This is a genomic window from Marinomonas sp. HM11-D, from assembly GCF_057626615.1.
In genome coordinates this window covers 57,672-441,482 of the sequence record NZ_JBMMKT010000003.1, presented here as the reverse complement: position 1 = coordinate 441,482, position 383,811 = coordinate 57,672, and the positions used below count along the sequence as shown (strand labels likewise).

393 protein-coding genes, 4 tRNA genes, 2 pseudogenes and 1 riboswitch (1 of these 400 cut by a window edge) are annotated in these 383,811 nt (G+C 47.4%); of the genes and pseudogenes, 252 read left to right on the top strand and 147 right to left on the bottom strand.

Annotated elements, in window-relative coordinates; translation table 11 throughout:
• The coding region (locus ACOSVP_RS06810) for an integrase core domain-containing protein (protein ID WP_487346738.1) at window positions 1-306 on the top strand (306 nt) is incomplete at its 5' end.
• Window positions 307-359: 53 nt separating this feature from the next.
• Here ACOSVP_RS06810 and ACOSVP_RS06805 read toward each other — a convergent pair.
• The 29 genes from ACOSVP_RS06805 to ACOSVP_RS06665 form a co-directional block, all read right to left on the bottom strand.
• Window positions 360-869, bottom strand: a complete 510-nt coding sequence (locus ACOSVP_RS06805) for a chemotaxis protein CheW (RefSeq protein WP_487346737.1) — start codon at window positions 867-869, stop codon at window positions 360-362.
• Between the two features lie 107 nt (window positions 870-976).
• Window positions 977-1,852 carry a Tim44 domain-containing protein gene (locus tag ACOSVP_RS06800; protein ID WP_487346736.1) on the bottom strand — a complete coding sequence of 292 codons (876 nt, stop codon included), beginning with the start codon at window positions 1,850-1,852 and terminating at the stop codon, window positions 977-979.
• A gap of 17 nt (window positions 1,853-1,869) precedes the next feature.
• Window positions 1,870-2,880, bottom strand: coding sequence for a tryptophan--tRNA ligase (locus tag ACOSVP_RS06795; RefSeq protein WP_487346735.1), 1,011 nt, complete (start codon window positions 2,878-2,880; stop codon window positions 1,870-1,872).
• A gap of 95 nt (window positions 2,881-2,975) precedes the next feature.
• Window positions 2,976-3,599 (bottom strand): alpha-ketoglutarate-dependent dioxygenase AlkB family protein, encoded by a 624-nt coding sequence (locus tag ACOSVP_RS06790; RefSeq protein ID WP_487346734.1) that lies wholly within the window; start codon window positions 3,597-3,599, stop codon window positions 2,976-2,978.
• Window positions 3,589-4,440: a bifunctional transcriptional activator/DNA repair enzyme AdaA gene (locus ACOSVP_RS06785; RefSeq protein ID WP_487346733.1), complete on the bottom strand. Its 852-nt coding sequence runs from the start codon at window positions 4,438-4,440 to the stop codon at window positions 3,589-3,591. The genes ACOSVP_RS06790 and ACOSVP_RS06785 overlap by 11 nt, the downstream gene beginning before the upstream one ends.
• Window positions 4,441-4,739: 299 nt before the next feature.
• On the bottom strand, window positions 4,740-4,952 hold the full coding sequence (locus tag ACOSVP_RS06780; RefSeq protein ID WP_487346732.1) for a hypothetical protein: 213 nt from the start codon (window positions 4,950-4,952) through the stop codon (window positions 4,740-4,742).
• Entirely contained in the window at window positions 4,949-5,407 is a 459-nt protein-coding gene (locus ACOSVP_RS06775) for a hypothetical protein (protein ID WP_487346731.1), read from the bottom strand. The genes ACOSVP_RS06780 and ACOSVP_RS06775 overlap by 4 nt, the downstream gene beginning before the upstream one ends.
• Window positions 5,394-5,576 (bottom strand): DUF1382 family protein, encoded by a 183-nt coding sequence (locus tag ACOSVP_RS06770; protein ID WP_487346730.1) that lies wholly within the window; start codon window positions 5,574-5,576, stop codon window positions 5,394-5,396. Before ACOSVP_RS06770 ends, ACOSVP_RS06775 begins: the two co-directional genes overlap by 14 nt.
• Window positions 5,566-5,898, bottom strand: a complete 333-nt coding sequence (locus ACOSVP_RS06765; RefSeq protein WP_487346729.1) for a hypothetical protein — start codon at window positions 5,896-5,898, stop codon at window positions 5,566-5,568. Before ACOSVP_RS06765 ends, ACOSVP_RS06770 begins: the two co-directional genes overlap by 11 nt.
• The gene (locus ACOSVP_RS06760; RefSeq protein WP_487346728.1) at window positions 5,895-6,239 is read right to left on the bottom strand and encodes a hypothetical protein; all 345 of its coding nucleotides are present in this window, start codon (window positions 6,237-6,239) and stop codon (window positions 5,895-5,897) included. Before ACOSVP_RS06760 ends, ACOSVP_RS06765 begins: the two co-directional genes overlap by 4 nt.
• Window positions 6,240-6,564: 325 nt before the next feature.
• Window positions 6,565-6,906 carry a DUF7694 domain-containing protein gene (locus tag ACOSVP_RS06755; protein WP_487346727.1) on the bottom strand — a complete coding sequence of 114 codons (342 nt, stop codon included), beginning with the start codon at window positions 6,904-6,906 and terminating at the stop codon, window positions 6,565-6,567.
• The gene (locus tag ACOSVP_RS06750) at window positions 6,893-7,117 is read right to left on the bottom strand and encodes a hypothetical protein (RefSeq protein WP_487346726.1); all 225 of its coding nucleotides are present in this window, start codon (window positions 7,115-7,117) and stop codon (window positions 6,893-6,895) included. The genes ACOSVP_RS06755 and ACOSVP_RS06750 overlap by 14 nt, the downstream gene beginning before the upstream one ends.
• Window positions 7,114-7,380: a hypothetical protein gene (locus ACOSVP_RS06745; protein WP_487346725.1), complete on the bottom strand. Its 267-nt coding sequence runs from the start codon at window positions 7,378-7,380 to the stop codon at window positions 7,114-7,116. Before ACOSVP_RS06745 ends, ACOSVP_RS06750 begins: the two co-directional genes overlap by 4 nt.
• Window positions 7,377-7,655 carry a hypothetical protein gene (locus ACOSVP_RS06740; protein ID WP_487346724.1) on the bottom strand — a complete coding sequence of 93 codons (279 nt, stop codon included), beginning with the start codon at window positions 7,653-7,655 and terminating at the stop codon, window positions 7,377-7,379. The genes ACOSVP_RS06745 and ACOSVP_RS06740 overlap by 4 nt, the downstream gene beginning before the upstream one ends.
• Window positions 7,652-7,900, bottom strand: a complete 249-nt coding sequence (locus ACOSVP_RS06735) for a hypothetical protein (protein WP_487346723.1) — start codon at window positions 7,898-7,900, stop codon at window positions 7,652-7,654. Before ACOSVP_RS06735 ends, ACOSVP_RS06740 begins: the two co-directional genes overlap by 4 nt.
• 250 nt (window positions 7,901-8,150) lie before the next feature.
• A complete protein-coding gene (locus ACOSVP_RS06730) occupies window positions 8,151-8,582 on the bottom strand; it encodes a tellurite resistance TerB family protein (protein WP_487346722.1) in 432 nt (143 codons plus the stop codon).
• Between the two features lie 24 nt (window positions 8,583-8,606).
• Entirely contained in the window at window positions 8,607-8,825 is a 219-nt protein-coding gene (locus ACOSVP_RS06725) for a hypothetical protein (protein ID WP_487346721.1), read from the bottom strand.
• 17 nt (window positions 8,826-8,842) lie between these two features.
• A complete protein-coding gene (locus ACOSVP_RS06720) occupies window positions 8,843-9,751 on the bottom strand; it encodes a recombination-associated protein RdgC (protein ID WP_487346720.1) in 909 nt (302 codons plus the stop codon).
• A complete protein-coding gene (locus ACOSVP_RS06715) occupies window positions 9,751-10,500 on the bottom strand; it encodes a hypothetical protein (RefSeq protein WP_487346719.1) in 750 nt (249 codons plus the stop codon). Before ACOSVP_RS06715 ends, ACOSVP_RS06720 begins: the two co-directional genes overlap by 1 nt.
• A 179-nt stretch (window positions 10,501-10,679) precedes the next feature.
• Window positions 10,680-11,345 (bottom strand): single-stranded DNA-binding protein, encoded by a 666-nt coding sequence (ssb, locus tag ACOSVP_RS06710; protein WP_487346718.1) that lies wholly within the window; start codon window positions 11,343-11,345, stop codon window positions 10,680-10,682.
• Entirely contained in the window at window positions 11,345-11,866 is a 522-nt protein-coding gene (locus ACOSVP_RS06705) for an HNH endonuclease signature motif containing protein (RefSeq protein ID WP_487346717.1), read from the bottom strand. The genes ssb and ACOSVP_RS06705 overlap by 1 nt, the downstream gene beginning before the upstream one ends.
• On the bottom strand, window positions 11,866-12,087 hold the full coding sequence (locus ACOSVP_RS06700; RefSeq protein ID WP_487346716.1) for a hypothetical protein: 222 nt from the start codon (window positions 12,085-12,087) through the stop codon (window positions 11,866-11,868). The genes ACOSVP_RS06705 and ACOSVP_RS06700 overlap by 1 nt, the downstream gene beginning before the upstream one ends.
• On the bottom strand, window positions 12,087-12,284 hold the full coding sequence (gene csrA / locus ACOSVP_RS06695; protein WP_487346715.1) for a carbon storage regulator CsrA: 198 nt from the start codon (window positions 12,282-12,284) through the stop codon (window positions 12,087-12,089). The genes ACOSVP_RS06700 and csrA overlap by 1 nt, the downstream gene beginning before the upstream one ends.
• A 60-nt stretch (window positions 12,285-12,344) precedes the next feature.
• Entirely contained in the window at window positions 12,345-13,940 is a 1,596-nt protein-coding gene (locus tag ACOSVP_RS06690; RefSeq protein ID WP_487346714.1) for a lambda-exonuclease family protein, read from the bottom strand.
• A complete protein-coding gene (locus tag ACOSVP_RS06685; RefSeq protein ID WP_487346713.1) occupies window positions 13,937-14,740 on the bottom strand; it encodes a RecT family recombinase in 804 nt (267 codons plus the stop codon). The genes ACOSVP_RS06690 and ACOSVP_RS06685 overlap by 4 nt, the downstream gene beginning before the upstream one ends.
• A 29-nt stretch (window positions 14,741-14,769) precedes the next feature.
• Complete coding sequence (locus ACOSVP_RS06680) at window positions 14,770-14,979, bottom strand: hypothetical protein (RefSeq protein WP_487346712.1); 210 nt, start codon at window positions 14,977-14,979, stop codon at window positions 14,770-14,772.
• 19 nt (window positions 14,980-14,998) lie between these two features.
• A complete protein-coding gene (locus ACOSVP_RS06675) occupies window positions 14,999-15,241 on the bottom strand; it encodes a helix-turn-helix transcriptional regulator (RefSeq protein WP_487346711.1) in 243 nt (80 codons plus the stop codon).
• 331 nt (window positions 15,242-15,572) lie between these two features.
• The gene (locus ACOSVP_RS06670; protein WP_487346710.1) at window positions 15,573-15,947 is read right to left on the bottom strand and encodes a hypothetical protein; all 375 of its coding nucleotides are present in this window, start codon (window positions 15,945-15,947) and stop codon (window positions 15,573-15,575) included.
• A gap of 35 nt (window positions 15,948-15,982) precedes the next feature.
• Window positions 15,983-16,723, bottom strand: coding sequence for an XRE family transcriptional regulator (locus tag ACOSVP_RS06665; protein WP_487346709.1), 741 nt, complete (start codon window positions 16,721-16,723; stop codon window positions 15,983-15,985).
• 108 nt (window positions 16,724-16,831) lie between these two features.
• Between ACOSVP_RS06665 and ACOSVP_RS06660 the strand changes: the two genes are divergently transcribed.
• The 13 genes from ACOSVP_RS06660 (at window position 16,832) to ACOSVP_RS06600 (ending at window position 22,852) form a co-directional block, all read left to right on the top strand.
• Window positions 16,832-17,059, top strand: coding sequence for a helix-turn-helix domain-containing protein (locus ACOSVP_RS06660; protein WP_487346708.1), 228 nt, complete (start codon window positions 16,832-16,834; stop codon window positions 17,057-17,059).
• A gap of 22 nt (window positions 17,060-17,081) precedes the next feature.
• Complete coding sequence (locus tag ACOSVP_RS06655) at window positions 17,082-17,312, top strand: hypothetical protein (RefSeq protein WP_487346707.1); 231 nt, start codon at window positions 17,082-17,084, stop codon at window positions 17,310-17,312.
• 40 nt (window positions 17,313-17,352) lie between these two features.
• Entirely contained in the window at window positions 17,353-17,580 is a 228-nt protein-coding gene (locus ACOSVP_RS06650) for a hypothetical protein (protein WP_487346706.1), read from the top strand.
• A 261-nt stretch (window positions 17,581-17,841) separates the two neighbouring features.
• Window positions 17,842-18,180: a hypothetical protein gene (locus ACOSVP_RS06645; RefSeq protein ID WP_487346705.1), complete on the top strand. Its 339-nt coding sequence runs from the start codon at window positions 17,842-17,844 to the stop codon at window positions 18,178-18,180.
• Window positions 18,177-19,103, top strand: a complete 927-nt coding sequence (locus tag ACOSVP_RS06640) for a replication protein (protein WP_487346704.1) — start codon at window positions 18,177-18,179, stop codon at window positions 19,101-19,103. The genes ACOSVP_RS06645 and ACOSVP_RS06640 overlap by 4 nt, the downstream gene beginning before the upstream one ends.
• Window positions 19,104-19,111: 8 nt before the next feature.
• Window positions 19,112-19,783: a phosphoadenosine phosphosulfate reductase family protein gene (locus tag ACOSVP_RS06635; protein WP_487346703.1), complete on the top strand. Its 672-nt coding sequence runs from the start codon at window positions 19,112-19,114 to the stop codon at window positions 19,781-19,783.
• Entirely contained in the window at window positions 19,780-20,187 is a 408-nt protein-coding gene (locus tag ACOSVP_RS06630) for a phosphoadenosine phosphosulfate reductase domain-containing protein (protein ID WP_487346702.1), read from the top strand. The genes ACOSVP_RS06635 and ACOSVP_RS06630 overlap by 4 nt, the downstream gene beginning before the upstream one ends.
• A complete protein-coding gene (locus ACOSVP_RS06625; protein ID WP_487346701.1) occupies window positions 20,184-20,549 on the top strand; it encodes a hypothetical protein in 366 nt (121 codons plus the stop codon). The genes ACOSVP_RS06630 and ACOSVP_RS06625 overlap by 4 nt, the downstream gene beginning before the upstream one ends.
• 63 nt (window positions 20,550-20,612) lie before the next feature.
• Window positions 20,613-21,059, top strand: coding sequence for a recombination protein NinB (locus ACOSVP_RS06620; protein WP_487346700.1), 447 nt, complete (start codon window positions 20,613-20,615; stop codon window positions 21,057-21,059).
• On the top strand, window positions 21,056-21,253 hold the full coding sequence (locus ACOSVP_RS06615; RefSeq protein WP_487346699.1) for a hypothetical protein: 198 nt from the start codon (window positions 21,056-21,058) through the stop codon (window positions 21,251-21,253). The genes ACOSVP_RS06620 and ACOSVP_RS06615 overlap by 4 nt, the downstream gene beginning before the upstream one ends.
• Window positions 21,250-21,552 carry a DUF1364 domain-containing protein gene (locus ACOSVP_RS06610; protein WP_487346698.1) on the top strand — a complete coding sequence of 101 codons (303 nt, stop codon included), beginning with the start codon at window positions 21,250-21,252 and terminating at the stop codon, window positions 21,550-21,552. Before ACOSVP_RS06615 ends, ACOSVP_RS06610 begins: the two co-directional genes overlap by 4 nt.
• Window positions 21,549-21,971: a hypothetical protein gene (locus ACOSVP_RS06605; RefSeq protein WP_487346697.1), complete on the top strand. Its 423-nt coding sequence runs from the start codon at window positions 21,549-21,551 to the stop codon at window positions 21,969-21,971. Before ACOSVP_RS06610 ends, ACOSVP_RS06605 begins: the two co-directional genes overlap by 4 nt.
• A gap of 2 nt (window positions 21,972-21,973) precedes the next feature.
• Window positions 21,974-22,852: a hypothetical protein gene (locus ACOSVP_RS06600; RefSeq protein ID WP_487346696.1), complete on the top strand. Its 879-nt coding sequence runs from the start codon at window positions 21,974-21,976 to the stop codon at window positions 22,850-22,852.
• Between the two features lie 15 nt (window positions 22,853-22,867).
• Here ACOSVP_RS06600 and ACOSVP_RS06595 read toward each other — a convergent pair whose 3' ends face one another.
• Window positions 22,868-23,779 (bottom strand): hypothetical protein, encoded by a 912-nt coding sequence (locus tag ACOSVP_RS06595; protein WP_487346695.1) that lies wholly within the window; start codon window positions 23,777-23,779, stop codon window positions 22,868-22,870.
• A gap of 97 nt (window positions 23,780-23,876) precedes the next feature.
• Complete coding sequence (locus ACOSVP_RS06590) at window positions 23,877-24,080, bottom strand: hypothetical protein (protein WP_487346694.1); 204 nt, start codon at window positions 24,078-24,080, stop codon at window positions 23,877-23,879.
• A 97-nt stretch (window positions 24,081-24,177) separates the two neighbouring features.
• Here ACOSVP_RS06590 and ACOSVP_RS06585 point away from each other — a divergent pair, with 97 nt between their 5' ends.
• The 27 genes from ACOSVP_RS06585 to ACOSVP_RS06455 all read left to right on the top strand — a co-directional run bounded on the left by ACOSVP_RS06585 (window position 24,178) and on the right by ACOSVP_RS06455 (window position 54,465).
• Window positions 24,178-24,333, top strand: a complete 156-nt coding sequence (locus ACOSVP_RS06585; protein WP_487346693.1) for a hypothetical protein — start codon at window positions 24,178-24,180, stop codon at window positions 24,331-24,333.
• Window positions 24,330-25,043 (top strand): hypothetical protein, encoded by a 714-nt coding sequence (locus ACOSVP_RS06580; protein ID WP_487346692.1) that lies wholly within the window; start codon window positions 24,330-24,332, stop codon window positions 25,041-25,043. Before ACOSVP_RS06585 ends, ACOSVP_RS06580 begins: the two co-directional genes overlap by 4 nt.
• Before the next feature lie 174 nt (window positions 25,044-25,217).
• The gene (locus tag ACOSVP_RS06575) at window positions 25,218-25,532 is read left to right on the top strand and encodes a hypothetical protein (RefSeq protein ID WP_487346691.1); all 315 of its coding nucleotides are present in this window, start codon (window positions 25,218-25,220) and stop codon (window positions 25,530-25,532) included.
• A complete protein-coding gene (locus ACOSVP_RS06570; RefSeq protein WP_487346690.1) occupies window positions 25,529-25,930 on the top strand; it encodes an N-acetylmuramoyl-L-alanine amidase in 402 nt (133 codons plus the stop codon). The genes ACOSVP_RS06575 and ACOSVP_RS06570 overlap by 4 nt, the downstream gene beginning before the upstream one ends.
• Entirely contained in the window at window positions 25,930-26,418 is a 489-nt protein-coding gene (locus ACOSVP_RS06565) for a hypothetical protein (RefSeq protein WP_487346689.1), read from the top strand. The genes ACOSVP_RS06570 and ACOSVP_RS06565 overlap by 1 nt, the downstream gene beginning before the upstream one ends.
• Window positions 26,419-26,524: 106 nt before the next feature.
• On the top strand, window positions 26,525-26,947 hold the full coding sequence (locus ACOSVP_RS06560) for a crAss001_48 related protein (protein ID WP_487346688.1): 423 nt from the start codon (window positions 26,525-26,527) through the stop codon (window positions 26,945-26,947).
• On the top strand, window positions 26,940-27,506 hold the full coding sequence (locus tag ACOSVP_RS06555) for a hypothetical protein (RefSeq protein ID WP_487346687.1): 567 nt from the start codon (window positions 26,940-26,942) through the stop codon (window positions 27,504-27,506). The genes ACOSVP_RS06560 and ACOSVP_RS06555 overlap by 8 nt, the downstream gene beginning before the upstream one ends.
• Window positions 27,507-29,156, top strand: a complete 1,650-nt coding sequence (locus tag ACOSVP_RS06550) for a terminase large subunit (RefSeq protein ID WP_487346686.1) — start codon at window positions 27,507-27,509, stop codon at window positions 29,154-29,156.
• 3 nt (window positions 29,157-29,159) lie between these two features.
• Window positions 29,160-31,052: a portal protein gene (locus tag ACOSVP_RS06545; RefSeq protein WP_487346685.1), complete on the top strand. Its 1,893-nt coding sequence runs from the start codon at window positions 29,160-29,162 to the stop codon at window positions 31,050-31,052.
• Complete coding sequence (locus ACOSVP_RS06540; RefSeq protein ID WP_487346684.1) at window positions 31,045-31,269, top strand: hypothetical protein; 225 nt, start codon at window positions 31,045-31,047, stop codon at window positions 31,267-31,269. Before ACOSVP_RS06545 ends, ACOSVP_RS06540 begins: the two co-directional genes overlap by 8 nt.
• An 88-nt stretch (window positions 31,270-31,357) precedes the next feature.
• On the top strand, window positions 31,358-32,173 hold the full coding sequence (locus tag ACOSVP_RS06535; RefSeq protein ID WP_487346683.1) for a hypothetical protein: 816 nt from the start codon (window positions 31,358-31,360) through the stop codon (window positions 32,171-32,173).
• Between the two features lie 12 nt (window positions 32,174-32,185).
• Window positions 32,186-33,169, top strand: coding sequence for a N4-gp56 family major capsid protein (locus ACOSVP_RS06530; protein ID WP_487346682.1), 984 nt, complete (start codon window positions 32,186-32,188; stop codon window positions 33,167-33,169).
• Window positions 33,170-33,236: 67 nt separating this feature from the next.
• Complete coding sequence (locus ACOSVP_RS06525) at window positions 33,237-33,680, top strand: hypothetical protein (RefSeq protein ID WP_487346681.1); 444 nt, start codon at window positions 33,237-33,239, stop codon at window positions 33,678-33,680.
• Window positions 33,680-34,042: a hypothetical protein gene (locus ACOSVP_RS06520; protein WP_487346680.1), complete on the top strand. Its 363-nt coding sequence runs from the start codon at window positions 33,680-33,682 to the stop codon at window positions 34,040-34,042. The genes ACOSVP_RS06525 and ACOSVP_RS06520 overlap by 1 nt, the downstream gene beginning before the upstream one ends.
• Before the next feature lie 11 nt (window positions 34,043-34,053).
• Complete coding sequence (locus tag ACOSVP_RS06515) at window positions 34,054-34,722, top strand: phage adaptor protein (protein WP_487346679.1); 669 nt, start codon at window positions 34,054-34,056, stop codon at window positions 34,720-34,722.
• A gap of 6 nt (window positions 34,723-34,728) precedes the next feature.
• On the top strand, window positions 34,729-36,258 hold the full coding sequence (locus tag ACOSVP_RS06510; RefSeq protein ID WP_487346678.1) for a hypothetical protein: 1,530 nt from the start codon (window positions 34,729-34,731) through the stop codon (window positions 36,256-36,258).
• 52 nt (window positions 36,259-36,310) lie between these two features.
• A complete protein-coding gene (avd, locus tag ACOSVP_RS06505; protein WP_487346677.1) occupies window positions 36,311-36,664 on the top strand; it encodes a diversity-generating retroelement protein Avd in 354 nt (117 codons plus the stop codon).
• Window positions 36,625-37,902, top strand: a complete 1,278-nt coding sequence (locus ACOSVP_RS06500) for a reverse transcriptase domain-containing protein (protein WP_487346676.1) — start codon at window positions 36,625-36,627, stop codon at window positions 37,900-37,902. Before avd ends, ACOSVP_RS06500 begins: the two co-directional genes overlap by 40 nt.
• Window positions 37,899-38,384 carry a hypothetical protein gene (locus tag ACOSVP_RS06495; RefSeq protein ID WP_487346675.1) on the top strand — a complete coding sequence of 162 codons (486 nt, stop codon included), beginning with the start codon at window positions 37,899-37,901 and terminating at the stop codon, window positions 38,382-38,384. Before ACOSVP_RS06500 ends, ACOSVP_RS06495 begins: the two co-directional genes overlap by 4 nt.
• Window positions 38,385-38,714: a phospholipase A2 family protein gene (locus ACOSVP_RS06490; RefSeq protein ID WP_487346674.1), complete on the top strand. Its 330-nt coding sequence runs from the start codon at window positions 38,385-38,387 to the stop codon at window positions 38,712-38,714.
• 466 nt (window positions 38,715-39,180) lie between these two features.
• Window positions 39,181-40,380, top strand: coding sequence for a hypothetical protein (locus ACOSVP_RS06485; protein WP_487346673.1), 1,200 nt, complete (start codon window positions 39,181-39,183; stop codon window positions 40,378-40,380).
• Window positions 40,373-44,632 carry a coiled-coil domain-containing protein gene (locus ACOSVP_RS06480; protein WP_487346672.1) on the top strand — a complete coding sequence of 1,420 codons (4,260 nt, stop codon included), beginning with the start codon at window positions 40,373-40,375 and terminating at the stop codon, window positions 44,630-44,632. The genes ACOSVP_RS06485 and ACOSVP_RS06480 overlap by 8 nt, the downstream gene beginning before the upstream one ends.
• Window positions 44,632-45,048, top strand: a complete 417-nt coding sequence (locus ACOSVP_RS06475; RefSeq protein ID WP_487346671.1) for a DUF4376 domain-containing protein — start codon at window positions 44,632-44,634, stop codon at window positions 45,046-45,048. The genes ACOSVP_RS06480 and ACOSVP_RS06475 overlap by 1 nt, the downstream gene beginning before the upstream one ends.
• A gap of 128 nt (window positions 45,049-45,176) precedes the next feature.
• The gene (locus tag ACOSVP_RS06470) at window positions 45,177-45,875 is read left to right on the top strand and encodes a hypothetical protein (RefSeq protein ID WP_487346670.1); all 699 of its coding nucleotides are present in this window, start codon (window positions 45,177-45,179) and stop codon (window positions 45,873-45,875) included.
• Between the two features lie 3 nt (window positions 45,876-45,878).
• Window positions 45,879-46,571 (top strand): hypothetical protein, encoded by a 693-nt coding sequence (locus ACOSVP_RS06465; protein WP_487346669.1) that lies wholly within the window; start codon window positions 45,879-45,881, stop codon window positions 46,569-46,571.
• Window position 46,572: 1 nt separating this feature from the next.
• The gene (locus ACOSVP_RS06460; RefSeq protein ID WP_487346668.1) at window positions 46,573-47,637 is read left to right on the top strand and encodes a hypothetical protein; all 1,065 of its coding nucleotides are present in this window, start codon (window positions 46,573-46,575) and stop codon (window positions 47,635-47,637) included.
• A 57-nt stretch (window positions 47,638-47,694) separates the two neighbouring features.
• Window positions 47,695-54,465: an LPD38 domain-containing protein gene (locus tag ACOSVP_RS06455; RefSeq protein ID WP_487346667.1), complete on the top strand. Its 6,771-nt coding sequence runs from the start codon at window positions 47,695-47,697 to the stop codon at window positions 54,463-54,465.
• A gap of 137 nt (window positions 54,466-54,602) precedes the next feature.
• On the opposite strand, the gene ACOSVP_RS06450 is transcribed toward ACOSVP_RS06455, so the two are convergent.
• The 4 genes from ACOSVP_RS06450 to ACOSVP_RS06435 form a co-directional block, all read right to left on the bottom strand.
• Window positions 54,603-54,911: a helix-turn-helix domain-containing protein gene (locus ACOSVP_RS06450; protein WP_487346666.1), complete on the bottom strand. Its 309-nt coding sequence runs from the start codon at window positions 54,909-54,911 to the stop codon at window positions 54,603-54,605.
• Entirely contained in the window at window positions 54,904-55,278 is a 375-nt protein-coding gene (locus ACOSVP_RS06445; RefSeq protein WP_487346665.1) for a type II toxin-antitoxin system RelE/ParE family toxin, read from the bottom strand. The genes ACOSVP_RS06450 and ACOSVP_RS06445 overlap by 8 nt, the downstream gene beginning before the upstream one ends.
• Window positions 55,279-55,411: 133 nt before the next feature.
• A complete protein-coding gene (locus tag ACOSVP_RS06440; protein WP_487346664.1) occupies window positions 55,412-55,723 on the bottom strand; it encodes a hypothetical protein in 312 nt (103 codons plus the stop codon).
• Between the two features lie 4 nt (window positions 55,724-55,727).
• On the bottom strand, window positions 55,728-56,318 hold the full coding sequence (locus ACOSVP_RS06435) for a hypothetical protein (RefSeq protein WP_487346663.1): 591 nt from the start codon (window positions 56,316-56,318) through the stop codon (window positions 55,728-55,730).
• Window positions 56,319-56,611: 293 nt separating this feature from the next.
• On the opposite strand from ACOSVP_RS06435, the gene ACOSVP_RS06430 reads away from it, so the two are divergent.
• Entirely contained in the window at window positions 56,612-57,436 is an 825-nt protein-coding gene (locus ACOSVP_RS06430; RefSeq protein ID WP_487346662.1) for a KilA-N domain-containing protein, read from the top strand.
• A gap of 69 nt (window positions 57,437-57,505) precedes the next feature.
• On the opposite strand, the gene ACOSVP_RS06425 is transcribed toward ACOSVP_RS06430, so the two are convergent.
• Window positions 57,506-57,694, bottom strand: coding sequence for a hypothetical protein (locus ACOSVP_RS06425; RefSeq protein ID WP_487346661.1), 189 nt, complete (start codon window positions 57,692-57,694; stop codon window positions 57,506-57,508).
• Between the two features lie 257 nt (window positions 57,695-57,951).
• On the opposite strand from ACOSVP_RS06425, the gene ACOSVP_RS06420 reads away from it, so the two are divergent.
• Window positions 57,952-58,266, top strand: coding sequence for a helix-turn-helix domain-containing protein (locus ACOSVP_RS06420; protein WP_487346660.1), 315 nt, complete (start codon window positions 57,952-57,954; stop codon window positions 58,264-58,266).
• Here the strand turns inward: ACOSVP_RS06420 and ACOSVP_RS06415 are convergent.
• Window positions 58,257-59,468 (bottom strand): tyrosine-type recombinase/integrase, encoded by a 1,212-nt coding sequence (locus ACOSVP_RS06415; protein ID WP_487346659.1) that lies wholly within the window; start codon window positions 59,466-59,468, stop codon window positions 58,257-58,259. The two genes, ACOSVP_RS06420 and ACOSVP_RS06415, sit on opposite strands and share 10 nt — an antisense overlap.
• Window positions 59,469-59,662: 194 nt before the next feature.
• Window positions 59,663-59,738, bottom strand: a tRNA-Ala gene (locus tag ACOSVP_RS06410).
• 257 nt (window positions 59,739-59,995) lie between these two features.
• Between ACOSVP_RS06410 and ACOSVP_RS06405 the strand changes: the two genes are divergently transcribed.
• Both ACOSVP_RS06405 and ACOSVP_RS06400 read left to right on the top strand, forming a co-directional pair.
• Window positions 59,996-61,225, top strand: a complete 1,230-nt coding sequence (locus ACOSVP_RS06405; protein WP_487346658.1) for an EAL and HDOD domain-containing protein — start codon at window positions 59,996-59,998, stop codon at window positions 61,223-61,225.
• A 60-nt stretch (window positions 61,226-61,285) separates the two neighbouring features.
• Window positions 61,286-61,371, top strand: a tRNA-Leu gene (locus ACOSVP_RS06400).
• A 194-nt stretch (window positions 61,372-61,565) separates the two neighbouring features.
• Here ACOSVP_RS06400 and ACOSVP_RS06395 read toward each other — a convergent pair.
• Window positions 61,566-62,714 carry a hypothetical protein gene (locus tag ACOSVP_RS06395; RefSeq protein WP_487346657.1) on the bottom strand — a complete coding sequence of 383 codons (1,149 nt, stop codon included), beginning with the start codon at window positions 62,712-62,714 and terminating at the stop codon, window positions 61,566-61,568.
• Between the two features lie 148 nt (window positions 62,715-62,862).
• Window positions 62,863-64,161, bottom strand: a complete 1,299-nt coding sequence (locus tag ACOSVP_RS06390) for an inosine/guanosine kinase (RefSeq protein WP_487346656.1) — start codon at window positions 64,159-64,161, stop codon at window positions 62,863-62,865.
• A 68-nt stretch (window positions 64,162-64,229) separates the two neighbouring features.
• Between ACOSVP_RS06390 and ACOSVP_RS06385 the strand changes: the two genes are divergently transcribed.
• Complete coding sequence (locus ACOSVP_RS06385) at window positions 64,230-64,982, top strand: HesA/MoeB/ThiF family protein (RefSeq protein WP_487346655.1); 753 nt, start codon at window positions 64,230-64,232, stop codon at window positions 64,980-64,982.
• 123 nt (window positions 64,983-65,105) lie between these two features.
• Window positions 65,106-66,062, top strand: a complete 957-nt coding sequence (gene trxB / locus ACOSVP_RS06380) for a thioredoxin-disulfide reductase (protein ID WP_487346654.1) — start codon at window positions 65,106-65,108, stop codon at window positions 66,060-66,062.
• 74 nt (window positions 66,063-66,136) lie between these two features.
• Here trxB and ppa read toward each other — a convergent pair whose 3' ends face one another.
• On the bottom strand, window positions 66,137-66,667 hold the full coding sequence (ppa, locus tag ACOSVP_RS06375) for an inorganic diphosphatase (RefSeq protein WP_487346653.1): 531 nt from the start codon (window positions 66,665-66,667) through the stop codon (window positions 66,137-66,139).
• A gap of 206 nt (window positions 66,668-66,873) precedes the next feature.
• On the opposite strand from ppa, the gene ihfB reads away from it, so the two are divergent.
• The 5 genes from ihfB to ACOSVP_RS06350 all read left to right on the top strand — a co-directional run bounded on the left by ihfB (window position 66,874) and on the right by ACOSVP_RS06350 (window position 69,851).
• Complete coding sequence (ihfB, locus tag ACOSVP_RS06370; protein ID WP_471779520.1) at window positions 66,874-67,179, top strand: integration host factor subunit beta; 306 nt, start codon at window positions 66,874-66,876, stop codon at window positions 67,177-67,179.
• Between the two features lie 66 nt (window positions 67,180-67,245).
• The gene (locus ACOSVP_RS06365; protein WP_487346652.1) at window positions 67,246-67,566 is read left to right on the top strand and encodes a lipopolysaccharide assembly protein LapA domain-containing protein; all 321 of its coding nucleotides are present in this window, start codon (window positions 67,246-67,248) and stop codon (window positions 67,564-67,566) included.
• A gap of 4 nt (window positions 67,567-67,570) precedes the next feature.
• Window positions 67,571-68,743: a lipopolysaccharide assembly protein LapB gene (lapB, locus tag ACOSVP_RS06360; protein WP_487346651.1), complete on the top strand. Its 1,173-nt coding sequence runs from the start codon at window positions 67,571-67,573 to the stop codon at window positions 68,741-68,743.
• A gap of 22 nt (window positions 68,744-68,765) precedes the next feature.
• Complete coding sequence (gene pyrF, locus ACOSVP_RS06355) at window positions 68,766-69,473, top strand: orotidine-5'-phosphate decarboxylase (protein WP_487346650.1); 708 nt, start codon at window positions 68,766-68,768, stop codon at window positions 69,471-69,473.
• Between the two features lie 102 nt (window positions 69,474-69,575).
• Entirely contained in the window at window positions 69,576-69,851 is a 276-nt protein-coding gene (locus ACOSVP_RS06350; RefSeq protein ID WP_487346649.1) for a ComEA family DNA-binding protein, read from the top strand.
• A gap of 48 nt (window positions 69,852-69,899) precedes the next feature.
• Here ACOSVP_RS06350 and ACOSVP_RS06345 read toward each other — a convergent pair whose 3' ends face one another.
• Together ACOSVP_RS06345 and ACOSVP_RS06340 are read right to left on the bottom strand one after the other, a co-directional pair.
• Complete coding sequence (locus ACOSVP_RS06345) at window positions 69,900-71,618, bottom strand: SulP family inorganic anion transporter (RefSeq protein WP_487346648.1); 1,719 nt, start codon at window positions 71,616-71,618, stop codon at window positions 69,900-69,902.
• Between the two features lie 8 nt (window positions 71,619-71,626).
• Window positions 71,627-72,496 carry an MBL fold metallo-hydrolase gene (locus ACOSVP_RS06340; protein ID WP_487346647.1) on the bottom strand — a complete coding sequence of 290 codons (870 nt, stop codon included), beginning with the start codon at window positions 72,494-72,496 and terminating at the stop codon, window positions 71,627-71,629.
• Window positions 72,497-72,701: 205 nt separating this feature from the next.
• Between ACOSVP_RS06340 and uvrB the strand changes: the two genes are divergently transcribed.
• Together uvrB and ACOSVP_RS06330 are read left to right on the top strand one after the other, a co-directional pair.
• Window positions 72,702-74,735: an excinuclease ABC subunit UvrB gene (gene uvrB / locus ACOSVP_RS06335; RefSeq protein WP_487346646.1), complete on the top strand. Its 2,034-nt coding sequence runs from the start codon at window positions 72,702-72,704 to the stop codon at window positions 74,733-74,735.
• A 96-nt stretch (window positions 74,736-74,831) separates the two neighbouring features.
• Window positions 74,832-74,908: transfer RNA gene (locus ACOSVP_RS06330), tRNA-Val, on the top strand.
• Between the two features lie 195 nt (window positions 74,909-75,103).
• Here the strand turns inward: ACOSVP_RS06330 and ACOSVP_RS06325 are convergent.
• The 18 genes from ACOSVP_RS06325 to ACOSVP_RS06240 form a co-directional block, all read right to left on the bottom strand.
• Window positions 75,104-76,339: a tyrosine-type recombinase/integrase gene (locus ACOSVP_RS06325; protein WP_487346645.1), complete on the bottom strand. Its 1,236-nt coding sequence runs from the start codon at window positions 76,337-76,339 to the stop codon at window positions 75,104-75,106.
• Entirely contained in the window at window positions 76,336-76,650 is a 315-nt protein-coding gene (locus ACOSVP_RS06320; protein ID WP_487346644.1) for a hypothetical protein, read from the bottom strand. Before ACOSVP_RS06320 ends, ACOSVP_RS06325 begins: the two co-directional genes overlap by 4 nt.
• Window positions 76,647-77,192, bottom strand: coding sequence for a hypothetical protein (locus ACOSVP_RS06315; RefSeq protein ID WP_487346643.1), 546 nt, complete (start codon window positions 77,190-77,192; stop codon window positions 76,647-76,649). Before ACOSVP_RS06315 ends, ACOSVP_RS06320 begins: the two co-directional genes overlap by 4 nt.
• A gap of 223 nt (window positions 77,193-77,415) precedes the next feature.
• A complete protein-coding gene (locus ACOSVP_RS06310; RefSeq protein WP_487346642.1) occupies window positions 77,416-77,652 on the bottom strand; it encodes a hypothetical protein in 237 nt (78 codons plus the stop codon).
• Complete coding sequence (locus ACOSVP_RS06305) at window positions 77,645-78,178, bottom strand: hypothetical protein (RefSeq protein ID WP_487346641.1); 534 nt, start codon at window positions 78,176-78,178, stop codon at window positions 77,645-77,647. Before ACOSVP_RS06305 ends, ACOSVP_RS06310 begins: the two co-directional genes overlap by 8 nt.
• Window positions 78,179-78,188: 10 nt before the next feature.
• Window positions 78,189-78,809 carry a hypothetical protein gene (locus ACOSVP_RS06300; protein WP_487346640.1) on the bottom strand — a complete coding sequence of 207 codons (621 nt, stop codon included), beginning with the start codon at window positions 78,807-78,809 and terminating at the stop codon, window positions 78,189-78,191.
• Window positions 78,810-78,819: 10 nt separating this feature from the next.
• Window positions 78,820-79,071 (bottom strand): hypothetical protein, encoded by a 252-nt coding sequence (locus ACOSVP_RS06295; RefSeq protein ID WP_487346639.1) that lies wholly within the window; start codon window positions 79,069-79,071, stop codon window positions 78,820-78,822.
• A gap of 10 nt (window positions 79,072-79,081) precedes the next feature.
• On the bottom strand, window positions 79,082-79,459 hold the full coding sequence (locus tag ACOSVP_RS06290) for a hypothetical protein (protein ID WP_487346638.1): 378 nt from the start codon (window positions 79,457-79,459) through the stop codon (window positions 79,082-79,084).
• Complete coding sequence (locus tag ACOSVP_RS06285) at window positions 79,456-80,388, bottom strand: recombination-associated protein RdgC (RefSeq protein WP_487346637.1); 933 nt, start codon at window positions 80,386-80,388, stop codon at window positions 79,456-79,458. Before ACOSVP_RS06285 ends, ACOSVP_RS06290 begins: the two co-directional genes overlap by 4 nt.
• Before the next feature lie 9 nt (window positions 80,389-80,397).
• A complete protein-coding gene (locus tag ACOSVP_RS06280; protein ID WP_487346636.1) occupies window positions 80,398-81,009 on the bottom strand; it encodes a hypothetical protein in 612 nt (203 codons plus the stop codon).
• Window positions 81,010-81,019: 10 nt separating this feature from the next.
• Window positions 81,020-81,562 carry a hypothetical protein gene (locus tag ACOSVP_RS06275; RefSeq protein ID WP_487346635.1) on the bottom strand — a complete coding sequence of 181 codons (543 nt, stop codon included), beginning with the start codon at window positions 81,560-81,562 and terminating at the stop codon, window positions 81,020-81,022.
• A 10-nt stretch (window positions 81,563-81,572) separates the two neighbouring features.
• Window positions 81,573-81,905, bottom strand: a complete 333-nt coding sequence (locus ACOSVP_RS06270) for a hypothetical protein (protein ID WP_487346634.1) — start codon at window positions 81,903-81,905, stop codon at window positions 81,573-81,575.
• Entirely contained in the window at window positions 81,902-82,099 is a 198-nt protein-coding gene (locus ACOSVP_RS06265; protein ID WP_487346633.1) for a hypothetical protein, read from the bottom strand. The genes ACOSVP_RS06270 and ACOSVP_RS06265 overlap by 4 nt, the downstream gene beginning before the upstream one ends.
• Window positions 82,099-82,446: a hypothetical protein gene (locus ACOSVP_RS06260; protein WP_487346632.1), complete on the bottom strand. Its 348-nt coding sequence runs from the start codon at window positions 82,444-82,446 to the stop codon at window positions 82,099-82,101. Before ACOSVP_RS06260 ends, ACOSVP_RS06265 begins: the two co-directional genes overlap by 1 nt.
• Window positions 82,447-82,456: 10 nt before the next feature.
• Entirely contained in the window at window positions 82,457-82,909 is a 453-nt protein-coding gene (locus tag ACOSVP_RS06255) for a helix-turn-helix domain-containing protein (RefSeq protein ID WP_487346631.1), read from the bottom strand.
• Between the two features lie 155 nt (window positions 82,910-83,064).
• Window positions 83,065-83,373 (bottom strand): helix-turn-helix domain-containing protein, encoded by a 309-nt coding sequence (locus ACOSVP_RS06250; RefSeq protein WP_487346630.1) that lies wholly within the window; start codon window positions 83,371-83,373, stop codon window positions 83,065-83,067.
• A gap of 340 nt (window positions 83,374-83,713) precedes the next feature.
• Window positions 83,714-84,316: an outer membrane beta-barrel protein gene (locus tag ACOSVP_RS06245; RefSeq protein WP_487346629.1), complete on the bottom strand. Its 603-nt coding sequence runs from the start codon at window positions 84,314-84,316 to the stop codon at window positions 83,714-83,716.
• Between the two features lie 63 nt (window positions 84,317-84,379).
• Window positions 84,380-85,132, bottom strand: coding sequence for a helix-turn-helix domain-containing protein (locus ACOSVP_RS06240; RefSeq protein WP_487346628.1), 753 nt, complete (start codon window positions 85,130-85,132; stop codon window positions 84,380-84,382).
• A 301-nt stretch (window positions 85,133-85,433) separates the two neighbouring features.
• Between ACOSVP_RS06240 and ACOSVP_RS06235 the strand changes: the two genes are divergently transcribed.
• The 15 genes from ACOSVP_RS06235 (at window position 85,434) to ACOSVP_RS06165 (ending at window position 94,380) form a co-directional block, all read left to right on the top strand.
• Window positions 85,434-85,646 carry a hypothetical protein gene (locus ACOSVP_RS06235; RefSeq protein WP_487346627.1) on the top strand — a complete coding sequence of 71 codons (213 nt, stop codon included), beginning with the start codon at window positions 85,434-85,436 and terminating at the stop codon, window positions 85,644-85,646.
• A gap of 153 nt (window positions 85,647-85,799) precedes the next feature.
• Window positions 85,800-86,051, top strand: coding sequence for a hypothetical protein (locus tag ACOSVP_RS06230; RefSeq protein WP_487346626.1), 252 nt, complete (start codon window positions 85,800-85,802; stop codon window positions 86,049-86,051).
• Between the two features lie 316 nt (window positions 86,052-86,367).
• Window positions 86,368-86,658 (top strand): hypothetical protein, encoded by a 291-nt coding sequence (locus ACOSVP_RS06225; protein ID WP_487346625.1) that lies wholly within the window; start codon window positions 86,368-86,370, stop codon window positions 86,656-86,658.
• Entirely contained in the window at window positions 86,655-87,140 is a 486-nt protein-coding gene (locus ACOSVP_RS06220; protein WP_487346624.1) for a hypothetical protein, read from the top strand. The genes ACOSVP_RS06225 and ACOSVP_RS06220 overlap by 4 nt, the downstream gene beginning before the upstream one ends.
• Window positions 87,141-87,142: 2 nt before the next feature.
• Complete coding sequence (locus ACOSVP_RS06215; RefSeq protein ID WP_487346742.1) at window positions 87,143-87,829, top strand: DUF2786 domain-containing protein; 687 nt, start codon at window positions 87,143-87,145, stop codon at window positions 87,827-87,829.
• Window positions 87,826-88,710 carry a hypothetical protein gene (locus ACOSVP_RS06210; RefSeq protein WP_487346623.1) on the top strand — a complete coding sequence of 295 codons (885 nt, stop codon included), beginning with the start codon at window positions 87,826-87,828 and terminating at the stop codon, window positions 88,708-88,710. The genes ACOSVP_RS06215 and ACOSVP_RS06210 overlap by 4 nt, the downstream gene beginning before the upstream one ends.
• Window positions 88,710-89,396: a replication protein P gene (locus ACOSVP_RS06205; protein ID WP_487346622.1), complete on the top strand. Its 687-nt coding sequence runs from the start codon at window positions 88,710-88,712 to the stop codon at window positions 89,394-89,396. Before ACOSVP_RS06210 ends, ACOSVP_RS06205 begins: the two co-directional genes overlap by 1 nt.
• A 3-nt stretch (window positions 89,397-89,399) precedes the next feature.
• Window positions 89,400-89,648 (top strand): hypothetical protein, encoded by a 249-nt coding sequence (locus tag ACOSVP_RS06200; RefSeq protein ID WP_487346621.1) that lies wholly within the window; start codon window positions 89,400-89,402, stop codon window positions 89,646-89,648.
• Window positions 89,639-90,004 carry a hypothetical protein gene (locus ACOSVP_RS06195; RefSeq protein WP_487346620.1) on the top strand — a complete coding sequence of 122 codons (366 nt, stop codon included), beginning with the start codon at window positions 89,639-89,641 and terminating at the stop codon, window positions 90,002-90,004. Before ACOSVP_RS06200 ends, ACOSVP_RS06195 begins: the two co-directional genes overlap by 10 nt.
• An 8-nt stretch (window positions 90,005-90,012) precedes the next feature.
• Window positions 90,013-90,882, top strand: coding sequence for an oligoribonuclease (gene orn / locus ACOSVP_RS06190; protein WP_487346619.1), 870 nt, complete (start codon window positions 90,013-90,015; stop codon window positions 90,880-90,882).
• Between the two features lie 55 nt (window positions 90,883-90,937).
• A complete protein-coding gene (locus tag ACOSVP_RS06185; protein ID WP_487346618.1) occupies window positions 90,938-91,387 on the top strand; it encodes a hypothetical protein in 450 nt (149 codons plus the stop codon).
• Window positions 91,388-91,398: 11 nt separating this feature from the next.
• Window positions 91,399-91,959 carry a PepSY domain-containing protein gene (locus tag ACOSVP_RS06180; protein ID WP_487346617.1) on the top strand — a complete coding sequence of 187 codons (561 nt, stop codon included), beginning with the start codon at window positions 91,399-91,401 and terminating at the stop codon, window positions 91,957-91,959.
• 63 nt (window positions 91,960-92,022) lie between these two features.
• Window positions 92,023-92,610, top strand: coding sequence for a hypothetical protein (locus ACOSVP_RS06175; protein WP_487346616.1), 588 nt, complete (start codon window positions 92,023-92,025; stop codon window positions 92,608-92,610).
• Window positions 92,611-92,714: 104 nt separating this feature from the next.
• Window positions 92,715-93,230 carry a hypothetical protein gene (locus tag ACOSVP_RS06170; RefSeq protein ID WP_487346615.1) on the top strand — a complete coding sequence of 172 codons (516 nt, stop codon included), beginning with the start codon at window positions 92,715-92,717 and terminating at the stop codon, window positions 93,228-93,230.
• Entirely contained in the window at window positions 93,223-94,380 is a 1,158-nt protein-coding gene (locus tag ACOSVP_RS06165; RefSeq protein ID WP_487346614.1) for a tyrosine-type recombinase/integrase, read from the top strand. The genes ACOSVP_RS06170 and ACOSVP_RS06165 overlap by 8 nt, the downstream gene beginning before the upstream one ends.
• Before the next feature lie 183 nt (window positions 94,381-94,563).
• Here the strand turns inward: ACOSVP_RS06165 and ACOSVP_RS06160 are convergent, their stop codons facing one another.
• Window positions 94,564-95,301 (bottom strand): hypothetical protein, encoded by a 738-nt coding sequence (locus tag ACOSVP_RS06160; protein ID WP_487346613.1) that lies wholly within the window; start codon window positions 95,299-95,301, stop codon window positions 94,564-94,566.
• Window positions 95,302-95,607: 306 nt separating this feature from the next.
• Between ACOSVP_RS06160 and ACOSVP_RS06155 the strand changes: the two genes are divergently transcribed.
• The 19 genes from ACOSVP_RS06155 to ACOSVP_RS06065 all read left to right on the top strand — a co-directional run bounded on the left by ACOSVP_RS06155 (window position 95,608) and on the right by ACOSVP_RS06065 (window position 110,938).
• Complete coding sequence (locus ACOSVP_RS06155; RefSeq protein ID WP_487346612.1) at window positions 95,608-95,898, top strand: phage holin family protein; 291 nt, start codon at window positions 95,608-95,610, stop codon at window positions 95,896-95,898.
• The gene (locus ACOSVP_RS06150) at window positions 95,895-96,413 is read left to right on the top strand and encodes a hypothetical protein (protein ID WP_487346611.1); all 519 of its coding nucleotides are present in this window, start codon (window positions 95,895-95,897) and stop codon (window positions 96,411-96,413) included. Before ACOSVP_RS06155 ends, ACOSVP_RS06150 begins: the two co-directional genes overlap by 4 nt.
• A complete protein-coding gene (locus ACOSVP_RS06145; RefSeq protein WP_487346610.1) occupies window positions 96,410-96,724 on the top strand; it encodes a hypothetical protein in 315 nt (104 codons plus the stop codon). The genes ACOSVP_RS06150 and ACOSVP_RS06145 overlap by 4 nt, the downstream gene beginning before the upstream one ends.
• Complete coding sequence (locus ACOSVP_RS06140; RefSeq protein WP_487346609.1) at window positions 96,717-96,938, top strand: hypothetical protein; 222 nt, start codon at window positions 96,717-96,719, stop codon at window positions 96,936-96,938. Before ACOSVP_RS06145 ends, ACOSVP_RS06140 begins: the two co-directional genes overlap by 8 nt.
• A 74-nt stretch (window positions 96,939-97,012) precedes the next feature.
• On the top strand, window positions 97,013-97,744 hold the full coding sequence (locus ACOSVP_RS06135) for a hypothetical protein (RefSeq protein ID WP_487346608.1): 732 nt from the start codon (window positions 97,013-97,015) through the stop codon (window positions 97,742-97,744).
• Between the two features lie 348 nt (window positions 97,745-98,092).
• Window positions 98,093-98,578 (top strand): DUF1441 family protein, encoded by a 486-nt coding sequence (locus ACOSVP_RS06130; RefSeq protein ID WP_487346607.1) that lies wholly within the window; start codon window positions 98,093-98,095, stop codon window positions 98,576-98,578.
• Window positions 98,562-100,532 carry a phage terminase large subunit family protein gene (locus ACOSVP_RS06125; protein ID WP_487346606.1) on the top strand — a complete coding sequence of 657 codons (1,971 nt, stop codon included), beginning with the start codon at window positions 98,562-98,564 and terminating at the stop codon, window positions 100,530-100,532. Before ACOSVP_RS06130 ends, ACOSVP_RS06125 begins: the two co-directional genes overlap by 17 nt.
• Window positions 100,529-100,756 (top strand): gpW family head-tail joining protein, encoded by a 228-nt coding sequence (gene gpW / locus ACOSVP_RS06120; protein WP_487346605.1) that lies wholly within the window; start codon window positions 100,529-100,531, stop codon window positions 100,754-100,756. Before ACOSVP_RS06125 ends, gpW begins: the two co-directional genes overlap by 4 nt.
• Window positions 100,753-102,315: a phage portal protein gene (locus ACOSVP_RS06115; protein WP_487346604.1), complete on the top strand. Its 1,563-nt coding sequence runs from the start codon at window positions 100,753-100,755 to the stop codon at window positions 102,313-102,315. Before gpW ends, ACOSVP_RS06115 begins: the two co-directional genes overlap by 4 nt.
• Complete coding sequence (locus ACOSVP_RS06110; RefSeq protein WP_487346603.1) at window positions 102,284-103,573, top strand: S49 family peptidase; 1,290 nt, start codon at window positions 102,284-102,286, stop codon at window positions 103,571-103,573. Before ACOSVP_RS06115 ends, ACOSVP_RS06110 begins: the two co-directional genes overlap by 32 nt.
• A gap of 44 nt (window positions 103,574-103,617) precedes the next feature.
• Window positions 103,618-103,995 carry a head decoration protein gene (locus ACOSVP_RS06105; RefSeq protein ID WP_487346602.1) on the top strand — a complete coding sequence of 126 codons (378 nt, stop codon included), beginning with the start codon at window positions 103,618-103,620 and terminating at the stop codon, window positions 103,993-103,995.
• A 73-nt stretch (window positions 103,996-104,068) separates the two neighbouring features.
• Window positions 104,069-105,106: a major capsid protein gene (locus ACOSVP_RS06100; RefSeq protein ID WP_487346601.1), complete on the top strand. Its 1,038-nt coding sequence runs from the start codon at window positions 104,069-104,071 to the stop codon at window positions 105,104-105,106.
• A 76-nt stretch (window positions 105,107-105,182) separates the two neighbouring features.
• Window positions 105,183-105,545, top strand: a complete 363-nt coding sequence (locus tag ACOSVP_RS06095; protein ID WP_487346600.1) for a hypothetical protein — start codon at window positions 105,183-105,185, stop codon at window positions 105,543-105,545.
• Window positions 105,542-105,823: a head-tail joining protein gene (locus ACOSVP_RS06090; protein WP_487346599.1), complete on the top strand. Its 282-nt coding sequence runs from the start codon at window positions 105,542-105,544 to the stop codon at window positions 105,821-105,823. The genes ACOSVP_RS06095 and ACOSVP_RS06090 overlap by 4 nt, the downstream gene beginning before the upstream one ends.
• Window positions 105,823-106,233 carry a hypothetical protein gene (locus ACOSVP_RS06085; RefSeq protein WP_487346598.1) on the top strand — a complete coding sequence of 137 codons (411 nt, stop codon included), beginning with the start codon at window positions 105,823-105,825 and terminating at the stop codon, window positions 106,231-106,233. The genes ACOSVP_RS06090 and ACOSVP_RS06085 overlap by 1 nt, the downstream gene beginning before the upstream one ends.
• The gene (locus ACOSVP_RS06080; protein ID WP_487346597.1) at window positions 106,230-106,358 is read left to right on the top strand and encodes a hypothetical protein; all 129 of its coding nucleotides are present in this window, start codon (window positions 106,230-106,232) and stop codon (window positions 106,356-106,358) included. The genes ACOSVP_RS06085 and ACOSVP_RS06080 overlap by 4 nt, the downstream gene beginning before the upstream one ends.
• Window positions 106,339-107,271, top strand: coding sequence for a phage tail tube protein (locus ACOSVP_RS06075; RefSeq protein WP_487346596.1), 933 nt, complete (start codon window positions 106,339-106,341; stop codon window positions 107,269-107,271). The genes ACOSVP_RS06080 and ACOSVP_RS06075 overlap by 20 nt, the downstream gene beginning before the upstream one ends.
• Window positions 107,272-107,278: 7 nt before the next feature.
• Window positions 107,279-107,731, top strand: a complete 453-nt coding sequence (locus tag ACOSVP_RS06070) for a hypothetical protein (protein ID WP_487346595.1) — start codon at window positions 107,279-107,281, stop codon at window positions 107,729-107,731.
• A 180-nt stretch (window positions 107,732-107,911) separates the two neighbouring features.
• On the top strand, window positions 107,912-110,938 hold the full coding sequence (locus ACOSVP_RS06065) for a hypothetical protein (RefSeq protein ID WP_487346594.1): 3,027 nt from the start codon (window positions 107,912-107,914) through the stop codon (window positions 110,936-110,938).
• On the opposite strand, the gene ACOSVP_RS06060 is transcribed toward ACOSVP_RS06065, so the two are convergent.
• A complete protein-coding gene (locus tag ACOSVP_RS06060) occupies window positions 110,935-111,348 on the bottom strand; it encodes a type II toxin-antitoxin system YafO family toxin (protein WP_487346593.1) in 414 nt (137 codons plus the stop codon). The two genes, ACOSVP_RS06065 and ACOSVP_RS06060, sit on opposite strands and share 4 nt — an antisense overlap.
• Window positions 111,349-111,555 carry a hypothetical protein gene (locus tag ACOSVP_RS06055; RefSeq protein WP_487346592.1) on the bottom strand — a complete coding sequence of 69 codons (207 nt, stop codon included), beginning with the start codon at window positions 111,553-111,555 and terminating at the stop codon, window positions 111,349-111,351.
• Between the two features lie 378 nt (window positions 111,556-111,933).
• Here ACOSVP_RS06055 and ACOSVP_RS06050 point away from each other — a divergent pair, with 378 nt between their 5' ends.
• Window positions 111,934-112,335 carry a hypothetical protein gene (locus ACOSVP_RS06050; protein ID WP_487346591.1) on the top strand — a complete coding sequence of 134 codons (402 nt, stop codon included), beginning with the start codon at window positions 111,934-111,936 and terminating at the stop codon, window positions 112,333-112,335.
• Window positions 112,336-112,337: 2 nt separating this feature from the next.
• Window positions 112,338-113,084 (top strand): phage antirepressor KilAC domain-containing protein, encoded by a 747-nt coding sequence (locus ACOSVP_RS06045; RefSeq protein ID WP_487346590.1) that lies wholly within the window; start codon window positions 112,338-112,340, stop codon window positions 113,082-113,084.
• Between the two features lie 23 nt (window positions 113,085-113,107).
• On the opposite strand, the gene ACOSVP_RS06040 is transcribed toward ACOSVP_RS06045, so the two are convergent.
• Both ACOSVP_RS06040 and ACOSVP_RS06035 read right to left on the bottom strand, forming a co-directional pair.
• A complete protein-coding gene (locus tag ACOSVP_RS06040; protein WP_487346589.1) occupies window positions 113,108-113,653 on the bottom strand; it encodes a hypothetical protein in 546 nt (181 codons plus the stop codon).
• 12 nt (window positions 113,654-113,665) lie between these two features.
• Window positions 113,666-114,268: a hypothetical protein gene (locus ACOSVP_RS06035; RefSeq protein WP_487346588.1), complete on the bottom strand. Its 603-nt coding sequence runs from the start codon at window positions 114,266-114,268 to the stop codon at window positions 113,666-113,668.
• Between the two features lie 105 nt (window positions 114,269-114,373).
• On the opposite strand from ACOSVP_RS06035, the gene ACOSVP_RS06030 reads away from it, so the two are divergent.
• From ACOSVP_RS06030 to ACOSVP_RS05925, 22 genes and pseudogenes are all read left to right on the top strand, one after another.
• Window positions 114,374-114,925 (top strand): hypothetical protein, encoded by a 552-nt coding sequence (locus ACOSVP_RS06030; RefSeq protein WP_487346587.1) that lies wholly within the window; start codon window positions 114,374-114,376, stop codon window positions 114,923-114,925.
• Between the two features lie 2 nt (window positions 114,926-114,927).
• On the top strand, window positions 114,928-115,437 hold the full coding sequence (locus tag ACOSVP_RS06025; RefSeq protein WP_487346586.1) for a hypothetical protein: 510 nt from the start codon (window positions 114,928-114,930) through the stop codon (window positions 115,435-115,437).
• A gap of 2 nt (window positions 115,438-115,439) precedes the next feature.
• Complete coding sequence (locus tag ACOSVP_RS06020) at window positions 115,440-120,425, top strand: phage tail tip fiber protein (protein ID WP_487346585.1); 4,986 nt, start codon at window positions 115,440-115,442, stop codon at window positions 120,423-120,425.
• A gap of 36 nt (window positions 120,426-120,461) precedes the next feature.
• A complete protein-coding gene (locus tag ACOSVP_RS06015) occupies window positions 120,462-122,330 on the top strand; it encodes a phage head spike fiber domain-containing protein (RefSeq protein ID WP_487346584.1) in 1,869 nt (622 codons plus the stop codon).
• A gap of 3 nt (window positions 122,331-122,333) precedes the next feature.
• On the top strand, window positions 122,334-123,011 hold the full coding sequence (locus tag ACOSVP_RS06010) for a hypothetical protein (RefSeq protein ID WP_487346583.1): 678 nt from the start codon (window positions 122,334-122,336) through the stop codon (window positions 123,009-123,011).
• 1 nt (window position 123,012) lies between these two features.
• Complete coding sequence (locus ACOSVP_RS06005; RefSeq protein WP_487346582.1) at window positions 123,013-123,306, top strand: hypothetical protein; 294 nt, start codon at window positions 123,013-123,015, stop codon at window positions 123,304-123,306.
• Between the two features lie 38 nt (window positions 123,307-123,344).
• Window positions 123,345-123,668: a Com family DNA-binding transcriptional regulator gene (locus ACOSVP_RS06000; protein WP_487346581.1), complete on the top strand. Its 324-nt coding sequence runs from the start codon at window positions 123,345-123,347 to the stop codon at window positions 123,666-123,668.
• Window positions 123,619-124,419 (top strand): DNA adenine methylase, encoded by an 801-nt coding sequence (locus ACOSVP_RS05995; protein ID WP_487346580.1) that lies wholly within the window; start codon window positions 123,619-123,621, stop codon window positions 124,417-124,419. Before ACOSVP_RS06000 ends, ACOSVP_RS05995 begins: the two co-directional genes overlap by 50 nt.
• A 123-nt stretch (window positions 124,420-124,542) precedes the next feature.
• Window positions 124,543-124,637, top strand: a tRNA-Ser gene (locus ACOSVP_RS05990).
• 1,225 nt (window positions 124,638-125,862) lie between these two features.
• Window positions 125,863-126,459 (top strand): annotated as a pseudogene (locus tag ACOSVP_RS05985) (methyl-accepting chemotaxis protein); the annotation flags it as partial.
• Window positions 126,460-126,476: 17 nt separating this feature from the next.
• The gene (locus ACOSVP_RS05980; RefSeq protein WP_487346579.1) at window positions 126,477-126,761 is read left to right on the top strand and encodes an STAS domain-containing protein; all 285 of its coding nucleotides are present in this window, start codon (window positions 126,477-126,479) and stop codon (window positions 126,759-126,761) included.
• A gap of 12 nt (window positions 126,762-126,773) precedes the next feature.
• Entirely contained in the window at window positions 126,774-128,432 is a 1,659-nt protein-coding gene (locus tag ACOSVP_RS05975; protein ID WP_487346578.1) for an ATP-binding SpoIIE family protein phosphatase, read from the top strand.
• An 8-nt stretch (window positions 128,433-128,440) separates the two neighbouring features.
• Window positions 128,441-128,806, top strand: a complete 366-nt coding sequence (locus tag ACOSVP_RS05970) for a response regulator (RefSeq protein WP_487346577.1) — start codon at window positions 128,441-128,443, stop codon at window positions 128,804-128,806.
• Window positions 128,807-128,842: 36 nt separating this feature from the next.
• Window positions 128,843-131,032, top strand: coding sequence for a chemotaxis protein CheA (locus ACOSVP_RS05965; protein WP_487346576.1), 2,190 nt, complete (start codon window positions 128,843-128,845; stop codon window positions 131,030-131,032).
• Window positions 131,010-131,492: a chemotaxis protein CheW gene (locus ACOSVP_RS05960; protein WP_487346575.1), complete on the top strand. Its 483-nt coding sequence runs from the start codon at window positions 131,010-131,012 to the stop codon at window positions 131,490-131,492. Before ACOSVP_RS05965 ends, ACOSVP_RS05960 begins: the two co-directional genes overlap by 23 nt.
• Before the next feature lie 91 nt (window positions 131,493-131,583).
• Window positions 131,584-133,524 (top strand): methyl-accepting chemotaxis protein, encoded by a 1,941-nt coding sequence (locus tag ACOSVP_RS05955; protein WP_487346574.1) that lies wholly within the window; start codon window positions 131,584-131,586, stop codon window positions 133,522-133,524.
• A 93-nt stretch (window positions 133,525-133,617) separates the two neighbouring features.
• Window positions 133,618-136,269, top strand: a complete 2,652-nt coding sequence (locus ACOSVP_RS05950; RefSeq protein WP_487346573.1) for a methyl-accepting chemotaxis protein — start codon at window positions 133,618-133,620, stop codon at window positions 136,267-136,269.
• A gap of 32 nt (window positions 136,270-136,301) precedes the next feature.
• A complete protein-coding gene (locus ACOSVP_RS05945; protein ID WP_487346572.1) occupies window positions 136,302-137,099 on the top strand; it encodes a CheR family methyltransferase in 798 nt (265 codons plus the stop codon).
• Between the two features lie 15 nt (window positions 137,100-137,114).
• Entirely contained in the window at window positions 137,115-137,726 is a 612-nt protein-coding gene (gene cheD / locus ACOSVP_RS05940; RefSeq protein WP_487346571.1) for a chemoreceptor glutamine deamidase CheD, read from the top strand.
• A 17-nt stretch (window positions 137,727-137,743) separates the two neighbouring features.
• On the top strand, window positions 137,744-138,784 hold the full coding sequence (locus ACOSVP_RS05935) for a protein-glutamate methylesterase/protein-glutamine glutaminase (protein WP_487346570.1): 1,041 nt from the start codon (window positions 137,744-137,746) through the stop codon (window positions 138,782-138,784).
• Between the two features lie 29 nt (window positions 138,785-138,813).
• Window positions 138,814-139,935 (top strand): cell division protein ZapE, encoded by a 1,122-nt coding sequence (gene zapE, locus ACOSVP_RS05930; RefSeq protein ID WP_487346569.1) that lies wholly within the window; start codon window positions 138,814-138,816, stop codon window positions 139,933-139,935.
• A gap of 218 nt (window positions 139,936-140,153) precedes the next feature.
• Window positions 140,154-141,755 (top strand): sensor domain-containing diguanylate cyclase, encoded by a 1,602-nt coding sequence (locus ACOSVP_RS05925; RefSeq protein WP_487346568.1) that lies wholly within the window; start codon window positions 140,154-140,156, stop codon window positions 141,753-141,755.
• Here the strand turns inward: ACOSVP_RS05925 and ACOSVP_RS05920 are convergent.
• On the bottom strand, window positions 141,752-142,540 hold the full coding sequence (locus ACOSVP_RS05920) for a formate dehydrogenase accessory sulfurtransferase FdhD (RefSeq protein WP_487346567.1): 789 nt from the start codon (window positions 142,538-142,540) through the stop codon (window positions 141,752-141,754). The genes ACOSVP_RS05925 and ACOSVP_RS05920 overlap by 4 nt on opposite strands.
• 335 nt (window positions 142,541-142,875) lie before the next feature.
• Here ACOSVP_RS05920 and ACOSVP_RS05915 point away from each other — a divergent pair, with 335 nt between their 5' ends.
• Window positions 142,876-144,249 carry a peptidoglycan DD-metalloendopeptidase family protein gene (locus tag ACOSVP_RS05915; RefSeq protein ID WP_487346566.1) on the top strand — a complete coding sequence of 458 codons (1,374 nt, stop codon included), beginning with the start codon at window positions 142,876-142,878 and terminating at the stop codon, window positions 144,247-144,249.
• Window positions 144,250-144,320: 71 nt separating this feature from the next.
• Here the strand turns inward: ACOSVP_RS05915 and rsgA are convergent, their stop codons facing one another.
• Window positions 144,321-145,304 (bottom strand): GTPase RsgA, encoded by a 984-nt coding sequence (gene rsgA, locus ACOSVP_RS05910; protein ID WP_487346565.1) that lies wholly within the window; start codon window positions 145,302-145,304, stop codon window positions 144,321-144,323.
• 332 nt (window positions 145,305-145,636) lie between these two features.
• Between rsgA and ACOSVP_RS05905 the strand changes: the two genes are divergently transcribed.
• On the top strand, window positions 145,637-147,331 hold the full coding sequence (locus tag ACOSVP_RS05905) for a diacylglycerol kinase family protein (RefSeq protein ID WP_487346564.1): 1,695 nt from the start codon (window positions 145,637-145,639) through the stop codon (window positions 147,329-147,331).
• Window positions 147,332-147,333: 2 nt separating this feature from the next.
• Here ACOSVP_RS05905 and ACOSVP_RS05900 read toward each other — a convergent pair whose 3' ends face one another.
• Together ACOSVP_RS05900 and hisA are read right to left on the bottom strand one after the other, a co-directional pair.
• A complete protein-coding gene (locus tag ACOSVP_RS05900) occupies window positions 147,334-148,074 on the bottom strand; it encodes a hypothetical protein (RefSeq protein WP_487346563.1) in 741 nt (246 codons plus the stop codon).
• A gap of 127 nt (window positions 148,075-148,201) precedes the next feature.
• A complete protein-coding gene (hisA, locus tag ACOSVP_RS05895; RefSeq protein WP_487346562.1) occupies window positions 148,202-148,966 on the bottom strand; it encodes a phosphoribosylformimino-5-aminoimidazole carboxamide ribotide isomerase in 765 nt (254 codons plus the stop codon).
• Between the two features lie 130 nt (window positions 148,967-149,096).
• Between hisA and arfB the strand changes: the two genes are divergently transcribed.
• From arfB to ACOSVP_RS05865, 6 genes are all read left to right on the top strand, one after another.
• Window positions 149,097-149,510, top strand: a complete 414-nt coding sequence (gene arfB, locus ACOSVP_RS05890) for an alternative ribosome rescue aminoacyl-tRNA hydrolase ArfB (RefSeq protein WP_487346561.1) — start codon at window positions 149,097-149,099, stop codon at window positions 149,508-149,510.
• A gap of 390 nt (window positions 149,511-149,900) precedes the next feature.
• Entirely contained in the window at window positions 149,901-151,478 is a 1,578-nt protein-coding gene (locus ACOSVP_RS05885) for a cytochrome ubiquinol oxidase subunit I (RefSeq protein ID WP_487346560.1), read from the top strand.
• Window position 151,479: 1 nt separating this feature from the next.
• Window positions 151,480-152,616, top strand: coding sequence for a cytochrome d ubiquinol oxidase subunit II (cydB, locus tag ACOSVP_RS05880; RefSeq protein ID WP_487346559.1), 1,137 nt, complete (start codon window positions 151,480-151,482; stop codon window positions 152,614-152,616).
• Window positions 152,617-152,660: 44 nt separating this feature from the next.
• Window positions 152,661-152,777, top strand: a complete 117-nt coding sequence (gene cydX, locus ACOSVP_RS05875) for a cytochrome bd-I oxidase subunit CydX (RefSeq protein ID WP_055463284.1) — start codon at window positions 152,661-152,663, stop codon at window positions 152,775-152,777.
• A 41-nt stretch (window positions 152,778-152,818) separates the two neighbouring features.
• Window positions 152,819-154,543 (top strand): thiol reductant ABC exporter subunit CydD, encoded by a 1,725-nt coding sequence (gene cydD, locus ACOSVP_RS05870; RefSeq protein ID WP_487346558.1) that lies wholly within the window; start codon window positions 152,819-152,821, stop codon window positions 154,541-154,543.
• A complete protein-coding gene (locus ACOSVP_RS05865; RefSeq protein ID WP_487346557.1) occupies window positions 154,509-156,179 on the top strand; it encodes an amino acid ABC transporter ATP-binding/permease protein in 1,671 nt (556 codons plus the stop codon). Before cydD ends, ACOSVP_RS05865 begins: the two co-directional genes overlap by 35 nt.
• A gap of 62 nt (window positions 156,180-156,241) precedes the next feature.
• Here ACOSVP_RS05865 and ACOSVP_RS05860 read toward each other — a convergent pair whose 3' ends face one another.
• The gene (locus tag ACOSVP_RS05860) at window positions 156,242-156,499 is read right to left on the bottom strand and encodes an HP1242/YdcH family protein (RefSeq protein ID WP_487346556.1); all 258 of its coding nucleotides are present in this window, start codon (window positions 156,497-156,499) and stop codon (window positions 156,242-156,244) included.
• 365 nt (window positions 156,500-156,864) lie between these two features.
• Here ACOSVP_RS05860 and ACOSVP_RS05855 point away from each other — a divergent pair, with 365 nt between their 5' ends.
• Window positions 156,865-159,840 carry an NAD(P)-dependent oxidoreductase gene (locus ACOSVP_RS05855; protein WP_487346555.1) on the top strand — a complete coding sequence of 992 codons (2,976 nt, stop codon included), beginning with the start codon at window positions 156,865-156,867 and terminating at the stop codon, window positions 159,838-159,840.
• Window positions 159,841-160,133: 293 nt separating this feature from the next.
• The gene (locus tag ACOSVP_RS05850) at window positions 160,134-161,264 is read left to right on the top strand and encodes a glycerate kinase type-2 family protein (protein ID WP_487346554.1); all 1,131 of its coding nucleotides are present in this window, start codon (window positions 160,134-160,136) and stop codon (window positions 161,262-161,264) included.
• An 84-nt stretch (window positions 161,265-161,348) separates the two neighbouring features.
• Here ACOSVP_RS05850 and ACOSVP_RS05845 read toward each other — a convergent pair whose 3' ends face one another.
• From ACOSVP_RS05845 to rnt, 3 genes are all read right to left on the bottom strand, one after another.
• Window positions 161,349-164,699 carry a DUF748 domain-containing protein gene (locus ACOSVP_RS05845; protein WP_487346553.1) on the bottom strand — a complete coding sequence of 1,117 codons (3,351 nt, stop codon included), beginning with the start codon at window positions 164,697-164,699 and terminating at the stop codon, window positions 161,349-161,351.
• Between the two features lie 166 nt (window positions 164,700-164,865).
• The gene (locus ACOSVP_RS05840) at window positions 164,866-165,249 is read right to left on the bottom strand and encodes a YbaN family protein (RefSeq protein ID WP_487346552.1); all 384 of its coding nucleotides are present in this window, start codon (window positions 165,247-165,249) and stop codon (window positions 164,866-164,868) included.
• Window positions 165,250-165,374: 125 nt separating this feature from the next.
• Window positions 165,375-166,043 (bottom strand): ribonuclease T, encoded by a 669-nt coding sequence (rnt, locus tag ACOSVP_RS05835; RefSeq protein ID WP_487346551.1) that lies wholly within the window; start codon window positions 166,041-166,043, stop codon window positions 165,375-165,377.
• 98 nt (window positions 166,044-166,141) lie between these two features.
• Here rnt and ACOSVP_RS05830 point away from each other — a divergent pair, with 98 nt between their 5' ends.
• The 4 genes from ACOSVP_RS05830 to ACOSVP_RS05815 all read left to right on the top strand — a co-directional run bounded on the left by ACOSVP_RS05830 (window position 166,142) and on the right by ACOSVP_RS05815 (window position 170,458).
• Entirely contained in the window at window positions 166,142-167,050 is a 909-nt protein-coding gene (locus tag ACOSVP_RS05830; RefSeq protein WP_487346550.1) for a flagellar protein MotY, read from the top strand.
• Window positions 167,051-167,204: 154 nt separating this feature from the next.
• Window positions 167,205-168,434, top strand: a complete 1,230-nt coding sequence (locus tag ACOSVP_RS05825) for an argininosuccinate synthase (RefSeq protein WP_487346549.1) — start codon at window positions 167,205-167,207, stop codon at window positions 168,432-168,434.
• A gap of 162 nt (window positions 168,435-168,596) precedes the next feature.
• On the top strand, window positions 168,597-169,490 hold the full coding sequence (locus ACOSVP_RS05820) for a ribokinase (RefSeq protein ID WP_487346548.1): 894 nt from the start codon (window positions 168,597-168,599) through the stop codon (window positions 169,488-169,490).
• 17 nt (window positions 169,491-169,507) lie between these two features.
• Window positions 169,508-170,458 carry a nucleoside hydrolase gene (locus tag ACOSVP_RS05815; RefSeq protein WP_487346547.1) on the top strand — a complete coding sequence of 317 codons (951 nt, stop codon included), beginning with the start codon at window positions 169,508-169,510 and terminating at the stop codon, window positions 170,456-170,458.
• Window positions 170,459-170,504: 46 nt separating this feature from the next.
• On the opposite strand, the gene ACOSVP_RS05810 is transcribed toward ACOSVP_RS05815, so the two are convergent.
• The 9 genes from ACOSVP_RS05810 to metG form a co-directional block, all read right to left on the bottom strand.
• Window positions 170,505-170,783, bottom strand: coding sequence for a hypothetical protein (locus ACOSVP_RS05810; protein WP_487346546.1), 279 nt, complete (start codon window positions 170,781-170,783; stop codon window positions 170,505-170,507).
• Window positions 170,784-170,923: 140 nt separating this feature from the next.
• The gene (gene nth / locus ACOSVP_RS05805; RefSeq protein WP_487346545.1) at window positions 170,924-171,559 is read right to left on the bottom strand and encodes an endonuclease III; all 636 of its coding nucleotides are present in this window, start codon (window positions 171,557-171,559) and stop codon (window positions 170,924-170,926) included.
• 19 nt (window positions 171,560-171,578) lie between these two features.
• On the bottom strand, window positions 171,579-172,337 hold the full coding sequence (locus ACOSVP_RS05800) for an electron transport complex subunit E (RefSeq protein ID WP_487346544.1): 759 nt from the start codon (window positions 172,335-172,337) through the stop codon (window positions 171,579-171,581).
• Between the two features lie 8 nt (window positions 172,338-172,345).
• Window positions 172,346-172,963, bottom strand: a complete 618-nt coding sequence (rsxG, locus tag ACOSVP_RS05795) for an electron transport complex subunit RsxG (RefSeq protein WP_487346543.1) — start codon at window positions 172,961-172,963, stop codon at window positions 172,346-172,348.
• A complete protein-coding gene (gene rsxD, locus ACOSVP_RS05790) occupies window positions 172,963-174,021 on the bottom strand; it encodes an electron transport complex subunit RsxD (protein ID WP_487346542.1) in 1,059 nt (352 codons plus the stop codon). The genes rsxG and rsxD overlap by 1 nt, the downstream gene beginning before the upstream one ends.
• The gene (gene rsxC, locus ACOSVP_RS05785) at window positions 174,022-177,051 is read right to left on the bottom strand and encodes an electron transport complex subunit RsxC (protein WP_487346541.1); all 3,030 of its coding nucleotides are present in this window, start codon (window positions 177,049-177,051) and stop codon (window positions 174,022-174,024) included.
• Window positions 177,051-177,644 carry an electron transport complex subunit RsxB gene (gene rsxB, locus ACOSVP_RS05780; RefSeq protein WP_487346540.1) on the bottom strand — a complete coding sequence of 198 codons (594 nt, stop codon included), beginning with the start codon at window positions 177,642-177,644 and terminating at the stop codon, window positions 177,051-177,053. The genes rsxC and rsxB overlap by 1 nt, the downstream gene beginning before the upstream one ends.
• A gap of 9 nt (window positions 177,645-177,653) precedes the next feature.
• Complete coding sequence (gene rsxA, locus ACOSVP_RS05775) at window positions 177,654-178,235, bottom strand: electron transport complex subunit RsxA (RefSeq protein ID WP_055463267.1); 582 nt, start codon at window positions 178,233-178,235, stop codon at window positions 177,654-177,656.
• 237 nt (window positions 178,236-178,472) lie between these two features.
• On the bottom strand, window positions 178,473-180,524 hold the full coding sequence (gene metG, locus ACOSVP_RS05770) for a methionine--tRNA ligase (protein ID WP_487346539.1): 2,052 nt from the start codon (window positions 180,522-180,524) through the stop codon (window positions 178,473-178,475).
• Window positions 180,525-180,752: 228 nt separating this feature from the next.
• Here metG and apbC point away from each other — a divergent pair, with 228 nt between their 5' ends.
• From apbC to ACOSVP_RS05700, 14 genes are all read left to right on the top strand, one after another.
• On the top strand, window positions 180,753-181,814 hold the full coding sequence (gene apbC, locus ACOSVP_RS05765) for an iron-sulfur cluster carrier protein ApbC (protein ID WP_487346538.1): 1,062 nt from the start codon (window positions 180,753-180,755) through the stop codon (window positions 181,812-181,814).
• Between the two features lie 8 nt (window positions 181,815-181,822).
• Window positions 181,823-182,407, top strand: a complete 585-nt coding sequence (dcd, locus tag ACOSVP_RS05760; RefSeq protein WP_487346537.1) for a dCTP deaminase — start codon at window positions 181,823-181,825, stop codon at window positions 182,405-182,407.
• A gap of 173 nt (window positions 182,408-182,580) precedes the next feature.
• The gene (fdhA, locus tag ACOSVP_RS05755) at window positions 182,581-183,777 is read left to right on the top strand and encodes a formaldehyde dehydrogenase, glutathione-independent (protein WP_487346536.1); all 1,197 of its coding nucleotides are present in this window, start codon (window positions 182,581-182,583) and stop codon (window positions 183,775-183,777) included.
• A gap of 163 nt (window positions 183,778-183,940) precedes the next feature.
• Window positions 183,941-184,273: a thioredoxin family protein gene (locus tag ACOSVP_RS05750; RefSeq protein WP_487346535.1), complete on the top strand. Its 333-nt coding sequence runs from the start codon at window positions 183,941-183,943 to the stop codon at window positions 184,271-184,273.
• 26 nt (window positions 184,274-184,299) lie between these two features.
• Complete coding sequence (locus tag ACOSVP_RS05745) at window positions 184,300-184,752, top strand: hypothetical protein (protein WP_487346534.1); 453 nt, start codon at window positions 184,300-184,302, stop codon at window positions 184,750-184,752.
• A gap of 64 nt (window positions 184,753-184,816) precedes the next feature.
• Complete coding sequence (locus ACOSVP_RS05740) at window positions 184,817-185,803, top strand: CobW family GTP-binding protein (RefSeq protein ID WP_487346533.1); 987 nt, start codon at window positions 184,817-184,819, stop codon at window positions 185,801-185,803.
• Window positions 185,804-185,991: 188 nt separating this feature from the next.
• Window positions 185,992-187,791 carry an acyl-CoA dehydrogenase C-terminal domain-containing protein gene (locus ACOSVP_RS05735; RefSeq protein WP_487346532.1) on the top strand — a complete coding sequence of 600 codons (1,800 nt, stop codon included), beginning with the start codon at window positions 185,992-185,994 and terminating at the stop codon, window positions 187,789-187,791.
• A gap of 55 nt (window positions 187,792-187,846) precedes the next feature.
• A complete protein-coding gene (locus ACOSVP_RS05730) occupies window positions 187,847-188,161 on the top strand; it encodes an SCP2 sterol-binding domain-containing protein (RefSeq protein ID WP_487346531.1) in 315 nt (104 codons plus the stop codon).
• 80 nt (window positions 188,162-188,241) lie between these two features.
• Window positions 188,242-189,924: an AMP-binding protein gene (locus ACOSVP_RS05725; RefSeq protein WP_487346530.1), complete on the top strand. Its 1,683-nt coding sequence runs from the start codon at window positions 188,242-188,244 to the stop codon at window positions 189,922-189,924.
• 106 nt (window positions 189,925-190,030) lie between these two features.
• On the top strand, window positions 190,031-190,783 hold the full coding sequence (locus tag ACOSVP_RS05720; protein ID WP_487346529.1) for an enoyl-CoA hydratase-related protein: 753 nt from the start codon (window positions 190,031-190,033) through the stop codon (window positions 190,781-190,783).
• A 276-nt stretch (window positions 190,784-191,059) separates the two neighbouring features.
• A complete protein-coding gene (fadB, locus tag ACOSVP_RS05715; RefSeq protein ID WP_487346528.1) occupies window positions 191,060-193,210 on the top strand; it encodes a fatty acid oxidation complex subunit alpha FadB in 2,151 nt (716 codons plus the stop codon).
• A 24-nt stretch (window positions 193,211-193,234) separates the two neighbouring features.
• Window positions 193,235-194,410, top strand: coding sequence for an acetyl-CoA C-acyltransferase FadA (gene fadA / locus ACOSVP_RS05710; RefSeq protein ID WP_487346527.1), 1,176 nt, complete (start codon window positions 193,235-193,237; stop codon window positions 194,408-194,410).
• Between the two features lie 79 nt (window positions 194,411-194,489).
• Window positions 194,490-194,945 (top strand): hypothetical protein, encoded by a 456-nt coding sequence (locus ACOSVP_RS05705; protein ID WP_487346526.1) that lies wholly within the window; start codon window positions 194,490-194,492, stop codon window positions 194,943-194,945.
• Window positions 194,938-196,071: a GGDEF domain-containing protein gene (locus ACOSVP_RS05700; RefSeq protein WP_487346525.1), complete on the top strand. Its 1,134-nt coding sequence runs from the start codon at window positions 194,938-194,940 to the stop codon at window positions 196,069-196,071. The genes ACOSVP_RS05705 and ACOSVP_RS05700 overlap by 8 nt, the downstream gene beginning before the upstream one ends.
• Here the strand turns inward: ACOSVP_RS05700 and ACOSVP_RS05695 are convergent.
• Entirely contained in the window at window positions 196,068-196,544 is a 477-nt protein-coding gene (locus ACOSVP_RS05695; RefSeq protein ID WP_487346524.1) for a hypothetical protein, read from the bottom strand. The two genes, ACOSVP_RS05700 and ACOSVP_RS05695, sit on opposite strands and share 4 nt — an antisense overlap.
• A 200-nt stretch (window positions 196,545-196,744) precedes the next feature.
• Between ACOSVP_RS05695 and ACOSVP_RS05690 the strand changes: the two genes are divergently transcribed.
• Complete coding sequence (locus ACOSVP_RS05690; RefSeq protein WP_487346523.1) at window positions 196,745-197,152, top strand: GFA family protein; 408 nt, start codon at window positions 196,745-196,747, stop codon at window positions 197,150-197,152.
• 52 nt (window positions 197,153-197,204) lie between these two features.
• Here ACOSVP_RS05690 and ACOSVP_RS05685 read toward each other — a convergent pair whose 3' ends face one another.
• Window positions 197,205-197,951, bottom strand: a complete 747-nt coding sequence (locus ACOSVP_RS05685) for a siderophore-interacting protein (RefSeq protein ID WP_487346522.1) — start codon at window positions 197,949-197,951, stop codon at window positions 197,205-197,207.
• A gap of 195 nt (window positions 197,952-198,146) precedes the next feature.
• On the opposite strand from ACOSVP_RS05685, the gene ACOSVP_RS05680 reads away from it, so the two are divergent.
• Genes ACOSVP_RS05680 through ACOSVP_RS05670 form a run of 3 tightly spaced genes read left to right on the top strand, consistent with a single transcriptional unit; the run spans window position 198,147 to window position 201,330 of the window.
• Window positions 198,147-199,601, top strand: coding sequence for a TrkH family potassium uptake protein (locus ACOSVP_RS05680; protein ID WP_487346521.1), 1,455 nt, complete (start codon window positions 198,147-198,149; stop codon window positions 199,599-199,601).
• A 23-nt stretch (window positions 199,602-199,624) separates the two neighbouring features.
• The gene (locus tag ACOSVP_RS05675) at window positions 199,625-200,602 is read left to right on the top strand and encodes a sensor histidine kinase (RefSeq protein WP_487346520.1); all 978 of its coding nucleotides are present in this window, start codon (window positions 199,625-199,627) and stop codon (window positions 200,600-200,602) included.
• Window positions 200,599-201,330, top strand: a complete 732-nt coding sequence (locus ACOSVP_RS05670; RefSeq protein ID WP_487346519.1) for a response regulator — start codon at window positions 200,599-200,601, stop codon at window positions 201,328-201,330. Before ACOSVP_RS05675 ends, ACOSVP_RS05670 begins: the two co-directional genes overlap by 4 nt.
• On the opposite strand, the gene ACOSVP_RS05665 is transcribed toward ACOSVP_RS05670, so the two are convergent.
• From ACOSVP_RS05665 to ACOSVP_RS05655, 3 genes are all read right to left on the bottom strand, one after another.
• A complete protein-coding gene (locus ACOSVP_RS05665; protein WP_487346518.1) occupies window positions 201,278-202,741 on the bottom strand; it encodes a diguanylate cyclase domain-containing protein in 1,464 nt (487 codons plus the stop codon). The two genes, ACOSVP_RS05670 and ACOSVP_RS05665, sit on opposite strands and share 53 nt — an antisense overlap.
• A 206-nt stretch (window positions 202,742-202,947) precedes the next feature.
• Entirely contained in the window at window positions 202,948-204,756 is a 1,809-nt protein-coding gene (oadA, locus tag ACOSVP_RS05660) for a sodium-extruding oxaloacetate decarboxylase subunit alpha (RefSeq protein ID WP_487346517.1), read from the bottom strand.
• Between the two features lie 23 nt (window positions 204,757-204,779).
• The gene (locus ACOSVP_RS05655; RefSeq protein WP_487346516.1) at window positions 204,780-206,195 is read right to left on the bottom strand and encodes an acetyl-CoA carboxylase biotin carboxylase subunit; all 1,416 of its coding nucleotides are present in this window, start codon (window positions 206,193-206,195) and stop codon (window positions 204,780-204,782) included.
• A 141-nt stretch (window positions 206,196-206,336) separates the two neighbouring features.
• Between ACOSVP_RS05655 and ACOSVP_RS05650 the strand changes: the two genes are divergently transcribed.
• Complete coding sequence (locus ACOSVP_RS05650) at window positions 206,337-207,287, top strand: LysR substrate-binding domain-containing protein (protein ID WP_487346515.1); 951 nt, start codon at window positions 206,337-206,339, stop codon at window positions 207,285-207,287.
• Here the strand turns inward: ACOSVP_RS05650 and ACOSVP_RS05645 are convergent, their stop codons facing one another.
• The gene (locus tag ACOSVP_RS05645; RefSeq protein ID WP_487346514.1) at window positions 207,288-208,787 is read right to left on the bottom strand and encodes a glycosyl hydrolase family 79 N-terminal domain-containing protein; all 1,500 of its coding nucleotides are present in this window, start codon (window positions 208,785-208,787) and stop codon (window positions 207,288-207,290) included.
• Window positions 208,788-208,987: 200 nt separating this feature from the next.
• Here ACOSVP_RS05645 and ACOSVP_RS05640 point away from each other — a divergent pair, with 200 nt between their 5' ends.
• The 5 genes from ACOSVP_RS05640 (at window position 208,988) to ACOSVP_RS05620 (ending at window position 213,863) form a co-directional block, all read left to right on the top strand.
• Entirely contained in the window at window positions 208,988-210,331 is a 1,344-nt protein-coding gene (locus tag ACOSVP_RS05640) for a DUF3422 family protein (RefSeq protein WP_487346513.1), read from the top strand.
• A 184-nt stretch (window positions 210,332-210,515) separates the two neighbouring features.
• Entirely contained in the window at window positions 210,516-211,697 is a 1,182-nt protein-coding gene (locus ACOSVP_RS05635) for an AAA family ATPase (RefSeq protein ID WP_487346512.1), read from the top strand.
• A 141-nt stretch (window positions 211,698-211,838) separates the two neighbouring features.
• Window positions 211,839-212,144, top strand: coding sequence for a hypothetical protein (locus ACOSVP_RS05630; protein WP_487346511.1), 306 nt, complete (start codon window positions 211,839-211,841; stop codon window positions 212,142-212,144).
• 1 nt (window position 212,145) lies between these two features.
• Window positions 212,146-212,745, top strand: a complete 600-nt coding sequence (locus ACOSVP_RS05625) for a hypothetical protein (RefSeq protein ID WP_487346510.1) — start codon at window positions 212,146-212,148, stop codon at window positions 212,743-212,745.
• A 161-nt stretch (window positions 212,746-212,906) separates the two neighbouring features.
• Entirely contained in the window at window positions 212,907-213,863 is a 957-nt protein-coding gene (locus ACOSVP_RS05620; protein ID WP_487346509.1) for an LpxL/LpxP family Kdo(2)-lipid IV(A) lauroyl/palmitoleoyl acyltransferase, read from the top strand.
• A gap of 367 nt (window positions 213,864-214,230) precedes the next feature.
• On the opposite strand, the gene glpD is transcribed toward ACOSVP_RS05620, so the two are convergent.
• Window positions 214,231-215,754: a glycerol-3-phosphate dehydrogenase gene (gene glpD, locus ACOSVP_RS05615; protein ID WP_487346508.1), complete on the bottom strand. Its 1,524-nt coding sequence runs from the start codon at window positions 215,752-215,754 to the stop codon at window positions 214,231-214,233.
• A 286-nt stretch (window positions 215,755-216,040) separates the two neighbouring features.
• Here glpD and glpK point away from each other — a divergent pair, with 286 nt between their 5' ends.
• The 5 genes from glpK to ACOSVP_RS05590 all read left to right on the top strand — a co-directional run bounded on the left by glpK (window position 216,041) and on the right by ACOSVP_RS05590 (window position 222,818).
• On the top strand, window positions 216,041-217,522 hold the full coding sequence (glpK, locus tag ACOSVP_RS05610) for a glycerol kinase GlpK (protein ID WP_487346507.1): 1,482 nt from the start codon (window positions 216,041-216,043) through the stop codon (window positions 217,520-217,522).
• A 142-nt stretch (window positions 217,523-217,664) separates the two neighbouring features.
• Window positions 217,665-217,964 (top strand): antibiotic biosynthesis monooxygenase family protein, encoded by a 300-nt coding sequence (locus ACOSVP_RS05605; RefSeq protein ID WP_487346506.1) that lies wholly within the window; start codon window positions 217,665-217,667, stop codon window positions 217,962-217,964.
• A 40-nt stretch (window positions 217,965-218,004) separates the two neighbouring features.
• Window positions 218,005-218,502, top strand: coding sequence for a DUF7482 domain-containing protein (locus ACOSVP_RS05600; RefSeq protein WP_487346505.1), 498 nt, complete (start codon window positions 218,005-218,007; stop codon window positions 218,500-218,502).
• A 150-nt stretch (window positions 218,503-218,652) separates the two neighbouring features.
• Window positions 218,653-221,424, top strand: a complete 2,772-nt coding sequence (locus tag ACOSVP_RS05595; protein ID WP_487346504.1) for a DUF2339 domain-containing protein — start codon at window positions 218,653-218,655, stop codon at window positions 221,422-221,424.
• Complete coding sequence (locus ACOSVP_RS05590; protein WP_487346503.1) at window positions 221,421-222,818, top strand: DUF3999 family protein; 1,398 nt, start codon at window positions 221,421-221,423, stop codon at window positions 222,816-222,818. Before ACOSVP_RS05595 ends, ACOSVP_RS05590 begins: the two co-directional genes overlap by 4 nt.
• 64 nt (window positions 222,819-222,882) lie before the next feature.
• Here the strand turns inward: ACOSVP_RS05590 and trpA are convergent, their stop codons facing one another.
• Together trpA and trpB are read right to left on the bottom strand one after the other, a co-directional pair.
• Complete coding sequence (gene trpA, locus ACOSVP_RS05585) at window positions 222,883-223,671, bottom strand: tryptophan synthase subunit alpha (protein WP_487346502.1); 789 nt, start codon at window positions 223,669-223,671, stop codon at window positions 222,883-222,885.
• Between the two features lie 2 nt (window positions 223,672-223,673).
• Window positions 223,674-224,924, bottom strand: a complete 1,251-nt coding sequence (gene trpB / locus ACOSVP_RS05580; protein WP_487346501.1) for a tryptophan synthase subunit beta — start codon at window positions 224,922-224,924, stop codon at window positions 223,674-223,676.
• 978 nt (window positions 224,925-225,902) lie between these two features.
• Here trpB and ACOSVP_RS05575 point away from each other — a divergent pair.
• The 3 genes from ACOSVP_RS05575 to ACOSVP_RS05565 all read left to right on the top strand — a co-directional run bounded on the left by ACOSVP_RS05575 (window position 225,903) and on the right by ACOSVP_RS05565 (window position 228,615).
• Window positions 225,903-227,798, top strand: coding sequence for a hypothetical protein (locus ACOSVP_RS05575; RefSeq protein WP_487346500.1), 1,896 nt, complete (start codon window positions 225,903-225,905; stop codon window positions 227,796-227,798).
• Between the two features lie 313 nt (window positions 227,799-228,111).
• Window positions 228,112-228,369, top strand: a complete 258-nt coding sequence (locus ACOSVP_RS05570) for a DUF4160 domain-containing protein (RefSeq protein ID WP_487346499.1) — start codon at window positions 228,112-228,114, stop codon at window positions 228,367-228,369.
• Window positions 228,370-228,372: 3 nt separating this feature from the next.
• On the top strand, window positions 228,373-228,615 hold the full coding sequence (locus tag ACOSVP_RS05565) for a DUF2442 domain-containing protein (RefSeq protein WP_487346498.1): 243 nt from the start codon (window positions 228,373-228,375) through the stop codon (window positions 228,613-228,615).
• Between the two features lie 37 nt (window positions 228,616-228,652).
• Here the strand turns inward: ACOSVP_RS05565 and ygiD are convergent, their stop codons facing one another.
• From ygiD to ACOSVP_RS05540, 5 genes are all read right to left on the bottom strand, one after another.
• On the bottom strand, window positions 228,653-229,519 hold the full coding sequence (gene ygiD, locus ACOSVP_RS05560) for a 4,5-DOPA-extradiol-dioxygenase (RefSeq protein ID WP_487346497.1): 867 nt from the start codon (window positions 229,517-229,519) through the stop codon (window positions 228,653-228,655).
• A 131-nt stretch (window positions 229,520-229,650) separates the two neighbouring features.
• Complete coding sequence (locus ACOSVP_RS05555; RefSeq protein ID WP_487346496.1) at window positions 229,651-229,941, bottom strand: type II toxin-antitoxin system RelE/ParE family toxin; 291 nt, start codon at window positions 229,939-229,941, stop codon at window positions 229,651-229,653.
• Complete coding sequence (locus ACOSVP_RS05550) at window positions 229,934-230,155, bottom strand: TA system antitoxin ParD family protein (protein WP_055463185.1); 222 nt, start codon at window positions 230,153-230,155, stop codon at window positions 229,934-229,936. Before ACOSVP_RS05550 ends, ACOSVP_RS05555 begins: the two co-directional genes overlap by 8 nt.
• A 259-nt stretch (window positions 230,156-230,414) precedes the next feature.
• On the bottom strand, window positions 230,415-230,732 hold the full coding sequence (locus ACOSVP_RS05545) for a c-type cytochrome (RefSeq protein ID WP_487346495.1): 318 nt from the start codon (window positions 230,730-230,732) through the stop codon (window positions 230,415-230,417).
• A gap of 189 nt (window positions 230,733-230,921) precedes the next feature.
• Window positions 230,922-231,776, bottom strand: coding sequence for a PA4780 family RIO1-like protein kinase (locus tag ACOSVP_RS05540; RefSeq protein WP_487346494.1), 855 nt, complete (start codon window positions 231,774-231,776; stop codon window positions 230,922-230,924).
• A gap of 167 nt (window positions 231,777-231,943) precedes the next feature.
• Here ACOSVP_RS05540 and ACOSVP_RS05535 point away from each other — a divergent pair, with 167 nt between their 5' ends.
• On the top strand, window positions 231,944-232,525 hold the full coding sequence (locus tag ACOSVP_RS05535; RefSeq protein ID WP_487346493.1) for a 3'-5' exonuclease: 582 nt from the start codon (window positions 231,944-231,946) through the stop codon (window positions 232,523-232,525).
• Between the two features lie 46 nt (window positions 232,526-232,571).
• On the opposite strand, the gene ACOSVP_RS05530 is transcribed toward ACOSVP_RS05535, so the two are convergent.
• From ACOSVP_RS05530 to ACOSVP_RS05515, 4 genes are all read right to left on the bottom strand, one after another.
• Window positions 232,572-233,942 (bottom strand): GGDEF domain-containing protein, encoded by a 1,371-nt coding sequence (locus ACOSVP_RS05530; RefSeq protein WP_487346492.1) that lies wholly within the window; start codon window positions 233,940-233,942, stop codon window positions 232,572-232,574.
• 32 nt (window positions 233,943-233,974) lie between these two features.
• Window positions 233,975-234,718 carry a substrate-binding periplasmic protein gene (locus ACOSVP_RS05525; RefSeq protein ID WP_487346491.1) on the bottom strand — a complete coding sequence of 248 codons (744 nt, stop codon included), beginning with the start codon at window positions 234,716-234,718 and terminating at the stop codon, window positions 233,975-233,977.
• Between the two features lie 223 nt (window positions 234,719-234,941).
• Entirely contained in the window at window positions 234,942-235,568 is a 627-nt protein-coding gene (locus tag ACOSVP_RS05520; RefSeq protein WP_487346490.1) for a uracil-DNA glycosylase family protein, read from the bottom strand.
• A 20-nt stretch (window positions 235,569-235,588) separates the two neighbouring features.
• Entirely contained in the window at window positions 235,589-236,023 is a 435-nt protein-coding gene (locus ACOSVP_RS05515) for a pseudoazurin (protein ID WP_487346489.1), read from the bottom strand.
• Window positions 236,024-236,248: 225 nt separating this feature from the next.
• Here ACOSVP_RS05515 and ACOSVP_RS05510 point away from each other — a divergent pair, with 225 nt between their 5' ends.
• Window positions 236,249-237,220, top strand: a complete 972-nt coding sequence (locus ACOSVP_RS05510) for a substrate-binding domain-containing protein (RefSeq protein WP_487346488.1) — start codon at window positions 236,249-236,251, stop codon at window positions 237,218-237,220.
• Between the two features lie 9 nt (window positions 237,221-237,229).
• Window positions 237,230-240,079: a bifunctional diguanylate cyclase/phosphodiesterase gene (locus ACOSVP_RS05505; protein WP_487346487.1), complete on the top strand. Its 2,850-nt coding sequence runs from the start codon at window positions 237,230-237,232 to the stop codon at window positions 240,077-240,079.
• Here the strand turns inward: ACOSVP_RS05505 and ACOSVP_RS05500 are convergent.
• Window positions 240,070-240,759 (bottom strand): substrate binding domain-containing protein, encoded by a 690-nt coding sequence (locus ACOSVP_RS05500; protein ID WP_487346486.1) that lies wholly within the window; start codon window positions 240,757-240,759, stop codon window positions 240,070-240,072. The two genes, ACOSVP_RS05505 and ACOSVP_RS05500, sit on opposite strands and share 10 nt — an antisense overlap.
• A 208-nt stretch (window positions 240,760-240,967) precedes the next feature.
• Here ACOSVP_RS05500 and ACOSVP_RS05495 point away from each other — a divergent pair, with 208 nt between their 5' ends.
• Genes ACOSVP_RS05495 through ACOSVP_RS05480 form a run of 4 tightly spaced genes read left to right on the top strand, consistent with a single transcriptional unit; the run spans window position 240,968 to window position 245,810 of the window.
• Entirely contained in the window at window positions 240,968-242,149 is a 1,182-nt protein-coding gene (locus ACOSVP_RS05495) for a glycosyltransferase (protein ID WP_487346485.1), read from the top strand.
• A complete protein-coding gene (locus ACOSVP_RS05490) occupies window positions 242,136-243,068 on the top strand; it encodes a glycosyltransferase family 2 protein (RefSeq protein ID WP_487346484.1) in 933 nt (310 codons plus the stop codon). Before ACOSVP_RS05495 ends, ACOSVP_RS05490 begins: the two co-directional genes overlap by 14 nt.
• A 4-nt stretch (window positions 243,069-243,072) precedes the next feature.
• A complete protein-coding gene (locus ACOSVP_RS05485; RefSeq protein ID WP_487346483.1) occupies window positions 243,073-244,164 on the top strand; it encodes a GtrA family protein in 1,092 nt (363 codons plus the stop codon).
• A complete protein-coding gene (locus ACOSVP_RS05480; protein WP_487346482.1) occupies window positions 244,161-245,810 on the top strand; it encodes a glycosyltransferase family 39 protein in 1,650 nt (549 codons plus the stop codon). The genes ACOSVP_RS05485 and ACOSVP_RS05480 overlap by 4 nt, the downstream gene beginning before the upstream one ends.
• A gap of 110 nt (window positions 245,811-245,920) precedes the next feature.
• Here ACOSVP_RS05480 and ACOSVP_RS05475 read toward each other — a convergent pair whose 3' ends face one another.
• Together ACOSVP_RS05475 and ACOSVP_RS05470 are read right to left on the bottom strand one after the other, a co-directional pair.
• Entirely contained in the window at window positions 245,921-246,328 is a 408-nt protein-coding gene (locus ACOSVP_RS05475) for a pseudoazurin (RefSeq protein WP_487346481.1), read from the bottom strand.
• A 141-nt stretch (window positions 246,329-246,469) separates the two neighbouring features.
• The gene (locus ACOSVP_RS05470) at window positions 246,470-247,369 is read right to left on the bottom strand and encodes a LysR family transcriptional regulator (protein ID WP_487346480.1); all 900 of its coding nucleotides are present in this window, start codon (window positions 247,367-247,369) and stop codon (window positions 246,470-246,472) included.
• Window positions 247,370-247,544: 175 nt separating this feature from the next.
• Here ACOSVP_RS05470 and ACOSVP_RS05465 point away from each other — a divergent pair, with 175 nt between their 5' ends.
• From ACOSVP_RS05465 to ACOSVP_RS05450, 4 genes are all read left to right on the top strand, one after another.
• Window positions 247,545-249,242, top strand: coding sequence for an L-lactate permease (locus ACOSVP_RS05465; RefSeq protein WP_487346479.1), 1,698 nt, complete (start codon window positions 247,545-247,547; stop codon window positions 249,240-249,242).
• A gap of 58 nt (window positions 249,243-249,300) precedes the next feature.
• A complete protein-coding gene (gene lldD, locus ACOSVP_RS05460; protein ID WP_487346478.1) occupies window positions 249,301-250,437 on the top strand; it encodes an FMN-dependent L-lactate dehydrogenase LldD in 1,137 nt (378 codons plus the stop codon).
• A 199-nt stretch (window positions 250,438-250,636) separates the two neighbouring features.
• A complete protein-coding gene (locus ACOSVP_RS05455) occupies window positions 250,637-250,945 on the top strand; it encodes a type II toxin-antitoxin system RelE/ParE family toxin (protein WP_487346477.1) in 309 nt (102 codons plus the stop codon).
• Between the two features lie 4 nt (window positions 250,946-250,949).
• The gene (locus tag ACOSVP_RS05450; protein WP_487346476.1) at window positions 250,950-251,246 is read left to right on the top strand and encodes an addiction module antidote protein; all 297 of its coding nucleotides are present in this window, start codon (window positions 250,950-250,952) and stop codon (window positions 251,244-251,246) included.
• A 54-nt stretch (window positions 251,247-251,300) separates the two neighbouring features.
• Here the strand turns inward: ACOSVP_RS05450 and codA are convergent, their stop codons facing one another.
• Complete coding sequence (gene codA, locus ACOSVP_RS05445) at window positions 251,301-252,551, bottom strand: cytosine deaminase (RefSeq protein WP_487346475.1); 1,251 nt, start codon at window positions 252,549-252,551, stop codon at window positions 251,301-251,303.
• Between the two features lie 183 nt (window positions 252,552-252,734).
• On the opposite strand from codA, the gene ACOSVP_RS05440 reads away from it, so the two are divergent.
• Window positions 252,735-253,223, top strand: coding sequence for an N-acetyltransferase family protein (locus ACOSVP_RS05440; protein ID WP_487346474.1), 489 nt, complete (start codon window positions 252,735-252,737; stop codon window positions 253,221-253,223).
• A gap of 77 nt (window positions 253,224-253,300) precedes the next feature.
• Here the strand turns inward: ACOSVP_RS05440 and ACOSVP_RS05435 are convergent, their stop codons facing one another.
• A complete protein-coding gene (locus ACOSVP_RS05435) occupies window positions 253,301-253,768 on the bottom strand; it encodes a CreA family protein (protein ID WP_487346473.1) in 468 nt (155 codons plus the stop codon).
• Here ACOSVP_RS05435 and ACOSVP_RS05430 point away from each other — a divergent pair.
• Complete coding sequence (locus tag ACOSVP_RS05430; protein ID WP_487346472.1) at window positions 253,767-254,135, top strand: hypothetical protein; 369 nt, start codon at window positions 253,767-253,769, stop codon at window positions 254,133-254,135. The two genes, ACOSVP_RS05435 and ACOSVP_RS05430, sit on opposite strands and share 2 nt — an antisense overlap.
• Here the strand turns inward: ACOSVP_RS05430 and ACOSVP_RS05425 are convergent.
• The 4 genes from ACOSVP_RS05425 to ACOSVP_RS05410 all read right to left on the bottom strand — a co-directional run bounded on the left by ACOSVP_RS05425 (window position 254,125) and on the right by ACOSVP_RS05410 (window position 258,901).
• On the bottom strand, window positions 254,125-255,072 hold the full coding sequence (locus ACOSVP_RS05425; protein WP_487346471.1) for an LLM class oxidoreductase: 948 nt from the start codon (window positions 255,070-255,072) through the stop codon (window positions 254,125-254,127). The two genes, ACOSVP_RS05430 and ACOSVP_RS05425, sit on opposite strands and share 11 nt — an antisense overlap.
• 312 nt (window positions 255,073-255,384) lie before the next feature.
• A complete protein-coding gene (locus ACOSVP_RS05420) occupies window positions 255,385-256,767 on the bottom strand; it encodes a c-type cytochrome (protein ID WP_487346470.1) in 1,383 nt (460 codons plus the stop codon).
• Window positions 256,764-258,362, bottom strand: a complete 1,599-nt coding sequence (locus ACOSVP_RS05415) for a GMC family oxidoreductase (protein WP_487346469.1) — start codon at window positions 258,360-258,362, stop codon at window positions 256,764-256,766. Before ACOSVP_RS05415 ends, ACOSVP_RS05420 begins: the two co-directional genes overlap by 4 nt.
• Before the next feature lie 8 nt (window positions 258,363-258,370).
• Entirely contained in the window at window positions 258,371-258,901 is a 531-nt protein-coding gene (locus tag ACOSVP_RS05410) for a sugar dehydrogenase complex small subunit (RefSeq protein WP_487346468.1), read from the bottom strand.
• Window positions 258,902-259,501: 600 nt separating this feature from the next.
• On the opposite strand from ACOSVP_RS05410, the gene ACOSVP_RS05405 reads away from it, so the two are divergent.
• From ACOSVP_RS05405 to ACOSVP_RS05395, 3 genes are all read left to right on the top strand, one after another.
• Window positions 259,502-259,750, top strand: coding sequence for a hypothetical protein (locus tag ACOSVP_RS05405; RefSeq protein WP_487346467.1), 249 nt, complete (start codon window positions 259,502-259,504; stop codon window positions 259,748-259,750).
• Between the two features lie 99 nt (window positions 259,751-259,849).
• On the top strand, window positions 259,850-260,185 hold the full coding sequence (locus ACOSVP_RS05400) for a zinc ribbon domain-containing protein YjdM (RefSeq protein WP_487346466.1): 336 nt from the start codon (window positions 259,850-259,852) through the stop codon (window positions 260,183-260,185).
• A gap of 477 nt (window positions 260,186-260,662) precedes the next feature.
• Complete coding sequence (locus ACOSVP_RS05395; protein ID WP_487346465.1) at window positions 260,663-260,935, top strand: hypothetical protein; 273 nt, start codon at window positions 260,663-260,665, stop codon at window positions 260,933-260,935.
• A 99-nt stretch (window positions 260,936-261,034) separates the two neighbouring features.
• Here the strand turns inward: ACOSVP_RS05395 and ACOSVP_RS05390 are convergent, their stop codons facing one another.
• Window positions 261,035-261,499: an Lrp/AsnC family transcriptional regulator gene (locus ACOSVP_RS05390; protein ID WP_487346464.1), complete on the bottom strand. Its 465-nt coding sequence runs from the start codon at window positions 261,497-261,499 to the stop codon at window positions 261,035-261,037.
• A gap of 127 nt (window positions 261,500-261,626) precedes the next feature.
• Here ACOSVP_RS05390 and ACOSVP_RS05385 point away from each other — a divergent pair, with 127 nt between their 5' ends.
• From ACOSVP_RS05385 to ACOSVP_RS05350, 8 genes are all read left to right on the top strand, one after another.
• Entirely contained in the window at window positions 261,627-262,574 is a 948-nt protein-coding gene (locus tag ACOSVP_RS05385; protein ID WP_487346463.1) for a hypothetical protein, read from the top strand.
• Window positions 262,575-262,765: 191 nt separating this feature from the next.
• Entirely contained in the window at window positions 262,766-263,962 is a 1,197-nt protein-coding gene (locus ACOSVP_RS05380; protein WP_487346462.1) for a sensor domain-containing phosphodiesterase, read from the top strand.
• A gap of 135 nt (window positions 263,963-264,097) precedes the next feature.
• Complete coding sequence (locus tag ACOSVP_RS05375) at window positions 264,098-264,448, top strand: hypothetical protein (protein WP_487346461.1); 351 nt, start codon at window positions 264,098-264,100, stop codon at window positions 264,446-264,448.
• 450 nt (window positions 264,449-264,898) lie between these two features.
• Window positions 264,899-265,183: a hypothetical protein gene (locus ACOSVP_RS05370; RefSeq protein WP_487346460.1), complete on the top strand. Its 285-nt coding sequence runs from the start codon at window positions 264,899-264,901 to the stop codon at window positions 265,181-265,183.
• A gap of 238 nt (window positions 265,184-265,421) precedes the next feature.
• Window positions 265,422-266,477, top strand: coding sequence for an HAD family hydrolase (locus tag ACOSVP_RS05365; RefSeq protein ID WP_487346459.1), 1,056 nt, complete (start codon window positions 265,422-265,424; stop codon window positions 266,475-266,477).
• A 243-nt stretch (window positions 266,478-266,720) separates the two neighbouring features.
• Window positions 266,721-268,259: a histidine-type phosphatase gene (locus ACOSVP_RS05360; protein ID WP_487346458.1), complete on the top strand. Its 1,539-nt coding sequence runs from the start codon at window positions 266,721-266,723 to the stop codon at window positions 268,257-268,259.
• A 118-nt stretch (window positions 268,260-268,377) separates the two neighbouring features.
• A complete protein-coding gene (locus ACOSVP_RS05355) occupies window positions 268,378-269,307 on the top strand; it encodes a porin (protein WP_487346457.1) in 930 nt (309 codons plus the stop codon).
• Window positions 269,308-269,837: 530 nt separating this feature from the next.
• The gene (locus ACOSVP_RS05350) at window positions 269,838-270,122 is read left to right on the top strand and encodes a hypothetical protein (RefSeq protein ID WP_487346456.1); all 285 of its coding nucleotides are present in this window, start codon (window positions 269,838-269,840) and stop codon (window positions 270,120-270,122) included.
• 95 nt (window positions 270,123-270,217) lie between these two features.
• On the opposite strand, the gene ACOSVP_RS05345 is transcribed toward ACOSVP_RS05350, so the two are convergent.
• Window positions 270,218-271,117 (bottom strand): homocysteine S-methyltransferase family protein, encoded by a 900-nt coding sequence (locus tag ACOSVP_RS05345; RefSeq protein ID WP_487346455.1) that lies wholly within the window; start codon window positions 271,115-271,117, stop codon window positions 270,218-270,220.
• 295 nt (window positions 271,118-271,412) lie between these two features.
• Between ACOSVP_RS05345 and ACOSVP_RS05340 the strand changes: the two genes are divergently transcribed.
• The 5 genes from ACOSVP_RS05340 to ACOSVP_RS05320 all read left to right on the top strand — a co-directional run bounded on the left by ACOSVP_RS05340 (window position 271,413) and on the right by ACOSVP_RS05320 (window position 276,689).
• Window positions 271,413-272,222 (top strand): transporter substrate-binding domain-containing protein, encoded by an 810-nt coding sequence (locus ACOSVP_RS05340; RefSeq protein ID WP_487346454.1) that lies wholly within the window; start codon window positions 271,413-271,415, stop codon window positions 272,220-272,222.
• A 70-nt stretch (window positions 272,223-272,292) separates the two neighbouring features.
• Entirely contained in the window at window positions 272,293-273,240 is a 948-nt protein-coding gene (locus ACOSVP_RS05335; RefSeq protein WP_487346453.1) for an amino acid ABC transporter permease, read from the top strand.
• Between the two features lie 4 nt (window positions 273,241-273,244).
• A complete protein-coding gene (locus tag ACOSVP_RS05330; protein WP_487346741.1) occupies window positions 273,245-273,982 on the top strand; it encodes an amino acid ABC transporter ATP-binding protein in 738 nt (245 codons plus the stop codon).
• A gap of 40 nt (window positions 273,983-274,022) precedes the next feature.
• The gene (locus tag ACOSVP_RS05325) at window positions 274,023-274,910 is read left to right on the top strand and encodes a LysR substrate-binding domain-containing protein (RefSeq protein ID WP_487346452.1); all 888 of its coding nucleotides are present in this window, start codon (window positions 274,023-274,025) and stop codon (window positions 274,908-274,910) included.
• Window positions 274,911-274,985: 75 nt separating this feature from the next.
• On the top strand, window positions 274,986-276,689 hold the full coding sequence (locus ACOSVP_RS05320) for a SulP family inorganic anion transporter (RefSeq protein ID WP_487346451.1): 1,704 nt from the start codon (window positions 274,986-274,988) through the stop codon (window positions 276,687-276,689).
• 30 nt (window positions 276,690-276,719) lie between these two features.
• Here ACOSVP_RS05320 and ACOSVP_RS05315 read toward each other — a convergent pair whose 3' ends face one another.
• Window positions 276,720-278,075: an MBL fold metallo-hydrolase RNA specificity domain-containing protein gene (locus tag ACOSVP_RS05315; RefSeq protein WP_487346450.1), complete on the bottom strand. Its 1,356-nt coding sequence runs from the start codon at window positions 278,073-278,075 to the stop codon at window positions 276,720-276,722.
• Window positions 278,076-278,290: 215 nt separating this feature from the next.
• On the opposite strand from ACOSVP_RS05315, the gene ACOSVP_RS05310 reads away from it, so the two are divergent.
• The 3 genes from ACOSVP_RS05310 (at window position 278,291) to umuC (ending at window position 281,058) form a co-directional block, all read left to right on the top strand.
• Complete coding sequence (locus tag ACOSVP_RS05310) at window positions 278,291-279,190, top strand: prenyltransferase (RefSeq protein WP_487346449.1); 900 nt, start codon at window positions 278,291-278,293, stop codon at window positions 279,188-279,190.
• Between the two features lie 153 nt (window positions 279,191-279,343).
• Window positions 279,344-279,787 (top strand): translesion error-prone DNA polymerase V autoproteolytic subunit, encoded by a 444-nt coding sequence (umuD, locus tag ACOSVP_RS05305; RefSeq protein ID WP_487346448.1) that lies wholly within the window; start codon window positions 279,344-279,346, stop codon window positions 279,785-279,787.
• Window positions 279,784-281,058: a translesion error-prone DNA polymerase V subunit UmuC gene (gene umuC / locus ACOSVP_RS05300; RefSeq protein ID WP_487346447.1), complete on the top strand. Its 1,275-nt coding sequence runs from the start codon at window positions 279,784-279,786 to the stop codon at window positions 281,056-281,058. The genes umuD and umuC overlap by 4 nt, the downstream gene beginning before the upstream one ends.
• 23 nt (window positions 281,059-281,081) lie before the next feature.
• Here the strand turns inward: umuC and ACOSVP_RS05295 are convergent, their stop codons facing one another.
• A complete protein-coding gene (locus ACOSVP_RS05295; RefSeq protein WP_487346740.1) occupies window positions 281,082-282,002 on the bottom strand; it encodes a LysR family transcriptional regulator in 921 nt (306 codons plus the stop codon).
• 128 nt (window positions 282,003-282,130) lie between these two features.
• On the opposite strand from ACOSVP_RS05295, the gene ACOSVP_RS05290 reads away from it, so the two are divergent.
• The 4 genes from ACOSVP_RS05290 (at window position 282,131) to ACOSVP_RS05275 (ending at window position 284,858) form a co-directional block, all read left to right on the top strand.
• Window positions 282,131-283,048, top strand: coding sequence for an alpha/beta hydrolase (locus ACOSVP_RS05290; RefSeq protein ID WP_487346446.1), 918 nt, complete (start codon window positions 282,131-282,133; stop codon window positions 283,046-283,048).
• Between the two features lie 531 nt (window positions 283,049-283,579).
• Window positions 283,580-283,840: a hypothetical protein gene (locus tag ACOSVP_RS05285; protein ID WP_487346445.1), complete on the top strand. Its 261-nt coding sequence runs from the start codon at window positions 283,580-283,582 to the stop codon at window positions 283,838-283,840.
• A gap of 67 nt (window positions 283,841-283,907) precedes the next feature.
• A complete protein-coding gene (locus ACOSVP_RS05280; protein ID WP_487346444.1) occupies window positions 283,908-284,177 on the top strand; it encodes a hypothetical protein in 270 nt (89 codons plus the stop codon).
• Between the two features lie 417 nt (window positions 284,178-284,594).
• Window positions 284,595-284,858, top strand: a complete 264-nt coding sequence (locus ACOSVP_RS05275) for a hypothetical protein (protein WP_487346443.1) — start codon at window positions 284,595-284,597, stop codon at window positions 284,856-284,858.
• A 94-nt stretch (window positions 284,859-284,952) separates the two neighbouring features.
• On the opposite strand, the gene ACOSVP_RS05270 is transcribed toward ACOSVP_RS05275, so the two are convergent.
• Window positions 284,953-285,852, bottom strand: a complete 900-nt coding sequence (locus tag ACOSVP_RS05270) for a LysR substrate-binding domain-containing protein (protein ID WP_487346442.1) — start codon at window positions 285,850-285,852, stop codon at window positions 284,953-284,955.
• A gap of 132 nt (window positions 285,853-285,984) precedes the next feature.
• Here ACOSVP_RS05270 and ACOSVP_RS05265 point away from each other — a divergent pair, with 132 nt between their 5' ends.
• Window positions 285,985-287,184, top strand: a complete 1,200-nt coding sequence (locus ACOSVP_RS05265) for an MFS transporter (RefSeq protein WP_487346441.1) — start codon at window positions 285,985-285,987, stop codon at window positions 287,182-287,184.
• 166 nt (window positions 287,185-287,350) lie between these two features.
• Window positions 287,351-288,568 carry an MFS transporter gene (locus ACOSVP_RS05260; protein ID WP_487346440.1) on the top strand — a complete coding sequence of 406 codons (1,218 nt, stop codon included), beginning with the start codon at window positions 287,351-287,353 and terminating at the stop codon, window positions 288,566-288,568.
• A gap of 119 nt (window positions 288,569-288,687) precedes the next feature.
• On the opposite strand, the gene ACOSVP_RS05255 is transcribed toward ACOSVP_RS05260, so the two are convergent.
• Both ACOSVP_RS05255 and ACOSVP_RS05250 read right to left on the bottom strand, forming a co-directional pair.
• Complete coding sequence (locus ACOSVP_RS05255) at window positions 288,688-289,110, bottom strand: DUF3010 family protein (protein ID WP_487346439.1); 423 nt, start codon at window positions 289,108-289,110, stop codon at window positions 288,688-288,690.
• A gap of 81 nt (window positions 289,111-289,191) precedes the next feature.
• Window positions 289,192-289,938, bottom strand: coding sequence for a class I SAM-dependent DNA methyltransferase (locus ACOSVP_RS05250; RefSeq protein ID WP_487346438.1), 747 nt, complete (start codon window positions 289,936-289,938; stop codon window positions 289,192-289,194).
• A 450-nt stretch (window positions 289,939-290,388) separates the two neighbouring features.
• Between ACOSVP_RS05250 and ACOSVP_RS05245 the strand changes: the two genes are divergently transcribed.
• The 4 genes from ACOSVP_RS05245 (at window position 290,389) to ACOSVP_RS05230 (ending at window position 295,362) form a co-directional block, all read left to right on the top strand.
• Window positions 290,389-293,019, top strand: a complete 2,631-nt coding sequence (locus ACOSVP_RS05245) for an Ig-like domain-containing protein (protein ID WP_487346437.1) — start codon at window positions 290,389-290,391, stop codon at window positions 293,017-293,019.
• 233 nt (window positions 293,020-293,252) lie between these two features.
• Window positions 293,253-293,555: a heme-degrading protein HmuQ gene (gene hmuQ / locus ACOSVP_RS05240; protein WP_487346436.1), complete on the top strand. Its 303-nt coding sequence runs from the start codon at window positions 293,253-293,255 to the stop codon at window positions 293,553-293,555.
• 47 nt (window positions 293,556-293,602) lie between these two features.
• Entirely contained in the window at window positions 293,603-294,163 is a 561-nt protein-coding gene (locus ACOSVP_RS05235) for an LOG family protein (RefSeq protein WP_487346435.1), read from the top strand.
• Between the two features lie 218 nt (window positions 294,164-294,381).
• The gene (locus tag ACOSVP_RS05230) at window positions 294,382-295,362 is read left to right on the top strand and encodes a GGDEF domain-containing protein (protein WP_487346434.1); all 981 of its coding nucleotides are present in this window, start codon (window positions 294,382-294,384) and stop codon (window positions 295,360-295,362) included.
• A gap of 41 nt (window positions 295,363-295,403) precedes the next feature.
• Here the strand turns inward: ACOSVP_RS05230 and ACOSVP_RS05225 are convergent, their stop codons facing one another.
• On the bottom strand, window positions 295,404-295,613 hold the full coding sequence (locus ACOSVP_RS05225) for a hypothetical protein (protein ID WP_487346433.1): 210 nt from the start codon (window positions 295,611-295,613) through the stop codon (window positions 295,404-295,406).
• A gap of 184 nt (window positions 295,614-295,797) precedes the next feature.
• Here ACOSVP_RS05225 and ACOSVP_RS05220 point away from each other — a divergent pair, with 184 nt between their 5' ends.
• The 5 genes from ACOSVP_RS05220 (at window position 295,798) to ACOSVP_RS05200 (ending at window position 301,999) form a co-directional block, all read left to right on the top strand.
• On the top strand, window positions 295,798-297,669 hold the full coding sequence (locus ACOSVP_RS05220; RefSeq protein ID WP_487346432.1) for a methyl-accepting chemotaxis protein: 1,872 nt from the start codon (window positions 295,798-295,800) through the stop codon (window positions 297,667-297,669).
• A gap of 115 nt (window positions 297,670-297,784) precedes the next feature.
• Entirely contained in the window at window positions 297,785-298,267 is a 483-nt protein-coding gene (locus ACOSVP_RS05215) for an N-acetyltransferase family protein (protein WP_487346431.1), read from the top strand.
• A gap of 455 nt (window positions 298,268-298,722) precedes the next feature.
• Window positions 298,723-299,769, top strand: a complete 1,047-nt coding sequence (locus ACOSVP_RS05210) for an NAD(P)-dependent alcohol dehydrogenase (protein WP_487346430.1) — start codon at window positions 298,723-298,725, stop codon at window positions 299,767-299,769.
• A 147-nt stretch (window positions 299,770-299,916) separates the two neighbouring features.
• On the top strand, window positions 299,917-300,990 hold the full coding sequence (locus ACOSVP_RS05205) for a Gfo/Idh/MocA family protein (RefSeq protein WP_487346429.1): 1,074 nt from the start codon (window positions 299,917-299,919) through the stop codon (window positions 300,988-300,990).
• Between the two features lie 82 nt (window positions 300,991-301,072).
• Window positions 301,073-301,999 carry an AraC family transcriptional regulator gene (locus ACOSVP_RS05200; protein WP_487346428.1) on the top strand — a complete coding sequence of 309 codons (927 nt, stop codon included), beginning with the start codon at window positions 301,073-301,075 and terminating at the stop codon, window positions 301,997-301,999.
• A gap of 20 nt (window positions 302,000-302,019) precedes the next feature.
• Here the strand turns inward: ACOSVP_RS05200 and ACOSVP_RS05195 are convergent, their stop codons facing one another.
• Both ACOSVP_RS05195 and ACOSVP_RS05190 read right to left on the bottom strand, forming a co-directional pair.
• Window positions 302,020-303,423 (bottom strand): sigma-54-dependent transcriptional regulator, encoded by a 1,404-nt coding sequence (locus ACOSVP_RS05195; protein ID WP_487346427.1) that lies wholly within the window; start codon window positions 303,421-303,423, stop codon window positions 302,020-302,022.
• A gap of 28 nt (window positions 303,424-303,451) precedes the next feature.
• Window positions 303,452-305,131, bottom strand: coding sequence for a transporter substrate-binding domain-containing protein (locus ACOSVP_RS05190; protein ID WP_487346426.1), 1,680 nt, complete (start codon window positions 305,129-305,131; stop codon window positions 303,452-303,454).
• A gap of 363 nt (window positions 305,132-305,494) precedes the next feature.
• Between ACOSVP_RS05190 and ACOSVP_RS05185 the strand changes: the two genes are divergently transcribed.
• From ACOSVP_RS05185 to ACOSVP_RS05175, 3 genes are all read left to right on the top strand, one after another.
• Entirely contained in the window at window positions 305,495-306,463 is a 969-nt protein-coding gene (locus ACOSVP_RS05185) for a TAXI family TRAP transporter solute-binding subunit (RefSeq protein ID WP_487346425.1), read from the top strand.
• A 90-nt stretch (window positions 306,464-306,553) separates the two neighbouring features.
• A complete protein-coding gene (locus ACOSVP_RS05180) occupies window positions 306,554-309,136 on the top strand; it encodes a TRAP transporter permease (RefSeq protein WP_487346424.1) in 2,583 nt (860 codons plus the stop codon).
• 150 nt (window positions 309,137-309,286) lie between these two features.
• Window positions 309,287-309,889 (top strand): flavin reductase family protein, encoded by a 603-nt coding sequence (locus ACOSVP_RS05175; RefSeq protein ID WP_487346423.1) that lies wholly within the window; start codon window positions 309,287-309,289, stop codon window positions 309,887-309,889.
• Between the two features lie 67 nt (window positions 309,890-309,956).
• On the opposite strand, the gene ACOSVP_RS05170 is transcribed toward ACOSVP_RS05175, so the two are convergent.
• Window positions 309,957-310,379, bottom strand: coding sequence for a TOBE domain-containing protein (locus tag ACOSVP_RS05170; protein ID WP_487346422.1), 423 nt, complete (start codon window positions 310,377-310,379; stop codon window positions 309,957-309,959).
• Between the two features lie 401 nt (window positions 310,380-310,780).
• Here ACOSVP_RS05170 and ACOSVP_RS05165 point away from each other — a divergent pair, with 401 nt between their 5' ends.
• A complete protein-coding gene (locus ACOSVP_RS05165; protein ID WP_487346421.1) occupies window positions 310,781-311,269 on the top strand; it encodes a GNAT family N-acetyltransferase in 489 nt (162 codons plus the stop codon).
• Between the two features lie 75 nt (window positions 311,270-311,344).
• Window positions 311,345-313,114: a diguanylate cyclase gene (locus ACOSVP_RS05160; protein WP_487346420.1), complete on the top strand. Its 1,770-nt coding sequence runs from the start codon at window positions 311,345-311,347 to the stop codon at window positions 313,112-313,114.
• A gap of 49 nt (window positions 313,115-313,163) precedes the next feature.
• Here ACOSVP_RS05160 and ACOSVP_RS05155 read toward each other — a convergent pair whose 3' ends face one another.
• Both ACOSVP_RS05155 and ACOSVP_RS05150 read right to left on the bottom strand, forming a co-directional pair.
• A complete protein-coding gene (locus ACOSVP_RS05155; protein ID WP_487346419.1) occupies window positions 313,164-314,438 on the bottom strand; it encodes a cation:proton antiporter in 1,275 nt (424 codons plus the stop codon).
• Between the two features lie 327 nt (window positions 314,439-314,765).
• Window positions 314,766-315,110 (bottom strand): cupin domain-containing protein, encoded by a 345-nt coding sequence (locus tag ACOSVP_RS05150; protein WP_055461276.1) that lies wholly within the window; start codon window positions 315,108-315,110, stop codon window positions 314,766-314,768.
• A gap of 203 nt (window positions 315,111-315,313) precedes the next feature.
• Between ACOSVP_RS05150 and ACOSVP_RS05145 the strand changes: the two genes are divergently transcribed.
• The 4 genes from ACOSVP_RS05145 to ACOSVP_RS05130 all read left to right on the top strand — a co-directional run bounded on the left by ACOSVP_RS05145 (window position 315,314) and on the right by ACOSVP_RS05130 (window position 319,606).
• Window positions 315,314-316,141, top strand: coding sequence for a pyridoxamine 5'-phosphate oxidase family protein (locus ACOSVP_RS05145; RefSeq protein ID WP_487346418.1), 828 nt, complete (start codon window positions 315,314-315,316; stop codon window positions 316,139-316,141).
• A 575-nt stretch (window positions 316,142-316,716) separates the two neighbouring features.
• Window positions 316,717-317,724, top strand: coding sequence for a TRAP transporter substrate-binding protein DctP (dctP, locus tag ACOSVP_RS05140; RefSeq protein ID WP_487346417.1), 1,008 nt, complete (start codon window positions 316,717-316,719; stop codon window positions 317,722-317,724).
• Window positions 317,725-317,793: 69 nt separating this feature from the next.
• Complete coding sequence (locus ACOSVP_RS05135; RefSeq protein WP_487346416.1) at window positions 317,794-318,306, top strand: TRAP transporter small permease; 513 nt, start codon at window positions 317,794-317,796, stop codon at window positions 318,304-318,306.
• Between the two features lies 1 nt (window position 318,307).
• A complete protein-coding gene (locus tag ACOSVP_RS05130; RefSeq protein ID WP_487346415.1) occupies window positions 318,308-319,606 on the top strand; it encodes a TRAP transporter large permease in 1,299 nt (432 codons plus the stop codon).
• Between the two features lie 122 nt (window positions 319,607-319,728).
• On the opposite strand, the gene ACOSVP_RS05125 is transcribed toward ACOSVP_RS05130, so the two are convergent.
• Entirely contained in the window at window positions 319,729-320,586 is an 858-nt protein-coding gene (locus ACOSVP_RS05125; RefSeq protein ID WP_487346414.1) for an MBL fold metallo-hydrolase, read from the bottom strand.
• A gap of 106 nt (window positions 320,587-320,692) precedes the next feature.
• Between ACOSVP_RS05125 and ACOSVP_RS05120 the strand changes: the two genes are divergently transcribed.
• The gene (locus tag ACOSVP_RS05120; RefSeq protein ID WP_487346413.1) at window positions 320,693-321,586 is read left to right on the top strand and encodes a LysR family transcriptional regulator; all 894 of its coding nucleotides are present in this window, start codon (window positions 320,693-320,695) and stop codon (window positions 321,584-321,586) included.
• The gene (locus tag ACOSVP_RS05115; RefSeq protein ID WP_487346412.1) at window positions 321,579-321,938 is read left to right on the top strand and encodes a hypothetical protein; all 360 of its coding nucleotides are present in this window, start codon (window positions 321,579-321,581) and stop codon (window positions 321,936-321,938) included. The genes ACOSVP_RS05120 and ACOSVP_RS05115 overlap by 8 nt, the downstream gene beginning before the upstream one ends.
• On the opposite strand, the gene thiD is transcribed toward ACOSVP_RS05115, so the two are convergent.
• A complete protein-coding gene (gene thiD / locus ACOSVP_RS05110) occupies window positions 321,939-322,751 on the bottom strand; it encodes a bifunctional hydroxymethylpyrimidine kinase/phosphomethylpyrimidine kinase (RefSeq protein ID WP_487346411.1) in 813 nt (270 codons plus the stop codon).
• A 74-nt stretch (window positions 322,752-322,825) separates the two neighbouring features.
• Window positions 322,826-322,924: riboswitch (TPP riboswitch) on the bottom strand.
• 291 nt (window positions 322,925-323,215) lie between these two features.
• Here thiD and ACOSVP_RS05105 point away from each other — a divergent pair.
• The 4 genes from ACOSVP_RS05105 to modC all read left to right on the top strand — a co-directional run bounded on the left by ACOSVP_RS05105 (window position 323,216) and on the right by modC (window position 327,638).
• Complete coding sequence (locus ACOSVP_RS05105) at window positions 323,216-324,859, top strand: tannase/feruloyl esterase family alpha/beta hydrolase (RefSeq protein WP_487346410.1); 1,644 nt, start codon at window positions 323,216-323,218, stop codon at window positions 324,857-324,859.
• 230 nt (window positions 324,860-325,089) lie between these two features.
• Window positions 325,090-325,845, top strand: coding sequence for a molybdate ABC transporter substrate-binding protein (gene modA / locus ACOSVP_RS05100; RefSeq protein WP_487346409.1), 756 nt, complete (start codon window positions 325,090-325,092; stop codon window positions 325,843-325,845).
• A gap of 6 nt (window positions 325,846-325,851) precedes the next feature.
• On the top strand, window positions 325,852-326,541 hold the full coding sequence (gene modB / locus ACOSVP_RS05095) for a molybdate ABC transporter permease subunit (protein ID WP_487346408.1): 690 nt from the start codon (window positions 325,852-325,854) through the stop codon (window positions 326,539-326,541).
• Window positions 326,538-327,638: a molybdenum ABC transporter ATP-binding protein gene (gene modC, locus ACOSVP_RS05090; RefSeq protein WP_487346407.1), complete on the top strand. Its 1,101-nt coding sequence runs from the start codon at window positions 326,538-326,540 to the stop codon at window positions 327,636-327,638. The genes modB and modC overlap by 4 nt, the downstream gene beginning before the upstream one ends.
• 20 nt (window positions 327,639-327,658) lie before the next feature.
• Here modC and ACOSVP_RS05085 read toward each other — a convergent pair whose 3' ends face one another.
• Window positions 327,659-328,504, bottom strand: coding sequence for a TOBE domain-containing protein (locus ACOSVP_RS05085; protein ID WP_487346406.1), 846 nt, complete (start codon window positions 328,502-328,504; stop codon window positions 327,659-327,661).
• Entirely contained in the window at window positions 328,479-329,411 is a 933-nt protein-coding gene (locus tag ACOSVP_RS05080; protein ID WP_487346405.1) for a DHH family phosphoesterase, read from the bottom strand. The genes ACOSVP_RS05085 and ACOSVP_RS05080 overlap by 26 nt, the downstream gene beginning before the upstream one ends.
• A gap of 201 nt (window positions 329,412-329,612) precedes the next feature.
• On the opposite strand from ACOSVP_RS05080, the gene ACOSVP_RS05075 reads away from it, so the two are divergent.
• From ACOSVP_RS05075 to ACOSVP_RS05065, 3 genes are all read left to right on the top strand, one after another.
• Entirely contained in the window at window positions 329,613-330,455 is an 843-nt protein-coding gene (locus tag ACOSVP_RS05075) for an ABC transporter substrate-binding protein (RefSeq protein WP_487346404.1), read from the top strand.
• 118 nt (window positions 330,456-330,573) lie between these two features.
• Window positions 330,574-331,128, top strand: a complete 555-nt coding sequence (locus ACOSVP_RS05070; protein ID WP_487346403.1) for a TetR/AcrR family transcriptional regulator — start codon at window positions 330,574-330,576, stop codon at window positions 331,126-331,128.
• 67 nt (window positions 331,129-331,195) lie between these two features.
• A complete protein-coding gene (locus ACOSVP_RS05065) occupies window positions 331,196-331,735 on the top strand; it encodes a lipocalin family protein (protein WP_487346402.1) in 540 nt (179 codons plus the stop codon).
• A gap of 12 nt (window positions 331,736-331,747) precedes the next feature.
• Here the strand turns inward: ACOSVP_RS05065 and ACOSVP_RS05060 are convergent, their stop codons facing one another.
• A complete protein-coding gene (locus tag ACOSVP_RS05060) occupies window positions 331,748-332,182 on the bottom strand; it encodes a GtrA family protein (protein ID WP_487346401.1) in 435 nt (144 codons plus the stop codon).
• Window positions 332,183-332,223: 41 nt separating this feature from the next.
• The gene (locus ACOSVP_RS05055) at window positions 332,224-333,423 is read right to left on the bottom strand and encodes an MFS transporter (protein ID WP_487346400.1); all 1,200 of its coding nucleotides are present in this window, start codon (window positions 333,421-333,423) and stop codon (window positions 332,224-332,226) included.
• Window positions 333,424-333,640: 217 nt separating this feature from the next.
• Here ACOSVP_RS05055 and ACOSVP_RS05050 point away from each other — a divergent pair, with 217 nt between their 5' ends.
• The 6 genes from ACOSVP_RS05050 (at window position 333,641) to ACOSVP_RS05025 (ending at window position 339,560) form a co-directional block, all read left to right on the top strand.
• Window positions 333,641-335,665, top strand: coding sequence for an NADPH-dependent 2,4-dienoyl-CoA reductase (locus ACOSVP_RS05050; protein WP_487346399.1), 2,025 nt, complete (start codon window positions 333,641-333,643; stop codon window positions 335,663-335,665).
• A 45-nt stretch (window positions 335,666-335,710) separates the two neighbouring features.
• The gene (gene msrA / locus ACOSVP_RS05045) at window positions 335,711-336,325 is read left to right on the top strand and encodes a peptide-methionine (S)-S-oxide reductase MsrA (protein ID WP_487346398.1); all 615 of its coding nucleotides are present in this window, start codon (window positions 335,711-335,713) and stop codon (window positions 336,323-336,325) included.
• A 363-nt stretch (window positions 336,326-336,688) separates the two neighbouring features.
• Window positions 336,689-336,946, top strand: coding sequence for a type II toxin-antitoxin system Phd/YefM family antitoxin (locus ACOSVP_RS05040; RefSeq protein ID WP_487346397.1), 258 nt, complete (start codon window positions 336,689-336,691; stop codon window positions 336,944-336,946).
• Window positions 336,934-337,233: a type II toxin-antitoxin system RelE/ParE family toxin gene (locus tag ACOSVP_RS05035; RefSeq protein ID WP_487346396.1), complete on the top strand. Its 300-nt coding sequence runs from the start codon at window positions 336,934-336,936 to the stop codon at window positions 337,231-337,233. The genes ACOSVP_RS05040 and ACOSVP_RS05035 overlap by 13 nt, the downstream gene beginning before the upstream one ends.
• An 86-nt stretch (window positions 337,234-337,319) precedes the next feature.
• Window positions 337,320-338,801, top strand: a complete 1,482-nt coding sequence (locus ACOSVP_RS05030) for a DEAD/DEAH box helicase (RefSeq protein ID WP_487346395.1) — start codon at window positions 337,320-337,322, stop codon at window positions 338,799-338,801.
• Window positions 338,802-338,909: 108 nt separating this feature from the next.
• Complete coding sequence (locus ACOSVP_RS05025; RefSeq protein WP_487346394.1) at window positions 338,910-339,560, top strand: ArsA family ATPase; 651 nt, start codon at window positions 338,910-338,912, stop codon at window positions 339,558-339,560.
• A gap of 63 nt (window positions 339,561-339,623) precedes the next feature.
• On the opposite strand, the gene ACOSVP_RS05020 is transcribed toward ACOSVP_RS05025, so the two are convergent.
• From ACOSVP_RS05020 to ACOSVP_RS05010, 3 genes are all read right to left on the bottom strand, one after another.
• Window positions 339,624-340,379, bottom strand: a complete 756-nt coding sequence (locus ACOSVP_RS05020) for a MipA/OmpV family protein (protein ID WP_487346393.1) — start codon at window positions 340,377-340,379, stop codon at window positions 339,624-339,626.
• A gap of 140 nt (window positions 340,380-340,519) precedes the next feature.
• On the bottom strand, window positions 340,520-340,693 hold the full coding sequence (locus ACOSVP_RS05015; RefSeq protein ID WP_487346392.1) for a DUF1328 domain-containing protein: 174 nt from the start codon (window positions 340,691-340,693) through the stop codon (window positions 340,520-340,522).
• A 212-nt stretch (window positions 340,694-340,905) separates the two neighbouring features.
• Complete coding sequence (locus tag ACOSVP_RS05010) at window positions 340,906-341,253, bottom strand: Fis family transcriptional regulator (RefSeq protein ID WP_487346391.1); 348 nt, start codon at window positions 341,251-341,253, stop codon at window positions 340,906-340,908.
• Between the two features lie 164 nt (window positions 341,254-341,417).
• On the opposite strand from ACOSVP_RS05010, the gene ACOSVP_RS05005 reads away from it, so the two are divergent.
• Entirely contained in the window at window positions 341,418-341,939 is a 522-nt protein-coding gene (locus ACOSVP_RS05005) for a hypothetical protein (RefSeq protein ID WP_487346390.1), read from the top strand.
• 155 nt (window positions 341,940-342,094) lie between these two features.
• Window positions 342,095-343,828 (top strand): annotated as a pseudogene (locus tag ACOSVP_RS05000) (PAS domain S-box protein); the annotation flags it as partial.
• Window positions 343,829-343,856: 28 nt separating this feature from the next.
• On the opposite strand, the gene ACOSVP_RS04995 reads toward ACOSVP_RS05000, so the two are convergent.
• The 7 genes from ACOSVP_RS04995 to dbpA all read right to left on the bottom strand — a co-directional run bounded on the left by ACOSVP_RS04995 (window position 343,857) and on the right by dbpA (window position 352,749).
• Complete coding sequence (locus ACOSVP_RS04995; RefSeq protein ID WP_487346389.1) at window positions 343,857-345,596, bottom strand: bifunctional protein-serine/threonine kinase/phosphatase; 1,740 nt, start codon at window positions 345,594-345,596, stop codon at window positions 343,857-343,859.
• An 84-nt stretch (window positions 345,597-345,680) separates the two neighbouring features.
• Entirely contained in the window at window positions 345,681-346,532 is an 852-nt protein-coding gene (locus ACOSVP_RS04990; RefSeq protein ID WP_487346388.1) for a formate/nitrite transporter family protein, read from the bottom strand.
• 308 nt (window positions 346,533-346,840) lie between these two features.
• Window positions 346,841-348,112 carry a nitrate- and nitrite sensing domain-containing protein gene (locus ACOSVP_RS04985; RefSeq protein ID WP_487346387.1) on the bottom strand — a complete coding sequence of 424 codons (1,272 nt, stop codon included), beginning with the start codon at window positions 348,110-348,112 and terminating at the stop codon, window positions 346,841-346,843.
• A gap of 105 nt (window positions 348,113-348,217) precedes the next feature.
• Entirely contained in the window at window positions 348,218-349,522 is a 1,305-nt protein-coding gene (gene guaD, locus ACOSVP_RS04980) for a guanine deaminase (RefSeq protein ID WP_487346386.1), read from the bottom strand.
• Between the two features lie 117 nt (window positions 349,523-349,639).
• Entirely contained in the window at window positions 349,640-350,920 is a 1,281-nt protein-coding gene (locus ACOSVP_RS04975) for a glycerate kinase type-2 family protein (RefSeq protein WP_487346385.1), read from the bottom strand.
• Between the two features lie 69 nt (window positions 350,921-350,989).
• The gene (locus ACOSVP_RS04970; protein ID WP_487346384.1) at window positions 350,990-351,361 is read right to left on the bottom strand and encodes a VanZ family protein; all 372 of its coding nucleotides are present in this window, start codon (window positions 351,359-351,361) and stop codon (window positions 350,990-350,992) included.
• A gap of 2 nt (window positions 351,362-351,363) precedes the next feature.
• Window positions 351,364-352,749 carry an ATP-dependent RNA helicase DbpA gene (dbpA, locus tag ACOSVP_RS04965; protein ID WP_487346383.1) on the bottom strand — a complete coding sequence of 462 codons (1,386 nt, stop codon included), beginning with the start codon at window positions 352,747-352,749 and terminating at the stop codon, window positions 351,364-351,366.
• A 126-nt stretch (window positions 352,750-352,875) separates the two neighbouring features.
• Between dbpA and ACOSVP_RS04960 the strand changes: the two genes are divergently transcribed.
• The 5 genes from ACOSVP_RS04960 to ACOSVP_RS04940 all read left to right on the top strand — a co-directional run bounded on the left by ACOSVP_RS04960 (window position 352,876) and on the right by ACOSVP_RS04940 (window position 358,322).
• Window positions 352,876-353,457: an acyl carrier protein phosphodiesterase gene (locus tag ACOSVP_RS04960; RefSeq protein WP_487346382.1), complete on the top strand. Its 582-nt coding sequence runs from the start codon at window positions 352,876-352,878 to the stop codon at window positions 353,455-353,457.
• 329 nt (window positions 353,458-353,786) lie between these two features.
• Entirely contained in the window at window positions 353,787-354,773 is a 987-nt protein-coding gene (gene ylqF / locus ACOSVP_RS04955; RefSeq protein WP_487346381.1) for a ribosome biogenesis GTPase YlqF, read from the top strand.
• 11 nt (window positions 354,774-354,784) lie between these two features.
• Window positions 354,785-355,165, top strand: coding sequence for a YacL family protein (locus tag ACOSVP_RS04950; RefSeq protein ID WP_487346380.1), 381 nt, complete (start codon window positions 354,785-354,787; stop codon window positions 355,163-355,165).
• A gap of 66 nt (window positions 355,166-355,231) precedes the next feature.
• Window positions 355,232-355,825, top strand: a complete 594-nt coding sequence (locus ACOSVP_RS04945) for a hypothetical protein (protein ID WP_487346379.1) — start codon at window positions 355,232-355,234, stop codon at window positions 355,823-355,825.
• 127 nt (window positions 355,826-355,952) lie between these two features.
• On the top strand, window positions 355,953-358,322 hold the full coding sequence (locus ACOSVP_RS04940) for a fatty acid cis/trans isomerase (protein WP_487346378.1): 2,370 nt from the start codon (window positions 355,953-355,955) through the stop codon (window positions 358,320-358,322).
• Window positions 358,323-358,385: 63 nt separating this feature from the next.
• On the opposite strand, the gene ACOSVP_RS04935 is transcribed toward ACOSVP_RS04940, so the two are convergent.
• Window positions 358,386-359,099, bottom strand: coding sequence for a 3-deoxy-D-manno-octulosonic acid kinase (locus tag ACOSVP_RS04935; RefSeq protein WP_487346377.1), 714 nt, complete (start codon window positions 359,097-359,099; stop codon window positions 358,386-358,388).
• 103 nt (window positions 359,100-359,202) lie between these two features.
• Here ACOSVP_RS04935 and ACOSVP_RS04930 point away from each other — a divergent pair, with 103 nt between their 5' ends.
• Window positions 359,203-360,207, top strand: a complete 1,005-nt coding sequence (locus ACOSVP_RS04930) for a glycosyltransferase family 9 protein (protein ID WP_487346376.1) — start codon at window positions 359,203-359,205, stop codon at window positions 360,205-360,207.
• Here ACOSVP_RS04930 and ACOSVP_RS04925 read toward each other — a convergent pair.
• Entirely contained in the window at window positions 360,204-361,163 is a 960-nt protein-coding gene (locus tag ACOSVP_RS04925; RefSeq protein WP_487346375.1) for a methylenetetrahydrofolate reductase, read from the bottom strand. The two genes, ACOSVP_RS04930 and ACOSVP_RS04925, sit on opposite strands and share 4 nt — an antisense overlap.
• 156 nt (window positions 361,164-361,319) lie before the next feature.
• Here ACOSVP_RS04925 and ACOSVP_RS04920 point away from each other — a divergent pair, with 156 nt between their 5' ends.
• The 4 genes from ACOSVP_RS04920 to ppnP all read left to right on the top strand — a co-directional run bounded on the left by ACOSVP_RS04920 (window position 361,320) and on the right by ppnP (window position 364,583).
• A complete protein-coding gene (locus tag ACOSVP_RS04920) occupies window positions 361,320-361,868 on the top strand; it encodes a DUF1285 domain-containing protein (protein WP_487346374.1) in 549 nt (182 codons plus the stop codon).
• A gap of 69 nt (window positions 361,869-361,937) precedes the next feature.
• Window positions 361,938-363,272: a DEAD/DEAH box helicase gene (locus ACOSVP_RS04915; protein ID WP_487346373.1), complete on the top strand. Its 1,335-nt coding sequence runs from the start codon at window positions 361,938-361,940 to the stop codon at window positions 363,270-363,272.
• Window positions 363,273-363,348: 76 nt separating this feature from the next.
• Window positions 363,349-364,236 (top strand): transcriptional regulator GcvA, encoded by an 888-nt coding sequence (gene gcvA, locus ACOSVP_RS04910; RefSeq protein ID WP_487346739.1) that lies wholly within the window; start codon window positions 363,349-363,351, stop codon window positions 364,234-364,236.
• A 62-nt stretch (window positions 364,237-364,298) separates the two neighbouring features.
• On the top strand, window positions 364,299-364,583 hold the full coding sequence (gene ppnP / locus ACOSVP_RS04905) for a pyrimidine/purine nucleoside phosphorylase (RefSeq protein WP_055461226.1): 285 nt from the start codon (window positions 364,299-364,301) through the stop codon (window positions 364,581-364,583).
• Between the two features lie 72 nt (window positions 364,584-364,655).
• Here the strand turns inward: ppnP and ACOSVP_RS04900 are convergent, their stop codons facing one another.
• Window positions 364,656-366,299 (bottom strand): lytic transglycosylase, encoded by a 1,644-nt coding sequence (locus ACOSVP_RS04900; RefSeq protein ID WP_487346372.1) that lies wholly within the window; start codon window positions 366,297-366,299, stop codon window positions 364,656-364,658.
• A 58-nt stretch (window positions 366,300-366,357) separates the two neighbouring features.
• Window positions 366,358-367,137 carry a hydroxyacylglutathione hydrolase gene (gene gloB, locus ACOSVP_RS04895; RefSeq protein ID WP_487346371.1) on the bottom strand — a complete coding sequence of 260 codons (780 nt, stop codon included), beginning with the start codon at window positions 367,135-367,137 and terminating at the stop codon, window positions 366,358-366,360.
• Between the two features lie 82 nt (window positions 367,138-367,219).
• Between gloB and ACOSVP_RS04890 the strand changes: the two genes are divergently transcribed.
• From ACOSVP_RS04890 to dnaQ, 3 genes are read left to right on the top strand one after another with little or no spacing between them, the layout of a single operon-like run.
• Window positions 367,220-367,957 carry a methyltransferase domain-containing protein gene (locus ACOSVP_RS04890; RefSeq protein ID WP_487346370.1) on the top strand — a complete coding sequence of 246 codons (738 nt, stop codon included), beginning with the start codon at window positions 367,220-367,222 and terminating at the stop codon, window positions 367,955-367,957.
• A gap of 4 nt (window positions 367,958-367,961) precedes the next feature.
• A complete protein-coding gene (gene rnhA, locus ACOSVP_RS04885) occupies window positions 367,962-368,405 on the top strand; it encodes a ribonuclease HI (protein ID WP_487346369.1) in 444 nt (147 codons plus the stop codon).
• Window positions 368,402-369,136, top strand: coding sequence for a DNA polymerase III subunit epsilon (gene dnaQ / locus ACOSVP_RS04880; protein WP_487346368.1), 735 nt, complete (start codon window positions 368,402-368,404; stop codon window positions 369,134-369,136). Before rnhA ends, dnaQ begins: the two co-directional genes overlap by 4 nt.
• 73 nt (window positions 369,137-369,209) lie before the next feature.
• On the opposite strand, the gene nhaB is transcribed toward dnaQ, so the two are convergent.
• On the bottom strand, window positions 369,210-370,715 hold the full coding sequence (gene nhaB, locus ACOSVP_RS04875; RefSeq protein ID WP_487346367.1) for a sodium/proton antiporter NhaB: 1,506 nt from the start codon (window positions 370,713-370,715) through the stop codon (window positions 369,210-369,212).
• A 182-nt stretch (window positions 370,716-370,897) separates the two neighbouring features.
• Between nhaB and sohB the strand changes: the two genes are divergently transcribed.
• Window positions 370,898-371,923 (top strand): protease SohB, encoded by a 1,026-nt coding sequence (sohB, locus tag ACOSVP_RS04870; protein ID WP_487346366.1) that lies wholly within the window; start codon window positions 370,898-370,900, stop codon window positions 371,921-371,923.
• A 58-nt stretch (window positions 371,924-371,981) separates the two neighbouring features.
• Here the strand turns inward: sohB and ACOSVP_RS04865 are convergent, their stop codons facing one another.
• From ACOSVP_RS04865 to folX, 3 genes are read right to left on the bottom strand one after another with little or no spacing between them, the layout of a single operon-like run.
• Window positions 371,982-372,701, bottom strand: coding sequence for a hypothetical protein (locus ACOSVP_RS04865; RefSeq protein ID WP_487346365.1), 720 nt, complete (start codon window positions 372,699-372,701; stop codon window positions 371,982-371,984).
• Window positions 372,698-376,099 carry a transcription-repair coupling factor gene (gene mfd, locus ACOSVP_RS04860; RefSeq protein WP_487346364.1) on the bottom strand — a complete coding sequence of 1,134 codons (3,402 nt, stop codon included), beginning with the start codon at window positions 376,097-376,099 and terminating at the stop codon, window positions 372,698-372,700. The genes ACOSVP_RS04865 and mfd overlap by 4 nt, the downstream gene beginning before the upstream one ends.
• Window positions 376,100-376,111: 12 nt before the next feature.
• Window positions 376,112-376,474 carry a dihydroneopterin triphosphate 2'-epimerase gene (folX, locus tag ACOSVP_RS04855; RefSeq protein ID WP_487346363.1) on the bottom strand — a complete coding sequence of 121 codons (363 nt, stop codon included), beginning with the start codon at window positions 376,472-376,474 and terminating at the stop codon, window positions 376,112-376,114.
• Window positions 376,475-376,875: 401 nt separating this feature from the next.
• Here folX and ACOSVP_RS04850 point away from each other — a divergent pair, with 401 nt between their 5' ends.
• The 7 genes from ACOSVP_RS04850 to ACOSVP_RS04820 form a co-directional block, all read left to right on the top strand.
• Window positions 376,876-378,213 (top strand): Na(+)-translocating NADH-quinone reductase subunit A, encoded by a 1,338-nt coding sequence (locus tag ACOSVP_RS04850; RefSeq protein ID WP_487346362.1) that lies wholly within the window; start codon window positions 376,876-376,878, stop codon window positions 378,211-378,213.
• 3 nt (window positions 378,214-378,216) lie between these two features.
• Window positions 378,217-379,413 (top strand): NADH:ubiquinone reductase (Na(+)-transporting) subunit B, encoded by a 1,197-nt coding sequence (locus ACOSVP_RS04845; RefSeq protein ID WP_487346361.1) that lies wholly within the window; start codon window positions 378,217-378,219, stop codon window positions 379,411-379,413.
• Entirely contained in the window at window positions 379,406-380,203 is a 798-nt protein-coding gene (locus tag ACOSVP_RS04840) for a Na(+)-translocating NADH-quinone reductase subunit C (protein ID WP_487346360.1), read from the top strand. Before ACOSVP_RS04845 ends, ACOSVP_RS04840 begins: the two co-directional genes overlap by 8 nt.
• Window positions 380,204-380,205: 2 nt before the next feature.
• A complete protein-coding gene (locus ACOSVP_RS04835) occupies window positions 380,206-380,868 on the top strand; it encodes an NADH:ubiquinone reductase (Na(+)-transporting) subunit D (protein WP_487346359.1) in 663 nt (220 codons plus the stop codon).
• A complete protein-coding gene (nqrE, locus tag ACOSVP_RS04830) occupies window positions 380,869-381,477 on the top strand; it encodes an NADH:ubiquinone reductase (Na(+)-transporting) subunit E (RefSeq protein ID WP_487346358.1) in 609 nt (202 codons plus the stop codon).
• A 42-nt stretch (window positions 381,478-381,519) separates the two neighbouring features.
• Window positions 381,520-382,746, top strand: a complete 1,227-nt coding sequence (gene nqrF, locus ACOSVP_RS04825) for an NADH:ubiquinone reductase (Na(+)-transporting) subunit F (RefSeq protein WP_487346357.1) — start codon at window positions 381,520-381,522, stop codon at window positions 382,744-382,746.
• Window positions 382,747-382,819: 73 nt separating this feature from the next.
• Window positions 382,820-383,811 carry the 5' portion of an FAD:protein FMN transferase gene (locus ACOSVP_RS04820; RefSeq protein WP_487346356.1) on the top strand. The gene runs 25 nt beyond the window's last position, so 992 of the gene's 1,017 nt are visible here — the first part of the coding sequence; it begins with the start codon at window positions 382,820-382,822; its stop codon lies beyond the right edge, outside the window.

Below are 383,811 nucleotides of genomic sequence, written 5' to 3'. Positions count from 1 at the left end.
ACGAGAACCGCTCAATTACTTGTGCATCACTCAGATCGAGGGCTTCAATATTGCTCTAAGCAGTACCAACAGCTCCATGAAAAGCATGGCGTTCAGTGTTCCATGACTGATGGCTACGATTGCTATCAGAATGCGCTGGCGGAAAGAGTGAATGGCATCATTAAAAATGAGTACTTGATCATTAAGCCGAAGGATCTATGCGAGGCCAGGCTAATGATATCGGAGTCGGTAGAAAGCTATAATAAGAGTCGGCCACATATGGCCTTAAAATACAAAACGCCCGATGAAGTTCATCGAGCGTTTTAGAGCCTGAATAAGTGTCAACCTATATCAGGACTAGTCAAGAATCTAGCTAAAGATTAGAGCATGCCAATCGCAAGTTGCTCATTGTCTGAATCGATCATTTTGTTCAGATCCAAAAGAATCACTAGCTCTTCATCTTTCTGGTAAACACCTTGGATGAACATTAGGGCTTCGTCATTACCCACACTTGGGCTTTGCTCGATCTCGCCTTGGTACAGGTAGAAGACTTCTTGTACGGCGTCGACTAGCATACCGATTTGCTCACCATCGTGCTCGATAATGATGATACGAGTGTCATCTGTGATGGTGCACTCAGGTAGGCTAAAACGTACACGAGTATCGATTACTGTGACGACGTTACCGCGCAGGTTGACGATGCCAAGCACATAAGACTGAGCGCCAGGAACTGGAGCGATCTCACTGTAACGCAGCACTTCCTTAATCTGCATTACGTTAATGCCGTAAGTTTCATCCAATAGTTTAAAAGTAAGGTACTGCAACAGTTCGCCTTTCTTACTTTCAGCAGGCAGTTTTCCTGCATCTTTGATTGTCGCTAATTCAGACATGTGCTTTAAACCTATATCAATCCGATGATACGCACCAATGCGCCGTTCGTTTATCTAAGCAAGGATAGACGAAATGCGGCGCATTGGCTTGATAAATTAAGTAACAATTAGTTGTCTTGTTGAATACCAACAATGGTCCAATTGCCACGTGCATCTTCTAGGCTTTTCTCTAGGTGCCATACTTCGTTGGTTTCACTCGTCTGATCACCTTCTTTGATCCAACCAGTGAAGCGTAGAGAAATAGACGCTGTCGAACCGGTAAACTCACCGCGAACCAAGTCCACCATTAGAGATACGACTTCTGTGTGAGCTTTATCTGTACCGTATTTTGCACGCTCTTGACGCAACATATCACAAAGGTCTGGACTAAAGTAGTCACTGATCTCATCGAAGTTGTTGTCATCCCACGCTTTTTGCAGAGTCACATAGTGATTCTTAGCTTCGGCGATAAAAGCTTGCTCGTTAAAGCCTGGTGGTAGTTGGATCTCTGGCTGTGCGCCGAAACCTGACATACCGGCCATTGGCGAAGGCTGTACGTTGTCGCGAGTAGAGTCTGGCATCTCACGGTACATACCTTGTGCGCCGGCTGCTTGAGCAGCTTGACGTTTTTTCGCGAAGAAGAACTTGTAGATCAAGAAGCCGATCACAGCGAATAGTAAAATGTCACCAAAGGCTAGGCCATCAAACGCGCCACTGCCCATCAAGGCTGCAAACAAGCCACCCGCCAACAAGCCACCTAACAGACCGCCCGCTAAACCACCAAACATGCCTGGTTTTTTAGTAGCAGTGCCTGCCGCTGCAGCAGTGTTGGTGCTAGAAGTGCCACTGGTTGCGCTTGAACTGGTTGGGGTTTTGCTAGTGGTGTAGCTTTTACCAAAGCTGCCACCGCCGCCCAATTTTTTAGCGTGGGCATCGGCTGCAAAGCCGCCCGCGCCAATGACTAAAACAAATGCCATTAAAAAGGCATAAACTGCTGATTTCACGTCGTTTCTCCAAAAAGTTAGACGAAGTTAACCAAACCTACTGCATTACGAAGGTCAGAGATCAGAGCTCGTGCTCGGGCACGGGCTTTTTCAGCACCGGCCTGTAAAACTGCTTCGATTTCGGCAGGGTTCGCCATAAGCTCAAGGTATTTTTCTCTTGGCTCAGCTAGTTGACCATTGATCAGTTCAAAAAGTTCCTTCTTGGCTTCGCCCCAAGCGATACCATCGGCAAATTTTTGACGCATTTCTGCGGTTTGCTCAGGCGTTGCAAAGGCTTTATAGATATCAAACACGGTAGAACCGTTTGGATCTTTTGGCTCGCCTGGCTCAAGTAAGTTGGTCACAATCTTGTTGATGCCTTTTTTCAGCTTTTTCTCTGTGTCAAAAAGCGGGATGGTATTGTTGTAACTCTTACTCATCTTACGGCCATCCAGACCTTTTAGAATGGCACTGTCGTCTTCGGCTACTACGGCTTCTGGCAGCACGAAGTGGTGACCAAATAGGTGATTAAAACGAGCGGCGATGTCACGCGCCATTTCAATGTGTTGGATTTGGTCACGACCCACAGGCACTTTATTAGCATTGAAGGCTAGGATGTCTGCTGCCATTAGCACTGGGTAGCAGAATAGGCCCATGGTCACGCCGAAATCTGGATCTTGGCCATTGTTAACGTTTTCATCAACGCTGGCTTTGTAAGCGTGGGCGCGGTTCATCAGGCCTTTTGCGGTCACACAAGTCAGTAGCCAGTTCAGCTCAGAAATTTCAGGAATATCAGACTGACGGTAGAAAGTTGCTTTGTCGGTATCTAGGCCACAAGCAAGCCAGGTCGCGGCGATCTCAAGACGAGACTGCTTCACACGCTCTGGATCCTGACATTTGATCAATGCGTGGTAATCAGCCAAAAAGAAGAATGACTCAGTGTCTTCGCGGCGGCTAGCTTCGATAGCTGGGCGGATGGCACCTACATAGTTACCTAGGTGAGGAGTGCCTGACGTCGTAATACCGGTTAAAACAATTTCTTTACCCATTTTCCCTTACTCAATCATATAAAAAGGTGCGTGTACCCTATCACAAAATCTAGGGCAGACGTAGCTTTAAACCCGTCACAAATGGAACAAATGTACTACTGTGCTGATACGGTGCGAATCTGGCGAAAAGTCAGGTTGATTCGAGGGCTGTGAACTTTTTTAGTAGTGGGAAGAGAATGCAGCCAGTGGCTTTGAGTGCGGCCTTGCATGATTAACAGGCTGCCATGTTCTAGTTGAACAGAGCGAGTCTCTTTGCTGTCTTTGTGTTTAAAAGAAAACTTGCGCTCTGCTCCTAGGCTTAACGACGCAATGGTGCCGTTTTGCTCAAGTTCTTTTTCCGCGTCGCTGTGCCAAGCCATGCCTTCCGAACCATCGTGATACAAGTTTAATAGGCATGAGTTAAAGGAGGCTTGAGTGTGTGCCTCGACCAGTTGTTTGAGCTCTAAAAGGAGCGGTGTCCAAAGTTGAGCCGTCTTGGTGGTTTTTGAGTAGGTATAGGTAAATGGCTGGTCTGCGTACCATGCCACCTTGCGTTTGGTAATAATGTGTTTGCCATAAATCACCGCTTCATCATGTTGCCAAGCAATAGTCTGCCATAGCTGCTCAAAGTAGTCGTCAGCTTGTGCTTGTATGAGGATTGCTCCGTGATACAGCACTGAGCCATCGTAGGGCAGTAGTTCTATAGTGTCTGTTTGCTCGGCAAATAAATCATTTATCATGGTTTTGTTCGCTGTCTAGCTGTGCGGCTTCCCAGCCAATCATGGCGGTTTTTCTCAGGCTTCCCCAACGATAATTACCCAGTTCGCCCGTATTTCGGATCACTCGATGACAAGGAATGATATAGGCGATTGGGTTTTTGGCAATGGCGCTGCCCACGGCTCTAGCGGCTTTGGGTTGTCCAATATGTTGGGCAACTTGCGCATAGTTGGTCAGGTGTCCAGACGGAATCGCGAGCAGGCTTTGCCAAACCTTTAGCTGGAAAGGCGTGCCAGCGAGATGCAAGCGAATGGGCTGTGTTTGGCTGTTAGAATGCTCAAATAAGCTTAGGCCTTGCTCATGCAGAGAGTGGGCTTCCTGTTTAAAAGTAGCACTCGCAAAGAAACTCATCAGCTCCTGCTCAGCGGCGTCTTTATCTTCACAAAATGCCATATGACAAATGCCGATCTCTGTGGAGGCAATCAAAAGAGGGCCGAATAGGGTGTCATAAAACTGATAGTAGATGACTAGGCCAGCGCCGCCAGACTTATATTGCCCAGGCGTCATGCCCTCGATGGAAACAAATAAATCGTGCAGCCGACTGCTACCAGATAAGCCCACTTCTAGAGCGACTTGCTGCAACGTCTTGTGTTGATCAAGCAACGTCTTAGCACGTTCGAGATTGATAAACTGGATAAACTTTTTCGGCGATACTCCCGCCCATTGTTGAAACATGCGCTGAAAATGATATGGGCTTAGATGAACGGCATTGGCGATTTCTTCAAGGGACGGCTGTGCCGGCGTTTGCGCCACAATAAATTCAATGGCTTGCTGGATTCGCTGAAAGTCACGGGAGTAAGACATAAAATACACATACGCTAATAAATTCAGACTCATATTAGCGAAAAAGGGGAAAAGATCGACCCGAAACTTGCGCAGTTTTTAAGGGGTAGAAAAAGATGATTGGTGGAGCTAAGCTCCCTCGAAAAGCGGCTTGTAAGTGCTGCTATTGCTGGTGTTCTTTATTTCGGTTTTGATATGTGCCCCCATGGATGCCCCCACATTAGTTTTCTTAAAGTGAAAGGCTATGACAGCGTATGCGCATTTATACCAATAAAAAAATGCCCCCACAACCGATTAAGGTCATGGGGGCATTTTGCTTTTTAACATGGGTAACCATCATGTAGATTCTCTGGGTCGCTCCGATAAGCGAAAAAACTCCCAGCAACATGAAAGACGGCTGACTCACATTCGCCACCTTCTTGTCCGATAGGGCAGCGGTAAATGTCGCCAGCCACGGTGCCATCTTGGTGAGCAGCTACACGTCCGAAATAGTCAGAGTAAACCAATTCAGAATTACAGTAAGGGCAGTTCATTTGATTTCCCCTCCTTCAAGCAGCTTAACCTTTTCCTCAAGCTTAGTTAGCTGAATGCTCATTAGTTTTAGGGCATCTTGGAAATAGAGCGGGTAACTATCTTCATCATAAAGATTGTCATCCACTAGCTTCATTATGCTGTAAACGTAAAAATCTTCTTCTGTATCGTGATTGGTTTCAGAGTAAAACCATGAGCGGTAGCGTTGATCGAATGTTTGCTTTTCTTTTGGTACATGACGCCAAGTTTCATATAAAGAAGTTACGGTGTAACAGCCTCTAATTACTTCAACAAATATGTCACCTACTTGCTCCATAGTGCGCTGAAAATCACCTTCTTTCACAACTTGTGAGACTACACCGACTTCACCAGTCTCAATCTTTTCAAGAACTGATCCAAGCTCAATTTGGATGCCATCTGCGTCTATCATGTTTTTAGCTGAACTATTTGGAGTCATTAGCCTGCTTCTCCATATCGATTAGCGTTTGCATTGACTGCTGTAGCAACTCTTTCTTGTGTTCGGCATCACGTACTGGAACAGCTACAAAGTCGATACCGGCTTTCTTAAGCACCTCTACATTTTCAAGGTTGGCGCGCATGGTTACTGGTGAGCATTTAGTTAGCATCGGTAGCTTCCAATTCAGATGGAGTTTTTACAATCGCCCAGTGAGTGAAGTCAGAAACGGGAATATTTATTTTGGCTATTTTGCTGCGAAAACATTGAAGGGCAGGCATGTAAACGCAATTAACTCGTCGATTCCCTTTCTTATCAATCAGATCAAGGAAAGTTCCACGCGGAGGTACTGAGTCACTTAGACTAACCCAAGGATTAGCGAGCGCCTTAGCAAACTCATACACATACGGGTTAAGGTCCATGCTGCCGTCTGGCTGCTGCTTCAATTTAAAGCCATGCTCTAGGGCAAGCGCCTTGATTTGTTCTTTGTTCATTTTAAATTTAGGCTCCTGATATGCTTGAATTTATTAATGGTGGTGTTCTTGAATCCATCAGTACAGGGATAGTGCTCAAACTCATGGCCTTGAGGGTATCGATCAAAATCAAAAAGCCAGGGCCAGTTCATGTCAAAGTCTTCCCATACCGTGTACGCATCTTGCCCCTCACCCCAGTAATCGACCCCGCCACCAACATACATTAAGCCAGAAACACAAGAGCCCTGATCGTAAGCCAAATCACTTGGTTCTGACGAATCATCTTTCCAAGCGTGCTTATAGGTTTTTGGTAGCAGCTCAACTAATCGCTTACTTAATTTCTTTTCGATTCTCGCCTTCATTAGATACGCTCCAATCGGTAGCCCTTGCTGTTGCAATGCTGGCAAGTGGTGGAAGATGAAGACATGAAGTTTTCGCCTCCAATGAACACAATATCCTTGCCTGTACATTCGCATCGTAAGCAATCCACCCGCTCAAACTTGGCTGGCTTAGTTCGGGTGGTTTCGTAGGCGGCAACGGAGCCTGGGTATCCACGCACTACGAAATTCCACTCACCACTTATTACTTGCTTGCACAGCTCGCCGTGGTTAAACAAAACCCCCGCACGCGGTTTTCTATCCACTGGGATCGGGTCGCCTATATTTACTCGCCACACTGGTTTGTGTTTCATGCCTTCCCCCATGCAAACGCTGGTTTATCAGTAAGAACAAACAAGTGGCGCATATTGGCCACGTTCACCACGCTTGAGCTTTTGGGGTAGACCTCAACAGCCCAATCATTTTCAAATCCAACTCTGCTCTTTATGAGTTGTAGCTGATCCCACGTAATGTTTTCTTCCCAGGCACCAGACTTACGCTTAATTTTATTCACGCTCAAACGAATGTGGCCGGTGGGCTCTAGGTATTGCTGAACCAAGAAGTCAGAAGACTTAAACACTTTCTCAAGTCGATCACTGTGCTTTGGTGGCCAGTGATCTTTCGGTATTTCGACAAAATCAAACTTGCTCATAAAGAGAGATTCCTTCCTTTGGCGCCTGCGGGACCACGATGTGAGCCACACGCTTGATTAGTAGTTCGTGGATGATTGAGCCATTAATAAAGTAGGGCGGGTGGTACTTCACTAGCTCAACGTGGTCGTTGTCGTGGCAAATCCAGACTAAGCACTCATGTTTGTTTACGTGCTTGAACTCTTGTGGAGTTAGCCAGATTTCGCCGCTCATGCCTTGGCCTCTAGCTGCTTTTGCAGTTCCGCCACTTGCTTATGTAAGGCGCGGTTCTTGGCTTCGTGGCTATCGATCACAGCCCAGAGCAAGCCGCTTTTGATCGGTGCACCAGAACCATGACCAACATCTGCGTCATGGATTCGCTCGATTGACTCATGGCTTGGTGAGCTAAACACCTTTGCCAAGTGGTAAAGGATGTCCGTGGCGTGGGCATGGTTGCCGGTCTGCTGCCACTTTGCGATTTCTTCGGCTACGTTCATTCGTCGTCTTCCTCTTCACAAATAGGAACCAAATACACGTCCGACATGTCTTGGAAAGTTTCATCGTTAGCAATGAAGACACAGTTAACCGAATTTGACTGGCAGATCAGGTAGTTAACCGTATCCATCAAATCATCAAGTAGATCGTCATCGATGCTGTCATCGTTAGCTATTTGTTTGACCGTTGCTTTCAATTCAGCCAAAGATGTATGTAAATTGCGGCGAAAACCGTTCATTGAGTAGCTAAGTTGCGCTGATAATGCTTGATCGCTCATGCTGCCACCTTCATGTCAGCCGGTTTAAAGGTGTACTTGCGGCCACTGTTCCAAAGCAGTTGGTTAATAGTGCGCTTGGCGCGGTCGCGGTCTTCTTGGGTTTTGCCATTGTCGGCAGTCTCTTGAAGCAGTTGCACTTCAATATCAATGGCTTGATTGATCAGGCCTTTAGAGTGTGCTTCTTCGCGTGTGTAATTGGATAGGCGTATAGCGGCATCAACCGCTTGTTGTACAAGTGTTGCCATGGTTAGTACCTTTTAAAGTTTATTGGGAGGGTGCGCTGGGCGCTTTGAATTGGTGTCTCTTCATCACGTCCAGAGCGGGGGACCCAAAGATAGCTCCAAGACACCAAATCAAAATGCCCTAGTTTTTTACGAGACTAGGAACTCGGTCGGTGAATGGTTGCGGTGTCTGTATGTCGCACCGACAACCAAGCTGGGCAATGTTCCGACTTCCCACACTGCGCAGTGGGCGCGTATTGCTCTTTGCTAACTACTAGATGTAGTTATCTGGGTTTAGTCCGAACTGCTTGCCGATTTCTTTCAGTACCGCTAGCTCTGCTTCATCGATCTCACCGTCTGCATCAGCGATTTCAATAGCGATAATGAAGGCTTCCACTTTCTGCTGCTCGTCGGCTTGAACATCGCCAAGCTCTTTCATTAGCTTCATCTTGGCAATGCGCTTACCTGACTCGTACATACTGCTGTACTTGTCGATCGTCGTGCCGATTTCGCTACCGAAGTGCTTTAGGTTGTCGTTGCTTTCGATGATGCCTTGCAACTTGCCAAGTTCTTCGTTTGAGCAATCACCGTCGGCATAAGCAACCAGTACAGCACCGGCTACGATGGCTTCCATAAGGTCGCGGTTTTCAACACGGTGTAGAGTTACTTTTGCGGCTGCAGCTTTCTTTTTGAATAGTCCAAGCATGGTTATCTCTCCTTTGAGATAGATTTAATTAACACGGAAGTTTTCAGAAGGAATCCAGTCACCCTTGTAGTTCACAAGGCAACCACCACGGACGGTGTATTTGGATTCGATGGAGCTATCCACCCACTTGGAATAGCAGGTGTAACGATTTGCGGCGTATTTGATACCCCAGCTAGCGAGTAGGATTACTGCGACTAGGGCAGCAAATAGCCACATATAAAGGCGTTTGTCTGATTTGGTCATGTGAATACCTTTAAGACTTAGTTCTCAGTTTGAATTTCAAACCAGTGAACAAAGTAGTTTTGAAAGAAGTCGCGGATCGTGAGCGACATCAGGGAGAAGCTTGCATCTAGGCTAGACTGAGCACCGCCGTCAGAATCATTGAAGGCCTGCTCTTTAAGCGCGTCATCCCACTTGAGCGACTTGATAGTTAAGTCATCACATAGAGCGAAGGACATTTTATCCGTCCAGCGTAGGCCGATATTTCTAACCGACATGCCTTGCTCCAGGTGGCGCGTAACATCTTCGGAAAGTGGCTCAAGCTTCTTGAACTTAATGGTTGACCGGTCTTCTGAACTGTCTTGAAGGTCGCATGTATCACCAGTCTCTAGGCTTGCTGGTACATCGTTTTTCATAAGCCAATCAGTCATCACCATAGCTGGCGATGCTTGCGCCTGCAGCGGAACCATTGGGAAGCTACCAAGCATGGTTTGTAACTGCTTAAACGATTGCTCTGTCATGACTCCGTTGGTCGTATTGAGCACTAGCAATTCGGCTTTCTTGTCAATGTAAAGCCACACATCAGACAGGTTTGAAAAGGCTTTAGGGCGAAGCGAGAAAACCAGCTCTTCTTTGATGTCAGATTTCTCTTTGCGTCCAACCTTGCGACCTTCAACGGCTTCAATCTCTGCTACCTTGGCCTCTAGCTCTTCACGAATAACTGACGACGGAAGGTTTTTCTCTTCCTTGCCAAAGCGGAACAACATGCAGTCATTTGAGGTAATCGACCAACATTCAGACTTACGAATCAGAGGCAAAGCCCCAAACGTGAATTCATCCTGTGAGCCAATCTTGCGCAGCGGGTGATCCTTAAGGGCTTGCTCGATCACTGCAAGGTCGATGTTTGCAGCGTCCTTAAGCTGGAAAATTTGGAGTGTTTTGAAAAACATTAGTATTCACTCCAGCTAGTTTCGTAATCATAAGCATCAGTCCCTTGATCCAGATCGATCTGGCCTTTCATTGCGTAGATGTTGAAGAGAATTTTTTCTAAGCCATATAGCGCTCCAACGCTTAAGTGCTTTCCGCTATCTGTGCCATCAACTCGAAGGCCTAGAATTTCCCATTTATCAGTTTTATCGTCTTTGCTGAGGTGCAATCTAACGTCGCAATCTCGCTCAGATGTTCCTTCATTCTTATCCAGGTAAATCATGATGAAATCGCCCACGGGGCGCTCTTCAAAAATCAGGGTAATCTCACCTTCTGGGGCATAATCGTATTTGCGTGCACTTTCGATGAGCTTCTCGATAAGCCACGACAGCGTGATTTCTTCTGGCAGCTCGGTCATGATTTCTTTTAGCTCAGCATCGACAACTTCTTTTAGGCGCGAGTCGTAGAAATTCTGTGCCGCCAGCTTCAAACGGTTCATTACGAAATCATGGTAAACAGGCAGATCTTCAAGGCGTTCAATCTGCGGCATGATGGACGCCGAAAGCTTTTCTTTTAGTGCTTTGCCAACATCACCGTATGAACGAAACAGGTCATCAGCCGTTTCTTCGATCAGTTTATCAACGCGCTTAGTGATCGCTTGCTCTAATGCTCCAGAGGCTAGGCGCTCATGTAGGACGGCTGTAAACATATCCTGAGCAGTGTCTGTTGCTGGGTTCGTCTTTGGTATGAATTCTTGTGTAGCTTCTGGCATGGTTAAAACTCCTTGGCGGTGTGGGTTTTGCTTCGCCTGCGGGGTGAGGTTGTCTCTAGGAGCGGCCTCCGCATCTAAGCTGCCGTGTAGATATTTCTGGGTATGCAGTTAAGAAGGGCGCGTCTACGGCTGGCTGCGCTCGCTGGCCCTTCATTGGCTGTTATGGATCAGTGAATTATTTAACGTCGTCCACTGCCGACTTTGCTAAAAGGTATGTCATCGTCGAAGTCGTCAAACTGCGGGGATGGCTGCTGCGACATTGGGCGTTGTTGCTGTTGCTGCGCTGGGCCCCGTCGGTTCTGCGTCCCTCCACTTTGGTCGCCGTAACCGCCTTGTGGCTGCTGTGGCGCATTGCCCCAAGAGCCGAAGGATTGAGGCTGACCGTATCCACTTTGCTGCGGGTTTTGTTGTTGTGGTTGGTTGCCGTAACCTTGTTGTGGAGCCTGCTGCCCACCTTGTGGACCATAACCGCCTTGGCCTTGCTGCCCTTGTTGATCGTCTTGACGGCTATCTAGTAGCTGCAATTCGTTGGCGATGATCTCAGTGGTGTAACGCTTAATACCGTCCTTTTCCCACTCGCGTGTACGCAAAGAACCCTCTACGTATACTTTGGAACCTTTCTTGATGAAATCACCTGCGATTTGACCTAGACGGTAGTTGCCACGGTCCATGAACACCACACGGTGCCATTCGACCTTTTCCTGCTTCTGTCCGGTCTGCTTGTCCGTCCAGCTTTCATTTGTAGCCAAGCTGACGTTTGCTACTGCTGCACCAGATGGCATGTAGCGCACTTCTGGATCGTTACCTGCCGTGCCAATTATTATTACGCGATTCACACCTCTCATTAGGTGAACCTCCCTAGGTTATCTCGAATGCGATTTGGTAGATTCTCAAGAGCATGAAGCCTTGAGTGCTCAGATAGAGTGAGAAGAGCAAGATTATCTGGGTCGTTATTGCTTTTGTTGTGATCTATGTGGTGTACACACTCATCAGGAGCGAGTGAGCGTCCGATTATTTCCTCCATAATGACAACATGCTGGCCACGATGTTTGTTCTCACCCATTGTTATGACGATATAGCCACTTTGCTTTTTAGAGGCTCCCTTGCCTTTGCCTTTTTTGGCTTTGGAAATATTCGCTTTCCACTTATCGGTAAACTTGCGGGACTTACCTCTAGTCCCACCGCCAAGCTTCCCTTGCTTGCCAGCTAAACGAACGGCCTCCGATCTCCCTCTTAAAATTCCAGCCCTTTTGAATCTGAATCTAAGTGTTGATTGAGCAATGCCCGTTGCCTTTTGTACGTCTGGGATGCTCATGCCAGATAAATACAAACCGTATTCATCAAGTGGCGATGGGCTTTCTTCCATTACTGCACCTTCTTAGATTTGGGCAAAGTTGGTTTGAGCTTGAGGCGGTTACCAACTTTGCCGTTAATAGAAAAGTCGCTTGCTTGAGGTCGGTAGTCGCGGCCCTCTACGATTTCTTCTTTGTGAATCTTGCCGCCAGCCTTCAAAAAAGCCGCTGTTTGAGCGGCTATTTGATCTTGCAGTTGGCGGTGTTGTGACGGGATGGTTTCGTGACTAAGCATTACGCCGCTTCTCCCGCTAGTTGCTGTTCGCGCTGGATGCGCTCGTAGATTTCTTCTCGGTGAACAGGAATGTCTTTTGGTGCTGTAACACCAATGCGTACTTGGTTGCCTTTGACACCTAGCACCATGACATCAACTTTGTTTTCGCCTTCACCAATGCAAAGGGTCTCGCCGGTTCTTCTTGTAAGTATCAGCAAAATAAAATTCCTTCTTCGATTTGAAATGGGGGAGTGAGCTAGGCGCTCACCCCGAATGCGTTAGGCTGCTTTAGCCTGCAGGGAGATGTATTTAGCAACGATGGCTTCTAGCTGCTGGTGAAGTTCATCGCCAAGATTGTTGCGCAACGCAAAGACCGCTAACTCATGACCGAGAGTGCCAGGAATCACCTTGTCGTTATTGCGCTTCACTTGGTGCTGAACCACATTACTAGGCGGAGTAATCTGCCTATTGCTGGTGAGTTCTGGTGTAGGCGCTTCAATAGATGCCTGTCGATCTACTTCTGCTTGTTGGCGGCGGCGCTCTTCGGCTTCCGCTTCTAGCTGAGCCAAACGTGCCTGCTCTTCTTGGCGCGCCTTATAATCGCTTAGGCGAGCTTTAACAGTCAGAGCAAAGTCGTCTTTCTCTTTCAGTACAAGCTGCACTAGATCGGGAAGCAACACGTCTACCAAGCCACCAAGTTCGTTTTGAGCTAATGCTTTGTTGTCTTTAGCGCGAAGGTAAACCGCTTGGACTTCTGCTTTAGCGCGTGTCAGCTCTGCTTCGATGGCGTTCTTGCACGATTCAACTGTGCGCTTGCCTTTCAGGGCACCTGCAAAGTCAGCGTTAAATGCTGGCAAGGGAATCTCAAGTGATTCGGATTGCTCGGCAATGTAGCTGTTGAGTTTTTCCTTGCCCTCTACAATCAACTCTTTCTTGATCTCGTCCTTACGGTTCTTCACCTGTTTTTCAGAGTTTAGGCGCGCTTGGCGGATCAGCTCTTGGATGCTCTTCAAATCTTTGATGAACATATCAACGTCTTCGATCTCGCCTTGCACAGAGCTGATGGCGCCATCAATGCCCGTTTCCGCTTGCTTGAAAATCTTGATACGGCTATCTGCGTTGGCAAACTCTTGGTCTGTCTCAAGCTTTTTCTTGCTTTGCTCAACCAGCTCCTGAGCTTGCTGCTTGTACAGCTCAATGTTACTGGTGATCGTTAGAGCCTGTTTATCAAGGTTGAAGTTAATCGCTGGCAAGTCTTTGATTAGTTCGGCAACCACTGGCGCTTTCTTTTCTGCTGGCTTGTGATTCGCCAAATCAGCTTCAAATCGACGCCACCCATCGATCACGGCTTGCATACGCTCTGGCTTGCTTTCGTAATCGATGTCAGCCCAGTTGTCGGTAGTACCGTCTGACACAATGAACGTACATTGGCAGGCGCCCGACACATAAAGCTGATGTTCGACTTGTGGCCAGTGTGTTTCTGGTAAGTCGTCATGCTCTTTGATGTAGGCCGCTAGCTTCTCATTCCAAAGTTTGTGCTCCATGATCTGCGTTTCATCGAACGTCTGACCATCAAGTGACGCGGCAATGCGGTCCCATTCTTCGCTGACGCCAGTGACAGGGAAGTATTCGTGACCGCAGTCGTCCTCTAAGATGATTCGAGCTGCGGCCTCTGCTGCGTGACCACGATCAAACAGCGCTTGCTTAGCTGGTGTCACTTCTTCGGTGTAGCCAGTTGCTTTCTCGTCTAGCAACTGAGTGCGAGTCTTGTAAGGTGACAAGCCAAGCATTGCTGCTGCGTCTGATGCTGTGAATTTAGTAGCACGAAAATCATGCCATTCTTGTGTGCCTTGAATTAAGTTGACTAGTTTCATTGTGCTACTCCTTTAGGGATGCTTAGGATGGTTTGCTTCTGGTCATCTGTAAGCGACCATTTAGAAGAAACCATGGTGATGATGTCTTCTGGTGTTTTTTTGCCTTTCTTAACCGCTAACGCCCAGCCGTTAAAACTGTTTTTAAAGCGGTCTTCTGGGTATACAGGTAACTCAGATCGCTCGATCTGTTGTGACTTTGGTGTGATGTCTTTCTCTTCTGAGGACATTGACTCTTTGATGCGTTCAGCTTCATCAGGATCAACAAAACCAGACAAACCAAACGCGTAGCGAGCTGCCTGTATTGTCGCTTTATGGCGAAGCATTCGAGCAGGCCAGCGTTTCCAAGGCTCAGACCTGCCGGACGTGTCTTTACACTCACTCATGTATTCAGTGACTTCGGTAGGGCGCGTGCGGTCCTTGCGGTAAATCTTGCAAGTAACAGAGATCAGAGTGCCGCCATCTTGGTTATCAACAAACTCCATACCGTCAAACTGTGGGTGGCCGTTGATAATTTTTAACCAGCCATCAATAGAAACGATCGGCTGGATTGCACCGCGGTTGTTAAATGCGTAAATCTCTTTAGTGAGAGGGTTTAAGCTGTACTCGTTGCACACGGCCAAGAATGTAACGAGTTCTTCGTTTGTTACCTGCTGGCCTTGCCCCTTTGCTTTCATGAGCGTGTTGACCATAAGGTTTTGAATTTCGCCTTCATCAAGATCAAGGCGTGATGCCATGACAGCGAATGGCGACTGTTTACTTTGCGGCATGGTGGCCACTTGATTGGAAGAGTGAGCTTGCATGGTCGTCTCCTTTCGTCCCTATAACTGTTTTAGAACTCGTCCAGTAAAGGCTGGATCGCCTTACGAACGGCTTGGAGTATTTCTTTGAAAGAGCAATTGCGCTTTCGGTAGGCTTCGATGCCTGCGGTAATGGTTACCATGAAGCACCAGCCCATGATGAAGGTCATGCAAAGGCCTACAAAGGTGCCTGCGATAGCCAAGAACTCGAAGCTAAAGCCGTTTAGAACTGCATCAATCATGGCTGGTGCCTCCTGTTTGCTATGCGGCCGTTGCCGCTACAGTGCGGTTCTGGTTGATTTGGTATTGAATCCAAATTTCGACTTCCGACTCTATCCAAGCGACCCGTAGGTTTGCGTCCCCGCGGGTTTTTGTCATTACGATCGGCTTGGGAAATTCGCCAGCCTTGATGCGGCGACGCATGGTTGAGTCGCTTAGCGATGTGCGGTCTAGCACTTCACTGCGCTTTAGGAGTCGAGTTGGCTTAGTTGGTTGATCCGACATAAGTCCTCCTGTTTTTTTTCCGGCTACGCACTCAGAGAATGCGCACTCGGAAAACATGGTTAAACATGCCCAACACTCCATATCCCCTTGCACAATGAGAGGGGGAATCGGACGCGGCTCGCACCTTTGGTTTATCGCCATACTTGGCAACTTGGTGGTCTTTGCCGGAGCGGTTCGCCGCTTCGATGGAAATTATTGTGTACCCAAGGTATACAAAAGTAAAGTACCTAAAGTACACAAAATTAATCTTTTTTGGGAACCTTAATAGAATCAAAAGGTTACAAGCGAAAAAAAACCGCCTCAGTGGGCGGTTTGTGGGGAAGAGTGTTGCTTACATTTTAAAGCAGTTGAAGGTAATGTAGTCAGGAGACACTTTCTGATACTTATCGTTTTCTAAGGTGTAGAAAGTTGCAGAGCGCAATGAACTTATCAGGCTTCCTAATGTTCCACTTCCTTTTAAGTGAATCCAGCACCTATCGTCCTTTTCACGGTAGCTAGAAACATCTTCATATTGCTCGGCAGGATGGTACATTTTTCCGTTATGGCCAACTGCATCGATTTTTACTTTATGGCAAGACTCGATGAAGAAGCCTGAGCAAACCTCTCCAGTTGTATCGCTAACAACTAGATAGTCAGCGCTTATCGCTGGCGATAACAGCAACGAAGTAACAATCGCTGGCACAATAGCCAAAAGCTTAATGTTCATAGAATTCCTTTCCATATTTATCTACTTATACGGATCTACACCAGAGCCGAAAACCAAAAGACTCGGCCGATGATTTTGATTTCAGCCGCTGTTTCAGCGCTTAGCTCTTCGTCTGGGTAATCTGGATTAGCTGATCTGATGCGAAGCCCACGGAATGGTAGACGATAAAGATACTTAACTCGAAGTAGGCCGCCATGGTTTATGGCGTACATCTTGCCATCGGTAATGTCTCTACTAAGAGTATCGACTGCAACTATGGCGCCGTCTGGTAGGACTGGCTCCATGCTGTCGCCACTAACACGGCAGCATGCCGCTTTATCCGTATTAACACCTGCGCTATTAAGTGTCGAAATATCAAAGCGCATAGAATGTGATGCGATCTCTAGCACGTTTGCGTATCCATTTCCTGCCGACAGCTCTATTTCCGAAAAGAAGGGCACCTCTACTTCACCAGGATGAAGAGGGTCGTTGCTTTCATACACGTCAACATGCCCCAGTGATGCGATAGCTCTATATTCAGAAGGGTTAGAGTCACTCACCATGTTAGGTGACTCACCATACTCAAGCCAGCTAGGTGACACCTCTAGAAAGGCAGCGATCTTTCTAATGTTGTTAGAGGATGGCGCGTTATCTCCATCAAGCCACTTAAGCGCAGCCTTGCGCGTCACTCCTGCAGCCTCACTTAAACGCGATGCGAAGCCACGCTCTTTGTGACCCTTGCTATCCCTTACTTCTATAAGCCGCTGAGCTATCTCTTTGGCGTGATCGGACGACATTTCGACTCCAATTAGTTTTGTATACCTAATGTTCATTTTTAAATAGGCTTGAAGAAAAGTCAGTACGCAATTAATATGGGTACTATAGGTACACAAAAGGCTTTTAAAATGACCAGAAGTATACAAGACCAACTAACCAGCGTGCGGGTTGCTCGCGTTGCTGAGATATGCGGCATCACGCGCAAGGCTGTTTATGGCTGGATTGATCGTGGTCGCCTTCCTCGTACTGAGTACACCGGTGAAACCGATTACGCCAAGCAGCTTGAAGAAGCAACCAACGGCGCGGTTACCGCTAAAGAACTTTTAAACCCAAAGACCGACGCAGAAGCGGCCTAACCAATCAACATAGGACACAGCCATGCCAGCAAAGAAACCAGAAGAACTTCACCACAAAAACGATTACCGCCCTCGTTTTACTGATGACGTTCACGAAACCATTTTACTACTAACTGCTGAACTCACTCGCATGAACGATTACGTGCCAATCAGACCAAGCGTTCTGTTGCGCACACTGGTTGAAATGCAGTTAGAGAATCTCAGCACTGCAAAGATGAATGAAATTTTAGAGTCTATTCGCACTGCTGCGTGATCGGGACTCAAGTATTTTTTATACGAGAGGAATGTCGTACATGGGAAAACCAATCACTGTCTTGCTTGACGATGAGCAAGCGGAAATGTTGGAACGATTCGCGGCTGGTATGAAGGAATCTCCAGATCAAGCAATGGCTGAGCTAGTAGAGGATGCGCTAGATCAAATCGATCACAAGGGAATTGATATGGCAGAGCTATTAAGGCGCTGCCTAGCAAACATGGAAGAGGAAGCAGGAGCCCCGCAGATTGCGGCGGTTCTTCACTGATATAGGGACGCAAAGTGGCAGGGATTGCGAGTAAACGCCAGACGAAAAAAAAGCCCAACTTGGCGGTCCGGCTTTTTTGAGTTGGTAAACATTAATTCACCATTAGAGTGAGCAAATTATGAACGTATTCAAAATGTTTTTCAAGTTAGTTCAGCGCATATCGCGCTTTTTAATGTTCTGGGTGCCGTGTGACGCAGTGTTTCGCGTACATGGATGGGCCTGCAATGAGCTTCTAGTTATAGCGGCAATGGAGAAGGCAGCATGAACGCACGTATTTTAAAGAAGTTATCTAAGCGTGCTGAACCTATCCTTGACCTGATAGTGTTCCATCCACAGGTCGAAGACGCAATTAGCGAGGCGTATTACCTTATTGATGAGTCGTTTTGTTTCGACTTGATAAGTAAGTACGGCATCGAGACATTTGACGAGAACACGCCGTCACGCAAAGACATAAAACTACTTAAAGACGGCTACACCTCTGAGTATGGTCCCTTTACATCCTACGAAATATTAATGGCCGCTGTTGCTGTTATGCGTGGTAAACGCACACCAGAAGCCAACCCCTCTAAAGTGTTTCAAGCTGCGGAGGATTGGATTTGAGCGCTCAAGTAATCAGCTTCCCAACACCAGAGAAGCAAGAACCCGAAATCAAAGAGGTGCGGATCGTGGCAGATTGCGACGAGGGATTTACGCGTCTTGCAAATACTCTGCTTGAGGCTATTTGCCGCGTAGACCTTACTGCGCGTCAGATGCGCGTCTTTTTGGCAGTGGTGCGTAAGACGTATGGATTCCAGAAAAAGACAGACCGAATGGCTGCAGAGCAGCTTGTAGAGATTATGTCTTACGAGGGTAACGCAACACATATCCATGCAGATATTCGCGCACTAAAGGAACGTAAGTTAATCGTCGAAGATGGCAAGCGTATTGGCCCCAACCCTGCGCTAAGCGAGTGGGTTTTTAACAAACCAGCTCAAAAGCAAACAAACCGAAAACGGTCACTAAACAAACCGGAATCGGTCACTGAACAAACCGAAAACGGTTCTTTTTCAGACCGAAATCAGTCACCACAAAAGAAAGAAGAAAAACCTAAAGAAAATATAAATAAATCTATTGTCGGGAAACCCGACGATCAGCCCATTTCTGAACAGGTTATTTCTTATCTGAATTTCAAGGCCGGTAAACGCTTCCAGCACACCAAGACCAACCTTGGATTTATCAACGCTCGAATCAAGGAAGGATTTACCCTCGACGACTTTCGTGGAGTGATCGACCGCAAGGTGGCCGTCTGGCTACACGACCCGAAGATGAACCAGTACCTGCGTCCATCAACGCTATTCAACGCTGAGAAGTTTGACGGCTACGTGAACGCGGCAATGGTTCCAGTTGGAACAAATCAAATTCCAAATGGAATTCCAACGCAGCCAGTAGGGCAGCAATACGCACCGACAGGGCATCAGAAACCACAGAGCAATCGCGAGCTAGTCAGCGATGCACTAACCAACATCCACGATACAGACTGGTAGAGGGCGGAATGGAAGTTATAGCAACAGACAGGGTTGATTACTCCGCTGGGGAAATGGCGTTCTTATCATTTAAAAAGATCTTGGATGATATGGGAGGTGACGCAGAGCTTGAGATAAAGATATTCCTCGCTATCCAGCGGATAGTTGAATGGTACGAATACTGGGACGGTCAGGTTTATATCTCATTTTCGGGCGGTAAAGACTCAACAGTTCTGGCAGAGCTGGTGTGGTCAATTTTCCCAGAGGTGCCAGCAGTATTCTCTAACACAGGTCTGGAGTATCCAGAAATCGTACAGTTCGTGAAGCGCAAGAAGAAGCAAGGCTACCCAATTGTAGTGCTGCGCCCTAAAAAGACGTTCCGAGAAGTGGTACTGGAAGATGGCTTCCCTCTGATCAGCAAGAAGGTTTCCGAAATGGTAAGCCGCTTCTACGATCCAAAGCCAAGCAATGAGGCTACGCGTCATTTGTACCTTACGGGGATTAGGCGTGATGGAGTATTTGTTAAAGGTAGTAAATTACCTGAGCGCTGGAAGAAGCTAATCGATGCGCCTTTTAAGGTAACAGCAAGCTGCTGCGACTCATTGAAGAAAGAGCCGTTCCGCCGCTACCGACGCGAAACGGGGCGTGTTCCGTATAACGGCATGATGTCTTCAGAGGGGGGGGGCGTCGAGGGGCAATGAAAACGTGTAATTCTTTTGATGGAAAAGAGCCGCAATCGCGCCCAATGCTGCCTTGGACCGAAGAAGACGTATGGTCCTATATCCGCAAGTTCAATGTTGAATACTGCGAGGTCTATAACGATCGTTATGTTAACGGTGTTTTTGTCGAAGGTGAAAAGCGCACCGGCTGCATGTTCTGTGCTTACGGCGCCCACCTAGAAAAAGGCGAAAACCGATTTCAGCGTATGGCCATCACCCACCCGAAGCTTTGGAACTACTGCATAAACAAACTGGGCATGAATGAAGCTCTAGATTTTATCGGTGTGAAGTACATGCCCAATAACGATCGTCAGCTTTCATTGCCAATAGACATTACTCATAAAGGTGATCCGACTACCAACATACAAAAGAGGGAGCAAGCATGATGAACATCCAAACCCCAGCGGCACGCGCTAACGATCCGATCAGTTCGCACCTGGCAGCAGACGAAATGAACCAGAGCGGTTCGCGTCATGTGCAGCAAGCATTGGTGGCCGGTTACCTAGAAGATGCTTACAAGCGTGGCGTTATCAAACGTCACCGCGGGATCACAAGCCGAGAGTTAGCAGCGATGTACGGCGAAGATCGCTACATGATTGCTCGCCGCTTGCCTGAACTGGTAACAGCCAACAAAGCAGTACAGGGCGGGAAGGACGATACCCGCCGCTGTGATATTTCCAAACGCCAATGCTGTGAGTGGTGGCCGAGTCAGGTGTTTATGAATAAGACAGATAAAGAGCAAGTATAGGGACTCAGGGGAGGCGCAGTGACCGCGCGAGCGGGTCATTACGATACAAATCACGGTGAGAGCATGAGCAAAGCAGCAAAGCCAGAGTTAGAAATCGACATTAGCGGTTGGAGCGACCTACGCACAAAGATGGTGATGGCTTATAACGCCGTTAAGCGTGGCATTGATGGTGGCCCCGTTGTTGTTCGCCTTGGTCGTCGCAAGCGTAACTTGGCACAGAACGCCAAGCTGTGGGCGATCCTGAACGATGTGGCGCTTCAAGTTGAGTGGTACGGACACATGCTGTCACAAGAAGACTGGAAGCACATCTTTACCGCTTATTTGGAAAAACAGCGAACAACGATAGGTCTAGACGGTGGCTTTGTCGTATTGGCTACACATACGAGCGATATGAGTCCAGAGCGTTTTAGTGAATTGCTTGAGTTAATTCAGGCGTTTGGCGCTCAACACGGAGTGCGCTGGTCCGATCCAGTGCTTAAGTATTACGAGCAATATGGGTTAGTAGCATGAGTGGCGCATTAAATTATCAAATCAAGGTGCAGACAGGTGACCAAGTAAAAGGCGCTTCTGTCTCAGACTCCCAAAGCCAGTCGATAGCTGAGGCCGTTGCCGATCAGCTTAGTAACTGGGGCAATCGATTGATAGAGATACGTATGTCCGGTAAGTGTATTTACCCGTCAGATGAAGAGGGCATGACAGCATGAGCAAGGTGCGCAGCAACAAGATACGCAATAGTGCGCGAGGCCAAGAGTGTGCCGTGCGCATTCAAGGCGTGTGTAACTTCAATCCAGAGACAACGGTATTGGCTCACATTGGCCGTGATCGTGGCATGGCGCTTAAGTCAGACGATAGTTTTGCTGTGTATGCGTGCTCCGATTGTCACGACTGGATCGACGGTCGCGGGATGGTGATGGATGAAGGCACGCGAGCTGTGTATCTGCTAGACGCACTCGAACGCACTCAGTCCCTACTAATTGAACAAGGCTTACTGGAGGTCAAATGAAATACGGACGAGAGATAAACATAACACTTCCAGAGCCTACGATATTGCTCAATAAGTGGCAGCGTATGCACTGGACCGAGCGCAGAAAGTATCACGAAAGCCTGTATTGGATGGTGCGAGTGGCGCTTAAGGAAGAAGGCTACAACCCCGCAGTCCCTTTAAGTGAGCCTATGGCTATGTGCAAGATCGAAATCGACCGATACAGCACAGGTAAAGCGGATTGGGACGGTGTGTTGGGTGGCCTCAAGCCTCTATTTGATACGTTAGTCGTTAAGAGCACAAAGAACCCATTGGGCTTAGGGATCATCGAGGACGATAACCCCGATTGCATTTTGCAATGCCCAGTATTGCGACAACACAAATCAACACGCAAAGCGGCTTCCACAGTCGTGACCATTACCGAAATATTGGAGAACTGAATATGTTGTATCTATCAGCACGCCAAATGTGGCACGACGCATACTACCAACGCAGCGCAAACGAAGCGGCACAAGAGTTACAGCGCAGCAATGCAAATGTGTTGCGAAAGAAACAGCTCATGAACGAGACACAGACTAGCGGCCCTGCGTCCAACAACCCAAAGATTATGCACCAGGTAATGGCTGGAAAAGTTCAGCATGCTATTTCTACACTGCCAATGCACCTACAACAGCTCGGCAATTACTGCTGGGCACCACGTTCCGAAGTCATGCCAACTTACAAGAGACAAAACGATTTTATGCAGTACATCAATACACAAGTAAAAGAGCGCTTTCCAGAACACTACGCACGTAACACCAGTGACGTGTCAATCCTTATCATTCAGATACTGAAATACGAGCGAGCACGCGAAGAAGGCCGACAACAACCGCCTCTTGATTGCGTATTAGCTGGTGCAATGGCTCAGCCTAAGAACAAGATGCGTCAACGCTGGCAGGATGTTATTACGTTTATTCGCAATAGTGTGCGTGACTACATCAATGGCCAGCCTAGTGTTACCGATCAAACGCTATTAGCAGTCATGGAAGTAGTAGGATACACACCAAAGAACATTCGTAAGATTTCTGTATTAGCCGATCTGGCTATCCGTGACTTTGCGCACCGTGACCAGGCTTACCTATTCAGCGCAGGCGACAAAGAGCGCGAGGCAGTTGTACCAGTGGGACCGCTATACACGGACGAGTACCTATCATGGCGCGTAGGTACAGCGCGTAGCAACTGGAAGCGTGACTGGGCGGATACCTACAACAAAATGATTGAGACACTAAGTGATATGGCGGGGAAGGCGCTAAAACCGATAGCAGAAGTTAAAGCCGCGTAGAGCGGCTTTCATGCCCTATTTCCATGGGGAGCCAGGCTTAACCTCCCAAGCAAAGTCGGCAGGAGGTATTTGCTTATTACGCCAAGCTTTAAAAGCTTTACTTTCTGGCATAGGGCCTTCTTGATAAATTTCAGTATCATATTCGTGCCCTGAAAACTCTGCGACCTCTCGCAAAAGATAAATGGCGATTCGTCGGGCTTGATCCCACTTTATAGTTATCAGTTGTTCTTTATTGTATTTCTTTTGAAGTATCCGTCTTGTGTCGAGCACTTGCCCCGAATCGCTTAAGCTTTCAATTCTTAGAACGCCTAATGCGTAAAGCAGGCTTGATATGATTTCACAATAGTAAAAAAACTGAATGTCTTGTACTTCGGCGGTATCAGTACCAGAAATACGGTCCGCGCCTGCCAGCATATTTTCCAGATCACGAAAGTGCTCAATATTGTACGAAAGGGAAAAGTTTCTAGGGTTATTGCTCGGAAATATCATTTTATATCTAGCTCTAAAAGGGCTAAACGCTATATATTTTCGATCAATTTCAGTGTAAGACTTTTCTATCGCTTCCTTAAACATCTCAAAGTGCTTCTCATAGAGCTCAATAGATTTTCTATCTTGTGCTATTTGAATTTGTACTGCGGCTAAATCAATTTGTTTGGCCGATTGCTTAGAGCGGTGGACTGCTGCGACGAGGCCACTCAGCGGTAGAGACAAAGAGGCAATCCAAATTTGAATTTCTATCTTTTCATACAAAAGACCTAAGCAATCCTGAGTGAAGCAAATATCATACGACCAAAGGCGGTCGCTTATGATTCCTGCAACAATAAGCAAAAAGGATAGGCCAAGTGGAATTGCTAGGGCACACCTAAAAACAGTGTCTTCAAAGAGATGCTTACTCTGTATGACTTGCTCTGGTTTATTGTCTGACATGAAAGCTTCCGTCCATAGAAATTGATGACTTTATAGTAACATACGCAAAATAAAGTACGCATAGAGGGTACGCGTACTTTTTGCGTATTAGTGCGCATCACTCTGGGAAGATAACTTTCCTCCAAGAATTTAGGTTTGCCTTAGCTTCTTCGAAGTACAGTTCTAGTGGTGGCGGATCAAATGGCTCGCCTGACTCGAGCGATTCTTTTATCTTGTTGCTATTTCTAGTTTTCCTAAGCTTTAACGCTTCCTCAAGAATGATTTTGGTAGCAATCAGTTCAAGCACTTCTTTATGTTCCATGTTATATCCTTGTTGGTTTAACTAACTGAGGTCATGGACTGTACCACGGCGGCTGGGTAAACTCATTGCTCTACACACAGTTCATGGAGGAACTAAGATGGAACAACTAACCGCATTGCTCATGGAGCTAGAGCAAATTACCTTTCAAGAAATTTCAGAGATACCAGTCGAACAACAGCACGTCATCGTTGAGCAGATCGAAGCACTCAAGGATCGCTTGCGCATATTGGCCAGAAGGGAGAGGGTGCATTGATTGATAAAGCGATAGGCGCACTGAAGAAGATACTTTTACTGGTAGTGCTTGCGCTATCAGTAATGGTCGCTGTTTATCTAATGATGCTTTTCTATGACCGCTTAGTGAATGGGTATTTACTTGAAGAAGGTGAGCTTAGTATTTCAGATTGGATTAACACTCTATTGGTTTGCTTAAGCTTGGGCTTAGCTTATCTTGGATTTCACATCGCAAGAGACGCAAGTAAAGCGGCGGATGTTGCAAATCGCCTTATAAAAAATGAAGGCAATGAAAACAGAAAGCATGGAGCGAAAATGGTTGTTGCGTCATTACAGCTTTCTAGTATAAGAAGTTCAGACTCAAGAAGCATCGTAGTCCAACTAAGAAATGACGGTCTTGGTCCTGCGGTGATTAAATCATTTCGTTGCTGGGTAAAGGATGTTGAAGTAAATAGTGCCTCAGAATTTATGGAGAGTTTTTGGTCAGTATTTTCAAAAGAGATGGTTTTGCGTCTCAAGCCAAGGCTTTTATTTTCAGATGATAATGTTTTCTTTAAGAATGAAAGAATCCATCCTCTTTACGAAGTAAATCTTCAACACTTACCTATCAGTACTAAGGTAACATTGGATAAGTTAGATGAAATCAAGAAAGCTATACGAATAGAGATAGAGTACTGCGATGTTTATGACAACACATACGAACCGATAAAGTTTCCAAAACAAGACCCTTGACACCTTGATAACAAAAAACTAACCTAAATCCCATATTCCAGATTTCCGTCCAGAACCCGCCTTGTGCGGGTTTTGTCGTTTCTGGGGAAAGTTTTTGTGAGCTGGCATGCTCAGTAGCCGTTGGTCGTTCATTCGATCAGCGGCTTTTTTATTTCTACTACCATGGAACATCCTATGTCTGATGATATTGCTGTACTGCGTCAAGAAGTAAGACAGCAGTTCACACAGTTAACCGCTGCCACTAATGAGATTGCATCGTCAGTCTCGAGGATGACCGCGCTAGTTGCTCGTATCGAAGAGCGCAACGTAAGTCATGATGATGGCATGCGTCGTCTTGGCAAGCTGCTTGATGATCACGAAGAGCGTATTCGCTACTTAGAAAAAACAACAACCAAGCAAACATCATTTCAAGCAGGCGGCTGGAAAACTGTAACTGCCGTCTGGGCTGTGGTGTCTTTGGCGATTATGGTCGGGATGAAGTTTCTATGAATATTACACGAATTGTTATCCATTGCTCTGACTCACCAAACGGAAGGCCTAACAATGCTGAGGACATTCACCAATGGCACAAAGAGCGAGGTTGGGATGGTATCGGCTACCACCATGTCATTTGTATTGATGGCGATGTGCAGAACGGTCGTCCTCACTATTGGCAAGGCGCTCATGCTGATCCATTCAATAAAGACTCGATTGGTATCTGCCTAATTGGTCGTGACCAGTTTACCGATGCACAATGGCGCTCACTTGAAGGCCTAGTGTTATCCCTAACGAGTGAATATCCAGATGCCGAAGTGCTAGGCCATCGCAATCTAAACCCGCACAAGACTTGCCCTAATTTCGATGTGGGCGAGTGGTGGGCTGGTGTTAAAGCGAAGGAGATCGACTAATGGGCATCTTCTCAAACCTATTCAACAGCGTGACTGGCGGTGTCGTCGATAAAGTCATCGACACGGCTAAAGAGTATTTCCCGCCAGACATGAGCGAAGAGCAACGTGCTAAGTTTGAATTGGAACTCAAAAAGATTGAGTTCGATATGGAAATGAAAGCGCAGCAAGCAGCTAACGAAGCAGAGAAACAGCTAACAGAGCGTGTGGCTTTGCTTGAAGGAACAGCGAGCGACCTCAAGGCGTTCCCCTTCTTGGGTCGTATCGTTGTGTTTATGCGTGGCCTGCAGCGTCCAGTCTGGGGCTTTGCAACCATGTACCTTGATTTCATGTGGTTCACCGCATGGATGAATCTTTCCGACCGCCAAGAGCAGGCGCTAATAGTGATTAACTTCCTTGTATTAGGCTTCCTGTTTGGCGAGCGTGCCATTAAAAACGTGGCGCCACTGATGCAAGGCATGTTCAGTGGGCGTAAGCACGACCCGGGCTGACTACCGTAACTAAAAACTCCACACAGACGATCAAGGTTTATCAAGTCTGCGCCTCGACGGATCGGGGCGCTTTCTTGAGGGGCTTTAAGCAACGAAGGATTTTGAAATGAGCGAAGCAAAACTATATCAGTGCCACAAGCAGGTTCTGGCAAAGCAAATGAACCGCCAAGAGTACAACGATTACCGAGGCTGGGAATTACCTGCCGACGAGAATGGCGCCGATGAAGGCTTCCTAGTTGAATACTTGGATGGTGGTGAATCGAATCACCCAAACCATGAAGGCTACATTAGTTGGTCTCCAAAAACTGTATTTGAAAAAGGCTATAGCGCAGCTGATATAAGCTTCATCGACCGCATGCGCACAGAGTTCCATGACTTAGCTATTCGTGTCGGCAAATTATCCGAGTTCGTCAACTCAGAAAAAGCGCAAACTTTAGAAGTGGTAGAGCTAGAACTAATGCTTGAGCAACTTGAAAGCATGAACGCTTACGCCGCTGTATTGGCAAAACGATTAAAGCGTCATGGCTAAGAGTAAGTACGATTTAGAAGCGATTGAGGCCGACTACCGAGCCGGTCAACTTAGTCTGCGCGCAATCGCTGACAAGCATGGGTGCTCAGAAGGTTCGATCCGCAAATGGGCGCTTAAGCATGGCTGGCAGCGCGACCTAAGCGACAAAGTAAAGGTCGTTACTAAGGCTAAGATCGCTAAGACGCACGGCACTCGCAATGTGCCACCGCGTGAAGATGGTCAACCGTTCACAGAAGAGCAGATCGTAGAGCAGGCGAGCAATAGCGCTGTTGAGCTGATTTCCAGTCACATCGAATTGGCTGCTGATCTGCGTGGGATTGTTCGCAATTATGCAGGACTACTACGCAATCAAGTGTCCTCCGGTGTGCGTGTTGTGCAGTTAAAAGATGGCACTACTGCTGAAATCGACATAGATCTTGAGTACATCGGCAAATGCCTAAACTCAGCAACACAAAGCACTGAGCGACTAATCAAGATCGAACGCCAAGCATTTAACTTGGATGACGAGAAAGACAGCACATACGAGGATGATTTAGAGGAACTTGGCAAGGGGCTTTAGATGGATAAGGCAGAACGCAGGCGCTTAATTAAGGCGTTGCGCAAAGACTATCCTACTTTCGCGTCTCGCTGCCTTAAGATCAAAATCAAAGCCGGTGAGATTGCGCCGTTTGAGTTTAACGCGGCACAGGCTCACATACACAGCGAGATCGAAGACCAACTAAGGCGCATTGGTAAAGTGCGCAAGGTGTTGCTGAAAGGGCGACAGCAAGGCGGTTCTACGTATGTAGCAGGACGCTACTACAAGAAAGTGACCGAGACTAAAGGTTACTCTGCTTTCATTCTGTCTCACGAATCCAAGACTACTGGCCGTTTGTTTGAAATGGTGCAGCGCTATCACAAGCACTGTAATCCATTCCTAAAGCCAACAGCCGGTAAAGACTCAGCTCAGGGCATGAACTTCCCGCGGCTAGATTCAGGCTTTGAGCTGGCGACAGCGGGTAACAAAGAGACAGGACGTGGTTTTACATCGCAACTATTCCATGGCTCAGAGGTAGCGTTCTGGCCCAATGCTGATGCAATCCTAGCCGGTATCTTGCAAACATTGCCCGACGTGCCTGGCAGTGAAGTGGTACTAGAGTCCACAGCCAATGGCGCTGGCGGTATCTTTTACGAGTACGTGCAAGATGCGCTAGCGGGACGTGGTGAGTATGAGCTGATATTCGTGCCGTGGTACTGGCAACCAGAATACAGATCGACACCGCCGCCGGATTTCAAGCGTACAGAGGAAGAAGAGCACCTAGCTAAGCTCTGCCTTAATCATCCTGACGGCCCCAAGTACAGCCACAAGCTAACAGACGATCAAATTTACTGGCGTCGCAACAAGGTCTACGAGCTTAAGAGCCGCGACAAGTTTAAGCAGGAATACCCTTGTTACATCAAAGAGGCGTTCTTGTTCTCGGGTCGACCAGTATTCGATCCGAACCACACCGAGGCCGCATTCAACGGCTGCAAGATTCCTATTGCTCGTTACCGTGTCACTCCTGAAACCGGAAAGATGACACTTAACAGTGAAGGCGAGTTCACGATCTGGGAACGTCCAGAAGCTGGCAAGCACTACGCAATCGGTGCCGACGTTGCCGAAGGCTTGCAAGATGGCGACTGGTCAAGCGCTGACATAGTGGACGAGCATGGTAATCAGGTAGCCCAGTGGCATGGCCACATAGACCCAGACAAATACGGCGACATTCTTCATTGGATCGGCAAACGCTACAACATGGCCTACATGGGTGTTGAGCGAAACAACCACGGTTTAACTACGCTCACACGCTTACGCAACATGAACTACCCGAACATTCATGCGGAAGAAGACGTACAGCGAAGTGGTGGTGAGAAGAGAACACACCGAATCGGTTGGCTCACCACCAGCCGAACGAAACCGCTGATCATCGACAACTTAGCCGCTTTGCTTCGAGACAACGAGAGCGGCATACGCAACAGAAAAACAGTCGAGGAGTGTCAGAGCTACGTTATCCATGAAAACGGTAGCTATGGCGCTCAGACAGGCGGATACGACGACCGTGTTATGAGTTACGCCATTGCGCAGGAAATGGCAAAGCGAATGCCTAAGATCGCTATCCCGACACAAGTTATTCAAGATCAAGTAGACCACTTACATCATCCCGTAGCAGACACAACAGTTGGTTATTAATACATGAGCAATCCTACAGACTTCGATCAACCCGAGACGCCAGAAAGCCTAAGCGATGCGCTTGGCACTAAGATTCGTGGCATCTTTGCGACCGCAGAGCGTGAGCGCCGTGATTATGAAGACCAATGGCTTTGTGATTTACGCCAATTCAAAGGCATCTACGATGATGAAGTGCTGAAAGCTATCCCTGATGGCCGCAGCAAAGCGTTCATTCGGCTAACGCGCGCTAAGGTCAAAGCGATGGACGCTCGCCTTATGGATATCCAGTTTCCAGCCGGTAGCCAAAAGAACTATCGATTAGAAGCGACACCAGTACCAACGATTGATCCGCGCCTACGTGAAACCGTGATCAATGAATGGATGCGTCAGAACCAAGGCGAGATACCAACGCAGGAACAAATCAAGGATATAGTTGAAGAAGCAGCGGAAGAGCGTGTCGAAGAAATGTCCAAGGAAATGGATGATCAGCTAATCGAGACATCATACCGCGAGGTATGTAAGGATGTGATTCACAGCGGTAACCTGTTTGGCACTGGCGTCCTGAAAGGACCGTTGTTCGAGAAGCGTCTCAAGTCCCGTTGGATTGATGCCGCCGACAGAGTGGCGCTTATTGAGCACGAAGAGCTTAAGCCGTTCTTTGAGTTTGTGCCGATCTGGGACATTTACCCAGACATGAACGCAATGAGCCTAGAGCAGTGTGAGTACGTGATACAGCGTCATACCATGCTTGCATCTGATCTGCGACAACTGGCACGTCGTGACGACTTCGATCGTAAGAAAATCAAAGAGTACATCGCTGCTAACCGCGCCGGTGATAAGTCTCAAGTTAAAAATCATGAGCAGGAACTACGCTGGATCAACGGCAATAAAGATAGCGTATCTCAGACCAGCAACAAGCAATACGAAGTGCTGGAATACTGGGGTTACGTAGATGGCCAAGACCTAGTTGATCTAGGCGTTGAAGGCATTGAAGAAGATCAGATTGACTTAGAGTTTGAAGCAAACGTGTGGGTGTTGGGTAATACTGTGATCAAAGCAGAGCTAAACCCAACGGCACACGATACACGCCCATATCACTTCTATTACTTCGAGAAAGACGAAACCGGCATCTTCGGCGTTGGCTTGCCATCCATCCTACGTGATACACAAACCATGTTTAACGGTGCGATCCGCATGGCGATTGATAATGCGGCCATTTCAACAGGCGCACAGTTTGAGCTTGATCTGAGTCTGCTAGACCTAAATCGCAACCCCGATCCTACTAAGATTTATCCTAACCGCGTTTGGTTCCGCACCAATGGTGCCGCTGATAACCGTCCAGCAATGCGAGCGCATACGATACCGAATAATACACAGCAGCTTCTTAGCCTGGCATCCCTTGCCAAAGAACTAGGTGATGAAGCCAGCACAATGCCATCGTTCATGGGTGGCAGTGATGCAGACGTAGGTGGAGCGGGTGATACGGCAAGCGGTCTATCCATGCTGATGGGTGCGGCAAACATTACAGTTAAAGACGTGGCCATGAACTTTGATAATGGCATTACTCAGCCTGCTATGACTTCGCTGTACAACTGGAATATGCAGTTTAGTGACAAGGAAGAAATCAAAGGGGATATGAACATCAAGGCCCTTGGCGCCGTGTCACTAGTTGCCAAAGAAGTGAAATCACGCCAGCTAACAGAATTCTCTGTCTCTACTGCAAATCCAATGGATTCACCGCTTGTGGATCGTCGTAAGTTGCTTGAAGAGCGACTTAAAGCCCTAGACCTACCAACTGACATTCTTCTTTCAAAAGAAGACACCGACCTGATCAACGCACTACAGCAAGAGAATCAAATGCTGACGCAGCAGTTACAGCAAGTGCAGCAGCAAGTGGGAGGCGTACCTAGTGTCTGATTTAAGCGAAACCATCAAGCAGGTCAAAGAGAGCGAGAACGCTAAGAGACTAATTAAACAGCTTCTTGCAGCACAGCAAGAAGACTGGAAAGAAAAACTGGTTGGCGCATACGGCGACGACATTGCCAAGCTACAAGGCGCAATCATTCACACGCGTATACTTGCCAGCCAGCTAGAAGAATTTGAGACGACTCTACAGGAGCAGTCTTACACCTAATGCCCCTCATAAGAGGACAGCAACCAGCCCACAACGCGTGGGCTTTTTTGTATCTGGATACTACGAATTAGCCCGGAGAGATATAGCGATGCCTAAAGATCAATTGGAACAACAAACTGAGCAGGATGAATTTGACGCCGCATGGAATGACGAAGGCGACATTGAAGAATCAACTGATGACGAAGGCGATACGTCCGAGGACGCCGCAGACGCAGAAGAAGATGATCTCGATGAAGAGCTAGATGAGCAGGAAAGCGACGAAGAAGCGGATGACACGGACGAAGAGGGTACGGCAGATGAAAGCCAGCCCGAACCAGACGACAAAGAAACTCAGCGTCTCAAATCTTGGGAAGGGCGACTTAAGGCCGAAGAAACCCGAATCAAGCGCGAGCGTGAAGAGTGGGAGCGTCGTCAACAAGAAACCTACGCAAACAAAAACGATGCGGATAACGCCGATCAGGATACTGATAACAGCCCTGACGAGTTTGAATCAGAGTTTCCAGAGTTTGCCCAGTATGCAAAGCAGCAAGCTGTGGCGCAGACAAAACCGCTTCAAGACAAGCTAACCGCTTACGAGCAAGAGAAAGCTCAACAGCAGGCAGAAGCACACACCAATCGAATCAAAGCGTCACACCCTGATGCGTTCGATTTGGCACAAAGTCCGGCATTTGATGAGTGGATCGAAAACCAACCATTCAAAGTCGCTCAGCAATACATCCAAGTGAAACAACAAGGCACCGCCGACGAAGTGATCGCCATGCTCGATGACTTCAAATCCCATTCAAATAAGCCAAAACCGAAGCAGACACCACCATCAAGCGTAAAGACTCGACGCACAGCGAAGCCAAAGGGCCGTGTAGCAAAGAGTGACTTTGATGGTGCTTGGGATGAGGCGACCAGTTAAAGGTAAATAACTATGAAATACGGTGATATTTCTCCACGTACCGCGGCGCATGTGTCTAAAGACCTACTAGAGCGCGGTGCACCTTACATGTGTTTGGAGCTGTTTGGTCAGTCTAAACCACTGCCTGCAAACTCTACGCAATCCATGACGTTCCGCCGCTACGAAGCGCTGGACCCGACCCCTAAAGTGCTGGCCGAAGGTGTGACGCCTTCTGGCAACACGCTAACCAAGACAGACATCACAGTTCAAACGCAGCAATACGGTGACTGGATTGAGCTGACTGACGTGATCGAAGACACTCACGAAGATCCAGTGCTAAGCGAGTCCACGGATATCCTGGGTGAGCAAGCCGGTGAAATGCTTGAGCTGATTCGCTACGGCGCTCTAAAAGCTGGTTCAACGGTATTCTATGCTGGCAGCGGCGTGGTCGCTCGTGATGGCGTGAACACTAAGATGACAAGAGATCTACAGCGTAAAGTAACGCGCTTCTTGAAAGCGCAAAAAGCCAAGAAGATCACCAAGAAAGTGTCGGCGTCTCCAAACTTCTCAACGGAACCAGTTGCGCCGTCATACGTTGCCATTTGTCACACGGACGTTGAAGGCGATATTCGTGATATGGAAGGCTTTGTGCCGGTCGAGAAATACGGCTCAGGCATGACACCGTATGAAGGTGAGATTGGTAAGGTGGAAGATGTGCGCTACCTGGCGTCGCCAATCTTCAACCCGTTTGCTGATGCAGGTGCAGCCACATCAGACATGCTGTCTACCACTGGTACAGTGGCTGATGTTTACCCAATCTTGTTCTTGGGTGCCAACGCTTACGCTAACGTGCCATTCAAAGGCAAGCATGCTGTCACACCAATGGTTGTGAACCCTAAACCAGCGAACGGCGACCCACTAGGTCAACGTGGCTCTGTAGGTTGGAAGACACGTACAGCAACCGCCATCCTGAATGACCTATGGATGGCGCGCGTAGAAGTATCCGCTTCTGCGTAATCAGCAACCTGAATACGAAGGCTCACATTAGTGGGCCTTTTTTATGTCTAATGAAAGGTAATCAATCATGTCTAAGTACACGAAAGCCCAGCTAGCCTCACTTACAGTAGACGAGCTAATTCAATTGGCTGCTGATGAATTCGATTTAGAAATCGAGAAATCAACACTGAAAGCCGACATCGTTGCTGAAATCTTAGAGGCAATGGAGGTCGAAGAAGGCAGCGCTAAAGATGCACAAGCAAGCCTTGCCGCAACCCCAGACGACGCTAAAGCAAAAGTAAAAATCACAGTGGCAGCAGGTGGCGAAAACGATCCTGACTACATCACGCCTGCGATTAATGGCCGTGTCTGGCAAATTAAGCGTGGTCAAGAAGTCGAAGTACCTAAGTTTGTAGCGCGTCATATCCAGAGCCTCAAGCAAACCATCTACAAGCCAGTCATTGAAGACGGCAAAGTCATTGGTAAAAAAGCCGAAGAGGTGAGCCGCTACAACGTACAGGTGGCGATCTAATGGCTGCGCTGGCTGAGTTTCGCATTGATGTTGCCCACGACGTGCCGCAATGCCCAAACATTTTCATTGATCGACAGTTGATCCATGTTGCCATTGAGTTCTGCCGTGAGACAACTCTAGCGGAACCGCCAGCACTGAATGCCACGGAATTACCAGATGAACTACTTGGCTTCATAGAAGGTATTGCGCATGGCGCTAAAGCTCGTTTGTTCGCAATGCCAAGCAAACCTTGGAGCCAACCAGCTCTAGTAGATTTCCACCAGCATAAATTCAACAACGCCAAGGCAGACGCGAAAGCGGCCGTGATCATTGGTGATGTGACCACACCATTAACCATTAGCTCTAAGCCATTTGGCTTCTAGGATAATTCACCATGGCTACCACAAAAGTTGTGGACGTGATTAAGCGCGTCCAGCGTATTTGTAATGACAAGACAGGCATTGTCTGGCCTGAGCTTGAACTACTGCAAGACTTCAATGATGCGATCAAAGACATTGTGCTACGCCGTCCAGATGCAAGCACAGTGAATGTGTTTTTGGATTGCACCGCCGATTCCAGCAAACAGACACTGCCGAATGATGCACTGCGTTTGATTGACGTGATGCGTAACAAAGATGGCAATGTAATCACCAAGATGGACCGATTCACATTGGATGCGACACGCCGCGACTGGCACCAGAGCACGCCAACGCTTGAGATTGAGCATTTTGTTTATGATGAGCGCGATCCAAAGACGTTCTATCTCTATCCACGTCCGTCGAACAATGGCGCTAACCCGCACAAGATCGAAGTGGTGTATTCGACTTGCCCCGAAGCGATCAGCATTCCAGAGGCGTCCATCAAAGATGGCACTAACGCAACAACCATTCCGCTCGATGACACCTACACCAATGCCATCATCGACTTCATGTTGTACCGCTCATACAACAAAGACTTGGGCTCAGCGGGTAACGCAAACCGTGCTGCAGCTCATTATCAAACCTATGGCAATGCGCTTGGGGTGAAACTTCAAGCCGACGCTATGATCTCAACAAAGGGGTAATAACCAATGGCATGGCCAACCTATACAGCAGACGTAACGCAGAACAGCAATCAAATTAAGCTGTATGGCGCCGTGCCTGCTTCTGATATTCCTATTGGGGATGAAGTCATTGTTTATGGTGCGACTGTAACCGCTAACCTTGAAGTGGCGAGCGGGTCAGCCATCATGTATGACGGCAATGGCTCTCCATACTCTTTCCTGTATTTGGCGCGACCATACGCAGGGCAAAGTTCTACGGGTGTTGATGTTGTCATCAAGCCTACCGGTTCTCAGGCGCGAGACATTGTTGAAATATTTCGTAATGGCACGAATCAGATCAACCAAAGCATGTCGAACTTTAATCAGTTCGCGGAAGGTAGCGAGCCCATTCAGCATCAGCCATTGGATCAGAACGCCGATCCGATCACCATCAAGACAATGCCAGTAATGCAAGCTGAGTTTGATGCGTTATTAAGTCAGTCTGAAATCAGTAATACCGAACAACGCACAGCCCTGGCAGCGGATTACGAAGCCAAGAAAGGGGAGCTGACCATCATCGCCAAGGACGCATTCCGCGACTCAGTGGAAAAAGCCTCTGGCGGTCGCAATACGGTGATCTATGATGCCCAAGGCAATCCAAACGTGATGGTGGTGATTCCTCGCTTCAATTATGAAGATTTAGGCTTAACCGCTTTGCAGCTTGGCACCGGCACGCCCACAGCGTTTTTGACTAACGGCGTTCCACGCTCGGAAATACTGATTAGCAAATACTTAGCTTCATCAATGGGCTCTGGCTGCGCCTCAGTGGGTGGGGTCGATCCCAAAACATCAGTCAATTTTGATCAGGCTAAAGCGCTTTGTACGGCAAAAGGTGCTGGCTGGCATTTGATGTCAATGCACGAGTGGGAGGCTATTAAGCTATGGTGCATTGCCAACGGAAAAATCCCGCTAGGAAATACAAACTATGGCCGCTCGCATGTAAAACCTCTGCAAACAGCCATAAGAATTGATGATGCTATGCCGGGCGACACAGCTGGAACAGCTCGCACTTTAGCTGGCGGCGGACATATTGAATGGTCACACAATCACTCTGAGTGGGGGATCATGGATTTAGTAGGCAACGTGTGGGATTGGATTGATCAGTTTAAAATCATTGATGGCCGCATCTATTGCACGAGCGATAACGACCCGGATGCAGACGAATCCACATGGACGGCGCGAGACGCTTATCTTGACGGCGCAACGGGCATCCCAACACTAAGCAGCCAAATCACATCGCAGTCTGATGGCTCGCAGTCTGGCTCCGTGAGTCCACTGCGAAATATGGCTATTGATCCGAGTTATGTGTCGAACGAGCTGATGCGACGGCTCGGCATAGAGCAGTTGGGTGATACTACTGACGGCGCTATTTGGCACCGTAACGTAGGCGAGCGCTTACCGATCCGCGGCGGCGCTTGGAGCAGTGGCGGCAATGCCGGCCTGGGCGCGCTGCACTTGTACGACACTCGCGCGAACGCTTACAGCTATGTCGGTTTTCGCTCCGCTTTATTTGTTTAATTGTTTCCTTTGATTCACGCGCGGTAGCGCGTGTGCAGTACAGAGTTTAATCATGCAATCCACGCTAATTATTGATGAGAAAATCCGCGAAATGATCCGTTATGGATACATCGCCATAAGGCAGTTCCCAAAATCTGAAAAGCATTGTCTCGGCGCAGAGCTGCGCAACACCATGTGGAGCCTGCAGCGGCTGGTGATCGCGGCCATCAAGCGCTATCACAAAAAGACAGCGTTAACGGAAATGGATATCGAGCTATCATTGCTCAAGCGTCAGATCAGAGCAGCAAAAGATCTTCGCTTTATTGATCTCAAAAAATACGAAGTGTGGGTGCGCATGATTGTAGAAATAGGCAAGATGCTGGGTGGATGGATAAAAGCCATTCAGTCGAAGGCTGCACCATTATGAATAGAGAACCGATCCGCGGCGGCGCTTGGAACAATGGCGGCAATGCCGGCCTGGGCGCGCTGAACTTGAACAACACTCGCACGAACGCTAACAGCAATATCGGTTTTCGCTCCGCTTCTGATAACGCCAGCAGCATACCGCCCACGGGCGATATGTCAGCGCATATTGAAAAGGATGGGGCAGCCATGGCAGGAGCCAAAACAAACACAGAGCAAGCGGGTGCGCCCGCTTTGTTCGCACAGATCTATCAATTTGAAAACTTACTCAGTGCAGCGTATTCATGCAGAAAAGGCAAATCCACCACGCCATCCTGTATGCGCTACTTTGACCATCTCGAAGAAAACATCATCCAGCTGCAAAATGAACTGATTTGGCAAAGTTACCGCACTGATCGCTATCGGCATTTTTACGTATTTGAGCCAAAGCGCCGCAAAATATCCGCTCCAAGCTTTCGCGATCGCGTGCTGCAGCGAGCAGTGTACAACATCATAGAGCCAATCTTTGATCGACGTTTTATTGACGATAGCTACGCTTGTCGACGTGGTAAAGGTGCCCACGCCGGAGCCGATAGGGCGCAAGCCTTTGTTAAAAAGGTGGAGCGCACACACGGCAAGGCCTACGCGCTAAAGGCCGATATCAGCAAATACTTTTCCAGCATCGACCACGCAGTGCTCAAAGCACTGCTGCGGCAACATATTCATTGTGATGCTACGCTAAGTTTGCTCGATTACATAATTGACTCAGGGCCGCATGACACGCCTGGCATCGGCATTCCGTTAGGCAATTTGCTAAGTCAAGTATTCGCCAATGTCTATCTGCATGAGCTCGATCGCTACGCGAAACACAGCCTAAAAGAGCGGCTGTATATGCGCTATATGGATGATTTCATCATCATCCATCACGACAAAGAGCACTTGCGGCGCTCATTTAAAAGCATTGAGTGGTTCTTGAGCGATGCGCTCAAACTAAAACTCAACAGCAAAACGCAAATATTTCCAGTCGCCAAGCGCAACGGCAGGGCGCTCGATTACCTAGGCTACCGCATTCAAAGCAATAGCCGCCGACTACGCACCAGCAGCGTAAAACGCATCAAAACCAAGATCCGCAAGCACGCCAAAGGCAAAATCACCGATCAAGATATGCAAAAGATCTGCGCAAGCTGGCGAGGCCATGCGCAACACGCCGACACATCCGCATTGCTCATACAGCTAGATAAACTCTCGGAGTCACTAAAATGAACCAATATCAATACATCCACGGCGGCAAATACCACGCCGACACATCACTCAACTATCTGCGAAGCCTCGGCATGGATGACGAAACGATTGAATACGTCCAGAGCGAAAAGGTCGAACACGTATTCAAAGAACGCAACAAAAAGCTTCTAAAAATCAAAGCCCAAGCCGAAGAGCTCTATGTGCAAGACGTTACGGATGACGACGGCAACACATGGAAGGGCGGGGAAGCCTCGGCCAATAAGATCAAGGGTGGGGTAGAGCTAGCCGAATTTGCTGGACTGACTGAGTTCACCGTGACAGACGCAAAACGCACGCCGCATGTCATGACGTTGCTCGAAGCCAAGGCGATTGCAGCTCTGATCGGTGCCGATTATCAAGTGAAGTTCCTTGCACGCCAAGCCGCTGTTCGCACTTTGGAGCAGATCGACTGCTTCGATGAAGATGCGCTTGAGCAGATCGCCGCTGTGATGCTGGAGGTGTAAATGAACGTACTCACTCGATTCATTATCTGGCTAAAAGCACTGCTTGAAACCAATGATGGTCCCAACGGTTGCGGTCCATGGATGCCACGCAAAATAGCGTGGCTTTTTTTTGGCTTCTTCTTTGAGGCCAGTTGCGACAAACACGACGTAGGCTATCGAAAAGGCGGCGACGAAATCAGACGCTTTGAGTGCGATTGGAAGTTTTTGCAAGCCATGTTGCGCGACTGTAAACGCGTACGCTGGCACTGGAAACCACTCGCATACACCGCCGCGATTTTGTTCTTTGTACTCGTGCGCCTGTTTGGCTGGGTTCGCTTCCAGTACAAATAGCTGCTATTTGCTTCCTACCTAAAACTATAAGCCGTTTATGCGGCCTCTCATATTTTCGAAATAGCCTATGACATTAAGAATCGACAATTTCTCTGGGATTGCGCCCATTGTCGCGCCCCACAAACTCGGCTTCACATTAGCTCAAGTAGCTAAAAATGTTCGACTTGAGTCTGGCTCGCTTGAAGCAATGAATGGGAATTTATTTGAGCAGTCGCTATACAGATCAAATGTCGCGACCATAGCGAAATATAAGCCTGGGTCTCAGACATATTGGTTTGAGTTTGACGAGCAAGTTGATGTCGTGCCATCACAGATATTTGGTTCATCAAGAAGTGAGATGTATTGGACAGATGGGGTTAAGCCAAAAAGAACCACGTCCAGCTTGGCCACTGCTACCGCGCCGTATCCATCCGCTTCATATTCACTTGGAGTGCCGGCCCCAGATGTAAATTTGGTGGTAGGAGTCGTGACCGGAGACGAACCAGAATCGGATTACGAAAAAGAGACAAGAGTTTATGTTTGTACCTATGTGACTGCTGAGGGTTATGAGGGCCCACCCTCTATGCCAGCGCAAAGGACATTAGGGGTAGCACAAAACTGCTCGGTGTTTTACTTGCCAACATCAGCACCAAGCAACTACAACATTAACCGTAAACGCCTTTACCGCGGCACTTCTGCCAGCACCGAGCTTCACTTTGTCGCAGAGTTAAGCCTAGCAACGACAAGTTACATAGATAATCTTGATGTCTCTAGCTTAGGTGAAGCGCTTACCACCTATGACTATGACCTCCCGCCGAATGATCTAATTGGCCTTACTGTATTGCCCAATGGTGTGATGGCTGGATTCAACCAGAATCAGCTTTGCTTCTGTGAGCCTTACATGCCATACGCTTGGCCGACAACATACCGCTTAACCACCGAGAATGACATTGTTGCTATTGCTGCAGTGGGCAGTGGTCTATTGGTGGCCACCACTGGTAAGCCTTATATCGTGATTGGATCACAACCAGACAGCATGCAAATGCAGCAGATTGATAGCAATCAGGCGTGTGTTAGTAAGCGCAGCATGGTGGATATTGGTGAATCTGCGATTTATGCTGGACCAGATGGATTGGTGCGTGGCTATGCTGGTGGTGTACAGACGATAGGTGGTTCTCTTTTCTCGCGTGAGCAATGGCAGGCGCTAAACCCATCAAGCATCCATGCCTACTACCACGACGAGAAATACATTTTCTTCTATGACAATGGCAGCACTCAAGGCGGCTACATTCTTGACCCTCGCGGTGAGCGCAACGCCTTAACTGAGTTGGACTTCTACGCTACAACTGGCTTCAACGACCTTGAAACTGACACGCTGTACTTAGTGATTAACGGAAGCCTTTATTCATTTCAGCATGGCACGCCACTCAGTTACACATGGAAATCCGGCCAATTTCGCCTTAGCAATTTAATGCCATACAGCGCCTGCCGTGTTGTGGCGGACAGTTACCCTGGTCAAATCACCTTAACCTTTGATGGCTCACCGATGACGTTTACCTACCAAGACGACAAGCCATTTCGATTTTTGCCAAACGCTCGTGCTCGGTTTATCGAGGTCACGCTTCAAGGAACCAATACAGTGAAAGAAGTACTGATTGGCAACGATATGGAGTCTGTATATGGCTAGCCGTAAGTCACCTCAAATCAAACAGCCACCACGATTAACCGGCGAACTTGCAGCGCTTAATCCAGTTTTACAGGCTATCAAGGAGTCGATTGAAATTAACGAAGGCCAGCGAGGCAACCCGCTCGACCGCGGCCTTAAAGTAAGAGATCTAGTTGAAGCGGGCCTAGCTGACGTTGTCCTAACAAGAACTGGTACAGGCCAGTACGCTACGGTCACAGATCCAAACAGCGACACAATCAATATTTCAACGCCGCCTACGCCGAAAAACCTACAAGCCGTTGCTACAACCGCTAATGTGTATCTTACGTGGGACAATCCAAATTACTCTAACCATGCTTATACAGAGATTTGGCGCAGCACAGAGAACAACTTAGCGACCGCAGTAGACTTGGGGGCAAGGCCTTCATTTGTAACTTATGCTGATCCAGTTGAGTCAGGAATGACCTATTACTACTGGATTCGGTTTGTATCAAAAGCAGATATTAAATCAGAGTACAACCTAGCCGATGGCACGGAAGCTACGACAGAAGTATCGGTCGAGCACATCCTTGAGCAGCTTAATGAACGCATTACGTCTAGCGAGTTGGTGCAGGAATTACGTGAACCTATTGAGCTGATTTCTACGATTTCTGATGCGCTTGCAAATGAGACATCAAATCGAGTACAGGCTGATGCAGATGAAGCGCAGGCGCGAGCAATAGCCTTAGAGCAAGAGGCGCAACTACGAACGCAGGCCATTCAAGCCGAGGCTGATCTCAGAGCGCAAGCGCTTAACAATGAAGCGCAACAGCGTACCGATCAATTAAATCAGCAGCGAGATGAGTTGCTGTCTGAAATTCAAGCTGAAACGTCTGCCAGACAGCTAAGCGTTAGCAATGAAATACAAAACCGAACACAGGCGCTCATAGACGAAGCAGTGGCGCGCACAGATGCCATTGAGGCGGAAAGCAGGGATAGAGCCGCCAACATCCAGAAAGAGGCGGAAGCGCGTTTAAAAGACTTCCAAGCACTTCAAGGTATCTCAAGGCTATCGGTAAGCGATGTTCGTGAGATCAAGTTGTTGGATCGCATTTCTAATGAAGAAATGTCGCGCATTCAGAAATACCAGGAACTTGCTGCGTCATACCAAACTTTATCAAGTGACACCTATGCGGAGATCACGCGCCTAGAAGAAGTTGTGGCCACGGAAACCGAATCAAGAGCCACAGCAATCACCAGCCTCAAGGCCGAGCTTGAAGGGCAACTTGGACAGGTACAGCAGGCGGCTGTAGAAGAAGCTATCAACTTAGTTACAACCGACGACGATGTGATAGCAGAAGTAATAACCAAGATCTCGGCAGCGGATACAACTGGATGGGCGACAATCCAATACGTCGACCAAAGTGTACTGACGCCATTAAACGCACTTACCAGTAGAACTGATACGCTTGAAAATCAGTACCAATCTATTGGTAGTGAGTATTTGTCATTATCATCGTTTACTGATTGGCAGCAGAGTAATGCAACTGAGCAATCAGTAGTTACAGAACGATTAAGCGCTATTGAAAGCGAAATCAATAATCCAGTAACTGGGCTTAGCAGCAAAACCAGCACAACTCAGCTTACTCAAGCCAAGAATGATATTTTTAATTCCCAGGTTAGTCAGTTTGGGCAAATCTCAGCACGGTTCAATCAAGTACAAGAGCAGACTGACTCGAAGGCTAGTAGAACTGAATTGTCCGAAGCTATTGCAAACTCGGATGAGGCAAGCTCAAAGAATCTTAATAGTACCGTTACCGCGCTAAATAAATCTGGTTTTGCTGCACAGGTAGAGCAGATTAAATCCATTGATCAGTTGGTAAAAGCAGATCAGGCCCAACTTATGCGGCTTGACAGAATGGAGGGGGAGTATAGAACCGGTTTAAGTCATGCGTCGGCAAGCATCGAAGAAACTAATCAGATTTTTTCTGATGAAACGCAGGCACTGTCTGAAACCATTGCGATCCATAAGACGGAATATGAAACTGATAAACAAACCACTCTTGCATCTAAAACGGAATTAAATCAAGCGCTAGCGGATGAGCAAGAGGCTAGAGTTTCAGCGGCAAACTCACTCGAGGCCGCACTTCAAGGCGATATTAATACACGCGCAACAAAGGCTGAATTAAGTGAAGCAATTGCTACTCAAGACCAAGCTAGGGCGACAGATCTTTCAACATTAGAGGCTTCACTACAGGGAGATATTGACACTCGCGCAACGCAGTCGGAACTTAGTCAAGCAATAGCCAGCGAGCAGCAGGCAAGAACATCAGAGCTGGGTACGCTTGAGGCAAGCTTACAGGGAGAGATCAATAACAGAGCTACAAAAAGCGAGCTCAATGAAGCCGTCGTTAACGAAGAGCAAGCTCGGTTATTACTGAGTGAAGATATAAGCCTAAACTTTCAGGAGCAGCAAACAGATATTGATAGCCGATCTACAAAAGTAGAGCTGAATCAAGTCGTAGATACTATTGCAGAAAGTGAGAGGGCGACAAACAACAAGCTATCACAGACGGTTGCCTCCATTATGCGCGAAGGCTTGTCTTCTCAAGTACGAGATCTACGATCTATCGAGCAATCTGCGCAATCTGATAAGGCTTTGCTAACTCGAATTGATCGTATTGAGAACGAATACAAAACCGGCTTAAGCACAGCATCCGCAAGCATTGAAGAGACAAATCGAACTCTCACGGATGAGAAGCAGGCATTAAGTGAAACGATCACGGCTCATAAGGCCCAATACGAAACAGAAAAGCAAACAACACTCGCAAGTAAAACAGATCTAAGCGAAGCCATTGCAAATGAGCAAGAAGCACGAGCAACCGAGTTAAACACACTGGAAGCGGATCTAACAGGAGACATCAATACCCGTGCAACTAAAACTGATCTGAATGAGGCTATCGCCACGGAGCAAGGTGCTCGTGCCAACGAGTTGAGCTCACTAGAAGCCAGCTTGCAGGGCGACATAAATACTAGAGCGACCAAGTCAGAGTTGAGTGAGGCAATTGTAAGCGAGCAAGAGGCGAGAGCAAGTGAGCTTGGATCTCTTGAAGCCGCATTACAAGGCGATATAAACACCCGTGCAACTAAAGGTGAATTAAGTGAGGCCATAGCTACCGAGCAGCAGGCAAGAGCATCAGACATGTCATCTTTGGAGTCAGCCCTACAAGGAGACATCAATACAAGGGCCACCATAACTCAGCTAAATGAGGCTATCGCCACGGAGCAGGGCGCACGTTCAAGTCAGATTAACCAGCTATCAACAACCGTTGGTGAAAACACTTCGACTATCCAGTCCCAAAGCGAAAGCATAGACGGCCTTAAAACCAAATGGGGCGTTAAGTTCAGTATTGGCTCTGATGGTCAGCAACGTGTGTCAGGCTTCCAGATGAATGGCACGGCACAGGAAACCTCAGCGCATTTCGATGTAGATCAATTCAGCATTAGTAAGCCAGGCGCCGAGGCGCTTGATTTTGCTGTCGCTGACATGGTCCAGCCAAACGGAAGCGTTAAGCGCATGGTGGTGATGGATGCCGCTAAGATCCGCAACCTGCAAGTAACTGAGGCGATGATTCAAAGTGTTCGTGCTGACAAAATTACCGCCGGAAAAATTAGTGCTGCAGTTAACTTAACGTCGGCCCAGATTTTCAGTGGCCAACTACGTATAGGGTCGGGCGGGCGCTGGCAGCGCACAAACGAAAACGGACATACGTCAGGCTACAAAGCGGTATTGGATGGCAATGGTAGTTTTTACACGGAAGGTATTTTTTATGTGGGGAGCACATCCAAATACATTTATTGGGACGGCTACAATTTATACATTCGCGGAGATGTCACAATTGATGGCTACCTAGCATCGAACGGTGTTGTTAAAGCGGTCACCGGCACGACATCAACATCTGTTCCAGCGAGCGGAGTTTCAAAGCGCGTTTTCATCGGAACGATTAATAGACCCGATGGTGCGAGGACTTGGGCAATACAGGGCGTGGTAAGTGTGAATAACATTACCAACACAGGTACAGTGAAAGACCTTGGTGCGCGGTTAGAGTTTGGTAGCAGCCATATCGTCTATAACGCTAGTGCTGGTGCATGGGGCATGTCGATTACTTTGCCGGGCACGCTATCTGGGCTAAGCGCAAGCTCAGTAGATGTCTATGTCACCCTATCAGGTCAAAACACGTCTGGAACAGTTGCTATTTCTGGTTCAGCCTTAGCCATTACGGAGACGGTCTAATGGATATTTATGTTCGAGAAGAGTCGAGCGGCACATACACGATTGCCGAAACACCAATGGATGGCTTTGTAAAATGCTCTACGACATTTGAAGGTAGCGATCAGGGGTATGGTGTCACGCAGCAAACGATCATTAAGCAGGGTGACAATATCTACCACTGCCACACAGTCTATGCCAGTAAGCCAAGAGACCTTACGCTGAGCGAGGGCTATCCTTACAACGGCAAAATCTTCAACATCAACACGGAGTCAATCGGGTTTATTAATGCTAAGGTAACCAAGCTACTGATTAACCAAGATGTCCAGCAAGTTGAGTGGAAGGCGACTGGTGGCGATCGGGTAATGTTTAGCAGGGCTGAGTTCCTAGCCTTCGCAGAAAGCATCAGTGATTATGTCGAAAGATTGGTCCTGACTTAAGGCGACTGACATTTGATAACAAATAAGCTATGCTTTTTCTACATTGCCATCGCTCTGAATAGAGCCTCCAAACACCAAGAAACCGCCCCGCAAAGGCGGTTTTTTTTCGCCTAAAATATGAGGTGAACATGCAAATTATTCGCTCCTTTGATGTTGCTGAAATTGACAAGATACTAAAAGACCAAAGCGTCTTTAGTCGAATCATTGATGACTACAGCCCAGAACATGAGCTTTTCTCTTCATCTGAGATTGTTAAGAACAGGTCAAATGTAGTGTTAATAGTAACGGAAGGTGATGAGCGAATAGGCTGCTTTGTATGCCTGATGCGATCACCAACTACATACGAAGGTCATATCTGTTTAACAAATAAGTGTAGAGGTAAAAAAGCACTTAAGGCTTTGAGCTTAGCAGCGGGCTGGATATTTATAAATACCGACGCATTTCGCATCTTAGGCCTAACCCCAGAATCAAATAAAGCAGCTCTTTCGATAACAAGATTGGCAGGGTATGAGCGAATAGGAGTAAGAGAGGCCGCGACTTCTATTTCAGGCGCTCAACAAAACGTCGTTATGTCTGAGTTAACTATTTATAGATGGATAAATTCTCAGCACATCGAAAGCCATCCTTCTCGGCTGCTGGACCTCATTGATCTTAAATATCTCTATGTTTCACGCCACCTAATTGAGTCCGGAAACCGTAATAAAGCTTTGTATCTACTTGCAGAGCTTGCAGGTCAATCTTATTCAAAAAGAATCAACGTCAGCGATTACCCGATGATTAAAGTTGATTCCAACATTCTAAGTATCAATCAGTTATTCAAGGAGTAATCTATGGCAGTAGGTGCTGCAATTGGGGGCGTTGCACTGAGTGCAGTGAGCTCCTACAGCTCAAATAAAAATGCTAGTAAATCCATCGACCAACAAGGCGATGCTATTGCCGCTCAAAACGCTATCGCACAACAGCAGATGGATATGGCTCAAGAGCAATATGAATACTACAAATCAACATACCTTCCACTAGAGCAAGAAATTGTCGATAGCGCTGGTTTAAGCGAAACACAGCAACAACAGATGGTTGCAACCGCAGGGCTAACAACAGCTAATGCTTTTGATTCATCAATCGCGCAACGTGAGCGAAATCTACAACGGATGGGCATTAACCCAAATTCAGGTTCATATGCAGATAGCACTCGAAAGAATGCTATCTCTAAAGCTGTAGCCAAAGCCAACAGCCAAAATTCAGCCAGAGCTCAGGCTGAAGAAATGGACTACACGCAAAAAGTAGCGGCTGTTGGCCTCGGAAAAGGAATGTCGTCGTCTGTTGCGGGATTAATGAGTAGCGCCTCTAGCAACTATGCAAATCAAGCAAACGCCTATGCAAATCAAGCAAGCATGTACGGACAGCAAACATCAAGTGGAATGCAGCTAGGAATGGGGATTGCTGGTGCTGCAATGGGGGCATACGGTGACAATGGTGAGTTCAGTAGTAGCGCATTTGGCAAAGGTTTATTAGGAGTAATTTAATATGAGTTTTGGATTAGGTTACATGGCCGACGGCCTTCTTAAAGGCCAAGAAAGAAATCGAAGCTGGGGCTTGCAGCAACAGCAAAACCAACGCGCAGAAGATGCAAACCAAAGAGCTCAAAAAGCGGAAGATCGCGCGGCAGGGCTTCATCAATACGACCTACAAACCGCTCAGTCTAATGCGGCGATTGCAGCTAACAATGCATCACCAGAAAATCTAGGCTATACGAATACTACCAATGCTGCGAATGCTGAATATGCCGGATTGAGGGTGGCAGGAGGCAACCTACAAAACCAGCAAAAACAACAACAAATCGAGCTGAACGCAGAGCAACTAACGCCTCAAGCCAAACAATACAGAGACAAAGTAAGGCAATATGAAAGCGAAGCTAGTGAGTGGGAGCATGCTTTGAGACAGACCGTACATCAGAAGGATCAGGTCAAAGCTCGAATTGAAACAGCAAAGCTTGTAGATGAAAGAGATTATCGAGCTCTTCAGCTGATCCAGAATGGTGACCATTACGGCGCCGCAGCCATGATCAACAAGTTTTCTGATAATCCTTACAAGGATTTCGTTGCAGTTAAGCAAGCAAACGACGGAAGCATTGTTGGCTACGATAAAACTGGGAAAGCTAGTGTTCTATATACAAAAGAGCAAGTTGAGGGTCTTGAACAACGAGTCAAAACAGAGATTGCTAAAAACCGTAAAGCCCCAGAAGTTCGTACAATCAAGGCTCCAATTATAGGAGAGGACGGCAAACCGTTGTTAGATTATAAATCAGGTGAGCCATTAACGCAGGATCAGGCCATTGAGTTCGATGCTACAACAGGGCAATGGAAGCCGCTTGCTATTGCTAAGAACCAAATCACACCACAAGAAGAAATCCAGACAGCGATTGATATGGTGCGCAACAATGAAATTACGCCGCAGCAGTTCAAGTCTTGGTATGGCTTTGACGCACCTGTAGCCGGAAACACCACCGCTAGACAGACCGCAGATGACGAGTTTTCTGACGGCGATATAGCGAGACGCCCATCATCAGGCTTTGGCCTCAACCAGTTCTAATTTGATTCCATATAGACCCGCCTAGAGCGGGTTTTTTATTGCCCGGAGAAAACTAACGTGAGCGATATTTCCCGCGAAGACATCCAAAAACGCGCAGCGATCCGCAATAAGTTACAGCAACGAGCACAGCAAGAAGAGCAAGAGCGTTTAGCGAATGAGCAAGGCTTCTTTGCTGATTCCGTCGATGCAGTGCAGCACGGCCTATTGTCTGGAACAGCCGATCTAGCGGATGGCATCAGTTACTTAACAGGTAGCGAAACGGCTGGTGATGTAGGTTCTTATCTACGTAAAAATGCCAACAATCAAATTGACCAGATGAGTACCGCAGGGCGCGAGTCCTTCCAGAACTTTGGCATTGAAGAAAGCGAAGATAGTCCGACTGGTTATGGTTTCAAAGATGGCAGCTCAATGCGCGGCTTTGGCCTGAATGTGCTAAGTGGTGTAGGTAGTTTTGCGCCGACGATGATACCAGGTGGCATTGCTGCAAAAGGTATCAGCACTGCGGGTAGGGTGGCCGGTGCAACAGGACGTGCAGCCAATGTCACTAACAAAGTCGCAGACGTTGCAGGCTTTGGTGGTGTTGGTGCATTAGCTATTGGTGGCTCAACGGGTAACCAAGCCTATGAAACCATCATGAGCGCGACGCCAAAAGCTCTGAAAGATGCGCCTATCTACCAAGAGCAATACCTAGCACTTCGTGATCAAGGTGTTGACCATAAGACCGCTATGTATCAAGCGCGTGAAAACATCGCTAAGAACATTGGTGAGGAAGCTGCTAAAGATGGTGCTGTACTAGGGGCAATCACCCAAGGCGCATTTGGTCCAGCATTGGGGCGCTTATTCCGTGGTGAAGCGGGCGGATTTGGTAAGTCGATTGCTCATGGTGCCGCGACCGAAGGCACGCAAGAGCTTATTGAATCAGGCGGTCAACGAGCCGTTACAAACGTCAATGTGAATCCAGCCGTACCAACTGAAACGATGGAGGGCGTAGTCGGTGATGCGTTAACAGGAGCCATGACTGGTGCCGCCGTAGGTGGCGCGTTTGGTGGCGCTGGCCGTTTAGCAAATCGTAACCCGAGCCAGCCAACCGAAGAAGACGTAATTCCAGAAGGTCAAAGCGAAGCCTCAGCGCGCGCAGACGAGCTGCAGGCGGAAATCGATCAACTGGACGAACGGCTACAAAACGACTCAGACACGCTAACAGACGAAGAATACGTGGCACTATTACAGCGCCGTGAGGCTTTGCTACGTGAGCAGATGGGCGAAGCCGATCAAGGCAGCGACGATAACCAGCCATTTGATATGGCAGGGCCCCAACAGCAACAGCCTTTGGGATTGCCAAACCAAAACATCATTTATGGCCAGGCACCAGAGCCAACCCAAGACCAACTGAACAGCCGTGAGCGAACACGTCAGGCTTATGAGGGCCAGCACGGTACGGCGCGCAATACTGGCATTGAAGGTGAGTACTTGGGAAATGTTTTACCACAATCATCTAATCGCCGTGAGGGCGAACTGATTGATGGAGAGTTCACGCCAGCAACTAACCCTCAAAATATCCGACAGCGATTATTAGAGCGGAAACGCAGAGAGGAGCAAGCCAAGCTCCAATCACCAGAAGGTGAGCCACAACCGCCACGCTTCGATACCATCTACGGTGAATACCAGCCGTCAGAGCAACAGCAAGCCGCACGCGAAACCACGCGCCGCTCATTTGAAGAGCCGGTAACCGAGGCACGCCAAAGCCGTAAAGCCCGTGATGAAGCGTATCAATTGCAAAAGCAGCAAGAACAGCAACTTGAACAAAGCCGTCAAGAACAACGCCAGCGCAACGCACAACGCCGCAACCAAGAGAACCAAGTAGCGTTAGGCCAATTGGAAGTCGGCAATCAAGTTAAAGCAGCAAAAGGTGCCAAGGCAAAAGCCTACACACCAAGCAATCAAACGCTTGATGTGGAGTATCAAGTGGTTGAGGTTAGCGACCTAACCACTAGCCATGACGATAATTTCCAAGCGCGCGCCGACTACCCGCAAGCATTACAGAACCGTGACCGATCAAGCCCAGCATTGCGTAAGCAAGTGGAAGACAACGCTAAGAACCTGATCCCTGAAAAGTTGGGTGAAGACTCAGGCGTAGTAAGCGGTGCCCCAATTGTACGAAATGGCGTAGTTGAAAGCGGCAATGGTCGCACAATGTCGATCCGTCGCGCTTACAACGACAACGGGGCAGCAAGCTACCGCCAGTATTTGGAAGACAATGCCGAGCGCTTAGGTATCAATAAAGACGATCTAAGTCAGTTTAATCAGCCGGTACTGGTACGCCAGCGCCTAAGCGATATGACAGCGGAAGAGCTCACCAGCTACACCAAAGACGCGAACACCACTGATGCCTTTGCCCTTAACCCAGTAGAACAAGCCAAGTCAGATGCTAACCGTGTTAGTGACGATGATATGTCATTGATTGATATTCCTGATTCTGGTGACTTTGCTGCAGCCTCTAACCGAGCATTTGTACGTAAATTCCTAAGCCGATACCCGAAGTCAGAACAGAACGCCATGCTGAATGGTGATGGTACGATCTCAGAAGGCGGCATTAACCGCATTCAAAACGCTATCTTTGCAAAGGCATACGGCTCAGATCAGTTGATCGAAGACATTACCACCACGTCAGCCGACGATATGAAGACCATCGCCAAAGCATTGACGAACGCCGCCCCAGAAGTGGCCAAGCTCAATGCGCAAGGCGGTGTGGATGGCTTTACCGATACGATCGTAAACGCTGTAAACCTTGTGAAGCGCAGTCGTCGTGATGGCACACCAGTACAGGAGCTTACTAATCAGTTTGATCTGATGTCCGAAAACACGGTTGATCCAGCCACGGCAAGCCTTGCCAACTACCTTGATCAGAACGTGCGATCTATTAAGCGTATGACCGACGCCATCAAAGGCGCAGCAGAACGTGGCCAGCAAGCGCTAACACGTTCACAGTCAGACGATCTATTTGGCCCAGTACCAGAGCCAACCACCAATGATCTACTAAATTTTGACGGTTCACCGGTAGAGCAGACTGGTAAACAAATTAGCGAAACTGGTAAAGATTCTCCAGAAATTAGTGAAGAAAATGCTGAAAATGGTAAACAAATTGACGATAGCGACACGGCTACCGATGCCGATTTAACAGAAACTAACCAGCCGCTACCACAGCTATCATCTGAGCCAGAGATTAAAGTGCAGAAGTCTGGGCGACCATACGGTTCTGATAAGTCGGCACGCTTATCGAGTACATTCAAAAATACTCCCAACGCTGAAGTTGTAGAGTATCGCGGCGGTTTTGGTATTCGAGAAGGCGCCTCAACTGAAACACTGCTCTCAATTGATAATAGCGAAGAATCTGGCATGAGGGCCGATGACGTGCGCGCAGCGGTTGAGCCGCTAATCAATGATTTGCATGAGCGCGGAACCTTTGAAGTGGTCCAGTCTATTAACGACTTGCCGTTTGCTATCCGCCTACAAGCCAAAGCAAAGCTTAAGAAATCAAAGGGCGATAATCCTGTATTACGCGGGATCAACGCTGGCGATAAAAACTATTTGATCGCCGACGGTCTGCGCAACGAGAAAGAAGCGGTCGAGATTTTCTTACACGAAGTGGTAGGCCATAAAGCGGTGCTGGATATGCTTGGCAAAGACGGTGACGCCATCATGGAACGTATTGCTTTAAGCTACGGACGCAAAGGGTTAGAAGACTTAATCAAGACTTATGGCGTAGAGCCGAATACCAAGGAAGGCCGCATTCTACTAGGGAAAGAGAAGGTGGCGCACATGGCGGAGCGTGGCGAAAAGCCAGCTTTGCTTAAGCGATTGGTTGCCAAGGTAAAAGCATGGCTACGCAATTACTTTCCGTCTATCAAATGGTCTGATAACGATGTACTGAGCTTGATCAGTAATGCTCGTGATCGTGTTGAAAACCGCTACATGACGAAGGTGGACTTGGATGCTGAAACCGAAACAAACGCGCAAGAGGACAGCATTCACTTATCTATTCGCGGAGATGCCAACCCTAAAGATGTAAACGACATCATTGGTCGTACACAAGCCAAGCCAGAACACCAAAAAGGCTTAATGGAGCGCGCAGCAGATCGCTTAAAGGCTTTCAAAGAGATCGATAAAACGGCAATGAAGCAGGCCTTCATTGACTCTTACGCTGCCATTGAGTCTCTTGAGAAGAAGGTTAACTTCGGCAAACTAATGGATGGCGCAGAATCGGCTTACAAAGCAGCGTTGCGCACCGCAAACCTAGACTCACAGGTTGAGGCGGTCATGCGCCGTGGCGCTCTCAAGTATGAGAACGGAGCCTTTCAAATCAAAGAAGGCACAAAAGGTTTTCTCGAAATCTTCCAGAAGATCGCAGACAGCGACCAGTTACAACTATGGGAAACGTGGGCCGGTGCCAAGCGTGCTAAGCGAATCATGGAAGAGGACGCGCGCGCAAACATCGAAGGACAAGCCGCACTTAAAGAGCATCGAGCAACCATTAATCAGCTTAAGAAAACCACACCCGCTAATTACCCTGGTGGTTTAACGCAGTGGCGTAAGGATATGCGCGCAGCAGAAAAAGGAATGGCAGAGGCGCGTACTCGAGCGTTCCAGAAACGTGAGCGCCTATATAAGCCTAGCGACATTCAACGAATCATTAAGTATGTAAATGACAGTCCAGAACTGAAAAAAGAATTTGAACAGGCGCAGAGTGATTGGCGCAACTTCAATAAGTCTATGCTGGATATGGCGGAACAAGCAGGCCTGATCGATCCAGAATCGCGCGCGATCTGGGAGCATGACGACTATGTACCATTCCACCGAGTAGCAGAAATCGAAGCAGAGGGAGGTATTAGCCAGTATGCAACCAAGCGCGGATTGAGCGGCCAGAAGTCTGGAATCAAGCAACTGAAAGGTGGTGTTGAAAAGCTAAATATCATTGAATCAATGGTGAGGAACGTCATTCATTTGGTGGACGCTTCTAATAAAAACGTAGCCATGCAACGCGTAGTGGATTTGGCTGACGGTGTAGCAATGGAAAAACTGCCTACATCAAAAATCGATCCAGAAGAACGCGATATGATGTTGCGCGAGTTTGGCTATGAGCCAGAAAGCATGGATCAAGACACCCTTAATGCGTGGGCTAATCAGCTTGAACGCTACAACAGCATTGATAAAGGCGTTGTTTCAGTATCCAGAAACGGCAAGCTGCACAAATATCATGTTACCGATACCGGACTATTTGCCGCCATCACTCAGCTTGGACCAATGCGAGTAGATGGAATGCTTAAGATTCTGGGCATTCCAAAGCGTGTATTAACTGCATCTGTAACCGCGGCCCCGGGCTTTATGTCTGCCAACTTTGTACGAGACACATTATCCACTTGGGTGACCGTTGAACCCAAAACAACGCCGGTATACGACGCTATAAAAGGTGCAGCAAAAGGGCTGCAGAGATCAGAAACCCAATGGGCAATCATGGCGGCGGGTGCTGGTGGCGGTGGTTACTACGACACTTCTCCTGATAGTGTTCGCCAGCACCTATCACCATTAAATAAAGGTGGCGCACTTCATAAGCCTAAACAGTTGTGGGATGCGTGGATGCGTGTCGGTCAAGCGCTTGAGAATGCTAACCGAATTGCAGTGTATGAATCAGTGATCAGAGATGGCGGAACCGTTGCCGAGGCTGCACACCAAGCACAAGATGTCATCAACTTCTCAAAGCGTGGCGCGAACAAATGGGTGCAAGGCGCAATCACGCTGATGCCTTTCTTGAATGCTCGTATTCAAGGTCTTGAGCGCTTATATCGTGGAGCCAAAGAAAACCCTAAAGCGTTCTTTATGAAAGGGGCTATCTTAATGGGGGCGTCATTGGCGCTATTAGCCACCAACTGGGATAACGAAGAATACTGGGAGCTTGATGAATGGGATCGCGACGCCAACTGGCATATATTTGCTGGTGGTGAGCACTTCAAAATTCCGAAACCTTTTGAAGTTGGCGCCTTCTTTGGCACCGTGCCTGAACGCGTGTTTGAGCAGTTGCGTAGCGACGCAAGCGGTAAGCTTTTGGCCGAACGAATGTTAGCAATGGTGACAGGAACATTTGCCTTCGATCCGCTGGGCGCACAATTCATGAAGCCAGCTGTGGACGTTATGCGTAATAAGAACGGATTTACTGATAACCCGATCTTAGGGTTTGGTGATCAGTTCCGTAGCCCAGAAGGTCAGTACAGCCCATGGACATCTGAGACTATGAAACAGATAGCCGAGTCTATGCCTGACTCAGCGCCGGAGTGGATGCGCTCGCCTAAGAGACTTGAGTATCTATTTAAGGGATATTTCGGGACGCTTGGCGGATATGCCCTCAGCCTGACTGATATGGCAACTCAAGAGCTTGTTGGCGCACCAGATCAGCCAGACACAACTCTAGGCCGCTATCCTGTTGTTAAGCGTTTTTACAGTGACGAGCTAACAGGTAATAAGCACGTTGGTCGCTTCTACGATATGGCCGAAGAAGTAAACGCCATTTATTCAGACATGAAGACCAGATTTGATGATGGCCAGAGTGAACAAGCCACAAAGCTTATGAATAAGAACATGGATAAGCTACGTTTGCGCAGTCATATTAATAAGGTTCGTCAGCAAATGAGCGACATCAGCTCCCAAATCCGCATGATTTACATGGACACCAAGATGAGCTCAACTGAAAAGCGAAGAAGAATAGACAAACTTACGAAGCGACGTAACCAAATCGCTAGGGCAGCATCGTTACAATTTTATGGGGTCTTCAATTAAAGCCCATCATTAAAAGCACCAAATGAATGACTAGGCAGATTAGGCATAATCCGCCTAGATATTCGCCAACCTCTCTCATAACCACCTCCCAAAGCAATTAGCCAAGGTTAGTTGCTTTGAGGGGAAAGGTGAAGGGACTAAAGAACCGCCTCCAAACCTTTCTTATCTATGATATTCAAAAGGCGGACTGCTGCACCTCTAGGGTGAGTTTTACCTTGCTCCCACTTTTGAATGCTCTCAGTACTCATCGACAAAACACTAGCAAGAACGCCTTGGCTAATGTGCTCACGGTCACGAATAGCTTTGATTCGTGATGCTGTCATTTTCTCTTGCTTGTCTTGTAGAGCAAGTGCGTCGATCTTGCGCATCGTTAGTTGACTAATTGCTCCCTTATCGTGGAAACGCTTAGCCATAGCCTGCATACGCTCAATTCGTTTATCAGTCATGATCAACCTCTTTAAATAGTCCGTCTTCAATGCATCCAGCTATTTCAGCGGCAGACATTTCCCTGAACTCTCCAGCCAATAGCTTATATGTCTCTAGCAAGTTATCAGGAATCTCTTTTCCCTTTTTGGGAACATCGCTTTTACGCCACCCATCCATAAAAAACATAGCATCGCCGGATTTTACAGCTACGATCCCTCTATTAGAGTCTCGCTTGCTTTGACCAGGAGAAGGAATGCGTTTTTTATAGAGCTCGTTTCGAACCAGTTCACCATCATGTAACCCATTAGCCAACTCTTTAGCCATTTCAGAAACTTTGCTTTCAGTGACCTTGGCTTTCTTCATGAAATCCAAGAACTCATCAGTCAAATATATCTTCATAAGATGGGAGTCCGTTCGATACAACTATGGTAATTATTACCATAGTTTTGGGGTTAGTCAATTGTGAATGGTGTATAGAAATGCAACAAAGGGCACATGGTGCGCCCTTTAATATATTCTTTTAATAGCAGGTTCGTGTGCTGCCAGTGCCGTAGCAGGTTGTACCATTGCTATTGTAGTAGCTCTTGGTGCTGTTGTTGTACTGCCAGTAGTTACCATCACTATCGTAGCCGCTTTGATCGCCATTAGATTTAATCTGGCTATTCCAAGTTGAGCCTGTATTGCTGTTGTAGCCTTGGATATATGTCGTATCACCACTCTTATAGGTATTGTAAGAATTGCCTGTTTTCCAGTCGTACTTATAGTCAGCGTGAGCCGACAAAGAGCATGCTACAAGTACAGAAGCTACCGCTAATAATTTCTTCATAACCAATCCTTTATTCCTTGTTAATCAAATTCAGCTTTTTCAAGAAAAGTTTGAGCAATAGATCGATTGCATTATTAATCTCCTCTCCGCAAGCTTTTTCCAAGCAAAGCAAAACAGCTCCATCACTCCAAGTATTCGCATAATCGAAAACCTCAATTTTAACACCATCATCAGTGAATTTTGCTTTGCGCTCAACAGCAACCATCTCGTTAAGCGCTACGTTGACCGAAATAGCGTAGACGCCATTGATTTCTGCTTGGGATACTGTGAAGTCAAGCGATGGCGTCTCGGAAACGCACCCTGAAAAAACTGAATCAAAATTAGAGGGTTCTACATTGTGTCGGCGGATTAAAAACCTACAAACATCTTCTCTCGCTACAACAACAGACAAGCCAGAATCTTTTAACTTGTTTTCAATTTTGCTTTGAATCTGATCGCGCTCTAGATCAAAGATAAGCTCATCATTTCGCGTGATAAGCAACCTTGTTTGCAGGTTTGATATTTCAAATATTCGAGCATCGGAAGCACCTACAGAAGACCCTGAATAAATGAAGAAAAAGAGAAACAATAGGTATCCGTATGATGTGTAAAGAGTTTTCATAGTGCTTTCCTTCCTTGATAAGAACTTTTAATTATTGACTATTGATTTGGATATAGCTATATTTTTTTCTGAGGCGTCGAAACCTCTTACAAGCGGATAACCCCAACCCCGTCAGCGTTGGTTTTTTTGTGCCTGAAATATGGCAGACCCTACCCGTGTTGCGCCCGTATAGCGTAATCAATGTCGGGAGGGCAGCAGTCATAAAAGACCTTTTGGAAAAGCTGCTCGCGGTCTCTTGTAGCCGTTTCGAACCTCCCGACACCAATCTTTCGAAAAAATACAAGGAGCCGATCATGGCAGATCTATCAATCTTCTCAAAAGAGATACGCATTCTAGATGGTTTGTATTCTCTTAATGACCTTCATGTCTCCGCAGGAAGCAGTGCTAAACATAAGCCTGCAAACTTTTTGCGCCTAGATAGCACGCAAGAATTGATCACTGAAATTGACCGATGCTCAGATGTGAGCAACGCAGTAAAGTCAAAGCGTGGCGGTGCATCTCAAGGCACTTGGGTATGCAAAGAACTGGTCTACGCTTACGCCATGTGGATCAGTCCTAAGTTCCACCTTCATGTAATCCGTGCTTTTGATCAGATGGTAAGCCAACCACAACCAAAGCAGCTATCATCTACTACGGATCGCAAGGCTTTGAATATTTGTGTCCGCTCTCTGGCCAACGCCCGATCCCATAACAACGAGCCAGCAGATTACGCGTCTGTTTGGAAGATGGTTAACGGTTACCTTGGCGTGGCGCATATCGAAGAAGCGACTGTTGACCAAGTTGAGAAAGGTATTGAGTTTGTGCAGCAGGCCATTGAGGGTGAGTATATCGGCCGCAACGAGCAGAAGCTTATCGAGGATGATCGAGTAGGGCAGCTGGAAAAGCGTATAGCCGTGCTTGAGCTAACCCAAAGCCGATTAGAAAAAGAGCTTGGCTTTATTAATCATCACTCAACCAAGTTAAGCCAAGAGCTTAGCGAAAAGGTTTACCCAGCAATTAAAGCGCTAAACCCTAAAGTATTCGCCACCGTTCGTGAGCGCATGTTCATCATTCACAACCACAGCAAGCCGGCCATCGTTGAAGGCTGGAAGAATCAATCGGCATTAGAGATTCATTAGGGCCAAGGTTCAATTGACCCATATAACAGCGCCGGCCCGTTTTGCTGGCGCTGTTTCATTCCACCACACTCAAGCATCCATATTAGTAATCACGCCCTCCAGATCGGCCAGGCGATCCGATAGTGCCCATAGCGCATTAGCTACTACCCATGGCTCAGAATTCTCGATTGAATCTTCGTTTGATAGCAGCAACACAATTGCTTTGGCTTGGTGAATAAAGCGCATTGCATCGTCCAAGATTGACTCTTTTCCATTCATAATAATTATTCCCTAATAATTTCCTTCGTACCGCTCAATCTGTGAGCATGCAAAGAGTGCCAAAAGAATGTGCAATAAATTGGTGCTCTATCTTATGTCTGGCCGAAACGACTTAAGTCTAGCCATATTGATGTGTTTATAGACAGACCGCTACCCATAGACAGCGCTTACAATAAACCCACCAAACGTATCAATACGTAATGCTAGGTTAGATTACACTGATATAAATCAAAAAACATATAAGGCCAGATTATAAAGTGACCTTTGGGTTAAGACTGCGAAAAGCGAGGGAGGAACGAAAGTTAACAAGGAAACAACTGGCTGCTATAGTCTCTAAATCTCACAGCACTATTAAGTCATGGGAGCTAGATGTGCACGAACCAGCAAAGGAATTGCAAGCCAAGATCGAGCAGCGACTTAACATGCCGCTAGGCTCACTTACTCATGACATCGATTCGAGCATGATTGAAGTGCTGGCGGAGTTCAATAAGTGGGTTATGTCACTGCCGCCAGAAGAGAAGAGGAAAGCCGCCGAAGTCATGCGAGCTTTTATAAAAACCGATCACATATAACTGCGCCCGATTTCTTTTTCATATTCAAGGCGAAGCTCGTCTAAATAATCAGACCAACGCTGCATCATTTCACGCCGCGCCTTTAAAAGCTGAGTACGGTTGTATGCTCTGCCAAGCGCATCCTTTACCTTATGCGCAAGCTGTCGCTCTGGTAGCACAGCATCAAATTCTAACTCTTCCTCGAGTAGCGTCCTAGCCATGGCACGGAAGCCATGCGCGCTCATGATTTCTTTTTCATAGCCAAGATTACGCAGTGCGGCGTTTACTGTATTTTCAGAAATGCCTTTTTCATGCGAACGAGCGCCTGGGAATACTTTCTTGCCATGCCCAGTTACAGCGTATAGGTCTTTTAGAATCTTAATAGATTGAGTTGATAGCGGTACTATGTGGTCTTCACCACCCTTGGCGGCTTGGATTTCAAGTTGCTCTTTATCCCACTTAACTTGGTCCCACTCTAAGTTACGCACTTCGATCTGACGTAGAAACCATAGCGCTGTACATTTCAGAGCAGCAGTAACTTGAGGTGTGCCTGAGTAATGGTAGATGTCACTCATTAATTTGCCGACTTTGGTAGCATCGGTAATGGCCGCAAAGTGCTGGGGCTTATGTGGCTTCAATGCGCCTTTCAAGTCTAGGGTAGGGTTACGCTGACATCGACCAGTAGCAATAGCAAAGTAAAATACTTGGCCGATCCACATCTTTGTTCGGTGAGCTGTTTCTATGGCGCCGCGTGCTTCAATCTTACGAAGCAGATGTAGAATTTCAGGCGCCTCAATACGGCTTATGTTTTTGTCGCCAATGTACGGAAGCACATCGCGGCGTAGGGCGCTTTCAACTTTGACCATGTAGCTATCGGAGCGGTCTGACATTTTTATAGTACGCCATTCAAGCGCGACTTCTGAAAATGTGTTGTCGTAGTACCCCTTCAAAGCAAGCTTCTGTTCTTTGCGCTTTTCGCCTGGATCGGTGCCATTAGAAAGTAAACGCTTGGCATCATCGCGTTTTTCTCTGGCTTCTTTGAGTGATACGTCAGGATAAACGCCAAGAGCAAGTCGCTTTTCTTTACCGGCAAAGCGGTACTTGAGTCGCCAATACTTAGCGCCCTTTGGGTTAATTTCTATGTAGAGCCCACCAGAATCGGAAACTTTGTACGTTTTTTCCCTTGGATCGGCCAATTTTATTGATCTGTCAGTGAGTGGCATGGCTAGATTATTCCAGTATTTATTATGTGCTGGGGGCATCTATTTTGGGGCATTTTCCATATGCCCCCACTCATGCCCCCACTTATTGTGGTGGAGTATGACAGGCTATGGAAGGGTATGACAATGTAGGATGTAGAGAAATAAGGGGGTTGCGTTGTGTTTGAAAGCGTATGGAAGGGTATGAAAGGGAAGTTTGGTGGAGCTAAGCGGGATCGAACCGCTGACCTCTTGCATGCCATGCAAGCGCTCTCCCAGCTGAGCTATAGCCCCACAGATGTGGCTGTTAAAAGCCTGGGAATGTAACAAAAATGAACTAATTCAGGGTTACACTGAATTTCGAGCGGTATTTTATTTAGTGCTACTGAGGCTGTCAATTACCTTTTTAGTCTCGTGAACTTTTTTTGCAAGGTTTGTTTATTCTTCTTGGCCGCGCTGATATAAAAGGGTCAGTTAATGTTCAGTAGGGATGCTGAGCACTAAAGCAAAACAATCACTGGCTGGCTGTCGGTGTCATCCTGGGGTAAAAAATGGATTTAGAGAAATATAATAACTATGACGAGCTAATGATGGCCCAGCAGCCGATCTATGATCGTCACAAAAAGCTGTTTGGCTACGAGCTTTTATTTAGGGGGGAGCATGAAGATAAAGCAAGCTTCGACAACCCCGAAGTTGCGACAAGTCAGGTTTTGGTTAATCTATGCATTGGTATCAGTGAACTAGACATCCAAAACAGACGGCCTTTCTTTATCAATATGACCTCAGAGCTGGTCTTATCCGACGCCTTTTTCCCAATTTCCCCTGAAACCGTTTATATCGAAATCCTTGAAGATCAGCCGATTACTCCTGCTTTTATTGCTGCAGTAAAAGGTTGGCATGAGCAAGGTTTTCGTTTTGTACTGGATGATTTTCAATTTACGGCTGAGTACGGGCCGCTATTACCTTATGTTTCCATGGTCAAAGTGGATGTGCTGAGCACGCCGCCGCAAACAGTATTAAAGGAAATCGAAGCACTTAAAAAACGTGGTATTAAGCTGGTTGCAGAGAAGGTAGAGCATCAAGAGATGTTTCAGTTGTGCTTAGATTTAGGCTTTGAATATTACCAAGGCTATTATTTGAGCCGCCCAGAAATCGTCAAGGGCAAAAAAATTGAGGCAGATGTACAAAGTGCGTTACGTCTGCTTAATACGTTACAAAATGATGCGGTCAGTATGGCCGCGGTGGCACAGCTGGTCAGCCAAAGTCCTACCTTGTCGTACCAAATGCTGCGCCTATTAAATAGCCCGGTGGTCGGTCTCTCAAAAAATGTGGAATCCATTAAAGAAGCGGTGGTCTACATTGGCTTAGCACAGTTAAAGCGTTGGTCAATGCTGATCACACTCAGCTCGCAGAAGTTAACCGATCCTGAAATGCTGAAAATGTTGTTGATTCGAGCGCGCTGCTGTGAATTGTTGGCGGCCCAATCGAAGTCGATTTGCTCTGAGCAAGCCTTTACCGTCGGTATGATTTCCGGAATGGATCGTATTCTGCAGATTCCCAAGCAAGAGTTGCTGAGCCAGGTGGCACTGAATAAAGAGCTACAAAAAGCAATCTTGGATTTTGAAGGCCCTTTGGGGCGTATTTTGTTTAGTGCGACCAGTATCGAAGAAGAACGTTGGGATCGAATTGCTCAATTACCGAACAAAGTGCGCAGTCATTTGAATGTGGCGTTCTTTGACGCTCTACAGTGGGCCAATAAAATTACACTTACACTAAAATAATTTTAACTAAACCATTGACACCAAAGTTAAAAACACTAAAATGTGCCTCACAATTTCAAAGCCAGTGTGGTGGAATTGGTAGACACGATGGATTCAAAATCCATTGCCTATAAAGCGTGCCGGTTCGAGTCCGGCCACTGGTACCATCTTCTAGAGATGCAGAAAGCCCCTAGGTAATTTACCTAGGGGCTTTTTTGTTTTTTCTCTTTTCGGACAAGGTGCTTCTTACTCGTGCAGACTTGAGTCTAGCTCTAGAATGCATTTTAAGAGCCGATGTTAGTTTTATTGGGCATCGGCTCGTTTCTTTGTTCAGTCACAGTTATCTACTGATCACTAAAAACTATGCTGGGGTAAGCTCTTCTAGAGTGCGTGTGTCATAGTTGTAGTGTTTGTCTAAAATCAGCTTCCATCGTATTTTCCATGTGTGGTTATTAATGACCCATTCATGCCCCTTCATTTGATAATGGGCATAATCTTCATCTGATAACGAGCTGATGCAATTAGGGGGCGTTGTGAAACCTGCACACTGAGATTCAATAAAGGGGGTCTGATACGTCGTCACTAATGTCCCAACAGAATAAGGGTGTATGATCCGTTCGTGAAACCCATATGAGAAACCAGGTGAGTTATGTGCGACGTACTTTGCCTTACTGATTCGATCTAATAGCGATTTGTAGTCTAATGCGCTTTCATATATATGAAATGGGTGCTCTGAGGCATATTTATCAGAATCTCTGCCTATAATTGTCAGCTGGATTTCCTGGTCAGCAAAATGCTTTATGAATTCGTTTCTCTTTTTTCCTCGTAGATAAAAGTCTACAAAGCAAGAAATTAAGAGGGTGTTCTGGTTGAGAGGCTGAGTCGCTGGTCGATTGCCAAGTGGCAATATGCCCAGGCCTTGCATAAATCTAGTTACAGTTTCAGACTGATTAATCAATGAGCTTATCTGGTGCCAAGCGGGATTAAGCTTTTCGCGCCAATGATGAGTATCAAAGTAAGATGCCGGGAAAATGATTTCTTGGTTTTTCTTATCGACAGCCGTAAAGGACTCAGTTTTTGCTTGAGCTTCAGAAATTGCGTGCGGGAAATATTCAGACTTGAAGCCACAAAGGTCAAAAAAGTTTGCATGCTCTTGATCGATGCAAAGTGTAATTGCTTTGCGCAAAATATCAGTGTTCTTATCCATGAACCTAACAAGTAAATGGATTGGGTGGTCCACAAGAAAGATAAATAGTCGTTTGGAGTTGGCAAACTGGCTAATCGAAAAGTTATCAACTTCTAGATCTGTACCAATGCCGTTGAAGCTGATAATAAAGTCATAGCCTGAAAAACTTTTGATTCTTTGTAATCCTGCCGACTTTTCTTCTGGGGATGCTAAATTAAGGATGTCAGATTTAACCCCTAATTCTTTTAAGTCATCTATCATTCCTTCTAAGAAATAGTCTACTACGCCGTACTGGTTACTACCTGTTATGAATAGTGCCTTCATCCCTTTCCCTTATTTTGCTTCATTGACTTGTATTTAGCCTTTACTAGGCTACTTTATACGTGAGCGAAGAGCTAAAAAAGCATAATTATATACAATTTAGATTTCTTTATGTCTTCTTTGTGTCTTTTATTATATGAGGAAGTTTCTTCTATCTCGCCCAATACGTCTCTTCTAAGCTGTCTTCTTTTTCTGGTAACCCTTTCGATAGTCTTGGCGAATGTTGGCTAAGAATCTCATAGCTCACTCGGTTGGCGTATTTACAGATTTGCGCAAACGATGAATAGGTTAAATGTTTAGCCGTATGCTTGCTGCTGTGGGGGGCTTGTTGTTGGTGAAAGCCATTCGCGGCTATGTCATGCAATAACGCGGATAAGGCGCCATCGCCTGCACCATTGGTATTACGGATGCGTTCTGGCCCACCAAGATAAGGGGCGATGTGTGAGTAAATTTTAATAGGGTCATCACAATCACTTTGACGCTGGGGGCGCGAAAACTCCCATTGGTTAAAGTTGGCAATGTCTTGGGATTTGATTGGATGTGTGGTGGCGCGTTTGCATTGATCGTCGGTGTAACCACATAAATACAGTCCCTCGGCACCAGCTGTCAGCAGCACCATATCACACCAGGCCAGTGCTTTTTCCGCAGCTAACAAAACTTTAGTTTCACCGGTGAGTGCTTCGGCTTCTTGCTCGTTCATGGCAACCACTGTGACAAACTCTTCTATAATTTGCTGAATCTCATCGCGAAACTCTTCCACTAGGTGTTGTGTGCCTAAGGTGAGGATAACAGGGACTTGGTGCTTTTTGGCCAGCTGCAAGCATTTCATTAACGTTGCTTTGATCGGTTTTCCAGCATGACGTAGTGGGTAAGCACAGGTGACAAAGGCGGCCGCATTGGCGATCAGCGCTTCATTAACCGAACTAGGTGCGACGTCATCCATGGCATTGGGGGCAATGGCAAAGGTGCGTTCACCATCTTCCGTTATCAAGGTTATACCACGGCCAATATCTCCGTTGACACCCTGCAGGTGATGCATGTCGACATTGCTGCTGGTGTCGCATAAATAATGGTATTCGGGGGAATTGAGGGCGATTTGCTTGGACATAACCCCAAGTAGCACCGATTTGTCGTCCGCGAGCATTGAATAGTTATGTAAGGTATTGCCAATGGTGCCGCCGGCAAAGTGATCCGATATACGGTTTTCATCGACCAGTTCTTGGTAGATCGCGCTGGCTTGTTCTGGCGTGACTAGGTTTGAAAGGCCTTTTCGGATACCATGTCGCGCCAGAAATGTGTCATCGACCGTCGCAATCACATCCACAATGGTTTCATCTAGACCAACAATATAGGTGTCTCGAGTGGGCTGGACTTCTGATTTGGGAAGTCTGTGCTTGCCCTGTGTGGCTGGGAAGTAGTGCTTTATCTTTCTGCGGCCGGGAAATTTCATTTTCTGATTCCAGTAATACAATGCCTAGATATTAGCAAAATGCTGATCGAACGGGCAGGATGAATGCTATGAATGAACAATCGCTACTGCGCTACAGCCGTCAGTTGCTACTTACCAACTTTGACATTGAAGGTCAGATGAATTTGTCTGGCAAACACGCCGTGATTATTGGTGCCGGCGGCTTGGGTAATATTGCGGCCACTTATTTAGTTGGTGCAGGGGTGGGAACGCTGACCTTAGTCGATGATGATGAGATCGAGCTTAGTAACTTACCGCGCCAAGTGCTTTATACCGAGCAAGACGTCCAAAAGCCTAAAGTTCAAGCAGCCCAAGAGCAGCTGCAAGCGCGCAATTCCGATGTGCAAATAAAGACATATCCGCTTCGTCTAAATGAAGACAATATTGATAGATGCTTATCCGGCTGTGATGTGATTTTGGATTGCTGTGATAATTTTTCAACCCGTCAGATGGTGCATCGGTGGGCTCAGGCCCACAAGATTCCACTGGTCAGTGGGGCGGCGATCCGTTGGGAAGGGCAGCTAGTCACCTTTCGTTATGATGAGCAAGCAACGCCTTGCTACGAATGCTTATACCCAGACCTATCTGATCAGCAACTTAGCTGCAATACCAATGGCATTATTGGGCCTGTGGTGGGGACAATTGGAGTGCAACAAGCCTTGTCTGCAATTAAGTTACTCAGTGGTAAAGGCACGGTGAAGCATGGTGTGCTGCAGCTATTTGATGGTCTTAGTGGTGACTGGCGTAGTATGCGTCTTTCGCAAGACCCTGAATGCCCTTGTTGTGGCGCTCAAAATTCATAGAATACCTCTATTTTCGTAATTAATTTTCTTCGGTGTCTATTTGTTAGCGGTTTCTTTATCCTATGCCCATAACGAAGCCGTGTTACACCTCGGCTAGGATATTTAATGTAAGGAGCATTCCAAATGAGCGATGTTAAGCACGCTAAATTAATGATCTTGGGCTCAGGCCCTGCAGGCTACACTGCAGCGGTATACGCAGCACGTGCCAACCTAAATCCAGTAATGATTACCGGTATGCAAATGGGTGGTCAGCTTACGACGACAACTGAAGTCGACAACTGGCCAGGTGATGTGCAAGGCGTTCAAGGTCCTGAATTGATGGAGCGTATGCGTCAACACGCGGAGCGTTTTGAAACAGAAATCGTATTTGACCACGTCAATAAAGTGGACCTACAAAACCGTCCATTCCGCCTAGAAGGCGACAGCGGTGTGTACACTTGTGATGCTTTGATCATCGCAACCGGTGCCAGCGCTCAGTACCTAGGTATGGAAAGTGAGCAGAAGTTTATGGGCCAAGGCGTATCCGCTTGTGCGACTTGTGACGGTTTCTTCTACCGCAATCAAGATGTAGCGGTAATCGGTGGTGGTAACACGGCTGTAGAAGAAGCGCTTTACCTAGCAAACATTGCTAAGTCAGTTACTGTGATTCACCGTCGCGATAAATTCCGTTCTGAGAAAATTCTTGCTGACAAACTGTTAGACAAAGCTGCGAACGGCAATGTTAAGATCGAATGGCACAGTGAACTTGACGAAGTGCTAGGCGATAGCGCGGGTGTGACGGGTGTTCGTATTAAGAACAACCAAACGGGCGAAACCAAAGAATTGGCGGTTGCTGGTTTGTTCGTAGCCATCGGTCACAAGCCAAACACAGACATCTTTGCTGGCCAACTAGATATGAAAGACGGTTACCTAACGGTTCAGTCTGGTACACAAGGCAATGCGACTCAAACGAGCATTGAAGGTGTGTTTGCTGCGGGTGACGTAAGTGATCATATCTATCGTCAAGCGATCACTTCTGCCGGTACGGGCTGTATGGCGGCGCTAGACGCAGAGCGCTTCCTAGATGGTCTAGAAGGCTAATTTAAGTCAAGCGTTACAAACGAAAAAAGCCGATCCACTGGATCGGCTTTTTTATGTTCGTGGTAATCGAAAGATTACTGAGCGTTGTAAGCTTCTACGCCTGCAACTAGGGCTTTGCGCGCTTCTTCAGCATTCGCCCAGCCTTCAACTTTTACCCACTTACCTTTTTCAAGCTTCTTGTAATTTTCGAAGAAGTGCTCGATTTGGTCACGTAGAAGTTGTGGAATATCGTTCACATCTTGGATGTGGCCGTATTCTTTGCTTAGCTTTTCGTGTGGAACCGCTACAAGCTTAGCGTCCATACCTGCTTCGTCAGACATGTTTAGCACGCCAACTGGACGGCAACGAATCACAGAGCCTGGAACCACTGGGTATGGTGTGATAACCAAAACGTCAACTGGGTCGCCGTCGTCTGCTAATGTGTTGTTAACGTAACCATAGTTTGCTGGGTAGAACATAGGCGCCGTCATGAAGCGGTCTACTACTAGAGCGTCCATGTCTTTGTCTACTTCGTACTTAACTGGGTTTGCCTCAGCAGGGATTTCGATGATTACGTTGATATCGTTTGGCACATCGCGGCCAGCAGGAATGTCTTTGAAGCTCATTGTTTTATATCCACTTGTGTTAAGTAATGGCGGCAATTATAGAAGTTAGCCCCGTCGGATGCTAGTCATCGCAAAGTCTTAGCAGAAATAATCGTTATAGAAAGCCAAAAAAAGCGGGAATTTTATGCCAAATCTTCGTTAAGTTATTGCTTTCTTTCTAAATTTAGCTAGTCTAAGGGTGTGATCAAAATATAGTCGAGAGGACACTGATGACAAAATCTGAGCTGATAGAAATGCTAATTGACCAGCAGCCCCATCTACCAGTAAAAGATGTTGAGTTGGCGGTTAAGGCAATGCTGGAGCATATGTCCGAAGCGTTAGCGAACGGCGAGCGTATTGAAATTCGTGGTTTTGGTAGTTTCTCTCTACATTATCGTGCGCCTCGCGTGGGTCGAAACCCTAAAACTGGAGAGTCAGTTGAATTGGGGTCTAAGTACGTTCCACACTTCAAGCCTGGTAAAGAATTGCGTGAATTGGTCAACTCTGTCGCAGATACGAAAGAGTTGAGCTAATTTTCTATCGAAATTTTCCCTGCGCCTCGGCATAATAAGCTGAGTAACGCAGTATATGGGTGTTTTATGCTTAAATGGCTGAAGCGAGTGGTACTTCTAGTTGCCCTAGCTTTCTTCTTATTCATCGGTCTTTTCTTTGCAATTCGCAATGGCGAAGTGATCAGTCTTGATCTAGTGCTGTGGCAATCGCCAGAGTTGAGTGTGGCGTTGTACATGATTATCGCTTTTGCGGTCGGTATTGTGTTGGCGCTGGCTTCCTCAAGTGCTTTGTTGTTCCGTCTAGAGCGCAATATTCGTAAGAAAACTAAGCAGCTGGTAAGCCTACAAGCTGAAATCGACAATTTACGCAAAGCGTCCCTATCTTCAGAATTGTCGGAGCGGGAGTAGTCCCTTGACCGAGTGGGGCTTATTTGTTGTTCTCTTCGTTGCCTTATTCATCGGTTGGATGCTAGGGCGACGCCGCAGCAAAGAAACCCAAGCGCAAGAATTAAAAAAAGTCCCGAATGACTATTTTCGGGGCTTAAATCATCTTCTAAATGGTCAGCAATCCGAAGCCATTGATACCTTTGTTAACTCTCTAGAAGTTAATGCCGATACCTTCGATATCCACTTAACCCTCGGTAATTTGTTTCGCAAAAAAGGCGAAATTCAAAAAGCCATCAATATTCATCAAAGCTTACTGGCGCGCCCAGATATTTCGCCTCGTGATACTCGTTTAGTGCAGCTAGAGCTTGCCAGTGATTTTATGTCCGCAGGTTTATTGGATCGTGCGGAGCGTTTGTTGCTCAATATTGCGGCCCGTAAAACGGAATTTCAGAAAGAAATATTCACTCTTCTAGTAGATTTGTATGAGTTCGAGCAGAGCTGGGATAAAGCCATTAGCATCGCTCATCAATTGCAAACCGACTTTCCTAGTCGCCGACATGCTCAGCGTTTGGCGCACTTTTACTGTGAAGTAGCCGAAGAGGCGATTCGTAAAGAGCAGTGGACGCAGGCGTTTCAGAAATACAAATCCGCCATCGAAGTGGACATCGACTGTGTCCGAGCCAGCATTGGCCTTGCCGATATTTACATCAGCCAGAAACGTTACCGTGATGCCATTAAAGAGCTGAAAATGGTTGCCGATCAGGATCACGAATTTCTACCGATTGTGATTCCTAAGCTGCGTGACTGCTATCTGCAAGTGTGGGGCGGTGGTGGCTACATTAAGTTTCTCCAAGAGCAGTTGAAAAAGCATCCTTCGGCGACTTTGATTCGTGCTTTGACAGAACATTTTGCACAAGATGACAAAGAGTTCGCAGAACAGTTTATAATAGAGCAATTGCGTGCCCACCCAACTATTAAAGGGTTTCAAGAGCTGATCGATATGCAGCGTGAGGACTCTGAAGGGCACGACCAAGAAAACTTAAGTGTTTTGTACGAACTAATCGAGCAATTAACCTCTTCTAAACCGAAGCATCGCTGCCGTCAGTGTGGTTTTTCCGGGCATCAACTGCACTGGCAATGCCCAAGCTGCAAGAGTTGGGGCACGGTGAAACCTATCCATGGTTTAGAAGGGGAGTAGACTTTATATCAGAGGAATTTTCATGACTTGCCAATCTCCAATCGTTGTAGCCTTAGACTATCCGACAATTGAACAAGCTACTGCGATGGCAAAACGCTTAGACCCAAAATTGTGTCGCGTAAAAGTCGGTAAAGAGCTGTTTACCAAAGCGGGTCCAGCGATCTTGGAAGCACTTCACAAGCTAGACTTTGATGTTTTTCTAGATCTTAAATTCCACGATATCCCAAATACCGTAGCGAATGCCGTCTCTGTTGCCGCGAAAGAAGGTGTTTGGATGGTGAACGTGCACGCTAGTGGCGGTCGTCGCATGATGGAAGCCTCTGCTAACGCACTGGCGCAAATCCACGATCACAATACTCTACTGATCGCAGTAACCGTATTGACCAGTATGGACGAAACGGATTTATCTGAAATCGGTATCGATCTATCGCCACGTGATCACGTGATGCGTCTAGCGAAATTAGCACAGTCGTCTGGTATGGATGGTGTGGTATGTTCTGCACAAGAATCACAAATGTTGTCAGAAACCTTGGGTAAAGACTTTGTCTTGGTGACACCTGGAATTCGTCCAGCGGGTTCTGATCAAGGTGATCAAAAACGTATTATGACGCCTGTGGAAGCCATGCAAGCGGGCAGCCATTACTTGGTGATGGGGCGACCTATTACACAAGCAGCGGATCCGATTGCAGTATTAACTCAGGTCAATAATGAGTTAGGTATGCTTGCTTAAAACTTGTACAGATGATTTCTTGTGCTACTCTAAAAACCGATCCCTCCAGATCGGTTTTTTAATTTTGGCATGAAGCCAACTTTTAGCATAAGGAGTATGCAAATGAAATTTTCCCTTAAGCGCCTGCTGGCGTTATCTCTATGTGTGTTGCCTCTGGCGGCTTTTGCTGCTGAACCATTAGATCTAAACACGGCTACGTCAGATCAGCTGGCTTTGGCGCTCAATGGCGTGGGGCAAAGTAAAGCAGAGGCCATTGTCGCTTATCGTGATCAGAATGGCCCATTTGTGAGCGTAGATGACTTAACGAAAGTGAAGGGCATTGGTCCGGCACTATTGGATAAGAACCGTATGATTCTGCAGATCAAAGCGCCAGAGTAATCTAGATCCTCATTAATGGAAGTTGACAAAAGAAGGGTGGTCTTAGGATCACCCTTCTTTTTGGCAGAGATCTTCAAACGCTTGGTTCTGGGTTAGATAAATATTGCCACTAAGATGTGAAATCAAAGTAGACCCTTTTAAGCGATCCATCACTGGCCCTTTGACCTCCGATAGATGTAAGCGAATGCCGGTGGAGTGCAAACGCTCACAAATCATTTCAAGACTTTCTAAGGCGCTGGCATCAACCATATTCACGGCTGTGCACATCAGAACCACATCTTTCAAGTCTTTATTTTGTGCAACTAATTGAGTGATTTTGTCTTCTAGTACGCGAGCATTGGCAAAAAACAGGCTTTCATCAATGCGCACGGTTAGCACTTCTTTATGGGTCTCTACTTGAAAACGTTCCACATTACGAAAATGCTCGGTGCCCGCGACGCGACCGACTACGGCAATATGTGGGTGACTTGCGTGCCATAGGAACAGCAGCAACGATAAGCTCACGCCAGTAATAATGCCAGCTTCAACCCCGACTAAAAGTACTACTAAGAAGGTGGCAATTAAGGCGCTGGCGTCTTGTTTAGAGTAACGCCACACTTCCAGAAAACCTTTTAAATCAATCAACTGAACCACGGCGACTATGATGGTGGCAGCCAATACGGCTTTGGGTAGGTAGTAAAATGCACCCGTCAAAAAGCTTAGTGTTAGCAAAATTAGGATGGCGGTAAAGACGCCGGTCATGGGTGTTTTTGCGCCCGCATCAAAACTTACCACTGAGCGTGAAAAACCACCTGTTACCGGAAAACCGCCACTGAAGGCCGAGCTTAGGTTTGCGGCACCTAGGCCTACTAGCTCTTGGTTAGGGTCAATGCTTTGGCGACGTTTCGCAGCGAAAGACTGTGCCACAGACACTGATTCCACAAAGCCTACGATGCTGATCAAAATCGCTGCGGGTAGGAGATCCATGGCTAAAGTGAAGTTCATATCGGGCAAAGCCAAAGGCGGAAAACCACTGGGTACATCACCGACAACTTTGACACCCACTTGATCTAGCTGCAGTAGCGCAACCACTAGTGTGGCAATGACGACCACTAATACCGGGCCCGCTTTAGAAGCCAGTTGCGCTTGATGATTCGAGAGTCCAAACGCCATTAGGATGGCCTTGAAGTATTTGCGTAGTAAGTGAAGCGCAATGATCGCGCCGACACCAATCACAAGGGTGGTCATGTTGGTGCTGGACAGGCTGTGCCACATGGTTTCCAGCATTTCGACCAAATTGTGTCCCGATGCCTTAATGCCAAGAATATGTTTTACCTGTCCGAGTGCGATTAGGATCGCGGAGGCGCTGATAAAGCCAGAAATAACAGGGTGGCTTAATAAATTGGCTAAGAAGCCTAGTTTAAATAAGCCCAAGAGCAATAAAAACAGGCCTGAAATCGCCGCCAGTAGAATGACGACGCTTAGATATTCGGCGGTATTGGGGGCAGCAAACTGCAATGCTGCCGTGCCAGTCATCATCGATACTACCGCTACTGGCCCCACGGCCAGCGTTCTGCTTGAGCCAAACAGAGCGTAGGCAACCAGTGGTAAAATACTGGCGTATAAGCCCACGGCAGGCGGTAAGCCTGCCAGCATAGCGTAAGCTAAACTCTGCGGAATCAACATGATGGTGACAATAATGCTGGCCATCATATCGGTTTGCATATCGCTGCGAGAGTAATCCTTTAACCAAACGGTTGCAGGTACGTAGCGGTGTAATCGAGTCATTGGGAGCCTTATACCAAATTAATAGGTGTTTTAAGGTAACGAGTGCCGTTTTCTTCTGCAGGTGGTAGATCGCCAGCACGCATATTGACTTGTACTGATGGCCAAATCAGGCGTGGCATCGCCAGCGTCGCATCCTTAGTGGTACGCATTTTACAAAAGGCCTCTTCAGTAATGCCTTGATGGATATGGATGTTATGGGCTTTTTGCTCAGCAACAGAGGTTTCCCAAATGTATTCTTCACGCCCTGGTGCCTTGTAGTCATGGCACATAAACAAGCGTGTTTCAGCCGGAAGGGCAAAGATCTTTTGAATAGAGCGATAAAGTGTCGCGGCATCGCCGCCAGGGAAGTCACAGCGCGCCGTACCGTAATCCGGCATAAATAGGGTGTCACCCACAAAGGCAGCGTCGCCAATCACGTAAGTCACGCAAGCGGGTGTGTGGCCTGGTGTATGTAGCACTTCTACACATTGTTCACCGAATGCCAATGTATCGCCTTCGTGAACCAGTTGATCGAACTGAGAACCATCGCGTGCGAATTGCGGCTCTGCGTTAAGCAGTTTACCGAAGGTGTTTTGCACCGTAGTAATGTTGTCGCCAATCACGATTTTGCCGCCCAGCGCTTTCTTAAGGTAAGGTGCAGCGGAAAGGTGGTCGGCGTGGACGTGTGTTTCTAGGATCCATTCAACCTTTAGGTTTTCAGCCTCTACGTAGTGAATTACATCGTCTGCAGATTGGGTCGAAGTGTGACCCGAAGCGTGATCGTAGTCCAAAACAGAGTCGATAATGACGCAGGCTTTGGTGGCTTCATCTGAGACAACGTAGGACACGGTAAAGGTGGCTTCGTCGAAAAATGCTTTAACAAGTGGTTGAGATGACATGTTGCTACCTCTTTAAAGGTTATAAGGTTATTCCTTTATGCTATATAAATCATTTTATATTAGCAACAACGAAGATAGAGCGATTTGGACTAGCTGATTCAGGTTTTATATTGTTTCTTTCTAATGTCATGTTCTGGTTAAGACCTAGTGCAGGAAATTTGTTACCCTTTGGTCTTATCGCTGATGAAAAGTATAGGGCGTAAAAGTGTCACAGGAATTTCAAGTTGTTTCGCAGTATCAGCCTGCTGGTGATCAGCCAGCGGCCATAAAAAAGCTTGTTCAAGGTATTGAGGCAGGCCTTGCCCATCAAACGCTGTTGGGGGTAACCGGCTCCGGTAAGACCTTTACCGTGGCCAATGTGGTGGCGGAGGTGAAGCGACCCACTATTATTATGGCGCACAACAAAACCTTGGCTGCTCAGTTATATGGTGAATTCAAAGAGTTCTTCCCAAATAACGCCGTCGAATACTTCGTGTCCTATTACGACTATTACCAGCCGGAAGCCTATGTGGCGGCATCGGATACCTTTATCGAGAAAGATGCCTCGGTGAATGAACACATTGAGCAAATGCGTTTGTCTGCGACGAAAGCGTTGCTCGAGCGTGAAGACGTTATCATTGTGGCGACCGTGTCGGCGATCTATGGCCTAGGTGATCCACAGGCTTATTTGAAAATGATGTTGCATCTTGATCGCGGTGATCGCATTGATCAGCGTTCGGTGTTGCGCCGTTTAGCGGAGTTGCAATACACCCGCAATGACATGGTATTTGAGCGTGGTAATTTTCGTGTACGCGGTGATGTGATTGATATCTTTCCGGCGGACTCTGAAGACGAAGCGATTCGTATCGAGTTGTTTGATGATGAAGTGGACAACTTGGCAGTATTTGATCCACTGACCAATCGCACTATTCGTAAGGTGCCGCGCATTACCATTTACCCGAAAACCCACTATGTCACGCCACGGGAAACCATCTTAGAAGCGATTGAGAAGATCAAGAAAGAGTTGGATGTGCGTCTCGAGCAGTTGAAGTCCCTGAACAAGCTGGTAGAAATGCAGCGACTTGAGCAGCGTACTAGCTACGACTTAGAGATGATGCAGGAGTTGGGTTATTGCTCTGGTATCGAGAACTACTCACGCTACTTATCAGGTCGCCCAGAGGGCTCGCCACCACCAACATTATTTGATTATCTTCCTGATAATGCCCTGTTGGTAATCGACGAATCCCATGTGACCGTGCCGCAAATCGGTGCCATGTACAAGGGGGACCGTTCCCGCAAAGAAAACCTGGTGGAATACGGCTTTCGTTTGCCTTCGGCATTGGACAACCGTCCGATGCGTTTTGAGGAATGGGAGCAGATTAAACCGCAAACTATCTTTGTTTCGGCGACGCCTGGTAAATATGAAGAGCAGCACCAAGACTGGGTAGTAGAACAGATTGTGCGACCTACAGGGCTTGTGGATCCTGAATTGGAAGTGCGTCCGGTGGCGACTCAGGTGGATGACTTGTTATCCGAAATTAATCTGCGTTTGCCAAAAGGGGAGCGTGTGTTGGTGACCACGCTAACCAAGCGTATGGCGGAAGATTTAACCGATTATCTGCACGAGCATGGCATTCGCGTACGTTACTTACACTCGGACATTGATACGGTCGAACGTGTGGAGATTATCCGTGATTTACGTCTTGGCGAATTTGATGTGCTGGTCGGGATCAACTTGCTACGTGAAGGTTTGGATATTCCGGAAGTGAGTTTGGTGGCGATTTTAGATGCCGATAAAGAAGGCTTCCTGCGCTCCGATCGTTCTTTGATCCAGACCATTGGTCGTGCCGCCCGTAACGTTAATGGTAAAGCGATTTTGTACGCTGATAAGATTACCGGCTCAATGCAGCGCGCCATGGATGAAACCATTCGCCGTCGTGCTAAGCAGGAAGCCTTTAACGAAGAGCATGGCATTGTGCCAAAAGGCATCAATAAGTCGGTAGAGGATATTCTGGAAGGGGCTTACAACCCTGGTGCCGGTAGCCGTAATAAGAATAAGCAAACCCGCAAGGTGGCGGAGAAAGTCAAAGATTACCAAATCGAAAACATGGATGATGTGGCTGAAGTGCGTAAAGCGATTGTGCAGTTGCAAAAGGACATGACCCTAGCGGCTGAAGAACTGCAATTTGAGCTGGCGGCGGGCTATCGTGACCAGATCCGCATATTGCAAAAGAAACTCAAGGACGTGGGCGAGGCCTAGTCGGCTGGCAATTCATCAAGTAAAAACAAACACTTAAATTTTTATTTAAAGTGCTTGAACTGCTGCAACTGCTGCGTATAATGATCAGCACTTTCTAGGTCTATAGCTCAGTTGGTTAGAGCGCCACCTTGACATGGTGGAGGTCGGCGGTTCGAGTCCGCCTAGACCTACCAGAATTTTTCCTTACGAATCAGTAAGGTGGAAGAGCCAAGCCACAAGCTTGGCTTTTTTATTTCCAAATAATTTCCAATAAATTTCCAAACGTTTCTTTTGTTTGGGTTCTGCTCTAGCGCTTTTCCCTTCTGTTTTAGCTTTTCAATTCCCTATTATTTTCCTGACAATTTTGTTCAGGCATAAAAAAAGAGGGCTTAGCCCTCTTCGTCCATTAGTTTGATCAGCTCGCTTGGTATGCGGTGGTCTTTCCAGTTTATGTTGCTCATATCTACTTTGCTGATGTCGAGACCAGCGGCGACTTTTAGTGGTTGCGCTTGTTCGTGGCCGTCGATGTAGTGGTCGGTCATTTCTGCAGTTGCGTGGCCAGCGAGTGCCATGATGTATTCTTTTGGGTGGCCAGCTTTGAAATAGAGCATGATCCCCAGTGCGCGTATATCGTGGAACGATGGTCGCTGTTTTGGCTCCAAGTGATTGTAGGCGCCGCTTTTATCCCGATACTTTTTGAATTGTTTGGTCAGGTAGTCTGGCAGCACCGCGAATGGGTGTGGTTTAGCGGCAATATCGCGCTTGTCCATTCGCCCTGGTCGGCAATGAATTAGGTAAGGGCAGTGCGTTGGGCTGGTGATCGCGCTGTGCACGGCATGCCAAAGAGGGTCGCCCATTTTGATCGATAGGTGCACCGGCGTTTTGTAGTTGCGTGTTTTGCGCTGCAGAACCTTAAACGATCGCGTTTGAATGTCGATATCGCGTGCGATCTGGATCTCTACCAAGTCGCTACGGCGTTGAAGGCTGTAAAGGGCAATGTCCATCGCTCGCTTTAGCCAGTCCGGTGCAGTTTGGTAAACCTTCATAAAACCATCCCATGTGTGTCGTTGACGAACGCGCGGGTCTGGCTCTTGCGCCTTTAGTTGATCTGCTGGGTTTACATCGCAGTAACCGGCTGTGATCGCATAGCGGAAAATGTCACGCATCAATGGCTTGTGCTTCTGTTGTGCGTGCGGTGTTTTCGTTTTGAGAAGGTTATGCAGGTCGAATGTACGCATGTCTTGCACGCGAATCTTTGACCAGAGTTTCATATATTCGTCGATTTTGCCAAGCTTTAGATCGACGGTGTTCTTGGCCTGCTTTTTATTTTCAAGAGCAGCAAATAGAGTGTGCTTGAACTCGTCTAGGACTTGGCTCATTGGCGGGTTGCTTGGGTTGTAAGTCTTCAGCTCTTCGGCACGACGGGTGATTCGATTGACCAATGATTCTTGATCCGCCAAAGCGATATTAAGAGCTGCGGCTGCATCACGCGCTACTTTGTCGGTGATATCCTTACCCAACGATTCTAGCGAGCCGTCTGGCATGCGGTAGTAGTAGTACGTGCCATTGGGGCGTTTTACTACTTTTAGATTGCTGGCTAGTTGGTTGGGTCTTGGTGGGTTCATCGTAATTCCGTGCCTTGCTTCAATTCATGTTTCAAAAGGATCGCGTCTGCGATCGGATTCCCTGTCGAGATTTGCTCGACTCGCTTCACTTGCGGTTTGGCTGGTGCATCTTCGCTATAACCATACGCTGGCTGGCCATCTGGCAAAATCCACACAAACCATAGTTTTCCTTCTAATACGCCGGGTAATTCGCGCCTTTGCAGCTGTTTGCGTAGTCTTGGCAACTCTTTTTCTGGAGCGGCGAAGTTTTGTTTGGCGTAATCACGTAGACGCTGTTTTTTGGGCCATTTTGGCTTAATGAATGCGCTCATGCTTTCTCTCCTTCTTTCATTCCGATCGCGCATAGCTCCGCGACTTCTTTGCCCCACTTAGTTTTCAATGATTCAGTTTCGCGACCATAGTTGTCTTTGATGTGGCATTGCATAAACAGGTAGATCTCAGCCAGTGTGATTGGCCCTTCTTCTACAAAGCCGCTTTCAAGGGCGCCGATCATGGTGTTTACGAATTCCTCTACTCCATCAGCAGCGCCTTTTTCGATATGTCCTAGCAAGTCATACACTTTCCCAGCAGCTAAACTGTTGAACGAGGATTTCTGGCGTTCGATCTCTTCTTTAAGACGTTCATTTTCTTCGCTAAGTGCTTGGCTCTTGTTCTTTAGGCAATCGATGGAAGCCCAAAGTAAGCCGCTCTTAATTTCAGCGCCGGAGCCGTGGCCAACGGTGACATCGTTGAGTTTATCGATGCTTTCGTATTTGCCATGCTCGAGCACAGCCACTAAATGATTGGCGATGTTTCGCGCGTGGGTGCTGTTGCCCGTTTGTAGCCAAAGCTCTAGATCACGTTCTAATGTCATACATTGGCTCCCATTAATGTTGTGTAAGCTAGAAGAATCTTGATGCTGAATGAGCACATGATGATCAGACTAAAAGTCAGCATTTCAGAGTCCAGTTTTGTGAATTTGTCCTTTGCTCGAAAAGTGCAGAAGTACAAAATCATGAATGTCACAGCGAAGGCTAAAGCGGCCGCGCCGTAAGTTTGGATAATTGCGAAGTAGGCTATTCCTTGGAACAATATTTTCACGCCCTCTCTCCCTTCAATGCTTCGATCGCGATGGTTTGCATGATTTGTTCTTGCTGGGTGCGCGGCACAAAGCTTTTAATTTTCTCCAAGCCGTCACGTAGTGGGGCGGTGGCTTGTTCGTGTAATTCCTGCGCTCGGTTGCAGAATATTTTTGCTGTGTAGGCTTCATTCCGTTCACTTGCGGCGAATGCCTCCAGTAGTAGCTTTCCGCCTACGTCTGATGCTTCAGACATGATGCCTCCCGGCGATGATCTCTTGCATGCGCTGTTTGGCGATCGCTTGGTCTTTGATGACGCGCATTCCCGCTGTGCCGTGGTTGATTTCCATCATGCGTTGATCCATGCGGGCTTTTCCGTTCTTTCTGAGCATGAATATTTGTTGCTCTGTGGCCTCTTTATGGAGTGTTCCGTGGCTTATGCTTAACTCTGACATGGTGTCTGTGACGCTCATGCCGTTTGCAATGCACTGGCTGATGCGTTGCTCAAGTGTTAATGGGCTACTGGCGGCAGCTGCTTGGTATTTGAATTCCCTTAGCTCATCTAAAGGGTTTTTGGCGAGTAGCTTCAATGTTTCTGGTCTGTTCCCACCACGCATGCTGGCTTCGCCGTTCTTTTCAAATTCACGCAACTGCGTTTCTGTTGCTAGCACTCTTAAGCGAGGCATGCCGATATGCATCCAGCCTGCCGTCTTGTATAGACCGAGCCCCGCCTTGATCGCGATCGGGATCAGCTCTTTGATTTGAAATGCATCCAGTTCCATAGTTTCCCCCTTACGCTGCTTGTTCTGCTTTGGTGGCGTCGTAGCGTTTGATTACTTCAACTATCGCGTAGCAAATCCAAAGGAATTGATGTGTGTACTCGGTGCAGTCGTATTCATAGAAGCTGTCGAACTGGAAGTCGTGCTCGTCAAAGTTGGCGATAAAGTGGTTGGCTTCTTCCTCAAAGGAAATGTCTTCAATTTCTTCTCGAATTGCTTTGCGGATAGCGATGTTTGCCAATAATTCCTCACCCTCTAGTTCTTCGAGTGGTTCTAGATTGCCTTCTAGGTAGTTACGCACGTCACGCTTAAACGCTTCTTCCGACCATTTCTTTCCGTATTCTGAGCCACGTGGCTCTGCCACCAGCTTTTCACCCCAGTAACCTGGATTGATGTTGTCTTTGCCACGGAAAAATTCAAACATGTCGCTTACGCGGGTAAATACAAAGTCCCCCATATCGCCAGTCACAGCTAAATAGCCAGGCCAAGTGGTGATGTTGATCGCGTAGAAAGAAGAGCCTTTTTCGCCAAAGCGAATATGACGGTAGGTGCCTTCTTCTTGCAGAATAGTCAGCTCATGATTGGCTGTATCTTTTTGGAATTCTTTAAACACTTCTTTTAGTAAATCAGTCATGGCGTTCTCCTTACGCGGCGTTTTGTTTGCTTAGGCGAGCTAGGGCGTGGTTTAGGCCGCTTTCTAGCTCGTTGATTTGCTGATCTTGCTCACGCACTCGCTCGTTGCTAGCGCGTAGCTTTTCGGAGCTGGATGCCAGTGACTGTTGCAGGCCATCGATCGCGGCTACCAGTTGCTCTACTGTGATGGTATTGCCGTGGCGATCGCGGCCAGCCAGTGCCTTGCTGTCCCAAGAGTGCTGGTTTAGGTCAAATACGTTCATGCTGCTTCTCCTAGAACTTTTTGCCATTTTCGGCTTTGCGATTGCTTGGTTTGTGATCTGCTCTTGTCTTGTTGAATTCGAGCTTTTCAGCAATTGCGCCGCTAACATCTAGGTCAAAGCCTCCAGCGAAATCCAAGATGCGAATTACTGCATCAGCCAATTCAACTTCGACCATTTTTCGATGAGGCAACTTGTCATCATTTAGGTCCTTTCTCACACCTTCCATTGCCTCGCTGATTTCAGAGTGAATCAGGCAGAGCAGCTCGGCCTTATTTCGATTAAGAGGTTCACCAGTGGTGATGTCGTGCCACCATCCAGCGTCAACGTTTTGTTGGTGAATTTGCTTCTGAAGATCTGTGATGCTTTGTTGAATGCTCTTGCTAATCATGCCGCTTGCTCCTGTTCTGTTTCTTCATCCATTTCAATCTCAAACCATTTCGCCATGTGCTCAGTGAATAGCTCGCGGATGGTGAGTGATGCCAGTGCAAAGTTGGCGTCCATGTCGGATAGGGCGCCGCCTTGGGAGTCGTTGAAGGCTGACTCTTTTAGGGCGTCGTCCCACTTGATGCTTTTTAGCGTCAGGTCATCATTAAGCACGAATGACAGTTTGTCGGTGTAGCGCAGTGCCAGGGACTTCACTTGCATGCCTTGCTCAAGGTGGCGGGTAACGTCTTCGCTTAGTGGTTCAAGGTTTTTAAAGCGCGCTTTGGCTTTGTCTTCGCTGTTGTCCACCACTTCGCATTCAGCGCCTGTTTCTAGGCTGGCTGGCACGTCGTTTTTCATTAGCCAGTCGGTCATGATGCCCGCCGGTGATGCTTGCGCCTGCAGTGGCACCATTGGGAATGAGCCCAGCATGGTTTGCAGGTGTTTGAATGATTGCTCAGTCATGACTGCGTTGGTGGTGTTCAGCACCAGTAGGCCCGCTTTCTTATCGATCATCAGCCATACGTCCGCACGTTTGGCGAAGGCTTTAGGGCGTAGGGTAAACACCAACTCTTCTTTGATGTCGGCTTTTTCCTTGCGGCCCACTTTGCGGCCTTCTACCACTTCGATCTCAGACACCTTGGTTTCCAGCGCTTCACGCACGATCGCGGCTGGCAGGTTCTTTTCTTCTTTGGCGAAGCGGATCAACATGCAATCACCGCTGATCAATGCCCAGCACTCAGAGTTGCGGATCAGCGGCAAGGCGCCGAACGTGAACCAGTCCTGTGAACCGCACTCGCGTAGTGGGTGATCTTTTAGAGCCTGCTCAATGGTCGCAAAGTCGATGGCTTCAACGTCTTTTAGCTGAAATGCTTGGATGGTTTTGAAAAACATGATGGCTCCTTAATAAACATCGTTCCAGTCGGCGTTAAGCACGGATGCGGCGTGGTGTTCGCGTGTGCCTTCCCACTTAACGACCACGGCCTTTACGTTTGGCACGTTGTGGAGTTGGTCTTCTGGTACGCCTTCCATGTACTCTTTTTGCTCTTTATTGATTTGCGCTGCGCGATAAACTGCTTCGGCGCGGGATGAAGCGGCAACGATTGAACCGGGGCCGTGAACCTCAACCGCCCAAAGCTTTTGCTCTTCGTCTGCCACTCCTGTGAACTCAGGCGATTGGTACTCAGCCCAGCCTAGTAACCAGTATTGATCGTCAAAATTAATGAACTCCCAAAAGTGGTCGTAGTCAGGGTGCGATCTATCTTTGACCCAGCCAACGCATGAGATAAAGCCGTCATAATCATTCTCTAGCGCCCAGTCTTCGCACTCAGGAGTAAGATCGCCTTCCTCATCTTCAATAAGAGGGCGGTTTTGGTAGTACGCTGTAAACACATGCTCTTTCTTAGAGTGCTCTGAGTAGATGGCAATCCAGTAAAGCTTCTCAGTACCTAGCTTTACCTCAGGCACTGTATTTGGGTCGTTCCATTTCACGATCGGTGGTTGTGGGGTTGTCATAGCTGTCTCCTTATCGATTCCAGTCCATAGTTACTGGGCATTCGCCAATGGCGAAGGCGGCTGTTTGCATGCCAAGCTTGAACCACTTGATTTGCTCAGGGTCAGTAATGGTCACATCCCCGACTTCAATTCGCTCTGCCTTTGTGCGCGCTGCTTCGATGGTGGTTGCGACATTGTGCTCAAGCCAGTGACTAAGGTATGCAGCAGCAGCGTTGTCATTTCTATCTAGAAGGCGAGCCAAGCGCTGAAGTTTGATTTCGCGGTTAGTTTTGCTGTTTTCATAAGCAAAGATTGCTGTGAATGCATCGTCTGCCCAATCGTCTGTTTGGAAGATCGCAACAGGGAAAGCGCCTTCATAGGTTGACTCTGGTTGCCAGTCGGTAAGAGAGTGCTCGGCATCTTCGATCTCTACGATCTGTGCCTTTAAACCGTGCTCCTTGATCCATTTAATTGGCTGCATGTTGTTTTCAATGGTCAAGTTAGGATGGAAGCGGCCATGTTCATTTTCGATTAGCTCAGCTGCTGTTAGTGTTGCTTGGTTTTCAGTTGTCATATCTGTCTCCTTACATTCCTGCTGCTTTTTTAACGTCTGTGTCCGGTAGGACGTGGAACGAGCTTGGTATCTCTACAAACACCAGCTTTGCGGCTGCTGGGTGGTTGGAGCTGGGCTCGAATCGAACTAGCAATTGGCCTAGTTGCATGGTTTCACCCTGTAAGCGGGTGCGTTTGTGTTTGCCTGCGTTCACTGAGCTGATTTCCACTGTGTAGCTGTTGCCGTGCTGGGTTAGCTCGTGGCTAACGTGGCCAATGCGAAACAGCGGGCTTTGTTCACCGTTTTGCACCATCAGTGCGCGACCTGGGTAAAGCGTTTGGTTGAATTGCTTAACTTCGCTCATGCTACTTTTTCCTTTTTCGGGAATGAGATGTCTACGGTTCGCGGGGCGTCAAATGCCAATCGAGCGGCGCTGGTGAGGCCGTGGAACAGGCTTTTATGTTGGCCGCTGTATTTCACAACGATCACAGTGTCTGAGTCGCTGGGCGGCACAGTGATCGTGGCTTGTTGGTTTTTTTGCAATGTTGAAATGAGCATTAGCGGCCTCCTGAATGTGTGCCATAGCTACCATAGCTGGCTGGTTGTCCGTAGCTTGGCTGTGGCTGCTGTGGCTGCTGATAGTTTTGCTGTGGGGCGGCTTGCTGCTGCGGTTCATCCCAAAACAACTGAATATCAACCGGCCCTGTTACACCCACTGGCACGGCGTCCAGTTGTAGCGTGATATTTGGCATGTTTTGCCCTTGCTCCGGCGCCCATGCAGTGGCACGGCCAAGCGTGGCATAGCGGTTCTTTTCTTTTGGCTGACCTTGGCCGTCTAGCTCTCGGCTTTGATATTTCTCGGCTACGTATACAGCGCGGCCTTTGGCGATTGGTTGGCGTGACATGCTATCTCTCCTATCCGATAAAGATTTCGTCGTCGTTGATTAGATCAAGGCGCCCATGGCGTACTTTCACGGTACGTGAGGCGCGTGCTTTGTAGTGGCGGGCCAAGTCTTGGTCTGCATCACTGAAAAAAGGCGTGTCTACTAAGGCGGTGATCAGCGCAGCGAAGATAAAGCCAAAGGCTGTCATGCGTTGGGCTGTTGTTTTTTCGGTGGCCGTTTCGACACGAAACTGGATATCACCAAGGGCGATGGCGTAAGCGATGGCTTGCGTCAGTGTGCGGGCGCCGTAATGGTGGCGAGCCTCGACTTGGTGAGAAATTACTGTAGGTACAGCTCGAAAGATGCTGTCGGCGATTTGATGTTTGGTTAAACCCTCGGCGGCCATGGCTAAGATGCCAGTTTTGTAAGTGCCGAGCGGTGCTGACTCAGATGGGTAAAACGTGATGTTTAATGCGTCTTGCATGGATTGGCCTCTTGCCTGAAATACTTTGTTCTTTAAAAAGTACTTCAAGAGTAATATTTCGTCAACACAAAAGACAATAAAATCTTGAATTCAATTACTGTGTATATATACAGTAATGGTTTATGATAAGTGATATGCTATGCAAGAATTGATCGTTAACGGTAGGATTTTGCTAGGTTTTCCAGCATAAGGATGGCGGCAGTTTTGCGGTCTTTTGGTAGGTGAATAATGGCTTCGCGAACATTCGCAAGGGTGGCGTCTATATGACCTATATCACATGGAGCCAGTGAGCATTTTAGGATTTGCTCGATTTTTCTGATGATGTGTTTGGTCGGCTGATGGCGATCCAGCTCCCACGCTTTGACCGTGTGGGCGGAATAACCGATCTGATTTGCAAGCTCTGTCCGTGAGATATGATTAGCTGTCCGTGCGGCTCTAAGGCGCTGGCCGAACGAGTTGTACATGAAGTGAAGTGTAGACCTATTTCATTAGATATATATTGATAAGAATATTTGTAAGTTGTGTATATAACCATTTGATTTAGGTAGTGAAAAGTAAGCGGGTAGTGAAAAGACGAAATCCTATCCGGTTCGTGTAGACTTTTGCGGTAAACGTGTAGACTTTTACAGATGCTATTGCACTTCATCTTTGTGCGTCGCATCATTCTGGGGCGAGCGGTTCGCCATGGTAGGTGGAAAGATGGATGTGTTAAAGGAAATTGAGTGCTTGGAAGCACTAATGGAAGCGGCAAAAGCCGACGGTAAAGTCGGCTTGGTGTTGTTTTACCAGATTAGGATTGATGAATTAGAAAGAGAAAACGCCCTTCAATTCAGTGAAGTCTGCGTCATCCATGGCTGAGTAGCTAAGTGCTAGTGATAGCTTTTCATTAAAATGGTAACTGCCGAATGCGCCCAGAAGTGTGTCTGTTTCATCATCACCATCAACGCTTAGTTTTAGGTATTTAGCTGATGCCCCAAACTCTACACTGTCTGTCAGCATTGATCGTAAACCTAGCTCAAAACCACCACCATTCGCGTCCTCGCTAATGCTAAGGTTGCCTGAAGAAGCAACAACTTCATATCGCTCAGCAGATAGCTTGCCGTAAATGTCAGTTGAGCTGGTGACTCCGTAGCGGTAGCCGATGCCAATATTTGAGCGGTTTAGCTCCGAATCTACAGTGATACCGCTAACGGTAATGTCTGTCTCAGTGCTTTCTAAATGTCCACCAATGAAAATATTTTCATTTAGTAGGAAAGTGCCAGCTAAAGCGGCGCCGGTAAAGGTGTCCACTTCATCGACATCAGCAGATACGATGCCAAGTGAGATTTGATTCCACTGAGGTGCATCAACGGCTTGGGCAGAAGTTGCCGCAAGTAGTAGGGCGGGAAGTAGGATGTGCTTTTTCATTTTTTGCTCCATGCTTTACGTTTAATTAACAGACGTTATGTCTGTGTATCAGTAATAATTGCCTTAAAACTTCCAAAGCCCTTCTTTCATTTTCAGCTGCAGTACCAACTGGTCATACACTGCTTGGAATTGTGCTGCGTCGGTCTCTGGGTCGTAACCACCGCGTGTGGCAATACGCGCGTTGTAAAGTTGCACGATGGCGGTTACGTAGATATTGAATAGGTCGCTGTCGATCTCGAAGCCTTCGCCGCGCACGGTAGCCACTAATTGAGCGGCTGTTTTAGCTAGTAATGAGCCGTCGATCTGTGCCGCTTTTGGTGGTGTTAGTGGTTTGCGGTCAAGGAAGTCTTCTGGCAGCTCTAAGCGCTTTTCGACTACACGAGCAATTCTGCCCGTTAGCTTGCCTTTGCCGCTTAGCACATTGCTTAGCCAGCTCTTGCTATAGCCGCAGATTTCAGCAATTTGAGTGTGGTTTAGGCCTTTATCTACTTCTAGGTGAGCCACATGCTTGGCGATGTTCTGACGTCGCCATTGGTAGATCCATGCGTTTTCAAACTCTTCTTGGCTCATTTCGCCCAGCTTTAGGGCGTCACCGATCGGTATTTCAACCAAGCGGCAGATCATGACAGCTTCTTCGAGGGAGAATGACACGCTCCCACGCATACGACGATCAAGCGCAATGTTAGAAAGGCCTACGTATTCTGCTACTTCACTGCGCTCGTAGCGCGAAGCATTAATAATACGTTGCATGGCTAGCGAGCATGCTCCAGCGGTGCTTTCTTTCACCTCTTTTTCTAAAGGTTCGATCGTCGGCATGTAGTGGTGTCAGCCTCGTTTTTGGTGAATGTGTGGGCGTAAACTTTTGATTTAGCTCATACACAGGATGTGTAATACACAAGATTTTGTGTATTGAGTAAATTTCAGCAATTTCATGAACGATGTCTGTTTACTTAAAGTTACTATAGGTGTTAAATTTAGAAAACATTGAGCGGGTTTAGCAATCAGTATTTTGTATGAAATTACTGTTTTGAGTAACTTGCTGTAAACAGCCATGCTCGTATGGCTCTTAGTCGGCACGCTGTGAAGCGCCCGAGCGGAACAAGTTAAGGAGCACGATATGAGTAAACCACAACCAAGCGTTGCCAATGTTCAAGTGAGCTTAGAAGGTCTAAGCGCGAACCTTTGGAGTACGGTTGCCAAGCTCTCTGACGCTGGTTTACGTGATACGGAGGTGTTTCGCCAGTTGGATGCAACCGGCGAAATGGTAGATGGTCTGGTGAAAAACCTATCAGCTATCCCCGTTCCAACCGAACTCTTTAACCAGAAATGATCTTGTTTGTATAGATCTCTATGATCATGCAAAACCTCCTTGTGGGGTAGAAATGAAATCCAATCCTTGTATTGGATCAAAAAACCATCGTTTGATGGCTCTTAGTCGGCACGCTGTGAAGCGCCCGAGCAGAGTAGGAAAGGGGATGTCCTTGTGAAGCTACCACGCCCATCTGGGTTTAGTCTATTAGCCAATAGTCGTCGTGGTAGTGGAACGACTGACCCGCATTTGAGATCGACCCAAGTCTTAAACGAAGCTGCATTGTTCGCCCCGCAAGGGGCTTTTTTAGCAATGCACGAAATCATTGATTGGGGCGATCCAGAACTTTGTAAGCTGGTGAAAGATATCGACCAGCGATTCGGACAACTAAGAAACATCGATCGGCAAGAGGCCAATCAACAGTAAGACACTAATAAATCGATGTATCTGTAAAATTTTTGACAGGTACAGAGCTATGAGTAATAATTTAATTTCTCCTGCAAAATCAGGGGACTGGATTACCACCCAGCATAAATCTACGGGCAGACCAACCGCCCTGAGCGGTTTTTTTATGTCTGCACGCCTGTACCTACCTGTTATGGTCGGACTGGCGGGGCCATCTTCGGATGGGTCAGCACTCCGTAGAGCTGATTGTGGTAACCCTGCGCACAGTCCGGCCACCCTAATTTCGAAATTACCACTTCGATGCGGTGGCCTCAGATATAATCTACGGAGGCTTACCATGGCACAATTGCGCCTATTGGTTGACGCTCGCTTGTCTGAATATGGCAATCGAGTAGGCAACGCTATCAAACAACTGCCTGTTTTTGGCGGTTCACCTCGTATCCTGTTGGACGAACAGGAGATTTCCCAATTATCCAAGATTTCTGTTGAAAACGTTCGCGCGGCTATCGATGAGCTACAGCGCGAAGGCTATATCGCCCGCATGTTCAAGGGCTGTCGCGAAAAGGCACACGTCTATGCGCTGCTTAATCCCGCTTTGACTGGTGACAGCAAGGGGGTGTGGGCATGAGTTTATTTTCTGCTAACCCTGCTGATTTGATGCGTCAGGCAGTGTCTGACACTAAGTTCTGCGAGTGGTACGTTACTCGCGGCGGTGGTCACCATATCGTTGATAATCAACCGCTGTTTGCTCGTGAAGAGTTGATCGAGCGCTTTTGCATGACGGATGCGGAGTTTTTGGCTCTGCCTCACCGTTACTGGCCTCTGGATAAAAGCCGTAAATCCATTACGCGTGAAATGATCGCTGAACTGCGTAAAACCATGACGCTGGCCGAAATCCGCGCCCTAGGTGAGGATATGTCCGCCAGCGATATCCAATGCGCTGTACGTAACCGCAAGATCACTCAGGAGCGCGTTTGGCAGTTTTACGTTGCCTACCGTCACGGCCTGCCACCACAACACCCTGATGCCATCCAGTTGGTAAAAAAACGCTTCCAGACCCCATGGGTGATGGATGAACTAGACGTGCTTGATTGGGGGGTAGCGGCGTGAGCATGGATTCTCGTTACAAAGATAAAATTCGCAAGCTGTTGGCATTGGCTCAATCTGATAACGAGCATGAAGCCGAAGCGGCAAAACGCCAAGCCAAAAAGCTGATGGCGAAATATCGTGTCGATGCGGATGAGCTAGATATCATCACGACATACTCCAAGCCGATCCCGCGCAAAAACGCCAAAGAGTACGAGGTTATTTTGATCTCGGCGATTATGGATATTTCTGGCGTTTTCGCTATGCAAGGGCAAAAGCCGCGATGGGCTGGTTCACGTATTGTTTGGGAGCAGCGTGTCGAGTTTGTTGGCTTAGAGCGCGATGCTGAGTTGGCCGCTTATTCTTTTGACGTGCTTTATCAGCAAGTTGAGCAAGCGCGCAAGGATTTCCAAAATGAATACGGTGCCAATGCGGCTCAAGCGGATTTGTACTGCAAGTCTTGGATGTATTCAGCGGCTAAAAAGCTCGTGAATGTGTTTGGCACCCGTGAACGTCCAGAGTCAGTTAAAAAGCATCATGCTAAAAAGACTGAGGGCGTTGATAAGGCGAGTATGCGTAAGGCCAAAATGACCGCTTCACGCACTGACGTTGGTATCAGTGTGCTTGGCTCTCAGGATGGCAGCAAGGCCAATCTAAACATCGCAACCGCTGACCAGCGTGAGCCTCAACTGCAGTTGGGAGGTGGGTTGTGAACATCGAGAAGCTTTTAGATCGTCCTATCGCCTTTCAGCGTCCCTTTATGGAATTGGGAGCAGGTGCCTCTGGTGCCCTGTTCCTTTCTCAGGCTGTTTACTGGTCAAACCGCACTTCCAACAAAGAGAAATGGTTCTACAAAACCATTGAAGAATGGACGGAAGAAACAGGTTTATCGCGTCATGAACAGGACGGCGCACGCAAAAAACTGAAGGCAAAAGGGGTCCTTGAAATCGTTAAGAAGGGCATTCCTTGTAAAACGTATTATCGCGTTAATTTCGAGAAGTTAGCCGAAGTTCTAGGGCTTATCTCTGCAACAAACAAGAATGCCGAAATTCAGCAAACTGGAATGCCGGAAAGTAGCAAACTAGATTGCCAAGAACCAGCAAACAGTTGTGCCGAAAACCAGCAAACTATTACAGAGATTACTACAGAGATTACTACAGAGAATACAACAGAGACTACTTCAGAAGATCATTTGTCCGATTCGGTCGAGTCGAACGCAACCGCTCCAGTGGTGGTTAATCAAAAATTCGATGCCAAGGCCAAACGCGAGTTGTTAACCCAGTCGTTTGAGTTGTTCTGGAATGCGTACCAACGCAAGGACAATCGCAAGCCAGCTGAGATCAAATGGTCAAAAATCCCATTGCCAAACGATCGAGAGCAAGCGGTCGCGAAACTCCAATTCATTATCGACCAGGCGCAGCGCTGGGGTGATCTCTACGCCGCGGCACCTGCCGACCAGAAACAATACCAGCCAATGCCAACGACTTGGATTAACAACGAGCGCTGGAACGATGAACAACTGCCAACGATCCGCCAAGCCAAGCCAGAGGGCGGCGTAAATTGGAACGAAGTGTTTGATCCGGAGGGCTTCTGATGCAAAACGTAAGCGATTTATTACCGACACAGCAAAGCAATTTCCCTGTTGGCCGTCCTGTGGTCCATGAGCAACCACGCCCAGCGCAGGACGCAAACCAAGACGCTCAAGCGGCGATGGCTAAGACGATCGACAAGCTGTTTGGCACGTTGAAGGCGTTTTACACCAATTACGGCGCCTCGATGAAGTCTCAAGAGATTGAGGATCAGATTAAAACCCAGTGGGTGCGTGAGCTGATCAGAGCCAAGGTGACTGGCGATATGCTGCGCACGGGTACCACTCGCGCGAAACGCTACGCCACCGAGGATAAATACACCAAATGGCCTGTTGTCGCTGAGTTCATCATGTGGTGCTACGGCTTGCCAAGCGTTGATGAGGCCTACCGCGAGGCGGTTGATCACAGTCATGACATTGTGAACTGGAAGCCAAGTCACGCCGCCGTGTACGCCGCTGGCAAACAAGTGTCCTGGCACAAGCTACGCCGATCGGACACCAGCGCAGGCCAAAACGCCTACCGCAAGGCATACATGGAAATCGCCGCCAAGGTTGTGGCGGGCGAGCAGATCGAAGCGAATAAACCGCAATTGATTGAACAAAAGAAACTAACTGAGTCAGAGCGTGCGGAGTTGAAACAACTTGGCCGCGCGAATATCGGTGCTTTGAAAGCCATGCTGGGCAAGGGGTAGGGGATGTTTGAAAACAACATGATTCATGAGGAAGGGATTCGCGATCCCTATATCAACAATATGAAAGGTCGCAAGATGCATTGGGCTGATAGGGTTCGACTGCGTCGCCAAGGTGCCACGATTAACATCCCAACCCATAAAATGGATAGAAAGATTCGGGCGTGCTACCCGCGTGGTAAGGCGTTTTTAAAGATGGTGGATTTGCATACTGCACAGTGGTTAAGCGGTGATGGGAGAGTGAGATGGAATTAAATGAGCGATTAGTTAAGTGGCTTTTGGGTAGTGATACTGGTTTGTCATCTAGGGCGATTGTATCTCATATGACGGGTATCGAAGCAAAAGACCGATTTGGCGATCACCCAAGTGATACGGGTGATTTTGGTCGTTGCCACCGCCTTCTGAAGCTTTTCCCTGAGTTTCGTTCACGCATTTCTGAAATGGCAAGCCGATCGGAGCGATGGGCTGCTTTAGTGGCGTGTTGGGATGAGCTTGATCATTTATATGAGACGGATGAATCCGCTTGCTACAAGAAGATGAAAGCGGCGCTCGCGACGGTTAATGATGGTCGTGTTGTGGAGCTTGGTAACGGTATGAGTATTTCGTTTTAGGGGGTGATATGAGTCTGCAATTAGTGGGTGTTGATTTAGAAACGGGTGGTTTGAACGGTTACGAGACGTTGCCATCTGGTGAGCGTGTTCACGGTGCGGCGTATTACCCAATCCTTGAAATGGCGTTTGTGGTTTGCGACGAAAAGCTTAATAAAGGCTTGTCGTTTTCTGTTGGCATTTGGGATGAATCGTTTTTAGAGCGTATGGATCCATGGGCTATTGAGGCGCATGCAAAGTCGGGCTTGATCGATCAATTGCGTAATCAGTCTGGCGAGCATTTGGGTGTGTTTTCTGATGTCGAAGATGCTGAGTGTTTCATCATGGAAACGCTGATTCATTTTGGTATCAATGGTTACGATCGCAAGGCAAAAGTCGGAGCCGTGATGTTCGGTAATAGCATTGGTTTCGATGTGTCGTACATCGATGCGCAGATGCCATCGCTTAAAGAGTTCTTTCACTATCGCACGATCGATGTATCTAGCATTGATCTGCTGCGCCAAACGGCTTGGTCTGGTCTTGGCTTGCCTAAAGCAGAGAAACAATACGCTCATACTGCCATGAGCGATATCCAAGAGACGCTGGGCGAGCTGGTGGGGTATACGCTTCATTTGGAGCGCCCAAAGGCAAATGTGTTGATGAGTCGCGACAATCCGAGCGGCTGGAAGCTGGAAGACTTACTGCTAAAGATTTCGGCTGAGATCGATGTAAAAACTGGACGCCTGCGCGAGAGTTTCGCCGGTGACCTAGCTGATGAAGCCATTAAAAATAATGTGCGCATTCAGGGGCTTCTTGATGAAGCTCGTGACGTTCAGATTGACACAATGAATAGCTTTGCACGGCTTGGGCCAGATCGCGGGCCGAGCAATCCACGAATTTAATTAACCGGCTGGCTTCGGTCAGCCTTCTTTCACTGTTGGGAAATAGGGGAATGTTATGTCGTTAGAAAAGCAGTTTGATAATTTGGAGCGCCGCCCTGTGCGCACGTTTTTGGTCTGGGTGTTGGTGGGTGTGCTTGTCGTCGGTGTGGGCTCTATCGCTGTAACGGCCATGGGCTTTTTCACTGAGGCGGCAACGGTGGCTAAACAAGAGTTTGGGCCGCAGGCGATGCTTAAGAAATACGAGTGGTTTAAGAGCGCTGCGAGTGAGATCCGCAAGAAACAGGCAGATGTGTCTATGTATCAGGCCAAGATTGAGCGCATGGCGTCGATGGATGGTTTGGATCGCACGGAGCGTGAAAAGTTGATGATCTGGGAGCAGGAGCTTTTGGGCGTCAGAGCGAGCTTGAATGGTTTGGTGGCGGAGTATAACGCCCAGTCCAGCAAGTTCAATTGGTCGGCATTTGATACGAATGATCAGGTGCCTACATTCTTTGAAACTAACTAAGGGTATTTAAGATGAAAACGAAGCTCCTTTTGATGCTAGCTGTGTGTTTTTCATTGGCTGCGTGCAATGCGGAAACCGCTCAGTACAGCCAGCAAACTGACAGCGGCGTAACGCAGGCGAAGGCCGTGGTGCAAACTCAGGCGTCTGGTATGACGCTGGAACAAGAAAACATTGTCCGCAGTTACAAGGTAGATAATAAGCCTGGTGCGGTGAAGCATTTGTATGTGATCTCGCCGTACAGCGGCCAAGTACTGATCTATTCGACGGTTAAAGGCAAGGTGACATCGAGTAAGAAATCGATCAACCCGACTATGGTTTCATCAATGTACGGCCATGTTAGTAGTGAGTTCAATGGCTTCCGTGTGACCGTTCATGGCCGAGATCGCTACACGCCGCAGGTTATGCAAGAGTCCGGCACCTATGGTGATTCTGATCCGTATATTTACTGGTGGGATGTGCAAGGCCGTTATCACAAGCACTTCGTCACCGGTGGGCAGATCCTGCATATCAGCGACCAGCCTATGCCGATTAAAGATGTGGTGATCAATATGGAGCTCAGCTCCAAGTCGTAAGGTTTTACATGGCGGTGGATGCCTGCCGCCTTTCTTCACTGTTGGGATAATAGAGAGACGTTTATGCAAAAGGTAAATATTAGTTATGTTGGGTTAAGTGCGGCGGCTAGTTCGGCGTTGGTTCAGTCTGTGGTGGAGCAGTTGGCCCCAGAAGGCGTGGTGATGATTGATCGTGATGAAAACGGTGCGGATATTACGGTGCTTGATAAAGGTGAATTCTTTGTGTTGCCAGGCGGCGACACGCTAACTTTTGAAGGTGGTGTGCCGACGTTTGAATGTAATTTCACTGGGGATTTGCGAACTGACTTCGATGAGCTTGCCAGAGAGTGGGAAGGCAAAGAGATGGCAGATGCGGCGGATTTGCCGCCGCTTGATTTTCGTTCGTGGGAGAAGCGCAAAGCATCTGAAGTTTTTGATGCTGCAGTAAAAGGGCTGCATATCACAGCGCCGATTTTCTCAAGCGTTAAAGTATCTGGCGATACTTTGGTTGGCTCGCACTCTGAGACTGCCGCTATTAAGCCGCGTATTCGTGCTGGTTCGGTCGAAGAGCCAAAGAAAGACCCTCTGGAGGAAATTCGCGATCAGGTTAATGCTCTGTTAGAGCAGGTCTCTATGCTGAGTCACGTTGTCTATGGGATGTCAGAAAAGTAAGTAATCGATTTGGCTGGCTTCGGCCAGCCTGCATTGCAAAGCGTGTTCGCTGAGCGCGCTTTTCAATGCTAACCCATCATCGTCGTGAGACGAGGAGAATCACAATGCGCTGGATCAACCGTCACAAAGCTGGCTCTTTGGGCGCCCGTTCATGGGCTTTTATCAATCATCACGTTAATTACCTAATCAGTTCGTCGCAGGATGCTGGCTGGCATGGTCAGAGCAACGCGGGCAAGATCTGCGATATGTTGGAGACGGGTCAGGTGCCTGATTTCCAAGGGGGTGGTAACTCGAATGCGAAGATGATCCGAGAAGTGGAGCTTTTGACGCATTCTGATACGGGCCTTGATTATCTGTTCTCAGATCTCACTCGCACTCAAAAACTGTGTCTGTTCGCGGCGGTGCTGGCGGATGGTAACAAAGACGAGCGCGGTATTTCCGCTTCTAATGCGTCGATCGTGATGCACTTGCCAGAGTTCGCGGCCAAGTTGCGTATGAAAACACCCCATACGCCAATGAAAGAAAAGGTGTTTGCTAATCATGTGGCGGCAGGGCGATCAGCTTTCATTAAGCGCTTGGCGGTTGAGTTGGAGTCTCGCGGCGTTGCTGTGAATGACTAAGCGCATCACTGACACGTTGATAAAAGCCGAGTTATCAGCGGGTGAAAGAGTGTGGCTGTTTGACTCTCGCCGTGTGGAGTTTCGTGCTAATACGAAGCGCACCGGCGGGACGTTTTATGATGTTAGTTACCAGGGAAAGAAAAAGGTACGCACTCCGCTGGGTAAGTGGCCTGCGCTGAAGGCGTCGGATTTGTTTAAGCGTTTGAGTGAGATTCGTGCCCAGCTGCTAGCGGGTGAGCGATCGTCGGCTAAAGTCGATCGAATGCTTACTCTTGAGGAAACATTGCTTTGGTTTTCCGATCATATAGAGGCGGATAAGTCATTTTCTGAGGGCTATGTTGAGGTGGCTCAGTCTTTTATAGCCAACCACTTGTTGGATGCATTCGCGGGTGTGAAGTTGTCAGAGCTGACTAAGACGGTGGTGTATAAGCGACTTTATATGCCAAAGCAGTCGTCTATGGCGGTTTCTACTATCAAGACCATGTGGGGTGTTTTGAAGCGTGCGTGTTCGTTGGCGGGTAAGTTGGAGCTGATCGCTCATGATCCTTTGGCGGGTGTCAGCTGGCGAGACTTTACCAAGGCGAAGGAGTCGCGCCGATCTGGACGCATTAAGCCATATCAGTTGACCAAGTTGGCTGAGCATATTAATGAGTCACAGTACTGGCATCGGTTGTTCTTTATTATGCAGTTGTGCCACGCAACGCGCATCGAAGAGACTAGCCTAGTCGAATGGCGTCATATTTCACTTGATGATGCGGTTTGGTATATCCCTGCAGAAAACACGAAAACAGGGATAGAGCATCGTTTGCCGCTGGCCCCTGCAGTGGTGGATTTGTTACGTGAGGCAAAGACCAAAAGCCGCGGCCGCTTTGTGTTCTCTCAATCTGGTAAGAAACCAACTCATACATCCACGATTAGCCGCTGGTACCAGAACCTTTCCAATGCATTTGGGGAGAAGTTCACATCACACGATATGCGAAAACTTGCTCGTGATTATTGGCAAGAGATCGGCGTCGATAGCCGAGTGGCTGAGATGTTGCTTAACCATGCGCAGGGCGATTTGGAAGGAAGATATCAGAGCCGCTACGCTTGGCCGTTGATGAAAGAGGCGGTGGGGGAGTTGGCAAATCAGCTAATTAATTGCCCTTAAATCTACTTAACACCTGTTTTTGGCTGTTAAATGAAGATAACGCCATGTTTTTTCGTGCTCCAATTTCCTTATCGGATCTTGGAGCATTTTTATGGTTGAGTATTACCAGGCAAATTTAGAGCGCTTGATTGCAGAAGCGATCGCAGAGGGTGACAGTGGGCGAGCGCTGTACTATCGGGTTGTTTATGGCTGTGATGGGAGTGACGCATAAAGCTTTGTAAAAACGTCAGGCGCTAATATTGCCGTTGCAATGGCGGCAATAGCTACCAACCCTGTTATATATGGCAATAGCAGAGTTAGGTGCTCTGGGTAGTTCAGCCAGCAATTAACTCTGTTTTTGAATTCTATCCAAAGTAGTTTGATATATTGGTTTGGCTTTAAGCCTCTGCTTTTATGTCTGTAGAGCTTTATTTCTTCATTAGAAACTCCGATCAAAGTTGATTCCTGTGCATCCTCATATTCGCTTCTAGTAAATGTTACATACCGTCTGAATAAAAACTTTCTTTTGTATTCAATATCTGTGTTCGAGTAAGGCGGATATTCGTCGGCTAGCTGAGTCTCAATCATGCCTATTAGGCCAAATGACTGATGAGAGTCGGTGTCGTAGGAATATATTTTTGAGTTATCTCGTAGTTTATCAATTTCTATGAGTTCAAGGTTTTTGAAGTGTGAAAATGCATTTGAGTGATATTTCACTATCAAAATAACTAGGACTGCCAGCAAAAGCACCTTAAATCCCACTGGGTTGTTGAACTCAATCTCAAATAGGAATGTGTTTGCTTTGTGTATTGTTGCTCCCCCTAAGGCTAAAGCGATACAAACAAGAGCGGTGTAGGTGAGTAGTTTGCCTGCATGTTTTAGGTCGGAATCATTTTTAATCTTATCTATGACTTCCTGTATTTCGGTGTCTTTTGTATTCATTTGGTGTTTCCCTTCTTTTAATTTCCGTCACCATGCCGTCACCATATTGCATATAGTGTTGGCTTTAAAGTCTTTTGTGATATGGCATTGCTGCCTGTTGTGCAAGTTTCCTATTAAGATAATTGCATTCACATATCGCGCGCGCGAAGCTTGAATACCTATGAATTAGCGGTTACATTTTGTTCATGCTGTGATTTTTGTGTTCGCGGCAAACAAATCACCAGAACCCAGCCAATGTGCTGGGTTTTGTCATTTCTGGGCCTCGCTTTATGCGGGGCTTTTTCGTTTCTGGACTGGATCGCCTATATGAAATTCTTACCAGATGAACTCATTCAGATTGCTGCGTTCGTCTTGGTTGGCGTTCTGGGAGGCGCTGTGAAGTATCTCCGGCAGATTAAGCAAAAGATTAAAGATTTCTCGATTATTCAATTACTTATCACCGTTATTACTGGCGGTTTCCTTGGCATGCTTACTTATTTCTTAGGAACTGAGATGGGGATGTCTGGGCCAATGATCGGCTTTATGGCTGGTATGGCGGGTTTGATGGGTGATGAGGCTATCAGCTTTTACACGAGTAAGTTCAAGAGGTTGCCATGAGCATCAGCTTTTTGCAGTTGCGTGAGTTCGTTGTTAAGCCCGCATTAGAGCAGCTCGGCCTTTACTCATTGGCTGCTGAGCAGTTGGTGATGGGTACGATCGCTCAAGAGTCGAACGGCTCTTATTTGAAGCAGCTCGGCAAAGGTCCAGCGCTAGGCCTCATCCAGATGGAGCCAGCTACCCATAAAGATCTGTGGCTTAACTTCCTGAAGTACAAAACTGATCTGCGTGACAAGTTGCTGATGATGACCAGCGATAGCGTTGATCTGGTCTATGACCAGCATGGCTGGCCTGACCATGTGGCGTTGATTTGGAATCTGCGTTATGCGATTGCGATGTGTCGCGTTCACTATTACCGCATACCAGAAGCATTGCCGAAAGCCAATGATATCAAGGCGTTGGCTGGGTATTGGAAAGAGTTTTATAACACTGTCCACGGTGCTGGAACAGTGAGCGAGTTCATTCATAATTTCCCGTTTGAGTTGTACGGGCTTGATCGAGGTAAGTGTCTATGAAGATGATAAAAGGTTTGTTGTTCTGGGTGGTGGTGTTGGTGTTTATGCCTTCGATCGCTCTAGCCACTGAAGTGGTGGCAGAGGTTGCCACTGATGATGGCGGCTTTATTGCTGCGATCATTGCCGCTCTGCCTGCACTGGTTGAGCTAATGCCGACTTGGTTTGGTGTTGTGATTGGTGTGCTGTATGCAGTGGCTCATGCCATTGCGCTACTGCCCACGAGCATTACTGCTAACTGGCCTAGCTGGTTGAAATCATTGATTAATTTGTTGGCCGCTAACTATGGCAAGGCTAAGAACGCCGATGGCTAGCTGGCTTAAGTTCCTGCTCATTCTGATCGAGTGGGGCATTCAACTCAAAAGGCAGGATAAGCATGACAAGAAGCAAGAGCGATTGCGTCAAGCGCGTACTGATCCTGCTGGCTATATGCGTGAGCGTGGTTGGTTGCAGCGCAATCAGTCCGGTAACTCAGACAGCGCCGTGCCCAGCGATCGAACCGGTACTGATCAACACGACAGTAAGTGACGTTGCTTTCATTATCCCGATCGATGAGATGGGGCAGATCACCGCGTACATTGAAGCGCTAAGGCAGTGTGTCTATGAATGAAATCGGATTTAATATTTCTAATGATTTCAAAGGCATAGAGCGGATACTTCAAGGCCTTCAATCTGATGTGATTGATAAAGCTAAGGTGCGTGCGCTTAACCGTACTGCTGAGCGAGTGCAAACGCATATTGTTAAGCAGGTGTTGCCAAAGTATATCGATCGACCAACACGATGGACGTTAAACGCAGTGATGGTGCGCAATGCAACGCGCCGTGCGTTGGAGGCCCGCGTGCTTTTGAAAGATCGTCGACACTCATCTAAAGCGGCATCTGCTGCCGCTGACTACCTGAATCCTATGATTGAGGGTGGTGATCGTAACGAGAAGAACTTTGAGCGCAGGTTAAAGCGCATTGGTTTGATCAGGCGCGACCAGTATGCAGTGCCCGGTGGTGATGTCCGCCTTAATAAGTTTGGCAACATCCCCGCCAGCGTATCTGATCATATCTTGCGAGACTTAAAGGCGTACGCCGAGGCGGGTTACGAGCGCAACACAAAGAACCAAGCCATCAAATATTTCTTGTTACCGCGCCGACCGCATAAGCCGATCGGTGTGTACTGGCGTCAGGGCGGAAAGCTAAAGCAAGCGATCGCGTTTGTGGAGGATGCACCTAACTACGAAGCCAACCTGCCATTCTATTCCGAGGCGCAAAAGATGACGGGGAGGGTGGTAAGTGAGGAATTTCGGGAAGCTGCTCAATATTACATCGCCAGAATGGCTAAGTGACTGAAAAATAAAGGGCTTGGGTCCTTCCCAGCCCTAAACCCCATGGGGGTTATTCAGGTCCCGTGGTATTTCTAGCTATAAATTTTCCCTAGGACTTCCTTTCTTTTAAGTATCACTTTTTTGTTTTGCTTATAGCGCTTCAGCTTTGTCAGTTTTGCAGATTGGTGGTTGGTTGTTCTGTTTTGGTGGTGTTGTTGATTCGTTATCTGTGGGGCTTTCTGGTTGCCTTGCTTTCTGCTCTTGGTTTTCCGATTTCAATTCATCTTTTTGTCGTCTAACTAAGAGAGTGCATCTATGTGCAATTAATAATGTTTATCAAATAGTTAGCTTTTCTTTGTGGGTTTTAAAATGGGTAAAAAAGTCCAGAAAAAAGAGCTTGCCGAAATCCTTGGAGTCTCCGAAAAAACACTCACGACATGGCAGAAAAATGGCATGCCGATCGAGGTGGCAGGTGGTCGTGGTCAGCGTAATACCTATGACACCGAAGAGGTGATCAACTGGATGGTGACCCAGCGCGTGGCCAAAATGGGAGGTGGTCAAAGTGGGGAAGTCAGTGCGGTATTCGATGAGAAAATAGAGAACGGACGACTGAAGCACTGGCAAGCGAATGAAAAAGAGATTTCAGTACGCGAGGAAGCCAAACAGCTACTGCGTCGTGATGAGGTCGAATTCAAGCTAGGGCATCTAATTACATCTGCTAAATCTGGCTTAATGAACCTTGCTCCTCGCCTTGCTCAGCGCTTGGCATTGAGCAAAGAGCAAAAAAAAATAGTCGACGATGAGGTGCGATCGGCTCTGATTAGCATGGGGGATGGTGATGTCATTAGCGATTGATGATTCCAATTTCCTGCCAGAGATCGATTTCACCGATATAGACGAGATTTACGCAGGGCTGCAAAGCCTTTGGCTACCACCGCCAGACGTTACAGTCACTGAGTGGGCGGAAGAGCACCGCGAACTTTCACCTGAAAACTGTGCTTTGCCTGGTAAGTATCGTGTTGCGGTTACGCCATTCCTTAAAGAAATCCAAGAGGCCTGCAGCGATCCAGACATCCCGCGAGTGGTATGTCAGAAATCCGCTCAGGTGGCATGGACAGACGGCGTTATTAATAACGTGCTTGGGTACCATATCCACTTGGACCCATGCCCAGCGTTAGTGTTGTTCCCAACCGAGGACATGGCCGAGCGTTACTCGAAAGAGAAATTCTCGCCAATGATTCGCGACAGTGCGCCTCTGGCCGAACGGATCGCGATCAAATCCCGCAGTGCTGGCAACACTATATTATCTAAGCATTATCGTGGCGGTCACTTAGAGCTCGTCGGCTCAAATGCACCATCCAAGCTGGCATCGTCGCCGATCCGCTTGATCATGGTCGAAGAACCAGACCGATGTTCCCGTGACTCTGGTGGTGAAGGTAACTCGCTAAAGCTCGCATACGAACGGGGTAAAACCTTCTATAACCGCAAAATCATCCTAGGTGGCTCGCCTACTTGGAAAGGGATGAGCGAAATAGAACGGGAAATGGCTCTTAGCGATAAGCGCTATTACCACATCCCTTGTCCGTGCTGTGGCGAAATGATCACTCTCAACTGGGGCATGGTGAAATGGGAAAAGGCCGACACTGAATGGCACGAAGTATTCGAAGCCCATCTACCAGAAACGGCCAAGCTTGAATGTCCGAAATGCAAAGAGCTATTTACCAACACGCAAAAGAACGACGCACTGCAGCTTGGGAAATGGAAAGCCTCAGCACCCTTTAGCGGTGTTGCTGGGTTCTACATAAACGAGCTTTACAGCCCGTTTCCAAACGCGCGATTGCAAGACGTAGTCGAGAAATTCCTAGAAGCTGACAAACTGATGAAATCCGGTGACCATACACTGATGGTCACATGGACAAACACCTCGCTTGGCGAAACCTTCGAGATTCAAGGTGAAGGCGTGGACGGCTCTGGCATGGAAAACCGCCGTGAAGTCTACCAAGCAGATGTGCCGCACGATGGCATCATCATTACCTGTTGGTTTGATACCCAAGACGATCGCTTTGAGGGCGAGTTTGTAGCATGGGGGCCAGATGAGGAAACATGGTCGCTTGGCTATGTGCGCATCTACGGCGATCTATCCAAGCCACAAATCTGGGAAGAGTTGCGTAAACAGATGGAGCGCGAATTTGTCAGTGCAACGGGCGTGATACACAAAGCGCGATTATGCGGTATCGACTCCGGTGGTCACTACTCGACAGAGGTTCATAAATTTTGTCGACAAGATCCACTGCGCTACATACCGACATTTGGTGCGACTCTACCCAATAAGCCACTGGCAAACTTCCCGCGAACGCGAAGCAAAAAGCACGGCACATATCACACCGAAGTAAACACAACGATCGCCAAACAGGTAATTTACTCACGCTTAAGGCTCAAAGATTTTGGCCCCGGCTTCTGTCATTTCCCGTTGAAACAGGAATACGACGATCGCTATTTCCATGGCTTAACCATCGAAAAAATGGTGAAGCGCTACAAAGATGGTCAAGAGTACTTCAAGTTTGAAAACCCGCCGGGCGGACGAAACGAACCGCTCGACTGTCGAGTGGGTAACTTCGTCATGATCCGCATACTGCAACAAAACTTCGGCATGAACCTGCGATCGCTTCGCAAACTCATGGAGCAAACCAGTCCAAAAGTTGAAATGATCGAATCGCAACAGCCTGATAAAACCACAGAACAACCAGTACCAGCCGTCAAGCCTCGTAAAAAGCGTAGCTTCGGCAAAGTTGGGAAAATCCAAACATGACAGAACTAGACGAAGCGAAAGCAGAGTTGGCCGCATTGCAAAAAGCCAAATCTCAACGCCTACAAGGCACCGCGGCGCAGACCGTATCAGGGGATGGGGACAGCATCACATTTGCCAATGTCTCCATTAGTCAAATGAACATCGAAATTACACGGCTTCAGCGGCGTATTCGTATGCTGAGTGGTCGTGGTTCTCGAATCTCAATCAATCCGGTACCACGATGAACATGAATATCTTCTCCGCGATAGGCAATTTATTTCGTTCCGAGCCTGCCTACCGCGGGGCGGGTAGCGGATTCTTTAAAAACTGGCGACCAAGGAAACGCAGTGCAGATGCGGACTACTTGCCAGAGAAAGACATTTTAAACACTCGCCAGGCGGACTTAATTCGCAATAACGGCGTAGTGCGCGGCATTCGCCAAACGCAAACTGACAACATCGTCGGTGCGTTCTTGATGCCGATCCCACAACCAAACTACGTCATGCTTGGTAAAGATGCCAAGTGGGCGCGTGAATGGAGCAAGAAAACACGAGCGGCATTCAAACTTTGGTCGAACTCACTGGATTGCTCATTAGCGCGAAACCAAAACTTTCACGCCATGACACAGCTCACTTTTAAACAATGTTTTGATGGTGGGGATTCCTTTGCGGTACCACGTTGGAAAAAACAGCGTGACAACGCCTTTTGCATTCAGATCATCGACTCCGATCGTATTTGTAACCCATACGGCAAAGCCGATGATGAGTTTCTTCGTGCTGGCATTGTTAAGAACTCAGACGGTGAAGCGATCGGCTACAAAGTAGCGAGCCGCCATCCGACTGATCTCAATATGCAAACGTTGACTTGGACCGATGTGCCAGCACGTACCCCGTGGGGTCGGCGCATGATGATCCATACCTACAGCATTGAGCGACCTGAGCAGTCTCGTGGTATTGGTGCCTTGGTATCGGTGCTGTCTGAATTCAAGCTGCTAGATGATTACACTCAAGCCGAGCTTAAAGCCACGGTGAACAATGCCATGATCGCGGCATTTGTTAAGTCGGATTTGCCAGATGAGCTGATGATGCAAATCTTTCAGCCGCAGAACGATTCGCCAGAGGGCGCGACGGTCGCTAGCGAGTACTGGGACACCAAGGAAAGCACGGATTATTCGTTGTCACCTAACAGCGTCATTCCTCTTGCGGCGGGTGATGACATAACACCGTTCTTGCCGGGACGACCAAACCAAGCTTATGCCGCGTTTGTAGAGAACATCTTTCGTCAGATTGGTGTGGCTTTTAACGTCAGCTATGAACTGCTGATGAAAGACTTTAGCAAAACCAACTACTCCAGTGCGCGCGCATCATTGCTTGAGTGCTACCGCTATTTCAAAAGCCAACGCGCTTGGCTGATCTCCACATGGTGTCAGCCGGTTTACGAATTGTGGCTAGAAGAGCAAGTGAACAAAGGCGTGATTGACGCGCCGGATTTCTACGCCAACAAAGCGGCTTACTGTCAGTCCACTTGGATCAGCTCGGGGCGTGGCTGGATCGACCCAGTCAAAGAGGCCAATGCTGCCAAATTGCGAATGCAATACGGCCTATCTAGCCTCACGTTGGAATGCGCTGAACAAGGTCTCGACATCGATGAGCACCTAGATCAACTCGAAGCAGAGCGCGAAATGTTAGCGGCACGCGGTATCAAGCTGGCCGATTTATTCCCAGATCCCGAGCCAGAGGAACCAGATAATGCCCCAAATGAAGAGCAAGACGATGAAGAAGCCGCCACTGCGAATGCTGCTTGATCAAATCTTTAACCGAAACTTAGCCATCGACTCACAGTATTTTTACAGCGTCATGGGCGCACTCTACAACGAGGGGCGCATTGATTTCAGTGTGTTAGGTGTGGATGGCTTAGAGATCGAAGCCGCCGAACTATCCAGCATGGCAAGAGGCTTTAGTCGTGAGGCGCCTAAGCCATACCGAGTTCAAGACGGTGCCGCCATCATTCCGGTGCATGGCTCACTGAGTCACCGCTTTGGCTATCTTCAGCCAACCAGCGGTATGACTGGCTATGACGGCTTACGTTACAACATCGAAATGGCCGAAAGTGATCCCGACGTGAGGGGCATCATCTACGACATTAATTCGCCGGGTGGCTCAGTAGATGGACTGTTTGATCTAACGGATTGGGCTAAAGCCTATGTGACCAAACCAACCCGCGCGATCGTTGATCCGCAAGCCACGAGTGCTGCGCAGTTATTCGCCTCTATTGCGGAAATGGTCACGTTATCTCGTACCGACCGAATGGGTTCCATTGGTGCGATTACGGCCCACATGGATGTGTCCAAGATGCTAGAAGGGCGAGGCCAAAAGATCACCTTGATCACAGCGGGCTCTCGTAAAGCGGAGGGCAACGCTTATGAAGCATTGCCAGAGGCGGTGTTTAACTCGAAACGGGCAGAGCTGGAAGAGCTACGTCAGTTATTCGCACAAACCCTCGTGAATAATCGCGGGGCTGATTACAACGCACTGATGGCCACCGAAGCGGCGGTGATCAATGCAACCCAAGCAGTTGAGCTAAAGCTCGCTGACAAAATCATGTCGCCAGCAGAATCGCTAGCGGAATTCATTGATCAAATTAACCAAACCTCAGGAGTCGCAGTTATGCCTCAATCAACCAATCAAGCCGCCGCACTGGAATCACAAGGGCCACAACTGAATGAAGCCCAGATTCGCACAGAAGCGACGAATGCCGAGCGTGCTCGCATCAAAGACATCATCATGTCAGCGGAAAGTGAAGGCCGAATCAACATGGCACATCACATTGCGTTTAGCACAGATATGAACGCCGATGCCGCAATCGCCATGTTAGGCATGGCACCTAAAGCCTCAGCAACGCTGGAAGAAACCACGCCGAAAGCGCACACAGACTTTGCAACAGTGATGCAGGGCTATGACCCCGATGTTCCGGCAACGACCGAAGGTGTCGATGCCAATGCTCAAACAGCACCTAAGTCGAAAAACCCGCTGATTGCGGATCACCAATCCATGCACGCCTAAGCTCTGGCTGCGCACTTACTCAACTCAATTAAGGGAAAGTTACCATGCCAGAATATGGTTACGCGTCATCCACTGACGTATCAGAAAATTACGTGCCGTTTATCACGGGTGAAAAGCAACAGATCACCGACACGGTGACCATCGCCAGTGGCAACACGATTGCTCAATACACGGTGCTTGGCCGCATTGACGCTTCGGGAAAATACATTCCATGTGTCAAAACAGCGACAGACGGCTCACAGGTGCCGCGCCGTATTGCCATCTATGCGGTGGATGCTTCTGCAGCAGATGCGCTGGGTCCAGTTTACTGTGAAGTAGAGTGCAACCCTGATGAGCTCGTGATTGATGATTCTTGGGGTGCTCCTGAAGAAATGAAAGAGCTATTGGCTGACCAAGGTATCTACCTGCGCCGCCCGATGTAACAGCAAGTCAGTTAGAAATTAACCTTTAAGTTTATAAGGCGCCTACGGGCGCTTTTTTTGTGGAGAAAACACAATGCCTCAACCAGTTAACGATCGTTACGAGCTTGCCCAGTACATCGAACAGCAAGCCGTAATGCCAACTTTCTACCTTAATCGCTTTGCGCCGACAGTGATCGAAAGCGAAGACGAATACGTCTTGGTTGAAATGAAATTCGCCGGTAAAGAAGTGGCACCTCTGGTCATGCCAATGGAGCAAGGCCAAGTCATTTACGAACGCCAAACGTCGACTAAGCAGTTGACGCCGGGCTACACCAAGATGAAAGACATCGTCACGCCAAAGAATGCCATGCGTCGCAGCGTGGGTGAAAAAGTGCGTGATCAAGTCACACCCATGCAGCGCCTTAATGCGGCAACCATTGAACAGTTTAAAACACACGATCAGCGCCTAACGCGCCTTTGTGAAATGATGGCGGCGCACGGTTTTGCTGACGGTAAACTAACGCTGAACTACAAAGATGGCCGCCAAGCCTTAGTGGATTTTGGTCGTGCCGCGGCATTGACAGTTGTTCTGGACAACTCGGCAGGCAACGAGTACTGGAGCGATGCAAACGCCAAAATCGTGGATCAGATCGACATCCAGCTGAAACGTATGTCTGATGCGGAAGGCGGTGTGGCGGCAACGGATATGGTGATGCCATTGGATGTTTGGCAACACTTTAAAAACAACGCCCAAGTGAAAGACTCTCTCGACACGGATTTTGCTGGTCAGTCTGGCGAGCTTGATCGTGGTGCCACCATGCCGGAAGGCATTGTGTTCAAAGGCAAATTAGGTAACAACCTGTCTGTGTGGGTGGATACTCGAACGGTGTCTGTTAAAGGTGTTCAAACGCCACTGCAGAAAGCTAAGAAAGTCACTTTCTTATCTGATGCGGTGGAAGGTGCTCAACACTTCGGTGCCATTCTGGATGTTGAAGCCATGATGGCCATGCGTATGTTCTCTAAGAACTGGGATGAAAAAGACCCATCAGTGCGCATCGCATTGTCGCAGTCGGCCCCGCTGGTTGCACCTGGCAATCCAAACGCCACATCAAGCATGACGGTTTTGGCGTAAGTCTAGCGTCCTAATCAAAATCACTAAAAGCGGTACCGGTTAACACTGGCGCCGCTTTTTTATTGGGGAAAACACCATGGCACCACGCACCAAGAAAGCGGAAGAACAAGAACAGGAGACGACCGATGCGAAGTCACAACCTGATCAAGCGATCGAAGCGCAAGACGAAACGGCACTAGATCAAGCGGCTGAACCGCCGGAAGAATACGACGCTCTGGCCAATGCAGCAGACGAACTAGACGAAGCGGACGAATCTGACGAATCGGACGAAGCGGACGAACCAGACGAAGCGGGCGAACCAGACGAATCAAGTCTAACGCTGGTGGCGATCAATACGATCGGAAACCACAAGCCAGGCTCGCTCTTTGAAGCCAAAGACAAAGCCGCCTTTGATCGTTTTGTGTCACTGGGTGCAGCCAAGCCGGTTCCTAAAAAGTGAATGCGGTAGATCGTTTTAGAGTGATGGCCACTCACATGGGAGAGGAGGCCATTCACGAAGACGCCCCAGATACTCCCATTCAGGTGCGCTTTAAAACCGATTTCTTGGATGGCGTGGATTTCGTCGGCGAGGGCAATGTTTTAACCGTTGCTGACGTCGATATCCCCGCTGATCCAATTGGCTCACAGATCATCATTGCTGGTGAAACCTACTACATCCGCCAAAAAGTAGGCGGTAAAGCAGGCGTCACTAAGTACCAAGTAGAGAAGACTGCCTAATGCACAAGATTGAAACCATCCTAGAGGCAATTGAATCCAAGCTATCAGCAGACCTAGCGCCCACGCTTGTTGAGCGCTCGCCTGTCTACAAGTCGGATAAAACGCGCGTACTGATCCGCCAAGGCACTGAAACCACAGAAAGCGAGGCCGTTTTTACGGATGCCTCATTTGAGCTGATTGTTGGCCAGATCGTGCTTGCCCCATCTAGTGATCTGGAATCAAAAGCTAATGAGCAACGTGCACTCATCCACAAAGCGCTGATGTCATTGCATGGCCAAGTGCCAGGCATGATTGAGATCAGCACTCAGCGAGTCGATGACGCCAACATCAACAGCGAAGCGCCGGCGCTGAGTCGTGATCTTATCTACCTCGTCCGTTACCGCTACAACACTCAGGACCCAAGTCTATGACCAAAAAAGCTAAACAGCCGCCAACTATGACGCATAAGCCTCGTAAAGGCGGCACCGTCACCAAGCCAAAACCAACCACAACCACTCAAAGCGAGGCCGTAGTCGATGAAACTAGTAAAGCGTAGCGTGATCGCCTTCGGTATCGAAGGCGTGCAAGGCGTGGAAGAAACATTGTCTGCAGCGACTCACGCAAAGCTCGTTGAGGACTTGAAGTGGGCGCCTGCCAATGAGCGTATGGCCGAGCGCAACCCGACCCGTGCCACCTTCGGTCAGATGAAAAAGATCTATGCGGGTCACTTGATTGAAGTGACGTTTACCATGGAGATCAAAGGCTCTGGCGTAGCAGGTATGGTGCCAGAAATCGGCGCTTGCTTAATGGCTTGTGGTTTCTCTGAATCCGTTGTGATTGATACATCGGTAGAGTACATGCCTGCCACAACTGATCAGAAGTCAGCGACGATCTACTTTTGGGAAGATGGTGACCTAATCAAACTGGTTGGCTGTATGGGCAAAGTGACCTTTGACTTCAGTACCGGTGCGATTGGTAAAGCCTCATTCACCTTTACGGGTCACCAGAGCGGCAATATCTCCGCTGACCCGATGCCAACGCCAACTTACAGCTCTATGGTACCAGTGCCATTGATCGGTGTTGCCTTCTCACTGGGTGGTGCTGTGGATGTATCCAAATTGACGATCGATACAGGCAACGAAGTCGCCACGCCAGACAGCATGTCCAGTGCCAATGGCTATGGCTCAATTTACATCAGCGATCGTAACGTCACGGGTGCCATTGACCCACTAGCACAGACGGCGGATGCCAAAGACTATCTGATCGACTGGAAAGCAGGCACAGAGTCAGCTCTGACAACGGGCGATATCGGCACCGTGGCAGGCAATATTTACAGCGTAAGTATGCCGAAGGTCTACAACTCAGCCGCCCCGAAAGCCGGTGATCGTAACGGCCAAGTTAGCCGCGATCTAACCATCCATGCATTGCCAACTACGGGTGATGACGAATTCAGTATTTTGTTTAAGTAGGTGACCAATGGTTGCAATCAATCCCGATAGCAAGCTGGTGCCAACGTGGTACCAGTCTCAAATCGATAGCACACTAGAGTGGCAGTTAAAGCCGCTCTCTGGCTTTGAGTTTATGCAAGTGCAGTCAGGTGCACGCCTTAATGAAGAAGGTCATCTTATTTACAGTGGCCAAGCTCAGCGTGACGCGCTTCGCTTTGCGGTGCGTGGCTGGCGTGGTGTGGTCACGCCAAGTGGTGAAGAGCTTGAATACAGCTTTCATTTACTCGAGCACTTACCCATGCAGAGCCTTAATGAAGTGTTCCGTGAAGTTATGGACCGAGCCATGTTGCGCGAGTACGAACAAAAAAACTCATCATCGCAGTCGCGGTCTACAGTAACGCAGAACAATTCAACTGCGACACCTGTATCTGGGGGCGACACTGCGACCGAAGCAAGCCCGCCCCCATCAAGCAATGGGTAATTGATGGCGTTATCGAATCCGATATCTGCCTCAAGCCCATGATCAATGAGCCATCAAACGAACTGATCGGCCTCTACCAGCATTTCAAGAAAAATCGCTACCCGCTCAGTGGCGGTCTACTCGACCAACCGCATGGGTTTATTCGCGCGATGAACGTCATCGAAGAGGCACTGCAAAGCAATGACAGAAACACGCCATGAGTTTGTCCTAACGGCAAGCGACCGCACCCGCGCGGCTTTTAACTCCGTGACTTCATCACTGGGGCAGTTACGCCAAACAGCGTTAACGGCAACGGGAGTGATCTCGACCGCTTTAGGTGGTGTGGGTGTTGTGGCGTTTACTTCAGAAATGGCAGAGATGGGAGAGTCTTCTCTATTAGCAGCAGACCGACTTAATACGACTACCGAAGTCATCACTGCATTGCAATATGCCGCCAGCAAGTTTGGTGTCGATGGCGAGAGCATGAACGCGATCCTGCAGGATATGTCGGTTCGTGTTCAAGAGTTTGCACAGATTGGCACAGGTGAGGCGGCTGACTTTTTTGAAACGCTAAGCCTAGATGCCAAAGACTTTGCCGACCTTGCCCCTGATCAGCTCCTATACCGAGTGGCCCAAGAGCTAGAAGGGGTCAGCGATGCAAGTGCCCGGGTGTACTTGGACCAGTTGGGCGGCGATAACCTTGTTTCCTTGTTGCCGGCTCTGCGTGGCAATGCAGAGGGCCTGCGCGAGTTACAGCAAGAGGCTGTCGATACTAACAAGGTGCTCTCTCAAGTGGATGCGGTTCGACTTGGCAACATCGCCAACGAGATCAACATCATGCAAAACGCTAGCCGCACACTGTCTATGCAGTTGGCGGCAGAGTTTGAGCCCACTGTAAGAGCCATCAGTCAACGCTTTAACACCTTTGCCAGTGATGGCAATGCGGTATCAAACATGCTGGATGGCATGGCCACAGCGGGCACGCTAGTGGGTTCTGTGTACATGGGCCGTGTCGTGAGCTCGCTCGTTGCATCGACTCAGGCCAAATACGCCGACATGATCGCTTCTCGTCAGAATGCCGCGGCAACCCTAGCAGAAGCTGAAGCAGGTCTTGCGAATGCACAGCAAAAGCTCACCACAGAGCGTGCTGCCTATGAAGCGTCGATCGCTGAAAAGCGCCGTGAAGCCGCCGCCAGTGAACAGGCTAGCGCAGCGTCCCTGGCGAGCGCCCGAGCAGCTCAGACAGCAGCACAACAAAAGCTCGCAGCGGCAGAACAAGAAATGCAGTTTTCATTGCTGCAAAGCCAAAACAAACAGCGCTCAGAAGCCAACCTGAAAAAGGCCAAAGACGATCTCACGGCCGCAACCGCGAGAACATCGAAAGCCGAGGAAGCTTACGAAGCCGCTGTGCGCCGAAACGGTGCCGCGATTCAGTCCGCTACGGATAACACCAAAGCACTGGATCGAGCCAAAAAGAACGTAGAGACATCAACCAAAAGCCTAACCCGTGCTCAGACGCTGTATAACACCACCGTGCGAGCTGGCACCATTGCTACTCGTGGATTGGGTGCTGCAATGAGCTTTCTGGGTGGCCCGATCGGTTTGCTTACCATGGGTATCTCAACGATAGCCATGCTAAATATGACCTCTGGCCAAGCAGCCAGTGGTTTTAATGCCCTGACGGCTAGCAACGAAGAGCTAAGCGAATCCTTTAAATCATCAAGCGCAACAGACCTTGAGGAAATGCTTAAGTCTGTACGTGGTGAGTTAGTGGCTACTGGCTCAGCCATAGATGACTTAGAAAATCGCCCTGACATGAGTGATCCGATAGCCATGTCTCGTGGTTTTGATCATATGGCAAAGAAACAGCTTGAGTTTTACTCAGGAAAACAGAGTGGATTGGCAGAAAAAGAAGCCATTCTTCTTGCCGAAATAGAGCGACGTAAAACCGTTGAGGCTACTCAGCAAGCAACGATCCGAAAGAGTATCGTTACTCAGGAGATGCTTTCTAATCTTGAAGTGATTAGGCAGGGCTCTTTATCTTTGGCTGAAGCTCGCGACGCGGCGCATCGCAAGAATCTTGATGTCATTAAGGATGCTCTCAAAGCTGAGAAAATCTCTGAAGATGAAGCAAAACAATTAAGAAAATCCGAGTTTGAAAGATATGAATTAGCAAAGAACGCTGCATTATATTCCGCTCTTCAAAAACGGCAGTCGATGTTTTCAAGTCAGTTCACTAAAGAGGAGCAACTTAGAGTTGAGCACGAACAGCGTATTTTGCAGTTCATGCAAGACACTGGAGTGACTGATCGCTTCGATAAAAGCGTTATGAGTTTTGCTTCTCAGTCTTTCGCTGAAAAGGAGCGGGCCTTTAAAGAGTATAAAGACAATATTCTTGGGCAATATAAAGATCTTGGTCGTTCTGCACTAGAAATTGAAGAAAGGCGACTGGTTGATGAGTTAGTCCAGTTACGCAAATATCAGGCAGAGGGCGTTATCTCTCAGTCAGAATACGCAACAATTTCAACAAAGATAACCGAGGACTCAGAGAAGAAGCAGTCTGAGATAAAAAAGGCCGAATTAGCGGCAAGGATTCAATCGCAACGTGATTTTGCCAATATCTTTGTTGGTATGGCTCAAAGTGAAAACGAGACGCTAGCAGCAATAGGTAAAGCGGCTGCAATTTATAACATCGGTCTGGACACGTATGAAGGTGCAATGGCTGCTTATAATGCTATGGCTGGTATACCTTATGTTGGTCCTGCATTGGGTGTGGCCGCTGCGGGTGCCGTAGTTGCTTTTGGTGCTGAGCAGATTGCAGGGGTAAATAGCCAGTCATACCACACAGGTGGTATCGCCGGGTATGACTCGGATAACTTCTCGCAACAGCTAGCGCAAAACGAAGTGCCAACCGTGCTTTTGCGTGGCGAGGAAGTGTTAACAGAGAGTGATCCAAGGCATCGGAACAATCTGACATTGTCGCGTGGCTCTGAGGAATCTGGGGTTAATGCAAGTGGCGATGTTCACTATCACATATCAGTTAGTGATGTGACGGTGCAGGTTGCAGAAACGAACAGCACGCCACAGCAGATTGCTCAAGAGATCAGCCAAAACATTGGTTCTATGGTATTAGGAGTGATCAGTACTCGACAAGGCCAACGCGCAGTTTACTCTGCTGTCGGGCTGGAAGCTGGTCGAAACGCAGGGAAGATCAAGGGTGTTTCTTAGAAATGATCTCGAAAATAACGAGCTTGTTTGATCCATCTCTTCTGGCAGTCAAGGTCATCAAGCCTAGGATGAGCGGGTGGATCGACTAGATCAAGGATGCATAAATTGCTTGGATCTTTACCAATGCAGTAGATCAAAAAAGTATCGGATGTACGATGCATTCTCCAATCTGTGGAGTTTACGTTATCAGACGTGGCTATATGGAGGTGCCAGATATGCTCTCTTACGACATCATCAGGTCTTTCGCTGGGCTTGTCTTTGCCAAAACAAGGTGGTTTGATTTTGGTAGTTTTGTAGCGCTTGAGCTCTTTCGCAAGGTGAATAAAATACGCCTTAGCTTCTCTTTGCTCTTCGGGAGTGAGGTTTGGGTTCGATAAAAGATCAGGATGGATCTTAACAGAAACATCCATCTATATTGAAACCCAAGAGTCCTTGTCGTATTCACGATCTTCTTTGTAGAACTCGCCAGCTGACTTAGAAGCAGAGCGAACAAGTCGAGCATCGAAGGCAACGGTATCTGCGTGCTCACGATGGGGGCCGCGTACAAAAGTATGTCGCGCTGTGGGTCTATGCTTCGCAGTGATTCGCGTTTTTCTGGATAGCGTAGCAGTAGTCATAAAATCACCATTAGTATTGCGTTAGTGAGTTTTTAGTATTGCATTAACTCGAGTAGGGCGCAAATCTACCAGAAGGTTAAATTGTGTTCAATTGAAACAATGTGCAAGCAGTAAAGATTGATATTTGCAATCTCGCTTTTCCTGATCTACTATCCGCTTTGAGGCGTCAGAACCTCTTGTAAGCGGATGAGCAACCAACCCCGTCAGCGTTGGCTTTTTTATGCCCAAAATTTATGGGCAGCACTCCTGTTATGTCGGGAGGGCAGTAGTCATACAACACCTTCGGGGAAAGCTACTCGCGGTTTCTTACAGCCGTTCTGAACCTCCTGACACCCAATCAGCTATTGGGCAAATTCAGAAAAATGTAAGGGGATCAAGATGATCACTAAAGGTAAGACACCGACCCTTAACAAGCGTTTTCGCTTGTCCGCTTCACACCTTGGAGCAAACGCCCCAGAATCCAACTGGGATGTACCTCACACCGATAATTACCGCCTAGCTTGTGCCAATGGCCGCAAGCTTGCCGCGTGTTACCTACTGCAAATTCAAGCCGATCCCAGCTTAGCAGGGACGGGATTGCTTGGGCATATCGCAGGTGATATCGACTTTCAAGACCAAACGCCCACCAAAGGACACTGGGTAGGCTTCTTTAGCTACCTTGAAGAGCAACTGAGCAAAGCTACATCATTCTGTGATGTTTACCTAGACCTAGCGCAAGCCCAACAGCAATGGGACGAAATCGCCGCGCGTCGTGATCGAATCGAAAAACTGGAGGAGTAACCATGCAAGCATTAGTTATGAAATCAGAAAGCGGTTGCCCGGTCACCACATCGTTAGCGATCGCCGAAGGTGTGGGCAATCCTCACGCCACCGTTATTAAATTGGTTCGCCAGAACGCCAGCGATTTTGAAGAGTTTGGCAATATTGGATTTGAAATCCAGAATTCAAACTCAGGTGCAGGGCGCCCAACTGAGTTCGCAGTTCTAAACGAACAGCAAGCAACGCTATTGCTAACCTATATGCGCAACAATGAAACGGTGAAGCAATTTAAGAAACGCTTGGTCAAAGCCTTCTTTGATATGCGCGACCAGTTGCAGGCACAAACGCCAGACATGACCCAGCTCAGCAAGATGGATATTTTGCGCCTCGCCATGGAGTCAGAGGAACAACGCCTAAAACTGGAGCAAGAGCGTCAAGCCCTAGAAGCCAAAGTGCAAGAGTACGAACCTAAGGTATTATTTGCTGAACAGGTTCAACGGGCACCTGACACCATCAGTGTGGCTGAAGCTGCTAAAATCATAGGAACTGGCCAGCGTCGTCTTTTCGACTTTCTCCGCAGTGTCGGCTGGATTTCACGACGAAACGAGCCATATCAAGAGAAAATCAACCAAGGCTTACTCAACGTGAAGCTTGGTAACTTTCAACACCCAGAGCATGGTTTAAAACAATCCGTCACCACCGTCGTGACAGGAAAAGGGCTAACCAAGCTCAAAGCCCTGTGGGATCAAGAGCACCCGAAATTGCATTAACCAAAAAAGCGCCCTACGGGGCGCTACATATCTGGTAACTTTATTGAGTTGATGGCACTAATAACTATCGATTCTAATTGTTGTAAATGTGTTGTTCGGTTTTGCATGGGAAACCTAGTCCAAACGTAAATAATGTCAGGGTCATATAAATCTGAGTAGATCCGAAAGACGTCGACTTTTCCGCGCTTCGGCTTAAGCTCAGAGTTAGATGTCCTTATAAAGCCTTTGACTTCATTGTTTCTGTTTGAGGTTTCTATGCCTTTATTGTCTAACGCTTTGTGAATTGAGTTCTGATGATCATCCAAATACTCCTCTAATGTATCTGGTGATGATAGCGTTCTGTCATATTTAGGTTTACCAGAAGTATTGGTCTTGATTTTCTCTAAGGTAAAGAGTTTCTTTTTATTTGTATCTATACAGTCAGCAAGAACGTCTGTATATCCGATTTCGATAGGGAAAATTGTTCTAATGGTTTCTGGTTGTGAGCCACCTAAATACAAGATTTCAACATACTCGCCAGTGTTTTGAGCTTTAGCCAAAAAGGTAACAACTTCATCTATATTGTTCATTTGGCTATCCTGCTAATTTTTAACTTTGCTAATTTCTGAAAGCATATTTCGGAAGCCTAGGATGGCTGTTTTCTTTCCGCCAGGTATGCGGTCTTTTGTGCAGTCGGCAAGCTCATAGCCTTCTGATCGTACAATTTTAAGCTGACAGCTATTTGCTGAAAGCATGGCTTTAAAGTCAGAGAGTGGGATAAGAGCAACCGCTTCGCTTGATGTGAAGATGGTGTTGACCACTTGGTTATAGCCTGAGTTATTTAGGCTTGTTCTCCCTGTTTTGTACTCCTTGATCTCGCCATTTACTTTAATAGAAAGGCTATCAAAGCGAGTATAAGCATTGCCTGAACCAGAGTTAGAGGAATCAAGCAAAGTAATGCCGACGATATCGGGTGATTTGCTAGACCATTTTGCCCCTAATTTCGTTACAACTGGGTCAAACATGCTGGCTTCAGGATTATAAAGAGAGTCAGGGCTCAGGGTGACAACGGTAGCATCGTCAAATTCATTGTGATCGATGTCTAAGTTGCCCATGCCTGCAAAACTGTCCATGCCATCCACCATTGAAGCGCAGCCAGTAAGCATTAGCGTTGATGCAGATAGAGCGATTAATGCCTTTTTCATAATTTCATCCTTGATCAATTGTTTATTGGGTCTTGGATGTTAGAACCAAACTAACCAAATCACAACCCGCCATCGAGCGGGTTTTTTTATGCCTGCGAGGTGGTGATGCTTCCATATCTAGATGAATGTGAGGTGTCGATCACCTCAAATGATCCGACTGTCGTTACTCGATCACGTTCCGGCCGCAAAGTGGTTCGTAACCTGGAGCAACAGCGCTGGGAGCTGGATGTGTCATGGCCAAGCATGCTGGACGATCGCGCCTGTGACGTTGAGGCTGCTTTAGATTCGATGAAGGGGCAGAGCGAGCAGGCGGACATCATTCACCCAGTGCGCAGTTATCACCCAGATGCTAATGGCTCATGGTCTGTTATGAGCACGGTTAATGCTGGTCTCAATCAGCTTTCTTTTGTGGGTAATGGCTCATTAACGATCGGCCATTATGTGCGCTTTGCTAGCCATCCCAAGGTGTATCGAGTCGTCTCTGTCTCCGGTTCTGTCCACACCATTTACCCATCGCTACGCCAGCGAGTGCTGGCCGCTGAGCAGATTCAAGTAAATGCCGTCGCCATTTCCTGTACGCGCATGGATGACGACATTTCCTATAAGCGCAGTGGTCCACTCACCAAAGTCTCAGCCAGTTTTGAAGAGCAGCTATAGCCATGATTATCCGCAACCTGATCAAACTGAATTTTAAAAATGGCTCCATGGCTCTGACCGATGGTGGCGTTTCTGTTAATTACAACGGTGTGGATTATGTGCCAACCGGATATCTGGCTGAGGACGGTATTAGTGATGTCGAGGAAACTCTCGAGATCACCACTAATGATATGGATGTCACCCTAAATATTGCCGATCCAAATGATCCGGTGCTTGCGTCATTTTATGCGGATGACTACCTAAACCAGCGTTTGAGCTATTACCGCCAATACATCTGGGACGACGGATCCGAAGAGTTCCACAAGATTTTCGAAGGTCGCATGGTCGAGTACGAGGCCAACGACTCTGAGAATGGTTACGAAATCAAAGTCACGGCCAGTGCCAATATCATCTACTGGCAGCAAAAGCGTGGCCGCACCACAAACACAGATTCACAAGCACAGCAGTATCCTGGCGATATGGGCTTTGAATTCGCCGGTAAAGAAACGGCAGATATCCGTTGGGGTAGGTAGTTATGGGCTTCTCATTAAAAAGTGCATTTAAAAGCATTGTTGGCACCCTAACATTTGGAGTAGTAGGTGGCACCTACGATGGCTTCAAGGTAACTAGTGATTGGGTAAGTGGTCTACTTAAGCCGGAAGAGCCAGAGCAAGGCACAACGGTCAATAAGCCTTCTTCATCAGCGTCTATCCCTGTTATCTACGGCACTATGCGCGTTGGTGGTACGCGAGTTGGATTAAGCAGCACCGGAGAAAATAATAAATACCTAAACTCAGTATTGGTGCAGGGCGAAGGCCCAGTGCAAGGGATTCGTGATGTTACTATCTCAGATAAGCCAGCAAGTGAATATGCTGAGAAGTTACGTTACACATTCCATTCTGGTACCTACGATCAGGAAGCCGACGCGGACTTTGTTGCTGAATTAAATGAGTGGACGAGTCAGCACCGCTTGCGAGGTATTGCATACTGTGCAGTGCGATATGAGTACGACAAAGACAAGTATTCTGGACTGCCAAACTTTGAGTCCGTGTTAGACGGCAAGCTACTTTACGATCCGCGCACGAGTACAGTTGGCTTTAGTGATAACCATGCCTTAGTTGTGCTGGATTACTTCTGCTCAACCGCCTATGGCGTTGGTATGGATCCTGATTTAGTGGACGTGGATTCGTTCATTCAGTCTGCCAATATTGCCGATGAAACTTATGAAAGCCGATCTAATAGCGGCATTCAGGTTAAGCGTTTTGCATGTAATACGGTAGTTGATACTGGTCAGCCACCACTTGAAAATATTAAGCGACTTGTTAGTGAAAGCCGTGCATTTCTGATTCAAACGGGTGGTCAGTGGCGTTACATCATTCAAAACGATGCAGCACCGAACCATACCATCACTTACGATGACATCATCGGCGATATTGCCCGCAACCCAAACGGTGCGCGTGATCGCTACAACAAAGTCACGGTTAAATACATCGATCCAGACTCTGAATGGCGTAAGAATGAGGCGACTTACCCAGTTGACGACGCAGAGTATCAAGCGTTTCTTCAGGAGGATAACTGGGAAGAGTCTCACGCAGACCTAACAGTCGATTCCTGTACAAATCGCTACCAAGCCCTTGATATCGCACGCCAAGCACTGCTTGAAAGTCGTTTAGGTGGTCAGCTAGCGTTTGATGGTCAGCCATGGATGATTAAGGTTCGTTGTGGCGATCTGGTTGTTATGGATGTGCCTGGATTAAATGACGGCATGCTATGGCGTGTTTCTTCGCGCACCTTGTCTGCTGACGGTTCAATTTCGTTTGAATTTGCGGCGTACGACCCGAGCATTTTTCCATGGATTGATTTACCGGATCAGTACGGTGCGACAAAGCCTAACGTCTCTGACTCTCGCTTTTTGCCTGCGCCTGCTGGTCTTTCGTTTGTACCACGTGAGTGGAATGAGCAAAGCGCCGGCACTCTAACTTGGCCTCAGTCTGCCAGCGCATTTGTGCATGACTATGCCGTGGAGGTGTTCCGCTCAAGCGATGGTGAGCAGGTATTTCAGTCAATCGTCGAAGTGTCTAGCTCTTGGACTAGTGGCTATCAGCCGCGTGTAACTTTGCCGTTTCTTCAAGATGACGTGTACGCAGCTAGTGTAAGAGCTCGCAACAGCATCACTCGCAGTGATCCAGCTCAGGTACTGTTTTCTACTGCGCAACCGCTAACAGGGATTATTTCAAACCTACATCAAGTAGGTGAGTTTGGTGAAAACCTTACTCTAAGCTGGAATCCAATCACGTCTGATGAGCTTGGCCGTTATCATGTCGAACTGTTTGATGTGACCAATAATGTCAGCCTGTACATCACCAGCGTTGCGGTCGAAACGATCACGATCAGTAACGAGATCTTTCAATCTATTGGCTACCCTCGATCGTTTGAGGTTAGGGTCTCTGGTGTAAACAAAGCGGGTCAGCCTGGTGCGTATGCATCATTGGCCATCGCCAAACCTAAGCCCGCTGCGCCGACGTACAGTATGACGGCGTCGTCTGATTCCCTGCATTTCACTGTCTCGCGTCCAAGCAACGCGACGGGCATTGGGGTGTGGGTGTCGACCATTGACCCAGTGACATTGATCGATGCGAACAATGTTTATCGCGGTGAGTCCTTGTCCGTGGTGGTCGATGGCCTTCAGCCTGATTCCGTTTACTACGTGGCGGTGGCGTCTTACGACTCGTTTGGTTACGGCGATGCAACCTACGACGAGCTGACCACGCTAGTTGACTCTGTGGCGATGGCCCTTAATCAATTGAAGGATCGTGATCTTTCGATTGAATACGAGATTGAGCAGATCAATATCGATCAACAGGCGCGCTGGTTAACGATCGACTCAAATCAGCAAGCGTCTCGTGCGCAAATGCTGGACGCTGCGCTTAAAGCGGCTCAGTTCAAGCAAGAGATCGAAGCCCGCGACGACGACTTTGCCACCATTATTAATGCCGTGGTGTCGGTTGATCCTGAAACGGGTGCCATCAGTAACCTTGCTTACCAATACACGGACGGCAAGTTTACCGAAGCCAGTCAGCGTATCGACGGTGTCGACGCCACAATCGAACTGCAAGCCCAGCAACTGACGACGGCTGAGCAGCGACTAACCGATGCGGAGTCTCAGCTTACGCTACAAGCAGGCTCTATCAATGCCCGTGTGACCTACACCGAGTTGAATGAAACCGTAGCCGGTGCGATCGCCGCGATCCAGCCCGCCTACGTAACTAACTTCAACACTGGTTTAGACGGCTGGACAGCACAAAACGGTACCGCCGACTACAACACCGGCGCATGGCTTGATCTGACCCTTGGCGATATCGCCTCGGACATGGATTACAGCGGCGCGGATAACCAAGTGATCCAGCTGGTTATCTCCCGTGATGCGGGGGCAGTGTGGGCGGGTAAGCTGCGTTGGTCTACGGCTAGCCATGGTTACACGTCTGAGCATGAGGCATCGATCACCGAGATCAACGACGACGGCCAGCAATACACCATCACCGTTGATCTAGGGAATAATGCCGACTACTCAGGCAATACGATAACCGGTCTTCGTATACTGCTAGGAGCTACTGTGGCGGATGTGTACCGCATCCACTCGGTGCAGGCGGGTAAGCGTACCGCTGCGCAAGCAGCATTAGAGGGGGTGCAGGGGCGCGTTTCCAGTGCCGAGCAAGAGTTAGATGCTATCAACGGTCAGCTTACTAGCTTTGTCACCGCCACTTGGTACGAAGAAAACAGTGTCACCATCAGCGATGTGCAACAGGAGCTGGACAGCTTTAACAGTACCTATGGCATCACTGCAACGCTTCAGCAATTAGCCGAAGATGGCACTGTTGAAAAAGCCAATGCCGCACAGTTATGGATCGACAGTGCTGAGTCGACGATCAGCCAGATTGTGCAATCAAAGGTCGATACCTCCATGACGCAAGTGCGTCAGGATCTGGACGCGCAAAACGGCACGATCGAGCAAAGCATCTCCTCGATCAATCAGCTCAAGCGCTCAGCGTTGCAGAACGCATTGGACGCAGCAAGGGCCGCTCGTGAAGGTCAACAGACCAATGACTCGGTGGCTCTGGTTAACTCTAAATCAGAGGCTAATGCAACGGACTACCAAGCATTGGCAAGCCGCACGGACACGCTTTCCACTGAGTTCAACGAGCAAAAAGCAATCTATCAGCAAGATATTCAAGTGCTGACGGATGCTGATAAAGCCCAAGTCGAAGCGACGACCGCTCTGCAGTCTGAATACGAGGATAATAAGTCATCTGTAGAGCAGCAGCTCACCACGCTCTCGAATCAGGATCAGACCTTTGCTCAGTCATTGCAGGAGCTGGTTTCCTCTTTGGGGGAAACGGTCGCAGAACTGCAGGAGTACAAGCGTACCGCTATTGGTTACTGTGTGGATGCCGATGGTAACCCAACTAGCCACGAAACGGCTGTGCTATGTGAGGCGGCGGGTAATACATGGATGGGCAACCGGCCAATCAGTGAGGCCTTGGAGAAAGCCAGCATCACCGTCACGGATGAGGATGGCAACGTCACACAGGCGCAAGTGCTCAATCTCATGCAAACCGCGATCAACGCCAGTGGGCGTGCCATCGCCACCGCAACACTATTGGCCACAGTCGCAGAGCAGCTGGCGGGTATCTTTCTAAACGTCGGTACCAGCGGTAGTGAAATCATCGCCCAAGCCGATCGCTTTAAGTTTAAAGCGGGGAACGGTACCAAAACGCCCTTTGTCATCGATGGCAATGATGTCTTTATCAATCAGGCCTTTATAAAAAATGGCTCGATCGATCAGGGTAAATTGGGCTCTGTCTCGTTTACCAAGATCACCGACATCTATGGCAACCAGGTAACGGACTTCACTGGGCGCCTAAAAGCGCAGTTCTTGGATGTGGCCAGCCTGCAGATTGGTAATGCCAACATCACCGGCGACCTGCAGTCCGATAACTATGTCTATGGCTCAAGTGGTTGGAGGTTACGTCAAAACGGATCTGTGGAGCTCAACAGTGCCACAGTGCGCGGGACGCTTTATGCGAACTCTATCTATGGCGGCGTAAACATCACGCAGGCTGTCAGTGTATCTGGAACTACTTGGGTGTCACCTGGCTTTCAGTATGCAACCGGCGACTTTGTCGAAATCAAGCGACTTTATGTCACGCTCAGCGGTAAGAGCGATGGTTATAAACCGTTTTTTAGTCTGCATTTTGCGGTGGATTCACGCGATGGGACATCCAGCTCTGCGGGCACAAAAACATCAGGCCTGCTGGCTCGCGTGGAGATCTATAAAAACGGAACTCGCATCCATCAACAACAGTTTGGCTGTCTTGCTAATGGCTTGGCGGGTGGCATCACTGCGGTGGGTACCTACGATGCCCGTTTAACTGGTGAAATCATGATCGTGCTTCGTGGCTATAGCCGCGAATCCTACTGCAACTTTTTTGAGGTTCGCGGCGTAATCGGCGGTTACGCCTAATCACTCTTTCTCTCTTTTAAATCTATTGGAGCATTTATGGCTTGGATTCAATTGCCGTCGGTCACAGTGGCCAACGGCTCAAAACTCGTTACCGTGCCGGGCGGCTATGACCTAGCCAACGTCGAGGCGGGCTGGTCATTCGATGTCGGCTCATACCGCGCCGAAATCCAAAGCGTCAGCGCACAGGACGTAAACGGCGTTACGACAATCACGCTTGCGCGCAACTGGGATGGCTCAAACGTCACCGCCCAGCCAGCGCAGATCGTCCCGATCGCAGGCGGTGAACTGTCTGTAATCAAACAGCTACAAGAAACCAACGACTACGCCGTCCAAACCCATGCCGCTATGCGTGACTACGGCGTAATCGACGCAGACATCACCCTCACACCCGTGGGCGGTGATCCTGTCACCATCAACTCCATGCCAAAGCAAGCGCGACTGGCCAGCGAGCAGCGTGCCGCCAACCAGCAAACATTCGACAGCCAACTTGCACAACAGCAATCGGACGTAAACGACCTGCTAGCCAACAAAACCGCCGACGGCGAAGACACTACACCCGGTGCGCTGCTTCAAGTAGGAGCCACGATTAAGCAGCTGGATACCACGAATAGTAATATTCGGTTTGAGCCGAGTGTGCCGCCGGTAATGTCGCTTGATTTCGTAAATCAGCGTTACCGTATTTATGATGGCTTAGCCAATGGTTTAGTCGATAAGAATTGGTCTGATGCTTTTACATTTACAAGAATTGGTAATGCTACTGGTCGGAATATTTTTGATCAGATTGAAACGGTTGCGACAGATGAGCCGCGAATTGTATTCAAGAATGGTGTAGCAAAAGGTTTTTTGAGTGAGGGTGCTGGTGAGAACTTTAAACTCAATAGTGAAGACTTATCTCAAGCAGGGATATCATACAATGGGATACAAGAACGTAAATACGAACCTTTCGGCGGGTACGGTACTGGTATAGGGGGGAGGACAAAAATTATTCCCTCTACGGCGGATACTGGAACCCATTATTTAGATGCCACAGGCTCTAATAACCCCATTACATACTCTAATGGGGATAAGATAACCTCATCGGCTATAGTCGAGAGGGCGGGATATGATTACGTATACTTAAGGCACTACCTTGCTTCAGGTGGAGTAACAGGGACTGGGATTTTTATAAATTTAGTTGACGGATCTTACGTAGTAGACCGAGAAGACTTGCTAGATGGCTATTCCATAGAAAAAATAGGCAATGGATTTAAGATTTCTATAACATCTACTATTACTGACGACTCTCTAAACTTAATTAGTAGGATTAGACCTGCACCTTCATTATCTATAGCGTCTTATGCAGGGGATGGCGTTTCTGGTATATATGCTACAGCATGGCAGATAAATAAGGGAGCCAAGACCTCCTACATCAAAACAGAAGCCTCACAAGCCACTCGTGATCCTGACTTCCTAACCCGACCAAGCCTGCTAAACGATAACGCTGGCACGATTGTTGTGTGTGGAGAAGTTCCTCTTTATAAAAATTTCAACCGAGCTATAAGCTTCGGGAGCTTAAACACTGATTACATAGCTCTTAGGATTTCGTCATCCTACGCATTTCTTGCTGAAATAAGAGTTAATGGGGCGGTATCATTTTCACCTAATACAATTGTTACACAAGGTGATGTTTTAAAAGCTGCGCTAAGTTATGAAAAAAACGATTCAGGTGTAACATTTAGTTTATATGTTAATGGCACATATATTGGTAGCACTGTTGTTTCCAATGTTCCGTCATCGGTGCAAAGTTGTGGCATTGGATACCATCTGGCGAGCTCATCTAGTCACTGGAACGCCCCAATCTCATTCGCAGACGTCTACCCAGTAGCGCTTTCCGCAGAAGACTGTATAGCAATTACAGGAGTATAAAAAGTGAGACAAATACAAGCCCCAAAACTTATCTATACACCTTCTGATTCAGGTTATGTAACAACATACGCAGTAGACGAGAACGGCAATCCTACTGATGAACTGGTCAATTTTGAAAAAAAGCTGGATGGTGTGTTTTTTATTGATACAGAGTTTTATCCAGAATTCCCCTTATGTGACCCAAAAGCGAACCACACAGTATTTTCAGGAGTGAAAACCTACTGCTACCGCTTTGAAACCGAAGAGCAAGCCCGCGCGGTGTTAGGCTACTGGTATCCAAGTGAAGAAAACGAGCCTATCCAAGCCATCTACCGCAAGGCGGATAAGCTCCGAAAAGAGCGAATCGTTGAAATTAAAGCCCAAGCTGAATTGATCTATGTGCAAGACGTCACAGATGATGACGGCAATACATGGAAGGGCGGGGAAGCCTCCGCAAACAAGATAAAGGGCGGGGTTGAGTTGGCCGAATTTGCTGGACTGACTGAGTTCACAGTGACAGACGCCAAGCGCAAAGAACACGTCATGACAATCAATGAAGCCAAGACCGTTGCTGCACTGATCGGCGCTGACTACCAGAAGAAATTCCTAGCCCGCCAAGCCGCCGTGCGCACACTTGAAAGCCTCGACTGCTTTGCCGCCGATGCCCTACAGCAAATCGCAAACGTCAAACTGGAGGTCTAACATGCCCAATGGTTGCGGACCAAGCTGGATGCCACGTTGGTTAACGTGGCTTTTTTTTGGCTGGTGGAATGAAGCTAGCTGCGATAAGCACGATGTAGGTTACAAAGAAGGCGGCGACGAAGTGCGCCGCTTTGAATGCGACTACAAATTTGTCCGCGCAATGCTTCGGGATGCTTCCCGGCTCGCATGGTACTGGCGGCTAGTTGCATACCCAGTCGCCGTCCTGTTCTTTGTTCTAGTCCGGCTATTCGGCTGGATGCACTTCAACTACACCAAAGAAGGTGTGACGTATTAAAAATAAACCCGCTCAATCAAAATGACTGAGCGGGCTCGATGGTAATGAAAGAGCGACTTAGCCAGAGTACCAGCCCGGCCAAGCCGTCAGAGCACGTAACCAGGCTACGTGAACCAACCCAAGGCTCTCCCACTGCTGCGCAGCGGGCGGGAGTCTACAGTTTTTTAAGTAGGTTCACAATGCAAGAAATACGATGCAAACGATGCAATAAACTATTAGCGCGAGGCATATTTGTCTCAATTGAGATCAAATGCCCGCGCTGTTCTTTCCTAAATGAGAGGGCCACGAGCCCCACTCATGGGGTACCAGACCATGGCAAAACCAATCATTCCATGGATCGGGGGCAAGCGGAAACTCGCTGAGCATATTCTGCCGTTGTTCCCAGCACACACAAACTATGTCGAACCGTTCTGCGGTGCGGCGGCGATCTTCTTCTTAAAAGAGCCATCAAAAGCGGAAATTATCAACGATGTGAATGGCGAACTCGTCAATCTATATCGAGTGGTAAAGCACCATCTTGAAGAGCTGTACAAGCAATTCAAATGGACACTAACAAGCCGCGAACACTGGAAAACACTAAAGGAGACCCCGCCGCATGTACTCACTGATATTCAGCGCGCCGCACGTTTTTTGTATCTTCAAAAACTGGCTTTTGGTGGTAAAGTTGAGGGACAAACGTTCGGCACCTCTGCCACCTCCCGACCGCGTTTTAACATCTTCACGCTTGAGCAAGACCTTGCTGACGCGCACTTTCGTCTGGCATCGGCCACGATCGAAAATCTAGACTGGGCAAAAACGATCGAAAAATACGATCGGCCTGATGCGCTGTTTTACTGTGACCCGCCATACTGGGAGACAGAGGGCTATGGTGTACCGTTTGAATTTGATCAATACGAACGCATGGCAGAGCTCGCCAAAACGATCAAAGGCAAAATGATCATCTCCATCAACGACCACCCAGACATCCGCGAAGTATTCAAAGATCTCAAAGTCAAAGAAGTCGACTACCAATACACAGTGGGTGGCAGCGATAAAGCCTCCGACTGCGTCGAACTCATCTACGGCAACTGGGATTTTGAGGAAAATCGGAAAGGGCAGGACGCACTATTTTAGTGACATGATTAATCTAATCAAAGCCGCTCTATGGTCCCTGTAGAGCGGCTTTTGAGTTTCCAATAGACCTGTAAGTCTTTGATTTTATTGCCATCAAGTGAGGGTGAAATACACCACTATGAGAGGTGTATTTTCTATTTAATTCAGTAGCTTACGCTTGAAGTGTAGCTACTTTGACATGGTGGAGGTCAGCAGTTCGAGTCTGCTTAGACCTACCAGAATTTTAAAGTATGATTTTAAATCAAAAATCATACAACAGAAGCCGAGCCACAAGCTCGGCTTTTCTGTTTCTAGCCCCTTCATATTTCAATTCTAATCTCTGCTTCACTTATTAAAATCAAGACGTATAAGGAGAGTTCTGTTCTTCTTGTGGGTGTGTCTGATGTATTGAGTGCTCGGTTAAGAGGGCCATGGTTGTCTAAGGCTTACGCAATTGCACAAATGAAATAATCATAGGGTTAAGATGTGATTCAGTTGTTGCTGTGCATAACTTGAACAAATCTTTCTTTGTATGATAAGGAAAATTTATAAATTCTTTTGAAGTTGATTTAGGTCAATGGTTTCAATGCCCAAATTTTTCTAATTGGTATCTAAACAAGTCCCACGATATTAAACTACTCTTATGAATCGAACGCTACGTTTTAAGGATGTTTTTGGTTCACGTCGCATTCTGACTTACGTAGTTTTTTGTAGTCGTTATGTTGTGTTTTTCAGAAAATTGAGCCAAATTAATTAGTTAGTAACTGTAATGTTTCGTTAGCCATGGATGCATTGAAACAACTTTTCCTTATAATCGCTCTGAAAGGTATGTTAACGCGAATGCTGTAGGTGCGAGTTGCATGATGCACTAGGCGCTTATGAAAAAGGTCTCTAAGGATTGTCTCTATGCTGAAGTTGTCTCTGATACATATTTTTGCAGTTATTGTTGCTGCTGTACTGGGTCTGTCTGGCTATTTTTGGCCAGCATTACTGGTGTTTGCTTTATCTGGGGCCTTAATGATTTTCCTCGCTCGTCACCATTCCGATGACGACAATGGAGCTAGCTTGGATGCGCATGGTTTCACATCCGATGCTGATAGCTATGTAGACAAAGCTGAAGCACAAAGACTGTTCAACGATGAACTGATTCCTATCCTAAATGTATGCAATGCTGACTTAGATAATGTTCTAACCACTCAGCAAAGTGCTATTGAGTTGTTGAGCTCTTCATTTGAGGACACTCACCGTCTTATCCGACAGCAGGAAGAGTGTATTCGTTCTTTGATTAATGATAGCCAAGACGGTTCTCGTAGTCACAGTGAGGTCATGCAGAGTTTTGCCGATCAAACGGCTAAGACACTGGATCGCTTTATTAATACGACAGTTGAAATGTCGGCAGAGTCAATGGACTTGCTTAGTAAGGTAAATGAAATCCACGAAGAAATGCCGGTCGTGACTAAAGCATTGAAAGATATTGACGATATTGCCGAGCAGACCAATTTATTGGCGCTGAATGCGGCTATTGAAGCGGCTCGCGCTGGTGAGGCTGGCCGAGGCTTTGCCGTGGTAGCAGATGAAGTTCGTACGCTATCGAATCGTTCTGCTGGCTTCAGTGTTGCCATTCAAACGCAATTGCAAAAGATCCAATCACAAGTGGCAGCGTTAACGACTTCCATGGAAAGTTTAGCCGCCCATGATGTGACCTACATTATGGAATCGAAGCGCAAAATGCAGCAGGTGCTAGAGCATATTGTTCAAAAAGCGGAAAGTGATGCTCAAGTTACAACAGAGTTGGATTCGTTGGCGGGCGGTATTGAAAATGCGATTTTTGCCGCCACTCGCGGACTGCAATTTGACGATATTAACCGTCAAAATATCCAGTACACCATCGAAACCTTGAAATTTATTGGCGAGCATTTGGAAAGTATTAAAAATACTTCCTTTGAAGATCTTGAGAATGTCATGAAAGATAAGCTTGAGAAAATCAAAGCTCGCAGCCAAGAACGTCATAACCCTGTCTCACAACAAGATGTGGGCAGCGGTGACATCGATTTATTTTAAAGATTTTAGGAAAGCATATGTCTCAGAAGTCACCTGTCGTCATCAGTATCCCTGAACGCTTCGATTTTAGTACCCATAAATGGTTCACTGAATCCTACGAACAAGCTTTAGCGAAAACTAACTTAATCGTATTGGACTTTTCTCGCGTGACCTACGTGGATTCCTCTGCCTTAGGTATGATGGTTTTGCTACGCCGAAAAATTAGTGCGGTGGGTGGTAAAGGCTTTGTTCGAAATGTTACGGGCACCGCCAAAGATATTCTAGAGATGGCTAACTTCCATACCTTATTCGAATACGAATAGGCCTAACTTATTATGTCATCAGAAAACTGCGTTCTAATTCTGGAAGATGATATTAGTACACGCCTGATCGTTTCTAAATCCCTATCGGCTCAGGGACTTGATACGGTTACTGCAACGACTATTGCGGAAGCCAAAGCGCTTATTCCCGAGCATGATATTGCTTTGTTTCTGCTTGATGTTCATTTGCCGGATGGAGACTCGACGGAATTAGTGAGAGCGCTTCGCGTGAGTCACCCATTAGTGCCAATTTTGGTAATGACAGGTGATTACGAGCAGAATCGTGTGGCTGAGTTTTTTGATTTAGGCGTTCGGGATTTTATTAATAAACCCGTACATCCTATTTTGCTTGCTAGCCGTGTGCGTAGTTTTATTCGTAATTCGATGACGGAGCGTGCGTTATTTGATGCCAATGAAATGTATCAACGCATTGCCCACGAAAAAGAACAAGAAGAAGAGCTGGCTCATTATGTCTATAACCATATCTTAAAAGTACATACGACTAAGGTAGATGGTTTAGAAACAGTCATTCGCTCTTCTGGCAGGTTTTGTGGTGATATGCTGCTCTCGGCAAAAGCTCCCAATGGTAATCTGATTGTTTTGCTAGCGGATGCTACCGGCCATGGTATGGCTGCCGCGCTAACGATTTATCCCATGGTGTCGACTTTTGCGGCTATGGTGTCCAAAGGTATGTCGCTTGGCGCCATTCTAAAAGAGCTGAGTGCAAAGCATAGCCAGTGTATTCCGCAGAACCGTTTTGTCGCCGCAGTGTTACTTGAGCTATCTTTAGTAGATAACAGCATACGCATTTGGAACGGTGGTATGCCGGCTGTGCTGATGTTTGATAATGAGGGTAACCTGAGTAAGGTGACATCTAACCATGTAGCCATTGGTATTCTGCCAGACGACATGGTCAGCACTAAAATGGAAGTCTTTGATCTAGACAAGGTCAGCAAAATTGCGATGTTTAGTGATGGTCTGATTGAAAATAAAGTAATTGATGGCCGTAGTTTATTATTCAGTGAAGCCTACGACATTATTGCCGCTAATTTGGGCAATCCTAAGTGCTTGCTGGATACCATGCATAGCTATGAAAACTTCACCAACGAATTGAATGATCATGATGATATGACGTTGGCGGTTTTAAATCTTAGTTTATTACGGGAAGAACTTAAACAAGTTGAAGAAGAGGCCAAACCACTACCTGGATCTTTCAGTTTTGATTTTGAATTAACGGGTAGCGCATTAAATAATGAAAAGTTTGCCTACACTCTAGTTGAGTTGCTGGGCACGTATGGCTTTCATAAAGATTTTTGCCAAAAAGCATTTACAGTAACCACTGAGTTATTCGTCAATGCAGTGGATCATGGCATATTCCATATCCCGTCTAAATTAAAAGAAGAAGACTTTATCGCTTATCTTACGATGCGAGAAGTAAAGCAAGCCTCTATTACCGCCACCGATAAAGTAGCGGTGAAATTCGCCTGGGATATGGAGTCTCACAAACTTGCTATTACTTTAAGCGATAGTGGCAAAGGTTATGCCATAGACAAATTAAAAGATTTGGGCGATGACGTAGCTTATGGAAGAGGATTGAAATTGATTACTTCTCTTTGTCATACATTTAGCTATGATCAAACAACAAATACTACCCATGTTACTTTAGATTATTAGAGGACTTTATGAGCAAGAAACTGCTTATCGTTGATGATTCACCATCTGTACGTCAAATGGTTGAAATGACTTTAAAAGGGGCTGGGTACACAGTTAAAGCCGCGAAAGACGGTCTAGAAGCATTAAACTTCTGTAAAAACGATCGCTATGATTTCGTCTTAACTGACCAGAATATGCCGAATATGGATGGCATTACTTTGATCAAATCTCTACGCGCTATGCCTAACTACGCTCGTACTCCTTTGATTGTTTTGACAACAGAGGCGAGCGATATGATGAAGCAAAAAGGGAAAGAAGCGGGTGCTACTGGCTGGATGGTAAAACCATTTGACCCTAAAAAATTGCTAGAAGTGGTATCAAAAGTATTGCGCTAACGATCAAAGCCAAAGTAGGTCTTTTCGGAGAGTTTGATGGATAACTTAAGCCAGTTCAACGAAGCCTTTTTTGAAGAGGCACAAGAGCACTTAGAGACAATGGAAACCATGTTGTTGGATTACGACGTGGTTGAACCAGATATTGAAGTGCTGAACAGTGTCTTCCGTGCCGCGCACTCAATTAAGGGTGGTAGTGCCATTTTTGGCTTTAATGCAATGACTGGCTTGACCCATGTTATGGAAAACATGCTCGACCGCGCTCGCAACGAAGAGCTGGAGTTAACCCATGAATTAATCACGGTGTTACTGGAAACGGTCGATGTACTAAAAGATATTCTACATAACTATCGCAATGACGAAGAGATTGATTGGGAAATCATTGAAGCAAGCAAGGCTCGCTTAGAGTCGGAGCTGGCTCAGGCCATGGCGCAGCAAGGCGAAGCTTCTGCAAATACACCAGAAGCCACTGCAGTAGAGGACGATGAAGGCTTCGGCTTTTTTGAAGAAATGGAGCCCTCTGATTCGTCTGAGGACGAAGGCTTCGGCTTCTTTGATGAAGAGATTACTGCTTCGACCAAGTCTGATGATGAACAAGGCTTTGGTTTCTTTGACGACAATATCGCAAGCGACGCGGAGGAAGACCAAGGTTTTGGTTTCTTTGACGATGCGCTGGGTACCGAAGCGAAAGCGAATGAACCCAGTGCGTCAGAAGAAATTGAGGGCTTTGGCTTATTTGATAACTCAGATCTAGCGGCTAGCGATACAGAGTCTAAAGACCAATCTGAAAGCACCTCTGTAGATGCTGCTATCGCTGAAAAGTCGCCTGAGGGTGAAGGCTACGGTTTCTTTGATGAGGCGATGAAGGCCCGTCAAGCGCAAGATAAAATCGATAACGCTCAAGGCTACGGTATTTATCCTAAGGATGAAACGTCAGCAATGGCGGAAGAACCGAGCAAAGGTTCAAAAAGTCGAACTAAACCAGCGCCCAAAGCGGCCGCGGGCGATGCTAAAAATGTTGAAGCCACCAGTATCCGTGTTGAGACCGTTAAAATCGACAAGCTGGTTAACCTTGTTGGTGAACTTGTGATTACTCAATCCATGTTGAATTTGATTGGTAACGAGGTTCAAGAGAGTGTTGCTGAAAAAATGATGGGTGCCTTGGCAGAGCTTGAGCGTAATACCCGTGAGATTCAAGAAGCCGTGATGTCGGTGCGCATGCTGCCAATTTCTTTTGTGTTTAACCGCTTTCCACGCTTGGTTCGTGATTTATCCGTAAAAATGGATAAGCAGATTGAGTTAGTGATTGAAGGTGCTAATACTGAAATCGATAAAAACTTGGTAGAGAAAATCTCTGACCCGTTGACTCACTTGATTCGAAACAGTGTTGACCATGGTATCGAAAGAGCCGATGTGCGTAGAGCTGCAGGCAAAGTTGAGAAAGGTACGGTCCGTCTAGCTGCCATGCAAAAAGGCGGCGAGATTGTGATTTCTATCTTGGATGATGGCGCTGGCTTGAATCGTGAACGTATTTTGGCCAAGGCCGAAGAAAAAGGCATTGAACTACCAAGCCCGTTAACAGATGACGCCGTTTGGCAGCTGATTTTTGCCCCTGGCTTCTCAACCGCTGCTGAGGTAACTGATATCTCAGGTCGCGGAGTGGGCATGGATGTGGTACGTCGTAACATTGAGTCCTTAGGTGGTCGAGTTGAAATTAACTCCTCGCAAGGGATCGGCACCGAGTTTGTGATCAGTTTGCCACTGACTTTAGCGATTCTCGATGGCATGTGTGTTGAAGCAGAAGAGCAAATCTTCGTTGTGCCTTTAGTGAATATTATTGAGAGTATTCAACCGATGGCCGATCAAATACGAGTGATTAAAGGTGGCAAAATCCTTTGGGCACGAGATGAATACTGGCCATTAGTAGATATTGGACGTGTACTTGGCGGCCGAGAGGAAAGTATCGATAACATTGATTTGTCCGAGTACATCATTGTGTTGGTAGAGACCTCTAAGAATCGTTTTGGTCTGGTGGTAGATACACTTGTTGGTCAACAACAAGTAGTGATAAAAAGTTTAGAACGCCATTATCGTCGTGTAGACGGTGTGGCTGGGGCCACCATCATGGGTGATGGTGGGGTTGCGCTTATTCTTGATGTCGATTCATTGACTCAGTTTATTAGTTCAGATTTAGGAGGCCCGTCTTATGCCGTCAGAGCAGCAGGGTAACGTTTCATCTATGCCAACTCGTGAATTTCTGACCTTTGTTTTAGGCGATGAAACCTATGCACTGGACATCATGACTGTGAAAGAAATTCGTGGTTATGAAGCAACAACAAAAATTGCCAATGCCCCAAGTTTTATCAAGGGGGTGATTAACCTTCGCGGTGACATTGTTCCAATCATTGATCTACGTATTAAGTTTGGTATTGGTGAGCCAACTTATAACGAATGGACTATCGTGATTATGTTAAACATCCATGAGCGCATTGTCGGCATTGTGGTTGACGGTGTATCGGATGTGATGAATCTGGAAGACGAAGAAATCCGACCAGCTCCTGAGTTTGGTGTGGCATTTGATAGCCAATATCTTCACGGCTTAGCGGCATTGGAAGATAGCATGGTTATTATTGTAGATATCGAAGCACTGATCTCTAGCGATGAACTGGGCATTTTTGAAGCGGTTTAGTTGCTAATAAATAGGTTTCTTGGTGTTCATTGCTCGTGCTCAAGTCTGAATTTTGCGATGACGGACGAACTTAGATAAGAAGGCAAAAATTATGTTTAAAGGCTTATTTGCGAAACCTTTAGAAGAAGGGCAGGTGATTGTATCCCAAAGCGAGCTGACTAACTTACGTGGGCAGTTGGATGCCTTATCTAAGTCTCAAGCTATCATCGAATTTGATTTGAAGGGCAACATTCTATTTGCCAACGATAATTTCCTAAATGCTCTAGGCTATACGCTTGATGAAGTGGTGGGTAAGCATCACTCCTTGTTTGTCGATGATGCTATGCGCAATAGCAATGAATATCCTGCCTTTTGGGGCAAGCTTGCTGCGGGGGAATTCCAAGCGGGTGAATTTTGCCGTATTACCAAGCAAGGCAAACGTATCTGGATCGAAGCTAGCTACAATCCAATTTTTGATGAACACGGCAAGCCATTCAAAGTGGTCAAGTTCGCCACCGATGTGACGCAGAAGAAAAATCAAAACGCGGATTATGCTAGTCAGCTAGAGGCTATCTCCAAAGCTCAGGCAGTTATTTCGTTTAACTTAGATGGTGTGATTTATGAAGCGAATGATAACTTCCTAAATGCACTTGGCTACAGCGCTACTGAAGTACGCGGCAAGCATCATAGTATGTTTGTTGATCCAGCTTACAGCCAATCCGAAGAATACCGTGATTTCTGGCGCAAACTAAAAGCGGGTGAGCACTTTGTTGGACGTTTTCCACGAGTGCGTAAAGACGGTAAGGTGATCTGGATTCAGGCGAACTACAGTCCTATTCGCGATGCACTGGGTAGTATTTATAAAGTCGTTAAGTATGCAACAGATATTACGGCTCAAGTAGAAGCTGAGCAGCAACTGCAAAGAGCAGTAGAACAAGTTAACGAAGCCATTGAAGCGGCTATTTCAAATGATCTAACCAAGCGTGTCTCACTTGATGGCAAAACGGGTTCATTATTAAGCCTGTGCCAGGGTGTGAATGGTTTGTTGGTAACCATGACTGATGTGATCACGCAGATCAAAGGAGCGGCCGATGCGGTATACCTCGGTGCGCGTGAAATCTCAAATGGCAACACAGATTTATCGCGCCGTACAGAACAACAAGCAGCGAACCTAGAAGAGACGGCTTCGAGTATGGAGCAGCTGACCAGTACCGTGCGTCAGAACTCAAATAACGCTCAGCAAGGTACGGCTTTAGCATCGAATGCGGTGTCGGTAGCCAGTGCTGGTGGTGAGTTAATTGATCAAGTGGTGACAACCATGTCATCGATCAATGCTTCATCACAAAAAATTTCTGACATCATTGGTATGATTGATGGGATTGCCTTCCAGACCAATATCTTGGCGCTAAATGCGGCAGTTGAGGCGGCTCGAGCAGGTGAGCAAGGTCGTGGATTTGCTGTAGTAGCCTCTGAAGTACGTACCTTGGCGCAGCGTTCTGCGAATGCCGCGAAAGATATCAAAGGTCTGATTTCTGAGTCGGGTTCTAAGATTTCAGTGGGTAATGAGCTGGTGAATAAATCTGGCGAAACCATGAAGGAAATCGTCGAAGCGATTAAGAAAGTTAGTAGCATCATGAATGATATTTCTTCTGCTTCCTCTGAGCAGTCGACAGGTCTTGATGAGATTGGTAAAGCCGTATCGCAGATGGATGAAATGACGCAGCAAAACGCTGCCTTGGTAGAAGAAGCGGCTGCCGCATCTGAAAGTTTGTTGAATCAAGCAGACCAGCTGGCAACGAACATGGGCCAATTTGTCATTGAAGAAGGTCACATGGCATCGTCGTTTAAACCTAAAGCAGCGTTAGCGGCGCCTAAACCCGCATTGTCTGCCTCGAAGCCTACGCTGAAAAAGCCTGAGACAACGATGAAGTCACAGCCAAAGCCAGCCGCGCCTAAAGCTGCTGCACCCAGTAAACCAGCTCCAAAACCAATGCCAAGCAAGCCTTTACCAAAACCAAGTGTACAGGATGACGATGGTTGGGAAGAGTTCTAGCTGTCTCATAGATAGGACTCAATGTTTAAGTCGTAAAATTGCCTTTTAGTGTGTGACAAATTGTGAATCGAATGGACCTGTAAAGGACTTTGTATGAATATCAAACTATCAATGAAATTTGTTATTTTGGCAGTGTTAGTGATCATTGCCATTGGTGTGCCGACGAAGTTTTTTTTCGAAACAGAGTCCTCACTTATCAAGGCAACAGAATCGGAATTGGCTGGGATTGATCCCACTGCTAAGTTGATTCTTTCTCTGTCAGCTCTTCAAGACTACCGTGATATGTCTATCGTACAGGTAAGTCAAAGAGCGATCGATAAGGGGAAATTGCAGCAAGCTTGGCAAGCGGCCAATACGGCTCTTAAAGCTATGCAAAGCGCGTTAGCAGAGACCTACCCTGGATCTGACTCCAATAGGCATTTAGCAAATGCTGTGAATAATTTTAATGCTATTCACAGTAAGGTTATCAGCGGTGAAATTACAGCTGCAGACATGTATGCGGCGTTTGAGCAAGTGTCTGATGAACTCTTGTATGAGGTGATTCCTCATATTATGGAGGAATCCGGTTTAAGTTATGATCCAACTGCTACGACTTATCATCTGATCATTGCCAACAATCAGAGCCTACCGTCAGTGCTTGAAAGCATCTCTCTTCTTCGTGCGAAAGGTACTGAAATTCTCGCGAGCAGTGTAATGGCACCAGCACAGCAAATTAGCAGTCTTGAGCTGATCATGGCTGGGGTCAAAGTACCTCTAGACAACTTGGTTCATAACTTAGAGGCGGCTTCTGAGTCGACTGATGATCCTCGTGTAGCGGAGCAACTACAAAAAGCTCAAATGATTGAGCGTGAGATTGAAGTGCTGTTTGGTCTGACTCAACGAAATATCATTGATGCGAATGTGCTGAATTATGATGCACAGGTATTCTTCCAAGATGTTAGTAATCAATTAGGCGCGTTAAATGCGTTTTTTACTGAAAGCGAAAATATCTTAGCGTCCATGCTTGAAGAGCGAATTGAAGAATCTAATTCGTCAGTGGTTAGCAGTATGTGGATCATTGGCGTGGTGTTGGTTGCTTTGGTTCTAATCTGTGTCTTGGTAGTTCGTGGCCTGAACCGTTCTTTGAAAGCCGTTGCTGAAGCGACTCATTCCATTGCCAATGGCAACTTCAAAATTGCATTAGATGTAAAACGCAAAGATGAATTTGGTCCAATTAACCAAGGCATTATGGCTATGGCTAAGCGTCTGGGTGAGGCGCAAGAGGAAGTACAAACCCAGATGGAAGACGCAAGACTGAGACTGATTGAGTCGACACGTATTGAAGAAGCCTTAAATGCGACATCGACCAACGTTATGGTTGCTGACGCTGAGCGTAAGATCGTTTACATGAACCGCTCAGTGGAGACTATGCTACGCAGCGTAGAGAGCGAGTTGCAAAAAGTATTGCCGCATTTCAAAGTGGATACCATTGTTGGTTCGAAAATGGATATCTTCCACAAGAACCCATCACATCAAGCGGATCTATTAGCCTCTTTGGAAAAAGTTCACCAAGCTCAGATTAAAGTCGCTGATCTACATTTCCGTCTGATTGCTAACCCCATCTTTGATAAGAGTGGGCAGCGCATTGGCTCGGTTGTGGAGTGGGCGGATCGCACCAGTGAAATTCAAGCAGAGCAAGAGATTAGCCATCTGGTAGAAGAAGCGGCAGCGGGTAACTTTACGATTCGTGCCAAGGAAGAAAATAAACAGGGCTTTATGCTGTTTATGGCGAAGTCTCTGAATGAATTAATGTCGACGGCAGATCATGGTCTATCGGATGTCGGTCGAGTATTGATGGCCATGTCTGAGGGCGATCTAACCCAACGCATTACCGAAGATTACCAAGGTCAGTTTGATAACCTTAAACGCTTCTGTAATGAAACCTGTGAAAACCTAACGGCTATGGTGCGTGAGATCCAAGACGCGGCAGAAACGATTAATCACGCAGCGTCAGAAATTGCACAAGGTAACTCGGATCTGTCGGCTCGTACTGAAAGCCAAGCCTCTAGCCTTGAAGAAACCGCGTCTAGCATGGACTTGATGACCGGTAGTGTGCGTCAAACTTCTGAGAACGTTCGTAGTGCAAGTAGCCTAGCGAATGATGCGTCGAAAGTAGCGAAACAAGGTGGCGAGCAGGTAAAACAAGTGGTGACAACCATGTCTTCCATTAATGAAGCTTCTCGACAAATCGCCGATATCATCAGCATTATCGATGGTATTGCCTTCCAGACCAACATCCTAGCGTTGAATGCAGCGGTAGAAGCGGCGCGTGCTGGCGAGCAAGGTCGAGGCTTCGCTGTGGTGGCGTCGGAAGTTCGTACTTTGGCGCAGCGCTCAGCCAATGCGGCGAAAGACATTAAAGAATTGATCAATGACTCTGTGTCTAAGGTCGAAGACGGTAACAAGCTGGTAAATCAATCTGGTCTCATTATGGAACAGATCGAGTCGTCTATCAGCCGTGTAAACGAATTGATGTCTCAAGTGGCATCGGCATCTTCTGAACAAGCAACTGGTTTAGATGAGATTAACCAAGCCGTTGTACGAATGGATGAGATGACGCAACAAAACGCAGCCCTAGTAGAAGAGGCTGCCGCAGCAGCAGACAGCATGCGTTCTCAAGCATTCAACTTGCAGCAGAACGTACAGCGTTTCAATGTTGAAGGCGGGCGTACTACACCGACATTGCGTTTGACTAAGGGACATTAATCGCTTTTAAACTTACATAGGTTGTAGTGAGTATGAGCCGTGAGTTTGGCTACACGGATGCGGACTTTAATAAAGTCCGCTCAGAGCTTCGGGCTTTAGCTGGGATCAATCTCTCCGACAGTAAAGTTTCTTTAGTTTACAGTCGGCTTGCTCCTCGCGTGCGTAAATTAGGCTTAAAGGAAGTTAAGCAATACCTAAACTACCTAGAAACGCATCCCGATGAGCAAGAGCATTTTATTAACGCGTTGACGACCAATTTGACGTCGTTTTTTCGTGAACCGCATCATTTTGAAATGTTGCAAGAGTTTATTCAGTCGGGTGAGCGTTGTGAGCGCCTTTGGTGTGCCGCGTCGAGTACTGGTGAGGAACCATACTCGATTGCGATGACCCTGGTTAAAGCCTTTGGTCGATTTGATATTTCCAGTCGTTTGATTGCATCGGATATTGATAGTAACGTACTGAGTAAAGCCAGTATGGGTGTCTATCCAATCGATAAAGTTGAGCCGATTGAAAATAAGAAGAATTTCTTCTTACGAGGCAAAGGCGCTAACTTGGGGCACGCCAAAGTCGTCCCTCAGTTACGTAATTTGATTGAATTCAAAAAAGTAAATTTATTAGATAGCAGCTATCCAGTCCAAGCAGGGCTAGATGTTATCTTTTGTCGTAATGTAATGATCTATTTCGACAAGGAAACGCAGGTTCAGATTCTTGAGAAGTTACTTGAGAAGTTGCGCCCAGGCGGATTGTACATCGCAGGCCACTCAGAGAACTTCAACCATTTGGGGCACTTGATTAAACCTGTCGGTCGTACTGCATACAGGAAGTTATAGAGGAGAAGGCGCAGTATGGCAATGAAAGAAGCCGCACAAGAGCATTTAGCAACTAGACGCTACTATGATCGCCAATTTGAAAGCGATGCGATGAAGGTGCTGCCAGGTGAATATTACGCCACATCTGATGACATGATGATCACCACACTGTTGGGGTCCTGTGTCGCGGTGTGCTTATATGATCCGATCTCTAAAGTGGGTGGTATGAACCATTTCTTATTGCCTGAGGGTGACCCAAATGACCTCTTGTCTGCTTCGGGTCGTTATGGTGTTTATGCCATGGAATTGCTGATTAACCACCTGGTAAAGCTGGGTGGGCGTCGTGATCGTTTCCGTGCCAAAATCTTTGGTGGTGGGGCGGTCATTCGTGGCATGGTGCACAACAATGTGGGTAGAAATAACGCCGAGTTTATTCAGACCTATTTAAAGAATGAAGGCATCCCAGTTGATGCCTCGGACTTATTAGATATTTATCCGCGACGAGTAAACTTCTTTCCAGTTTCTGGCCGAGCCATGATGAAGAAACTGAAAAATCATTATGATCATGAGTTAATTGATAACGAACTACGCTACAAGAAAGCGGTGGTTGAAAGTCAGATTGACTCTGGTGATATTGATCTATTCTGATTAAGGTAATTAGTTGTATGTCACACCCACCCATTCGAGTATTGATTGTCGATGATTCGGAAATTATTCGAAGACTGTTAACCGAAGTTCTCAATTCTGATAAAGACATTTCGGTCGTCGGCGCGGCAAGAGATGCTTTTGAGGCTAAAAAGTTGGTTAACCAGCTGATGCCGGACGTGATTACTCTAGATGTGGAAATGCCAGAAGTCGATGGTATTCGCTTCTTAGAAGTTTTAATGAAAGCGAAGCCCACCCCTGTGATTATGATTTCCACACTAACCCGTTCAAAAGCGGACATAACGCTAAAAGCGTTGGAGCTAGGCGCAGTTGATTACATCGCGAAGCCCGTTATTGATGACATCTCCATGTTTCAGCGTTACTCAAGCACGATTATCAATAAGGTCAAAATGGCGGCACGTAGCCATGTCCGACAAGTAAGCCAGCGTGCTCCGGTTAAGCCACTTTCCTCTGTCGGCGTCAATCGTGTGATTGCCATCGGTGCTTCAACCGGTGGCACGGAAGCGATTAATAACGTATTGCAGCAACTGCCCGCGCAAAATTTTGCGGTGGTTATGACACAACATATGCCAGCAGGCTTTACCACTACTTATGCGGATCGCTTAAGTCGCACGACAGACTTTACGGTTATTGAAGCCAAAGGGGGGGAACTGCTTCGACCAGGTTATGCCTACTTAGCTCCTGGTGGCTATCATATGCGCGTGGTGCGCAAAGGTAATCAGCTCTACACCGATGTGTTTAAGGGCGAAAAAGTCAGTGGTCATTGCCCTTCGGTAGATGTCCTATTTGAATCCATTGCCTCTGAAGTGGGGAAATTTGCCTTAGCGGCGTTACTCACCGGTATGGGGAAAGATGGCGCTCAAGGTATGAAAAAAATCCACGATAATGGTGGCTTTACCGTTGCCCAAGACGAGCAAAGTTGCGTCGTGTTTGGTATGCCGCGAGCGGCCATTGCTTTAGATGCTGTGAATGAAGTGGCGGCCCTTGAAGAAGTCGGGGCAACGCTTATCTCAGGATTGAAGCACCATAAAACGGCGTAGTTTTCTTAATATACCCCTGCGATATTTTTATGAATGTAAATAGCTCTCCAAGTGCGCTCTATCGCCAACGGGTGCAAATTGGAGAGATCGAAAATGATGCTTTCCAAGCTGATGCACTGGCTGCATTGGATACTTTATGGCAACAACTGACTGATCAGGCTGAGATTCCCAATAATGCACCGCTCGGTGTTTATTTATGGGGCAGTGTGGGGCGTGGTAAAACCATGCTGATGGATTTGTTTTTCCAATCGCTTCCCGAAGGAGTTGGCCGCCGCCAGCACTTCCATCATTTTATGAGCGCCTTACATCGCGAATTGAATACCACCTTTGGTATCGCTAATCCTTTGAATCATATCGCAGCGCGTATGGCGCGTGAGGTTAAGGTTATCTGTTTCGATGAGTTCTTTGTCTCAGATATCGCTGATGCCATGTTGCTGGGGAATTTAATCCAAGCCTTGTTTGAAGAGGGTTGCTATTTAGTGGCGACGTCAAACATCCCCATTTCTGGTCTGTTCCAAAATCAGCTACAAAAAGACCGCTTTGCACCGACCATCGAGGTGTTAGAGACTCGACTGTTAAGTTTTCACTTCGCTGGACAGAAAGACCATCGCTTCCGTTTGCCTGCCGACCAGTCAGTATTTTTTACCTGTCAGTCTGAGTTTGAGTCACTGATCAGCACTTTATTCGAAGGTGAGCGGAATTCGCAGGGAAGCATTCGAATAAATCATCGAGAGCTGCCTTATCAGCTGCAGTCAGATTCGATGTTATGGTGTGACTTTAAAGATCTGTGCGTCAGTCCTCGGTCAGCCCAAGACTATATCAGCCTTGCGCAACAGTATGACTGTATTGCCATTTCCAATATCCCCGAATTAAGTGGCACACCTTACGAGCATATTAAAGCGCGTGGCACCGAAGACGGGGCGCTAGGCTCAGGTCAAACGGGTGATCGGGAAGTGTCCCTTGGCATTCATGATGATGCAGTCCGACGTTTTATCAGTCTGGTGGACGAATGCTACGATCAGCGTATAAAAATGGTATTTAAGTCTGAGGTTGCATTAACGGATTTATACACCAATGGGATTTTGCTGTTTGAATTCCAACGTACCTTTAGTCGCATCTCTGAAATGCAAACAGCGGCTTACCTTAATTAATAGAGCTAGGATACTGGCTTTCATCTAGCTGGTTATTACTGACTAGCCGGTTAGTTGATTTACATTTGTACTAATGAAAACCGAAAAGGTTTCTTATATTTTAGAACCATGATTTGTAATATTTTGGGCTTAATTTCGATGGTTTTTAAATAGAGCCCTGTCACCGATTAACGTATTGCTGTGTTGGGCAGTAATACGCGACAAGCTGCGAGTGTTTGATGTTACTACTACGATATGTTATTCGCACCGATTTGCGTCGGTTGATTCTTCTGTTGACCGTTGGCAGCGTGTTGGTGACATTGGGGAATAGTTATTTAGCCATCTACAATGTTCAACGTACGTTATTGGTGGAAAACACATTAACGGCTAATCAACGTTATGCTGCAAAGGTGGCTGAGTCAGCGCAAATGATGCTGAACACAGCGCAGCATTCGGTAGCCTTCAGTGCGAGTTTATTAGCGGGCAGTTCTTCTGCTGAGGTTACAGCCGAAGACGAAGTGTTTCGCCTAGTAAATCAAGCGGAAGTGTTTAACTCAGCGGTCGTTGTAAACAATAACGCAGAAGTGGTGGCAGCTTATCCTGAAGGCTCCGTGAGTAAAGGCTATGTGCTGCCTGAAAATACTCGCCAATCGTTTTATGAGCGCAAACCTCTTATCAGTAATCCATTCCATTCTGTCTCGGGCCATACCATTATCAGTATTTCCCATCCTATTTGGGGGGAGCACGGTAATTATTTAGGTTATATCGCTGGCACAATTTATTTAGATGAAAATGGCTCACTATCACGTTTAATGCGTGAGCATTATTTTATGGACCACACCTATCTATATGTGGTCGATCAATACGGCGAGCTGCTATTTCATATTTACCCAGAGCGTGTTGGTGAGAATGTTGCGCAGATGCCTCTGGTGCAGAAGGCCATGTCAGGCTTTGAGGGCAGCGACCAGGGACGCAATTCGAAAGGCATTGATATGCTGGCTGGTTTTGCGCCCGTTCAGGCTGCGAACTGGGGGGTGGTAGTGCAGAAGCCAAGGGAGCAGGTGCTAGCGACTTTGAACGAGCACCTAACCAGAGTGTTCTGGGAAAGCTTACCTCTTGCCGTGCTGACGTTAATCGTGATTTGGTTCTTAGCGATGCTTATCTCTCGGCCACTACGACAGCTGGCGCGCAACGCTGAGAAGGTCAATGACAAGAATGTGCAGCAAAATATTGTTTCAATCCGTTCTTGGTATTATGAAGCGGCGCAATTAAAAATGGCGGTTTTGAATGCTATCGGTATGTTAAACGATAAAATTCATCAACTGGACACTGACAGTCAGACTGACCCGCTTACCAAGTTATATAACCGACGAGGGATGCAGCGTTTACTGGATCAGTTTGAGTCGAATAAAGAGCCTTTTTCAGTATTGGCGTTGGACATTGATCACTTTAAAACGGTCAATGATCGCTATGGCCACGATGCTGGGGATCAGGTGATTCAGCAGTTAGCGTTAGAGATGAAAGCCTTTATTCGTGACGGCGATGTGGCTTGTCGGGTTGGCGGCGAAGAGTTCTTGATTTTTATGCCAAGTACCCGCTGTGAGCGTGCCTTCAATCTTGCCGAGTCTCTTTGCGAGCACATTGCTAGCACGAGCATGCCAAAAGTAAAACGGATTACGGTTTCAATTGGAGTCAGCTGTATTCATGAAGGCGCGACCATGCAGGCAATTGATATTGCTATTAAGCAAGCTGACACCGCCTTGTATGAAGCTAAAAATGCAGGTCGAAATTGTGTGCGTGTGTCTGGCTGCACTTTTAGCAAAGAAACATCTGTAGGTTAGTTGTAGTAACGAGGCTCTGCTTTTCTCGGAATATGGATCAGATGTAGGCCATACTGCTTGGCTTGAGCCACGGCTAATGTACTTGGCGAGGCAAGATGACCTAGGCTGGCGACCTTGGCGCGAACTGCTTTTAAAATCAGTTCTGTACTGCAACGACTGCTCATTAAAATATGGCTATTGGCTAATGGAATCTGCTCGAGCAGCGCTTTTCCAATCAGCTTATCGAGCGCGTTATGACGGCCAATGTCTTCCGCGAAGCATAGAAATTGCCCTTGACCATCCATCAGCATGGCACCATGGATGGCACCAGAAATACCGCCGACTTCTTGATGTCCTGAAAAATGCTGTTTGGCTGCAAGCCATTGTTCAGGACTTAATGAAGGGCTTGGCGTCAGACTATCAAGCTGAGGGAAGCTTTGCTCAATCGCTTCGATGCCACAAAGACCACAGCCGCTGGTGCCTTTTCGTTGACGCATAATGCTTGATGAACGATGTTGAGCTCGGCCAGTCAGTTTAATGTTAGCGTTGATGTGTGTCGGGATGTCTTCTAGTTCGCTGGTTGCATGATCGATTTCAATATCAAGCACCTCATTTGCTTGTACGATGAGGCCTTCGGAATAAGCAAAGCCAATAATAAAGGCTTCGACATCCACTGGCGTGATCATGATAACGGCGTAGTTTAGATCATTAATGCTGATCGCAATGGGAACTTCTTGTACGAGTTCGATCTCAAATTCTCCGCCTTGGCTGGAATAGGATTGCGTTTGAGTACCTAGTTGGTTCATAGAAGATTAATGCCTAACAGGAACGTGGGGATAGTCTTCAATGTATCCTAAAATGAGCCGCTAGAACATGTCTGATTAAGACAGGCAACTGACTCTGATGAATAAGGTAGCGTTACAATGGTATCTTTGAACGTTTTTTGATCGAGCTATATCAAGAACATGTAATGGATAAGATTTCATGATCCTGCTTGACCTGATGGACTGTCATTTTTAATAAGACTCAGGCAAGATGTGACAGTCTTATAACAAACTCAGGTACAGCGCCTGATTATAATGACCTTACATATCTCTCTTTTTGGCAGCAGAGAGCTGCCCTGGAATGAAGTTTACTCTCTATGGTTCAACCGAAAAGGAAACTAAGTTGGCTACCAAGTGGCCCACGACTTTGGGCTCTGGTCTTAGTATCAGTCTTTGTCCTATTTTTAATTGTTTATGAAGGGGCCGTTGAGGACGACCAGCGTGAAGCCAATTTTGAGGCGTTGCCTAACAGTCGCATTGTTCTAAGCCCAATTACGACTCAGATTGCGGACGTACCGCCGCCGCCATCGCTTGACGTATTAGCGCCTGCACCAAGGGCTGCAAAGCGTGAAGGAGAAAAGAGTTCCCTAGTGGATCAGGTGACCCAATCGGTGCCGAAACCGCGTATGGTGGAACATCAAATTAAGTCGGGTGATACGTTAGAAGGCATTTTTCAGAACTATGGCTTTCCTATCGGCACGTTATACAGCATTTTAGAAGCGGACCAGGAGTACTTGGTATTAGAGCCGCTACAAGTAGGGGATCGCCTGCGTTTTGAAACCAATGAAAAGGATGAATTGGTACGTATCTCGCGCCGTATAGACCCAAGTAAAACCATCGCTTATGTACAGGACAAGGGTGGTTTTGTTTATAAAGAAGAGTTGAAGCCAATAAGCTGGAGTCAGTTTACTAAACATGGCACCGTCGATGGCAGCTTCTATTTATCGGCCAAGCGTGCCGGACTGTCTGATGCCAACGTTATGACGGTCAGCGATTTGCTCAAAGGGCGCTTGGATTTTCGTCGTGATATTCGTGCTGGCGATGCATTTGATGTGGTGCTTAAGCAAGGTGATGTCAACGGTGAGACGGTTGGCAGCGAGCAGGTTGAGGCAGTCCGTATTCAGGTGCGTGGTCAGTATTATCAAGCCTTCTTAAATAGCTCTGATGGCCGTTTTTACGATGAAAATGGTAATAGCTTGACGCCTGCATTGCGCCGTTTGCCGACAGCAGCAAGTTACCGTGTCAGCTCTGGCTTTAACCCGAATCGAATGCACCCTGTGACAGGACGTCCTGCGCCGCACAACGGTACTGACTTGGCAACACCAAATGGCACGCAAGTGCTGGCCACAGGGGATGGTGTGGTCACTCGTACTGCGGATCATCGTTACGCGGGCAAATACATCGATATTGATAACATTGGTAAGTACAGCACGCGTTTCTTGCACTTGAGTAAAATCTTGGTGAAACAGGGGCAACGAGTGAAGCGTGGCCAAGTCATTGCGCTGTCGGGTTCAACCGGCCGAGTCACAGGCCCACACTTACACTATGAGCTGCATATTGGTGGCAAGCCAGTCAACCCAATGACGGCTAAAATCCCAACCATGTCTTCGATTCCGAAAGCGGAACGAGGTGAGTTTGATAAGTCGATTGCGGCTTGGACAGCGATGATGAACGCGAAAGAGATGCTGTAAAGCATCTCTGGAGCGAATCGAACGACATAAAAAAACCTGCGTTAAGCAGGTTTTTTTATGTCTGTTGCGTTTTACTCCGTAATGCTGTGCTTTCTCGCACGGGCATCTGAGTGAGCACTACGATGGAATTTATCGTGTGGTTTAGACTTGGAAGAGTCGTCTTCATCGCGAGAGAAGTTTGCACGTTTGAAAGCGCGCACGCGTTGCTCTTCCACTTCGCCATCATCAAGCGCTTTTCTCACCGCACAGCCAGGTTCGTTGGTGTGTGTGCAGTCATTAAAACGGCATTTTTCTGCAAGCTTGGCGACCACTTCAAGTCCAGAGACTGAGCTCATCGCTTCACTCGCTTGTAGCTCACGTAACTCAGGAGAGTCCAGTAGTACTGAGCCATTTGGTAAGCGGAATAATGAGTCTTGCTCGACACTAAAGTGAGTGTTTGCGTCATCTAAGTCGATTAGGCTACGCACTAAGCGTGATTTGCCTGCACCGGGTGCACCAAGGATGGCGACGGTTTTACCTTTCTTAAAGAAGCTCTTCAACGCTTCCACAGGTTCTTCCGACTTAGTGTTAACGGTTTCTATCATCAGGAGAGGGTTGAGGCGTTGAACGCGGTCACGCTTCTCATCCACTTCCGTTGCATCGCACAGGTCTGCTTTGGTCAACACGACAATCGCGTCAGACTCTGCTTCATGTACTAATTCAAGGTAGCGCTTAATCAGTTCGATATTAAAATTGTCATCAAGTGCACTTACAATCAACACCGTATCAATGTTAGAAGCAATTAATTTTTGCTCTTGGTTGAAAAGGGCACTGCGGTCTAGTTTACGGACGAACTGATTATCAGAATTAACGATTACCCAATCACCGATAGTCATATTCGGCTGCGAGGGTTGTATTGCTAAGCTAATGAGACCTTGCTCAGAAAGTAAGGCGTAATTGGACGGTTCAACTCGGCAAACACGTGCAATTTTATGCGCTTCTAGGTCATCCAATGACAACTGCTGTTGGAAATAGGTTTGCCATCCTAGTTCAAACAAAGAGATAGATGCATCCATTAAGATAACTCCAGGTGCAAGAGCACCAACGAACTTGATAAAGAAAAGCCACTAGAATGCAAAAGTCGCTCTTCCCGTGAACAATTGACTATGGTTAAAGAATGTTCGATAACTTCTAGTCAACACGAATCGAGATTAGCACAGTGTTTAATCAGGCAAAATGTATTTTTGGTGTTTTTTACAGCCTTTCTTCTCCAGCATTCAAATGCATGAAAATCGCAAGATCCTCAACAAAGATTTACGAATGAATGGCTTATGGTTATGGTAATAAAGGTGAGACGGACCTTTGTAAACGTATAACTAGTTAAGTTCGCGGACTAGGAGGAGCCATTATGCTGTTGCATACGAATCTGTATTTTGTACTTGCCTTAGTGTTTGTACTGCTGGGGATCACCACCGCTGACTTATATTTTCGCAGTGCTTGGGGCTGGGCAGCCTTGTCATTTTTCGTGGTGAGTCTGGCTTATATATTTAATAACCCTTCTATTTTCAGAAAGCGTGCCGATGGCAGCATTCCTTTTTCTATTCGTTGGACGCTCTGGCCATTCTTATGGGCCACACAATGTTATAACGCCATTGCTCGCAGCCGCGATAAAGTCCCTGCCATTCAAGAAATTGAGCCGGGCCTGTTTTTGGCGCGTCGATTGTTTCCATCGGATATACATTTCTTAAAAAGCCACGATATCTGTGCCGTCTTGGATGTCACGGCTGAGTTCAACTCTCTCAATTGGACTTTATTAGGTGAGGAGATTGATTATCTCAATGTGCCCATTTTGGATCACGCAACACCTTCGGAAGTGCAGGTAAAGCGTGCCCTAAATTGGATTCATACACATCGTAAAGGGGGGCGCAGTGTGATTGTGCATTGTGCTTTAGGTCGAGGACGCTCGGTGTTTATGATGGCCGCCTATTTATTAAGTCAGCATCCTAACAAAACCGTTGCTGGGGTAATTAAACAAATTAAAAGTGTGCGTAAAAGCGTTCACTTAAACAAACGTCAGTTCAATAAACTGACCGTCATGCATCACAAAAGACTGTTAAGAGTTCATAACACGGCATGGTTAATTGCTAACCCTGTGGCAGGGACTCGCCAATGGGCGCAAAGCAAAGAGCAAATCATGGCGCTGCTAGCGCCTTACTACGACATTACCATTCGCACTACGTCAGAAAAGCATAACGGCAGTTATTGGGCACAAAAGGCACTGCGCAAGCATCCTGATGTGATCATTGCTTGTGGTGGTGATGGTACTGTTGCTGAGGTGGCCCAAGAGCTGGTTAATACGCAGGTCAAATTGGGCATCATTCCGTTGGGGACCGCGAATGCCTTGAGCCATGCTTTGTGTGGTGTGGGAGTGAAGATCAACCCAATCCAGACCGCTTGTATGGCGCTGATTGAAGGGGTGGAAAGTCGCATTGATACGGCACTTTGTAATGATGAAGTGATGTTATTACTGTGTGGCGTTGGCTTTGAGCAAAAAATGATCGAGAAAGCCGATCGTGCGAAGAAAAATACCAGCGGTCAGCTGGCCTATTTACAAGGTTTATCTGAAGCCGTAGGGGATAATCAAAGTACGGTTTATAAGGTGCAGATGAACGATCAAGAAGCGATCGAAATCAATACACCCAGCCTGACGATTGCGAATGCGGCGCCCGTGACCACCTTGCTTGCTCAAGGGCGCGGAGCACCAGATCTCACCGATGGTGAGATGGATTTAACTTGGTTGTCTCCTGATCGTCCACAAATTTTGAACCTGTTGGAACTGGTTGGACATGGTTTAACCAATCGTTATGAAGATCACGAGTACGAAGGGGTGCATCATACTACCGCTTATCGCGTTAAATTAGAGGCCAAAGACGGTGGTTTGGTGTCCTATGTATTAGACGGGGAAAACCGAGAAGCGGAACAGCTTTTGGTGGAAGTGATGCCGAAGTCGTTATCGGTGATGGTGCCAGCGAAGTTGGTGCGGACTGTAGAAACACTTGAGGAAGCAGAGGAAGCCCAGCGAAAGGCTTCCCCAGCTCATTGAATCTAATCTGGAATACGAATTTTTAAGGTGCCGACGATCTGACCCTTTTGATCAGACGTTGGCGCATCAAATTCTAACTCGTATTTGCTGCGATTCGGACCAAAGGTACCAATCAGTTTTTCATTCATAATGATTTGGTAGGTTTCGGTGTAAGTTAGATTTAATGGCTCTGATGTGGCATTGCCCATCAAGAAGTTTTCATTTAAGCGAACCACTCTTGATTCACCACGCACCCAGTTGCCGACTAACGGCTGTGCTTTAAATGACTTCTGGTTATCGACTTCCAACGCAGACAAATGAACTTGCAGCTGATCACCTTTTTTCGGCTGATCACGACGTTCCATAACGCGTTTGTCTAATTCCACAATCTGGCCAGTCAAATCACTGGTAAACTCTTGTAGCTCGTTAACCTTGCTCTTCAGCATCGCCACATCATTAGTCGAAGGAATCGATAAACTTGGTTTGCTGATGGTCTGGCCAAGACGAGTTTCCAATTCTTGAATGTTTTGGCGCGCCAGTGTCTGTAAGGACTTGTATTGTGCCAACAGCTCTTGATTCGATAGCTCGGGTTTTGTTGTCTCGTTCTCTTGCGTTGACTGAGTGGCTGAAGGCTGTTCAGCCTTCGTGTTACCCAGTGCACCAACTTCGTTTACAGTAGAGTCAGAGGAAGTCGGTTTTGTCGGAAAGGAACACGCCGCTAACAACAAGGGAAGTAGAACAAAACCAGTACGAAAGATCCTCATAGTCGAAATGTTTCCTAATGTAAATATGATGTGCGCCAAGTATGCGGTAATGGGGCAGGGATGTCGAGTCAGCGAATGCGCAACAAATCGAGGGCCATGTAAAGAACCCTCGATTTAATGGGGATATTTACTGTTGGCGGTTCCAGTTAATGCAATCTTCTAGGGTGACACCTTTGCCACCGAAGATGTCTAGGGCGCTGCCGATGGTCAAATCTACCTGGCCATTAGACAGCTCATGCACTCGCTTTAGATCCTCTAATGAGCGCGCACCACCAGCGTAAGTAACATCGATTGGACAGCCTTGGCCTAACAGTGCTACTAGCTTTTCATCGATACCGGCTTGTAGGCCTTCCACGTCCGCCGCATGAATTAAGAACTCATCACAGTGGTTAGCAAGCTCGACTAAGTTTTCCATGTTCACTTCTGTAGAAGTGATGGTCTGCCAACGGTCCGTAGCGATAAACCAACTATTGCCGACACGACGGCAGCTTAAGTCCAATACTAAGCGCTCGGTACCTGTTTCTCGTTTAATTTGATCTAGACGGTCCCAAGAGAACTCACCGTTTTCAAATAGGTAAGACGTGACGATAACGTGGGACGCACCGGCTTTTAAGTATTCTGCAGCATTTTTAACGGTCACACCGCCGCCGTACTGTAAGCCATTTGGGTAAGCTCGAAGTGCGCTCAGTGCCTCTAATTTGTTCTCGTGGTCTTTGCCAAGCGCAATAACATGACCACCGGTGATCGCATGTTCGCGATACAGGTTGGCGTAATATGCGGCGTCGTAGTCGCTAATAAAGTTCTCTTTAGCGCCAGTGTCATTCAAACTCCCCCCTACAATCTGTTTCACTTTGCCTTGGTGTAGGTCGATGCATGGACGAAATAGTGTCACTGATGGCTCCAGTCTTAAATCAAAAAGGACAGTGATTGTAACGAACTTGTCAAAAGATGCGAAGTAACATTATGAAAGCAGGTCGCCCTGTTACAATAATGGCTCAATAAAGAAGCAATTGAGCGAAGACATGGCGTTAAAAATCTCGAATACCGTAGAAATACCCGATCATGAAATTGAAATGACCGCAATTCGCGCTCAAGGGGCGGGCGGTCAAAACGTCAACAAGGTCTCCAGCGCGATTCATTTGCGTTTTGATATTTTGCAATCGTCTTTGCCGCAAAGAATTAAAGAGCAATTGCTGTCGTTAAACGATAGTCGTATCTCCAAAGACGGTATTTTAGTCATCAAGGCGCAACAGTTTCGTACCCAAGAAGCTAACCGTGAGGATGCCTTGGCGCGCTTGCTGGCGTTAATTCTTGACGCTAATCGGCCACAGAAGGTGCGTCGTCCGACTAAACCCACTAAGAGCTCCCAGCGCAAACGCTTGGATAGCAAAAAACAGCGAGGCGCGATTAAGAGCCAACGGCAAGCAAAGTGGTAACCATAAGGATTTTTTATCGCCCATGGTTATATGAAAAAATAACATATCCCAAAAAGATATAAGCTTATTACTTTTTGTGTTGACTCGTATAAATAATGAGAATCTAATATGCGCCGAAGCACTGCTTATGGTGTTATGCCACTTCGTGTTGAGTGTTATAAACCTGCTTTCTTGTTGTAAAGATTGAGTAAGTTGAACAAGAGTGAAGTCATTAGTGTCATTTATTGATCTATCGCAATGACCCATAAGCCTTGCTAATAAATAATTCACGTGTATGCCAGTCATACATTTCGTGAATGATTTGGTGTTTGTTGGCGACCAAAAGCAATAAGAGCATTGAAGTGCCTCGGAAGAGCCGCCGTTTTCTTACGTTAGACATGGGTTAAGATCATGATTAATGAAGCAGTTGTAGAGCTCTCGCGGTTCCAGTTTGCGCTAACGGCCATGTACCACTTTTTGTTTGTACCTCTGACCCTCGGCCTTTCTTTCCTACTTGCGATTATGGAGTCCGTGTACGTCATCACAGGCAAGCAGGTGTACAAGGACATGGTGCGCTTTTGGGGTAAGTTGTTTGGTATCAACTTCGCCTTAGGTGTTACAACCGGTTTGACCATGGAGTTCCAGTTCGGGACAAACTGGTCTTACTACTCGCATTACGTAGGTGACATCTTCGGTGCGCCCTTGGCAATCGAAGGTTTGATGGCCTTCTTCCTTGAATCAACCTTGGTTGGTTTGTTCTTCTTTGGTTGGGACCGTTTAAGCAAAGTTAAGCACTTAATGGTGACTTGGCTGGTAGCGCTAGGTTCTAACTTGTCTGCACTGTGGATCTTGATCGCCAACGGTTGGATGCAAAACCCAGTCGGTTCTGAGTTCAACTACCAAACCATGCGTATGGAATTGGTGGACTTTGGTGCGTTGCTATTTAACCCAGTGGCGCAGGTGAAATTTGTTCACACGGTTTCAGCGGGTTACGTAACGGGCGCTATCTTTGTATTGGTGATCTCAAGCTACTACCTACTTAAAAATCGTGACTTGGCCTTTGCGCGTCGTTCGTTTGCCATCGCTTCAGCGTTCGGTCTAGCGGCTACTTTGAGCGTTATCATTCTTGGTGACGAGTCAGGTTATGAGTTAGGTGAAGTACAGCGTGTGAAGTTGGCTGCTGTTGAGGCTGAGTGGGAAACACACGAAGCGCCAGCGCCGTTCACCATCATTGGTTTCCCGAATCAAGAGCTTGAAGAAACAGAATATGCGTTGCGTATACCTGGCTTGATGGGCTTGATTGCCACTCGTTCATTAGATGAAGAAGTGGTGGGTATTAAAGAGCTAAAAGAATACCACCGCCAACGCATTATCAACGGTATCTACGCTAATCAGCTACTAGCTGAGCTACGTTCTGGTAACGAAGACCCACAAGTGATCGAAAACTTCGAAAAAGTAAAAGACGATTTGGGTTATGGCTTATTGGTGACAGCCTTTACCGATGACATCAACAACGTCACACCAGAGCAGCTTGATATGGCAGTGGATTACTCAATCCCTAAAGTCGCGCCGCTGTTCTTTGCTTTTCGTATCATGGTGGCAGCTGGCTTCCTGATGTTGGTGACATTCGCTTTTGCTTTCTACCAAAACGCACGTCGTCGTATTGGTCAAAACCGTCTGTTCCTAAAAGCCATTATGTTCACGCTACCGTTGCCATGGATTGCCTGTGAAACAGGTTGGTTTGTTGCCGAATACGGTCGTCAGCCTTGGGCGATTGGTGAAGTACTGCCTGTACACGTGGCGGTATCGAACCTAACAACGGGCCAAATTTGGTTGTCACTTGGTTTAATGACTGCTTTGTACACTGTGTTCTTGATTGCAGAAATGTACTTGATGATTCGTTTCGCGAAGAAAGGTCCTTCAAGTCTGCACACTGGCCGCTATGCGCTAGAAAAAGAAACAGACCAGCTTAAAGCGCAGGAGGTTTAAGATGGATTACGAAATGCTGAAAGTCATCTGGTGGGTATTGGTTGGCGTATTGCTAATCGGTTTCGCCATCACGGACGGCTTTGATATGGGCGTTGGTTCGCTTTTGAACGTCATTTCAAAAGACGATTCAGAGCGCCGTATTATGATCAACTCGATTGCCCCACACTGGGATGGTAACCAAGTATGGTTTATTACAGCAGGTGGTGCCTTGTTTGCGGCTTGGCCAGTAGTATACGCAACCTCGTTCTCAGGCTTTTACATGGCGATGATCCTAACCTTGGCGGCTTTGTTCTTCCGCCCAATCGGTTTTGATTACCGTTCTAAGCTTGACGGTACCAAATGGCGTAAAAACTGGGACTGGGCTATTGGCTTTGGTTCGGCTGTTCCACCAATCATCTTTGGTGTGGCGTTTGGTAACCTACTACAAGGCGTACCATTCCAGTTTGACGAATACCTACGTGTGACCTACACAGGCTCATTCTTCGCATTGCTTAACCCATTTGCGATTCTATGTGGTCTAGTGAGCTTGCTAATGCTAGTGACACAAGGTGGCGCATGGTTGCTATTGAAAACTGAGGGCAACCTATTTGCCAAAGTGCGTAAAGCAACCATGGTGTCAGGTGTGTTAACGGCGGTGTTGTTTGCTCTAGCGGGTGTTTGGTTAGCCTACGGTATTGATGGTTACGTGATCACCAGTGAGTTCGATGGTAACTCTGCTATGACACCACTAATGAAAACAGCCGAAGTTCAAGCGGGTGCTTGGCTAGCCAACTACAGTGTTTTCCCTGCTCTGATTCTGGCTCCGATTGTTGGTATCGGTGGCATGTTGCTAGCGGGGTTGATGGGCGCAGCGGGCCGTGGTGGTATGGCATTCCTACTATCATCACTGGGTATTGCTGGCATCATCATGACTGCGGGTGGCTCTATGTTCCCATTCCTAATGCCGTCTTCTACTTTCCCAAGTATGAGTCTGACTATGTGGGATGCGACATCAAGTGAAACCACTATGATGATCATGTTTGTGGTGGCCTGTATCTTCGTACCGATTGTATTGTCCTACACTGTATGGAGTTACTTTGTGATGTTTGGTCGTTTGACTAAAGAGCACATCGCTAAAAACTCTCACTCACTTTACTAAGATGCAGTGGGGCAGGGTACCTGCCCCAAATTTAAGGAGTCATTATGTGGTATTTTGCTTGGGTGTTGGGTGTTCTACTTGCGTGTTCATTCGGCATCATTAATGCTGTCTGGCTTGAGTTTTCAGGTTACGACGGTGAATCTCCAGAAGATTCAATGTAAGACAATCAAGGCTAATCACCTTATGATTTAAGGCTATTGCGATGCGCAAACGGGTTAAGACGCCAGAACAGCAGTTTCTTTTCGACTTACAGCAGGTGGAAAAAAGACGCTTTCAAGCAGTGAAATGGTTAGGGGTCTTAATCGCGTTAGCGATCGTGGCACAAGCCTTAGGCTTGGCAACAGTATTTGCTGATCTAGTCCTTGAGGGGCAATTGCCTCTCAAGGCCGCCGCCTTAGCGGGTGGTGCTTTCCTGTTAAAGGCTGTGTTGCAGTTCATGCGTGAACAAATGAGTGCCACCGCCAGTCGAAATATCCGCTTTTCACTTCGCAAACGATTAATCGATCATTTGACCCATCTCGGGCCAAAGCGTTTGGGACTGGATGAGGATGCGGGTTTATCTACCCGTGTTTATGAGCAAGTCGATGCCCTAGATGACTATTACAGTCGTTATGTGGGGCAGGTGTTTCTGGTTACCTTTGTACCGCTGACCATTCTGGTGTCAGTGTTGCCGGTCTCTTGGGTTGCCTTTTTTATCTTTGCCCTGACCGCGCCCTTGGTGATCTTCTTTATGATCTTAGTCGGTCATAAGGCTGCCAATGCCAACCGTAAGCAGTTCAAAGTGCTGTCGCTGCTGTCGAATCAGTTTATGGATCTCAATCAAGGCATGGCTGAGCTGAAACGCTTGGAGCAGACGGAAATCGCGCGCGAGCGCTTGTCGCTAACGGCCAGTGAATATCAGAAAACCACCATGGGCGTGCTGCGTTTGGCATTCTTGTCGACCGCGACTCTTGAGTTGTTTTCTTCCGTAGCCATTGCCATGGTCGCTCTCTATTTGGGGCTTGGCTTATTGGAACAATTACCATGGCAAGTGGGCGTGGCACCGGTGAGTCTATTTGCGGCCTTTTATTTACTGTTACTGGCGCCCGAATTTTATTTGCCCCTGCGCCAGCTCGGTAATGACTACCATGCTAAACAAAAAGCAGAAGCCGCAGCGACGCAGATCGCCGAGGTCTTGGCAGTCACGCAATCGGATCAAGAGGATTTAACCAAGGTCGCAGAATCTGCGGCGGCCAAGACGATGGCGACGCCGCTGATTGAGTTTCAATATGTGCATTGGTCAGAAGCAGGTCGTACACGTCTAGCAAATTTGAACGCACAAATTAAAGCGAAAGATCGCGTCTGGCTAAGAGGTCAATCGGGGGTGGGGAAATCCAGTCTGATGGCTATCCTACTGGGTTTCGAGCAGCATTTTCAGGGTAGGTTTTTGATCGAAGGTGAGCCTTTAAAAGTCAATGACTTGCCGGCATGGCGACGACGCTTAGCCTGGTTGCCACAAACACCCGAGTGGGTGCAAGGCACCATCCGTCAAAACTTAGAATTAGGGTTAGGGCACTGTGCTGATGATGCGTTACGTAATGCCTTGATCAAAGCTCAATGTTGGGACTTTGTCGGCAGCTTGCGTTTTGGTTGGGATACCGCCATCAGTGAAGCGGGCACAGGCCTGTCAGGCGGTCAAATGCAGCGTTTGTCGATCGCCCGTGCATTATTAAGTCAAGCCGACATCTGGCTATTGGATGAGCCTTGTTCAAGCTTAGACAGTGAAACCGCCGAGTTGGTGCTGAACACATTGGATGAAGCCAGCTACGGCAAGACGGTGCTAATTATTAGTCATGATACACACCCTGTGATTTGGGTGAATCAGCAATGGCTTATGACAGAGGAAGGTGTGCATGTCGAAGCGCAAACCCCCATCACTTACGTTTAAATCCTTACTACTTGATAACCCGTTTGGTTTGCTAGTCGCTACCTTGATTGGCATTGTCGCCAGCTTAGCGGCGGTCGCCTTATTGGGTATCTCTGGCTGGTTTTTATCGGCGGCAGGTCTTGCTAGCGCAATGGGCACGGCGTTGGTGTTTAACTTTTTTACCCCAGGCGCTTTGGTGCGCTTAATGGCGATCTTACGTACGGCGGGACGTTACGGTGAACAGGTCTTTTCCCATGATCATCTGTTAGGTTTGCTGCGCAGTTTGCGCTTATGGATTTGGGATCAGCGGGTCAAGACATCTCTAAGTTCGGTGTATCGGCAGACTCGTGGTGATCTGTTGCAGCGCTTAGTGGGCGATGTGGACATGATCATCAAATGGCCGTTGGCGGTGATTATGCCTTGGATCTATGGACTATTGGGCTGTATCGCATTGTTGTTGCTGGCACTATCGATAAAGTTAGAGCTAGGCATTCCGGTACTGATTTATGCTGTGCTCCAGTTGTGGGCCATGCTGTGGTTAGCAAATCGCTTGGCCTTGCCTGCAGTATATCGTATGCAGGCGTTGGCAGTGCATCGTCGCAGTCGTTTTATGTCGGTCTTTTCGGCTCTGATTACCTTAACTATTCGTGGCCACTGGCAACATTATGGCGATCGTTTAGCGACCTTGGATGAACGACAAAAGACGCTACAGCAGCGCTTACAGCGTGTCGTATCGTCGCAAAAGTTGATCAGTCATTTGTTCACTGTGAGTTTGATAATTGCCTTGCTGTGGTTAAGTGTGTCTTGGACGGAGCAGGGGGTAACGTTAGACCCTGAGATCAAAGGGGCTTGGCTGGTAGCCTTGATCTTAGCCGCGCTTGGGGTGAATGAATTAATGCAACCCTTGGCCAATGCGGTGCTTTCACAAGGTCAATCCAAAGTGGGCCTGAAACGCTTAAATCAATTGGCTGTGAAGGATGTCGATCAGACGATGGAGGTAGCGCCAGTGCCGAGCGCTGAAGCCATCGAGTTGCAAAAGTTTGTCGGTATTCATGATCCTTTGTCCGCTTTGCGTTTGCCGAAAGTATCGTTTCAGTTACACAGTGGCGAGCGTCTGCGACTGACGGGGGCTAGCGGTGTTGGCAAAAGTACCTGCCTTGCCGCTTTAGCTGGCGATCTTGCTTACCGTGGCACTGTGTTAATAAACGGCCACAGCGTTGCAATCACGGATCATCCGAAGTGGCGCAGTCAGATTGCCTATTTGCCACAACAGTCGGTAATCTTTCAGCAAAGTTTGGCGGCCAATTTGCGTCTTGGTAATCCACAGGCGAGTGATGCCCAGTTAATGGAAGTGCTCAGTTTGTTGGGGCTTAGGGAGTGGGCGGAGGCCTTACCCAATGGCTTGCATACCTTGTTGGGCGCGCAGGGGCGTGATATTTCCGGAGGCCAAGCGCGTCGTCTATGTCTGGCCAGAATACTGCTACGTGGCGCGCCGATTATGATTTTGGATGAGCCATTTGATGGCTTGGACAGCACGAGTATTCAACGGGTCTGCGATGCGTTAGAGCGCTATACCTTTAAACCAAAATTGCTGATTTACGTGAGTCACATCGATACGCCATTGGATCGACGTTCGCGACAGCTGGAATTGAACTAGTGTCAATGGACACAAAAAAGCCCACGGCAAAGCGTGGGCTTTTTACTATCTCGGACGGCTTATTAAGCTGTCGCAGCGTCCTTGGCTTTGCGCAACATGTCTAAAAGTGTGTCTTTTAAGTGAAGGCGGCGCTTTTTGAACTCTTCTTCTTCCATGGTGCTGGCTAGCACGATCTCTTTTTCGATGTTTTCAATTTCGTGAGTTAGGAAGTTGTATTCCTCGAACAGGCGACGGAAGTGCTCGTCACTCATTTTTAGTTCGTGAATCTGATCTTTGTACTCAGGCAGCTCGTTAACTAGACTATGGTTTTCGATTGGCATTGTCATGTTCCTTGTTCGTTCTTTGTAGCTCTAGAGTACGCCTCTTATCCATAAGATAAATTGATTTTGGTCACTTATCGATTAAATGCATATTTTTGACGTTTTCAGGCTACTTGTAGATTAAATGCATAATTTTGCCGTTTTCAGGTAACTATTACCCATTTAAACAATATTAAACTGAATGACTAGTTCATGTATTGAATTGATGTACGGCATTCTCTAAAGGCGAGCATCTGTTTGATTCAAGAGCGCTGACGCAGGCTGAGCAGTATGACCCAGCGTAAAAGCAGATGAGCGATTGAACTGACAGAAATAATAATACGCCAGTACGTATGCATTTTAACTATCTTGCAGGTAACACGTTTATGACTTCTATTGAGCAAATTAAAGCCGCTCGCGAAAGTGCGCTTTCTCTAACTCAAAACGGCGCTCCACAGGCCACTAGCAACCAATTCTTTGGTGTAGGCCCTATCACAGACATGACATTGAACGAAGTTGATGCTCGTCAACTACGTTTCGAATTCGATGCATGGTTAGAAGAGAACTACCCGAAACTGGACGATAAAGGCAACCGTATTGGTAGCTTTACAACGGCTGAAATCGGTCGTGGTATGCACCGTGGTTACCCAGCAGATAAAGTCCTAAACGACATGATGCGTGAAATCCACCGTTACTTCGGCTTCCCTAAAGCGAACAGCATGGCTGTTGGTCTAGGTGGTGGTCACAGTGGTTTCACAGCGGCAGCGCTTCACCTAATGACGGCAAACGATCCTTCTCAAATCGTTTACGTTGACACGCCTAAGCCTGAATCTGTTGAAGGTAAAGCAGGTGGTTTCTTCCGTCAGTCTTGGGGTACTCAGCTAACTGAGCTGCAACGCTACGCAACAAACGGTGACGAAAGCCGTATCATCTTCGCTGAAGGCGAAGGTGCGATCCCAAGCGCTTCTTTCCTACTAGAGAAAGGCGTTAAACTATTCTTCGGTGTAGGCCACGAGACAACTGGTGCGACTACTTACACTGAACAAGAAATCCGTAACCTACTTGAGTGGGTTGATGCGAACCCAGCAGAGCACCACGCGGTAATCGACGCGACGTCTCTTCTAGGCGCTATGCCATGGGCACAAGAGCTAGTTGATGGCGTGTTGACGAAATGTAACATGTTCATGCCATTCCAAAAGGCAATCGGTGGTATCTCTGGTTACTTCATCGTTTCTCTAACTAAGCCTGCGCTTGCTCGCATCAATGCGAACCAAAAAGATCCTTCTTGGGCGATTCCACGTCAGCTTAAAATTGCTGTGCCACGTGACGCTAAAGAGCCTCTATCAAGCGAAAAAACTACTGATCTTGGTCCAATCTACGACGCTGAAAAAGATCAAATGCTGGGTGGTATCATCAACACATTCAGTACGCTTGCTTTTGCTGAAACGACTTTCGCGGTACTACGTAACGAGCGCATGATCGGTGACGTATACACGCTAAACGCACGTTCTAAGGCAAACCGTGATCTAGTAAACCAGTGGATCGACAACAGCGAACTATTTGAACTTGGCGTATCTAACGCTGATTCTCGTGGTGCTGCGGTAACACTTCTAAAAGTGACTGACAAAGATATCACGGATGCTGCCGTACACAATCGTATCATCGTGAAATCTAAGCAAATGCTAGGTTACGAAGGTATTACACACACTGACGGTGCACACGAAAAAGGTCTAGACGTTGCTCGTTACGTGAACGCGTTCCCAGGCTCTCCAGGTGACTACCGTGCTTGGATCGGTGGTATCCGTCCTGCACAAGACATCACTGCACTACTAGACAACATCCAGTACTGCTACCTACGTGCGAAAAACGCTGTACTAGAAGAAATCCTAGCTGAGAAAGGCGAGTCTTTCGAAAGCGCAGTATCTGCATCTTCTTCTGAAGACGTACGTGTTGACGACGCTAACCGCGCCTACAAAGTACTAATCGCTGACCTAGTTGGCATGGTATTCGACGCTGACGGCAACGCTGATTGTTCTGAAGTTGCTGCTTACATCAAGTCTCAAGGCGGTGAGTTCCACTTCGGTTCTGTTGCTGACGCAGGTGAGCTAGAAACTGGTAAAGTACACTTCTTCTACCAGCCAAGCCTAAGCCGTGAAGACGAGCTACTAGCGGAAACTGGCGAAGGTCAATACGACGCTGTGATCGCTGCTGCGACATTCTTCCCAGCTGCATCTAAGTTCGAACTAGGTGGCGTACGTATCGGTGCGGGTACTGGTAACATGGGTTCTGCTAGCTGGGGCGGCGGTAACGGTGAAGGTGGTGTAGCACCACTGATGAACACGCCAAGCTTCAACTCTCGTGCGACTGCACAAGCGGCGATGAAAGCACTTCTTAAAGTTCTTCCAGATCTTCAAGTAAGCGCAATGCACGATCGCGTTGTTGCGGGTGACTTCGACACAGGTAAGAACCTAGCTGAATTTCCAACAACTAAGCTTGAAGGTAAGAAACTTGCTGTTGTTGGTTACGGCAACATCGGTCGTGAAGTAGCGAAACTTGGTGCTGCATTCGGCATGAAGGTTTCTATCTACGCGCGTCCTGCTCACCAGAAATGGATCGAGTCTGAAGGTTTCACTTACGCTGCTAGCATCGTTGAAGCTGCGAAAGACGCTGATGTTCTTAGCCCACACACTGGTCTAGGTGCATTCAACGCTGAAACTGGCAAGTTCGCTAACTCTGACATCATCAACGCAGAAGTATTCTCTGCAATGAACCAAGGTGCAGTACTAGTAAACTACGACCGTGGTGAAGTAGTGGACATCGAAGCTCTTGATGCTGCACTAGCAAGCGGTCAAATCAGCTACGCTGCAATCGACGCTGACCTATTTAAAGATCCAGCGACTGGTGCATTGTCTGGTCCAATGGTTCCATACCGTAACATCTACGAAAAACACGTAGGTAAGATGGAGCTTCTACCACACGCTGCAGCAGACACTGAGCACGTTTCTCGTGTAGAAGGTGCTAAGCAAGCGGTTGACCAAATTCTATCTGTGATCAAGTACCGTAAAGTAGTGAACTTAAAAGGTGATCTACCAGCTGGTTACACTGATGGCGGCGCGAAGACTGTTAACGGTGTGGGCAAAGTAAACTCTAGCTCTGTTGCGAACCTATCTGCTGAGCAGATCAAGCAACTTGCTGACAGTGCGACTCAATTGGCTGCTTACTGGGGCGCGATCAACGCAACTCAAGACGCAGACAAGCGTGCAGCACTAGTTGCTCAATACACTGAAATGATGGTGTTGAACTCAAATATCTACGGTACGCTACTAGCTCAGAACGGTCTACAAGGTCCATTCGGCAACTAATTAGTAGTATCTAGTTACACATAGATATCTCAAGAAGCCGCATCAACGCCGTGACGTGAGTCCTGTTGATGCGGCTTTTTTATGACCCCCTCCCAGCCTCCCCCTTAGCAAGGGGGAGGAGCCTCATGTTCCCTCCCCTTGTTTCTTTAAGGGGAGGGTTAGGGTGGGGTTAAGTTGCTCGGGCAGCTAACCAAGGTGTTGGCATTTATATTGCCGCCTTTAGTGATAGAAGATAGGCCATTATTAATTATGGAATGGTTTTGGTATCTTCTAGGTAAAGAAGGAGAATAGGTTTGAGTTCACTTGATAAAGAATCAGCCATTAAAATTTTTGAGTCGGCGATTGATGCGGTAGCAGGTTTTAATGCGACACATCGTGCGGTATCGGCATTTGAGGGTTTCCAGCCAGATCAAATTATTGCTGTCGGTAAAGCGGCCAGCGGTATGTGTGCGGGCGCTTTAGCGGCGCTTGGTACAGATTGCCCAGCATTATTGGTGACCAAGTACGACCACACGGAACAAGCCATGTGGGATGCTGCGAATGTTACTGTGATCGAATCGGCGCACCCAGTGCCAGATCAGCATTCTTTGGATGCGGGTAAGCAAATGCTGGCGACGGTAGAAGCGATGCAACCAGGCAGCCAACTGCTATTGTTGGTATCAGGTGGTGCCTCGGCATTGTCAGAAGCCTTGCCGGACGATGTGACGCTACAAGATTGGCAACAGCTTACTGATCAGATGTTGGCGGCGGGTTACAACATCGGTCAGATCAACACGCGTCGTAAAGAAACGTCGTTGATCAAAGATGGCAAGCTACTAGAAAACTTCAAAGGTGCAGAAGTGCGCGTGTTGGCGATTTCTGACGTAGAAGGTGACAGCATCAGCACCATAGGTTCCGGTACTGGTGATACTAAGCGTTGCCCATCTAAATCGAGTATCGATTTGATTGCTACCAACGAAGTGGCGCGTATGGCTGCGGCTGCGAAAGCGAAAGAGCTTGGCTTTACGGTCAATGATAACCAAGAATGTCTCTACGACGACGTGGCGCTTTTGTCTGATCGCATTGGCCAAGAGCTTGCGAAAGCCGCGCCCGGTGTGTACATCTACGGCGGTGAGCCAACCGTGAAACTGCCAGAGAACCCTGGTAGCGGTGGTCGTAACCAAGCGCTAGCATTGGGCTTGGCGCAGCATATTGTGGGTCGTAAAGACGTGCTTGTGCTGGTAGCGGGCACGGATGGTAGTGATGGTCCTACGGACGCAGCGGGCGGTATTGTTGACGGCTCTACGGCAGCAGATATCGAAGGTGCGCGCGATGCCCTTAAACGTGCTGATGCGGGCACTTACCTGCGTGAGCATGGTGGTATTTTTATCACAGGTCCAACCAATACCAACGTTATGGATATTGTGGTCGCCATCGTTCGTTAATCCCGAACTAGCAATCACAACTAAAAAAGCCTCGTCACAGAAAGTGTCGAGGCTTTTTTTTTCGCGATTAAGCGGCTTATTTATTTAGAAAGAAAAGGTGATATGCGGTAAGGCATTCTTATCTTTGTGGATTGATGGGCCGCACAAGAACACCCGTGAAGATGGAATGCCATTATCCACCAAGTAACGTTTCAAGGTTTCCGCACGACGGTTAGCTAGGTCTAGCAAGTAAGCGCGATCTGCTTCACTCAGCATTTGGTGAGTCATCTCATCGTTGATATCACGAACGACAGAAACGCCACAGGCTTTTAGCTCTGAGTCTTTACGATCTTTCATTAGTTTGATCATTTGATCTAGAAAGGCTTCTTGCTCTGGGGCCGTGATTTCATCTTCATCCAAAGCAAACTGCAGTGGTTCAACCCGTAAGCGTAGCGCCTGTTCTCCAGCAAACTGGATTAAGGTAATCACGTTGGCATAAGGAATGAAGGTCTGCATCAAATAAGTACTTGAAGCTTTGATCAAGCCTTGACGGATCGGCAACATAAAGAAGTTTTGCCAATGAAAGTCTGGGTTTTCAATGTCGCCCTTCATCGGTAGATCCAAAACGATATTGTTATCACGGTTTTTTAGCGCATCGATGGCTAGATCAAGTGGCACTGCACCGGCTTTCAATAGGGCGCTGCTATCTTTCTGTCCACCCAGGTCAAACTGACGCAAGACAATATGGGAGTTGCCGTCTAGTACCCCTTGTTTAGCTTTCAGTTTGAGGTCCATATTCAGTTGCCCGGAATGGATATCGTAGCCCAATGCGCTGGCCACATAAGGCGATACCGGTGGTAATTCCACTTCGCGAATGGTGGCTTGTGCTTCCATGGTCAGACGGTTAGCAGACGGCAAAATCTTAACGTCGCTATCAATGGTGGCGTAATCACCATTTTTGGCTTTCAGCTGTAGATGCATCTGCTCGTCAGGATTACGCGTATTAAGGTTTTCGATGGTCAGTTGCTCAATATCTAGCACACGGCTTAGTGCAGGCTTGATGCCATTGTCGGAGAAGATAAATTGCGAATCAGGCGACAACTGAATCTGATGTACGATCGTATAGAAGGGAGCTTGTTTGGTCGCACTATTTTTCTCTGTGGTGTTGGCTTTTGCTTTGCCGTCTTGTGCTTGCTCAGGTGTTGACTGCAAGTAGTCCGGAAGCACTAGGTTAGCAATAGAGCGGTCTTCGGCTAAGGTAATCCCCGCAATCAGCTTATCAAAGTCAACTTTGTCAACGGTCACACCTTTTGGCTCTAGGCGAATGTTGGCAATACTCATTTTCTCAAACGCTGCTAAAGCAGGTTGCGGGCGTTCACTATTGGGTTTAGAGGCAAGGAACTCATTCACCAAAAACGACTCAACTTGCGCACTAGTACCAGCTGCGTTCATAGCAACGTTAGAGCTGTTGATTGATAGATCTTTCCAGCCGACCAACGATGAGCCGTTCGACAAGGTCGATGACAAGGGGCCAAATACGAGCTGGTTATTATTGATGGCAAGTTGATCTAAGCCATCGTCATTCAGGCTCACTTTGATATCACCGCTATCAAGCTTTAGCGATTGTAGTAGGCTTTCTAAAGTGTCTTTTTGCGCAAGGCCAAGGCTCGATAAGGTCAAGCTGTTCTTTTGTGCGGTTAATGCACTTTGCTGGTTTCCTTGCTGCCACGCAATTTGGCTACTGAAGTTTAGCTTGTCGTAACTGACGGTGGTGGCCGGCATATCATTAGGTAATTGGCTGAGCAATACGCTGAAGTTGTCAGAACTAATCTGGCTTTGGCTCGTCACAGACAAAGCTTGATCACCTTGTGACAGGTGGGTGTTATTCAAGCCAAGGGCTAAGTTACCTGAGCTAAGATCTACTTGGTTGTTCTTGAAAGCGGCGTTGGCTAAGTTCAAATTCGCTTTAGCATTGCTAAGGGTCAGCTTGGTTGCACCTTGATTAATCACAGTGTTGTTCAGTGCAACAGACAGTGACTCAAGCTGTGTTGCTAGTCCATTTCCTTCAAATTGCCCGTTATTTAACACAAGGTTAAGTTGTGCCGCGGAGAAGGTGCGCTGCTTCTCTTCCAACTTGGCATTAAGCGGAGCATTAATCTTAAATGACTTCAGGTCAAAGTCTTCCCCTTGCGCCAGTTGACCAACCAAGGTATTGGCGGACAAATCTAAACTCGCGGCAATATCCCCAGTGAAATCGGTCAGGGAAAGTTCAGCGGCGACATCCGCCAAGCTGGTATCCAGTTGTGTTAACTGAATGCTGTTTTTACCATTCTTGATATGGCTTTGCTCAAGCGTGAGTTGGGTGTTGGCTTTGGCTACGCGCAGGGAGTCGCCTGACTTATTTAATTGTAAGTCATTGGCTAGATCAAACTTGCCCAAATCTAAGTGATTATCGCCGGTCTCAATATGAAGTCCTTCAACGCTTAAGCTATTGTTTGAGGTTACATCGAGGGTGCTGGTATCGGTCATATTGACAGAGATATCGGCAAAGTCTGAGCGCAACGACTGCCAGCGGATAGTTTGTGCATCTTGTTCAATATTCACGTCAAGGCTGTCCAATGTGATCAGCGGCGAGGTAAAGGCTAACATTGGGCTATCGTTAAAGCGGTAAGTCGTTTGAGTCAAACCTTCTAGTTGCAAACCGTTGGCGCTTAAGCGACCTAACCCTGCGGGTAAAAAGTGCTCTACATCGGTGCTGGAAAGGCGCACGTTACCAAGCTCTAGATCCGCATTAACTTGCTCTTGGTCGGCACGAATATCGCCTTCCAAAATGGCTTTACCGTTATTGATGGTTGCTTCAAGGTCAAACACACCACGCCAGTTAGAAAGCTCGTGAGATACTTCGGTGATGTTTAAGCTGTTGATGGCAAAGAAGTCTGCACCCTTGTCCGTCGTCAGATTCACGGATGTATCTTTGATCGAAGCGTTACGGATAAAGAAGGTAGGCGGCACGCTGCCAGTGTTCTCTTCCTCTGCTGTGGTTTCTTGTTCAGGGGCTGGCTCAGTAGAGTAGGTCGGGATGCCGGCAACCACCCAACCTTCGGGAACCTGCTCCACTTGCATGTTAAAACCATCGATCAAGATATGGTTGACATGGAAGGCACCTGTGAATAACGGCCAAAAATCCAAACCAACGCTTAATTGTTTCAATGACAGAGTCGGTTGTTCTGCTTGGGTGATGGCAACTTCTGACAAGGTTAAACCAATCGGAAATAGGTCTGGATTGATCTCGGTGGCGCTAAAGTGTGCTTCGTAGGGCGCTAGATAACGGTTCGCCAGCCATTTTGTTAGGGTAGGCAAAAGTGCCCAAAACACAGTCAAAATAATCAAAGTGGCGATGGATGTAATCAGGGTCTTTCTTTGCCACGGTTTTAAATGGGCTAGCACCTTAGCCATAACCTACTCCTTGCTGACTGGTCTGAACGTGCGTCTGTCACTATGACGCCAAATGATAATTTTAATTAGATGTCTAAGTAATAATAAGTCCAGAACTTTGTAAGCATTGTTAAAATTTTGCGCGTGATATGGCGCGATTAACTTAGCTACGAGTTGGACTGAAACGCTATTTAAGTTCCGTTTCTTCGTTGCGTAATGGCATACGCAATAGGTGAATGCTGACCGCAAGACCTATCACGCACAGCCCAATCGTCGCCCAAAAGCGCCATACAATAAACATAGACAAACACATACCTGCCCACATAAATAATAGTGCACGATTACGGGCTTTTCTCGGAATGCCTTGATCGGACTGCCAGTCGGAGACAATCGGACCAAAATATTTATGATTCAGCAGCCAAGCGTGAAAACGCTCTGAGGACTTGGAAAAACACCAAGCTGACAGCAGTACCAGTGGTGTCGTGGGAAGTAATGGTAAAAAGATACCGATAATGCCTGTAATGAGGGATACCCATCCTAGGATTATTAATGCCAGTCGTTTACCCGTCATAACAAGACTCTATGTTTCGAATGATGTCATTACTACCGCGAACAGACGCATCTGTCACGCGTTTGATCATAACGAATCGTCAAACTCAAACACTAATATTTGAGTTTGACGGCTAACTAAGTTGCTTAATTTGCAGCACCGAATAGGGATTCCATGGTATCGCCTTCGGTATCAGTCACGAGACTCCAGCCACCTAAACGTTTCCAGCGATTAACGATTTCACAGAATAACTCGGCTGTTTTTTCGGTGTCGTATTCCGCTGAGTGGGCTTGAGAATTGCTAAAGGCAATCCCCGCTACCTGACAGGCTTTCGCCAGAACCGTTTGGCCAAAAGCTAATCCAGATAGGGATGCCGTATCGAAGCTTGAAAATGGGTGGAATGGGTTACGCTTGATATCAGTACGTTCAATCGCGGCATTTAAGAAACCATGATCGAATGCTGCGTTATGACCAACAAGGATAGCGCGCTTACAGCCAGTGGACTTCAGCTCTTTACGTACCTTACTGAACATCTGAGTTAAGGCTTCTTTCTCTGGTAAGTCGTCACGGCCTGGTGCAAAGGGGTCAATGCCAGTGAAATCCAACGCTTCTTTTTCTAGGTTAGCGCCTTCAAACGGCTGGATATGAAACGACATGGTTTCATGAATATATAACTCGCCATTTTCATCCATGCGCAGAATACTGGCGGCCAGCTCAAGTAATGCATCCGTTTTTGCATTAAAGCCTGCCGTTTCTACGTCGATAACAATGGGTAGGAAACCGCGGAATCGATCTTTGATTTCGTGAGTAGACAAAAGAGAATCCTTAATTCTGCCATTACGATCAGAAATTTAATGAGTAGTTAATGGAAGATGATAACATATAAGCTAAGTCGAGAACGAGAACTCTTACCGTGATAGTCAAACCTTTACTCAACAGTGCACTGATACTCGCCGGTTGTATTTTTGCTATGCACAGCAGCGCTTTAACGCGCTACGAATCGAGCATTGAAGAGTCAAAATGGTCTCTGTCCGGTGACATTTTTGCCTGCACATTAGAGCATCCCATTCCGCATTTCGGCTTAGGCGAATTCATCAAGGAAGCAGGTGAACCGATGAAGTTCGTGTTGCAGCCCGATAATGAAAAAATCGGTCCTGGGCAAGTCTACATTATCTCCCAAGCACCGAGCTGGATACCGGGAATCTCTCCTGAAACCCTAGAAGTCATGCCATACCCAGGTTACGGTTTAAGTGTCGAAGTCGGCGGTAAGGTCGCCGAACAGATGCTGACCTCGCTGGATCGTGGGCGTCATCCCGTGGTGGCAGGCTCGGCTTGGGAAAATGGCCGCGAAAGCGTGGAAGTGGCGTTAAGTAATATCAACTTTAACCCCGCGTATAATGAATTTCGTCGTTGTATGGCGAGTTTGTTGCCGGTGAATTTCGAGCAAATTGCTCGTACCGCCGCCTTATTCACCAATAATGGTACTGAACTGACGGATCGCATTAAGCATCGTTTAGACCTAGTGGCCATGTATGTTGAGGCGGATCCGACCATTGAATATATTTATATTGATGGTCATACCGACATTATCGGTTCTCGTCGCGACAACCGTGAATTATCAAAGTTACGTGCCGAACGGGTCACCGAATACTTATTACAGAAGGGCGTCGCGCCAGAGAAAATCGTTTCTCGATACCATGGTGAGCGTTACCCTGCGGCGGATAACCGCACCAATGATGGCCGCGAGCGAAATCGTCGTGTCACCATTCGTCTTGAACGTTCGGGCAATAATGCACAGTCATTGTCTGAGCCAAGTCCCTAAAAGTCTCGCTTTGTCCACATCTTAGATGTCTATTTTCCGGTACGCCCCTTGCTAAGCAAGGGGCGAAATTTTACACTTACCGCCTATTTTATTTTAACTGCGCGTAGTCCGTCTGTTTGGGCTGCGCTGAGTCTCGTTGAGGAGAAAGAAAAGAATGTCTGACGTGAAGAAGGTAGTGCTAGCCTACTCGGGCGGCCTAGACACTTCAGTAATCGTGAAGTGGCTTCAAGAAGAGTATAAGTGTGAAGTGGTAACTTTTACTGCTGACTTGGGTCAGGGCGAAGAAGTAGAGCCAGCACGCGCGAAAGCTCAAGCGTTGGGCGTTAAAGAAATCTACATCGAAGACCTACGTGAAGAATTCGTACGTGATTTCGTGTTCCCAATGTTCCGCGCGAACACTGTATACGAAGGCGAGTACCTACTAGGTACCTCTATCGCTCGTCCACTAATCGCTAAGCGTTTGATCGAAATCGCTAACGAAACAGGTGCGGATGCGATCTCTCACGGCGCAACAGGTAAAGGTAACGACCAAGTTCGTTTCGAGCTAGGTGCTTACGCGCTTAAACCAGGCGTTAAAGTAATCGCTCCATGGCGCGAATGGGACCTAACGTCTCGTGAAACGCTAATGAACTACTGTAAAGAACACAACATCCCAGTTGATTTCTCTAACGCTAAGAAGAAATCTCCATACTCAATGGATGCTAACCTTCTACACATCTCTTACGAGGGTGACCTGCTAGAAGATCCTTGGGCAACGGCTGAAGAAGACATGTGGCGTTGGTCTGTTTCTCCTGAGCAAGCTCCGGACGAAGCAACTATCCTAGAAATCGGCTTTGAAAAAGGCGACGCGGTTTCTATCAACGGCGAAAAAATGTCTCCAGCAACGATCCTTGAAACATTGAACAAGGTAGGTGGCGCAAACGGTATCGGTCGTGACGACCTAGTAGAAAACCGTTTCGTAGGCATGAAGTCTCGTGGCTGTTACGAAACGCCAGGGGGCACTATCCTTCTGAAAGCACACCGCGCGATGGAATCTATCACCCTAGACCGTGAAGCAGCTCACCTGAAAGATGAGATCATGCCGAAGTATGCGAAAGTGATTTACAACGGTTTCTGGTGGTCTGAAGAGCGTCGTATGCTGCAAGCATTGATCGACGCTTCTCAAGAATTCGTAACCGGTACTGTACGTGTGAAACTGTACAAAGGTAACGTAATCGTTGAAGGTCGTGAGTCTCCATACAGCCTATTCGATAGCAAAATTGCGACCTTCGAAGACGACGCTGGTGCATACGATCAGAAAGATGCGGCTGGCTTTATCAAGCTAAACGCACTACGTATGCGTATCGCGGCACAAAAAGGTCGTACTTTCCTAGACCGCAAATAATTCCGTTAGCTTCGGCTGATGCGAAGAATACGAAACGCCCGCTCTGCAAAGAGCGGGCGTTTTTTTATGCCTATTGACGTTTACGTCAGGCAGACTATGTTAATCACAATAGAAACATGTTCTTATTGACTGTTTGGTTAGAATAATAAAATAAGGTGTCCTATGACCGTTTTTAATATCGGTTCGATTAACATCGATCATTTATACCAAGTGGATCATTTTGTTCGTCCAGGTGAGACCATGAGTTCCACCAGTTATCAGCAAGTGCTAGGCGGCAAAGGCGCCAATCAATCGGTGGCCTTGGCAAAAGCCGGAGCCGATGTTAAGCACGTTGGTGCCCTGTGCCGTGCTGATCAGCACATACTTAAGCAGCTTCAAGGATACGGTGTTAATACGGAGAATATTGCTGAGGTGGAAGAGGCCTCTGGGCATGCGATCATTCAGCTCACACCGAGTGCTGAGAACAGCATTATTTTGCACGCGGGAGCCAACCATCAGCTCACGCAGACGCAGATTCAACGTGTCTTAGCAACCCTTTCAGAGGGAGATTGGGTGCTGTTGCAAAATGAGACCAATCTGGTCGCAGAAGCGATGCAGTGGGCGCAACAAGCGGGCGCTAAGGTAGCCTTTAACCCCGCACCGATGGACGCCGAATTGACTCATCAAGTACTACCTTATATCGATCTATTGATCGTCAATGAAGTAGAGGCAATGGATTTAGCAAACACTGATTCGATTGAGAAAGCGACACAAATCTTGCCCCAGCAATACCCAGAGCTGGCGGTGATGATGACTCTTGGTAAGCATGGGGTGCGTTACTTTTCTATGGAAGAGGACGTGAAAGTTGATGCTTTTAAGGTTGACGCCAAAGACACCACCGCCGCCGGTGATACCTTTATTGGTTATTGCCTAGCGGAATTAGAACGAGGCGCCAGCTATGCTAGTGCCATGCGTACCGCTTGTGCAGCGTCTGCCATTGCGGTGACCCGCCTAGGTGCTGCGCCTTCGATTCCGACGCAGGATGAAGTAACAGAATTTTTATCTCAACAGCCCTAACTCGTTAAGAGAGAACCATGACACGTAAAATTATTATCGACACGGATCCAGGCATTGATGATGCGATGGCGATCTTTTTTGCCTTCCAAGCCAAAGAGCTTGAGGTATTGGGCCTAACGACCACTTACGGCAATGTGCCCGTTGAGCTAGCGACCCAAAACGCACTGACCTTAACTGAGATTGCGGGTGTGGATGTGCCGGTTGCCGGTGGTGTGGCAGTGCCTTCGCAGCAAGCACCGCGTCCATTCCCTGACTTTGTCCACGGTGCAGACGGCTTTGGTAACATCGATTACCCAGCACCAACGAAACAAGCCCTAGAGCAGAGTGCGGCCGAATTTATTATCGAACAAGTACGCAAATACCCAGGTGAAGTCACCATCGTTGCATTAGGTCCTTTGGGTAACCTAGGTAAGGTGCTAGAGCTAGACCCAGAGATCGCTAACTTAGTTGATGAAGTAGTGTTAATGGGCGGTACCGCGATTGAATATGGTAACGTTTCGCCCGTGGCTGAAGCCAATATCATCAATGAGCCACACGCTGCGGATGCGGTGTTTACCGCACCTTGGCAAGTCACCATGGTGGGCTTGGATGTGACTCACCAAGTGCTGTTGGATAACAGTATTCTTGAGCGTATCAAGGCTAAGAACCCAGAGCAGGGGACTTTCCTATACGACTGTGCCCAGTTCTATATTAACTTCTACAGCGACCGCTTCGATGTTAATGGCTGTTACTTCCATGATGCTTCGACCATTGCCTACCTGCTTGATCCGAGTATCTTTGAAGTGGAGCTGGGCGCGATCCGTGTCGTCACTGAGGGCATTGCCGTGGGCCAAACCATCTTTGCCCCTGAGGGTATGGAATACCCAGAGCCTCATTGGGATGGTGTACCCATGACGCAGGTCTGTATGGAAGTGGACGGCGAGCGTATGCTGAAGTTATATGAAGAGGTGATGGTAGGGGCGCTTTAATCGCTGTTCCAATCCCATCAAAAAAGGCGCCTCGGCGCCTTTTTTGTTAGCTATGTGCTTTGACAAACTTATCGATAAAGTCGCGCTCAGCGGTAGAGATGGTGCCAAAACTCATCTTGATATAGTGTTTATCGTGCTCGTTCAGAATGTCTGCTGAGGGAATGCAGATGGCTTTAATCTGCATCTGTCTACCTTCGTGGATTGCATTCAGCTCAAGCTTAACCTTCTTAGAACCTTGCAAACCGATTGGCGACTCCACTTCGACCAAGTCATGGGAAATATGGGTGCAGTGAATATCGGTTACTTGACCATTGGTCAGAAACATTTGACCGGTCCAGAAGCAGCGTACATAAGGAGATGTATGAGACTTAACCACGTTTATTATCCGTTATATCGTAACTATTAAATCGCTGACCATTATAGTGATTTATTGCGCCTGTAACAGTAGTGAAGTGTATCAAGGGCTTAAGTGAAGGTCTTTTCCTTGAACTCACACAGATCCTCAATAATGCAGGCGTCGCACTTAGGCTTACGTGCGGTACAGATATAGCGACCATGCAGGATGAGCCAGTGGTGCGCATCGAGAAGGAATTCTTTTGGCACGAAGCGTAATAGCTTTTCTTCCACTTCCAACACATTCTTGCCAGGGGCAATCTTGGTACGATTAGAAACACGGAATATATGGGTATCCACCGCCATAGCCACTTGGCGAAAGGCGGTATTAAGCACCACGTTAGCGGTCTTACGACCTACGCCCGGCAAAGCTTCTAACTCTTCACGCGTCTGTGGCACTTCACTGTTGTGCTTTTCGATCAGCATTTGGCAGGTCTTGATGGCGTTTTCCGCCTTGGCGTTAAACAGGCCAATGGTTTTGATGTATTGCTTCAGGCCATCGACGCCTAGGGCATACATTTTTTCTGGAGTATTTGCCACCGGAAACAGGTGGCGAGTGGCCTTGTTAACGCTGACGTCGGTCGCTTGTGCGGAGAACAGCACGGCGATCAGGAGTTCAAACGGGGAGCTGTATTCAAGCTCGGTGACAGGGTTAGGATTTTCATTGCGCAGGCGCGTAAAAATCTCGTGTCGCTTAGCTTTGTTCACAGCTCCTCCGGTTGATGATTTAGTCAGTTACACGAACACGACGAGAGACTTTCTCTTGGCCAGCTTGTTCGGCCGCGATGCGTTTTTTCTCTTTCTCATCGTAGGAGTTTTTAATGGCGATCAAAAGACCCAGACCAATAAAGGCGCCAGGTGGCAAGATCGCGAACAATACGTTCGGGTAGTGACTGAAAATAGTCAGTTTCCAACCGGTGGCCATATCGCCAAACAGCAAATGCATGTCGGTGAATAGGGTGCCTTGGCCGATCAACTCACGCATGCCACCTAGTAGCATCAGTACGGCGGTAAAACCTAAGCCCATCATGACACCGTCCATGGCAGACGGCAGCACTGGGTTACGGCTAGCAAAAGCATCCGCACGGCCCAGAATCGCACAGTTGGTTACGATCAACGGGATAAAGATCCCCAGAATCTGGTACAGCTCGTAGGTGTAAGCCTGCATGATCAACTCGATACAGGTAGTGAACGAGGCAATGATCATGACGAAAGCGGGCAGACGCACCGCTTCGGAAACGTAGTTACGAATCAAAGAAACGGCGATGTTTGAACCTAGCAATACCACTGTGGTAGCTAAGCCTAGACCAATGGCGTTGACCACGGTGCTGGTCACCGCGAGCAAAGGGCATAGGCCCAATAGCTGAACTAGGGCTGGGTTATTCTTCCAAAGACCGTTGTATAGAATCTCACGGTAACTTGGGCCAGTAGCAGCGGCTGTTTCTTCCACTGGCGTATCGGGTGCAAGAGTATCTTGAGCGCTCATGACTAATCCTAACGCGACAACAGCGCGTCTTTGTTCTCATTAAAGTAAAGTAGCGTATTTTTCACTGCGCGAACCACGGCGCGAGGGGTGATGGTTGCCCCAGTAAATTGGTCGAAATTGCCACCGTCTTTTTTCACATTCCACTGTTTCATAGTGGTGTTCTCAAACGATTTGTCACTGAAAGACAGAATCCATTGGGATTTCTTTAGATCGACCTTATCGCCCAATCCAGGTGTTTCCTTGTGGCTGATCACACGAGAGCCTGTGACGACACCGTTACGATCCACCGCCACCAAAAGATCTAGGTTGCCGTTATAGCCACCTGGAGCCACGGTTTCAAAAATAATGGCGCTGACTTCACCGTCTTTGCGAGCGATAAAGGCTTGCACGGGTTCCGCAGAACCTAATAGCGGGTCCGCTGCCAGCATCACATGTGCTTCAGCAAGGTTATTGTCATAGCGATCTGCTGGCAAAATTTCATTAAATGCGGACAGCTGAGCCTGTACGATATTGTCTTTAATGATGTGATCCGTTAGCTGGTGCGTCAGCGCGATCAAGCCAGCCGTTAACACCGCGAAAATACCTAGACCAATACTGTTTTGGCGAATAGAACTCAGAATATTCATTACTTCTCGCCTCCAATGGTTAGGCCTTTCTTGGCTTTTTTATGGCCGTAAGCACGTGGTTGCGTGTAGTAATCGATCAATGGTGCAGCAAAGTTCATTAACAAGACACCAAAGGCCACACCGTCAGGGTAACCGCCCCAAGAGCGAATCACGTAGACCAAAATACCGATGCCGGCACCGTACACCAACTTACCGCGGTTACTGGTACAAGAGCTCACGGGATCTGTGGCAATAAAGAATGCCCCCAGCATGGCGGCACCAGAAGTTAAGTGAAACAGTGGTGACGCGGCATTGCTTGGGTCAATGGCGTAGAACACACCAGAAATCACTGCAAGCGATGCCAACATAGCAACCGGTGTGTGCCAAGTAATGATGCGTAAAGCAATCAGCACTAGGCCGCCCACTAGGTAAGCAAGGTTGACGTACATCCAGCTCGATAGGTTAGCGCCTTGAAGACCTGCGATGCTGGCAAAGGCTTCACTCGCCATCAAGCCGTCTTTATGTTTAAACGCATCCAATGGTGTCGCCATGGTGTACGAATCCACCGTTGGCAAGGTGCCAAAGATCGCCGCTAAGCTGTCGCTAAAGCTTGGTGTAGTCCCCGCTTGAATCAAATCTGAAGCGCCAATCCACTGGGTCATTGGCACAGGGAAAGACACTAGACAGATGGCATAGCCGACCATCGCAGGGTTGAATGGGTTGTTGCCCAAACCGCCGTACACTTGCTTAGCGAAAATCACTGAGAAGGCGACCGCCGTCACGGTTAGCCACCAAGGCACGGTTGGCGGTAAAGCCAAAGCCAGCAATACGGCTGTCAGAAGGGCGCTGTAGTCTTTAAGGAAGAAGCCAATCGGACGATTGCGCAGTTTCAAAATAAAGGCTTCGCTCACCAACGCTGTGATACAGGCGATTACAAGGTTGATGAGTGTGCCGTAACCAAATAGCCAAGTTTGTACCAAAAGACCTGGTACAGTGGCCAATATCACCATTTGCATGACCCACGATGTACGTTGGCCCGCGCGATGTGTATGTGGTGAGGTGATACGCAATAATGCCATTTAACGATTCTCTTGCGTGTTAGTTAACTGTTCTAGTTTGGCTTCTTCTTCCTGCTGCTTTTGTTCGGCAGCCGAAAGCTCCTGTTGCAGAGACTCTGCAGAAGGATCCGCATCTAGTTGACGTTTAAGTTTGTTGACCTGTGCTTTTGCCAGTGCCGCTGCGACTTTTTGCTTCTTCAGACGCTCTTTAAATTCCGCGTCGTCTGCTGCTGGTGCCGTTTCTGCGCTAGGCTTAGCGGCCACTTGACCACCGTTTTGTAGCGCTTGCTCCAGTTCGTCGGCACGAGCTTTCGCCGCGTTAACTTGCTGCTCAAGGCTGTCTTTGTCATCCGAGCCTAATTCGATGGCTTTGGCTAACGCTTTTTCGGCTTTTTTCACCGCGGCTTTGGCAATCGCTGTATCAATCTTGAGCTTACGTAGCGTTTCTTCGTCTGCAGCAGGGGCGGCTTGCGCCGGTGCATCTGTTGCTGCTGGCGCTGCAGCGGGTGCTTCAAGAGCGGCTAAACGTGCTTCAGCCTCTTTTAAAGCTGTTTCAAAACCTGCAGCTTTGGCTTTTAACTCTTCGTTATCGGCGTCGTCAGCTAATTGCTTCTGCACTTTTTTCAGCTTGGTACTCGCCAGAGCTACATCAACTTTGGCTTTCTTGTACTCATCTGACATAACAGGCTTCTCTACGGGAGCGGCCTGTGTCGCCGGGGCTGATTCCAATGCAGCAAGACGTGCTTCCGCTTCTTTCAGTGACTTTTCAAAGTCGGCCGCTTTGGCTTTTAACTCGTCGTTATCGGCGTCATCGGCCAATTGCTTCTGCACTTTTTTCAGCTTGGTGCTGGCTAGGGCGACATCCACTTTGGCTTTTTTGTACTCATCCGACATAGCAGGTTTGGCTGCGGGAGCGGCTGGTGCTGAGTCAAGTTTAGCAAAGCGTGCTTCGGCTTCTTTCAGATCCTTTTCAAAGCCTTCCACTTTCGCTTTGATCTCAGCATTATCAGGATCTTCCGCTAATTGTTTCTGTGCTTTTTTCAGCTTAGTGCTAGCGAGGGCGACATCCACTTTGGCTTTTTTCGCTTCATCGCTAAGTGCCGGTTTCGCGGCGGCCGCAGCAGGGGCTGCTTTCACATTGCCACCGAGCTTATCGAAAGCCTCTTGTGCGGCTTTCAGGTCTGCGGCAAAGCCCGCTACCTTGTCTTTTAGCTCTTGGTTGTCAGGGTCTTCCGCTAGCTGCTTCTCCGCTTTCTTAAGCTTGGTGCTGGCAAGGGCCACATCGACTTTGGCTTTTTTCGCTTCGTCGCTAAGGGCAGGTGCCGCGGCTTTCGCTGCAGGAGCGGCCGCTGGCGCACTGGCTACCAGTTTCTCTAGCTCAGCAATGTCTTTTTTCGCTTCGTCTACTTGAGTTTGCAGCGCACTGATTTCTTCGGTGTGCTCTTTCTCTTGGGCTTCAAGTAGCACTTTTTCAAGTTTCTTCAGCTTCGCCTTGGCAATCGCTAGATCCACTTTAGCTTTCTTCGTTGCTTCGTCGACCACAGGTGCAGCAGTGGTGGCAGCGGCTTTTTCTGGCGCAGGTTTAGCGGGTTTCTTCGCCGCAGGTTTGGCAGCGCCTTGACGTGCTACGCGCTTCGCTTCTTTCTCTGCCGCTTCGGCATCGTGACGAGCTTTACGGGCTTCGAAACGCTGCTTCGCGATATCGGATTTCACCGCCGCTTCACGAGTGTCGCGAATTTCCGCCTTGGTATGGCGGTAGTACTGCACCAAGGGAATGCTACTTGGACACACGTAGGAACAAGCACCACATTCGATACAGTCGAATAAGTTGTAGTGCTCGGCTTTTTCCAGTTCCTGGCTTTTTGAGAACCATAGCAATTGCTGTGGTAACAAGCTGGCAGGACACGCCTGTTCACACATACCACAACGGATACATGCCTGTTCTGGGTAGGGCGCGGGTAATTCTTTCTTGGTCGCGGCGAGCACACAGTTAGTGGTTTTCACCACTGGTACATTGCCGGAGTCCAGTGTGAAGCCCATCATAGGGCCGCCCATTACTAGACGGCTAAGCTTCTTCTCTTGTAGGTCTGCGTATGCCAACAAGTGATCAATCGGTGTACCTAGCAAAACTTCCACGTTTTGTGGTGCTTTTAGGGCGTCGCCTGTCAATGTCGTAAAACGAGAAATCAGCGGACGACCCTGTTGAATCGCTTCGTACACCGCGACACAGGTTCCAACGTTTTGACACAGGATGCCAATGTCAGCAGGGTATTGGCCACTGGGTACTTCTTTGTTAGTCAGTAGTTTAATCAGTTGTTTTTCACCACCAGACGGGTATTTGGTGGGCACCACGGCTACTTGGATTGAGCTTTGGCGCTCACGCAGTAGCTGTTGCAATGCATTAATCGCAGTTGGTTTGTTGTCTTCAATGCCGATCACCACATTGTCTGCTTCAACAATGTGTTGCAGGATCTCGATACCTAACACCAATTCCAGTGTTTTCTCACGGATCAACATATCGTCGGCAGTGATGTAAGGCTCACACTCCGCCGCATTGATAATAAAGTGGCTCAGGGTGTGCTTGTGAGCGCCTTGCAGCTTTACTTGTGTTGGGAAACCCGCGCCGCCCATACCGATAATGCCTTTTTCTGACAGGAAGGCTAGCACGTCGGTTTTACCGATTTCTTTCCAATTCGTCAGCGGCTCAAGCGTGGTCCATTCATCAGCGCCATCTGGTGTCAGAATGATACACAGATCGCTCAAACCCGATGGGTGAGCGATAGGGCGTGTTTCGATGGCGCTGATGGTGCCCGAGGTTGGCGCGTGCAAAAAGCTCGATAAAAAGCCATTGTTCATGGCAATCGCTTCACCTTTTTTCACCTTGGCACCGACTTCCACTAAAGGGCGTGATGCTTGGCCGATGTGCTGGCCTAATGGCAAAATCAATTCACGCGGTAAGCCAGGGTTACCCAGTGGCAACTGCAGCGACTGTGCTTTGTTCTCTGGTGGGTGAATACCGCCGTGGAATGAGTAAACAGAAGGAGTTTGCATTATTGTGCGGCCTCCACCTGACGATCTGTAGCGATGATTTGCGCAGATTGTACGCCCACACCTTGCGGTTTTTCCCACGACCAAGTACGTGATGTCACACCAACTTCAACCATATCAATACAATTTACCGGACATGGCTCGACACAAAGGTCACAGCCTGTACATTCATCTGAAATAACCGTGTGCATTTGTTTTGCGGCACCCAAAATAGCGTCAATTGGGCAAGCCTGAATACATTTGGTACAACCGATACATTCGTCTTCGCGAATTACGGCCACCTTTTGTACCGGCTCTTCTGCGCCGCCATCTAGTGGGATGGCTTCTACGTCTAATAAGTCAGCCAGCGCCTGTACGGTTGCTTGACCGCCTGGTGGGCAACGGTTGATGGCTTCACCATTGGAGATGGCTTCCGCATAAGGGCGGCAACCTGGGTGGCCACATTGACCACATTGTGTTTGTGGCAAAATCGCATCGATCTGATCGACGATCGGGTCGCCTTCCACGTGAAAGCGCACATTGGCGTAACCCAAGATGGCACCAAATACCAAGGCCAGTGCCACTAGGATTCCGATTGCAAGTAAAACAGTCATCATAATAGGCTCCTAGATTTGCACCAGACCAGTGAAGCCCATAAACGCCAAGGCCATCAGACCTGCCGTGATCATGCCGATCGCAGAACCTTTAAAGACCACAGGCACATCGGCCACGTTGATACGTTCACGCATCGCGGAGAAAAGTACCAAAACAAACGAGAAACCGACTGCGGCACCAAAGCCGTACAGAATGGATTCGACAAAGCCGTTTTGTTTGGAAGTGTTTTGCAGTGCGACACCTAGCACAGCACAGTTAGTTGTGATCAGAGGTAGGAAAATGCCCAGTACGCGATACAGCAGGGGACTGGTTTTATGGACCACCATTTCGGTGAACTGCACCACAACGGCGATTACCAAAATGAACGAGATGGTTTTTAGATACTCAAGACCAAACGGCTCAAGAATAAACTCGAACGTGAGATAACTACATAAGCTCGAAAGTGTCAGTACGAAGGTGGTCGCCATGGCCATACCAATCGAGGTTTCTAGCTTGCTGGAAACCCCCATGAATGGGCAAAGGCCTAGGAATTGTACCAATACAAAGTTGTTTACCAGTATGGTACTGACGAGTATTAAGAGATATTCGGTCATCTCGCGTCCAATAAATACAGTGGTGTCTACGGATAAAAAAGAACGGCCAATCAAAAAGTTCGGCCAAGCGTAACTATACCAAGCTGCTTATAACTAACAAGACTAAAGCGCCATGCATTTTAGTTTATTTTAGAATATGAATAGCACGCTGCAAGTATAAGGTTTTGTGATTATTTGCTAAAACAACACCGCCTACATTGTGTAGGCGGTGTTGTTTTTGTAATCAAAAAATGAATTTTACATCACTCGTTGGCCTGGTTTTGCGCCATCATGTGGTTCTAATAAGTAAATCTCTTCACCACCAGGGCCTGCTGCCAACACCATGCCTTCAGACATGCCAAACTTCATCTTACGAGGCGCTAAGTTAGCCACCATAATCGTGAGCTTGCCTTCAAGGTCTTCTGGCTTGTAAGCCGATTTGATGCCAGAGAATACCGTACGTGTCTCACCACCTAAATCTAAGGTAAGTTTTAAAAGCTTGTTGGCTTTCTCAACATGCTCAGCTTTGGCGATTTTGGCGATACGTAGGTCCACTTTAGCGAAATCGTCGAAGTTAATTTCGTCGGCGATCGGCTCTTTGCTCAGTTCAGTTTCTGCTGCGACAGGCGCTGCTTGTTCTTTTGCTTGGGCTTCTGCCGCGGCTTCCGCTTTACCTTCTTCGATCATGGCATCGATTTGTGGTGCTTCAATGCGCGACATCAAGGCTTTGAACGGATTAACTGATTGGCCGAATAGCAATTCGCTGCGGTTGTCCCAAGTCAGCTCTTTATTTAGGAAAGCTTCCGCATCAGCGACCATGCCTGGCAAAACGGGTTTCAAGTAGGTTGCTAGGATCGCAAATAGGTTTAGCGCTACAGTACAGATCTCTTGCACTTGTGGCAGTGTCTCTTCGCTCTTTGCTTTTACCCATGGCTCTTCATCAGCGATGTAAGTGTTGGCGATGTCAGCAAGGCGCATGATTTCACGCATCGCTTTACCGTATTCACGGGTTTCGTATAGCTCAGCGATTAGGTCGCCGGCGTTTACGAACTCTTGAATCATGTCTGCTTGCGCTGGTGTTGCTTGTAGCTGACCATCAAACTTCTTGTTAATGAAGCTTGCGGTACGGCTGGCGATGTTGACGACTTTACCCACCACGTCAGAGTTTACGCGCTGAACGAAGTCACCTAGGTTCAGGTCGATATCATCCACGCGAGAGTTTAGCTTGGCCGCGAAGTAGTAACGTAGGTACTGAGGATCAAGGTGATTTAGGTAAGTACGCGCCTTGATAAAGGTGCCACGAGACTTCGACATTTTCTCACCGTCTACTGTTACGTAACCGTGAGCGTTAACAGCCGTTGGTGTACGGTAACCTGCGCAATCTAGCATTGCAGGCCAGAACAGTGCGTGGAAGTTGATGATGTCTTTACCGATGAAGTGGTACAGCTCCGCTTCAGAGTCCTTGTTCCAGTATTCGTCGAATTCTAGACCTTCAGTGCGGTCACACAGGTTTTTGAAGCTCGCCATGTAGCCGATTGGGGCATCTAGCCACACGTAGAAATATTTGCCTGGCGCATCTGGGATTTCAAAACCAAAGTAAGGCGCATCACGGCTGATGTCCCACTCTTGTAGGCCAGAATCTAGCCATTCTGCCAGTTTGTTTGCCACTTGGTCCTGTAGCGTGCCGCTGCGAGTCCATTGCTGTAGGAATTCTTGGAACTCTGGCAATTTAAAGAAGTAGTGGTCAGACGACTTCTCGATTGGTGTCGCGCCGGAGTAAACCGAGCGTGGGTTGATCATTTCCATCGGTGTGTAGGTAGCAGAACACACTTCACAGTTGTCACCGTATTGATCTTCGGCTTTACACTTAGGACAGGTACCTTTAATGAAACGATCCGCTAGGAACATTTCTTTTTCTGGGTCGTAAGCCTGAGTAATAGAACGAACCGAGATCTTGCCGTTGTCGCGTAGGGCTTTGTAGATCGACTCAGATAACTCACGGTTTTCTGGTGAGTGAGTAGAGTAGTAGTTGTCGTAGCCAATGCCGAAGTCGTTAAAGTCGGCCATGTGCTCTTGGCGTACGCCATCAATCAACTGTTCTGCTGTGATGCCGTTTTGCTCGGCTTTAATCATAATTGCTGTGCCGTGCGCATCGTCCGCACACACCGCAGTACAAAGGTTGCCACGTAGCTTTTGGAAACGAACCCAAATGTCCGTTTGAATGTGCTCCAGCATGTGACCTAAGTGAATAGAGCCGTTGGCGTAGGGAAGGGCGCTGGTAACTAGAATTTTACGTTGCGGTTGAGCCATTATGATTAAGCCTGCTGGATTGTAATTTTAACGGATAAACGACGCCCCATGTCGCTGTAAGGTAAACGGGGCAATTTGTCTGTATTAATATAAGCGCGACATTATAAGTGGCCGGACATATCGTGCAAGCTTCGGGCTTGCTTTTCCGCATTTTGCCCCCACAATCCGCATCATCGAAGAGAACACATGACAAATAGCGCCATTGAGTTGCTATTTTTAGGAGAGAACATGTCTGTAAACCCACAGCTACTTTCACAACTGGCGGCGTTGGTCGACCTAAACACCAACCAGCCTTACGGTGATGTATGGCAGGTACAAGAAAGCGCATCTGGCCTTGCCGTGATCGCAACCCTTCCTTACCCAGCGCAAACTGAACGCGATGCTTTAAAAGCACGCGTAGAAGAAGCCCTAGGCCAATCAGTCACACTGGTATTGCAGCAGGATATTAAAGCTGCCTCCACCCAAGGTGCGGCGTCTAGCCTAAAAGGCGTGAAGAACATCATTGCGGTCGCCTCTGGTAAAGGCGGTGTCGGTAAATCTACTACGACTGTTAACCTTGCCCTGGCGATGGCACGTGAAGGCGCAAAAGTAGGCATTTTGGATGCGGACATCTACGGTCCAAGCCAAGGTTTGTTACTAGGTTTTGCTGGCGATACACGTCCAGGTGTTCGTGGTGAGCAATTCTTCGTGCCGCCCATTGCGCACGGTATTCAAGTCATGTCGATGGCGTTCTTAACTACCAAAGAAACGCCCATGGCATGGCGTGGTCCTATGGCGACTGGGGCTCTGATGCAGATCCTGACACAAACCGAATGGCAAGATCTGGATTACCTATTTATCGATATGCCACCAGGTACCGGTGATATCCAGCTAACTCTTTCACAAAAAGTACCAGTTTCTGGTTCAGTGGTTGTGACGACACCACAAGATATTGCTCTGCTAGACGCACGTCGTGGTATTGAGATGTTCAATAAAGTGAACATTCCGGTATTGGGTGTGGTAGAGAACATGTCGACGCACATCTGTTCTAACTGTGGTCACGCGGAAGCTATCTTCGGTGAAGAAGGTGGTAAAGCCTTGGCGACAGAATACGGTGTTGAAGAGCTGGGCAAATTACCGCTAAGTCTAAACATTCGTCAGCAAGCAGATGCCGGCAAACCTACGGTGCTAAGCGAGCCAGATTCAGACGTGACGGCCATTTATCAGTCGATTGCACGTAAGGTTGGTGCTACTCTTGCGTCCCGTTCTGAACAGTTCTCAATGCCGATTATCGGCATGAGTGATGATTGAGGTAAACCATGCGACTGTGTGACCGTGACATTATCCAAGCTCTAGACGATGGTGTCATTGCTATTGAACCACGCCCTGATAACTCTGTGATCAGCGGCGTGTCTTGTGATTTGCGCCTTGGCAACTCGTTTCGAGTGTTCCAAGGCCATCCCGCGCCCTACATAGATTTAAGTGGCCCAAAGGCAGATTTGAACGCTGCCATTGAGTCGGTGATGAGTGAAGAGATTGTGGTCGATGATGACAAGCAATTCTTTATTCACCCAGGGGAGTTGGTGCTTGGGGTGACAATGGAATCGGTCACATTGCCTGACAACCTTGTAGGTTGGCTAGATGGACGTTCTTCGTTAGCTCGACTAGGCTTGATGGTGCACGTAACGGCGCACCGTATCGATCCTGGTTGGAGCGGTGCCATCGTGCTTGAGTTTCTAAATGGTGGCAAACTGCCAATCGCGCTACGTCCAGGTATGACCATTGGCGCGATCAATTTTGAAACCATGTCAGGCTCTGCTGATCGCCCTTACAATAAGCGCGACAATGCCAAATACCGCGGTCAAAATTCGGCGGTGGGCAGTCGCATAAGTGGTGATCAATAGAAAAACAACAGGTCGTTTTTTGTTCTAAATTGCCTAAAATTGCTCAAAAACATAGTGGATGTCGTAAATGTGCAGCTTAAAGGCGTTATTCGACATCTGTTTTTGCGGTTTGAGGTCTACCTTCTCCGGTGCAATTCATAGAATAAAAACCACAACAGTTAAGGAGTACTTCTATGTCTCAACCGTCTAACCGTGGCGTCGTATACAAGGGCCCAGGCAAAGTCGCAGTAGAGTCTATCCCTTTCCCAGAGTTAGCACTTGGTGATCGTAAATGTAACCACGGTGTTATCCTGAAAGTTCTTACAACTAACATTTGTGGTAGTGACCAGCACATGGTTCGTGGTCGTACTACTGCACCTGAAGGTTTGGTTCTTGGTCACGAAATCACTGGTATCATCCTTGAAAAAGGTGACGATGTAGAATTCCTAGAAGTAGGTGACATCGTATCTGTACCTTTCAACATCGCTTGTGGTCGTTGCCGTAACTGTAAAGCTGGCATGACTGGTATCTGTCTAAACGTTAACCCAGCACGTCCAGGCGCTGCATACGGTTACGTAGACATGGGTGGCTGGGTAGGTGGTCAATCTGACTACGTAATGGTGCCATACGCTGACTTCAACCTATTGAAGTTCCCAGATAAAGATCAAGCTAAAGAGAAGATCGCTGACCTTACTCTTCTATCAGACATCTTCCCAACTGGTTTCCACGGCTGTGTAACTGCAGGCGTAGGCCCAGGTTCAACTGTATACATCGCAGGTGCAGGCCCAGTAGGTCTAGCAGCAGCGGTTTCTGCTCAGCTTCTAGGTGCTGCGTGTGTAATCGTTGGTGACATGATCGAAGACCGTCTAGCACAAGCACGTAGCTTCGGTTGTGAAACAATCGACCTACGTCAAGAAGGCGACATGGAAGACAAACTAGAAGCAATTCTAGGTGAGCGTGAAGTTGACGCTTTCGTTGACTGTGTAGGTTTCGAAGCACACGGCTGTGGCTGTAACGCTGGTAAAGAAGCGCCAGCAACAGTTCTTAACTCTGCGATGACAATCACTCGCGCGGGTGGCCAAATCGGTATCCCAGGTCTATACGTAACTGACGATCCAGGTGCGCAAGACGAAGCTGCTAAAGTTGGTGCACTAAGCATGCGTTTCGGTTTGGGTTGGGCGAAATCTCACTCATTCCACACTGGTCAATGTCCAGTTATGAAATACCACCGTGCCCTAATGCAAGCGATCCTATTCGATAAAGTTAAGATTGCTGATGCAGTAAACGTTCAAATGATCTCTCTAGATCAAGCTCCTCAAGGTTACGCTGACTTTGACGGTGGCGCTGCGAAGAAATTCGTAATGGACCCACACGGTGAATTCGTAGCGTAATATTCGCTTCGTATTTGCTTTACAAAATGCCACGCTTTGCGTGGCATTTTTGTTTGTACTTCCAAGCGAAAATGTACTAAAAATCCTAAATCAAGTGATTGAAACTTCTTGTAAAACCCTCATTTTATTAGGCGCTCATTGATAATCATTGAAGGAATGTAAGATGACTGATGTGGTGACTGGTTTTAATGCAACGTACAGTGAAGATGACTTAACCTTAGCGCAAATCACTGCCCTCGATGGTGATGTGGTACTGGAGTTTGGCACCTCTTGGTGTGGTTACTGCAAACGTGCTCAGCCACTAATTGAAGAGGTGATGGACGACTTTACCGATGTGGGTCATGTGAAAATATTTGATGGTCAAGGCAAGCCAGTAGGCCGGCATTTTCAAGTGAAGCTTTGGCCAACCTTAATCCTGTTACATAATGGCGAAGAAGTTGGACGAGTGGTGCGGCCTGATTCCGCGGATGAGTTAAGACGGTTGCTCGATTTTTAACCCCATATGAATAGGGATGGGCTTGGATGAAACAGTACAAACTAACCATCATTGGCATTCTGTGTGCCGTATTTCTGTATGCTGTGTCGGTGATACTTGATTTAGAAATGTTTGAGGCGCTGATCGTTTTATTAGACGAGCTGGAACATTTAGAAATCGATGAAATCATTATTCCTGCATTTGTCCTAGTGGGCTTCGTAATTGCCGATGTTCTTCGCCGCAATAAAGCCAACCGTGTGAGTAAGGAAAAACTCAAAATTTACCGTGCTATGGTTCAATCCACCCACCATGTATTGAATAACTTCCTTAACCAAATGCTGATTGTCAAAATGAAAGCGGAAGACACCCCTGGGTTTGATCCCAAGGTGTTAAAAATTTACGATCAAATTGTCGATGATGCTCAGGAACAGATCCGCTCGTTAAGCAATATCACTCATATTAGCGAAGAAAGTATTCATGACTCCGTGCGTCCTAAATAGATAAGATTAGTCATAATTATCATTTAGCATTCGGTCATATTGAGCACCGTTTTAAGGTTATTTCATGCAATATCAAGGCATCAAGGTGAATGTGATTACGGGCTTTTTAGGCTCTGGTAAGACCACCTTGATTAAGCAACTACTGACCCAAGTGCCAGCAGGTCAGTCATGGGCGGTGCTAGTCAATGAATTTGGTGAAGTGGGCATTGATGGCGAATTAATCCATGATGGCGCGGTGGCGATTAAACAAGTCCCGGGCGGCTGTTTGTGTTGTGTCTCTTCTGCCGCCTTCAGTGTTGGCTTAAACGATCTGATTAAAACCGCTAAACCTGATCGCATCATCATTGAACCGACGGGTATTGGTCACCCCCACCAAATTGTTGAACAGCTAAGTGCTGAACACTATCAAGGCGTACTAGAGGTCTGTGGCACCGTCTGTTTAATGGACGTACGCAATCTATCCGATCCACGTTACCTAGGTCATCCTGCGTTCTTTGATCAAATTGATGATGCGGATGTGTTAATTGGTAGTAAAGCCGATTTATACGACGCCGATCTTGAACAGCGTTTTCTTGAGTTTGCCAAGCAATTTGAGCCGGCCAAAGCGGTGATTGCCTTGAGTGCCAATGGTAAGTTCGACAGCGCTTGGCTGGACTTGCCGCGCGCGAAGCACCAGGCTCATCACGATCACGATCACGATCACGATCACAGTCACAGTCATGTGCATACCAGCCAGCCAAGCGCTGGTGTGGTGTGTTACCAGAAACGTGAGCAGGGCATGGCGAGCATTGGTTGGATCACCGATGCATCATGGCAAATCTCTAGTGAACGATTTGAACAGTTACTGACGACCTTAAAGCAACAACCTAGCTTCTGGCGCTTTAAAGGAATTCTGAACGTGGGTGAGCACTTTGAGCAGGTTAATATGAGCGCTACTGAATTGCATCGAGCGACAGATGAAAGTGCGCTAACATCACGATTTGAATGTATTTTTTCGGATGATGAAGGCTTGGATCATGCTTTAGCGTTGATCAACAAGTTACTGTTCTAGCTCGATAGTCGGTTCTGTAAAACAACAAAACGCGCCACTCATTAAATTGAGTTGGCGCGTTTTTGTTATCTAACTTGCGTTGAAATGTTATTGAGGGAAATGCGCGCTTCGACAAAGCTTAAGACATGTTGTTAAAGACGTTTCTATAACCAGCGTCTCCTTATAAAAATAATGTCGAGGTGAGAGTTATGCCTGATTACAAAGCGCCCTTACGTGATTTGAAATTCATTACCGATGAAGTGTTGGGGATTCATCAGCATTATGCGTCTTTAGCGGGAGCTGAAGATGCCACTCCTGATATGGTGGATGCGATCCTAGAAGAAGGTGCGAAGTTTGCAGAGCGTGTTTTGGCACCTTTGAATCAGGTTGGTGATCAGCAAGGCTGTCACTTTGACAATGGCGTGGTGACCACACCAGATGGCTTTAAAGAAGCCTACCAGCAGTATGTGGAAAGCGGTTGGCCATCCCTGTCTCACGTAACTGAAATGGGCGGACAAGGTTTACCAGAATCCCTTGGTATGATGGTGACCGAGTTTATCGCTACCGCTAACTGGGCTTGGAGTATGTACCCAGGCCTTAGCCATGGTGCGATGAATACGCTTGAGCTGCACGGCACCGCTGAGCAAAAACAAGCCTACCTAACCAAGCTGGTATCAGGTGAGTGGACCGGCACCATGTGTCTCACGGAGCCGCATTGTGGTACGGACTTGGGGATGCTGAAAACCAAAGCCACCCCCAATGACGACGGCAGTTACACCATTACCGGTACGAAAATCTTTATCTCTGCCGGTGAGCACGATATGGCGGAAAACATCGTTCACATCGTCTTGGCTCGTTTACCGGATGCCCCTGCAGGCACTAAAGGCATCTCCTTGTTTATCGTGCCTAAATTCAATGTTACTGATGCTGGCGAGGTGGGTGAACGCAACGCCGTGCAGTGTGGTTCGATCGAGCACAAGATGGGTATCCATGGGAATGCCACCTGCGTTATGAACTTTGATGGCGCCAAAGGCTTCTTGATTGGCCCTGCAAACAAAGGTCTAAACTGCATGTTTACCTTTATGAATACCGCGCGTTTAGGGACGGCGCTACAAGGCTTAGCGCATTCCGAATGGGCTTACCAAAACTCCTTGGCTTATGCCAAAGATCGTCTACAAATGCGTGCTTTGTCAGGGCCAAAAGCGCCTGACAAGGCGGCGGATCCTATTATTGTGCATCCCGATGTGCGTCGCATGTTGCTAACACAAAAAGCCTTTGCCGAAGGGGGCCGTGCGCTGATTCATTACTGTTCTATGTTAGTGGATACAGTAAAGGCAGGCTCTGAAGAAGACAAAGCCCAAGCCGAAACCTTACTGTCTTTGCTGACACCGATTGCCAAAGCTTTCTTAACCGAAACCGGTTTTGAAGCCGCAAACCAAGGCTTACAGGTGTTTGGTGGCCATGGCTACATCGCCGATTGGGGCATGGAGCAAAACGTGCGAGATAGCCGTATTTCCATGTTGTACGAGGGTACCACGGGTATTCAAGCGTTGGATTTATTGGGCCGTAAAGTGCTGATGACTCAAGGTGAAACCTTAAAAGCCTTCACCAAAATTATTCATAAGTTCTGTAAAGCCAATGAAGGCGAGAAAGCCCTTGCCCATCTTATTCAACCGCTCGCGGCCTTGAACAAAGAATGGGGCGAGTTGACCCTAAAAGTCGGTATGAAAGCCATGAAGGATCGCGAAGAAGTGGGCGCGGCATCAGTGGATTACTGTATGTATTCTGGTTACATCACCTTGGCTTATTTCTGGGCGCGTATGGCCCAAGTAGCACAGCAAAAACTGGCTCAAGGCACTGACGAAGCGGCGTTCTACCAAGCTAAATTGCAAACCGCGACCTTCTATTTTGAGCGAATTTTGCCACGTACCAAAGCCCATGCACAAATGATGTTGGCCGGTGCAGGCAGCTTGATGGCGATGGACGAAGAGCAATTTTTCCTACGTTAATCTTTCTGCTTCCAGTTAAAGCACACCACTATAATGATGATGAGAGGGTAATATTATGAGTACTGCACAAGAGATTTTCGACACCATGATTAGTCGCTTTGACAGCTCTGCGGCCGCGAATATGGATGCTATATTTCAGTTTGAACTAGATGATGCGGAACCCTATTTTGTCACCATTGCCGATGGTATGGCGGTAGCAGAGCAGGGCGAGCATGATGATGCTACTGTGACCTTAGGGATGGATACCGAGACCTTGTCTGAAGTGATGGCGGGGGAATTAGACGGTATGCAGGCGTTTATGCAAGGTAAAATCCGCGCCGATGGTGATATCATGCTGGCAACAAAGTTAACGCAAATCTTTCCAGCGTAATGAACTTTGCCAGTTATATGGCATCACACAATTAGATCCTTTTACTTTCTCCATATAACGACAATAACGGAGACTTTTGTATGCTGAACAACGATGTAGCGGTACCCATGGATTATGAGCCGGGCAGTTACATTCCTGACCAACTGAATCCGAATGGTTTCGAGTCAGTCATCGATGTGTTAGACCATGCCTGTAAAAAGTTTGCTGGTTTACCAGCCTTTACCAGTGTCGGACGAACCATTAGCTACGCTGAGCTAAAACAGAAAGCGGATGCCTTTACCGCTTACTTGCAACGGCATACTGACTTAAAACCTGGGGATCGCATCGCGGTTCAATTACCCAATGTTGTGCAATTTCCTGTGGTGGTGTTTGGCGCCATGCAGGCAGGGCTCGTGGTGGTCAATACCAATCCACTTTATACGCCACATGAGCTTGAGCACCAGTTTAACGATGCGGGCGTAAAGGCGGTGGTGGTGTTTGCCAACATGGCCGCTAATGTGGAAAAGGTACTTTCTCGCACCACGATCAAACATGTGATTGTCACGGAAATTGCGGATTTTCATCCACTGCTCAAACGTCTGCTGATCAACTCAGTGGTCAAATACCTGAAGAAAATGGTGCCCGAGTACCATTTGCCGCAAGCCGTATCTTTGAACGATGCTCTAGCGTTAGGGGCACAGCACCCCCCAGCCATTGCTAAGTTAAAGCGCACTGACCTAGCGGTATTGCAATACACCGGCGGTACCACAGGGGTGGCGAAAGGCGCCATGCTGACCCATGCCAATCTGATTTCTAATATGCATCAGTTAAAGAATCGTCTCGACTATCTGCTCAAAGATGGCGAAGAAGTCTTTATGGCGCCGCTGCCCTTGTACCATATCTACGCCTTTTTGATTCATGCCATGACGTTGGTGGAATACGGCGCCCATTCTATTTTGATTCCTAACCCTAGGGATTTGCCGAACTTCGTGAAAGAACTGAAGAAATGGAAATTCACCGGATTTATCGGCTTAAATACCTTGTTTTCAGGGCTGTGTAATCGTGATGATTTTAAAGAAGTGGATTTTTCGGCGCTGAAACTGACTGCGTCAGGCGGTATGCCCTTGACCCATGCGGCGGCCGATCGCTGGCTAGAGGTCACCGGCTGTAATGTGTCCGAAGGTTACGGTCTTACCGAGACTTCTCCGGTGGTGGCGTTTAACCCGATTGGCCAAGAACAAATTGGCACCATTGGTCTCGCGGTGGATTGTACCCAAGTAAAAATCATTGATGAAGACGGTCAAACTGTGCCCCTAGGTGAGCCAGGTATGTTGTGTGTTAAAGGGCCGCAGGTGATGCGTGGCTATTGGCAACGCGAGCAAGCCACGCAAGAGGTTATGACCCCCGATGGCTACTTAATTACGGGCGATATTGCCACTCAGCAAGCAGATGGCTACTTAAGTATTGTCGATCGCGCCAAAGACTTGATCATCGTCTCAGGCTTCAACGTTTACCCAACTGAAGTCGAAGATGTGATCACCCAGCATCCCGATGTGTTGGAAGCCGCGGCGATTGGCGTGGAAGACGAGAAAACCGGCGAAGCGGTGAAGGTATTTTTGGTGCTTAAAGCGGGCGCTACCCTTAACGAAAAAGCCATGCATGACTTCTGCAAAGAGAACTTAGCTGCCTACAAGGTGCCGAAAAAATACGAAGTACGCCAAGAGTTGCCAAAGACTAATGTGGGGAAAATTCTTCGTCGTGCATTGCGTGAACCTAAGCAATAATTGAGACAATGCGCAGTTTCTTAATCTAGCGCATGGGTGGGCCTAGTGTACTGAGTGAGTTTGGGCTAGGCTCATATTTTGCTGATCAATCATTGCGGAGGACAACATGACGGAGAACATCAGCGAAAAGGTAGAACAGGGTGTTCAGATCCTTTCGTTAAACCGTCCGGAAAAGAAAAATGCCATCACCGTCGATATGTATCAGACCCTCAGTGACGCACTGCATCGTGCCGAGCTGGACGATACGATTAAGGTGACCATTATCACGGGTGTCGGGCCGGACTTTTCTGCAGGCAATGATATCAACGATTTCTTGGAAATTGCTCACGCGCCAGAAAAGATGGCTTCCATCATGTCCTTTTTGCAGGCTCTAACCAGCTATAAAAAGCCCATGATTGGCTGTGTCGAAGGCTGGGCGGTCGGTGTAGCGGCTACCATGATGTTGCATTGTGATATGGTGTTTACCGCGCGTAATACGCAATTTGTGTTTCCCTTTGCACAACTAGGATTAGTGCCGGAAGCGGCTTCCAGTTTTCTCTTGCCACGTATTGTTGGTCATCAAAAAGCCTTTGAAATGCTGATGTTTGGCGAACCAGTCAATGCCGAAACCGCCTATCAACTGGGCATGGTGAATCATCTTTGTGAACCTGGTGAGTCGTTAGGCCTAGCACAGAATTACGCGCAGCGATTGTCGAATCTTCCTACTGAAGCGGTGCTCTTATCCAAAGATTTGCTTAAGTGTCGCACCATTGATGACATTCAAATGGCGCTGATGCGCGAAGGGCGAATTTTCAAGGATCGACTGGTCTCGGAGGAGGCGCAAGCGCAGTTTCGCCGCTTTATTGCCAAAGAATTGTAATCTTCGGAATCTGGACTAGACTTTTCATTGGTATGAAATCGTACTCCTTATTCCACCTTGGTCTTCCGACCATGTTTACGCCCTAAAGTTTTTAGGGCGTTTTTGTATCTAGAACAGGCAGTTGAAATGCTTGATGGTACAAAATGTCACTAAACAGAGTGTTTTTTGTTATTGAGGAAACACGCCAGCTCTCTAAGCTTAAAGAACAAAATCTAATACCCGCGCTAATGGCGTACCCACGCTTGAATGCTAGAAAAATAATAGGTGGAGGCGATTATGAAGTTCGAAGGAAATACGCTTCGAGTGACATCAAACGAAGCAGGGATTGCAACCCTGACGCTGGATCTCAAAGACAGTTCGGTCAATAAATTTGGTGCACAGGCACTGAGTGAATTATCCGACGCAGTCAGTCAATTAGCTCAAGATGCTAATGTCAAAGGCTTGCTGATCACAAGTGCTAAAGAGGCGTTTGTGGTGGGCGCAGACATTACCGAGTTTCTGACTTGGTTCCAGCTCGATGACGACGCCTTAGCGCAAAAGCTTCAAGAAGCGCACGACATCTTCACGGCCATTGCTAACCTTCCTTTCCCAACCGTTGCTGCCATCAATGGGTTAGCCCTCGGCGGCGGCTTTGAGATCTGTCTGGCCTGTGATTACCGTGTGATGGCGGACTCTGCCAAAGTCGGCTTGCCAGAAACACAGTTAGGCATTTACCCAGGCTGGGGTGGCACAGTGCGTTTGCCGCGCTTGATCGGGGTGGATAATGCTTGTGAGTGGATTTGTGGCGGACAGCAAAAACGCAGTGACGATGCCATGAAAGATGGGGCTGTTGACGCAGTGGTTTCTGTGGCTGCGGTCGCTCATTCAGCAGAACATTTGCTGGAACAAGTCTTAGCGGGCAAGCTCGACTATCAAGCCCGTCGTGAGGCGTTGCGTGCGCCGATGCAATTCTCGCCGATAGAAAAAATGATGATCTTTGAGGCAGTGCGTGCGGTCGTGGGAGCCAAAGCAGGCAAACACTACCCCGCACCGATGGAAGCCATCAAAACCATTGAAAAGGGCATTTTCCAACCGATTGATAAGGCCATTGCCACTGAAATTAAAGGCTTTGTGAAAATGGCCAAATCGCCTGTAGCGCGCTCTTTGGTGGGGTTATTTCTCAATGATCAGCAGGTTAAAAAAGCCGCCTCACGCTACAGCAAAGGCTCCGCTGACATTACGCATGCGGCCGTATTGGGTGCTGGGATTATGGGCGGTGGTATCGCCTATCAATCGGCCTCCAAAGGCACGCCCATTGTCATGAAAGACATTCGCCAAGAGGCCTTGGATCTTGGCATGAATGAAGCTGGTAAACTGTTTGGCAAGCAAGTAGAGCGCGGCAAACTGAGCACTGACAAAGCCATGCAAGGCCTTGGCAAAATCACCCCAGTATTAAGTTACGGTGAAGTAGCCAATGTCGATATTGTGGTCGAAGCCGTGGTGGAGAATCCTAAGGTCAAACAGTCAGTATTGGCTGAAACCGAAAGCCAATTACGTGAGGATGCGATCTTAGCGTCCAATACTTCGACCATTTCAATTACCCATCTTGCAACAGCGTTAAAACGTCCTGAGAACTTCTGTGGTATGCACTTTTTTAACCCGGTGCATCGCATGCCATTAGTGGAGGTGATTCGAGGTGAAAAAACTTCGGAAGCCACCATTGCTAAGACGGTGGCTTACGCGCAAGCCTTGGGCAAAACACCGATTGTGGTGAACGATTGCCCAGGCTTCCTAGTGAATCGCGTGCTGTTCCCTTACTTCTCAGGCTTCTCGGCGTTGTTAAAAGACGGTGCCGATTATCAAGCCATCGACAAGGTCATGGAGCGCTTTGGTTGGCCAATGGGTCCCGCGTACTTGTTAGATGTGGTGGGGATTGATACAGCCTTTCATGCCGATCAGGTGATGGCGCAGGGCTTTCCTGATCGCATGGGCCACGAAGGCAAGAATGCCATCGATCTATTCTTTGAACAAAAACGCTTTGGTCAGAAGTCCGGTAGTGGTTTCTACCTCTACGAAGAAGATAAAAAAGGCAAACCGAAAAAACTGAAGTCTGAAGAATCGGTACAGCTATTACAAACATTGCATGGTGCGAGCAAAGACATTGCCGAAGAAGAGATCATTGCACGCATGATGATTCCTTTATGTATTGAGACCGCCCGTTGTTTGGAAGAAAACATCGTTGCCTCAGCGGCGGAGGCGGACATGGGCTTGATTTATGGTATCGGTTTCCCTCCTTACTTAGGCGGTGCGTTGCATTATATGGATGAAATGGGGTTGGCAGCTTTCTGTGAATTAGCTGACCAGTATAAACACCTTGGTAAGTTGTATGAGCCGACCGCTGCAATGCGTGACATGGCTGCTCAGCAACGTCGTTACCACCCATATTAATCCCATCGGAACAGGAGTCTCATTATGAAGTTCAATGCAAATGATGCCGTTATTGTTGATGCGATCCGCTCGCCAATGGGGAAATCTAAAAATGGTGCGTTTCGCCATGTGCGTTCGGAAAATCTATCTGCCAACTTAGTTAAAGCGTTATTGGTGCGCAATCCATCGGTCAATCCAGCGGAAATAGAAGACTTGATCTGGGGTTGTGTTAACCAAACCCTAGAGCAAGGTTTTAACATGGCCCGCGCGGTAGCTCTGTTGGCTGGGTTGCCAGTGACAACCGCGGCGCAAACGGTTAACCGTCTGTGTGGTTCGTCCATGTCGGCGATTCACACCGCCGCGCAAGCGATCATGGTCGGACAAGGGGATATCTTTGTCGTCGGTGGTGTGGAGCACATGGGACACGTCCCCATGATGCATGGGGTGGATGTCAATCCTGAACTGTCCAAGCATATGGCCAAAGCGTCCATGATGATGGGGGTGACCGCAGAAATGCTGGGTAAAATGCACGGTATTTCCCGCGAAGCGCAAGATGAGTTCGCGCTGCGCTCTCACCAAAAAGCCCATGAAGCGACCATCAATGGTCGATTTGCCAGAGAGCTGATTCCCATGGAGGGTCATGACAGTGCTGGCAATAAAATCTTACTAGAAGTGGATGAGGTGATTCGTCCTGATACCTCACTCGAAGGGCTAGCGAATTTGCCAACCGTGTTTATGCCAAAAGGTGGCACCGTAACGGCGGGTTCGTCCTCAGCTTTGTCTGATGGCGCGTCAGCATTGTTGATGATGTCGGCCGCCAAGGCCAATGAACTGGGCTTAACACCGATCGTACGTGTAAAAAGCATGGCGGTGGCAGGCTGCGATCCAGCCATTATGGGCTATGGTCCTGTGCCGGCCACCAAGAAGGCGCTTAAACGTGCAGGACTTGCCATAGAGGACATTGGCTTGGTGGAAGTGAACGAAGCTTTTGCAGCCCAGTCCCTTCCTGTGTTAAAAGATCTAAAGTTACTTGACCAAATGGACGACAAGGTTAACTTAAACGGTGGCGCTATTGCATTAGGCCATCCGCTTGGGTGCTCTGGAGCACGTATTTCCACGACCTTAGTGAACCAAATGCTGGCGCGTGACGTACAATTTGGTTTAGCCACCATGTGCATTGGCATGGGGCAAGGTATCGCAACCATCTTCGAAAGAGTCTAATGAGGTGGTTGTAATATGATCGACCAAAGTCAGAGGGGAATGGCCACCCTCTGACTTGTTTAAAAGGATTTATGCATCGATGAAAGCCATTTTAGTATTCTGCTGTATTGGGTTAATGGCTTTAAGCAGCAAGGTGTCAGCGTTAACACTGTTAAGCAAAGATCAGCGAGTAACACTTACTTCGGCACAGCTTATCGAGCAGGCCAATTACTCCCACGAAATGTATGCGCCGTTTAGGCGTCAGACTATTTTCTTCGAAGGCTTCCAGTTAACCGATTTTCTACAGCAACAACTGGGTGTTGCGGCCAAGTCAGCACGATTTACCGCCTACGATGGCTATGAACTGACACTCACCGATATCGACCAGCGCAAGTTGATGTTAGTGGTAAAAGAAAACGGTGAAGCGCTTACTATTCGCAATCATGGGCCTGTACGCTTGATCGAAACGGATCTCGGTGGTCGAGATCCGAAAAATATTTCCCTGTTTGATGATTGGGTATGGATGATTAAGCAAATTGAGGTGGTGGATGAATAAGCCCTCCCGTACCCTCAGTATTGTGGGTCTGATGCTGCTATCCATCGTGGTCGTGATGACCCTAGTGTTATTGAACAATGTCCGTTTCGATGGTTCCCTGCGAGCCATGTTTAATCGCGATCACGGTATTTACGATCAAGCCATGGTGGAGCGCTCCCAAGGCTACTTATTAGAAGTATTGCCACTTATTGAGCAAATTCAGGGGCAGGGCGCTAATGTTAATGTCCTAAGGGAAGACGCTTTAGCTCTGTTGGATCTGTCCTACGCCTATTTAAATGTCGGTCGCTATATTGAGCGTTATGACTGTGTGTCCACCAGTCTAAAGCAGCTGATGCTGATCCGAAACACCATTGAGCAGAATCGAGTTACGCCATTTATGTACCAAGAATGGGCGCAAATTATAAGCTGTTACAGTACCGTCAATCGCAGTCAAAATGATCTTAAAGCCAACTTGATTGAGCGCACATTAATTGCTTCGAGAAGCAACCAATTCTGGATGAATATCGGTGTGGTGGCGGTTTATGCTCTAGGGATCATGTTGTGGTTGCTACTAGAGCTACAACATCGTCGTGGTCATCGTAGCGAAGAAGAAAAAATGGCTTGGCAAAACCGTGCCATGACTGATCATTTAACCTCCACTTACAATCGTATGGCACTGCATGAGAGCCTTGAACGCCTTGTCAGCGAATGGCCGGATCAGGACAGTCCGGTCAGCTTAGTGTTCTACGATCTCGATCACTTCAAACAGTTTAACGATACCTTTGGCCATGTGGCGGGAGATGATGCGCTACGCGATGTGACCGCTGCAATCAATGATTTATTACCGAGCTGCGCTGAGCATTTTCGTTTTGGTGGGGAAGAGTTTTTTATTATCAATCGTGGGCAAAATCATGGCAAAGTAGTCGAACTGGCTGATCAAATGCTGCAAGCGGTTCGCGATCTGAATATTCGTAACCCACAAAGCACAGCGGGCATTTTAACCACCAGTGTCGGTGTTTATATGCTAGAGCAGCGTCAGTACAGCGTTGATGAATTGATCAAGAAAGTAGACGAGTTGCTGTATGTTGCTAAAAAACACGGCCGAAACCGTGTCGTGGACGAATTTGTCGGAGAAGAAGACGCTTAGCTGATGTGGTATTTCAGCTTAAGGGCGGTTTGATTCGCTTGATGCTGTTGTTTAAGTTCGGCCAACACACACTTAGCGCTTTGCTTCGCTTGTTGGGTCTGCTGCTCTACATTGGCTGCCAGCTTTAAGTTCTTCTCGTATTCATCTAATACTTGATCAACTTTGTCTTGATAGTGCTCTTCCAGTTGATTCTTAGCCACATAGTACTCATCAAACGACTGAGTAATATTAGCCTTGTAAGCGACGTGTTTGATTTGTGCCGCACTGGTGCTTAGGCTGCCATGATTCTGATAGGCAGCTTTTAATACAATGCTTTTGCTTGAACGGTCATCATCCGAAGACTGAGAATCGTAGATTAGCGTATTCGAGTTACTTGTCGTATTGGCTTCAGCATTGGCTGAAGGTTGTACCAAAGACAACACCAATAAAGAAGACAGGGAGCCTAGGTGCTTTTTGTGTATCGTTATTTTCATTGAGCTACCTTTTCCTGTTGGAGACAGTTTTTCTAGCATAATAGAGCCATGTTGAATTAGGCAATGCCAAATCTAAGCTTTACAAAGCCTTAAGAATTCTCTGCAAACGTACTGAGACAGAGTACATTTACTTCCTTATATAAAGCTTAGCCCCTGTGTTAATTTGAATCCCTTGTTAACCTATCAAAGAGGTAAGTACCGTGACCTACCCAATTTCAGGCAGTTGCCAATGTGGCGGCGTAACCTATCAATTATTGGCCGCTCCTAAAATGGTGGTCGCTTGCCACTGCAAAGAATGTCAGAAGCTTTCAACTAGCGCCTTTAGCATTACCGCCATGGTGGATGCGGCCGATTTAGTAATCGAAGGGGAGTTAAAGGATTGGTCTCGAGTCGCAGAAAGTGGTAACACGGCCGCTGCTAAGTTTTGCCCAACCTGCGGAAATCGCATTTATCACTATGATCCAGCCAACCCTACGGCGATAAAACTGAAGCCTTCCAATCTGAGTGATACCAGCATTATTCAGCCAAGCGCACATGCTTGGGTGAGTGAAAAACAAGATTGGTTTCAGATTCCTGAAGGGGTCAAGGTATTCGCTAAACAGCCTTAAAGACAGGTGCAGCGCTTCTCAAGGAAGCGCTGCACCTCTACATAAACAGTGTTTAGGCGGCTTCGTGTTCGTCTAGATCTTGGCGTTTCTCAACTTTGTGCTGATCTTCGTTTAAGCCAAGTTTCCAGTAACTAGACACATAAACATTGCCTTTATCTACTTCTTCGCGTTCTTTGAAGTAAGCGCGTAGGGCACGCATGGAACTGAATTCACAGGCAGCCCAGATCGCGACCTTGCCGTCTAGCCAAGGCAAGGCTTTTACTTGTTCAAGCAGTGATTGGCTGTCTTCTCCAGGATGAGCATTGATGATCCAACGTAGTTCAACCCCTTCAGGCTTTGCTAACGTTTGCATGTCTGCTTCGCTTTGTACTTCTAAAATGGCGTAACCACGGGCATCACTTGGCAGTTGAGCTAAGTTTACGCTGATGGCGGGCAGAGAGGTCATATCACCGACAAATACCATCCAATCTGCGTCTTCAGAGATCAGTTTTTTAGGCCCCGGTCCACCTACCAAGATCTCATCACCTGGCTGAGCATGCAGGGCCCAGTGACAAGCCACGCCAGAATCACCATGAATGGCAAAATCAATATCCAATTCATCAGCGCGTTGCTGGCGGATGGTGTAAGTACGCATTAAACGGCTACCATCAAGGGTTGGGAACACTAATTTTACGTAGCCACTTTCTTGATCTTCAGGGAAATCCGCCATGCCTTCACCACCCAAGGTTACTCGTAGCATATTGGTGGTCACAAATTCTTTGCGCAGTACTGTAAGTTGACGTGGTGTAGGCTTTGCCATATTCCCCCCCTTAAATCTTGTTATTGAGAATGGATATCAATTTATATTAGAGAGTGCTCAAAAGCAATGAAACACACTGTTTCATTTTAGTGGCCTAATATCTTTACAGTTTCTTAACAGCCTAGGGCAAAGCTTCACAGCTAATTAATTCAAGAGTTCTTAAACTTCTCTCTAAGATAGAGTGAATGAGGCCTTATGATTCGGGTGACTTTAATGGCGCGCTTGCTAGCTCTGCCCGCCTTATGGATGGGCACAGTGCAGCTGGTATTTGCGGAGTTGTCGTTTTATATCTTCGCAGATGGCGTTGGCCACACTTTTTTTTACAGCGCCGTTGCCATCATGGGGTTATCGATTGCGGTGCTGTTAAGTGCGCGTCGCTATCGTTTTGCCTCGGTCAGTAGCAAAGAAGCCATATTATACGCAGTATTAACCTGGGTGACGGTGGGCTTCTTAGGGGCCATCCCTATTTTTCATATTGCACAAGTCAGCTGGACCGATGCTGTGTTTGAATCCATCAGTGCGCTGACGACGACAGGGGCGACCATCTTAAGTGGTTTAGACGCCATGCCGAAAAGCTTTTTGATGTATCGCCAGTTTTTGCAATGGATGGGTGGACTCGGGGTCGTGATTTTTGTGGTGGCAGTCTTGCCGATGTTAAACATTGGCGGCATGCGTTTACTTAAAGCCGAAACAGTGGGGCCTGTTAAAGATGAAAAGCTGACCCCGAGGGTGAAGAAAACCGCCCGTTATCTATGGTATGTCTATTTGCTGATTACGCTAATGTGCGCTGTCTGTTACTGGCTCGCTGGGATGTCGGTTTATGATGCCATTGCCCACAGTTTTACCACGGTATCGACCGGTGGCTTTTCTACTCATGATGCCAGCATGGGGTATTTTCACAGCGATACCATTTTATGGATTAGCTGTGTATTTATGGCGCTCGGAGCCATTAGTTTTTCCTTGCATTATCGAGTGCTGGCAGCAAGACAAATAGCACTTTACTGGCAAGATGAGGAGTGTCGTTGGTTCTTGCTTATCGGATTGGGATTCTCGGCTATGCTGGCGCAGCAGCTGTGGCAATTTCATGAGACGCAGGGCACCTTTACTACCATTACCCAAGCGACCTTTCATGTGCTGTCCTTTATGACCAGTACTGGTTATGGGGCCGCTGGTTTTACCGATTGGCAAGGGGCGGCGCCGATCTTACTGGTGGTCGTTGGCTATGTCGGAGGTTGTGCTGGGTCCACCGCGGGTGGCAATAAGGTGGTGCGCAATGTGATTTCGTTTAAATCCATTTTGCTCGAGGTAAAGCAGTTGGTGCATCCAAGTGGTGTGTTTACCATTCGCTATCAACATCGTCCCATTAACGAGCAAATCCGTAACGGGGTGATGTCATTTATGTGTTTAGCGGCCATCACAACCATAGTGCTAACCTTACTGTTAATGATGACGGGGGTAGACTTCGTGAGTGCCTTAAGCGCAGTCGCTGCCTGTTTGAATGTGTTGGGTCCAGGCTTTGGCGAGTTGGGCAGCAATTTTGCCCCGTTAACAGATGGGGCGACTTGGCTAATGTCCTTTGCCATGATACTGGGAAGGTTAGAGTATTTTACCGTGATCGCCATCTTTACCTCGTTCGTTTGGCGTAAATGACTGAGTCAAAAAGGAGTCAGCTGGTGCAATCCCCAAATAAATGGTCACGAATCCTGTTGGCCTTACTGATCCCTGCGGGCGTTATTTTAATGGCTTTACCGCTACGCTCTTTTATTTCCGTGAGCGATGTGATGCTGCTGGGGTTGGCCTGCGTGGCCTTTAGTGGTTTTCGCTACGGTAAGGCGGAGGCCATACTGTCGAGCGTGGTCAGTGTGGTGTTTGTCGATGTCTGGTTTGTTCAGCCTTATTACACCTTGGCGGTACATAACTTTGATTATTTCGTAAGCTTTGGGGTGATGTTGGCGGTCGGGGTATTTATCGCGCAACTGGCGCAACGTAATCAACTGGTCGAGCAAGAAAAGCAGGCCACGCTACGGCTAAAAGAGCGCGAGGTCATTAGGGCGAATTTGCTGCGCTCCATTGGCCATGACCTACGTACACCGCTGGGCACTATCATGGGGGCATCAAGTTTGATTATGGACGATCAGATTCCCTTATCTAAGGATCAATATCGCGAGCAAGCGACCAATATTTATCAGCAAAGTTTAATCCTCAAAAACCAGATCGATAAGATGCTGGAATTGAGCCGTATTCGTGATCTGCAAACCACCAATGATTGGCTGAATCTGCCCAGTGAAGATCTCGTCAGTGCCGCGTTTGCGCGCACTAAAGCCCGTCAAAACGAAGCCTTTCAGATAACGCGAGCAGTGGAATTTATTAAAGGGGACAGCGCCTTGCTCGAAGTGGCGCTGGCGAACCTCATTGATAATGCGATGCGACATGGAGTGCCACCGTTTCACATCACTCTGGAGCGGGTGTCGTCGCAGTTTTGTATTCGAGTGAGTAATCATGTTGACCGTGTCAATGTCGCCAGGGCCGATTCGGGCACGGGGTTAGGGCTGCTGATCTGTGATGCCATTGCTAAGCTTCATAATGGTGCGTTTCGTTATCAGCAAAACGCCCATGATTTTGAGGCCGAGATTTGTTGGAAGGAACAATGATGCAACGAGTGCTAATTATTGAAGATGATTTGGCCATGCAAAGTTTTTTAAAAACCTTGTGTGAGTCCGCTGGGTTCGAAGTGTTCCACAGTGATCATATTGGCGAGGCTGAGCAACTGGTTCAAGCGCACCATATGGATCTTTGTCTACTCGACTTGGGCCTGCCTGATGGTAGCGGACATGACTTTATTCGTGACGTAAAGCCGCAAGTGGAGTTTCCGATTATTGTGATCTCTGCCAGAGACACGGATTTCGACAAAATCACGGCATTAGATTTAGGGGCTGATGATTATGTGGCCAAACCTTTTAGTGCCGGCGAATTAATGGCGCGCATTCGGGTTGCCCTAAGACGTGGTGGGGCGGTGACGCCAGCAGAAACCACACGTTATCGTGTGCAACATTTGGATATTGATTTGGAAGCACGCCAAGTGATCAGTGACCACTTGGCGGATGCCATCCATTTAACACCGATTGAATTTAAGCTATTAGAGCTGTTGGTGAAAAATCCTAATAAAGTGCTCACCTACAGCCTGATTGGTCGAGAGGTGTGGGGTAATCAATTTACTGGCAGTACCGAGAAAATTCGTGTGCACATTGCTCAGTTAAGACAGAAGGTCGAAGCCAACCCCGCCACACCGACATTAATCAGTAATGCACCAGGGGTTGGCTATCGCCTTAACCATTCCACTGAACCAGATGAACGCTATAACCATCATGATTTTTCTTAGCCTTGTACATGGCTTTATCGGCTTTTGAAATAATCTTGGTGGTGTTGGCTTGCTTGCCAGTAAAGGTGGTGATGCCAATGCTCGCGTCAATGTGGAGCGTTTCGCCGCCCACATAGTAGGGGGCTTTTAAGGCCTCAACGATCTGCTCCGCTTTGGCGATGGCGCGTTCTTCATTACTAATGTTTTGTAGCAGTAAAATAAATTCATCACCGCCATAGCGGGCAATGTGGAAATGATGGTTTGCAAATTGTTTTAAGCGAAAGCCTACTTCCACGAGAATCATGTCGCCTTTGTTATGGCCAAAGGTATCATTGATCTGCTTGAAGTTATTTAAGTCCAGAAACATCAAAGCATAGAGTTGATCACTGCTGGCCAGTTGGTTTTGCAGGTTGAACTGCTCTTCAAAGGCCATGCGATTATCCAACCCTGTAAGGGGGTCTTTGTAGGCAAGGCTGGAAAGCTGCTCTCGCTCTGCAAAGTCTTCACTGACATCTTCAATGCGCCAAACGATTAAATGTTGATTGTCTTGGTAGACGCTGGTTTTTTCTACTTTCACGATAGCGCGATGAGAGGCTAAGTAAGACAGCTGCCAAATGCCTTTCTTGTCTGGGTAAGGGATAATCAGCTCATCCACCTTATGTTCGCGCGCCACATCGAATTCGATACCCAACAGCTTGGTGAATTTTGGATTGGCTTGGATTAAGCGGCCCTGATCATCTGCGAATACCATCGCTGAGGGCATTTCATTTAGAAGAGAGTCGATCAGCGATTGCTCTTTTTCCATCGCTCTTAAGCGCAAGCGATACAACCAAAATGCAGCAACAAAGTTAAGCATGCCCAAAATCAGTGCGATGGTTTGTAGTAGACGTATTTGACCGGTTTCGTAGCGTGCTTGGGTTTCGATGGCTAAGGCCAGCTCATTCATATAATCGAGTAGCAATGCACTTTGCGAATCGAACTGTCGATTGATACGAAGGAAAAGTTCGACGGTGGGTATTTGGGTGTAATGCTGCAGATCTTGGCGTAGTGGCACCCAAGTGCCCCAGGCTTTTTCAACAGTATTGAAATAATTACGCTGGTTAAAAGCTTCAATGGTGACTAGGTGGCCATTGGTATCGAGCGTTTCTCCGCCGATGCGAAATGCGCTCAAGGTGCGATCAAATAAATCAACGGTTTGGCTTAAGGAACTTAGGGCGTCGTGGGTCACAGCACCTGGTGGGGCATAGAGAAACTCTTTCACCATTTTCTGCGACAGCATGCGTTGGCGGCCAGCCAAGTTCAACTCGACGGTTTGAGCTTGTACCCGTTGCGTCAGCCAGATGTTAAGGCCGAGAGCCGCACCATCAAAAATAAAAAACAATATGATGGCATAGGTTAAAAAGGGATTGGGTTTATTGGTGCGCCAGCTCATCCTAATTCTCCGATCGACGTTCCTTTTCTGAATAGTCGATTAAACAGCGGCTTGATAAAGACTGATAGTAGCTATCAGGAAATCTTCAAAATAAATTCAGTTTTATATTAGAAGGGATGCAATAATTTAGCCAAGCAAAGTCCCTAAAATTTTTAAGGATAAAAAAAGGGGACCAAAGGTCCCCTGAACGAACAACACACTTTAAGTTAGTGTGGAACTATCTCGATTAGGGTTTCGCCCGGTGTTACACGGTCACCCTTAGCCACATGAACGCCAGCCACTTTACCGGCGATCGGGGCTTGAATTTCTGTTTCCATCTTCATCGCTTCAGTGATCAGTACCGCTTGGCCTGCTGTCACTTCATCACCCACATTGACCAATACATCAACGATGTTGCCTGGCATCGCCGTAGTGATGTCACCAGGGCCAGAGGCTTTGCCGCGTTTGCTACCGGATGCTGCGCCGCCGTCGTACTCGTTCAAAGATTCGAACAAGACTTCTTCTGGCATGCCATCTAGGGTTAGGTAGATGTGGCGCTTACCTGAGTTATCGCCACCGACGCCAGTGATTTCTACTTGGTAAGTTTCACCGTGTACGTCGATCTTGAATTCAGTCGACACAGGACCAGCGGCTTTTGCAGCACCCGCAGCGGCGATCGGTTCTAGTACTTCCGGTACCAAGGTGCCGGCTTCACGCTGTTCTAGGAACTGTTTACCAATGTCTTGGAACATAGCGTAGGTTAGAACGTCTTCTTCGCTCTTTGCTAAAGCGCCGATGTCTTTACGTAAACGATCCATTTCAGCGCCCAGTGCATCTGCAGGGCGACCTTCGATCGGCTGCTCATGGCCAATGGCTTTGGTGCGTACGTTTTCGTTTACCGCTGCTGGTGGCTGGCCGTAACCGCCTTGTAGGTAACGTTTCACTTCGTTAGTGATGGTTTTGTAACGCTCGCCCGCTAATACGTTAAGTACTGCTTGAGTGCCCACGATCTGTGACGTTGGTGTCACCAGAGGAGGGAAGCCAAGGTCTTCACGCACACGTGGAATCTCAGCAAACACTTCACGAATACGATCCAGCGCATGTTGCTCTTTTAGCTGGTTAGCCAAGTTCGACATCATGCCGCCCGGTACTTGGTTGATCTGTACCGAGACGTCTTCTTTGGTGAATTCGCTTTCAAATTGGTGGTATTTCTTACGCACTTCTTTGAAGTAGTCGGCGATCTCCGTTAGCAATTCAAGATCCAAGCCTGTGTCCCATTGCGTGCCTTTAAGTGCGGCAACTTGTGATTCAGTCGCTGGGTGGCTTGTACCGGATGCAAACGATGAAATCGCGGTATCAATGTGCTCAGCGCCAGCTTCAATGGCTTTTAGCTGACAAAGTGGTGCTAGACCTGCCGTTGAGTGGCTGTGTACGAACAGTGGCAGATCCACGCTCGCCTTGATCGCTTTCACTAGATCGTAAGTCGCGTATGGCGTCAGTAGACCGGCCATATCTTTGATGGCGATCGAGTCAGCACCCATTTCTTTTAGTGCTTGGGCTTGTTCCACAAACAGGTCCAGTGTGTGCACTGGGCTCGTGGTGTAACAGATCGTACCTTGGGCGTGTTTACCGGCTTTCTTAACCGCTTTGATCGCCGTTTCAAGGTTGCGAAGATCGTTCAATGCATCGAACACGCGGAATACGTCGATACCGTTTTCCGCCGCTTTGGCAACGAAGGCTTCAACCACATCGTCTGCGTAGTGGCGGTAACCAAGTAGGTTTTGGCCGCGCAGTAGCATCTGTAGACGAGTGTTAGGCAATGCTTTACGTAGTTGACGTAGACGTTCCCATGGATCTTCTTTTAGGAAGCGTACGCAGGCATCGAAAGTCGCGCCACCCCAAACTTCCAAAGACCAAAAACCCACAGCATCAAGTTTGTCGCAGATAGGAAGCATATCTTCAGTACGCATACGCGTAGCAATCAAAGACTGGTGTGCGTCGCGTAAGATAACGTCTGTAACCTGTACTTTGCTCATTCGGTGTTCTCCTCGTTCTCTTCCTAAACTGCCGCGTGCGCAGCAATGGCTGCAGCGATCGCCAAGGCAATTTCACTTGGTGCGCGTTTGTCAGAGTAATTCAATAGCTCAGGGTGATTCGGTACGAAGCTGGTGTTAAAGAAGCCGCTTCTAAACTCATCATTCTTCAAAATTTCTTGGTAGTAGTTGGCCGTTGTCTTAACGCCCTGTACACGCATGTCAGCCAGTGCACGAGCACCACGATCCAACGCATCTTCCCAATTCAGTGCCCAGACCACCAACTTCAGACACATGGAATCGAAGTAGGGCGGGATGGTGTAACCTGTGTAAATCGCGGTATCCGTGCGCACACCTGGGCCACCTGGTGCGTAGTAACGGGTAATACGACCAAAGCTTGGCAAAAAGTTGTTTTTCGGGTCTTCCGCATTAATACGGAACTGCAAGGCATAACCACGGAACGAAATGTCTTCTTGGCGGTAGCTCAATGGCAAACCTGCCGCGACACGAATCTGTTCACGCACAATGTCGACACCGGTAATCTGCTCAGTGATGGTGTGCTCAACCTGTACGCGGGTGTTCATCTCCATAAAGTAGATGTCATTGCCCGTGACAAGGAACTCAACCGTCCCCGCGTTTTCGTAGCCCACCGCTTTTGCGGCTTTTACTGCCAGTTCACCCACGTAAGAGCGTTGCTCTGGGGTTAACTGTGGGCTGGGTGCGATCTCGATCAACTTCTGGTTACGACGCTGGATTGAACAATCACGCTCGTATAGGTGAATCGCTTCGCCTTGGCTGTCAGCCAAGATCTGTACCTCGATGTGTTTTGGGTCGACGATACATTTTTCTAAGAATACTTCCGCTGAACCGAACGCTTTAGTCGCTTCAGAGATCACTCGTGGGTATTGATCGCGCAGCTCTTTTTCGCTGTCACAGCGACGAATACCACGACCACCACCACCTGATGTGGCCTTTAGCATCACTGGGTAGCCGATGCTGTTCGCCAAAACGACGGCTTCGTCGATGTTGGCAAGGTTGTCTTCAGAGCCAGGTGTCACGGGTACGCCTGCGGCAATCATGCTCTTACGGGCTTGCGTTTTATCACCCATTTTGGCGATAACGTCGGCTTTTGGACCGATAAAGGTAATACCGCGTTCTTGGCAGATGCGAGCAAATTCAGAGTTTTCCGATAGGAAACCATAACCTGGGTGAATTGCGTCACAGCCGGTTTCCACGGCAAGGTTGACGATACGACGCGCATCGAGATAGCCCGCTAGCGGGTCTTCACCCATGCTGTAAGCTTCGTCGGCACGCTTAACGTGTAGGGCATGGCGATCCGGCTCTGTGAAAATTGCCACCGAGCGAATGCCCATTTCGGCACATGCACGAACGATACGAACGGCAATCTCTCCACGGTTAGCAATCAATATTTTCTTCAGCATTATTCTCTCCATCTGCTCAAATCAAGCATGTGGCTCACAGTATTCTAAAGTTACAAAAATAAAAAATTGATATTTTTTTGGTAAACCATAAGCAATACCTTATACTTGGTAAAAATTTATTGTATTTCATAGGGTTAAGTTATGGTTTATACGCTTGGTCAGCTTTTAAATAGGCTTACATTTCGTCAATTGCAGGTGTTCCAAGTGGTTTTTCATAAGCTGAGCTACTCCAAAGCGGCAGAAGAACTCGGTTTAACCCAGCCCGCGGTCAGTGCGCAGATGAAGCAATTAGAAGCGGCACTTGGACAACCCATGTTTGATTATGTAGGGAAACAGCTATATGTCACGCCCGCGGGAGCACAACTTGAGCGAGTGGTGCGTGAGATCTTCAGTGATCTAGAAACCCTGCAGATGGATTTGTATCAGTTAGAGGGGCAATTGCGCGGTGAACTGCGTCTGTGTGTGGTCAGTTCTGCCGAAATCATCCTGCCGTATTTATTGAAAGAATTCTTGCAGAAATACCCGCAAGTAGAAGTGCGTTTAACCGTGCTGAACCGTACCAATGCCACCGAACGTTTGCTGCAAAACCAAGACGACATAGTCATCACAGGCATAGTGCCGGACACACGCTTACTCAGTCGCCAGCCATTTTTTGATAACTTGCTGGTGCCTGTCGTCAGAGCCGATCATCCTATTTTGATGGTCGATGACATTACGCCACAGAGGTTTTTGGACGCAGGTTTCTTACAGCGAGAGCAGGGCTCTGGCTCCCGTGGGGCGATCGAAGGCTTCTGCAAAGATCATCGCTTGCAGCTTAAGCCAGTACTAGAATTTGGTTCCAATGAGTCCATTAAGCACGGAATCTTGGCGGGTTTTGGGGTGTCCTTACTGCCTCTGGCAAACGTCATTACGGAACTAAAAATGGGCACTCTAGTGATGCCAACCATCAAGGGATTCCCGATCAAACGTAGCTGGTGTGCGGTCTACCCCAGCAGCAAGCAGCCCACACCAGTGATGCAGGCGTTTTTAGAATATCTGCGTGATGAAGGGGATGCTTGCCTTTCGGGGCAATTCAGCTTCGCGGCATCTTAGCTAGAATACGTCTTCGCCAAATAGGGCGTCTTCCTCGGCTTCTAGATCGGCAAAGGTCCAAAAGTTAATGCTATAAGGGGCAACCAAGTCGAGCTTGGGTAACTTGGGGAAATCCTTAAGACGTACCTTGCCTTTGCGAAACTTAGGAATCACACCGTTGATCAGCACCTTTTTGCTGGTCAATGAATCAGCGGTTAGCTCGTAGCGTTTTTTCGGCGAGCCAAAGGCTTGGAACTTCAAGCGATGGGGCTTGTTGGTCATATTTATGATTAACAGGGTCATACGGTTTTGTTTATGTCCGCCGTGGCAATAGACAATCAAATCAGGGTTCTGGCAGCTTACCTGATAGACCTGTTGCCCCATCAAACGCTTCCATAGCCAGCTGACCCAAAAGTCAGGGTTAGGCTTTAAACTTTCCCGCTGAATCAAACCATAGTCACCGCCGATCAAGGATTGGCGCACCATCACTTTTTGCCCCAACTTCGCGCCGCGTCCTAATTGATCGGCCCACCAAAAACTGGAGGCAAAGCGATCCGATAGCTTGGGTTGTCCGCCACATTGAGCTGAGCCGGATTCACCGGTCCAGAGTTCGGCTTGCGGTTGGTGGCGCTTGCGGTAACGCTCCAATTGCTGAGAAAAGTGCTCAAAATCCTCTAATGAGCGCTTATCGAGCAGCTTCTCAATACGTGCTGTACGGGTGCGAATCGGCGAGCGTTGGCTTTGGAACGGATAATAGTGCCAATCGACAATATCCAGCTGACCTTCCAATTGCTCCAAAAAGCCTGGGGTAATATTGGAAATGTACTTAATGGTTTCACCCAAGTAAGGCCAAAAGGCACTGCCAGGGCCTGCGATACGGCTGTTTGGGCTTAGCAAACGCACTTGATTGATAAAGCGTTGATAATCAAGCACTAGCTGCTTGGTGCGCGGTTGAGCCGTGAGACCATGAAACGCCCAGTAGGCATTCAGTTCATTGCCCAATTCACACACATCAATATTGACGCCACGATCTAAGGTGTATTGCAGCAGGGCGGCGCTGTCGGCGCCATTCCATTTGCCGTGTTGCTTGCGATCAAAGGCTCCGTACTTAAACGTAAACATAAACTTCAGTTCATGTTGTTTAATGAAATTGAGCAGACGATTCCAGATGGCTTCGCTAAGTTCAGGCTCATGTTCGTGGGGCAATTCATGGGAACAGAAATAATGGATGGTGTCCGCTTCGGAGCCGCCGACGCGCAGAAAGGCTGGTTTTAAATGCTCCACATATTGGCTGAGCTTTGGGTGATTAAGTTCCAATGGCGGCACGCGGTTAGTGCCAAGACCGCGACTTGAATCATTACTGCCTTCCCACCACTGACCACCAATAATCAAAGAAATATCAATCGAAAAGGACAAGTAGCAGGGATCCACTTGGTGAATTGGCTGCTCTTGTTCAAGTTTGATCACATTGATCGACTGAGCGCGCGGGGTGATTAAGCGGCGAAACGGGTTCAAGGCCATAACAATCTCCATTCTGATTACTCAGTGTGCCAAGCAAATATGACACTCAGGTGAAGTTATAAGAGGATCTAATCAGAACGATTCAACGCCCCATAAGCAATTTTCGGCTTGTTAGCGACCTCAAGAGTTGCAATGAAATTCAATCCAGCCAATGATTTAGAAAATTTAATAACAACTTATAAGTAAGAAGAGAGCTGCCTGTGAATTCTGCTGCCAACCCTTATGGATTGACCATGCACGAACAGCGAGATGCTTTGTACGCTGAGCTGCATTCGCGTCCCTTTCATGTGATCAAAAGTCCCGCCCGTATCAGTTATCTGGCGGTGATGCTGGACGTCACTCGAAAACAGGCAGATTTTGAGCACTTCTGCGAGCTCTATGGTTATTTTGGTCAAACTCCACCAAGCCATGATTCGGTCTGTTTGGAAGCGGATTTTGGAGATTGGCGCATTCGTCGCGAGACGCACTTGGAGTTCGTGTCATACACCATCCTTAACCAAGGCGTGCCCTTCCTAGACGATCCTTTTGCCAATACCGGCGTCAGTCGCTTGCCAAAAGAATGGCTACAAAGTCTTGGCGGCACAGTGGTGTCGGCGTTTCATGTGGCGATTGAAGATGCGCGCAATCAGCCAGAGCCTGAGCTAGCACAAGTGAGATCCTACTTTGAAGGCATGCGCTTAGTGGGCAGTCTGCCACAAAATGGCGATGCGCAGGTGTGGACGACGTTTAAGATTCACAGCGATGGCTTTGGCCGAATCGCCGTCTACAACCGCGGCATGAGCAATAGCCAGCTGGGGCGTATGGTGCAGCGCTTAATCGAGGTGGAATCCTACCGCTTATTAGCACAACTAGGTCTACCTTTGGCGCGTCATTACAACCAGCATCTGGCGCAAATGGATCAGCAATTGGTAGAGCTGACTCAGCAGCTATCCGACTCCAAAGATGAGTTGGATGAGCAGGCGGTACTGGCAAAAATCATTGATATGGCGGCTTGGGTGGAATCGGCCCGTGCGGCGACCACCTTCCGTTTTAATGCCACTGCGGCCTACCACGATCTGATTCTACGACGCCTAACGGACCTGAAAGAAGACGAAGTCTCTGGGCACTTAACCATCAGCGAATTTATTACACGCCGCTTAACCCCTGCGGTACGCACTTGTAAAACCGCTGGCGAAAACCTAGAAAACTTATCGCGCCGCATCGACCGTGTGTCCGATATGATGCGCACCCGCGTGGACATGTCGATCCAATCGCAAAACCAGCATTTGCTGGCCTCTATGGATCGCCGCTCAAAAATTCAGCTCGCCATGCAACATACGGTGGAAGGCCTATCGGTGGCCGCGATTTCCTATTACAGCATTGGTTTGATCAAATACTTAATCGAAGCTGCCTACGAAAAAGGCGCACCGATTGATAAAAGCCTAGCGGTTGGCTTGGCTGTACCACTAGTGATCGGCGGTGTTTGGTGGGCTACACGACGCATTCATAAACGCTTCTTAAAGTTAGCTAAAGAGCAAATGGATATTGGCGAAGGGGAGCATTAACTCCTTACCTCAGATGACTCTATCCCATGCAATTCAATTGGCTTGCGCATGTCTCGGTTCGTTCCTCACCACCGACGCGTCAGCGCCAATTAAACGCATGGAATATCGTTCAATAAGTTTTATGGACTCACTAAAATAGTTTAATTGACGCTTTATCTAGCCAAATGAGAAAGGATGCGGGTTAATGATTAAAACCATTGCTATAGAAAACTACCGCTCGATTATCAGTTTAACCATCCCGCTGGGGCAGTTAAATCTGGTGACGGGGGAGAACGGCAGTGGTAAGTCCAATCTCTACAAAGCCCTGCGTTTGCTGGCCAAAGTCGGTGAGGGCGGTATTGTGCGCTCTCTGGCGGAAGACGGTGGTTTGGAGTCAGTGTTTTGGGCGGGGCCGGAGAAAATTTCCAAGCGTATGCGCTCTGGGGAAGTGCCTGTGCAAGGTGGACCACGCCAAGGTAAGCGTCAGTTAAAGCTGGGTTTTGCTGGGGAAGACTACGGCTATTCTGTAGCCTTAGGCTTGCCCAAGTTTGGCGTGTCTATGCCCACCAGAACCCCGACCTTGTTTAAGCTTGATCCTGGCATTATGCGTGAAACCATTTGGCATGGGGAATATTACCGCCCCGCAGCGGCCTTGGTAGATCGTCAAGATAATGCGATTAAGCGTCGCGCAGGGCGAAGCTGGGAGGTGGTGTCTTACCATGCGTCCAGCTTTGACTCCATGTTTGACCTCGCGGCCGATGCGCAACAAGCCCCCGAAGTCTTCTTTATGCGAGATCGGATTCGTAAATGGCGCTTTTACGATCACTTTCGTACCGACCAAGGGGCACCAGCCCGTCAGCATCATTTAGGTACTTTTACTCCCGTGTTGCATCATGACGGCCGTGATGTGGCGGCGGCGTTGCAAACCATTATTGAAATTGGCGATGCGGAGGCCTTGCATGAGGCGATTGATTTTGCTTTTCCGGGAGCGCGCATTGAAGTGCTACGAACCGATGAAGGGCGCTTTATGCTGCAGTTTTATCAGCATGGTTTGTTGCGCCCGCTGACCGCCGCGGAGCTGTCTGATGGCACCTTACGCTATATTCTTTGGGTGGCGGCTTTGTTAACCCCAAGACCACCAGAATTAATGGTACTGAACGAGCCTGAAACCAGCTTGCACCCTGATTTGCTACCAGCCTTAGCACGTCTAATAATCTTTGCTGCCGAACATAGCCAAGTGTGGGTGGTATCTCATGCGCCGCGCTTAATCGCTGCGTTGGAGCAATCCGAATGGTGTCATTCGATTCGTTTAGAAAAGGACTTTGGCGAAACCCAAATTCCAACCTTTGGCATGCTCGATTTACCCCCTTGGCACTGGCCTGCTTAACCTAAGAAATCGTTTCCTGCCCTTCGTCAAAGGGTGAACAGTTCTCCAGTGTTAGCATAAGTTCAATTCGGTTTTGTACGAAAATAATCGTACAGCCGTTGAATGTACGAAAGGATGCGTACATAATTCAAAGGGACTGCTATGGGTTTCAAGCAAATTAAGCAACAAGTCATTCAATGCATTGAAAATGGCTGTTACGACCACGAAGTGAGAGCCAAAATTGATGTCAAAAACTTATTTCAATGTGGTCAGCTCAGTGATGACTATGTCATTGATTTGATCAAATCCAGCCGTGGCAATGACTACCAGGTCAGTCCTCATCATCGAGCTCCAACCATTGATGTGCATATCTTGACGCCCCGTAAAGACGGTAAAGATTGGTACATCAAATTCTATTTTGTAGAGCCTGATGTGATGTTTATTAGTGTTCATGAGAGTGGTGCTTAATATGAAAATCGTAAAAGAAGGCGACAAGCGACAAGTGGTTTGCTCAAGCTGTGGGCTGTCCAATGCGACCTATCTTTTGAGAGATATCGACTTTAGTGACGGCTCAGGAACGGTAAAAAATGTCTTGGCAGGTGTGTGCGATGTTTGCGGCGAAATTGTCAGTATTCCCAAGCAATCAACCGCAACGGTGCAGGCTGAATATAACAAGATAAAGACACCTGTAGATTTAAGAGTGCCGGCTCATTATCTGGATATCTTACGATTAGCGTCGTTGAAGATTGATCCAACTTTGACTGACAGCTTCAACAAACCGCTGATGCTGTATTACCTGCATGCCTTAAGTAGCGGCCGTTATTCGGCGCAGAACTTGGCAGCCTTATTGAACTCTGATTTAGCTAAGGCCAAGGCCTCAAAACGTTTGTCATTGAAGTTGAATGATAAGTCGCTGTTAGAAATTGAATCGCTTATGGTCAGTCAAGGCTTGAAGAGTAATTCCGAAGTGTTCAAGTCGTTAATTTTAAAAATTAATGAGGACATAGTGCAGCCTAAAACGCCCAAACACCTTAGCGAGTTACAGAACTTCGCGGCAGCATTTGCCTAATTAATTGCCCTTACCCCCCTTGCGCAGCGACTTCTAGAGCTTGCCCGTAGAGCAAGTAAGGGGTTAAGGGCGGCCCCTCTATCCGCTTATATCCTCCACATTGTGCTAAACACCAAGTAAGTCGCTAACGGCGCTCAATTTTTGCGTCATTTTGCGTTAGAATGGCGGCGAATTTTCAATGGGTGTATTTGAACGTGGTAGAACAAGCGCAATTCTCTAAAGCATTGCTTCATCCCAAACACTGGGGACTTTGGTTAGGTCTAGGTTTTGGCCGTTTACTGTCGATGCTGCCAATGACATGGCAAATGAGTCTGGGTAAAGCCATTGGCCGTCTGATTATGCGATCCGCCAAGGGGCGAGTGAAAACTGCAAAACGCAACTTAGAACTGTGCTTCCCGAACACCACAGAAGCTGAGCGCCAAGCATTGTTGGTGCGTAACTTCGAAGAAACAGGCAAAGCCATTTTTGATACCACCAGCGCTTGGTGGTGGTCCGATAAGCGTGTTCAGCGTCATATGAAAATCAGTGGACAAGAGCATGTCCAAGCAACATTGGATAGTGGCCAAGGCGTGATTCTATTTGCGGTACACTGTTTGCCGTTGGAAATGGGCGCCCGTATCTTTGGTCAATTTAACCCAGGTGTCGGGGTTTACCGTCCGCACGATAATCCGGTCATGGAATACTTACAGGTCAAAGGCCGCCTGCGTTCTAACAAAGCCTTGATCCCGAAAAAAGACATGCGCCAAATGGTGCGAAGCCTACGTGCGCCGGATGTAATCTGGTACACCGCTGACCAAGATTTTGGTCGTTCCAGTGCCGTGTTTATCCCATTCTTCGCTGTGCCAGAAGCGGCTACCATCACTGGTGGTACAACGCTGGCGCGTTTGGGTAAAGCCAAAGTATTGCCGTTCTTTGTTGAGCGTAATGCCGATGACAACGGCTACACCATTGATATCGGTGCACCATTAGAGAACTTCCCTGGTGAAAGTGAATTAGCGGATGCGATTCGTGGCAACCAGATCATCGAACAGCAGATCAACCGCAACAAAGCCCAATATATGTGGCTACACCGTCGCTTTAAAACCCGCCCGAACGAAGGCGATCCGTCAGTTTACTAAGCTTATTTCGGTGTCGGACCTGCCATATTGTGTTTCCGCTCTACGAGCAAGCTCTAGAAGTCGCGGGAAACACAATATGGCAGGTCTTAAAACTTCTTTTATACAGAGACAGTTCTGGGGAACCAACATGTCGAACCTAAGAACTGAGTTCAATCAAAACAAGTTTGGCTTTCATGAAAAGCTTTTTATAGTTTATTTGAAAGAAGCTTCTAAGAGACTTCAAGGGTACATTTTTAAGCGACTTCTAGAGCTTGCTCGTAGAGCGAAAAATGTACCTTGAAGGCGATAACTGAAAAAGCCGATCGTGTATTTCAATACGTACCTTGAAGGCAGTAACTGAAAGCAATCAGCCCACCTAAATAGCCAGCTAGGCTATCAGCTCCTCAGCATAGTCCTGCTCATGGGACATTTCATAGGCGAGATACTCGCTCAGTTGCTGCACCTGCTCCGCAGTAAATTCTAAGCCAAGTTTCGTACGACGCCATAAGACATCCTCAGCGGTGCGTGCCCATTCGTGCTCGATCAAGTAATCCACTTCTTTTTGATACAAGTCCGCACCAAAGCAAGGACCTAACTCCATGAGGGAAGAGGCGCTGCCCAGCAACACGTAAGAAAGTGTGCCGTAGCTGGCGGTGAAGCGGCGTGCGAGACTTTCTGTTAGGAAAGGAAACTCTGCGATTAACTGCTTGGCAAACGCCTCATGATCATTGCTCATATCACCACCGGGGAGAGGGTGAGCATGGGTCCAAGGTTTGCCCATCTGTGGAAAGTAGTCTTTTAGATCGTGCATGGCGGATAGGGCCAGCTGACGATAAGTGGTGATCTTACCGCCAAAGATACTGAGCAGTGGTGCTTTGGCGTGTTCATCTTCCACATGTAAAGTGTAGTCGCGGGTAACGGCGGACGCATTGGCTGATTCATCATTTAAAAGTGGGCGCACACCGGAATAGGTCCAAACAATGTCTTCGCGGCTCAGTTGCTTTTTAAAATGCTGATTCGCCACATCTAAGATGTAATCCGCTTCCGCATCGCTGATGGCGACGTCTTTCGGATCCCCTTGGTACTCTTCGTCGGTGGTGCCAATGAGGGTGTATTGATCACGGTAAGGAATGGCAAACACGATGCGCTTATCGGCGTTTTGCATAATAAAAGCGTTGCTTTGCTCAAACAGTTTCGGCACCACCACATGGCTGCCTTTGATCATGCGAATGCCATAAGGCGCTTTGCGTTCCAGCTTGGTTTCAATAAAGCTCGATACCCAGGGGCCTGCGGCATTGATCAAGGCATTTGCGGTAAAGCGTTGGCGCTCTTGAGTAATAGTATTGACCACATCAATCACCCAGACACCGTCTTCACGACGGGCTGATTCACAGCGGGTGCGCGGCATAATCAATGCGCCACGCTCTTGCGCGCTCATGGCGTTGGCAATGACTAAGCGGGCATCGTCCACCCAGCAGTCGGAATATTCAAAGCCTTGGCTGATATCACTTTTGAGGGGGCTGTTTTCGTCATAGGCCACATTAAAGGAGCGCTCCAGCAACTCACGCTTACCAATGTGGTCATATAGGAACAGACCCAATCGAATCAGCCAAGCTGGGCGAAGGTGAGGGCGATGAGGCAATTGGAAACGCATCGGTGTCACCAAGTGCGGGGCGATTTTTAGCAATACTTCACGCTCGCCTAAGGCTTCATGGACTAAACGGAATTCATAGTGCTCAAGATAGCGCAGACCGCCATGGATTAACTTGCTGCTGGCCGATGACGTGGCGCTGGCCAAGTCATTCATTTCACACAAAGCGACGGATAACCCGCGTCCTGTGGCATCCGCTGCAATGCCAGTTCCATTAATGCCGCCGCCGACAATAAACAAGTCAAAATGAGAGTGTTCCATGGTCTACCTCTATCTCATCAGGAGTACAGACTGCCACTCCATGAGCTGATTGGATAATTGATTTTGGTCAATATTTAATCGATGCTAACCCTCTGTTTAAGGTATAGCAAGCTAAGTAGAGGCGACACTAGCAAGCTTTTATTGCAGAAAATGTGTTTATTTTCATGAAATGCAGGAGGAAACCGAGGAAATCATATTAAAGCGTTAATGCCGCGCTTATATTGAAAAACTAGATTTATACTAGAAGAAAAACCTGTCAGGACGACTTAAAAGAGAGTTCGATGTTATGAACCAATTTCTACTTGCGATCGACCAAGGCACCACCAGCAGCCGTGCCATTATTTTCAATCAAAAAGGCCAGATCATCGGCCAAGGCCAGCAAGAATTCCCGCAACACTTTCCCCATGACGGTTGGGTGGAGCATGATCCCAAAGACCTTTGGCAAACCACCTTGCAAGTCTGCAAAGACGCCTTGTTTGATGCGGATCTAAAGGCGGAAGACATCGTCAGCGCCGGTATTACTAATCAACGTGAAACCACTATTTTGTGGGATATCGACACCGGCCAACCAGTTTATAACGCCATTGTTTGGCAGGACCGTCGTACCAGCGATTATTGCCAAAGCTTGGTCGAGCAAGGTTACAGTGACAGTGTGCAACAAAAGACCGGATTGCTGATCGACCCTTATTTCTCCGCCACTAAGATTCGCTGGATCTTGGAAAACGTGGCAGGGGTTAAAGAACGTGCCGCCGCGGGCAAGATCGCCTTTGGCACGGTGGATTGCTACTTATTATGGTGTTTAAGCGATGGCCAAGCGCATCGCACCGATGCCACTAACGCCGCGCGTACCATGATTTTTAATATTCATACTCAAGAGTGGGATCAGGAGCTGATTGAGCTATTAGGTATTGGCGCGGTCAAGCTGCCTGAGGTGATGGATTCTAGCGCTGACTTTGGTGTGATCAGCGCCAAATGGCTGGGGGCTGAAATCCCAGTGCAGGGCATCGCAGGGGATCAACAAGCCGCTCTGTTTGGCCAAGCTTGTTTTGCTCCTGGAATGGTGAAAAGCACCTATGGCACTGGCTGTTTCTTGATTCTGAATACTGGCGATCAGGTGCTGAAATCGGAGCATAAGTTGCTTTCGACGGTTGCTTATCGCTTAGATGGTAAAGTCTCCTATGCCTTAGAAGGCAGTATCTTTGTTGCGGGGGCGGCGATCCAATGGTTGCGGGATGGCTTAAAGCTATTTTCCCATGCTTCGGAAACGGAAAGCTTGGCGCAACAAGCGTTAAACGCTGACACCGTGTACCTAGTGCCGGCTTTTACTGGGCTAGGCGCGCCTTACTGGGATCCAGATGCCCGTGGTGCCATGATCGGCTTAACTCGTGATACCAGTGTCTCGGACATCGTCAGTGCGGGATTGCGCTCGGTCTGTTATCAGACCAAAGATCTGGTAGATGCCATGGCCAAAGACGGCGCCCACTTTAACTCGCTGCGAGTGGATGGTGGCATGGTGGTGAACGATCTGGTGGTGCAGTTTCTAAGTGATTTATTAGGGATCACAGTCGAACGACCTAAAGTCACCGAAACCACGGCCTTGGGTGTAGCCTATTTAGCGGGTTTGAAAGCTGGTGTGTACGATTCTTTAGCGCAAATCAGTGAACTTTGGCAGGCCGAGTATGCCTTTCATCCAGAGATGGATCACGATAATCGAGAGAAGCTCTATCAAGGCTGGCGTAACGCCGTGCATCGTGTGCGCAGCAATTAAAACTGGGACTCCTATGATGTATGCCGAGGAATAAAAGCATTTACACGTGCGTTTACGCAAAAACCGTGCTTACAATAAAGCGGCAATATGGTCTTTAATTAAGAACAATAATTCTCTGATCTAATTGGATAAGGAAGACAACATGATTCGCGTGATTTATGAGTGGCATGTAAGCCGAGAAAACCTTGAAGCATTTTGTGAAGCGTGGCAACAAACCACTGTGTTGGTGCGTGAAATGTATCAAGGTGCCCACGGTAGTACATTGTTACAAGATGAGACTCGAGTCGATCATCTGCTCACCATAGCGCGCTGGAATTCAAATGAAGATTGGCGCAACTTTTGGACCTCAGATAATCCACCAGAAGTGACCCAAATGAGTAAGCTGGGGAACTTGGTTTCCGTCAAAGCGTATGAAGAGCTTGGAAATTATATTTCTAAGTAACGCGATAACTTGAATATTTTGAAGGGAAGCAGAAAGCAATATGAAACAGCTTGCAATGGCGGTCTTAATCGCAGGAAGCCTTTACCTTAGTGGTTGTGCCAGCACAGCGCCTACGACTATTTCACTGCCGTTGCAGCAAGCTTGGTTTAACGATCAAATCGTTTTTTACGTGACCACGGATGTGTCCGACCAAGCGATGGCACAAGCCATGGGAGCGAATTATGCCCCGCGCCTACGAGATGCGATGCCCAATTATCCCAAGCCACCACGACAAAAAACCGTGATCGAACGGGTCTATGGTTTCCCAAATGGTGAGCAACGTAATATTTTTCCCTCAGTGCCCACCCCAACCGGTTTTCAAAGCACAGATACTGCGTATTCGCCGATTTGGTTGATGTATGTAGTGAAGTGGGTTCATCCTAATGAGGCCATTGAACTGACTTCTGAAGACGCCCTGTTAGACGCCGAAGCTAAGGGACTCGTCACTATCGAGCGTACCGATATCGTGGTGAACTGCCCGATTGTATCGGCTGGCTAGCTTCCAAATATCAATTTTATCGACAACACTTAGGTGATGATGCGTTCAATTGAAACAGCCCATCACTCGGGCAATGTAGCCTTCTAAGTTTATTTACTGCTGAACAATACATGCCAGGCAGCACACATTCACAAGGGAAGGAATGATCCAATGGGGAAAATCATAGTCACGACCATTATTGGCCTCTTTACCGGAGCGGTCTATTTATCGGACCCATTTGGTTGGCTGTTTGGCGCTATGATCGGCCTTTCACTGGGGCAAGTTTGGCAGTTATCGCTACGGGTTAAAGGCTTAGAAAGGGAAGTCTCGCGTTTACAAACCAGCGCCCATAGAGAGCGCACGGCCGCCGCTGAACCGAGTGAGGAACCGACGGTGTCGGTAGCTGAAGCGCCAGTCTTTGAAACACAAAATTCGGATCAAGTTGAGTCACCGTCAGAGCCCGCCGCCGCTAAAACCGACGCGTCACAAGAAGCAGATCGTTGGCTCGATAAAAGCTTTAGCCGCGACAGTCGTGCCGATCGAGTGGCGCGTAAGTTTCAATTCCTTAGTCAGCTTACCGAACAGGTGCGCCGCTTCTTTACCCAAGGCAATCCCGTGGTGCGCGTGGGTATGTTGGTGTTGTTCTTTGGCCTAAGCTTTTTAGCCAAATACGCTTCCAGCGCGGGGTTATTCCCCATCGAAATGCGCTTAACAGTGATTGCCTTGATCGCCACCGCGTTACTGGTGATCGGCTGGTTTACCCGAGATCGGCACCATGGCTATGGTTTGATCTTACAAGGTGGGGGTATTGCCGCCTTGTATTTAACGATTTTCGCCGCGGGTAAATTTTACGATTTAATGCCAACTACTATGACCTTTGCTCTGATGACCGTGATCGTTATCTTTGGTGTGGCCTTAGCGGTATTACAAAGCGCCCAAGGGCTGGCGCTGATGGCGACCATTGGTGGTTTTCTCGCGCCGATCCTGACCTCCGATGGTTCAGGTAATCATGTGGCGCTGTTTAGTTTCTACTTGCTGTTAAACCTAGGCATCTTGGCAATTGCTTGGTTTAAAGCTTGGCGCTTGCTCAACTGGGTTGGCTTCTTATTTACCTTTGTTATTACCTCCTTGTGGAGTGTGCAAAGCTACCAAGCGCAATTCTACAATTCGACGCAGCCATTTCTGATTGCCTTCTTTTTGCTGTACCTCTTGGTGTCTGTGCTGTTTTCCATCAAGCAACCGCCAAAACTAACGGGGTTAGTAGACGGCAGCTTGGTGTTTGGCTTGCCGGTGGTCGCTTTTGGCCTGCAAACCTTATTACTCAAAGACTCCGAGTACGGCTTGCCGATTAGTGCTGTGATCCTCGCCGCGCTTTATCTTGCTCTGGCGGCACTGCTATTGAAGAAATATCAGCAGACCCATCGATTGCTCAGTGAGTCATTTATCGCGTTAGGGATTATCTTTTTGACCCTAGCCGTACCTTTAGCGCTGGATGCGAGCTGGACTTCAGCCACCTGGTGTATCGAAGCGGCGGGCCTTGTCTGGATTGGCGCTCGACAGCAACGTTGGTTAGCCCGTGCGGCGGGGTATTTACTCTATATTGCCGGTGCCGTGTCATTGCAGATAGACGGGCAAATGTATCTGATCGGGGCGGTGAAAATCTCGGATCAAGTATTGGGTTTAGTGATCCTATCACTTGCGGCGTTTTGCATTGGTCTGATTTTGCAACGTCATCGTGGCGTACTGACGCGCTATGAATGGAATCTTGAAAGCCTCTCTATCCTCGTGGGACTAGGGTGGTGGTATGCGGCGGGCAGTATCAAAATCGTCGATGAGCTGGCTCAAGAGCACCTCTTCTCAGGGATTATCTTGTTTGTCTCCTTATCGAGCTTAGTGTTCCTAGTACTGAGCCGTCGCTTGCAGTGGCCACATTTGTTAAATGCCGCCTACAGCTTGCTACCATTGGTGGCGATCTGGAGTGGTTTAAGTCTGCTTTTCTTTATGTTTGACGGTACTCAGTTTCATCCTTACCAAGGGCTCGGTGGACTGGCGTTCGTGTTCTTCGCTGGCGTGCAGTACACCTTTCTTTGGCTTAAAGGTAAGCAACATGCCGCTATGCCAGCGCTCAGGGCGTCGGAGCTGCTGGTGAAAAGCTGGCACGTACTTACGGTTTGGGGATTATTGGCAAGCTTAATTTGGGAAGTCAGCTGGTATCAATACATGATGCATTGGAATCAAGTCACTTCTTTGCTGATTTGGTTTGCGACCTTTACGGTTCCATTGCTGATCCTGATGAGATTACTAGCGCGTCCAGTTTGGCCGATTACTCAATACCGCGAAGTTTATAAAGATGTGGTGCCGATCCCCATGGTATTGCTGCTAATGCTCTGGTTCTACTCTGCTAGCTTCAACTCTGGGGCGACCCAGTGGTTCCACGTGCCTATCCTAAATCCAATGGATTTAGCGCAGCTGGCCATGGTGATCCTTATGGCCTACGCCTGCCGTCAGAGCATCATGGCCACCAAGCGTGTTCGACAAGGGCTGACCATGGCAGTGCCGCTGGTGCTGGGCTTTGTTTGGTTGAACCTCGTTTTATTAAGGGCGCTGCATCACTTTATTGAGGTGCCATACAACAGCTACGCACTGTGGTATTCCAGCACGGTACAAATGTCTTTATCGATTCTTTGGAGTCTGTGTGCCTTGGTGATTATGAATGTTTCCCGTCGCCAGCAAAGTCGCAATATCTGGCTGTTGGGCGTCAGTGTGCTAGGGGTGGTGCTGTTAAAACTCTTTACCATCGACCTGCAAGATACTGGCAACCTCACACGTATTATTTCGTTTATGGTGGTAGGCGGATTGATGCTACTGATTGGCTACTTATCGCCGATTCCAAGCCGCGCACCAGCGGACGCTGAATCTGAAAAAGAGGAGTCCGCATCATGAGAAATCCCCTCAACATCAGTGCTCGTTGGCCGGCGATGGTGCTTAGTTTACTGGGTAGCCAAGTGCTTTGGGCTCAGGATGATGTCACGCCGCTGTATGACATTGCGCCTGCAACTGAGTCTTCTAATGTCTATCTAGAAGCCTCGTTACCGGCTGAGATCTATCGCTATACGGACAGTGCTCAGCTTAGCGATATCCTAGTACTGGATCGCGACGGCGCGGTGCTGCCATCGCGCATTCGCACAGCCGATCCAGACGAAGCACCAGAGCCTGACATCATTGGGCTAAATTTCTTTCCGGTTCGGGTCGGCACGCCTTTAACCGGTGCCATGCTCCAAGGCAAAACCCAGCTGCAGATTGATAAGGGTTCGATTGCCATTTCCGTGGATCAAACGGATGCCAAACCTGCCCCAGAAGAATACTTCTATCTGATCGATTTACGTGAGCAAGACCAAGCGCTAAACAGCCTTGAGCTCAGCTGGCCGACAGATCCATCGAGTCAGTACTTGGCGGTGCATGTCAGCGGTAGTCAGGATCTAAGCAACTGGCAGCGTGTGGCTCGTGATACCTTGGTTCAGCTTGAAAAGGGTGATTACCGCTTGTTGCGCAACAGCATTGAGCTTAAGGGTAAGGCGCAACACTATGACTTCCTACGCATAGAGTTTCCGAACAATCCTGAAGTGCCTCTCACGGCTGTGGAAGCCAGCCTGCCCCTGCCAGTGGCAACAGTGCCGGAACTGAGTTGGAGCCTTGCAGGGACTTTGTCAGAGCAACAGGACTCGGTCTCGAACAATCTTGGTCCTGTCAGTGCGTGGCAGTATGTGCGCGAGGACAAAGCCCCCATTCAGCAGCTAAGCCTAGATTTGGGTGAGACGGCTTATGGCGATAGCGTGCGGCTGTATTCGCGTCAAACGGCCCAAGACCCGTGGCGTTGGCGCTACCGTGGTGTTTGGTTTAACGCCAAAGTCGGCGATGACTGGCAACAGAGCAAAGCGGTTAACCTGTCGCGCAATACGGATCCAGAGTGGCGCGTGGAGCTTGCCAATGGTCTACAAGATCAGCTGACGCCAACCATCGTGTTTCATCATCCACAGCAAATCCTACAATTTATCGCCAATAACAATGGCCCTTACCGTATCGGCAAAACCGCGGAAGTGCCCCAGCAAAATGCCTCCAAAAGTGTCTTTGCTCAGTTATTAGGGGAGAACGATATTGAGTGGGCAAGGGTGGATCTCAAGCCGCTGGAAAATGTCAGCTTGCCTAAGGAAAAGCCGCCCAAGCAAAACTGGACCGACATTGTGTTTTGGCTCAGCTTAGCCGTGGCGGTGATGGTCTTGTTGTACTTTGCGATCAAGCTATTGCGTCAGTTGCCGCAGCAAAACTCTGAGAACTAAACGAAAAAACGGAGCCCTGTGCTAAACAGGGCTCCGTTTTTTATGGATAACTCGCAGCTTTGAATTAAGCGTTAAACAAGCTATTAAACAGCTTCAAACCTTCTTCTTTGCCGCCTTTGTTGTAGGCATCTAGTAGGGCGGAACCGATAATCGCCACGTCGGCTTTGCCTTTTAGTGCGTCTACATGGGCTTTTTCACGGATACCAAAACCCACACCAATCGGTGCATTCGAGTGTTCATTGATTTCCGCTAGGTACTCATCTAACGACTGCTGCGGGCCGCCGTTATGGTTGGAGTTACCTGTTACGCCAGAGCGTGCCACGCAGTACAAGAAACCGCGTGCTTCGCTCGCCAAGAACGCCAAACGATCTTTTGGTGTGACCGGCGTTACCAACCATACTGGATCAACACCGTTTGCCGCGCAGTATTCACGCAGATCGCCCGCTTGCTCGTATGGCAGATCTGGTAGGATCAAACCAAGAATGTTTTCCTCGGCACAACGTTTTACCAGCTTTTCCAAACCGTAGCGGTACATTGGGTTTAAGTAGCTCATTAGAGCGATACGTGCTTGAGGGAAATCACGACCCAATTGACCGATGTCTTTCAAGCATTGCTCAACCGTTAACGTCTGTTCATGCAGTGCGCCGTGACACGCCGCCACAATCGTCGGGCCATCCGCCACTGGATCGGAGAACGGGAACTGTACTTCGATAAAATCCGCGCCTGCTTCTAACAGCGTCGCCATCCAATCCAAACTTTCTTTTACAGAAGGGTAGCCATAAACCACGTGTGTCATAGACAGGATTGGCTTTTGCTGACGTTTCTCAGCGATGTATTGTGCTAACTGACTCATGCTTACGCTTCCCCTTCGTTGTCTGTATTGTAGTCTGCCATGTAATCTTCCAAGAACTCAGGGAAGGTTGCATCGTTCATGGCTTTCGCCACGTTAAAGATGTCTTTATCGCCACGGCCTGACAAGTTGATCACGATACGTGATTCTTTTGGCAAGTTGGCCGCATCTTTAAACGCACCCGCTAGAGCGTGTGACGATTCCAATGCTGGGATAATGCCTTCTTTTTTCAGTAGCAAAGAACACGCTTCCACCACTTCGTCGTCCATCGCGTAGGTCATCTGAATGCGACCTTCTTGCGCCAAGTGAGCAATGATGGGGGACACGCCCACGTAATCTAGACCCGCCGCGATAGAATGTGTTTCTTGTAGCTGACCGTTTTCATCTTGTAAGAACATGGTTGCAAAGCCTTGCGCGATGCCTTTTTGACCCAAACCGTTGGATAGACGGATCGAGTGCTGGCCTAGCTCCAAGCCTTTACCGCCGGCTTCAACGCCGACCATTTCTACTTGTTTTTCCTCTAGGAATGGCAAGAACAAACCACAGGCATTGGAACCGCCACCCACACACGCGTACAAGCGATCAGGGTATTGGCCAAACTGCGCCATACTTTGCTCTTTCACTTCTTCACCGATCACCGACTGGAAGAACGCCACCATCTCTGGGAACGGCGCACAACCACAAGTCGTACCGATCAGGTAGTGGCTGTCTTCATGGCTTGAAGACCAGTCACGTAATGCTTCGTCCAAGGCGTCACGCAGCGTCTGCGCACCTTCGGCAACAGGGACAACTGTCGCGCCCAACTGCTTCATCCAGAACACGTTCGGGTACTGACGCTTCACGTCTTTGGCACCCATGTAAATGGTACATTCAAGGCCCAAACGCGCTGCGATCAACGCCGTTGCCACACCGTGCTGACCGGCACCGGTTTCCGCGATCACACGCTTTTTACCCATACGCTTCACCAACAGCGCTTGGCCGATTACGTTGTTCATCTTATGCGCGCCAGACTGGTTTAAGTCTTCACGTTTTAGATAAATCTGCGCACCGCCAAAGTGATCCGTTAGGTTCTTGCAAAACGTCAACGGCGTAGGGCGGCCAGAATAGTTCTGCCAAGTGTCCTTCAACTCCGCAATAAACGCTGGATCGTTCTTCGCCTCTTCAAAAGCGTGAAGAATTTGCTGCTGGCTAGAGTAGAGAATCTCAGGGATGTAACTTCCACCAAACTCACCGTAGTAACCATTATTGCTTTGCATGAAAGACTCCTATCGGATGAAACAATGCCCCTTGGCATCAAAATTAATAACTAAACGATGAGGTAAAATTAATAGAGAAAAAGCCCACCGTCAACCATTTTTATTTACCATATCGTTTAGTTAATAAGTTGACTGGATTTCAGCCCCTGTAGGAGCGGTCTCCGACCCGCGACCAAACCAATAACCTCCACGACAAACCGAAGCTCCAAAGCCGTACGAGCGGACTCCGTTCCGCGATCAAACCAGCAACCTCCGCGATAAATCGAAGAATCAAAGCCGTAGGACCTCGGTCCCCGAGGGGGCAATCTGCTATCTAGGAAATTTTTCTAGGATGCTGATAACCAGCTTTGGCTTAACCAACCGCTTTGCTGCGCCATTCCATGCAATTCAATTTGCTTGCGCCTGTCTCGTCTCATTCTTCGACACCGACACTTTTATTTGTAGATAGCGCGCAAATCAAACGCGTGGAATACCGCTTACTGGCTCTTGTAGGAGCGGTCTCCGAACCGCGATCAAACCAGCAATCCCTGCGATAAATCGAAAAATCAAAGCTGTAGGACCTCGGTTCCCGAGGGATGAATCTTGCAATCTAATAGGTATCGCTAGGCTGCTGAAAATCAGCTTCGGCTTCACCAACCGCTTTGCTGCGCCATTCCATGCAATTCAATTTGCTTGCGCCTGTCTCGTCTCATTCTTCGACACCGACGCGTCAGCGCAAATCAAACGCATGGAACACCGCCAATAGGCTCGCGTAGGAACGGTCTGATACCCGCGACAGTGTGGTTAAAATAAGTAATTGTTTTAAATAGAAAAGCTGTTTATTGGGAACGTCATAGAATTCGGGTATTGTCTGTCTATTAAGCGTCAAGGATGACAATTTCTCGTTTCATTCTTGGATTGCGCGCTGATGTCAGATAAAAAAGCATATGAAAAATTAAATTGTTATGTGCTGAAAAACTCAATTAGAAAAAGAGGGAAATGATGGACAGATTTCTGATTAATATGGCAATTGTACGCGTCAACTGGGACAAAAAAGGTACAGATATTCTGGATAATTATGTTCCTCTTGTTCATGAAACGTTAGCAAGCATAGAAAATGAAGTTTTCTCTGTTGATGAGTTTAAAGAGAAGTTTGTTGAGTTTGCAGAGTTTAAAATACCAACAGGTGCGGTTCTTAGCTTGCTAAAGCGAGCTAGTAGTAAATATCAATTGCTTGAAAAGCAATCTGGAGGTATCTATAAAATTAATCGAGATGCTATTAAAACTAGTAATTTTTCGAGTATAAGGGATGCAGAGCAAAGAAGATACAATCTTTTAGTTAAAAAATTTGTTGATTTTAGTCGAGAGTTCCACAGTGTCGATATTGACTCAGAAGGTGCTTCGAAATATTTCTTTGAAGTTTTATACGATATTTCACCTCAACTATTTGTAAACCTTAATGATGCTGATGTTTTAAAAGAAGAGCATTCTGACAAAAATAAGTATCTCGTATCTAGATTTATTGATCACTCCAATAAATACGATCAAGAGTCGTTTGAGTCTATTCTTTCGTTCGTTCGTGGATCAATGCTAACGGAAACATTCTACTATTCTCAAAACCCGAGTGATGTTACTAATAAGCCGTTAAAAAGAGTTGTAGTTTATTTTGATACCCAGTTTTTAGTCAGAGTGCTTGGGTTTTCACAAAAGGAGCTTTGTCTACCCTGTGAAGAGTTAATGGAAATGCTGGCTGAAATGGGAGTTAAAACTCGGTGTTTTGACCATACTATCGAGGAGCTAAAAGGTATCTTCTTTGCTGCTCTTAATCAGCTAGATCAGTATGGACGGTTAAAGCCTAATAAACCAAGTGATGTGTTTGATTATATAAATCAAAAGGCTATTACACCTTCTGATTTATTGATCACTATGAATAGTCTGGAAGAAAAGCTCAATCAGAAAGGGATCTATGTTGAAGAAAGACCAGAAATACTAGAAGCGTACTCTATAGATGAACAAGCACTTTCTGATAAATTATCTAGTGTATTTGAAAATCAATCAGATAAAGCTCGCTCACATGATATTGCTTGTTTGCAAGCCATATATCAAATGAGACTGGGTAAAAAACAAGACTATCTTGATAGATGTAAAGCTATTTTCATAACAACTAATTCTCAATTGGCAAGGTTGTCAACTTTATTCTTCAATGAGCAGTATGGTCATTCTAATGCCTCAATTTGTATGGCTGATCATGTATTCACCTCCTTGGTATGGATGAAATCAGTTAAGAAAATTGAAAATTTACCTAAAGATAGACTGGTTGCAAATTGCTATTCAGCACTATTGCCATCTGAATCATTATGGGCTGAATACCTTAAGGAAGTGAATAGACTTAAGGATAAAGGGGAAATTAGTGAGCATGATTACCATGTATTAATACACAGCATGACAGCTAGAGAACAGTTGATGGATCAAGTCTTTTCATCTGAAGATAATATGTTTGGCTCAGTGAGCACAATTCTTGATAATGCTAAGAAAATTTATACTGATGAATTAGGTGAAAGGCTACAAAAAGCAGAGGAAAAACTAGAAAATCAGGCAGGGAAATTTGATGAGTTCATTGGTAAAGTTTCTGGGGTTATTGAAAAATTCACCCTGTACGCAATTATGCTTTTTTGGTTTTCTGTATTGATTTATGCATTAGTGTTTACATCACCCGAATCAATTTCGGATTTGAAAAATATAACGGTTAAATCAATATTTTTTAGCTTTCTAATTCTGATCACAATATTAAACTTGGTTTTTGGATTTAGATTGATTGACCTTGGTAAATCTTTTTCAAGTACTGTTAGTCTTAAAGCGGCATCTAAAATTAGATCGTTCATAGAAAGTAAATGAACAATTTTGGTTAGGTGAAAATTACGAGTAATCGGGGTCAGATGAAAATTAAGATCATCTGCCTCAAAGCCAATCACCAAACAATCAGACTCAGATGAAAACCACCCACTGGAGCAAACCATGCTGCATGTATTTGACGCAAAACACGTAAACAATCGGGGTCAGATGAAAATTGATCTTCATCTGATCCTCGATATACCCCAAGCAAAATCAATCAAGCCCACGTTGCTTGCTCTCGTATGACTGCTGTCAATTCTCCTAACCCAATCACTAGGCATTATAGTTATTCAATTATTGGGTTAAGGAGAACCCTATGCCAATCATTAGCCGATTTTATGGAATAATCATCGCAATGTACTTTAATGATCATAATCCGCCTCATTTCCATGCTAAATATGCAGGTATGGAAGCTCTATTTGGTTTTGATGGCAGTTTGTTAGAAGGCCAACTACCCAAGCGTGCTGAATCGTTTGTACAAGAGTGGATCTCTTTACATCACCACGAACTTGAGGAAAACTGGGAGCGTGCGAGATCGGGGCAGCCTTTGATAAACATAGCCCCCTTGGAGTAAGTTATGTTGCATGTAATAGACGCTAAATATGTATCTGACTACCGTATCTGGGTGTCTTTCGACGACGGCTCTGACGGTGTTGTGAATCTATCAAACCTTTTAAAGGGGCCTATATTTGCACCCCTTCAAGAACTCGATCAGTTTAAGGCGTTTACTGTCGACCCTGAGCTGGAAACGGTAGTTTGGTCAAACGGTGCGGATTTAGCACCGGAGTTTTTAAAAGCCCATCTAGAGCCTAATCATTAGGCCCTAATTCATCGAGTACAGAAGAGGTAGGGCAGTTTTAACCAAAAAGCACTGAGCGCATTGAAATAGAACCTGCCTGAAATCCCTCATGAGGAAACTGAATGGTATCTGACTCGGTGCTGGCTCCCAGTGCATACAGCAAAGGGACATAATGTTCGATGGTGGGGTGCGACTTGCCCCATAATGAATGTTTCGTTTTATCTCGTGCCAGCAGCTCCGGTATGTTGCGATCAAGCAGGCCCTCTTTTATCAGCGCATCAAAGTCTTCTGCCCAACTTGGCGTTACTGGGTTGTCGGAGCGGTCGGTTTGTCGCAGGTTATGGACAATGTTACCGCTGGCCAAAATCAACACACCTTCGCGGCGTAATTGCTGCAGTGCTGAGGCTAATTCCAAATGCTCATGCATATACATGCTCGCACCCATGGCGAGCTGGAGCACTGGAATCTCTGCGTTGGGGTAAAGGTGATGCAACACCGTCCAAGCACCATGATCTAACCCACGTGTAGGATTTACGCCCGCTTGGTATTGGCTAAGCGTGTCGGCGATCTGCGTGGCCAGCTCAGGGTGGCCGTCACATGGATAACGGATGTCATACAATGCTTGAGGAAAACCACCAAAGTCGTAAATCGTTTCAGGCTTACTCACGGCACTGAGTGTTGGGGCCTTGTCTACCCAATGGGCTGAGACCACTAATATGGCGCGTGGTGTCGGAAGGGTTTGCCCTAATTGCGTGAGATGCCGTGTAAAAGGATTGTCTTGTACCGCATTCATTGGCGAGCCATGGCCGATAAAAAGCACTGGCATGAGTGACGGTTGAGGAGCAGCGGAAAGTAGTGTTGGCTTTGCTACGGCGTGCAGTGCGACAACAGACATTACGGCTTTAATAAGGTCTCGGCGTTTCATGGCAGTCCTTTGTTGTTTTATCGTGTTCTGTCGATCCGGAGTTGGAAACGGTAGTTTGGTCGAACGGTGCGGATTTAGCACCAGAGTTTTTAAAAAAGCATTTAGAGCCTAACCATTAGGTAAAAGCTAAATTAAAGAATGATTTTCACATCACGATAGAAGTTCTCATGAGAGCCTAAAGCGATAAGTTCTAGAGTAACGGTCCCATCTTCGTAGCTGTAACCAAGCAAGGTAAGCTGATTTACCATTTTAAATTTATGCACACGAAGAAAGGATAAATCGCCTTTCTTTTGTTGTCCTAAAAGCGGGTCTTCGATTAACTCTTTAATCGCGTTATCAAGATCCGCTTTTTGGTTATTGTGTAGTTTTTTAACGGCTTTTTTGAAGGTAGGTGTTTGAAGAACTTGGGTGATTTTAGCCAAAGCTATATTCCTCAAGTTTACCTGCTTCTTTCTCCGCTTGAGCAATGATTGCTTGCTTTACAAACTCATAAGGCAAATCTGGGTTATCTTCCATCATTTCACCGATCTTAGCCCAGTGCTCAATTTGTTTCGGTGTCGTGCGGTTTAGGGCTTTAGCCATAATCGCAGCTTTATCAACCAAATCTTGGTCAAGTCGAATGCTTGCAGTAGACATAGTAGAGTCTCCTTAGTGTTTTAAAGAAGTGTAGCGGATTGCTACAATAGTGGCAATGTGAGACAAGAAATGGATGGGTGCTCTTCAGAACTACCCACAGCAATGCTCGGACCATATGTGTTGATAGGTGATTAAGGTTTTGCTAGGCGAGGAGCTGTTTCGTTTTTACTGATCTTAGGCCGCTGTTGATAGCCTGCGTTTTGGTAGTAGTTGGATAAGATTAATTCTGTACCAACTGCCGCGTGGGGGCATTTTAACCTTATTGGTATCTGAGGGTGTTTTTAATATAGGCAGCAATTGAATAGCTCTGAGGCACAGTCAACTGAGTAAAGGTTGGCATTTTCTTATTGTCTTTATGCTTACGTCGTATTGCATCTGCAATTTCATTGAGACTTAATTCTGTATCCTTTATACGGGGTACACCGATTAGAAACTGGCCTGTGCCCCTAGAACGATGACAGCTGGCGCAATAACTTTCATAAAGCTCTTTGCCACCCTGCATTGTGGTTTTTTTATCGTTGTAATCTGAGCACCCAGCCAGTGAAACAAGTACAAGTGTCATGAGCCATAATTTCATGGCGCCTACTCCATATAAAGGATCTACCCATTATCGTAGGGACTATGTTGGGAATATGTAGTAGAAAATGATGTTTTATGTTGCCGTTGGTAAATTCTAGTTCAATAGGGGGTAGATGAAAGTTTGGCCTATCTACCCCTAAGTATTAGGGCCCTGATGGTCATCAAGGCCTTTGTTGGGGCGAAACGATCACTCCTCCTCAACACTCCCGATCCGCGCCAGTCTCTCTTGCTCTTCTTTAAGCGCTTCTTGGATCTCTAACATGACAGCATCCACATCGGCGGCTTCAGTCGGTTCATCAAAGTGACCGGTTAACTCGGTATCAGGGGTCAGCTTGCCTGACTCATAGATGTCCCAAATTTCTTTGGCGTACTGAGTCGTTAATAGTTCAGGTGCGAATTGGCCGTAGTAATCGCGCATATTGTTGATATCACGCTCGAGCATCCATTCGGCATGGTTGTTGGCGACGGCATCGACCGCTTGAGGGAGGTCGATGATCACAGGACCATCTTGGTCGACTAGCACGTTAAATTCGGATAAGTCACCATGCACGAGGCCTGCGCAGAGCATGCGCACCACATCGCGGATGATTTGCGTGTGCTGGGTGAGGGCTTCTTCTTGGGTGAGTTTGACGTCGTTTAAACGAGGTGCCACATCGCCGTCTGCGTCGGTGATCAGTTCCATCAGCAGCACCCCATCAATACAGCCATAAGGCTTAGGCACACGAACATCGGCTTGGGCCAGTTTGTAGAGCGCATCGACTTCGGCGTTATGCCATAGGGCCTCTTGCTCTTCACGGCCGTATTTCGAGCCTTTTTCCATGGCACGTGCTTGACGACTGTTACGTACTTTGCGGCCTTCACGGTATTGCACCGCTTGTTTGAAGCTGCGTTTTCCCGCGTCCTTATAAACCTTGGCGCAACGAATCTCTGACCCACAACGGACCATAAACACTGTCGCTTCTTTACCGCTCATCAGTTGGCTGAGTACTTCATCGATTAAGCCGTCTTCAATAAGGGGTTGTAGCCTTTTCGGGGTCTTCATGACGTTCCTTTTGTTGTTGAGGGATAGGCATTTATGTGTTTAACGCCAGAGTATCTGACGCCTTGGTGGGATATACAAGGGTAAGGTGGACAAACCTTTCTCGACAAGCCAAGGTAAATGACGTAAACAAGGGGCCTAATCAAGAGAGATAAGCAAAGAGCAACGCGATGCAACGCCCAACCAAAGAACAGATTAATGAAATGCCAACCTATCAAGGGTTAGCCATGGCCGATATTTTGGTGATTGAAAACGAAGATGACGCGGCAGAGGCACTGGCTGTATTACGCCAGCAAGTGAGCGTTGGTTATGACACGGAAAGCAAACCGATTTTCAAAAAGGGCGAGGTGAGCCCTGGGCCGACCTTGATCCAACTGGCGACACCGACGCAGGGCTTTTTATTCCCAACACGTTTTCCGGTGGCGCTTGAGGCGGCAGCAGAAATCTTGGCCAATCCACAGATTCAAAAAGTGGGCTTTGGTCTAAAAGACGATAACCGTGAATTGCGCGGCAAGCTTGGCATCAGCATTGTCAATACAGAAGACCTAGCCAAGACTTTGAAGCGCTTAGCGGGCGAAAAGAATGATATTGGTGCCAGAGCCGGGGTTGCTATGGTGTTGCACGCGCGATTGGGTAAAGGGGCACAGAAATCTAATTGGGGCGCGTATCCCTTGAGTGAAAGCCAAATCCTGTATGCGGCCAACGATGCCCATTCGGCGATTTGTATTCAACACAAGATCAAAGAGCTTTAGCCGTTAGGTGCTTGTATTTAGAGGCTGATGAAATTTAAGGCTAGTTTCATCTGACCTCATTGGCTTCTGTTAGTGTCGAGTAGGCCGTGACTTGATTACGGCCATGATGCTTTGAAAAATACAGAGCTTTGTCGGCTTGAGCCAGTAACAAGTCTAGGGTTGCGCTGCCCTGCGGTTTTTCAATCACCCCCATGCTGGCGGTAAACTGAATGGGTGATGGTTCATGTGCAAGCTCGATTTGACTGACGGTTTGTCTGAGACGTTCGGCTATGCGGACTGCTTCCTCTTCTCCAGTATTCGGCAAAATCACGGCAAATTCTTCGCCACCTAAACGGCCGATGATATCGGTTGAGCTAAGGCTGTTTTTTAGCGCGTCTGCAAAGGCGATCAGAGCCTGGTCTCCCATAGCGTGACCATAGGTGTCGTTAAGACGTTTGAAGTAATCAATATCGATCATGATCAAGCTAAGCGAACAATGTTGTGTGTCCGCTTGGTTGAGTAATGCCTGCCCAGCATCAAAAAATGCGCGACGATTACAGAGTTTGGTGAGTGGGTCGGTATAGGCTAATCGCTCGGCGTTTTCCTTTGCTAGCTCAAGGTCTCGCGTTCGAACTTTAACCTTCTCATCTAGCTCTTGGTTTAGCGTAATCAATTCGAGTTGGTTTTTATTCACTCGCTGAATCATCTGGTTATAGCTGTCCTTTAGGATGAGTAACTCGTTTTCATCCGTCCAGTTAATCGCTAAATCTACCGGTTTGGGTGATTGTGTGTCTTGTTGATGGATCTTGAGTGTGAATTCTTTAAGTGGTTTACCAAGGTATTTATTAATAAAGAAATAAATAATAAACCAGAGCATACAGGTTTTGATGATCGAGTTAACTAAGATAAGAATGAAGCCATATTTTAGTCGCGCAAAAACCAGCTGGTCATTTGAATAAAGTGTGACTCTACCCAATGGAATCGTCTGATCAAACGCCGGTCCTTGGTAATAAATCGGGAACTCGTGATCGAAAAGGGCTTGTGAACCCAGGCCTGTGAGTGTTTGTTCGGTGGGCTGACCTTTGGTGTCGTAGTATTCAACCTGATGCTGTTCATTGAACACAGCGCCGATGTGAAAATCCATTTTATGGTCAATCGAGCTGACTTTGATGCCGACTACGATAGGCAGGTTGTACATGCCCTGTAGAATCGATTGCAGGAGCTCTTGATTGTAAGTCCAAACAGAATCGGAAATTCCCTTACCGAAGGTGGACGGCAAGGTTTGAATCTCATCATAGAATTCTTTTTTGGTATTTTCGTACTCTTTATAAAGCTGTACCACGGTGACCAAAACGGCCACCAAAAAGTACACGCCAAAGATCACCAGCAGTAGGTGCAGGGCAATCGATCGTCGGTAATGCTTTAGCAATGATTGCATTTAACAAGCCTTGGCTGTTTTATGAGGGCAGTTTATTGGGCTTGCCAATCTTGAATGCCATAACGATCGAGCAGTTTCTGCAGGCGTCCGTCTTCGCGCATTTTCAGCGTTTCTTCGGACACGATTTTCGCGTATTCAGCAGATTTAGGGTTTTCCGGTGAAAAACTGGTGTAGACGTCGATCACCACATCCGTCGTTCCAGTGACTTTTAGTTGATCGGCTTGCCCCATTTGCTGAGCTTTGTATTCTAAGACGCTTTTATCTTCGATGACGGCGGTGAGGCGGCCATTGATCAGCATTTCCAGCAAGCGTTCTAACGGCTTTTCACCGGTAATGGCGAGCACGTTTTCAGGGTTTTGATTTAGATAATCCATCACCGTCGGATCCACATAGTCATAGCCTTTAATGACGCCAATTAACGCTGCCTGCTCAAGTGATGCTTTGCCGGTATAACTCCAATTTGAGTCTTTTTGGCTAAAGAAGGTGCTGTTGCTTTTACCTAGGGCAAAGTCTGGATACACAAAATCGGGGGCTTCTTCACGGAAGCAGGCCATGGTGCCGTCAAGTTTGCCTTCTCTAACCAATTGCAGTCCACGGGAATAGGACACCTCAACAAACTCGACTTTATGTCCTTTTGCTTCCAAGGTTTCCACCAGCAAATCCCCTAAGTAACCCACCTTGCCTTGGTTTTGGCTGGCGATGCAGTCGTAAGGACACCATTCGTCAGTGGCGATTCTTAGCGTATCTGACGAAGCGGAAGTCGAAAAAAGAGTCATAACACTTGCTAACAAGACGCCAGAATAGAGCGCTCTTTTTGTTTGTTTAGTTTGCGACGGCATGATTATTTCCCTATGCGATTATCTTCTAAATGTATATTAGCTTTATTGCAATAGTAGAGTTGTCGCAGAGGGTAGCCTTCGCTGTTCTGAAAATATACAGCTTTTTAGTAAGGGTATGCAGGCAAGGTGTAACGATTTGTGTGTATGTCCACAAGTTCGCTTATTGATGAGCTGCGTTAAGTAGGCGCGATACTTTATCTTTCAAAATTGGCAAGACTTCGGCTTCAAACCATGGATTTTGCTTCAGCCAGCGGTTATTTCTTGGGCTTGGGTGAGGGAGTGCGATTTTGCCTTGTTCTAACCAATAGGCCCATCTTTGGACTTGTTCCGTTACCGTGCCGGAGTGGTTCATATAATACGCTTGGGCATGACTTCCCAGCACAATGGTCAACTTGATCTGGGTTAACTGATCGAGCAAACGTTCATGCCAGGTAGCAGCGCATTCCGGCCTTGGTGGTAGATCGCCAGATATTTGCCCCTCTTTAGCGCCGCTTTTGAAAAAGGTATTACCAGGGAAGCAAAATCCCATCGGCACGATAGCGACTTGCTGAGCATCGTAAAACTCACTTTTGTTAAGTCCTAACCAATCACGCAGGCGATCGCCGCTTGGGTCATCAAATGGCCGGCCAGCGTAATGAGCTTTTCGTCCCGGAGCTTGTCCTGCAATGAGTAGACGTGCATCAGGGTGTATCTGAAGAATGGGTTTAGGAGGTAAGGGCAGTGCTGCGGCGCATTGCTGGCAATTCTGAATGTCGTGTTGTAACTGTGAAAAAGATGCCTTGCCCATGACCTTACCCCGCTGAAGCGTTATTGATTTGCTGCATACTCTTTAATCGCATGGAAGCGTAGCTTGGCTTGTTTAGGCAGGGTTTCGGGAATGGTGAATTCTTGAATGTCTCCCTCACCCGCTTGGATGATCATCACCATGCCCATTGTTAGGTGAGGGGCGCATTCTACGCCATAGAATCCTGTTTCATTGATGGTCATGGTTATCGGTTGGTTGATCTGGCCGCGGTAGCGGTTTGCACCCCGAGGGATCATGTAGTTTATAGTGACCGCGTTGTGGCCATAATCAGTCGGTTCAAAGGTCACGGTATCGCCCACTTCGACTTTTAAAAAGCTTGGCTCAAAGGCCATGGTGCCCCATTTGTTTTGGTTCAGCATTTTTACTGTATGCTCTGCTGCTAAGGCGGCTGATGTCATGCAGGTCAGTGTGAGTGTCAGAAGGAGTCGTTGTAACATGGTGGCCCTCAAGTTTTGTAAAACTGCTACCTTAGCATATTGTGTTTTGAGCATTACCTCCCTTTAAAATTTCTTTGCCTTAGGTAACGATACACTACGAAATGACACATGTTTTCATGCCTTGCGTCATGTATTTTCGGCGTTAGCAATGATTTGGTTATAAAAAAAGCTTATTCTTATGGGCTTATATGAAATTATGCTAATAAAAAGGATAGGGATAGATTTATGTGGACTCGATTTAGTCGGCACATATTAGCCAGCGTTTTTCTATTGCTCGTATCGTTGAGTGCTAACGCAGCAGATAAGAAAATCGCCTATCTGGTCTCAGACTTGCGTATTCCATTTTGGGAGATTATGTGGCGTGGCGCCCAGTTTCATTCCCAAGAGCTGGGTTACGAAATCCAAGTTTACTCGGCACAAAACAGTGCCAAATTAGAACTACAGAATACTGTCGCTGCAATCCGCTCTGGTGTCGATGGTATCGTCTTATCTCCCACCAATTCCTCTGCTGCAGTGACCATTCTAGGATTGGCTGAACAAGCAAATATCCCTGTAGTGATCTCTGATATCGGTACCCAAGGGGGGGAGTTCGTTTCTTATATTGAGTCCAACAATTTTAACGGTGCATATCAATTAGGTCAGGTTTTGGCACAGGCCATGACAAGCGAGCCTCGTTACCAAGGCAGTGTGGGTATTATTGCGATACCTCAAAAACGTAAGAATGGACAATTACGTACCGAAGGCTTTTTAAAAGCCCTCAACCAAGCTGACATCAAGACTTCTGATATCCGCCAACAGGTGGATTTTTCCTATGATGAGACCTACCGCTTTGCAAAGGACTTGATCGCCAAAGATGACACGATGAAAGCGTTATGGCTGCAAGGCTCGGATCGATATCAAGCTGCTTTGGACGCGATTCGAGATAGCGGTAAGGCCGGCAAGGTTCTGTTGATTTGCTTTGATGCTGAACCAGAATTTATCGACATGATTCGTCAAGGGGAGCTAGTTGCTTCAGGCATGCAACAACCTTTCCTAATGGGCAGCCAAGCGGCAGAGACGCTAAATCAATATTGGCAAGGTGAAACGGTGAAGAAAATACAGCAGTTAGAGGTACTGGCTGTGTCTGCGCAGAATTTAGATCAGCTTTTACCCATCATTCAGCGTAATGTGTTGGGCATTACTTCTAGCAGTGAGTAGTTATTTTTCATGAGCGCTAAGTCGTCACCAAAGAAAAAGTCGCTGTTCGTGATCGTAAGTAGTGCCATCATGCTGCTGGTGTCGCTGCTTTTCATGGCCAATTCTTACTATTTCTATCAAATTCAGAAAGAACAGTTAGAGATGGAAATCATTGGGCAGTCGAAAGAGAGTGCGAGCCGTCTAAGCCGCATTTTGACGCCTTTTATCGACTCCTATCAAATTAATGAATACCAGAAGCTGGTGCAAAGCGAGATTCTGACCTCTAACCATTATGCGCTATCAGCCATCTTGTTGGATGACTTTAATATGGCCAATATTGTTGGCCAAGAGCATTATATAACTGGGCGGATTCGAGAGTCTTTGGTGCAAAGCCGAGAGTATTCGGTGTTCAATGCAGACGACCAAGCGGTGTTGGCTGAAGCATATCATAGTAACGTCACTGACATCTTTTCGGACAGCGGAGAGCTGATTGGACGCTTGTTTATCTACGTTAACGATAAAGCCCTGCAGAGCAACATTGAAAAGCTGTTTTTTAATACCTTGGTCATTACACTGGCTTTGCTACTGTTGCTTTTAGTGACCTTGTATTTCCTCTTACAAAATCTACTGATTAATCCGTTGAGCCATTTTGCAAGGGTCATTGCCGACTCGAGTGAAGAGGGTATTCCTCGCTCGCCTATGCCGGATTCGGCTTACCGTGAGATTGACGACTTATCCGATACGGTAAGTGATATGGTCAACACCATTACCATTGCACAGGAAAAGCTTAAGCAGGAGCGTCTGGAGTTAGAAAACGTTATCAATGGCACCAGAACTGGAACTTGGTACTGGCATATTCCTTCTGGGCATACTCACTTTAATGAACGCTGGGCCAGGATGGTCGGCTATACGCGAGAAGAGCTGCACCCGATCTCTATTGATACTTGGATGTCGTTAGTACACCCCGATGATGCGAAACATTCTGAGAATGCACTAAATGCCTACTTCAATGGGGAAACCGAGTTTTACGAATGCGAGGCGCGTATGCGCCATAAAGATGGCCATTGGATATGGGTATTGGATCGTGGTCAGGTTTTTCAATGGAATGAGAAGGGCGAGCCCATCGACATGTTTGGCACCCATCAGGACATTACCGCCCGCAAACAAAATGAGGTGGAACTGGCGCTTGCGGCGAGTGTTTACAAGCAGGTACACGAAGGCATTTTGATTTCCAATGTGGAAGGCAAGATTGTCGATGTGAACGATGCCTTTACTCGGATAACTGGTTACAGTCGAGAGGAAGTCATCGGTGAGCGGCCGAACCTGCTGAAGTCTGGTCGTCATGATAAAAGCTTCTACGATAAGTTGTGGCAGACCTTACGAACAGAGGGCGTATGGACCGGTGAAATTTGGAATAAGCGCAAAAACGGTGATATTTACCCTGAGCTCATTACCATCAGTGCGGTGAAGGATAACTATGGAGAGCTGACTCACTATGTGGCGTTATTTTCGGATATTACTTCTTTAAAAGAGCATGAGTATCAGCTTGAGCGTATTGCACATTATGACAGCCTAACAGGCTTGCCTAATCGCTTTTTATTCCGCGACCGTTTGCGTGTTGCCATGTCGCGCGCGAAAAGTCGTCGCGAGAAACTAGCCTTACTGTTTTTAGACTTAGATGGTTTTAAGGAAGTAAATGATTCCTATGGGCATGAGGTTGGTGATCAGCTTCTTATCTACTTAGCAAATAAAATCAGTAGCTTACTACGCAGTGAGGATACCTTTGCACGCATTGGTGGGGATGAGTTTATTCTTATTCTGCCGGATGTTTTACAAGGCAATATGCTAGAGAAGACACTGCACAATTTGCTCGATTGCATTGCATTACCCAGCAAGCTGAACGGCTATGATGTCCAGGTGACCTCCAGTATCGGTGTCGCTATTTACCCAGATGATGAAGACATCGACGCCGATCAGCTGATTCGTCAAGCAGACCAAGCCATGTACACTGCCAAGCTAGCAGGTAAAAATGTGTATCGCTTCTTTGATCCTGAGCAAGACCGGTCGATTCGAGGCTTCCATGAAAACGTTACCCGCTTATCCGAAGCGCTTGCTGCGCATGAGTTTGAACTCTACTACCAACCGAAAGTAAATCTACGCACCTCTGAAGTGATCGGTTTTGAGGCTTTGTTGCGCTGGAATCATCCAGAAAAAGGGGTATTGCCTCCAGGGATCTTTTTGCCGGATATCGAAGGTGAGCCGCTTATGGTTGAGATAGGCGAGTGGACCATTCGACAGGCCTTGGCGCAGTTAGCGGCTTGGCAAACGACTGAGCTGCAGTTACCGATCAGCGTCAACATCTCGGCCATTCACCTGCAGCAAAATAATTTTGTCGACGCGCTAGAAAGCGTGTTGATGGAATACCCTAATGTGGATCCTAAGTACCTTGAATTTGAAGTGTTAGAAACCAGCGCTTTGGAAAATATGGAGCAGGTGCAGCTGATCATCCACCACTGCGATGATCTGGGTATAGAGTTCTCGATTGATGACTTTGGTACGGGTTATTCGAGTCTGTCTTACTTAAAGCATATCCCAGCGAAAACCCTGAAAATTGACCAGAGTTTTGTCAAACATATGAGCGACGAAAACGACGATCGATTGATCCTAGAGGGGATTGTCGGTTTGGCCAAAGCCTTCCGCAAAAAAGTCATCGCCGAAGGCTTAGAGGAAATGAAATACGCCGATTTATTGCTAGAACTTGGCTGTGAATACGCCCAAGGTTACGGCATTGCCTACCCAATGCGAGCCGAGGAAGTGCCGCAATGGTTGGAAAGATGGCAGGTGGCTCAGCAACCACTGATTGGCAACGTTCAAAAATAATGCTCAATCGAAAGATAACGCTGGCGGATATGTTCGATTAAGAGCTTGAGTTTTTTCGGCAGTTGGCGGGTGAAGGGATACACGGCGTAGATGCCGAGCACCTTGCCAACTTGCTCCGGTAGGATGTCAATGATCTCACCACTTCTTAGTTCATGGTACACCAAGCAACGGGGCACATAGGCAATGCCTCGGCCACCGAGTGCGGCTTTTCGTAGGGCTGAGGCGTTATCACTGGAAAACGAGCCGGAGACCTTGATGGTGTAATTTTGATCTTTGCCTTTGAACTGCCATTCATTGGCACCATTGGTCTGATAGGAATACAGCAGGCAATTATGGTGTAGCAAGTCTTCGGGCGTTTCAGGACGGCCATAACGTTTGATGTAGGACGGGGAGGCGCACACGATCCAGTGTGAATCCAAAATATAACGCGCAATCAAACTCGAATCTTCGAGGTAGCCTGTTCGAATCACCAAGTCGTAACCATCTTTTACTAGGTCAACAAACTGGTTGTCCAACGACATGTCGACACTTAGCCCTGGGTGCATTTGGCAAAACTCTGCGACCGCATCAGCAAGCAGTAGCTCACCAGAGATGGTCGGCACGGACATTTTGATATGACCTTGAATCGACTCACCAAAGCCTGCGACGGCGTTCGTAGCTTCTTGGGCTGCAAGAGCCACTTACTTAACCTTTTAAAATTTTGATTTGTTCTGAAGGGACTTTGCTTGTAAATCTCTTTTAATTCATTCATTTCGTCTAACAAAAACGTGTCTAGCCGATTAGTAGCGATTCAACTGGGCTATAGCTATAGTAACTGTAAGGTATATAGTTAGCTGAAAAGAGAGTATCTAACTATTGAGTTAATAGCCGCGTAATTTAGGATGTTGTATGAGTTCGTTTCTGTTGGCAATAGCAAGGTTTCGGGAGAATAGGAAGGAGGCTATTAGCAAAAACTTCACGCTTTTAGCGGAGGGGTTAGTTGCAAGTGGAGATATTGTAACGACGGTTACCCCAGTCCAGTTCTCTACTGAATCTGAACTTCAACAAGTATATTTTAGAGAACATAGCAATTATCACTCTTTATTTGAAGCTCTCATTAACTTGATTAAAATTTGTCGAATAATTAACAAAAAACATGATTTAAATCTATATGATGGGATTAATGTTCATATTGCAACTCCTATCGAGCTGTTAGTGGTTTTTTTGTTTTTGAAATCATCTGCGAGGAAAGTTACGCGTGTTTCTATCTGGCAGGCATATTTGAGCTCGAAAGAGTTAAAAGGGAATTTTAAATTTTACCTAAGGAATTTTAAAAAGTATTTTCATTTGATTTTTTTTAATTCATTTCTTAGTTCATTTATGTATAAGTATTTGACTGGTAGTTTTCATTCAATAATAGTTCATAACGAATATCAAAAAAAACAAATTGATTATTGGTCACCACGCAATGTGTTTTTTGTAAATAATGGTGTTTTTAGTTCGATTAACTTAAAGCCAGAAAGGCTTTATGGTAAAGATCTGAGGTTGATTTATATTGGTCATAGTAAAGCATCCAAAGGGGTTGATGTTTTGCTAGATATAACTAGTACACTATATAAAAGGAACGAGGTTTCATTTAAATTGACTCTTTGTCTAAGTGGATTCGGTGATGATGAATATGTTAGAAGGAAAGTTATTGAAAATGATTTGGAAGGAATTGTAGAGTTTAAGAATGAAATAAATGTTTATGATGAAATGGTTAAGGTTGATATGATTGTTCTACCTTTGAAAACCTTTGTTGGCACAAGCTTACAACCAAATCTTATTGTCGAAGCCATGGCTGCGGGCTTACCTGTTGCTATTCCTTATTTTGAGGCCTTGGAATCTTTGGTTTCTTTCCCTTTTAATGCGATTGAAATCTATCTTGATGATGTTGAGAGAAGTGCGATCAATATAGAGAAAGCATGGTCTGATAAGGCGATTTATAATATGTCCAACAATCAATATAAACGATTTCTTGAAAGTCATACATTAGAGCATTTCTTAGAAGGTTATAGACAAGTACTAGGGGGAAATAATGAAAAAAATTAGTTATATCAGCCCATGCTTTAATGAAGAAAGTGTGATTTATGAATATTGGTCTCGTGTATCAAATATTTCTGAAATATACCCTGAATATCAATTCGAGTTTGTTGTTGTGAATGATGGGAGTCAAGATAAAAGTGCAGAAATACTTGATGATATTGCGAGAAAAGATGAACGACTTAAGGTTGTACACCTAGCAGCAAATGTTGGTCATCAAATGGCTTTGTTTGCAGGTATTGAAGCTGCTAGTGGAGATATAAACATAACGATCGATATTGATCTACAAGATCCCCCTGAATTGCTAACTGAATTTCTTAATAAAATTAATCAAGGTTATCAAATCGTACATGGGCAGAGAATAGCTCGAAAAGAAGAAACCTTATTTAAAAAAATAACGGCGAAAGCTTATTATAAAATTTTATCTCTAACATCATCTGCAAAACTGATAGAGGATTGTGCAGATTTTCGAGCATTCACAAAAGATGTCAGGGAAGTCATTGTTCGTTATAGAGAAAAACATAAATATCTTCGTGGTATTTTTGCAATTATAGGCTTTGAACAAGCTGTAGTTAAATACGAGCGACAAGGTAGGTTTTCTGGTGAGACTAAGTATACTATGGCGAAAATGGTCAACTTAGCTACGGATGGTATGATCAATTTCTCCCGTTTCCCTATCCGTTTAATGTTTATTATCTCGACTTTAATGTGGTTGTTAGGGCTTGGGTATCTTCTAAAAGCATTGGTGAGTAAGTTTATATTTGGTACAGTGGTAGATGGCTGGACTTCAATTATATTCTTTCAGGTGTTTTTTTCTGGGATACTTTTGTTCTTTATGGCGCTTTTAGGATCTTATGTTGGGCGAATATATGAGCAAGGTCAAGCTAGACCTGATTACATTATTCGTTCGACTCGAAACCTAGAATGATAATATGAAATTTCTTAAATTTGGAATGGTTGGTGTTGCAAATACTTTAATTAGCTATACTGTTTTTTTATTGCTTGTTTTGATTGAGGTTGACTTTTTGATCGCTTCGGTTATTTCATACTGTATGGGTGTGATAATTAGCTATAGTTTAAATAGTAAGTATACCTTCAGTTTAAAAACTAGCCGGATAGTCTTCTTTAGGTTTTTTATATTAAACATAATAGGCTTATTTTTTGGCCTGTTTGTGCTTGAGATACTCTCTGGAAAGTTGTTGATAAATCCATTATTAGCTCAGGTTTTAGTAGTGGTTCTTCGCTTTCCAATTATGTACTTTGTAAGTGGTTTTCTAGTTTTTAATGATCTTGTGGGGAGTTATATGGCGAATAATAAACAGGAAAAAGTTAATTTTTACAATGACTCTGACGTTGTTGAAAAGTACGACCAACTGAGATTTTCTAATTCGGGAGGAAAATATGTACATGAATGCGAAAAGCAAGTCTTTATGTCATTTCTGGAACGTAACTCAGCATGCTATGAAAGAGTTCTAGATATTCCTACAGGTACAGGCCGAATGCTTCCAATGCTCAGAGACCTAAAGTGTCAGTCAATTTATGCGGCCGATGCCTCTGAAAAAATGCTAACGGTTTGTGATGAGAATCATTCAAGTTATATCGCTTGTTTATCAAAGCAGGATATCTACAGAACAAATTATGAAGCTTGCTTCTTTGATGTGATTTTATCATGTCGTTTTTTGTTTCATAGCGATAATCAAGACGCAGTCTTAAAGGAGTTTAATCGTATTCTTAAACCTGGTGGATATCTAGTTATGGATACACTAAGGTGGTCTCCGAGGAAGTGGACCTCAATGTTCTCTAAAAAGCTTGGGGGATGTATTTATACAAACTCCTATGAAAGTATTCATGATCTATCAGTAGCTAATGGCTTTAAGGTAATTGATTCAAAAGAAATTCTCTCTATGCCTAGTTTTTTTTATAATTTCATACCGGGATTTTTAATTCCAATAGTTAAGCGGGTTGAGGGGGGGTGGCCTAATTTTCTCAAAACTAAAGTTATCTTTTTTTTGGAGAAGTTGTGAAAAGTAGACTTTATTTTAGTTGGAGGTTTTTTACACTTTCAGGACTGTTTTCTATATATTTTTTAAATGTATTTCGTGCGCCAGTCATTAATGATGATTATATGTCGCTTTATTCGAGTTGGTTGTTGAGTAAAGATTTTGTTCCATTGGAGGACTATCATGTAGATAGTTATAGTCTTTTGTTTGACTTAATGAGTCCTCTCTATTCTATATTTGGGGAAAGCTTTGAAATAATATTCGTATATCGTTTTATTGTTTTATTAGTGTTGGCTTTAATTTTTAATAGGGTATATAAATTACTAAGAATTATTTTCTCATCAGATGTTTCATTTTTTAGTGTGATCCTACTCGCTACCTCTTCAGCAATGTATGTAAGAGGACTTGATTTAAGACCCGATCCTTTTATATCGCTCTTATGGATGCAAATATTTGTTGTTTTATTTTGTGGTGATAGGGACGTCTCTAAGAGAATGTTAATTGTTGGTCTCTTGATTGGTCTGGCGATGCTGTTTAAGTTTAAGGCTGCTCTGATTGGTGTAGTACCTGGCCTTTACTTAATGGTTTCAGTGTTTAGAGGGGGGAGTTTTTTAAGGTCATTCCTGTTAGGTTGTGTAATTATTATTGGTATATTGTTTTCACATATTATTTTTATAATTGTTTTTGGTTATGATTTATTTTTGTTGTATCTAACTACTAGTCTTTGGTTTATAGAGTCATCATTGTTTGGAGTGGTTACTTCTCAAGTATTTTATGGGGATGTTTTTTTATATTATGGTTTTTTGAGTTTCTTTTATACTTCTTTCCTGCTCCTTGGTTTTTTGTTTTTTTTATTTAAGGTGGGTAAGGTAAGTTATAAGGTTTTGTTATTGTTTTGTTCGATTTTGATGACTTCTTTTCTTTCTGTTTATCTTAATCCTCAATATTATTCATACAATCTAATTCTTATTCTTCCATTGTTGACAATTTTTTTAGGTTTTTCTGTTGAGTGGGTTATAAGTGTTAAAGGAAGAATAGAGGGGTTTAATGGCCATTTTTGGATTGTATCAATTTGTTTTTTATCATCTTTTCTTTTGTTAAGGTATCCATTCAATGATACTTTGGAGCATCAGAGGGTATTGCATGAGTTTGTAAATGATAATGTTGGAATTGATGAGGCGGTATTTGCATTTGAAGGGATTGGTCTTTACCGGCCTTCAACTTACCATTGGCGTAGTTCAGGAATTATGATGTTTAACTACGAAAATGGGAGCTATAGCATATGGGATGAGGTTTCTCATCTGGCGCCTGTACTTATTATTGAAAGCTATCGGATACCAGGTTGGCTTTCTAAAAATGAATCTAAAAAAATATACGATAACTACGTTAGAATTGCGCCGTTAATATTAACACTAGGCGTCTCTTCTAAGGAAAGTCGTTCCTTTGATCTACTGAAAAAAGGTATCTATAGAGTTAACAACGACTTAGGTTCTAATTGTAAGTTAGATGGTCTGAATCTCTCATCTGGACAATTATTATCATTAGATATTGGCTCACACATCCTTGAGGTCGATTCAGGGGAATGTAAAATTAGCTGGGCTTTCCCTATATCGGAGTTGGCTAAGCTTAGGATAAGTGATGGGACAAAGCCTTATCTATTAGCCCCCTAGTTATGTTGTAATTAGAAGGGAAATTTTTGTAGCCTATTTCTGCGAGAATTTGAGCTGTTTAGTTCTGAGTTAGAAGCAACGAGCCTTCTTGAGATTGTTAGAAGTAAGATTTATTTGCTCGCTGCATACTCTTTAATCGCATGGAAGCGTAGTTTTGCTTGTTTAGGTAGGGTTTCTTGAATGGTGAATTCTTTAATGTCTCCCTCACCCGCTTGGATAATCATCACCATGCCCATCGTTAGGTGAGAGACACATTCGATACCATAAAATCCTGCTTCATTAATGGTCATGCTGATAGGACTGTTGATCTGACCGCGGTAGCGGTTTGCACCCCGAGGGATCATGTACTTTATAGTGACCGCGTTGTGGCTATAGTCGGTTGGCTCAAAGGTCACGGTATCGCCCACTGCCACCTCTAGAAAGCTCGGCTCAAAGGCCATGGTGCCCCATTCATTTTGATTTAGCATTTTCACTGTGTGCTCTGCTGCAAAGGACAGGGTGGTGATGAATGCCAGCACGGTGGTTAGTATAAGTCGTTGTAACTTGGGGATTTTTACGTTAAATCAGACCTCTAGGTTAATTTATTGGTTGGTAAGCATAGTATGAATTTTACCAACTCTGCCTTTGACTTTAGCCATATTTTTGTCGGTTTATAGCGGCTAAAAATAATGCCCAATCGAAAGATAACGCTGGCGGATATGTTCGATTAAGAGCTTGAGTTTTTTCGGCAGTTGGCGGGTGAAGGGATACACGGCGTAGATGCCGAGCACCTTGCCAACTTGCTCCGGTAGGATGTCAATGATCTCACCGCTTCTTAGTTCATGGTACACCAAGCAACGGGGCACATAGGCAATACCTCGACCACCGAGCGCGGCTTTTCGTAAGGCTGAAGCGTTATCACTTGCAAATGAGCCGGAGACCTTGATGGTGTAATTTTGATCTTTGCCTTTGAATTGCCATTCATTGGCACCATTGGTCTGATAGGAATACAGCAGGCAATTATGGTGTAACAAGTCTTCTGGGGTTTCAGGACGGCCATAACGTTTGATGTAGGACGGAGAGGCGCACACGATCCAGTGTGAATCCAAAATATAACGCGCAATCAAACTCGAATCTTCTAGGTAGCCTGTACGAATCACCAAGTCGTAACCATCTTTTACTAGGTCAACAAACTGATTGTCCAACGACATGTCGACACTTAACCCTGGGTGCATTTGGCAAAACTCTGCCACCGCGTCAGCAAGCAGTAGCTCGCCAGAGATGGTCGGCACGGACATTTTGATATGACCTTGAATCGACTCACCAAAGCCCGCCACCGCGTCGGTCGCTTCCTGTGTCGCCAGAGCAACTTGTTTGGCTTTATGAAACAGGGCTTGGCCTGCTTCGGTCAGAGTCAGCTTACGGGTGGTGCGATATAACAGCTGAACATTTAACGCTTTTTCCAGGCGCGCAATGCGCTTGCTCACCACCGAATTAGTGAGTGCATTTTGCTCAGCTGCTTTGCTAAAACTGCCCAGTTCCACCACTTGTGAGAATAAGATGAGATCGTCTGATTGCATTCTATTATGTAACTTTTGGAATTAATGTTTTTAATTATCATCATATATCCAGCAAAGATAAACCTTTAGATTCCTCCGCTACAAAAATAACCAAACACACCAGAGTGCCGTGTCACGCAGTTTTGCTGCTCAAAAGTAGCCATTTTGCGCGCACTATCTCTTTTTAGGAGTCTTTATGAGTGAGACCGTATTAGCCATTATTGCGTTTATCCCTATCGTCGTGGCGGGCGTGCTGTTAGTGGGATTTAACTGGCCAGCGAAAAAGGCGATGCCCATCGTACTCTTGTTGACTGTGATTATCGCTTTTACCACGTGGGGAATGTCCGCTAACCGCATTCTCGCTTCTGTCCTACAAGGCTTAGGCATTACCGTAACGGTCTTGTGGATCGTGTTTGGTGCCATCTTCCTTCTTAATACCCTCAAGCATACCGGTGCGATCACCGCGATCCGCAACGGCTTTACCAATATTTCTCCAGACCGTCGTGTACAAACCATCATCATTGCTTGGTGTTTTGGCTCCTTTATTGAAGGGGCGTCAGGCTTTGGTACGCCAGCAGCGATCGCTGCACCCTTATTGGTGGCGATTGGTTTCCCTGCCTTGGCGGCGGTGATGGTCGGCATGATGATTCAATCTACGCCAGTGTCCTTTGGTGCTGTGGGCACGCCGATCCTCGTGGGGGTCAACAACGGCCTAGATGTACACAACATCAGTAATGATCTAATGGCCAATGGCGCAACGTGGGAATTCTACCTACAACAAATCACGACCAATGTTGCCGTGGTTCATGCGCTGGTGGGTACGCTTATTCCAACGCTAATGGCGGTGATGCTAACGCGCTTCTTTGGTGCCAATCGTAGCTGGCGCGAAGGTTTAAATATTCTGCCATTCGCCTTGTTTGCAGGCTTAGCCTTCACTGTGCCTTACGCTTTGACAGGTATTTTCCTAGGCCCTGAGTTCCCTTCATTGGTAGGTGGTTTGGTGAGTCTGGCTTTGGTGGTTACAGCGGCTAAAGTAGGTTTCCTAGTGCCTAAAACGGTATGGGATTTTGAACCTGAAAAAGCTTGGCCAAATAGCTGGTTAGGTTCTCTTAAAATGAACCTTAAAGAGGAAACAAATAAAGCGCCAATGAGCCTAGTCACGGCTTGGTTCCCATACGTTTTGTTGGCGGCGGTCTTAGTGTTGAGCCGTGTCAGCGCTGAATTTAAAGCATTGCTCCTAAGCGTTACCGTTGGCTTTAAAGACATTCTGGGTGAAGTGGGTGTCAGCGCATCGTTTGCACCACTTTACTTACCGGGCGGTATTCTAGTGTTCACGGCGTTGGTGGCAACGCTGGTGCAAGGCAAAAATATGAATGCCTTTAAAAATGCCCTAGGCGAATCAACGAAAACCCTAGTGGGTGCAGGCTTTGTCTTGATTTTCACCATTCCAATGGTACGAATCTTTATTAACTCTGGCGTCAACGCAGCGGATCTAGCCAGTATGCCAGTGACCACGGCGAATGTGGTAGCTGGACTTTTCGGCGATGCATTCCCAGCGATCAGTGCCACCATCGGTGCATTGGGGGCCTTTATTGCCGGTTCAAACACAGTGTCTAACATGATGTTCAGCCAATTCCAGTTTGAAGTGGCGCAGGCGTTAAGCGTTTCGAGTGCGGCCGTTATCGCATTGCAAGCAGTGGGCGCGGCAGCGGGCAATATGATTGCCATTCACAACGTAGTTGCTGCTTCAGCTACTGTGGGTCTGCTTGGCCGCGAAGGGGCAACGCTGCGTAAAACCATTTTACCAACCCTGTACTACCTAGTGATGACAGGTGTAGTAGGCATGGTGATGATCTATGGCCTGCATCTGACTGACGCTTTGACCACTCATTAATTCTTGTTAAAAGGGCGGCCCTAGGGCTTGCCCTCGCTATATCCTTGGAGCGCTTTTTATGATTATTTCAGCTTCTACTGACTACCGTGCTGCGGCCAAAGCCAAGTTGCCGCCATTCCTATTCCATTACATTGATGGTGGCTCTTACGGTGAGCATACGATGCGTCGCAACATGGATGATCTAGCGGACATCGCACTACGTCAGCGCATTTTGAAAAATATGTCAGACCTTAATCTTGAGTCTGAACTCTTTGGCGAAAAGCTGTCTTTACCGATTGCCTTGGCCCCCGTGGGCTTAACCGGCATGTACGCGCGTCGTGGCGAAGTTCAAGCGGCCAAAGCCGCTGAGAAAAAAGGCATTCCGTTTACCTTATCGACGGTATCTGTGTGTCCGATCGAAGAGGTGAGTGCTGCTGTCAGCAAACCTATTTGGTTCCAGCTGTATGTGCTAAAAGACCGTGGTTTTATGAAAAACGTGCTAGAGCGTGCTAAAGCCCAAGGCATTAAAAACCTAGTTTTCACCGTGGATATGCCGGTTCCAGGGGCGCGTTACCGTGATATGCACTCGGGTATGAGTGGCCCGAATGCGGCTATGCGTCGTGTTATGCAAGCTATGACTCACCCAGCGTGGGCGTGGGACGTGGGCATCAACGGTAAGCCACACGATCTTGGTAATATTTCTACATACCGTGGCGAGCCGACGAAGCTTGAAGACTACATCGGTTGGTTAGGCAAAAACTTTGATCCATCGATTTCGTGGCAAGACCTAGAGTGGATTCGTGACTTCTGGGACGGTCCGATGATTATCAAAGGTATCCTAGATACCGAAGATGCCAAAGACGCAGTACGTTTTGGCGCTGATGGCATCATCGTTTCCAATCATGGTGGTCGTCAGTTAGATGGCGTATTATCGTCTGCTCGGGCGCTGCCAGAGATCGCCGATGCGGTAAAAGGTGACATCAAAATCCTCGTGGATTCCGGTATTCGCACCGGCCTAGATGTGGTGCGTATGTTGGCGCTTGGCGCGGACTGTACTTTACTTGGTCGTGCCTTTGTCTATGCCTTGGCGACCGCGGGTCAAGCAGGCGTTGAAAACGTACTCGACCTGATCGAAAAAGAAATGCGCGTTGCCATGACCCTGACTGGTGCCAATAGCATTAAAGACCTAAGTCGAGATTCTTTGGTGATGGCGTAAGGCTAAGCTTTCCACCCTGACCCCTTAATGAAAAGGCTCGCCTCCTAGGAGGCGAGCCTTTTTCTTGTTGAGCAGGTCTCACACAGTTAACCGCTTGACATTAAGCTGTTTCAGTCTTGCTATGTTTAAAAATTAATCTATAATTTTGTGTGTATCCTTAAGGATACATTTGTGTGGCATACAACGAATGGACTCGTTTATGACTTATAGCATTAGAAAAACAGATCATTTTGATAAATGGCTGAAAAGCTTAAAAGATATACGCGGCAAAATGCAGATATTGAATCGCTTGGCCAAGGTTGAACATGAAGGCCATTTTGGTGATGTCGCATTGTTAGCAGGGGATCTGCAGGAGCTAAGGTTCTTCAAATCACCGGGTTATCGAGTGTACTTTGTTGAACGAAATAGTGAGCTAATCATTCTGCTTGCAGGTGGAGACAAATCCACCCAGAAACGTGACATTAAGAAAGCTCGACAACTGCTTAGCGCTCTAGATTCCGAGGATTGATACAATGAAAGCAGAAACAACTTCTTTTGATATCGCCGATTACTTAGAAACAGACGAAGATATCCAAGCATTTCTACTTGAAGCAATCCATGATGGCGGTAGTGATCATCTATTGCACTGCCTCGCGATTGCAGCGCGAGCTAAAGGTATGACAGATGTTGCCAAGCAAGCTGGTGTGACCAGAGCTAGTTTATACAAATCACTAAATAACAACGCCAATCCAAAGCTTGAAACCATCACCAAGCTGCTTGGTGTTTTTAACTGTCGACTAACGATTGAGCCAGTAACCCCAACTCATTAAGATTCATTAAGGTCAGGTAAAAAATCATCCATAACTGTGCCCTGAACCAAACCCTCACTCCAAGTTCGGCCCGACTTTTAATACAGCGGGCTGTCTTTCAACAATAATCTTGCCCTTACGTACGGAGTAGAGCACATCTGCTTGCTCGCGTATCACTTCCACCTCATCACTGCCGTTAAGCACAATAAAGTTGGCAGGCTTGCCAAGTTCAATGCCGTAGTGGTCTTGAATATGCAGCACTTTGGCGCCGTTGTCGGTGATAAAGTCGAGGGCTTGGCTAAAGTCGTCGTAGCCCATCATATGGCAGGCGTGCAGGGCGAAGTCCACTTGGCGCAGGAGTTTGCCATTGCCCAAGCTGTACCAAGGGTCTTGAATGGAGTCTTGGGCGAGAGCGACGTTGATCCCGGCATCGCGCAGCTCTTTCACGCGAGTAATGCCGCGGCGTTTCGGGAAGGTATCAAAGCGTCCTTGTAGATGAGTATTTTCCGTGGGGCAGGAGACAAAGTTGATGCCGGACATTTTTAGCAGGCGAAACAGCTTAGAGCAGTAGGCGTTATTATAGGAATGCATCGCAACCGTATGGCTGGCGGTGACGCGATTGCCCAAGCCACTCTCTAAAGCAGCGGTGGCGAGCACTTCTAAGAAACGGGATTGTTCGTCGTCGATTTCATCGCAGTGCACGTCCACCAGCTTATTGTGCTTTTGAGCCAGTTCGATCACCCAACGCATGGATTCAACGCCATATTCGCGGGTGAATTCAAAGTGGGGAATACCACCGATGACATCAGCACCGATGTCTAGTGCTTGTTCCATCAAGCCTTTGCCATTGGGATAAGACAAGATGCCTTCTTGGGGAAAGGCGACAATTTGTAAATCCAAGAAGGGCGCTAAGGTTTCTTTTAGGGGCACAATGGCTTTTAACGCGGTCAGTTCTGGGTCAGTGACGTCCACATGGGTACGGATATGTTGCACGCCATGACCGATCAATAGCTCAGCCGCTTTCATTACACGACGCTGCACGTCTTCGTGGCTGAGCGTCTGTTTACGCTCGGCCCAGCATTCAATCCCTTCAAATAAGGTGCCGCTTTTGTTCCAACGGGGCTCGCCCGCGGTGAGTACCGCATCCAAGTGTATATGCGGCTCAACAAAGGGCGCGCAGACCAATTTGTAGTTCGCATCGATGTCGCAGGCTTCATGGATGGAATCGGCTTGCTGCTGAATATTGGTGAACACTCCTTGTTCGCATTCGAGGGTAAACAAGGCATCTGAGTGACGTAAACGAGCGTTGATAATCTTCATAAGCATCCCTGTTGTTCAGTGGCACTGAATTTGTCCCTGCATTTTTAGTGCCGTGATGAGCATTGATGGCGTTTTTTCCTGTCTAGCTCGCAATGGGCTAAAAAATCAAACATAGCAGGACAATGATGCCCGAGTGTTTGTTAAAGTCTTGTAATGGACAAAACAAGACCATCAAAGAAGGAGAGTGGAGTGAGCCATTTATTGATCAGGAATGCGGTAAAAGAAGATTCGGGGCTGATTTTAAATTTTGTCAAAGCGTTAGCAAGGTATGAGAAGGCTGAGCACGAAGTTCAAGCTACGCAGGCAGATATTGAAACCTCCATATTTGGGCCCGACTCGACCGTGAGTGGCTTGATCTGTGAATTGGACGGGGAGCCGATTGGCTTTGCTGTGTTTTTTTATAATTACTCAACTTGGCAGGGGAGAAATGGCCTGTATCTTGAGGATTTGTATGTCTCTCCAGAAGCCCGTGGCGTAGGGGCTGGCAAAGCATTACTCAAGCACTTGGCAAAGATTGCGGTTGCGAAAAACTGTGGCCGTTTTGAGTGGTCAGTACTGGACTGGAATGAACCTGCCATTCAATTTTATGACTCTATTGGCGCGAAGCCAAAATCTGAGTGGCTTGGATATCAGCTGGTCGGTGAAGCCTTGACGCACTTTGCTCAACATGAAGGTTAAGCAAAGGGGGGGCACGAACTCTAGGGGCAGATGAACATAAAATTAATTCATCTGACCCTCCAAAAATAAAGCCAGGTTTATGGTTGTTGAGCTGGCTCGATATACGACTGAGTGCCCCATAGGGGCACCGTCGATAAGCTATGCTTGAAGCTACCTTCCGTTTCTTTGGTGGTGTAGGACAGGTACATCAAGGTTTGGGTGTCGGCGTCGTAAATACGGCGCACCTTCATGGTTTTAAAGAAAATGCTTTTGGATTTGGTAAACACCACCTCACCAGCATCACTTTTATCAATGGTAGCAATCATGGCCGCAGTAATGTCACCTGTCTGACGGCAAGCAATGGAGCTATCACTTGGATCCGATAGGCTAAGATTCGCTTCCACTGAGGCAATATGGCAGGTAACCCCAGGGATCTTGTCATCTACTAGATTGGATATTTTAATGTCTTTTAGGGTGAACATGCCCAGCGAGACATCGCCCACCTCGTCGTTTGAGCAGCCAGCAAGGGCCAACGAACAGCAGGCCGCGAGTAGTAACTTTTTCATGGAGTCTTCCTTATCAGGTATCTATGCTGGTACCAGTCGTTTATTTGAACCAGACCTTGCCGCCGATAAATTTATAAGCGGGAGTGCCTCGTACCAAAGTATCGCGAGCGAACTCCTTTGCGCAACTGGGACAATGGCAAGGTGTGCTGGTGAAATCCTCAACAATACGCTCTTTAAAGCATTTCACCAAAGCCCCTTTACCGCCTTTACGATATTTAAAAAGCTGCGTACCACAGCCGTTGCAAAAAATATCGACGGTTTTGGTGGGGCCTTTTTTGTTGGGTTTCGCCATGGCAACGCTCGCTTGTGCTGGACTTCAATTGAGCCGCACATCCTGACGAGTCGATCTACGCCTGTCAACGATTGATCTCTGGTAGGACGAATTCGCCCATTTCATCGATCACTGACTCCGCACTGCGACGTGAAGGCTTCAAATTCACGGCAATATGACGCACGCCAATTTCTTTATGATGCTGCAAGCGCTCGATCAGTGCTTTACGACCAATACGTACCACGTTGTAAAAGCGCTGGTAGGGTGCATCAGGATTTGGATCTAAATCAAAGAAGGTAGCGTAGCCATAATGCGTCGGTGTGCGCTCTCCAGCAGCGGATTTCAACGCTGCTACGATTTCTTTAATCGCTCCCTCATCATCCACAGACCAAATCCATGCATCCATATTTTGCGCTAGCCAATCGATGGGCTGACGTGAGCGGCCTACTGCCATCATTGGAATACGGCCGTTTACGGGCTTGGGATGCATATCTAGATTGCCGCGTAATTCCCCAAAGTATTGGCTGGCAAACTTCGGAAACGACTCTTGATGCAGAGTACGCATCAAATCCACGGATTCACGATAGCGATCTGCGCGCTCATTATAGTCGACACCAAACGCTGGGTATTCCACTGGGCGGTCGCCTGTCGACAAGCCCAACACAAAACGGCCATCGGTTAAATGATCCACCGACGCCGCTTGCTTTGCCACATGAATAGGATCACGCAGCGGCAACACAATCCCCGCTGTGCCTAAGGTAATTGACTCAGTTACCGACGCCATAAAACCTGCGTAGACAAATGGATCCAGCATCTGCGCCGCATCACCAAAGTTAGGATCGTAAAACGGCACATCCCGTAACCAAATACTGGCAAAACCCGCTTGCTCGGTAAGCTTAGCCATACGCTGATGGTCTTTTAGAGTAGGAAAAGGACTATTAGGATAACCCTCAAGCGGTGTTAGCAAACCAATGGTTAACTGATCCTCGGCAAACACACGAGAAAAGCTCGCGGGCATTTCAGAAGTAGACATACAAGCTCCTATCTCAAACTGCAGCACCCATGCGTTTATAGGACATATGGGGTTGTCTTTGAGACGTGAATAGATCGGATTTTAAGATGTGCCTAGTGTATTGGAAGGCAAAGCGAAGATAATCAGCTTAAAGCTCTATTGATTGGAGAGCAAAATTCTACAGTGAGTGATAGATCATAGAATAAAGGGGGCAGATTCCAGCGCTAACGATGCTTAGTTTAGCCTCGACAGTTCTGGAATCTGACCCCTTTTAAGTGCTAGTAAAAAGCCCCTGCACCATACAGTGCAGGGGCTTTTTTCAGTTAGAGCTGTTTAGCCTTTACGCTTTCTGCGTAGCAGCCAAGCAATCAAACCTAGTACAACGACTGCACCGATGCCCATGCCCCAGCGTGCCAGTAGCAGAAGTGGGGAGGCAGGGCCGCCGCTGCGTAGCACGCTGACTTCCTGTGCGGCGATATCGGCGACGTCTTTGCGGCCAAATTCACTGAGGATGTAGTTGGAGACGCGTGCCACTTGCTCGTCATTTAGCTCGTGGGCAAACGCTGGCATGTTTGTACGGTGGCTTTCTTCGATGTGGTTGCGGTATTGCACCCCTTCAAGAATCGCCATTACTACGTTATCAGTGTTTTGACGACCCAGTACCGTGTTGTTTACCAGCGATGGTAAGCCATTTCGACCGGAACCGTCCGCTTGGTGACAGCTGGCACAAGCACCGTTGTAGAGCATGGCACCGCTCATTTCTGTGGTGCTTGCTGGAACGTCTTCAAGCAATACGGCATCCGCATTCACTGTGGCTTGGCCATAGCTTTCTGCCGGTTGTGTGTCCTTGGCATCGCTTACCGCAGGCACGGTTTTCAACCACACCGCGATGGCGCTTAGGTCGTCATCTGACAAATGCTGTAGCGAGTGGGAAATGGCTTCTGCCATTGGCCCCGCTGCTTGGGACTTGTTTGGTGCGTAGCCTGCTTTTAGGTAGCTGACGATGTCCGCTTGACTCCAAGTACCGATACCACTGTTGTTATCGCTGGTGATATTTGGCGCGTACCAAGTGCCAAGGCTAGCACCGCCTAGAAAGGCGCTGTTGTCTTCGGCCATCATAAAGTTACGTGGTGTGTGACAAGTAGCACAGTGGGTTAGACCTTGAGCAAGGTAAGCACCACGGTTCCATTCATCGCTCTGTTTTGGATCGGGTTGGAATGTTTCAGTGTCTAGGAATAGACCATTCCACACCGCCATAGACTCGCGAATATTGAATGGGAACGGCAGTTCGGTGGCAGCTGGTTTGCCGTCTACTGGCTCCACTCCGTGCATAAAGTAAGCGTACAAGGCCAGCATGTCTTCATCCGTCACCTTAGCGTAGGCCGTGTACGGCATAGCTGGATAAAGATTGCGACCATCAGCACGGATACCTTGGCGTACTGCCTTGTCGAAGTCTTCAAAGCTGTAGTCGCCGATACCGTCTTTCGATGGGGTAATGTTGGACGAAATGATATGACCCAGTGGCGTCTCAAGGGATAAGCCACCGGCAAATGGTTGACCCTGTTCGGTGGAGTGACACGCCACACAGTCGCCTGCCGTTGCCAGGTATGCACCGCGTTTGATAAGCGCTGGATCAGCACTTGTGTTAGCCAGTGCTAGAGGGCTTAGCGCACAACCTAAAACCAGCGCCGATGAAAGCATCAATGTCTGTTTCATACTAAGTCCTCGATAATGAATTCAGCGGTGCGAAGACCGACCGCCACCGCCGTTAGGGTAGAGTTCACTGTCGCTACGGTTGGCAATACACCGGTACCCGCTAGGAATAGGTTGTCGTGGAAATGGCTACGACCTTCACCGTTACACACGGTGGTGGCGCGATCGTCACCCATACCCAATGTACCTGTGATGTGGTTCGCTAGGCTGAATTTGTTTTCATCCATAAAGTGCAGTTCTTGCGCCCCCAAGCGTTTGGCAATGGTGGTGAAGATTTCACGAGCACGGGCGTTACCACGACGGGTGTAGTCAGATACCGAGTAGTAGAACTTAGGATTTGGTAGACCCAATGCATCAGGACGGTTGCCCAACATCACGCGGTTGTTTGGATCTGGTAGTTGTTCAACAATGTTTTTCATGCTCATAGCATGAGCCGATTTATGGCGAATTTGCTGTTCTAGCTCGACACCGTAAACCCCTTGTTTGATCAGCTTGTCGGTGATGCCACGTACCGGGTTGGTGTTGGAAAAGTCGATACGAAACGCCGCCGCTTCGTTACGCCATTCACCATCACGCTCACTTTGAATCGAGCATTCACTCATGGGGCCACGACCTGGCCACAGCGGTTCGTCTACTTCAAAGCTAACGCTGGTACGAGGGTGGTCACATAGGTGACGACCAACCATATCGTTGCTGTTACCGATACCGTTCGGGAATTTATCGCTGGTCGACATCAACATCAGTTTGGGTGTTTCGATGGCGTTGGCGGCCAATACGAAGGTTTTACCCGTGATACGGAAGCTTTCTTTGTTCGGCGTGTAGTAGTGCACCGCGACGATTTTATCGCTGTCGGTGGCATGTTCGATCTTGTAGACGATGGCTTCGGTGATGATATTTACACCGGCTTGTTTCGCCGCCTGTGCAGAAATGCCGCCGTGGTATTGGGCGTCCACCGGACACACAGGCATACAGTTATTGTTACCCACACAAGCTGGACGGCCATCGTAGTTTTGGCTGTTACGAGCAGAGGTATTGGTGATGACGTTGTAGCCGATGCCTTCTAGACGGTCGTGTAAACGTTGGTGCGCCCAAGACGCCGTCACAGGTGGCATTGGGAAGGGTTTGCTACGCGGCGAGCCATTGTCTTCTGGGCCAGAAACGCCCATTTTCACTTCCGCTTCGTAGTAGTAAGGCTCGAGCACGTCGTAGCTAAACGGCCAATCGCGGCCAACGCCGTAAAGAGTTTTGATCTGGAAGTCGTTCGGCACATAGCGCCAAGCCATACCTGCCCAGTGCCAAGTGGTACCGCCCACGCCACGAATGTAGGACGCCGAGTAAGGTACTGGACCTTCGTTTTGGAAGTAGTCGTTGAATTTACGTGGTTCTGGCGCCCAATCGTTGTAAGGGTACGGCGCCATGTAATCGCCTTTGTCGACGTTGTGACGGAACTTTGCCACCACGTGGTTACGGTCGATGTTGGGACCCGATTCTAGGATCAGAACCGATAAGCCTTTTTGGGCGATTTTTTCGGCCATTAATGCGCCGACAATGCCTGCGCCAACGATGACAACGTCAGCGGATGTTTGTGTAGTCGTCATGTGGTCTCCTAAACGTCTTGTGCTGGCTTAGTTTGCCAAATACCGTAGGCACCCAATGCATAGCTTGGTGGTGCCAATACGTCCGATACCGCTGAGTACATCAGCGAGTTACTGAACGCGACGGTTTTTGCTTGCTTGCCTTCACCGACAATGCCTTGGAACCAAGCTTTGGCGATTTTGCGTGGCAGATCGGCTAGGGCTTCCTGCTCCGCATCAAGGCGCTGTTGCAGCTCAGCCGTGCTGATGCTGTGGTCTGCTACGAAGCTGTTTAGGGTTTTAAGACGTTCCGCGAAGCTATCATCAAACTGTGCAAGGGACAGATAGATGGTCTCCGCTAAGGGCTTATTCAAATCGCTTTTAGCGGTAATAAGTTGTGACAGTGCCATAAAGGCATTGAACGCTTTGGCATCGATCGCGGCCGCTTGGGCTGGCGTGGCAACGGCTTGTGCTAGCGGCACGAGCGTTAACCCACCAAGCGCAGCACCAGCAGTTAGGAAACCGCGTCGGCTTAGATTGGCTTTACTAATATCGGTAGACATAAATGGGGTCCTAGATGACTTAAAGCTTGATATGGCACATCAGAGCTTGGTCATTCTTCTCTCTCAATTTAAAGGTGTAATCTCAATCTACGACGCACTTCAAATCGATCATCACTCCCCACCTGAGTATAGACATAAGATTTCTAGCTATACCAATGCATCACATTAGCAGAGCTAAATGACATGGATTAAGTGCTGATCACTAGGTGAAAACTAATAAGGAGGCTGCGCGATTGTCGTTATTGTGAGGCGGCTGAAGTATTGAGTTTACTGTTATTGTTGTTCTGCATTGTTTCTGGTCTGCCTGCAGAGGGCGCACAGAGTAGCGCTATTAAGCGTGTTTACAAGCTAGGAGCGCCTGACTTCCTATACTTTTGCACATTCATAGGACGTCGCGTTCTGAGCTTTTTGGATTTAGTTCTATGGCGCTAACGGATATTTAATAACCATTATTTTATGGTTAAATGCGAAGCTTATAGCCGCCTTTAGATTGCTCAGTCTATTGGCGGTTTTTTTATGCTCGGTTTCTAGCGCGTAAGGTTCAGCCTGTGCAATGCAGCTGGTATGCTATGCGTTTTATGATGTAACTGAGTATTGGCAATGATCAACGATGAAAAGGTAATTGATACCCTAGAGGAATTAGAAGCTTTTCTGCTGGCGGTAGAAAGTGGCGGTTTTGGTTTTAACAACGTAGCAGGTGTGGCGCTTGCGACCAGTAATTCCGATGGTCGTCCATTTGTGGCAGTGTTGGATGATAACCATCAACTCTTGTTGGGCCGTTGGGTCACGCAAGAGGTATTTGAAAACGGCAAAGAGTTAGTGCGTCGCGGACCAAAGAAACTTCATTGATTCGACCTCCAGGTGAATCCTAAGCTGCTTGACGCGCTTCGAGCAGCTTGCCTTTAGTGTTACCATAAGCGCTACTGAAATCGATAAAAGTAGTGTGTTATGTCCCTGCCTCCTTGCCCGAAATGCCAATCTGAATACGTTTACCCAGATCAAGCCCTATTGATTTGTCCTGAGTGTGCCTACGAGTGGAATCCTGATCAGCCAGAGGATGATGATACTCCTAAGGTGCAGGATGCCAATGGCAGCTTGTTGGCGGAAGGGGATAAAGTCACTGTTGTCAAAGATCTCAAGGTGAAAGGCTGCTCTATGGTGATTAAGATCGGCACCAAAGCCGTGATCAAACGTATTGTTGATGGCAAAGATCACCAGCTCGATTGCAAAGTCGATGGCGCGGGTGAAATGATGGTCACGGCAAAGTTTGTTAAAAAAGCCTAGCCATGCGGTTGTCATGAAGGGACCTACGGGTCCCTTTTTTATGATACACAGTAGATTGATCAAAGAATTCGATATATGTGTGTCTATTTCTTCGATTTCAATTATGTAAGTTAAAAGCGGATTATTATTTCAGTGTAGTGCATTAAGGATGGATTAAGGTTCATTTTCTGCTCAATTAATACACGAAGCCTTCATGCCAGTGTCATTTTTATATTTTAGGTGTGTGCTTTTTAAACAATTCTTGCGATTTCTAATGAAATAAGATTGGATGATTTGAGGTTTACATAATTGGTGCTTTTATCGCCAATTAAGGCGTTTTTAAAGGCTTGAGGGAAGCATTTTGGAACGCGTTTTTCAGCTCTTTTTTTCTGTTTTTGAAGCGTTAATATTATTTCCAACGAAGCGCGAAACACTAATTAAAAGGTTTCGCCAGATAGACAAAACACAAAATGTTTAACAGATTAAAAGGTGAATAATATGAACTTCAAAACTCCAGCACTTATCGCAGCCCTAACTCTAGCCGCTTCTGCTTCTTTCGCTTCTGGCGATGAAAACAACCTGCTAGACAACTACCTAGATGCACAAGCACAAGCAAAAGCCTTGTCTGCTCAGCTAGAAACAATGGGTGTGGATGCTAACTCATCAGTAGAGTTCAACTCACCAGCGACTTTGTCTCAGAAACTAGATGCTTACGAAGACAAAATTGCTGAGCTACAAGATCAATTCGACACAGTTCGCAGCGCTAACTAATTAGCCAGTCGATTGCTGAGAATGACGTTGACATCCTTGATCAAGTTGTCGCGTAACCAACAGCAGCCCCGATAGATATTCTATCGGGGCTGCTGTGCTTTAAGGGATATCGATCGCGGTTTCAAACTTATCCCGCTTCATAGAAATCAGGGTACGGAACTTGCGTACATTAGGATCGGAATACAGCAACCGATCGCATAAAGACTCATAGGCCACCATATCTGTGGTCATGACGACCAAGACAAAGTCTACTTCCCCCGTCACTTGATAGCACTGCTTCACTTCAGGAGTCTCTTGTACTCGTTGCACAAAGGCTTGAAACAGATGTTTGTGATCCCGCTCCATAAAAACCTCGACCACCATATGCAGCATTGGCCCTAACTTAGTTGGGTCGAGCAGGGTGACTTGTCGAGCAATCAAGCCTGAGTCGGTCAAACGCTTGACCCGTTTCAAACAAGCTGGCGCAGATAGACCGACAATCTCGGCTAATTGCAGGTTGGTAAGGCGGCTATCCTGTTGTAGTTGACGCAGAATGTTGCGATCAATGTTATCAAGCTCTGACATGGTTAATAAAATTTTGTTTTATGGTTTAAAAACAAATTTATCAGTAACTTTTTTCGTATTAAAGAGAAATAATTTCTTTTGGCTTGCTTACAATGTCGCTCATATATTTGAGCTTGAGAAGTGTGTTATGAAGCGACTGTTAGCAGAGTGTCGAGGTTTAATTCTAGAGTCAGGGCGTGTCTATTGGACCCTATTAAAAGTGATGGTGCCGGCGCTATTAATCGTCAAAGTGTTGGATATGCTGGGTGGCGTCACGCTATTGGGCCATGTGTTATCGCCCATTATGCAGCTGGTAGGTTTACCAGATGAAGTAGGCATTGTTTGGGCAACCCTAATGCTAACCAACATCTACGCCGGTATGTTGGTGTTTTTTAACCTGGGGATTTCTGAAAGCTTAAGCGTGGCGCAGGTCACGGTATTAGGTGTGCTGATGCTACTGTCGCACGCGCTACCTGTTGAGGGAGCAATTGCTAAGCGTATGGGCGTGAGTTGGCGTGTCACCATTGCCCTGCGCTTTGGCGGCTCCTTGGTATTGGGTTTCCTGCTGTATCAGTTTTATAGCCAGTTTGACCTATTACAACAGCCGAGCCAGTTAATGTGGCAACCGCCGGCCAATAACACAGATACCAGTTTCTGGGGTTGGTGCGTGGCACAGATGGAAACTCTGCTATGGATTTATGTGATTATTCTGTCGCTGATGACCTTGCTGAAAATCCTACGCGTACTGGGTGTGGAGCGCTTGATGCATATGCTGTTGTACCCGATTCTGCGTATGCTAGGGATTGGTAAAGCGGCGGCGAATGTGGCGGTGATCGGCACGGTACTCGGTTTAACGTTCGGCGCTGGTCTTTTGATTAAAGAAGCAGAATCTGGTCATCTCACCAAGCGTGATATCTTCCTAACCATTGGCTTTTTAAGCCTTTGTCACAGCGTCATAGAAGACACCATGCTGGTAATGCTACTAGGGGCGGATTTGTCTGGGGTATTGTGGGCACGACTGGCCTTTGCCCTGTTGACCATCGCTATTCTCGCGCGTCTATCCTTTGTCAGCAAACGCTTGGCGGATGCCAACTAATATTCTTCGATGGGGGCTTTGGCTCCCATTTTGTTACATTTCTTGCATATCTCCTTAATAACGTTACAAAACGCCACCTAAGCAATCGGTATACTTGTATCAAATTTCGCTAATGTTTTTGATGTTATCTATGCTTTAAATGTTGAGTCCTGCTCAAGAAGACTTTTATGCATAGTGAAATGGGATGAGAGATGCGCAGTTTTTCCGATATAGAGCTAGAAAGTGAATGCTTGTCTATTAAGACAGTGCTGACTCAGATACTTCATTCTGCTCGTGAATCCTTGGCAATGGAGTTTGCTTTTATCTCGGAATTTAAAGATGGTCGTCGTATTTTTCGCTTGATTGATCAAGCAGAGGGTACGCCAGAGATTCTGAAAATCGATCGTGGTGATGACGATGAACAGAGCTATTGTAAGCGAGTAGTGGATGGACGTTTACCGCAGTTAATGCAAAATACCGTGGATTTTGAGGAGGCTTTAAAGCTGCAAGTGACTCATGATTTACCGGTTGGTGCGCATATTAGCGTACCAATTTGGGCTGCAGACGGCTCCGTCTTCGGTACTTTCTGCTGTTTTAGTCGACAAGCTGATTACAGCTTGACCAGCAAAGATCTGACCTCACTACGAGCTTTCAGTGATCTTGCCTCAGAGCTTTTGCGCAATAGCTTACAACAAGATAGAGCCATGATGGAGTTGAAGCATAGAGTACTTGATCTGCTTGACACTTCAGCTTTCCAGGTAGTTTGTCAGCCGATCTATGATTTTGCGTTGGAAAAAATCACTGGTTATGAGTCTTTGACGCGTTTTGATCCAGAGTTCTCTGAGTTTAATACAGAGGAGTGGTTCGTCAACGCTGCCAAGGTGGGACTGAGTTATGAGCTAGAATGTGCCACTGGCCAAAAAGCAATGGAATTATTGTCTTTGCTGGATGACGGGCAATATTTGGGTATTAATGTCTCGCCTGAAACCATTTTGAATTGTTCCAATCTGCAAGACATGTTTGGCAAACATGCTCAACGTATCGTGCTTGAGATTACCGAGCATGAATTGATTGAAGATTATTCGGAAGTGTCCCGTGTGTTAGAGCCTTTGCGTCAACTTGGCTTGCGCATTGCGGTGGACGATGCCGGAGCTGGCTATGCAAGTTTTCGCCATATCCTGCAACTAAAGCCCGACATTATTAAATTGGATCGCAGTTTAATCTGCGGTGTGGATTCTGACCCTTCTCAATACGCATTGGCCACAGCCATTGTGGCGTTTGCAAATACTACTCATGCCCAGCTTGTTGCCGAAGGCATTGAGACGGTAAGTGAGCTTAATACTATCCGTCAGCTAGGTATTCAATTAGGGCAGGGGTATTTATTAGGTCGCCCGACAGCAATGATTTAGTCGATGCTACATAGCTAATCTTATCGTTTATATAGGCCCCAATCAGAAATGCTTGGGGCTTTTTATTTAAAAGTCACCATGATTGTGTTCTAGTGTCCGCAATTTAAGCCCACTGAATACCTACAGGATTCTAATATGAATATTCTTGAACTGTCTGATGACAAGATTCGTGACCTTGCCGAAGAGATTTGGAGCGATATGGTCAAAGGTGCCAACAGTAAAGATTGGACCCTGTACTCAAAATATATGCTGGACGAGTCGGCGGATGAGCAAGCCCGTGCGGCGGTGGAGCATCAGTGGCAATACAGCAAGATGTTTACCTCTTTGACTGAGGAGCGTGAATTTCTTGGTGTGCTAAAACAAGGGGATCATGTTGTAGTGCTATGGAAGCAATGGAGCTGCAAAGTCCCAGGGGATTTTCTAGTGATGCTGTATCTAAAAACCATTGCCGATGAGGTTAAAGTCATTGGCTCTTGGATCCGTTAATAGCGCGGCACAGTCGATATTTTGGAGATTGATCGAATAATTCGATTAATCTCCATCTATTAACTCGATTTCAATTAAGTAAGTGTTTTGAGCATTATTATTTCACTCAATTGTTTTAAGGATGGATTGTGCATTCATTCTTGAATTTTTTATTCATGATTTCACTGATAACCCTATTCTAGCTGTATTTTATAGCGTGTTTTATGAACACTTTTTGCAACTTGTTACGGTTTGATGTCATTTGTTTTCTGCTTTGCGTGATTGCTGCATTTATCGCCAATTAAGGCGCTTTAATCGCATTGAGGGAAGCATTTTGGAACGCGTTTTTGAGCTCTTTTAATCTGTTTTGGAAGCGTTAATATTATTTCCAACGAAGCGCGAAACGTTAAATAAAAGGTTTCGCCAGATAGACAAAACACAAAATGTTTAACAGATTAAAAGGTGACTATTATGAACTTCAAAACTCCAGCATTGATCGCGGCCCTAACTCTAGCCGCTTCCGCTTCTTTCGCCGCAAGCGACGAAAACAACCTGCTAGATAACTACCTAGATGCGCAAGCACATGCGAAAGCCTTGTCTGCACAACTAGAAACAATGGGCGTGGATTCAAACCCAACAGTAGAGTTCAACTCACCAGCAACTTTGTCACAAAAACTAGACGCTTACCAAGATAAAATTAGCGCTCTACAAGCTCAGTTTGATGCCCACAACACATCAGTAACTGAAGCAAACTAAGCCTCCTTCGGGCGTTAGTTTCCTAGACTAAGCTTTACCGAAAGCCCCATCCAGATGACTGGATGGGGCTTTTTTTGTTTTCTAATCTATTGAATTGAAAAGAGTTATTTTGAATAGCTAAATTTTTTAAAAATTTAACTTGAACGTACGTTTAATAAAAGTTAGTAATAAATAAGCGTTATGACAATTCTGTTACAAGAGCGTGCTTAAAAAACTTATTACAAAAGGAACGTGCACAATGAAAAGCTTGAAAACATGGGTAGGAATGTCTGGTCTGTTGCTCACGAGCCTAGCGGCACAGGCTACCGAGTTAGAGCATTGGCCTGAAGGCGTTGCTAAGCAGTTAAATCAAATGATTGCGCAGAATGCGAATTCTGGTGCCTATGCGGTGTTCGATATGGACAACACCAGCTACCAATTTGATATCGAAGAGTCGCTGTTGCCATATTTGGAAATGAAAGGCGTTTTAACTCGTGACACCATGGACCCTTCATTGAAGCTCATTCCTTTTAAAGATACGGACACCTACAAAGAAAGTTTAAATAGCTATTACTACCGACTGTGTGAAATCGATAACCTGGTCTGCTACCCATGGGTGGCGCAGATATTCTCTGGCTTTACCTTATCTGAATTAAAAGGCTATGTAGACGAAGTCATGGCCTATAACAAACCTGTGCCGATTACCTATTATGATGGCGATAAGGTTGTAGAAAGCACGGTTAATCCGCCGGTTGTTTTTAAGGGCATGAATGAGCTGTATAACCGTTTGCAAGAAAATGGCATTGAAGTCTATGTCATGACAGCGGCCAGTGAAGAGATCGTGCGTATGATCGCCAGTGATCCTAAGTATGGTTACAACGTCAAACCGGAAAACGTGATCGGTGTAAACATGCTGTTGAAGGATCGTGAAAGTGGCGAGCTCACCACATCTCGCCTGCAGATTCGTGATGGTAAATACGATCAAGGTGCCAATATGAAACTTGAGCTGACACCGTATTTAATGAACCCAATGACCTGGTACGAAGGCAAGCTTGGCTCGATTACCGGCTGGATTGATCAGTGGCGCAAGCCGGTGTTGGTGGCAGGGGATTCGCCATTATCAGACGGCTACATGCTGTTTAATGGCACCGATATCGATAAGGGCGGTATGCGTCTTTGGGTTGATCGTAAAGCCAAGTACATGAAGCAAGTCGATGAGTGGATGTCGCAAGCCGCAGAGCAACAAGCGGCGCTGGGACAGGCACCAACGGCCAATAAGAACTGGCTTATTGTGAAGCCAAGTGACCTGCATTAACGGCTTAGTAAGTTTTTAGTTTTCACCTGCTTTAGCCCCATCAAGCCCGCTTGATGGGGCTTTTTTTGGCATTCATCAGGGAGGCAGTACTTACCCAGCATAAAATGACAGAAATATTAAGTTTTGCACGTATGTGCAAAATGGTGTTTTTTTGAAATCAGATTGTCATATAACCCCTTTAATGTTCCGCCTGTCTTTTGTAAACGAACCATTCTTATTTCACTTTGATATTTGGGAACATTCATGACTCGTTATTGTGTTATCGCTTCGGCGACCGTCGCTCTATTAAGTGGGGTTAGTGGTGTTGCTCACTCTGCCGCTAGCACTGATGGCTACCAATACAGCAGTAAAGCAACCTACCAGCCTCAGCAAAACCTTAGCAGCTATGAAACACCGCCTTCTGACTATAAAGTTATTTATAGTCAATTAGTTGAGCGCCATGGCGCGCGAGCACTTTCAAGCCCTAAGTACGATGTATTGACTAAGCAAGTGTGGGAGCTGGCAAAAAAACGTGGTCAATTAACGGAGTTAGGTAAGAAGTTGGGGCCGATTACGGATCAAGTAACAGCCGCCAATACAGAACTGGGTTATGGTCTATTAACCAAAATTGGTGCAGAAGAGCCCGCTGGCATTGCCTCACGTATGGCACATCGATTGGCTACTCTGATGCCAAACGATGCTAATAATCCGGTCTGCATCCAAGTGCAAACTTCGGGTGAAGAGCGTGCTAATCAGACCGCCCATTACTTTATGCAGTCGCTTGCGAATGATGTGGCTTATGTAAACAGCGATGCGGCGTCATGTTACCAAGCTCAAACTCAACCAGATGACATTGATAAGCGTTTGGTGAACAGATACGAGCTGTATTCTCATAAAACGAATCCAGCTAAGAGCCCAGAATATCAGCAGTTTGCCGATAATTACGCCGCTTACAAAGCATTTCAAGATTCAGAAAAGCTAGAAGCAGCGTTTGATGGGATTACCGAATTGCCACAAAGTAAGTTATTGGCGCGCCAAATGTTGGAGCGTATTTACACTAAAGAGTTTGTCGACTTTCTAGAGCATGGTATTTCAGACGATAAAAACTGTGATGTTGCTGCGGACAATTGTTTCAAAACCAATACCAAAAAGCCGGATGAAACAGAAGATGATTGGAAGTATGTGCAAAACGAAGTAGATGCGGCCTCTATGCTGTACAACATGTTTATCATCGGTCCAGGCATGTTGCGTGAGGCCCAAGCACAAGGGGGCGAATGGGACCTTAAGCAATTTATTACGCCAGAAGAATCGGCGTGGTTTTCTTTCCAATCTGATGCGGAAGACTTCTACGAAAAAGGCCCTAGCTTCTCCGATAGCCACGGCGTGACTTACAACATTGCTAAGCCGCTACTGGTGGATATGTTTAATGAGATGGATGCTGCGGCTACCCATCAGCAACAAGTGGATCATGTGGCCAAATTGCGTTTTGCTCACGCGGAACAAATCATGCCGTTAGCAGCCTTGCTGCATGTTGAAGGCAGCTCGCAAGCGGCTGATCCTCAACTGCTATACAGCCAAGACAATAATGAGTGGCGCGGTGGTTGGGTAACGCCTTACTCAGCCAATATTCAATGGGACCTGTATCAGAGTGACGCACCAAATAGCGAACTACTCGTTAAGATGCTTTATAACGAGAAAGAAATCGCCTTCAAAGACGGCTGTAAAGTGTTCCCAGGAACCCAGCATTTTTACAGTTTAAACGAGCTTAAAAGCTGCTACAGCGATGAACTGAGTGTTCATTAATAGATGCGCTCGACCGTTTAAAACTTACCTTACTCATCATCAAAAATCTAAGCGACACTGAAAGCAGTGCGGGCTTCTATTGTCCCAATTAATAGAAGCCCTTAGACAAGGACCTATTGTGAAAAAGAATATTCTAGCTGTTGCGATTATGACTGCTATCTCTGCTACCTCTGCCAGCGCAGCAACGTTATATGAGGATAACGGCTTTAAGTATGAAATGGATGGCGACATTCAAGTTCAATTGCAAAAAGATAATGGCGAAGAAAAGAATCTTTATGTGAATTTCGATGCTTTAGAGTTTGATAATAAAGTGTCTTACCAACTAAATGATAATCTCACGGCATTTGGTCGCATTAAATTTGATTTTGATGATGCCGCAAATGGTGATGAAGACCAGAAAAGCGCCGAACTAAAAGATGGTATTGTCGGTTTTAAATACAACAAGGTGTCATTTTCTGTAGGTAAGCAGGATTATGCCACAGATGAATTCGGTATCGCAGAAGACTATGAAATGGATTCCGATGATGTCGCGTTTGATGAAACCGATGGTGACGATGTACTGTTACTGAATATCGATCTGGACTCAGTCAATATTATGTTGTCGACTGAGCTGCAAGCCAAAGGCGAGGACAGCGAAGGGCCTCAATCATTTGATGCGTTTGCTTCGATTGAATTGGCCGATTGGGAGCTAGCGGCGGCGTACCAGAATCGAGAAGTGGAAGTAGGCGGTGACAAAGTGGATTCATATGGTGTCAGCGCGATCTATGATGCGGGCTTTGCGAAATTCGCCGCGGACTACTCAGAAGCCGAAGACACATTGAAAGTCTACAACCTAGTGTCCATGTTTAACGTGAACGACGCGACTAATATGGTTTTGGGCTATGTAAACAATAAGCCTGAAGCGGAATCTTCTATTCATGAGTGGTATGCCAACGTGACCTATGAATTCCCTGAATTTGATCAAGTAAAAGTCTTTGCAGAGCTCTCTAACACTGACGCAGAGGGTGCAGAGATGGCCTACATGGCGGGTGCTGAAATAGAGTTCTAATGCAGTGCTTCTGTTGTGACTAGGCCAGCGTAAAAATGCCCCTTTTTCAGGGGCATTTTTTATTCAACAAGCACAGACCTAGTCTCTCGCCACTGACATCTGGTCAATTGATCGGGTTATTCAATCATTCTCTATCTATTTCTTCGATTTCAATTATGTAAGTTCAACTCGCTTTATTATTTCATCACAGTACTTTAAGGATGGATTAAGATCTGTTTTATACTTGATTTGTGCGCAATAACGGAGGGTAACCGCTATAAACCCAGTTTGGGTGGTGGATTTATAAACAATGTTTGCGATATTGAATGAAATGCGAGCAAAAGCTTTTGGGTTTACATGGTTGCTGCATTTATCGCCAATTAAGGCGTTTTTAAAGGCTTGAGGGAAGCATTTTGGAACGCACTTTTAAGCTCTTTTTTTCTGTTTTGGACGCGTTAATATTATTTCCAACGAAGCGCGAAACACTGACCAAAAACGTTTCGCCAGATAGACAAAACACAAAATGTTTAACAGATTAAAAGGTGACTATTATGAACTTCAAAACTCCAGCAATCATCGCAACTTTGGCTCTAACTGCTTCTGTATCTTTCGCAGCAAGCGATGAAAACAACCTGCTAGATAACTACCTAGATGCGCAAGCTCACGCGAAAGCCTTGTCTGCACAACTAGAAACAATGGGCGTGGATTCAAACCCAGCAGTAGAGTTCAACTCACCAGCGACTTTGTCTCAGAAGCTAGACGCTTACCAAGATAAAATCGATTCTCTACAAGCGCAGTTCGATGCGCACAACACATCAGTGACACAAGCGAACTAATTGCTTGTCTAGATATTAAGCGCAAGCCGAAAAAACAAAAGCCCCGACAGGAAACTGCCGGGGCTTTGTTGTTTATGTCGTTTTACAAACGTTGGTTACAAGCGTTTTGCCAGTGCGGCAATGTGATCAGGGCCAATGCCACAACAACCACCGATCAGTGTCGCGCCTAGCTCACACCATTTTTCTGCCCACACTAGGTAAGACTCTGGCGTTAGGTCCGCACGCAGTTCATCTAGGCCATCGTTGGCCGTGGCGTCTTTTGGCTGTGGTGGGAAAGCGTTAGCGTAAGCTCCGATCGCTAGGTCTTTATTCTGTTCTGCTAGTACCTGCTTGGTAACCACAATCGCATCGGCAATGATTTCTGGCTGGCAGCAATTGAATAAAATACCATCCACACCCGCTGCGGCCATGGCTTTGACTGCTTCTACTACCGTTTCACCTGAGCGTAAACAAGGCTCTGTGGTTGGTTCTGCATCTTCTAGCGTGAATGACACCCAGTATGGTTTCTTTTCACTGTCGAGTTCGTCGACTAGCTTTTTCATCAGCAAGGTTTCTGCCAACAAGCTTTGGGTTTCGTTTAACCAAAGGTCCACGCGAGGGGCTAGAGCCGTGATCAGTGGGCGAGCAATTTCTTCGGCACGATCTGCTTGATAAAGGTCGGCACGGTAAGAGCCAAACAGTGGCGCCAGTGATCCTGCAACTTTGACGTCTTTTCCGCTTTCCTCAACCGCTTGACGAGCCATGTTGGCGGAGTCGATTGCCAGTTCTGTCGCGCGCTGCTGGAAAACCTCTTCACCAATATGAAACGGCACTAGGGCATAGCTATTGGTGGTGATCACGCGTGATCCAGCTTCTATAAATGATTTATGTACATCCTTTACGATTTCAGGGGCTTCCATCATGGCTAGGGCTGACCATTCAGGTTGTTTAAAGGGCGCGCCACGGCGCTCTAGTTCACGGCCCATGCCGCCATCAAGTATGGTGACTGTCGTCATAATGCTGTTTTCCGCTAGGTTGAAAATCGGCACATTCTAGCGAGGCTGATCTCGAAATAAAATCGAATTCATTATTTTTGATAGGTCTAAAGTGATTTTTTATGGCTATAATGACCATTAATTAGCAAAAAATAGCCTTACCTATTAAAAAAACGAGGTCTTAGACCTCGATCCTGTCGATACTACTCCTTCTTGCTTTTGGGTATATTGTGTCACCCTTAAGCTCACTGCTTCACACCTGGTGTTTTGGTTTCTGATCGTGAGCTCATAACAAAACAAATGAATGAGGAATGACATGAAACTAGGTTTCAAAAAAGCTTTAGCGGGCTTGGCGCTGGCAAGTTCTGTGTTAGGCGGCACCTTGGCCAATGCGGCGGATTCTGCCATCGATAACATCCTATCGACGGGCGAGTTGAAAGTGTGCTTTGAAGCAGGCTACATTCCTTTTGAAATGAAAACCAAAGATGGTCGTTTTATTGGTTTTGATATCGATATCTCTAAGCACATGGCCCATGCCATGGGCGTGAAGTTTGTGCCAGTGAACACAGCTTGGGACGGCATTATTCCAGCACTACAAACCGGCAAGTGTGACATCATCAACGGTGGCATGGGCATCACGCCAGAACGTAATCTAAAAGTTCTATTCGCTGATACTTACCTAGAAATGGGCCAGACAGTATTGGTGACGCCGGAAGTTGCAGCACAGATTAAAGACTACCGTGACCTAAACGATCCGAAATACCATCTGGTGTCTCAGATCGGTACGACGGGCGCGATTGCGGCAAAGAAATTCTTCCCTAATGCGCAGCTAAACCTATTTGAAACATCAGCGGACTCTGTTCTACAAGTTAAGAACGGTAAAGCGGACGCGTTTGTTTACGATCTGCCGTACAATGCCATGTACGCTGCTCAGAACAAGGGTGGAGTAGTGCATTTGGATGAGGCCTTCACTTACGAGCCGCTAGGCTGGGCGATTCGCCAAGACGATGTGAACTTCTTAAACTTCTTGAATAACTACCTAGTACAAATCAAGAAAGACGGCACTTACGATCGCATTTACGACAAATGGTTTAACTCAGATGCTTGGGTCGACAGTATCCAGTAAGCGCTGAGCCAATCAGTAAGTCTTACCAAGAGCCTACCTTGTTAGGCTCTTTTTCTATTTAAGAGACATCATGCAAACACAATCTCGTCGCTGGCTTGGACACGGCTTATATCTCGTTATCATGGCGGCTTTGATCGCTGGGATATATTTCTCAGGGCAGAAGATCAACTACACCTGGCATTGGGAACGTCTGTGGCCTTATGTGATCAACACTGAGCCACAGGACATCATTGCGCAAACCGATGGCACGGCGGTGGTCAGTGCTTCCGGTCAGTTGAGCATCACCTCAGACTACGGCGGCGCGCCACAGATAGTGCCGGACTACGATAAGCTGGTGGCCCGCGATGGCGATTTGATTTTCCAAGGGGACACCATTGCTCGCATTGAAGGCTGGCGCTTTGGCCCGATTGCCGAAGGCTTGTGGGTGACGATTGAGATTTCCTTTTTATCACTGATCTTCTCCATTTTGTTGGGTCTAATCTTTGGCTTGATGCGGGTGGCCCACGGTCAGGTCTGGCGTAATCTGGCGGTGACCTATGTGGAAGTCATTCGCGGCACGCCCTTGCTGGTGCAGATTTTTATTGTCTACTTTTTTATTGGTACGGTATTCGATTTAGATCGTTTTACTGCGGGCGTCGCAGCGCTATCGATTTTTACCGGTGCTTATGTGGCAGAAATTGTGCGTGGCGGTATTCAATCGGTTCCACCTGGACAGATGGAAGCGGCCCGTTCTTTGGGTATGAACTACGCCCAAGCCATGACCTATGTGGTGATGCCTCAGGCGGTCAAGCGTACTCTGCCATCCTTAGCGGGTCAGTTTATTAACCTGATCAAAGACTCGTCCTTGGTGTCGGTGATTTCCATTACGGATTTAACCAAAGCGGGTCGTGAAGTGGTCAGTGGTAGCTTCGCCCCTTTTGAAGTCTGGTTTACCGTGGCAGCGTTATATCTAGTGGTTACCGGTGGTTTGTCTTGGGCGATTCAACGTTTGGAAAAGAGGTTAGCGGCCAGTGACTGATGCAATGAAAAACAGCGTGCTGATCGAAGCCCGCAAGGTCAATAAAGTCTTTGAAAATGGCTGTCATGCGCTAAAAGACGTTTCCCTCGATATTCACCGTGGCGAAGTGGTGGTGATTATCGGCCCAAGTGGTTCGGGTAAATCGACTTTTTTGCGCACCTTAAATCAGTTAGAAACCATTTCTGCAGGCCATATCAAAATCGATGGCATCGACTTAGCCGATAAACACACTGACATTAATAAGCTACGCGAAGAAGTGGGCATGGTGTTCCAGTCGTTTAATCTGTTTCCCCATAAAACAGCCCTAGGCAATGTGATGTTGGCGCCTTTAAAAGTGCTGAAGCGCGATAAAGCCGAAGTGGAGCAGGAAGCCAAAGACTTGCTCTACCGTGTGGGCTTGCATGAACGTATGGAACACTTTCCATCACGTTTATCCGGTGGTCAACAACAGCGTGTGGCGATTGCCCGTTCCCTAGCGATGAAGCCTAAAGCACTACTATTTGATGAACCCACCAGTGCTTTGGACCCAGAGATGGTCGGCGAAGTCTTGGATGTCATGAAGAGCCTCGCCAAAGAGGGCATGACCATGGTAGTGGTCACGCACGAAATGGGCTTTGCCCGTGAAGTGGCGGATCGCGTGGTGTTTATGGAAGACGGTGAGCTCGTCCTCGAAGAATCCCCTGAGCGTTTCTTTAATTCTGAACACCCACGCTTGCAACGTTTTCTAGGTCAGGTACTCTAAGCGCCTTTCTATTAGAAACGGTCGGCGCTTGGGTGCTTAGATGAATGAGAAAACACTTCCCCCATTAAACTGGTTACGCACCTTTGAAGTCTCTGCGCGCAGCTTGAACTTTACCAAAGCCGCGCAGGAGTTGCATTTAACCCAAGGTGCGGTGAGCCAGCAAATCCGATTGCTTGAACGTCACCTTGGTGTAGCCTTATTTAAGCGTTTGCCCCGCGGTCTAACGCTGACCGATGAAGGCATGTCTTATCTGCCGGTGGTGCAAGATTCTATTTCCCGCTTGGCTGCTGCCACCAATGAGCTGTTCAATTCAGATAAACGTACGCCGGTAAAAATTCGCGGCAGTTTGTCGTTCTTCGTGCACTGGTTGGCACCGCGCTTAGCCGAGTTTAATCAGCTACACTCAAATATCGATATCCGCTATATCAGCTCCCTGTGGGTGAAAGACACCGATGCTGACGATGACTTTGAGATTCGCTGGGGCAACGGCCAATGGCCGGGTTATGTGTCACAGCGCTTAAGTTGGGACTCTTTATTTCCAGTGTGTGCGCCTGAGTTGGCCGAGCGCAATCAAATTCAAGCACCCAGTGATCTGGCCAAAACTACCTTGCTGCATGTATTAGGTTATGAAGAGGGCTGGGGCTACTGGCTGTCGATGGTCAATGAAGAGCAGGTCGATCCTTCCCGTGGTATGCAGCTGGATACACTGCTGGCCTCATTACGTTTAGCGGAGCTAGGTGTGGGCGTAGCGTTAGCACGTTCTTCCATGGTCGAAGACATGCTCGCTGATGGCCGTTTAATTGAACTATTTGATAAACGTATTTCCGCCAGTGAATCCTTTTATCTGGTGCGCAAGTCCGGCACCGATTTATCTCCTGAAGCCATGTTATTCTTTAACTGGTTGGAGCGCCAAAGCCGCTTAAACTGATGCTCACAGAGAACGATGGATTGATTCTCGATGGGTATTTGACACACTACACGCATTATTAAAGAGAGCCTTATCATGACAATAGGACGTCAGCGTTTTCGAATATTCCAAAGTCTGCTGCCGCTTAATCGAGCGCAGTTGCCACAAGAGGTGTTAGCGGGTTTAACCCTCGCTGCATTAGCCATTCCAGAAGTCATGGGCTATACCCAAATCGCTGGTGTGCCAGTAGTGGTCGGCCTCTATACCATGCTGTTGCCGATGTTCTTATTCGCCATGTTCGGTTCTTCACGACAACTGGTAGTGGGGGCGGACTCTGCCACGGCGGCCATGTTAGCGACCTCACTAGCGGGCATTGCTATGTCAGGCTCGGATGAGTATTTGGCCATGGCGTCGGTGCTGGCGTTACTGGTCGGTGGCATGTTGCTGTTAGCGCGCGTTTTAAATCTAGGTGTGTTGGCGAATTTCCTTTCCCGTACCGTGTTAATTGGCTTCTTAAGCGGCGTTGGTATTCAAGTGGCGGTGGGACAGGTACCAGGGATGCTTGGCTTGCACAGTGAAGGCTTAAGCTCTATCACTCACTTGCTGTTGCATTGGCCAACACTTGAAAATCTTAATGTGCATACCTTGGTAGTGTCACTGTTGACCTTGATTGCTGTAGTAGGCATTCGCTTGGTGTCTAAGCGTATTCCTGGGGCATTGATTGCCGTAGTCGGTGCAATCGTGGCGAGCTGGTTGTTCAGTCTGAATACTTTTGATATTGCTTTGGTAGGCACTGTGCCAAGTGGTTTGCCGACCATTCAATGGCCGCTCTTCCAATTGTCTTGGGATCAGTTTACCTATTTATTACCGACCGCCTTTGCCATGGTGATGGTGATTTTGGCACAAAGCTCGGCTACGTCGCGGGCCTACGCTGCCCGCCATCAAGAAACCGTAAATGACAATCAAGATTTAATCGGATTGGGGCTAGCGAACATTGGCTCAGCGCTCTCTGGTGCATTTGTGGTCAATGGCAGTCCAACCAAAACACAAATGGTCGATGGTGCCGGCGGACGTAGCCAGTTGGCGCACTTGATCACGGTATTCATCGTGTTATTGGTGTTGGTGTTGTTTACTGAACCTTTGGCGTATCTTCCCCATGCAACCCTTGCGACCATAGTGTTTTTAATCGGTTTTGAGCTGATTGATGTGAAGGGACTACGCAAGGTACTGTATGAGCGCCCTTGGGAGTTTTGGGTAGCTCTGGCGACTATGGTCAGTGTGGTGGTGCTAGGGGTGGAGCTTGGGATTTTAGTGGCGATTGTGCTCTCGTTATTGGTGCATACCCGCCATGGTTACCGTCCGGTGAACAGTGTGGTGGTGCCAAACGGTCATGGCCGCTGGCGTGCGGTACCGCTGAACAACAACGCGCAGCTAATGCCTGGTTTGCAGGTGTACCGTTTTACCCATGGGATGTATTACGCCAATGCTGAATTGATGAATCGTGAAATCCTTTACTTAGTGAACAGTGCGCGACCTTCGCTAGAGTGGTTTTGCATTGATGCGGCGGCGGTGGATGATGTGGATTACTCGGCCGCGAGAACCTTGGTGACCTTGTGTTATGAGCTACGTACCCTTGGCGTTCGGTTAGTGTTTGCCGAAGTATCGGATCGAGTACGCTATGGCATGGATCGTTCAGGGATCACCGAAGCGGTAGGGGAAGACGCCTATTTCGCGTCGGTATCGGATGTGGTGGAAGCCTTCTCTGAGCGTCCTCATAACCCACCAGCCTCTGCAAATTGAGGCTGGTGGTTGAGCTAGAAGGTAACTCTGTTAGACATGTAAGATGCGCATATAGCCAGCGATATCGACTCTAAAGTTGGTCGTTTGCTCCAAATGGTCGCGCATGCCTTCTAGGGCTTCGGGCTCCCCATGAATCAAATAGATCTGCGTGCCCGCGCGGAGTTTTGATTCCTTCAGCCAATGTTCAATGTCCACGTAGTCCGCATGACCCGATAGAGCATCCATACTTTCTATGGTGGCTCGAATCGGGATCCATTCCCCGTGCAATTTCACACTAGTGGCACCGCCCACCATTTTCGCGCCCCGAGTACCACCGGATTGATAGCCGGCGAACAATACCGATGTTTTAGGGTTACCGAGCAGCTCTTTGAAATGGTGCAAAATGCGTCCCCCAGTGGCCATACCACTGCCCGCAATAATAATATGTGGGTAAGTCAGTTCGGCCAAGGCTTTGGATTCGTCAACTTCTCGAGTGTAGTGGATAGACTGACACATGTGCTTGGCTTGTACGGTAGAGAGTTTATGCAGAGCGGCGTGCTCGCAATACAGCTCAGAGACATCGATCGCCATCGGACTATCCAGATAAATAGGAATCGGCGGAATCCGACCTTCCTCCATCATACTCAGTAGCATATGTTGCAGTACCTGGGCACGGCCCACCGCAAACGATGGGATCAATAATGTGCCGCCCCGTTTGGCAGTTTGATTGACCATATTGGCCAATTGCTCATAAGGATCGTCCTGCGAATGACGACGGTCGCCATAAGTGGACTCTAGCATCAGTAGATCCAATTCTGGCAAGGGCTTAGGTGGGTAATTAAGGATGTCATCTGGGCGACCCACGTCACCAGAAAAACCAATGCGTTTGCCTTCCGCCTCGATAATGACACTGCCAGCGCCCAGAATATGCCCCGCAGGCTGCAGGTGAAAACGAATATCGCCGACCTGAACTTGCTCTTCAAATTCGATGCCTTGGAATAACGCCATCGAGGCTTCCGCGGTCGCTCTATCGTACAGTGGCTCAGGATTTTCGTGTTTACTGAGTTTATGCTTGCCGTAGAAGCGGGCGTCTTCTTCCTGTAGATGACCACTGTCGGCGAGCAGAATCTTGCACAAGTCTTTGGTGGCATGATGGGTAAAGATTGGGCCGCGATAGCCTTTTTTATACAGCACCGGCACATAACCCGAATGATCAAGATGGGCATGGGTCAGCACCACCGCGTCAAGATCATCAATGTCCAGTGGCAAGGTTTGGCGGTTGCGCTCCCTTAACCACTTATAGCCTTGGAATAACCCGCAATCCACGAGAATACGTGTGCTGTTGGTTTCCACTAAAAATTTAGAGCCTGTAACGGTTTCTGTACCACCCAGAAAGATAATCTTCATAACGGCCTCGGGCATAGTTGATAGAACGCTGATTTTTAAGCTTAATCCAATTTCAGTATTACACCCACTTATAGTGCTCTGTCTGAGTTATCCGTAAAAACACTGATCTAGCTCTATGTTCTGTGTGACGACGATGGGACGGATTTGTGCCGCCTGATATCTTGATTTGGTTTTGCTAATGTAATCTTGCAACAAACCCGTTAAGAGGTCCTTGAATGAGTGCAAAGTTTCCCACGTTAATGCAATCGGCGCGTGTTCCCTTCCTGATATTGGCGCCGGTCAGTGTGTTTTTAGGCATCAGTACTGCCTATCTCAGTACCCCCGAGATTGAATGGCTGCACATAGCGTTAGCAATAGTGGCGGCTTTATTGGCCCACATCAGCGTCAATGCGTTTAATGAATACATGGATTTTCGCTCCGGTTTGGATCTCAAAACTGAGCGTACGCCTTTTAGTGGTGGCAGTGGCGGTCTGGTGGATAATCCCAGCGCGCTTAACAGTGTTTTAGCCATGGCCTGGGTGACCTTGTTAGGTACCATCGCCATCGGTATTTACTTTGTCTACCTAAGAGGAGAAGCCTTGCTGTGGCTGGGAGCTATTGGCGTTTTGCTGGTGGTGGGCTATACCCCTTGGATTAACCGCTCGCCATTATTGTGCTGGCTAGCGCCGGGATTAGGCTTTGGTCCTGTGATGGTGTTAGGGACACATATTGCGTTAACGGGAGATCTGAATGGCTTAGCCTTGTTGGTGTCCTTGGTGCCTTTTATGTTGGCAAACAACTTGCTGCTATTGAATCAATTTCCTGACATTGATGCAGATCGTGCCAGTGGCCGTCGCCATGTACCGATTATTTACGGTAAATCGGCCAGCCTCGCCTTGTACAGTTTTGGGGTGTTGGTCGCAAGCATTGCGATTATTGCGGGGTGTGTCTTGAGTCTACTGCCTTGGCTGTCTCTGCTGGCGTTACTACCTCTGTTATTAGCGGTGACCGTGGTGCTGGGCCTAAAGCCTTTATTACGTAAAGGCTCGGCAACATGGCTACCCTACCTAGGGCGTAACGTGGTGATGACTTTGGTAACGCCGGTTATTTTAGGGGCGACCTTGTTGTTTGGTTAAGAACCTCTGGGTAATAACATCACTCGTGAATACTCTCGAAGCCCGTGATGTTAGCTAGCATCACGGGCTTTTTTATTTTTATCAGCGAGATGGTTGGTTTTCTGCTGAAAACAAATATACTGTATATATTTACAGTATATTTGAGAGGTCACAATGCGAGTGACGTATATGGGGTCAGCGGAGTCTGCTGCCTTTCTTGCTTCCCAACCGATGCAGATTCCTTTGTATGTGGAGTCCGTCTCGGCAGGTTTTCCTTCGCCAGCACAAGATTATGTTGAGCGATCTTTGGATTTGAATTCGCTGTGTATTCAGCATCCGAGTGCGACCTTCTTTGTGCGCGCTCAGGGGGATTCGATGATTGGCGTAGGGATTTATTCGGGCGATATCTTGGTGGTGGACCGCTCTTTAAGCGCTAAGCACGGTGATATTGTGATTGCCTCCTTGCATGGGGAACTCACCGTCAAAGAGTTGCAGCTCAAGCCAAATGTGCAACTGCGTCCACATAATAAAGCCTATCCAGTGATGCCTATTTCCGAGGAATCCGACTTTGAAGTGTTCGGGGTGGTGACGGGGGTAGTGCGCAGGTTACAGCGATGAGTCAGAAGGTGTTTGCCTTGGTGGATTGCAATAACTTCTATGCGAGCTGCGAGAAGTTGTTTCGCCCAGATTTGAAGCATAAGCCGGTGGTGGTGCTGTCCAATAATGATGGCTGTATCGTGGCGCGCTCGAAGGAAGTGAAAGCGTTGGGCCTTAAAATGGCCGTGCCCGTCCACCAAGCTCGAGAGCTGATCGAGCAACATCAGATTGTTTGCTTTTCCTCGAATTATGCCTTGTATGCGGATATGTCTCAGCGGGTCATGAGCCTGTTAGAAGCGGAAGCCCCGAAGATGGAAATTTACTCCATTGATGAAGCTTTTCTTGAGTTAAGTGGTGTTGAGGCGGTCGAGGATTTATTGGCATTTGGTCAACGCATTAAAGCCAAGGTCGATCAATGTACTGGCATTACCGTAGGCGTTGGTATCGCACCGACCAAGACGTTAGCCAAGCTCGCCAATCATGCGGCCAAAACCTATCCCGCTACCGGCTCTGTGGTGAATCTGATGGATCCAGCGCGCCAGCGACGCTTGATGGCTCTGGTGGATGTAGGTGAAGTCTGGGGTGTTGGGCGACGTTTGAGCAAACGTTTGCGTGAGCAGGGCATTGATACAGCCTTGGCGTTGGCAGACGCCGACCCCAAGCTTTTGCGCCGCGAGTACTCGGTGGTGCTGGAACGTACCATACGTGAATTAAATGGCATCTCCTGTTTGTCACTGGAATCGGTGCCAGCCACCAAACAGCAAATCGTTTGCAGTCGCTCTTTTGGCAAGCGCATCACCGAGAAAGCACAGCTTCAGCAAGCCATCGCGAAATACGTGACGCGAGCGGCGGAAAAGCTGCGTGCTGAGGGCTGTTTGGCCCGCGTGCTGCAAGTGTTTATCCGCACAGGTGTATTTAATGCCAAAGACCCGCAATATTGTCATGCGTTAACCGTTGAGCTGCCTTATCCAACGAACGATACCAGAGAATTTTTGCAGGCAGCGTTTAAGCTATTCGATAAGCTGTTTCGCCCAGGCTTTCGTTATGCCAAAGCGGGCGTGATGTTGACGGACTTTTATAGCCATGGAGCCTATCAAACGGACCTGTTTTACTCTGATACACAGAGCACGCAGGCAAACGCCTTAATGACGGTGATGGATCGCATCAACCAAAGTGGCCACGGGCAAGTGTTTTTTGCCGCTCAAGGTTTTTCTCCCGAATGGTCGATGAAGCGTCAATTCCTCTCGCCAGCCTACACCACCCAATGGTCTGATTTACCAAATGTACACTAGCTGTAGCAGTTAAACTCTGTGTGCTAAGGCTTGGTGAGTTGTGTTCTGCGTGCGGTTAAGAAGTCAATCAGCGCGCGGATTTTTGCCGGCATGTTTTCACGAGATGGCACATATAGGTAGAACCCAGGCACGGGCTGACACCACTCTTCTAACACGCGCACCAAGGTGCCTTCTGCTAGGTGTTGCTCAATACACAAATCCAAATGTTTCATCAGACCGACACCATTGAGAGCGGCGCGAATCATATTTTCATCATCGTTAAAGATGGCATTGCCAGCGGGCTCATAATCAAGAGCGCGGCTGAGGTCGCTATTATGACTAAAACGCCAGCGATCAATGGCGCCACTGCTGGAAAAACGATAGGCGAGACAGTTATGCGACGTGAGTTCCTCGGGAGTGCAGGGATAACCATGCTCTGCAAAATAGTCCGGTGAGGCGACTATGGTGGGGGTAATGGTTGGTGAGATCGGAATTGCAACCACTCCTTCGTCTAGGCTTTCCCCCAAGCGAATACCGACGTCCATGCCTTCGGCGATGATGCTGGAAAAGCCATCATTGATGACGATTTCAACACGTACTGAAGGGTGTTGGGCCAGAAACTGATCCAGCACAGGCACGAGTAAAAGGTTCGCAGCTACGCGCGACGTGTTAATCCGGATCATGCCACTAGGATGGTCATGGGCTTCCCGCAAGTCGGTGACGACTCTTTCAATCGAATCAAAGGCGGGCAACAAAACATCTAGGAGCTTTTGGCCTTCTTCGGTCAAGGACATGCTGCGAGTGGTGCGGTTGAGTAAGCGGACGTCTAATTGTTGTTCCAGTGACTTAACGTGCTGTGACAGAGCCGCACGAGTGATGCCTAAATGGTCCGCTGCCTTGGTAAAGCTGCCATGTCTAACGACCTGAACAAACCAGACTAAAGAGGGATAGAGAGAGGGTTCGATGGGTATATTGTTAAGCTCAGCTAAATTATGTTGATAGTTTTAGCATGTTTTTCTATTCAAGTGATACATCTACACTTCATTTCATCGGTTAAGCAAATCGAATCCAACACATTTCAGGAGCACGTACGATGAAACACGTAACTTTTAACAATTTAAACGGTGCCGGCATTACTATGGCGGCGAACCTTCACCTTCCAGAAGGTTTTGATGAGGCGAACACCTATCCTGCGATTGTGGTGACGCATCCAGGTGGCGGTGTCAAAGAACAAGCGGCTGGGCTCTACGCTAAACATATGGCGGCCAATGGCTTCATCGCCATTGCCTTTGATGCGTCTTATCAAGGCGCCAGCACTGGGGAGCCGCGTCAACTGGAAAACCCTTATGTACGCACAGAAGACATCAGTGCGGTGATTGATTATCTAACAACGCTTAACTTTGTCGACCTAGATCGTGTTGGGGCACTTGGTATCTGTGCTGGGGGCGGCTATACCGCCAACGCCATGATCAACGATCGACGCATTAAAAGTGCGGCCACGGTAAGTGCGGTAAACATTGGTCAAATGTTTCGTAATGGTTGGGAGAACACGGTCGCGGATGCCGATGCGGTGGGCTATTTAGACTTTGGGGCACAGGCGCGTACGAGTGATGCAGGCAAAGCGGAGTTGATGCAAATTCCTCTAGCACCCATGTGCAAAGAAGACGCTCCCAATGAAGAGCTGGCAGAAGCTTGGGAATACTATCATACGCCACGTTGCGCGCATCCCAATGCGCCTGGCTATGCCTTGACTCGCAACTTAAATCAGCTGGTGACATACGATGCCTACCATAAAGCGGAAGCCTTTTTGACGCAGCCTTTACTTATGATTGCGGGCACCCAAGCGGGTAGTCGCTGGATGAGTGAAGATCTAATGCAGCGTGCGGCATCCAGCGATAAGCAATTGATTCTGATCGAAGGGGCCAATCACATGTCGTTGTATGACATCCCGCAATACGTTGATCAAGCGGTGGCACAGCTTGCGCCATTCTTCCAGCGTACTTTGAGCTAATTCTCTCTGGGGTGTTCAGTGCGCCCCAGCATTTCATTTTGAAGAGGAGTTTCCCCATGACGACTATCGCGATGAGCGAAATCGTGCCGTTTTTAAAAGGCCACTTATAAACCTATCGATATATTCGATTAAGGACAATCGAGTTATCCGATTTCAAATAAGTAAGTGACAAGCCCTAAATCATTGGCGCTTAAGCATTTAAGTACAGAATGTGCTTATTGAGGCTAATTTTATTTGCATAGTTACATATCTAGCGGTCATTTTTAGGGCTTTTTGTCTTTATATCGTGACCATTTTTTGCCAGTTCGCATTGAATGGGCGCAAATTTTGACCAGTATCCATGATTGGTGCTTGAAGCCCGAATTTAGACGCTTTCAAGGGGTTAAGGGAAGCATTTGGGAACGCATTTTTGCGCTCTTTTTTTATTTTTTCTGAGCGCTAATATTCATTACATCGAAACGCGAAACACATTTCGCGACCTGCTTTAAAACTTTATTTAAATTTTTAGAGACCCTTGAAAGGAGGCTCACCATGAAAAAACTAATCGCTATCACATCTGCTGTATTGGCTACTGCTGCACTATCAACTTCAGCACTAGCAGACAACATCAATGATGATCTACACCGAGCTGAAGCGCGTTACCAAGCATTAGCGGCGCAAGCGGAAGCAAAAGGCTACCAAGTGGACGAGCTATACAGCCAGCCAATGACAACATCGCAAAAACTGGACGTGGTTGCTGAAAAACGCGCTGAGCTACAAGACGTGTTGAATGGTCTAAATTCAGCTAACTAAGCGTCATGTAAACCTTCCGCTACATCGGAATGATTTGAACAGATTAACGAATTGAAAGGTGAATAGTATGAACTTTAAAACTCCAGCATTGATTGCCGCTCTAACACTGGCTGCTTCAGCGTCGTTTGCATCGGGTGCAGATAATATTCAAGACGACTATTTTGATGCACAAGCACAAGCCAAAGCTTTGTCAGCTCAACTTGCAGCGATGGGCGTTGAGTCAAACCCAACGGTAGAGTTCAATTCACCTGCAACCCTGTCTCAGAAGCTTGATGCTTACCAAGATAAAGTGGCAGAGCTACAAGGCCAATTCGATACAGTGCGCGCGGCAAACTAAGCACAGCACGTTAGCTAACAACAAAGCCCCAGTGAGGTTTCCTCTCTGGGGCTTTGTTGTTTGTGGAATAAAAAGCTGTCACAAATATTTCATGAATTCTTTTAGGTGACAGATTTTCATTATCTAATGCTGATATAAGAGTTTGTTATTCATATTCGACTAATGTATGCGTGAAAATGTATTGGAACCTTGTTGTCTTGGTTCGTATAAGTAATTAAAAGGAAAGATATTCGTTTTAAGGTTTTATTGTTAATGCTTTTGCCATTAGAAATAACTTTAAAGAATAGTGGATCAATTGTTCAGGTGCTGTCGTAATACTAACAGGCGTCTACTATTGATATGAGGCGCGAGGTTAAACGTACTTGAGTTCTTGAAAGATTTACTATGTTAACCAGAGACTTTGAAAGGAGGCTCACCATGAAAAAACTAGCCGCAATCGCATCTGCTGTCGTAATGGCTTCAGCTATGTCAACAGCAGCTATCGCTGATAATATCTCCGACGATTTTCGTGCAGCGGAAGCGAGCTACAATTCTCTATCTGCGCAACTTGAAACTATGGGCTATGAAGCTGGCGAGCTTGATCTAGGCTATGCCATGACACCATCACAAAAACTTCAAGCAGTCCAAGAACAGAACAAAGAGTTACAAGGTGTGTTTGATGACCTTCACTCTGCAAACTAGCTGAGTGGCGGAGGAGAACGTCGATTTAATGTATGATCAAAGTAGCCCTCAGGATGAGTAAGAACCCCGATGCGATGTCGGGGTTTTTTTTACCTTAAGATGGCTCAATCACGGCTTCCGTAGGATTGGATACGCCGTTACCCATCGGGTTAAACACAGGACTCTCAAGGATGATCTGCTCTAGACGGCGTGTGGCTTCATTCACCTTAGGCGACATCATCAAGGTCATATCGGTCTCAGGCAAGGGTGGTAGCTCATGACCAATAATGGCGAGATCATCCTCGACCGTATGTTGAGCGATAATGGCCACGCCAATACCGGCCCGCACTGCGGCTAGCACTCCCATACGGCTTTGGCTAGTAAAGGCGATGCGATAGGGAATACCCACCGAATCCAGCGCTTCACAGGCATAACGACGATGGATACAGCCTTCATCAAATACAACCAGCGGTAAAACCGGTTGGGTGTGTACAAAATGGTCTTTGCCACGAACCCACACTAACTGATCGCGGCGCAAGCGTAGACCGCCTTCGGTACCAGCTTTCATCTCCAACAGCGCAATGTCCAAACGACCGCGTTCAATCATGTCGATCAAATGTTCTGGACGATAATCGCAGATGGCTTCCAATTCCGCTTCAGGGTAGCTCAAGATGAACTCTTGCAGGATAGGTGCTAAAGCACGGCTAGCGTATTGATCATGGGTGCCTAGCCGTACCACACCGCCGATATCCATATTTTGAAACGAGCCGACGATTTGATCGTGCAGGTTTAGCAATTGCTGTGCATGACTCTTTAACAGGGTGCCGACAGCGGTTAAACGTACCCCATGCTGGCCTCGTTCCATAAGCGGATTGGCCACCAATTCTTCCAAGCGGTTCAACTGCATACTCACCGTAGACGGGGCCTTGTGGAGCTGTTTCGCGGCTTCTGTCAGGTTTAAGGTGTCGGCCACGACCATAAAGGTGCGCAGCAAATTGATCGGTAAATCACGCATAATTCAGATTTCAAAACTATTGAACGAAGAGTTGAATATTTATCGATTTACTGAAGAAAGGCAAGCTCTTAGGATACGCAGATTCCCCCACAAGGGTCCAATCTACCGCTCTGAAAGTATAAGGAGTGACCTATGCGTATGCCAATTACCTTTGGCTTTAGTCAAATTGTTAGCAATGGCTTTGGCCTGTATTTATTCGCTGCACTGGTGCCCTTGATGCAAAGCAGTATCGATATTAGCCCTTGGTTTCTTGCGATTATCGGTGCCAGTACTCAAGTTGCGTATTTGTCAGGTGCCATGCTAGTTGGCACCTATGGGCAACGCTTTGATTCAGGCAAGGTGCTAATGACGTCGATGGTCATCACCAGTGCTATGTTGTTCAGCATCGCTTGGTACAGTAATCAAATCGTGATCTTAGGGGCGTTAGTGGTACTGGCGATGAATGCGGCCATTTGTTGGGGCTGTATTGTGGAATTGGTAACGCGCTATGGTTTAGTGGGGCGAACGGCCACCAATTTAGCTTTTATTGCCAGTGGCAGTGCATGGGGCTACGGCGTCAATGGTGTATTAATTTTACTGTTTATCCCGCTATTTGGCTGGCGCAGTGCTTGGGCATTGGGTGGTGTGTTAGGCATTCTGGCGCTGGCGACAATTTTTGTTTTGCTAAAACGCTTGCAGACGAGCGAAGAAACACAGCGTGTACCAGGTGATGTTTTAGCGATGGGGGTTAAGCAGCTATTGCGTACGGTTGTCAAAGAGCGACCAGCGTTTTTGTCTTGCTTGATTTTCTTTTCTGTAGGCTTTGCCACCATTCCTTTTACAACTTGGCTAAACTTGTACTTAGCAGAGCTTTCTTTGCCAAGCGCATTGGGCGGTTACACATGGAGCATGATCGGTTTGTCAGGCATGGTGTCGGGTCTATTGGCCGGTAAGCTGTCTGACTACAAGGGACACGGCATTGCCTTATTGGTAATGTTCTTGGGGTTTGCCTTGTGTATCAGTGCGTTTACCTACGATCCAAGTCGTTTTGTGTTGGTGGCGGGCTTTGGTTACGGCTTAATGTATTTCGCGATTTGGGGCGTGATCTCCGGTTGGTTAAACAAGCAGTACAGCTCAAAAGTCACCATGCAGATTAATGGCATTGGCATGGTGGTGTTCGGAACGGGCGGTGCGCTAGGGAATTTGCTGGCGGGTGCGATTCAAGAATTCACTGGCAGTCTCGCAATGATGTATAGCTTGATTGCCGTGATCAGTGTGTTGTTGGCGATTTTGGCTGCCTACATTTACATGACTGAACGTGCACCAGATGAGCCACTGGTGGGAGCTTTTTAACCAGAGTGAGAAGCTGATTGCTCAGGATTCAATAAATCTGAACGTAGATATCAATACTTTTCGTTTTATCGAATTGTGAAGTGGGGATATGATGCTCTCATCAACTACATGGGTAGTTCAGCTTCAACTCTAATAAAAATAAGCGTTGCGAATAGGAGTGTGCTCTATGCGATTGGCAATCACCTTTGGTTTTAACCAAGTTATCAGTCACGGCTTTGGCCTATTCTTGTTCGCTGCATTGGTGCCGCTAATGCAACAGTCTATTGATATCACCAGTTGGCATCTAGCCACTATTGGTGCGCTGACGCAGTTAGCCTATCTCGCTGGGGCAATGCTACTGGGCGTGATTGGTCATCGTTTAGATTCTGGTAAATTGTTATTGGGTTCTGGTCTGCTCACCAGTGCCTTACTATTTACCATGGCTTGGTTAAATGACCCTCTTATCATCACTTTGGTATTAACAGTGATGGCCTTCAGTGCGGCGTTTTGTTGGGGGGGGATTGTGGAAATGACCACCTGCTATGGTCGTGCGGATCGTACCTCAACTAACTTATCGATTGCGGCCAGCGGTACCGCTTGGGGGTACAGCTTTAACGGTCTTGTTATTCTTCTTATCGTGCCAATGTTTGGCTGGCGTAGTGGTTGGATCGCGGCGGCGGTATTTGGGGTAGTGGTGTTGCTGGTAACATTACAGTTATTGAAAAGCCTAAAACGCAACAATGAAAACGCCAATATTAATGTGGAATTGTTGGTACCAAGCTCTGCCATGAGCTCAGCTCAATTATTCAAGACCGTATTTACTGAGCGTACAGCGTTTCTATCTTGCTTAGTGTTGTTGCTAGTCGGTCTATCTACCATGACATTTTCAACTTGGTTGAACGTGTTCCTCGCGCAACTTGAATTGCCGGCCTCATTAGGTGGTTACACTTGGAGTGTCATTGGTATTACGGGCATGATCGCTGGATTTGTGGTGGGCAAGTTAGCGGACCAAAAGGGGCATGGCTTGGCCTTGGTTGCTATCTTTGGAGCCTTTGCCATCGGTTTAGCGGCCTTTACTTACGATCCAGCAAAATTCGTGCTGTTGGCAGGGATTGGCTACGGCCTAATGTATTTTCCGATTTGGGGGATTATTGCCGGCTGGGTAAGCAAGCAATATAGCTCAAAAGCTACGATGCAAATCAATGGCATTGGCATGGTTACCTTTGGGCTGGGTGGGGCGCTTGGTAACCTCATGGCTGGCTTTATCAATGATGCCACAGGCAGTTTGATTAATGTGTATTGGCTCATCACAGCGGTAAGTGGTGTGTTACTTGTGCTAGCTGGTTACATTTACTTGAGCGGCAGACATCCTGCGAATGGTAAGCCATTGGTTGGGGCGCATTAACGCCTGAAGAAATGTATCAGTAAGTAAGCGTTCTTAGCCAGACAGAACGCAATTAAAAGCCCCGTTAAGGTCTTTCCTTAACGGGGCTTTTACTATCTGGTGCTAGTATTGAACGTTAATTATCGACTTAACGCTGCGTAGGCCACCATAAAGGCGCCTTCTTGGAAGGCTCTTAGACCTGTCGCAGAGAAGTCGATTGGCAGTGGGTTATCTTTGATGATTTCTTTCATAGTGGCATTGTTGATCAGTTCGACGTTTAAATCAGGGATCAACTGAATCGCGGCTTCCATCTTAAAGCCTACTGCACCGCCAGCGAACTTGCCTTTGGTTGGGCGCTCACGAATGATGACTTGCTTGACTTTATAATCTTCAAACAGCTTCTTCATGGTAAATTGGAATTTACGCATGGCTTCCGCATCATTTGGATGAACTAAAGAGTGGCGTACTTGGCGGCAGTCTGGCAGTTGGAAAAAACCATCATCTTTTGAAAGTAGGCAAAGGATAACTTCGCTGCCTTTGATTTCGATACCACATGTGATCATAAGAAAAGAGTCCTAGCTGAGTGTCTGGGGCGCATTATCGCACATCCATCACAATCATACAGTGTCAGTATTAAAAGCGGGTTATGAGCGTTTCACGCAGACAAAAATAGCGTTGCCTGTTTGTCCTTCCCAAGGCACTAACTTGTCGTAGTCATGCTCAAAAATAAACACTTCAAAATGCTTTTCTAACAGAGTTTTAAGTTCTGGGAATTCCACTGCAACCATCGGATGGCTGTCTTGCCACACTTCCACCTGATCGCCAGTAGTTTTTTGAATACTTAAGCGTAAACGCTGCTCAGAGCCTTGGCCTTCGTAAAACCAACCTGAACGAAAGTCAAAACGACTGCCGTCCTGTTCGGCGGAGTGTGCCGTAGAAGAGTGGTTATCGATCAGGCGCTTGTCCACCGAGTTAAAGCAAAATACTCCACCGCTGGTCAGAGCGTTATTGACCGCTTCCAAGCAGGCTTCAAGCGGGGTAATGTCACCACAGTAGTGAATCGAGTACAGAAAGCAGGTGATCAAGTCTACTGGCTGTTCCAGGGTAAAGGAGCACATGTTTTGTAGGCTGAAAGTGGCTTCTGGGCAGCGGATCTGTGCTTTATCGAGCATTGGTTGGTTTAAATCCAACCCTTGGCTTTGATATCCAGCATCGAGAAAGTGGCGGATGTGTGGCCCTGTGCCACAGGCGATATCGAGATGCTGACGTCCTGCGTTACCAAAGATCTGGTCGAGACGCATGGTACAATCACTTTGCGCTTGATAATTGATGTCGGCGCACATGAGATCATAGTAGGCTGACAAGTCAGTGTATAAAACAGTTTCGGACATGATGTCAGCTCTGCAAAAATAAAAGGCGCGACATACTAGCTTCGAATGGCTTGGAAAGCCATAAAAGTTGTCGAGAATCCTGTTGATGTCGGCTTTTATGTAATGGTTATTTTATAGGTGTTAGATTGTTTTTGGTTTTTGGTCAAGTTGTTATATCTAATAAATATTGACCTATATCATGATAGTCCGTCAATTTAATAAGGAATAGTTATAATTATAGCGTGGAGGGATCCGACTTGGGTGTGACCCTTTAGGCATCAACACAGATAAGCGTCAGACTCTTGGAGTTCGCGGGCACTTTGTCCGCAATCAAAATGACGCAATCCGCTATGAAGTACGTTTATCCTATTTGCAAGCTGTATGCTTAGCGATCGCGGGCTATCTGACTTGGCCAGTGATGCCGTTCCAAGTTCAGGGTGTGGACATGTGTCATATATAGAGGGGGGCCAAATGATGGCTACACCAATAGCATATGACGATTCAGGCAGCTACCTGGTCGAGGAGGACGAAATTTTACGTGTGAACAGTCCGGTGAGTGGCGTGTTGGGCAATGACACGGATGCCGACAACGATGCTCTCGCCGCAAGCGTTCTCACAAATCCTAAAAACCCACTGTTTGATTTCAAGACTAACGGTACGTTTATATACGATGCCCGTTATCATGGAATTCTTTACATCGACACTGATGGTGATCCAACACTGAGTAATTTTGCTGATGCGGAATTTACGCTGTTGAATGGTTTTGACTCACTAGCAGAAGGCGCGGTGGTCTATGATACCTTCACCTACGAAGCCAATGATGGTCAAGATGGCGACGAGGCGACCGTCACTGTGATGATTACCGGTGTCAATGATGATCCAGATGCGGTGAATGATGCCGCGACTGTACAGCAGGACGCTTCAGATCTTGATCAAGAGAGCATTGTCATTGATGTTCTAGAGAATGATACGGATGTGGACATCTGGCCTGAGCCTGACAAGAACGGCTTCATGATTGTTGGAATCTCCGATATTGCTGATGACACGGGACCTGCTGGTGGTTCTGATGGTGATGCAAGCGGGGGGTATGCAATGATCACCACCGACACGGGGGGGACGGTTGAGGTCATTAATGGCGAGCTCAAATACACCGCGCTCGATGGTTTCTTCGGCATCGACACATTTGAATATACCGTCAGTGACCCTTATGGCGGTATGGACACTGCGGTGGTGCGTGTTACCGTGCTGCCAGACAATGACGACCCAGTTGCCAATGACGACGTCCGATATGTAGACGAGGATGACGGAGAAACGTCTCTGGCTTCGGTACTGGGTAATGATACCGACAGCGATGATGCGCCTTTGATCGCGGCCGAGTTATCCAGCCCATTAAGAAGAGTTGACGATCAAGGTAACACTATCGGTGGTAATACAGGCGTTCTTGCCGATTTTAACAGCGATGGGACATTCGATTACGATCCAAATGGTGAGTTCGAAAATCTTGGGGTCGGTGACACGGCCTATGTGGCGTTCGATTACAAAGCCTATGACGGTCATGGCGCCTCAGATACCGCTACAGTAACGATTGAAATTGCTGGTGAGAACGATAATCCGACTGGGGTGGCTCCCGATGTGGTGCAGGTCTATGAGGCAGGTTTGGTCGGTGGTAGTCAGGATGATCCAGATGATACAGGGATCCCAGTAGTACAAGACATCGATATTACAATTGATGATGTCGATGATTCGGACACACCATTTGTAGCGGGTACAACCGGTGGTAGCCTGACAACGTTAAATGGTACCTACGGTACGCTCGAATTTTTTGACGACGACACGGTACGTTACACATTAACCTCTAATGCTGATCATGCTGCGGTGCAGGGACACAATGGCGGCATCTATGATGACTTCACTGTCTATGTAGTGGACGAGCATGGTGGCTATTCAGACGGTCTGACCGTAAGCGTTGAAATCATCGATGATACCAACTTCCTAGTGCAGGTTCCGATCAATGATGATGTGGAATTCGATGCACTGAACACCCTTGATGATAAAACCGTTAACTATGTGAAAAATGCTTACGTTAGCGATACTTTCACCTTGTATGCGGGTGCTGATGGACAGATGTTGCAGCTTGTTGGTCTGCCCAACGATTTCTCGCTCAATGATGGTCGTGTCATTGAGTCGGAATACTACACTGGTCCAAATGGTGAAGATGCTGTAAGAGGGGTCTATGACTTCTACGACGAAGTACTAGATGAAATAGTTCAGAAGACTTTCTATACGCTGACGATTGACTCTGACCCTAATGATGACGGCGATGAGACCCCTGAGGGGTCCTACACGCTAACGGTCTTTGAGAATCCGCTTAAGGTCAATAATCCAATCGACTTCTCATCAGTCAGTGCCGGTGGGCCGGTAGAGAACCTAGTGGTCGAAGATATTGAGTTCAGTGGTTTCTTCTTTGCTGGGGCAGACCTTGATGACTTGGTCGATGCTGTCGAAAATGGGACATTGATAGACTTGGGCGAAGGTGATGGTTCAGACGATATTAACCCAAACAACGCGGGTGGTATTGGTATCGGTAACGGTAATATCGATGAGCTTGAGTTGTTGGAAATTGATGTAACGGGCTCTTCTGGGGACATCACAGGTATCGTACTGGATCTACAAGGGGTCGGTGGTGGTGTCGCCGATAATCCTGATGTAATTTACGTAGTCGTTGATGAGGGGGTAGTAGTTGATTTTGGCTACGTCAATACAACCAATATCAATGTTAAAGGTGGTGAAACCATTACCATAGAACCTGATTTGGAAGAGGGTGAGGAGATTGATCAGATCTACATTGCGATCGATCCTGAAGACATTGACTTTAACGATAAGGTGCGTATTAACAAGATCGAAACCATCGAGCAACAGTTAACCGACGACTATGTGCTGCATTTCGCAATGGCTTCGACCGATGGGGATGGGGACCAATCTCCTTATGATGCAGGGTCTGAGGAAATAGATGCTGTCGAGTTTGAGGTCACTATTAATGGTATCACTGAGGTGGTAGTAGACAATGGCATCAATCTCGACTCTGGTTATGCACTTATCTAATAGGTGAGCAAAATCGAGCAGTTCGATCGCTTCTATGTTTTATAAAAGGCACTTTCAGTTGTTTGAAAGTGCCTTTTCTTTTAGGTGGATTTTGCATACATAAGACAGAGGTCGGTTTGCAAGTTGGGTATAAAAGAGTTTCAGACATAGCCTTTGCTCTGTCACAATAAAAGCACGCTGAATGCCTTAGAAAGAGATAAAGGCTGACAAAAATCCCGTTGTAAGAGGTCCCTATGTTTATTGCCATGAACCGTTTTAAGATCAAACTAGGCTGCGAGCAAGACTTTATCGATATCTGGAAAGGTCGTGATTCCTACCTAAACGAAGTGCCTGGTTTCCAATCCTTTAATTTATTACAGGGTTCGACCAATGAGGAGTTCACGCTATTTTCGTCTCATGCTGTATGGGAATCCCGTGAGGCGTTTGAGGCTTGGACCAAATCAGAAGCGTTCCGTAAAGCTCATGCTAACGCCGGTAGTCGCCGTGATATCTATATGGGACATCCGCAATTAGAGTGTTTTGAAGCTGTCATCTAAGACGCTTAAAGTGCATACAGTAACGATGAATGGATGAAGGTTTCAGAATGAAAATCGCAGTATTTTGTGGCTCAAGCAGTGGTAACGATCCTCGCTTTGTCGAAAGCACCAAGGCGTTAGGTAAATACTTTGCAGAGCAAGGTGTGGAGCTTGTTTATGGTGGTGGCAACGTTGGCCTGATGGGCACCATCGCCGATGCCGTGTTAGAGCATGGCGGTAAAGTCTATGGCGCTATTCCTGAGTATTTGAAAAGCAAAGAAATTGCCCACCCCAACTTAACAGAATTGCATGTCGTCAAAGATATGCATGAGCGTAAAGCCAAAATGGCCGAGTTAGCGGATGCCTTCGTCGCGCTTCCTGGTGGAATAGGGACCTTAGAAGAAATCTTTGAAGTGTGGACCTGGGCGCAGCTTGGCCATCATAACAAACCTTGTGCATTCTATAATGTGGCGGGGTTCTACGATCCTTTGTTTAGCATGGTTGAGCAAATGCGTGATGCCGGATTTGTGCGCCCGCAGTACATCGATATGCTGATTAACACGGATCAAGCCGAAACATTGCTAGACGCTATTCGCCACTATCAAGCGCCCGATCGTAAGTGGCGCTAAATACGTAAAAGCAGAGTGCGGACGGTTATTCCGCATTCTGTATACATTTCCCCGTCCTGTTAATAGAAAAGCGCTTAAAACCACACATTAAAACAGAAAGTTACCGTTTTTTTGTTGTTCAGTATTTCATCTTTCCCGTATGATTTTTAATCAAATAGAATTTTAGCTATCTTGCTGATAAGTTAGCTTAAGCCATCGTGCTGATAGAGTAGAAAATCGTGAAAGATGAGAATGTGCTAGCGCGCTACTTCGCTGTGCTAGATACCTTGCCAGACCATGTTTTTGTGTTTTCTGAAAATGGAGAATACTTGGATGTGTATGGTGGGGAAGAGAATGCTACCGGATTTGATTGCAAGCCGTTCATTGGTAAGCGATTACATGATGTTATGCCAGCAGAGCTGGCAGACGGTTTTCTCGCGCACATTACCAAGGCCATCACGACTGGTGAAACCCAGTACGTAAAGTATAAATTCGATGAGGACAACACGATTGAGCTGCCTCATGGACTGATCTTGCCAAAAGAGCTTTGGTTTGAAGGGGTAATTAAATGCTTGCCGATTGATGAAAATGGCAAGCGAGTGGTGCTTTGGAATGCTAAAAATATTACCAAACAACACTATTTGGAAATGGAGTTGAAACACTTATCCGAAGTGGATGAGTTAACCGGAGTCTACAACCGCCGTTCTTTTACCAAACTGCTACAAGCCGCCATCGATACCTATCGAAATCAACAGGGAACGTTTTCTCTGATTATGTTTGATATCGATTACTTCAAGCGAGTGAACGATACCCTAGGCCATGGTATGGGGGATGAAGTCATTCGCCATGTGGTCAATACTTTCCGTGCTGGGTTGCATGAAACCATGTCAGTAGGACGTGTTGGCGGGGAAGAGTTTGCCATTCTGGTACCCCATATGAACGCTGCGCAGACCCTAGCATTGTCGGAAACGCTGCGAACCAAACTGTTTGAAACCCCTTGTGAAACCGACCTATACGAAATTCACGTCACCGCAAGTCTCGGTGTGACAGAAGTCTGCGAGGATGATTGCAATACTCTGGGCCTGATTTCGAGGGCGGATGAGGCCATGTATGAATCTAAGAGAAATGGCCGCAACCAAAGCTGCATTTTTGAGCCTTCTGTCAAAGAAGAATGGGCTGAGGTCGTTGAAACCTCTTGGATAAAAATCAGAGACTTATAAGCCTTACCTTTTGTCTATTCACTTCTGCCGAAGCTGAGTCGTTAGCAGGCAAAATATTGCGCATCGACTAAGGCTTGTTGAGCCTTGAAATAGTTATCAATATGCACCGAAATCAAGCTCAACAGCTCATCTTGAAATTCCACCACAAAGACCACTGCAAAAGCGATAACAAATAAATAGACAGGCCAGCGTTTTAGCGGGCTTGGCTGTTTGTGTAATTCGGCATCAGAGCGGTGGTTTAAGGGGGGCATAAAACTCTTATATGTGTAGTGGCGCGTTATCAAGGATATATCAAGGAAGCGTATTAAAGTATCCCCAGCAATTCTATCCGATCAACAAAACGACATAATTCTAGAGTAAAATTTACAAACACTTACGCTACTAGCTTTAGTGTAATGCAGTGTAAATTAAATTAACTCATCATAGGTAATAATCATGCGTTTTAGCCATAAAATTGTTGCGGCGTCGACAGTGCTGCTGTTGCTGACCGTTGGCTTACTAAGCGTACAACAATTAATGACTGTTCGTAGTGAAGTAGAAGGATTGGTTTCCACGAGCTTAAAAGAGATGGTAAATGGTGTGCAAAATACCATTTCCTCTGAGATGAATAACAAAAAGGCACTGGCTTATACGATTGCTGAAACAATCGAAATTGCCCCCAACGATCGCGATTACGTAAAGCGAGTTCTGGAAGAGAAGACGTTTAAGAAAAGTTTCCTAGGCGCTGGGATGGGCTACCAAGCAGATGGTGTCATTCTTGAAAACGTGGACGATTGGGTGCCAGCTTCTGACTACGATCCACGTCAGCGTCCTTGGTTTAACTTAAATAAAACCAAAGGCCAGCAAGCCATTACTGAACCCTATTTGGATATGGCCTCCGGTAAAATCGTAATTTCGGTGGTGAACCCCGTCTACGATGGCAACACCTTTGTCGGCACGTCTTTCTACGATATGGATCTGGGTGGTTTATCGGATCTCGTGAACTCGATTAATCTATTCGATTCGGGTTATCTATTTATCGTCACCAAAGAAGGCACGGCGATCGCCCATCCAAACACCAGCAACAATGGTAAGAAATTTGCCGATATCCTACCTGATGCACGCTTAGTGGCCGGCAACCAAACGGTCGACATGGACGGAAACTCTTACATCGTTAATATCACCGCAGACAAGAATGAAGGCTGGTATATTGTGGCTGTGATCGATGAGAGCAAAGCCTACGCAGCGCTTGGCTCATTGCGTAATAACGCGATTATTTTTACCGTGATTGGCTTGGTGATCAGCTTGATTGTCTTGACCTTTATGATCAAAGGTCTATTGCTGCCATTAGACAGTCTGAATCGTGCGATTCAGGATGTTTCTGCGGGTAAGGGTGATCTCACCAAACGTATTACGGTGAGTAAAACACCTGAATTTGCCAGTCTTGCGACGGGCTTTAATACCTTCACGCAGAGCCTACAAACTCAGATTCAGCAGCTTAAACAGCTGAGTGATGAAATTGTAGAGAGTGGTAACGAGACGGTTCAAGACTCGAAGAAATCCGCTGATGCGACGCGTAAGCAAATGCATGAGCTGGATCTACTGGCCACCGCGATTCATGAAATGGCCATGACGGCTAATGAAGTGGCACAAAGTGCGCAACATGCTTCTGAAGCGGCGCAAGATGTGGATCGCAACACCATCGAAGGCTCGAATATTGTCAGTGAAACAGCAAATTCAATTGGCAGCTTAGCGGCTCGTATTGAACAAGCGGTACAGCAAGTACAAGAACTTGAGACCGCTACTTCTAACATCGAAACCATTCTAAGTGTGATCAACGATATCGCCGATCAGACGAACTTGTTGGCCTTGAATGCAGCGATTGAAGCAGCACGCGCCGGTGAAAGTGGTCGTGGTTTTGCAGTCGTGGCGGATGAAGTGCGTACCTTGGCGCAGCGTACCCAAGAATCGACCACCGAAATTCGCAATATGATTGAGCAGCTCCAGTATGGTTCGGCTGCCGTTTCTAATGCCATGAATGAAAGTCGTGCCACGGCAGCGCAAGCAGTGGAGAAAGCTAAGTTTGCCGACGAAGCGCTGCGTAACATCAGTGTGGCGATTGAACGTATTAGTGATATGAACATTCAGATTGCTTCCTCTGCCCAAGAACAAAGCCATGTGGCAGAAGACATCAGCAGCAATGCGGTCAAGATCAAAGATCTGTCCGTTGAAGTATCCGGTTTAGCGGAGTCTTCTAGTGCGGCGATGGAAAAACAGCGTTCTAGTACCAATGCTCAGAAAGAGCTGCTGGATCGCTTTGTTGTTTAATCAAGGTTCTTAACAATACTTAAGAAAGCCAAGCTTTCCCAAAAAACGCCTCAATTGAGGCGTTTTTTTATGCGAATATAACCCCTCAATCTAAGGCAACGGTGAGGAGTGAAACGTGATTCGTGAAATGACGCGATCTGACTTTGAGGCTTTTTGGCCAACTTTTTCTAGTGTGATCAAGGCGCAAGAAACCTATGCTTACCGTCCTGATATGACTCAGGAAGAGTCCTATCAAATTTGGTGTCAGCTGCCGGCTAAGACCTTTGTCTGGGAAGAGGCGGGCGAGATTTTAGGCTCCTACTACATCAAGGCCAATGCTATGGGGCCAGGGGATCATATTTGTAACTGCGGCTACATGGTGAGCGAGGCGGCGCGTGGCAAAGGGCTCGCGACCAAACTGTGCGACCATTCGCAACAGGTGGCGCGAGAGCTGGGCTTCTTAGGTATGCAATTTAATGCGGTGGTGTCGACCAATAAGGTCGCGGTGGCCCTGTGGCAAAAGTTGGGTTTTGCGATTTTGGGCACGGTGCCTAATGCTTACCGTCATAGCAAGCTCGGCTTGGTGGACTGCCATATTATGTATAAAGCGTTGCGTTAATCACTGGCGATTCACCATACCATCATTCTACATGAACTGTCATATTGACGTGAGAATATGGCAGTTGCGTGGACAGTTGTGCATGCTATTACCTTATTCTTATTGGAGGATAAGGTAAGCCTGTGTGGGAATTGTTCAATGTCTCTCAGTGACTTTTATACATCGACTCAATGTTGTGGCGCTTAATAAAATTACTGGTTTGTGATTTAACTCTATAAAAATCATTCGGTTAAGATTGACTGAATGGTTCTGTTTTACCTTTCAAATATTCCTGCTTGTTCTTTTATGATGAAGCTTGCGATTTGTTGGCTTCCGTGCTCATCAAGTACTTTGTAGTTTTATGCAAAATCTAAAGAGGATTAGGCACGAAAAACTGGCGTTTTACTTCTACTATATAAACACTGCTTAAAACCATTAAGCACGATTATTAGAAAATAACTGGGAGTAGAAAGTTTATGAAAACCGTAGGCTATGCAGCACACGATTCTGGCGCAAACATGGTGCCTTACCACTTTGAACGTCGTGAACTACGTAACAACGATGTAGCAATCGAAATTCTATACTCAGGTGTTTGTCACTCAGACCTACACACGGTAAACGGCGACTGGGGTCCACAGCCTTACCCGCTAGTGCCTGGCCACGAAATCGTGGGTGTGGTGACATCTATCGGTTCTGATGTAACAAAATACAAAGTGGGCGACCAAGTAGCCGTAGGTTGTATGGTTGACAGCTGTCAAGAATGTGACCAGTGTCATAACCACGAAGAGCAATTCTGCCGTAACGGTATGACGCCAACTTACGGTGCACCAGATCGCATCAGCGGTGAAATCACGCAAGGTGGCTACTCTAAGCACATCGTTGTACGTGAAGAGTTTGTACTAAGCGTACCAGCGGGTATGGATCTGTCTAAATCTGCGCCTATCCTTTGTGCGGGTATTACGACTTACTCACCACTACGTACTTGGGGCGTGAAACAAGGCTCTCGCGTAGGTGTGATCGGTCTAGGTGGTCTTGGTCACATGGCGGTTAAACTTGCAGTAGCCATGGGCGCTGAAGTTACCGTAATCAGCCGTTCTAACAAGAAAGAAGCCGATGCCAAAGCATTGGGTGCGAAGGGCATCCTAGCGTCTTCTGACGCTGCAGCGATGGCCGCAGCGGCGAGCTCTCTTGATCTAATCATCGACACAGTGCCTGCAAAACACGATCTAAATATCTACACACCACTACTAGACATCGACGGTTCTCTAGTGATCGTGGGTCAAATCGGTCCAGTTGAAGAGCCAATGACTTGGCCTCTAGTGGCAGGTCGTCGTCGTGTGGCTGGTTCTTTGATCGGTGGTATCAAAGAGACTCAAGAGGTTCTAGATTTCTGTGCTGAGCACAACATCTACCCAGAATGTGAAATGATCAACATTGATCAAATCAACGACGCATTCGATCGTATGGCTAAAGGTGACATGGCGCACCGTATCGTAATCGATATGGCTTCTCTAAGCGCTTAATCCCTTAAAGCGTACCCGATCAGAGCGGCGGCGGGCCCGTCGCTGCTCTTCTTAATCCCAAATCTTAATGTTGGCAAAGCTGCTTTGTAAAAAGTGGTAATGGCGCCTCCTTGCCTGCAGAAAATGTCATTAACAGTGAGGAACATCATGAGCACACAACCTATTCGCGTTGGTTTTATTGGTCTTAATCCTGATAGTCATTGGGCTGCAATGGCACATATCCCAGCTCTGGCATCATTAGCTGATGAATTTAAAGTGGTGGGAGTGGCGAACTCTACCCCTGAAAGTAGTCAACGTACGGCAGACGCTTTAAATCTGCCCCATGCCTTTGCCACACCACAAGAGTTAGTTCAGTCCGATGAGATTGATCTAGTGGTGGTCACCGTTAAAGTGCCGTACCACTACGAACTGATCACAGCGGCGTTGCAAGCAGGCAAACACGTACACAGTGAGTGGCCGCTAGGTAATGGTTTAGAAGAAGCGAAAAAGTTAACCGCGTTGGCAGAAGAGAAAGGTGTGGTGACAACGATCGGTACGCAAATGCGCACCGCGCCAGAGCTACAGTACTTAGCGAGCTTGGTTAAAGACGGTTATGTGGGGCAAGTCTTGTCATCATCTCTGATTGGCTCGGGTGCTAACTGGGGCACACAAACCAATGCAGAATTGACCTACCTAGAAGACAAGACGAATGGTGCGACCATGTTGACCATTCCATTTGCGCACACCTTAGCGGGTGTGCAAGATGTGCTTGGGGAGTTCGCAGACGTTTCGGGGCGCTTGCTCACTCGCCGTCAAAGTGTACACGTCACGGATACTGGTGAAGACATTGAGCGAACTGCGGCGGACCAAATCCTGGTTCACGCCCAGTTGGCCAGTGGCGCGGCGTTTTCGGCCCATTATCGTGGTGGCATGTGCCGCGGTACGAATTTCTTCTGGGAAATTAACGGCACCGAAGGGGACATCCAAGTTCGCGGTAACATTGGTCACGGTCAATTCTGTGATCTGAAAATCTTTGCTGCCAAGGGCGATGAGCAAGAACTGCAACCACTGAAAGTGCCAGCAGAACTGTACCAAGGTCTGCCGGAACAACTTATCCCGCGTAATGTGGCAGGCATTTACAAGCTGGTTGCACAGGATATCCGCACCGGTTCAAAAACAGCCCCAAGTTTCGCGGATGCATTGAAACTGCATGAGCTATTGGCGGCGATTGGCGAAGGCTAATCCAGCGTTTCTAGTTCCGTTGCCGATGACCGCTTTTTGTCTAGCGGTCATCGGCGGCGACTAGTGTTTATAAGGAAAGGGTATGAGTCAAATTCAGACCATTAAGCATCACGGTGTTCGACCGAGTGATGAGATACTGACAAAAATGTCTCAGTTGCTGACGCGCTTAACGCCCTATGATGGCTTCTTTCGTTTGGTCGATGAGCAGGTCAATGTGGCACGTTATTCAAAGCCAACCACGGAAAAGACATGCTTGTTAGCGGAGCCCAGTTTTTGCATCGTGCCTCAAGGGGCCAAGTACGTTTCAGTGATGCAGTCCGGCATTGAGTATGTGGAAGATGCCAGCACTATGGTGGTATATGCGGCAGAGATTCCGCTGGATTTGAAAATCACCAAAGCCAGTGCGGAAGAGCCGTATTTCTGCCTAATGTTGCCACTGTCGCCACAGAAAATTCATGAGCTAGCATTAAAAGTGTACCCAAATGGCCTACCCAAAGCAGACAAGGTAAGCACTGTCTATGTGGCGGATACGGACCAGCAGATTTTAAAAGCCTGTGTACGCTTACTGGAGCTGGTAAGCGAGCAAGAGCATGTTGAATTACTGGCACCCTTGGTATTGGAAGAGATCTTTATTCGCCTGTTAAAAAGCCCAGTGGGGCCTGCTATTGCCCAGATTGGTGTAACTGACTCCCACGCGGAAAAAGTCAGCAAAGCCATTACTTGGCTAAAAGACCACTACGCTGAACCGGTGAAGATGGAGGAACTGGCCAAGCTTACGGGCATGAGTGTGTCATCGTTTCACAGCCACTTTAAAGCCATTACCGCCATGAGCCCTTTGCAGTATCAGAAAACGGTACGATTGCAGCGTGCTCGGAATCTGATGCGCACGCAAATGATGGATGTGAGTCGAGCCGCCTATGAAGTAGGGTATGCCAGCTCATCACAGTTCAGCCGTGAATACACCCGTGCCTTTGGGGTCGCACCCAGTCGTGACGTTCAGACAAGATAACCTGATGGGACAGCGTCAGGTTAGTCTTCACCTTCCTTCATATTTTTCAAACGTTTACTCAGTGCCGGCTGAGAAATCCCCAACATACGTGCTGCCAATGATTGGTTTTGATTGGCACGGTTCATGGCTTCTTCCACCAACAGCTTACTTAGCTGGGTCAAGGTGGGTAGTGGTTGGTCTTCTGGAAAGCGTACCGCACGCTCAAACACATCCACTGATGCATTGCCCAGCAGCTGCTGGAACACGCTGATATTTAAGCCAGCTTGATCACTTTGGCTCACGGCATCGTAAACCAACGCCCTAAGCTCACGCACATTGCCAGGAAAGCTGTACTGCTGTAATTGCAGGGCCAGATTGCTAGGAATACTAACGGGCTCCTTTTGCAATTCCTCACAGGCCTGGCGCATAAAGTGGTCGATGAGCAATGGCAAATCATTCATTCGCTCGCGCAAAGGCGGAATCGACACCATATGGGTGCGTAAACGATAGTATAAATCTTTGCGGAATTTGCCCTGTTTTTGTTGCTCAACTAAGTCTTGGTGAGTGGCGACTATGACACGGGCTTGAATGCGTTTAGGACGGTCACTGCCAATCGGATAGTATTCGCCTTCCTGTAATAGACGCAGTAGTTTCACTTGAGAAGTCGAACTTAAATCGCCAATCTCATCAAGGAACAGGGTGCCACCGGCGGCACTTTCGACCAAGCCTTGACGTACTTTATCGGCCCCAGTAAAGGCGCCGCGGGCATGTCCAAATAGGGTGTCAGAGAAAATATTATCGTCTAAGCCTGCCACATTGACAGTGACTAAGGGGCCGCGACGGCCGCTTAGTTCATGAATGGCTCCGGCGATCAGCTCCTTGCCGACACCACTTTCACCGGTAATTAAAACCGGTTGGCTACTGCTAGCAATCGATTCTAAGTAGCGAAAGGTCGACATCATGTTGGGATCGGCCGTAATAAAGTCAGCAAAGTGATCGGCTTTACCCAGTTCACTTGAAAGCAGTTGCGCCCGTAGCGCTTGGTTTTCAAGACTTAACTCTTGAGTGTGAATGGCACGTTTGATGGCTTCTAAAATCTGTTCTTGATCAGCGGTTTTGACGATGTAATCGAATGCCCCTTGCTTAACGCAGTTCACCGCGGCGTCGACTTGGTTCAAGCCACTAAAGATGATCACACTCACATCTGGGTATTCTTCTGTTAACCAAGCGAGCAGCTCCTGTCCCGAGATCACTGGCATGGTCAGATCCAGCAGTACCAGACCGACGGAATGCTCCGCCATTAAGCCTTGAACCTTATGGGGTTCAGAGCAGGTGAGGATGTTATTTAAACCGTAGCGTTCCAAGGTCAACGACATGCTGCGCAAAAACGAAGGCTCGTCGTCCACCAATAGAATCTTAAATTGCGGATAGGCCAGCTGGTTCAAATGAAATTCCTCTTAGCGGCGGATGGGGTTAAAGAATCGGAAAGGTAACGATCGCCGTTGTACCTTGCCCCACGGTTGATTCAAACGATAGGCGTCCTTTGTGGGCTTTTATAATGCCGGCAGACACCGATAAGCCAAGGCCTGTGCCCCCTGTTTCTCGCTTGGTAGTAAAGAATGGATCGGTTAAGCGAGGTAAGGCGTCTTTGGCAATGCCACAGCCTTGGTCTTCCACTACCAGCAATGCTTCTTTTTGATCGGCACTTAGGGTCGTGGTTAACGTTAGGCTAGCAGATTTGTCGGAGAGGGCATCGCAAGCGTTTAAAATCAGGTTAATGATAACCTGTTCAATGCGCTGTGGGTTACCTGTGATATGTGGTTGGCGCTGATCCAAATGTAATGTGAAGTGGTCGGTGGCACCGCGAATGGACTTATCCACTAAGCGTACCGCTGTTTGGGTGACATGGTTAAGGTCTACGTCCTGCCAAATTTCGTCCGGCTGTTCTCGGGCAAAGTCTTTTAAATCGTTGACGATATTGCGAATGCGATCGGTGCTGTGTTGCATTTCGTCCAACAAATAAGGGATTTCAGCTTTCAGGCGTTGATACGACAAGCCGCCCAACGCAATACCATTTTGTTGCTGGTTGACTTCATCTAGATAGGGTAGAGCATCTTCCCAAGCGCTGCGTAGGATAGGCAAGTTGAGCATCAATAGCCCAGTTGGGTTATTAATCTCATGGGCCACCCCTGACACCAGTACCCCGAGAGAAGCCATCTTGTCAGCCTGAATCAGTTGCTCTTGCTGAGCCTTAATTTGTTTAGAGCGACGCTCTACTTCTTTGCGCAGCATATTATTCCAAATCATGCTGCCGCCTAAGATAAACAATAGGGCGAGGATGGCGTAGAAGGCGTATTGACCAATCTTTTTCCACGGCCATTTTGACTGTTCCAAGGTACCAAACCATTTATCGTAAATCGCTTGCTGGCGACCGGTATTTTTCAGAATGGCGAGGCCTTCACTAAATAAAGCAATCAACTCTTCGTTTTTCGGTAGCGCACCATAACTAAGGCGTTGACCCGCTACGGGACGGGCAATGGGCTCAAGGTTACTAAGCCCCATTTCTTGACTGAGATACAAGCTCGGTGAGTTAGCGGTTAGAGCAAAATCATGTTTGCCAGAGGCGAGTAAGCGCAGCGCTGCCGAGTGGGTTGGCGCGGGAATAATCATGGCATCGGGCACATTACGACGCAGATATTCATGCATGATGCTGCCTTGCTGCACGATCACCTCATAACCAGACACATCCTGAATGTCGTCCACATGGGGGCCGTCTTTACGGGCGAACAGGGATTGGTTCACGATCGAGTGCGGCGGTGAAAAGATAATATTCTGCGCGCGCTCATCCGAGTAGGCCATGTTCTGTAGGGCATCGTAAGTGCCATCGAGCAAACCATCGTAAGCGCTTTGCCAATCGGTCATGGTCAGATCAATGTCAAAGCCCATGACTTCGGCAATGGCGTAGCTGAGTTCAACGGTATAACCGGTTGGATTGCCATCTTCATCAATAAATTCATAGGGCGGGTAATTGTAATCTGCACCAATATGCACTGTCCGCTTTAGCGACGCCGCGCTGGGACCAAGTCGTGTCTCGGCATAGGACCATTGAGCAAAACACATTAGGCTCAACAGACTGATCAGTAGGGTTTTCATCTGTGCAAAAGATCTACAAATCGAATTAGGGTGGGCATCTTAACCAGTCTTTCGGGCAATGAGAAGAGGGGGATAGGGCTGGTTAAAGTCGCGCCCATAACAAAAGTTATAGCTATAAAAAAGGTTATAGCGCTCTTTGCAGCCCCCAATTTTAAAGGCCAGGGCCTATGCATTGACCTGTATTTTATCAAACTTATAACTATAGTTATAAAGCATGCGCTTAACGAAATGGCTTTTAAGTCTTAAAAAGTTATTGTTAATCAATGTGTTATGAGGTTTTCAGGGAGTTGGCATTGTCCTTGCCATAAGTAACCTCGTTTTTACGATCTCATAACAAAAAAATGACACAACGAGGAATTTTCAATGAAGAAAGCAATGCTTAAAACGGTCTTAGCAACAACCTTCGCAGCCGCAGCAACTTTGTCGGTTGCGGAAGATACCCAATTCGTTTCTATCGGTACCGGTGGTGTAACGGGCGTTTACTACCCTGCAGGCGGCTCTATCTGTCGTATGATCAATAAAGATCGTAAAGAGCACGGTATTCGTTGTTCAGTCGAATCCACGGGTGGTTCAGGTTACAACGTTAACAGTATCCGTGCCGGCGAGCTTGAGTTTGGTGTGGCGCAGTCTGATGTGCAAGCCGCAGCGATCCAAGGTAAAGGCCAGTTTGAAGGTAATCCATTTCCTGAGCTACGTTCAGTATTCTCTCTTCATCCAGAGCCAATCCATTTGATGGCACGTGCGGATTCTGGCATTCAGTCATTTGATGATCTAAAAGGCAAGCGAGTTAATATCGGTAACCCAGGTTCCGGTAACCGTTCCATGATGGAACTGCTGATGGCGGAAAAAGGCTGGACCACAGCAGACTTCGCTTTTGCTGCTGAGCTTAAATCGTCGGAAATGTCGCAAGCACTATGTGACGACAAGTTTGATGTGACTATCTTTGTAGCGGGTCTACCAAACGGTTCTGCGCAAGAAGCGACGACGACCTGTGACGTGCGCATGATCCCACTAGACGGTGAAGTAGCGGCAAGTATTCAAACTAAACATGCAGAATTCTCGAAAGCCATCATTCCTGGTGGCATGTACAACGGTAACCCAAATGACGTGATCACTTTCGGTCCTAAGGCGACCATCGTGACCTCTGCTGACGTGTCAGACAAAGTGGTTTATCAAATGACTAAAGCGGTGTTTGAAAACTTTGATGCCTTTAAGCGTCTACACCCAGCGTTCGCGCCATTGCAACCACAAGAAATGGCCACCTCTTCATTGGTAGCGCCTCTGCACCCTGGTGCTGAGAAGTACTACCGTGAGCAAGGTCTATTGAAGTAACCCCTAGCTGCTTTATTTACCTGCTCTTTAAAGCGCCTTCCCTGTAGGAGGGCGCTTTTTCTTCTTTTCGTCAGCACTTAGGTAACTACTATGTCGACAGAAAACTCTACAGCAATGGATACTGATAAGCTTAATGAAATGGTGGCCGAAGCGGACACGGGTAAGCGTGCTCCCCACGGCCGATTTGCATTAGGCTTATTGTTCCTCGTACCGCTTTGTTGGTCTTTGTTTCAGCTTTGGATCGGTTCACCGCTACCATCGCAATTTGGTTTTGGTTTCTTAAACGATACCCAATCCCGTGCTATTCACTTGGCCTTTGCCGTGACACTGGCGTTTATGGCGTTTCCTGCCTTTCGCAGTAGTCCGACCAAACATATTCCGATTTTTGATTACGCTCTGGCGGTAATCGGCGCTTTCTGTGCGTCCTACTTATTTTTATTCAATGATGAGTTGGCGATGCGACCAGGCTTGCCAACCACCATGGATTTGGTGGTGGCAGGTGTAGGTTTGTTGTTGACCCTAGAAGCAGCGCGTCGCTCTTTAGGGCCACCGCTGATGATGGTGGCGATTGTCTTCCTGCTCTATGTATTCTTTGGCGATTCGTCTTGGTTGCCGGAGATTTTGCGTTGGAAAGGGGCGTCATTTGAAAAGGCCATGACCCATATGTGGCTGACCACTGAAGGGGTCTTTGGTATCGCCTTAGGGGTATCGTCTGGCTTTGTCTTCCTATTTGTTTTGTTCGGTGCTTTATTGAACCAAGCAGGTGCCGGTAACTACTTTATCCAAGTGGCGTTTGCTCTGTTAGGCCATATGCGCGGAGGCCCAGCAAAAGCGGCAGTATTGTCATCTGCCATGACAGGTTTGATTTCTGGTTCGTCGATTGCCAACGTGGTAACCACAGGTACCTTCACCATTCCATTGATGAAAAAAGTCGGCTTTAGTCCTGAGAAAGCTGGTGCGGTTGAAGTGTCGTCATCGGTGAACGGTGTGATCATGCCACCGGTCATGGGGGCAGTAGCCTTCTTAATGGTGGAATACGTCGGCATTCCTTACATCGAAGTGGTGAAACATGCATTCTTGCCAGCCACCATTTCCTACATTGCTTTGTTGTACATAGTGCACCTTGAAGCGCTCAAGGCGGACATGCGTGGTTTACCGCGTTCAACGCCAGCGCGTCCTTGGAAAGTCGCTCTATTACGCTCAGGTATCATTATCTCGAGCATGATGATTCTGGCAGGGGCTCTGTACTACCTAGTGGTGGCGATTAAGTGGGCCTTGGGGGACTGGTCGAATCTTGGTTTGTTATTGCTCGTGGTGTTTGGCTACTTTGCTTTGCTGTATATCTCGGCTCAGTCCAAAGATCTGGACATGGGCGATACCAATGGTGAGATCGTTAAGCTGCCAGTGTTTGCTGAGATTTACCGTTCTGGTCTTTACTATCTGGTACCGCTGATCGTCTTGGTGTGGTTCTTGATGGTGGAGCGCAAATCCCCAGGCTTATCTGCGTTCTGGGCAAGCATGCTGATGGCATTTGTGTTGATTACGCAAAAGCCACTCAAAGCTTGGTTCCGCCAACATGGCGGTATTGGCACTCAGTTCAAAGAAGGCGTTTGGGACTTGATTGAAGGTCTCAATACCGGTGCCCGCAATATGATTGGTATCGGTGTGGCAACGGCAACGGCGGGTATCATCGTCGGTACCGTGACACTAACCGGTGTTGGTCAAGTGATGGCCGAATTTGTCGAGCTGATCTCTGGTGGCGTGCTGATCATCATGTTGTTGATGGTAGCGCTGATCTCTCTTGTATTGGGGATGGGTCTGCCTACCACAGCGAACTACATTGTTGTGTCATCTTTGATGGCCAGTGTGGTCGTGGAGCTGGGTGCACAATCTGGCTTGATCGTGCCAATGATCGCCATCCATATGTTCGTGTTCTACTTCGGTATTATGGCGGATGTGACGCCACCGGTGGGCTTGGCTTCCTTTGCGGCCGCAGCGGTATCGGGTGGTGATCCGATTAAAACGGGCTTCACGGCGTTCTTCTACTCTATGCGAACCGCCTTGTTGCCATTCTTGTTTATCTTCAACACTGACTTATTGTTGATTGATGTGACCTGGTATCAGGGTGTTGTGGTGTTCTTTGTCGCACTGGCCGCGATGCTGATCTTTGCCGCCGCGACACAGGGCTACTTCTTTGCGCGCAGTAAGCGTTGGGAAAGTGCCATCCTGTTATTAGTGGCATTCACCTTGTTCCGTCCTGGTTTCTGGTTGGATCAAATCATTGCGCCGCACGAACATTACCAAGGCTCTGAGTTGACGCAATACATTGAGCAGCACCCGAATCTGGCGAGTGTTCGTTTGGCGGTAGAAGGAGAAAACCTCGATGGCCGCTGGATTGAGAAAACAGTGGATCTACCGCTTAGTGCAGAAGGGGATGCAAGCGATCGTTTAGCGCAAGGTGCAGGCCTTGAAGTGCGCGATGAAGACGGCCGCTTATATATTGATAACATTGCTTGGGGCAGCGTTGCAGAGCAAATGCAGCTTGATTTCGATTGGGAAATCACCGGCTTTGATGTCGAGAATGATCGTCCGGCGAAAGAGTGGTTCTTTATTCCAGCGTTCCTATTGGTAGTGTGGATTATCCGCCGTCAGAAGAAGCGTTTGACTGCTTAGATCTTTCTAGCACTTTGAAAAACCGGAGCTTGCCTCCGGTTTTTTGTTTTTGTGTCTCGTGTCATCATAAGCGCAGATTATCTTGAATCAGATATGGATAATATATAAGTTAAATCTAATTTAATATTTTACAACTAGGAAGGAGATCTTATGAACATTGCGGCTGAGTCCCTAGCAACACCCGAGATTTATCGCTTGTTGGTGGGTGGTGTGACGCCCCGACCGATTGCTTGGATCAGTACTGTCTCAGAATCGGGTGTCCATAACCTTGCGCCGTACTCATTTTTTAGTGTCGTCAGTGTCAATCCTCCGGTATTGAGTTACACCCAAGTGAATCCGCAAACAGGGGAAGATAAAGACACTTTGAAAAACTTGATTAGCACCAAGGAGTGTGTGGTGCATATCGTGGATTCGGCGGCGTTGGAGAAGATGAACCTAACCTGTGCCAATCTATCACCCGAGCAAAGTGAATTTGATTTTGCAGACATCGAGTCTGAACCAAGTCAAATGGTCGCACCTCTGTCGGTTACGGACGCTCCAGTGCGTTACGAGTGTCGTCTGCGCGAAGTGATGCGAATTGGCGAGCAACCTGGTAATGGCAGCCTAGTGCTTTTGGACGTGGTGTCTGTGTATGTAGCCGATCATTTGTACCAAGACGGTGCTATTAATCAGAAGGCTTTGGACAGTGTTGGCAAGATGGGCGGTGACTTTTACAGCTTTACCAAAGAGCTTGAGGCTCTGGCGCGACCATAATCGGCTATTCAGATAATTCGAGAAGCATCGCCTGCGTGACAGTAGACGATGCCGGATTCGCTAAGTCTTAGCCAACCATTAGGATAACGCTTGGTGCTTTGAACAGAGCGCAGGCTTGGTTGCCGACCGCTAGGCCTAATTCTTTGGCACTAGTATTGGTAACAATCGCGCTCACACGTTGACCGCCACCAATGTCCAATGTGATGTCTGAGTTTACGGCACCGGTTTCGATGTTTGAAATCGTACCGACTAGTTTGTTACGAGCGCTGGTTACCACGCTCGTGTCACTGCTCAAAATAACTGACGAAGCCTTGATCAGTGCTGTGCATTCTTTGCCAACCGCTAGACCAAGGTTTTTAGCACTTTCTTGGGTGACGATGGCAACAACTGATTGGTCGGCTCCGATGTTTAGAATGACTTCTGAATTGACCGCACCATCATTTAGTTCGGTGATTGTGCCTAGGAATTGATTACGAGCGCTAGTTTTCATGATGTTTCTCTTTATGGTTTAAGTCATTAGACCTATGGGTGTTCTCGAGTTTGCTCGATCTGGCTGAATGGCTGACCTAAGGAGTCAATAACAGTCAGTTTAAAGAAGGGGAAGGCTAGCAAAGAAATGTCTGAGGTTAGGCTTCCTGCCGTTCGCATCATTCCTTTCGTAATCATTATTCGGATGCGTCTTTGGATCGATTTAAGTTGGGAGTGGCGTGCTTAAACAGGCTTCTATCTCACCGTCGGTGATTATAAAAAAGTTTCAGTCTGTTGTTTAGGGTATTTGCACCATAATGATGCAAATATGTCGCAAATACATCGGTAATGGTAGTGAAATGCCCTCTATAATGAAGAGACTGTGGCTGTGGTCACGAATAATAAAACCCTTAGGAAGGCTGCATGCAAACACCGAGTTTGGTAACAATCGCTCCGTTAACCCTTGAGCATCATGAGGCGCTGCAACAATTGCGCGTACGTCCAGAGCAAGAGGAATTTGCCGTGCCCAATGCGCTCACCCTTGCTCAGCTACTAAAGGATCATGAGTTGCCGTTCGTCATGTTAAAAGATGAGTTATTGGTAGGCTTTTTCTTTCTCGACTTGGAGTACTCAGTACAGCATGATTTTTGTCCTGACTACGGTGCGGGGGTGCGCATGGTAATGGTCGATCAAACTTATCAGGGACAAGGCATTGCGACCCAAGCTCTACGCCAGTTACCACAATGGGTACAGCAGTTCTATCCGAATATTACGGAACTTTATTTAACGGTGAATTGCCGAAATCCTGGGGCTTATCATTGCTATGAAAAGTGCGGTTATCAAGACACAGGTGAACTGTATTTGGGTGGGCCGGTGGGGCCGCAGCACATTATGCGTTGCTTAATTAACTAATTTTTTAGAAAACCGCCCACATTAGAATGTGGTGCGCTAAGCTGAAACAAAGATATCAGTAGATTGTGAGAGCATATGTCCAATAAAGCGTTACCACTGCAAAAGCTGGTGGATATTGAATGCTTGACTGAGGTATTGGATGACTTCTACAAGATGAGTTCTGAGATTGCTTTCTTGATGGATAGCAAAGGCAATGTTATTGCTCAAGCTCAACTGACTAAGTTCGACATTGATTCGACTCGAGTCTACAAGCGCGAAGTTTCTATTGCAGGTTGTGAGACCTTTTCCATATCTGTGTTGGCGCGAGGTGCTTGTTCTGATATCAGCCTGCTACCGCCAAACATTAGCGCCTTATTAAACTCTCTTGTGCGTCTGCTTCGACTTGAGGTTTCGGCCAAGCTTGCGAGCATTCAACAAGCTCACTTTTTAGAGCAAGAGTCGTTTTCACTTCGAGAGGTGCTACACACCTCGCCAATGGCAATTGGTTGGTCGAATTCCCTAACGGGAGAAATAGAATACATCAACCCCGCATTTGAAAAGCTTTTCGGCTACCAGCATGACGAGATTCCTACTCTAGAGGATTGGTTTGCCAAGGCATTTCCTGATGTGAACTACCGGAATTCGGTTTTGATGCCTTGGTATGAAGCGAGTCGCAAAGCTCAGCATACAGGGGACTTTAGCAAAACTTGCTCGTTGGTAGTGACCTGTAAAGATGGCTCATTACGTCATGTAGAATTAAACGTGACCTACATGGGGGAGCGTCGCTTGGTCAATTACAGCGATGTCACCGATCATTTTAATATCCAAGAGCGTTTGGAGATTAATACTAAGTTGCTAGAAATGGTGGCTAAAGGTGAAAAACTGAAAGCCATCATGTTGGCATTGGTGGAGCATGTGCAAGCGGAACTGCCGGATTCCATCTGCAGTGTGTTATTAATGGATGACAATAACCGCTTAAGAAGTTACGTCGGACCGAATTTACCTGCGGCCTACATGAAAGCGATTGATGGCATCCCACCGGGGCCGAGTCTCGGTTCCTGTGGCACTGCTGCTTATCGAAAGGAACGAGTCATCGTTGCAGATATTTATCGTAGTGAGCTATGGAAGAACTTTACGCATTTAGCCGACTTAGCCAAGGTGAAATCTTGTTGGTCAGATCCTATTTTATCCAGTGCGGGTGACGTGCTGGGAACCTTTGCGATCTATTATCCTTACCCTTCAATGCCCACTGAAAAGCATCTTGAACTGATTGATTTTGCTAGCAATCTAGCCAGCGTGGCGATTGAAAATCGTCGTGGTCAACAGGCCCTTGAGCGACGTGCAAACTTTGATCATTTGACGGGGCTTGCAAACCGCGGTCACTTCTTTCAATCCTCCGAGCAAGCGCTAGAGGCTTTGATGATAGATAATGCTTTGTACTGCATGCTGATGCTGGACATTGATCACTTCAAATTGGTGAACGATCGCTTTGGCCATAAATCAGGCGATAAGGTGCTTATTCAAGTGGCTAAGGTGATGTTAGATATTGTCGATGACGTCGACTTAGTAGGGCGCATTGGTGGTGAAGAGTTTGCCATCATGCTACCGGATATGAATAAACAAAAAGCGCTCGATATTGCTGAGCAGATCCGACTGGCGGTTGAGGCTTTGTCGATTCAAGTGGGCGATAATCAAACTGTACAAGTGACCCTTTCTGCGGGCGTGGCTCAAAGCCGCGAGGAAGGGGAAGTGGACATCAGTATTGACCGTCTATTTGGTCGGGCTGATGAGGCTTTATATCAAGCCAAGTCGTTGGGGCGCAATCGGGTGGAAGTGTTTTCAAAAAGTGCCCGCACCCAAGCATAAAAAAGCCGCCAATGCAGAGCAAGGCGGCTTTCGGTCATTGCATTAGCCGTTACTGAGCGGCTTTGCCTTCATCAATACTGCGCTGAATGATCGGTGAAATAGTAGAGCCTTGTACGATGATGGAGAAGATCACCACTATGTAGGTCACGACAACGATTAAGGTATGATAATCCGAGTCGTTAATCATGACTTCACCTTGTGGAATGGAAGCCGCCATTGCTAGCGCCAAGCCGCCACGCAAACCGCCCCAGGTTAAGATTTTCACCGAATGAGGATCGTAGTCGCGGAAACGGCGGAAGATCTTGTACATGGCGCCAACACTGATAAAGCGCGCTAACAGTACCGCAGGAATCATTAATAGACCTAAGCCAACTTGTTCCCAAGTGACGGGCAGTACCACTACCAACAGACCGATCAAGATGAACAATAAAGAGTTCAAAAACGCATCAATGGTGTGCCAGAAATGATGCATAGTCGTTTGGCTGGTCTCTGAGAAGCCCTTGGTGTGTGTCACGTTACCAATAAAGATACCGCTGACCACCATGGCTAATGGACCTGAAATGCCAATCACGTTTGCTAAAGCATAGCCTGCTGTTGGGATACACAGAGTAATCAAAAGCTCGATACTGGTGTCATGGCTTGAACGAATTAACCAGTGTGCGATCAGTGCAATGACTAGACCAAATACCACACCGCCAACGGCGTCAACCAAGAACAGTTCAGCAACACCAGAGAAGGTCGGTGTTTCACCAGAAAAGGCAAGGGCGAAAATGGTGGTAAAGACTACCAAGCCAATACCGTCGTTAAATAGAGATTCCCCTTCGACTTGAACCGAAATGCGCTCAGGCGCGTTCATTTTCTTAATGATGGCCAGCACCGCAATCGGGTCGGTTGGACTGATCAAGGCACCAAACAGTAAGCAGTAGATGAACGGTAGATTCCAGCCTAAAAGGTGCAATGCACCGTAGCAAAGGGCGCCGACAATAAAGGTCGAAATGATGGTGGAGACAAACGCCATGATGGCGATTTCCCATCGTTGATGGCGTAACAGCTTTAAGTCAATTTCAAGTGCGCCGGCAAACAGTAAGAAACCGAGCATGCCGTTAAGGAGCAACATATTAAAGTTGAGGCTGGCGACGGAGGTGCTGATCGCCTCGGTGAAACTGTTGTCATAAAACTGAGTAAATCCCATCAGCAGCAATGAGATGACAACCGAGCCCGTGGTGATGGCAATGGTGGTTTGCAGTTTTAAAACATATTGGTTACTGAATGCGATTAAGATCGCGACAACGGATAAAAGGCAGAGGAAGTACCAAGCGTTCATATAATTCCCATAAGTTGGCAAGCATGTTTACAACTAAACGCCCACGAGCGAAGGGAAGGGGTGGGTGCTTGTAGGGAAAGCAGACGGTCGACGCTTAGTTTTAAACACGAGAACGACGGCTAGTATATGCCCCTAAACTTTAAAAGTTCCGGTTTTTTTAGCTAATCCTATAAAAACACTTATTTTAGTTAAATAAGTAAACAAAACGTTAAAAAGTCTTGCATTGCTATAAGTCGGGCTTATGAAATTGCAATGGCGGCGGGAAAGAAGTAGGAAGCGTGTATGGAGAGGGATGCGCCTGCCTAGACAGCAGGCGCGAACAGATTCTTATGCGAATACGAAGTATTTGCGAACTGTTTCAACAACTTCCCAAGTGCCTTTCATGCCTGGCTCGATTACGAACACGTCGCCGCCTTTAAGGTGCTTTGGCTCTTCGCCTTCAGGAGTGATGATGCAGTAACCTTCTAGGAAGTGGCAGAATTCCCACTTGTCGTAGGCAACTTCGAATTTACCAGGAGTACAGATCCAAGTACCCATGATTTTGCTGCCATCTTCAGATAGGTAAGCGTTTAGGTTAACTGTGTGTGGTTCGCCTTCAATGCGTTTCCATTTAGTCGCATCAACAACAGGAGTTGGGCAAGTTTCGCGCATTACAGTAATGAAATCAGACATGACAGTTCCATTTAATTGAGTGAGTGATACTGCATTGTAGAGTGCTCTAGGGGACTTGGGTTGCCTCGTTCCGACCAAATGTTGTGTGATTCGTGTCGTATTGCCCTAGTTGGATCAAGCTTGGCATGAAAATGTCATGTGCCGATCATCAAAGTATGCTTCTATAATTTAAGTGAAAGGCTTATTAGCAGAGGAGAGTCCAAGTGGAAGTGACGCTTGAGGGGTTATTTGGTAATCGTATTTTAGCGGTTGCTGGCGCTTATAAAGACGTAGAAATATCGGATGATATGGAAATTGCGATTTGTGGTGTTGAGTTTCTTTCCGACACAGAATTAGTGCTGTCTTTGCCAAAAGGCCATCAATTACTCCCTGAACAGCTGATTACGATCCACTTGGATAATCGTACCGGCGTGTCTGAATACGATGCAGATTTAAAAGTTTACCGTGGCTCGTTTAAGGGCAAGGTAACGAACACTAAGGCCTTTTCCGTGACGGTAGAAGCACTGGAATATCAGGTGTACTACGGCATTACCGTGGTAAAAGAGTACCGCGCGCCAAATTATGACTTTCCTGTGGATGCGCGCCCGGTGCAGGCATTGCCCATTTCTCCGCTCGAGAGTCTACCGGAGATCGACTTGGAAGAGTCTGATAATAAAATCGGTGTCTTATTTAGTTATGCCATGAATCAGCCGCATTCGACGGTGATGGCGTTCTTATCCAGTGCCAACGACGATATTTTCTTCATCACCTTTAAAGGTACGTTTAAAGAACAAATCTTAAAGCGTGAGCCTCAGGCTTACTTTGCCATCGATGGTCGAGCGACCTTTACCTTCGAACATGCCATTGAGTGGAACTACAGCATTGTTGCCGGAGAGGTGTATCAAATCCCCAAAGGCAGTGCGTTATTTGAAGCGGTGCGCGATAGTTTTATTGAAAAGAATCCTTGGGAAATGGGCTTTTTCAGCCATCCGGACGTGGAAATGTTCCACCTGCAAGCTGGCCGTATCATTTGTCCCACACAACAGCATTAATCTTGTTAAAAATGGCCGATGATCGGCCATTTTTTTTGCGCAGGTAAATTCAACTTGTGAAGCTTCTGTTTTTCTTCCTTCTGGTTCATATGTCGTAAAATGGACGTCAGACTGCAAAATATGCTCCCCAAAAGAGATAAATTGACTAGCGTCAAAATGATGCTTTTAAAGTTAACCTATTAGCGACATCTTTAACCAAAAGTATTCTTGTTTTTAGCCTTAAAACCCCTTCCTGAATTTATGTTCACTATTCTGACTTGATATATATCAATATTTTTCAATAACTTTCATGTTACCAATTGAAATAAGACGCTAATGGACTGAATGGATAACTAGCACCATTTGCGACATAAATACTGTCTCTATGTGTCGCTTATTAGAATATGCGAATATTAGAAATGTGTAATTATGTAATTATTGTGTAAGAAAAAGTCGTAAGCAGGGTATGCGACCGATCCGATACAGATGGTGGTGCTTTGAGTGGCGCTCTTACTGGTGACAGTAAGGTGTGATTCAAGACACTTGTCGCGGCAACCTCGTGTTGCTCGTATGAAAAGAAGAAAGGAACGAATTACATGAAAGGCATGCAAAACAAGTTCAAAACATTGCTTTCAACGGCTATTGCGACAGCCTGCTTGATGAGTGCCAGTGCGGATGCATTGACGCTTCGTCTAGCGACTGACTCAGGTACTGCAGGTTCTCCAGCGGGTGATGCTCTAAAAAAATGGGGTGAGCTGATTGAACAAAAATCGAACGGCGAAATTGAAACGCGCGTTTTCTACCAAAACGAACTAGGTGGTCAGCAAGAAGTATTCGACCTACACGTTGCCGGTGATGTGGACGTAATGTTGAACTGGCCAATGACGTCATACGACAAGCGTATCGGCGTTATCTACACGCCTTACATGACGCTTTCTTGGGATGAAGCGCTAAAAGCCTACAGCCCAGGTGGTTGGGTAAACAACATGCTAGGTGGCGTTTACCAAGATATCGGTTTGAAATTCTTTGGCCCTTGGCCAGAAGGCTTTAACGGCGTTGGTTCACGCGGCAAATACGCGCTAAACATCAAAGACGCTGATGGCCTAAAAGTACGTACCATGACGGTATTCCCAGCACCACAAACGATGCAAGCACTAGGTTACCAAACCGCTGCTATCGACTGGGGTGAAGTTTACACAGCGCTACAAACTGGCGTAGTAGACGGTGAAGCTGGCAACGTTATCTACTGGGATTACGAGTACTTCCGTGACTCTCTAGATTACTACGTACAAACGAAACACTTCTTCATGACAGGCGTTCTATCTATGAACCTAGATGCTTGGGAAAGCATGTCAGAAGAAGAGCAGAAGATTGTCCAAGAAGCAGCCACTGAAATCATGAACGATCAGTTCAAAGCGGCGAAAGAGCAAGACGATCACTACATCGCTGAAGCGCAAAAAGCGGGTATGGAATACTTTGAGCCAAGCGACGAGCAAATTCGTGAGTTCGCCAAAGCGGCTCGTGAAAAAGTATGGCCACTAATGGATGACGAGATTGGCTCTGAGATCATGGATGTGATCCGCAAAAATGCTTCACCTTTATAAGCTCTAACTGTTGAAGTAACTCCTTTTAGACCAGCCCGTATCGGGCTGGTTTTTTCTTAAACTGGAGCAATGATGTTTACGTTTTTTTCTAATTTAGATAAACGTGTCGGTTGGCTGTTGGAGGCGGCGGCATTTGTGTCGAGCCTGTTAGTGGTTGGCCTGATGCTGTTTTTAGTACTCGCTCGTTATGTATTTGGCTGGTCTATCGTGGGCTTGCTTGAGCTCATTATGTTGTTTGGTATGTGGTTGTACATGCTGGGTGGTTTGATCGCTAGTCGCCGCAATGAGCATCTTGTGGTGGATTTCGTAGAATTAAAAATTACCGATGAGCGCATGAAATTAATGCATAAGGCATTGATTTCATTGATTACCTTCGCCATCTGTGTGTTCTTTGTTGTGTTGTCTTACCGTATGTTGGCGTGGGGGATGCGCCGTCCACAATCTTCTCCAGGTATGGGAATTCCTTTATGGCTGCCACAGGCTTCGATCATGATGGCGGCGATTGGTTGTACATGTTACTCACTGCGTGACTTTATTTGTTCTGTTGCCAGTGCGCGTCGTTTAAGTAAAGAGGTTCAGTAGTATGGATGGTTTAATTGCAGTTGGCCTGCTGATGCTATTGATGATCATTGGGGTGCCAGTCGCTTGGTCATTTGCTGGTGTCTTGGCGTACTTGGTGTATGCCTACGATGCCAATTTAAATACCTTGATGTTGCAAGGTTACCGTTCATTAGATTCGGTGATTTTGATCGCTTTACCATTGTTTGTATTAACCGGTTACCTGATGCAAAGCGGTGGTATCGCCAAGCGTCTGGTGGACTTTATCGAAGTCATGATCGGTAAGCGCCGTGGCGGTATGGGTGCATCCATGGTGGTGGCGTCTGGTATTTTTGGTGCGATTGCGGGTACCGCAACGGCTGCGGTAGCGTCTATCGGTACCATTATGATTGGGCCATTGGAACAACGTGGTTATCCTCGTGGGTACTCGTCTGCGCTATTGGGTATTTCGTCGTTGTTGGGGATCTTGATCCCACCATCGATCACCATGATTCTGTTTGCCGTGGTAACACGTCAGTCCGTGGCAGCTTGTTTTGCCGCATCGATCGGTCCTGCGTTTTTATTGATTATTGGTCTAATTATCGCGAACCGTTTTAGTGTTGGTCGCTTCTTTGATGAGATTAACAACGCTGCCACGGAAGGAATGGAAAAAGCGCCAAGTAAAGCCCGCGCTACGTTACGTGCTTTCCCTGCCTTGTCGTTGCCAATCATCATCCTAGGTGGTATCTACGGTGGTATTTTCACGCCAACCGAAGCGGCAGCGGTAGCCGCTTTTGCTGCCATGATTATTGGTTTCTTTATCTACAAAGACTTAACCGTTAAACGTTTCTCACGCAGTGTAGTGTCGGCTGCAGAAACAACGGGTACGGTGATTTTGATCTTGCTATTCAGCTTTATGATCGGCCGTATTTTGGCGATGGAACGTATTCCGCAAGATCTAACGCAATTGGTTAGCTCGCTGATTGAAAACCCATTGCTGATTTTGATTGCGGTGAACGTATTCCTAATCATCGCTGGTATGATCATGGACGACGTATCGGTAACTGTGGTGGTTGCACCTTTGTTTATGCCGTTGATGGTGGATAGCGGTGTACACCCTGTGCACTTTGCTTCAATCGTGGCCTGTTCAGTCGTTATCGGTGCTAACAGCCCGCCGGTCGCGCCCATTCTCTATATGGCGTGTCGTATCGGTCAGGTGTCGATTCACCGCACCGTGATGCCAGCGTTGGCGTTGATGGGCTTTGTGGCCATGCCGGTAATGTTAATTACCACTTTTGTGCCTGAACTATCTTTGTTCTTGCCACGTCTGCTTGGCTTTGTTTAAGACAAGATTTGTGGAGAAAGGCTAAAAAGTATAACGGTCTCTTGATCAGTACTTTGAATAGAAAAAGCCAGTCACTCTGTGGGTGACTGGCTTTTTCTTTGTCTTATCGTTTTAAAGTCGGATTACCACTTCATTTCGCCAGTGGCGACCTTGGCACCGATGAATAAGCCATCCGTTGGTTTTAAGTCAGGATAGGCTGCCTTCATGGCCTCAACAAGATCATTTGAATTGCTGGCTTGATCTAATTTAGACACAAACGTTTTGATGTAATCACGGGTAAATTCTGCTGCACTTGCCCCACTTGGCAGTTCGCCGACGTAATGGCCCGGTACTACTGTGTTTGGGTTAAGAGCGACGATTTCATTCATGGTATCGATACGATGTTGACGTGCAGCTTGAGTTTGGCTATCTGCCATCCACACATGCAAACCGCTCGACACGGCGACGCCACCAAACACGGTTTTTTCAGAAGGGGCCCATAGGTAGGCATCTGCTGTGTTAATAGCCTTAATTTCAATGGCTTTGCCATCTAACGTTAGACTAGTGGTGTTGTTGATCTTAGGCACAATCACTTTCGCTGGTGCAGCGTCGCCCAAAATGGGTCCCCAGTAAGCCAATTTTTGATCTTTGGTTTCTTCAATGTGATGCACCACATATTCACTGGCAATGACTTCTACATTAGGGAAGGCATCAACAATGGTTTCAAGGCCAAAGTAGTAGTCAGGGTCACCGCCACTGATGTAGACCTGCTTCAGGGTTTTGTTGCTGGCTTTGATCAAATCTACTAGCTTCTGGGCGTTTTTCGTATCAAACTGAGCGTCCACCAAAATCGCTTCTTTTTCGCCCACTAATAGCTCAGAAGATACCGGGAAAATGCCATTCTGAGCGGCATTGTAAACTTCAACTTCGAACGCTTGAGCATTGGAAACGGCTAGGGTTAGAGCGCTGACAGCTAGGGCAGTGGTCAATGACTTTTTCATTCTTAAAACCTCGTGGTGAAATGGAATGAGAAAAGTATATTGCAAACTAGATGGTTCAAATACGGCATAATATTAACTTCACTGTTGCATATATCGAACAAATAAAATGGATAGATTAACGGCTCTTAAAGTCTTTGTAACGGTTGCTGATCGCGGCAGTTTGACGGCGGCGGCAGATCAATTGGATATTTCTCGTGCCATGGTGACGCGTTATATCGCGGAGCTGGAACGCTGGATGGGCTCGCGTCTGTTACACCGAACTACGCGGCGTATCAGTTTGACGGGCGCTGGGGAAGATGTGCTGGATCGTGCACGCACCATGCTTTCCATCGGCGATGAAATGGAGCAATTGGCGATTCGTCCCGACAGTGAGCCTCGTGGGCTACTGCGCATCACCTGTAGTCATACTTTTGCCGATGATTTTTTGATTCAAGCGGTGGATGAGTATTTACGCTTGTATCCTGCGGTGAAGATCGATGTGCTGGTGGGCGATCGTTCGGTCAATCTTGTCGAGGAGCGCATCGATCTGGCGATACGCATTACCAATGATTTGGACCCGAATTTGGTGGCGCGTAAGTTGGGCGTTTGCCGTTCGGTAGTCTGCGCCAGTCCCGAATATCTTCGCGAGCAAGGCATGCCACGCACCATTGATGAGCTATCACGGCACAACTGTTTGACCTATTCCTACTTTGGTCAAAGTTTATGGCAATTTCAAGGCGTTGCAGGGGAGACCAGCGTGGCGGTATCAGGTAACCTTAGCAGCAATATTTCTACGCTGCTGTTGCGTAGCACCCTATTAGGCGGTGGTATCAGCCTGCAGCCTTGGTATTCGGTTAAACAGCATTTGGCGGACGGGCGGTTAGTCTCGTTGTTGCCAGAGTTTGAGCCGAACCAGCTCGGTATTTATGGTATCTATGCCACTCGCAAACAAATGTCGCCCTTGCTACGTAGCTTTATCGACTTTATGGTAATCAAGATGAAGGAGTATTTTGATGACTAAACCCTCGCTATTAGCGATTGTCGCTGTCTGTTTTAGTGCAACGCTTGCCAGCGCACAAACGCTCACCACTGAGTCGTATCAAATTGATGTGACCTCCCGCTGCCCTGAAGGTGAGGTGGCCTGTCAGAAAATGTCATTTGCACTGACCCTGAAGGAATCCGGTAAGGTGCAACACTATGAAGGTCGTACCTTACATCGCCTCTGTGCTGACGGTGAAACCCCTTGTCAGTTTATTGGTTACCGTTTTCGCGATGATAAGCGCCAGTTTACTTTGTTTGAACATGGCGCTCTGGAAATCAACTGTGGTGCGGGTCTTGAAATCGTCCGTGAACAAGGTCAGTGGCAATACTAATCATGAGTTCGCTTGTTTGAAAAAGTGATGCACCGGGCCATGGCCTTTGCCTATGTTCAATTCATCCGCGTGCGCAATGGCTTGGCTTAAATAGGTTTTCGCTTGATCAACGGCGCTTTCAAGAGCAAGCCCTTGTGCCAAAAATGAAGCAATCGCTGCCGATAAGGTACAGCCCGTGCCATGGGTGTTTTTGGTTGCGATTCTTGGGCTAGAGTACAGCAGCACTTGCTCGTCTTTAATCAGCCAGTCCTTGCTGTCTGGCCCTTCTGCTAGATGCCCACCTTTTAATAACACCGCCGCTGGCAAACGCTTTAGCTCGTCAATCATAGCGAGCGCTTCGGCTTCAGTGTGAGGTGTAGCCTTACCGAGCAAAGTTGCTGCTTCCGGTAGATTCGGGGTAATCAAATCCACTAGGGGAAACAACTCCGACTGCATGGTTTTGATGGCTTCTTGCTGAAGCAATAGATCACCGCTGGTAGCGACCATTACTGGGTCCAATACCACATAACTAGGCTGATAGTGGCGCAGTTTATCCGCGACCACCTTGATAATATTTGCATCGGCCAACATACCAATCTTAACCGCTTGAATAGCTAGATCGCTGAATACTGCATCGAGTTGCGCCGCTACATGCTGCGCGGGGATCGGATGTACGTCGCTGACGCCCAAGGTGTTTTGTGCGGTGGTGGCTGTAATCACGCTGCAAGCGTAACTGCCGGTTGCTGAAATGGCTTTGATATCGGCTTGAATGCCTGCGCCACCGCCGCTGTCAGAGCCAGCAATGGTGAGCGTAATAGGGGTGGTTTGGGTCATAAAGGTTCCTTTACGACGCAAAGGAACGGGAAGAAAAACAGCGCCTCACACCAAGGACAATGGTTGGGCTAAGCAGAATCTTTCCCATAGTTCCCTACGTCAGTACTAACTGAATCAGGTTCAACGGGTCTCGCTTAAGCGATCTCAGCAGTTTTGCTCCCCGACTATGTGGAACTAATCATATCAATCTGCAGTGATTTATAGCTAGCGTTCATAGCAAAATTGTCCGTATATTTCGTCCTAACTATAACCGTAAGGAATTCTAGACTTTGTTACATAACTGGCTGTTCTAATTGAAAATATAGGTAATATTTAGGCTATCTTTCAGTGTTGTTGATGCGTTTACGCAAGGGCGTAAGATAGGCTTTTTGTATCGTTATAGGCTATAACGATAAAGCATATGTCACGGTACGATTTGTACATGGGACTGCGACATGAAGGGCAAAATAGCTAAGGAGTCGAAAATGAATAGCGTTTTGAAAAAGGTGTTGCTGCCGAGCTTGGCTTTGTCAGGTTTGGCAGCGCCAATGGCCTACGCAAGTGATCAGATGTGTGCGGGGTTAATGGACCTAAGTGAGCATAATGTAGAAATCACCAAGGCCGAATGGGTGGCAGCTGGTCCTGCCGCAAAAGACCCCATGGCAGCTTTTACTGGCGCTAATATGTCTGATGTGGATTTGCCAGCGCACTGCCTTGTTCAGGGGGTGATTGAAGAGCGCACTGGGGCGGATGGTAAGCCTTACGGCATTCATTTTGAAATGCGCCTTCCTAGCAATTGGCAACAGCGTTTGTTATTCCAAGGCGGTGGCGGTGTGGACGGCTTTCTTGCCAACGCACTGGGGCGCATTCCAGTGAATGAATCGACCGCTTCACCAGCGTTAACCCGAGGTTATGCGGTTGTTTCTATGGATGGTGGTCATCCGACGCCAAGCCCTGAGTTTGGCTTTGATCAGCAAGCTCGTCTTGATTTTGCTTATGCGGCGATTGGCAAAGTAACGGTTCAGGCGAAACGAATCGTCGACGAATACTACTCACAACGACCAGATTATACCTATTTTATGGGGTGCTCCAACGGTGGTCGTGAAGCCATGATGGCGGCACAGCGTTACCCTAATGAATTTGATGGTATTGTCGCGGGTAACCCTGGCTTTCACTTAAGTCGTGCAGGTGTTGCAGAAGCATGGGACTCTCAAGCTTTAATGAGTATTGCGCCAAAAGATGAGCAAGGTCGTCCAATCTTATCTAAGGCTCTAACGCAAGCGGACTTGAATTTAGTGAGCAAATCGGTGTTGGAGTCTTGTGATGCACTGGATGGCTCGATTGATGGCGTGATCAACAATTACCAAGCCTGTCACTTTGATCCTAAGGTGTTGCAGTGCGATGGTACAAACGCTACAGCCTGCTTGTCCTCAGCGAAAATTGATGCCTTAGGAAAAGTCATGGCTGGACCCGTTAACAGCCGTGGTGACAAACTTTACAGCACATGGCCTTATGATAGTGGAATGTCTGCTCCAGGCTGGCGTGCATGGAAATTAGGTTTCTCTGAAGATGCGACCAAAACGGATGCCTTGAATCTGTCTTTGGGGGCTGGTTCTGTGAAGTTCTATTTCCTAACGCCACCACGTCCTGAGCTTAACACCTTAGATTTCGACTTTGATAAAGATATGGAAGACATGCATCAAACTGCGGCGCTTAACGATGCGGTCGCTACTTACCTAACAACCTATAAGGCTAAAGGCGGCAAGGTGATTGTTTACCAAGGCTTATCCGATCCAGTGTTTTCAGCGGACGATATTGCTAATTGGTACAAAAATGTCAGCCAAGACACAGACGGCGGAGATATGGCGGAAACCCATGATTGGGCACGCTTATTTATGGTGCCGGGTATGACTCACTGTGGTGGTGGTCCGGCATTCAATAACTTTGATCCATTAGCAGCCATTGAAAATTGGGTTGAGAAAGAGGAAGCACCGGTCAATCTGCCAGCGAAAGGAGAGTCTTTCCCAAATAAAACGCAGCCGATTTGTCCGTTCCCGCAATATGCGAAATTTGATGGTGGTGATGTGAGTCAACTAGCGTCTTATCACTGTGAAGCGCCCGCGTCTTAATCGCCTCTAAGTGCTTTCAAGAACGCCTCAGCGATCCGCTGGGGCGTTTTTGTTTCAGCAGAGTTTTCTATATCACGCTTGAAAAATCACTTAATGCGACATTCTGGTGCGGATTTTTCCAAAATTCGACGATTTCTTAGGGCTGTTGCTTGAGCTATTTCGTTATGTAATGGATTATATAGCGAAATTTGAACGGCCTCATTTGGCCACTATGATCGAAGGAGAACAGGATGAACCCTATTAAACAAATGCCATGGCTAGTCTTAGGCTGTGTCGTTGCCAACCAAGCGGTGGCGGATCAAGTTCATGCAGCAGTGGCGGCGAACTTTACCGGTGCCATGAAATCGGTAGTCGAGCAATTTGAAAGCGACACTGGCCATGATGTGGTGTTGTCATTTGGTTCATCCGGTAAAATTCTGGCGCAGATTCAAAACGGTGCCCCGTTTGAAGTGTTTCTTTCCGCCGACCAAGCTAAGCCTGAGAAGCTAGAGCAAGATGGCTTCGTGGTGGATGGCAGCCGTTTTACCTACGCCATTGGAGCCTTGGCGCTGTGGTCGTCCTTGCCTGATTTTATTGATAATAACTATGCGCGTTTAAGCTCGGGTGACTTTAATAAGCTGTCTTTGGCGAACCCTAAGTTAGCACCATACGGTTTAGCGGCGACGGAAGTGCTTGAGGCTTTGGATCTAACGGAAGCGACTAAAGACAAGTGGGTACAGGGCGAAAACATTGCTCAAACTTACCAGTTTGTGGCGACTGGCAATGCGAATTTAGGCTTTGTCGCGCTATCGCAAATCATGTCGGAAGGCCATGTCACACAAGGCTCCAGCTGGATTGTGCCAAGCGAGTTGTACAGCCCGATCCGCCAAGATGCGGTATTGCTGAAAAAAGGCCAAGACAACGTCGCAGCGCGTGATTTGATGGCTTATCTACAAAGCCCTAAAGCACACGAAATCATTCACTCTTACGGCTACCAAACTGAGTAACTACCTATGTTCACCGAAGCAGATCTGGACGCGATCTGGCTAACCTTGCGCCTCGCCACCACAGTCACTGTGTTGCTATTAGTGGTCGGCACGCCGATCGCTTGGTGGCTAGCGCGAACTCGTTCATGGCTTAAAGGCCCTGTCGGAGCCATTGTTGCTTTACCTTTGGTATTGCCGCCTACGGTATTGGGTTTTTATATGCTGATTGCCATGGGCCCCAATGGCGTGATTGGTCAGATCACTCAGCAGCTAGGTATCGGCTTATTGCCGTTTAGCTATTGGGGGCTGGTGATCGCTTCGGTGGTGTATTCCTTACCCTTTGTGGTGCAACCGATTCAAAATGCTATGCAAGCCTTAGGGGATCGTCCTATGGAAGTGGCCGCCACCTTGCGCGCGGGTCCATGGCAGCGTTTTTTCTGTGTTGTATTGCCGTTATCCAAGCCTGGGTTTATCTCGGCGGCGATTCTAGGTTTTGCTCATACCGTAGGGGAGTTTGGTGTGGTGCTGATGATCGGTGGCAATATTCCCCAAGAAACTCGGGTGGTTTCGGTGCAGATTTATGATTACGTAGAAGCCATGGAATATGGTCAAGCCCATGTACTGGCTGGCTTAATGGTGGCATTTTCCTTTGTGGTACTGCTGGGTGTGTATGGCTTTCATCGTCAGTCTGGTGGTGTTTGGGGAGTGAAATCATGAGTGCTTCGCCTAATACCATCCATGCCCAGTTTCGCTTAACGCGCCAAAGTAAAGGCGTGTTACCGTTTGAATTGGACGTTGCCACACAACTACCAAGCCAAGGGGTCACTGCTATCTTCGGTCATTCCGGTTCTGGTAAGACGACTTTTTTGCGCTGTGTTGCTGGGTTAGAGCGTGCTCAGTCCGGTTATCTCGAAGTGCAGGGGCAAGTGTGGCAGGATGCTAAGCAGTTTTTGCCGACCCATAAGCGTCCCTTGGGGTATGTGTTTCAAGAGTCGAGCTTGTTTGAGCATCTCACCGCATTGGGAAATCTGAAGTTTGCTATTAAGCGAGCTGAGGAGCCCACCAGTGCGGAAGATTTTAATCGGATCGTCTCATTAATGGGCATTGAACCGATTTTATCGCGTTATCCGAGCCAGTTGTCTGGCGGTGAACGTCAACGGGTGGCCATTGCCAGAGCGTTGCTGATTCAGCCACGGATTCTGTTAATGGATGAGCCACTGGCATCCTTGGATAATGCCCGCAAGCAAGAAATCTTGCCGTATCTGGCGAAGCTTAGAAGCAGCTTAGATATTCCGATTCTGTACGTCAGTCACTCAGTGGATGAGATTGCCCAACTGGCCGATCATGTAGTGGTGTTAGACGGCGGTAAATTGGTCGCCCAAGGTGAGTTGTCTGAAGTCTTTGCGCGCACGGATCTAAGGGCGTTATCTGGCTTTGATACGGGAGCTGTCTGGCAAGGCCAAGTGATCGAGCGTGAACCGCAATGGCATTTGGCGAAAGTCGCCTGTGGCGAGGCGAGTCTTTGGGTACGTGATGCGGGCGATGACGTCGGCAGTGACATGCGGGTACGTATCTTGGCCCGTGATGTGAGCTTGTCGCGGGCTGTTCATGATGAATCCAGTATTGTTAATCGTTTACCCGTGACCATCTTAGACGTCACGCCTGATCAGGACGCGGCCATGGTATTGCTTCGTTTACAAAGTGCTGGACAAGTATTGATCGCCCGCTTAACTAAGCGTTCTCTGGATACCATGCAATTAAAGGTGGGGGATGCCGTGTGGGCGCAGATTAAATCAGTGGCGATTGTACGCTAACTTCCAATAAAAAGCCGATATCAGTCGGCTTTCATCAAGATCACACTAGGTGCTTTAAAGATCGCCGCCACTGGCTGATCTGGTTGTAACGCCAATTCCCTTAAGCTGGCGTTAGTGATGACGACACTTAGGGTTTTGCTCTGTCCCAAATCAATAGCGATATCACTGTTCACCGCCCCTTCTGTAATACGAGAAACAGTACCGATCAGTCGATTGCGTGCGCTGCTGGCAAGTGTCAGGTCTTTGCTTAGCAGTATCGAGCTTTCACTGACCAGAGCAATGGCTGGCTTGCCGCTTTGCAGTGCTAATTGCTCCGCGCTGTCACGACTGATCATGGCCACTAGGTTCTGGTCTGCGCCAATGGCTAGGGTGACTTCCGTATTCACGGCACCGTGCTGAACGTCAATCACGTGACCGCGAAACTGATTGCGAGCACTGGTCAGCGTTTGCTCCGAACGAACAAAGTTAGCGATATCACTGAGTGAGTGGAGCTGTTCACCAAGACGTGCTAGGAACTTGGCATGCTCATCCATCAAGGCTTGAAAGCCTGCAATAATGCGCTCACCCAGATCGGTTAATTGCGTACCACCACCTTTAGCACCACCACTGGCGCGCAGTACCAAGGGTTCTGCGGACAAGTTATTCATGGCATCAATTCGATCCCAAGCGGTCTTATAACTGATGCCCACTTCTTTGGCAGCTTTAGAAATGGAGCCGGTCTGTTTCACCGCTCGCAGTAGGTCGATTTGTTGCGCGGCAAAAGCACTGTTCTGGCCAGTTTGTAGGAACAGATTTCCCGCTAACTGGCCAGTTTGGCTTTGCTCAAGTGAGTTGAGCGGATCAGCCATCTTTATTAATGATGGCAATGATGTCTGCTAAGGCTTGTTCTGCTTGGTCATTGGCAATCTGGCAAGTACCAGCGTTCAAGTGACCGCCACCGCCGTATTGCAAACACAGCTCACCAACATTGGTATTAGAAGAACGGTTCAAAATGGACTTACCAATGGCAAATACCGTGTTTTGCTGTTTTAGACCCCACATTTTGTGAATCGAAATATTGCAATCAGGGTAGAGTGCGTAAATCACAAAACGGTTGGTCGTGTAGATGATGTCTTCGTTCAGAAGGTCAAGCAGCACTAGGTTGCCATGCACACTGGCACAGCGCTTGATCTGCTCTTTGGCTTTAGCGTCGTGTTCCATGTACAGGTCAACGCGCTCTTTAACGTCCTCAAGGGCCAAAATCTCTTCGATCGTGTGGCTCTTACAGTAGTCGATCAGCTGCATCATCAATTGGTAGTTAGAAATACGGAACTCACGGAAACGGCCTAACCCGGTACGGGCGTCCATGATGAAGTTCAGCAATACCCAACCCGTTGGGTTGAGCACTTCGTCTTCATTGAACTGGGCCGAGTCGCCTTTATCCACTGCATCCATCATATCTTCTGAGATGTATGGGAAACGCTCTTTGCCACCGTAGTAGTCGTAGACCACACGGGCTGCAGAAGGGGCATTAGGATCGATAATGTGGTTTTCGATGTTGCTGTCGTTACGTACCGTTTCACTTAAGTGATGGTCAAAGGCTAGGTGACAGCCTGCAACGTAAGGCAAGTTAGTGGTGATGTCTTGAGCGGTGATGTCGATTTTGCCATCCTGCATGTCTTTTGGATGCACGAATAAAATATCGTCAATCAAGTCCAAATCTTTTAAAAGGACGGCACAAACCAAACCGTCAAAATCACTGCGAGTAACCAGTCGAAACTTTTCGTTGCTCATATTAACGTCCCTAGCTGAGTTCAATAACAATGGTCTTAAGTGTATCAGCGATTATCAGTTGCTGTGTGAAAATTAATGTAACGCTTTATTAATGTAACTGCATGTTAGGTTTCATGATTTGAAACAGTGTGTTGTAACACATTAATTAAAATTTGATGAATAATAAGAATTATTATCAAATATGATTTAAAAGGAAGTGTTATGAAATTCAAACAGTTATTGATTGTTGGTGCAGTGATGGCTGCTCATGCTCAAGCAAGTGAGCGCTTGGTGAGCTTCGATCTAGGTAGTGTTGATACGCTGCGCGCCTTGCATGCAGAGGAGCAAGTGGTTGGTCTGCCAAAACAATCTTTACCTGCATATCTGTCTGAATTTTCAAACGAGAAATACTCTGACGTAGGTGGTTTAAAAACACCGGATGCGGACGCCGTGGCGAAGCTAGATCCAAGTCTTATTTTGATCACTGGTCGTCAAGGGGAAAGTGGTCAAGCGCTGTCGAGCATTACTAAGACCGAAACGGTGGGTTTAGCAGAGGGGGCTTACTGGCCAGCCTTTGAAAAGCATGTGATGTCCTTGGCCGCTCATGTGGAAAAACAAACAGAAGGCCAAGCTGCACTACACACCTTGGCAAATGACTTGACTGAAATGAAACAAAAAACAGCAGGTCAAGTGGTGTTATCTGTGACGCACAATGCGGGGGGCTTCAGCGTGCGTCAAGACCCGATTGCCACTGAGTTACTTGGCATGACGCAAGTGGCATTACCGGACACAGTAAAACCGGTCAAACGTGGCACGCGTACCTTTATGCCGTTGTCCGTTGAAGACATTGTTGCGGCGAATCCAAAGGTTTTATACGTGGTTGACCGTAGTAAAGCCATTGGCCAAGACGATCAAGCATTGAATGTCCAAAGCTTGCAGGCGAAGCTAAATGAACTGGGTGCACAAACCAAAGTGGCGTACCTAAGTCCTGGTCTTTGGTACCTATCAGGCAATGGTTTGGAAAGTGTTAAACTGCAAGCACAAGAGCTAACGCGCGCACTCTAATAGCCTTAGTCAGCTAGCGGAATGTATGAGGGGCGAAATGATTCGCCCCTTTTTTGTCTTAAAAATGGCATAATGGCGGGGATTTTCAATTAAATTCTAATGACTTAAGAGACCCTACATGGCTAGAGGACGTCCCTCCAAAAAAGGTTTGATCGCTGAAGCAGCCTTAAATCTGTTCAAAGTGGCCGGTTATCAGGGTACCAGCATTGACCAAGTGGTGTTAGAAGCCGCCGTCTCCAAACCTACCGTGTACAGTAATTACCCGTCTAAATTATTGCTTTGGCAGGAAGTGCTACGTCAGATTATTGAGCGCAGCACGCTAGAGCTAGGGCAGTTGGAGCAGTCCCTGAAAGACTCGTCTGCGGCCTTTTCCGAAGGTTGGCAAGGTATTTGGCAAGCTTGGTCGGTGGCCGATGATCGTCTAGCGGCTTATCGAATTCATTGGGGTGAACAACATAAGCTGAGCCAAGCTGAGCAGCAGTTGTTCGACTCTTTGGAAGCGGAACTGGTCAGTGTACTCAAGCGTTGGTTAGCCCATCATCAGCTGTCCGAAGCCCATTTCTTCACCTTATTTTCCGTGTCCCGCGAAGCCTGTTTACTGCCCGCTATTCGTCGGCGACCGAGTGAATGTGCAAGCCTTGCGCAACTTGTTGAGAAACTCGTACAACTTTAAGTTTTTATTGAACCGATCATTGGTTTGCCTCGTAGATCTTATCTTAATAAAACAGGGAGGCTTTATCATGAAACGTATTTCTTGGATCAGCGCCGCTATTGTAACACTCTTGGTTCTGGTGGGTTGTTCTGTGTCTGCGCCGAAAGGCATTCTGCCGGTGGATCAATTTGTCTTACAAAATTACTTAGGCAAGTGGTACGAAATTGCGCGTTTGGATCATAGCTTTGAAAAAGGCCTAACCAATGTTACAGCTCAGTACAGCATGCGCGATGACGGTGGCGTCAAGGTAGTCAATCGAGGCTACTCAGAAGCGGAGCAAACTTGGCAGGAAGCGGAAGGTAAAGCTTACTTCGTAGAAGACGTCAACACAGGGCATCTTAAAGTATCCTTTTTCGGCCCTTTCTACGGTGCTTATGTGATCTTTAATCTGGACCAAGATTATCAGTACTCTTTAATCTCTGGTCCTGACCACTCCTATTTCTGGCTACTTTCAAGAACGCCAACCATCTCCAAAGACAAACAAGCAGAGTTGATTGCTAAAGCCAAAGCAGCGGGATTTGAAACCGACAAATTGATCTTTGTCGATCAGGGGTTGCATCAAGGCTAGGCGCTCTAAGTGTTAAGGGTAATCCACCACATTGTCGGCTTTGCGTTTAAATACCCAATATTTGGACAGCCAGAAATTTAAACAATGGCCGACGAAAATCCCCGGAAACATGGCGAGCACAGGGGCCAAGCTCCACTCGGCGTAATGGGCGTAGACATCGGTACGAATGGCCCACCAGTACAGGCCGATATTAGGTACTAAACCAATTAACGAGGCGAGGGCGAATTGCGTCGCTTCTTTTAATTTGGCATCTAACGTGGCGTGTTCTTTGAATGTGTAAAGGCGATGGCACAACCAATTAGTAAGCACCGCCACGGCAAAGGCCAGCACCCGTGCCCACAGTAGCGGAATGCTGTCGGCCAACAGCCAGAGCACGATAATGTCTACCGCAAAGCTGACTTGGCCGACGACGCTGAATTGGAAAAACTGCAATAAAGTCGATTTCATGCCTCATACTAGATTGCCATCTGTGACAACTTAATGACGAGTTAGCCCTCTAAATGTGCGGCTAATAAGGCAAATAACCCACCCATTACACAGACAAACAAGACTTGTCCGACTAAGCCATACAAACCAAAAGCGGTAATCATGGCTGCGTAACTTGGTGGCCCGATGGTGGCACCAAGGTTACCCATCTGCGCGATTAAGCCATAACCATTGGCCTGTTCTGAGCTATTACGCGCCAAGCGCGGCACCATGGCTAGGGATGCGCCTGGTACTAGACCCGCACACAGCACCATCTCACCGACAATAATGGAAAACAGAATCTCAGAATCCATGTCTTGTGCAAGGGCTAGTGCCCCCAGTGCTAGCCCTGCATAGGCGATCTGGGCGACTTTTTGTGGTCGCATTACGTATTGCGAAAGTGTGCCCGCTATAAAGGTCCCTGCGGTGCTTAATAGAGGTAACACTACTTGCAGAGTGGTGCGTAGGTGGTCCGACTCAATAAAGTTGGGAATGTAGGTCAGCAGGGATACCAAGGTGCTGGTGTAAAACACAAAGATTAACCCCGGTAACAGGGTTTGCGGCGTACGATAAATCTTGGCAAGCTTTTGAAAATAACCGTCTTGGCTTGGGGCGACATTATCTTTAAAACGACTTTCGTCTTTTTCAAGTAACATCAGCAGAGCAATCACCATGGCACTGATAAATAGGCCATGGGCAAAGTACAGGCCGTTTAACTCAAACGCTGCGATCAAAGGTTTACCGAATAGGCCAGCTAGAGCAAAGGCCACACCAAAGAAGGTGCCCCAAATGCCCATGGTAATGGAGCGGTGCTGGGGGGCACTGAGGCGCGCAATCATGGTTGGTGCGGCGACGACCACGCCGAGTTGCGAGAAGCCTTCTAGTACGCGGGTTGCCATGACGATTTCAAAACTTGGCAAAGTCGACTGAATAAACGACAGAGCCGCGCCTAACAGCAAGGCACCAATGAGCACCTTGCGGTAGCCAATTTTCCCTGCCATTAATCCGGCAGTGACGCCAAATATTAGCCCAATGGTGCCCACCACCGAAATAGAAGCCCCCGTCCAAGTCGGTCCTGCTTGGTAATAGGCCAGCAGCTCGTTGTAGGACACGGAGAACTTAGCAAATTGCATGGCGGCACTGATGCCGGCAAACCAGAGCAAGAAGACTTCTAGCCAAGCGGTCTTTGTGGGTTCATTCGGTGTTACTGCGGCATTCGCCATACACAATCCTTTTGCTCGATCAAAGCACCAAACCGATCGGCGCTAAAACGGTGCATTGTAAACCGTTCGGTTAGTTTTTATTAGTGTTATTCATTGTTCACTATACTGAAGCTAAGAACGGCTGATCCATTTTGTAAACATATTTGCGCTATTTTGGTCTTTGTCAGGCCGAGTGCTTTTGCCAGTATGAAACCACTTGATCAGCTTGGAGTATGACATGTCAGTGCAGGGCAATAATAACAACCACTACCCGAATCTATTTCAACCGCTTGACCTTGGTTTTACCACCCTAAAAAATCGTGTTTTGATGGGCTCCATGCATACGGGTCTTGAAGAAAAAGATCATACTGGTGAACGTCTAGCCGCTTTCTATCGAGCTCGTGCCCGTGGAGGTGTAGGTCTAATCGTTACCGGTGGTTTTAGCCCCAATGCGGAAGGCTCTCCGTACCCGTTTCCCTATCAGCCACTCAATCCAATGGTGCATCGTAAAATCACCCAAGCAGTGCATGAAGAAGGCGGTAAAATCTGTCTGCAAATCTTGCATACGGGCCGTTACGCCTTTCATCCTAATCTGGTCGCGCCTTCGCCGATCATGGCCCCGATTAATCAGTTTGAGCCTAAGGCTCTGACCCCAGAGGGCATTGAGAAACAAATACAAGACTTTGTCGATACCGCGCTGTTTGCTCGCAATACTGGCTACGATGGGGTGGAAATCATGGCCTCAGAAGGCTATCTTCTGAATGAGTTTATGGTTACGCGCACTAATCAGCGTGATGACGAATGGGGCGGTGATTATCACAATCGCATCCGCTTTGCGGTGGAAATTGTGCGTCGCATTCGCCAAACCGTAGGCGAAGACTTTATCCTGATTTTTCGCTTATCCATGTTGGACTTGGTAGAGCAGGGCTCTAGCTTCGAGGAAATTATCGAATTGGGGCAATCAGTGGAGCAAGCCGGTGCCACCCTGATCAATACTGGTATCGGCTGGCACGAAGCACGTATCCCGACCATCGCTACCTGTGTGCCACGGGCAGGCTTTAGTTGGGTAACTAAGGCCTTTAAAGAACACTTCTCCATTCCAGTCATCGCCACCAACCGTATTAATACCCCTGAAATCGCCGAGCAAGTATTGGCCGAGGACTGTGCGGATATGGTGTCCATGGCGCGTCCTTTTCTGGCAGATCCCGATTTTGTTAACAAGGCCGAACAAGGCCAGAGTGAGCGCATCAATGCCTGCATCGGCTGTAACCAAGCCTGCCTTGATCATGTATTTGAAGGCAAGGTAGCCAGCTGTCTGGTGAACCCCTTTGCCTGTCATGAAACCGAACTTTTGATGGTGCCAGCGGATATACCCAAGAAGATTGTGGTGGTTGGCGCCGGTCCTGCGGGGATGGCCGCGGCGTTAACGGCCGCGAAACGAGGTCATCATGTCACCCTGTTTGATGCCAGTGATCGCCTTGGCGGGCAATTCAATATTGCCAAAAACATTCCTGGCAAATCCGAATTTTCTGAAACCCTGAGATATTTTTCCCAGCAACTGAAAGATTATGGCGTAGCGCTGCGTCTAAATACCAAAATGGATGCCAAGCAGCTTAACCAGCTGGATGTGGATCATGTGCTGTTGGCCACCGGAATACGACCAAGAACACCAGATATTGAAGGCATTGATCACGCCAAAGTGCTGACTTATTTGGATGTACTTAAATATGGCAAACCTGTAGGCGCTAGTGTCGCCATTATCGGTGCCGGTGGCATTGGCTTTGATACAGCAGAGTTTTTACTGGCTGAAAACCATCAGGAAAACGATGTTTCAAGCTTTGCGCGCCAATGGGGCATTGATCAAACTTTGCAAAAGCGTGGTGGTGTATGTGAGCCAGAATTAAGCGTTGAGCGTAAACGTATTGTTTACTTATTACAGCGTAAGCCAAGCAAAGTGGGCGCAGGACTAGGCAAAACCACCGGCTGGATTCATCGTACCCAGTTAAAACAGCAGGGCGTCGAGATGCTCTCGGGCTGTCAGTATCAACGCATTGACGATCAGGGCTTGTGGCTTGAACGAGACGGACAACTGCAATGTCTCCCTGTGGATCATGTGATTGTTTGTGCTGGACAAGAGCCAGAACGCTCATTGGTGGAAGGGCTCAACAAACCCTTTACCCTGATCGGTGGTGCGGATGTGGCCAAAGAACTGGATGCCAAACGAGCCATTGCCCAAGGTACCAAAGTGGCGATGACTTTATAGAGGATAAGTACGTCCTCTATAGTGAAAATATTTATGGGAGGACGGATGATGAAAACGTTAATACTAGCTAGTGCTCTGACATTTGGGGCGCTGGCCATGACTCCACAGGTCTCTGCGGAGCAACAGACCATGATTGTGGCGGGTGGTTGCTTCTGGTGTGTGGAATCAGACTTTGAAAGCGTCGATGGCGTGAAGGATGTGGTCTCCGGCTATACCGGCGGTCATGTGGCGAACCCGACTTACCAGCAGGTTTCGGGTAAGAAAACCGGCCACTATGAAGCGGTGAAGATTACCTTTGATGATGAGATTGTCAGCCTGCGGGAATTAACCGATTACTACTGGCGCACCATCGACCCAACCGATGCCAGTGGCCAGTTTTGCGATAAGGGTGAACCATACCGCACCGGTTTGTTCTATCAAAACGAAGCGCAGCGTGAGGTGTTTGAAGCCTCCAAAGCGCAAGTGATGCAAGACAAACCCTTTGCCGCGGGCATCGTTACCGAAATTATACCCGCTAAAGAATTCTACTTGGCCGAGGACTATCACCAGGACTACTACCTAAAGAACAAACTACGTTACAAGTTCTACCGCTATAACTGTGGCCGTGATAGTCGTATCGAAGACCTTTGGGGCGAAGTAGCAAGTAAGAAATACCATTAAAGTCACTGCGGTATTTCGTATCCCTTCCCCTTTTGAAGGGGAAGGTTAGGATGGGGTTATAACACTTCCAATACCAACAGTAATTCTTGAAACTGATGCCTTGTGGGAGGGGAATCTTTCCCCGATTCAGACTCGCATAACTGAGATAATGCTCATCAGCGTCGGAGCTCTCAATCTTGGTTTGAGGCATCCTCCCATGCAATTCAATTGGCTTGCGCAATGTCTCATCATCGACCATAACTGATTTAAGAGCGCGCCAATCAAACGCATGGGATTCTGCTAAGAATATCTCCGATGGCTATTTATTAGTCAGCAAAGTGATACAATAGTGCTACTTTTGACTATTTCTTTGGAGCAGATCAGATGAAGGTCGAGTTAGTGACTTCTTTAAAACGCCAAGCGACTAAAATTCTCGCAGATCTTCACGAGTCAAAAGAGCCCGTTTTGATTACGGAGCATGGCAAGCCATCTGCTTACCTAGTCGACGTTGAAGACTATGAATTTATGCAAAACCGCCTCGCTATTTTAGAAGGGATTGCGCGTGGTGAGCGCGCGTTTGCAGAAGGAAAAATCTCTACTCACAAAGAAGCCAAGGAAAAGATGGCGAAATGGCTAAAATAGTTTGGACGGATCCAGCACTATCAGATTTAAATGATGTCGCCGAATACATCGCTTTAGAGAACGAACCAGCCGCTAAAGCTTTAGTTCAGCGGGTCTTCTCTACTGTTGAACGCTTAGCAGATTTCCCTGAATCGGGACGAATCCCACCTGAATTAAACCATTTATCCTATCGCGAAGTGGTGGTTCCGCCTTGTCGAGTATTCTACAAGCTAGAAGCTGATCAAGTGCTGATACTATTTGTCATGCGCCAAGAGCGTGATTTGCGCAAGTTCCTCATTAGCCAGTAATCCTATTCTGTGCAGACCTTATAGCTCGCAAATTCCCCCCACAAAGGTTAAGCTTCGCGCCTTCCTATGATTGATTGAGTAACCTAATGAATTTTGAGTCCCTCGGATTAGACGCACGTATTTTAAAAGCCTTAAAAGAGAAGGGGTACACCACTCCTAGCCCGATTCAGCAGCAGGCCATCCCGGTGGTGTTGTCTGGTCAGGATTTGATGGCCGCGGCGCAAACAGGGACAGGTAAAACGGCTGGTTTTACCTTGCCGATGCTGCAAAATTTATTAGCGGGACCAGGGGCGCGTAACAACCAAGTGCGTGCTCTAGTGCTGACTCCGACGCGAGAATTAGCACAACAGGTGGCGGATAACGTAGCCTTGTACAGTAAGCATTTGCCGCTAAAAAGTGCGGTGGTGTACGGCGGTGTGAAGATTAACCCGCAGATGCTAAAGCTGCGTGGTGGCGCGGATGTGCTGGTGGCAACACCAGGGCGTTTGTTGGATTTGTATCAGCAAAATGCTTTGAAACTGGATCGTTTGGAGATCCTAGTGTTGGACGAAGCCGACCGTATGTTGGATATGGGCTTTATCCATGATTTGAAGAAAATTGTGGCGCTGATTCCGAAAAAACGCCAGACATTGCTGTTCTCGGCGACCTTCTCGGATCCGATCAAAGAATTGGCGGAGCGCTTTGTTAATGATCCTGAAGAAGTGTCTGTTTCGCCAGCGAACACCAAGGCGACGACCATCAGTCATCAGGTATTTGAAGTCGATAAACCGAATAAAACCAAGCTGCTGATTCATTTGATCCAGCAAGAAGGCTGGCGTCAGGTGTTGGTGTTCTCAAAAACCAAACACGGTGCCAACCGCATTGCGCGTATGCTGAGCGCGAAAGAGATCAGCGCGGCGGCGATCCACGGTGATAAGAGTCAAAATGCTCGTACCAAAGCTTTAGCTGATTTTAAATCCGGTGCGGTACAAGTCTTGGTGGCAACCGATATTGCCGCCCGCGGTATTGATATTAGCCAGTTGCCATATGTGGTGAACTTTGATTTGCCAAAAGTGCCAGAAGACTATGTACATCGTATTGGTCGTACTGGCCGTGCCGGTGAAACCGGTCATGCGGTGTCCTTTGTCACCGAAGAAGATATTGCTGAACTGTTTGCCATTGAACGTGTGATTGGCGAATTGATTGAGCGTCATGTGGATGCAGAGTTTCCGCCAAGCAATCGTTTGCAAGAATCGAAATTGGATTTGCGTCCAATTAAGCCAAAGAAACCCAAAAAGCCAAAAGCACCGAAAACAGAGCAACGTATGCCTGTCGATACCTCGGTGCAAAGTGCGGCCTCCAATAACCCATCGAATCGCAAACCAAGCGGCAGAAAACCACAGGAAAACGCTTCCGATTCACGTAGTCCAAACCCTCGTGCGCCGAAGAAACCACAGAGCCCACGCCAAGGTTCAGGTGCGTCAAATCGACCCGCTCAAGGCTCGAGAAAACCTGCTGAAAATAGTGCCGCGCCAAATCGTGCTCCACGTAAGCGCGTACGCACAAGCAGCAATAACAGCGCATCCTGATCGCTAAAAGTGTCGCAATTTGCGCTGGCCTCGACTTAATAAGGTAATCTTATTCTGTTGATCTATTTATGATGGCTAGTCAGAACAATAAATCAGATCGAGGTGTGCATGTCTTTGATAACGGATAAGCGTTTAATTTTTGTTGGTGGCTGTGACGGTGCGGGTAAAACCAGTGTCGCAGCAGCCTTAGCGCTGTTGGCATCACGTCGCGGTCAACGAGTGCTGGTGGTTTCCGCTGATGCAGAGAACTCTTTGGGTTATGCATTTGATTGGCAAATCGGCGAGCAAGGAGCAGCTGTCTGTGCAGGTGTGCATGCTTTAGAAATCAATCCAGTGACTGAAACCGCGAGTTTCGAGCGAATTTGTGGTCTGATTGATGACGCAGAAGAATTCTACGATGTGCTGATTTTTGACGCTGCGCCGCTGGCTCACACTCAAGTTGTGAGCGGGGCAACACTGGATCCTGGCGTGCTAGAGCGTTGTCAGCGCCGTTTCCAAGATAGTGAGAATACGGCATGGTTAGTGGTTGCAACACCAGAGCAGAGTGTGATCAACAAAGCCATGGTAACCCTAACTACTTGGCAAGAATACCAACTCCCCATCTATGGTGTGCTGCTAAATTCTGTTGCTGAGAATACCACAGTCACGACACTTCCAACGGACATCCCTCAGTATCAATTGCCGCAGATGCCTACGCCAATACATGGCATTGGTACCCTGCAGCAGGTGACGGTCGCGCTTGATCAAGCTGGGCTATAGTCACGCGTTAGTAACGAACAAGGCAGCCAACTGGCTGCCTTGTTTTTTGCACTGCCTTAGAAATTAGAAGCTATAGGCCACTGTTAGGCTACCACCCCAAACATCGGAGCGTTCGACGATTGAACTGTCTTTGATTCCGCTGCCAAGATTGCTGTAGCCAATATTAGTAATGGTTTTCCAATGATCGCCAAATGGGAAAATATGAGTAAGTTCAACACGACTCACCAGTGCATCATCCCCTTGGTAAGCTGCAAAACCTGAGCTCGCCGACTCTTGTGCGCTAACGCCGTAGTAATAATCCACTAGGTCGTCTGACAGATACGCTAGGGTCAGTGCTGGAACAAACATCCCAGCAGACGTTTTGTACGATTTAGCAACTTTAACGTTCGCCTCGTAGCCTTCGTGACGGTCACTGATATCAGCCGCCAAGGTGGTGCTAATGTCCATAGTTGCCAATTTGGTTGACCAGTTTAGAGCCAATTCTGCAGCGTCTTTACGATCGCGGAAATTGTGTAAAACAGTATTATCGTCAACATCAATTGGCGAGCGACGCAAGCGAATGAAAGCGCCAACGGTATTGTCGCCAGAGAGTTCTTGCTGCACACCAAGTCCATTGGTGTTGATGCGCAGAGCGCCGTAAGACAAATCAATATAAGGCCACAACTCTTTTGGATCGTCTTCCCCCACCACATGGCTTTGCAGCCACAAACCAGATGCACCTACCGTTGTATCAAGCTCAGCCGCCTGAGCGGCACCAGCGAAAGGCAGTCCTAGCATAGGGGTGAGCAGTAGTAATTTGCGCGTTGTGAGCTTTTTCATATCCTTTATCCTACATCTTCTGAAAGAGACAGATATTCATGATACGTGAGTAAGTGGCGCCACAAGTGTCAAAAACTGAAAACATTTAACCGAAGAAACCCGCTGAAAGGGCTTTCAGCGGGTTTAGATATGCTTAATAGTTATAATGGTTTTTTACCGCGCAGCACGTGAATCACGGCAGACAAAATCATCAGAATTAGGAAAACAAAGAATAAGATTTTGGCGATCCCCATACTTGCCCCAGCGATGCCAGTAAAACCTAATGCACCGGCAATCAGAGCCACAATCAAAAACATTAATGTCCAACCCAACATAGTATTATCTCCTATAAAGCCAGTTTGATGTCGTGAACTGTTTTTAGGCTAGAGCAGGTCAGCCAAGATTAAGTGCAAAAAAGGTGTGATGAATTAGGAGACGGACTGAGTAATGTAAAGAGTGTTGATCAGTGCATGCGAATGCGTTGCATACGCTTATCTGCGTCAAGGCGCTGTCAGAAATCGAATCAAATTCGTTAGCAAGTATCCTTTCAATGTTGACGTAATCGTTCAGCCCATTTGCCTTGATGGCTACGCACACAGGCTTGTTCATTGTCTAAAAATAGATGTTTGTTGATATCTTTTAGAATGATATTCAGCGTCTTCATGCGTCCTTGCAGAGTGTTCTGTAAGGCTGAGTAATGGACGCTGTTAGCGAAATGGGCCTGCGCTTCATCCGACTCAAAAACACAGACGATTCTTAAGCTTTGCGGAAAACGATCGTAGTCTACAAGATGGGTTAACCACTCAAAACCCAGGTTCAAATCGAGTAGCTCATCACATTGCTCAGTCAGTGTTTCCCGTAGTTTGTTATCCAGCTTTTTATCAGTCTTGCGCACTGTCGTTGCTCCTTCCTGTGTCATAGTTAATTGCGTTGTGATTATAAAAAAATTTTATCCTTGAAGCGTTAAGTGATTGTGCTATCTCACGAACAAAGTGAACAAGTGGCCGTTTTGATCTAGTATCAAGAGTATCAAGCCGACCCAATGTAGTAGGAGTAGTAATGTCTGATGTAGTGGACGGTCAGCGTAGCGAGCATGAAAAAATTGAGCTAGAGCATGAGGCCGCTAAGATCTTTATGCGCTGGTATGAAGGCAATACTGGGAAGAAAATACGCCATATTTGGCATAATCAACCCCAGCGTCCGGATGTTTCGTGCATGTTTGAAGGAGAGCGCTTGGATCTAGAAATCGCCCATCTGTATGGCTCAGAAGCGGAAGCCATGGCGATTTTAGGGCGTTACCTCACCGAACAAACCAAGCAAGAGTTACACGCCTTAGATCAAGAGCCTCACGAACGCTTGTTAACCGCGTTAAACCGAATTTTATTGAGCAAAGCCGGTAAGAATTACCATTCTAAACGCGTCTGGTTAGTGATCCGTAATGCCCATCCACAATGGACCAAAGAAGACATTAAGGGACTGATTGGTCATATTAGTGTGCCCGACAATCATCCATTCGAGAAAATCTGGATGGTGGGGGATATGGAAGGGAAATCTGGAATCGTTCGATTATACCCTGAATAAAATGAATGTCGCTTCAGCTGTTGTAGCTTCATGTAACTGATTGTTTGAATAATATTTGATATATAGCTCTAGATGACAATTTTAATTCTATGCTATCACTAGACCCAGAATCTACACTTGCTCAAGTGTAGATAAGATTCCAAAGGGGCCATCATATGTTCGGTAATAGTAAAAGTATGTCTGGAAAAATCTATGAGCAGGTGCTCGCTCAGGCTCTAGACGCAGTTGTCAGCATTGATGATAAGAATCAGATAACTTTTTTTAATAAGTCCGCGGAACGCCTATGGGGATATACCCGAGACGAAGTCGTAGGTAAAAATGTCAAAATGCTAGTCCCCATAGCGATTCAGTCTGGGCATGATCAGTTTGTAAACTCAAACCGTGATACGGGGCAGGATAAGATTGTCGGTACCAGCCGTGAAGTGGAAATTGACTGCAAGGATGGCTCAAAAGTATGGGGAAGTCTTTCCCTATCCAAAGTAAAAATCGGCGGTAAATTACATTATACAGCCTTTATAAAAGACATTTCAAAAGAGCGTCAGCAGCGAGAAATCATCAACCAGACCTTAGAGCAATCACTCGATGCTGTGGTGACCATTGATGCCAATAATATGGTGACTTTCTTTAATGGAGCAGCGGAAGAATTATGGGGCTATGAGCGTCATGAGGTATTAGGCAAAAATGTCAAAATGCTAGTGCCGAAAATGTTTCAAGCGAACCATGATGATTTTGTCAACGCTAACCGTAAAACTGGTGTCGACAAGATTGTTGGAACAAGCCGAGAAGTGGAAATCGAGCGTAAAAGTGGAGCTAAGATTTGGGGGAGTTTATCGCTGTGTAAGGTGCGTGTCGGTGAGGAGTTGATTTATACCGCATTTGTCAAAGACATAACAAAAGAGCGAGAGGCACGAGAAATCGTTAATCAAACTTTGGAGCAAGCCCTAGATGCGGTTGTTACCATTGATGAAAGTAATTTGGTGACATTCTTCAACCGAGCAGCTGAAAATTTATGGGGTTATGAACGCCGTGAAGTGCTGGGAAAGAACGTTAAAATGCTGGTGCCACAGATGTTCCAAAGCAACCATGATAACTATGTTAATACTAACCGTTCTACTGGACACGATAAAATTGTCGGCACAAGTCGTGAAGTTATAATCGAACGGAAAGATGGTAATACGGTCTGCGGAAGTTTGTCTCTCTCAAAAGTTCGTCTTGATAGTAAAATCTTATATACAGCGTTCGTAAAAGATATTACTGCCGAAAAAGCTGCCCAAGAAATTATTAATCAGACCCTAGAGCAGGCAATGGATGCGGTAGTAACAATTAATCATGCAAACGAAGTAACCTTTTTTAATAAAGCCGCTGAAGCACTTTGGGGATATCAACGCCAAGAGGTATTGGGCAAAAACGTGAAGATGTTGGTTCCAGTAAATATTCAAGCGAATCATGACGAGTATGTGAATGCTAACCGCGTTACTGGCGAAGATAAAATAGTGGGGACGACACGAGAGGTGCCAATTAACAGAAAAGATGGCGATGTACTTTATGGCTCCTTATCCCTTTGTAAGATTCATATGGGTGATAAAATTGCTTATACCGCGTTCATTAAAAACGTTACTAAGGAACGTGAGTCCCGTGAAACCACTAATGCTGCTATGGCGTCAGTGATGCAGTCGAGTAACCAGATTGGTGAAATTGTTTCGGTCATTAACAGTATTGCAGATCAAACAGGGCTACTTTCACTTAACGCTGCGATTGAAGCCGCTCGGGCAGGGGAACAAGGGCGTGGTTTTGCGGTAGTTGCGGATGAAGTTCGAACCCTAGCATCAAAATCATCTGCTTCAGCCAGTGAGATTGGTACTTTAGTCGAAGAAACAAAAAAACGGATTGGAGAACTGGCTGACGCACTAAAAAAATTCAGTGAGTAACCAGCTGATACATTAAAATGATGCAGCATAGGGCTAGCAGTGCACTTAGCCCTTGCCAGAACTTCACGGGATTTCTTGCCATCAGCGGTGGTTGGGTCTTTTTCAAGAAGGCCTTGTTTGGATGACGTAAGTCGTAGGCAAATTCATCCGCTTCTTGATAGCGTTTGCTAGGTGAAATATGAATGGCCTTCATAATGGCTTCATCTGCCCATTGCGGTATGGCGCTACGTTTTTCAAATTGATTGATCGGTGTGGCGTGTAACCGTGCTTGTTGTTTTTCAGTGCGTGTTTTAATCACTTCTACACCATAGGGTAACTTCCCAGTGAGCATCTCATAGGCAATCACGCCTAATGAATAGACGTCGGCACAGGCATTGGGACTTTGCCCAAGGAAATACTCGGGTGCTGTATATTGAGCGGTGCCCAAAATATGAAAATGCTCGATGGCATTGTCGATCTCGGATAAGCCCGCCACACTGACTGAGCCAAAATCGATGATTTTCACCGTGCCATTTTGGTCGATCATGATGTTTTCGGGCTTCAAGTCTTGGTGCAGCATTTCATGGCGATGAAAGGCGCGCAATCCCCGCGCAATTTGTTCAATAATGTTGCGCACCTCATCAAGGGAAGGTGAAGGATGATCCTGCATCCATTGTTTCAGGGTGATGCCTTGCACATACTCCATGGCGGTGTAGATGAAATTCGGTTGGCGTTGCTGTAACAAAGGTTTAAGTACATGGGCGCTGTTGATGCGTCGAGCGATCCATTCTTCTAGTAGAAAGCGTTCCAAGTAGCTGGGATTGTCGCGCAGTTCCATGGAGGGCGTTTTTAACACCACGGTTTGTCCTGATGACTGGTCGTTGGCGATAAAGATATGACTACGTGGGCTGACGTGGATTTTGCGCACGATATCGTAACCATCAAATGCCATGCGTGCTTCAAGCTCAGGAGGAAACGGCAAGGAAGTGAGTTGCCCCAAGATTTCCTGCTCATCCATCTTGGCAAGCTGTAGTACCTCAACCAATTGCAGGGTGAGGTTATCTTGGCTGCCCCGCTCAAGCGCAAGCTCAACCAGATTTTTGGCGGCAAGATCCAAGTCTTCTTGGTGTTCAGTTAGCACCTGCTGTACGTCTTGATGATGGATAAAGTCATACACACCATCTGTCGCTAACAAGAACAGATCACCAGGTTGCAGTGAAAAACTGCGATGATCAAACTCTAGATGCTGCTCCATGCCCAAAGCGCGGGTGAGATAGCTTTTCTGGGCATTGATCTGAAAGCGATGATCCTTGGTTAAGGGCTCCCAGTGCGCCTGATGAAGTTTGTAGATACGCGTATCCCCAGTATGAAAGACATAGCCAGTGGAGGACTTTAAGATCAAGGCACTGAAGGTACAGACGTAACCACGGTTCATATCTCCAGCATAATGGCTGTGAAGGGTTTGCGAGTACAGCCAAGCATTGAGGGCGGTTAAAACCCGTTGGGCAGAGGTTTTTACCGACCATGCTTCCGAGGTGCTGTAGTAGTCGGAGAGGAAACTTTGTACAGCGGCTGCACTCGCAAATTGGCTGACATCGCTCGAGCTAATGCCATCGGCAATGGCTAAGGCGATGCCTTTACTCTGTAACGAAGTATCTGAGGGAATGCGCACACCATGGCAGTCTTGGTTAAGTGGTTTGCGGCCGGCAGAAGAAAATTGCCCGATACGAACACTTAGACTCGAACTCATAGATGACATCCCTCAGATAAAAAAAGGTGCTCAGAAGCTGAGCACCAAATGCTGGTAAACCAGTAGGAGTGTAATGTGAAAAGTCTAGAACGACGCTTTAACTTCAGTCGAAATGTCCGCCTGTTGTGCCACTTTGCGTTTCGCGCTTTGTTTCACGTGGGTGTAGTAAAGTGGTAGTGCAACAAAGAAGAAACCACCCGCCAAGTTACCTAGCGCAGTTGGGATCTCGTTCCAGATAATGTATTGCATAAAGGTAAAGTCACCGCCCATGATCATAGAGAATGGGAACAGGAACATGTTCACGATAGAGTGCTCGAAGCCCATAAAGAAGAACAGCATGATTGGCATCCACATGGCGGCCATCTTGCCCGTTGCAGAAGTGGAAATCATCGCTCCCACTACACCCATCGACACCATCCAGTTACACAGCATGCCGCGAATGAAAATAGTGAACCAGCCAGCAACTCCGTATTCGGCGTAACCTAGGGTGCGTGATTCACCGATACTGCTCACTTTCTCTGCGATCACGCCACCGTCGGTGTTGTAGCCGTAAGTCAAAATAAAGGAAATTAAGAAGGCGACCGTCAGTGCACCGGCAAAGTTGCCGATAAAGACCAAGCCCCAGTTACGCATCAACTGCTTCATATCGCAGCCTGGACGCTTATCGATCAAGGCCAATGGCACCAATGTGAAGACGCCTGTCAGCAAGTCGAATTTCATCAAGTAGAGCATGATAAAACCAACGGGGAACAAGCAAGCGCCCAGAATCGGCGAGCCACTTTTGATCGCGACCGTGATAGCAAACACTGCGGCTAAGGCCAAAATGGCACCTGCCATAAAGGCACGGATTAGGGTGTCCTTGGTCGACATGTAGATTTTCTCTTCACCAGCGTCAACCATTTTTGTGACAAATTCAGAAGGCATTAGATAAGACATTCTGTGTTCTCCTCAAACGGGGTAAGGGGGAGACCGCCTCGCCATGGTTATTTTTATTCGGGCGAGGCGGGTCTCAAGCAAAAAAAAGCGCCCACAGAAATATGACTAAGTCATGTTCTGTGGACGCCATTGTCCAAGTCGTCGGCAAAGCCAACGTTAGCTTCACTTACCCTGTTATAAAGCAATCACAATGCCAACTTTCTAAGCCACTGAAAGTAAGCGTTTTTTTAAGATGAAACCGTTTTTTAGAGCAGTGTAATGGGCAAAAATGGTGCATGGCTTGGTTGTTTTGCACCTTTTTTGTCATTTTAGTGAGCCTTTAACATGCTTGAAACACTGATGATGTTCTCAGCAATATCGATAATACGTTTATTGCCATCCATCGCCGCTTGACGCAGTTGCTTGTAAGCCGCTTCTTCGCTGACGCCTTGGGTGGTCATCAAAATGCCTTTGGCTTTTTCAATCAACTTACGCTCATTGAGAGTTTGCTTGGCCGTATTGAGCTCGTCACTGACTTTACGTAAATGCTCCGCTTGGCGTTGTACCAGTTCATAAAGGGAATGCGCGAGATTGATATTCACACCGGGGCCAATGCTGACGGTGGTCTGTGTGCTTTGTGCGTCCATGGCGGTTAGGGCTGACATGGGCGGGGTTTCGTATTGGGCTAAGGTGACCAGATGTTCTTGGTGCAGACGCAGTTCTTCACTGGCCTGTTGAACCTTGTCTTGGCACAGCTTAGACAGTTCCTGTGTGATTAAGTAGGCGATTTCCTGCATGCCGTCGATACGTGCGGTGGCGGCTTGGTACCAAACTTCGCCAATGGCGCTGGGTAGGGAATCCCCAGGACGAAAGCGTACAATCATTTGGCGCATCCGCTCCATTTCAATAGCCGCATCGCTGCTTTCCAGCTGACGCCATTGGGCGGACGGGAGAATTGAAGCAAAGTCGTTAAAGATATCAAAACAGCCGAACTGGGCTTCGTTTAGAGCGCGAATTTGTTCTTTAGTCGTATTGGAAAAGGTGCCTTTGGTAAAACCGATCACGCCCCAAGCACGCTCTTGTCCTGCGTATTCCTTACCTTGAACAAAGTTAAACAGAGCTACTAGTACCTTAGTGATATCCGGATCATTAGAGACATCGGCGGCTTCAAAAATGACGGCAAGCAAGCCTGCAATAAGATGGTTAAAGAATTTGGTGGTATCGGTTGCCGAGATGGCTTGCTGGCTAACACGTTCACGTACCGCGGCTAAATCCTCTAATGAGTGCATAACATAAGCCAAGCTGTTGTAGAGGCGAATGGTGGCGCTGCCACAACGTTTCAGATCCAACTCCTCTAATGCGAGGCCAAAGTCGGCGATGGCTTGGTCTGTCGCAGGTAGCTCGGCTTCTCGTTCTTGCTTTAGGCGCTTACCTTCAGAGACGAGATAAGAGTTCGATAAACCGCGCTCTTTTTGTAGCGCATGGCTCAGATCTGACACTTTGACCACCAAACGGCTGTTGATCATCAGCTGTTTTAAAGCATTGATTTCAGACTGTTTTGCAGCCAATAAAAAGTCTTCGGTGCTGGGTGTATTTATCATAAAGGGGGTACAACTCATGGTGAAAGCTTGCATTAACTAAGCAAGGTTTATTCCAGATTTGAGTTGTTAAGGAAAAGCAGGGGGATCGCCCCTGCTTAATAGGTATTAATCGCGGCTGTGGACGCATTGGCCCATGGCATAGGTTGCTTTGATGGCGCGATCGTCTGCCAAAATCATCAGCGCGAAAAGAGTATCCTGGATGCTGTTGGAGCGCTCGAGACGGGTTTTCAAAAGTGGCGTGGCAGCTTTATCTAAGATTACGAAATCCGCTTCCGTGCCCACCGCTAAGTTGCCAACTTTATCCTCGAGTCGTAACGCTTTTGCGCCACCAAGGGTGGCTAAATAGAAGGACTTGATCGGATCCAAATTCTGTCCCTGCATCTGGATCACCTTGTAGGCTTCGTTCAAGGTTTTGAACATGGAGAAGCTGGTGCCACCGCCGACATCTGTGCCCATACCCACATTGACCTTGTGAAACTCGGCTTTTTCCAAATTAAATAAGCCGCTGCCTAGGAATAAGTTGGAGGTCGGGCAAAAGGCAATCGCCGAGCCCGTCTCACTTAGGCGTTGGTATTCTTGATCACATAGATGAATGCCGTGGGCAAACACGGAGCGCTCGCTGAGTAGATGATGTTGGTCGTACACATCGAGGTAATTTTTCGACGCGGGAAACAGCTCTTGTACCCAGTCACACTCTTTCACGTTTTCTGATAAATGGGTGTGCAGATAGAGATTATCGAACTCACTAAGCAACTTACCTGCTTGGGCTAATTGCTCTGGGGTAGAGGTCGGCGCAAAGCGCGGTGTCACGGCATAGTGCAAACGACCTTTTTCATGCCACGCTTCGATCAGAGCTTTCGAATCTTGGTAACTACTTTCTGGCGTATCGGTTAGATAGTCGGGTGCATGGCGATCCATCATCACCTTGCCACAAATCATGCGTAAATCCTGCTGCTCAGCCGCTTCAAAGAAGGCCTCAACCGATTGCTTATGCACTGTGCCAAACACCAAGGCAGTAGTGGTGCCATTGCGTAACAGTTCTTTCAAAAAGCGCTGCGCCACCTCACTGGCGTAGTCTTTGTCGGCGAACTTACTTTCTTCTGGAAAGGTGTAGGTGTTTAACCAATCCAGCAATTGTACCCCGTAGGAAGCGATCATATCGCTTTGAGGGTAATGAATGTGGGTGTCGATAAAGCCTGGTACGATCAGAGCATCTGGGTGGTGTTCGATCTCGATCTCTGCGTCCAGTGTATTCATCATTGGCTCAGCATCGCCTAGTGCGCTGATCAAGCCATCTTTGATCACCAATAAGCCATCTTGAAAATACTCAAACGCATTTTCACTACCGACGTCGGTCGGGTTTGCCGTGCAGTGTAGGATGGCTGAACGCCAAGCTTTTGTAATAGACATGTGCTCTCGTTATTTGCTCTATGGAATGATTATTTTATGCGGCAAGAACTTTGACCGAATGTTTATGTTTAGTCAATCCGTCAGGTTTACTTTGCTGTGCCATGGTAGACACAAACGTTAGTTAGGTGAATCAATAAAAATGGCGCGAAAGTCATTTACTTTCGTCAGTGTAGGCCCCGTGATCACTGACTGACCGATTTTCTCAAAAAACGTATGGGCGTCATTGTTGGCTAAGTATTCCTTTGCTTGCATGCCTTTACTGAGCGCATCCGCTAATGAGTACTCGGTGATCATCGCCCCAGCAATCTCCGCCATGCCGTCGACTCCATCGGTATCACAGGCAATGGCGGAAATGCAGGCTTGTCCTTTTAGCTCAATGGCAAGCGATAAGAGAAACTCCACATTCGGGCCGCCAACGCCATTACCTTTTACGGTCACCGTGGTTTCACCACCAGAGAGTAGTAAGCAGGGCGGTTTGATAGGTTGCTCGAAATGCCGCACTTGGCGCGCAATCCCCGCCATGACTTTGGCAACTTCTTTGGCTTCGCCTTCAATGCTATCGCCAAGGATAAGGCTTTTTATGCCCAGTTCTTGAGCCCGTTTGGCGGCGGCTTCTAAGGCCATTTGTGGGGTGGCAATCAGTTTGGTGACACATCTTTGAAGGCGGTAATCGTCCGGTTTGATGCTTTCGTATGAGCCTTGTTCGAGCTTTTCTCGGACGACATTGGAAATCTCAATGGCGTATTTATCGATGATGTTGAGGGCATCTTGGCAAGTGCTCGGGTCAGCGACGGTAGGTCCTGAGGCAATGGCAGACAGCTCATTGCCAGGCACATCGGAGATTAATAAGGTGGTCACTTTGGCTGGGTAACACGCCGCAGCGAGACCGCCACCTTTAAGCTGAGACAAATGGCGGCGCACGGTATTGATTTCGATGATGTTCGCACCACTTTTAAGCAGTGCGCTATTAATGACCTGTTTTTCCTGTAGGCTGATTTCTGCATAAGGTAACGGCATGAGCGCGGAGCCACCGCCAGAGAGGAGCACCACTACCTGATCTTGCTCGGTTAAGCCGGATACACGCTGCAATATTTCCTGCGCCGCTTTTAAGCCGTTTTCATCGGGGACAGGGTGAGCCGCTTCAACGATGTCAATTTTTTCACAGGGAACGGCGTAGCCGTAACGGGTAACGACTAAGCCTGAGACGTCGCCTTTAAAGTTTTGTTCAAAGGCTTGTGCCATGGCGGCAGAGGCTTTACCAGCACCGATGACAATGGTACGCCCCGCCACGGGGCAGGGCATATGCCGAGGCACACAACGATGGGGCTGTGTCACATCAAGGGCTGCTTCAAATAAAGAATGCAGTAACTGCGTGTGGGCGGTTGTCGAGCTGGACATCTGGTTTTCTCCCTCTTAATGCACTGGCTAGGCAAAACCTAAGCACCAGTCTGAGCGTACAAGAAGAAGTTATGCAGTATCTGTACCACGCTTTTTAACGTAGTAAATAATGAAGTGCACTAGGGTTGCCAAGCCAACGCCCGTGCAGTCGGCCCAAAAGTCGTTCCATTCGCCACGACGATGGACATAGGGCTGAATCAATTCGATGGCACCACCGCAAAGAATAATGACGACAGCGAATAGGAAAAAACGCCGGCTGGGGCCAAACGCACACAGCATGGCCCAAAAGGCAAAGCCCAGTACATGATGTAATTTATCTGAACCAGGCGGTGTGCCAAGGGCTGAAGCAGGCATTAGCGTTGCCAGTGAAACCGTCACCGCACCCAGTAAAAAACCGAGTAACTGAGTGCGAGGACTGTATAACCAACATCTTTGGATCATGATCAACGCAATACGCGAGAACGAATGGTACGGCCTTTGATCTTCTTCGTAGAGAGCGCTTTCACCACTTGGCGAGCATGGCGCTCTTCGATTGCCACATAGGCTTGGAAGTCGAAAATATCGATTTTGCCGACCGCGCTTTTCTCAAGGCCTAGACCTGCGGTTAGGGCGCCCAGAATATCACCGGCACGTAGCTTGTTTTTCTTACCCGCATCAAAGGCGATGGTTACTACTTCTGGTTGCAACGTGAAGTTGCCTGGGCAAGTGCCGAGTGACAGGAACTCTGGCTCAATGGCAAAGCGTTCAGCGATATCAGACAGTTTGTAGTCTTCGCGATCGGTAATAAAGCTCACCGCGATGCCTTCTGCACCAGCACGGCCAGTACGACCAATACGGTGGGTGTGTACATCGATATCACGAGTGGTGTCGTAGTTGATGATCAAATCAATTTCTTTGACGTCGATACCACGTGCTGCCACGTCCGTTGCGACTAATACGGAACAGCTTTTGTTAGAGAAACGCACCAACACTTGGTCACGTTGTTTTTGCTCAAAATCCCCGTGGATCGCCAAGGCGCTGACATTGTGATCGGTTAGCCATTCTGCCACTTCATCACATTCTGCTTTGGTGTTACAGAACACAATCACTTGGTTCGGTTCAAAGTGTGACAAGGTGTCCAGCAGGCGTTGTGGTTTATCACTGTTGTTGGCACGCACGAAGTATTGATCAATGTTCGGACGGGTCGCTTCTTCCACTTCGATTTTAACGAAGCGAGGTTGGCGCTGGAATTCTTCGCTGATGCTGGCAATGTTGTCGCCGTAGGTTGCTGAGAACAGCAAGGTTTGACGCTGTTTCGGTGTTAGTGCCACGATGTCACGGATACTGTCGATAAAGCCCATGTCTAACATGCGGTCGGCTTCGTCCAGCACCAAGGTGTTAATACCACTCAGATCCAGATGACCTTTACGAAGATGTTCCATAATGCGGCCAGGGGTGCCGACCACCACGTGGGCGCCGTGTTCCAAAGAAGCGATCTGCGGGCCAAATGGCATGCCGCCACACAACGTTAGGACCTTAATGTTTTCTAAGTAGCGCGCCACTTTACGAATTTCTTTGGCCACCTGATCGGCCAATTCCCGTGTTGGACACAGCACCAAACTTTGGCAACCAAAGTAGCGTGGGTTCAGTTGCATCACCAAGCCAATGGCAAAAGCAAGGGTTTTGCCACTACCTGTTTGCGCTTGTGCGATAAGATCTTTGCCCGCTAACACATCCGGTAAGGCCTGTTGTTGAATCGGGGTAAAAGAGGTGATTCCCATGTCCGCAAGAAGTTGCGTCATTTTAGGAGGAAGCGTGTCAGCCAGCTGCAAAGGGGTAGATGCGTTCAAGAGTGTGTCCAGTTAAGAAAAATTTGACGCAGTCTAGCAAATTTTAACGGGCGCCACTATTTATAGGATGAAAGGAAACCGATAAATATTTGTCAAAAGCACGCCTTAGAGTGCAACGAGCCCCTTGTGAATTATATTGCCCATCTCCATATCGCCAAATTAACGCAAACTTCCTACGCCGGAAACCTGCTCGGGGATTTTCCTTGGCAGCCTGACCCGACACAAAACGCACTCTGGCAAGGCTGGCGTCTGCATCAAGCCATCGACACCTTTGTTGACGCACATCCGCAAACCGAGCTGTTTAAAACGTTACCTAGAGCGGGGCGGCGGCGTTTCGCGGGGATAGTGCAGGACATTTTGATGGATTACTGGTTGGTGCGCTTGTGGCCAGAATACGATGAACAGTCCTTTGAGCACTTTGCGCGACAAGCGGTCGCCGAATTGTCGAGGGATAAGCGCCATTGTCCAGAACGACTGCAGCACATGATTAGCTCGTTGCAGCAAGAGAACTGGTTAGCGGACTTGGGTACCGATTGGGGCGTGGAGAGGGCGATTCGCTCGATTCAAAGGCGTTGGCCGTTAGGCCATCACTTAGAACCCTTTATTGCCGAGTTGCCGCTGTTGTTAGAACAGGCGCAGGCGCCATTTTTAATCTTGTATCTAGAAGTAATAGAAGAAGCACGACGTAGAGTAGAGCAAGGGTTTTGAGTTTTCGGGGCTTAAAAAAAAGAAAAGCCGCAGTGATGGCACACTGCGGCCTAAGGGGCGATAGCCGCCCGATCGAGAGAACACCCAGAGAGAACATACGCGTCGTATACGCTGTAGTTCCTGGATGTTTTGCAGTATAGGGGTGGTTGGATTTTGCTGTGTTGACACAGGTCAGTTTTAAGAATCGTGCAGGAAATTTGGTCGGTTTTGGTGTTAACAGACTGATTGACGGTACGTTTTTGTCACAGCCACGGAGTTTTTAGCATAGTGAACTAAACTTTGTGTTAGACTGCGCGCCAAATTTTGAATGGTATGAAAGAGGTGAAAACGTGAGCGTTCAATGGTTCCCTGGGCACATGAATAAAGCTCGACGCGAAATCGAGAATGTCATGACTCAAGTCGACCTCGTGATCGAGGTTTTGGATGCCCGTATTCCAGATTCAAGTCAGAACCCAATGCTGACGACCCTGCGCGGCGATGTGCCAGTATTACGTTTGCTGAATAAAAAAGATTTAGCGGATAAGGATCGTGTTAATCGCTGGTTAGAACATTGGCGTGATGCGGACCAGATCACAGCGTACCCGTTTAGCACGCAAGATAAAGCGGATCTGGCCAAGTTATCTAATTGGGTACAACAGCTGGTGCCACACCGCGGCAGTGCCGAAAAGCCCATTCGCGCCATGATCGCAGGTATTCCAAACGTCGGTAAATCTAGCTTAATGAATGCTTTGCTAGGCAAGCGCGTGGCTAAAGTGGGTAACGAGCCAGCGGTGACTAAATCGCAGCAAAAGCTTCGCGTGAACGATGGTTTTCAAATTCTCGATACGCCTGGTATTTTGTGGCCAAAAATCGAGAACCCAGACGCCAGCTACCGTTTAGCGGTGACCGGCGCAGTGCGTGATACCGCGATTGATTACGAAGATGTCGCCGTGGTGGGACTGAAGTTCTTTATCGCCGATTACAGCGATGCCTTGATTGCGCGTTACAAATTGAAAGAAGCGCCAGTTGATGCGGTGGATACCTTGAAAATTATCGGCTCTAAACGCGGTGCTTTACGCGCTGGCGGTAAGATCGATATGCACAAGGCGGCAGAGGTATTTTTATCCGATGTGCGCAGTGGTGCGATTGGCCCGTATGTGATGGAAACCCCAGAAATGGTGGCCGAAGAATGGGTCAAAGTAGAACAGGTCAAAGCAGAAAAAGAAGCAGCTCGACAAGCTCGTCTAGCCGCTGCGGTACCTCAACGTCAGCAACAGCAAAACATTGAGTACCGCCAAGATCAAAATAAAGCTCCAGTTAGTGATGAGAAAGAGTGAGGTATTGCTCTATGGATTATGAAATTGCATTTGACCAAGAAGAAGGCGCTTACCGCGTTTTCGCTGACGTAGAGTTTGCGGCGATCGCAGAATGGGTTAGTGAATATTTAACCAACAAGGAAACCGTGCAGCGTGTTTGGCAAGCGGCGTCTTTGGCGGAGAAAGAACAGGAAGTGACCGAGTTTAAGCACGGTATTTTTAACGTGGTGATCAGCCCAGAGGGTGTGGCGGTCAAACGTCGCATTGATATGAGCCAAGCCGAAGAAGAGATCAAAGCCATGTTTGATACTCAAAGCGGTTTCTTCCAAGCCTCAAACGACGGTGTCGAAGCCGAATGTGGTTTGGATGATCTCATTGATCTGATTGAAAATTGGCACGATTTTCAGCAATAAGTTGTTCCCGTTGTAGTCAAGGTTTACACTAACACCTGTTTTTAATGATGTCCTTTAGGAGCCATTATGCTCATCGAATTGGAAAAAGCCCGAACGCGTAAGAATGTGGTACGTATCTTCCGCGAAGAAATCGACGGACCTGATAACTGGACAGATGGATTTATCATCGCGGCAAACGAAGAAATGGTGCTGATGCAGCTGGTGGACGATGGCGTACACTTGAATGGCTATCAGATTCTGTTTCTGGAAGACATTAGCGACTTTATGCATCCTGCACCGTTCAATGACTTTCAAAAACGTGTCCTAGAGCTGCGTGGTGAAGACATTGAAGATCCAGAAGTTGACCTAACCGATCTAGCGGTCTTGCTAATGGACATCAGTGAAGAATTTGGTTTGGTGACGATTCACCGTGAAGAAGTCGATGCGGATGGCTGTGAGATTGGCCGCGTTTTACGTGCGGATGCCACCACTTTCGAACTAGAAGAAATCGGTTCAGATGCGCGTTGGTTCGATGAAACCTACGAATACGATCTGTACGATATTACTCGTATCGAATTCGGCAGTGCCTACGAAGACGCACTGTTACTGGCTAACGAAGACATGGGCGAAGATGCCTATGAGTTGGTCGAATTTGATGACGAGGACGAAGAAAACAATTAACTTCGTCACGAAAATGTAAAACTAAGGGGGAAAAGCATGCTTTTCCCCCTTTTTTATTTCCTGCTTTTATAAACCAGCCGATACACTATTTACGTATGAGTTAAATAAATTAATTTTGGATAAATTGATGAGAAAACTTTCTAGATGGACGCTAGCATTGCTGTTGGTGGTGTTATCCGGTTGTGCCGTATTTGCCAGTAATAATTTGGATGAGATCTTTGGCCCAGCTGACAGCCAAAATCGTCAGGTGCCTGTCACCAAGCATAGCGGTGCTGTGCATGATAATTTTTATCAGGCGCAAGTAAAGCCCATTTTAGAAAGCCGTTGTATCAATTGTCATGCCTGCTATGACGCGCCTTGCCAAATCAAGTTAACCGCCCCCGGAGGCATTGAACGTGGCGGTAGCAAAGAGATGGTTTACGAAGGGGATCGACTGCTTGCTCTAGAACCAACGCGCTTATTTGAAGACGCCCGTACCGCTGAGGAGTGGCGTGATAAGGGCTTTTACCCCATTCTAAATGAACGCTCTCAAAGTCCTGCCGCCAATTTGCAGGGCAGTGTCTTATACCGTGCCATTGCACTACGTCGCCAACAGGGACCAGCAGAGACAGATGTCCTGCCAGTGGATCAGTACGATTTTTCCCTAAATCGTGATCAACAGTGTCCAACAATTGAAGAGTACAGCAGTTTTGAAGCCTCCCATTCGACTTGGGGAATGCCCTACGGCCTACCTCAGCTGAGCGATCGTGAATACGAAGTTTTGACTAAGTGGCTGGTTCAAGGTGCGCGCATGCAGGCCACGAATCAGGTGCCAGACGCTGTTAAAGCTGAGGTGCGAAAGTGGGAGCAACGCTTTAATGGGGATTCTATTAAAGAGCAACTGGTCAACCGTTATATCTATGAGCACATTTACCTATACAGCTTGTATTTTGATGACAAGGCCCGCTTTACCTATAAGTTAGTACGATCAAGTACGCCCCCTGGCGAGCCGATTGAGCGTATCAGTACTCGTCGCCCTTACGATGATCCTAAAGTTGAGCGTGTGTATTACCGACTTTGGTTAGATCCAGAAAGCCGTGTGCAGAAAACCTTTATTCCAATGCAGCTGGATGAAGCTCGTTTTGCGCGCTGGTCAAAATGGTTCTACGACACTAAGTATTCGGTTAACCGCTTATCCAGCTACGAGCCTGAGGTGGCGAGCAATCCATTTCAAGCGTTTGCCCAAATTCCAGCCAATAGTCGTTACCGCTTTTTGTTAGATCATGCACAAAACACCATTATGGCGTTTATCAAGGGGCCAGTATGCCGTGGTCAGGTGGCGGTTAATGTTATCAATGAGCAGTTTTGGGTGTATTTTGTGAACCCTGACTTAGAACTGCATAACATTGGTAGTTCTTTCCTAGAAAACAATGCCGAGTCTTTGGCCTTGCCTGCGTCCCAAAGCAGTAATGCTTTACCGATTTCGTCTTGGGTACTGTACTCAGAGAAGCAAAAAAACTATCTAGCCTCCAAGGCTTCTTTGCTAGAGGCCATGGGTAAAAATGGCATGAAGTTTAACCTTGAAATGATTTGGGATGGGGAAGGCCATAACAGCAATGCGGCACTGACTGTGATGCGACATTTTGATAATGCCACTGTGGAAAAGGGGCTAGTCGGTCCTGAGCCGAAGACGGCTTGGGTGATTGACTATCCCTTGCTAGAGCGCATTCATTATCTTTTGGTGGCGGGCTTTGATGTGTTCGGTAATGTGGGCCATCAGTTGGTGACACGCTTGTATATGGACTTCTTGCGCATGGAAGGGGAAATGAATTTTCTGATGTTCTTACCCCGTGATGAGCGTTTAGCAGTGCGTGAATATTGGTACCGTAATGCCAACCAAGCCATTAAAAACTACATTTTTAGTGATCTTCTGCAAGTAGATGTAGCATCTGCTGTCGACTATAAAACCGAAGATCATAAGCGCGAGTTGCTTGATTTGATTGAACAGCGTCTAGCGCCAGTATTACATCATGAGCATGAGTTGGCTCAGTCGCGCTTAAATAGTGCAACACAAGACGCACTACTTAGCTTGCAACAGCTGAAAGGTGAGGCGGTCGCCCCTTTTCCAGAGTTAGCCATGATGCTGATTGAGCGAGAGGGACAAGACGCGGAGTTGGCGACCATTATTCATAACCGTGGTCATTACAATATCACCAGTTTATTGGACGAAGAGTCGACCATTGCTCCACAGGAAGATAATTTGATGGTAGTGCGTGGTGTTATCGGCGACTACCCCAACGTACTGTTAAAAATGACAGAACAACAGGTGCCTGAATTTGTGGCGGCGGTAAAAGCGATTAAGACCGAAGCGGATTACAGTGCTTTGCTAAATGACTATGGTGTGCGACGTACCAGTGATCAATTTTGGCAAGTCAGTGATGAAATGGCCCGTCTAAACAAAGTCATGAAGCCTCTATCGAGCGGTATTTTGGATTACAACCGGTTAGAAAATCGCTAACGAGAACGGGGTAGCTGAACGATTCAAAAAGCTTTGGTTATGCCAAAGCTTTTTGTTGAAGCGTTAGACGTCGTTATAACCATCTAATAGCCATTGCCAGGCTTGCGGTTGGTATTCAAATCTAGTCTGCTTCTTGAACTCTTTTTCAAAAGAGCGCTTGAGGCGGTCTAGATTTTTCTTTTTCCAGCTGGCGCCATTATCCCGTATGTCGCACTTATCAAAGTCGATCAGCCACACTTGCTCTTGATCATCGAGCATGATGTTGTGACAGTTCAAATCACTGTGATAGACATTGTGGCTGTGAAAACGGCGAATGGTTTGGCCAATGTTGCGCCACATTTCGTTGTTTAAGGTATTTTCTTGTAGTATTTGAAACAAGTCCTTGGCGTTAGGAATCACCTGTGTCATCAGCCATGCTTGGTAAGAAAGACCTTCGCGACGCACCATGCCACACATGGGAATCGGGGCTGGTAATTTGAGTTTCTGTAAGGTTTCCAACAGTGCCAGCTCTTTGAAAGCTCGGGTTTGCTCCAGAGGTTGGACTAGGAACGAGAACTTATTGTACTTACCAATCAGACCGCCGCGGCGGTATTGACGCAGAACGGCGTTGCCATTTGGGGTGTCAACAAACCACACAGTGCCACGCCCAGTGGCGGTGCTTAGTAATTTATGCTGTGCTTGCCAGTACTCAGGCTGGAACCAATCCTTGGTTATCCCTTTGTTGTTTGGGCTGATAAAAACAATGTCGCTGCTTGCGGTAGGGTGAATGCTTGGCATGAAAATAATCTAAAAAATGAATGAGATGACGAGATTTTAAGGCCATTTTGAACGGTGAATATTTTATAATAGATCGAATTTTTAAGCAGCCCCAGGGGAGCAAATGGAACACAGTATCCATCGAATTGCCGTAGTTCGTTTATCAGCCATTGGTGATGTATGCCATGCGATGGTCGTTGTAGCCGCCTTGCAAAAACGCTTTCCTGAGGCACATATAACCTGGATCACTGGTCCAGTAGAAGCGCAACTAGTACAGCTTTTACCGAATGTCTCGGTTCACGTTTACGAGAAAAAGTCTGGGATCAAAGGCATGTTGGCACTGCGCAAAGCCTTAGCAGGGATTCAGTTTGATGTCTTGCTGCATTTGCAATGGTCATTGCGTGCCAGCCTATTAACTAAGATGCTGCGGGCCAAACGTCGCATCGGTTTTAAGAAAGCCTATTCACGTGAAAAGCAGCATTGGTTTGTTAACGAATTTGGCGCTGAGCCACGTTCTCCCCATGTGTTGGATTCTTTTCTCGCCATTACGGCAAAGCTAGGAGTGACGGATATCTCCTTACCGTTAGAGCTCCCGTTACCAGATAAACCGAGTGGTTTGCCTGCTAGCTATGTGGTGATTAACCCTAGCGCCTCAAAACCAGAGCGAAACTGGACTCTTGAAGGTTATCTTGCGGTGCTGCATTGGTGCCAGACTCAGGGGCTACAGGTGGTATTGACCGGTGGTCCAAGCCCTAAGGAAAAGGCCTTGGCGGCAGAGTTACAGCAGGGGCATGTCCTTAATTTAGTAGGACACACCAATCTGGCGCAGATGCTAGCGGTATTACAAGGTGCTAAATGGGTCTTAAGTCCAGATACCGGTCCTGCTCATATGGCGACGTTAGTAGGAACACCTGTAGTAGGCTTATATGCCCATTCCAATCCGAAGCGAACAGGCCCTTATAATGACCTTGATAAGGTAGTCAGTGTCTACGAGCAGTGTGCTGAATTGGAGTATGGCAAGTCCGTTAGTGAGCTACCTTGGGCAAGCCGTGTGCATGATCCTAAGGCCATGCAGCAGATTACAGCTGAGCAGGTGATTGCCCAGCTGTCTCTATTTGAACGTAATTAGATAAGGTTTTGTTCCGCCAGCTTAAGGTCCAGAGTGGCCTTAAGCAGCTTGTAAAGATTGATCGAAGCGTCGATTTCTTCCTTACGATTGGTCAAGCTCTCAATGTTCAGACCTAACGGAATACCTAGCGGCAAAGCCACTTCAATAATTTGCTCCAACGCTGAGCGGCAGATTTTAATCGATTCATCCAGTGGGTTAGCGGCGTCCAAAATACGGTACTTAGTCGCCTCTGGTACTGAAATCCCCAACCATTCCATAAAACTTAACGTCTGCTCACTGCCACAAGGAGTGAAGGTCAAAATAACGCGCTTCGGTGTTTCGCCATTTTCACGGCAAGTGCGCGCGTACTGGCTCAACATATCAACCGTTGCTTGTGGGTTGTAGACGGCTTGAGAAACGAAGAAATCACAGCCGGCAATGGTCTTGTTCATCAGGCGAACGTGTTCATCGCCTTTCACTGCATGACGCTCCGCAATGGTGACACCACCTAGGTTAAAGTCATGCTTATTGTTCTGTAGGGCTTCGTACGCTTTGTTCAGAGGTAGCGCAATATTGCCTTCAGAAGAGGGTGAGCCCACCAGCACGATGTCACGGATACCGTAATCTTCCCAAGCAGAGTTCAACCACTGATCAAATTCAGCCTCACTGCGAGAAGAGACGCTCTTGTAAGTGATCACTGGCTTGATCGCTAGCGTCTGTAGGCGTTTTGACCAATCCAGTGGGTCATGAGTCTGCATGTATGGGAACGGACGCGGTTTTGAAATACGACTGCTTTCGTCTTGGATGTCGTATACGATTAAACCATCTACTTCAATTTGTCCTAAACGGTCCAGCAGCTTTTGCCCGATTTCGTTAAGCTGTGTGTCGTCTTCAATGGTGTTTCTTGGCGGTGTCGTACCGATAAAGTAAACCCCACGATTTGGGTCTTGAAATTTGCGTGCTAGTTCAGTGGTCATTTGGGGGCTCGTTAATCTCTATGTAAAGCTTAGCTTTATGTAATTTGTTTATGGTGCTTAGTGTACCAGTGAATCTAATTCAAGATCTTCTATACTCATTTGAATAATATTGTAGTTGAGTTGAACGTCGTTAATTTGCTGTATTAGGAATATTTCATGTCCCGTATCAATTTGGAGCCCATTGCTCAAACAGATGGCTACCCACCAGTAGACACTTGGCATCCTGAGCACTGTGGCGATATGGACCTGATCATTAAAGCCAATGGTGATTGGGTGCATGAAGGTGGTGTGATTGAACGGGAAAAAATGGTCACCTTGTTTAGCCGTATTCTATGGCGCGAAGGAGATGACTACTTTTTGGTGACGCCTGGGGAAAAGGTGCGCATTCAGGTCGAAGACGCTCCGTTTCATATTGTGCGTTACGAACAAAGTCTCGATGACCAAGGCCGCCAATTGTGGCGATTCTATACCAAAACCAACGATGTGCTGACCTTAGGAGTGGATAGTGATATTAAATTATTTGAACGAGCTGATGCGTTATTGCCCTACGCCTCTGTGCGCCATGGGATGTGGGCAAGTTTTCATCGAAATGTCTTCTACCAATTGGTCGAGCAAGCCATAGTCGTTGAGACTGAAGAAAGCATGCTGGTGCAGCTGGTCAGTGCCGGTAAAGCCTATACGTTAGGTACTTTTCACGAAATGTAGCGTATTTATGGTGTCCGATTCGAGAGCCGCTACGCTATAATACGACTCCGAAAAATTACATGTATTAAGGTGAAGCGATTGTTATTTTCTGAGTTTGATTTAGACAGCCGACTGATGAAGTCTTTTGGCCACTTTGGCTTTGAGCACACGACTGAAATTCAGGCACGTGCGATTCCAGAGGCGATGGCTGGAAAAGACCTTTTGGCGTCATCGAAAACGGGCTCAGGGAAAACCTTAGCGTACCTTTTACCTGCGGTGCATCGCCTGTACACGCGTAAGGCGTTGGCTAAGCGTGACCCACGCGTATTGATCTTAGTACCAACCCGTGAGTTGGCAAAGCAAGTGTACGCTACTTTGCGTACTTTAATCGCCGGTACTCGCTTCAGCTCTATTCTAGTGCTAGGTGGCGAGAACTTTAATGATCAGCACAAAAGCTTTCAAAAGGAGCCGCATTTCGTTGTGGCAACGCCAGGTCGTATGGCCGATCACTTGAAACAACGTCATGTGTTTCTAGAAGGCTTAGAAATGCTGATCTTAGATGAAGCGGATCGTATGCTGGATCTTGGCTTTGCGGCAGACTTACGTGTGATCAATGATGCCGCCAATCACCGTCGTCGCCAAACGCTGTTTTTCTCGGCGACCTTGGATAACACGGAAGTCAATGAATTGGCGCAAGAACTGCTGTACGAGCCAGTGCGTGTGGCGATTGGCCACAGTCAAGATGAGCACCAAGACATCAAACAGCATGTCTACTTGTGTGATCACCTTGATCACAAACAAGCGTTACTTCAGCATTTTTTAGAAACGCTTACTTTCAAACAAGCCATCGTCTTTACCGCGACTAAGCAAGATACCGTACGCTTAGCGGAGCTATTAGCGACCTGGGGTCTAACAACAGGCAGTTTGAACGGTGATATGTCCCAAAGCGCCCGTTCTAAAGTGATGGATGATTTTGCTCGCGGTAAATTTAATGTCTTGGTGAGTACCGATTTGGCGTCACGTGGCCTTGATATTGCAAGTGTTTCCCATGTATTTAACTTTGATATTCCAAAACCTGCAGAAGAATTTGTTCACCGTACTGGCCGAACCGGTCGTGCTGGTTTCCAAGGGGATGCGATCTCTTTGGTGGGGCCGAAGGATTGGTTTAACTTTAAAGAAGTAGAAGAGTATTTAAAGCGTACGTTTGTGATCTCTACGGTTGCTGGGTTAGAGCCGACCTTTACCGGCATTAGCCAAAAGCGCGCACCGCAGAAACAAGCTAAACAAAAAGCGCCTACTAAGAACAAAGCGCCTAAAGCACAGCAGAAGCCGGCAGCTCGTAAGAAAGTGGTGTTCCACGATAATGAGCAACAAGGCTTTGAACCGTTTCGTTTACCAAAGAAAACCACTCAGTCAGATTCGTAAAAAGGTTCTGAGCGACGACTTTGGTCATCATGTTTACGCCCGTGAAGGGCGTTTCTATTGTGTTGGAGTGTGAGCTATTAACAGATTACCGCCTTTAAATTCGTTGAAGTGTTTTGAGTCCGCAGCACGTCATGGAAGTTTTAACAAAGCTGCCCAGGAACTCAATGTCACGCCTTCGGCGATTAGCCATCAGATTAAAGGACTTGAGAGCTTTTTAGGCATCGAGCTGTTTCGACGTACCAAGCGTAAAGTCGTGCTCACCGAGGCCGGCGAGAATTACATCAAGCCGATCAAGCAAATCTTCCAACAACTAGAGCAAGCGACCGCCGACTTGAAGAGTGCCCAGCATGCGGGCTCGTTGAGACTAGCGGTGGCACCATCTTTCCTCACGCGCTGGTTAATGCCACGTATGGAGCGTTTTCAAGCGCGTTATCCAGACATTGAAATTGAGATTCGCTCATCTATGGGTTTGATCGATTTTTCCCTTGGAGAAATCGATATGGCGGTGTATTTCGGTAATGGCGAATGGCCGGAGGTGGAAGCTCATTACTTGCGTCCAATTCGCTTGGCGCCGGTGTGTTCACCTAAATTGATTAAGCCGAATCAGCCGATCAATGAGCCGGAAGACATGCGTTTTTACCCGCTGTTGCACGTCAGTAAGCGCAGTGATGAGTGGCATGATTGGTTGGTGCAAAACGATCTAGATCCGAAAGTGTTTCGCCGTGGTTTGATGTTTTCCAGTGGTTCTTTAACCGCTGGTGCGGCAGCTCAAGGGCTGGGGATTGCGCTGGCGGATATTAGCTTGGTGACTCCAGAGATCGACTCAGGCCAACTGCAAGTGCTGTTTGATAAGCAGTTGGATACCAATCGCTCCTTCTACTTAGTATTTGAAAAGAAACGTGCTTTGACGCCTGCTATGGCAGCGTTTAAAGAATGGATCATTGAAGAAATGAATGACGGCTGAGCGATCAGCCATTTTAAAGTGGGCTAGCTTGCTAGCCGTGTTTGACCACAGTGAGTGTGTTTATGTCTCTACAAGTAAATAGCTATTTTGATGATGCCGTGAAGTCTATCGCGCTAGAAAACGCAGAAGGTACTTCTACCGTTGGTGTAATGAGCATCGGTGACTACGAGTTCGGTACATCTCAGCGCGAATACATGACCGTTGTGTCTGGCTCGCTAACGATTCTTCTACCAGGTGAAACTGAGTGGAAAACGTTTGCTAAAGGCGAAACGTTTATCGTTGAAGCAAACCAAAAGTTCGGCGTGAAAGTAACAGAAACTACAGCTTACTTGTGCCGCTACGAATAATCGTTTGATTATTTCAAGCAATAAAAAAGAGGTCGATTGACCTCTTTTTTATTGCTTGTCGAAAGTGAAGGCTTAGCCGCCCACCACGTTGACTAACAGTGTTACCTTGTCGCCTGGTTGTACGTATTTCTTGCGACTCACCTTAGGGTTCCATTTGCGAATCTCATTCACGCTCACATTGAACTTGTCCGCCACCATGGCTAGAGAGTCACCAGAACGGATGGTGTAGACCACACGTTTCACCACTGAGCGAGCAGGGCTCTTACTCTTGCTGGTATCAGGCTTCATCCAAACCGATAGTTTTTTACCTGGCAGCAGAGGATCGCCAAGGCCCATGCTGTTCCAGCTTGCTAGGGTTTTTGAGTCAGTGTTGTACTTCTGTGCAATGCTCCAAAGGCTGTCGCCGCTTTCAACGGTGTAATTCACCTTGATGCGGTTTGAGCTGGGTGAACGCGATTGCTTTTTCGCTAAACGCTGATGTGAGCTCAATGTGTAGTTCGCAGCGCTCTGACCCGCTACTGGGATCATCAGTTGCTGACCGACACGAATAAAGCTAGTGGAAATTTTGTTGATGTCCTTTAGTACTGGCACCGTGGTGTTGTGGTCACGCGCCACACCGCCAAGGTTATCACCTGCTTGAACTGTATAACGAATCCAAGAGACACGCTCTTTCGCTGGCAATTGCGCTAGCTTGGTACGAAACGCAGCTGCTGAGTCGATTGGCACTAACAGCTTATGCGGGCCATCAGGCGCCGTAGCCCACTGGTTGTAAGCTGGGTTGAGTAGATAAATTTCATCCACGCTAACATCGGCCATTTCAGCCGCCTGCGCTAGGTCGATTTGACCGCCCACATTCACTTCTTCAAAGTAAGGTTGGTTAGCAATGAAATAGGTTTCATAATCGTACTTGGCTGGATCTTTCATGATTTTAGCCAAAGCTAGCAGTTTAGGTACGTATGCACGAGTTTCGGCTGGCAGGTCTAGATTCCAGAAATCGGTTGGCTCGCCAGCGTTCTTATTCTTACGAATGGCGCGCATCACTGTGCCTTCACCCGAATTGTAAGCAGCTAGGGCATGCAGCCAATCACCGTCAAACATCTCATTTAGGCGCTTTAGGTAAGTAATCGCTGCTTGAGTCGATAACTTAATATCACGACGACCATCGATCCACCAGTTCTGCTCTAAGCCATACATTTGACCTGTAGAGGGAATGAACTGCCATGGGCCTGAGGCACGACCATGGCTGTAACCGAATGGATCAAAGCCACTTTCTACAATCGGCAGCAGCGCGATCTCAAGTGGCATGTTCTCTTTTTCTAGCTCTTCGACAATGTAATGAAGGTAGCGCTCGCCACGTTTCGATACACGGTCAAGGTAGGCTAGGTGAGTACTAAACCAACGCAACTGCGACTTAAGGCGCGGCTGGTCCACTTCTAGATCGAACTTGTAACCGGCACGAATGCGGTCCCATAGGTCCTCTGGTGGAAGGTTTGCGTCAATTTTAACATTGCTTTTCTTAGCAATGAGTTTTGCTTCATCTGAGCGAACAGGTTTGACTGTATCAATGAAGTCGACGTCGTTTGCGTCAGCTTCTGGAGCGCCAATGGCCTCGTTCTCAGCGTCGATTTCAGCAATATCCGCTGGCTGTTGAGTCATGGACTGACAGCCAGTAAGGATGCTGCCCGCAAGTAGGGCGATGAGTAAGTGTTTAGTCATTCTGCTCACATTTTTTATATATTTGCCTGCATTCTAAGGATTAGCCAATAGAGGTCAACTAAAAGCCATCCTTTGCACGGCGGATCTGCGCGAATCCATTGATTAAATCTTGCGCGGGTTCTTCGTTTAGAAGGGCAGCCGCACCTACGACTACTTCTTGCCAATCAAAACGCATGAAAGGGTTGGTTTGTACTTCCAGAGCAATACTTGAAGGTATCGTCGGGATATTTTGGTCACGAAGTTCTTGTGCTTCGTTGTTCGCGCTAATCAATGCTTGGTTGGTGCCATCAATGGCTAACGCAAAGCGGTAGTTAGCAAGCGTGTATTCGTGGGTGCAATAGACCTGTGTGTGTTGCGGAAGTTCACGCAGTCGCGTCATGGCATTTAGCATTTGCGCCGGTGTTCCCTCAAACAGTCGGCCACAGCCGCCACGGAATAGAGTATCGCCACAGAGCAAGATCGGGTTTTGCCCAGCGGGTTCTGCGAAGTAGCACAAATGGTCCAGTGTGTGTCCAGGTGTTGCTAACACCATAAACTCGGTTTGCTGAACGGTTACGCTATCGCCTTGTCTTAAAGGATGTGTCACCAAGGCAGGGCTTAAAGATTCTGGCCCGTATGCTGGGCAGTGAAATTGTGCTTTCAGTGCCTCAACGCCACCTGTGTGGTCTTTGTGGTGGTGAGTGATCAGAATCCCTGCTAGGGTCACTTGCTGGTTATGGCAGTAATCGATAACGACTTGGGCGTCGCCAGGATCCACTGCCCATATGGTTTTTTGCGTGTCGTCTTTAGTGATCCAGATATAGTTGTCATTAAATGCCGGTAACGGAAAAAATGTCATATGCCCAACGTTATGTTTAAATATTAATAAATGGACTGGCCCATTATTTGTTGACCAGTCAGATGACGAAAGAGTGCATTGTATGTTGGATAACCAATCAAGACAATTATTCCAAGATTGGTACGACACCGAATTGGGTCAGCGCTTGCTAAATGAAGAGCATGATCATGTCGAGCGAGTGCTTGATCATATGGTGGGCTACTATTTGGTGCAGCAATCACCCCTGCGAGAGCTTGCGTTTCATAACCACCGTATTCGCGAAACCATTGCCTTATCACCGGTGTTAGAGCTCGGTGCCAGCCACGCGACGGTAGTGGCTTCTATGAGTGAACTGCCGTTGGAGTCCGATGGTATTGATGCCATTGTGCTGCATCACACCTTGGACTTGTCGGAAGATCCGCACCGCGATTTGTATGAGGTGGCGCGAACTCTGTTGCCAAGCGGTAAACTGATCATCATTGGTTTTAATCCGTTTAGCTTTTGGGGAATTCGTCGTTCCTTTTCCAAACGGGTTCGAGCGCCGTGGTCGGCACGCTTTATTTCCCATCGACGCCTTGAGGATTGGCTCAAGGTAGCGGGATTAACGCTCGAAAATATTGAGTTTATTGATTACGATATGCCGTTTAAATCCAGTAAATGGCGTCAGCGTAGCGATTGGCTTGGCAAAGGCATAAAAGCGCTTAAGCTGCCGTTAGGTGGTGTCTATGTCATGACGGTGACGAAACAGACGCGACGGTACATTCCCCTTAAACCGCGTTGGAAAGCCACCAAGGTGCGGGTGCCGCCATTAACGAAACCGACCATAAAAGAGATTAAGTAGTTTAATGAAAGAAGTAACGCTCTATACCGACGGCGCATGCAAAGGCAATCCTGGCATTGGCGGTTGGGGTGCGTGGTTAACCTTTGGTGCCCATGAAAAACGATTATGCGGTGGCGAGCAGGATACCACTAACAATCGTATGGAGTTGATGGGCGCGATCGAAGGGTTAAAAGCGTTAAAAGAACCTTGCAAGGTGGCGTTATACACCGACTCTTCCTATGTGCAAAAGGGTATCACCGAATGGTTGGCGGGTTGGAAACGTAAGGGGTGGAAAACCGCTTCAAAGCAACCGGTTAAAAATCAGGATCTTTGGCAGCAACTGGATGAGATGTGTCAAAAGCATCAAGTACAATGGCACTGGGTAAAAGGCCATGCCGGCATTGAAGGCAATGAAATCGCTGATGAACTGGCCAACCAAGGCATTGAAGAATTGAGAGCGCGTGCATGAGACAGGTAGTTCTAGATACAGAAACGACGGGTATCGACCCAAAACAAGGCCACCGTATCATTGAGATCGGTTGCGTGGAAATGGTGGGGCGTAAACTGACCAATCGCCACTTTCATGTCTACATCAATCCAGAGCGTGAAGTCGAAGAAGAGGCGTTTAACGTCCACGGTATTAGCAATGAGTTTTTGGCGGACAAGCCAAAATTTGCGGCGGTAGCCCAAGAGTTTCTCGACTTCATTAAAGGTGCTGAACTGATTATCCATAACGCCCCCTTCGACGTGGGCTTTATCGATCATGAGTTCTCCATGTTGGGTAATTTCCCCAAAGTAGCCGATATCTGCACGGTGTTTGATAGCTTGGTGTATGCCCGTCGCAAACACCCAGGGCAGAAAAACAACCTAGATGCCCTATGTCGTCGCTATGGTATTGATAACTCCCATCGTGAACTACATGGCGCCTTGCTCGACTCGGAGATCCTAGCCGACGTTTATTTGCTGATGACCGGTGGTCAGATCACCATGGGGGGATTTGGCGGTGATGGGGATGACAGTGAAGAAGACCGTTTAGCGGTGCGTCGTATTTCCGCTGATCGTCCACGCTTGAAGGTGTTGAAAGCGAGCGATACAGAGCTTGCGAGTCATAATGAACGCTTGGATTTGATTGATAAAAAATCAGGTCTGTCGTTGTGGCGTAAACTGGATAATCCAGAGTTAGCCGAGTCCGCAGAATAACGCTGTTATCGAAAGCAGATTAAAAAAACGCCAAGCAGTCATGCTTGGCGTTTTTTATTGCGAGATCGAAAGTTTACATCGCTAGATAAACGACCGAAATGCCACCTACGACGGATAAAACGATGGTGTAAGGCAATGCCATCCAAACCATCTTGCCGTAAGACAAACGCAACAGTGGTGCGATCGCAGAGGTTAGCAAGAATAGGAAGGCTGCTTGCCCGTTAGGGGTTGCCACACTGGGTAAGTTGGTACCAGTGTTCACCGCAATAGCCAATAGATCAAAGTGCTCACGGCTAATGATCCCAGCGTCTAACGCGGCTTTGATTTCTGTGATGTAAACCGTTGCCACAAACACGTTGTCACTGATGGCAGATAGTAGACCATTGGCGATAAAGAACATGATTGGCTGCATATCTTGAGGGAAGTGCAATACCATATCGATAAACGGCTGGAACAAGTGTTGTGTATGAATCACCGATACCACACTAAAGAACACCACTAGTAGCGCTGTGAACGGTAGTGCTTCCTCAAAGGCATGACCGATACGGTGTTCTTCGGTAATGCCATTCATAGACGTCAGTAAAACAATGATCATCAAGCCAACCAAGCCCACTTCCGCTACGTGGAAAGCTAACGACAACACCAAAATGATGGCCACGATACCTTGTACCACCAATTGTGCTTTGTGCTTAGCATTGCTTTTTAACGCTTCTTCATCGGCAAAGCTTTTTAAAATATTACGCACGTTTTCAGGCAGTTTAGCACCGTAGTCAAACCACTTAGTTTTTTCCAACACGACCACCGTCAACAGACCCATGACGAGTACCGGCATAGAGACTGGGGCGATACGAACAAAGAACTCAACAAAGTCCCAGCCCGCTACGTGAGCAATCAACAGGTTTTGTGGTTCACCTACTAAGGTGCAGACACCACCCAGTGCGGTACCTACTGCGCCGTGCATTAACAAGCTACGTAGAAAAGCGCGGAACTGTCCTAGATCTTCTTGGTTCACAGGCAAAATCAGATCATCGCCGCTGTGATCGTGAGCATTGTTGTTGGATTGGCCTGATGCCACCTTGTGGTACACCGAATAAAAGCCCACGCTAACGCTGATTAAAACGGCGGTTACGGTCAGTGCATCAAGAAAAGCGGACAACAACGCAGCCGCGAAACTAAACACTAAGGAAATAGCCACTTTTGAGCGGATACGAATCAGTAGCTTGTTGAAGATAAACAGCAGCATATCCTTCATAAAGTAGATGCCGGCGACCATAAACATCAGCAATAGAATGACTTCGATATTGCCTTCTACTTCATGGTACACACCTTCGCTGCTGGTAAGGCCAAGCAATACCGCTTCAATCGCCAACAAACCACCGGGCTGCAATGGGTAGCATTTCAACGCCATGGCTAAAGTAAAGATAAACTCAACGATCAATAACCAGCCAGTAACGAATGGCCCCATGGACATTAGAACAATCGGGTTGAGGATAAGAAACGCAATAATGGCTTGCTTATACCAAAGTGGAGAAGACCCTAAAAAGTTATTGCCGAAAGCTTGCGAAAATGACGCTTTCATTCAAATGCGCTCCTTTGTGGTTGCCGCTGGCTTATATTAAAGAGGAAATACTAAGTAAATGAATGCAAAAGAGCGACATAAAAAGTCAACGAACGGACAATTATCGGTTGTCTTATGGCTAACTGGCTCTATTATCTTGAGCCGGAGATGTACATAAATATAGAGCAGTTTAGGAGTTTGTATTGGAGTTTTTAACGGATTACGCAGGTTTTTTAATACGCCTTTTAAGTATCGCCCTGATCATACTGTTGATCCTTTCCGTGATTGCCAGTGGTAAAAGTAAGCAGCGTAAAGCCGGTCATTTATCAATTACCAAGTTGAATGATGGCTATCAGGCGATGAAAAGTGAGCTGAGCAAACAGTTATTCGATAAGAAAACACTGAAAAAGCAGCATAAAGAAGACAAGAAACACAAAAAAGCGCTGCAAAAAAGTGCTCCAGAGGGGGATACCAAGAAGCGCATTTATGTATTGGACTTTGATGGGGACATTAAAGCCTCGGCGGTGCAGTCTTTACGTGAAGAAATCACTGCGGTATTGAGTGTGGCAACCACTGATGATGAAGTAGTGGTGCGTTTGGAAAGCCCAGGCGGTGTGGTGCATGGCTACGGCTTAGCTGCTTCTCAACTGCAGCGTATTCGTGATCGCGGTATTCCTTTGACAGTAACAGTTGATAAGGTGGCGGCGAGCGGTGGTTACATGATGGCCTGTGTGGCGGATCAGATTGTTGCGGCACCGTTTGCGATCTTGGGTTCCATTGGTGTGGTGGCACAGATACCAAATATCCACCGTTTATTGGAACGTAATACCATTGATGTGGAGCTGCATACCGCAGGCAAGTACAAGCGTACTTTGACTATGCTGGGGGAAAACACAGAAGAAGGCCGTGAGAAATTTAAACAAGATCTAGAAGACACTCACGATCTGTTTAAGCGTTTCGTATCCCAGAATCGTCCTGTATTAGACATTGAAGCGATTGCAACGGGCGAAACCTGGTATGGTTCTGAGGCGATTGAGAATAAATTGGCCGATAAAATCATGACCAGTGATACTTACCTAGAGCAGTATTACCACGATTTCGATGTGTTGCAGGTGAGCTTCCGTGAGCCGAAGGCATTAACGGAGCGACTGGGATTGGGTGTGTTATCCGCCGTGGAGCAAAAGGCGACCGGTTGGCTGTCTAAAGTGCTCAATCATCGCGGCTTCTAATCTCTTCACCAAAAAAATCCCGCATCAAGCGGGATTTTTTGTCTTATGTCGAGCGGGCTTAGCGTTGTGAAGCCAGGTCGATGGCTTGCTCTAAATCCAGTGGCTCAAAGTAAATTAAGGTACCAATCACTGGGTGATCCACATAGTTTAGCTTTTGGCTCGCGGTTTTATTGCGAAACTGTAGTGACAATACTTGAGTCGGACCGTCCCAGTTTGCCTGTTGCAAGGGGTAAGTTTCTTGTGTCACTAGCGTTGTGTTTGCGCTGCCGTATGGTGTCGCAGTCGCCGACTGAGCCGTTTCTTGAGCCACAGCGGGATGGCCAAACAAGTAATGCTGGTAGCGTAAGTTGCTTTCCAAATAGCGATTTAGCGTAAAAGTGACTTGTCCGGTAAAGGTGGCATAGCCATTTTCCTGATCACTGCTTTGAATGCGATGTGAAATTGACGTGCCTGTATCTGGGAAGATCAGGGTCCATGAATTATTGCTCAACACATGGGTGCGGCTATTCAGTGTGCGTTGGAACTTAGCAAATGGATTCGAAACGCCGCTGGGAGCGCTGTTATTGCCACTTGAACCAAAGCGGTTAATGCCCTCTAAAGAAAAGAGATCTTTGTACTCAACGTCTTCTGAGCTGACATTTTTTGGCCATTCAAACGTCATCACGTAGGCTTGGTAGGCACGTGCTTTGTTTAGGTCAATGTTGTCTAGGTTTAGACTGCTGGCCTGAAGGTAGGCGCTAGACAGTAGTCCTAGAATAAAAAGTGGAAATGTTTTCAATGTAACTGTTCCAATGTTTTAAGTGTGTGAGTAAAACGCTCATCTGCGTTGGGCATATTAGCAATAAATCGTAGCGTATCCGAGCCCGACAGTTTGAATTGTTCGGGTTTGGTTTGAATTAAGGTGATCAACTTCATCGGATCTACCGGTGTGTTGCTCTTAAAGTAGATCTTACCTTCATGCTGGTTCGCTTCAATCTTATTGATGCCAAGTGCTTCCGCTTTAAATTTCAGTGCAGTCTGGCGGAAGAGGTTCTTGGTGGCGTCTGGCAATAGACCAAAGCGGTCGATCATCTCAACCTGTAATTCTTTCAGTTGCTCATCATCTTTGGCGCTGGCGATGCGTTTATACAGCATTAGGCGCATGTGTACATCGCCCAGATAATCTTCTGGGATCAGAGCTGGGATACGTAGGTTGATGTCGGTTTGCTGTGGTGAGCTGATGTCCACGTCCGGTGATTCGCCATTTTTCAGAGATTTCACCGCGCGATCGAGCATGTCCATAAACAAGGAGAAGCCTACGTGTTCAATATGGCCACTTTGACCTTCGCCCAGCAATTCACCCGTACCACGAATTTCAAGATCATGGGTCGCTAGCGTAAAGCCAGCGCCAAGTGTGTCGGCCATGCTGATGGCTTCTAGGCGTTTTTCTGCGTCTGGCGTGACTTTGCGATCATTAGGGGTTAGCAAATAAGCATACGCTTGGTGGTGTGAGCGACCCACGCGACCACGTAGCTGGTGTAATTGGGCTAAGCCAAATTTATCAGCACGCTCAATGATAATGGTGTTGGCGTTAGGCACGTCGATACCGGTTTCAATGATGGTTGAACAAACCAAAACATTGGCACGTTTGTGGTAGAAATCAGCCATTACCTGTTCCAGTTCTCGCTCGCGCATCTGGCCATGGCCGACGATCACGCGTGCTTCTGGTACCAATTCTTTAAGATCTTCGGCAGCTTTTTCAATGGATTGCACTTCGTTGTGTAAGAAGTACACCTGACCACCACGGTACAGCTCACGCAAAATGGCTTCGCGAATTTGATGGGTGTCTTTTTGCTTAACGAAGGTCTTCACCGACAAGCGTTTGGCTGGCGGCGTAGCAATAATCGAAAGATCGCGAATGCCACTGAGTGACATATTTAACGTACGTGGGATGGGCGTTGCCGTGAGTGTTAAAATATCCACTTCAGCACGCAGAGCTTTAAATTGATCTTTTTGCTTCACACCAAAACGGTGTTCCTCATCGATGATGACTAGGCCTAGGTTGGCAAAATCAATATCCCCTTGGATGAGTTTGTGGGTACCCACGATGATGTCCGCGGTGCCTTCTTTGATGCGTTCAATGGCGGCGCTGGTTTGTTTGCCAGAGCGGAAGCGAGACAGTAATTCTACTTGCACAGGCCAGTCGGCAAAGCGGTCGCAGAAGTTATCATAATGTTGCTGCGCCAATAGAGTAGTGGGTACCAATACGGCGACCTGTTTGCCATCTTGTACGGCAAGGAAGGCCGCGCGCATGGCCACTTCGGTTTTACCAAAGCCCACATCACCACACACCAGTCGATCCATCGCTTTCTTAGAAGACATATCACGAATCACAGCATCAATGGCGAGCTGTTGGTCTGGGGTTTCTTCAAATGGGAAGCCGGCGGCGAATTGTTTATAGGATTCGTCGGGGGAAGCAAAGGCGTGACCCAGTTTGGATTCGCGTTTAGCGTAAATTTCCAAAAGCTCCGCCGCGGTATCGCGGGCTTTTTCCGCCGCTTTTTGCTTCGCAGTGCTCCACTTATCTGTGCCTAGTTTATGCAAAGGCGCATGTTCTTCATCGGCACCAGTGTAGCGTGAAATCAATTGTAACGATGAAACCGGTACATACAGCTTGGCGTCGTTGGCATAACCAAGGGTTAGCAGCTCCGTTTCTTGCCCGTCTATAGATAAATTGGTTAGGCCTAAGTAGCGTCCAACACCATGATCAATGTGTACAACAGGCGCGCCCATACGCAATTCCGTTAGGTTGCGAATGATGGCATCTTCGTCAATGTTGGAGGCTTTGCGGCGACGGGATTGGGTGACCCGTTCACCAAGCAAATCACTTTCAGAAATAACAATTTGCTGCGGCAGTTTAAAACCGTGAGAGAGTCGGCCTTCGGTAATGAAAACACCAGAGTCTTGTTGTTCAAACGCTTGCCAATTGGCACATTGTTTCGGTTTGATCTTGGCGTCTTGTAAAAGCTCAAGCAATGCTTCACGGCGACCAGCCGATTCTGCCACCAATAAAATGGCTTGAGCCTGTTGAGCCAAGAAATCCGTTAGTTTGGTAAAACTAGCGCGGCCTTGATTCTCTGCAGTGAGCTCGGGCAAAGCGGCTTCTGGCGCCCGATCGGTTTTAAAGACCACTCCAGGGAACAGGTTTAGCTTGGCAAAAAACTCCCCTTCCTCTAAACAGAGTTCACTGGGCTTTAGGATAGGCCTTTGCACATCGTAGGCCAATGATTCATGGCGCGTTTTATAGTCGAGTAGGGTAGCGCCCACATATTCGTTAATTTGCTCATTACGCAGGATCAATGTCTCGCCGCGCAAGTAATCAAATAGAGTGCCGGTTTGCTCAAAAAATAGCGGCAAGTAGTACTCAATGCCGCCAGGGATAATGCCTTCGGTGACGTCTTGGTAGATCGGGCTGCTCAATGGATCGATGTCAAACCGTTCACGAAAACGTTTACGAAATCCGGTAATGCCGTGCTGCGTCGTGGCGATCTCACGGGCTGGCAGGATTTTGATTTCATTAACCTTTTCAATGGTACGCTGTGAGTCCACGTCAAACCAGCGGATCGATTCGATTTCATCATCAAACCATTCCACACGAACTGGATTGGCGACCCCCATAGGGTAAACGTCCATGATGGCGCCACGTACGGCGAATTCACCATGGGTGGTCACGGTTTCCACATTTAAATAGCCGCCATTACTAAGGCGATCAATCAGTTGCTTCTGGGCTAGACGTTGTTCCAGCTTTAATTCAAAGCGTTGTGCGTCAATATGCTCTTCTGGGCAAATGCGTGTTAGCGCCGAGGAAATCGTCGTTAAAATGACACCAGAGCTGAGGTCGCGAATCTGCGCTAGGGTGTTTAAACGATCTGAGATGATGTCTTGGTGCGGTGAGAAACTGTCGTAGGGTAGGGTTTCCCAGTCTGAAAAGCGTAGCACGGGGGTGTCATCGCCAATGAAAAAGCGAATGTTGTCTTCTATTTCGTTTAGCTCGGTAGCGCTGGCGGCAATGTAAAGCAAAGGTTTTTTTTGTGCCTGGGCAACATCGACAATGTGCTTCGCCTTATGACTAAGGTTGTGGCTGTCGAGAAAGTTTTTAAAACCCGCGGCAAAATTTAAAGAGTGTTGTGTGGTCATTGGTCAGGCTAATTATGATTTATGTTTGGCTAAGCGAAAGGATACCGAATCGGCAAAACGCAATGCGTGAGGTTTGTCTACTTCTACTTCTGCGTAACTGACTTGCTCTGGTGCTAAGCAGATCTCAAGCAGTTGTGAAGTCAGACTTTCAAGTAGTAAAAAACGGTGGTTTTCCACATGGGCAATCATCTGTTTACAAAGAGTTTTGTAATTGACTGCATGGCTGACATCGTCGCTGCTGCAGGCCAGTTCAGCAGGGTATTCGATCAAGGCGTTAATGACGACGTCTTGTAAATTCTTTTGTTCTTCATCGTTAAAGCCAATGTAGGTACGTAGGCGCAAATCTTTTATACGTATCTGAGCTGCATATGACATAACGTGTGTCCCTAAAAGTATGTAAGTGCCTTGAAGCTATTTTGTCGCGTTAGTTTCGTTGCCGCAACCATCGAAGCATAAACAAGCTGGGAAAAAATAGTAAAGTTTATAGACATGTCTTTCTGTAATAAAAATACAAAAATTCCAGTCGCAATCACTAAAATAAACGCCGCTTATAGTTAGTATTTCTTTATTTTTGCCCATTCACTATGGGTAAAGGAACCGTCCAAGAGTAGTCAACGAAGGCAATGACCTCTATAATACGACGGTTTTTTCGGTGAAGTGATATTACGTTATAAAACTACCTTTTTAGGTGGCGAGGGCCAAAATGCTTTCCCGGAGGGGATTTGGTCCAGTAGCGTAGGTACGCTTTGGTGTTCAATTTTTGTTGGGCAGAACATATGTATAAAATTACGAAAGGCCTAGATCTGCCGATCAGCGGTGCTCCCAATCAGGTGATTGAGGATGCTCCAACCGCGAAATCGGTTGCGGTCATCGGTCCTGACTACCATGGTATGAAACCTACCATGTTGGTTGCGGAAGGTGATAAGGTCAAAAAAGGGCAGGTTATCTTTACGGATAAGAAAACGGAAGGAGTAAAGTATACCGCCCCAGCCTCAGGTACCATTGCTGCGATTAATCGCGGTGAACGACGTATGCTACAGTCGGTTGTCATTAAGGTTGAAGGTAATGACGCCGTTGAATTTCCAAAGTACTCAGGGTCAGAGCTTAAGTCTCTAGACCGTAACAAGGTAGTAGAAAACCTTGTTGAGTCAGGTCTATGGACAGCGCTTCGCACTCGTCCTTTCTCTAAAGTTCCTGCAGTTGATTCAGTTCCTCACTCAATCTTCGTGACAGCTATCGATACGAACCCTCTTGCAGCAGATCCTGCTGTTGTGTTGGCAGACAAAGCAGAAGCATTCGCTGATGGCTTGACTGTGCTAACACGTTTGACAGAAGGCAAAGTATTCCTGTGTAAAGCGCCTGAAAGCAAAATTCCAACGACTTCTGATGTGGTTGTAGCAGAGTTTTCTGGTAAGCACCCTGCAGGTTTGGCTGGCACGCATATTCATTTCCTAGATCCAGTTAGCGACAAGAAAACGGTTTGGTCGGTTGATTACCAAGACGTCGTAGCGATTGGTGAACTGTTCGTAAACGGTCAATTAGAATTGACTCGTGTTATCGCCCTTGGCGGTCCACAAGTTTCTAAGCCACGTTTGCTACGTACAGTTGTTGGTGCGGACCTAAATCAATTGGTTGCCGGTGAACTGCTAGAAGGTGATAACCGTATTATCTCGGGTTCCGTGTTGTCTGGTCGTAAAGCGACTGGTCCATACGCTTACCTAGGTCGTTACCATTCTCAAGTGGTTGTGCTTGCTGAAGGTCGTGAACGTCAAGTGATGCACTACTTGCGCGCTGGTTTTGAAAAACACTCTGTATTGAACGTGTTTATCTCAAAACTAACAGGCAAGTCTTTGTTCAACATGACCACAACGACTAACGGTAGTGATCGTACTATGCTACCTCTTGGTAACTTTGAGCGTTTGATGCCGTTGGATATTCTTCCAACTCAATTATTGCGCGCTTTGGTAGTAGGCGACACTGAGCAGGCACAGAAACTAGGCTGCCTTGAGCTGGATGAAGAAGATTTGTCACTGATGACATACTCTTGTTCTGGTAAGTTCGAATACGGCCCAATTCTGCGTGACTGTCTCACAACGATTGAGAAAGAGGGTTAATCCATGGGTCTTAGAAATATTCTAGATAAAATGGAGCCTGAATTTCATTCAGGCGGCAAATACGAGAAGTGGTACGCGCTTTACGAAGCAGTGGATACCATTCTTTACCGTCCTAGCAGTGTAACGAAAGGCGGTTCTCACGTACGTGACGCGGTTGATATGAAGCGTGTCATGATCCTTGTGTGGTTGTGTACATTCCCTGCAATGTTCTTTGCAATGTACAACACCGGCTTCCAAGCTAATATGGCAATGGACGCAATGGGTGTGGCTCCGGCTGACACTTGGCGTCAAGGTGTTATCGGTGCATTGACTGCGTACAACGTAGACAGCATCTGGGATAACATGATTTATGGCGCGATGTACTTCTTGCCAGTTTACCTAACGACTTTCGTTGTCGGTGGTTTCTGGGAAGTATTGTTCGCCGCTGTGCGTAAGCATGAAGTCAACGAAGGTTTCTTCGTTACCTCTATCCTGTTCGCGCTAACTCTTCCAGCAACGATTCCACTATGGCAAGTTGCGCTAGGTATCACCTTTGGTGTGGTGCTTGGTAAAGAAGTGTTTGGTGGTACAGGTAAAAACTTCCTTAACCCAGCGCTTGCTGGCCGTGCGTTCCTATTCTTCGCTTACCCAGCTTCAATGTCGGGTGACGCAGTATGGACAGCGGTAGATGGTTTCTCTGGTGCGACTGCATTGAGCCAAATGGCTGCAGGTGGCGTAGAGGCACTTTCTGTTTCATGGTCTGATGCGTTCTTCGGCTTCATTCAAGGTTCTATGGGTGAGACTTCTACCCTTGCAATCCTGATTGGCGGTGGTGCGTTATTGATCATGAAGATCGCTTCTTGGCGTATCGTTGCGGGTGTCATGGTAGGTATGGTGGCAACATCGCTACTATTTAATGCCATTGGTTCTGATACCAACCCAATGTTTGCAACAACTTGGTACTGGCACCTAGTTATTGGTGGTTTTGCCTTCGGTATGATGTACATGGCGACTGACCCAGTATCAGCGTCTATGACGAACCGTGGTAAGTGGTTCTACGGTGCCCTAATCGGTGTCATGGTCGTCTTGATCCGTGTGGTTAACCCGGCTTACCCAGAAGGTATGATGTTGGCAATCTTGTTCGCTAACTTGTTTGCTCCGTTCATCGACCACTTCGTAGTGCAAGCAAACATCAAACGGAGGATTGCTCGCAATGGCTAGCAGTAACGATAGCATCAAAAAAACCATCATTGTTGCCGTAGCACTTTGTTTGGTGTGTTCAATCTTTGTTGCGGGTGCCGCAGTTGGTCTTAAGCCAATTCAGCAAGCTAACAAAGATCTTGACCGTAAGCGTAACATCCTTGCGGCTGCGCAAATGCTTCAGCCTGGCGAAAATGTTGACGCGGTATTCGCAAACGTTGAAAAGCGTTTGGTAAATGTTGCTGAAGGTCGTTTTGCAACGGACGAAGAGCTTGCAGCAGCGGGCGTGTCTGTTGACTCGTACAACCAGCAAGCGGCGTCAAAAGATCCTGCACTGTCAGTTGCCCTAAGCGGTGACAAAGACCCTGCTAGCATTAAGCGTCGTGCGAATTTTGCAACGGTTTACGTGGTAAAAGACGACAATGCAAAAGCGCGTATCATTCTGCCTGTTCACGGTTACGGCCTATGGTCAACTATGTACGGTTTCATGGCGCTTGAAGGCGATTTCTCAACAGTGGTTGGCTTTGGTTTCTACCAGCAAGCCGAAACCCCTGGGCTAGGTGGAGAAGTTGACAACCCAGCTTGGAAGGCGCTTTGGGAAGGTAAAGAAGTTTACAATGAGCAAGGCGAGGCTGTTCTTGGCCTAGTGAAAGGTTCTGTTGATGCCAACGATCCGCAAGCGTCTCATAAAGTAGATGGTCTTTCTGGTGCGACTTTGACAAGCCGCGGTGTAACGAACTTGGTTCATTACTGGTTGGGTGAAGATGGCTTCGGTCCTTTCCTTGCCAAGCTGCGTAGTGAAGGAGTGTAAGCATGTCTGAAGTGAAAAAAGTCCTCTTTGGACCGATTCTCGCGAATAACCCAATTGCACTACAGATCCTAGGTATCTGTTCTGCTCTAGCGGTAACAAGTAGCTTAAGCGTAAGTTTGGTTATGGCGATTGCCCTAACGCTTGTAACTGCGTTCTCTAACTTTTTTATCGCGATTATTCGTGCCCACATTCCAAACAGCATTCGTATCATCGTTCAGATGATCATCATTGCCTCGTTGGTAATTGTGGTGGATCAGGTACTTAAAGCGTTTGCTTTCGAAATCAGTAAGCAGCTTTCGGTATTCGTTGGTCTGATCATTACTAACTGTATCGTAATGGGTCGTGCTGAAGCCTACGCCATGAAAAATGGCCCAGCAATGAGCTTCCTAGATGGTATCGGTAACGGTCTAGGTTACAGCGCGATGCTGATGGTGGTTGGTTTCTTCCGTGAGCTTCTAGGTGCGGGCAAACTATTTGGTGTTCCTGTATTCGAGACGGTTCAAAACGGTGGCTGGTACCAGCCAAACGGTTTGATGCTTCTTCCACCAAGTGCTTTCTTCGTAATCGGTCTAGTTATCTGGGCACTACGTTCTTACAAGAAAGAGCAAGTTGAAGAGCCAGAGTTCAAGATCGCTAAAAACTCTCGTTCGCAGGAGGCCCTATAAATGGAACACCTAATTAGTCTTTTTATTAAGGCAGTTTTCGTCGAAAACATGGCATTGGCCTTCTTCCTTGGTATGTGTACTTTCCTAGCACTGTCTAAGAAAGTGGAAACAGCCATCGGTCTTGGTATTGCCGTAGTTATCGTATTGGCGGTAACAGTTCCTGTGAACAACCTGCTATACCAAAACCTTCTGAAAGAAGGTGCGATGGATTGGGCAGGTCTGCCAAATGTTGACCTTAGTTTCTTGGGTCTGTTGAGCTACATCGGTGTTATTGCAGCGATCGTACAAATTTTGGAAATGATCTTGGATAAGTACATGCCTGCGCTATACAACGCACTGGGCGTGTTCTTGCCACTGATCACTGTAAACTGTGCCATCATGGGTGCGTCATTGTTCATGGTTGAACGTGATTACAACTTCTCTGAAAGTTTGGTTTACGGTGTTGGTGCAGGTATTGGTTGGGCGCTTGCGATTGCGGCCCTTGCTGGTATCCGTGAGAAGCTAAAATACTCAGACGTGCCTGCGGGTCTTCGTGGTCTAGGTATTACGTTCATCACCGTTGGTCTGATGAGCTTGGGCTTCATGTCATTTTCTGGTGTGCAGCTTTAATCGCTGCACAGTAAGACAACCAAGAAAAAAGGTTAAACGAGCATGGACTTAGATACAATTATTCTAGGTGTTGTGATGTTTACCGCTATCGTGCTGGCGTTAGTAGCGATTATCTTGTTCGCTCGCGCCCGCCTAGTAAGTAGTGGTGACGTAACAATCCGTATTAATGGGGAAAAAGAAGTAACGGCACCTGCTGGTGGCAAGCTTCTACAAACCCTAGCAAACAGCGGTATCTTCCTATCATCAGCGTGTGGTGGTGGCGGTACCTGTGCACAGTGTAAATGTAAGGTTTTGTCTGGTGGTGGCTCTATGCTGTCAACAGAGCAATCTCACTTTACTCGTCGTGATGAGAAAGAAGGCTACCGTCTTTCATGTCAGGTTGCTGTGAAGCAAGACATGGACGTAGAAGTACCGGAAGAAGTATTTGGTGTTAAGGCTTGGGAATGTACGGTTGAGTCTAACCCGAACGTTGCTACCTTTATCAAAGAGCTGACACTGCGTCTACCTGAAGGTGAACACGTTAACTTCCGTGCCGGTGGTTACGTGCAGCTTGAAGCGCCAGCGCACACTGTGCACTACAAAGACTTCGATATTCAACCTGAATACCGTGGCGACTGGGATCACTTTAACCTTTGGAAATTCGTTTCTAAAGTGGACGAGCCGATCATCCGTGCTTACTCAATGGCGAACTACCCAGAAGAGAAGGGCGTTGTGAAATTCAACATCCGTATCGCTTCACCGCCACCGGGTAAAGACGATGTGCCACCAGGTCAGATGTCTTCTTACGTATTCAGCCTGAAACCAGGTGATAAGATCAAAGTATACGGTCCATTTGGTGAATTCTTCGCTAAAGACACTGATGCTGAAATGGTCTTCATCGGTGGTGGTGCGGGTATGGCGCCAATGCGTTCGCACATTTTCGACCAGCTAAAACGTCTACACTCTAAGCGTAAGATGTCTTTCTGGTACGGTGCACGTAGTTTGCGTGAAGCCTTCTACACAGAAGAATACGATCAACTGCAAGCAGAAAATGACAACTTTGAATGGCATCTAGCTTTGTCTGATCCACAACCAGAAGATAACTGGGAAGGTAAGACTGGCTTCATCCACAACGTGTTGTTTGAAAACTACTTGAAGAATCACCCAGCACCAGAAGATTGTGAGTTCTACATGTGTGGACCTCCAATGATGAACGCGTCTGTCATCAAAATGCTAGAAGACTTAGGCGTTGAGAAAGAGAACATCCTTCTTGACGACTTTGGTGGCTAGCACTGAATGAAACACAGACCCACCAGTTCGGTGGGTCTTTGTTTTTCTTTCCTCAAAAATCTGTTGGGTACCTATGAAAAACAAATTATTGCTGGCTTTAGTGGCGGTTGTTTTAGTCACCATTTTGTTTAAAGCAGTTTCATTTACTCCTGAGCTCGTTAGCTTCTCTGGCCCAACCATGGGCACGACTTATACGGTTAAGTACACCACAACGGCGGATGCGCCAAAGCTTGAACAGCTAAAATCTGAAGTGGACACTGTGTTGCTGCACGTCAACAAGCTAATGTCGACTTACGATCCAGCTTCAGAACTTTCAGAATTCAATAAGCAGCCGGCCGGCACGAGTGTCACCGTATCCGATGATATGGTGTATGTGTTGGGCGAGGCGCTGAAAATCAGTGAACTAACGGGTGGCAAATATGATGTCACAGTAGGACCACTGGTTAATCTATGGGGCTTTGGCCCAGGTAAGCACAACGACCAAGTGCCGTCAGATGCGGATATTGCAGCGGCCCAGGAGCAAGTGGGCTACCACTATGTGAAGCTGGACGGTAATGAGCTGACTAAATCCCGTGATGTATACGTGGACCTTTCTTCCATTGCCAAAGGCTATGGTGTAGATCAAGTGGCACGTGCCTTGAAACAAGCGGGCATCAGCAACTACCTTGTAGAGGTGGGTGGTGAGATTGCTGCGTCTGGCCGCAAGCTAGATGGTAGTAATTGGGTGGTCGGTATTGAGAGTCCAGCGGGTGGTCATAATGTTGCTGAGCGCGTGATCAAGGCGAATGATGTGGCCATCGCGACCTCTGGTGATTACCGTAATTATTTTGAAGAAAATGGTGTGCGTTACTCGCACACGATCGATCCAACCACTGGCAAGCCTATTACGCATCGTTTGGTGTCCGTGACAGTGATTGATTCCAATACTACCCGTGCAGACGGTTTGGCAACCGCTATTACCGTGTTAGGTCCTGAAGCGGGCCTTAAATTTGCACAAGACAATGATATTGCAGCGTACATGTTGGTGAAAGAAGACTTAGGTTTCGTGGAGCAGTACTCCGAAGC

Bases quoted from the DNA above. Each gene is read 5' to 3' on its own strand.
- ACOSVP_RS06805 (WP_487346737.1), bottom strand. From the start codon at position 869: ATGTCTGAATTAGCGACAATCAAAGATGCAGGAAAACTGCCTGCTGAA.
- ACOSVP_RS06795 (WP_487346735.1), bottom strand. From the start codon at position 2,880: ATGGGTAAAGAAATTGTTTTAACCGGTATTACGACGTCAGGCACTCCT.
- ACOSVP_RS06790 (WP_487346734.1), bottom strand. From the start codon at position 3,599: ATGATAAATGATTTATTTGCCGAGCAAACAGACACTATAGAACTACTG.
- ACOSVP_RS06785 (WP_487346733.1), bottom strand. From the start codon at position 4,440: ATGTCTTACTCCCGTGACTTTCAGCGAATCCAGCAAGCCATTGAATTT.
- ACOSVP_RS06780 (WP_487346732.1), bottom strand. From the start codon at position 4,952: ATGAACTGCCCTTACTGTAATTCTGAATTGGTTTACTCTGACTATTTC.
- ACOSVP_RS06775 (WP_487346731.1), bottom strand. From the start codon at position 5,407: ATGACTCCAAATAGTTCAGCTAAAAACATGATAGACGCAGATGGCATC.
- ACOSVP_RS06770 (WP_487346730.1), bottom strand. From the start codon at position 5,576: ATGCTAACTAAATGCTCACCAGTAACCATGCGCGCCAACCTTGAAAAT.
- ACOSVP_RS06765 (WP_487346729.1), bottom strand. From the start codon at position 5,898: ATGAACAAAGAACAAATCAAGGCGCTTGCCCTAGAGCATGGCTTTAAA.
- ACOSVP_RS06760 (WP_487346728.1), bottom strand. From the start codon at position 6,239: ATGAAGGCGAGAATCGAAAAGAAATTAAGTAAGCGATTAGTTGAGCTG.
- ACOSVP_RS06755 (WP_487346727.1), bottom strand. From the start codon at position 6,906: ATGAGCAAGTTTGATTTTGTCGAAATACCGAAAGATCACTGGCCACCA.
- ACOSVP_RS06750 (WP_487346726.1), bottom strand. From the start codon at position 7,117: ATGAGCGGCGAAATCTGGCTAACTCCACAAGAGTTCAAGCACGTAAAC.
- ACOSVP_RS06745 (WP_487346725.1), bottom strand. From the start codon at position 7,380: ATGAACGTAGCCGAAGAAATCGCAAAGTGGCAGCAGACCGGCAACCAT.
- ACOSVP_RS06740 (WP_487346724.1), bottom strand. From the start codon at position 7,655: ATGAGCGATCAAGCATTATCAGCGCAACTTAGCTACTCAATGAACGGT.
- ACOSVP_RS06735 (WP_487346723.1), bottom strand. From the start codon at position 7,900: ATGGCAACACTTGTACAACAAGCGGTTGATGCCGCTATACGCCTATCC.
- ACOSVP_RS06730 (WP_487346722.1), bottom strand. From the start codon at position 8,582: ATGCTTGGACTATTCAAAAAGAAAGCTGCAGCCGCAAAAGTAACTCTA.
- ACOSVP_RS06725 (WP_487346721.1), bottom strand. From the start codon at position 8,825: ATGACCAAATCAGACAAACGCCTTTATATGTGGCTATTTGCTGCCCTA.
- ACOSVP_RS06720 (WP_487346720.1), bottom strand. From the start codon at position 9,751: ATGTTTTTCAAAACACTCCAAATTTTCCAGCTTAAGGACGCTGCAAAC.
- ACOSVP_RS06715 (WP_487346719.1), bottom strand. From the start codon at position 10,500: ATGCCAGAAGCTACACAAGAATTCATACCAAAGACGAACCCAGCAACA.
- ssb (WP_487346718.1), bottom strand. From the start codon at position 11,345: ATGAGAGGTGTGAATCGCGTAATAATAATTGGCACGGCAGGTAACGAT.
- ACOSVP_RS06705 (WP_487346717.1), bottom strand. From the start codon at position 11,866: ATGGAAGAAAGCCCATCGCCACTTGATGAATACGGTTTGTATTTATCT.
- ACOSVP_RS06700 (WP_487346716.1), bottom strand. From the start codon at position 12,087: ATGCTTAGTCACGAAACCATCCCGTCACAACACCGCCAACTGCAAGAT.
- ACOSVP_RS06690 (WP_487346714.1), bottom strand. From the start codon at position 13,940: ATGAAACTAGTCAACTTAATTCAAGGCACACAAGAATGGCATGATTTT.
- ACOSVP_RS06685 (WP_487346713.1), bottom strand. From the start codon at position 14,740: ATGCAAGCTCACTCTTCCAATCAAGTGGCCACCATGCCGCAAAGTAAA.
- ACOSVP_RS06680 (WP_487346712.1), bottom strand. From the start codon at position 14,979: ATGATTGATGCAGTTCTAAACGGCTTTAGCTTCGAGTTCTTGGCTATC.
- ACOSVP_RS06675 (WP_487346711.1), bottom strand. From the start codon at position 15,241: ATGTCGGATCAACCAACTAAGCCAACTCGACTCCTAAAGCGCAGTGAA.
- ACOSVP_RS06670 (WP_487346710.1), bottom strand. From the start codon at position 15,947: ATGAACATTAAGCTTTTGGCTATTGTGCCAGCGATTGTTACTTCGTTG.
- ACOSVP_RS06665 (WP_487346709.1), bottom strand. From the start codon at position 16,723: ATGTCGTCCGATCACGCCAAAGAGATAGCTCAGCGGCTTATAGAAGTA.
- ACOSVP_RS06660 (WP_487346708.1), top strand. From the start codon at position 16,832: ATGACCAGAAGTATACAAGACCAACTAACCAGCGTGCGGGTTGCTCGC.
- ACOSVP_RS06655 (WP_487346707.1), top strand. From the start codon at position 17,082: ATGCCAGCAAAGAAACCAGAAGAACTTCACCACAAAAACGATTACCGC.
- ACOSVP_RS06650 (WP_487346706.1), top strand. From the start codon at position 17,353: ATGGGAAAACCAATCACTGTCTTGCTTGACGATGAGCAAGCGGAAATG.
- ACOSVP_RS06645 (WP_487346705.1), top strand. From the start codon at position 17,842: ATGAACGCACGTATTTTAAAGAAGTTATCTAAGCGTGCTGAACCTATC.
- ACOSVP_RS06635 (WP_487346703.1), top strand. From the start codon at position 19,112: ATGGAAGTTATAGCAACAGACAGGGTTGATTACTCCGCTGGGGAAATG.
- ACOSVP_RS06630 (WP_487346702.1), top strand. From the start codon at position 19,780: ATGAAAACGTGTAATTCTTTTGATGGAAAAGAGCCGCAATCGCGCCCA.
- ACOSVP_RS06625 (WP_487346701.1), top strand. From the start codon at position 20,184: ATGATGAACATCCAAACCCCAGCGGCACGCGCTAACGATCCGATCAGT.
- ACOSVP_RS06620 (WP_487346700.1), top strand. From the start codon at position 20,613: ATGAGCAAAGCAGCAAAGCCAGAGTTAGAAATCGACATTAGCGGTTGG.
- ACOSVP_RS06615 (WP_487346699.1), top strand. From the start codon at position 21,056: ATGAGTGGCGCATTAAATTATCAAATCAAGGTGCAGACAGGTGACCAA.
- ACOSVP_RS06610 (WP_487346698.1), top strand. From the start codon at position 21,250: ATGAGCAAGGTGCGCAGCAACAAGATACGCAATAGTGCGCGAGGCCAA.
- ACOSVP_RS06605 (WP_487346697.1), top strand. From the start codon at position 21,549: ATGAAATACGGACGAGAGATAAACATAACACTTCCAGAGCCTACGATA.
- ACOSVP_RS06600 (WP_487346696.1), top strand. From the start codon at position 21,974: ATGTTGTATCTATCAGCACGCCAAATGTGGCACGACGCATACTACCAA.
- ACOSVP_RS06595 (WP_487346695.1), bottom strand. From the start codon at position 23,779: ATGTCAGACAATAAACCAGAGCAAGTCATACAGAGTAAGCATCTCTTT.
- ACOSVP_RS06590 (WP_487346694.1), bottom strand. From the start codon at position 24,080: ATGGAACATAAAGAAGTGCTTGAACTGATTGCTACCAAAATCATTCTT.
- ACOSVP_RS06585 (WP_487346693.1), top strand. From the start codon at position 24,178: ATGGAACAACTAACCGCATTGCTCATGGAGCTAGAGCAAATTACCTTT.
- ACOSVP_RS06575 (WP_487346691.1), top strand. From the start codon at position 25,218: ATGTCTGATGATATTGCTGTACTGCGTCAAGAAGTAAGACAGCAGTTC.
- ACOSVP_RS06570 (WP_487346690.1), top strand. From the start codon at position 25,529: ATGAATATTACACGAATTGTTATCCATTGCTCTGACTCACCAAACGGA.
- ACOSVP_RS06565 (WP_487346689.1), top strand. From the start codon at position 25,930: ATGGGCATCTTCTCAAACCTATTCAACAGCGTGACTGGCGGTGTCGTC.
- ACOSVP_RS06560 (WP_487346688.1), top strand. From the start codon at position 26,525: ATGAGCGAAGCAAAACTATATCAGTGCCACAAGCAGGTTCTGGCAAAG.
- ACOSVP_RS06555 (WP_487346687.1), top strand. From the start codon at position 26,940: ATGGCTAAGAGTAAGTACGATTTAGAAGCGATTGAGGCCGACTACCGA.
- ACOSVP_RS06550 (WP_487346686.1), top strand. From the start codon at position 27,507: ATGGATAAGGCAGAACGCAGGCGCTTAATTAAGGCGTTGCGCAAAGAC.
- ACOSVP_RS06545 (WP_487346685.1), top strand. From the start codon at position 29,160: ATGAGCAATCCTACAGACTTCGATCAACCCGAGACGCCAGAAAGCCTA.
- ACOSVP_RS06535 (WP_487346683.1), top strand. From the start codon at position 31,358: ATGCCTAAAGATCAATTGGAACAACAAACTGAGCAGGATGAATTTGAC.
- ACOSVP_RS06530 (WP_487346682.1), top strand. From the start codon at position 32,186: ATGAAATACGGTGATATTTCTCCACGTACCGCGGCGCATGTGTCTAAA.
- ACOSVP_RS06525 (WP_487346681.1), top strand. From the start codon at position 33,237: ATGTCTAAGTACACGAAAGCCCAGCTAGCCTCACTTACAGTAGACGAG.
- ACOSVP_RS06520 (WP_487346680.1), top strand. From the start codon at position 33,680: ATGGCTGCGCTGGCTGAGTTTCGCATTGATGTTGCCCACGACGTGCCG.
- ACOSVP_RS06515 (WP_487346679.1), top strand. From the start codon at position 34,054: ATGGCTACCACAAAAGTTGTGGACGTGATTAAGCGCGTCCAGCGTATT.
- ACOSVP_RS06510 (WP_487346678.1), top strand. From the start codon at position 34,729: ATGGCATGGCCAACCTATACAGCAGACGTAACGCAGAACAGCAATCAA.
- avd (WP_487346677.1), top strand. From the start codon at position 36,311: ATGCAATCCACGCTAATTATTGATGAGAAAATCCGCGAAATGATCCGT.
- ACOSVP_RS06500 (WP_487346676.1), top strand. From the start codon at position 36,625: ATGGATAAAAGCCATTCAGTCGAAGGCTGCACCATTATGAATAGAGAA.
- ACOSVP_RS06495 (WP_487346675.1), top strand. From the start codon at position 37,899: ATGAACCAATATCAATACATCCACGGCGGCAAATACCACGCCGACACA.
- ACOSVP_RS06490 (WP_487346674.1), top strand. From the start codon at position 38,385: ATGAACGTACTCACTCGATTCATTATCTGGCTAAAAGCACTGCTTGAA.
- ACOSVP_RS06480 (WP_487346672.1), top strand. From the start codon at position 40,373: ATGGCTAGCCGTAAGTCACCTCAAATCAAACAGCCACCACGATTAACC.
- ACOSVP_RS06475 (WP_487346671.1), top strand. From the start codon at position 44,632: ATGGATATTTATGTTCGAGAAGAGTCGAGCGGCACATACACGATTGCC.
- ACOSVP_RS06470 (WP_487346670.1), top strand. From the start codon at position 45,177: ATGCAAATTATTCGCTCCTTTGATGTTGCTGAAATTGACAAGATACTA.
- ACOSVP_RS06465 (WP_487346669.1), top strand. From the start codon at position 45,879: ATGGCAGTAGGTGCTGCAATTGGGGGCGTTGCACTGAGTGCAGTGAGC.
- ACOSVP_RS06460 (WP_487346668.1), top strand. From the start codon at position 46,573: ATGAGTTTTGGATTAGGTTACATGGCCGACGGCCTTCTTAAAGGCCAA.
- ACOSVP_RS06450 (WP_487346666.1), bottom strand. From the start codon at position 54,911: ATGACTGATAAACGAATTGAGCGTATGCAGGCTATGGCTAAGCGTTTC.
- ACOSVP_RS06435 (WP_487346663.1), bottom strand. From the start codon at position 56,318: ATGAAAACTCTTTACACATCATACGGATACCTATTGTTTCTCTTTTTC.
- ACOSVP_RS06430 (WP_487346662.1), top strand. From the start codon at position 56,612: ATGGCAGATCTATCAATCTTCTCAAAAGAGATACGCATTCTAGATGGT.
- ACOSVP_RS06425 (WP_487346661.1), bottom strand. From the start codon at position 57,694: ATGAATGGAAAAGAGTCAATCTTGGACGATGCAATGCGCTTTATTCAC.
- ACOSVP_RS06415 (WP_487346659.1), bottom strand. From the start codon at position 59,468: ATGCCACTCACTGACAGATCAATAAAATTGGCCGATCCAAGGGAAAAA.
- ACOSVP_RS06405 (WP_487346658.1), top strand. From the start codon at position 59,996: ATGGATTTAGAGAAATATAATAACTATGACGAGCTAATGATGGCCCAG.
- ACOSVP_RS06395 (WP_487346657.1), bottom strand. From the start codon at position 62,714: ATGAAGGCACTATTCATAACAGGTAGTAACCAGTACGGCGTAGTAGAC.
- ACOSVP_RS06390 (WP_487346656.1), bottom strand. From the start codon at position 64,161: ATGAAATTTCCCGGCCGCAGAAAGATAAAGCACTACTTCCCAGCCACA.
- ACOSVP_RS06385 (WP_487346655.1), top strand. From the start codon at position 64,230: ATGAATGAACAATCGCTACTGCGCTACAGCCGTCAGTTGCTACTTACC.
- trxB (WP_487346654.1), top strand. From the start codon at position 65,106: ATGAGCGATGTTAAGCACGCTAAATTAATGATCTTGGGCTCAGGCCCT.
- ppa (WP_487346653.1), bottom strand. From the start codon at position 66,667: ATGAGCTTCAAAGACATTCCTGCTGGCCGCGATGTGCCAAACGATATC.
- ACOSVP_RS06365 (WP_487346652.1), top strand. From the start codon at position 67,246: ATGCTTAAATGGCTGAAGCGAGTGGTACTTCTAGTTGCCCTAGCTTTC.
- pyrF (WP_487346650.1), top strand. From the start codon at position 68,766: ATGACTTGCCAATCTCCAATCGTTGTAGCCTTAGACTATCCGACAATT.
- ACOSVP_RS06350 (WP_487346649.1), top strand. From the start codon at position 69,576: ATGAAATTTTCCCTTAAGCGCCTGCTGGCGTTATCTCTATGTGTGTTG.
- ACOSVP_RS06345 (WP_487346648.1), bottom strand. From the start codon at position 71,618: ATGACTCGATTACACCGCTACGTACCTGCAACCGTTTGGTTAAAGGAT.
- ACOSVP_RS06340 (WP_487346647.1), bottom strand. From the start codon at position 72,496: ATGTCATCTCAACCACTTGTTAAAGCATTTTTCGACGAAGCCACCTTT.
- ACOSVP_RS06325 (WP_487346645.1), bottom strand. From the start codon at position 76,339: ATGAACCCACCAAGACCCAACCAACTAGCCAGCAATCTAAAAGTAGTA.
- ACOSVP_RS06320 (WP_487346644.1), bottom strand. From the start codon at position 76,650: ATGAGCGCATTCATTAAGCCAAAATGGCCCAAAAAACAGCGTCTACGT.
- ACOSVP_RS06315 (WP_487346643.1), bottom strand. From the start codon at position 77,192: ATGACATTAGAACGTGATCTAGAGCTTTGGCTACAAACGGGCAACAGC.
- ACOSVP_RS06310 (WP_487346642.1), bottom strand. From the start codon at position 77,652: ATGTCTGAAGCATCAGACGTAGGCGGAAAGCTACTACTGGAGGCATTC.
- ACOSVP_RS06305 (WP_487346641.1), bottom strand. From the start codon at position 78,178: ATGGAACTGGATGCATTTCAAATCAAAGAGCTGATCCCGATCGCGATC.
- ACOSVP_RS06300 (WP_487346640.1), bottom strand. From the start codon at position 78,809: ATGACTGATTTACTAAAAGAAGTGTTTAAAGAATTCCAAAAAGATACA.
- ACOSVP_RS06295 (WP_487346639.1), bottom strand. From the start codon at position 79,071: ATGAACGTATTTGACCTAAACCAGCACTCTTGGGACAGCAAGGCACTG.
- ACOSVP_RS06290 (WP_487346638.1), bottom strand. From the start codon at position 79,459: ATGATTAGCAAGAGCATTCAACAAAGCATCACAGATCTTCAGAAGCAA.
- ACOSVP_RS06285 (WP_487346637.1), bottom strand. From the start codon at position 80,388: ATGTTTTTCAAAACCATCCAAGCATTTCAGCTAAAAGACGTTGAAGCC.
- ACOSVP_RS06280 (WP_487346636.1), bottom strand. From the start codon at position 81,009: ATGACAACCCCACAACCACCGATCGTGAAATGGAACGACCCAAATACA.
- ACOSVP_RS06275 (WP_487346635.1), bottom strand. From the start codon at position 81,562: ATGACAACTGAAAACCAAGCAACACTAACAGCAGCTGAGCTAATCGAA.
- ACOSVP_RS06270 (WP_487346634.1), bottom strand. From the start codon at position 81,905: ATGAGCGAAGTTAAGCAATTCAACCAAACGCTTTACCCAGGTCGCGCA.
- ACOSVP_RS06265 (WP_487346633.1), bottom strand. From the start codon at position 82,099: ATGCTCATTTCAACATTGCAAAAAAACCAACAAGCCACGATCACTGTG.
- ACOSVP_RS06260 (WP_487346632.1), bottom strand. From the start codon at position 82,446: ATGTCACGCCAACCAATCGCCAAAGGCCGCGCTGTATACGTAGCCGAG.
- ACOSVP_RS06255 (WP_487346631.1), bottom strand. From the start codon at position 82,909: ATGCAAGACGCATTAAACATCACGTTTTACCCATCTGAGTCAGCACCG.
- ACOSVP_RS06250 (WP_487346630.1), bottom strand. From the start codon at position 83,373: ATGTACAACTCGTTCGGCCAGCGCCTTAGAGCCGCACGGACAGCTAAT.
- ACOSVP_RS06245 (WP_487346629.1), bottom strand. From the start codon at position 84,316: ATGAAAAAGCACATCCTACTTCCCGCCCTACTACTTGCGGCAACTTCT.
- ACOSVP_RS06240 (WP_487346628.1), bottom strand. From the start codon at position 85,132: ATGCCGACGATCGAACCTTTAGAAAAAGAGGTGAAAGAAAGCACCGCT.
- ACOSVP_RS06235 (WP_487346627.1), top strand. From the start codon at position 85,434: ATGAGTAAACCACAACCAAGCGTTGCCAATGTTCAAGTGAGCTTAGAA.
- ACOSVP_RS06225 (WP_487346625.1), top strand. From the start codon at position 86,368: ATGGCACAATTGCGCCTATTGGTTGACGCTCGCTTGTCTGAATATGGC.
- ACOSVP_RS06220 (WP_487346624.1), top strand. From the start codon at position 86,655: ATGAGTTTATTTTCTGCTAACCCTGCTGATTTGATGCGTCAGGCAGTG.
- ACOSVP_RS06215 (WP_487346742.1), top strand. From the start codon at position 87,143: ATGGATTCTCGTTACAAAGATAAAATTCGCAAGCTGTTGGCATTGGCT.
- ACOSVP_RS06205 (WP_487346622.1), top strand. From the start codon at position 88,710: ATGCAAAACGTAAGCGATTTATTACCGACACAGCAAAGCAATTTCCCT.
- ACOSVP_RS06200 (WP_487346621.1), top strand. From the start codon at position 89,400: ATGTTTGAAAACAACATGATTCATGAGGAAGGGATTCGCGATCCCTAT.
- ACOSVP_RS06195 (WP_487346620.1), top strand. From the start codon at position 89,639: ATGGAATTAAATGAGCGATTAGTTAAGTGGCTTTTGGGTAGTGATACT.
- orn (WP_487346619.1), top strand. From the start codon at position 90,013: ATGAGTCTGCAATTAGTGGGTGTTGATTTAGAAACGGGTGGTTTGAAC.
- ACOSVP_RS06185 (WP_487346618.1), top strand. From the start codon at position 90,938: ATGTCGTTAGAAAAGCAGTTTGATAATTTGGAGCGCCGCCCTGTGCGC.
- ACOSVP_RS06180 (WP_487346617.1), top strand. From the start codon at position 91,399: ATGAAAACGAAGCTCCTTTTGATGCTAGCTGTGTGTTTTTCATTGGCT.
- ACOSVP_RS06175 (WP_487346616.1), top strand. From the start codon at position 92,023: ATGCAAAAGGTAAATATTAGTTATGTTGGGTTAAGTGCGGCGGCTAGT.
- ACOSVP_RS06170 (WP_487346615.1), top strand. From the start codon at position 92,715: ATGCGCTGGATCAACCGTCACAAAGCTGGCTCTTTGGGCGCCCGTTCA.
- ACOSVP_RS06165 (WP_487346614.1), top strand. From the start codon at position 93,223: ATGACTAAGCGCATCACTGACACGTTGATAAAAGCCGAGTTATCAGCG.
- ACOSVP_RS06160 (WP_487346613.1), bottom strand. From the start codon at position 95,301: ATGAATACAAAAGACACCGAAATACAGGAAGTCATAGATAAGATTAAA.
- ACOSVP_RS06155 (WP_487346612.1), top strand. From the start codon at position 95,608: ATGAAATTCTTACCAGATGAACTCATTCAGATTGCTGCGTTCGTCTTG.
- ACOSVP_RS06150 (WP_487346611.1), top strand. From the start codon at position 95,895: ATGAGCATCAGCTTTTTGCAGTTGCGTGAGTTCGTTGTTAAGCCCGCA.
- ACOSVP_RS06145 (WP_487346610.1), top strand. From the start codon at position 96,410: ATGAAGATGATAAAAGGTTTGTTGTTCTGGGTGGTGGTGTTGGTGTTT.
- ACOSVP_RS06140 (WP_487346609.1), top strand. From the start codon at position 96,717: ATGGCTAGCTGGCTTAAGTTCCTGCTCATTCTGATCGAGTGGGGCATT.
- ACOSVP_RS06135 (WP_487346608.1), top strand. From the start codon at position 97,013: ATGAATGAAATCGGATTTAATATTTCTAATGATTTCAAAGGCATAGAG.
- ACOSVP_RS06130 (WP_487346607.1), top strand. From the start codon at position 98,093: ATGGGTAAAAAAGTCCAGAAAAAAGAGCTTGCCGAAATCCTTGGAGTC.
- ACOSVP_RS06125 (WP_487346606.1), top strand. From the start codon at position 98,562: ATGTCATTAGCGATTGATGATTCCAATTTCCTGCCAGAGATCGATTTC.
- gpW (WP_487346605.1), top strand. From the start codon at position 100,529: ATGACAGAACTAGACGAAGCGAAAGCAGAGTTGGCCGCATTGCAAAAA.
- ACOSVP_RS06115 (WP_487346604.1), top strand. From the start codon at position 100,753: ATGAACATGAATATCTTCTCCGCGATAGGCAATTTATTTCGTTCCGAG.
- ACOSVP_RS06110 (WP_487346603.1), top strand. From the start codon at position 102,284: ATGAAGAAGCCGCCACTGCGAATGCTGCTTGATCAAATCTTTAACCGA.
- ACOSVP_RS06105 (WP_487346602.1), top strand. From the start codon at position 103,618: ATGCCAGAATATGGTTACGCGTCATCCACTGACGTATCAGAAAATTAC.
- ACOSVP_RS06100 (WP_487346601.1), top strand. From the start codon at position 104,069: ATGCCTCAACCAGTTAACGATCGTTACGAGCTTGCCCAGTACATCGAA.
- ACOSVP_RS06095 (WP_487346600.1), top strand. From the start codon at position 105,183: ATGGCACCACGCACCAAGAAAGCGGAAGAACAAGAACAGGAGACGACC.
- ACOSVP_RS06085 (WP_487346598.1), top strand. From the start codon at position 105,823: ATGCACAAGATTGAAACCATCCTAGAGGCAATTGAATCCAAGCTATCA.
- ACOSVP_RS06080 (WP_487346597.1), top strand. From the start codon at position 106,230: ATGACCAAAAAAGCTAAACAGCCGCCAACTATGACGCATAAGCCTCGT.
- ACOSVP_RS06075 (WP_487346596.1), top strand. From the start codon at position 106,339: ATGAAACTAGTAAAGCGTAGCGTGATCGCCTTCGGTATCGAAGGCGTG.
- ACOSVP_RS06070 (WP_487346595.1), top strand. From the start codon at position 107,279: ATGGTTGCAATCAATCCCGATAGCAAGCTGGTGCCAACGTGGTACCAG.
- ACOSVP_RS06065 (WP_487346594.1), top strand. From the start codon at position 107,912: ATGACAGAAACACGCCATGAGTTTGTCCTAACGGCAAGCGACCGCACC.
- ACOSVP_RS06060 (WP_487346593.1), bottom strand. From the start codon at position 111,348: ATGGATGTTTCTGTTAAGATCCATCCTGATCTTTTATCGAACCCAAAC.
- ACOSVP_RS06055 (WP_487346592.1), bottom strand. From the start codon at position 111,555: ATGACTACTGCTACGCTATCCAGAAAAACGCGAATCACTGCGAAGCAT.
- ACOSVP_RS06050 (WP_487346591.1), top strand. From the start codon at position 111,934: ATGATCACTAAAGGTAAGACACCGACCCTTAACAAGCGTTTTCGCTTG.
- ACOSVP_RS06045 (WP_487346590.1), top strand. From the start codon at position 112,338: ATGCAAGCATTAGTTATGAAATCAGAAAGCGGTTGCCCGGTCACCACA.
- ACOSVP_RS06040 (WP_487346589.1), bottom strand. From the start codon at position 113,653: ATGAACAATATAGATGAAGTTGTTACCTTTTTGGCTAAAGCTCAAAAC.
- ACOSVP_RS06035 (WP_487346588.1), bottom strand. From the start codon at position 114,268: ATGAAAAAGGCATTAATCGCTCTATCTGCATCAACGCTAATGCTTACT.
- ACOSVP_RS06030 (WP_487346587.1), top strand. From the start codon at position 114,374: ATGCTTCCATATCTAGATGAATGTGAGGTGTCGATCACCTCAAATGAT.
- ACOSVP_RS06025 (WP_487346586.1), top strand. From the start codon at position 114,928: ATGATTATCCGCAACCTGATCAAACTGAATTTTAAAAATGGCTCCATG.
- ACOSVP_RS06020 (WP_487346585.1), top strand. From the start codon at position 115,440: ATGGGCTTCTCATTAAAAAGTGCATTTAAAAGCATTGTTGGCACCCTA.
- ACOSVP_RS06015 (WP_487346584.1), top strand. From the start codon at position 120,462: ATGGCTTGGATTCAATTGCCGTCGGTCACAGTGGCCAACGGCTCAAAA.
- ACOSVP_RS06005 (WP_487346582.1), top strand. From the start codon at position 123,013: ATGCCCAATGGTTGCGGACCAAGCTGGATGCCACGTTGGTTAACGTGG.
- ACOSVP_RS06000 (WP_487346581.1), top strand. From the start codon at position 123,345: ATGGTAATGAAAGAGCGACTTAGCCAGAGTACCAGCCCGGCCAAGCCG.
- ACOSVP_RS05995 (WP_487346580.1), top strand. From the start codon at position 123,619: ATGGCAAAACCAATCATTCCATGGATCGGGGGCAAGCGGAAACTCGCT.
- ACOSVP_RS05980 (WP_487346579.1), top strand. From the start codon at position 126,477: ATGTCTCAGAAGTCACCTGTCGTCATCAGTATCCCTGAACGCTTCGAT.
- ACOSVP_RS05975 (WP_487346578.1), top strand. From the start codon at position 126,774: ATGTCATCAGAAAACTGCGTTCTAATTCTGGAAGATGATATTAGTACA.
- ACOSVP_RS05970 (WP_487346577.1), top strand. From the start codon at position 128,441: ATGAGCAAGAAACTGCTTATCGTTGATGATTCACCATCTGTACGTCAA.
- ACOSVP_RS05965 (WP_487346576.1), top strand. From the start codon at position 128,843: ATGGATAACTTAAGCCAGTTCAACGAAGCCTTTTTTGAAGAGGCACAA.
- ACOSVP_RS05960 (WP_487346575.1), top strand. From the start codon at position 131,010: ATGCCGTCAGAGCAGCAGGGTAACGTTTCATCTATGCCAACTCGTGAA.
- ACOSVP_RS05955 (WP_487346574.1), top strand. From the start codon at position 131,584: ATGTTTAAAGGCTTATTTGCGAAACCTTTAGAAGAAGGGCAGGTGATT.
- ACOSVP_RS05950 (WP_487346573.1), top strand. From the start codon at position 133,618: ATGAATATCAAACTATCAATGAAATTTGTTATTTTGGCAGTGTTAGTG.
- ACOSVP_RS05945 (WP_487346572.1), top strand. From the start codon at position 136,302: ATGAGCCGTGAGTTTGGCTACACGGATGCGGACTTTAATAAAGTCCGC.
- cheD (WP_487346571.1), top strand. From the start codon at position 137,115: ATGGCAATGAAAGAAGCCGCACAAGAGCATTTAGCAACTAGACGCTAC.
- ACOSVP_RS05935 (WP_487346570.1), top strand. From the start codon at position 137,744: ATGTCACACCCACCCATTCGAGTATTGATTGTCGATGATTCGGAAATT.
- zapE (WP_487346569.1), top strand. From the start codon at position 138,814: ATGAATGTAAATAGCTCTCCAAGTGCGCTCTATCGCCAACGGGTGCAA.
- ACOSVP_RS05925 (WP_487346568.1), top strand. From the start codon at position 140,154: ATGTTACTACTACGATATGTTATTCGCACCGATTTGCGTCGGTTGATT.
- ACOSVP_RS05920 (WP_487346567.1), bottom strand. From the start codon at position 142,540: ATGAACCAACTAGGTACTCAAACGCAATCCTATTCCAGCCAAGGCGGA.
- ACOSVP_RS05915 (WP_487346566.1), top strand. From the start codon at position 142,876: ATGGTTCAACCGAAAAGGAAACTAAGTTGGCTACCAAGTGGCCCACGA.
- rsgA (WP_487346565.1), bottom strand. From the start codon at position 145,304: ATGGATGCATCTATCTCTTTGTTTGAACTAGGATGGCAAACCTATTTC.
- ACOSVP_RS05905 (WP_487346564.1), top strand. From the start codon at position 145,637: ATGCTGTTGCATACGAATCTGTATTTTGTACTTGCCTTAGTGTTTGTA.
- ACOSVP_RS05900 (WP_487346563.1), bottom strand. From the start codon at position 148,074: ATGAGGATCTTTCGTACTGGTTTTGTTCTACTTCCCTTGTTGTTAGCG.
- arfB (WP_487346561.1), top strand. From the start codon at position 149,097: ATGGCGTTAAAAATCTCGAATACCGTAGAAATACCCGATCATGAAATT.
- ACOSVP_RS05885 (WP_487346560.1), top strand. From the start codon at position 149,901: ATGATTAATGAAGCAGTTGTAGAGCTCTCGCGGTTCCAGTTTGCGCTA.
- cydB (WP_487346559.1), top strand. From the start codon at position 151,480: ATGGATTACGAAATGCTGAAAGTCATCTGGTGGGTATTGGTTGGCGTA.
- cydX (WP_055463284.1), top strand. From the start codon at position 152,661: ATGTGGTATTTTGCTTGGGTGTTGGGTGTTCTACTTGCGTGTTCATTC.
- cydD (WP_487346558.1), top strand. From the start codon at position 152,819: ATGCGCAAACGGGTTAAGACGCCAGAACAGCAGTTTCTTTTCGACTTA.
- ACOSVP_RS05865 (WP_487346557.1), top strand. From the start codon at position 154,509: ATGTCGAAGCGCAAACCCCCATCACTTACGTTTAAATCCTTACTACTT.
- ACOSVP_RS05860 (WP_487346556.1), bottom strand. From the start codon at position 156,499: ATGCCAATCGAAAACCATAGTCTAGTTAACGAGCTGCCTGAGTACAAA.
- ACOSVP_RS05855 (WP_487346555.1), top strand. From the start codon at position 156,865: ATGACTTCTATTGAGCAAATTAAAGCCGCTCGCGAAAGTGCGCTTTCT.
- ACOSVP_RS05845 (WP_487346553.1), bottom strand. From the start codon at position 164,699: ATGGCTAAGGTGCTAGCCCATTTAAAACCGTGGCAAAGAAAGACCCTG.
- ACOSVP_RS05840 (WP_487346552.1), bottom strand. From the start codon at position 165,249: ATGACGGGTAAACGACTGGCATTAATAATCCTAGGATGGGTATCCCTC.
- ACOSVP_RS05825 (WP_487346549.1), top strand. From the start codon at position 167,205: ATGTCTGACGTGAAGAAGGTAGTGCTAGCCTACTCGGGCGGCCTAGAC.
- ACOSVP_RS05820 (WP_487346548.1), top strand. From the start codon at position 168,597: ATGACCGTTTTTAATATCGGTTCGATTAACATCGATCATTTATACCAA.
- ACOSVP_RS05815 (WP_487346547.1), top strand. From the start codon at position 169,508: ATGACACGTAAAATTATTATCGACACGGATCCAGGCATTGATGATGCG.
- ACOSVP_RS05810 (WP_487346546.1), bottom strand. From the start codon at position 170,783: ATGTTTCTGACCAATGGTCAAGTAACCGATATTCACTGCACCCATATT.
- ACOSVP_RS05800 (WP_487346544.1), bottom strand. From the start codon at position 172,337: ATGAGCGCTCAAGATACTCTTGCACCCGATACGCCAGTGGAAGAAACA.
- rsxG (WP_487346543.1), bottom strand. From the start codon at position 172,963: ATGAATATTCTGAGTTCTATTCGCCAAAACAGTATTGGTCTAGGTATT.
- rsxD (WP_487346542.1), bottom strand. From the start codon at position 174,021: ATGGCATTATTGCGTATCACCTCACCACATACACATCGCGCGGGCCAA.
- rsxC (WP_487346541.1), bottom strand. From the start codon at position 177,051: ATGCAAACTCCTTCTGTTTACTCATTCCACGGCGGTATTCACCCACCA.
- rsxB (WP_487346540.1), bottom strand. From the start codon at position 177,644: ATGATGACTGTTTTACTTGCAATCGGAATCCTAGTGGCACTGGCCTTG.
- rsxA (WP_055463267.1), bottom strand. From the start codon at position 178,235: ATGACCGAATATCTCTTAATACTCGTCAGTACCATACTGGTAAACAAC.
- metG (WP_487346539.1), bottom strand. From the start codon at position 180,524: ATGGCTCAACCGCAACGTAAAATTCTAGTTACCAGCGCCCTTCCCTAC.
- apbC (WP_487346538.1), top strand. From the start codon at position 180,753: ATGTCTGTAAACCCACAGCTACTTTCACAACTGGCGGCGTTGGTCGAC.
- dcd (WP_487346537.1), top strand. From the start codon at position 181,823: ATGCGACTGTGTGACCGTGACATTATCCAAGCTCTAGACGATGGTGTC.
- fdhA (WP_487346536.1), top strand. From the start codon at position 182,581: ATGTCTCAACCGTCTAACCGTGGCGTCGTATACAAGGGCCCAGGCAAA.
- ACOSVP_RS05750 (WP_487346535.1), top strand. From the start codon at position 183,941: ATGACTGATGTGGTGACTGGTTTTAATGCAACGTACAGTGAAGATGAC.
- ACOSVP_RS05745 (WP_487346534.1), top strand. From the start codon at position 184,300: ATGAAACAGTACAAACTAACCATCATTGGCATTCTGTGTGCCGTATTT.
- ACOSVP_RS05740 (WP_487346533.1), top strand. From the start codon at position 184,817: ATGCAATATCAAGGCATCAAGGTGAATGTGATTACGGGCTTTTTAGGC.
- ACOSVP_RS05735 (WP_487346532.1), top strand. From the start codon at position 185,992: ATGCCTGATTACAAAGCGCCCTTACGTGATTTGAAATTCATTACCGAT.
- ACOSVP_RS05730 (WP_487346531.1), top strand. From the start codon at position 187,847: ATGAGTACTGCACAAGAGATTTTCGACACCATGATTAGTCGCTTTGAC.
- ACOSVP_RS05725 (WP_487346530.1), top strand. From the start codon at position 188,242: ATGCTGAACAACGATGTAGCGGTACCCATGGATTATGAGCCGGGCAGT.
- ACOSVP_RS05720 (WP_487346529.1), top strand. From the start codon at position 190,031: ATGACGGAGAACATCAGCGAAAAGGTAGAACAGGGTGTTCAGATCCTT.
- fadB (WP_487346528.1), top strand. From the start codon at position 191,060: ATGAAGTTCGAAGGAAATACGCTTCGAGTGACATCAAACGAAGCAGGG.
- fadA (WP_487346527.1), top strand. From the start codon at position 193,235: ATGAAGTTCAATGCAAATGATGCCGTTATTGTTGATGCGATCCGCTCG.
- ACOSVP_RS05705 (WP_487346526.1), top strand. From the start codon at position 194,490: ATGAAAGCCATTTTAGTATTCTGCTGTATTGGGTTAATGGCTTTAAGC.
- ACOSVP_RS05700 (WP_487346525.1), top strand. From the start codon at position 194,938: ATGAATAAGCCCTCCCGTACCCTCAGTATTGTGGGTCTGATGCTGCTA.
- ACOSVP_RS05695 (WP_487346524.1), bottom strand. From the start codon at position 196,544: ATGAAAATAACGATACACAAAAAGCACCTAGGCTCCCTGTCTTCTTTA.
- ACOSVP_RS05685 (WP_487346522.1), bottom strand. From the start codon at position 197,951: ATGGCAAAGCCTACACCACGTCAACTTACAGTACTGCGCAAAGAATTT.
- ACOSVP_RS05680 (WP_487346521.1), top strand. From the start codon at position 198,147: ATGATTCGGGTGACTTTAATGGCGCGCTTGCTAGCTCTGCCCGCCTTA.
- ACOSVP_RS05670 (WP_487346519.1), top strand. From the start codon at position 200,599: ATGATGCAACGAGTGCTAATTATTGAAGATGATTTGGCCATGCAAAGT.
- ACOSVP_RS05665 (WP_487346518.1), bottom strand. From the start codon at position 202,741: ATGAGCTGGCGCACCAATAAACCCAATCCCTTTTTAACCTATGCCATC.
- oadA (WP_487346517.1), bottom strand. From the start codon at position 204,756: ATGAGCAAAGTACAGGTTACAGACGTTATCTTACGCGACGCACACCAG.
- ACOSVP_RS05655 (WP_487346516.1), bottom strand. From the start codon at position 206,195: ATGCTGAAGAAAATATTGATTGCTAACCGTGGAGAGATTGCCGTTCGT.
- ACOSVP_RS05650 (WP_487346515.1), top strand. From the start codon at position 206,337: ATGGTTTATACGCTTGGTCAGCTTTTAAATAGGCTTACATTTCGTCAA.
- ACOSVP_RS05645 (WP_487346514.1), bottom strand. From the start codon at position 208,787: ATGGCCTTGAACCCGTTTCGCCGCTTAATCACCCCGCGCGCTCAGTCG.
- ACOSVP_RS05635 (WP_487346512.1), top strand. From the start codon at position 210,516: ATGATTAAAACCATTGCTATAGAAAACTACCGCTCGATTATCAGTTTA.
- ACOSVP_RS05630 (WP_487346511.1), top strand. From the start codon at position 211,839: ATGGGTTTCAAGCAAATTAAGCAACAAGTCATTCAATGCATTGAAAAT.
- ACOSVP_RS05625 (WP_487346510.1), top strand. From the start codon at position 212,146: ATGAAAATCGTAAAAGAAGGCGACAAGCGACAAGTGGTTTGCTCAAGC.
- ACOSVP_RS05620 (WP_487346509.1), top strand. From the start codon at position 212,907: ATGGCGGCGAATTTTCAATGGGTGTATTTGAACGTGGTAGAACAAGCG.
- glpD (WP_487346508.1), bottom strand. From the start codon at position 215,754: ATGGAACACTCTCATTTTGACTTGTTTATTGTCGGCGGCGGCATTAAT.
- glpK (WP_487346507.1), top strand. From the start codon at position 216,041: ATGAACCAATTTCTACTTGCGATCGACCAAGGCACCACCAGCAGCCGT.
- ACOSVP_RS05605 (WP_487346506.1), top strand. From the start codon at position 217,665: ATGATTCGCGTGATTTATGAGTGGCATGTAAGCCGAGAAAACCTTGAA.
- ACOSVP_RS05600 (WP_487346505.1), top strand. From the start codon at position 218,005: ATGAAACAGCTTGCAATGGCGGTCTTAATCGCAGGAAGCCTTTACCTT.
- ACOSVP_RS05595 (WP_487346504.1), top strand. From the start codon at position 218,653: ATGGGGAAAATCATAGTCACGACCATTATTGGCCTCTTTACCGGAGCG.
- ACOSVP_RS05590 (WP_487346503.1), top strand. From the start codon at position 221,421: ATGAGAAATCCCCTCAACATCAGTGCTCGTTGGCCGGCGATGGTGCTT.
- trpA (WP_487346502.1), bottom strand. From the start codon at position 223,671: ATGAGTCAGTTAGCACAATACATCGCTGAGAAACGTCAGCAAAAGCCA.
- trpB (WP_487346501.1), bottom strand. From the start codon at position 224,924: ATGCAAAGCAATAATGGTTACTACGGTGAGTTTGGTGGAAGTTACATC.
- ACOSVP_RS05575 (WP_487346500.1), top strand. From the start codon at position 225,903: ATGATGGACAGATTTCTGATTAATATGGCAATTGTACGCGTCAACTGG.
- ACOSVP_RS05570 (WP_487346499.1), top strand. From the start codon at position 228,112: ATGCCAATCATTAGCCGATTTTATGGAATAATCATCGCAATGTACTTT.
- ACOSVP_RS05565 (WP_487346498.1), top strand. From the start codon at position 228,373: ATGTTGCATGTAATAGACGCTAAATATGTATCTGACTACCGTATCTGG.
- ygiD (WP_487346497.1), bottom strand. From the start codon at position 229,519: ATGAAACGCCGAGACCTTATTAAAGCCGTAATGTCTGTTGTCGCACTG.
- ACOSVP_RS05550 (WP_055463185.1), bottom strand. From the start codon at position 230,155: ATGTCTACTGCAAGCATTCGACTTGACCAAGATTTGGTTGATAAAGCT.
- ACOSVP_RS05545 (WP_487346495.1), bottom strand. From the start codon at position 230,732: ATGAAATTATGGCTCATGACACTTGTACTTGTTTCACTGGCTGGGTGC.
- ACOSVP_RS05540 (WP_487346494.1), bottom strand. From the start codon at position 231,776: ATGAAGACCCCGAAAAGGCTACAACCCCTTATTGAAGACGGCTTAATC.
- ACOSVP_RS05535 (WP_487346493.1), top strand. From the start codon at position 231,944: ATGCAACGCCCAACCAAAGAACAGATTAATGAAATGCCAACCTATCAA.
- ACOSVP_RS05530 (WP_487346492.1), bottom strand. From the start codon at position 233,942: ATGCAATCATTGCTAAAGCATTACCGACGATCGATTGCCCTGCACCTA.
- ACOSVP_RS05525 (WP_487346491.1), bottom strand. From the start codon at position 234,718: ATGACTCTTTTTTCGACTTCCGCTTCGTCAGATACGCTAAGAATCGCC.
- ACOSVP_RS05520 (WP_487346490.1), bottom strand. From the start codon at position 235,568: ATGGGCAAGGCATCTTTTTCACAGTTACAACACGACATTCAGAATTGC.
- ACOSVP_RS05515 (WP_487346489.1), bottom strand. From the start codon at position 236,023: ATGTTACAACGACTCCTTCTGACACTCACACTGACCTGCATGACATCA.
- ACOSVP_RS05510 (WP_487346488.1), top strand. From the start codon at position 236,249: ATGTGGACTCGATTTAGTCGGCACATATTAGCCAGCGTTTTTCTATTG.
- ACOSVP_RS05505 (WP_487346487.1), top strand. From the start codon at position 237,230: ATGAGCGCTAAGTCGTCACCAAAGAAAAAGTCGCTGTTCGTGATCGTA.
- ACOSVP_RS05495 (WP_487346485.1), top strand. From the start codon at position 240,968: ATGAGTTCGTTTCTGTTGGCAATAGCAAGGTTTCGGGAGAATAGGAAG.
- ACOSVP_RS05490 (WP_487346484.1), top strand. From the start codon at position 242,136: ATGAAAAAAATTAGTTATATCAGCCCATGCTTTAATGAAGAAAGTGTG.
- ACOSVP_RS05485 (WP_487346483.1), top strand. From the start codon at position 243,073: ATGAAATTTCTTAAATTTGGAATGGTTGGTGTTGCAAATACTTTAATT.
- ACOSVP_RS05470 (WP_487346480.1), bottom strand. From the start codon at position 247,369: ATGCAATCAGACGATCTCATCTTATTCTCACAAGTGGTGGAACTGGGC.
- ACOSVP_RS05465 (WP_487346479.1), top strand. From the start codon at position 247,545: ATGAGTGAGACCGTATTAGCCATTATTGCGTTTATCCCTATCGTCGTG.
- lldD (WP_487346478.1), top strand. From the start codon at position 249,301: ATGATTATTTCAGCTTCTACTGACTACCGTGCTGCGGCCAAAGCCAAG.
- ACOSVP_RS05455 (WP_487346477.1), top strand. From the start codon at position 250,637: ATGACTTATAGCATTAGAAAAACAGATCATTTTGATAAATGGCTGAAA.
- ACOSVP_RS05450 (WP_487346476.1), top strand. From the start codon at position 250,950: ATGAAAGCAGAAACAACTTCTTTTGATATCGCCGATTACTTAGAAACA.
- codA (WP_487346475.1), bottom strand. From the start codon at position 252,551: ATGCTTATGAAGATTATCAACGCTCGTTTACGTCACTCAGATGCCTTG.
- ACOSVP_RS05430 (WP_487346472.1), top strand. From the start codon at position 253,767: ATGGAGTCTTCCTTATCAGGTATCTATGCTGGTACCAGTCGTTTATTT.
- ACOSVP_RS05435 (WP_487346473.1), bottom strand. From the start codon at position 253,768: ATGAAAAAGTTACTACTCGCGGCCTGCTGTTCGTTGGCCCTTGCTGGC.
- ACOSVP_RS05425 (WP_487346471.1), bottom strand. From the start codon at position 255,072: ATGTCTACTTCTGAAATGCCCGCGAGCTTTTCTCGTGTGTTTGCCGAG.
- ACOSVP_RS05420 (WP_487346470.1), bottom strand. From the start codon at position 256,767: ATGAAACAGACATTGATGCTTTCATCGGCGCTGGTTTTAGGTTGTGCG.
- ACOSVP_RS05415 (WP_487346469.1), bottom strand. From the start codon at position 258,362: ATGACGACTACACAAACATCCGCTGACGTTGTCATCGTTGGCGCAGGC.
- ACOSVP_RS05410 (WP_487346468.1), bottom strand. From the start codon at position 258,901: ATGTCTACCGATATTAGTAAAGCCAATCTAAGCCGACGCGGTTTCCTA.
- ACOSVP_RS05405 (WP_487346467.1), top strand. From the start codon at position 259,502: ATGATCAACGATGAAAAGGTAATTGATACCCTAGAGGAATTAGAAGCT.
- ACOSVP_RS05400 (WP_487346466.1), top strand. From the start codon at position 259,850: ATGTCCCTGCCTCCTTGCCCGAAATGCCAATCTGAATACGTTTACCCA.
- ACOSVP_RS05395 (WP_487346465.1), top strand. From the start codon at position 260,663: ATGAACTTCAAAACTCCAGCACTTATCGCAGCCCTAACTCTAGCCGCT.
- ACOSVP_RS05390 (WP_487346464.1), bottom strand. From the start codon at position 261,499: ATGTCAGAGCTTGATAACATTGATCGCAACATTCTGCGTCAACTACAA.
- ACOSVP_RS05385 (WP_487346463.1), top strand. From the start codon at position 261,627: ATGAAGCGACTGTTAGCAGAGTGTCGAGGTTTAATTCTAGAGTCAGGG.
- ACOSVP_RS05380 (WP_487346462.1), top strand. From the start codon at position 262,766: ATGCGCAGTTTTTCCGATATAGAGCTAGAAAGTGAATGCTTGTCTATT.
- ACOSVP_RS05375 (WP_487346461.1), top strand. From the start codon at position 264,098: ATGAATATTCTTGAACTGTCTGATGACAAGATTCGTGACCTTGCCGAA.
- ACOSVP_RS05370 (WP_487346460.1), top strand. From the start codon at position 264,899: ATGAACTTCAAAACTCCAGCATTGATCGCGGCCCTAACTCTAGCCGCT.
- ACOSVP_RS05365 (WP_487346459.1), top strand. From the start codon at position 265,422: ATGAAAAGCTTGAAAACATGGGTAGGAATGTCTGGTCTGTTGCTCACG.
- ACOSVP_RS05360 (WP_487346458.1), top strand. From the start codon at position 266,721: ATGACTCGTTATTGTGTTATCGCTTCGGCGACCGTCGCTCTATTAAGT.
- ACOSVP_RS05350 (WP_487346456.1), top strand. From the start codon at position 269,838: ATGAACTTCAAAACTCCAGCAATCATCGCAACTTTGGCTCTAACTGCT.
- ACOSVP_RS05345 (WP_487346455.1), bottom strand. From the start codon at position 271,117: ATGACGACAGTCACCATACTTGATGGCGGCATGGGCCGTGAACTAGAG.
- ACOSVP_RS05340 (WP_487346454.1), top strand. From the start codon at position 271,413: ATGAAACTAGGTTTCAAAAAAGCTTTAGCGGGCTTGGCGCTGGCAAGT.
- ACOSVP_RS05335 (WP_487346453.1), top strand. From the start codon at position 272,293: ATGCAAACACAATCTCGTCGCTGGCTTGGACACGGCTTATATCTCGTT.
- ACOSVP_RS05330 (WP_487346741.1), top strand. From the start codon at position 273,245: ATGAAAAACAGCGTGCTGATCGAAGCCCGCAAGGTCAATAAAGTCTTT.
- ACOSVP_RS05325 (WP_487346452.1), top strand. From the start codon at position 274,023: ATGAATGAGAAAACACTTCCCCCATTAAACTGGTTACGCACCTTTGAA.
- ACOSVP_RS05320 (WP_487346451.1), top strand. From the start codon at position 274,986: ATGACAATAGGACGTCAGCGTTTTCGAATATTCCAAAGTCTGCTGCCG.
- ACOSVP_RS05315 (WP_487346450.1), bottom strand. From the start codon at position 278,075: ATGAAGATTATCTTTCTGGGTGGTACAGAAACCGTTACAGGCTCTAAA.
- ACOSVP_RS05310 (WP_487346449.1), top strand. From the start codon at position 278,291: ATGAGTGCAAAGTTTCCCACGTTAATGCAATCGGCGCGTGTTCCCTTC.
- umuD (WP_487346448.1), top strand. From the start codon at position 279,344: ATGCGAGTGACGTATATGGGGTCAGCGGAGTCTGCTGCCTTTCTTGCT.
- umuC (WP_487346447.1), top strand. From the start codon at position 279,784: ATGAGTCAGAAGGTGTTTGCCTTGGTGGATTGCAATAACTTCTATGCG.
- ACOSVP_RS05290 (WP_487346446.1), top strand. From the start codon at position 282,131: ATGAAACACGTAACTTTTAACAATTTAAACGGTGCCGGCATTACTATG.
- ACOSVP_RS05285 (WP_487346445.1), top strand. From the start codon at position 283,580: ATGAAAAAACTAATCGCTATCACATCTGCTGTATTGGCTACTGCTGCA.
- ACOSVP_RS05280 (WP_487346444.1), top strand. From the start codon at position 283,908: ATGAACTTTAAAACTCCAGCATTGATTGCCGCTCTAACACTGGCTGCT.
- ACOSVP_RS05275 (WP_487346443.1), top strand. From the start codon at position 284,595: ATGAAAAAACTAGCCGCAATCGCATCTGCTGTCGTAATGGCTTCAGCT.
- ACOSVP_RS05270 (WP_487346442.1), bottom strand. From the start codon at position 285,852: ATGCGTGATTTACCGATCAATTTGCTGCGCACCTTTATGGTCGTGGCC.
- ACOSVP_RS05265 (WP_487346441.1), top strand. From the start codon at position 285,985: ATGCGTATGCCAATTACCTTTGGCTTTAGTCAAATTGTTAGCAATGGC.
- ACOSVP_RS05260 (WP_487346440.1), top strand. From the start codon at position 287,351: ATGCGATTGGCAATCACCTTTGGTTTTAACCAAGTTATCAGTCACGGC.
- ACOSVP_RS05255 (WP_487346439.1), bottom strand. From the start codon at position 289,110: ATGATCACATGTGGTATCGAAATCAAAGGCAGCGAAGTTATCCTTTGC.
- ACOSVP_RS05250 (WP_487346438.1), bottom strand. From the start codon at position 289,938: ATGTCCGAAACTGTTTTATACACTGACTTGTCAGCCTACTATGATCTC.
- ACOSVP_RS05245 (WP_487346437.1), top strand. From the start codon at position 290,389: ATGATGGCTACACCAATAGCATATGACGATTCAGGCAGCTACCTGGTC.
- hmuQ (WP_487346436.1), top strand. From the start codon at position 293,253: ATGTTTATTGCCATGAACCGTTTTAAGATCAAACTAGGCTGCGAGCAA.
- ACOSVP_RS05235 (WP_487346435.1), top strand. From the start codon at position 293,603: ATGAAAATCGCAGTATTTTGTGGCTCAAGCAGTGGTAACGATCCTCGC.
- ACOSVP_RS05225 (WP_487346433.1), bottom strand. From the start codon at position 295,613: ATGCCCCCCTTAAACCACCGCTCTGATGCCGAATTACACAAACAGCCA.
- ACOSVP_RS05220 (WP_487346432.1), top strand. From the start codon at position 295,798: ATGCGTTTTAGCCATAAAATTGTTGCGGCGTCGACAGTGCTGCTGTTG.
- ACOSVP_RS05210 (WP_487346430.1), top strand. From the start codon at position 298,723: ATGAAAACCGTAGGCTATGCAGCACACGATTCTGGCGCAAACATGGTG.
- ACOSVP_RS05205 (WP_487346429.1), top strand. From the start codon at position 299,917: ATGAGCACACAACCTATTCGCGTTGGTTTTATTGGTCTTAATCCTGAT.
- ACOSVP_RS05200 (WP_487346428.1), top strand. From the start codon at position 301,073: ATGAGTCAAATTCAGACCATTAAGCATCACGGTGTTCGACCGAGTGAT.
- ACOSVP_RS05190 (WP_487346426.1), bottom strand. From the start codon at position 305,131: ATGAAAACCCTACTGATCAGTCTGTTGAGCCTAATGTGTTTTGCTCAA.
- ACOSVP_RS05185 (WP_487346425.1), top strand. From the start codon at position 305,495: ATGAAGAAAGCAATGCTTAAAACGGTCTTAGCAACAACCTTCGCAGCC.
- ACOSVP_RS05180 (WP_487346424.1), top strand. From the start codon at position 306,554: ATGTCGACAGAAAACTCTACAGCAATGGATACTGATAAGCTTAATGAA.
- ACOSVP_RS05175 (WP_487346423.1), top strand. From the start codon at position 309,287: ATGAACATTGCGGCTGAGTCCCTAGCAACACCCGAGATTTATCGCTTG.
- ACOSVP_RS05170 (WP_487346422.1), bottom strand. From the start codon at position 310,379: ATGAAAACTAGCGCTCGTAATCAATTCCTAGGCACAATCACCGAACTA.
- ACOSVP_RS05165 (WP_487346421.1), top strand. From the start codon at position 310,781: ATGCAAACACCGAGTTTGGTAACAATCGCTCCGTTAACCCTTGAGCAT.
- ACOSVP_RS05160 (WP_487346420.1), top strand. From the start codon at position 311,345: ATGTCCAATAAAGCGTTACCACTGCAAAAGCTGGTGGATATTGAATGC.
- ACOSVP_RS05155 (WP_487346419.1), bottom strand. From the start codon at position 314,438: ATGAACGCTTGGTACTTCCTCTGCCTTTTATCCGTTGTCGCGATCTTA.
- ACOSVP_RS05150 (WP_055461276.1), bottom strand. From the start codon at position 315,110: ATGTCTGATTTCATTACTGTAATGCGCGAAACTTGCCCAACTCCTGTT.
- dctP (WP_487346417.1), top strand. From the start codon at position 316,717: ATGAAAGGCATGCAAAACAAGTTCAAAACATTGCTTTCAACGGCTATT.
- ACOSVP_RS05135 (WP_487346416.1), top strand. From the start codon at position 317,794: ATGATGTTTACGTTTTTTTCTAATTTAGATAAACGTGTCGGTTGGCTG.
- ACOSVP_RS05130 (WP_487346415.1), top strand. From the start codon at position 318,308: ATGGATGGTTTAATTGCAGTTGGCCTGCTGATGCTATTGATGATCATT.
- ACOSVP_RS05125 (WP_487346414.1), bottom strand. From the start codon at position 320,586: ATGAAAAAGTCATTGACCACTGCCCTAGCTGTCAGCGCTCTAACCCTA.
- ACOSVP_RS05120 (WP_487346413.1), top strand. From the start codon at position 320,693: ATGGATAGATTAACGGCTCTTAAAGTCTTTGTAACGGTTGCTGATCGC.
- ACOSVP_RS05115 (WP_487346412.1), top strand. From the start codon at position 321,579: ATGACTAAACCCTCGCTATTAGCGATTGTCGCTGTCTGTTTTAGTGCA.
- thiD (WP_487346411.1), bottom strand. From the start codon at position 322,751: ATGACCCAAACCACCCCTATTACGCTCACCATTGCTGGCTCTGACAGC.
- ACOSVP_RS05105 (WP_487346410.1), top strand. From the start codon at position 323,216: ATGAATAGCGTTTTGAAAAAGGTGTTGCTGCCGAGCTTGGCTTTGTCA.
- modA (WP_487346409.1), top strand. From the start codon at position 325,090: ATGAACCCTATTAAACAAATGCCATGGCTAGTCTTAGGCTGTGTCGTT.
- modB (WP_487346408.1), top strand. From the start codon at position 325,852: ATGTTCACCGAAGCAGATCTGGACGCGATCTGGCTAACCTTGCGCCTC.
- modC (WP_487346407.1), top strand. From the start codon at position 326,538: ATGAGTGCTTCGCCTAATACCATCCATGCCCAGTTTCGCTTAACGCGC.
- ACOSVP_RS05080 (WP_487346405.1), bottom strand. From the start codon at position 329,411: ATGAGCAACGAAAAGTTTCGACTGGTTACTCGCAGTGATTTTGACGGT.
- ACOSVP_RS05075 (WP_487346404.1), top strand. From the start codon at position 329,613: ATGAAATTCAAACAGTTATTGATTGTTGGTGCAGTGATGGCTGCTCAT.
- ACOSVP_RS05070 (WP_487346403.1), top strand. From the start codon at position 330,574: ATGGCTAGAGGACGTCCCTCCAAAAAAGGTTTGATCGCTGAAGCAGCC.
- ACOSVP_RS05065 (WP_487346402.1), top strand. From the start codon at position 331,196: ATGAAACGTATTTCTTGGATCAGCGCCGCTATTGTAACACTCTTGGTT.
- ACOSVP_RS05060 (WP_487346401.1), bottom strand. From the start codon at position 332,182: ATGAAATCGACTTTATTGCAGTTTTTCCAATTCAGCGTCGTCGGCCAA.
- ACOSVP_RS05055 (WP_487346400.1), bottom strand. From the start codon at position 333,423: ATGGCGAATGCCGCAGTAACACCGAATGAACCCACAAAGACCGCTTGG.
- ACOSVP_RS05050 (WP_487346399.1), top strand. From the start codon at position 333,641: ATGTCAGTGCAGGGCAATAATAACAACCACTACCCGAATCTATTTCAA.
- msrA (WP_487346398.1), top strand. From the start codon at position 335,711: ATGATGAAAACGTTAATACTAGCTAGTGCTCTGACATTTGGGGCGCTG.
- ACOSVP_RS05040 (WP_487346397.1), top strand. From the start codon at position 336,689: ATGAAGGTCGAGTTAGTGACTTCTTTAAAACGCCAAGCGACTAAAATT.
- ACOSVP_RS05035 (WP_487346396.1), top strand. From the start codon at position 336,934: ATGGCTAAAATAGTTTGGACGGATCCAGCACTATCAGATTTAAATGAT.
- ACOSVP_RS05030 (WP_487346395.1), top strand. From the start codon at position 337,320: ATGAATTTTGAGTCCCTCGGATTAGACGCACGTATTTTAAAAGCCTTA.
- ACOSVP_RS05025 (WP_487346394.1), top strand. From the start codon at position 338,910: ATGTCTTTGATAACGGATAAGCGTTTAATTTTTGTTGGTGGCTGTGAC.
- ACOSVP_RS05020 (WP_487346393.1), bottom strand. From the start codon at position 340,379: ATGAAAAAGCTCACAACGCGCAAATTACTACTGCTCACCCCTATGCTA.
- ACOSVP_RS05015 (WP_487346392.1), bottom strand. From the start codon at position 340,693: ATGTTGGGTTGGACATTAATGTTTTTGATTGTGGCTCTGATTGCCGGT.
- ACOSVP_RS05005 (WP_487346390.1), top strand. From the start codon at position 341,418: ATGTCTGATGTAGTGGACGGTCAGCGTAGCGAGCATGAAAAAATTGAG.
- ACOSVP_RS04995 (WP_487346389.1), bottom strand. From the start codon at position 345,596: ATGAGTTCGAGTCTAAGTGTTCGTATCGGGCAATTTTCTTCTGCCGGC.
- ACOSVP_RS04990 (WP_487346388.1), bottom strand. From the start codon at position 346,532: ATGTCTTATCTAATGCCTTCTGAATTTGTCACAAAAATGGTTGACGCT.
- ACOSVP_RS04985 (WP_487346387.1), bottom strand. From the start codon at position 348,112: ATGATAAATACACCCAGCACCGAAGACTTTTTATTGGCTGCAAAACAG.
- guaD (WP_487346386.1), bottom strand. From the start codon at position 349,522: ATGTCTATTACAAAAGCTTGGCGTTCAGCCATCCTACACTGCACGGCA.
- ACOSVP_RS04975 (WP_487346385.1), bottom strand. From the start codon at position 350,920: ATGTCCAGCTCGACAACCGCCCACACGCAGTTACTGCATTCTTTATTT.
- ACOSVP_RS04970 (WP_487346384.1), bottom strand. From the start codon at position 351,361: ATGATCCAAAGATGTTGGTTATACAGTCCTCGCACTCAGTTACTCGGT.
- ACOSVP_RS04950 (WP_487346380.1), top strand. From the start codon at position 354,785: ATGGATTATGAAATTGCATTTGACCAAGAAGAAGGCGCTTACCGCGTT.
- ACOSVP_RS04945 (WP_487346379.1), top strand. From the start codon at position 355,232: ATGCTCATCGAATTGGAAAAAGCCCGAACGCGTAAGAATGTGGTACGT.
- ACOSVP_RS04940 (WP_487346378.1), top strand. From the start codon at position 355,953: ATGAGAAAACTTTCTAGATGGACGCTAGCATTGCTGTTGGTGGTGTTA.
- ACOSVP_RS04935 (WP_487346377.1), bottom strand. From the start codon at position 359,099: ATGCCAAGCATTCACCCTACCGCAAGCAGCGACATTGTTTTTATCAGC.
- ACOSVP_RS04930 (WP_487346376.1), top strand. From the start codon at position 359,203: ATGGAACACAGTATCCATCGAATTGCCGTAGTTCGTTTATCAGCCATT.
- ACOSVP_RS04925 (WP_487346375.1), bottom strand. From the start codon at position 361,163: ATGACCACTGAACTAGCACGCAAATTTCAAGACCCAAATCGTGGGGTT.
- ACOSVP_RS04920 (WP_487346374.1), top strand. From the start codon at position 361,320: ATGTCCCGTATCAATTTGGAGCCCATTGCTCAAACAGATGGCTACCCA.
- ppnP (WP_055461226.1), top strand. From the start codon at position 364,299: ATGTCTCTACAAGTAAATAGCTATTTTGATGATGCCGTGAAGTCTATC.
- ACOSVP_RS04900 (WP_487346372.1), bottom strand. From the start codon at position 366,299: ATGACTAAACACTTACTCATCGCCCTACTTGCGGGCAGCATCCTTACT.
- gloB (WP_487346371.1), bottom strand. From the start codon at position 367,137: ATGACATTTTTTCCGTTACCGGCATTTAATGACAACTATATCTGGATC.
- ACOSVP_RS04890 (WP_487346370.1), top strand. From the start codon at position 367,220: ATGTTGGATAACCAATCAAGACAATTATTCCAAGATTGGTACGACACC.
- rnhA (WP_487346369.1), top strand. From the start codon at position 367,962: ATGAAAGAAGTAACGCTCTATACCGACGGCGCATGCAAAGGCAATCCT.
- dnaQ (WP_487346368.1), top strand. From the start codon at position 368,402: ATGAGACAGGTAGTTCTAGATACAGAAACGACGGGTATCGACCCAAAA.
- nhaB (WP_487346367.1), bottom strand. From the start codon at position 370,715: ATGAAAGCGTCATTTTCGCAAGCTTTCGGCAATAACTTTTTAGGGTCT.
- mfd (WP_487346364.1), bottom strand. From the start codon at position 376,099: ATGACCACACAACACTCTTTAAATTTTGCCGCGGGTTTTAAAAACTTT.
- folX (WP_487346363.1), bottom strand. From the start codon at position 376,474: ATGTCATATGCAGCTCAGATACGTATAAAAGATTTGCGCCTACGTACC.
- ACOSVP_RS04850 (WP_487346362.1), top strand. From the start codon at position 376,876: ATGTATAAAATTACGAAAGGCCTAGATCTGCCGATCAGCGGTGCTCCC.
- ACOSVP_RS04845 (WP_487346361.1), top strand. From the start codon at position 378,217: ATGGGTCTTAGAAATATTCTAGATAAAATGGAGCCTGAATTTCATTCA.
- ACOSVP_RS04840 (WP_487346360.1), top strand. From the start codon at position 379,406: ATGGCTAGCAGTAACGATAGCATCAAAAAAACCATCATTGTTGCCGTA.
- ACOSVP_RS04835 (WP_487346359.1), top strand. From the start codon at position 380,206: ATGTCTGAAGTGAAAAAAGTCCTCTTTGGACCGATTCTCGCGAATAAC.
- nqrE (WP_487346358.1), top strand. From the start codon at position 380,869: ATGGAACACCTAATTAGTCTTTTTATTAAGGCAGTTTTCGTCGAAAAC.
- nqrF (WP_487346357.1), top strand. From the start codon at position 381,520: ATGGACTTAGATACAATTATTCTAGGTGTTGTGATGTTTACCGCTATC.